The sequence below is a fragment of the Streptomyces sp. NPDC059866 genome (genome assembly GCF_042731325.1).
In the GTDB taxonomy this organism is placed as follows: domain Bacteria; phylum Actinomycetota; class Actinomycetes; order Streptomycetales; family Streptomycetaceae; genus Streptomyces; species Streptomyces flavusporus.
The window spans coordinates 1-458,120 of sequence record NZ_JBHWJT010000002.1; the positions used below are offsets into that span (position 1 = coordinate 1).

Below are 458,120 nucleotides of genomic sequence, written 5' to 3' on the forward strand. Positions count from 1 at the left end.
ACGGGTCGTGGTCATGGACTGCACCGACACCGGGGCGTCTCCGCCCACCGCCACGGACCCGACCTGGATCTGCCGGCTCTTCCGGCGCTCGGCGATCGGCCGGACCGGTACCTCGGGGAGGCCCAGGGGGATGACGGTCATGGCGTCACTCCCGGTTTCCGGAGACCGTCTCGCGCATGGCGCGCAGGGACTCCTTCAGGGAACCCATGGTGGCGAGGACGGCGGTGGGCTCGTAGCCGCAGTGCGCCATGCAGTTGGCGCAGCGCGGGTCCTTGCCACGGCCGTACTTGTCCCAGTCGGTCTCCTCGATCAGTTCGCGGTACGTCGGCACGTAGCCGTCGCTCATCAGGTAGCAGGGGCGCTGCCAGCCGAACAGCGAGTAGTTCGGGATCGCCCATGCGGTGCAGGGGAAGTCGACCTTGCCCTCGAGGAAGTCGAGGAACAGCGGGGAGTGGTTGAGCCGCCAACGGCGCCGGTTGCCGCCCGCGAAGGCCTTCTTGAACAGCTCGCGGGTCTGCTCCACACCCAGGAAGTGCTCCTGGTCGGGGGCCTTCTCGTAGGCGTAGGCGGGCGAGATCATCATCTCGTCGACCTCGAGGTCGTCGTTGAGGAAGTTGAGCACCTCGACGATGGTCTGCGGGGTGTCGGTGTTGAAGAAGGTCGAGTTGGTGGTGACCCGGAAGCCGCGCCGCTTGGCCTCCTTGATGGCCGCCACGGCCTCGTCGAACACACCCTCCTTCGCGACCGACTCGTCGTGCCGCTCGCGCAGGCCGTCGATGTGCACGGCGAAGGCGAAGTACGGCGAGGGCTTGAACTTGTCCATCTTCTTGCGCAGCAGCATGGCGTTGGTGCACAGGAAGACGTACTTCCGCCTGGCCACCAGCTGGCGCACGATCTCGTCGATCTGGGGGTGCATCAGCGGCTCACCGCCGGCGATCGACACCATCGGCGCCCCGGACTCCAGCACCGCTCCCACGGCCTGCGCGACCGGCATGCGCTGCTTGAGCACCCCGGCGGGGTGCTGGATCTTTCCGCAGCCCTCGCACTTGAGGTTGCAGGCGAAGAGCGGTTCGAGCTCGACGATGAGCGGGAACTTGTCGCGCCTGCGGAGCTTCTGTTCAGCCAAGTAAGTAGCGACCTTGATGGACTGACGCAGCGGCATGGCCATCGGGCTCACCTCCTGGGGAGCAACACATTACGGTGCCATTCAAAGAATGCGGGAAGAATGGAACGAAGGACGCGGAAAGCAGATATTCCACCGCGCACCGTGCCGATCCGGACGAGCTCATGTTCTGGAGCGTCCACGACCACCCGGACGGCCGCAACCGGACGCGCACCCACGCGCCCCGCGCTCAGAAGCGTTGCCGCCGACTCCATGTCGACCGCGATTGCGCCGGTGGCGAGCAGGTCGGCACGTTCCTGACCACGGACGACGTGGTCGGAGCCGGTGACCGGCCCGGTGTGGACGGTACGGCCGGGCACGGCACGGATGAGTTCCTTGACGAGCAGTTCGGTGCCCACGCACGGCGTGCTGCCGTGCGGGTGCCGGGTCTCCTCGGCGACGACCAGGTCGCCGGGATGCATGCCGGGGGCCAGCCCCGCGCAGAAGCCGGTGGCGAGCACGGAGGCCTCGGTGAGGGCCGGGTCGGCCAGCGCCCGGGTGACGGAGCGCTCGGCCGACCGGGGCCCCATGCCGGTGCGCAGGACGGTGACCGGCCCGTCGGCACCGCCATGGTCGCCCAGGCGCAGGGCCAGGCGCTCGATGCCGAGCGCACAGGCGATCAGCAGCGGTGCCGAGGCGGGCGGCGTGCTCATCAGCTCCCCTTGGCCGATGCGAAGGGCTCTCCGTTCACGAACCGGCCGAGGGCGGTGAGCGGGAAGACCTGCCGGTAGAGGTGGTAGTTGATGGAGAAGTCCCAGGGGAAGCCGGTGCCGGTGAAGTACGGCTCGTCCCAGGAGCCGTCCTCCCGCTGGGTCGCGGCGAGCCAGGCGACCCCGCGTTCGACGGCCTTGGAGTCCTCCTCGCCGGCCGCCAGCAGGGCCATCAGCGCCCAGGCCGTCTGGGAGGCGGTGGAGGCGCCGCGGCCGCTCCATCGCTCGACGTCCTGGTAGGAGCGCAGGTCCTCGCCCCAGCCGCCGTCGTCGTTCTGCACGCTCTCCAGCCAGGCCACCGCCCGGCGGATCGCCGGGTGCGAACCGGGGATGCCCGCCGCGACGAGTGCGGGCACCACCGACCCGGTGCCGTAGACGTAGTTGACGCCCCAGCGCCCGAACCACGAGCCGTCCGGCTCCTGTTGATCCAACAGCCACCGGACGCCGCGCCGGGTGCGCGGGTCGTGGGCCAGGCCCTCGGCCGCGAGCATCTCCACGACGTGCGCGGTGACGTCCGCGGACGGCGGGTCGATGACCTCGCCGAAGTCGCAGAACGGCAGCCGGTTGGGGAACGGGCTGGTGTTGTCGACGTCGAAGGCGCCCCACGCGCCGTCCTTCGACTGCATGCCGAGGTTCCAGCGCACCCCGCGCCCGATCGCCTTCTCCACCCGCTCCGGGTCGTGGTGCCTGACCCGGCGCAGTGCGAGGACGACCTCGGCAGTGTCGTCGATGTCGGGGTAGTTGTCGTTGTGGAACTCGAACGCCCAGCCGCCCGGTGGCAGCCCCGGCCTGCGCACCGACCAGTCGCCGGGCCGGACGATCTGCTCGCCCAGCATCCAGTCCGCGGCCTTGACGAGCTGCGGGTGATCGGCGGGCACACCGGCGTCGACGAGCGCGATGGTCGCCAGGCAGGTGTCCCACACCGGCGACTGGCAGGCCTCGATCATCCGGGCGCCGTCCTCGCGCCGGACGGCGTACCGGTCCAGGGACTCCAGCCCGGCCCGCATCACGGGGTGCTGGAGGTCGTAGCCGAGCAGATGCAGGGCGATGAGCGAGTACACGGCCGGCGGCTGGATGCCGCCCCAGCAGCCGTCGTTCTCCTGCCGCTCGATGATCCAGCGCGCCGCGGTGTTCATGGCGGCTCTGCGCAGCTTCCTCGGCACGACCTTGCGCAGGGCGTGCAGGCCCTTGTCGAGCCGCTGGAAGGCCCCGTCCCAACTCGCCGCAGGTGCAAGGGGTTTCACCGGGTTCGGGTTACCCGGATCGGTGTGCAGCTCGTCCAGCGGGAAGGGTGCGGGCCTGACCGGCCGCTTCGCGGAGACGATGGTCAGCGGGACGATGGTCTGCCGGGCCCAGCAGCCGAAGTCGTAGATGTTGAGCGGCAGCCACGTCGGGAAGTAGATGAGCTCCGGCGGGAGTTCGGGCAGGTCCTCCCACTTCCACCAGCCGAACAGGGCGAGCCAGATCCGGGTGAAGACGCGGGAGGCGGCGACACCGCCCTGGGCCCGGATCCACTCCGACGCCTTCGCCATGTGCGGGGCCTCGGGCGCGTCGCCGGCCAGGCGCAGGGCGACGTACGCCTCGATGGTGGTGGAGAGTTCGCCCGGTCCCCCGTGAAAGGTGGCCCAGGTGCCGTCCTCACGCTGCTCGCCGCGGATGAACAGGGCGGCGGCGCGGGTGGTGGACTCGTCGCGGATGCCCAGGAACTGACGCAGCAGCAGGTCCTCGGCGTCCATGGTGACGTTCGTCTCGAGGTCGCCCTTCCACCATCCTTCGGCGTCCTGCCGGGACAGCAGGAAGTCGGTGGCGCGCCGGACGGCGTGTACGGCGGCTTCTCGGCCCCCGGCCGCCTCGGGGGTGGTGCTGTCGGTTTCGCTGGCCGCGGCAGCGCGGGGCGGCTGGGCCCCGGTGCTTCCGTCGGTCGTCGCTGTCATGGCTTCCCCTTCGTGCAGTCACTTCCGGTGGTGCGTCTGCTGTGGGTCCGCCGTCGGCCGGTACACACGAATCCGCGGCACCGGCCGGCGACTACGCGAGAGCTATTCGGCCGATAGTGATCATCTCTTTCGTACGACGACGAAGTCGGCGAGCGCCGTGAACTGCTGCCGCACCCGGTCGGGCATGTCGACGGCGTCGAGAGCTTCGATGGCGATGGTGTGCTGACGGCGCGCTTCCTCGGTGGTCCACTCGCGGCCGCCCGCCTCCTCGATGAGGGCGGCGCGGGCCGCGAACTCCTCCTCGGAGAAGTTCGCGAAGTCGCTGCTCTTGGCGTCGGCGGCGAGGATCTCGCCGAGCCGCTCGGAGGCGGCGCCGCCCGCCGCGAGCGCGGCCACGACCGGCAGGGACTTCTTGCGCTGGCGCAGATCGCTCCAGGTCTGCTTGCCGGTGGCCTCCGGGTCGCCCCAGATGCCGAGCAGGTCGTCGACGGCCTGGAAGGCGAGGCCGAGGTGGTAGCCGTACTTCTCCAGGGAGTCGGCGGTGTGCTCGTCCGCGCCGCCGAGCACCGCGCCGATGGAGCTGGCGCAGGCCAGCAGGGCGCCGGTCTTGTTGCCCTCCATCTCCAGGCACTCCTCGACGCTGACGCGGTCGCGGTGCTCGTAGGAGATGTCCTGGGCCTGGCCGTCGATCAGGGCGCGGCTCGCCGTGGTCAGTCGGCGGGTGGCGCGGCCGGCCTCGACGGTGCCGAGCTCCAGGAGGATCTCGTTGGCCAGGGCGAACAGGGCGTCGCCGACCAGGATGGCCTGGGCAGGGCCGTGCACCTTCCAGACGGTGTCGCGGTGCCGGCGCTGTTCGTCGCCGTCCATCAGGTCGTCGTGCAGCAGCGAGAAGTTGTGGACCAGTTCGACGGCGACCGCTCCGGGAAGGCCGACCTCCGGCGCGGCCCCGGTGACCTCGGCGGACAGCACCGCGAGGGCGGGGCGCACGGCCTTGCCGCCGTCGCCGTCGGCAGGGTTGCCCGCGGCGTCGATCCAGCCGAAGTGATAGGCGGCGACCGTGTCCATGGGAGGTGCCAGGCGGTCGACGGCCGCCCGCAGTACCGGTGTGGCCAGGGTCCGGCCGCGCTCCAGAAGCGCGGTCACGTCCACCGCGGTCTCTCGAGCGGCCTTCGAGGCCGGGGGCACAGTGGGCACAGTCTCTCCTCTTGTTGCGGTACCGGGGGTGCGGGGGCCTGCCGCGCGCTGATCGAGTGCCTGTTGCGGTACTGGCATCAGGCCGCCTCCTCGACGTCGAAGAGGTGGCGGGGGCGGGGCCGGCCCAGGGCGCTCAGCGCGGCGTCCGCCGCACCGATGCCGCTGCGGACCGCACTCTCCATGGTCGCGGGCCACCCGGTGGCGGTCCACGCTCCGGCCAGGTACAGGCCGGGTGCCTTGGTACGGGCGCCGGGCCGCAGCCGTCCGACGCCGGGGGCGGGAGCGAACGTGGCGGTGCGCTCCCTGGTCACGAAGAAGTCCCGCACCTCGGCACCGCGGGCGCGGGGCAGCAGCCGTTCGAGTTCGGGCAGGTACCGCTCGCGCAGCTCGGCGACCGGAGCGTCGATCTCGTCCTGGGCCACGGACTGCGACAGCGCGAGGTACTGCCCCTGCTCGAGCCCGGACGCCTCGGTGCGGTCGAAGACCCACTGCACCGGGGTGCCGAGCGCGGTCAGGAAGGGCCTGGCGAGCACCTTGCGGTCGTAGACGACATGGATGTTGAGAATCGGCGCGGTGCCGATCCGCAGCAGCTGGTCGGGGGCGTCCAGGGCACCGTCCGGCAGCAGGTCGTACGTCTCGCGCTGGGGTACGGCGAGCACGACCGCGTCCGCCTCGATGGCCTCGCCGGGAACCTGCACGGTCCAACGCCCGTTCTCGTACTGGGAGTTCCGGGAGATGGAGGTGACACGTGAGCGCAGTTCGGTACGGACGCCCGCGGAGTCGAGCGCCTTGCGGGCCAGCCGGTCGTGCAGTTCGCCCAGCGGGACGCGCGCCCAGCCGATGTCGGCCGCGCCCGGGTCGGACAGCAGACCGGTCTTGAACACCATCGCGGCGAGCCCCAGGGAGGCGTCGCCCGCGACCGCGTTGAGGGTGGCAACCCCGACCAGGTCCCACAGGGCCTCGACGGCACGCGCCGACTGACCGTGCGCGGTCAGCCAGCTGCCGAAGTCCTGTGCGTCCAGGGTCGGATCGGCGAGGTCGAGGCCCTTGAGCGCGAGCGCGGCCCGGCCGACCATGGCACGCTCGGCGAGTGAGAGATGCGGATACGTCGCCAGGCTGCGCCCCAGATGCAGGGGCACGGGCAGGGCGTCGCGCCGCAGCCTGCCGAGCCGCCGGCCCTCGGGCTTGGTGACGTCGAGGACGGGCACGTCGAGACGATCCTGCAGCGGAGCCAGTGCCGCGCCGTCGATACGGTCGAGGAACCAGCGGTAGGCGGTGCAGCAGCGCAGGTAGACGTGCTGTCCGTTGTCGACGGTCAGCTCGCCGCGCTGGAAGGAGAAGGCCAGCCCGCCGAGCCGGGGCCGTCCTTCGAGCAGGGTGACGCGCACTCCGGCGTCGGCGAGCGCGAGCGCGGCGGTGATACCGGCGAGCCCTCCGCCGATCACGACGGCGTCCCTGGTGGACCCCGACCACGTGCCGTCGGTCATCGTGCACCCTCCCCCACGTACCGGCCGCGGCGCGAGAACCGGCCACGGCAGGTCGTTGCAGTCTGGGACGCGGCCCGGCAGCGGAGGGTTGCGTGCCGCATTTCGCCGGTGGCGTCACCCTGTCCCAGGTTGTCCATCAGGCGCGCCTCCTGACGGACCGCCGGGTCACATGCCGGGTGTCCAGGCCGGACAGACCGCGCACGGCGACGTAGGCCTTCTCGCGTCCGGGCAGTGAGACCCGGCCGCGCAGCACGGCTTCCGGTTCGCGCTCGATGCGGTCGAGGAGGCGGCGGTAGATGCCGGCCATCGCGGCGACACAGGCGCCGCTGCGCCGGTCGAGCATGGGGAGGAGCTGGTAGCCCTCGGCGAAAAGGGCGCGGGCCCGTCGCACTTCGAAGTGCACGAGGCCCGCGAAGTCGGAGCCCTCCGGCGGTTTCGGCCCGCTGAACCCGGCCGAGCAGCCGAACTTGGCCAGGTCGTCGGCGGGCAGGTAGGTGCGTCCGCCCTCGGCGTCCTCGCGGATGTCCCGCAGGATGTTGGTGAGCTGGAGTGCGAGCCCGAGCGTGTCGGCGTACTCGGAGGCGCGCTCGGCGCCGCGCGCCCCCGGTTCCGTTCCGAAAACGCCGAGCGAGAGCCGCCCGATGGCACCGGCCACGCAGCGGCAGTAGACCTTCAGGTCGTCCCAGGTCTCGTAGGTCTCGCCGCGTACGTCCATCAGGACGCCGTCGATGAGCTCGTCCAGGCCGCCGAGCGGGATCGGGAACTGCTGGGCGGCATGAGCGAGGGCGACGCCGACCGGGTCGGTGTCGTCCTCGTCGACCGCCTCCTCGTGGATCCGGGTGAGCAGTGCCCGGGTGTCCTCGAGTCTGTCGATCTTCACGTCGTCGGTGAGCGCGCCGTCGCCGATGTCGTCGACGCGGCGGGAGAACGCGTACAGCGCCGACATGGCCCGGCGCTTGGGCGTCGGCAGCAGCCTGATGCCGTAGGCGAAGTTACGGGCCTGCTGTCCGGTGACGGCCTCGCAGTAGCTGTAGGCAGCGAGTACCGGTGCGGACACGTGTGGTTCCGACTCCACGGTCCGGATCACCCCTCTCCTCGCAGAGTCACGCCCACCTCACGCAGCAACTGGAGCTTGCCGGGCTTGGGCGGGCCGGGAAGTACGTCGTATTCGGCGGCGGCGATCGCACGGATTGCCGCCCTTCCCCCCGCCACGAACCCCGCAAGCAGCAGCCTCAACCTGCCGTGCACGCTACCCACGAGGGGGGCGCCTTCATTCAGGAGAACGCGGGCGCGTTGCGCTTCGTACGCAACCAGTGCGCGCACCGACGCGCCCGCTGTGGGCGTGGCGAGATCCGCCTCCTGGACATGAAAGCGCTTCATGTCCTCGGCGGGCAGATAGATGCGGTCACGGCCGAGGTCCTCGGCCACGTCCTGAAGGTGCTCGACGATCTGCAGGGCCGTGCAGATCGCGTCGGAGCGGCGGATCCGCTCGGGGGTGGAGGTGCCGGTCACGGCGAGGACGAGCCGGCCCACGGGGTTGGCGGACAGCTCGCAGTAGGCGAGCAGGTCGTCGTAGGTCTCGTACCGCTTGACCAGTTGGTCCTGGCGGTTGGCGGCGATCAGGCCGAGGAACGGCTCGGCCGTGAGGGAGCACCGGCGGACGGTCGGCTGGAGACGACGCAGCAGGGGGTGGCGCGGCGTGGAGTCGAAGACACGGCGCAGGTCGGCCTCGAAGGCGTCGAGGAGCGCCGACCGGTCCCCGGCCCGGTCGGCCGACACGCCGAGCAGCCGTGCGTCGGCGCCGCCGGGGGCCAGGTCGCCGTCACCGATGTCGTCGACGAGTCGGGCGAAGCCGTACACGGCCATCAGGTCGGTGCGCCAGGCTCTGGGCAGGAAGAAAGGGGCCACGGGGAAGTTCTCGGCCGTGGCCTTGTCCAGCGTCGCGCGCTCCGGATCGGCCGTGCGCGCCGTGTCGGTTCCCGTCACCGTTTGCTGCCCGGGGCGGGGACGGCACATGCTGCGCGGGGCTGGGGAGTTTCCGTAGCCATTGCCGTCACATCTCCCGTTCTACACTGCCGACCCAATACGCACTATTTCGGACACGCCGCCCGGGTTTCGTGCGGCCGCCCGGTGGTAGGTGTCGCGCATTATCGCCCTACTTGCCGTGATTCGGCACCGGTACAGCTTACGTTGTACAACGCGCCGTGGAGCGTGGGGGTGTCCGGCGCATCACAACAACACACCGATTGACCTCAAGATTCCTACGGCAAGCCGGAGTTGACGTTTCCTTTGCCGGTGGCTCAGGGCCCCTTTGCACACGACGCAGGGCCTCGCCGGAACAGTTCCGGTGAGGCCCCTGACGACCGGCCTACTTGCCGGTGAACTTCTCGTACTCCTTGATGACCTCGTCGGTCGGGCCGTCCATGCGCAGCTCGCCGCGTTCCAGCCACAGGACACGGTCGCAGGTGTCGCGGATCGACTTGTTGTTGTGACTGACCAGAAACACCGTGCCGGCCTGCTTGCGCAGCTCACGGATGCGTTCCTCGGAGCGCTTCTGGAACTTGCGGTCGCCGGTGGCGAGGGCCTCGTCGATCATCAGGACGTCGTGGTCCTTGGCGGCGGCGATGGAGAAGCGCAGGCGGGCGGCCATGCCGGAGGAGTAGGTGCGCATCGGCAGGGTGATGAAGTCGCCCTTCTCGTTGATGCCGGAGAAGTCGACGATCTCCTGGTAGCGCTCCTTGATCTGCTCCCGGGACATGCCCATGGCGAGCCCGCCCAGGATCACGTTCCGCTCGCCCGTCAGGTCGTTCATCAGGGCCGCGTTCACACCGAGCAGCGAGGGCTGGCCGTCGGTGTAGACCTTGCCGCTCTCGGCGGGCAGCAGGCCGGCGATGGCGCGCAGCAGGGTCGACTTGCCGGAGCCGTTGGAGCCGATCAGACCGATGGCCTCGCCACGGTAGGCGACGAAGGAGACACCCCGCACGGCGTGCACCTTGCGCACGCCGCGCTCCTCGCCACGCTTCAGGATGCGGCTGAGGGCGGCGGTGGCGCTGCCCTTGCCGGTCTTGGCGCCGTTGACGCGGTAGACGATGTGCAGGTCGTCCGCGATGACGGTGGGGATGCGGTCCTCGGGGGTGCGCTCAGCCACGTCCGTACCTCTCCTCCGCCTTCCAGAAGTACACGAAGCCGCCGACGGCGAAGAGGAGGGCCCAGCCGCCCGCGACCGCCCACACGTGCTCGGGGAGCCACTCGGAGCCGTAGCCGTCGATCAGCGCGAAGCGGATCAGGTCCATGTAGATGGCCGCCGGGTTCCACTGCAGCACGTCGGCGATCCACTGCGGCTTGTCGGCGAGCATGATCGGGATGGAGTACATGACACCGGACGCGTACATCCAGGTACGCATCACGAACGGCATCAGCTGCGCCAGGTCGGGCGTCTTGGCGCCGGCCCGGGCCATGATCAGCGCGAGGCCGGTGTTGAAGCAGAACTGCAGGGCCAGCGCCGGAATGATCAGCACCCAGGACAGGTCCGGGTAGCTGCCGAAGGCAACGGTCACCGCGAACAGCACGAACATCGAGAAGAGCAACTGCTGGAGCTGCTGGAGCGCGAAGGACACCGGGAGCGAGGCCCGCGGGAAGTGCAGGGCGCGGACCAGCCCCAGATTGCCGGAGATCGCGCGGACGCCCGCCATCACCGAGCTCTGCGTGAAGGTGAACACGAACACGCCGGTGACCAGGAACGGAATGTAGACCTCGCGTTCCATCCCGCGGTCGGCCTCCAGGATCACCCCGAAGATGAAGAAGTACACGGCCGCGTTCAGCAGTGGCGTGACCACCTGCCACAGCTGGCCGAGCTTGGCCTGGCTGTACTGGGCGGTCAGCTTCGCCCGCGAGAAGGCGAGGATGAAGTGACGCCGGTCCCAGAGCTGGCGGACGTACTCGACGAGGGAGGGCCGGGCGCCGCTCACGGACAGGCCGTACTTCGCCGCGAGCTCCGTCGCGGTCAGTCCCTCGTCGGGTGACGCGGGCGCGGTCACCGCGACTGAGCGGTCGTGCGTTGTCTCACTCACTGGTGGAAACTTTCGTCTTCGAGATGCGCGGCCGGTGCTGGCCGGCCACGGGCCGGGAGCCGAGCGTTACGCCCCGAATGCTCTCAGGGACGAGCTTGTCAGATGACAGGAGGTCGGCCCAGCCGGGTCAGCCGCCACACCGTACGCCACTTCATGGGCCTGCGGGGGCCGCACGGGCTGCGCCAGCCCTCCCGGAACCCGCCGAACCATGCTCGCAGAGCCGGCCGCGAGGGGCGGCGCAGCAGGGTGAGCAGCAGCCAGATGCCCAGGTAGACCGGCACCAGGGGGGCGGGCAGGTTGCGGCGGGCGAGCCAGACGCGGTTGCGGGCGACCATGCGGTGGTAGACCGCGTGCCGCGAGGGCGCGGTCGTCGGGTGGTACAGCACCATGTCGGACCGGTAGTCGATCATCCAGCCCGCGTCGAGGGCCCGCCATGCGAGGTCGGTTTCCTCGTGGGCGTAGAAGAATGCGTCCGGAAGGCCGCCGACTTCGGCGAAGACCTGGGTACGGACGGCGTTGGCGCCGCCGAGGAAGGTGGTGACCCGGGAGGAGCGCATCGGGTCGGAGGCGCGCAGCCGGGGGACGTGGCGGCGCTGGGTGACGCCGGTGTCCGGGTCGGCGATGCGGAAGCTGACGATCCCGAGTTTCGGGTCGGCCGCGAAGGCCTGGCGGCACAGCTCGGCGGTGTCGGTGCGGGCGAGCAGGCCGTCGTCGTCGAGGAACAGCAGTATGTCGACGTCGCGGCCGCTGGGGCCGAAGGCCTCGATACCGATGTTGCGGCCGCCGGGAATGCCGAGGTTCTCGGGCAGTTCGACCGTGCGGACACCCTCGGGGACCTCGGGCACGGGTGAGCCGTTGCCGACGACGACCACGGGTATCGGGTCGCCGTCCTGCTTGGCGACCGAGTCGAGCAGGGCGCGCAGCTCCTCGGGGCGGTTGCCCATGGTGATGATGACCGCCCCGACCTTCATGCCGCTCACTTCAGCCTGCTCGAGGCGAGGATGGACACGAGGTGCAACACGGTCTGCAGCAGCGCGATGCCGGCCAGCACCGCGACGCCGAGCCGGGAGAAGAACAGGTCGCCGCGGACCTGGTCGACGATCGCCAGGACCAGGATCAGCAGGGACGCCTCGATGCCGAGGATCAGGCGGTGGAACTTGAGCGCGGCCGCGGCGCGGCGGGCGAGCGCCATGCCGGAGGAGCGCATCTCGGAGGCAGCCTCCTTGACCGGCGGCAGTCCGCCCTGGTGGCGGGCGACACCGACGAGGTCGGTCTCGGCCTTGATCAGGATGGCGCCGAGGGCGGCGAGGGTGCCGAGGAAGGCCCACAGCCAGTCGATACGGCCGCTGCCCCACAGGTCGGCGGCGCGCAGGCCGAAGCCGACGAGGACCGCGGCATCGGTGAGGTAGGCGCCGACGCGGTCCAGATAGACACCGCCCAGCGAGTACTGCTTCTTCCAGCGCGCGATCTCGCCGTCGACGCAGTCCAGCAACAGGTAGAGCTGGACCATGATCACGCCGAGCACCGCCCCGGGGATCCCCGGCACCAGGAGTGCCGGGGCCGCGAGGACACCGCAGACGGTCATCAGGTACGTGAGCTGGTTGGGCGTGACCCTGGTGTTCACCAGGTAGCGGTCGACCCGCAGGGACACCTCGCGCATGTAGAGGCGTCCCATCCAGTGCTCACCGCTGCGCCGGTCCTTCACCCCCGCGGGGTGAACGACGGGGCGGAGTTCAGCTACCGATGGCCTTGACATAGTCGGCGTAGATGTCCTTGATCTGGTCGGTGGTCAGGTCGAGGTGTTCGAGGATCGTGTAGCGGCCGGGCCGGGTCTGCGGAGCGAACTCCACGACGCGGACGAATTCGTCGTCCGTGAAGCCGATCTCCTCCGGCAGCACCGGAAGTCCGTGCCGACGCAGCACCTCGGCCATGCAGGCCGACTCCTCGTGGGCTCCGCGCAGGTACATGGCGAAGGCCGCGCCCAGCCCGCACTGCTCGCCGTGGGCGGCGGCGCGCCTGGGGAACAGCAGGTCGAAGGCGTGGTTGATCTCGTGGCAGGCGCCGGAGGAGGGGCGGGAGTCGCCCGACACGGACATGGCGATGCCGCTGAGGACCAGCGCCTCGGCCAGTACCTGGAGGAAGTCGTTGTCACCGATGCCGCCGGGATGCCGGAGCACCGCCTCGCCGGCCTGGCGGGCCATGGCGGCGGCGAGGCCGTCGATCTTCTCGCCCTTGACGCGGTTGGCCAGCTCCCAGTCGCGGATCGCGGAGATGTTGGAGACGGCGTCGCCGATGCCGGCCCGGACGAAACGGACCGGGGCCTCGCGGATGACGTCGAGGTCGATGACGACGGCGATCGGGTTGGGCACGCCGTACGAGCCGCGGCCGGCGTCGTTGTCGAGGGTGGCGACCGGCGAGCACAGGCCGTCGTGCGCGAGGTTCGTGGGGACGGCGACCAGCGGCAGGCCCACACGTGCCGCGGCGAACTTGGCGCAGTCGATGATCTTGCCGCCGCCGAGGCCGACGAGCGCGTCGAAGTGGCCGGCCCTGATCTCGGCGGCCAGCCGGACGGCGTCGTCCAGGGTGCCGCCGCCGACCTCGTACCAGGTGGCGCCGGGCAGTTGCGGGGCGACCCGGTCGCGCAGCCGGGCGCCGGAGCCGCCGCTGACGGCGACGGCGAGCTTGCCCGAGTGCGAGATGCGTTCGTCGGCGAGCACGCCGGCCAGGTCGTCGAGGGCACCCGGGCGGATGTCCACGACGACCGGCGAGGGTATGAGCCGGGTCAGTACTGGCACGCGATCTCCCGTCCCCGGGCGAGATCGTCGTGGTTGTCGATCTCGACCCACGGCACGTCGCCGATCGGGGCCACGTCGATCCGGAAGCCGCGGTTCACGAGCTCCTGGTAGCCGTGCTCGTAGAACTGCTGGGGGTCGTTCTCCCACACCGTGCGCAGGGCGTCGGCCAGCTCGGGCGCGGCGTCGCCCTCGATGAGGGTGACGCCGATGTACTCGCCGGTGGCCTCGGCCGGGTCCATCAGCTTGGTGATCTTCTGGACGCCCTTGGCGGGGTCGACGACGACCTTCATCTCCTCGTCGGCCAGCGACTTCACGGCGTCGAGGGCGAGGATGATCTTCTTGCCGTCGCCGCGGGCGGCGAGCAGCGTCTTCTCGACGGAGACCGGGTGGACGGTGTCGCCGTTGGCGAGGATCACGCCGTCCTTGAGGGCGTCACGGCCGCACCACAGGGAGTAGGCGTTGTTCCACTCCTCGGCCTTGTCGTTGTCGATGAGGGTGAGCCGCAGGCCGTACTTCCGCTCCAGGGCCGCCTTGCGCTCGTAGACGGCCTCCTTGCGGTAGCCGACGATGATCGCGGCCTCGGTCAGGCCGATCTCGGCGAAGTTGCCGAGGGTCAGGTCGAGAACTGTGATCCCGTCGGTCCCGTCCTCGTGGCCCGCGGGCCCCACCGGCACCAGTGCTTTGGGCAGGGTGTCGGTGTAGGGGCGCAGACGCCGGCCGGCGCCGGCCGCCAGCACGAGGCCGATCATGCGGGTTCTCCTTCGTCGTGTACGGCGGGGGCCCCTGCGGACACCCAGAAGCGGATGCTCTCGGCGAGCACCAGCAGGGCAACGGCCACGGCGAGGACCGTGAGCGCGACCTCGAACTGCGCGGCGGTCAGCAGCACGGCAAGCACGGTGACCACCAGCGTCCGGCCCTCATGCCCCCCGATCGCCCGCACCAGCCAGTGCGGGGGCGCACCCGCGTTGCCGCGGATGCGGTAGACCGTGTCGTAGTGATGGTAGGCGACGGCCGCAACCAGCCCGAAAGCAGCGGGAAGTGCCCCGTTCACCTCTGATTCAGCCGCCAGAATGAGGACGGTGCCGTACTCGGCGGCCCGGAAGAAGGGCGGAACCAGCCAGTCCAGGGCGCCCTTGAGGGGGCGGGCGACGGCGACGGCGGACAGGGCGGCGTACGCGATCGCGCACAGCAGGGTCGGCCATGCGGCGCCCCAGACTGCGGCGGAGATCACTACGAGGAGACCGCCGACGGCAGCGCTGAGGGGTGCCGGGAAGCGTGGGGCGGCGCGCTTCAGCAGTTCCACGAGCGGACCGCTGTCCGCGAGGTCGGCCAGCGCCTGCGCCGCGCGGTCGGTGCGCCGGGCCTTGCGGGTCAGCGACCGCAGGACGCGGCCCGCCGTGGTGTACGTGGCCGCGAAGGCGCAGCCGATCAGCAGCACGTAGAAGGTGATGCGCGGGGTGGTGGCCGCCGTGAGGACGGCGATCAGCGCCCAGCGTTCGCCGATCGGCAGGACGATCATCCGGCGCAGCCACACCGTCCAGCCGACGCTGTCCAGCTTGTCGGAGAGGGCGGCGGTGGGGCTGGTGTTGGCCGTGGCGTCGTGGTTGGCCTCGTTGAAGGAGAAGTCGACGACGTGCCGGCAGGTCTGCAGGACCATCGCGCCGAGTGCGAGGGCCCACACGTCGTCGCCGCCACGGGCCGCACCGAGCGCGAGGCCCGCGTAGTAGGCGTACTCCTTGGCCCGGTCGAAGGTCGCGTCCAGCCAGGCGCCCAGGGTGGAGTACTGGAGCGAGTAGCGGGCGAGCTGGCCGTCGGTGCAGTCCAGCACGAAGGAGGCGATCAGCAGGACGCCGGCCGCGACGAAGCCGCCCCGGGTGCCGGTGGCCGCGCAGGCCGCCGCAATCAGGGCGGTGACGAGGGAGGCGGTGGTGACCTGGTTGGGGGTGAGGCCGCGGCGGGCGCACCAGCGGGCGATGTAGCGGGAGTAAGGGCTGACGAAGAAGGTGGTGAAGAAGCCGTCGCGGGCCTTCACGGCCGACTTCAGACGTACGGCCTCGTCGTCGACGGCGGTGACGGCCTGCCGTGCCTCGTTGCGGGCCTGCGGGTCGGCGGGGACCGCGGCGACCAGACTGCCGAGCTCGGGACGGTGCACATCGGCGTCGAGGGCGGTGACGATACGGTCGGCGAGGCTGCCGACGAGGGTCGCCCCGGCACCGGCCGAGTTCTCGCGGGCCAGCGCGCGGGTCAGTGCCCGGCGGCCGGCCGGCTGGGCCGTCACGGCGCCCGGGATCGCGGCGAGCGGGAAGCGGGGGTCGGTGAGGCCGAGGCGCAGGGCGTGCAGGTGACCGACGAAACCCGCGTCGACCACGGCAACCCGTTCGTCGGCCGGCACCTGGGCGAGGAGGGTCTCGGCGGCGGCCGGGTCGGCGGCGCTGCGCACCTCGAAGCCGAGGGACCGCAGATCGTCCTCGATCGACGATCCGGGGACCGGCTGGCCGGTGAGGATGGCGGTCGACAACCGAACTCACTCCCTGGGTGCCGACGCATCCACGTCGGCCGTGTGCATGGTGGAGGCCGCCCCCGGGCCGCGTGATCGGCTGCGCCAGGCGGGCGACATGTCGGCAGAGGCTATCGGATGATGACAAGCCCGTGTTCACCGGCCGTTCATGGCCCGGTCGACACGGTCTGCTGGGACCTCCGCGTCGATCATCATCAGGGATGCCGGGCCCGCCGCACAAAATCGCGCTCCCAGAACGGGCATTCACGGCATCCGGCGCCCTGGTGGGAGCCGATGGCTCTTTCGGCCGGGCTTAGGGTGGGCTGCCATGACATGGCTGATCACCGGCGGTGCCGGATACATCGGGGCACATGTGGCGTGGGCCATGGCCGGGACCGGGGAGCGCGTGGTCGCGCTGGACGACCTGTCGGCCGGGGTTCCGGCGCGGCTCCCGGCGGACGTCCCGCTGGTTCGCGGGTCGTCGATGGACGAGGCACTGCTGAAGCGGGTCCTCGCCGAGCATGCGGTGACGGGTGTGGTGCATCTCGCCGCGCGCAAGCAGGTCGCCGAGTCCGTGGCGCAGCCGACGCGGTACTACCGGGAGAACGTGGGCGGACTGGCGACGCTGCTCGACGCGGTCGCCGAAGCCGGAATCGAACGGTTCCTGTTCTCCTCGTCGGCGGCCGTCTACGGCAATCCGGATGTGGAACTCATCACGGAGGACACTCCGTGCGCCCCGATGAGTCCGTACGGCGAGACCAAGCTGGCCGGTGAACGGCTGGTGCGGGCGGCAGGCCGGGCGCACGGGATCGCGACGGTGTGCCTGCGCTATTTCAACGTGGCGGGCGCTGCCACGCCGGAGCTGGCCGACACCGGTGTCTTCAACGTGGTCCCCATGGTCTTCGACCGGCTCACCCGCGACCAGGCACCGCGGATCTTCGGCGACGACCACCCGACGCCGGACGGCACCTGCATCCGCGACTACATCCATGTCGCCGACCTCGCCGACGCCCACCTCGCGGCGGCCCGGCGGCTGTCCGCACCGGACGCCGCGGGCGACCTCACGGTGAACATCGGCCGGGGCGAGGGCGTCTCGGTGCGCGAGCTGGTCACGCTGATCGGTGAGGTGACCGGGGACACGCGTCCGGCAGTCGTCGAGGCGCGTCGCCCCGGGGACGCCCCGCGTGCGGTCGCCTCGGCCGAACTGGCGGCGCAGGAGCTGGGCTGGACGGCCCGGCGCGGGGTGCGCGAGATGGTCGGCTCGGCTTGGCGGGGATGGCTGCTGCACCACGGCGGATGATCACCGAAGCACTCTGACCTGCTGTTCGTTTGCGCAGGTCAGAGCATATGACAACGGTGTTCAGTGCCGCGTTGCCCGATGTCCCCCGCCCGTAGTTCACTGTGGTCTCGGACCGATCGCAGGAGGGCGGCTTTTCATGGGGGCTGGGCACGATCACGGGCATGCACACGCCGCGCCGGTCAGCGGCACGGCGGCCGCGGCGTACCGCGGCCGGCTGCGGATCGCGCTGTGCATCACGCTCACCGTCATGGTGGTCGAGATCGTCGGCGGCGTGCTCGCGGACTCCCTCGCGCTGATCGCGGACGCCGCGCACATGGCGACCGACGCGGTCGGCCTGGGCATGGCCCTGCTCGCGATCCACTTCGCCAACCTCCCGGCGAGCGCGAACCGCACCTTCGGATACGCCCGTGCCGAGATCCTCGCCGCGCTCGCCAACTGTCTGCTGCTGCTCGGGGTCGGCGGGTACGTCCTGTACGAGGCGATCCAGCGGTTCATCACGCCGGCCGGCACCGAGGGCGGGCTGACGGTTGTGTTCGGTCTGATCGGTCTGGGCGCGAACATGATCTCGCTCACGCTGCTCGTGCGCGGTCAGCGGGAGAGCCTGAACGTGCGCGGTGCCTTCCTGGAGGTCGCGGCCGACGCGCTGGGCTCGGTCGCGGTGCTGATCTCGGCGGTGGTGATTCTCACCACCGGCTGGCAGACCGCCGACCCGGTCGCCTCGCTCGTCATCGGCCTGATGATCGTGCCGCGGACGCTGAAGCTGCTGCGCGAGACCCTCGACGTACTGCTGGAGTCGGCCCCCAAGGGCGTCGACATGGCGGAGGTCCGGGCCCACATGCTGGCGCTGGACGGCGTGGAGGACGTCCATGACCTGCACGCCTGGACGATCACGTCGGGCATGCCGGTGCTGTCCGCGCACGTGGTGGTCCGCTCCGACGTCCTGAACGCGATAGGGCACGAGAAGATGCTGCACGAACTGCAGGGCTGCCTGGGCCACCACTTCGACGTGGAGCACTGCACCTTCCAGCTGGAGCCGAGCGGGCACGCGGAACACGAGGCCCGGCTGTGCTACTGACGCCCGGCCACCGGTGATCCGTCGGGGGCGGAGCGCATCGGTCCGGCGCGCGATCGCGTCCTGGTAGTCGTACGCCCCCGTCGCGGGCGGTTCTCCCCGATCCGCGCCGGGCACGATCACCTACCGGGCCCCTCTTCCGGTGCCGACGCGCCGGGAAGTGCCGGGAGTGCCGGATTCGTACGGCAGACTGGGGCGCGAGGAACGAGGCGAAGGATGGGTATGCCGATCACACCTGCCACCGCGACGCACAGCTCGTCGAACGGCACCGCGGAAGCGATCCTGCTGGAACTGGTAGACGAGGACGGCGTGACGATCGGCACCGCGGAGAAGCTCGCCGCCCATCAGCCCCCGGGACAGCTGCACCGGGCGTTCTCGGTCTTCCTGTTCGACGACTACAGCCGGCTGCTGCTCCAGCAGCGGGCGCTGGGCAAGTACCACTCCCCCGGCGTGTGGTCCAACACCTGCTGCGGCCACCCGTACCCGGGCGAGGCGCCGTTCGCGGCGGCGGCCCGGCGGACGTACGAGGAGCTCGGGGCCTCCCCGGCGCTGCTCGCCGAGGCGGGCACCGTCCGCTACAACCACCCGGACCCGCACTCGGGCCTGGTGGAGCAGGAGTACAACCATCTCTTCGTCGGCCTGGTGCAGGCGCCGCTCCGGCCGGATCCGGAGGAGGTGCACGCGACGGCCTTCGTCACCCCCGACGAGCTGGCCGAGCGGCACGCCAAGGACACCTTCTCGTCCTGGTTCATGACGGTGCTGGACGCGGCCCGCCCCGCGATCAGGGAGCTGACCGGCCCGTCCGCGGGTTGGTGACCCTCACAGCAGCCGGGCGTGGTCGAGCGGCAGGGCGGCCCAGATCACCTTGCCGCCGCTCGCCGTGTGCTCGACGTCGCACACGCCGCCCGCCTCCCGGGTGACCTCCCGTACCAGGAGCAGGCCCCGGCCGCCCGTCCGGCCGTGGTCGGCCTCGAGGGCGGTGGGACGGTAGGGGTGGTTGTCCTCCACGGACACCCGCACCCACTCGGCGCCGACGGCGACCTCCACGGCGAGCATCGGCGACAGCAGCGCCGCGTGCCGGACGGCGTTCGTGACCAGCTCCGAGATGATCAGCAACAGGCCCTGGGCCAGCTCGTCCGAGACCGGGACCCGCTGGCGGATCAGCAGGTCCCGTACCGCGTGCCGGGCCTGCGGGACCGAGGCGTCGACGGCGGGAGCGGTGAACCGCCACACGCCCTCGAACGGCAGCGGCTCGCGCGTCCTCGGTTCGACCGGTGCATCCGCGCCGCCTTCTGGGCGTGGGGCGGACCCGCGCCCGTGGTTCTCCATCGTCCGGTCGCCACCCTTGTGCTCGATTGTCACCACACGTCGAGTGTTGGTAACGAGCCTCTCCATGCCGGAGACCTGAACACAAGTCAGCTGTTATCGAACACTTCTGACCGTTGGCGTATGACACGGTCAGTTGTGGGACTGCTCCTGTCCCACTCATGCAGGCTTTGCGAACTCTTCGGGTTGTACGGGTTTGCAGTGCCCGGAACACAGCAGCTGAGGTAGCTGCGGCTAGCATCCCGCGCATGGAGCCCCAGCTGTCACACCGGGTCGCCGACTCGGTGGCCACCGTCGTGATCGATCATCCCGCCAAGCGCAACGCCATGACGGCCGCGATGTGGCAGGCGCTGCCGCCGCTGCTCGACGCCCTGGCCGCCGATCCGGACGTACGCGCCCTGGTGCTGACGGGGGCGGGGGGCACGTTCTGCGCAGGGGCCGACATCTCCACGCTCCAGGACTCGCCGGAGACGGCGCAGGCGCTGGCCGTGCAGGCCGAGGAGGCCCTTGCCGCGTTTCCGAAGCCGACGCTGGCGGCGATCCGCGGGCACTGTGTGGGCGGCGGGGCACAGCTCGCGGCGGCCTGCGATCTGCGGTTCGCGGAGGAGGGCACGCTGTTCGGGGTGACACCGGCGAAGCTGGGGATCGTGTATCCGGCCTCCACCACCCGGCGTTTGGTGGCGCTGGTCGGTCCGGCCACCACCAAGTACCTGCTGTACTCGGGCGAGTTGATCGGCACCGAGCGGGCGTTGCGCACGGGGCTGGTCGACGAGGTGCTGCCCGAGGGCGAACTCGACAAGCGCGTGGCCGAGTTCGCCCGAACACTGGTGTTGCGCTCACAGCTGACGCAGGCCGCGGCGAAGGAGTTCGCCGACGGACGCACCGACCGGGACGCCCACTGGGCGGACCGGGCGCGCGGCAACACCGACACCGCGGAGGGCGTCACCGCGTTCCTGGAGCGCCGGCAGCCGCGCTTCACGTGGAGCGTGTCCACGTCAGAATGAAGCGGCCCCGTCCGGCACTCGCGCGTGCCGGGTGCATGGTCGACGACGGGTGCGGTACCCGGACGTCACCTGGTCCTGGTGAACGTTGCCTGGTCCTGGTGAGCATGGCGAAGACGAAAGGAGATTCCCGTGTTCCGCGCTCTCGCTGATGTCCTGCGGCAGATCGGCGGTGCCGTCGCCACCGTGGTGACGCTGCCGTTCCGGGCGCTGGCCCGCCTGCTAGGCGGAGCCTCGGGGTCCGGCCGGCGCGGCGCGCGGCACGTCTGACGGCCGCCGCCCCGCCGCATTTCCGCCCTGGTCCCCCGCTGTCGGTGCCACCTGCCACAATTGCCGCGCAACCCGAAGTGGAGAAGGCGGTACGGGATCGTGACGACACCCCTCGTAGGGTCCATCGAAGGCAGGATCGCCGAGGAGCTCGGCGTACGGGAGCGGCAGGTCAAGGCTGCCGTGGAGCTGCTCGACGGCGGTTCGACGGTGCCCTTCATCGCCCGCTACCGCAAGGAAGCGACCGAGATGCTCGACGACGCGCAGCTGCGCACGATCGAGGAGCGGCTGCGCTACCTGCGGGAGCTGGAGGAGCGGCGGACGGCGATCCTGGAGTCGGTGCGCGAGCAGGGCAAGCTCACCGAGGAGCTCGAGGCGCAGATCCGGGGCGCCGAGACGAAGGCGCGCCTGGAGGACATCTATCTGCCGTACAAGCCGAAGCGGCGTACGAAGGCACAGATCGCGCGCGAGGCCGGTCTTGAGCCGCTGGCGGAGGGGCTGCTCGGCGATCCGGCCGTCGACCCCCTCGCCGCGGCCGCCGCGTTCGTGGACGCCGACAAGGGCGTGGCCGATCCGCAGGCCGCGCTCGACGGCGCCCGCGCCATCCTCACCGAGCGGTTCTCGGAGGACGCCGACCTGATCGGCGAGCTGCGCGAGCGGATGTGGGTGCGCGGCCGGCTGGCTGCCAAGGTGCGGGAGGGCAAGGAGGAGGCGGGCGCGAAGTTCGCGGACTACTTCGACTTCGCCGAGCCGTTCACCGACCTGCCCTCGCACCGGATCCTGGCCATGCTGCGCGGCGAGAAGGAGGAGATCCTGGACCTCGTCCTGGAGCCGGAGGAGCCCACCGAGGGGCCGTCTTCGTACGAGGGCATCGTCGCGCACCGGTTCGGCATCGCCGACCGCGGGCGCCCCGCCGACAAGTGGCTGCTGGACACGGTCCGCTGGGCCTGGCGGACCCGCATCCTCGTCCACCTCGGCATCGACCTGAGGCTGCGGCTGCGTACCGCGGCCGAGGACGAGGCGGTGGGCGTGTTCGCGGCGAACCTGCGGGACCTGCTCCTCGCCGCCCCGGCGGGCACGCGCGCGACGCTGGGCCTGGACCCCGGATTCCGTACGGGTGTGAAGGTGGCCGTGGTGGACGCCACGGGCAAGGTCGTCGCCACGGACGTGATCTATCCGCACGTCCCGGCCAACAAGTGGGACGAGGCCATTGCCAAGCTGGCCCGGCTCGCCAAGGAGCACGCGGTCGAGCTGGTCGCGATCGGCAACGGCACGGCGTCGCGCGAGACGGACAAGCTCGCCGGTGAACTGATCAGCAAGCACCCGGAGTTGAAGCTCACCAAGGTGATGGTGTCCGAGGCGGGCGCCTCCGTGTACTCGGCGTCGGCGTTCGCCTCGCAGGAGCTGCCCGAGATGGACGTGTCGCTGCGTGGCGCGGTGTCGATCGCGCGCCGCCTGCAGGACCCGCTCGCCGAGCTGGTGAAGATCGACCCGAAGTCGATCGGTGTGGGCCAGTACCAGCACGACCTGTCCGAGGTGAAGCTGTCGCGTTCGCTGGACGCGGTGGTGGAGGACTGTGTGAACGGCGTGGGCGTCGATGTGAACACCGCGTCCGCACCGCTGCTCGCGCGCGTCTCCGGCATCTCCTCCGGACTCGCCGAGAACATCGTGGCGCACCGCGACGCCAACGGCCCGTTCAAGTCCCGTTCGGAGCTGAAGGGCGTGGCCCGGCTGGGGCCGAAGGCGTACGAGCAGTGCGCGGGCTTCCTGCGCATCCGCGGCGGGGACGACCCGCTGGACGCCTCCAGCGTGCACCCGGAGGCGTACCCGGTCGTCCGGCGCATGGTGAAGACCTCCGGCCAGGAGGTGGCGTCGCTGATCGGCAACACGGGCGTGCTGCGCTCGCTGAGGCCGCAGGACTTCGTGGACGACACGTTCGGTCTGCCGACCGTGAGCGACATTCTCAAGGAGCTGGAGAAGCCGGGGCGCGACCCGCGGCCCGCGTTCAAGACGGCCACCTTCAAGGAGGGCGTCGAGAAGATCTCCGACCTGCAGGCGGGCATGGTCCTGGAGGGTGTCGTGACCAACGTGGCCGCGTTCGGCGCGTTCGTCGACGTCGGCGTGCACCAGGACGGTCTGGTGCATGTCTCGGCGATGTCGAAGACGTTCGTCAAGGACCCGCGCGACGTCGTCAAGCCGGGTGACATCGTCAAGGTGAAGGTGCTCGACGTCGACATTCCGCGCAAGCGGATCTCGCTGACGCTGCGGCTGGACGACGAGGCGGCCCCGCAGGGTCAGCCGTCCGGCGAGCGCCGGCAGCAGCGGGGCGGCGGGCGTCCGCCGCAGCAGCGGCAGGGCGGTCGTGGGGGCGGGGCCGGCGGCCGCCAGGCGCCGGCCCCGGCGAACAGCGCGATGGCCGACGCCCTGCGCCGGGCGGGGCTGCTCGACCCGAAGAAGGGCCGGAGCTGAAACGCGGGCCCGGCCCCTGCACCGCACGGGGCCGGGCCCGCGCCCTACCGGCTTCGGGGCTCTGCTGCCCGTACCGTGGCGGTATGACCACTTCGCGTGCACTCACCTGGGACGTCACCGCGAGTCGCGGTTATGAGACTGCGTGGGTCGAGTTCGAGGGCGGGATCCTGCGGGCCCGTGGCCGGGCGGTGGGGACGGCTCCGGAGGCGTACTGGATCTCGTACGAGCTCGAAACCGGCGACCGCTATGTAACGCGGCGGCTGCGGGTGATCGCCGAGACCGCGGAGCACACGCATGCCCTTGATCTGCGGCACGACGGGCGGGGCGGGTGGACGGCCGACGGGGAGCCGGTGCCGGAGGTCGGCGGGGCGCTCGACTGCGATCTGGGATCGTGTCCGCTGACCAACACGATGCCGGTGCTGCGGCACGACCTGCATCGGACGGCCGGGGAACGGGAGTTCCTGATGGCCTGGGTGTCGGTGCCGGACCTGACCGTGCTGCCGTCGCGGCAGACCTACACGCATCTCGCGCGTACCGACGGCGGTGGGCGGGTGGGGTTCGCCTCGGACGGCTTCCGCAGTGAGGTGGAGTTCGATGCGGACGGCTGTGTGGTCGACTACCGCGGGCTGGCGACGCGGCTGACGCCTCGTTAACGCTCGGTCACCTTGCCGTCGGCGACCTCCAGACGACGCGTCACATGGACCGCGTCCAGCATGCGGCGGTCGTGGGTGACCAGGAGCAGGGTGCCGGTGTAGGCGTCCAGGGCGGACTCCAGCTGCTCGATGGCGGGCAGGTCGAGGTGGTTGGTCGGCTCGTCGAGGACGAGGAGGTTGACGCCTCTGCCCTGGAGGAGGGCGAGGGCGGCGCGGGTGCGTTCGCCCGGGGAGAGCGTCGCGGCGGGGCGCAGGACGTGGTCCGACTTCAGCCCGAACTTGGCCAGCAGTGTGCGTACTTCGACCGGTTCGGTGTCCGGGACCGCCGCGCGGAACGCGTCCAGCAGCGCCTCGGGGCCGTGGAACAGCTTGCGGGCCTGGTCGACCTCGCCGACCAGGACGCCGGAGCCGAGGGCGGCCTGCCCGGCGTCCAGGGGGACGCGGCCGAGCAGGGCACCGAGGAGGGTGGACTTGCCGGCGCCGTTGGCACCGGTGACCGCGATCCGGTCCGCCCAGTCGATCTGCACGGAGACCGGGCCGAGGACGAAGTCGCCGCGCCGCACCTCGGCGTCGCGCAGGGTCGCCACGACCGCGCCGGACCGGGGCGCGGCGGCGATCTCCATTCGCAGCTCCCACTCCTTGCGCGGCTCGTCGACGGCCTCGAGCCGTTCGATCATGCGCTGGGTCTGCCGGGCCTTGGCGGCCTGCTTCTCGCTGGCCTCGCTGCGGAACTTGCGGCCGATCTTGTCGTTGTCGTTGCCCGCCTTGCGCCGGGCGTTCTTCACACCCTTGTCCATCCAGGCGCGCTGCATCTGCGCGCGGTCCTGGAGGGCGGCCTTCTTGTCGGCGTACTCCTCGTACTCCTCGCGGGCGTGCCGGCGGGCCACCTCGCGTTCCTCGAGGTAGGCCGCGTAGCCGCCGCCGTAGAGGTTGATCTGCCGCTGGGCGAGGTCGAGTTCGAGGACCTTGGTGACCGTGCGGGTGAGGAACTCCCGGTCGTGGCTGACGACGACCGTGCCGGCGCGCAGGCCGCTCACAAAGCGTTCGAGGCGCTCCAGGCCGTCCAGGTCGAGGTCGTTGGTCGGCTCGTCGAGGAGGAAGACGTCGTAGCGGGAGAGCAGCAGGGAGGCGAGTCCCGCGCGGGCGGCCTGGCCGCCGGACAGGGAGGTCATCGGCTGGTCGAGGCCCACGGCGAGGCCGAGCGAGTCGGCGACCTCCTCGGCCCGCTCGTCCAGGTCGGCGCCGCCGAGGCCGAGCCAGCGTTCCAGGCTCGTCGCATAGGCGTCGTCGGCGCCTGGAGCCCCGTCGACCAGCGCCTGGGTGGCCTCGTCCATGGCCCGCTGGGCCTCGGCGACACCGGTACGGCGGGCGAGGAACTCGCGCACCGACTCGCCCGTCCGGCGCTCCGGCTCCTGCGGCAGATGCCCGACCGTCGCGGTCGGCGGGGAGAGCCGCAGTTCGCCCTGTTCGGGCGCGTCGAGCCCGGCGAGCAGGCGCAGCAGCGTGGACTTGCCCGCGCCGTTGGCGCCGACGAGCCCGATCACATCGCCGGGCGCGACGACGAGGTCGAGGTCCGTGAAAAGCGCGCGGTCGCCGTGACCGGCGGCGAGGTTCTTGGCGACGAGGGTGGCAGTCATCAGACCGTCGATCCTAACGGCCGCCAGGAGGCGCGGTCGCCCCGGTTTTCAGTGGGCCATCGCCTCCACCAGCACGCTTCCCGCCGTCCTCGCCACCACGAAGGACTCCCCCTTCACAGCCTTCGCGTCCAGGGCGATGCGGTGCCGGCCGGCTTCGAGGAGGCCGTCGAAGAGCTCATGGGTGTGGGCACGGGCGAGCCGGTCGATGCGGTACGCGGTGAGGCGGACCCGGCAGGCGGAGGTGATCTCGACGCCCGCCTCGCCGTCGGCGGCGACCAGACGGGTGAGGCGGCGCTGCTCCACCGGGCTGCGGTCGAGGGCGTGCTCGATCTGGGCGACGAGGAGCGGGACGATGGGGGCGAGTCCGTCGACGCAGGCCACGTCGACTCCGGCGCGTTCGAAGGCCCGGCGCACGGCGGCGCGCTCCTCCTCGCCGACCCCGCGGCCGAAGACGACGGCGCCGTAGCCGCGCAGTTCGTCGGCGGGGACGTCGTCGGCGTCGCGGGTGATGTCGGCGCCGATGCCGATGGTGCGCAGGGCGGCGGCGAGCTTGGCGAGCAGGGCGACGCGGGCGCCGATCAGCAGGACGCGGCGGCGGCTGCCGTTGGCGTCGCCGTTCAGCAGGGAGTTCAGCGCCGTCCGGTACTCCTCGCCGTGGAAGCGGAACGGGCCGATGCCGTGGTAGCCGTTGAGCTCCAGGTCGACCTGCTCCTCCGTCTGCCAGGCGAAGTCCCGCCACACGTAGTCGTCGTCGGCTCTGTCGATGACCGCGGTGACCGCCCCGCACGCGAGGTCGGCGCATTCGGGGCAGCCGTAGATGACATAACGCCCACCGGGCAGGGGCGCCTCCGCCTCCAGGAGCAGGCTGCGCACCTGGACGGTGAAGATCGCGGGCGGGACGTCGGAGGCGAGTGGGGAGACGGCGTCCAGGTCGGACAGCTGGAACAGCAGGGGGCGTCCGTCGACGATGAAGTCCACGAAGTCCCGGTGGACCTGGTAGCCACCGTCTGCGAGAACTTCACCGGCACGCATCGCCGGTGCCAGGCCGAAGGTCGCGTACGCGGCAGACATGCTGTGAGTATCCCCAGAGTGCGGCCGCTCTGAGCGCGGCATGACACATTCCGCTACCGTCCCCGCGTGGACAGTGACGTGAAGGGCGATGTGATCGTCGTCGGCGGGGGTGTCATCGGGCTGACGACGGCGGTGCTGCTCGCCGAGCGCGGCCGGCGGGTGCGGGTGTGGACGCGGGAGCCCGTCGAGCGGACCACCTCGGCGGTTGCGGGCGCGCTGTGGTGGCCCTACCGCATCGAGCCGGAGGCGTCGGCACGCAGGTGGGCCCTGCACTCGCTGGACGTCTACGAGGAGTTGGCCGAGCATTCCGAGGTCACCGGCGTACGCATGGTCGAAGGGGTATTGGGCGAGACAGACCTGGACGAGACGGACAGCTGGGCGGCGGCGCGGCTGCCCGGGCTCCGGGCGGCGACGGCCGCGGAGTACGCCGGGACGGGACTGTGGGCACGGCTGCCGCTGATCGACATGTCGACTCATCTGCCGTGGCTGCGGGAGCGGTTGGTGAAGGCGGGCGGCTCGGTCGAGGAGCGCACGGTGTCGGCGTTCGCCGAGGCCGAGGCGCCGGTCGTGGTCAACTGCACGGGCCTGGGGGCGCGTGAGCTGGTGCCGGACGAGTCCGTACGGCCGCTGCGCGGACAGTTGGTCGTCGTGGAGAACCCGGGCATCGGCACCTGGCTCGTCTCCAAGGACGCGTCCGGGGAGATGGCGTACTTCTTCCCCCAGCCGGGGCGGCTGGTGCTGGGCGGGACGGCGGAGCAGGACGTGTGGTCGCTGCGGCCGGATCCGGCGGTGGCCGAGGCGATCGTACGGCGGTGCGCGGCCCTGCGGCCGGAGATCGCCGGGGCGCAAATCCTGGAGCACCGGGTGGGGCTGCGGCCGGTACGGGATGCGGTGCGGCTGGAACGCGAACTGCTGCCGGACGGGCGGGTGCTGGTGCACAACTACGGCCACGGGGGTGCGGGCGTGACCGTGGCGTGGGGGTGCGCGCAGGAGGCGGCCGGGCTGGCGTGTCCGGCCGCCTCCGGGTGAGTCAGCCGGCGGTGCGGGGGCCCGGTACGCGCTGGGCGGTGCGCGGTGCCTCGACACCGTCGAGCGGCTCCGGGGCGGGCGTGGCGGTCGCGGTGCCCGAGGTGGCATGGGCGAACGCGGCCGTGCCGCCGACCAGCGGGACGCGGGCGGAGGTGCGGGACAGGTCCAGCGTCAGGGTCGGCGTGTCGGCCGGCGGGTCGATGAGGTCCCGGTCGGTACCCGCGACGATCAGTGCGAGGCGGTGTCCGGCCGGGACGACGTGGTCGGTCGCCGCCAGGTCGAGGGTGATGGTGTACGGCTTGCCCGGGGTGAGCGGGACCCCCTTCAGGTCGGAGGCGTGGTTGCCGAGGTCGGCCCAGCCGCGGCTGACGATCGTGTAGTCGACGTCGGTCGTCTTCGCCCGGGTCTCCTTGAAACAGGCGCTGTCGCCCGAGGTGCTCGCGCCCCAGCAGGTGCGGTCGGGGAGCGTGGTGATGCCCTCGGCGGCGTCGGCGTAGTCACGGATGGTGTCGGGACCCAGGTCCACGAGGACGGCGGACAGGTGTGCCGTGGAGGTGGTGGGCGTCGCGGTGACGGTGACCTCGGAGGAGCCGGACAGGCGCAGGTCGCGGGTGAGCGGCCCCGTCACGAAGCCGGCCTTGTCGGGTGTGGGGCTGTCGATGGCGGAAGCCCAGTCGGTCTCGCTGTGCTGGGGGTCGTCGGTGAAGGTCTCGGTGCCCTTGCCGGTGCGCAGGCCGAGGGTGCCGACGCCCGGCCGGTTGCCCTTGGCGGGCTTCAGGCGGACGGTGTCGGTGCCGCGCGGGGGCCAGGCCTTGGCGGTGACCCACTGGTCGGGGTGGCGTTCGATGTCGGCCATGGGCTCGCGGTCGATGCCGTTGTCGTAGCCGAGGAGTTCGTGGTCGAACCAGCGGTGCAGGGTGTCCACCCACTCCGCGCGGCGGAAGTCGAAGGGGTCGACGTGGCCGGTCTGGGAGAGCCAGATCTTGCGCTCGACGCCGTTCTTCGCGAGGGCGTCCCACCACGGGCCGACGTGCTGCATCCGCACGTTGAGGTCCTGCATGCCGTGGATGAGGAAGACGCTCGCCCGGACCTTGCTGGTGGCCCTGACGTAGTCGCGCTCGGTCCACAGCGGTGTCCAGTCACCGGTGCGCGGGGCGCCGTCGACGAGTTTCTGCTGGACAGTGGCGCACTTGGCGCGGGCGTCGGGGCTGTTGACGTAGTTCGACAGCCAGTCGGGGCCCGAGTTGTACAGCGGGGCGCCCTTGGTGAAGTAGTAGTCGTACCAGGAGGAGATCGCGCTGATCGGCACGATGGTTTCGAGTCCTTCGACGCCGGTGGCGGCGACACCGTTGGCGATGGTGCCGTCCCAGCTCTTGCCGATCATGCCGGTTCTGCCGTTGGTCCAGTCGGCCTTGGCGCGGGTGGTGCCGGTACGCGTGGTGTACGCCTTGGCCCGGCCGTTCAGCCAGTCGACGACGGCCTTCGCGGACTGGATGTCGGAGCGGCCGCCGACATCGACGCAGCCGTCGGAGCGGTTGGTGCCGGCGAGGTCGACGCCGACGAAGGCGTACCCGCGCGGCACGAAGTAGTTGTCGTAGAAGAGCGGCATCTGGACGACGTCGCCGTCGGCGTCGTACGTCTTCTTCTGGCTCTCGTTACCGCGGCCGCAGCAGGAGTAGTACGGGCTGGCGTCCATGATGACGGGCACCTTGCGGCCCTGCTGGGCGGGTTCGCGCGGGCGGACGATGTCGACGGCGACCCGGTCGGCCCTTCCGTCGCCGTCGCCGTCGAGTCCGGTGTCCACCCAGACGGCCTCACGGACCGCGTTGTCGTACGAGTGAACGGGCCTGCTCTCGCGCGGGGCGCTGTGCGCTGCCGTGGGAGCGAGGAATGTGGCCATCAGGGCGGCGGTGGCCGCCGTCGCGAGCGGTCTCCAGATCGTGAAGCGCGTGCGTTTCGGCATGCGCGGGACGGTACCTGCGTCAACTCCCGTGCAGAAGGGGGCGATCCGCGAGTGGAGTACGTTGCGGTGGCCGAAAAGGACCCCCGGTGCGGCCAGACGTATGACGGCCGAATGGCGATCGTGTGACAGCGGTTGCTGTGGACACGTCCAAGGACACAGGGAATGAATAGGCTCCGAACAGACTTTCCACCCCTACGACTTGGAGCTTTCGTGCACCGCAGAATCACGGCACCGGGCGCACTCGCGGCTGCCTTGCTGTTGCTGGCGATCCCGGCATCGGCCGCGAGCCACTCCCCCGGCGCTCCGGGGATCGGCGACCCCTACTACCCGGCGTACGGCAACGGCGGCTACGACGTCTCCCACTACGACCTCCGGCTGAAGTACCAGCCCGCCTCGGACCGCTTGGAGGGCACGGCGACCCTGCTGGCGCGCACCACACAGGATCTGACCCGCTTCAATCTGGACTTTCTGCTGGACGTGGGCGAGGTGCGGGTCAACGGCGCCCGGGCGGCGTTCACGACCTCCGGCGAGCACGAGCTGGCGATCACCCCGAAGACCCCGCTGGCCAAGGGCACGGCCGTGACGGTCGTGGTGCGCTACAGCGGGGTGCCTTCGGCGAAGCAGGCGTACGGGTTCACCAGCTGGCTCCGTACGCCGGACGGCGGTGTCGCGGCCGGTCAGCCCGAGGCGGCCTGGTGGTGGTTCCCCAGCAACGACCACCCGCTCGACAAGGCCACCTACGACGTGTCCGTCCAGGTGCCGGACGGCACCCAGGCCATCTCCAACGGCACGCTGCAGTCGAGCAGTTCCCGGGCCGGGTGGACCCGCTACAGCTGGCGGTCCGACAAACCGCAGGCCACCTATCTGGCCACGCTCGCGGTCGGGAAGTTCGACGTGACCACCGGCACCACGGAGAGCGGCATCCCGGTCCTCAGCGCGTACAGCAAGGACCTGGGCAACCGCTACGGCGCGGCGCGGGCCAGCGTCGAGCGGACCGGGGAGATCGCCGACTGGCTCACCGGGTACTTCGGGCCGTATCCGTACAACGCCCTCGGCGGCTACGTGCCCAACACCGACACCGGGTACGCGCTGGAGACGCAGACCCGGCCCTTCTACAGCCCGCGGCAGTTCGCGGGCGGGTCGAACACGTCCGTGGTCGTGCACGAGCTGGCCCACCAGTGGTACGGCGACCTCGTGTCCGTGGCCGGCTGGAAGGACATCTGGATCAACGAGGGCTTCGCGCGCTATGCGCAGTGGCTGTGGTCCGAACACGAGGGCGAGGGCACGGCGCAGGAGATCGCGGACTACGTGTACGCCTCCCGTCCGGCCGACGACCCGTTCTGGACGGTGCGGCCCGGTGACCCGGGGCCCGAGAACCAGTTCCATCTCGCGGTGTACGACCGGGGCGCGCTGGCGCTCCAGGCGTTGCGGAACGAGATCGGCGACGACGCCTTCTTCACCGTCCTGAAGGGCTGGCCGGCGAAGTACGCGCACGGCAACGCGTCGGTCGCCGACTTCCGGCGGTACGCGGAGCAGGTGTCCGGAAAGCCGCTCGCCTCGCTCTTCGACACCTGGCTGTTCGAGCCGTCGAAGCCGGGTGCGCCGGCGGCGCGGGACGCGTCGATCTCGGCCCGGGCGCTGGGGGCGAAGGGCGCGCCGGTGCAGCCGAAGTCGTGGAAGAAGATCGCGGCGACGAACGGCGTGCACGACCATGATCACGACCACGGGCACGCCGAGTAGGTCACTGTACGGAGGGCGTCGTGTCCAGCTCTCTCGCGCGGGCGAGGAGCTCGTCCCGTCCGATCGCCGCGGTCTCCGTGGACGACACCGTGCAGGCGTGAGCGCCCGCGATCGCACCGTACAGGGCGCAGCGCCCGGGCGGCTCGCCCCGCAACCAGCCGAACAGGAAGGCGGCCGCAAAGGCATCGCCCGCGCCGTTGGAGTCCACCACCGGCGCAGGCGGCGCCACCGGGGGTGTCCGGGTCAGCTCGCCGTCGATCAGCAGATGCGCGCCCCGGGCTCCGGCGGTGGCGACGACCACCTCGGCCCGGCCTCGCTCGGCGATGCGGCGCATGGTCGCCTCGGGGGCGATGAGGGCGGCTGCGGAGAGGAAGACCACGTCCGCCTCATACGCGAACGGCTCGTGGTACGGGTTCTCCCCGTCCCAGTCGTGCAGGTCGGTGGAGATCGTCACGCCGGTCTCGCGGAGCACGGGCAGGGCATGGGCGCACGGCTGGGTGATGCAGACGTGGGCATGACGGCCGGATTCGGCCAGGGCGCGGATCGTCGACTCGGGTAGCCGGTCGTCGGCGCGGGAGCGGCTCGTGTCGTACAGGGAGAGCCGGCGGCCGTCGGGGCCCACCAGGTTGACCGCGCGCTTGGTCCCGGCGGGCTGCGGGACGGCGGTCAGCGCGATGCCGTTGTCGTGGTGCAGCCCGCGGACCAGGTCGCCCTCGGGGTCGTCGCCGAGCATGTCGACGTGATGAGTGCGCAGGCCCAGGGCGCTCAGGCCGAGGGCGACGAAGTCGCCGGTCTGACCCGCGCGGGTGCGGATTCCGGAGTCGACCATGTAGCTGTCCGCGTACGGGAGGGGCAGCTCCGGTACGTACACGATCGTGTCGACGCCCGCGCCGCCCAGCACGAGCACGTCGGTGTCCCGGCTCAACTCCGGCCCTCCCCATGGTCGTAGACCGTCACGGCGATCCCCCGCCGCACCAGCCGCTCGGCGACAAGAGGTTCGACACGCGACCACTTGCCTCCGGCCAGACCGCACCCTATCCGGGGCATGTGGACGGAGGCGTCGAGTTCGGCGGCCTTGTCGGCGAGGCGGGCGAGGGCGGTGTCGATCGCCTCGTACCGCACCGGGACCCCCTTGCTGCCCGTGCGGATCCCGCGCTGGCCGACCATGTTGGCCACCCACACATACGGCTCCACCTGCACGAACTGGACAGCACCCAGCCCGAAGTCGTTGGACGCCCGCTCCCGGTGCCAGGCCCGGAACGCCTTCTCCGGCTCCGGCCAGCGGCGCGATATGGCCAGGACGAAGCCCTTCCCCCAGCCCCCGATGTCGTTGCAGACATGAGCGATCAGCTTGACGCCCTTCACCGACGGCGTGGTGGCGTCACCCCGGACATACATGATCCCCGACATGACGCCACCGTAGGCGATGCCACTGACAGTGGCCCTGACCTGCGGCTTCGTAGGCCGCTGTCTACTTGGTGAGCTGCGACAGCTCCTCATCCGCGGCCCGTGCGGCCTTGCGGCGGATCGCATACCAGCCGGCGACCAGCATGGCCGCGATGACGGGGATGAGCAGCAGCGTCTTGCGCCCGACCTCGGGGTCGTTCCACATCATGCCGAGGCAGGCCAGCAGGAAGGCGATCGTGGTGATCTCGGTGACGGGGCTGCCGGGGAGGCGGAAGCCCGGCCGGGTGACCAGGCCCTCCCTGGCGCGGCGGACGAAGATCAGGTGGCAGACCATGATGATCACCCAGGTGCTGATGATGCCGAGGGAGGCGACGTTCAGCACGATCTCGAAGGCCTGGCTCGGCATGAGGTAGTTCAGGCCGACGCCGAGGACGCACACCGCGCAGGTGAGCAGGATGCCGCCGTAGGGGACCTGGCTGCGGTTCATGCGGGCCGTGAACTTCGGGGCCGAGCCCGCCATCGCCATGGAGCGCAGGATGCGGCCGGTGGAGTACAGGCCGGAGTTCAGCGAGGACATGGCGGCCGTGAGGACGACCAGGTTCATCACGTCGCCCGCGGCCGGGATTCCGATCTTGGACAGGACGGTGACGAAGGGGCTCTCGTCGGCCGAGTACACCGAGCCGGGCAGCAGCAGGGCCAGGAGGACGACCGAGCCGACGTAGAACAGGCCGACCCGCCACATGATCGAGTTCACCGCGCGCGGGACGACCTTCTCCGGCTCGGCGGTCTCGCCCGCGGCGACACCGACCAGTTCCAGCGCGGCATACGCGAAGATCACGCCCTGCATCACGAGGACGACCGGCATCAGGCCGTGCGGGAAGACACCCCCGTTGTCCGTGATCACGCTCAGGCCGGGCGTCTGGCCGCCGACCTCGTGCTGGGTGGCCAGCAGGAAGATGCCGACGAACATGAAGCCGACGAGGGTGGCGACCTTGATGATCGCGAACCAGAACTCCATCTCGCCGAAGATCTTCACCGAGATCAGGTTCACCGCCAGGACCACCGCGAGGGCGATCAGCGCCAGCACCCACTGCGGGATGTCGGTGAACATGCTCCAGTAGTGCGTGTAGAGCGCGATCGCGGTGATGTCGGCGATGCCGGTCGTCGACCAGTTCAGGAAGTACATCCAGCCCGCGACGTAGGCGCCCTTCTCACCGAGGAACTCGCGCGCGTACGACACGAAGGAGCCGGACGAGGGCCGGTACAGGACGAGCTCGCCCAGTGCCCGCACGACGAAGAAGGCGAAGACGCCGCAGACGAGGTAGGCCAGCGCGAGCGCGGGGCCCGCGTTGTGCAGACGGCCGCCGGCACCCAGGAAGAGTCCGGTGCCGATCGCGCCGCCGATGGCGATCATGTTGACGTGGCGGGCCTTGAGGTCCTTGCTGTAGCCGGCGTCGCCCGCGTCCGCGGGCGTTGTGGTCGCCCCGCTTCCGGCGGCGATCCGGGCCGTGTCCACGGCGTCCTTGCTCACGGTGGTACCACTTCCTGGTGCGCCCGAGCGTCGTGCGCTCAGGTGTCCGTACGTGCCTCGGTCCGCCCCACGCTCGTGACGCGGCACGGACCAAGGCAGCACCTTCCCACACCCGTCGGCGAGGACACGGTGGCTCATGTCACAGAGCGTTACTTCTCACGTGATCCACTGCGGGTATTCACGGTGATCACCGGTCGTTCACTTCATGGTCACCGAAGGATGCGTACGAGGTTTCACAGCACTGGTGAGACAGCGATACTGCTGAACATGACGACCGACACCGAGGAGCCGACCCTCACCATCGACGAGCTGGCCGCCCGGGCCGGCGTCACGGTGCGCACGGTCCGCTTCTACGGCACCAAGGGCCTGCTGCCCCCGCCGGTGATCGGTCCGCGCCGGGTGGGGCACTACGGCCGGGAGCACCTGGCGCGTCTCGCGTTGATCGAGGAGTTGCAGCACCAGGGCATGACGCTGGCGGCCATCGAACGCTATCTCCAGCAGCTGCCGCCGGACCTCACCGCTCATGACCTGGCGATTCACCGGGCCGTGGTGGCCTCCTGGGCGCCGGACGTGGTGGAGACGGTGACCCGTGCGGAGCTGGAGCGACGGGTGGGGCGGGCGCTGGGCGACGAGGACGTGGAGCGGCTGGCGGCGATGGGCGTGGTGGCGCCGGCCGACGGCGTGTACCGCATCGACTCCGGTCTGCTGCGGCTCGGCGTGCAGCTGCTCGACGTGCCGCTGTCCCAGGAGGCGATCCTCGCGGCGCGCACCGCACTCGTCGAGCACTCGCGCGCCGCCGCCCACGAGCTGTCGCAGCTGCTGCGCGGCGAGGTGGCGGAGCGTGACGCCGGCGCGGTGAAGTCACTGTCGGCACACATGCAGCCGATCGTGGTGCAGGCGCTGCTGACGGCCTTCCAGCGGTCGTTGCGGGAGGAGCTGCGGGAGTGGCTCGACGGGACCTCAGGGGCAGGCGGATCCGCCTGAGAGAGCGGGACCGGCGTGTCGCCGGGCGATACTCCGGTCCCGCTCCCGGGCGCGTCAGCGCGCGTCCGTGAACGTCTCCCCCTTCTCCGCCTTCTCCACCAGCAGCGCCGGCGGGGTGAACCGCTCTCCGTAGCGGTCGGCGAGTTCACGCGCGCGTGCCACGAAGCCGGGCAGGCCTCCTTCGTAGCCGTTGATGTACTGCAGGACACCGCCGGTCCAGCCGGGGAACCCGATGCCGAGGATCGAGCCGATGTTGGCGTCGGCGACGGAGGTCAGCACCCCCTCCTCCAGGAGCCGGACGGTGTCCAGCGCCTCCGAGAAGAGCATGCGCTCCTGCATGTCCTCGAACGGGATCTCGGCGCCCTCACGCGTGAAGTGCTCCCGCAGGCCCGGCCACAGGCCCGTGCGCTTGCCGTCCTCCCCGTACTCGTAGAAGCCGGCGCCGCCACTGCGCCCGGGGCGGCCGAACTCGTCGACCATCCGGTCGATGACGGCTTCCGCCGGGTGCGCGGTCCAGGTGCCGCCCGCCTCCTCCACCGCCTGCCTGGTCTCGTTGCGGATCTTGCGCGGGAGGGTGAGCGTCAGCTCGTCCATCAGGGACAGCACCTTGGCCGGGTAACCGGCCTGGGCCGCCGCCTGCTCGACGGAGGCGGGCTCGATGCCCTCGCCGACCATCGCCACGCCCTCGTTGATGAAGTGGCCGATCACCCGGGAGGTGAAGAAGCCGCGCGAGTCGTTGACGACGATCGGCGTCTTCTTGATCTGCCGGACCAGGTCGAAGGCGCGGGCCAGGGCCTCGTCGCCGGTCCGCTCGCCCTTGATGATCTCGACGAGGGGCATCTTGTCGACCGGCGAGAAGAAGTGCAGCCCGATGAAGTCGGCCTGGCGCTGCACGCCCTCGGCGAGCGCGGTGATCGGGAGCGTCGAGGTGTTGGAGCACAGCAGCGCGTCCGGCGCGACGACCTGCTCGATCTCCTGGAACACCTTGTGCTTGAGCGCCGTGTCCTCGAAGACGGCCTCGATGACCGCGTCGCAGCCCGCGAGGTCCTGGACCTCGGCGGTGGGCGTGATGCGGGCGAGCAGCTCGTCCGCCTTCTCCTGGGTCGTACGGCCCCGGGAGACGGCCTTGGCGCACAGCTTCTCGGAGTAGGCCTTGCCCTTGAGGGCCGCCTCCGGGGAGACGTCCTTCAGGACGACGTCGATGCCCGCGCGGGCGCACGAGTAGGCGATGCCGGCACCCATCATCCCGGCGCCCAGGACGGCCACCTTGCGGACCTGGCGGGGCTCGATGCCCTTCGGGCGGTTGGCGCCGGAGTTGACGGCCTGGAGGTCGAAGAAGAAGGCCTGGATCATGTTCTTCGACGTCTGACCGGCCGCCAGCTCGACGAAGTAGCGGGCCTCGATGACCTGGGCGGTCTCGAAGTCGACCTGGGACCCCTCGACGGCGGCGGCGAGGATGTTGCGTGGCGCCGGGTAGGGTGCGCCGCCCGTCTGCTTGCGCAGGTTGGCCGGGAAGGCGGGCAGGTTCGCCGCGAACTTGGGGTTGGCGGGGGTGCCGCCGGGGATGCGGTAGCCGGGCCTGTCCCACGGCTGCCGGGACTCCGGGTTGGCGTCGATGAAGGCGCGGGCCTTGGCGAGCAGCTCCTCCTGCGTGTCGGCCACTTCGTGGATCAGGCCGTTCTCCAGGGCACGCCGCGGGCTGTACTGGGTGCCCTGGAGGAGGACCTTGAGGAGGGCGTCCGCGATGCCCAGCAGGCGCACCGTGCGGACCACGCCGCCGCCTCCGGGCAGCAGGCCGAGGGTGACCTCGGGGCAGCCGATCTTGGAGCCGGGCGCGTCGAGGGCGACACGGTGGTGGCAGGCCAGGGCGAGCTCATAGCCGCCGCCCAGGGCCGCGCCGTTGATCGCGGCGACGACCGGCTTGCCGAGCGTCTCGATGCGGCGCAGGTCGCGCTTGATGGCGAGGCCGCCGTCGAGCAGTTCCTGCGCGGTCTCGGGCGTGACCCGGATCAGGTCGCGCAGGTCGCCGCCGGCGAAGAAGGTCTTCTTGGCGGAGGTGAAGATGATGCCGCGGACGGAGTCCTGCTCGGCCTCAAGACGGTCGGTGATCGCTGCGAGCGAGTCCCGGAACGCCTGGTTCATGGTGTTCGCGGACTGGGCGGGGTCGTCGAGGACGAGGGTGACGACACCGGTGTCGTCCTGTTCCCAGCGGATGGTGGTGCTCTCGGTCATGACGGGTCTCCGTAGAAGTCTCTCGTTGCCGCTGGGGTCAGATGCGTTCGACGATCGTGGCGATGCCCATGCCGCCGCCGACGCACAGGGTGGCGAGGCCGTACCGCTTGTCCTGGCGCTCCAGTTCGTCGACGAGGGTGCCGAGGATCATCGCGCCGGTGGCGCCGAGCGGGTGGCCGAGGGCGATGGCTCCGCCGTTGACGTTGACCTTGTCCAGCGACAGGCCCATCTCCCGGACGAAGCGCAGGACGACGGCGGCGAAGGCCTCGTTGATCTCGACGAGGTCGATGTCGTCGATGGTCAGCCCGGCCTTGGCGAGCGCCTTGCGGGTGGCGGGCGCGGGGCCGGTGAGCATGATGGTGGGCTCGGAGCCGGAGACCGCGGCGGAGACGATCCGCGCGCGCGGGGTGAGGCCGTAGCGCTCGCCGACCTCCTTGGAGCCGATCGCGACGAGGGCGGCGCCGTCCACGATGCCGGAGGAGTTGCCCGCGTGGTGGACGTGGTCGATCTTCTCCACCCAGTGGTACTTCTGCAGGGCCACGGCGTCGAAGCCGCCCAGGTCGCCGATGTCGGCGAACGACGGCTTCAGCTTGGCCAGCGAGTCGGCGGTGGTGCCGGGGCGCACATGCTCGTCGTGGTCGAGGACGACCAGGCCGTTGCGGTCCTTCACGGGCACGAGCGAGCGCTCGAAGCGGCCGTCCTTCCACGCGGTGGCCGCCCGCTCCTGCGAGAGGGCCGCGTACTCGTCGACGTCCCGGCGGGAGAAGCCCTCGACCGTGGCGATCAGGTCGGCGCTGATGCCCTGCGGTACGAAGTTGACGGCGAGGTTGGTCATCGGGTCGTTGAACCAGGCGCCCCCGTCCGAGGCCATCGGCACCCGGGACATCGACTCGACGCCGCCCGCGAGGACGAGGTCCTCCCAGCCGGAGCGCACCTTGGCGGCGGCCGTGTTGACGGCCTCCAGGCCGGACGCACAGAAGCGGTTCTCCTGCACGCCCGCCACCGTGTCCGGCAGTCCCGCGGCGACGGCGGCGATCCGGGCGATGTCGGAGCCCTGGTCGCCGACCGGGCCGACGACGCCGAGCACGATGTCGTCGATGGCGGCGGGGTCGAGGTCGGGGAAGCGGTCGCGGAGCTCGTGGATGAGCCCGACGACCAGGTCGATGGGCTTGGTGCCGTGCAGGGCGCCGTTCGCCTTGCCGCGTCCGCGCGGGGTGCGGATCGCGTCGTACACGTACGCTTCGGTGGTCACTGGGGAGGCCTTTCGATGAGGGTTTGTCGAGGTGGCGGGGTCTGCGGGGGCTGCGGGCAGCGGACGCCGGGTCAGGTGCCGGGCTCCGTCAGTCCGGGTACGTCCCAGTCGCGGGCCACCTCCGCGGTGTCGGCGCCCGGCTGTGCGGGTCCGCTGCGGACGGCGGTCGGGGTGGCGGAGAACCGGGGCGCGGGGGCGGGCTGGGTGATGCCGTCGTGGTCGGTGAAGGTGCCGCGGGCGGCGAGGTGCGGATGGTGCGGTGCCTCACGCAGCGACAGGACGGGGGCCACGCACGCGTCGGAGCCCTCGAAGACGGCCGTCCACTCGTCCCTCGTACGGGACTTGAAGCGGGCCGTGACCGCCTCGCGCAGCTCGCCCCAGCGTGACCAGTCCTTGCGGGCGGTTGCGTACTCCTTGATGTCGAGCAGGTCCAGGAACTCGTCGTAGAACCGGGGTTCCAGCGCGCCGACCGCCATGTACTTTCCGTCGGCCGTCTCGTAGGTGCCGTAGTAGGGGCAGCCGCCGTCGAGGAGGTTGGCGCCGCGCCGGTCCTGCCAGCCGCCGGCGGCGAGCATGCCGTGGATCATCGCGGCGAGGTGTGAGGCGCCGTCCACGATGGCGGCGTCGACGACCTGGCCGGTTCCGGTGGCGCGGGCGTGGTGGAGGGCGGCGAGGACGCCGACGACGAGGTAGAGGGAGCCGCCCGCGTAGTCGCCGACCAGGTTGGCGGGCACGGCCGGGGGTTCGTCGGGGCGGCCGATCATGCCGAGGGTGCCGGTGAGCGCGATGTAGGCGATGTCGTGGCCGGCGCGGGGGGCGAGGGGGCCGTCCTGGCCCCAGCCGGTCATGCGGCCGTAGACGAGCGCCGGGTTGCGGGCGTGGCAGGCCTCGGGGCCGACGCCGAGGCGCTCGGCGACGCCGGGGCGGTAGCCCTCGATCAGGATGTCGGCGCGGGCTGCCAGGTCCAGGACGCGAGCCGGGCCGTCCGGGGACTTGAGGTCGACGATCACCGAGCGTTTGTTGCGGTTGGTGATGTCGTGGACGGGGTCGATGGCGAGTCCGGCGCCGCCCGGGCGGTCGACCCGGACGACGTCGGCGCCGAGGTCCGCGAGAAGCATGGCGGCGAAGGGGCCGGGACCGATACCGGCCAGCTCGACCACGCGCACGCCGGTGAGCGGGCCGTGCGGTGGCGTCTTTGCCCTGGTCATCCAGCCCCCTGCGCTGTGACACAACTGATGTAACACCGGTGATGGTAAGAACACGTTTCAGCGGACACAAGGTCTGGGGCGAGCAAGCGCTTAGCCACGCGCTGCGGAGCGGGTGAGCGCCGGCGCCGTCAGTGTCCGTCCAGCTCCGCTGTCAGGCGCTTGGGTGCGATGGCGCGGTAGCTCTCCTCCACCCAGTCGCAGAGCAGTTCCGCGCCGGGCGCGCCCTTCGGCTCCAGGGGGATGCGCACCCAGCCGGACCTGCCCAGGCCGTACCCCGCGGGCTCGGCGCCGGGCGATGTGAGGGCGTGGGCGTGGCTCGTCTCGTCCTTCAGCTTGACCGTGAGGCCCAGGGGGTAGCTGCCGTCGTCCACGCCGAGGAAGACGAACACCTTCTTGTTGACCTTGGCGACACTCTCACCCCAGGGGAACTCCTCCCCCGCACCGGGCAGCCCGAGCGCGAACTCGCGCACTTTCTCCCACTTCTTCAGGGCGTTCGCGGGTACGGCCACCATCCACCTCCGGGCTCGTCGTCGGGCTGCGCACCCCTCACGCTAGCCTCAGCCACCGACAGCGGCGCGGGTTGAGGAGCGAGAGGTGTCATGAGCAGGCTGAACAGGACGGATCGTCCGTACGACATCGTGCTCTTCGGAGCCACGGGCTTCGTCGGGACGCTCACGGCGGAGTATCTCGCCGCCCATGCGCCGAAGGACCTGCGCTGGGCGCTCGCCGGCCGCAGCGAACTGAAGCTGGCCCGGCTGCGGGAGCGGCTGCGGGAACAGGCACCGGGCGGCGCGGAGATCGGGGTGCTGCGGGCCGATGTGTCCGAACCGGCCTCGCTGCGCCGGCTCGCCGAGCACGCGCGCGTGGTGGCCACCACGGTGGGTCCCTATGTGACGTACGGCGAGGAACTCGTCGCGGCCTGCGCGGACACCGGCACCGACTGTCTCGACCTGTCGGGCGAGCCCGAGTTCGTCGACATGACGTACGTCCGCCATGACGCACGCGCGCGTGAGACGGGTGCCCGGCTGGTGCACGCCTGCGGTTTCGACTCGGTGCCGCACGACCTGGGCGTGTACTTCACGGTCCGGCAGCTGCCGCAGGGCGTGCCGCTGACGGTGGACGGGTTCGTGACCGCCGACGCGGCCTTCTCGGGCGGAACATTTGCCTCCGCGCTGAACCAGTTCTCACGGGCCCGGCAGATGACGGCCGCCGCACGGGACCGCCGGCGCCATGAGCCGCGGCTGATGGGGCGGCGGGCAGCCACGCCGACAGGTGTTCCGCGGTTCGCCCCGGAAGTGGGCGCCTGGGCGCTGCCGCTGCCGACCATCGACCCGCAGATCGTGCGCCGTTCGGCGCGGTCACTGGACCGGTACGGCCCCGACTTCCGCTACCGGCACTACGCGGCCGTACGGCATCTGCCCGTCGCCGTCGGCGGCGTGGCGGCCGTCGGTGCGCTCGCCGTGGCCGCCCAACTGCCGTCCGCACGGCGCTGGTTGTCCGACCGGCTGAAGCCCGGGGAGGGGCCGAGCGCCGAGAAGCGGGCGAGGAGCTGGTTCTCCGTGCGCTTCGTCGGCGAGGGCGGCGGCAGGCGGGTGTTCACCGAGGTCGCGGGCGGTGACCCCGGGTACGGGGAGACGGCGAAGATGTTCGCCGAGTCGGCGCTGTCCCTGGCCTTCGACGACCTGCCGCCGACGGCCGGTCAGGTCACCACGGCGGTGGCGATGGGCGATGCGCTGACCGAGCGGCTGCGCGCGGCGGGGATCGTGTTCCGGGTGGCCGCCAGCCGGTGACCCCCTCCTGCCGGGCCAGTCCTAGAGCGACCACTCGGCCAGCGTGTAGATCATCCCGCCGATCCAGGCGAGCCCGGCGAGGACGGCCAGCAGCAGCGCGAGCGTCACCGCCCGCTCGACGGGCCGACTGGGGTGGGCGAGGGGCTTGGGGGCACGGTGCGTCGTCATACGGCACAGCCTGCCGATCATGCCGGCGCACCGGATATCCGTACGCGTACTCAGGCGGGAGTGAGTAGGTGGCCGGTCAGCCGGCGACGGCCTCCCGCAGTGCCCGCCGGCACAGGGAGTCCGCGCGACGGGTCGACTCCGGCAGCCGGTAACGCGGGGTCAGCCGCAGCACATGCGCACAGGCCGTGTCCAGGTCGACGCGGTGGCCGACGGACACGAAGACCGGCTTGACGCCGTCCCGGGTGCGCAGGGCGCGGCCGACCTCCTCCCTGCCCGCCAGCAGCGGGGACGACGACCCGCGCCGGGACTCCGGGTCGTCGTAGGTGAAGGTGAACGGGTTCTTGGCGACGCCGATCGTGGGCAGGCCGGTCAGGACACCGAGGTGGCTGGCGAGGCCGAAGCGGCGCGGGTGGGCCCGTCCGTAGCCGTCGCAGACCACCAGGCCGGGCGGGCAGGGCAAGGCCTCGAGGGCCGCCAGGACGGTGGGGATCTCACGGAAGGCGAGCAGGCCGGGCACGTACGGGAAGGAGATCCGCCCGACGGCCGTGCCCTCGGCGACGACCGCGAGGGTGGCCGCGTCCAGGACGACGGCCGCGGCCGCCACCGCGTCCCGCTCGTCGTCGTAGGCGACGTCGACGCCGGTCACATGACCCGTTCCCGGCGGCGGCCCCGGCTCGTCCAGCACCACCCGCTCGCGCAACTCGTCCTGGACCGCGCGGGCCTGTTCCTCGGTCGCGGGCCAGCCCGCCGGAATGCGTACGGTCGTCATGGTGGGGACGAGAGTACGGGGCAGGCGGCCGACGACCGGATACCGGGCCGGTCACTTACCGAGGGCGCGCTTCAGCTGCTGCTTGTTCATGTCCGAACGGCCATGGATGTTGCGCTGCTTGGCCTCCTCGTACAGCTGGTCGTAGGTGGGGCCCTGGGACCCCTTGCCGGACCGCTGACCGCCCCGCTTGCCGGACGACATGTCCTGGGTCGAGGTGCGGCTCGCGGTCTTCGACTCGCCGGACCGGGCACGTTCCTTGTTCACCGTCCGCGCCGCGATCTCCTTGGCGCGTTCCGTGCTCTCGCCCCGGTCCTGCGCGCTCTCCTTGATGTGCTCGTACTGGCGTTCCCGCTTGGAGCTCGAACCGCGTGGCATGTCCGCTCACTCCTCTCGCGTCGTGCGAAACGAGTACCCCGTCCCGGGCGTATGCGGCACACGCGGCGCGGTCAGCTCTCCAGACGGGCGACGCGGCCCCGCTCCCCGGCGGCCCAGCAGCCCAGGTCGGCCGTGCAGTCCACGGTGTCGTACGAGCCCGGGTCGACCGTGCGCCAGGTGCGGCCGGCGTCCGTCGTCAGGTCCGTCCCCGTCGGGCCGACCGCGAGGGCGGCCGTGCGGCTGTACGGGAGCCACGCGACGCCGGAGCGGTAGGCGGGCGGGGGTGCAGCGGCGGGGCGCCAGGTGCGGCCGCCGTCCGAGGAGTGCGCCGCGGCCTGCAAAGACGTCTGGTCGGGACGGTAGTCGCCGCCCACCGCCAGGCCGTGCGTACGGTCCCGGAAGGCGAGCGCGAAGACCCCGCGGGCCGGGTCGCCCGCCGGGAGCGGCATGTCGGTGGCCGTCCAGGTCAGCCCGCGATCGGCGGAGTGCAGCACGCGCGCGCGTGCACCCCCTCCGGTGGCCAGCCAGACGTCCCGCGACCCTGCGGAGACCAGACACTGCCCGCTCGCGGCGAACCCGGCCTCACCCGTCAGGGCGAGCGGCATCCCTGCATCGGGCAGCACCGTCCAGGAGCGCCCGCCGTCGCTCGTGGACAGGATCCGGAACCTGCCGTCCACGGGGTCGCTCATGGCGAGGCCGTGGCGGCTGTCGAAGAAGGTCATGCAGTCGTAGAACGCCCGCGCGTCGGTGTTGCGGAAGGACTCCGTCCAGGTCAGCCCTCCGTCGTCGGTGCGGTACACGCGGGAGGCCTCGCCCTCACCGATGGCCAGCACCACGGCGCGCCGCGCGTCGAACGCCTCGATGTCCCGGAACTGCAGATCGGCCGCGCCGTCCGGCGAGACGTTCCGCCAGCTCGCCCCGCCGTCTGTCGTGCGCAGGACGGTCCCGCCGGTTCCGGACACCCAGGCGACCTTCCGGCTGACGGCCGCCAGGCCCCGGAAGCGCACGTCCGGGGTTCCGCTGTCCTTGAGTTCCCAGTGCGGCGCCCGGTGTTCCGGCTCGTGCGCCTGTGCCGGTACGGCCGTCAGGGCGGCCAGCGCCGCCCCGCACACCAGGCCCGCGACCACCGCCCGGCCCGTACGTCCCGCCCGTGTCCCCCGTGCCGTCCGCCGCGTGCTCCCCAAGCGCCTCATGGCGGGCGAAGCTAGTCCACTGCCCCGGCGCCGTCCAGAGGGCGGGGAACCGGCCCCGTCGCCCCGCACGCGAGGGGGCACGGTGACGGACGTCACTCCGTACCGGTGTGCACGGAGGCGCCGATTCCGTCGTCTCACTCAGTGCCCGGCCTCATCCCCGGAAGTCCGTTCCGCCGTCACAAGGGAGCAAGGCGTTGTCCACCGTCATCGAGCAGGCCGTCGAGGCCCGCCTCGTCGCCGCCGCGCCGCGGATGCCGAGCATCCCCGCGACACTGCGCTACGACACCAGCGATCCGTTCGCCATCCGTATGACCTTCCCGGCCCAGGCCACGCTGGAGGACGAGGAGGTCTGCTGGACCTTCTCCCGCGACCTGCTCGCGGCCGGCCTCCACGACCCCGAGGGCCACGGCGACGTACGCGTACGGCCGTACGGCTACGACCGCACCGTGCTGGAGTTCCACGCCGCCGAGGGCATCGCCGTCGTCCACGTCCGCTCGGGCGAGCTGCGCCGCTTCCTGCAGGCGACGCACGTTCTGGTGCCCGAGGGCCTGGAGCACGCGTACCTGGACCTGGACCACGATCTCGCGGAGCTGATGCGGGACGCCTGCTGAACAGTCCGGCCAACGGCTGCGGCCGAGCAGCGAGTTGAGCTCGCCGTAGTCCAGACCGCCGGCCGGCGACTCGTACGTCCCCGCGTCCAGCAGCTCCCGCGCGGCGCGGCGGACGACGGCGTGCGCGGCCTGGGTCAGGCCGGCCCCCCACGCTCACGCGCGCGACCCGAGCGCGGCCAGTTCGGTCACCGGCGGTGTGCCGGGACCGGCCGTCACGTTCAGCGGACCGTCGACACCGTCGGCGAGCAGCTTCGCGGTCCCCCGATCGACGGCCCCGGGGACGAAGATGCCGTCCGCGCCCGCGCGCGGCGCCGATCCGCTCGGCCTGCTCGGCCACCGGCCGCAGCGGCGCCTGTCCCGCCTCGTGCAGCGCATCCTCGATGTTGATCCCGACCGCTCCGGCCGCGAGCACCGCCCGGACGGTGTCGGCGACACCCTCGGCATCCGGCGCGCAGCCGCTCTCGATGTCCGCGGCCATCTGCACGCCGACCGCTGCGGCGATCCCGGCGAGGGCGGCGAGCGCCCGGTCGCGCTCCAGCCGGTCGCCGTCCGGCGCGCCGAAGGCCCCGGCGAGCCCGGCGCTCGTGGTGGCCACCGCGGCGGCGCCGGCGTCCTCGACGGTGGGGGTACCTCCCGCTCGAGCGAAGTTCGAGAGTGGGGGAGGGCACTGGCGGTGTCCCAGGCGTTCGGCAGGACGAGCGGACGGCCCGGGACATGCAGGGAGCGGAAGGTCAGGGCGCGGTCGCGGAGCGGGTTCTCGCTGGTCATGCGGCCCACTCAACCAGTGGGCCGGGAGCCGGGCCGGCAGGAATCCGACATCGAGCCGGGGCACCCTGACCCGGGCGTTATTCCGTTGACAGCCGTGAGCCCTCCTCGTACGGTTTACAGCGGTTCTGTTGCCGTCGATTGGAGAAGGACGTTGCTCGTCTGAGGTCCTGAGACACCGCGTCACACACAACAGGTGTGTGCGCTGCGTGCGACCTCGGCGTTCGAGCCGTCCTTGCGGAGCAGGGCCTTTCTCATGCCCCTTCCCCTGGGCTCTTCACGGCCCCCGCGATGGTCGCCGCCTTCCGGTGTCTCGATACGCGTTGCCCTGACCACATCAAGCAACCGCGAGGCCCGTATGCATACTTCCCTCACCTGCACCTCCCTCTCCTTCGCCTGGCCCGACGGCACCCCTGTCTTCGAGGGCCTCGACGTCTCCTTCGGCCCCGGCCGGACCGGGCTCGTCGGTGTCAACGGATCAGGAAAGTCAACCCTGTTGAAGCTGATCGCCGGGGAGCTCGCCCCGGTCGACGGGGCCGTACGCGTCGTCGGCGAGGTCGGCTATCTCCCGCAGAACGTCACGCTCGAGACCGCGCTGCGGGTCGACGAGGCGCTCGGCATCGCCGGCATGCGGGCCGCGCTGCACGCCATCGAGGCGGGTGACGTGGCCGAGGAGCACTTCGAGACGGTCGGCGACGACTGGGACATCGAGGAGCGCACCCTCGCCACCCTCGGCGAACTCGGCCTGGGACACATCGCGTTGGACCGCACCATCGGAGAGGTCTCCGGCGGCGAGTCCGTCCTGCTGCGGCTGGCCGCGCTGTTGCTGCGCCGACCGGACGTACTGCTGCTGGACGAGCCCACCAACAACCTTGATCTGTATGCCCGCAAACGGCTCTACGCGGCGGTCGCGGCCTGGCCGGGGGTGATGGTCGTGGTCAGCCACGACCGTGAACTCCTCGAACTGGTCGACCAGATCGCCGATCTGCGCTCCGGGGAGATCACCTGGTACGGCGGCAACTTCTCGGCGTACGAGGAGGTCCTCGCCACCGAGCAGGAGGCGGCCGAGCGCATGGTGCGCGTCGCCGAGGCCGACTTCAGGAAGCAGAAACGTGAACTGGCCGACGCGCAGGTCGTACTGGCACGCCGCAAGCGGTACGGGCAGAAGATGTTCGACAACACGCGCGAGCCTCGGGCGGTCATGAGGGTGCGCAAACGCACGGCCCAGGAGTCGGCCGGCAAGTACCGCATCCTGCACGAGGAGAAGCTCGCCGAGGCCAGAGAGCGGCTCGACGAGGCGGTGGAGGCGGTACGGGACGACGACGAGATCCGCGTCGACCTGCCGCACACGGCGGTGCCGGCGGGCCGGAACGTGCTCACCGTGCGGGACCTGGAGCTCGTCCACGGCGCCCGCCTCGGGGACGGCTTCGACCTGCACGGCCCTGAGCGGATCGCGCTGATCGGGCGCAACGGCGCGGGCAAGACGACGCTGCTGCGCACCATCGCCGGGGAGCTGGAGCCGGTGTCCGGCGAGGCGACGGCACACGTTCCGCTGCGGTTCCTGCCGCAGCGCCTCGACGTCCTCGACGGCGGGCTCACCGTCGCCGAGAACGTGGCCCGGTTCGCGCCGGGCGCCACCAACAACCGGATCCGGGCGCAGCTGGCCCGCTTCCTGTTCCGGGGTGCCCGCGCCGACCAGCAGGCGGCGACACTGTCCGGCGGCGAGCGCTTCCGGGCGACGCTGGCCGCGCTGATGCTGGCGGAACCGGCACCGCAGCTGCTGATGCTGGACGAGCCGACGAACAACCTGGACATGGCGAGCGTACGACAGCTCACCACGGCCCTGGAGTCGTACGAGGGGGCGCTGATCGTGGCCAGTCACGACCTGCCGTTCCTGGAGTCGATCGGCATCACGCGGTGGCTGCTGCTCGACGGAGAACTCACGGAAACCACGCCGGAAGCTGTCGGGTTGCCCGCCTGAGCGCTCCACCGGAAGTACCGCACCGGACTTCGCGAAGGCCATCTGGCTGCGTGCATGAGCGAGGCGGGGGCGTGACCGCCAGGCGGTCACGCCCCGCGCTCAGTACGCCCCCGCCCCCTCGCCGGAGGGCTGCCGTCACCCAGAATGGGCCCTGCATCATGGGCGCCGACACCCCGACGGGTTTCGGCCACGCAAGTCCACAACGTTCCATCCGATACGGAGACCTCCTCGTGCCCAGCAAGAAGGCCCTCGTCCGCCGCCCCAGCCCCCGCCTGGCCGAAGGACTCGTCACCCACGTCGAACGCAGGGACGTGGACGTCGACCGCGCGACGGAGCAGTGGGAGGCGTACGTGGAGGCGTTGCGCACGCACGGCTGGGAGACCATCGAGGTGGACCCGGCCGACGACTGCCCCGACTCCGTGTTCGTCGAGGACACGGTGGTGATGTACAAGAACGTCGCCCTGATCGCGCGCGCCGGCGCCGAGTCCCGCCGGGACGAGACCGCGGGCGTCGAGGAGGTCGTGGCGCGCCTGGGCTGCTCGGTCAACTGGGTCTGGGAGCCGGGCACCCTGGAGGGCGGCGACGTGCTGAAGATCGGCGACACGGTCTACGTGGGCCGCGGCGGCCGTACCAACGCCGTCGGCGTCCAGCAGCTGCGCGCCGCTTTCGAACCGCTGGGGGCACGGGTGGTCGCCGTGCCCGTGAGCAAGGTGCTGCACCTGAAGTCGGCGGTCACGGCGCTCCCCGACGGCACGGTCATCGGGCACATCCCGCTGATGGACACGCCGTCGCTGTTCGGGCGCTTCCTGCACGTGCCGGAGGAGTCCGGCTCCCATGTGGTGCTGCTCGGCGGCGACAAGCTGCTCATGGCGGCCAGCGCCCCGAAGACGGCCGAGCTGTTCAAGGACCTCGGGTACACGCCGGTCGTCGTGGACATCAGCGAGTTCGAGAAGCTCGAGGGCTGTGTGACATGCCTCTCGGTGCGGCTGCGGGAGCTGTACGCCTGACCGTGTGACGCCCGGACGGTGCAATCCCGGGACCAGCGGGTCCCGGGACTTTCTGCTGCTCGGGAGCCCTGGGGAAGACCGTCTGAACAGCGGTCCTTACGGCACGCTTAACCTACGGCTTCGTAACCTACGGGTTCGTAGCCTACGATCGCGTAGGTTCCCGGCATCGCTCGCCGGTTCCACCGGTTTTGGTTCCACGTCCCCCTGGAGTACCCGTGACGATCACCTCTCCCCACCTCGGCAGCCCCTCCGTCTGGACCGATGCCCGGCTGCTGCACGCCCTGGAGGAAGTGGTCGAGAAGGAGCTCAACCGGCATCTGAAGGTCGCCAAGGACTGGATGCCGCACGAGTACGTGCCGTGGACCGACGGCCGCAACTTCCCCGGCCTCTTCGAGGACGGCGAGGCCTGGGACAAGGAGCAGTCCAAGGTCACCGAGATCGGCCGTATCGCCCTCGTGGTGAACCTGCTGACCGAGGACAACCTGCCCAGCTACCACCACGAGATCGCCACGCTCTTCGGCCGTGACGGCGCCTGGGGCACCTGGGTGCACCGCTGGACCGCCGAGGAGGGCCGGCACGGCATCGTGATGCGCGACTACCTGCTCACCTCACGCGCGGTGGACCCGGACAAGCTGGAGCAGTTCCGCATGTCCCACATGAGCGAGGGCTTCGAGTCGGACAACCGGCACTCGATGCTCCACTCGATCGCCTACGTCGCCTTCCAGGAGCTCGCGACCCGTATCTCGCACCGCAACACCGGCCACCAGTCCGGCGACCCGGTCTGCGACCGCATGCTGGCGCGCATCGCGACCGACGAGAACCTGCACATGGTCTTCTACCGCAACCTCCTCAAGGCGGCCTTCGAACTCGCCCCCGACCTGACCATGCAGGCGGTGCGGGACGTCGTCGTGGACTTCCGCATGCCCGGCCACGGCATCCCCGGCTTCGAGCGGGCCGCCGCGCAGATGGCCATCGGCGAGGTCTACAACCTGCGCATCCACCACGACGACGTACTCCAGCCGGTGCTGCGCTTCCTGAAGGTCCTGGAGATCGACGGCCTGGGCCCCGAGGGCCTGAAGGCCCAGGAGGAGCTCGGCCTGTTCATGAACGGCCTGGACGCGGAGGCCCTGAAGTTCGACGAGAAGCTGGCGGCACGCAAGGCACGGATGGCGGCGCGAGCCGCGGGCTGATCCCCGCACACCGGGCGGAGTCCGGCCGGATCACCCGCTGCTCAGTGCGGGGTACGCCGGAGCTGGAGCCGTTCCTTCTCGGACAGTCCGCCCCACACGCCGAAGCGCTCGTCGTTCGCGAGGGCGTACTCGAGGCAGGCGGAGCGCATCTCGCACATGCCGCAGATGCGCTTCGCCTCACGCACCGAGCTGCCCGGCTCGGGAAAGAAGAACTCGGCCCCGGTCTGCGCGCACAGGGCCTGGGCCTGCCAGGCGGTGTCGGCCGGGGTGATCGTCTGGAAGTGCATGGTCCCGAGCGTGCCGTGCGGCGAAAAACGTTCGATCAACGCGGGATCAACGCCGCGTCCGAGGGCCTTCGGCCGCCTCGATGGTGACCGTGCGGACAAGCCGGCGCACGGCGGCGCGCAGAGGGGTGCGGAAACGAGGCGGATGCCCTGCGTCGCCGTGGTGACGGCACGGCGTGGTTCCCGCGGCGATTGTCAGTGGGCGGTGCAAGACTCGGCACTGCACGCAACGGGTCCCCTTTCATGAGGAGGGCGAGGATGCTCACCACCCGTTATGTCAACGGCGCTCCCAACTGGATCGACCTCGGCACGACCGACATCGAGGGCGCCGCTTCCTTCTACGGCGGTCTCTTCGGCTGGCAGTTCCAGTCGGCGGGCCCCGAGGCCGGCGGCTACGGCTTCTTCCGGCTGAACGGCAGGACGGTCGCCGGCGGGATGCAGAACCCCGCGGAGCAGGGCCCGCCGTCCTGGACCGTGTACTTCCAGAGCGCGGACGCCGCGGCCACGGCCAAGGCCGCCGAGCAGGCGCACGGCAGCGTGCTCGTGGAGCCCATGGACGTGATGGGCCAGGGTTACATGGCGATCCTCGCGGACTCGAAAGGGGTGCCGTTCGGCATCTGGCAGCCGGGGCAGCTGGGGGGCGTGGACGTACTCAACGAACCCGGCTCGCTGTGCTGGCTGGAGCTCTACACGTCGGACCTCCCGGCCGCCGCCGGGTTCTACAACGCGGTGTTCGGCTGGGAGACCTCGTCCGTCAGCTTCCCCGGCGGCTCGTACACGTGCGTGAACCCCGCCCGCGAGGGGGAGGATGCCATGTTCGGCGGCCTCGTCGCACTGGCCGACGATCCCACGGAGGCGGGGTCGGACCCCTACTGGCTGCCGTACCTGGAGGTCACCGACACGGACGCCACGGTCGCCAAGGCCCAGGAGCTGGGCGGCAGTGTCCGGATGCCCGCGACGGACGTGCCCGACGTCGGCCGCATCGCCAAGCTCACCGACCCGTACGGCGCCCGCTTCGCGGTGATCAGGAGCGCCGCCCCACAGCAGAGCTGACCGCCCCGGGCAAGCCCGCTACGCGGAGGCCCGGCGTACCAGAGTGGTCGGCAGGACCACGCCGGGCGAGGGCGCCGCGTCGGTGTCGTCGGCGGTGCGGGGGTCCAGGCGGCGCAGCAGGAGGCGGGCCATCAGGCGGCCCATCTCCTCGATGTCCTGACGGATCGTGGTGAGCGGCGGGTCGGTCTGCTCGGCGACGGGCAGCATGTCGTCGAAGCCGATCACGGCGACGTCGTCCGGCACGCGTCGGCCGCGCTCGCGCAGCACCCGCAGGGCGCCCGCGGCGGTGAGATCGTTGGCGGCGAAGACGGCGTCCAGGTCGGGGCAGCGGTCGAGGAGTTCGCGCATCGCCCGCTCGCCCCCGGCCGGGGTGAAGTCGCCCTCGACGACGAGCCGCGGGTCGGCCTCGGCCATGACGTCCCGGAACCCGTCGCGCCGGTCCACCGCGGAGGTCTGGTCGAGGGCGCCGGTGATGTGTGCGATGCGCGTGCGGCCCAGGCCGACGAGATGGCGTACGGCCGCGCGGGCACCGCCCCGGTTGTCGCTGTCGACGTACACGGCCCGGGGCGTGCCGTCGCTCCAGCCGGGCCGCCCGCCGAACACGGTCGGGACCCCGGCGCCCCGGATCAGGCCGGGCAGTGCGTCGTCGAGGTGCAGGGAGAACACCAGCGCCCCGTCGACGTGCCCGCCGGCGAGATAGCGGCCGACGCGGGCATGGTCGTCGCGGCCCTCCGTGAGCAGCAGCACGAGCTGGTTGTCGTGGGCCGTCAGCTCCTTGCTGATTCCACGGAGTTGCAGCGCGAAGAAGGGATCGGCGAAGACGCGCGTCTCCGGTTCCGCGATGACGACGGCGACGGCGTCATGGCGTCTGGTCACAAGGCTGCGGGCCGCCTGGTTGGGGACGTACCCGAGTTCCTCGACCGCCCGCCGGACGCGTTCGACGAGGGGTTCGCGGACCCCGTCCCCGCCGTTGACCACCCGCGAGACGGTGGCCCGGGACACCCCGGCGCGTGCGGCCACGGCCTCCAGCGTGGGGCGCGTCACTGCCTCGGTCACTTCGGGACTCCTCACCGGCGACTGCGGCTCAGGATAACCGCAGGCCGACGGGGAGGTGAGAGCGCTCTCGGCAACCGTCAGTGGCCGTGCGAGGAGTGGTCCGGTGCGTGTGCCGTATGGCCCGGAATGGTGCCGTCCGGCTTCTTCACCAGGAAGAGGCCGACCATCCCCATGTCGGAGTGGCTCTGCACATGGCAGTGATACATCCACGCGCCGGCTCCCACCCCCTCCCCCGCGATCACCTGGAAGCCGAAGGAGTCCGCAGGGCCCACGATCTTGTTGTCGATCACCTGGCTCGGGTCGTCGGGGCCGGTCAGCATGCCGGTGCGGTTGTCGGCCCAGCGGTGACCGTGCATGTGGAAGGTGTGGTAGTACTCGCCGTGCGTGATCATCACGAACTCGATGCGGTCGCCCACCGTGGCCTCGAAGTCGGGTCCGGTGGGCAGGTTGTTGATCGTCATGTCGTTGAAGACGATCGTGTAGGTGCGGTCCGGAAGGATGTCGCCCTTCCTGCGGACGATCACCGGTCCGTACAGCCCCTTCCGGATGCCGCCCGTCCCGTGCTCCGTGCCCACCACGTGGTCGTGGTAGTGCCAGTAGCCCGCGCTGCCCGCCCGCCAGGTGCCGTCCGGCCGGCGGCCGGGGGCATGGGTGCGCCAGGTGTAGGTGCGGGTGCCGCCCGGCTCGACGTGGCTCCTGCTCAGTTTCGTGCCGTCGCTGGATATCTCGTAGTCCAGGCCGTGTACGTGCAGGCTCGCCGTCACATCCGTCGTGTTCTCGAACTCGATGTGCACCGTGTCGCCCTCGTTGAGCTCGATCAGCGGCCCCGGGATGGTTGCCTTGCCCTTCTCGAAGCCGTAACCCAGCTGTCCGTCGGCGAGCTTCTCGGCGTAGATCTTGAGGTGTCTCACCTCGCCGCCCGCCGGGGCCTTTCCGGCCGGTTCGGTGGCCGGCGTCGCCTCCGAGGCCACGGACAACGATGTCGCGACGGCCGCGCCGCCCAGGAGGACCCGCCGGTTGAAGCTACGTCTGTCCATGCCGAACTCCCCAATTCCGGTACGGAGTTCGAGACGTTAGCGGGACCCACGGCGTTTATCCACACCCAGGACAAAGTTCGTTCCGTTGCGGTCATACCTATTGGCGAACCGTGCAAAGAGGTCTAGCTTCCTAGGCGCTGTTGCTGTGACCGACGAGGGGTGGGTGACCACATGCGGTCCACATCGCACCACAGACCCATGGGTTTACGAGAGTTGAGCAGAAAAAGGGCCGGAAGGCGTGCCTGGACGGCCGCCCTGACGGCCGGATTCGTCACTGCGGGCCTGCTCTCCGGCTCCGCAGCGGGCGCGCTCCCGGCGCCGGATCCGTCCCTGACAACGATGTCCGTCAAGTCGCCGCCCGGCGGCGCGAACGTGCGTGTGCTGATCTTCTACGGGTCCGCGGCACCCGGCGACGAGTCTCCCGTCGTGAACGCCGGTATCGAGGCGATCGAGCGGATCGGTCTGTCCGGTCCCGCCGGACAGCGCTTCAAGGTGGAGGCCACGGACGACGCCTCGGTCTTCACCAACGGGACCAGGCTGGGCCGTTACAACGCGATCGTGTTCCTCACCGGCGGCGGAGACGTCCTGGACGCGGAGCAGGAGGCCGGCCTGGAGACGTACATGGAGGCGGGCGGCGGGTTCGTCGGCATCCATGACGCGGCCCGCGCGGAGCCGTACTCCGACTGGTTCACCGGTCTGGTCGGGGCCCGCCCGGCCTCCTCCAGCCCGACGTCGGTACAGCGGGCGACCGTTGAGGTCGGCGACCGGCAGCATCCGGCCACCAAGGACCTTCCGGTGACCTGGAAGCGCCCCGACCAGTGGCCGAACTGGGTGAAGAACCCCTCGGGCGAGGTGCACACGGTGGCGCGGGTGCGCGAGTCGACGTACCAGCCCGGCGCGAGCGCCAACGGGTGGGACCATCCGATCAGCTGGTGCCGGGACTACGACGGCGGACGCTCCTTCTACACCGGTATGGGCGGCACGGTGTCGTCGTACGACGAGACCGACTTCCGGGCGCACCTGCGTGGTGCCCTGCTGTGGACCACCCGCCTCGTGCAGGCCGACTGCAAGGCGACGATCAACGGCAACTACAAGGCGGAGCGGCTGACCAAGCCCAACCAGCCCGGCCAGAACGACCAGATCGGCGAGCCGCACGGACTGGTCACCGCCCCCGACGGCCGCGTCCTGTACATCGGGCGCGGCGGCGCCGACAGCTCGCAGCCCGTGATCACCGACTGGAACAACCCCGACATCGGCAAGGGCAAGGGCGAGATCCATGTCTACGACCCGAAGACCGGGCAGGTCACCCTGGCGGGCGCCTTGACGGTCTTCGGCAACAAGGGCGGCGGCGACGAGCTGGTCAAGGTCGAGGAGGGCCTGCTCGGTATCGAGCTGGACCCGCGCTTCGAGGAGAACGGCTGGGTGTATCTGCACTACACCCCGCACGCGCAGATCAACCGCGACACGCGGATGGCCGAGCGGCGCGTCTCCCGCTTCACCCTCGACCTCGCCACCAACAAGCTCGATCTGAGCAGCGAGAAGGTGCTGCTCAAGTGGCCGGTGCAGATCCACAGTTGCTGTCATGCGGGCGGCGGGATGGCCTGGGACTCCAAGGGCAACCTGTACATCGCGACCGGCGACAACAACTCCAGCCGCTTCAGCGACGGTTACTCCGGCAACAACCCGGAGCCGAACTACAAGGGCGTGTCCTTCGCCGACGCGCGCCGCACCGCCGGCAACACCAACAACCTCAACGGCAAGATCCTGCGCATCCATCCGGAACCCGACGGGACGTACACGCTCCCCGAGGGCAACCTCTTCACCGGCCGGGAGACCGACGAGGGCGGCGGGAAGACGCGCGGCGAGATCTATGTGATGGGCGTCCGCAACCCGGCGCGCATCTTCGTCGACAAGTCGACCGACATCCTGTACGCGGGCTGGGTCGGCCCGGACGCCTCGGCGCCGTCGACGACCTGGGGCCCGGCCAAGTACGACACCTTCGCCGCCATCACCAAGGCGAGCAACCGGGGCTGGCCGTACTGCATGGGCAACAAGCAGCCCTACCGGGACCGCAATCTGCCGGATCCGTCGAAGCCGCTCGGCTGGTACGACTGCGACCACCCGAAGAACGAGTCCCCGAACAACGACGGTCTGGTCAACCTGCCGCCGGTCACCAGCAACAACATCTGGTACTCGCCCCAGGGCGGCGGCCCGGACTTCCCGCGCGACGCCAACGGGGTCCCCTCCTACAAGCAGGAGGAGTCGACGTACCGACTGCCCTGGCTCAAGGGCGGCGGGCAGGCCGCGATGAACGGGCCCGTCTACCGGTCCGCCGACGTCTCGGCCACCAGCGACGTCAAGTGGCCGGCCTACTGGGACGGCAAGTGGTTCGTCGGCGACTTCTACGACGCCGACCAGCCGCGCAACGCCGTGCTGATGGATCCGAAGACCCTGGGTGACGGCGGGCTGCCGGTGCACTCGGAGTCACTGAAGAAGATCGTGCCGGTCGGCAACGACGGCATCAAGAACCTCATGGACTGGAAGTTCGGTCCGGACGGAGCCCTGTACGTCCTCGACTACGGGCGCGGCTTCTTCACCTCGGACGCCAAGTCGGCGCTGTGGCGCGTGACGTACCAGGGCGGCGGGCCCACGCCGGCCGCCGACCAGCTGGCAAGGGGGGCGCAGTGAGACGCCAACGAAGAATCTGGACGGCCCTGCTGGCCGCCGTACTGATGATGCTGGGGCTGCAGTCCACCACGGCCACCGGACAGCCGGATCCGAGCCCGGACCGGGCCGCAGCCGACCAGGTCCTCACCTGGACCGCGGGCAACGCCATCGACAAGTACACGTCGGCGCCCGCGACGGCGGTGGCCGGCCCGGCGACGATCGTCTTCGAGAACAGCGTGGCCACCGGCAACACCACCGGAATGCCGCACACGCTGACGTTCGTCACCTCCGACCCCGAGTTCAACAGCGATGTCCAGCTGAACATCCTGGCCAATCCCAACGACGACCAGGGCGGCCGCCACACCGCCGAGGTCACGCTCACTCCGGGCCGCTACTTCTACCACTGCACGATCCCCGGCCACGGCCAGATGCAGGGGATTCTCGTGGTGACCGAGGGCAGCGGCGAGGACACCACGGCACCCGAGGCGTCCGCCCAGGTCAGCGGGGTACAGAACGCGCAGGGTGAGTACGTCGGTTCGGCGAGTGTGACGGTCGGGGCGACCGACGACACCGGCGGATCCGGCGTCGACCGGATCGAGTACGCGACCGGCGACACCGGCGCCTGGCAGCCGTACACCGCCCCGGTCGTCGTCGACCAGGTGGGCAGCCACAAGGTCCGCTACCGGGCGTTCGACAAGGCGGGCAACGTGTCCGCCGAGAAGAGCGTCGAGTTCACGGTCGTCGCCCCGCCGACGGACGACACGACACCGCCGGAGACCTCGGCGACGGTGAGCGGCGAGCAGAACCCCGACGGCAGTTACGTCGACATGGCCACGGTCACCGTCACCGCCTCCGACACCGGCTCCGGGGTCAACACCATCGAGTACGCGATCGGCGCGTCCGGCGCCTGGCAGCCGTACACCGGCCCGGTGATGGTGCATCAGACCGGCACGCACACCGTCCGCTACCGCGCCACCGACAAGGCGGGCAACGCGGCGGCCGAGAAGAGCGTGGAGTTCACGGTGGTCGCCGCGCCGCCGCAGGACACCACACCGCCGGTGACGGGCGCGACCGTGGAGGGCACCCGGAACTCCGACGGGGCGTACGTGGCGAACGCCAAGGTCACCATCAGTGCGACGGACGGGGCGGGTTCGGGTGTCGCGAGCGTCGAGTACTCGCTCGACGGCGGGCCCTATCTCACGTACACGGCTCCCCTGGTCGTCGACCGTGCGGGCCCGCACACCGTGGCGTACCGGGCGAGCGACAAGGCGGGCAACACCTCCGACGCCCGGACCGTCAGCTTCACGGTCGTGGCGGGCGGGGTGCCCGCGCCGCCCTGCCCCGAGTACGACGAACGGCTGACCGTCATCGTCGGCACGGTCGACTCGGGTGTGCCCAACCGGGTCACGAACAACCGGTGCCGGATCAACGAGCTGATCGAGGACGAGAAGGAGTGGACGTCCCACGCGCTGTTCCTCAAGCATGTGAAGACGGTCCTGGACAAACTCCTCAAGGAAGGCGTCGTCGACCAGCGCGAGTACAACGCCATCACCAAGGCGGCCCGGCAGTCCGGCATCGGCAGGCCCGGCCAGACCGAGGGCTACCGCACGATCCTCGACGGCACCGCGGACTCCTTCGCCAAGTGGCAGCACGTGGGCGGCGGTTCCTTCGCGCCGAACGCCGACGGGTCGATCACCAGCGGCACCACGAAGGCGGGCCTCGGCATGCTGTGGTTCCCGCAGCGCAAGTACGGCGACTTCTCGCTCCGGCTCCAGTGGCGCGACGACGCTCCCGGCACGGGCAACGCCAACTCCGGTGTCTTCGTGCGCTTCCCGTACGTCCATGACCACCCGGAGGAGTCACGGCCGGAGTGGGTCGCCATCAAGTACGGGCACGAGGTGCAGGTGCTCGACCGGCCCGACGGCGACATGTACAAGACGGGGTCCGTCTACGGCTTCGACCGCGTGGGCCTGGCCGGCGCGGGCGTGACGCAGAAGGGCACCTGGAACGACTACGAGATCCGGGTGGTCGACCAGCACTACTCGGTCTACCGCAACGGCGTGCTGATCAACGAGTTCGACAACATCGGCGGCCAGGACTTCGTCCCGCCCCGCGCCGACGACCCCGGCACGGACGGGCGGCGGTTCGCCTCCGGCTACATCGGGCTCCAGGTGCACGGCACGACGGATGTGATCTCGTACCGGGACATCCGGATCAAGGAGTTGTAGGTCCCGCTCTGCGGGCTCTGCTCGGCTGTACCCGCTTGGGCTCCCCCGGCATCTTGGGGTAGTCGGGCGGGTACGGCAGATCGCCGAGCCCGTGATCGCGCTCGTCCCTGTCGGCGAGCTCCAGCAGCGCCTCCAGCGAGAAACGACGGTCGTCCATGTCCGCGTGCACATCGCCGAGTTCGGCGAAGCGCGCGGGCATGGTCGCGAGGTCGAAGTCCCGGGGGCGGGCGTCGCCGACCTCCTCCCAGCGCAGGGGCGCCGAGACGGGGGCGTGCGGGCGGGGGCGTACGGAGTAGGCGGAGGCGATCGTGCGGTCCCGCGCGGCCTGGTTGTAATCGATGAAGATCTTCTCGCCCCGCTCCTCCTTCCACCACTTGACCGTGACGTGCTCCGGCATCCGGCGTTCCGTCTCCCGGCCGACCGCGATGGCGGCCCGGCGGACCTGAGTGAAGCTCCAGCGCGGCTCGATGGGGACGAACACATGCAGGCCGCGACCGCCGGAGGTCTTGGGGAAGCCCTGCAGACCACCGAACTCGGCGAGAACGGCGCGCAGTTCATGGGCGGCGCGGACGGCGTCGTCGTAGTCGGTGCCGGGCTGCGGGTCGAGGTCGATGCGGAGTTCGTCGGGGCTGTCGACGTCGTCGCGGCGCACCGGCCACGGGTGGAAGGTGAGGGTGCCGAACTGGGCGGCCCACAGGACGGCGGCCTCCTCGGTGGGGCACATCTCGTCGGCGCTGCGGCCGCTGGGGAAGGTGATGTGGGCGGTGGGGATCCAGTCGGGCATGTTCTTGGGCGCCCGCTTCTGGAAGAAGGACTCGCCGGTGACGCCGTCCGGGTAGCGCTCCAGGGTGGTGGGGCGGTTGCGCAGAGCGCGCAGGATGCCGGGGCCGACGGCCTGGTAGTAGCGGGCGAGGTCCAGCTTGGTGAAGCCGCGCTCCGGGAAGAACACCTTGTCGGGACTGGACAGCCGTACGGTCCGGCCGCCCGCCCGGAGTTCCACCGCTTCGCCCATGCGAGCCACGGTAGGCCCCGCCCGGGTCCCGCGCACACCGGGCGCACGACGCCCGCGTGGCGCAGAATCCAACCATGGAGCTGCCGGTGATGCCGCCCGTCAAGCCGATGCTCGCCAAGTCCGTGGCGAAGATCCCCGAGGGCATGCACTACGAGGCGAAGTGGGACGGCTTCCGGGCGATCGTGTTCCGCGACGGGGACGAGGTGGAGCTCGTCAGCCGTACCACCAAGCCGTTGACCAGGTATTTCCCGGAGCTGGTGGCGGCGTTGAAGGAGCGGCTGCCGGAGCGCTGTGTGCTGGACGGGGAGATCGTGATCGCACGGGAGGGGCGGCTCGACTTCGACGCACTCACCGAGCGCATCCACCCGGCCGACTCCCGGGTGCGGATGCTGGCGGAGAGGACACCGGCCTCCTTCGTCGCCTTCGACCTGCTGGCGCTGGCCGACGAGTCGCTCCTCGAGGCGCCGCTGAGCAACCGGCGTGCGCTGCTGGTCATGGCGCTGTCGGGGGTGCGGGCCCCGGTGCACGTGACGCCGGCGACCACCGACATCGAGGTGGCGCGGCAGTGGTTCCAGCAGTACGAGGGGGCGGGCCTGGACGGAGTGATCGCCAAGCCGCTCACGCTGCACTATCTCCAGGACGAGCGGGCCATGTACAAGGTCAAGCACGAGCGCACGGCGGACGTCGTCGTCGCCGGGTACCGCCTGCACAAGAGCGGCCCGGTCGTCGGCTCCCTGCTGCTCGGCCTGTACGACGACCAAGGCACGCTCCAGCACGTGGGCGTGTCCGCCGCGTTCTCCATGGAGCGGCGCGCCGAACTGGCGGAGGAGCTGGAGCCGCTGCGCATGGACGTCTCGGGGCATCCGTGGGCGGCCTGGGCCGAGGAGGAGGCGCACGAGGCGGCGCGGCTGCCGGGCGCGCCGAGCCGCTGGTCGGGCAAGAAGGACCTGTCCTGGGTGCCGCTCAGGCCGGAGCGGGTGTGCGAGGTGGCGTACGACCACATGGAGAACGGGGAGCGTTTCCGGCACACGGCCCGCTTCCGCCGCTGGCGCCCGGACCGGACGCCGGAGAGCTGCACCTACGCCCAGCTGGAGGAGCCGGTGCGCTACGACCTCGCGGAGATCTTCGCGCCCCAGGCCTGAGCCGCCCCAGGCCTGAGTCAGGGCCGCATCAGCACCTTCACGGCACCGTCCCGCTTGTGCTGGAACATGTCGTACGCCTGCGGCGCCTCGTCGAGCGGCAGCCGGTGGGTGGCGAAGTCGTCGACGCCGAGCGGGTCCTCGTCGGTCAGATAGGGCAGGATCTCGTCGCTCCAGCGGCGTACGTTGGCCTGGCCCATCCGGATCTGGAGCTGCTTGTCGAACATGGTGAGCATCGGCAGCGGGTCGGCGGTGCCGCCGTACACGCCGACGAGGGACAGGGTGCCGCCGCGGCGCACCAGCTCGATGGCGGTGTGCAGGGCGGCGAGCCGGTCGACGCTGAAGCGTTCGGCGAGCGGGCCGCTCAGTTTCCGGGGCAGCATCGTGGAGGCCTGCTGGGCGAGCCGGGCCGCCAGGCTGCCGTGCGCCTCGGTGCCGACCGCGTCGATCACGGCGTCGGGGCCGCGGCCGTCGGTCTGGTCACGGATCGCGGCGACGAGCTCCTTCTCGCTGTCGAAGACCCTGAGGTCGAACGTCTCCACGCCGTGCGCCCGCGCCCGCCGCAGCCGGTCGCCGACCAGGTCCACCCCGAACACCCGCCCGGCGCCCCGGACCTGGGCGACCCGGCAGACCATGTCCCCGATCGGGCCGAGCCCGAGCACCGCGACGCTGCCGCCCTGGGCCAGGTCCGCGTAGGAGACCGCCTGCCAGGCGGTGGGCAGGACGTCGGAGAGGTAGACGAACCGGTCGTCGGGCGGGCCTTCCGGCACCTTGATCGGGCCGTACTGGGCCTGCGGGACCCGCAGGTACTCGGCCTGGCCGCCCGGTACCGCACCGTACAGACGGGTGTAGCCGAACAGGGCGGCGCCCATGCCCTCGCCGGACACCTGGGTGGTCTCGCACTGGGTGGGCAGCGAGTTGAGGCACATCCAGCAACTGCCGCAGGCGATCTGGAACGGCACGACGACCCGGTCGCCCGCCGCCAGGTCCGGTACGCCGGGCCCGACCTCCTCGACGATGCCCATGGGCTCGTGGCCGAGGATGTCACCCGGCGTCATGAACGGTGTGAGCACCTCGTACAGATGCAGGTCGGAGCCGCACAGCCCGGTCGAGGTGATACGTATGACGGCGTCGGTCGGCTCCTCGATCCGCGGATCGGGCACGTTCTCCACCCGGACGTCCCGCTTGCCCTGCCATGTCACAGCCCTCATCGCCCCGCGCTCCCTCCGTCGCCTCCACGGTTGCCCGTCCTGCGGTGCCGCCCGGGTACCCGGGCCGCCCGTGTCGAACCGCGCGGCCCCGCCTGGGCCGATCGGAGTACTCACCGCGAGCCGTTGGCGCATCTCGCCCCGTCGAGTGACCGGATCTGCTCAGGTATGGCGAGCGATGAACCGATAAGCGCACAATCAGGGACGCGGGAGTGGGTGGGTGGCGACGGTGGGCATGGAACGCAGGGCGCGGGTGCGGCGTGCCGCCAGGACGGCGGTGCTGCTGGCCGCGGCGATGACGGCCGTCCTGACAGCAGGCTGCACGAACGGCGGCGGACCGCCGCCCGACGACCGGCCGCCGCCCGCGCCGGAGCCGGAGCCGGTGCCGAGCCCGGAGGACAGTGACATCGGCGATGTCGGTTCGGTGCTCGCCGTGAAGATCGACAACGCGCGCAGGGCGCGGCCGCACACCGGCCTGGGCGAAGCGGACATCGTGTACGTCGAGCAGGTCGAGGGCGGGCTGAGCCGGCTGATGGCGGTGTACGCGACCAGGCTGCCGGAGACCGTCGGGCCGGTGCGCAGCGCCCGCGAGAGCGATCTGGAACTGCTGCGCCAGTTCGACCGGCCCACGCTCGCCTTCTCCGGCGCACAGCGCAAGCTGCTGCCGCTGATCGACCGGGCGCCGCTGCGCGCCGAGCCGCCCGACCGCACGCCCGGCGCCTACTACCGCGCCAGGGAAAGGCCCGCCCCGCACAACCTGTATCTGCGCCCGCTGCGACTGCTGCCCTCGGCTCCGGGTCCGGACGCCCTCGCCCCCGGCTTCACCTACGGCGCCCCGCCGGCCGGCGGCACGGCGGAGACGACCCGGACGGTGCGCTACCCGGCGGCCCGCTTCACCTTCACCTGGTCCGAGGACCACGACCGCTATCTGGTCGCGATGGACGGGACGGCCATGGTGACGACCGACGGCGCGCGGGTGGCTCCCGCGACGGTCGTCGTGCAGTACGTGCGGCTGCGCCCGTCCGAGTACTTCGACTCCCGGGGCAACAACACGCCGTACACCGAGAGCGTCGGCTCGGGGAAGGCGACGGTGCTGCGGGACGGGAGGGCGTACGACGTGCACTGGAAGCGCGCGTCGGCCGACGACGACACCCGGTTCACGACCGAGCGGGGCGCGCCGGTGAACTTCGCCACGGGCCAGGTGTGGGTGGTGCTGGCGAAGGCCTGATCAGGGCTGGGCGACGAGGGGTTCCACGGGGTTGCGGAGCTCCTCGGCCGCGTCCGAGACCCGGCGGAGGAGATCGAGGAACTGGCTCTGCTCGGCGGCGGACAGCGGAGCCAGGAAGACCTGGTTCATCCGGGCCGTGCGCACCGACAGCTTGCGATGGGTGCGCAGGCCGTCCTCGGTCAGGCGCAGCAGGAAGCGGCGGCCGTCCTGCGGGTCGCGGACCTTGTCCAGCAGCCCCCGGCGGCCGAGCCGGCTGATCACCTCGGCGATGGTGGACCGGTCGAGCCCCACCCGCTCCCCCACCGTGCGCTGGTCCAGGCCCGGCTCGTCGACGAGGGCGTTGAGGACGGCGAACTGCGGCGAGGTGATCTCCTCGGAGACCATCGTGTTCCACAGCAGGTGGTGCGCCTGCTGCAGCCGCCGGGCCAGGTGCCCGGGGTGGTTGGCGAGGTCCACCGCGGCCATGTCCGCTCCCCGTGGTCGATTCGATCAGTGTACTGACGATATCGCGCTACGGTGCGCCTGTCTTCAGCAGGCCGGTCATCGAACGGAACGGCGCCTCAGGTGTTGACGTCGACGAATACGAGTGACAGCGTGAAGGAAAGTTCACTTAATTGCTCAGTGCCCTGAACAATGAGATCGGAAGAGATGAGGCTTGTCGATCACCGTCAGGACCGCTGCGAAGCTCGAACAGTAGGAACCTCATGGCTCTCACCCAGCACGACATCGACCAGGAGATCGCGGCCGAGCACGCCGCGTACGAGAAGCGGGTCGCCGACGGCGGTCCCGTCGAGCACCATCCGCGCCGCGACTACGCCCCGTACCGCTCCTCGCTGCTGCGGCACCCCAAGCAGCCGTTGGTCGCGATAGACGTGGCCAGGGATCCGGAGCTGGTGGAGCTGGCCTCCCCCGCCTTCGGCGAGCGGGACATCACCGAGATCGACAACGACCTGACGCGGCAGCACACCGGCGAGCCGATCGGCGAGCGCATCACCGTCTCCGGCCGGCTGCTGGACCGGGGCGGTCGCCCGATCCGGGGCCAGCTGATCGAGATCTGGCAGGCCAACTCCGCGGGCCGGTACGCCCACCAGCGCGAGCAGCACGACGCCCCGCTGGACCCCAACTTCACGGGTGTCGGCCGCACGCTGACCGACGACAGCGGCTGCTACACGTTCACCACCGTCCAGCCGGGCCCTTACCCGTGGCGCCAGCACCTCAACGCCTGGCGGCCGGCCCACATCCACTTCTCGCTGTTCGGTACGGCGTTCACCCAGCGGCTCGTGACGCAGATGTACTTCCCGAACGACCCGCTGTTCCCGTACGACCCGATCATCCAGTCGGTGACGGACGACGCGGCCCGGCAGCGGCTGGTCGCGACGTACGACCACAGCCTGTCGGTCCCGGAGTTCTCGATGGGCTACCACTGGGACATCGTGCTCGACGGGCCGCACGCCACCTGGCTCGAGGAAGGGCGCTGACCTGCCATGGCGAAGATCGACACGAGCCGCCCGGAGACCGTGCTCCCCACTCCGTCGCACACGGTGGGCCCCTTCTACGGCCACGCCCTGCCCTTCCCCGGCGGCGGCGACATCGCCCCGGTCGGCCACCCGGACACCATCACCCTGCAGGGTTACGTGCTCGACGGCGAGGGCAAGCCGCTGCCGGACGCGTTCGTGGAGCTGTGGGGTCCCGACCCGGACGGCAACCTGCCGCAGGTCGACGGGTCGATGCGGCGCGACCCGGCCGGCGGCGGCTTCCTGGGCCGCAACGGGGTGGAGTTCACCGGCTGGGGCCGCATTCAGACCGACGTCAACGGCCACTGGTACGCGCGCACGCTGCGCCCGGGCGCGCGCGGCCGGAACGCCCCGTACCTCAGCGTGTGCGTCTTCGCGCGCGGGCTGCTCGTTCACCTGTTCACCCGGATCTACCTGCCGGGCGACGAGGCCGCGCTCGCCGCGGACCCGCTGCTGTCCCAGCTGGCCGAGGCGCGTCGCGACACGCTGATCGCCCGCGCGGACGGCGACGGCACCCACCGTTTCGACATCCGCCTTCAGGGCGAAGGCGAGACGGTCTTCCTGGAGTTCCGGTGACTCCCCCGCCCTTCGGGCGGGAGGTGCCCCCAGCCGTTCCCGAACCCGGCCTGCTCGCCCCCGGGTGGGCAGGCTCCCCTGCCGCGTCCGCGACGAGCGACACCGCCTACCTCCAGGCGCTGCTCGACGCGGAGGCCGCCCTGACCCGCGCACAGGCCTCGCTGGGACTGGCCCCGGCCGGGGCCGCCACGGCCGTGACCGAGGCGGCCCACGCCGACCGCTTCGACGTACGGTCACTGGCGGAGCGCGCCCGCGGGGGCGGCAACCCGGTCATCCCGCTGGTCGCCGACCTGACGAAGGCGGTCGGTGCGGAGTACGGGCCGTATGTCCATCGGGGTGCGACCAGCCAGGACATCATGGACACGGCGACGATGCTGGTCGCGACGCGCGCCCTGGACCTCGTCCTGGCCGATCTCGCCCGCGTGGAGCGGGCGCTGGCCCGGCTGGCCGCCGAGCACCGCGACACCGTGATGCCCGGACGCACCCTCACCCAGCACGCCGTCCCGACGACGTTCGGGCTGAAGGCGGCCGGCTGGCGGTCGCTGGTACTGGACGCACGGGACCGGGTGGCGGCCGTACGGGACGGGCTGCCCGCTCAACTCGGCGGGGCGGCCGGGACGTTGGCGGCGTTCGGCGCGTACGGAGTGAGCGAGCCGACCGCCCTGCCGGCGGCGTACGCCCATGAACTCGGCCTGCGGCCACCGGTCCTGCCCTGGCACACGCTGCGCACGCCGATCGCCGACCTCGCCGGATGTCTGGCCTTCACGGCCGGGGCGCTCGGCAAGATCGCCGTGGATGTGCTCACCCTGTCCCGCACCGAGATCGCCGAGGTCACGGAGGGCGGTGGCGGGGGTTCGTCGGCGATGCCGCACAAGGCCAATCCCGTACGGTCCACCCTGATCGCCGCCGCAGCGCGGCGCGCACCGCAGCTCGCGGCCACGCTCTACGGGGCGCCGGCCGCCGAGGACGAGCGGCCGGCCGGGGCCTGGCACGCGGAGTGGGAGCCGCTGCGGGATCTGCTGCGACTGACCGGCGGGGCCGCACGCGACGCCGCCGAACTGGCCGAGGGGCTGCGGGTCCACCCGGACGTCATGCGGGAGCATCTGGACCTCACGCACGGACTGATCGTCTCGGAGCGGCTGTCCGCCGAACTGGCTCCGCTGCTGGGGCGGGCCCGAGCGAAGGAGCTGCTCACGCGGCTCGCCGGACGCATGTCCACCGAAGGGCGCCCGCTCACCGAACTCCTCGCCGAAGAACCGGAGTTGAAGGGCATCGACCTGCGCGAGCTCACCGACCCCACCCACTACACCGGCTCCGCCGGCGCCCTCACCGACCTTTCTCTGGAGCGACGTTGACCGGGAAACTCCTCAACCACCGGGCCGAGGGCCCCGCTTCGGCTCCCCCACTGCTGCTCGGGCCGTCGCTGGGCACCTCCCACGCCCTGTGGGACAGGGTCGCGCCCGAGCTGTCCGTCACCCACCGGGTGGTCCGCTGGGACCTGCCGGGACACGGAGGTTCGGCGGCGGAACTGATCGGGCCCGGCGCCACCGTCGGTGACCTCGCCGACCTGGTGCTCGCGCTCGCCGACTCGCTCGGTGTCGAGCGGTTCGCGTACGCCGGTGTGTCGCTGGGCGGTGCGGTGGGCCTGCAGCTGGCGGTGCATCACCCGGAGCGGGTGTCGTCCCTGGCCGTGATCTGCTCGTCGGCCCACTTCAACGGTGCGCAGCCGTGGGAGGAGCGGGCCGCGCTGGTGCGCCGCGAGGGGCTGGCCTCGCTCGCCGAGGGCGCGGCCGCCCGCTGGTTCACACCGGGGTTCACCGTGCCCCGGCTGGTCCAGGACCACCGGGACGCCGACCCGGCGGCGTACGCGGCCTGCTGTGACGCGCTCGCCGCCTTCGACCTGCGGGACCGGCTCGCGCAGATCTCCGCGCCCACGCTGCTGATCGCCGGGCGGGACGATCCGGCGACGCCGCCCGCGCATCTGCGGGAGATCGCGGACGCCGTGCCGGGAGCCGCGCTCGTGGAGATCCCGGGGGCTTCGCATCTGGCACCCGCGCAATGCCCCGAGGCGGTTCTGACCGCCCTGCGGGCGCACTTCGACGGAGCCGCACGGCGCGGCATGGAGGTCCGCCGGGAGGTGCTCGGCGACGCCCACGTCGAGGAGGACGGCACACCGGGCTGAGGTGACGAGCGCGCCGTCGTCACCCTTCCAGCGCCGTCGCTACCCCTCCAGCTCCGCCAGCCCCTGCCGCGCCTGCATCGCCAGGCCGTCCGCCCCGCACGAACGGGCCAGCGTCAGGCCCCGGTTGAGCTCGGACGTGGAGCGGGCGGCGAGGCCGTACTCGATGCGGGCGGCGGCGTGTTCGTACTGGCAGGGCGAGGCCTCCAGATAGGTGACGGCCTGCGCGGCGAGCCGTACCTTGCGCTGGCCGGTCTCCAGGGCGGCGGCGCAGCGCAGGGCCTCGCCGATGGCCGTGTCGGTGCCGAACCGCTCGGCCTGGCGGCGGGCGTCGGCGGCGAGCCGCCCGGCGCGGGCCGGGTCCTCGGTGGCGAGGGCGAGAGCGAGGTCGACGGTCCAGGGGGCCAGCACCGGGTTGTGGCCGCCACGAGCGGCCGCCGCCTTCTCGGCCGCCTCCAGTTCGTTGACGCCGTCCTCGGTGCGGCCCACGGCGAGCAGCAGCCGGCCGCGCACGGAACGGGTGTCGGGCAACACGATGGTCGACGGGTAGGGCGGGGCGAAGCCGTACGTCTCGGCCGTCGTCCAGGCCTCCTCGACATGGCCGCGGGCCAGCAGGGTGTCGACGAGTCCGCAGGTCGCCGACCAGTACAGGGGCAGTCCGCGCCCGACCCGTTCGGCCAGCCGCAGTGACTCGCGCAGCACGGTCTCGGCATCCTTCAGCCGGCCCTGGCGGCGGAAGGCGAGGCCCAGGAAGGCGTTGGCCAGCGCGAGGTGGCCGCCGCTCCAGCCGGCCGTGGTGTAGGTGCGCAGCGCCTCGGCGAAGAGGTTCTCGGCGCGGTCGAGCCGGTCGGCGTAGGCGTAGGAACTGCCCAGCATCATCAGCAGTTCGACGCCCCACTGGGTGTCGGTCCAGCCGAGGCCGGGCGCGAGCCGGCCGTTGACGAGGGCCCGGTCGCACAGCTCGACGACCTCCTCGGCACTCTCGCCGTGGGTCATGGCGTCGAAGGCGCGCAGGATGAGCAGGGCACGTTCGGAGTTGTCCCGGCCGGTGCAGGTGCGGGCCAGCTCGGCGAGGCGCTGGGAGCGGCCGGGGGTGGCGGACTCGCCCGCGTAGATGCCCTCCCACATGTACTGCACGGCCCGCAGCCGCATCCGGGCGGGGCCCTCCTCGTGCCGGGCGGCCTCGGCCTCGACGGTGCGGACGGCCTGTTCCAGCTGGTCGTTGTGGAGCAGGGCCTGGGAGAGGCGGAAGACGGCGTCGACGCGGGCGGGACCGTCGAGGCCGGGCATGGCGAGCGCGGCCCCCAGGTGGCCGATGGTGGTGGCGGGCGCGGTCAGCAGGCCGGCGCAGCCCAGCTCGTAGAGCACGCGCGCGTGGACCTCGGGCCGGGGCGGCTCCTCGAGGGCGCGTTCGAGGCAGCGGCGGGCGGCTTCCGGGGCGCCGACGGCGAGGTGCTCGCGGGCGGCCTCGCGCAGTTGGCCGACGAGTTCGGCGTCGTCGTCCGGGTGGACCTGGAGCAGGTGGCGGGAGGCGGCCGCGGCGCCGAGTCCGGAGTCGGTGACGATCTGGGCGGCGATGCCGTGCATGGCGGTGCGCAGGGCGTCCGGGATGGAGTTGTAGACGGCGGTGGCGATCAGCGGATGGACGAACTCCAGGTCGCCGCCGCCGGGCCGGGTGTTCGCCGGGTCGGGGACGGTGAGGATACGGGCGCTGCGCAGAAGTTCGGCGCAGCGCACCGCGTCGTCGTGGCCCATGGTGGCGAGTTGGGCGACCAGGTCGACGGAGATGCCGGTGCCGAGGATGGCGGCCGCCCAGGCGAACCGGGTGGCGTCGATGCCGAGCCCCTCCAGGCGGGCGACCAGGCCGCCGCCGCGGGCCGAGCGGTTCAGGGCGCGCAGTTCGCCGGCCGAGGGCTCGGTCGGCTCCAGCTCGCTGTCCTGCACCTTGGCGAGGAGTTCGACGGTCTCGTAGGGGTTGCCGCCGGTGACGGCCCAGACCTCGCGGCAGAACGGGGCGTCGGCGTGCTCGCCGACGGTGGCGCGGGTGAGTCCGGCGGTGGCGTCCGGGGTCAGGGCGCTCAGCGTGGTCTCGGGACGGCTCGCGGCGGCGGCCACCGCGTCCAGGTGGCGGGCGCTCTCACCGCCGGCCTCGCCCGGCCGGCGGGCCACCACGACCAGCACGGACAGATCGTGCAGCCGCTCGGCGAACGCGGCCAGCCACTGCAGGGTCTCCTGGTCGGCCCAGTGGGCGTCGTCGATCAGCAGCACCAGCGGCCATTCCCGCCTGGCCAGCCGGCGCACGGCGGCGACGAGTCCGTCGCACACGCCCTGCGGGTCGGCCTGCCGCCCGCCGGGGTCCGCTATGCCGAGGGCGGGGCCGGCGATGTCGTACCAGTCGCCGAGGTACTCGCGGGCCTCCTCGGGCAGCAGCGACACGAGGGCGGGCTGGAGCAGTTGTCGTACGACGTTGAAGGGGACGGACCTGAGGGTCTCGCCGCCGCGGGCCGACCACACCGTGCAGCCGCGTTCCTCGGCGATGCGGCGGGTCTGGGCGAGCAGCGCGGTCTTGCCGAGTCCGGCCTCCCCCCGGAACATCAGCAGGCCGCCCGAGGACGAGCGGTCGGCGCAGAGTGTGTCGACCGCCCGGGTGACGGCGGCGACTTCGTGGTCGCGCTCCCACAGGGATCCCGAGGCGGCCGCCGTCGGCCCTACCTCCGTCATCCCGCTACCTCCCCAAGTCGCCCGAACGACGTACAGGCCCGAGCGTAGCCGTCCCGTTGCCCGAGCGGTGGCCTGTCGGGCGACCTGTTGCCGTGTCGGATGGCACCGAGTGCCGCCGGCCCGGACGGTCGACGCGAAGGTTCCGTGTCCGGCTCCCCTGTGCGTCACCGACCGTCAATACTCGTGGGAATGAAGGCGACTTTCCAGGATCAGGGCACGGTTCGGTCCCGGCGGGCCCTGGTCGCGGGATCGGTGGGCAACTTCATCGAGTGGTACGAGTTCGGCGTCTACGGCTACTTCGCCACGATCATCGCGGCGCGCTTCTTCACCCCCGAGGGCGGCAGCGAGGTCGAGGCGCTGGTGAAGACGTACGCGTCGTTCGCGCTGGCGTTCTTCTTCCGGCCCGTCGGCGCGGCGCTGTTCGGGCGGCTGGGCGACCGGATCGGCCGCCGCCCGGTGCTGATCCTGGTGATCGGGCTGATGACGGGCGCGACGACACTGATCGGTGTGCTGCCGACGTATGAGACGGCCGGTGCTCTGGCGCCCTGGCTGCTCACCTTCCTGAGAGCGCTTCAGGGGCTCTCCGCGGGCGGGGAGTTCGGTGGGGCGGTGGCGGTGATGACGGAGTTCGCTCCGCCGGGGCGGCGGGGGCTGTACGGGTCCTGGCAGTCGTTCACGGTGGCACTGGGGCTGCTGGGTGGTGCGGGGGCCGCGGCGCTGCTGGCCACCGTGCTGACGGAGGATCAGCTGGGTGACTGGGGCTGGCGGCTGCCGTTTCTGCTGACGCTGCCGCTGGGGCTGGGCGCGCTGTGGCTCAGGCTCCGGCTGGACGAGACGCCGGCCTTCCGCCACGAACGCGAGGTGGCGCCTCAGAGTCCGCCCGTGCGTGAGGTCGCGCGGGCGATCGCGCTCGGTGCGGGGCGGATCATGGGCTGGGCGGCGGCCGGGTACACGTTCCTGGTCGTGCTGCCGTCCTACCTGCAGAGCACGCTCGACGCGAGTTTCCAGCAGGCGCTGATCGCCACGGTGCTGGCCAATCTCGGCTTCGCGGTGACGATCGTCCCGGCGGGGCTGCTCAGCGACCGGGTGGGGCGGCGGGCCGTGATGCTGACGGGTGCGCTGCTCGTGGTGGTCCTCGCGGTTCCGCTGCTGAACCTTCTTCAGGACCCCGGCGGGTCGGACGCGGTGAAGGGTGCGGCGGTGTTCGGTGCAGGTGCGGTCGTGGGGCTGATGGCGGGTCCCGGACCGGCGATGCTGTCGGAGATGTTCCCGACGACCGTGCGCTACACCGGCCTGGGACTCGCCTACGCCCTGTCCAATGCCGTGTTCTCGGGTTGTGCCGGGCTCATCATCACGGAGACGATCGAACGGACCGGAAACGTGGACATCCCCGCGTACTACGCGGCGGCCACCTGCGCGGTGAGCGTGCTGGCGCTCGCCGCGGTTCCGGTGAAGGGCGTTACGAGGAAAGCGAGTTGACCGGATGCGGGTGATCGGGCTGATGTCCGGCACGTCGTACGACGCCATCGACGCGGCGGCGGCCGAGCTGAGCCTCGTCGGTGACAGCCTGGTACTGAAGCCGCTCGGCATGGTGAGCGAGGCGTACGACGAGGAGCTGCGGGCGGCGCTCGCGGCGGCGCTGCCGCCGGGGTCCGTCTCGATGGCCGAGGTGTGCCGGCTCGACACGCGGATCGGGCAGGCCTTCGCGGCGGCGGCCGCCCGGGCCGACCGTGAACTGTGCGACGGACGGGCCGAGTTGGTCGCCTCGCACGGGCAGACCGTCTTCCACTGGGTGGACGAGGGCCGGGTGCACGGCACGTTGCAGCTCGGACAGCCCGCGTGGATCGCCGAGGCCACCGGGCTGCCCGTGGTCGCCGACTTCCGGCCCCGGGACATCGCCGCCGGGGGCCAGGGGGCGCCGCTGGTCAGCCTGGTCGACCTGCTGTGGCTGCGCGGCCGGCCGGGTACGCCGGTCGCCCTGAACCTCGGCGGGATCGCCAACCTCACCGCGCCCGACGGCACGGCCTTCGACACGGGGCCGGGGTGTGCGCTGATCGACGCGGCGGCGCACGGGTTCAGCGGCGGGCGGCTGGCGTACGACGTGGACGGTGCCCTGGCCGCCCGCGGCCGGGTCCGTCCGGTGCTGCTCGACCGGCTGCTGGCGGAGCCGTACTACGCACTGCCCGCGCCCAAGACGACCGGCAAGGAGCTGTTCCACGTCGGTTATCTGCACACGGCTCTGGCCGGCGTCGGAACGCTGCCCGCCGAGGACGTGATCGCGACGCTCACCGAGCTCACCGCCCGCACGGTCGCCGACGCCGTGCGCGCGGTGGAGGCCACGGAGGTGATCGCGTCCGGTGGCGGAACCCGGAACCCGGTGCTGATGGGCATGCTCGGCGATCAGCTGCCGGGCGTGCCGGTGCGCGCCTCCGACGAGCTCGGGCTGCCCTCGGACGCCAAGGAGGCGTACGCGTTCGCGGTGCTGGGGTTCCTGACGGCGCACGGTCTGCCCGGCACGGTGCCGGCGAGCACGGGTGCCCGGCATCCGAGCGTGCTGGGGTCGGTGACACCGGGACGGGACGGGCTGCGACTGCCGCCGGCGGCGGCCGGGAAGGGGCCGGTGCGGCTGGTGCTGGAATGACCCGGGGTCAGCCCGTGTGACATGGGGAGGCGATCCCTCTCATCCGCCTTTCACCGACGCCTCATACGGTGGGGGCATGACGCAGGAGACTCCCCCCGGGTGGTATCCCGACCCCGGGCAGACAAGTGACGGTCCCGCCACCGAGCGCTGGTGGGACGGCAGGGCATGGACGGACCGGACCCGTCCCGCGGGGTCGGCCGCCGCCTGGGGTCCCCCGGCGGGACCGCCCACCGCCGACGCGTACCCGACGCAACCCGGATATCCGGGATATCCCGGGTACCCGGGGTACCCCGCCCAGCCGCCCGCCGCCCCGCGGCGCGGTCTGCGCACGGGCATAGCGGTCACGGTCGCCGCCGTGGTCCTGGCGAGCATAGGCGTCGGTGTGTACGCGCTGACGAAGGACGACGGGGGCGGCGCGAGCCGCGCCGACTCGCAGCAGGGGCCGGACGGTGCCGGTCCGTCCGACGGCCCGAGCGGCGGACCCTTCGACGACGGTCGGTCGCCCGGGCCGGAGGAGTCCCGGGCGCCGGAGGTCGAGGGGGGCGGCACGGTGTCCGACGCGGTCAACGGGATCAGCCTCCCGGTACCGGAGGGCTGGACCGGCCAGGCTTTCAGCGTGGGCGCGCAGCTGACCTCCGACGACGCCTACGAGTGCCCCGGCGACACGTCGAAGACGTGCACGAAGGGCGGCGCGTACTCGGCGCCCGCCGAGGTGCTGGGCACCGAGGGCAGCACGCCGGAGGAGGTCGCGAAGGCGGACATCGCCGCGAACGCCGAGGAGTCCTACGGCGGCACCACGTACGGCAAGATCACCTCGCACGAGGTGCTGGCGTCCAAGGCGGTGACCGTGGCCGGGCAGAAGGGCTATCTGGTCCGCTGGAAGGCCATCACCAGCAAGGGCGCCGACGGCTACGTCGAGTCGCTCGCCTTCCCCTCGCCCGCCGACTCCGGCCGGCTGGTCGTGGTCCGGTTCGGGGTGGACGCCGACCAGAAGGTGTCCGTCATCGACGAGATCACCAAGGGCATCGAGGAGTCGTCGGGCGGCGGCAACGGGCAGAACGTCTGACGCGCCCGCCCACCGGGGCACGACACCGGTCGGCCGGGTGGGGCGCCTCTCCGCTCAAGAGGAACCCCACCCGGCCGGGGGGTGCGCGCCGCCCCCGTCCCCACGGTGCGGCGCAGGCAGGCCGGTCGTCCAGTCATCCCGTGGACGGCGGCCTGGGTCTCAGGTGAGGCCGAGTGCGGGCAGCACGGCGGCCTCGAGGAACCGGAGCAGATAGTCCCCGTCGGCGTCCTCGCCGTCCAGGACCGGCCGGACGCGCAGGACGCCGAACATCTGCGCCGGCACGTACTCCAGCGCCGGATGGTCGGCGGGCACTTCCCCGCGCTCCACCCCACGCTGCAGCATCTCCCTGATCGCGGCGATCTCCGGCTCGACCAGCGCCTCGCGCAGCGCCTGCTGGAGTTCCCGGTCCTCCACCACGGCGTGGCCGAGTGCCTGCATCAGCCGGCTGTCCTTGCCCGACCTCTCGCCCGCGGCCCGCGCGGCCTGGCGCAGGTCCTCGGCCAGCGAGCCGGTGTCGATACCGGCGAAGCGCGGGCAGGCGTTCGAGCGCAGGGCCGCCGCCACGAACTGGGGTTTGGTCTTCCACTGCCGGTACAGCGTGGACTTGCTGCACCGGGTGCTGGCGGCGACGCCGTCCATGGTGACGGCGTCGTAGCCGCACTCGCGGATCTGCTCGAGCACGGCGTCGAAGAACTCCTGCTCACGCTCGCGCGTCAGCTTGGAGCGGCGCGAGGCGCCGACCGTCCCCGGTCGGTCCGCGGCCTGCGACGTCATCGGCTGGTCTCCTCGCTCGCGTCCGGCGGCCCCAACGGGGCCCGCTCTCCAGTGTGTCGCACGTTATCGATACGCCAGTGTACCGGTACTCAGTCGTATCGGTACACTGGCGTATCGGTACGGCATCGTATCGATGACTTCGTCGTACCACCGAACCACACATGCACCACCGTCAGTGAAAGGGCCGGGGGATGAATGCCCGCACCGAGCCTGCCGAAGCGGAGACCGACGCGATAGCGCGGCCGCCGATCGTCCGTGAGCTGCTGCTCGTCGCAGGGCTCTTCGCCATCTACAAGTCGGGCCGGCTGCTGGCGACGGGCCACACCGGCGAGGCCTTCCGCAACGCGGACCACGTCTGGGACCTGGAACGAGCCGTCCGGCTGCCCGGGGAGGGCGCGGTGCAGTCCGCGCTGCTGCACGGTGACACCCTGGTGCACCTCGCGAACACCTACTACGCGACGGTCCACTTCCCCGCCACCGCAGCCTTCCTGGTCTGGCTGTACGTGCGGCGCCCGGGGCACTACGTCTGGGCGCGCCGAGCGCTCGCCGCGCTCACCGCCGCCGCGCTGGTGCTGCATCTGACGTTCCCGCTCGCTCCGCCGCGGATGCTCGCGGAGGCCGGGCTCGTGGACACGGGGCAGGTGTACGGGCCGTCCGTGTACGGCTCTCCGGAGACCGACCAGTTGTCGAACCAGTTCGCGGCGATGCCCTCACTGCACTTCGGCTGGGCGCTGATGCTGGCGATCGGCCTGATCGTCGCCACCCGGTCGCGGTGGCGATGGCTGTGGCTGCTGCACCCGCTGCTCACCCTGCTGGTGATCGTCGGGACGGCGAACCACTACTGGCTCGACGCGATCGCGGCGGCCGTGCTGCTGAGCGGTGCGCTCGCGGTGATCCGTCCGCCGCTCCGGACGACCGTCACGGTCCGGCCTGCCGCGGACGACCGCGTACCCACCAAGGAGCCGGTGCTCGTGGCGGCGGGCCGATGAGCGCCACCGTGGTCGCCGTCGTCCTTTCCCTTTTCTCCGCCGTCGCCTACGCGGCCGCCGCCGTCGCCCAGGAACGGCTGGCCGCCCGGAGCTCCGGCTCGGGTCTGCTGCGGCTGCTCGGCAGCGGGGCGTGGTGGCTGTCGGTGGGGCTGAACGCCTCCGGCGCGCTGCTGCACATCGTCGCCCTCACCTACGGTCCGCTGACCGTGGTGCAGCCGCTGGGCGCGCTCACCCTGGTCGCAGCGGTACCGATGGGTGCCCGGCTGGCCGGGCGGAAGGTCAGCGCGACCGAGTGGCGGGGCACCGCGTTCACCCTCTTCGGGCTGGCCGCGCTGCTCGTCACGGCGTCCGGGCCCGCGCCCGACGACACGCTCAGTGTGCCCGAGGCGCTCGCGGTGGCCGGTACGGCGGCGGTGCTGGTCGGCGCGCTGGCCCGGCCGGGCGGCCGGAGCGGCCTGCGGCACGCGACCGCGTCCGGCGTCGCCTCCGGCGTCGGCTCGGCGCTCACCCAGACCGTCACGGTGGCCGCGACCGACGACTCCGGCCCCCTGCTCAGCGCGCAGGTCATCGGGGTGGCCGTGCTGGTCGCCGCCTTCGCGGTCGGCGGACTCCTCCTGTCACAGATCGCCTACCGGGCAGGCCTGGGCGCCCCGCTCGCCGTGGTGACCCTGTCGAACCCGGTGGCCGCCGCGCTCATCGGCCTCTCCCTGCTGGGCGAACGGCTACGGGGCGGCCCAGCGGGCATCCTCGCCGCGGCGACGGGCGCGGCCCTGGCGGCACGGGGAGTGGTACTGCTGTCGAGAGCGGCACACCAGGACGTCAAGCCGCGGGCAGTCGCGCCTCCCCCAGTGCCTGAACGGCCTGGGGGCGCGACCCACCCCCCGGCCACAACACCGGTCGCCACCCAGGAGCCCGGCAGCGCAGCAGGCCGGGTGGCCGGGCAGAAGGCCGGGGACGAGGCAGCCCCGCACCAGCCGGACCTCCCCGACCCCTTGGTGACCGCTCTCCTCGCACCCGGCCTGGGCACGGCGTTGGCACCCCGGACCCGGCACACCGGCCCAGGGCACCTCACCCCCCTCTGACCCCAGCGCCTACTCCGTGACGATCGCCGGATCGCTCACGCCAGGACGCCCGTTCTCGACGTGCCCGGCGAAGCCCCGCACGAAGGCCGGGTCGGCGTCGGAGGTGACGGTGAGGTCGTACCAGCGCCGGCTCGCCGCCAGGTCGACGGTCTGCCGTACGGTCGCGCCGGCGCGCACCCGGACGGTCCGGGTCCGGCCGCGGTAGCCGTCGGCCACCTTCAGCTGCACCGTGCCGGACCCCTTGTTGGTGAAGGTCAGCTCGATGTCGTCGCCCCTGTGCCGGGCGGTGACCTCCGGACCCGCCACCTTGTTCGCGCCCTTGAAGAAACGCACGAAGCCGTTGGGGCCGTGCACGGTCAGGTCGTAGGAGCCCTTGGAGTACGCCGAGTTCCAGGTGTCCGAGATGTTCTTGCCGGCCTCGGTGGTGTACTGCCACGGCCCGTCGGTGCGGTTGCCGGACGTGACGTGGAAGGCGGCACCGGCCTTGGCGCCGGAGGCGAAGGTCAGCGTGAACTTGCCGGCCGCCGCGTCCACCGAACCGTCGACGTACGGGGCGTACTTCAGGGGGCGCGAGGGACGCAGGCCGCGCTCCTGCTTGGGCATGTCGGGGTCGGCCGGCGGCGTCGGCTTGTAGTCGGGGTGACGCTCGCGGTCCTGCGGCTCGTACTCGTCCGTCTCCGGCAGGGCGGCCGGACGGCTGTCCTTGCGGGAGAAGTCGAAGGCCGAGGTCAGGTCGCCGCAGACGGTCCGGCGCCAGGGGGAGATGTTCGTCTCCTTGACGCCGAAGCGGCGCTCCATGAACTGGAGGATCGAGGTGTGGTCCAGGGTCTCGGAGCAGACGTAACCGCCCTTGCTCCACGGCGAGACGACCAGCATCGGCACGCGCGGGCCGAGGCCGTAGGGGCCGGCCGGGCGCTTGCTGTCGCCCGGGTAGAGGTCGAGCGAGACGTCGACGGTGGACTTGCCCCGGGACGCGTCCTTCGGCGGGAGCGGCGGCAGCACGTGGTCGAAGAAGCCGTCGTTCTCGTCGAAGGTGATGAACAGCGCCGTCTTCGCCCAGACCTCGGGATTGGAGGTGAGGGCGTCCAGGACCTGGGCGATGTACCAGGCGCCATAGTTCGTGGGCCAGTTGGAGTGCTCGGTGAAGGCCTCGGGGGCGGCGATCCAGGAGATCTGCGGCAGCTTGCCGGCCTTGACGTCGGCCTTCAGCTGGTCGAAGTAGCCGTCGCCGTTCTTGACGTCGGTGCCGGTACGGGCCTTGTCGTACCAGGGGTCGCCGGGCTGGGCGTTGCGATACTTGTCGAAGTACAGCAGCGAGTTGTCGCCGTAGTTGCCCCGGTAGGCGTCCTCGATCCAGCCCCAGGAGCCGGCCGCGTCCAGGCCGTCGCCGATGTCCTGGTAGATCTTCCAGGAGATGCCCGCCTGCTCCAGGCGCTCGGGGTAGGTCGTCCAGCCGTAGCCGAGCTCGTCGTTGCCGAGGACCGGGCCGCCGCCCTTGCCGTCGTTGCCCGTGTAGCCCGTCCACATGTAGTAGCGGTTCGGGTCGGTGGAGCCGATGAACGAGCAGTGGTAGGCGTCGCAGATGGTGAACGAGTCGGCGAGGGCGTAGTAGAAGGGGATGTCCTCGCGGGTCAGGTACGCCATGGTCGTGGTGCCCTTGGCGGGGATCCACTTGTCGTACTTGCCCCCGTTGTAGGCCTGCTGGCCGTCGGTCCAGCCGTGCGGCAGGCCCTCCAGGAACTGCATGCCGAGGTCGTCGGCGTCCGGGTGGAACGGCAGGATGTCCTTGGTGCCGTCCGACTGGTGCCAGATCGACTTGCCGTTGTCGTGCGCCACCGGCCGCGGGTCGCCGAAGCCGCGGACGCCGCGCAGCTTGCCGAAGTAGTGGTCGAAGGAGCGGTTCTCCTGCATCAGGACGACGATGTGCTCGACGTCCTCGATCGTCCCGTTGCGGTGGTTGGCCGGCAGTGCGGCGGCCCGCTCGATGCTGCTCGCCAGGGCGGTGAAGGCGGTGGTGGCCCCCGCGATCTGGAGGAATCTGCGCCGGTTGACTTCGGGCATGGCTGAGGGACCTCTCTCGTCCTGAAGGGGTACTACCGGCCGGGCGTTGACGGAATGCGCGCGCAAGGAGTGTTCCAAGAGCACCAAACGTCAGGGAAGGGTCTGATGTCGCCGTTGTGAAAGTCGCGGGTACGCCCGGGTCCGTCAGGGAGTTTCTCCGCCATTCAGGGCGGCACGTGGCAAAACAGCACACGTGCCGCCCGTTGTTCGTCCGTGCGGACCGAGCCGTCAGGACAGATACGCCTCCACCTCACTGAACTGGCCCGCCGGCCAGCCGGTGTTGGCGGTCACGTGCAGTCGCAGATGGCGCAGGTTCGTGCCGCTGGGCAGGGAGACGGTGACCGTGTTGCCGGTGGCCGGGTCGAAGCGGTGGCCCTGGGATCCGACCACCGTGGAGTACGACGACCCGTCGGTGCTGCCCTGCACGGAGAAGGTCTGGGTGCGGGCACCCCAGGCCGGGGACGGCGGCAGCTTGAGGACGAGTCGGCGGACGGCCTGCGCGGAGCCGAGGTCGATCGTCAGGGACTGCGGGAAGGCGTTGTTGGCCGACTCCCAGTAGCTGTTCGCGTCGCCGTCGACCGCCTTGCCGGGCGTGTACACGTCCTGGTGGCCGGTCGCGGTGGCCGGGCGGCCCTGGGCGAGATTGCGGGTGGGGTCGGGGTCGGGGTTGCCCTGGTCGGGCTGGGGCCAGGTCGAGCAGTCCGACCAGGTGCTGTTCCAGCCGGAGTTGCCGCCGCCGTCGGTGAGCGTGAAGGTGCCGGAGCCGCTCGGGTAGGGGCAGTTGTAGATACCCGCCGCGCCGACATCGGTGGCCGTGACGTTGCGGAAGGTGGCGGCGCCCTGGGTCTCGGCCTGGACGACGACCGTGCCCGTGTTGCGGACGGTGGCGCCGTCCACGGTGATGTTCTTCGCCGCGAAGCCGCGCCCGCTGCCCGAGACGAACTCGAAGGCGCTGTACGGGCTGTCGGTGACGGTCGTGTTGGTGATACGGACGTTCGCCTCGATGGCGCTGTCGTACGAGTCGACGCGCAGCGCGCCCATCGGATGGTTCCAGTTGGGGTTCATCGCGCCGGTGCGGACGAGCGTGTTGCCGTCGACCGTGATCGTGCCGGCCAGCGGGTGGAAGGGGTCGAGGAACTTCTGGTTGGAGATCGCGATACCGCTGCCGAGGGCGTTGGTGTCGGAGATCAGGTTGTTGCTGACGGTGATGTCGGTGCCGCCGTAGATCGCGATGCCGTTGGCCAGGTTCGGCTGGGTGATCGTGTTGTTCTCGAAGCTGCTGTTGGTGTCGGGCGCGTACAGCGACCACATGGCGAGGGCGTCGTCGCCCTGGTTGCGCAGGAAGTTGTTGCGGACCTTGACCCCGCGTGCGTTGCCGTTGAGGTTGAGGCCGTCGGCCGTCATGTCGAGGAAGCGGTTGTTCTCGACGACCAGGTTGTCGTTGTTGCCCATCAGCCACAGGCCGACCTTGAGGTGCTGCAGCCACATGCCGGAGACCGAGCTGTTCGGTCCCAGCGACCCGTTGACGAAGTTGTCCGGGTTGGAGTCGACGCGCTCGGTCACCTCGCCGATGACGGCGAAGTTCTTGATGTGCACGTTGCCGGACGAGCTGGACTGGTCGATGAAGCGCGAGCTGCGCACGACGGAGTGCCAGTGACCGGCTCCCTGGAGAGTGACGTTCTGTACGCCGTTCAGGGACGAGGTCAGCCGGTACTCGCCCGGCGGGATCCACACCACACCGCCCTGTGCGGCGGCGATGGCGTTGCGGAAGGCCTGGGTGGAGTCGCCCTGGCCGGTCGGGTCGGCGCCGTGCAAGACGACGGAGACCGATCCGGCGGGCTGATCGGCGGGCCCGGCCGCCTGCTCGAAGTCGGCGACGTCGACGGTGACCTGCGTGCCGGTCGCCTCGACGGCCACCTTGTCACCCGCCTGCACGTTCTGGCCGAGCAGCAGCCGGGCGTTGTCGTAGAAGTGGTGGGTCTTCGCGCCCGGGATCCAAGGTGTGTCGACATACGAGTACTTGGAGGTGACGGCGATGGTCTTCGCCAGCTTGGTGCCGTTGACGTAGACGTTCAGCGTGCCGGACTGGCCGTCGGGGACGCTGTAGGCGACGTTCACGGCGTTGGCCGCGCGGGGCACGGTGAACTCGACGCGCTGGCCGGCGCTGAGGCGGACCGCCTGGCGGCCGGAGGCCTCGGAGGCGAGGGTGCCCTGGGTGTGGTCGGGGCCGATCTTCGCGCCGGTGGTGGTGGCGGACTCGGCCTCGACGGAGGTGAAGGGCAGGGTGGCGCCCGCGGCGGCGTGGGCGGTGGGTGCGCCGAGGGCGACGAGCATGCCGGCGGCCAGGGCGACGGTGACACCGATGGCCGGCGATCTGAGGCTGTGCCTGTGCATGTGCTGATCCCTTCGTGGTGGGGGTGTTCGGGATAGCGCGTCGCGGTGTCAGGAACGCAGCCACACCGCGGTGTCCTTCGGCAGTCGGCCCTGGTCGTCCAACGGGCCGCTGCCGAGCAGGAGTTCTGTGTGCGCGGGCAGGTCGGCGGGCGGGTCGGCGAGGTTCACCACGCACGTCGCGCCGTCCGCGCGGCTGAACGCGAGGACGCCCTCCGGTGCGGGCAGCCAGGTGAGGGGGCCGTCGCCGAAGACCGGGCGGAGACGGATCGCCCGGCGGTAGAGGCTGAGCATCGAGGCCGGATCCTGCTCCTGACGGCCGGCGGCGTACGCGGGCCAGTCGGCGGGCTGCGGCAGCCAGGGCTCCCCGCCGAATCCCGCGTGGGGGGCCTCGGCAGCCCACGGCAGCGGCACCCGGCAGCCGTCGCGGCCCGGGTCGGTGCCGCCGGAGCGGAAGTGCATCGGGTCCTCGATGCGGTCGCGCGGGATGTCCGCCTCCGGGAGGCCGAGCTCTTCGCCCTGGTAGACGTAGACCGCGCCGGGCAGGGCCAGGGAGAGCAGGGCGGCGGCGCGGGCGCGGCGGGTGCCGAGTTCGAGGTCGGTGGGGGTGCCGAAGGCCTTGGTGGCGAAGGCGAAGGCGGTGTCCGCGCGGCCGTACCGGGTGACGGTGCGGGTCACGTCGTGGTTGCACAGTACCCAGGTGGCGGGCGCGCCCACCGGGGCGTGCTCGGCGAGCGTCTCGTCGATCGACGTACGGAGGCGGCCGGGGTCCCAGGGGCAGGAGAGGAAGGAGAAGTTGAAGGCGGTGTGGAGTTCGTCGGGGCGCAGATAGCGGGTGAAGCGTTCGGTGTCGGGGAGCCAGACCTCGCCGACGAAGATGCCGCCGTGCTCGTCGGCGATCCGCCGCCAGGAACGGTAGATGTCGTGGAGTTCGTCGCGGTCGACGTAGGGGTGCGGGTCGCGGCCCTCGACGAAGTCCGGGAGACGGGAGTCCTTGACGAGGAGGGCGGCCGAGTCGATACGGACGCCGGCGACCCCACGCTCGAACCAGAAGCGCAGGATGTCCTCGTGCTCCTGACGGACGGCCGGGTGCGCCCAGTTCAGGTCGGGCTGCTCGGGGGCGAACAGATGGAGGTACCAGTCCCCGTCGGGAAGCCGGGTCCAGGCGGGTCCGCCGAACTGGGACCGCCAGTCGTTCGGCGGCAGTTCACCGCGCCCGGCGCGAAAGTGGAACAGTTCCCGTTCCGGGCCGCCCTCGAGCGCCGCCTGGAACCACGGGTGCTGGTCCGAGACATGGTTCGGCACGATGTCGACGATCGTGCGGATGCCCAGCTCGCGGGCCTCGGCGATGAGTTTCTCCGCCTCGGCGAGGGTGCCGAAGGCCGGGTCGACGGCCCGGTAGTCGGCGACGTCGTAGCCGCCGTCCTTCATCGGCGAGGGATACCAGGGGTTGAACCACAGGGCGTCCACGCCCAGTTCGGCGAGGTACGGCAGCCGGGCGCGGACGCCCGCGAGGTCACCGGTGCCGTCGCCGTCGCCGTCCGCGAAGCTGCGGACGTACACCTGGTAGATGACGGCGGAGCGCCACCAGTCGGCCTGCGTGAGGGCATGCGTGGGCTGTCCCACTGTGCCTGCCTTTCCGTGTGAGGGGTGCGGTGTCAGCCCTTCGTGCTGCCCGCGCTGATTCCGGCGATGATGTGCCGCTGGAAGATCAGGAACATGGCGACCATCGGGATGCTGGCGATGACCATCGCGGCGATGAGCACGGTCAGCTGGATGTTCTGCGACAGCTGCACCAGCGCCACGCTGATGGGCTGCTTGCCGGTGTCGGAGAAGACCATCAGCGGCCACAGGAAGTCCTGCCAGACGGCGACCAGCGCGAAGATCGACACGACGCCGAGCACCGGCCGTGACATGGGCAGCACGATCGACCACAGGATGCGCAGCTTTCCGGCGCCGTCGATCTCGGCGGCCTCCAGCACATCGCGCGGGATCTGGTCGAAGAACCGCTTGAGCAGATAGAGGTTGAATGCGTTGGCGACGGCCGGCAGCCAGATGGCGAGGGGGTCGTTGAGCAAGCCCAGGTCGGCGACCGTCAGGTACTTCGGTACGACCAGGGCCTGGGCCGGGACCATGAGCGTGGCGAGGATGCCGCCGAGGATCACCTTGCCGAAGAGGGGCCTGAGTTTCGACAGGGCGTAGGCGGCGGCCGTGCAGAACACCAGCTGGAACAGCCAGGCGCCGGCCGCCTGGACGACCGTGTTCCACAGGTGGGTCGGCAGCTGCATCAGGTCCCAGGCGTCGGTGTAGCCGGTGAGGTGCCACTGCTCGGGCACCAGGGTGGGCGGGGTGCGCGCCACCTCGTCCGGTGACTTCATCGCGCCGGTCACCATCCAGTAGACCGGGAAGAGGAAGGCGAGGACGAAGAGCATGACGACGCCGGTGAAGACGGTCCAGTAGACGGCTCGGCCGCGGGGGCGGGCCAGGGCCGCCGGGGAGACGAGGGTGCGGGTGCTGCTCATGCGTCCTCCCCTTCGGAGCGGGTGAGCCGCAGGTACACGGCGGAGAAGGCGCCGAGGAACAGCAGGAGCAGGACGCTGAGCGCGCAGGCGCCGCCGAAGTCGTTGTAGAGGAAGGCGTACTTGTAGATCAGGTACAGGACGGTGACCGTCGCGTTCTCCGGGCCGCCGCCGGTGATGACGAACGGTTCGGTGAAGACCTGCATCGTGGCGATGATCTGAAGGAGCATCAGCATCAGGATGACGAACCTGGTCTGCGGGATCGTCACGTGCCGGATGCGCTGCAGCAGGTTCGCGCCGTCCAGTTCGGCCGCCTCGTACAGCTCGCCGGGGACGGACTGGAGGGCGGCCAGGTAGATCAGGACGGTGCCGCCCATGTTGGCCCAGGTGGCGACGATGACGAGGGAGACCAGGGCGGTGTCGGCGCCGTTGGACCAGTTCGAGGTGGGCAGGCCGACCAGGCGCAGCACCTCGTTGGCGAGGCCGGTCCCGGGGTCGTAGAACCACTTCCACAGCAGGGCGCTGACCACCGGCGGGATCATCACCGGCAGATAGACCACGACCCTGAAGAACGCCCTCGCATGCCGGAGTTCGTTGAGGACGAGGGCCAGTACGAAGGGGATCGCGAAGCCGATCAGCAGGGCGAGCAGGGTGAAGGTGAAGGTGTTGCGCCAGGCGGCCGTGAACTCCGGGTCGTCGAAGACGCGGGTGAAGTTGTCGGTGCCGACCCATTCGGCCGGTGCACCCGGCGTGTACTTCTGGAAGGCGATCACCACCGCGCGGATCGCCGGGTACCAGGAGAAGAGGGCGAAGCAGACGAGCCCGCCGAGCAGGAAGGCGTACGCGCGGGTCTGATCGGCCAGGCGGCGCCGCCCCCGCTCCCCTGCCGGGAGCGGCGCCTGGACCGGGCGGACCGCGGCCTTCTCGACGGTCCGCCGCTGAGCCGTCTTCGTCATGGTCCGTCAGCTCCGGGCCAGGATGCCGTCGATCTTGCCGGAGGCGTCCTCGAGGAGCTGGTCGATGTCGGCGTCCTCCTTGGTCAGGACGGCGGAGACGACACCGTCGAGGACGGAGTAGATCTGCTGGGCGTTCGGCGGCTCGATCTTCATCTCGAGGTCCTGGTTGCCGTCGAGGAAGGCCTGGTAGTTCTCCACGGGCACATTGGCGTTGGCCTGCTTGACCTGCTGGTCCTTCTCGTCGGCGGCGCCGCTGAACAACCGCGGCTCGGGCAGGCCCACGGGCGCGTCGTTCTTCTTCGCGCGGGCGTAGTCGCCGAGGAATCCGTCGCCGGGGGTGAGGAACATGTGGTCGAGCCACTTGAGGCCGGCCCGGATCTGCTCGGGCGTGGCCTTCTTGTTGAACATGTAACCGTCGCCGCCGACGAGGGTGGCCTCGCCGCCCGGCATCGGGGCGATGGCGATGTCCTCGTAGTCGGCACCCTTCTCCTTGACCAGGATCGGGATGTTGTCGGGGGCGGCGAGGTACATGCCGAGCTTGCCGGAGCCCATCATCTGCTGGACGTCGTTGATGACGAGCAGCTGCTTGCTGCCCATCGACTCGTCCGTCCAGCGCATGTCGTGCAGGGTCTGCAGGACCGCCCGGCCCTCGGGGGTGTCGACGGTGGCCTTCGTGCCGTCGGCGCTGACGACGTCGCCGCCCTGGGAGTACAGCTCGGCGGTGAAGTGCCAGCCGCCCTGGTTCTGGGCGCTGTAGTCGGCGTAGCCGACGGTGCCGTCGCCGAGAGCGGCGATCTTCTGGGCGGCCTCCCGCACCTCGTCCCAGGTGGTGGGCGGCTGGTCGGGGTCGAGGCCGGCCTCCTCGAAGAGTGCGCGGTGGTAGATCAGGCCCATCGAGTAGCCGGTGCGCGGGATGCCGTAGATCTTTCCGTCGACGGTGTAGATGTCGCGCAGCTGCTGCTGGATGGTCTCGTAGCTCTTCAGCTCCTTGACGTACGGGGTGAGATCGGCCGCCTGGTTGATGTCGACGACGTGCCTGGCATCGGTGAAGTACGTGTAGAAGACGTCCTCCATCTGCCCGCCCGCGAGCTTGGCGTCGAACGTCTTCGGGTCCTGGCAGGGGAACGCGTCGTGCGGGACGACGTCGATGTCCGGGTTCTGCTTCTCGAAGGCGGCGATGTCCTCCTCGAAGAACTGCCGGTCGACCTTGGCGCTCTTGGGCGGCATGCAGTTGACCGTGATGCGGGTCTTCCCGCTCGCCGAGTCGTCCTCGTCGCCGGACCCGCAGGCGGTCAGGGCGAGGGACGAACAGGCCAGGAGCGTGAGGAAGGTACGGCGGAACCCGGTGCTACTCATCGGTGACCCCTTTGGGCAGGAGCGGTGGGCGCCGCACACTCAAGCACCGACGACATCGTCACGCAAGATGTCGCGCAGAATCTGAAATTATTGAACAGCCCTGTGGAATGTCCGCGGATCTCAGTCGCGAGGGGCTTGTGCCGTGGACCCCCGCACCACCAGCTCCGGCTCGAACAGCAGTTCCTCGGCTGCCACCGAGCTGCCGCCGATCTGCGCGTTGAGCAGTTCGACGACCGCCCTGCCCATCGACTCGATGGGCTGGCGGACCGTGGTCAGCGGCGGTTCCGTGCAGTTCATCAGCGCGGAGTCGTCGTAGCCGACGACCGAGATCTGCGACGGGACGTCAAGTCCCTTGCGCCGGGCGGCCCGTACCACACCGAGGGCGAGCGGGTCGCTGGCGCAGATGAACCCGGTGACCCCGCGGTCGATCAGCCGGGAGGCCGCCGCGTGACCGCCCTCGATGGAGAAGATGGCCCGCGCCACGCGCTCGTCCGGCAGATCCCCGGCGACAGCGCGCGCGGCGGCCAGCTTGCGCGCCGACGGCATGTGGTCGCCGGGTCCGAGGACCAGCCCGATCCGCTCGTGGCCCAGCGAGGCCAGATGCCGCCAGGCCTGCTCGACGGCGACCGCGTCGTCGCAGGAGACGCCCGGGAAGCCGAGGTGCTCGATGGCCGCGTTGACGAGGACGACCGGGATGTTGCGGTCGGCGAGCAGCCGGTAGTGGTCGTGCGGGGCGTCGGCCTGGGCGTACAGGCCGCCGGCGAAGACGACGCCGGAGACCTGCTGCTGCAGCAGCAGCGCGACATAGTCGGCCTCGGAGACGCCGCCCTTGGTCTGGGTGCACAGCACCGGCGTCAGGCCGAGCTGGGCGAGCGCCCCGCCGATCACCTCGGCGAACGCCGGGAAGATCGGGTTCTGCAGCTCGGGCAGGACCAGGCCGACGAGCCGGGCACGCTCACCGCGCAGCTGGGTGGGCCGCTCGTAGCCGAGGACGTCCAGGGCGGACAGCACCGCCTGCCGGGTGGCTTCGGAGACTCCGGGCTTTCCGTTGAGCACCCGGCTGACCGTGGCCTCGCTGACCCCGACCTTCTTCGCCACTTCCGCAAGTCGTCGCGTCATGCGCGCAAGAATAGCGCAAGAATCGCAAGTGACTTGCGTGAGGTGACGACGGTCAGCCGCCGGGCGCCGCCCACTGACCCCGCACATGACCGAGGTGCCGGGCCATCACCTCGCGGACGGCCGGCTCGTCGCGCGCCAGCAGGGCGTCGAGGAGTTCGAGGTGCTCCTCGGCGGAGGCGAGCAGGCGTCCCGCCGCCACGAGGGCGGTGAGGCCGTACAGCCGGGAGCGCCCCCGCAGGTCGCCGACGACCTCGACGAGGTGGGCGTTGCCCGCGAGGGCGAGCAGGCCCAGGTGGAACCTGGTGTCGGCCTCGACGTAGGCGATGAGGTCCCCGGCCGCGGCGGCGGTGACGATCTCCTGTGCGGCCGGGCGCAGCGCCTCGAGCGAGACCGGGTCCGCGGTCCTGGCCAGGTCCACGACCGTGGGGATCTCGATGAGCCGGCGGATGTGGGTGTACTCGTCGAGCTGTTGCTCGGAGACCGCGGTGACCCGGAAGCCCTTGTTGGGGACGGTGTCGACGAGGCCCTCCTTGGCCAGGTCCAGCAGCGCCTCGCGCACGGGGGTCGCGGAGACGCCGAAGCGGGCGGCCAGTACCGGCGCGGAGTACACCTCGCCGGGGCGCAGTTCCCCGGCGATCAGCGCGGCCCGCAGCGCGTCGGCGACCCGCTCCCGGTAGCTGCTCTTCCTGCCGCCGAGTGCCGGCAGGGCGGGGGCAGCGGCGGACGGGGGGCTGGTGCGCCGGGCGGGCATGGGGGCGTCTCCTTGTGCGGGCAGATGTGTCAGGTGGTGCGGGCGGGGGCGCGGACGGTCTAGAGGACGAAACCGGCCGGGAAGGGGTCGGTGGGGTCGAGCAGGTACTGCGCGGTGCCGGTGATCCAGGCGCGGCCGGTGAAGCTCGGCAGGACGGCGGGGACACCGGCCACCTCGGTCGTGCCGAGCAGCCGTCCGGTGAACCGCGTTCCGATGAAGGACTCGTTCACGAACTCGGTGTGCAGGGGCAGTTCGCCGCGCGCGTGCAACTGTGCCATGCGCGCGCTGGTACCCGTACCGCAGGGCGAGCGGTCGAACCAGCCGGGATGGATCACCATCGCGTGCCGTGAGTGGCGGGCGGTGGCACCGGGGGCGTACAGGTGGACGTGGTGACAGCCGCGGATGGACGGATCCTCGGGGTGCACCGGTTCCGCCTCGGCGTTGACGGCGTCCATGAGGGCGAGGCCGGCCTTGAGGATGTCGTCCTTGCGGAAGCGGTCGAAGGGCAGGCCGAACTGCTCCAGCGGCAGGATGGCGTAGAAGTTGCCGCCGTAGGCGAGGTCGTACGTCACCGTCCGCCCGTCGGCGAGCGTGGCCTTGCGGTCGAGGCCGACGCTGAAGGACGGGACGTTGGTGAGGGTCACCGCCTGCGCGGCGCCGTCCTTCACCGCGACCTCGGCGACGACGAGCCCCGCGGGGGTGTCCAGGCGGATGGTGGTGACCGGCTCGACGACCTCGACCATGCCGGTCTCCACGAGGACGGTGGCCACGCCGATCGTGCCGTGCCCGCACATCGGCAGATAGCCGGAGACCTCGATGTAGACCACGCCCCAGTCGCAGTCCGGGCGCGTCGGCGGCTGGAGGACCGCGCCGCTCATCGCGGAGTGGCCGCGCGGCTCGTTCATCAGCAACTGCTTGATGTCGTCGCGGTGTTCGCGGAAGTACAGCCGGCGCTCGTTCATCGTGGCGCCGGGGATCGTGCCGATCCCGCCGGTGATCACCCGGGTGGGCATGCCCTCGGTGTGCGAGTCGACGGCGTGCAGGACGAGTGTGCTGCGCATGGGACGGGCTCCTTCAGGCGAGCCCGGCCGCCACGGCCTTCTCCGTGGCGGCGCGGACGACGGCTTCCTGCTCGGGCAGCAGCGGGACACGGGGCGGACGGCAGCGGCCGCCGTGGCGGCCCACCACGTCCATGGACAGCTTGATCGCCTGTACGAACTCGACCCTGGAGTCCCAGCGCAGCAGCGGGTGCAGCTGCGCGTAGAGCGACCGGGCCGTCGCGAGGTCCCCGTCGACGGCGGCGCGGTACAGCTCGACGGTCGACCTCGGCAGCGCGTTGGGGTAGCCGGCCACCCAGCCCTTCGCACCTGCGATCGCGAGCTCCAGCAGGACGTCGTCGGCGCCGATCAACAGGTCCAGGTCCGGGGCGAGTTCGGCGATCCGGTAGGCGCGGCGCACATCGCCGGAGAACTCCTTGACGGCGTGGATGTGGCCCTCGCCGTGCAGCCGGGCGAGGAGTTCGGGTACGAGGTCGACCTTGGTGTCGATCGGGTTGTTGTACGCCACGACCGGCAGGCCGGCCTTCGCCACCTCGGCGTAGTGCGCCACGACGGACCGCTCGTCGGCGCGGTAGGCGTTGGGCGGCAGCAGCATCACGGCGGCGCAGCCCGCCTCGCGCGCCTGCTCGGCCCAGCGCCGGGCCTCCGCCGAGCCGTACGCGGCGACCCCGGGCATCACCCGGGCGCCGCCGATCGCGGCCACGGCCGTCTCGACGACCTGGGCGCGTTCCTCGGGCGTGAGCACCTGGTACTCGCCGAGCGAGCCGTTGGGGACGACGCCGTCACAGCCGTTCTCGATCAGCCAGGCGCAGTGCTCGGCGTATGCGTCGTGGTCGACGGACAGGTCGTCGGTCAGCGGGAGCGCGGTGGCGACGAGGACGCCGCGCCAGGGTCGGTTCTCGGTGACGGTCATCTGCGGTGTGGTCCCTCTCCATGCGGTGTGACATGTCGCTGTCGGCAGCTGTGGGGCTCGGTCAGTCGTCGTCCGGTTCGCCCGCGCGCGCCAGGACGCCGAGCGGCACCGGCCGGGCGAACGGCCTGCGCCCCGCGGTCTGAGGGCACCCGGCGAGCCCGGCGACCGCGGGTTCGCACATCCGGCCCTGGCACCAGCCCATCCCGGCCCGCGTCAGCAGCTTCACGGTCCGCAGGTCGCCGGCGCCCAGCTCGCCCACGGCCACGCGGACCGCCTGCGCGGTGACCTCCTCGCACCGGCACACGACGGTGTCGTCGGTGACCTGTTCGGCCCAGTGCGCGGGCGGCGCGTACCCGGTGTCGAGGGCGGCGAAGAACGCCCGCAGACGGGTACGGGACCTCGCCGCCGCGGCCCAGGTGCGCGGGTCGGGTGCGGTGCCGTGCAGGCGGGCGGCGGCGGAGCATCCTGCGATGCGGCCCTCGGCGAGGGCGAGCGCGGAACCGCCGATGCCGGTGGTCTCGCCGGCCGCCCAGACGCCGGGGACGTCGGTGCGCTGTTCGTCGTCGACGTGCACGCCGGCCCCGTCGAGGCGGCAGCCGAGGGTCTCGGCGAGGTCGGTGTGCGGCAGCATGCCGTGGCCGACGGCGAGGGTGTCGCAGGGGATACGGCGTTCACTGCCCGGCCGGATCCGGCCGTCGGCGTCCAGGGCGGCGACGGTGACCGCCGTCAGCCGGTCGGTGCCGTGGGCCTCGACGACGGTGTGCCGGACGAGAGTGCGTACCCGGTGCCGGAGCAACCGGGCCGCGAATCCGGCCCCTTCGGCGACCTTGTCCGGCTGCGCCGCCAGCGCGCGGGCCTGCCGCAGGAACGCCGCGGGGGCGGCGGACTCGACGAGCGCGGCCACCTCGACACCGGCCGCGGCGAGGCCGGTCGCCACCGGGAGCAGCAACGGGCCGGTTCCGGCGACCACGGCGGTGCGTCCGGGCACGGCGAGGGTGCCCTTGAGCATGGCCTGGGCCCCGCCGGCGGTGACGACGCCGGGCAGGGTCCAGCCGGGGAAGGGCAGGACCCTCTCGTATCCGCCGGTGGCGAGGAGGACGGCGTCGGACCGGACGGTGGCGGGTTCCGCCTGCTCGGGGCCGAGCAGCGCGTGCACGGTGCAGTCGCCGGCCGGCCCGCGCTCCACGAACCACACATGATGGTCCGTCAGGTGTGTGACGCGGCCCGCCTCGACGTGCCCGGCGAGGGCGTCCCGCAGCCGCCGCCAGGTCCGCCAGTGGTGGTGCAGGGCCTGCGGGCGGCGGGCGGCGAGCCCGGCGGCGGGCTGCCGGTAGAACTGCCCGCCCGCCTCGGTCGCCGCGTCCACCAGCGTGACCCGGACCCCGCGCGCCGCCGCGGCGACGGTGGCGGCGAGCCCCGCCGGACCCGCGCCGATCACCGCAAGGTGCGGTCGCTCAGTCATCGTGGCCCGTCCCCTCCTGCGTACGGATCGCATCGTCCGGCCGCACCGGCACCAGACAGGCCCGCTGGTTGGGGCGGTCGTTGACGGTCACCAGACAGTCGAAGCAGACGCCGATCCCGCAGAAGATCCCGCGCGGCCGGCCCGCGCCCCGGGTGGCGCGCCACGAGGTGACGCCGGCCGACCAGAGCGCGGCGGCGACCGTCTGGCCGGGCAGTGCCTCGATCGCGCGGCCGTCCAGGGTGACCGTGAAGGCCGGTCCCGGTTGCGCGCGCGCCAGCTCCAGCGGGTTCACGGTCCCTCCTCGGGTGCGGGAAAGCGGTCGGGGCGCAACGGCGTCAGGTCGAGATCGGGGGTCTGCGCGGTGAGCACCTGCGCGATCAGGTGACCGGTGCCGGTGGCGAGCCCGATGCCCGCGCCCTCGTGGCCGCAGGCGTGGTGCAGACCGGGAACCCGGGGGTCGGGGCCGATGGCGGGCAGGTGGTCGGGCAGATACGGGCGGAAGCCGAGGTAGGCGCGCAGGGCGCGGACCCGCTCAAGGAACGGGAACAGCCGGGTCGCGCCCGCCGCCAGGGCCCGGACGACGGGCAGGGAGAAGGTCCGGTCGAAACCGACGCGTTCGCGGCTCGCGCCGATCAGTACCGGCCCGGCGGCGGTGCCCTCCACGACCGGCGAGGTCTGGAGCTGCGCCGAGTCGCTGGCCACGTCGGCCACGTAGTCGGCGGCGTACACCTTGTGACGGACCAGGCGCGGGAGCGGTTCGGTGACGAGGACGAAGCCGCGGCGCGGGAGGACGGGCAGGAACGTGCCCGCGAGCGCGGCGAGTTGCGCGCCCCAGGTGCCGGCCGCGTTGACCACCGCCGGGGCGTGCACATCGCCCCGGTCGGTACGGACTCCGCGGACGGCGCCGTCCGGGGTGCGCAGTACGTCCGTCACGTTCCGGCCGGTGAGGAGGCGGGCGCCGGAGGCCCGCAGCAGCTCGGCGGCGGCCAGGGCGGGCATGACCTGGGAGTCCTGCGGGTAGTGCACGCCGCCCGGAAGGCCCGGGGCGAGATGGGGTTCGAGGTCGTACAGCGTGTCGGCCGCAACCGGCTGCGCTATGACTCCTGCGGCGCGCTGCCCGGCGGCGAAGCGCTCCAGTGCGGTGAGCCCGTCGGGGGTCGACGCCACCACGACGCCGCCCTTGGCCTCGTACTCGACGGACTTTTCGAACTCCTGCGCAAGGTCGGCCCACAACCGGCTCGACAACAGCGCGAGGTCCAGCTCGGGGCCCGGCTCCTTGTCGGAGACGAGGACATTGCCCTCGCCGGCGCCGGTCGTGCCGCCGGCCACCGGACCGCGGTCGACCACGACGACGTCGAGGCCGGCCCGGGCCGCGTACAGGGCGCACGCGGCGCCCACCATTCCGGCCCCGACGACCACGACATCGCAGGTGAGTTGGTTGCCCACAGCAGTAATATGTCACACAGCACAGGTGGGCGGAACACCTCGCGCACGGCGGATGCAGGGAAACCCCGACCGTGGCGCCGCCGGCGACCTGAACGCCGACGGTGCCCGGTCAGGCCTCGGGGGCGGGCACCACGCTGAGGTGGCTCGCCGTGCGGCGGTCGCGCGGCCGGCGGCGCGGGGCGGGAGCCGGCCGGCGCACTTCGCGCAGCACCATGGTCAGCCGGGTGTATCCCATGTCCTGCAGGGTCCTCGGGGTCTCGCCGACGATGCGGCACTCGGTGGCGCCCCAGCGCGGGTCGGGGTGCAGCAACGGGCGGACCGCCCCGTCGTGCTCGACAGCGGCCTCACCGACGGACCGGATCCAGTGCGGCAGGCCCTGCCGGTAGGCGGCCTCCATGATCGGGTCCTGTGCGATCTCCCGGCGGATCGCCTGCAGTCCGTGGTCGTGTCCGTGCCGCTCCACGGCGGCCGCGAAGTGGGCCAGCATCGGCAGGAACCAGCGGGACTCGTGCTCACCGAGGACGGCGGGCGCTTCGGGGTGGAACAGCACGAACCTGAGGAAGTTGTCGCCCGGCATCGCCGTCGGATGCGGACCGATCTCGCGGAAGAGGCTCTGGAACGCGCTGTTGGCCAGGACGACGTCCCAGCAGTGGTCGACGACGACGGACGGAAACGGGACGGCCTCGAGCAACGTGGTGTAGTCCTGGAGGTACGACCGCACCTCGGAACGCTCGGGGACGGACCGCAGCGCGGACCGCTGCCCTCCTGCCTGATGTGCCATCGGGAGGTCACCCCTCTTGCCTATGCGGCCTTCACGCGGCGTCCCGATCCTGCTGCTCCGACGCTTGTGATGTCAACTATCGTGGCATTTCATGCCCGTTGACGGCTGAAATTGGCCACAGTTGTGGCGAGACCTGGATGTGAGTTCGAAGCACCCGCTAATCTCCGGGAAGTTCACGGCAACCACTGACCACAAGCCTGTGAGAGACGTAGGAGACCTGTCGGTGACGGATGGCTACGAGGTTCCGGGCGCCACGGCGACGGCCACGCTGCCGGCCGTGATCGCCCGCGTCACCGCGCTCGCCGGCCGGCTCGGCGTACCGCACGCGGAGGTCTTCGACACGGCCCGGCTGTCCGTGGCCTCCGGTGTCCCCGAGCCCGTCGTCAAGGACCTGCTGAGCGGGCGCCCGGCAGGCGAGCCGGACGTGCAGGCCCGGTTCCTGCAGCGGCTGGACCTGCTGCGCCGCACCCGGCTGAAACCCAACGGGCGCAGGTACACCCAGCAGGAGATCGCCGACGGCGCGGGCATGTCGCGACAGCAGGCCGGCGCCCTGATCAACGGCGACCGGCGGCCGACCATGGAGCACTGCGACGCCATCCAGCGCTTCTTCCGGGTGCACGCCGGATTCCTCACAGCAGAGGATCCGGAGGCGCTGGCGGGCACGCTGCAGCGCACCGAGCAGGAGCTGCTGCAGAAACTCGCCGACCGGGAGCGGGAGGCGGCCGCGGCCGCCGACGACCCGCTGGAGCGGCTGCTGCAGGACCACGGCGTCCGCGGCATCGCCTGGCGGGCCGCCCAACTGCCCACCGACCAGCACCGTGACAAGGTCGCCGAGTGGCTGGACATGCTCCTGGAGAGCGTGCAGCGGCCCGAGTCGTGATCCGGGGGTTACCTGTGGGCATCGGTAGGGAAATGCGCCGGCTGTGCGGCGAGCTGGTAGCGGAGCTCGCGCTGCCCGCGCCGGCCAGGCCCGCCGACCTGTACGCCGCCCTGTGCGACGCGATGAGCAGACGCCGCGGCCGCCCCGTCCACTTCCGTACGGCCGCCTTCCCGCCCGGCACGGCCAGCGGGCTGTGGCTCGACATGGCCGACCAGGACCTCGTGGTCATCGAGGAACGCACCGCGCCCGACCACCAGTTGGTGATCCTCGGGCACGAGCTGTGGCACATGAAGCAGGGGCACTGCAGCCATCACGTCGAGGGCGCCGCGGTCGCGGCCCGTTTACTCGACGACAACGCCGATCTCCAGGCCACGGTCCTGAAGGTCGCCGCCCGCACCCGGTTCGACCTCGCCGACGAGAAGGAGGCGGAGAGCTTCGGGCTGCTGCTCGCCAGCAAGTGCCGTACGTGGCTTGCCGGTTCGGCGCTGCGCGGTCCGGTGCAGCGGGATCATCTCGCCGGGCGGATCGAGGCGTCGCTGGGGTATCTGGGCCCGCAGGGCTGAGGCCGACGCCCCGCCCCACCGCGCCTGTTTTCCAGCGTAGGGCAGCTGTTCTACCGGGGTTCGGACGAGGTTCCGCCTCCGCTGAGCGGGCGAACCGAGGGGCGGCAGAGCCGGATTGTCAGTGGTGGACGGCAAGCTGGAGGGGCGCCACCGGTGAGCGGGGCGTACGTGCCCTCCGGGCGCGTGAGGCCACGACGAGGCGGGGAGAGCCGACCGATGCCCACAGCCGTACTGACCGACCGCGAGCGCATGGCCGTGCAGGCCTACCTTCGGCTGCTGCACACGGTACGAGCGGCGTACGACACCGCGGCCGGCCCACCGGACGCCCGGCTGCCACCCGTCGTCCCGCCCGCCGTCCTCGCCGAGGCGGAGCAGGCGCTGGCAGCCGCGGGCCTGACCGGCAACGAGGAGGAGTTCTTCCGCCTGCTGCAGAGCTGGTGCCCGGAGCCCTGATGGTTCCGGCCGCCGTCAGATGTGCGGCACCGCCACCGCCGTTGCCACCAGACCCCGTTGGACGGTCCAGCGTCCCTCGAAGCCGCCGAGGCGTTCGCCGCCGACGACGGGGCCCGGTACGAGCAGTGCGGCGTGGAAACGGCCGTGCATCCGCCCGTGCGGGTCCAGGACGAGATCGATGTCGGCCTCCGAGAAGTCCAGCCACTTCCGGGTGAGCGGGAACCACGCCTTGTAGACCGACTCCTTGGCGCTGAACAGGAGCCGGTCCCACGGGACCGCGGGGTGCTCCGCGGCCAGGCGGCGCAGCCGGTCCTGCTCGCCCGGCAGGGCGACGGACTCCAGGACGCCCTCCGGGAGCGGTGCGTGGGGTTCGGCGTCGATACCGAGGGAGGCCAGGTCGGTGGCGCGGACCAGGGCGGCGGCGCCGTAGCCGTCGCAGTGGGTCATGCTGCCGATCAGGCCGTCCGGCCAGCGCGGGGCGCCGCGCTCCCCGGGCAGGAGGGCCTGCGGTGGCACGCCGAGCTTCTCCATGGCGCGGCGGGCGCAGCCGCGTACGACGGCGAACTCACGCCGGCGCTTGGCGACGGCCCGCGCGACCACCGCCGCTTCCTCCGGGTACAGCGGCGCCGGCTCGGTCCCGTCGTCGTCGTGCGCCTCGACGGCCACCACGGAGTCGGGCAGCAGCTCCTCGATCACCGGGTCGCTTCCTCTCTCGGCAGGATGCGGCGCAGCCGGCCGGGCGGCTGCGGGCGCTTACGCCATTCGCGCGGGTAGCCCACGGACACCTCTTCGAAGCGGACGCCCTCGTGCCAGGTGGTCCGCGGGATGTGCAGGTGCCCGTAGACCATGGTCTCCACCCGGAACCGGCGATGCCAGTCCGCGGTCAGCCGGGTGCCGCACCACATGGCGAACTCGGGGTACCAGAGGACCTCCGTCGGGTGCCGGTCCAGCGGATAGTGGTTGACCAGGACGGTCGGCAGGTCCTCGGGGAGCTCGGTGAGCCGGCGCTCGCTCTCCGCGACCCGGGCCCGGCACCAGTCCTCACGCGTGGGATAGGGGTCGGGGTGCAGCAGGTACTCGTCGTTGCAGACGATGCCGGTCGAGTGCGCGTACGCCAGGCCCTCGTCCTTGGTCGTACAGCCGGAGGGCAGGAAGCTGTAGTCGTACAGCAGGAACAGCGGCGCCACGGCCACCGGGCCGCCGGGGCCGTCCCAGACCGGGTAGGGGTCCTCGGGTGTCGTCACGCCCAGCTCACGGCACACCTCGACCAGGTGCTCGTAGCGGGCGACTCCGCGCAGGGTGACGGGGTCCGACGGGTGGGTCCACAGTTCGTGGTTGCCGGGCGCCCAGATCACCTTGCGGAAGCGGCCCGCGAGGGTTTCCAGCGCCCAGCGGATGTCGGCCACGGTTTCGGCGACGTCACCGGCCACGAGCAGCCAGTCGTCGTCGGAGCCGGGGCGCATCTTCCTGACCAGGTCGCGGTTCTCGGCGTACCCGATGTGCAGGTCGCTGATGGCCAGCAGCTGCCCGGCACCACTGGCCGTCGATGTCACCTGTCGCTCCCTTACGATCACACGGACGGGACCACGAGAACACAGCCGCGGCTCGTCGGGCAAGGGCGACCCGAGCCTACCGGCGCGGTGGCAGGAACCCGCGCTGCGGGTGCGCACGACCGGAGAATCCGTAACACTCACGTTGCACGCAGCGGGTCCGCGAAGCCGTATGATCGCCCCAACACCACCGCCACGAAACTCCCTTCACGCAGGGGCGGTTCGGTGTCCCTCCAACCACCCCAGGCCGGGCCGGCCTCGCTCCGCCGTGCCCGCGAACCGTGAAAGGCGGCCTGCATGGTCTCTCGCGTACGCGTCTGGCTCAACCGCACGTACGCGGAGAACGTGTTCTTCATGGATCAGCTGCGGAGAAATCCCAGCGACCGGGCCGTCGAGATCCACGCCACGCACGGCGACCCCGACTCGCCCGTACTGGCCGCCGCCGACACGGCCGAGCTGGAGCCGGAGGGCCTGTCCCCGGCCGCGTACGTCGAGTTCGCCCTGGACCAGTGCGCCAGGCGCGGCATCGACGTGTTCGTGCCGCGGCTGCACCAGGCGGCGATCGTGGCGCACCGCGCCGAGTTCGAGGCGGTGGGTACGGCGCTGCTGGCGCCGCCGCCGGAAGCCGTGGCCGTCTTCCAGGACAAGGTGATCGCCTACGAGGCCGTCCAGGCGATCGGCGTGCCCGTGCCGCCGTGGTGGCGAGTGCGCAGCGCCGACGAACTGGTCGCGGCCGTCGAGGAGTTGGAGGCGGCCGGGCACAGGGCGTGCTTCAAGCCGGCGTCCGGGGCGGGCGGGGTGGGCTTCCGTGTGATCACACGCGCCCCTTTCTCGCTTCTGCACCTCAGCGGGTTCCCGAGCCCCTACGTGCCGCTCGACCTGGTGCTCGAGGCGGTGCGGCAGGCCGACGAGCCCGTCGACTGGCTGGTGATGCCGCGGCTGGAGCAGCCGGAGGTGTCCGTGGACTGCCTCACCGGCACGGACAACCGGGTGCGGCTGATCGTCGGGCGGACGAAGAACGGGCGCCGGCGGGGTTTCACGCTGCACGAGCAGTGGCTGGAGCCGGCGCGGCGGCTCGCGGAAGGTTTCGGGCTGCACCATCTGTCCAACATCCAGTTCCGGATGTTCGGCGAGCAGCCGGTGCTGATGGATGTCAACGCGCGTCCGGCGGGTGGGTTGCACCAGCTGTCGCTGTGCGGGGTCAATGCGCCCTGGGCGGCTGTGCGGTTGGCTCTCGGGGATGATCCCGGGGAGATCGTGCCGCCGTTCCTCGGGCAGGACTACACGGTGGTGTCCGCTCCGCGGCCGCTCAGGCCGGTGACGGTTCCGCAGCAAAGGATGGAGGACAGGGAGGCCCTGTTGCCGTCCGTTCCAAAGCCGACGCCGGTTGAGTCTGCGGGGGAGGTACTGCCGCTTTAGGTCGTCTGCCGGGTGCGGGTTGTGTGGGATTGGTCGCGCAGTTCCCCGCCCCCCTGGCCCGTGCCCTCCCGTCGCTAGACCGAGTACCCCCACGCCTTCGCCAGCTCCGCCAGCCGAGGCGGGAGTTCGGTGGAAGGGTCGGCCGGCCTGGCGGGCTGGATGCGGCCCGACTTGATGGTGCTGCTCCAGTCGCCGAGCTGGGGGCGGAACGTGCCGTGGTCCCGGCTGCCGTAGTCGAGCATGCCGCTCTCCCACTCGACACCGAGGTACTCGCACAGGCCGCGCGTCGTCTGCTCCGGCTCGGCGGTGAGCTCCTCGTACGTGATCACGTGCGCGTCGAGGCTCCGGCGCGCCTCCTCCAGCTTCTCGGCGTACCCGAGGACCTCGGCGTGGATGGACCGAAGGTCGGGATCCTGACGGCGCTCGGTGAGGGACGCGATGACCGCGCCCGGGTGACGCAACAGGAGGATGTAGCGAGCGTTGGGCCAACACCGGTGCAGCCGGGGCCAGATGAGGGTGTTCGGCGGCGTCTTGTCGACGATGACGTCCTTACCGCTGCGGGTGAGCTCCAGGTGCAGCACCCGGTCCCACAGCAGGTGCTCCAGCTCGGTCTTGTCGAGTTCCAGCGCCTTCATGGCCTCCGCGCTGAAGCTGCGGGTCAGCTGGACGTGGACGGTGCGCAGATGCATCTCGTGCGGGGCCCGGACCCGGCTGTGACTGTTCAGCAGCACCCGCAGCAGGGTCGAGCCGGAGCGCACCGAGGACAGCACGAACACCGGCGAGTCCACGAGCCGCGGGGCGCGCGGGGCGACGTACGACGACTCACGGGGCGCCCGCGGGGCCGGCACGGCGTTCAGCTGGCGGCGCGGCGGGCTCACCGCCTGGACCATCAGCCGGCCGCGGCGCTTCAGCCCTTTCCCGATCGCGGACATACGCGGGTCTCGCACGGTGCCACCTTTCTCTACTCCTTGCTCCGGCATCCCAGGGGTCACAGGCAAACTCCAGGTGTCCAGGAGGCAACGAGTCCGGTTCACGGCGGCTGCCGGAGCCGCCGTGACCAGGTGATTCACCACTTCCTTAATTCTTCATGGGAACAGCGGCGGCCCCCGGCCTCAGAACCGGCCCGAGCCCCGGTACAGCTCCAGCTCGCCGTCCAGTTCGACCGCGAGCACCGTGGCGTGCGGGTCGAGGTCCGCCGCGGCCGGCGGCTGGATCCAGAGCACGCCCGGTGTTTCGTGCAGACCGCCGATGACCCGGTGGGCCAGTTCGGTTCCGCTGCCGAGCACGGTGACCCGGCGTACGGAGCTCAGCAGTCCGCGTACGCCGATCTCGGCGCGTGGAGCGTCGAAGAGGGTCAGATAGAGCGTGCGGCGGTCCTTCGAGAGGGTGCTCGGGCCGTGGTGATGGCCGGCGGGCAGACCGCGCACGGTCCCGTACACGGCCTCCGCGTGCCGGGCGATCCAGGCGCCGAGGCCCTCGAGCCGTTCGGCGTGCTCGACGGGGATGGTGCCGTCTTCCCGCGGCCCGACGCTGAGCAGCAGATTGCCGCCGCCCCCGATGGTCTCGGTGAAGTAGCGGATCAGCTGGTCGACCGACTTGTGGTTGTGGTCGTGGTGCTGGTGTCCCCAGGAGTCGTTGATGGTCAGACAGAGTTCCCAGGGGCCCTCGGGCGGTACGACGGGTGCGCCCTGTTCGGGGGTCGCGTAGTCGCCCTCGCTGAGCATGCGGGCGTTGAGGACGACGTCCGGCACCTCGGAACGGATGAGCGCGGCGAGTTCCGGGATGCGCCACTGTTCCTCGCTGCGGTCCCACTCGCCGTCGAACCACATCAGGTCGGGCTTGTAGCGGCTGGTGAGTTCGCGGATCTGACCGTCGCGGTAGGCGATGAACCGCTCCCAGGCGGCCAGGTCCTCGAACTCGGCCGCGACCTCGGAGTAGCGGTTGTCCTCCAGTTCCGGCGGGCGGCCCGGCTTGCGCGTGGAGGCGTAGTCGGGGTGGTTCCAGTCGGAGTGCGAGTAGTACAGGCCGACCTTGAGGCCCTGCTCGCGCAGGGCGTCGGCGTAGCCGGCTATCAGGTCGCGGCCCACGTTCAGGTCACCGTGGGCGGTGTCCCACAGGGCGACGCCGTCGTGGTGGCGGCTGGTGAGCACGGCGTACCGGGCGCCGGCGCGGGCGAAGAGCTTCGCCCACTCCCGCGGGTCGTACCGGGAGGCGGTGAAACGGTCGAGCTGGGACATGTACTGGTCGTGCGGCACGATGTCGTCGTAGAACGACCAGGATTCCTGGACGCCCTCGACGGCGTAGATGCCCCAGTGGACGAAGATCCCCAGCTTGGCATCGGTGAACCAGGGTTGTACGGGCACGGGTCAGCTCCTCTTCAGCCGCAGCGTCAGCACCTGGAAGGGCCGCAGCGCGACAAAGACCCCGCCGTCGCCGGTGACGTCCGCGTCGTTGAGCGGGCGTTCCAGGAGGTCGGTGACCTGGGCCCCCGCGAGGGGGAAGCCGGCGCGCAACACGCCCTGGGCCCGGCCGCCGCGGGACTCGTAGAGGCGGACCACGACGTCGCCGGACCGGTCGTCCGCGAGCTTGACCGCCTCGACGGTCACGCCCTCGCCGGCCACCGACACGACCGGCTCCGGCGTGCCCGCCGCGTCGGCGACGCGCAGCGGCAGGTTGAGGGCGTAGCCCTCGGCGATCGCGTCCTCGATGCTCGCGCCGGGCAGCAGTGAGTACGTGAACCGGTGCCGGCCCTGGTCGGCCTCGGGGTCCGGTACGCGCGGGGCGCGGACCAGGCTGAGGCTGACCGTGGTGGTCGTACCTCCGTCCTCGCGGACCGTACGGGACACGTCGTGGCCGTACGTCGAGTCGTTGATCACCGCGACGCCGTAACCGGGTTCACCGATGTGCACCCAGCGGTGGCCGGAGACCTCGAAACGGGCCGCCTCCCAGCTGGTGTTGGTGTGGGTGGGGCGCTGGACGTGTCCGAACTGGATCTCCGCGGAGGAGTGCGGGGCGCGGATGTCGACCGGGAAGCCCGCCTTGAGGATCTTCTCTGCCTCGTGCCAGTCGATCTCGGTCTCGATGTCGATGCGGGGACTGCCGGAGCGCAGGGTGATCGTCTGGGTGATCTTCGAGCCCTTGCCGAACGATCGCTCCACGCGGATCGCGCCGAGCAGGGGGTCCTGTTCCACGATCGTGATCGACTCGGCGTCCAGGAGGTCCGTGTAGCGGTTCTTGTAGTGCTTGTCGATGTCCCAGGCGTCCCAGTAGTTGGGCAGGTCGGCGTGGAGGCGGAGCAGGTTGCCCTGGTCGGCGAGGACTTCGCGGTTCGCGCGCAGGTCGCGGACGGAGGCGAGGGTTCCGTCGTCGGCCAGTTCCACCCGGACGAGGCCGTTGTCGATGACGCGGTCCGTCACCAGCACCATGTCGTGGGTCCGGGCGTTGCCGAGCGGAGCGCTCCCGTTCGCCGGCACGTGCACGACGGTGGGCTCGCCGTCGGCCCTCCGGACCACCTCGTCCCGGTCGAACGGACTGGTGTTGAAGACCCGGGCCTCGCCGGTGCCCAGCGCCGCGACGGCCTCCCGTGTCAGCGCCTCCAGCTCCTGCGCCACCCGCGCATACTCCGCCTCCGCCTCCCGATGCACCCAAGCGATCGACGACCCCGGCAGGATGTCGTGGAACTGGTGCAGCAGCACCGTCTTCCACAGGCGGTCGAGCTGTTCGTACGGGTAGGAGTAGCCCGGCGCGTGCAGCGCGGCCGTCGTCGCCCACAACTCGGCCTCGCGCAGCCGGTGTTCGCTGCGGCGGTTGCCCTGCTTGGTGCGGGCCTGGGTGGTGTAGGTGGCGCGGTGCAGCTCCAGGTAGAGCTCGCCCGCCCACACCGGCGCGTCCGGGTACTCCTCACGGGCGGCGGCGAAGAAGGCGTCCGGGTGCTCGATCCGGACCTTCGCCGAGCCCTCCAGGTCGGCGAGGCGCCGGGCCCGCTCCAGCATCTCGCGGGTGGGGCCGCCGCCGCCGTCGCCGTGGCCGAAGGGCGCCAGGGACGTCGTACCGCGGCCCTTGTCCTGGTAGTTGCGGACGGCGTGGGCCATCTCCTTGCCGGAGAACTCGGCGTTGTAGGTGTCGACGGGCGGGAAGTGGGTGAAGATGCGGGTGCCGTCGATGCCCTCCCACCAGAAGGTGTGGTGGGGGAACTTGTTGGTCTGGTTCCAGGAGATCTTCTGGGTCAGGAACCAGTCGTTGCCGGCGAGCTTGGCGAGCTGCGGGTAGGCCGCGGTGTACCCGAAGGAGTCGGGCAGCCACACGCCCTTGGTCTCGATGCCGAAGTGCTCCATGAAGAAGCGCTTGCCGTGGATCAGCTGCCGGGCCATCGCCTCGCCGCCGGGCAGGTTGCCGTCGGCCTCCACCCACATGCCGCCGACCGGCGCCCAACTGCCGTGGGCGACCGCCTTCTTGATCCGCTCCCACACCTTCGGGTAGTTGTCGCGCACCCACTCGTACTGCTGGGCCTGGGAGCAGGCGAAGACGAACTCCTCGTACTCCTCGGCGAGTGCGGTGACGTTGGAGAAGGTGCGGGAGGTCTTGCGCTTGGTCTCGCGGATCGGCCACAGCCATGCGGAGTCGATGTGCGCGTGGCCGACGGCGGAGAGGGTGTGCGCGCTGGCGTGCGCGGGCTTGGCGAGGACCGGCTGGAGGACGGCGCGGGCGTCGGCCGCCGTGCCCGGGATGTCGTCCAGGTCGAGGGCGTCGAGGGAGCGGTCCAGGGCGTGCGCGATCTCGTGGCGGCGCGGCTCGTGCTCGCCGAGCTCCAGCATCAGCTCGCGCAGCACCTGGACGTCGAGCGAGAGGTGCCAGACCTCCTCGTCGAGGACGGCGAGGTCGGCGCGGCGGAACGTGTAGAGGGGCCTGTCGCCGGCGGTGAGGACGTCGCCGAGCGGGGTCGGGGCGGCGAAGTCATTGGCGAGGATGTCAGGGTTGGAAGCCGCCTCCACCAGATAGTGGATCTCCTCGCCGCCCGCTGCCGAGCGCGCGATCGGCACGTACTGGTTCTGCGGGTTGACCGCCTTCAAGGGCGTCCCGTCGGGCAGGTGGACCAGCGCCTCGGCCTGGTTGCCCGGCCAGTCGCCGACGAAGCCGAGGTCGATGACCGCCTCGACGCGCCGGCCGGCCCAGTCGGCGGGCACCTGGCCTTGCATACGGAACCAGGTGGTGCCCCAGGGCGGGCCCCATGGGGTGTCCATCGCGAAGGGCTCGTACGTGGCCGCGGCGGCGTCCTCGAACGGGACCGGCTCCCCCGGCGCCTGCCAGGCCGCCACCTGAAGGGGGACGGTGGCCGCGTACACCGCGGGCTTGATGCGCTGGTTGTGGACGCGTTCGACGCGCTCCTCGATCCGGCGGCGTTCGTCGTGCATGGGACAGCTCTCCTCAGGGCTCTACTTGAGGTACGAGAGGCCGGGGTGGACGGCCGTGTAGCCGTCGACGAGCCGCCGGGCCACGTTGACCGAGTCGACAAGCGGGTGCAGGGCGAAGGCCTTCACGGCCGTCGTACGGGAGCCGGAGTCGGCGGTGGCGAGCACCTCGCGCTCGACCGCCTTCACCGCGCAGACCAGGCCGGTGGCGTGGTCGGGCAGCGGATCGACGGCGACCGGGTGCGCACCGTTCGCGTCGACCAGGCACGGGACCTCGATCACCGCCTCGGAGTCCAGCACCGAGAGCGTGCTGCGGTTGCGGACGTTGAGGATCAGAGTGGTGCGTTCGTCGCGGGCGATGGCCCGCATCAACGCCAGCGCCACCTTCTCGTAGCCGCCGGACAGGTCGTCGGCGTCGCGCTCACCGGCGCCGGCGGTCTCGCGGTTCTCGGCCATGTAGGTGGCCTCGCGCTCGGCGCGGGTGGCGTCCCAGGCCTTCAGCGCCGAGGCGTCCGGGTTCCTCATCTCGGCGTAGAAGCGGGCCTGTTGGTCGCGCAGGAAGGCACCGCGGGTCTGCTCGGCCTCCTGGTAGGCGCGTACGGCTTCCCGGTTGAAGTAGTAGTAGTGCAGGTACTCGTTGGGGATCGCGCCCAGCGACCGCAGCCAGTCGGCGCCGAAGAGCTTGCCCTCCTCGAAGGAGCCGAGCAGGCCGGGGTCGGCGAGCAGCCGCGGGAGTTCGTCGCGGCCCGCGACGCGCAGGCCGCGCACCCAGCCGAGGTGGTTCAGGCCGACGTAGTCGATCCATGCCTCGGCCGGGTTCTGCACGCCGAGCACACGGGCGATACGGCGGCCGAGTCCGACCGGCGAGTCGCAGATGCCGATGACGCGGTCGCCGAGGTGGCGGGACATGGCCTCGGTGACGAGGCCGGCCGGGTTGGTGAAGTTGATGACCCAGGCGTCGGGCGCCAGGCGGGCCACGCGTCGGGCGATGTCGACGGCGACGGGCACGGTCCGCAGGCCGTAGGCGATACCGCCCGCGCCGACCGTCTCCTGGCCGAGGACGCCCTCCGCGAGCGCCACCCGCTCGTCGTTCGCCCGTCCCTCCAGCCCGCCGACGCGGATGGCGGAGAAGACGAAGGCGGCACCGCGCAGGGCCTCGTCGAGGTCCGTCGTGGCGGTCACCTCGGGCGCGTCGGGCACGTCGGCCGCCTGCTCGGCGAGGACCCGGGTCACCGCGGAGAGCCGCTGGGCGTCCAGGTCGTGCAGCACGACCTGGGTGACCCGGCCCTCGGCGTGGTCCCCGAGGAGCGCCCCGTACACGAGCGGCACCCGGAACCCGCCGCCGCCCAGAATCGTCAGCTTCACGCCTGCACCCTTCCCACCACGATGACCTCGACGCCCGCTTCCCGCAGCGCGGTCCGGGTCGCCGGCTCCACGGCCGCGTCCGTCACCACCACGTCCAGCTCCTCGGGGCCGCAGACCTTTGCCATACCCGTACCCGGGAACTTCGCCGAGTCGGCGAGCAGCACGACCCGGTCACTGGCCTTGATCATGGCCCGCTTGACCGGCACCTCGACGACCGTCGTGTCCATCACCTGCCCGCCGGGCCGCACTCCACTGGTGCCGAGGAAGAGCCAGTCGGCGTGCAGCTGGCGCAGGTTGTCCTCGGTGAGGAAGCCGACCAGGGAGCGGTACTCGCGGCGGACCATGCCGCCGAGCAGCACCAGCTCGATGCCCTCGTCGTCGGCGAGTTCCTCGTACACCACCAGGTTGCTGGTGATGACGGTGAGCCGGCGGCCGTGCAGCTGCCGGGCCAGCCGGTAGGCGGTGGTGCCGATGTCGAGCAGCACCGACTGACCGTCCTCGATCATCGCCGCCGCCCGCGCGGCTATGGCGTCCTTCTGGGGCACGCGCACCTCGGCGACCTCGGCGAAGGGCTGGTCGCCCTCTTCGACGACGGCGCCGCCGTGCACCCGGGTGAGCAGCCCGTCCTCCTCGAGTTTGAGCAGGTCACGCCGGATCGTGGCGGGGCTCACCCCCAGCTGCTCGGAGAGATCGGTCACGGCCGCGGGGCCGCCCGAGCGCAGGGCCCGCAGGATGAGTTGGTGTCGTCGTTCTGCCAGCACGCCGTGAACACTACTCGTCATCTTCAATCATTTCTATGCTCACTTCTGCTCGGGTATTGACCAAACTCCCGGAGCAGCGCACGATTCCGGTCACTGAAATGAAGAGTTTTGACGGAGAGGATGTCCGCGTGGACGACGACCGGCCCGATGTGCTGCTGACCGGGCTGCTCTTCTACGACCTCGTCCTCACGGGTCTGGGCAGGCCCCCGACGCCGGGCGAGGAGATCTGGACGGCCGGCATGGGCAGCAGTCCCGGCGGCATCGCCAACCTCGCGGTCGCCGCATCGCGGTTCGGCCTGAAGACGTCCCTGGCGACGGTCTTCGGCGACGACTTCTACGGCACGTACTGCCGGGACGTCCTCGCCGGCCAGGAGGGCGTCGACCTCTCCCTCTCCCGCACGGCGGACGGCTGGCACACCCCGGTCACCGTCTCGATCGCGCACGGCTCCGACCGGGCCCTCGTCACCCACGGCCAGGAGCCCCCGTACTCGCAGGACGCGCTCATGGGTGACCCGCCCGAGGCGCGCACCGCCCTCGTGCACATCGAGGCCGAACCCCACGCGTGGCTCGCCAAGGCGGCCGCGAACGGCACGCAGATCTACGCCGACGTCGGCTGGGACCCCACCCAGCAGTGGTCCACCGGCCTGCTCGACCAACTCTCCCTGTGCCATGCGTTCCTGCCCAACGAGGTCGAGGCGATGGCGTACACCCGCACCGACAGCGCGGTCGCGGCGCTCGCCGCACTCAGCGAGCTGGTGCCGGTGGCCGTGGTCACCCGCGGCGGCGAGGGCGCGGTCGCCGTCGACCAGACCACCGGCGAGTACGCGGACGTCCCCGCCCTCGACCTCGACGTGCTGGACGCGACGGGCGCCGGGGACGTCTTCGGCGCGAGCTTCGTAGCGGCCTCGCTGGGCGGCTGGCCGCTGGCGGAACGGCTGCGGTTCGCGGTACTGGCGGCCGGGCTGTCCGTCCGGCACCACGGCGGGGCGCTGGCCGCACCCGGCTGGTACGGCATCGACCGGTGGTGGCGCACGCTGACGGACCCCGAGCTCAAGCGCGCGTACGGCTTCCTCGACGACCGCATCCCGGCGGATCCGGGCCCGCCCGTCCACCACGCCCCCGTCACACCCCCGAACGGCATCCCCGACTGACCACTCGCATACGTCATACATCCGAAAGGCGGTGGGAGCAGTGCGGCTCTCACGAAGAGGCCTGCTGCGCGCGGGCCTGGCCGGTACGGCCGCCACGGCGCTCGGCGGCCTCACATCCGGCTGCGCCGTCCCGACCGGTTCGACCGGCCGGAACATGGTGCTGTGGTACTGGAGCGGCGGCCTGAGCGACACCGTCGTCAAGGAGGCCACGGCCCGCTACGACAACGCTGTCAGCCTCAAGGCCCAGCAGATCGGCGGCTACTACCGGTCCAAGCTGATCACCACCATGGCCGGCGGCGCCCACATACCCGACATCGCGGGGCTCAAGGGCGAGGACATGGCCTCCTACCTGCCGAACGCCGACCAGTTCGTGGACCTGCGCACGCTCGGCGCCGACAAGCTCAAGAGCCGGTATCTGGACTGGAAGTGGCAGCAGGGCGTCGCCCCGGACGGCAGCCTCATCGGCTTCCCGATCGACGTGGGTCCGGTCGTGCACTACTACCAGAACGCCGTCTTCGAGAAGGCGGGGCTGCCGTACGAACCGGAGGACGTCTCCAGGGAGCTGGACACCTGGGAGAAGTTCTTCGCGGCGGGCGAGCAGTTGAAGAAGCGGATCCCGGGGGCGTACCTCCTGATCGACGTCGGCAGCGTCTTCGAGATGTCGATCGGCCAGGGGACCACCCGGTTCGTGGACGAGGACCGCAACTTCATCGGCGACGGCGAGCACGTCCGTATGTGCTGGGACCGGGCCGTGGAGGCGAAACAGCGCGGGATCGTGTCGAGCATCGTGTCGGGCACGCCCGACTCGATCTCGGCCAAGGAGAGGGGCCTGCTGCCCAGCGCGCTCAACGCCTCCTGGGCCGCGGGCGACCTCAAGCTGGAGGTGCCCAAGACCGAGGGCGAGTGGCGGGTGGCCGACTGCCCCGGCGGTCCCTCGAACGTAGGTGGCTCGTTCCTGTCGATCACCAAGGCGTGCCGGGAGCCGGAGCAGGCGTTCGAGATCATCACCTGGATCCTCAACGCCGACAACCAGGCCCAGGGGTTCGTCGAGGCCGGGCTCTTTCCGTCCACCCCCGCCTCGTACGAGATGAAGAAGCTGCGCGAGCCGGACCCGTTCTTCGGCGACCAGATCACGATGGACGTCTACGGCCCGGCGGCCGAGAAGATCCCGGTCGCCTACAACAGCCCGTACGACGTCGCACTCGGACAGCCGATCCGCGACGAGATCAAGAACGTCGGTGTCCTCGGCAAGGACCCGGAGAAGGCCTGGAGGGACGCCATGAGGAAGTGCCAGCGTATCGCGGACCACCTGGGGGTGAGTCACTGATGGCTACCGTGCCCGTCGTCGAGCAACCCCCGCCGACCGCCGTGGCCGAGAAACCGGCCGTCCACCCCAGGAAGGGCATCCTCAGCCACTGGCGGCTGTACGCCGCGATCTCCCCCTTCTATCTCCTCTTCCTCGCCTTCGGCCTGATCCCCGTCGGCTTCTCGCTCTACCTCTCCTTCCACCGCTGGGACGGCCTGGGCTCGATGGAGTGGGCGGGCCTGGCGCAGTACCAGTACCTGCTGACCGACAGCGACTTCTGGCAGTCGATCGGGAACACGATCGTCATCTGGGCGCTGGCCACCTTCCCCATGATCTTCCTGGCGATGGTGACGGCCGTGATGCTCAACTCGGCGGTGCGCTTCAAGAACGTCTACCGCTTCGCGTACTTCCTGCCGAACGTCACCTCGATCGTCGCCGTCGCGATCATCTTCGGCTCGGTGTTCTCCACCAACTTCGGCCTGATGAACGCCCTGTTGCAGGCCGTCGGCCTGGACCAGGTGGCCTGGCTGAACACGCCGTGGGGCATCAAGGTCGCCATCGCCACGCTGATGACCTGGCAGTGGACCGGCTACAACGCGATCATCTTCCTCGCCGGGCTCCAGACGATCCCGAGCGATCTGTACGAGGCGGCCCGCATCGACGGCGCCGGGCCGGTGCAGACCTTCTTCCGGGTCACGCTGCCGCTGATGCGGCCGGTGCTGCTGTTCGTGCTCGTCGTCTCGACGGTCACCGGACTGCAGAGCTTCGCCGAGCCCCAGGTACTGCTGCAGACCACCGCGAACGAGTCCACGTTCTCGGGCGGCCCCGACCACGCCGGCCGGACCATGGTCCTCTACTTCTTCCAGCAGACCTTCGACAACAACGACTTCGGCTACGGCGCCGCCGTGGCGTGGGGCATCTTCCTCGTCGTCGTCCTCTTCTCGATCATCAACTGGCGCCTGGTGCAGCGCCGGGGCGAAGAATAGGCAGGCCGGTCACCATGGCATCCACCATCAAGGGCTCCCGACGCCGGGGCATCGCCCTGCACGCCGTCCTGGTCCTCGGCCTGCTGCTGTCGGCCTTCCCCTTCTACTGGGCCGTGATCATGTCGACGCACACGTCGACCGAGATCTTCTCCTACCCGCCGAAGCTGCTGCCCGGCCCGCACTTCCTGGAGAACGTCCGCAACCTCTTCGACAACATCGACTTCTTCGGGTCGATGCTCAACTCGCTGCTGGTCGCGACCTCGGTGACCGTGCTGGTGCTGTTCTTCGACTCACTGGCGGCCTTCGTCTTCGCCAAGTTCGAGTTCCCGGGGCGGAGGCTGCTGTTCGCGCTGCTCATGGCCATCTTCATGGTGCCGGCGCAGCTGGCGGCCATCCCCCAGTTCGTGATCATGGCGAAGCTCGGCTGGATCGGCTCGATGACGGCGCTGATCGTCCCGGCGGCGGCCAACGCCTTCGGCATCTTCTGGATGCGCCAGTACATGAAGGGCGCCATCCACGACGAGCTGCTCGACGCCTCCAAGCTCGACGGTGCCGGCTTCCTGCGCCAGTACTGGCACGTGGCGCTCCCCGTGGTCCGCCCCGGCCTGGCCTTCCTCGGCATCTTCACCTTCATGGGCCAGTGGAACGACTACGCCTGGCCCCTGATCGCCCTCACCAACCCGGACAACGTCACCCTCCAGGTGGCCCTCTCCCAGCTCAACGGCACCCATGGCACGACCGACTACGGAATGGTCATGACCGGCGCCCTGCTCGCCCTCGTCCCCCTGCTGATCGTCTTCGCGATCGGCGCCCGGCAGATCATCGGCGACCTCGGCAAGGGGGCCATCCGCTGATGGATCCCCTGCTGGGGCTCCGCCCCTGGGAGGCACCCGAGGTGACCTCCTGGGGGCGGTTGCCCATGTGTGCCGTCGACCGGCGTGACCAGGCCGTCTCCCTGGACGGCGACTGGCGCTTCCAGCTGCTGCCGGCACCGGACGCGCCGGTGCGGGACACCTGGTCCTTCTCGTACGTCCCCGGCGCCTGGACCCTCCAGGGCACGGACGACCTGCCGCAGTACACCAATGTCCGTATGCCGTTCGACGAGTTCCCGCCGTTCGTCCCGTCGGCGAACCCGACGGGCGTGTACGAGCGCGAGGTCGACGTGCCCGCCGAGTGGGCCGGGCGGCGGATCGTGCTCCAGGTCGGCGCGGCCGAGAGCCTGCTGCTGGTGCACGTGGACGGACGGCCCGTCGGGATCTCCAAGGACTCCCACCTGGCCGCCGAGTTCGATCTGACGGATGTCGTACGCGCCGGGGAGCGGGCCGTCGTACGCCTGACCGTCGTCAAGTGGTCGGACTCCTCGCACATCGAGGACCAGGACCAGTGGTGGCACGGCGGTGTCACGCGGTCGGTGCTGCTGTACGCGACGGACCCGCTGCATCTGGCGGACGTGACCGTGCGGGCGCGTCGCAACGGTGAGCTGCTGGTGGACTGCCGGGTGCGGGACGCGGGCGGTGCGCTGCCCGAGGGGTGGTACGTCAGCGGGGAGCTGGACGGTCGGCTCCTCGCGCAGGACACCGAGTTCGACCGGGTCAACGCGGAGGACGAGCGGGTCTCCGACTTCCTGGGCGAGGCGCGGCTGCTGACCACCGTCCCCGACGTGCGCACCTGGACCGCCGAGACGCCCGAGCTGTACGAGCTGACGGTCCGGCTGCACCGCGCCGACGGAACGGTCGCCGACACCTCGCGGCACCGCACCGGCTTCCGCGACGTCGAGATCGTCGGCCGGGACCTGCTGGTCAACGGCGAGCGGGTGTTCATCCGGGGCGTCAACCGGCACGACTTCCATCCGCTCACCGGCCGGACCGTGTCGTACGACGACATGCGCGCGGACCTGGTGCTGCTCAAGCGCTTCGGCTTCAACGCGATCCGCACCGCCCACTACCCGAACGACCCGTCCCTGTACGACCTCGCCGACGAACTCGGCTTCTACGTGGTCGACGAGGCGGACATCGAGAGCCACGACCACGCCCACGAGATCGCCGACGACCCGCGCTATCTGAACGCCTTCGTGGACCGGGTCTCCCGCATGGTGCTGCGGGACAAGAACCATCCCTCGGTCATCATCTGGTCGCTGGGCAACGAGTCCGACTACGGGGCGAACCACGACGCGGCGGCGGGCTGGGTGCGGCGGCACGATCCGACGCGGCCGGTGCAGTACGAGGGCGCGGCCAAGCGCGGCTGGGCGGATCCGGACGTCGCCTCCGACATCGCCTGCCCGATGTACGCGCCGATCGAGGAGTGCGTGGCCCACGCGCTGTCCGGGAAGCAGACCAAGCCGCTCATCCAGTGCGAGTACTCGCACGCCATGGGCAACAGCAACGGCACGCTCGCCGACCACTGGTCCGCCATCGAGGCCACCCCGGGTCTTCAGGGCGGCTTCATCTGGGAGTTCTGGGACCACGGCATTCTCCAGCACGTGAGTGACGGAAGACCGGCCGGGCGCGCGGGCGCCGGGCTGTACGAGGGCGGCGTCGCCGCGCCCGGCCACCGCTGGGCGTACGGTGGCGACTTCGGCGAGGCGCTGCACGACGGCGCGTTCATCGCCGACGGGGTGGTGTTCCCGGACCGCACGCCCAAGCCGGTGCTGTACGAGCACCGGGAGATCGCGGCGCCGGTAAGGCTGGAGTGCCTGAAGCACGAGGGGCCGGTCATCGGCAACCACCAGCACTTCCGCGGCCTGGACTGGCTGACCGCCGAGTGGCGGCTGTCCCTCGCCGACGGTCGCACGCTGACGGCGCCGGCCGAGCTGCCCGATCTGCGCCCGGGAGAGACGGCGGCGGTGCCGCTGCCGTTCGATCTGCCGGCCGACGGGGGCGAGGCCTGGCTGACGCTGAAGGTCACGACCGCACGGGACGAACCGTGGGCGCCGCGTGGCACGGTGGTGTGTCTGCCACAGGTGCGGCTGCGGCCCGCACCCGTACCGCGGGCCGTCCCGGTGGCGGACCGACCGGTCGAGATCGATGCGGACGGACTCCTCGTCCACCCACTGCTCCTCACCGCCCCCACGCTGTCGCTGTGGCGGGCGCCCACCGACAACGACGAACTGGGCGGGACGGCGGCCCGCTGGCGGGAGTGGGGGCTGGACTCGCTCGTGCGCAAGCCGGTCGCCGTACGCCGGGACCGGGAGAGCGTCGGCGTCCTCGCGGAGTACGCCTGCGCGGCCGGAGTCGTCCGGCACGAGCAGGTCTTCACGGCCGTCGAGGGCGGGATCCGCGTCGAGGAGTCGGCTCAGCTGCCCGAGGCACTGGACGACGTGGCCCGGGTCGGGTCGGTGTTCGAGACGGTGGCCGGGCTGAACCTTCTGGAGTGGTTCGGGCAGGGTCCGTGGGAGTCGTACCCGGACCGCAGCGCCGGCGCGCCCGTCGGGCACCACTCGCTCCCCGTGGACGAACTGTTCACCCCCTATCTGCGGCCGCAGGAGAGCGGCGGAAGGCACGGCGTACGGCACTTCACCCTCTCCGCGCCGGACGCGACGGGGCTGTTCGTGCAGCTGGACCGGCCGAGCCAGATCTCCGTCACCCGGCACCGCGCCGCGGACCTCGCGGCGGCCGCCCACCATGACGAACTCGCGCCGCGCGACGGCTGCGTCGTGCACATCGACGCCGCCCACCGCGGCCTGGGCACCGCCTCGTGCGGGCCCGACACCTCACCGGCGTACCTCCTCCCGACCGGCACCCACCGCTGGGGCTGGATCCTGCGCGTTCTCTGATCTGCTCTCCCTTCACCAGTCGCCACTGACGGAGCTGACGTGTGCACCGAGCATGACCACGACCGGGGCGAGGCCGCGCAGGCCGACGCCGGCAGACGCAACTTCCTGCGGGCCACCGCACTGATCGGCGCCGCCGCCACGGCCGGGGTCGCGTTGCCGACCGCCGCCGAGGCGGCACCGGCGGGCAGGTGGCGGTCCGACCCGGACAGCCGGCGCTTCACGCTGGCCGTCATGCCCGACACGCAGTACCTGTTCGACGGGCCGAGCATCGACCCCGCGCCGATCGAGGCCTCGCTGCGCTACCTCCTGGAGCAGGGCCGGGAGGAGAACATCGTCTTCCTGTCGCACCTGGGCGACCTCACGGAGAACGGCACCGAGGCCGAGATCGCTGCGGCGAGCAGGGCGTTCCGGGTCCTGGACCGGCAGGGCGTCGGCTACAGCATGGTGGCCGGCAACCACGACGTCCGCTCGTCCACCGACGACCAGCGCGGCCCGACGCCGTACCTGGCGGCCTTCGGCCCGGAGCGCTTCGAGGGCAGGCGCACCTTCGGCGGAGCCTCCCCCGACGGCTACAACTCCTTCCACGTGTTCCGGGCGGCCGGGCGCGACTGGCTCGTGCTGGCCCTCGACTGGCGGCTGTCGCCGAAGGGTTTCGCCTGGGCGAAGGACGTCATCGCACAGCACCCGAAGGCGCCCGTCATCCTCACCACGCACGAACTGGTCCACGGCGACGACGCCCTCTCCTCGTACGGGCAGAAGCTCTGGGACCAGCTGATCGCGGACCACGACCAGATCTTCCTCACCCTCAACGGCCACTACTGGCCCGCCGCGCGCGCCGTGAAGAAGAACGCCGCCGGGAACGACGTGCACCTGCACCTGACGAACTACCAGAACCGGTACTACGGCGGCGCGGCGATGATCCGCCTCTACCGCTTCGACCTCGACCGCAACACCATCGACGTCGAGACGGTCTCACCGTGGATCCTGGGCCGGGCGGCCGAGGGGCTCAACGAGCTGGAGCGGCAGGAGATCGAACTGACGGGTCCGGAGGACCGGTTCTCCGTGCCGATCGACTTCGAGCAGCGTTTCTCCGCCTTCGCCCCGGTACCCGCCCGCCCGGCACGGCCGGCCGCCGGGATGCTGGTACGCGGCACGCTCGCCTACTGGCGTTTCGACGGACACGAGGACGGCGCGACCGTCGACGGCACGGTCCGTGACCTGTCCGGCCGCGGCAACGACCTGACCGTCGTCCGGGTCGGGGACGGCACCCTCACCTGGTCGGCCGACCACCACCCGGACCAGCCGGGGCACGGCAGCCTGCGCCTCTACGGGGACAAGTCGCCGCTGCGGGGCGCGTATCTGCGGACGGTCGCGGGCGCTCCGCTCAACTCGGCGACGTTCGAGCGTGGTTACACCGTCGAGGCCTTCTACAAGGTGCCGGGCACCTGGGCCGCGTCCCGCAACGCCTGGGGCGGGCTGGTGAGCCGGACCGGCACGGGCGGCGCCGCCGGCAAGACCGAGGGGGACCCGGACGAGCCGCTCGCCACGCTGTCGCTGTCCGACGGGCCCGGACCGCAGTGGGCGGTGCGGCCGCTCGACCAGCAGGGCATCGCCACCAACTGGGGCCACGAGACGGCCCGGGAGACCTGGTGGCATGTCGCCGTCGTCAACGACGGCAGCCACACCACGATGTACGTCGAGGGCTGCCCGGTCGTACGCAACCCCACCGCCCGCTCCGTCGGACTGACCTCGCTCGGACTGCCGTGGCTGCTCGGCGGCTACGAGTACGCGGGCCGGATCGACCAGATCCACCACGGCTGGCTCGGCGACGTGCGGATCGTCGACCGGGCGCTGCCCGTCTCCCAGTTCATGAACCACTGACCTGTTGAGGAACGTCATGACCGAGCAGCAGCTGCCCGAGTGGGCCGACCCGTCCGTCCCGCCCGCCGACCTGGATCCGCAGGGCCTGTCCAGACGCCAACTCCTCGCCGGTGCGGGTCTGTTCGGGACCACCTTCGCCCTGGGGCCGCTGCCCGCTGCCGCCGGGGAGCGGCACCTCGGCGGCAGCGACCCCCGCCTCGCCTATCTCGTCGGTGACCACCACATCCACACCGTCTACAGCCACGACGCGAAGTACACGTTCTCCCAGCTGGCCGACGAGGGCGCCAAGTACGGCCTGGACTGGATGGTGTTCACCGAGCACTCCAACGTCGGGCATGCCGACCTCGGTGCCGCGCTGCAGAGCCAGGAGATCCTCAGGGCGCGCGCCGAGAACCCGCGCCGGCTGATCTTCCAGGGCCTGGAGTGGTACATCCCGGCCGCCGAGCACTGCACGGTCTTCACCGCGCCCGGCCCGAACGAGGTCGACCTGCTCACCCGCTTCGAGCGGGCCTACGACGGCAAGCTGCTCGGCTACACCGAGGGCTCTCCGGGTCACGCCGACACCGCCCGCAACGAGGAGCACGCGGTCAAGGCCATCCAGTGGCTGGCAGAACAGCGCCGCACCGGCTACGTCGACGACGTGCTCGTCCTCGCCAACCACCCGATGCGCCTGGGCATCGACTCCCCGCACGAGCTGCGCGCGTGGCGGGACGCGGCCCCCGACATCATGATCGGCATGGAGGGCGCGCCCGGCGCCCAGGGCGCCGCCATACCCGGCTGGCGCGGTACGAACTCGATCCGCGGCGAGTACGAGAACAAGCCGTCGGCCCAGTCCTGGCCGGGTTACCCGGCGGACGCCTACCTCACCTACGGCGGCTTCGACTGGGCGACGGCGACGGTCGGCGGCCTGTGGGACGCGATGCTCGCCGAGGGCAGGCTGTTCTCCATCACCACCAACTCCGACGCCCACCGGATCGTCTTCGACACCTGGCGGAACGGCGACTGGCAGCCGGGCCAGAACTTCGACAACACCGGCCGGCTGCCCGACCCGGTGAACACCGGCACCCCGCAGCCCGGAAGCGACTTCTGGCCCGGCCAGTTCAGCCGCACCCATGTCGGCGTCACCCGCTACGGCTACCGCTCGGTGATGTCCGGCCTGCGCGCGGGCCGGGTCTGGGTCGACCACGGACATCTGCTCGACGGGCTGGAGGTCCGCCTCAAGCGGGACCGGGACCTCGGCCGAGGCGTCACACTGGGCGGACGGCTGCGGGTCCGCAGGGGCGAGCGGATCACGCTCCATGTGACGGTGACGTCCGCCTCACGCCCCAACTCGTCCGGCATCCTGCCCGAGTTGGCGCATGTGGACGTCATCCGCGGCGCGGTGCGCGGCCCGGTCACCGACCGCGACAGCCGGCGGGCGCCCGACACCAGGGTCGTGCACACGAGGGACGTCGGCGGCCGGAAGGGCACGTACACCCTGCGCATCCCGCTCACCGTCGGCGACGAGTCGTTCTACGTCCGGCTGCGCGGCAGCGACGGCAACCGGCACGGCACGGGCTACTTCGGCGCCTCGGTCGACCCGCACGGGCCGCTCACCCACGCGCCCGGAAACGGTGACCCGTGGGCCGACACATGGTTCTATTCCAACCCCGTCTTCGTCGATGTGACAGGAGGCCGATGACGCGCCGCAAGGGGCGGATCGCGGTCGGAGGCCGGGCAGATCATCCTCGACCGGCCGGTGCGGGACATCCAGGGCTGCGACTTCGTGACGGACACCCGTCTGGCGTGCGCCTCGAACGACGCCACGGGCACACCGTTCCCTACGAGACGGAGGCGTCGACCACGACGTGCACAGCGGCACCCTGCGCGCCCAGGTGATCCAGCCCGGCGTCTGCGCACCGTCGACGAGCGTGTACGCGTACCAGCAGGTCACGGGCTGACGCACTGATCGACCAGGGCGTACGGTGGGCCGCGTGACCACGGAAGAGTCGCTGCGGCCCCAGTCCCTGATGCTGACGTTCCTGGGCGACCAGGTGCTCGGGCGGGACGTCTGCGTGTACTCGGGCAGCATCATCGACGTCTTCGCCCGCGTCGGCGTCGGCGAGCAGGCGACGCGCTCGACGCTGACCCGCATGGTGCACCGGGGCCTGCTGCGCCGTCGGCGCGAGGGCCGCCGGATGTACTTCGGCCTGACCGAGCACTCGGCCGCCGTACTGCGCGACGGCGAGCGGCGCATCTGGCAGACCGGCGCGGTCAACCGGCAGTGGGACGGCACCTGGACCCTGCTCGGCTTCTCACTGCCCGAGTCCTGGCAGCGCCAGCGGCACGACCTGCGCTCCAAGCTCACCTGGAGCGGCTTCGGCCCGCTGTTCAACGGCCTGTGGATCGCGCCTGGCGAGGTCGATGTGTCGGAGCTGGTGGCCGAGCTGGGCCTCGCCGCCCATGTGAAGGTCTTCCGCGCGCACGCCGATGCCGGCATGGACATCGGCGCGATGATCGAGGAGACCTGGGAGCTGTCCGAACTGGCGGCGCGCTACGAGGCGTTCGTACGGCGCTGGCAGCCGTGGGAGACGGAGCTGCCGGACGCCGACGACGCCCTCGGGCTGCGGCTGCTGTTGCAGGCCGAGTGGCTGCGGATCATCCGCCGCGATCCGCGGCTGCCGGTCAAGCATCTGCCGGACGACTGGCCGGCCGAGCAGGCCGAGAAGACGTTCCGGAGGGTGCACGAGCGGTTCAGCCCGCTTGCGCTGGACGCGTCGGAACGCCTTCTCGACCTCGTACCCGTACGCGACGATCAGACGTAGAACCTCGACAGGCTCTGCAGGACGGCCGCGGGCTTGGCGCCGCCCTCGATCTCGATCGTGCCGTCGACGGTGATCTGCACCCCGCCCGGCACGTCCTCGACCTCAGCCAGCCTCCCGACCAGCCGGATCTTCGACCCGACCTGCACCGGCGCGGGGAAGCGCACCTTGTTCAGGCCGTAGTTGACCTTCGTGGTGACACCCTGGACGTCGAGCAGCTCGGTGAACAAGGGGATGAAGAGCGAGAGGGTGAGGTATCCGTGGGCGATCGGGGCGCCGAACGGACCCTCCGCGGCCTTCTGCGGATCCACATGGATCCACTGGTGATCGCCCGTGGCGTCGGCGAAGGTGTTGATCCGCTCCTGGGTGATCTCGATCCACTCGCTGGTGCCCAGGTCGCTGCCCGCGAGCTTCTTGAGTTCGTCGAGGCCGTTGACGGTGACGCTCATAGGTGCCGTTTCCTTAAGGGAGTTGGTTGCCGAAGCGCTTGCGCACCCGGGCCTTGAGGAGCTTCCCGGAGGCGGTGCGCGGGAGTTCGTCCGCGAGCACCACCGACTTCGGGATCTTGTACTTGGCGAGGCGGCCGGACAGCGAGGCGAGCACCTCGTCCGGGTCGAGGTCGGCGCCCTCACGCGGCACCACGACCGCGCGTGGCACCTCGCCCCACTTGTCGTCCGGCACACCGATGACCGCGCACTCGACGATGTCGGGGTGGGCGAGGAGGAGGTCCTCGATCTCGGCGGGGTAGATGTTCTCCCCACCCGAGATGATCATGTCCTTGATGCGGTCGACGACGAAGACATAGCCGTCCGCGTCGATCCGGGCCGCGTCCCCGCTGCGGAACCAGCCGTCCACGAAGGAAGCGGCCGTCTCCTCGGGCAGCCCCCAGTAGCCGGGCATGACGTGCGGCCCGCGCACCATGACCTCGCCGGTCTCACCGACGTCGACCGGCGTGAGGTCCGGCCCTACCACCCGTACGTCGCTGAAGAAGTGCGGTACGCCCGCCGAACCTGCCTTGCCGACCGCGTGCTCGGCGTCCAGGAACAGTGTCCCGGGCGCGGCCTCCGTCATGCCGTAGCCCTGGAGGAAGGTGAGCCCGCGCTCCTGGTAGGCGGCGATCAGCGGTGTCGGCACTGGCGAGCCGCCGCAGGTCAGTATCCGCAGCGAGGACAGGTCGGCGTCCCGCCAGCGCGGATGCCGGGCGATCTGGTCGAACATCGTCGGCACCCCGAACATGAAGGTGATCCGGTGCCGTTCGACCAGGCCGAAGGTGGCGTCCGGATCGAAGGCCTCGACCAGGACGCAGGTGCCGCCCTTGAGCAGCACCGGCAGGGTGAGCATGTTCAGGCCGGCCGTGTGGAACAACGGGGCGGAGACCAGGGCGCGTTCGTCGGCGATCAGGTCGGTGTCGACGAGAACGTTGACGGCGTTCCAGGTCAGGTTGCCGTGCGTGAGCATCGCGCCCTTGGGGCGGCCGGTCGTCCCCGAGGTGTACATGATGATGCAGGTGTCGTCGGCGCCGACCGGTTCGTCGATGGGCTCGTACGCGGCGGCGGCCACCGCTTCCTCGTACTCGGCGCCGACTTCGATGTACGTCCGGACGTCCGTACTGCCGGGCAGTCCGGCGACGAGCCCGGCGTGCGAGGGGCCGTAGACCAGGGCCTTGGCGCCCGAGTCGGCGAGCTGGTAGGCGATCTCGGGCCCGGCGAGGCGGGTGTTGAGCGGGACGAAGACCGCGCCGAGCGTGCCCGCCGCGAACAAAGTCTCCAGGTAGGAGGGATGGTTGGGGCCGAGGTAGGCGATCCGGTCGCCGCGGCGTACGCCCCGGCCGCGCAGGGCGTGGGCGAGGCGGGTGGTGCGCGCGTACAGGTCGGCGTACGTGAACGTCGTTTCGCCGTGGATCAGGGCGGTGCGGTGCGGAGTCTTGCGGGCCCGGCGTGCGGGCCATGACCCCAGTCCCTCGTTGCGCATCGTTGCGCCCCTTACGGTGTGGTCAGCCCGAGCAGGCGGGCGGCGTTCTCCTTGAGGATCTTCGGCTTGACCTCGTCTTTGATCGTCAGCTTCTCGAAGTCGGCGAGCCAGCGGTCGGGGGTGAGGACGGGGAAGTCGGAGCCGAACAGGACCTTGTCCTTCAGCAGCGTGTTGGCGTACTGCACCAGCTGCGGCGGGAAGTACTTGGGCGACCAGCCGGACAGATCGATGTGCACACCCGGTTTGTGGGTGGCGACCGCGAGGGCCTCGTCCTGCCAGGGGAAGGACGGGTGCGCCAGGATGATCTTCAGATGCGGGAAGTCGGCAGCCACGTCGTCGACGTGCAGCGGGTTGGAGTACTTCAGTCGGATGCCGCCTCCGCCGGGCACTCCCGCGCCGATGCCGGTCTGACCGGTGTGGAACAGCGCGATGGTGCCGGTCTCCTCGATCACCTCGTAGAGGTCGTACGCCACCGCCCGGTCGTTGGGGAAGAAGCCCTGGATGCTGGGGTGGAACTTGAAGCCCTTCACCCCGTACTCCTCCACCAGCCGGCGGGCTTGCCTGACCCCCGCCCTGCCCCGGAAGGGGTCGATGGAGGCGAAGGGGATCAGCACGTCCGGGTTGGCGGCGGCGGCCTCGGCGACCTCCTCGTTCGGGACGGGCGCGGTGCCGGTCGCGGATTCGGCGTCCACCGTGAAGATCACGGCGGCCATCTTCCGCTCGCGGTAGTGGGCGGCGGTCTCCTCAAGAGTCGGCTTCCGCTTGCCCTCGACCTTGAAGTAGGCGGAGGAGGCGTCGTGCAGGTCGTCGTCCAGGGAGGAGTGGCCCTTGGAGGAGACCTCGGCGTGGGTGTGGACGTCGATCGCGACGAGTTCGCTGATGTCCATCACGCCTCCGGCAGCTTGGGCGCGGGGATGCCCACCGACTGGAGTTCGGCGCCGACCGAGGTGGGCCAGGCGTCGGCCAGGGTCTCGGGGGTCCAGCCGCCGTCGGCGTACGCCGCCCTGAGTTCCTGCGGATGCGACCAGAGTGCCACCTTGTCGCCGCCGATGCCGATGGCCTGCCCGGTGATGCCGCGCGCGGCCTCGGAGGCGAGGAACGGGACGAGGGCCGCGCAGTCCTCGGGAGTGCCGAAGCCCTCGCCCTTGCGCAGGAAGTCCGGCAGCGGCTCGCCGTTCTTCATGGCCTCGATGTACGGGGCGAAGGCGGGGATGGTCTCGGTCATCGCGGTGGCGGCGACCGGCACGATCGCGTTGACGGTGATGTTCGCGCGGCCCAGCTCCATGGACCAGGTGCGGGCCATGGCGGCGATGCCGGCCTTGGCGGCGGCGTAGTTGGTCTGCCCGAAGTTGCCGCGCTGCCCGGCCGGGGAGCCCACCAGGATCAGGGAGCCGCCCTCGCCCTGCTCGCGCATCCGGACCGCGGCGGCACGGGCGCAGGTGAAGGTGCCCTTGAGGTGGGTGCTGATCACCGCGTCGAAGTCGTCGTCGGTCATCTTCCACAGCACCTTGTCGCGCAGGATGCCCGCGTTGGTGACCAGGACGTCGAGCCGGCCGAACTCCTCGACGGCCCGCCCCACCAGTCGGTCGGCGGCCTCGGTGGTGCCGACCGCGACCACCTCGGCAACGGCCGTGCCGCCCGCCTCGGTGATGGACTTGACGGCCTGCTCGGCCACGGTCTCGTCGACGTCGTTGACGACCACGGACGCGCCATGGGCGGCGAGGGCGTGGGCGTAGGCGAGGCCGAGGCCCCGGCCACTGCCGGTGACGACGGCGGCCTTGCCGGTGAGATCGATGCTGGGCACGGGCGAGTCCCTTCGCAAGTGATGCGTGTGATGCGGCTACGAGACCGAAGCTAAGAGCAATAATTGTTCTCGTCAATAGTTGTTGCCGACCGGTAGGTGCGAGAGACTGGGGTCGACCCGCAGAAGACCGCCCCCAGCCGGGGACCTCGACCAGGGAGCCCGCCATCGCCCGCCAGCAGCCCACCCCGAACGCAGCCCCGATCGACGCGCACGAACCATGGATGCGCGGACTGCACGCGGACACCGGCTACCTCCTGTACCGACTGGGCCTGCGCTCGGGGCAGTTGTTCAACGCGTTCCTCCAGGAGTCGGGCCTGCGCCTGCGCCACTACGCGGTGCTGCGCTTCCTCGCCACCTCTCAGGGCGCCCTCCAGCGCGAGCTGAGCGAACGGCTGGGCTACGACCCGAGCGCGATCGTCGGACTCGTCGACGACCTGGAGAAGCTGGGCTTCGCGGAGCGCCGGCCCGCACCCGAGGACCGCCGCAGCCGGATCGTCGTCCTCACCGAGGCCGGCCGCGCGTTTCTGCGCGACACCGACGAGGCGGGCCTGCACGTCACGAACGACCTGCTGGAGCCGCTCGACCCGGCCGAGCGGGAAACCCTGCACGCACTGCTGCTGCGGATCGCGGAGCCCGACTCCCGGAGCTGATGTTGTGCAAATGATTGACGGCCGCAAAATGTCTGCCTAACTTCAGCCGGGCATCGGCGCGGTCCCCCGCCGGTGCACTTCCACGGCATCGGTCCAGGGAGCTCACCGTGCAGCCATCCCGCTCATCCGCCCGTCAATCGTCCCCGGAATCACGGCAGTTGCGCCGCGTCGCACTGTCCGGACTGCTCGGCACGGCAGTGGAGTTCTACGACTTCCTCGTGTACGGCACCGTCGCCGCGCTCGTCTTCGGCGATCTGTTCTTCCCCGACGCCGACCCCGCGGTCGGCACCATCGCGGCTTTCGGCACCTTCGCCGCGGGCTATGTGGCCCGCCCGCTGGGCGGCATCGTCTTCGGCCACTTCGGCGACCGGGTCGGCCGCAAGTCGATGATGCTGCTGACCATGGTCCTGATGGGCTGCGGCAGTTTCCTCATCGGCCTGCTGCCGACCTACGACGCGATCGGCGTGTGGGCACCCGTCCTGCTGGTCACCCTGCGGGTGGTGCAGGGCATCGCGATCGGCGGCGAGTGGGGCGGCGCGACCCTGATGGTCGTCGAGCACGCCGAGCGTGCCCACGGGTCCCGGCGCGGCCTGTGGTCCAGCTTCACCATGCTCGGCGCCCCGCTCGGCTCCGTGCTCTCCGCGGGAGTGGTCACCCTGGTCTCCGCACTGCCCGACGAGCAGTTCCGCTCCTGGGGCTGGCGAGTGCCGTTCCTGCTCAGCATCGCGCTGCTGGCCGTCGGCCTGTTCGTCCGGCTGAAGGTCGCGGAGAGTCCGCTGTTCGCCGCGGCGGGGCGCGCGCCGGTGGACAAGCCACCGGTCGTGGAGGTGCTGCGCCGCCCGAAGCCGGTGCTGCTCGCGGCGGGCGTCGGCATCGGCGCGTTCACGGCCCAGTCGCTGCTGACCGGGTTCATGATCTCGTACGCCGTCCAACAGGGCTACAGCCGACCGCAGGTGCTCACCGCGGTGACCGTCGCTTCCTGCGTGGCGCTGCTGGTGCTGCCGCTGGCCTCGGCGCTGTCCGACCGGGTCGGCCGCCGCCCGGTGGTGCTGGCCGGCGCCGTCGCCTCAGCCGCGCTCGCCTTCCCGGTGCTCGCCCTGGTGAACTCCGGCTCCCCCGGCCTGCTGATCCTCGCCCTGGCGCTCGGTCACGGTGTCGCCCAGTCCACGATGTACGGCCCGCTGGGCGCCCTGCTCACCGAGATGTTCGGCACCCGCGTGCGCTACACCGGCGCCTCCCTCGGATACCAGGCCGCGACCCTGGTGGGCGCCGGGTTCTCCCCGCTGATCGCGAGCAGTCTGCTCGCCTCGTCCGGCGGCAGCAGCGCCCCCGTCTCCCTGCTGCTGTGCGGCGGCGCGGCGATCACCGCGCTCACCGTGTGGCGGGTGCGCGAGACGCACACCGACGCCCTGGAATCCCCCGCGGCCCGAGCCGCCGCCCCCACCCCGGAAGGGACGCCCCGTTGAGAGCCCGTATCGCACTGCTGGCCGTGTCCTTGTGCGCCGTGACGGCGCTGCCGGCGCAGGCCGCCACCGACTCGCACATCGAGGGCCGACTTCCCTCCGGCGCCACCTACTTGATGGACGTCCCCGCCGCCTGGAACGGCACCGTCCTGCTCTACAGCCACGGCTACCGTGCCGCAGGCTGGCCCAACCCCGCGCAGAACGCGCCCGGTTCACAGACCCGGGACGAACTCCTCGCCGACGGCTACGCGCTGATCGGCTCCTCGTACGCCACGAACGGCTGGGCCGTCACCGACGCCGTCCCCGACCAGCTCGCCACCCTGGACCTGTTCACGACGCGGTTCGGCACGGCCCGGCGAACGCTCGCCTGGGGCACCTCCTACGGCGGGCTCGTCACGACCACCCTGGCCGAGCGGCACGCGGACCGCTTCGACGGCTCGCTGTCCATGTGCGGGCTGGTGCAGGGCGGGGCCGCCAACTGGAACAGCACGCTCGATCCGGTGTTCGCACTGAAGGCGCTGCTCGCTCCCGGGGAGAGCATCCCGCTCACCGGGTTCGCCGACCAGGCGGCCGCGCAGAGCGCCGCGAGCGCGCTCACCGCGAAGGTGACCGCCGCCCAGCAGACCGACGAGGGGCGGGCCCGTATCGCTCTCGCCGCCGCCCTGCACAACATCCCCGGGTACAACGACGCCGCGCAACCGAAACCCGGGCCGACCGACTGGGACGCCCAGCAGGCCAACCAGTACGCGGCCGTCACCGGCCTGCTCCAGCTGCCCGCCTTCAGCTGGCGGCAGGAGGCCGAGCGGCGGGCCGGCGGGAACCCGTCGTGGAACACCGGCGTCGACTACACGGCGATGCTGCACCGCTCGCCCGTGTACAAGGAGGTCACCGAGCTCTACAAGAAGGCGGGACTGTCACTGCGGGCCGACCTCACAGCCCTGAACCGGGCGCCCCGGATCTCCGCCGACCCGGCAGCCGTACGGTGGATGCGGGACACCAGCGTGTTCAAGGGCCGGCTCACCGACCCCCAGCTCAACATCCACACGACCGGCGACGCGCTGATCCCCGTCCAGGCCGAGAGCGCCTACCGGCGGGCCGCCGCCGCGGCCGGCACCGGCCGACTCCTCGCCCAGGCCTACGTCGACGGTCCCGGGCACTGCACCTTCACCCCGGGCGAGACCCTCGCCGCCCTGCGCACCCTGGAGCACCGTCTGACAACGGGCCACTGGGACGCCTCCGCCGACGCCCTCGACACCCGCGCGCGCCAGGAGGAGCCGACGGCCGAACCCCGGTACGTGACCTATCGCCCGACGCCGTATCCCCGCCCGTACGACCTCGCCCATCCGAGGGACGCCCGGCCATGAGATCACCTCGTGCCGATATCCCTCTCACCGGTGAGGCCCGCCCCCGGCCACCTCGGGATACTGGAACGGCCCTTGCCCCGAGGAGCCGCCATGTCCGCCCGGTCCTGGATCACGCCTGCCGTCGCCCGACTGCGCACGACGCATCCGTACGTCGTCGACGCGGCGCTCGCCGCACTGGTGCTGTTCGCGACCTCCCTGCAGTGGATCTTCCCCGGCGGGAAGGACGAGCCGCTGTCCTGGCAGGGCTACCTGCTCGGGGCGGCGACCGCGGTGCCGTTGGTGTGGCGGCGGCGGGCACCGTTCGGGACGGCGTGCGCCGTGTCGGTCGCGACCCCCGCGATGGCGGTCTACCACGCGCCGCCCCCGGATGTCGAATACGGCGGCCTCGTCGTCCTGTACACCGTCGCAGCCCTGTGTCCGCCCTGGCAGCGGCGAGTGATGCTGGTGGGCTGGCTGGCGGGGGTCGCGCTCACCATGATGCACACGGACAAGACCGAGCCCTTCGAGTACGCCTTCCACCTGATGGGCGTCGTCTGCGCCTACGCGCTCGGGATGCTCGAACGCGTCCAGCGCGCCTACACCGCGGAGTTGGAGGACCGGGCCCGGCGGCTGGAACGGGAACGCGCCGCCGACGCCGAGCGGGCCCGGACGCAGGAGCGCGCCCGGATCGCCCGGGACATGCACGACATCCTCGCCCACGCGGTCAGCCTGATGGTGGTGCAGGCCGAAGCCGGTCCGGTCGTCGTCCGCAACGATCCGGCCCGCGCCGAGGCCGCGTTCGACGCGATCGCCACGAGCGGGCGGGACGCCATGGCCCAACTGCGCCGCATCCTCGGCGTCCTGAAGGAGGAGGAGGCGGGCGGCGCCTCGCGGCGGCTGCCGCAGCCCGGGGTCTCTGCGCTTGTGGAGCTGGTCCGCCAGGTCGGGGAGTCCACCGGCCTGCGGGTGGAGCTGCGGACCTCCGGCGAACCCCGCCCGCTGCTCCCGGACACCGAGGTCGCCGCGTACCGCGTCGTCCAGGAGGCGCTCACCAACACCGTGAAGCACGCGTACGCTTCCTCCGCGACGGTCGAACTCGACTGGACGGAGGACGCGTTGACACTGGCGGTCACGGACGACGGACGCGGGCCCACGGCCCCGGGCGGCGGGCACGGGCTGATCGGCATCCGGGAGCGGGCCGCCGCCTGCGGGGGCAGCGCCGAGGCCGGGCGCGGTCCGCACGGCGGTTTCCGGGTCGTCGTACGGCTGCCGGACGACGACCGACAGGCGGCCCTGGGGTGAGCATCCGTGTGGTCGTCGCCGACGACCAGGAGCTGGTCCGCAGCGGCTTCAGCATGATCCTCGAGGCGCAGCCGGACATCGAGGTGGTCGCCGAGGCCGGCGACGGCGCCGAGGCGGTCGACGCCGTGCGGCGGCACACGCCGGACGTGCTGCTCCTCGACATCCGGATGCCGGTCATGGACGGCCTGGAGGCGGCCCGGCAGGTGTGCTCGCAGTCCGGCTGCAAGGTCGTCATGCTGACCACGTTCGACCTGGACGAGTACGTGTACGAGGCGCTGTGCGCCGGCGCCAGCGGGTTCCTGTTGAAGGACGTGCGCCGGGACGACCTCGTGCACGCGGTGCGGGTGGTCGCGGCCGGCGACTCGCTGCTCGCGCCGGCGGTCACCCGGCGGCTGGTCGCGGACATCGTGCGGCGCCGCCGGGAGGAGGCCGCCGCCGAGGTGACGCCGCAGCAGCTGGACCTGCTGACGGCGCGCGAGGTGGAGACGCTGCGGATGCTCGCCCGCGGACTGTCCAACGCGGAGATCGCCACGACCCTGTTCGTCAGCGAACACACCGTCAAGACCCACGTCAGCAACGTACTGAGCAAGCTGGGCCTCAGGGACCGGGTACAGGCCGTGATCTGCGCGTACGAGACCGGACTGGTGACCCCCGGCTCCCCCTAGCGAGGGAGCGCCGGCCGCGTCTCCCCCGTACGGCGGAGGCCTCGAAACCGCTCCCGTCGGCGATCCGTTGGCATCCCCCTCGGCAGGAGTCTGAGGGCGTTCGAAGCCTACGATCCGCCGGGAGGGACCGTGCTCTCCACGCTCGCCCGGGCGGCGACCCGCCGCCCGCTGACCGTCATCCTGCTGTGGGTGCTCTTTCTGCTGCTCGGGTTCGGGCTCGGGACGGGCGTCTTCGCGCGGCTCTCCGACGAGGTGCCGAACGTTCCGGGCACCGAGTCGGAGCGGGCCGCGCAGTATCTCGACCGCGTCGACCCGACCGGCGAGTCGATCACCGCCGTCGTCGAAGGCGGCGCGGTCTCCGACCCTGCGCTGCGTGGCGAGGTCGACCGGGCCGTCGCCGAGGTGCGAGAGGTGCCCGGCGTCGCGGCCGTGCCCGACCCCTTCACTACTCCGGGCCTGGTCTCCGAGGACGGGCACGCCCGGCTCATCCCCGTCACCCTTGAGGGCGGACTCGACGACGACGCCGAGGAGCGGGCGGTGGACGACGCCTCCGCCCGCATCCACCAGATCGACGCGCCGGACGTCCATGTGAGCGGCGGCCCGCTGCTCGGACAGCAACTCGGCGAACGCGCCCAGGAGGACGTGGCGAACGCCGAGCTGATCTCCCTGCCGGTCGTCCTCGTTCTGCTGGTGGTGATCTTCGGCGGGCTGCGCGCGGCGGGGCTGCCGCTGCTCGTCGCGGTCAGCGGGATCGCGGGAGCGTTCCTGGCGCTGTTCGGGTTCAGCCAGGTCACGGACATCTCGGTGTACGCGGTCCAGGTCACCACCATGCTGGGGCTCGGGCTCGCCGTGGACTACGCCCTGCTGATGCTGGTCCGCTTCCGCGAGGAGCGGCGGCACACCGACGACGTGGTCGAGGCCGTGCACCGGACGGTCGCGGCGGCGGGCCGGACGGTGCTCTTCTCGGGGCTCACCGTGGCGGTCAGCCTGACCGGACTGCTGGTCTTCCCGAGCGTGTTCCTGCGCAGCATGGGCCTCGCCGTGGCCGCGGTGGTGGTGATCGACATGCTGGCCGCGCTCACCCTGCTGCCGGCGCTGCTCACCCGGTTCGGCGGGAGGATCGCCCCGGCCAAGGCCCGGCCGAAGGGCGAGGAGGGCCGTGTCTTCGCACGCCTGGCACGCTTCTCGGCGCGCAACCGCGTCGCCGTACTCGCCGTGGTCGTCCCGGCCCTGCTGGTGCTGGCGCTGCCGGTCACCGGCATGCGGATCAGCATCGGGGACGCCCGGCAACTGCCGACGGACACCGAGGCACGGCACTTGTACGACACCGTGGAGGCGCACTTCCCGCCGGGCGCCGGGGTCGATCCGGTCACCGTGGTCCTGAGGCCGGGGACGGACGCGGCGACCGCCGAGCGGATCCGGACCCTGGCCCCGGGCGCCCAGTCCCGTGAACTGCCCGGCGGCACGACCGTCGTCGAACTGCCGCCGTCGGGCAGTGTGGACGGCGACGCGGCGACCGACCTGGTCCGCGAGGTGCGGGAGGTCCGCGGGGACGAACCCGTCGAGGTGACCGGTGTCGCGGCCCGACTGGTCGACTTCCGCGAGATGCTCGCCGACCGGGCGCCCTGGGCTGCGGCGACCGTTCTCGCCGGCATCTTCGCGCTGCTGTTCGCGTTCACCGGCTCGGTGCTGATCCCGGTGCGCACCATCGCGACCACGCTGCTCAGCCTGGCCGCCGCGCTCGGCGTGGTGGTGTGGGTGTTCCAGGACGGGCATCTGGCCGGGCTGCTGGGCGCCGAGGGCCTCGACGCGCTGAGCCTGACCGCGCCACCGCTGATCATCGCGATCGCCTTCGGACTCGCCATGGACTACGAGCTGTTCATCCTCGCCCGGATGCGCGAGGCCCGGCGGCTGGGCGAGGCCGACCAGGAGGCCGTGGTGACCGGGCTGCGCCGCTCCGGCCGCGTGGTGACCTGCGCCGCGCTGTTGCTCGCGGTGGTCTTCGGCGCCTTCATGACCGGCGGCTTCTCGCCCATCCTGCAGATCGGTCTGGGCCTCACCCTCGCCGTGCTGATCGACGCGACGGTCGTCCGGATGCTGCTCGTCCCGGCGACCATGGCGCTGCTCGGACGGCACGCATGGTGGGCGCCGAAGCCCCTGCGCAAGGCGCACGACCGGTTCGGACTGCAGGAGGAGGCACCGCAGCGCGTCCGGGTGACGGAGCCGGTCTGAGCCACGGAGGAGGACGGGGCCGGGCGCGTCGGTGCGCCCGGTCCCCGTCGGGAACGTACCGAACACCGTCCCTTCATCACTTGAACTCCCATGCCCCGCACGGACTTTCTCGGCTGCACCTCTTGACGACTGGAGTACCCGAGAGGACATTGTCCGCGCAGCCATTGTCTGAGAGCGCTCTCAGAACTCCCCTCGGGCGCTCCCGGACAGGCATCCGCGCACCCCCACTCCGTACCGAGAGGCACCCCATGAGCGAAACCTCCGGCACACCCGGCAGACGCCGGACCTTCCGACGGGCCCTGGTCGCCGGCCTCAGCACGCTGGGCCTCGCGGCGCTGGTCGCCACGGCCGTGACGCCGTCCGCGACCGCTGCCGCGCCGCCGCCCCCGTCGGGCTGGACGCAGGTCTTCGTCGACGACTTCGAAGGCGCCGCGGGCTCCGGCGTCAACACGGCCAACTGGCAGTACGCCACCGGGACTTCGTACCCGGGCGGCCCCGCCAACTGGGGCACCGGCGAGATCGAGACGATGACCTCCAGCACCAACAACGTCGCCCTCGACGGCAGCGGCAACCTCCGTATCACCCCGCGCCGCGACGCCGCCGGCAACTGGACCTCCGGCCGTATCGAGACCAACCGCACCGACTTCCAGCCCCCGGCCGGCGGCAGACTCCGGGTCGAGGCCCGCATCCAGATGCCCAACGTCACCGGCGCCGCCGCCCGCGGCTACTGGCCCGCCTTCTGGATGCTGGGCGCACCCTTCCGCGGCAACTACTGGAACTGGCCGGGCGTCGGCGAGCTGGACATCTTGGAGAACGTCCAGGGCCTCAACACCGTCTGGGCGACCATGCACTGCGGCACCTCACCCGGCGGCCCCTGCAACGAGACCACCGGCATCGGCGGTTCCACCACCTGCCCCGGCGCCAGCTGCCAGTCCGGCTTCCACACGTATCGCATGGAGTGGGACCGCTCGACGAGCGTCGAGGAGATCCGTTTCTACGTCGACGGCACCAACTACCACACCGTGCGCGAGAACCAGGTCGACGCGACGACATGGGCGAACGCCACGGAGCACGGTTTCTTCATCATCCTGAACGTGGCGATGGGCGGCGGCTTCGTGGACGCCTTCGGCGGCGGACCGGACGCCGCGACGGTGCCGGGCCACTCGATGGTCGTCGACTACGTCCAGGTGCTGTCGGCCGGTGGGAGCGGTACCACGCCTCCCCCGACCGGCAACCGGGACGCCTACAGCGCCATCCAGGCCGAGTCCCACGACGGCCAGTCCGGCACGATGACCGAGTCGACCTCCGACACGGGCGGCGGCCAGAACATCGGAGCGCTGGCCAACGGCGACTGGGCGCTCTACCGGGGCGTCACCTTCGGCTCCACGGCGGCCACACAGTTCAACGCCCGGGTCGCGAGCGGTGCGGGCTCCGGCGTGAGCGGCCTGGTCGAGGTGCGCCTGGACAGCCGCAGCAGCGCGCCCGTCGGGAGCTTCGCCGTCGGCAACACCGGCGGCTGGCAGTCCTGGCGTACGGTCCCGGCGAACATCAGCTCCGTCACGGGCACGCACGACGTGTATCTGACCTTCACCAGCGGCCAGCCGGCCGACTTCGTGAACGTGAACTGGTTCAACTTCGGGCGCTGAGCGGCTGTTTACGCCGAAACGGGCCCCACGCGCGCGTGGGGCCCGTTTTCGTTGTCACCGCAACTCCGCCCGGAACACCGCCGGTGTCATGTCCGTGTGCTGGTGGAAGAACTTGGAGAAGTTCGCCGCGTCGGGGAAGCCGACCGCCGCGCCGACGCGGCCGATGGGCAGGTCGGTGTGGGCGAGGAGGCGTTTGGCCTCCAGGATCACCCGCTTGTCGATGAAGGCCTTCGGTGTCTCGCCGGTGGCGGCGCGGACCGCGCGGACGAGGGTGCGGCGGGAGTAGCCGAGGGCGTCGGCGTAGGCGCTGACGCTGTGGTTGGTGGCGAAGCCCTGCTCGACCGCGTCGCGGAAGAGGGTGAAAGTGGTGTCCGCCTGCTGCCGGGCCGCCTCCGCGGAGCTGGCCGCGAGGTGCGCGAGGCGCAGCAGGAACGCGGTCAGGGTGTGGCGCAGGACGGCGGTGTGCAGGCTGAGCGGGAGGGTCTCGGTGTCCTCGTACTCGCGTTGCAGCTGGTCGAGGGCCGCACGCAGGGCGGCGAGCCGGGCCTCGTCGGGGTGCAGCAGGGGCGGCAGGTCGTAGCGGTACAGGCCGGTGGCCTCGACGGTGGCGCGCGGCAGGAAGCCGGGTTGCATGGTCAGGACGATTCCGCGGTACTCGCTCATGTCCGTGAAGCGGTGCACCTGTCCCGGGCGGATCCACAGCACGTCGCCGGCCGTCGCCTCGTACTCGGCGAAGTCGATCATGTGGCGTACGGGTCCGCCGCTGAAGATCATCACGATGTGGAAGTCGATGCGGTGGATGCGCTCCAGCGGCGCCTCGGCGTGCCAGGTACGGCCCTCGCCCATCGGGCCGACCTGTACGCCCACACCGGAGACGCTCCGCTCCACCGGGAAAGGGAACGTTCTGATCCCGCCGTCATCTCCGTCTTGGATGGTTATGCCCGCCATGCCCTGCTCGCGCCGCCTTGGTCTCGCGCCGTACCGGTCTCCGTGTCCCACTTTCACCACAGGCTGGCACACCCGGACCTTCCCACGAAAAAGTCAGACTTTTAGAGTCGTACGCGTCCGACCAGCTGAAACGCTGGCTCCGATAACCTTTTGAAGAGGACTGCCTACAGATGAGCACGCAGACACCCGACAGTTTCGAGTGGACCGACCTCGACCGGCGTGCCGTCGACACCGCCCGTCTGCTGGCGGCGGATGCCGTCCAGCAGGTCGGGAACGGCCATCCCGGCACCGCGATGAGCCTCGCCCCGGCGGCGTACACGATCTTTCAGAAGGTGATGCGACACGACCCTGCCGACCCGGAGTGGGCGGGCCGTGACCGCTTCGTCCTCTCCCCCGGCCACACCTCGCTCACTCTCTACACGCAGCTCTTCCTCGCCGGGTACGAGCTGGAGCTCGACGACCTGAGGGCGTTCCGCACGCACGGGTCGAAGACGCCGGGCCACCCCGAGTACGGGCACACCGCGGGCGTGGAGACGACCACCGGCCCGCTCGGCCAGGGCGTCGCCAACGCCGTCGGCATGGCGATGGCCGCCCGCTACGAGCGCGGCCTGTTCGACCCCGACGCGCCGGCCGGTGAGTCGCCGTTCGACCACACCATCTGGGCGATCGTCTCCGACGGGGACCTGGAGGAGGGCGTCTCCGCCGAGGCCTCGTCCCTGGCCGGCCACCAGAAGCTCGGCAACCTCGTCTTCCTCTACGACGACAACCACATCTCCATCGAGGGCGACACCGCCACCGCCTTCTCCGAGGACGTGCTGAAGCGGTACGAGGCCTACGGCTGGCACACGCAGCGTGTGGAGCCCGCCGAAAGCGGCGACATCGACGTGGCCGCGCTGTACACGGCGCTCAGGACGGCGCAGGCCGAGACCGGGCGCCCCTCCATCATCGCGCTGCGCACGATCATCGCCTGGCCGGCGCCGAACGCGCAGAACACCGAGGCCTCGCACGGCTCCGCCCTCGGCGAGGACGAGGTCGCGGCCACCAAGCGCGTGCTGGGCTTCGACCCGGCGAAGACCTTCGAGGTCACCGACGAGGTCCTCGCCCACACGCGTCGGGCGCTCGACCGGGGCGCCGACGCCCACGCCGCCTGGGACAAGCGGATCGCCGCGTGGCGGGACGCCGACCCCGAGCGCGCCGCCGAGTTCGACCGGATCAGCAAGGGCGAGCTGCCCACCGGCTGGGAGGAGAAGGTCCCGGTCTTCGAGGCGGGCAAGGCGGTCGCCACGCGTGCCGCGTCCGGCAAGGTGCTCCAGGCACTCGGCGCCGTGATCCCCGAGCTGTGGGGCGGCTCCGCCGACCTGGCCGGCTCGAACAACACCACCATCGACAAGACCTCGTCCTTCCTGCCGAAGGGCAATCCGCTGCCGGAGGCCGACCCGTACGGCCGTACGATCCACTTCGGCATCCGCGAGTTCTCGATGGCCGCGGAGATGAACGGCATCGCGCTGCACGGCAACACCCGTATCTACGGCGGCACGTTCCTGGTGTTCTCCGACTACATGCGCAACGCGGTGCGCATGTCCGCACTGATGCAGCTTCCGGTGACGTACGTCTGGACGCACGACTCCATCGGCCTCGGCGAGGACGGCCCCACCCACCAGCCCGTCGAGCACCTGGCCGCCCTGCGCGCCATCCCGGGCCTGAACATCGTGCGCCCGGCGGACGCCAACGAGACGGCGATCGCCTGGGCCGAGATCCTCAGGCGGCACGCCACCCACCCCGCCCCGCACGGCCTCGCGCTCACCCGGCAGGGCGTACCGACGTACGAGCCGAACGAGGACGCGGCGCGCGGCGGTTACGTGCTGTTCGAGTCCTCGACCGGGGCTCCGGACGTGATCCTGATCGCCACCGGCTCCGAGGTGCAGCTCGCCGTTGCCGCGCGGGAGCAGTTGGAAGCCGAGGGGATCGGCGCGCGGGTGGTGTCGATGCCGTCCGTGGAGTGGTTCGAGGAGCAGCCCCGCGAGTACCGCGAGAGTGTCCTTCCGCCGTCCGTGAAGGCGCGTGTCGCTGTCGAGGCGGGGGTGGGTCTGACGTGGTACCGCTTCGTAGGTGACGCAGGACGCATCGTCTCCCTCGAACACTTCGGCGCCTCCGCCGACGCGAAGACCCTGTTCACCGAGTTCGGCTTCACCGCCGAGAACGTCGCCGCAGCCGCCAGGGAATCACTGGCTGCCGCGCGTGGTTGATCCGATCGCCAGAAAGAAGATGATCACTGTGACCGAAGCATCCGCCACCGCGGGAGCCCTCAAGCGCCTCTCCGACGAGGGCGTGTCGATCTGGCTGGACGACCTGTCGCGCAGGCGCATCACGTCCGGCAACCTCGCCGAACTCATCGACACGAAGCACGTCGTGGGCGTCACCACCAACCCGTCCATCTTCCAGGCCGCCATCGGCTCCGGTGAGGGCTACGAGGAGCAGCTCACCGACCTCGCCGTGCGCGGCGTCACCGTCGACGAGGCCGTCCGCATGATGACCACCGCCGACGTCCGCTCCGCCGCCGACATCCTGCGCCCCGTGTACGACGCGACCGGCGGCCGGGACGGCCGGGTCTCCATCGAGGTCGACCCGCGCCTCGCCCACAACACGGCGGCCACCGTCGCCGAGGCCCGCCAGCTCGCCTGGCTGGTCGACCGGCCCAACGTCATGATCAAGATTCCGGCGACCAAGGCGGGCCTCCCGGCGATCACCGAGGTCATCGGCGCCGGCATCAGCGTCAACGTCACGCTGATCTTCTCGCTGGAGCGCTACCGCGAGGTCATGGACGCCTACCTGGCCGGCCTGGAGAAGGCGCAGGCGGCGGGCCTGGACCTGTCCGCCATCCACTCCGTGGCGTCCTTCTTCGTCTCCCGGGTCGACAGCGAGATCGACAAGCGCCTGACGCTGCTGGGCACGGACGAGGCCCTCGCGCTCAAGGGCCGGGCGGCGCTCGCCAACGCGCGGCTGGCCTACGAGGCGTACGAGGAGGTGTTCGCCGGTGAGCGCTGGCTCGCCCTGACCGGCTCCCGCGCCAACAAGCAGCGCCCGCTGTGGGCCTCGACCGGCGTGAAGGACCCCGCCTACAAGGACACCCTGTACGTCGAGGACCTGGTCGCCCCCGGCACGGTCAACACGATGCCGGAAGCCACGCTGAACGCCACCGCCGACCACGGCAACATCCACGGCGACACGGTGACCGGCGGCTACGCGCAGGCCCGCGCCGACCTCGCCGCCGTCGAGCGGCTCGGCATCTCCTACGACGAGGTCGTCCAGCAGCTGGAGGACGAGGGCGTCGCCAAGTTCGAGGTGGCCTGGCAGGACCTGCTGGACGCCGTCACGAAGTCACTGACCGGCAAGGAGGTTGACGGGGAATGAGCGAGAAGCTTTCCGAGACGTCGGCTGCGGAGAACGAGGTGACCGAGGTGACCGCGCCTCAGGAGCCCGGAGCCCAGCAGCCCGAGGCGTCCCCGCAGGGGATCGCCGCCCCCGCCTCCGACTGGTCGAACCCCCTCCGCGACCCCCGGGACCGCCGCCTCCCCCGGATCGCCGGCCCGTCCGGCCTCGTCATCTTCGGCGTCACCGGCGACCTGTCCCGCAAGAAGCTGATGCCGGCCGTCTACGACCTGGCGAACCGCGGCCTGCTGCCTCCGGGCTTCTCACTCGTCGGGTTCGCCCGCCGGGACTGGGAGGACCAGGACTTCGCGCAGGTGGTGCACGACGCGGTCCGCGAGTACGCCCGTACGGAGTTCCGCGAGGAGGTCTGGCAGCAGCTGGCCGAGGGCATGCGCTTCGTCCCGGGCGACTTCGACGACGACGACGCGTTCAAGCAACTGCGCAGCTCCATCGAGGAGTTGGATGCCTCCCGGGGCACCAGCGGCAACTACGCCTTCTACCTCTCCGTGCCGCCGAAGTTCTTCCCCAAGGTCGTCCAGCAGCTGAAGAAGCACGGGCTGGCGGGCGCGCCCGAGGGCTCCTGGCGCCGCGCGGTCATCGAGAAGCCGTTCGGCCACGACCTGAGGTCGGCCGAGGAGCTGAACAGGATCGTGCACGACGTGTTCGAGCCGGACCAGGTGTTCCGTATCGACCACTACCTCGGCAAGGAGACGGTCCAGAACATCCTGGCGCTCCGCTTCGCCAACCAGATGTTCGAGCCGATCTGGAACCGCAGTTACGTCGACCATGTGCAGATCACGATGGCCGAGGACATCGGCATCGGCGGCCGGGCCGGCTACTACGACGGCATCGGCTCGGCCCGTGACGTCATCCAGAACCACCTGCTCCAGCTGATGGCGCTCACCGCGATGGAGGAGCCCGCCTCCTTCGACGCCGCCTCGCTGCTGATGGAGAAGCTGAAGGTGCTGAAGGCGGTGAAGCTGCCGGGGGACCTCGGCAAGCACACCGTGCGCGCCCAGTACGCGGCCGCCTGGCAGGGCGGCGAGAAGGTGCGCGGCTACCTCGAGGAGGACGGTATCGACCCGGCCTCCGTGACCGACACGTACGCCGCGATCAAGCTGAACGTCGACAACCGCCGCTGGGCGGGCGTCCCGTTCTACCTGCGCACCGGCAAGCGGCTCGGCCGCCGGGTGACGGAGATCGCGGTGGTCTTCCAGCGCGCCCCGCACTCCCCCTTCGACTCCACGGCCACCGAGGAGCTGGGCCAGAACGCCGTCGTCATCCGGGTCCAGCCGGACGAGGGCATGACGGTCCGGTTCGGTTCGAAGGTGCCGGGCACGTCGATGGAGATCCGGGACGTGACGATGGACTTCGCCTACGGCGAGTCGTTCACGGAGTCCAGCCCCGAGGCGTACGAGCGGCTCATCCTGGACGTCCTCCTGGGGGATGCCAACTTGTTCCCCCGCCATCAGGAAGTGGAAGAGTCCTGGAGGATCCTCGACCCGATCGAGGAGTACTGGGCGACGCACGGCAGGCCGGCGCGGTACACGTCGGGCAGCTGGGGCCCCGAGGAAGCCGACGAGATGCTCGCACGAGACGGACGGAGCTGGCGCAGGCCATGAAGATCGACCTGACCGACACCACGGCAAGCAAGATCAACAAGGCGCTGGTGCAGGGCCGCCGCGCCATCGGTACACCCGCGGTGGGCATGGTCCTGACGATGGTCATCGTCACGGACGAGGAGAACGCCTACGACGCGATCAAGGCGGCCGAGGAGGCCTCGCACGAGCACCCCTCGCGCACCCTGGTCGTCATCAAGCGGCACGCCCGCACCCCCCGGGACCGCACCCAGTCCCGCCTCGACGCCGAGGTCCGGGTGGGCGCCGACGCCGGAACCGGTGAGACGGTCGTCCTGCGGACCTACGGCGAGGTGTCCGACCACGCCGACTCCGTCGTCCTGCCGCTGCTGCTGCCGGACGCGCCGGTCGTCGTGTGGTGGCCGGTGGATGCGCCCAAGGTGCCCGCCAAGGACCCGCTGGGGGCACTCGCCCAGCGCCGGATCACCGACATGTACGCCGTCGAGACGCCGCTGGCCGCGCTGGAGGACCGCCTCCACTCGTACGCGCCCGGTGACACCGACCTCGCGTGGACCCGGCTCACGCCCTGGCGTTCGATGCTGGCCGCCGCTCTGGACCAGGCCAAGCTGCGGATCACCTCGGCGGCCGTGGAGAGCGAGGCGGACAACCCCAGCGCCGAGCTGCTGGCCCGCTGGCTGGAGGCCCGGCTGCACGTCCGGGTCGACCGTGTGGAGACCGCGGGTCCGGTCGTCACCGGCGTCCGGCTGGGCACCGAGACCGGCGAGATCGTCATCGACCGGCCCGAGGGCCCGCTGGCCACGCTCACCCTGCCGGGCCAGCCGTCCCGCACGCTCGCGCTCAAGGTGCGCCCCACCTCCGAACTCATCGCCGAGGAGCTGCGGCGCCTCGACGCCGACGAGATGTACGCCGTCGCCCTGCGGGGCGAGGGCACCAAGGAGAGCCCCGCTCATGTCTGACCAGCCCCTGCTGACACGGCGGCCCGAGTGGGCCGCCCTGGAGGACCACCGCGCGGACGCACTGCAACGCCCGCGGCTGCGCGAGCTGTTCGCGGCGGACCCCGGGCGCGCGGAGCGGTACGTCGTACGCGTCGGCGACCTGCGCATCGACTACTCCAAGCACCTCATCACCGACGAGACGCTCGCCCTCCTCCAGGAACTCGCCACCGCCACCGATGTGTTCGGGCTGCGCGACGCCATGTTCCGCGGTGAGCGGATCAACATCACCGAGGACCGCGCCGTGCTCCACACCGCGCTGCGCGCCCCACGGGACGCGGTGATCGAGGTCGACGGCGAGAACGTGGTCCCCCAGGTCCACGCGGTGCTCGACAAGATGAGCGCCTTCGCCGACCGGGTCCGCTCCGGGAAGTGGACCGGCCACACCGGCAAGCGGATCAGGAACGTCGTCAACATCGGCATCGGCGGCTCGGACCTGGGCCCGGCGATGGCGTACGAGGCGCTGCGCGCATACACCGACCGCTCACTGACGTTCCGGTTCGTGTCGAACGTGGACGGCGCCGACCTGCACGAGGCGGTGCGGGACCTGGACCCGGCCGAGACGCTGTTCATCGTCGCGTCCAAGACGTTCACCACGATCGAGACGATCACCAACGCGACCTCCGCCCGCTCCTGGCTGCTGGCCGGGCTCGGCGGCGAGGAGAAGGCGGTCGCCAAGCACTTCGTCGCCCTGTCCACGAACGCGGGGAAGGTCACCGAGTTCGGCATCGACCCGGACAACATGTTCGAGTTCTGGGACTGGGTCGGCGGCCGCTACTCGTACGACTCGGCGATCGGTCTGTCCCTGATGATCGCGATCGGCCCGGAACACTTCCGGGAGATGCTCGACGGGTTCAGGATCGTCGACGAGCACTTCCGCAGCGCGCCCGCCGAGGCCAACGCCCCACTGATCCTGGGCCTGCTGGGCGTCTGGTACGGCAACTTCTTCGAGGCCCAGTCGCATGCGGTGCTGCCGTACAGCCACTACCTGTCCAAGTTCACGGCCTACCTGCAGCAGCTCGACATGGAGTCCAACGGCAAGTCGGTGGACCGCGACGGCCGCACCGTGGGCTGGGAGACCGGCCCGGTGGTGTGGGGCACGCCCGGCACCAACGGGCAGCACGCCTACTACCAGTTGATCCACCAGGGGACGAAGCTCATCCCGGCCGATCTGATCGGGTTCGCCCGGCCGGTCGCCGAGCTGAGCGACGAACTCAAGGCGCAGCACGACCTGTTGATGGCGAACCTGTTCGCGCAGGGACAGGCGCTCGCCTTCGGCAAGACCGCCGAGGAGGTGCGCGCGGAGGGCGTGCCCGAGGAGCAGGTGCCGCACCGCACCTTCAAGGGCAACCACCCGACCACCACGATCCTGGCCGCGGAGCTCACCCCGTCGGTCCTCGGCCAGCTGGTCGCGCTGTACGAGCACAAGGTGTTCGTCCAGGGCGCGATCTGGAACATCGACTCCTTCGACCAGTGGGGCGTGGAGCTGGGCAAGGTGCTCGCCAAGCGGGTCGAGCCCGCGCTGACCGAGGGCGCGGACGTGCCCGGTCTCGACCCCTCCACCGCCGCCCTCGTGGCCGCTTACCGCGATATCAGGAAGTGAACACCGTCATGACAACGATGCAGCTGGGTCTCATCGGTCTCGGCAAGATGGGCGGCAACATGCGCGAGCGGATCCGCCGCGCGGGCCACACCGTCATCGGCTACGACCGCAACCCCGAACTCTCCGACGTCTCCGGCCTCGCCGAACTGGTCGAGCGGCTCGACGCGCCGCGCACGGTCTGGGTGATGGTCCCGGCCGGCACCGCCACCCAGACCGTCATCGACGAACTCAAGGACCTGCTGTCCCCGGGTGACACGGTGGTCGACGGCGGCAACTCCCGTTGGACGGACGACGAGAAGCACGCCGCCGAACTCGGCATCAGGGGCATCGGCTTCGTCGACGCGGGCGTCTCCGGTGGTGTGTGGGGCCTGGAGAACGGCTACGCGCTGATGGTCGGCGGCGACAAGGAGCACGTGGAGCGGCTGAAGCCGATCTTCGAGGCGCTCAAGCCGGAGGGCCCCTACGGCTATGTCCACGCCGGCCGGGTCGGCGCCGGGCACTTCTCGAAGATGGTCCACAACGGCATCGAGTACGCCATGATGCAGGCCTACGCGGAGGGCTGGGAACTGCTGGAGAAGGTCAACTCGGTGGACAACGTCCGCGAGGTGTTCCGCTCCTGGCAGGAGGGCACCGTCATCCGCTCCTGGCTGCTCGACCTCGCGGTGCACGCCCTCGACGAGGACGAGCACCTGCACAAGCTGCGCGGGTACGCCGAGGACTCCGGCGAGGGCCGGTGGACGGTGGAGGCGGCGATCGACAACGCCGTGCCGCTGCCCGCGATCACGGCGTCGCTGTTCGCGCGGTTCGCCTCCCGGCAGGACGACTCCCCGCAGATGAAGATGATCGCGGCGCTGCGCAACCAGTTCGGCGGGCACGCCGTCGAGTCGAAGGAGTAGCCGGCCGTGGGGGATCTCCTGCTGGTCCGCCACGGGGAGACGGAGTGGAGCGTGTCGGGACAGCACACCAGCTGGACCGACCTGCCCCTCACCGGGCACGGCGAGGAACAGGCCAAGTCCCTCGCTCCCTCCCTCTCCGGCCGGACCTTCGCGCTCGCGCTCACCAGCCCGCTGGCCCGCGCGATACGCACCGCCGAACTGGCGGGCCTGACCGGGGCCGTACCCGACCCGGACCTGCACGAGTGGGACTACGGCGGCTACGAGGGTGTCACCACCCGCGAGATCCACCGCACCCGTCCCGACTGGTACCTGTGGACGGACGGCGTGCCGCCCGGCCCCCAGGGGCATCCCGGCGAGTCCCCGGCCGAGGTGGGCGCCCGTGCCGACCGTGTCCTGTCCCGGGTCGGCGACGCGCTCGCCGAGGGCGACGTGGTCCTCGTGGCCCACGCCCACTTCCTGCGCGTCCTGGCGGCCCGCCGGCTCGGGCTTCCGCCCGGGGACGGGCGGCTGTTCCAGCTGGCGACGGGGACGGTGAGCCGGCTGTCGACGGAGCACGGGCGGCCGGTCGTCGCGGAGTGGAACACCCGGCCGTAGGTGCTGTGTTGACACCCGTGGTTCGGTCGGGTCAGAGTCGCCGGCGATGGAGATCAACGATCTGACGGCGGCCGAACTACGGGTGTGGCGGGCCTTTCCGCGCGGGGAGTTCGTGGACTTCCGCACCGTCGACGACGAGGACCCGGCGACGGGGGCGGACTGGGGGCCCGAACGCACCCTGCGCGCCGCCGTGTTGAGATCGCTCCTCCTCAACGGACCGCAGGAGGACGGCGAAATAGCCTCGCTCAGTCTGGCGGGCGCCCGCATCACCGGAATGCTCGACCTGCAGTACGCGACGATCGACCACCCCGCCCGGCTGAGGCACTGCTACTTCGACGAAGTGCCGCGTTTCTACGGCTGCCGGCTTCGTGAGCTCAACCTGAGCGAGTCCGTCCTGCCGGGGCTCACCTCCCATGCCGTGCACGTGGAGGGCGTCCTGCGGATGACGCGCGCCCGGTTCCGGGGGGTGGTGCGGCTCGGCGGGGCCCAGATCGCCGGGAGCCTGTACATGGAGGGCGCGGAGATCGGCGCGCCGGACGCCCAGGAACCGGTGCTCCAGCTCAACCAGGTGACCGTGGGCGACGACCTGTGGGTCCCCGGCCTGCGCGTCCACGGGCAGATCAGGCTCAACGGCGCCGACGTCGGCGGGTCGGTCAACCTCAACGAGGCAGAGCTCAGCCATCTCGGACACGGCGCCCTCGACGCGGAGACGCTCAGCGTGGGAGGCCACTTCCTGATGCGGCAGGCGCGCGTGCAGGGGTGGATCGGTCTGCGTGGCGCCCGGATCGCGGGCCGGCTCGACCTGGCGTACGCACACCTGTCGAACCCCGGCGAGGCGGTGCTGCGGGCGAGCAGCAGCACGATCGGCGAACTCTGGTTGCGCAAGGGCCCGCCCATGGAAGGCACGCTCAATCTGCGGCGCGCCCAGATCGAGGTCCTGTTCCTGGAGCCGGAGATGCTGCCGGACCGCGTCCTCCTCAACAGCCTCACCTACACCTCCCTCACCCCGCACGAGCCCGCCGAACGCCGCCTCCCCATGCTGGAGCGCGACGGCGACGGCTATGTCCCGCACGCCTACGAGCAGTTGACCGCCGCCTATCAGCGCATCGGCGACGACCACGCCGCCCGGCTGGTCCAGCTCGCCAAGCAGCGCCGGCATCGCGGCACCCTCCCCTGGTACGGCCGCCTGTGGGGCCACGTCCAGGACGCCACCGTCGGCTACGGCTTCCGTCCGCTGCGCGCGGCCGGCTGGCTGCTGTCGCTGCTCGCGGTCGGATCCGTCGCCTTCGCCCTGCACCATCCCCAGCCGCTGAAGGCCGACGAGGCCCCGCCCTTCAACCCGGTGTTCTACACGCTGGACCTGCTGCTGCCGGTGATCTCCTTCGGCCAGGAACCCGCGTTCGCCCCCAAGGGCGGGTACCAGGTGCTGGCCTACGTCCTCGTCCTCACCGGCTGGATCCTGGCCACGACGGTCGCGGCGGGCCTGACCCGGACCATCAGCCGCCAGTGACCCGCTTCATCGCGTGCTGGGCGGCCAGGCGCACCGGAGCGTTCTGGGCGCCGTAGCCGCGGTAGCCGTCGTCGCGCTGGACCAGCTCGAAGAAGACACGGCCCACGGTCTGTGTGTAGCAGTGGCGGAAGACGCCGTACGCGTCCCGGTCGTAGAGGATCCCGAGTTCGCGGTACGTCTTCAGCTCCTCGTCGGTGAGGTCGTAGCGGGCCGCGAGGTCGTCGTGGTAGTTCGCGGGGACGGGCAGCAGGCGACCGCCTGCCTCGCGGAAGCGGCGGGCCGCGGCGATCACGTCGTCGGTGGCGAGGGCGATGTGCTGGGCGCGGACGGTGTCGTCGGTCGGCGCGGCACCGACGGACAGGGCGATACGGACACTCCCGTCGGCGTTGGTGACGACGCGGCTGCGCAGCAGGCCGTAGGGGTCGGCGACATCGACGCTCTCCTGGGCGCGCAGTCCGAGGACGCTGCGGTGGAAGAGGGTCGCCTCGTCGAAGTGGTGCCAGGGCTGGGTGAGGGCGAGGTGGTCGATGCGGTGGACGTCCGTGGCGGCGGGGGTGTGGGCGAGGTGGTCGAAGTCGGTGCGCCAGCGGTCGGATCCGCAGAAGAAGAGTTCCGTGCCGTCGGGAGCGGCCACGGCGTCGAGCGGTGCGTCCTCGGGGGCGCGGCGGCGGGGCAGCACGGGGGCGAGGAGCGCCTCGGCGCGCTCGGCCGCGGCTGCCGGGTCCGGTGACTGAAGGCCGATGGCAGCGAGTCGGGTACCGCCACGGGGTACGGCCGGTCCCGTGTTGACCAGGATGCGGGCCTCGCCCTGCTGCCACAGGTCGACCGGCTTGGTGCGGTGCCGTGCGGTGCGGGCGAAGCCGAGGGCGGTGAGCAGGGCGGAGACGGGTTCGGTGTCGGGGGTGACCAGTTCGGCGAAGGCGACTGAGGTGGGGACGGCCGGTTGGGGCAGGACCGCGGCGCCGACGGCTTCCTGGAGCACCAGCAGCGAGCGGTGGGCGTCCACGGCGGTCGGGCCGGCCTCGGCCTGCCGGAAGACGTCGTTGAAGACCTCGAGGGAGAGCGGGCCGGCGTAACCGGTGCGCAGGACGTGCTGGACGAGCCCGGCGACGTCGAAGCCGCCCTGGCCGGGGAAGCAGCGGTAGTGGCGGCTCCACTGCAGGACGTCCATGGCGAGCAGCGGGGCGTCGGCGAGCTGGAGGAAGAAGATCTTCTCGCCGGGGATGTCCTCGATGCCCTTGACGTCGGAGCCGCGGGAGAGGATGTGGAAGCTGTCGAGGCAGGTGCCGAGCGCGGGATGGCCGGCCGCGTCGACGATGCGCCAGGCGTGGTCGTAGGTGTTGACATGGCGGCCCCAGGCGAGCGCCTCGTAGGCGACGCGGATGCCGAAGTCCTGGGCGAGATCGGCGAGTCGGTGCAGCTGTTCGGCGGCGAGCGGGTCGTCGTCCACGGCGAGCGGGGAGACGCTGGAGCAGACGAGGACGGTGTCGGCGCCGAGCCTGCGCATCAGCTCGAACTTGTGCCGGGCCCGGCGCAGGTTGCGGGCGAACTCGTCGGCGGGGACGGCCTCGATGTCGCGCATCGGCTGGTACAGGTCGATGCCCAGACCGAGGTCGGCGCAGCGGGCGCGGATCTCCTCGGGAGTGAGGGGGCTGGCGAGCAGGTCGTTCTCGAAGATCTCGACACCGTCGAAGCCGGCCCGGGATGCGGCCGTGAGCTTCTCGGTGAGGGATCCGCTGAGGGAGACGGTGGCGATGGACGTACGCATGGCGGTACCTCTCTACCTGGGAGTTCCCACGGCGCCCGCCAGCTCGGCGATGTCCGCGAGCATCCGGGCGCTGTCGGGTTCGCGCCCGGTGAACAGCCGGAAGGCGTCCGCGGCCTGGAAGACGGCCATCCCGCCCCCGTCCAAAGCGGCGCAGCCGATCGCGCGGGCGGTGCGCAGCAGTTCGGTCTCCAGCGGGCGGTAGACCACCTCGGCGATCCACAGGCCGGGGTGCAGCAGGCCGGCGGGGAAGGGCAGGCCGGGGTGGGCGGCCATGCCGGTGGGGGTGGCGTGGACGATGCCGTCGGCGCGCTCGAGCAGGCCGGCCAGCTCCTCGGGGGCCGCCGTGACCGCCCGGCCGCTGCCGAAGTGCCGGTTCAGGGAGCCGGCGAGGGCTGCGGCCCGCTCGGGCAGGGCGTCGACGACGGTGACCTGCCCGGCGCCGAGGGTGAGGGTGGCATGCGCGACGGCCGCGCCCGCGCCGCCCGCGCCGAGCTGTACGACCCGCTCCATCGGGGCGTCGGGCAGTCCCCGGGCGAAGGAGGCCGCGAAGCCGGTGACGTCGGTGTTGTGGCCGACGGCGCGGCCGTCCTCGAAGACGACGGTGTTGACCGCGCCCAGCGCCTCGGCCTGCGGGGCGAGCGCGTCCAGGTGGTCGATGACGAGCTGCTTGCACGGGTGGGTGATGTTCAGCCCGTCGAAGCCGAGGTCGCGGGCGGCCCGCAGCAGTTCGCCGACCGCCCCGGGCGGCACGCCGAGGATGTCGATGTCGATCAGCCGGTACAGGTAGCGCAGGCCCTGACGGTCGGCCTCCTGCTCGTGCAGGGCCGGGCTGAGCGAGGGTCCGATACCGGAACCGATCAGTCCGACGAGATACGAGTCCTTGGCCACCGAGGACCTCCTGAGCACCAGTAATGTACGAACTAGTACGTTAGTCATAGCAGGCAGTCCTCGGACAAGGGAAGACTTCCGGACCGACTTCCGACGGCGAGCTCTACAATCTCGGCACCTGCCCATCGCCCGAAGGAACCCGATGACCAGCGTCGACGAAACGGCACGACCAGGCGGGCGCATCCGTGACGCCGCCCGCACCAAGGCCGAGATCCTCGACGTCGCCACCCAGGAGTTCGCCCGGGCCGGCTACGACGGCGCCCGGGTCGACGAGATCGCCGCCCGCACCCGCACCACCAAGCGGATGATCTACTACTACTTCGGCGGCAAGGAGCAGCTCTTCACGGCCGTCCTGGAGCGGGCGTACGGCGTGATCCGCGAGGTCGAGCAGGAGCTGGACGTCGAGCACCTCGACCCGGTCGCGGCCATCCGGCGCCTGGTGGAGGTGACCTTCGACCACCACGAGGCGCACCCCGACTTCATCCGCCTGGTCAGCATCGAGAACATCCACGGCGCCGAGCACATCGCCGCCTCCGAGAAGCTCGGCAGGATCGGCTCTCCGGCGCTGGACGTGATCCGCCGCATCCTGGCGTCGGGACAGGAATCCGGCCTGTTCACGGCCGACGTCGACGCCGTCGACCTGCACGCGATGATCAGCTCGTTCTGCTTCTTCCGGGTGTCCAACCGGGCCACCTTCGGCGCCCTGTTCGGCCGCGACCTGGTCGACCCCGCGCAGCGCGAGCACTACCGGACCATGCTCGGCGACATGGTGATCGCCTACCTGACGGCGGACCGCGCGGCCGACTGAACGCCGCACGGCACACCCCCTTGACAGCAGGGAAACGCGGGCGCACCATCCCTAGCCACCGGGACTAACTATCCAGTGGGTTAATTAGCCGAAGATCCGGCCCTTCTCCCCCACCGCTCACTCCCTCTACGTTCTCTGCGTTGGAGTTCCCTCAAAGGAGCCGCCGTGTCCGTCCCCGCCCCCTCCGCCCCGCCCGGACAGCCGAAGAAGGCCGCGACAGCGGCCTGGATCGGCAGCGCTCTGGAGTACTACGACTTCTTCATCTACGGCAGCGCGGCCGCCCTGATCTTCCCCGAGGTCTTCTTCGACGAGTCCGACCCGGCCACGGCCACGCTGCTGTCGCTGGCCACCTTCGGCGTCGCCTACGCCGCCCGCCCGGTCGGCGCCCTGTTCCTCGGACACTTCGGCGACCGGGTCGGCCGTAAGAAGATCATGGTCTTCACGCTGATGCTGATGGGCATCTCCACGTTCCTCATCGGCTGTCTGCCCACGCGTGCCCAGGTGGGGACCCTCGCACCCGTCCTGCTGGTCCTGTGCCGCGTACTGCAGGGCATATCGGCGGCCGGCGAGCAGGCCAGTGCCAACTCCATGACGCTGGAACACGCGCCACCGAACCGGCGCGGCTTCTTCACCAGCTTCACCCTCAGCGGCACCCAGGGCGGCCAACTCCTGGCCACCCTTGTCTTCATCCCCGTCGCCGCGCTCCCCGAGGAGCATCTGATGTCCTGGGGCTGGCGCGTGCCGTTCTGGCTGAGCGTCGCCGTCGCGGTCGTCGGCTACGTCATCCGCCGCAAGCTGGACGAGACCCCGGCGTTCGAGCAGCAGACCGCCACCGAGGGCGTCGCGAAACTGCCGCTGGCGGTACTGCTGCGCGAACACCGGGCGGACGTCCTCCGGGTGATCGCGGGCGCACTGATCGCCTCCGTCAGCACGATCTTCACGGTCTGGGCGCTGTCGTACGCCACCAGCGACTCGGTCGGCATGAGCCGCTCCTCCATGCTGTGGGTGGGCGCCCTCGCCAACGTCGTCGCACTCGCCGCGATCCCGCTGTGGGCCACGCTGTCGGACCGTATCGGCCGCCGCCCGGTGTACCTGGTCGGCGCCGTCGGCAGCGCCATCACGATGTTCCTCTACCTCTGGGCGATCTCCACCGGCTCGTACCCGTTGACCCTGCTGCTGGGCATCGTCGCCTTCGGTGTCGTCTACAGCGCCGCGAACGGGGTGTGGCCCTCCTTCTACGGCGAGATGTTCTCCACCCGGGTGCGCCTGTCCGGCATGGCGATCGGCACGCAGATCGGCTTCGCGGTCGCCGGTTTCGCGGTCACCTTCGCCGCGCAGATCGCCGGCCCCGACGGCGACGACTGGTCCTCCGTGGCCCTGTTCACCGCGGCCCTGTGCATCCCGCCGGTGATCGCCGCACTCTCCGCCCGCGAGACCCACAGGGTGCCCACCGAACACCTCGGCGTGCGGACCCCCCGCGAGGCCGCGCAGCCGGAGACGGTGACGGCCTGACTCATAACGCCCGAGCCCCCGGATGCCGTCAGGGCTCCGGGGCTCGGGCGTTCACCTGCCCCCTCTACGCCTGCGGATGAGTGCCGTACGCCCTCTCCACCCGTAGCCGCACCACCAGTCGACCGTCGCGGATCATGGCGGCGCGGTAGTCGTCCCAGTCGGGGTGTTCGCCCCCGATGTCACGGTAGAGGCAGACGAGTTCCTCGACCGTGTCGTCGTACGGCTCTGCGGCCACCGGCGAGAGGTCGGCGGTGCCGTCGACGACCGTGTAGGCCCACCGGTCGGCGGTGGTCACGTGGTACGACGCCCGGGGGTCGCGGCGCAGGTTGCGGGTCTTGGCGCGGTCGTCGGTGACCGAGATCCGGATGGTCCGCTCCTCCGGGTAGTAGGCGTGCATGACGTTCGACAGCTGGGGCCGGCCGTCGCGCCGGAGGGTGACCAGCACCCCGCTGTGGCCTTCGGAGAGCAGCTTCAGCAGCGCGTCCTCACTCATGACTCGCTCAACCGCCCGGAACGGCCTCACATTCCCAACGAGTAGACAGCGTCTACGCCCTGCTGGTAGACACTGTCTATGACCGAGCCCGAAAGCAGCAGTCTGCGCACCCGCCTGGTCGACGTCGGCGTAGAACTGGTCGCCACCGAAGGCGTGGACGCGCTGACCCTGCGCGAGATCGCCCGCCGCGCCGGCGTCTCGCACGGCGCCCCTCGCCGCTACTTCCCCACCCACCTGGAACTGCTGTCCGCCATCGCGCGCCGCGGCTTCGCCGAGCTGGCCGACCGGACGACGACGGTGACCGATGGGGACCCGCGTACGCAGCTCGAACAACTGACCCGGATCTACCTGGAGTTCGCCTTCGACAACCCCGGCATGTACGAGCTGATGTTCCGTCACGACCTGCTGGAAAGCGGTCGCTTGGGCCTCCGCGACACCAGCCTGCCGCTGTTCGGTGTCCTGGTGGACCTGGTCGGCCGGGTCCGCCCCGACGTGGACGCGCGGGCCGTCGCGGGCGCGCTGTGGGCGCAGCTGCACGGCATCGCCCAGCTGTGGGGCTGGGGCAGCCTTCAACTCGCCACTGGCACCGACGACTTCCTTCCCCTGCTGCGCACCGCCCTCGACGCCCACCTCGGCCCCGTGGGCGAGCGGTGAACCGCCGCCTCACGCTGGCGAGCAGCGTGGCGGGGGCCGTGCTCGTCGCTCTCGACGGCACGGTGCTCACCATCGCGCAGCCCACCCTGCAACGGGACCTGGACGCATCGTTCGCACAGGTCCAGTGGACCAGCACCGGCTATCTGATCGCGGTGGCCGCCCTGCTGGTGTTCGCCGGGCGGCTCGGTGACCGGTACGGGCACCGGCGCCTGTTCGCTACGGGCATGGTCGGCTTCGGCGTCACCTCGGCCGCGATCGGCCTGGCGCCCGGCGTCGGCTGGGTGATCGGGCTGCGGATCGCGCAGGGAGTCTTCGGCGCCCTGCTCCAGCCGGCCACGCTCGGCATGCTGCGCACCGCCTACCCGCCCGACCGGCTGCGAACGCCCCTCGCGGTGCGCACCGGCGCCATCGGGCTGGCGGCCGCGGCGGGGCCGGTCGTGGGCGGGGCGCTGGTGGACCTGCTGGGCTGGCGCTCGGTGTTCTTCGTCAACGTCGTCCCCGCCCTGGTCTTCGGTGTGCTCGCCCTGACGGCGGGCGGGCCGGAACGCCGGACGGCCACCGTGCGGCTGGACCCGCCGGGTGCGCTGATGCTCGCGGTGAGCCTGGCCTGCCTGGTGCACGCCCTGGTCGCACTGCCGGAGACCGGCCGGGCGGCCGTCGGCTTGATCGCAGCGGCCGTCGCCGGTGCGGCGTTCGTCCGGCATGAGCGCCGTACCGCCGCCCCGCTGGTGCCACCGGAGGTCGTCGGCTCGACGGGGGTCGCTGCGGCGCTCGGGGTGCTGGTGGCAGCGTCGGCGGCACTGCTCGGCACGCTGTTCGTGGGCACGTACGTCCTGCAGGGCGTGCTTGGCCTCGACCCGTTGCGCAGCGCCCTGGTCAGTCTGCCGCTGGCGGTGCTGATGGTGGCGGCGGCACCGGTGTGCGCGGTGCTGCTGCGCCGGGCCGGCCCCCGGCGGACGACGGTGGCGGCGATGGCCGTCCTGACCGTCGGCGTCCTGGTGCTCTCCGCGGGCTCGGCCACGCTCACGCTGTGCTGCGGTTTCGCCCTGCTGGGCGCAGGGTTCGGCACGGTGATGGTGGCGGCGACCCATGTCGTCGTACGCCGGCCCCCGGTCGAGTCGGCCGGCGTGGCGGGCGGTCTGCAGCAGACGGCGATGAACATCGGGCCGGTGCTGGGCGTGGCGGTGGCGGCCACGCTCATGGGCACCGGCGGGACCGGCGTGGCCCTGGCCGTCCTCGCCGTCGTGGCCGCGGCCGGGGCCGTGGTGGCCCTGGCGCTGCCGGGCCGGGACGACGAGGAGTCCGCACGTCAGGCGCATCGCGGCCGTCCGGCGGACCGTTTGCGGATTGCTGCGCGACGATGAGGTCTGAGGGCGCGTGGGCGGGGTATCCCGATCGCACTCGACGGAACCGGAGGCGAGCGATGGCACAGTTGCGGCAAGAGGTCGACCCGAGCGAGGCCGGGCTGGACGCGAAGGCGCTGGACCGCCTGGACCAGCACTTCGCCCACTACGTCGACGAGGGCCGGCTGCCCGGCTTCCTCGTCTGCGTGGCCCGCGGCGGCCGGGTCGCCCACCTCACGACGCACGGCTGCCGCGACATCGCCGCCGGACTCCCCGTCGAGCCCGACACGCTCTGGCGGATCTACTCCATGACCAAGCCGGTCACCGCGGTCGCCGCGCTGCTGCTGATGGAGGAGGGGCGGCTCTCGCTCGACGACCCGGTCGCCCGTCACCTCTCCGCCTTCGCCGACGCCCGGGTGTACGAGAGCGGCTCCGGCACGGACACCAGAACCCGCCCCGCCGCCGGGCCGATACTCGTCCGGCATCTGATGACCCACACCGCGGGCCTGACCTTCGGCTTCTACCACACCCACCCCGTCGACGCCCTCTACCGCGAGGCCGGTCTGGAGTCGTCCGTGCCGCCGGGCGCGAACCTCGCCGAGACGATCGAGGTGTACGCGAGCCTGCCGCTGCAGTTCGATCCGGGCACGCAGTGGAACTACTCGGTGGCCAGCAACGTCCTCGGCCGGGTCGTCGAGGTGGTGTCCGGGCAGCCGCTGGACGTGTTCTTCGCCGAGCGGATCTTCGGCCCGCTGGGGATGCCGGACGCCGGATTCGAGGTCACCGGTGAACAGGCGGGCCGGCTGGCCGAGTTGTACGGGGAGAAGGAGGACGGCACCGGAATCGAGCCGATCCCCGGACTGCCGCTGCACGGGCGGCCGCGGTTCCTGTCGGGCAGCGGCGGCATGGTGGCCGGCGCCTACGACGTGCACCGTTTCACGGAGCTGCTGCGCCGCCGCGGTGAGCTCGACGGCACCCGGCTCCTCGCCCCCGAGACCGTGGACCTGATGACCGCCAACCACCTCCCCGGCGGTGCCGACCTGCGCGCCTTCGGCAGCCGTCCGGCCCATGACGAGCCCGGCAACGACGGGGTCGGCTTCGGCTTCGGCGTGTCCGTGGTGATCGACCCCGACCGGACGATCGCGCACGCCGGGCTCGGCACGTACGGCTGGAGCGGCGTGGCGACCACGACGTTCTGGGTCGACCCGACCCGCGACCTGACCGTGCAGTTTCTGACGCAGGTGCGCCCGCGCACCTCGCACACGATGTTCCGGGACCTCAAGCAGCTGATCCACGACGCGGTGACGGACTGACCGTTTCAGCGCGTGAGCGGCCCCGGCGGGTCACCCCGGCCCGGACGCCGGGGCGGTCTCCCGTCAGGACGCGTGCCGCGCCGGCTCAGGACCAGTGCGCCACCGCGTCCAGGTGCGGCAGATGATGGTCCAGTCGCTCCCGCTTCGTCCGCAGATACGTGATGTTGTTCTCGCACGGCGGGATCAGCAGCGGAACCTCCTCGGCGACCTGGATGCCGTGCCGCAGCAACGCCTCCCGCTTGCGCGGGTTGTTGGACATCAGGCGCACCGAACGCACCCCCAGGTCGCGCAGGATCTCGGCGGCGACACGGTAGTCGCGGGCGTCCACCGGCAGGCCGAGGGCGAGGTTGGCCTCGACGGTGTCCAGGCCCTCCGCCTGCAGGGCCATCGCGCGCAGCTTGGCGAGCAGCCCGATACCGCGGCCCTCGTGCCCTCTGAGGTAGACGACGATGCCGCGGCCCTCGGCGACGACGGCACGCAGCGCGGAGGCCAGCTGGTCGCCGCACTCGCAGTGCTGCGAGCCGAAGGCGTCCCCGGTCAGGCACTCCGAGTGCAGCCGGGTGAGAACGTCGTCGGTGCCGATGTCGCCGTAGACCAGGGCCACTTGCTCGTCACCACGGTCGTGGTCCAGATAGCCGACCGCGCTGAATTCGCCGTACACGGTGGGCAAGGGGGCATTCACGACGCGTTCCACGCCCGTGCGCTGCGGTGACTTCTTGCCGATTACGCCAAGGTTTTCTGTCATGATTCTCGAGTTCCTATGCAGAGACGAAAGGCCGGGAAAAGATGAGTGGTTCGGGAACGCGGTCGGTGACACACGGGCTGGTGCCGTCCGACACCACGGAGGACGTACGCGCGCGCGGAGCCGGTGTCTCACGACAGGTCGCCGTCCTTCCCGTCGGCAGTTTCGAGCAGCACGGGCCGTTCCTTCCGCTGGCGACCGACACGCTCGTCGCCTGCGCGATCGCCCGGGAGATCGCCGACGCGTACCCGGTGCACCTCCTCCCTCCGGTGACGGTCTCCTGCTCGCACGAGCACGCGGCCTGGCCGGGGACCGTCAGCATCTCCTCAGTGACCCTTCATGCGGTGGTACGGGACATGGCGGCGTCGCTCCGCCGGTCGGGCGTCGAGGCCCTGGTCCTGGTCAACGGGCACGGCGGAAACTACGTCCTGGGCAACGTCGTTCAGGAGTCCTCCGCGCGGGGCGAGACCATGGCGCTGTTCCCGGCCGCTGAGGACTGGGAGGCGGCAAGGGAGCGGGCCGGGGTGCGGACCTCGCTGCTCACCGACATGCACGCGGGGGAAATCGAGACCTCCATCCTTCTGCACACTCATCCGGAATTGGTCCGGCCCGGTTATGAGAGCGCCGATTTCGTCGCGGACGACCGGCGCCAGCTGCTCACCCTGGGCATGTCCGCATATACCGATTCGGGTGTCATAGGCCGTCCTTCACTCGGAGCCGCGGAAAAGGGGAAGGAGCTGCTGGCGAGTCTGGCCGAGTCGTTCGGCGCGTATTTCAAGGTGCTCACCTCGCCATCGGCCCCGGCGGGGGGCGAGCGCGGGTAGTCGCCGTCGGGTGCGTGGCCCGGTTCCGCGTCCGGTACGACGGTCGCGGAACCGGCGCGCAGGTCTGCGTACCAGCGGGCGACCAGGACGAGGGCGCCCGGCAGACTCGCCACGAAGCTCAGCACGCCGTACACGACGGCGACGGCCAGTCCGTTGCCCGCGCCCAGCCCGGCGGCGCCGAACGCCCAGGCGGTGACGCCCTCCCTCGGGCCCCATCCGCCGACGTTGAGCGGCAGGCTCATCGCCAGCAGCGCAAGCACCGCGAGCGGCAGCAGTACGGTCACGGAGGCGGACGTTCCGGCGACCCGGGCGGCGAGCAGGAACATCACGACATAGCCGGCGAGGACGACGACGGACGAACCGACGACGCCCGGGCCGTTGCGGCGGGACAGCAGGGCCTCGCGTGCCTCGTCGAGCAGCGCAGGACGGCGGGTGGACGGCGTCCGGTTCATGCGCAGGGCGAGCACGATCGCGAGCGCGCCCAGCGCGGCGAACGCCAGCAGCACGGCGACGTGCCGGACCCCGGCCATGACCGGGGACGGGACGGTCAGCAGGACGGCCACGCCCGCCACGGCCAGCACGGCCTGACCGGCGGTCCGTTCAAGGACCACCGAGCGCACGCCGCGGCCCAGATCACCGGCGCTCCGCCCGTGCCGTACGGCGCGGTGCACATCGCCGAGGACGCCGCCGGGCAGGGCGGCGTTCAGGAACAGCGCACGGTAGTAGTCGGCGACGGCCGGCCCGAGCGGCAGCCGGATCCGCAGTCCCCGGGCCACCAACTGCCATCGCCAGGCGCTGAACACGGTGGTGAACAGGCCGATCCCGACCGCCGCGACCAGCGTGAACGCATCGATCCGCCGCAGCCCGTCCAGGAAGACACCGGTACCGAGGCGCCACAACAGGACGGCGAGGATGACGACACCGGCGATCGTGCCGAGGTGGGTCCGCAGGGCACGCCCGCGGCGGGGGCGGTCGGACGGGACGTCGGACGGGCGAGGGGTCACCGCGTTCCCATCGGGGAGCGGCCTCGCCGTCCCGGGCCTGGGCATCGGCAGCGTGACCGCGTGCGCCGTCCGCGCGCTCATGACGCTCCGCCCGTCGGCCGGGCCAGCGCCAGGAGGTCGCTGTGGTGGACGACGACGCGCAACTCGCCCGCGGCGCAGGCGGCCAGGCGGGCCGCCAGGTACTTCTGGGCGCGCCCCGCCAGCTCCGGGCGTTGTTCGACCGCCGCGCCGACCCAGCCGCGCAGCCACTGCGCCGTGAGCACGGCCTCGTCCGGGCCGAGCTTCCACGGGCTGGGCTGCACCCGTACGGTCGCCCCGTGGTCGGCGAACGCCTCGCACGCCACCGTGATCGCGTCCGGGCCGAGCAGGCCGCTGCGGCGCTGGTGGGCGTTGAACGCCTCGGTGATCTCCGTGTCGAGCGGGTCGCCGGGGGTGAGGTCGACGCGGCCGACCACGGACAGCGTCAGCAGCGCCGGGCAGCCGGCCCCGGTGCAGGCGGCGGCGAGGGTGTCGATCTCCTCCCGGGTGAGGACGTCGAGCAGCGCGGACGCCGTCACCAGGGACGCGCCGGCCAGGGCGTCCGGGGTGAGGCGGGCGACGTCACCGCGGCGTGTCTCGACGGTGACCCGGCTGCCGTCGGCGGCGGAACGCGGGGAGCCGACGGCGGCGAAGTGCAGGAGGTAGGGGTCGCGGTCGTGGAGGATCCAGTGCTGGGCGCCGTCCAGCCGGGGGGCGAGCCAACGGCCCATCGAGCCGGTGCCGCAGCCCAGGTCGTGCACGACGAACCCGTCCGCCCGTCCCGGCAGATTGACGAGCCGGATACGCAAGGGGTCGAGCAGCTCGGGCGCCCGTGCGGCCGCGTCGGCCCCCTCCCGCAGCTCCAGCCACTCGGGCGCGTACCGGGGCGGCTCGTCGGGATCGGCGTCACGCAACCGCACGGTGGGCCGCTCACCGGGGCGCGAGACGGGACCGGCACCGGCACTGACGGCCTCGCCGGGAGCCGCAGCAACGGGCCCGTCCTGGGGGTCGGCCTCCCCTGCGGCCGGAGCCGCCTGCGCACTCCCCCCGCTCTCCTCGCCCCGCGGTCCCGGCTGGGCCGGGATCCTCGCGGAGGCTCCCTGCGCAGCCGTCGGCGTGCTCCTCATGCTGCCCTCCGGGGTTCGTTCGGGAGCCGGCCCAGTACGCCGGCCAGGTTCTTCGCCGTGGTCGCCCAGCCGTCGAGTGCGGCACGGCGGTTGCGGGCGGCGGACTTCAGGCGGCGCCGTACGTCGGGCTCGCCGAACCAGCCGCGCAACTCGGCGGCGAGGGCCGCCGGGTCCTCCGGCGGGACGAGGATGCCGGGGACGCCGCCGTCGGGGGCGCGGCCGACCGCCTCGGGAAGGCCGCCGACGTCCGTGGCCAGCACCGGGATACCGCGCGCGAGGGCCTCGGTGACCGCCATGCCGTAGGTCTCGGCGTAGGAGGCGAGGACCATGAGGTCGGCGGTGGCGTAGCTGGCGTCGAGTTCGGCGCCGGCCTGGGGGCCCGCGAGGCGGATGCGGTCCTGCAGGCCGTACTTCCTGATCAGGGTGCGCAACTGCGCGACGTACTCCGGGTCCTGGCCGAGTCCGCCCACGCACACACAGCTCCACGGCAGGTCGGTCACCGTGGCGAGCGCCTCGACGAGCCGGTGCTGTCCCTTGCGCGGGGTGACCGCGGCGACGCACAGCAGTCGTGAGACACCGTCGGTTCCGGAGGCGAGGGGCGCGATGTCGGCGCCGGGGGCGGCGACATGGACCCGGTCGGGGGCGAGGCCGTGGTGGGCGACGAGCCGGCGGACCGCCCAGTCGCTGGTGGCGATCACCGCCCCGACGGCCCTGAGGACCGTGCGTTCCCTGGCGTCCAGTTCGGCCGCCGTGGCGGGCGCGAGGCCCGTCTCGTCGCCGAGGGGGAGGTGGACGAGGACCGCGATGCGCAGCCGTTCGGCCTCGGGGACGACGATCTCGGGGACGCCGCAGGCGACCAGCCCGTCGAGGAGTACGACCGAACCGTCCGGCAACTCCCCCAGTCTGCGGGCGAGTTCCGTACGAGCCTCGGCCCCCGGCCGGGGCCACGTCCCGTCGACGACCACCTTGCGGACCTGCCAGCCGAAGCCGACCAGGTCCAGACAGACCCGCCGGTCATAGGCGTTGCCGCCGCTCGGAGTGGCCGGGTCGTCCACGCCACCCGGCATGACGAAGTGCACGGTACGCAGGGACATGGGGATGATCTCGCCGTTCTTCGGGGCGGCGGGCTGGGCGGGGACGAAGGCGAGGGGCGACTTCTCCATGGTCGTGTCGGTCACAGGGCACGCTCGTAACTCGCCCAGGCGACATGCGACTCGTGCAGCGTGACCGTGATGCCCGCCAGTCCCTTGGCGCCCTCGCCCAGCGAACCCTTCTCGATCCGCTCGGCGAGCCGGTCGGCGATGACCTTCGCCAGGAACTCGGTGGAGGTGTTGATCCCGGCGAAGTCGGGTTCGTTGTCGAGGTTGCGGTAGTTCAGGTCGGCGACGACCGCGCCGAGCTCCTGTGTGGCCAGTCCGATGTCGACGACGATGTTGTCGTCGTCCAGCTGCTCGCGCCGGAACGTTGCGTCCACCAGGAACGTCGCTCCGTGCAGGCGCTGCGCGGGCCCGAAGACCTCGCCGCGGAAGCTGTGGGCGATCATGATGTGATCGCGGACGGTGACACTGAACAACGGACGACCCTCCAGGTGCGGGGCATGGATGCCGAGTAGTACGGCTGCTGTCCTTCCCTTGTTCAGCGGCTCGTACGTCTTTTCTGAGGTCAGGCTCCCGTTAGGCGGGGTCCTCGTACCGCACCCGGTGGCACAGCGCGGGAATCTCCCCGGAGGCGAGCCGGGGCAGCACATCCGGGAGTTCGTCGAAAGCGCACTCCCCGGTGACGAGCGCGTCGAGGGCCGGGTCGGCGAGCAGGTCGAGGGCGAGGGCCAGCCGGTCGGCGTAGGTGCGGCTGGCGCGGCGGGCCGGGGAGACGGTGCCGACCTGGCTGCTGCGGACGACCAGGCGACGGGAGTGGAAGGCCTCGCCGAGCGGGAGACTCACCCGGCGGTCGCCGTACCAGCTCAGTTCGATGACCGTGCCTTCGGCGGTGAGGAGTTCCAGGGAACGGGCGAGTCCCTGCTCCGTCGCGCTGGCGTGGACGACGAGGTCGCACTCGCCGAGCGCGTCCTCGGGGGACGCGAAGTCGACGCCGAGCGCCTCGGCGACCTTGGCCCGGCCGGGGTCGGCGTCGACCAACTGGACGCGCACGCCGGGGAACCGGGCCAGCAGCGCGGCCACCGAGCAGCCGACCATGCCCCCGCCGACCACCGCGATCCGGTCGCCGACCAGGGGCGCCGCGTCCCACAGCGCGTTGACGGCGGTCTCCACGGTACCGGCGAGCACGGCCCGTTCGGCGGGGACGTCGTCCGGTACGGGTGTCACGGCGGCGGCGGGGACGACGTACCGCGTCTGGTGCGGGTAGAGGCAGAAGACGGTACGGCCGACCAGGTGTGCCGGCCCCTGCTCCACGAGACCGACGTTGAGGTAGCCGTACTTCACCGGGCCGGGGAAGTCGCCCTCCTGGAACGGCGCCCGCATGGCCGCGTACTGGCTCTCCGGCACCCCGCCGCGGAAGACCAGCGTCTCCGTGCCGCGGCTCACCCCGGACCACAGGCTGCGGACCAGCACCTCGTCCTCGGCGGGATCCGGAAGGTCCACATCCCGTATCTCGCCCTGACCTGGCGAGCGGAGCCAGAACGCACGTGCGCTGCGGGTCATCGACAGGTCCTCCTGAACGATCGGGAAGTTGTTCACGTACCGAGGTGTGCACAAGCCGCGCACAGTACGCGGCGTTGATCGACTCTGTCACACGGCCGGAGGATGTTCGGTGGCCCTGAACAACACGTACGACGCGAGGCTGGTCCAGCAGGAGACCGCCGTGGGCGCGGGCCTGCAGGTCCTGTTGCTGGCCCTGCTGGGCACGGCGATCGGCATGGGACCGGCGGGCTGGCTGACCGGCCTCGCCTTCGCGATCGCCACCTGGGCGGTCCTCTCGCGGGCCCTGCACCGGTCACGGCTGCGGTCCTTCGGCCCGGCCAACCGGGTCACGCTCGGGCGCGCGATCCTGGTCGGCGCGGTGACCGCGCTGGTCGCCGACTCCTTCCAGAGCTCACCGCCGGTCACGCTGTTCGTCGGCCTGACGGCGGTGGCACTCATCCTGGACGGCGTCGACGGCAAGGTCGCCCGGCGCACGGGCACGTCCTCGGCGCTGGGGGCGCGGTTCGACATGGAGGTCGACGCGTTTCTGATCCTGGTGCTGAGTGTGTACGTGTCGATGTCGCTGGGTCCGTGGGTGCTGCTGATCGGCGGCATGCGGTACGTCTTCGTCGCCGCGGCACGTGTCCTGCCGTGGCTCGACGCCCCGCTGCCGCCGAGCACGGCCCGCAAGACGGTGGCCGCACTGCAGGGCGTGCTCCTGCTGGTCGCCGCCGCGGACCTGCTGCCCCTCCTGGCGAACGCCGGGGTGGTGGCGGTGGCATTGACTCTCCTGGTGTGGTCCTTCGGACGGGACGTGCTGTGGCTGTGGCGGACGTCGCGGGGGCAGCAGGACGGGGCCGTAAAGGCTGCGGGCCGCGCTGTGACGCCCACCGGAGCGAGCGCTCGCATCGAGCCGGCCGCCCCCGCCGGCACCGCCCCGCCCCTCGACGTCTCCGAGAAGGTGCTGGAGCCCGTCGCCGGCTGACGGCCGTCGTTCAGGTTGCCCGGCGCGGCAGCAGCCAGACCGCCGCTGCCGGTACGGCGGCCAGCGCCAGCCACGGCACGGCCGACGGCAGACCCGCGTCGAGCAGTGAGCCGGTGGCCGCGCTGCCGACCAGGACGATCAGCCCCGAGACCGAGGACAGCGCCCCGGTGTACAGACCGAGCCGGCCGTCCTCCGCAAGGTCCGGTACCCAGGCCCGTGCCGCGGGCGCGACGAGCATCTGCCCGACGGTGAGCAGCACGACGAACCCGGCCGCGGGCACCAGCCCCGCCGTACCGCTCCACCCGGCGGGCCGCGCCACCGCGACGACGGCGAACCCGGCGGCGATCAGCAGCAGTCCGGCCGCCATGGAGCGGCGCAGGGCGAGCCGGTCGCCCACCCAGCGGGTGACGGGCAGTTGGGCGGTCACGACCAGCAGCGAGGACAGCGCGAACAGCCAGGCCAGCGGCGCCTGCGAACCCGTAGCACGCTCCACCTCGTCGGGCAGGGCGAGATAGAGCTGGTTGTACGCCAGGAGATAGGCACCGTAGGCGCAGCACAGCGCCAGGAAGCGCCGGTTGCGCAGCAGCGCCCGAAGCCCGCCCTTCACCCGGACGCGCTCCCGCCCGGGGATGCGCTGCGGCAGCAGCCACGCGTGCCCGGCGAGGACCAGCACGAAGACCCCCGCACCGGCGAGACACGCCGTACGGAAATCCACCGCGAGCAACAGCGCGCCGAGCAGCGGGCCGACGAACGCACCGGCCTGACCGGCCACGGTGAACAGCGCCAGCACCCGGGTGCGCGAGCCCCCGCTCTCCTCCTCCCACAGCACCGCCTGCCGGGCGACCTCCGATTCCACGGCGGGCGAGAACAGCGCCGCGGCGAAGCCGATCAGCAGGACGGCGCCGATCACCGACCAGGTCTGCCCGGCGTGTCCGAGCCAGGCGAACCCGGCGATGCGCAGCGCGCAGCCGGCGAGCACGACCGGCCGGATGCCGTACCGGTCGGCGAGCGCCCCGCCGACCACGAACAGCCCCTGCTGGCTGAAGGTCCTGAGCCCGAGCACGAATCCGACCAGCCAGCCCGCCATGCCGATCGCCTGTCCGAGGTGTTCGGACAGGAAGGGCAGGACGGCGTAGAAGCCGATGTTGAAGGCGAGTTGGGTGAGGATCAGCAGTCGCAGGAGCGGCGACAGGCGGGTGCGTTCCGCTGACCGCCGAACGCGGGCGGCGGACAGGGCGGTCATCGGGTCTCCGTTCCGACGGCGGCCAACTCCTTGGTGACCGGCACCTGTTCGGCCCGGACGGCGGCCGTACGGCGGTCCGCCCGCCGGGGCCGCCATCGCACTCCTCCCCCAGCCTTCGGCCGGGGGGACCCCCGGCTCGCTCCGCTCGCCGCGGTCACCGCGAGCGCGCCGAGGAGGGCGAGGACGGCGGCGGGGGCGAGGACGGCCCAGGGGGCGCGCTCGGCGTAGGGCTGGTTCTCGGCGAGCAGCAGGCCCCACTCCGGGGACGGCGGCTGGGCGCCGAGGCCGAGGAAGGCGAGGGAGGCCAGGGAGAGTGCGACGCCGGGCAGCCGCAGCAGGGCGTGGCGGGTGACGGGCGGCAGGACGGCGGGCAGCAGTTCGTGGCGCAGCAGGTACCGTCGGCCGGCGCCCAGGGCACGGGTGGCGGTGATGTGCACGGCGGCGCGTTCCTGCAGCAGCAGCGAGGAGGTGTGCGCGGCGAGCGGCGCCCAGGCGACGGCGCTCACCGCGAGCGCGGGCGTGGCCGTTCCGCCGCCCACCACGGCGGTGACGAGCAACGCGCCCAGGACGGCCGGTACGGCGTTGACGGTGTCGACGAGGGGCCCGGAAAGGCGGGGCACCAGCCCGAGCAGCACGCCGGTGAACAGGGCGACGACGGTGATGGCGAGGGCGAGCAGCAGGGTGTCCAGGGCGCCGTGACCGATCCGGGCGAGCATGTCCCGGCCCAGCGAGTCGGTGCCGAACGGGTGCGTCCAGGAGGGCGGTCGGAGGCGCTCGGTGGTGTCGAGGGCGAGCGGATCGCGGGGCAGTCCGGCGGCGATGACGCCCAGCAGTACGGCGGCGTGCACGAGGGGCAGGATGCGGCGTGCGGGCGGGGTGGGCCGGTGCAGGGTGGGCAGGGCACCGTCGCGCAGGGCGGGGCCGATCAGCAGTCGCGCGGCGAGCCGGGCCAGTGCGGTGGCCGCCGCCGCGACCAGCAGAAGGGCCAGGGTGCCGGCCTGGAGGACGGGCAGGTCCTGGGCGAGGGCGGCCTGGAGGGTGGTGCGGCCGAGGCCGGGGATGTCGAAGATCTGCTCCACGGCGACGGCCCCGCCGGTGAGGCCGACGACGAACAGCCCGGCGTTCGGCAGCAGCGCTGGCACACACCGCCGCACCGCCTGACGTGCGATGCTCCGCCCCGGCAGCCCGCGCGCCGCCGCGGCCAGCGCCCACGGCTCGGCGAAGGCACCGGGCAGCAGATCGTCGAGCATCCGCCCGAGCACGGCCCCGGCGGGCACCCCGAGGGCGAGCCCGGGCAGCACCGTCCACTGCGGCCCGTACCAGCCGAGCGCGGGCAGCCACCCGAGCTGCACTCCTACGACGGTGGCGAGCACGGACGCGGTGAGGAACTCGGGCAGCGCGGCAAGGACCGCCGACCCGCTGCCGCCCGCCCGGCGCCCACCGAGCCGGCGGCGCGAACCGAGCCACAGGGTGCGGGCGCACACGAGCCCGGCGGTGACCGCCGCGACGACCAGGGCCACCGCCGTCAGCAGCAGGGACACGCCGAGCGCCGCGAGCACGGCCGGCATGACCTCGGTACCGGACAGCCAGGACCGCCCGGCGTCCCCCCGCGGCAATCCGGCCAGCCACTGCCCGAACAGATGCAACGGACCGGCGTCGAGCCCGAGTTGCGCGCGGATGTCCGCCAGCACCTCGGGCGTGGGCTCACGGTCGGCCGAGCGCGCCTTGAGCACGGTGAGCGCCGGGTCGGTGTGCGCGAGCCACGGCAGCAGGCCGGTGGCGCACACGAGGGCGGCGGCGAGTGCGGCCCGCCACAGCAGCGTGACCGCCCGTCGGTGGTGGTGCATCGTTCAGCGCCGCGTCCCGGTGCCGACGAGGGTGCGCTCGTACGGGTCGAGGAGCGCACCACGGACGTCGGCGCCCACACCGGTGATGACCCGTTGGTGGACCAACGGGACCACGGCGTCGGTGCCGAGGATCCGCGCCTCGGCGGCCATGACGGCATCCTGCCGCTCGGCGGTGTCGGAGGTGGCCTCGGCCCGGGCGACGGCGCGGTCGACGTCCTTGTCGCACAGCAGCGCCAGGTTGTAACCGCCGTCGCAGGTGAAGTCGCCGGCGAGGACGGCGACGGGGTCGCCGGTGTCGACCAGGCTGTTGCGCGCGAGCACGAAGGCGTCGAACCTGCCGGCCAGCGCGTCGCTCTCGATCCGCGAGTACTCGCGCACCTCCAGCGTCACCTTGAACCCGGCCTTCTCCAGCTGCTGCTTCAACACCTGGGCGACCTCCGGCAGTTCGGGCCGGTTGTCGTACGTGGCAAGCGTGATCGACGTGCCGTCGGGCTGCGCGGCCCGCGCCCGCCCCACGGGCTGCTGCCGCTTGCCCTCGGCCCAGGTCACGGCCGACCCGTAGATGCCGACACCGGCATCGGCGTGCCCCTCGTACACGCCGTCGGCGAGCGCGGAGGTGTCGACGGCGGCCCGCGCGGCGGCCCGCAGCTTCGCGTCCTTGAACACACCGGACCTGCTGTTGAGCAGCAGGCTCGTGGTGCGGGTGGTCGCGGTCTCCCGGCGGGTGTCCTCCTCGAGGCTCGCGGCCTGCGCGACGGGCACCGCCTCGGCGAGGTCGATGTCGCCGGTACGCAGGGCGGCGGTGCGGGCGGTGCCGTCGGCGACGAACTTCGCGTCGATGCCGGAGGCCTGGGCGCGGCCGCCCCAGTAGTCGTCGTGGCGGTCGAGGGTGGCGGAGCTGCTGCCGGTGACCTTGGTGAGCTCGAAGGGCCCGGTGGCGGTGCCGACGAGGTCGACCCGGTCCTTCTCCTCGTAGGCCTTCGCCGAAAGAACCGCGAGGCTGGGACTGGCGAGCCGCAGCGGCAGTACGGGATCGGGTTCACCGGTGGTGATCCGTACGGCACTTCTGCCCTCGGCCTTCGCGGTGAGGGTGACACCGGAGAGGGCAGCGGGCTCGGGCTCGGCCTCGGTGGCCTCGGTGAGGGAGGCGGCGACCGCCTGCGCGGTGACGTCGGTGCCGTCCTGGAAGGTGGCCTCGCGCAGGGTGAACAGCCAGGTCCGGGCGTCCTTGCGCTGCCAGGAGACGGCGAGCGCGGGCGCCGCGGCACCGTTGGCGTCCAGGGCGGTCAGCCTCTCGGTGACGCCGAGCCGGCTCAGGATGGTCGCGTCGGCGCCGTACGGGGAGAGGTTCTCGGCGGGCGGGAAGGCGAGCGCGACCCGCAGCCGGGAGCCGTCCTCGGCGTCACCGGAGGAGCCGGTGTCGCCGCCGGAGGCGAAGCAGCCGGCGAGCAGCGGTATGAGCAGCACGGAGGCGAGCAGCCGGGAGGAACGCACGCGTGTCACCGCCCCAGGGGAATCTCGAAGTGCACGATCCCCTGCCCGCCGCCGGGGCCCTCCCGCTCGTCGTGCACCACCTTGGCGAGCGACCGCCAGAAGGCTTCGGCGCCCGGCACGGCAGGATCGGTGTGCAGATACGCGGAGCGGTATCCGCCCTCGGCCTCGGCGAAGGTGACCAGTGCGTCCACCAGCCGCCGGGCGAGCCCGCGACGGCGGTGCTCGGGGCGCACATACACCCGGCGCAGCTGCGCGGTCTCGCCGGAGGGGAAGCGCTCGGCGACGTCCCGTGGGTTGGGCGGACAGGCCGGGCCACGGGAGTCGAGGGCGGCGGTGGCGACCACGCTGCCGTCGCCCTGGTCCACCGCGACGAGGAGGGTGTGGCGGGCGGGGACGAGATAGGCGGCGGCCGGGTCGATGATGTCGCCGTGCCAGCGGGGCACGTATCCGGTCCCGAAGTCGCGGTAGACGGTGTCGAGCATGACGGCTCGGGCGCCGTCGAGGTCTTCCGGTTTCGCGGTCCTGATGCAGTAGTCACGCACTTGCACATCATATGCATTAACTCCGACGCATGATCACCAGTCGTCGCCGCCCATCTTCGTGAGGTGGTCCTCCGCTCCGTCGTCCCATGTGATCACGAACGTGTCCCGCCCACGGATCGGGTCCGTGGAGATGACGGCCGTACCTTCGAACACGTCGGTCTTCGGGCGCCCCGGTTTCAGATCCTCCGTGTTGACGCACGTGATCTTCACTTTGTAGGGGTCCGGCCCGGCGGTGAGGGCGCGGCGGATCGGGGACCAGGAGGGGTGGTGGGCATGGGCGGTCCGTTCACCGGTTGACGATCGAGGAGAAGGCGTCGCGCACGTCGGACGCGGACGGGTTGACGTACTCCGCCGACGGAGGGACGCCGTAGTAGGAGAGGAGGTAGGGGCAGCTCGTCCCGCCGATCTGCACGCTGCGGTCGGCCACGAGCTTCCCGGTGCGCAGTTCGTACGCCTTCACCGGGACGCGGATCTTGTGGAACGTGACGTTCCTGGTGGGCCCACCGGAGTCGGAGTCCTGGTAGGGGCATGTCTCCACGGCGGTTCCGAAGTCCGCCGTCCCCACGCACACGATCAGTGCGGCCTTGTCCGGGATCTGTGCCTTCCAGCGGTCGGGCAGCTTCTCCGTGTACTCGTCGTCGCCCACGAAGAGCGCGGGGTTCGATCCCTTGCGGTAGGCGGGCGCGCCGCTGTACTTCGCCGGTGCCGCGCAGTACCCGCCCGTCGCGTTGTTCTTCGTGTCGCGCACCAGTTCGCGGACGTGGTCCAGCTGGATGCCGAGGGTGACCTTGCGCAGCCCGCTGCGGGCCTGCTTCGTGCGGGCGTTGTCCGGGTGCTCGTCGAGGAGTTGCCGGTATCGCGACCGGGCCTGCGTCCACTGCTGCTCGCTCAGGAGGTCGTCGCCGCAGCCGAGGAGGGCGGCCGGCGCGGTCCGGTCGGCGGTGGCCGACGACCGGTCCAGTACGTCGTTGCCGGGCTTGCGCGCGCGGAGCCAGTCGGTGATCCGTACGGTCTCGCACGGGTCGCCCGTGGGCAGGCCGCCGAGGAACTCGTCCAGGGCCGTCTCGACCGTCTTGTCGTTGCCCGGCTCCTTCAGGAGCGCGGACAGCATCGCGTACCCCGCCCCGAGCGCCTCGACGTCGGCGTCGAGAAGCCCCGCGGACAGCTCGGCCCGTGCCTCGTCCAGCCGCCCGCAGGCCTCGACGGCTACATCACCACGGGCGGCCTGCGGGGCGCCCACGAGACGGTGGCCGAACCACACGTCCTCCTGCGCGGTCACCACTCCGACGCAGTCCCCGCTCTCGCGCGCCTCGGTGACGCGGTCCTCGATCGCGTGCGCGTCGAACCGCAGCAACCCGACGACCAGCAGCACAGGGACCGTCACGGCGAGCGCGCGCAGCCACTGCCCGAGCCGTGCCGGGCCCTGCGGACCAGGCGGTGCAGGGTGCAGCTGAGCGAGGGGGGCCGGGTCCTGCTGCCCGAGTCGCCTCCGCTTCAGCCCTCCGCGCGCCAGGAGCCACCCGTGCGCGACCACCAGCAGCCACCACAGCAGCAGCACGGCCTCGCACCACGTCTCCGCGACCGAGACGGCCGTCCACACGAGCGCGACGGTGACCGTGCCGGTGGCGAAGAACAGCCCACGGCGCCCCATCAGCAGGTAACCGACGCCCAGCAACGATGCGTTGCCGACAGCGACGGCCACCGGGTCGCGCTCCGCCCGGACCTCGGGCGGCTCGTCCGCAGCGTACGCCGGCTCGTCCATGATCCTGCCCCCCCTTTTCGGTGCTCGGTGTATGCCGACTCGTATCAGTCGTCGCTCAGGGCCCGGCCGGCGTGCAGGAGGTCCATCCGGGCGCGGACGTACGCCTCGGCCCTGGGCGTGTACAGCAGGGCCACCCCCGGGACCGCGAGGGCGGCAGCGAGGAGGAGGGTGATGCCGCCGTAGAGCGGGTCGGCGAGGGCGAACGGCGTGGCGAACACCAGCGTCACCACCGTCAGCCAGGTCACCGTGGTCCGGGCGGTACGCCGTCCCCGGCCGGCCCGGATCCCGAACCAGAAGCAGGCCAGGACGAGCCCGGCCGTCAGGTTCTGCACTCCCGGGTCGGACGACGCCGCCACGGCCGCCACGAACGTCCCCAGGATCACCAGGATCACCGCGAGGGTCACGCTTCCGGGCCGGCGGGCGTCGTCGGGGCTCATCGGTGTTCCTCCCTCGGTGGGGGTGTGCGGGCCTTGCGGGGCGACGCGGCACACGAGCGGTAGCGCTCCGCGCCGCCCCGGACTCCCCCTTGGCGTCAATCACACCGCCGTACACCGTTGTTCAGCAGCCCGATCGCGGCACTGAACAATGCGGCGCGACGGCGGACCCGTGCTTGAACAGCCATCCGCGCGCAAACAGTGAAGGCACAGTGCCCCCCCCGGCGGAACCGTCGAGGACATGAACGGCCGCATCCTGGAGGGAGAGGAGGAAGAGGAGGCGTGATGCGGACCAGCGACGAGATCTATCACCGGGTCCTCTGGGACCCGCGCTTCGACCCGGCCCGTTTCGTGCTGGGGATCAGCCAGCGCGGGGACGCCCCCGAGCGCATCCCGCTGCCCTCCTTCGTGCCCGGGGGCGACATCCCGTGGCACCGGGTGGTGTTCATCGAGGCGGACGGCGAGGTGGTCTGGGACCGGGCCACGGGTGTGGACTGCATCGACACGTCGGACGCCGGCCGGGTGCGGGGGGATGCGCCCACCCCCGAGGCCTGGCACGTATCGGACCATTGCGGTGTGGAAACCGACCCGGGCTCCGGCGGGAGCGAGCCCGCTGGCGTCCTCGACGTATCCCCGACGCCCCGCACGGCGGTGGCCTGGATTCCGCCTGCGGAGCTGTGGCCGCCGATCCAGGACATCCGTCGGGATCACGATCCGCAGATCCGCCGCTGGCCGCCGCACGTCAATCTGCTCTTCGGCTTCGTGCCGGAGTCCGACTTCGAGCGGGCGGCCCCGCTGCTGGCCGCGGCGGCGGTCGAGACGCCGGTCTTCACGGCCAGGCTGGACGGGGTGCGCACCTTCCGGCACCGGGCGTACTTCACCGTGTGGCTCGACCCGGCGGCGACCGGCGAGACGCCGTGGGCGGGTCTGTACCGCGCTCTGCAGCAACGGTTCCCACGCTGTCGTGGGCGCGCCAAGGGCTTCACACCGCATCTGTCCCTGGGTCGGACCCGGGATGCGCAGCGGGTCGCCGCCGACTGTGCCGCCCGGCTCGACGCCATGACGGCGACGGTCTGGGAGCTCGTCCTGCTCTCGCGCAGGGGCGACGGGCCGATGCGGCCGCGGGCAACGGTCGCTCTCGGCACGGGCGAGGTCCGCCGGCTGCCCGACCCAGGCCCCGGTGCGCCGGGCGCGGAGGACACGGCCTGGCTCTCCGTGATCACCGACAGGTGAGACTAAGGGCCGTCTGAGGTTCAGGTCGACCGCTGACACCTTCCGCATCACCGTCAGTCCTCCCATTGGGATGTGTATCGGCCCTACCTGAGGCAGATGTCTCGCGGGAGTCGGTCCGCCCCATGGCGGGTTCGTGGCATAGGGGCCCCATCGTTCACTTCCTGAACCAGGAGAGCCGCCCCATGCCGTCCAACTCCCCGGATTCGCCCGGCCGCCCGCGTACGGGAGGGACCGCCGTCGGCGCTAACGCGTCGGCAGCGTCACCAGCGCCGGTGCGTACCCGGTGGGCCGGGCCGTGAAGGTGCCGCGGCCCTGGGTGCGGCTGCGCAACCGGGTCGCGTAGCCGAAGAGTTCGGCCAGCGGCACGGTGGCGGTGACAACCGCCGAGCCCTACAGCCACGCACTCACCGGCCACCTCGAAACGGTCACGTCGGTGGCCTTCAGCCCGAAGGGCGACACCCTCACGTCGGCGAGCTACGACCTGACAGCACGGGTATGGCCCCTGGACGCGAACAGCGCGATCGACCGCGTGTGCGCATACAGTGGGGGTGACTTGACGGGGGAGGTTTGGGGGGAGCTGGTGCCGGGGTTGGAGTTCCGGGACGGGTGCGGGGCTAGCGGGATGGTCGGCCATTGAGAGCCCGCGGCTGGATCCTCGGCGTATGGGCAGTGCTGTGTCTCGGCGGGCTCGCAGCCACCTCCTCACTCAACGCCGAGCCCGCCACCGAGGAGCCAGAACCGCGCGAGACAGCGGTCGACACAGTCGTCGTGGACTGCGAGCGGATCGCGGACGAGATCGAACGGGACAGGATCGAGGCGCATGAGGCCCGCCAGCGGACCGGAGAAGCCACGATCGATCAACGGATGACAGCCGTGCCCGAGCAGTGCGCGGACGAACTCGACGAACGCGGCATCAGGTACCGCTGACGACGTCAACGAAGCGTCTGCGTAGTCGCGACGAACCTCTCCGCGTCATCCAGCCAGGGAAAGTGCCCCGCCCCCGACGGCACCACCAGCTCCGCCTCCGGAAACAGCCCCGCATACTCCGCTTTTCCCGCAGATCTGTGCAACCTTTTCACAGTCCCGCTGGTCGCCTTCTGCATGCACGTGCACTCACGCACGGGGCACGCCACGCTCGCCGCCCGAGCCGAGGCCCCCGACACCCAGCCCCCTGAGCGAGCCCACGTTGTCGCGTCCGCCAAGGTCGCCCACGTTGAGCGAGTCGCCCTGGCTAACTGACCTCGGGCCCCACGCTGCCCATCCCGCACGTACGACCCGCACCGCCCGGAGCTATCCCATGCCGAACGCAGAAGAAGACACCCGCAAGGTCCAGACCGCCGTCTCCGGGCACGCCGGATCGGACCTGCCGGTGTATCTCCCCATGGACGCCGGAGAGTTCTCCGCGTTCATCTCCCGCTATTCCCAACGCGCCTTCTTCTGCGGAACGCTCCTCGGCGGCTGTGGCCAGAGGCTGTCACCGAAGCAGTACCGGGACCGCAAGTGCCACTTCGCCCATGTGTCGGCAGCAGTCAGCTGCGGCCGTACGGAGGGAGACGAGGCCAGCGCCGACCACCTCTACATCGGGCGTGCCATCGCCGACTGGCTGAAGCGGCAGAATCAGCGGGCGGTTCAGCCCGTGTACAAGCCCAAGGGCCATCAAGTCCGCGACGTCATCGATGTGTCGTACGAAGCAGGGCGCCGACTGGTACGCGTTCAGCTCGCCCGGCTATCCAAGCGGGAGTGGGAGGAGTCCGACGCGGAGCTCGGAGCCCGGTACGCCGGACTCAACTGGTTGTTCGGACCCGACAGTCTCCTCGCCAACTGGCAGATCGATCGACAGGGTTATGCCCTCCGGGTGCAGTGCCGGTCGCTGGGTGCAACCCGCGAGGTGGAAATCGGAACCCAGTTTCCGGACCGGCCCGTGGAATGGACGTCTCTGTCCGAATGCTCTCTCACGCCGGAAGGCATCGTCACCCCGGACCTCTTCCACACGCCGAGCGGTATCGTTCCGCGCCACGCCGTCCCGGCAACGCCGGCCCTTCCCGCGTCCGCCCTGCCGCTCACCCCGGCCTCCGTCCTCATCACCGACGCCGTGCTGTCCCACGCCACCGACACACACCGCTTCTTCGACATCTCCATACGCGTCAACGCCCGCCTGTCCCTCCCAGCCCAGGCGGAGACGCCCGACGTCCATCATGCGTACCTGCCCATGGGCGCCACCCTCTCCCTCGACAGCGATGGCACTTGGCTGATCGAGGCCAGGGCGCTGCACCGCATCCGGGCCGACACCACTGCCCAGCAGAAAACGGACAGCGGCTGGCCTCCCGCCGACACTCACGATCCGTCGCCCCAGGAACAGCCGCTTCCCTCTGACGCCGACATCATCACGTCCTTCCGCGCGACGCTGGAGAACGCAGCGCGGAGCAAGAACGTCGTGACCATGGCAACGCTGTGCAGGCGAGCGTCCCTCCACAACCATGAATTCTCCGTGGAACGGTGGCGGGAGCTGCTCGTCCAGGTCGAGCAGCCCCGGACACCCGGTAAGCCCATCCTGTCAGCCCTCATCAAGGGGCGGGGCGGTGGCCCAGCTCCGTTCTTCGGAGAGGTGCTCCGCGGACTCGGCTGGACGAAGGACTTCTCGGACGCCGAGTTGCCCGGCATATGGGACCGCGAACGTCGCCGCGCCCACGCGGCCTACAGCAGAAGCGGCCCGGCGAACCCACCGCCTCCCCCAAGCCATGAAGCCCGGATCCGAACATCGGGCCGGATCGGAGGGATGCGGGCCGATGCTGCCGCCGCCCGGCGCGCGACCTTCGACGCGCTGCTCGACCTGGCTCATGAGGCACGGCACGCCGGTGATCTCGATGCCTTCGAGCAGAACCTGTTCCTGGCGGAACGGGCAGCCTGGTCGACGGACGCCCACGAGACCGTACGGGGCCTCACGGACTGGCTGGTGGACCGGCGCGGCGACGAGTTGCACGAGATCTGGGAACGCCTGTCCGCGCTCGTCGATCGGCTCAACCGCGAGGGAGACGACCTCCATCCGGACCAGCTGCGCCGCGTTCTCCGGAGCGCTGAGGAACTCGCCGAAGAGATCGGAGAGGAGCTGGCAGCGGAGGAGCTCCGCGACATCGCGCGCTGGCGGCAGCACCTGACACGGGCCAACAAGCGCCTCACGCTGTCGGAGATGCGCGGCCACGCCGTCGCCGTCCGCGTCGCGCTGCGCCGGACCGCGCGTGCGGGGCATGCGACGACCTGGGGCGAACTGGCTCTGCGGATCGGAGCCCCGCTCGCGGCTCTCCACCCGGACGACAAGGTCGCCGTACTGGTCGAGGCCGACCGCGAAACACCGGACGACAGGCCGCTGCTGTCCGCACTGATCACCGCACACGGCGCCGACCAGCCGCATCCGCTTTACCGGCAGGTCCTCTTCAACCTGGACCGGCCAACTCCCCCGCCTGAGGCACTGTTCATGCACTGGCGCATGGCCCTGCGGCGGCACTCCGAACTACGGTGACGCCCGCTTCCTGCGGGCCCGAGGGCTCCCTCCCCGCGATTGGCGGATCCGTGCCACTCCCGCCTCCGGTAGTGCCTGGTCACGAGCTCCCGAGCTGGCACAGATCTGCCAATCACCGTCCCCGGCGGCGGTCACGACCGCACCGCCGCCAGCAAACGCACCACGGCCGGACTCTACGGTCGCCGCCAGGGCACAGCCGGCCGGTCAACGTCCCAGCAGCAATTCTGCGTTGACGGCATCGACACGGGCGTACAGGGGTCCATCGGTAACAACGACCTCCCCCATTCCCCGGCGCCGCGGATCCACCTCGATCACGGTGACGAGCGCGTTGCCCAGCCCGACCACCACCCACCAGTCCCGAGCGTCCGCCCGCACCCGCCAGGTCGACTTCACCCACCTGCCCGTGTCGGTGCGTACTTCGGCAGAGACCAGTTCCCAGCTCTTCGGGTCGAAGGACGTCAGCTCCTCGACAGGTGCGCTCCACTGGCGCAGACGCTCGGTCACGTGCTGACCGTGTGCCTTAAGCCGTGCCGGCTCGCACAGGATGTGCCGGACGCGCGTGAACAGGGAGGTCGGCCCCGACTCGATGTGGAAGCGGGCGGTCTCGAAGCGAGGTGGCACGGTGAACTCCTTGATCGGGATGGTCGGGGCAGGGGTGGCAGCACGGAGGGTCGACAGGCTCATTCCGTGCCCGGTCTCCGTTCTCGGACCGGTCAGGTGTCGTGCTGGAAGCGCACCGGTTCACCCAGCACAGCGCGAGCGCCGTCGAAGTCGGCCAAGCGTGCCGCGACCGTGGCGACCGCGAGGCGCTCCGGGAGAGCGGCGGAGAACTTCAGGCCGCGTACGGCGCGGTGGTCCACGTCGGGCAGGACGAGGTTCTCTCTGGCACTCTCGCGAGCCGTGCGCCAGGCATCCAGGGTGAGGTCCTCGCGCAGCCGGACCCAGCCGTCGGTCGGCCTCTGCAGGGGATCGCTGACCGACTGCAAAGTGGCTGCCAGGGTCGCGTTGGGTGTCGTTGCGCAGGCGGGTGCGCATGTCGTGTGATCCTCGCTCTATACCTCTGGGGAAACCCAACGCGGCGGGTGCTGTGCACGCATATGCGCGGTAAATGTCTCGGCGATGAGCGGCAGCCAGTCCAACCAGGCGAGGGTTCCCGAACCCAGTCCGTGTTCGATCTCGAAGAACCTCACCAGCGACTCTTCATCCTGGAAGACGCTCATTGCTTCTGTGCACTCCGCTGCGATCCGGGGAAGTCGCCAGAGGCAAATGGGATGACAATGCTCGATATAGAGTTCGAGTCCTTCAAGCTCGGTCAGGCCTTCCTCGACCGCCATGCCGTCCTGACCGAAGTAGTTCAGCAAGAATTCACGGAGCTGCGGAAATCGATGGCCGAGTTCCCAGCTCGTCGGAGTCGCGTGAGAGAGCTTGGTCACAAACCCCGAGGGCCAGGATTCCACGTGACGGGCAATGTCCCACAGCACCAACCATGGTTCGTCCAGCGCCGGATCGGCGACCAGTTCGGCCAGATCAGCGGGTACGACACAGCGACTTTGGACGTCCGGGCTCAGGGCATCAGCGATCAGGCGCACCTCAGCGGCGATCTCGTAAAGGTTTCTTCCCCCACTCTCACCCGCCTGCCACAAGGCCCGGATCGCGGGTTCGAGAGCGGCCTGGCGTTCCTCCGGAAGGGCGGGAATACCACCCCTTCGGAACACGGACAGCAGAACCCTCGCTCCCGCAAAGCGAAAGTGGTTGATTGTCTCTTCGCTGAGCATGCCGTGCTGTCGTTCCTCAGACGCCACACAGATCAGTTAGCCGACTACATGCCGGATGAAATCCCCCCACGCAGCGGTGGAGAACGTGAATCGCGGCCCGTCCTTCTCCTTGGAGTCGCGTACATGCACGGCTTCGGGCGCGTGAGCGACTTCCAGGCAGCTGTCGCCCTCAGACCCGCTGTAGCTGCTCTTGAACCAGGCCAGCTCACTGTTGATGCTCATAGCACTCCTCACATCCGCTGCAGCAACTCGACCGAGTCCGCCGGGGACAGGGCCTGCGAGCGCATCTTGGCATAGCGCATCTGCATGACGCTCACTGCTTCCCGGTCGGAGATCAGCTGCCCGGTCTTCTGCCCCTCCGAGTACCCCAGCCACTGACGCTCCGGGGTCTCCAGGAGCTGCATGGGCCCGTCCGTACCCGCGTGGTACGGCTGTTGCTGCGGCATGATCTGCAGCTCCACGTTCCACAGTTCCGTGCAGGCGAGGAGGTGGCCGAGCAACTCTCGGGTGACCTCCTCACCGCCCGTATGCCGCAGCAGTACCGACTCCTCGACGATGAAGCTGAACGTGACCGGCGGCCTGCGCGTCAACAGTTCCTGCCGCGCCAGCCGAGCGGCGATCCGCTCCGCGAGCTGCTCCTCCGTCGGCGGGGGCGGCACATTCAGCATCACCGCCCGGGTGTACGCCTCGGTCTGCAACAGCCCCGGCACGACCCGGCACTCGTACGTGCACAGGCTGACCGCCGTCTCCTCCAACTGTGCCCACTCCCGGAACCAGACCGCCAGCCCCCGCTCCCGCCCGACGTGCCGCGCCATGGCACGGAGCACCCCGAACGCCTCCAGTGCCTCCTCCACCCGCTCAATGAACTGGGGGGTCGGCATCCGCCGACCCTGCTCGACCGAAGCGACCGAGGCATGCGAGTAGTTGATCCGCTCGGCGAGCTGCTCCTGCGTCAGCAGGGCCCGCTCCCGGAACACCTTCAGGGCCGCCCCGAAGGCCTTGAGACTGCCGGACGATTCGAGCGTGCTGCCGTTCGCCATGGACGACGACCCCCTTGTCGCGCTTGGTGGGCACACCTTGTAGCCGTACAACGGCGCGACGGTCGGGCGCGGTTACGCGCAAGGCCCGGCCGGAGCGCGTACAAGACGTCGTGTACGGGCAGGAGCGCGCGAGGGTTCGTTCCGTCAGACCGGCACGGCCTCCCGCGCTGCCCCATCCACCAACTCCCGCAACTTCTCCCGCGTCTCGGGGTCCGTCGAATACACCACAGTGCCCACCATCCCCCGCGTCAGCAGCACCTTGTAGGTGTTGCGGATCAGCCGGTCCACGTCGGCGTCCGGGGTGGACTTCTTGAACACCGGGTCCTTCGACTGCGTACGGTCTGTGACCCACTGGTCGCCCCGCCAGACCAGATCCGGGCCGATGATGACGCCGGACCAGTCGTACTCGAAGCCCTGGGCCGTGTATACGCATCCGACCTGGCCGAAACCGGCCGGGTCGGTGGCCCACAGGGCGGCCGGGGGTGCGCCCGAGACCGAACGGTCGCCTCGGAGGTTCCAGGGGCGGGCCCAGTCACCGATCACGACGTCCGCCGGGAGCGGTTCACCCGGCTTGGGTTCCGGCGACCAGCGCCAGCAGTAGCCCGCCGACATGCGGGCACCATAGCCCTGAGCGCGGCGTGCTTGGAGGAACGCCTCCATCTCCTCGGGGCTGTCGGCGACCAGGAGTTGCATGCGGTCGTCGGGGTCCCAGGGGACAGGCCCGCCCGGCTCCAGGCCGAGGAGGCGGACAACCCAGCGCACGTAGGCGTCGCTGCCGCCGCAGCGAAACTGGCTGTCCAGCGGTACGACGTGGCACGGAAGTCCCCGCCTCGCGGCTGCCGCCTTGATGTCGGCCACGGTTCCCATCTCGCCGGGCCGCACCACCTGGTGCTCGTCGAGGAAGAAGACGGGCACGTAGGCGACATCGATGAGTTCGTCGATCTGGGCCCTGCCCGTGCGGTGCTGGGCACTGGTGAAGCGGTTGGCGGAGGTCTCCCGGATGCGGTGGGCCTCGTCGCAGATCAGGGCTCCGAGGGAGTTCTTCTCAGCCGTCATGAAGCTGTTGAAGTACTTGAAGAGATCCTGCACGTCGCGCTTACGCTCGCCCGCGACCTTGCGCATGGTCTTGGTGAACGACTGGGAGCCGGTGGCATGGAAGGCCGGTACGCCGCGGCGGTAGAGGTCCCCCAGGAGCTGGAGCGCGATGACGCTTTTTCCCGTGCCGGGGCCACCGGTGACCACCACGACCTCTTTGTGGTCGGAGTACTTGGCCTTCTCCACGGCGTTGAGCACCATGCGGTAAGCGACCTGCTGCTCATCAAGGAGCACGAACTGCTCACGTTCGCGCACCTCCTTGGCCGCGACGGCCATCAGCTGCCTGGAAGGCACGATCTTGCCCGCGAGTAGTCCGTCGGCCGCCTGGGCACCGGGGTGCTCGTCGCTGAGTCTGGTGCGGAGGTAGGCGAGGAAGTCGCCTCGATGCTCGGCGGTGAACATCTGCCCATGGTTGTCGAGTTCGATCTCGCGCAGACCACTGGTGCCGAACTCGGTGGCGTTGTGCAGGTAGGCCACGCCGCTGACACGCTCCGGGTGCTCGGCAAACGCGCCGTTGAAGTTGACGAGGTACCGGCAGTACCGGCGTACCTGCTCAATGGGGTTGAGGACGGGATGCGTATAGGCATCGACGTGGCACAGAGTGGGGTCGTCCTCGTCCGGCGTTGCCTGGCTCCACTGCTTCAGCTCGACCACGACGTACGACGGCTCACCCGTGGCGGGGTGGACGCCGGCGAGCACCGCGTCGGCACGCTTGCTGTTCAACGGGAGCGCGTACTCGAGCAGGACCTCGACGTCGCCCAGCCCTGCGTCGTTGAGCGCAGCCGCAAGTACGGGGATGCTCCGTTCCCAGGAGCGTGCCTCGGAGGGGCCGGGTCGGTATCCGTGCATGTGGACGAACTGCTCCGTGAGATGCAGGAACAGTGAACCATCAAGGCCCATAGCGGCGACCGTCCTCGCGGACGCGCGGAACAACAAGGACTTCCCCCAGGCAGCACGAAGAGACTCGTGCGGGTGGGGGCATGTCCTTCGAGACTCCACCGGGTGGGTGGAGCGGAAGCCCGTCGGGCCGCGATGACGATGCGATCAAGAATACCTGTGCGACAGGTGGTGTGTGGAGGCTTCGGGAGGCCCGACCCTGAGCGCAAGGCACGGCGTCGGCCTTCACTGGGGCGCCGACCTCTGGGACCTCGGCCGTGCCGTCGACGGTCGGGGCGTGTCCCCGAGCTGGTGACGGGGCGGCCCTCCGCCTCACGGGGAGGGGCCGTCCCGGCCGCAACAACTGCTACCGCGCCGACACGGTCACCGGCGCATACCCGGTAGGCCGCGCCGTGAACGTGCCGCGCCCCTGGGTGCGGCTGCGCAAGCGGTCGCGTGCCCGAAGAGTTCGGCCAGCGGCACGGTGGCCGTGACAACCGCCGACCCAGCCCGGGTGACCGAGCCGGAGACCCGGCCGCGTCGGGCGGCGAGGTCACCGAGGACGCTGCCCACGGCGTCCTCGGGCACCGTGACCGTGACCTCGACGACCGGTTCCAGCAGGGCCATCGTGCTCGCACGCAGAGCACCGTGCAGGGCGAACCGGCCGGCCGTACGGAACGCCATCTCGGACGAATCCTTCACATGGGTCACGCCGTCAGCGAACTGGGCCTTCGAAGACCTCAACCATTCCGCAGAATTCGGGATGCAAATGACTCCCTCGGGAAGTAACACAGCCACCGCCCACTGCAGCGTGCCCCAAGCCCTCGCCCGACCCTCCAAGCCCTGACACGCCCTCAATCGATCAACACCCCACCAACGTGACAACGCCAGGTCCTGCCGCCGAGGCTCCGGCGTTGGGTCCGCTGACCCTGGTCGGTCTGGACGACGGCGAAGCCCCAGGTAGCTGACCTGGGGCTTCGTCTACGAGTGGAGGGCGGCCTCAAGCCCGGATCAGCCGCCGGCCAGCGTCGCCGCCACCGACTGGAACCAGGCGCCGTAGGAGAACGGCTCGGGCGGGCCGACCTCCATGCCGAGTTCGGCGGCGGCCAGGGCGTAGTCCCCCTCGTCCAGGGGGAGTGCGAGCAGCTCGTGGAGTTCGCCCACGAGGCGTGCGACCAGTTGGGGGTCGGTTGTGGCGGCGTAGTCGGTAACGGCGGCGTCGTGGTCGGGGAACTCGTCGACGATGTCCTGCGAGAACCAGCCGCCGAGCAGTTGCGCGGTTTCCGGGAAGCGTGCGTGCCACTCCCAGTGAGTCTGCGGGGACGACGGTTGGGGGACGTCGCCTTCCTCGATGCTCTTCCTCAGGTGGTCGGCCAGCACTGTCAGCCAGTCGCCGATCTCCGACTGGGGCATCCCGTTGTCCGGGATCGCGTAGAACTCGCCCAGCTGGTGTCGGATGCGGCCCGGCGGGTTGCGGCTGTACTCGCGCAGCTGGTGCTCCGCCTCCGCGATGGCCCAGGGGCGGGTGTGCCAGGTGTGCCGGAGGTAGGCGTCCAGCGCGCGGCTGCGCCGCTCCGGGGTGTCGTCGGCCGGCTGCCCCAGGTAGGCGCGCATCACCTGGTCCAGCTCGCCGTACCGGCGGTCGTGTTCGAGGGGCTTCATGGACATGTGCGGGCAGCCCCTACAGGTAGAACGGGACGGTCGTGTGGACGACGAAGCCGTGCGGGCTCGACGGCTCGCGGCGCAGCACCACGCGCGCCGCGCGGACGTCGACGGGCCCCCGCCCGGCCAGCAGGTCGCCCTCCAGCTGGACCCGGCCCACGGGCTCCTCACGGGACGGCCATGCGGCCTCGATGGTGAGGCGAGCCCGGGTGCCCTGGGCGAGCCAGCGGTGGATGACCTGCTCGTTGGCGGTCACCACCTGCTGGGTGGCCCAGTGGGCGGTCTCCCGGTCGGGGTAGGAAGCGGAGCGGGTGAGCACGGGGGGATCCTCTCAAATCACCTGGTCGGGAGCTGTATGCGTGCGGCTCAGAGGTCGGAGAAGTTCCAGAACATGCCGACCTCGGTGTCCGAGACGACGATCAGGCCGCAGTCCTCCGTGTAGACGCTGAGCGGGCTGTACGCCCAGCTCGACGACGTGAAGTCGAGCGTGCCGCGCACATGACCGGGCATCTTGATGTTGGTGTGATAGCTGGCCCCGTCCCCGTAACGCGCGAGGATCGTGCGCGCCATCTCCCGCAGTTCCTCCTCGCTCTCCGTGAAGCGCCTCAGGTTGGACAGGGTGCATCTGTCGTCCGTGATGGCCAGGAGCAGGTTCTCGGCGCTGTTCCGGTCGATCTCCTGAAGACGCGGCGCGACGTACTCCGGGGGGTGGACGACGAAGGGGTACGTAGGGGAGGCCTCGCGCTCCGGGTTCTGGGCCGCGTCGTCGAGACCGGCCCATCCCCGTGGGTCCGGGACCCGCGCCATCAGCGCGAGGACGTCGAGGACCCAGTCCTTGTGGCGGCGCGGGCCTGTGGCGTCGTACGGGTACGCGTCCTCGTACAGGTGACGCACCGCGGCTTCCCAGGAAGTCTGGTCGACGGACATGTGGTGCTGGCCTTTCTCGGTCGGCTCGGCAGGGCACCCTAGGGCCTGTAGGGCATCGACGTCATGACGGTGAACGGCGGTGTGCGACTGCTGTCGTACCTGATGCGCGTATCGATGCCCGTCACGTCGTACGCCTTGGCGTTCAGGCCGCCCTGCTTGTACCCGGACAGCGGATCGTTGAGGTCCACCGGCTGCTTGAACACGCTGCGGCCGCTGATCTCGCCGTTGGGTGCAGTCGAGTAGAACGGCTCGACCGTGCCGTCGGCCGGCGGCGGCGGGCCCTTGATCCACGCGTCGATGGCAGCCTTGTTCTGGTTGAGGTTGTATTCCGTCAGCTCCTCTGCCCGCTGATAGTTCGGGAAGGCCGAAGAGGCTCCGATTTTCGGCTTTCGGTACGGCCAGGCCGGAGTCGGACCCTGGTTCGGGTTCGCCGGCTGGTCACGCAGGCGCTGCGCCAACTGCTCGTCCGTCTTACCGACGTGCTTGTCCAGGGTGTGGCCGTCCGCCATGTACTCGTTGGCGGCAAGGTCGAGGTCGTACTTGCCGGCCGAGTCGACCTTCAGCCAGACCTGCGAGTCCTTGAACTCCTCCAGGGCCCGCATCCCGAAGCCCTGTGCCCGCGCCTCCTGGGCCTCGAACTTCGGGGCGCTCCGGTGCGCCTCGTCCAAGGGGCCCATGAGCGCGTCGAGTTTCGGAACGAGCGCGTCGACCCGTCGGTTGTACTCGGTGACGATCGCATTCAGCTTGGCGGTGTCCATGTTCAGGACGATGCCCTGGCCCAGCTGGCTCGCGCCCTTGGCGACACCTTTGACCACGCCTTTGACCAGGCCCTTGACGTCGTCCATGCCGACGCCGTCCTTGAGGTTGACCTCGACCTTGGGGATCGCGTCGCGTACGGCCTCGATGTAGACGTCCCATACCTCGCGATTGAGATAGACGGCCGCCTCGGCGAATTCGTAGAGGAGATCGCTGATTTTCTGAGCCGTGTCGAACAGCACGGTCATCACGGGGTGGTTGGCGGTCTGCGAGGAGGAGCTGTCGTGCTTCCACTTGTAGCCCTCGTGGTTCTGGCCCCACGTCGTCGTGCCCCACAGCGAACTGCAGAACTGGCGCATCGCGTCGTACCACTCACTGTTGGCCTGCTGCGTGATGCTGCTGATGTTCCCGGTCAGTCCGCTCTCCGCCATGGAGAGCGAAGTGGTCGTCGCCATCCACGCCTTGGACAGCAAGTTCAGGTAGTGCTGCTGTGGAAACGGATAGACGTCGGCGACCTTGCCCATCCGGAAGGCGTGCTTCACCACCGGCCTCAGCACGTCCCGGACCGGCTCGGGCACCCACTCGAGGAGCCTGCGGATGAAGTCGTCGCCGCCGTCGTCGTCGCCCCACTTCAGATTCGGCACGGAGCCGTAGGCGGGCGGCTTGTCGATGACCTTCGGCAACGGCTGGATGACCGGCTTGGCTTTCCCCGCGAGGTCGTTGGCCGCCTCCGCCTTCGCATAGGCATTGGCCGTCGAGGTGAAGCCGACTGCCGCACCCCCGATGCTGACGACGCTCTTGGCCCATACCTCGAGGAAGCGATTGCCCACCTTGACATACGACGTCGCGAACGCCTGGGGCGAGGTGCCGTAGCCGCCGGCGTCCGGGTACTTGTTCAGATCGTCGAGCAGGCTCTTGGCGCCTCTGTCCATCACCGTCTGCTGGCTCGCCACACCGCCGGAGACGCGGTGGAGGTCGGCCGGCTTGACGTCGATGGTGCCGTTCTGGCCCGGCGGTGGCGTCCCCATCAGCCGGCCCCCCAGCCGCGCAGCACGGCCTGGTGCGCGGCCGCATAGTTGACGTGGCTCGTGGTCGCACACTCGTGCAGCCACTTCTGAGCCGCCTGGAGGTCCTGGGCCGAGCGGTCCCACTCGTCGAGTTTGTCGACGAAGACCTCGCGGGCCTCCCCCTCCCAGGACAGCACGACCGGCACGACCCGGTCGTGCAGGTCGTCCAGACCGTCGTTGAGCTTCTTGAGGATGTCCTCCAGTTCGGCGGCGAGCTCGCGGAGGGTGGCGAAGGAGACGGTTATGTGGTCGTCGTCCGCGCTCCCGGTCGGCATGGTTTCCCCGTTTCATAGGTGTCGTCGCGGGTGCGGCAGTGAGCCTCGGAGAGGTCGTCAGAAGGAGTCGAGGCTGCTGCGCGGATGGGCGGGCCCGGTCGTCTCCGGGTTCGGTGTCGACAGCTTGTCGACCTCGCTGTCGATGTCCACCGGGATCCTCCGCAGTTGGGCCACCACGTCCAGTTCCCGTTCCGTGAAGCCGTCCCGGCTCAGACGCACGGCCTGCTCGAGGTGCCCGATCACTTCACGGATGCGCACGGCGTCCTCGGCCGCCGCCCGGTGGAACCCGCGGTACGCTCTCCCCGCCGGTCCTCGCCACCCCGCTTCGATGCGGTCGACGATCGCGTCCATTCGCCTGACCTGCTTGTTCAGGTAGTCCTGCATATCGTCGAGGTCATCGGCCAGTTTGGTGAGGTCCTGGTTCGACACCGCCAGATCGGCACCGCCCTCTTGGCCCGCGCCTGCACCACGTACGCCCATGCTTCGTACCTCCGCCCCCGTGACCTCAGCATGACAAGCCGCGCATACACAGTGATCCTAACCTCGCGCTTCCCCGAGGCCGACGCCCGGAGGCGGCCCCGCCCGCTTACGGGAGGGGCCGCCGTCGGCACTACCGCGCCGACACCGTCACCGGCGCCGGCGCGTACCCCGTCGGCCGGGCCGTGAACGTGCCCCGCCCCTGGGTGCGGCTGCGCAACCGCGTCGCGTACCCGAAGAGTTCGGCCAGCGGCACGGTCGCGGTGACCACCGCCGAGCCCGACCGGGTGGCCGAGCCGGAGACCCGGGCGCGTCGGGCGGCGAGGTCACCGAGGACGCTGCCCACGGCGTCCTCGGGCACCGTGACGGTGACCTCGACGACCGGTTCCAGCAGGGCCATCGTGCTTGCACGCAGGGCGCCCTGCAGCGCGAACCGGCCCGCCGTCCGGAACGCCATCTCGGACGAGTCCTTCACATGGGTCGCGCCGTCGGTGAGGGTGACGCGCAGCCCGGTCACCGGGTGTCCGTCGAGCGGCCCCTCGGCCAGGGCGTCCCGGCAGCCGGCCTCGACCGCCCGGACGTACTCCTGCGGCACCCGGCCGCCGACGACCGTCGAACGGAACTCGAAGCCGGTCTCCAGGGGCTCGACGTCCAGGACGACGTGCGCGAACTGGCCCGCTCCGCCGTCCTGTTTGACATGCCGGTGCACGTGCCCGGACGTACCACGCACGACCGTCTCCCGGTAGGTCACCCTCGGTCGGCCGACCTGCACATCCAGCCCGTGGGCACGCCGGAGCTTCTCCACCGCGACCTCCAGGTGCAGTTCGCCCATGCCCGAGAGGACCGTCTGCCCGGTCTCGGGATCGGTCCGCACGACCAGCGACGGATCCTCCTCGGCCAGCCGCGCCAGCGCCGTGGCCAGCCGGTCGGTGTCGGTGGAGCGTGCGGCCTCGACCGCCACGGTGACGACCGGGTCGGCGACACTCGGCGGTTCCAGGACGAGCGGCGCGCCAGGGGCGCACAGGGTCGACCCGGCGCGGGCGGACTTCAGTCCGACCACGGCGACGATGTCCCCGGCGACCGCCCGCTCCACCTGGGCGTGCCGGTCGGCCTGCACACGCAGGATCCGGCCGATCCGCTCACTGCGCCGCGCGCCCGCGTCCCACACGGTGTCCCCCTTCTCGATCGTCCCCGAGTACAGCCGCAGGTAGGTCAGCCGTCCCGTCGCCGTGGCGCTCACCTTGAACGCCAGTGCCGCGAGCGGTGCGTCCGGGTCGGCAGCCCGCTCCTGTTCCACCCCGTCGAGCGTGCCGCGCACCGGCGGTACGTCCAGCGGTGACGGCAGGTACGCCACGACCGCGTCGAGCAGCGGCTCGATCCCGCGGTTGCGGTACGCCGAACCGCACAGCACGACCACGCCGTCGCCGGTCCGGGTCAGGTCGCGCAGGGCGGAGGCAAGAGTCGCTGCCGTGAGCGTCTCCTGGTCGCAGAACTCCTCCAGCGCGGCCGGGTGCAGCTCGGCGACAGCTTCCTCCAGCAGCCGACGCCGCCGCACCGCCTCGTCCCGCAGCTCCTGCGGAACCGGCTCCTCCACGACCGCCTCGGCGCCGTCGGCCCACACCAGCGCCCGCATCCGTACCAGGTCCACCACGCCGGTGAAGCCGTCTTCCGCGCCGATGGGCAACTGCACGACCAGCGGCGCCGCATGGAGCCGCTCGCGGATCGAGGCGACGGCCGTGTCGAGGTCGGCCCCGGCGCGGTCCAGCTTGTTGACGAAGGCGATCCTCGGCACGCCGTGCCGGTCCGCCTGCCGCCACACGGACTCGCTCTGCGGCTCGACCCCGGCGACGGCGTCGAACACCGCGACCGCCCCGTCGAGCACCCGCAGCGATCGCTCCACCTCGTCGGCGAAGTCGACGTGCCCAGGTGTGTCGATCAGGTTGATCCGGTGCCCGTCCCAGTCGCAGCTGACGGCGGCGGCGAAGATGGTGATGCCACGGTCGCGTTCCTGCGGGTCGAAGTCGGTGACGGTCGTGCCGTCGTGGACCTCGCCGCGCCGGTGGGTGGTGCCGGTGGCGTAGAGGATCCGTTCCGTGACGGTGGTCTTGCCGGCGTCGACGTGGGCGAGGATGCCGAGGTTGCGAACGGTGGTCGGTCGACGATTGAGTGCGGTACGCACGGCCCATGGCCTTTCGGGACGGTTCGGTGAAAGGGCAGCGCGATTCCCGGACGAACGGGCAGGCAGGCGCCAGGCGTTGGTGTTGCGCGTGGCTCAGTCGTTCGTCACGGGTGTCCGGTACCGGCCGCGCAGCGGGCACCGGGCGGCCGGAGACACGAGGATCACCTCGTAGCGGGAGCGGGGAACGACGACGGCGATGCGGTCACGCACGGCCCGGCTCCCCTCACTCGACTCGCTGTTCGGAACGTGGCGAGTGTAGGGAACCGGGTGGGCGCGGGGCACCGGATTTTTTCGAGGTCTACGTCCGGCCCTCGTCCGGTGTGTAGAAGCGCGCCCGGACCCGCCGCAGCCACGCCTCCGCGGCCGTTTCGTCGGGCTGTTCGGGCAGTACGCTGCGGGACTCGTCGAAGGCCGCCTCGAAACGGCGCAGCAGCGGCAGCGCGGCCGCGGGGTCCGCGGCGACGTGCTCACCGAAGCTGTGGTAGCTCTCGGGGTCCTCGACCCGGATGGTCAACTGCCCAGTGGTGTAGAGCTCGTAGCCCTGTTGGCACAGTCGCTTGAGGTGGCGGGCGTGCTTCGCGGTGCGTTTGCGGGTGTCCGCGGAGAACGAACCGTCGCCGCGGCTCTGGAGCTTCCTGAACTGCTGTGTGGCGTAGCCGAGATAGGCATCGCGGACCCGCCGGGCGCTCAGGAAGGACGCCCGGATGCCGATGAGCTCGTCGCCGAGCTCCGTCCGCACCTCGTACAACTCCTCCGGCAGCCAGACGAGTTCCATGACGGTCGGATTGCCGCCGAGCGCGAGCCGGCACCACTTGGCGGCCTCGTGCAGGGTGCGGTCGGGGGCCGTGGTGACGTGGGACTCCTTCGGGCCGTGCAGGCCGTGCAGGGTCTCGGTGGGGGCGGCGAACAGGCCGAGCCGGTCCACGTCGGAGCCCTTGTAGGCCAGTCCGTAGGCGGTCGAGCCGACGATGCCGGACAGCAGGATGTTCGTCACGGTCACAGGTCCCCCCGGTGTTCATCGCGCGCCCTGGTGGTACTGGCGGCGGCGGACCGTCATGATGCCGCGCTGCCCCGGCGGCCGGCCTGCCATTTTCGGGCGACCGCCCGGTCACCCTCGGGTTCGTCGAGCGTTCACAGCTGCATCACGTCGAGGTCTTCAGCCGCGCCCGGCGTCGAACTAGCGTCCTGGGATCGCCCCAACCCCAACGAGTGAGGTTTCGATGTCCGCAAGACATTTCCTCGTCGGCCTGGCTCTCGTGCCGGTGCTCGCCCTCCCCACGGCCGCTCATGCAACGACCACGGACGGCCCCGGCGTACTGCCTCAGAAGTCGCACTTCGACCTGCAGGCCCACCGCGGCGGCCTCGGCATGACGACCGAGAGCACCCTGGAAGGGTTCGGCAAGGCGCTGCGGCTGGGTGTCACCACCCTGGAACTGGACACCCAGGTCACCAAGGACCGGAAGGTCGTCGTCACCCACGACCGGCAGGTCAGCGCCCAGAAGTGCCGGGACACGGCACCGGTCGTGCCGGGCGACCCGATGTACCCGTACGTCGGCAAGTACATCAAGGACCTGACGCTGGCGCAGATCCGCACCATGGACTGCGGCTACCAGCAGCTGCCCGGCTATCCCGAGCAGGAGCAGATCAAGGGCGCCCGCATGGTCGAGCTCCGGGACGTCCTGGACCTCGTCAAGAGCTACCAGGCCAGGCAGGTCACCCTCAACATCGAGACGAAGGTCGAAGCGGGAGCGCCCGAGCAGACCGCGCCGCGCGAGCTGTTCGTGCGCCGCGTGTACGAGGAGATCCGCGCCTCGGGCCTCGAGCGCCAGGTCACCATCCAGTCCTTCGACTGGGGCGCGCTGAAGGAGATGCACAGGCTCGCGCCGCGGTGGCCGCTGGTGGCGCTGACCAACTACGACTTCCTCCAGGTCGGCAAGCCCGGCGCCTCCCCCTGGCTCGGCGGGATCGACGCCGACGACTACGACGGCGACTTCGTCAGGGCGGCCGCGGCCGTCCCCGGCGTCAAGGCGCTCTCCCCCAACTACGGTTTCCCGCAGAACGGCAAGATCGGCGACCCCGGCTTCCGCTTCTACCCCGACCGCACGATGATCGCCGAGGCCCACGCGCGGGGCCTGAAGGTCGTCCCGTGGACCTGCGACGACCCGGCCACGGTGGAGGCGCTCATGGACATGGGGGTCGACGGCATCATCACGAACCATCCGGACCGTGTCCGGCAGATCATGGCCGACCGCGGGATGCGGCTGCCGAAGGCGTACTTCCCACGCCACTGACACACACGGCGAGGGCACGCGGACACGGCACACGACTCGTGCGGGCCGAGCGAAGGCTCCGCCCGCACGAGTCGTCAGGCGACAGAGACCCGCGAGTCAGCCGCGCGAGGTCGTTTCCCTGACCCAGGGCAGCGCGAACCGCTCCAACAGCACCAAAGCGAAGTAGAGCAGGATGCTCATCAACCCGATCAGGATGATCGCGGCCCAGGCGGTGGCGGTGTCGCCGACGCCGCCGGCCTGCACGATCAGATAGCCCAGCCCGGTCTCACCGGCCTGGAACTCGCCGATGACCGCGCCGATCGCGGCGAGCGGCATGGCCACCTTCAGCCCGACGAAGATCTGCGGCAGCGCGGCGGGCAACCGTACCTTCCGGAACGCCTGCCAGCGCGAGGCGTCCAGCGAGCGCGCCAACTCGGCCAGGTCCGCCGGGGTCGACGTCAGGCCGGTCACGGTGGACAGCACGATGGGGAAGAAGCAGAGCAGGAAGACCATGGTCAGGACCGGCTTCTGCCCCCAGCCGAGCGCCCCCACCAACAGCGGCCCGAGCGCGATCTTCGGAACCGCGTTGACGGCGACCAGCAGCGGCGTGAACATCCGCTCCAGTGTCCGCGAGCCCGCCAGTGACAGTCCGATCAGAACTCCGCAGGCGCTGGAGAGAACGAACCCGACAACCGTCTCCACCGTGGTGTCGCCGGTGTGTTCCAGGAACTGGGCCGGGGCCGCGGTGAACGCCGAGAGCACGGCACCGGGCGGAGGGAGCACTGCCGGGTGGATCACCGCCAGCGCCGACGTGAGAAGCCACCACACGCCGAGGGCGACCAGCAGCCCGGCCAAGGGCAGCAGCACTACGCCGATGCCCGTCCTGCGCTGTGGTCCGACTCGCGGCACGGGCACCGGCTCCGGGGCCGCCGCCGGGGCCTGCTGCGGCTTCGGGAGTCCGGTCATCCCATCCTTCTCCCAGCGCGGCGTGATCAGGCTTTCGGTACCAGGTCGAAGTCGATGATCTGCTCAGGGGTCATCCCCTGCGGCAGTGCGCCCGCGTCCTGCAGGATCGCGATGCTCTTCGCGACCCGTCCGGAGTCCAGTGTCCCGATCGCCGTGCCGGAAGCGCCTGGCGTGACGTACGCGGCCATCAACTCCAACTCGGCGGCCGCGGCGGCCGGATTCGTGGCGTCCACGTTCCGCTTCAGGATCTCGGCGGCCTCCTTGGAGTTGGCGAGGCTGTACTCCAAGCCTTTGAGCAGGGCGGTGGTGAACCGCTTCACCATCTCCGGATCCTGCTCGGCGATCTTCTTCGACGTGATCAACACGTTTCCGTAGAGATCGGGCATCACGTCGCTGTACGGCAGCAGGACCGCCTTCTTCTTGGTCACCGCCTCGATGGTCGGCTTGCCCACCACGAACTGGCCGATGCCGTCCACCGAGCCGCTGGCGAGCGTGCCCATCAGGGTCTGTGCCTCGCCGTTGACCCAGGTCACCTTGCCGGCGTCCACTCCGGCCAGTCGAGCGTACGTCGGAAAGAGGTTGCGCACGACAGAGCCGGGCGTGTCGGCGAGCCGTTTGCCCTCGATGTCCTTCGGTGCGGCGATGCCGCTGCCCTCGGTGGTGGCGATGGCGGCCATGGTGCGCTGCTGGATGGCGGCCACCGCGACGAAGTCCTTCGCCTGACCGCTGCCCATGTGCAGCAGACCGCCCGTCAGGTCGATCGGGCCGAACTGCGCCTGGCCACCCACGACGGCCGGAATCACGCCGCCGGTGCCCTGGCCCGGCTTGATCTCCACGTCGAAGCCGGCCTCTTCGAAGAACCCCTTGTCCTTCGCGACCCAGACGTACGCGTCCCGGCCGAAGTTGCCGAACGACGTCAGGTAGGTCACCTTCTCCAGCGCCTCGGCGTCCGCACCGGCACCTGCGTCGGAATCCGAGCCGCCACACCCCGACACCAGCGCCAGCACCGTGGCCAGGGCCACCGCGGCGACCGTACGGGGGAACCTGTTCATGCGCACAGTGTTGTCCTTTCCGACCGCCGGCCGCGCCGGCGGAGGGGCGTCGAGACAGAACGGCGTGACGGAACCGCCGGGGGCATGACACTCGGTGCGGGCAACAGCGTACGAGAGCCGGGTAGTTGTGGGCCAGGTGTGGGGAATCACCGACAGGACGACAGGTACCGCTGAGTGGCCTGCTCCGGGTAACCTGACCGGGCGTTACGAACCGGCCGGCATGGCGATCGCCAGTGGATGGGGAGACCGCCGGATGATCAGACTCACCGGTGTGTCCCGGAGCTTCACCAGCCGGTCCGGTTCGACGGTGGCGCTCCAGGACATCGGCCTTCACATTGCCGAGGGTGAGTTCGTGGCGGTGGTGGGCCGGTCCGGGTGCGGCAAGTCCACACTGCTCCGGCTGATCGCCGGGCTGCTGCCGGTCACCGAGGGCGAGATCACCATCGGCGGCGAGCGAGTCACCGGAGCCCGGCGGGATGTCGCCATGCTGTTCCAGCGGCCGGCCCTGCTGCCCTGGCGGTCCGTCCTCGACAACGTCATGCTGCCCGTGGAGATCTTCGGCTGGAGCAAGGCCGAGCACCGCGACCGGGCGTACCGGCTGCTGGAGACGGCCGGACTGAGCGGCTTCGAGAAGCACCGGCCGCACGAGCTCTCCGGCGGTATGCAGCAACGAGTCGCACTGTGCCGGTCGCTGATGGGCGAGCCCCGGGTGCTGCTCATGGACGAGCCGTTCTCCGCACTCGACGCGCTGACCCGCGCGGACCTCGCGGTGGAGCTGCAGCGCATCCACATCGAGAACTCGGCCACAGTCGTCTTTGTCACCCACTCGACAGACGAGGCCGTGCTGCTCGCCGACCGGGTGGTGGTGCTCAGCCCGCGGCCGGGCCGGATCCGCAAGATCGTCGACATCGCCATTCCCCGGCCGAGGACGCTGGGCCGAACTGCGCACCTCGGCGAAGTGGCCCGGTGCAGTGCCGATCTGCACGAGCTGCTGATGGAACGGGACGTGTTCACGTCGACCGAGACGGAGGGGCGATGACCCTGCGGATCTGTGTCTTCACCGAGCCGCACCGCGGTGCCGACTACGAGGATCAGCTGCGCTTTGTGCGACTCGTCGAAGCCGGCGGGTTCGAGGGCTTCTTCCGGGCCGATCACTACCAGGCGATGGGCGCCGATCCCGGGCTGCCCGGCCCCACCGACGCGTGGCTCACGCTGGGCGCGCTCGCCCGGGAGACCTCCCGGATCCGGCTGGGCACCCTGGTCACCTCGGCCACCTTCCGGCTGCCGGGCCCGCTGGCCGTGACGGTGGCGCAGGTCGACCGGATGAGCGGGGGGCGGGTCGAGCTGGGCATCGGCGCCGGATGGTACGAACGGGAACACACCTCGTACGGCATCCCGTTCCCGTCCGCCCCGGAACGCTTCGACCGGCTGGAGGAGCAGCTGGCGGTGATCACCGGACTGTGGCGGACACCGGTCGGCGAGAGCTTCAGCTACCGCGGCGACCACTACCAACTGGTCGACGCGCCCGCCCTGCCGAAGCCCGTGCAGGTGCCGGCGCCGCCGGTCATCGTCGGGGGCCGCGGCCCCAAGCGCACCCCGGAGCTGGCCGCTCGGTATGCCGACGAGTTCAACATGCCCTTCAAGTCGGTGGCAGAGACTGCCCGGGCCTACCAACGGGTTGCCGAGGCATGCGACCGGACCGGCCGGGCCGTCGCCGGTCAGGCACCGCTGGTGCTCTCGGCCGGTGTCGTGGTCGCAATCGGCCGTACCGACGCGGAGGCGCAACGGCGTGCCGCCCCGCTGCACGTCAAGAGCGCGCTGCCGCCGGAGGATCCGGTGGTCGGCTCCCCGGCCCAGCTCGTGGAGCGGCTCGGCGAGTTCTCCGCGATCGGCGCAAGCCGTATCCATCTCCGACTGACCGACTTCACCGACCTCGACCACCTGGAACTCATCGCCGGTGAGGTGCTCCCGCAGCTGTAGCACGTGAAAACCGAGGTGTCTTGTTCCCGAAGGTGACTGCCTCGGCGTCGGCGTCGTCACTCGCGTAGAAGCCCGCGGACGCGGGCGGGGGCGGTCACGCTGCAGGGGCCGACGCGCAGGACCGGACCGGCCTGGCTCGGCTCGGTCCGCCGATCGCGCCCACCCCGCACCGCCGTACCGGAGAGTGCCGACCAGCCGGCCGCCGGTCCAGACCTGGTGGCACTGGTTCCGGATCTCAGGGCTGACCCTGATGTCCCGGGATCCGGGCCCGTTTACGGTTGTTGTCACCGGCACCGCTCCGGGAGACGGCAGGGAAACACGGGGGAGTACGGGGGAGTACGGGGGAACTGCCGTTCCCGGAGCGGAGCGCCGGCCCGAGCCTGGCGAGGGGTCAGGCTCGCAGATACGTCAGCACGGCCATCACCCGGCGATGGTCCATGAGGTCGGCTTCGAGCTGCAGCTTGGTGAAGATGTTCCGTACGTGCGTCTCCACCGTCTTGCCGCCGATGACCAGTCGCTGCGCGATGGCCTCGTTGGACCGTCCCTCGGCCATCAGGGCCAGCACCTCGCGCTCCCTCGCGGTGAGTTCGTCGAGCGGGTCCGCCGGCCGGGGGGCGTCCATCAGCCGGGCGACGACCTCCGGCTCCACGACGGTCCCGCCGTCAGCGACCCGCTTCAGCGCGTCGGCGAGTTCGTCGGCGTCGGCGACACGTTCCTTGAGGAGGTAGCCGAATCCGTGCTGGTTCTGCAGGAGCGCCTGGACGGTGCCGGCGGTCTCGACGTACTGGGACAGCAGCAGCACTCCGGTGCCGGGGTGGCGCTCGCGGATGGCGGCCGCCGCTCGGATGCCCTCGTCGGTGTGTGTCGGGGGCATCCGGATGTCCAGCAGGACCACGTCCGGCCGGTGCTGGGCAACCAGGTCGAGCAGGGGGCCGGTGTCCCCGCAGTGCGCGGGCACCTCGAAGCCCTCGTCGGTGAGAAGACGTACGATCCCCTCCCGCAGAATCGCCGAATCCTCGGCCACGATCACACGCACGGCAGCTCCGCCCTGATCCTGGTCCCGCCGCCCGCGGGGCTGTGAATGTGCAGTACGCCGTCGACGGCGGCGAGCCGGTCCGCGAGGCCGAGCAGACCGCTGCCGCGCCCCGTGTCGGCGCCGCCGACGCCGTCGTCGACCGTCTCGATGACCAGCTTGCCGTCGTGGTGCCGGGCGGAGACACTCACGGCCTTCGCCCGTGCGTGCTTGGCGGCGTTGGACAACGCCTCGCAGACGGTGAAGTAGGCAGTGGACTCGACGACCGGATCGTACCGTCGAGGTTCGGCGGCCACGACAACGGTCAGTTGGGCCTGCTCCGCCAGCGCCTTCAGTGCGGGACCGAGGCCCTCACGGGTGAGGACGACCGGATGGATGCCGTGTGCGATGCCCCGCAGCTCCTCGAGCGCCAGCTTCAGACTGCTCTCGACCTCGGCGACCGAACGGCGCAGCGACTCGTCCGGATGGTCCGCGAGCCCCCTGTCCAGGCGGCGCAGCGCCATCAGCGCGAAGACGATCCGGGCCTGGGCGCCGTCGTGGAGGTCCCGCTCCAGCCGCTTGCGTTCGGTGTCGGCGGCCCGGACGATGCGCGAGGTCGCTTCCTTGGCCTGGTTGCGCAGCCAGACGTTCTCCAGCGCCAGCCGCAGTGCCGCGGACACGGCCTCCAGCAGCTGCGGGTCCTCGGCGAGTGCCGGGTCGTGCCGCAGCACTGCCAGCGCGGCGCCGCGCGAGGAGTCCACGCGGGTGCGCCCCGTGCCCTCCGGCCGCACGGGCCGGCCTTCGCCGTCGAGATATGCGCCGCGCTCCTCGTGCCACAGGCCCAGTCTCAGCCCGGGGTCGCCGAGCACCCGGGCGAGCGCCTCGCGCAGCCGCACCGGATCCGGGTCGGCGCCGACCTCTATGACCAGGCCGCTCACCTCGGCGCGCTGCAGCTGCATCCGCAGCAGACCGGCGAGGAAGGCCAGTGGCACGGCGGCCTGTGCGAGGTCGGAGATCAGGTACACACCGCTCGCGGCGGAGTCGCCGATCCCGGGGACCACGCGCAGCACCACGTGCGAGAGCAGGAAGGCGGTGGCGATGACGACGGCGATCCAGGCCGGGGTCAGCGCCCGCCGCCGCGCCACCGAGGCATGCCGCCAGCGTCTGACGAGCATCACCACCGCGGCCACGGTCAGGACCCAGCCCAGTGCCCGGTAGGCACCGTCGACGTAGTCGAAGAGTCCCGTCATGCCGGGCACCAGCAGCAGATTCGGACCGCAGCCGTGGCAGTCCAGATAGGTGGCGTCCGAAGAGACGGCCGGGTCGAACATCATCGCCCTCAGCAGCCCGACCACGGCGACGAGCCCGTACGCGAAGAAGACCATGCGTCGCGTCAGCGCCGTGGTGAGACGCCCGTCGGGGAACGAGAGCAACAGATGCGCCAGGACGGCCATGTTGAGCGCCTCCCACCAGGCGCCCAGCGCGAACAGGGCGGGCACGTCGGTGCCCTGGAGATTGCCCAGGAACCAGGTGACGCCCTCGGCGACCAACAGCGCACCCGTGCGGTTCGCGGGCCTGCGCCACCAGGCGATCAGGCCCGCGCCCGCGTATGTCCAGCCGACGGCCAGATCCCGTGTCACGTCCCCGGCGGAACCGCCCGCCCTCGCATAGGCCCAACCGCCGATCGCTCCGGATAAAACGGCTGCCGCCGCTGCCCCGCCCAGCCGGAGCCCCAGGGCGTGCTTTCTCTCCCTCTTCACGGGCCACACGGTAGGCCATCGAGGTGATCCACGAGCCTGTCGGCACCAGGCAGGGGGTGACTGCTGCCGTGACACGACGATGGCCGCTCGGGCTGTCGATCACGCCACAGGCCGGGCAAGCAAGAGACCTCTGGTGAACAGGGGTCTCAGCTGGTGTCCGAGGGGCGAGTTGACCACTAACGATACAGTCCTGATCTCGCAAGGGCGGCTCCGGCTGCAAGATCCATCGGCCCCCTCCCCCGGAGTCACCATCCGGGTTGGCCATCCGGGTTGGCCATCCGGTCACCAGGCTCCTCCCCTCCCCGAGCATCGAACCCCGGCTTTTCAGCCCGCCCGCGATCAATCGCGGGTCAGGCCGTAGGGTCCGTGGAGAGCCCGCTCTACCTTCCTGCCTCGGTCTCGAAGTGCAGGGAGATTGACTGCAGGACGTCCGCAGCAGAAACGTCAGCGCTCCTCCCTTCGTGGACCTCGGCGAGCTGCACGAAGGCGAGCGCGAATGCGGAAGCGATCTGCACGATGGCCGGCCCAAGCGTCTGACTTACGGCAGTTGCGACCTCCTGGGCGCTCGCATCGTCGGGCAGCTCGATACGCGGCAGCATCTCCTCGAGCAACGCAGCAACCGCTTCGCTCTTTGTCACGTCACCGTCGGGGTTCTCGCGGGCTTGGCGTCGCATCTCCAGCGCCTCGGTGAGGATGCCGACGACACGCTGCATGATCTCTCGCTGCTCCATGCGGGCACGGTACTCGGCTGCAGCCGGGCCGGGAGACGCTCGAACGCCAATCGGCCCGACTCCCACACCACCAGCTCACCGTGCAGCGCCGTCACGTCCGGAAGCCGCAAGCAAGTCCAGTCCTACGAGCCCCTGGGCGCCAAACCCTCGGTAACCTCATCTGCAATGCGCGTCAGCCCAACTGCGGCCAGGCACAGGGTCCTGATGGATTGACAGGTTCATGCCCCTTGTCTAGCTTCCTCTGAGGCCGCGGTGCCGCACCGCCCCGCGCCCCCAGGAGGATGCACATGGTCGCATCGTTCGTCACTCATCGCGCCCTCGACGGCGGGACGTACCGCCTGGAGGGCGACCTCGATCTGCGGGCGCCGTGCACCTCGGCCGTCGAGGTGGTCGTCGGTGGGCGGCTGGTCGAGTTCACCGCCGGGCCGGCCACGTTGGGCGACGATGTCGCCTCTTCCCTGAGCCTCGGGGCGCCTGACTCCGAGCTCACGTTCCAGAAGGGCACGCTGCGTGTCTACGAGTCGATCGAGCGCGAGCCGCGCTCGGGGCTCGTGGAGCGGCCGCTGCTCGTCGTATGGCGCGGCGAGCGCCACGCACTCGTGACCCGCCTGTACGGCCTGAGCGTGACCGAAGCGCTCGGGCTGCTGCGGTCGGTGGGCATCGCCGAGAGCGAGTACGGGCTCACTCTCCAGCCCAGTCGGTCGGCCGGGAGCGCCTTCACGCGGCCCGCGACGGTGATCAAAGAAGTGCCCGGCCTCGGCCTGCTCGAGCTGTCGCGGCGGACGAAGGAACACTCCGCTCAGCTTCCGCCCTGGAAGGGGGTGACGGTGGCGTCCGGCGAGCTGTTCCGCGACACGCTCTCCGACGGCAGCCCGTTCTTCGTGCTCTCCTCCACCGAGATCTGGGCGACGGTGGTGCCGCTGGCGTCGACCTCCGTCGAGTGGGTGCCCGAGGCCGTCGGGCGGCTCAAGCTGCGGCTCACCGGGTGACCCGGCGGTGATCGGCTTCTACGGTGGGCTCACCGCCGCGATCGTCGTACTGAGCCTGCTCGTGGGTACGGGCTCCCACGCGGCCCGTCCCGCCGCCCTGGGCGAGGCACTGCGGGTACACGGCGTGCTGGGACGGCGGTCGCGCCGGTTCGCGGCCGCCGTCCTGCCGGTCACCGAGGGCGCCCTGGGGGTGGTCGGCGCGGTCGCGCTGACGACGGGTCACCAGAGGCTGCTCCAAGGCGTACTCGCCGCGGGGGCCGCTCTCCTCGGGCTCTATGCGCTCTACACCCGGCACGTCCTCGCCCTCGGTCGTGGGGGTCCGTGCGGCTGTTCGCGCCGGGATCTGCCCCTCAGCCGCTGGGTGACCCGTCGGGCCGCGGCCCTGGCCGGACTCGCGGCGGCCGGCGCCGTCATCGCCGGGGCAGGACCGGTACGGCTGTCCACGGCGGAGCTGGTCACGCTGATGCTCGCCGCACCTTCCTGCACCGCGCTGCTGTGGTCCCTGCCCGCCGCCATGCACGAGCCGGCCCCGGCCACTGTTCACCGACCGGCCCCGGCCCCGGTGGTGACCGCGTCGGCCGCCGCCCACGATCATCCGCCGGCCAACGCCACCGTGCACCGGACCACAGAAGGAGTGTCATCGCGATGGACTTCACCACCAGCGCCCTGATCGCCTCGTGGGCGGCGATCGCGCTGCTCGCGCTGGTCGTCTCGGGACTGGTCAGGCAGGTGCACCAGTTGTCGCGCGCCCAGCCGCACCGCCCCGGGCGGGCAGGCATCGCTCCCGGCGCGCCGGCACCCGGGCTCGGCACGGCCAGGCCGGACGACACGGCCCGGCTCGACGGCCTCCTGACGCCGGGCCGCCCCGCGCTGCTGCTGTTCCTCGACGCCGATTGCGGCACCTGCGTCCAGGTGCTGGCCGAAGCCGGAGCCTGGACGATCCGCCAGGTCCTGGGCCAGGACCAAGGCCTGGGCCAAGGTCAGGGCGACCCCCTCGCCCCACAGGTGCTCGCGCTCTACACAGGCCCCGCACCCCGGACCGGCGATGGCACCGTCCCGGTCCGCGATGACCAAGCGGACCTGTTCACGGCGTACGACATCCCCGCCACCCCCTACGCGGTGGCCATCGACGCGGAGGGCCGGATAGCCCGTTCGGAGCCGCTCGGCTCGCCCACCGCGCTGCTGCGGTTGCTCGACGACATCCATCCCGCAACGCCGAGGAGCCTGTCATGACGTCGCTGAACGACGTGCCCACACTTCGCCGGTCCGGGAGCGGCGGCCGCGGCTCGCGGACCAGGCGCGGGGCCCTGCCGTCGTTCGCGCCGCGCAGGCGCACGGTGCTGCAGGCGGCGACCGCCGCGGGCTTCGCCGCGCTGGGGGTGTTCTCCGCCGCCCGGCAGGCGTACGCCGACGGCTACGACATCTGGACCGGCGCGTGCCCCAGTTACGCGGCGGACCACAACTGCTCCCCCGGCTGCGGACCCAGCACCGTCTACGCCGACGCGTGCGTGACGTCAGGGACGAACACCGGCTTTCACCGGTCGGACGGTGTCACCTGGACCCTGCGGCCCAACCAGTGCTACGCCGGTACCTACGACGGCTGGCTGTGGCGCTACAGCGCGGCCTGCGGCACCTGCGGCTGCGGTATCGAGCGGCGCTGCCACGACGGCTACCGCAACACCGGCTCCGGCTGGGTGAAGTCCATCTGCCGCTGGACCACCGACTGCGACTGCCCCGGCGCCGTGAACTGGCCGACCATCGGCGGCGGCGCCACCGGGCCCGACGTCCACACCGTCCAGCACCTGCTCACCCACCACGGCCATCCGACGGCTGTCGACGGCATTTTCGGGCCCAACACCGAGGCGATGGTCGAGGAGTTCCAGTCGGCGAACGGACTGAGCCCCACGGGAAGCGTCGGTCCGGCCACGTGGCCGGTCCTGGTCGTCACCGTGCGGCAGGGAGACGTGAACAACGCCGTACGCGGCGCCCAGCGGCAGCTCAACAAGCACGGCCACGCGCTCACGGTCGACGGCAACTTCGGTCCGCTCACACGCCAGGCCGTGGTCTCGTTCCAGTCCCTGCACGGCCTGACCACCGACGGAGTGATCGGCCAGAACACCTGGCGCACGATGACCGGAACGGTCTAGATGAACACCTCGGAGTCCGGCCGCCCCGCGGAGTCCGGCCGTCCCGTGGCCTGGCCGCCCGGCCGTGCCCGTGGCGTACGGACGCTGCTCACCGATCCCGCCCTGCCCGTGGCGGTCCTGGGGACGACGGCGATCGCCACTGCCCTCTACGCCCCCATGCTGACCTGGGCGATCACTGGCGGCCTTGCCGGGTACTCGCTCTCGGGCTCCGTTTGAACGCGCAACAGCGCGTTCGCGCTGGCCTCGCCAGGTTGGCGGGCAACGTACAGACAGGCGCTGGTCCTCGGCGTGTTCACCATCGGTCTGCTGGCCGGCGGAGTACTGACGGCCGGGGTGCTGTGGCTGTTCTCCGGTCTGTTCACACCACTCCCGGCCGGCGGGCGGCAAGGGCTGATCGTGGCCGTGGCACTGCTCGCCGCGCTGCGCGACGCCGGCAGGCTGACGCTGCGGCTGCCGCAGAACGCCCGGCAGATACCGCAGGAGGTGCTGCGCCGCCATCTGACGCGGGGCGCCCTGCAGTTCGGCTTCGAGCTCGGCACGGGTGTGCGCACCTATGTCTCGGCGAGCGCTCCGTACGCGCTGGCGGTCGCGGTGTTGCTGTCCGGGGGCTCGTACGCGCCCGCTCTGGCCGCCGGACTCGGCTTCGGCGCGGGCCGGGCGCTCACCCCGGCCCTGCGCAGGCTCTCCGGCAACGGGGAGGGCTGGGACGACCTGCTCGCGCGGCGGCTGAGCGGTATGACCGTGGTGTGCTCCCTGCTGATCGGCGCTGTCGCCTGCGCGGTGCTCCGGTAGCGCCGTGCTCCGATGTCGTGCCACGGCGCTGAGGCCCAACGAAGCTGTCCCGCTGACGCGGCGGACGGAACGTGGCGGGGTGGTGCGCCTTCGCCTGCGGCCGGGCGGGACAGCTGCTTCGCACCCGACAGCACAACGGCCGTCGCCTGCCGTCCGGTTGTGCCGGAGGTCTGGTCCTGTGGCGGACGGCGACACAGTGGACACGCTGCGGTTGCGCGGTCAAACTCTGTTCAGCCCCTCGCGGGGAAACAAGGAATCGGTACGGAGGCACGCGATGTTAAGACGCACGGTCCGACTCGTCGTCTCGATTGTCATGCTCATGACCGCCTCTTTCGGTGGCATGCTCGCCACGGCCGGCCCGGCCCAGGCCGACGAGTGCTACACCTGGGGCCGCACCCTGTCCGAGGGCATGTCGGGCGCCGACGTGACCCAGCTGCAGATCCGGGTGGCCGGGCACGTCGACTTCGGCGAGATCCTCGCCGTCGACGGCAACTTCGGCCCGCGGACCAAGGCCGCCGTCACCAAGTTCCAGCAGGCGTACGGGCTGGCGGCGGACGGCGTCGCGGGATCCCAGACGTTCAGCAAGATCTACGCGCTGCAGGACCCGGACTGCACGCCCATCCACTTCACCTATGCCGAGCTGAACAAGTGCAACTCCACCTGGGAAGGCGGTGCGGTCAGCGCCGCGACGGCCAAGGCCAACGCCCTGCGCACGATGTGGAAGCTCGAGGCCATGCGGCACGCCCTGGGCGACACCCCGCTCGTCGTGACCAGCGGATTCCGCTCGTACTCCTGCAACAGCGCGGTGGGCGGCGCCTCGAACAGCCGGCATCTGTACGGTGACGCCGCCGACCTGGTCGGCAACCCGTCGCTCTGCACGCTGGCGCAGCGGGCCCGCTACCACGGCTTCGGCGGCATCTTCGGTCCCGGCTATCCCGGCCACGACGACCACACCCACGTGGACGGACGCACCAGCCGCTCCTGGTCCGCGCCCAGTTGCGGCATCTGAACAGCGAGCCCGACCGCGCCCAGCTGCGGCGTATGAGCAGCTGGTCCGACGCGCACCGCCCTCCGTCGCCCCCGGGCCGGCTTCCGGCCCGGGGGCGTACCTCGCACTGCGCGAAAGGCACGCGGCCGGCCAGGCGCCGGCCACGGGCACCGCTCGTCCCGACGCGGAGCACATCCGCCGCGCCCCCCACCACTCATCTCCGCACCCGAGTAGGAGTGCCCTGATGTCGTCGTCCCGGATGCCCTGGCGCACCCGCGCCGCAACGGCCGTGCTGGCGGTGCTCGCCGGTATCGGCGCGTCCGCCGTCCCCGGCCCCGCCCTGGCGGCTCCCCCGCCCGAGAACAGCCGGCAGACCGTCACCTACCACGGCTACCGCATCGAGGTGCCCGCTGACTGGCAGGTGGTCGATCTGGCCGAGAACCCGCGCGCCTGCCTCCGTTTCGACAGACCTGCCGTCTACATAGGCGAGCCCGCCGACCAGAACGACTGCCCCGCCCGGGTCGTCGGACGTACGGCGGGCATCGTCGTCGAGCCCATCACCGCGCGCTCGGCGGGCCAGGCGACGGCGGCGACCGCGCGGACGCAGCGCGGCAAGGCCACCGCGCCGTCCGCCGCGTCCGACAACGACACCATCCGGATCGCGGTCGAGGACGCCGGCGTCCTCGTCACCGCTGCCCACACCCCGGCGACCGAGAGCGTGGTGCGCCGCGTCCTCGGCTCGGCGAAGCTCACCGCGGACGCCAGACGAACCGAACTGCCGGGCGCCGCACAGCAGTCCGCCGCAACACCCCTGGCCGCGGCAGGGCCGCAGCCGGGCAGCTACCTCGGCAAGGGCTTCGACGCCTGCACCGCACCGTCGCAGGCCGCCATGAACGCCTGGCAGGCGAGCTCGCCGTACAGCGCGGTCGGCGTCTACATCAGCGGTTCCTTCCGCGGCTGCGCCCAGCCGAACCTGACCGCGAGCTGGGTGACCAACCAGACCAACAACGGCTGGCGTCTGTTCCCCATCGACGTCGGCCGCCAGGCGCCGTGCACCAGCTACTCGCTGAAGATGTCCGCCGATCCGGCCACCGCCAAGTCCCAGGGCGTCACCGCCGCAGCCGGCGCCATCACCGCCGCGTCGAACCTCGGTATCCCGGCGGGCAGCGCCATCTACAGCGACATCGAGGCGTACACCTCCACGGCCTCCTGCAAGGCGGCCGTGCTGTCGTACCTGTCCGGCTGGACCGAGCGGCTGCACAGCAGCGGCTATCTGTCGGGCTTCTACTCCAGCGCCGCCTCCGGCATCAAGGACGCCGCGAGCGAGTACAACAACAGCGCCTACACGCGGGTCGACCACCTCTTCTACGCGTGGTGGAACGGCGCAGCCGACACCAACACCGGTACCTACGTGCCGGCCACCTACTGGTCCAACCACCAGCGGATCCACCAGTACGTGGGCGAGGTCACCGAGTCCTACGGCGGCTACTCGATCAACATCGACCGCGACTACCTGGACGTGGGCACCGGCACCCCGCCCCCGCCCACCTGCACCGGGGTGAACCTCAACTTCACCTCGTACACCACCGTCCAGAGCGGCTCGACCGGCGACCGGGTCAAGGCGGCCCAGTGCCTGCTGAAGGCCGCCGGCTACGACCCGGGAGCTCCGGACGGGATATTCGGCCCCGCCACGACCACCGCCGCCAAGAACTTCCAGACCAGCAGAGGGCTCACGGCCGACGGCGTGGTGGGCCCGAAGACCTGGACCGCCCTGCTGTCCCACGGGTCCACCCCGACCATCCAGAACGGCTCGACGGGAGAGGCGGTCACCCGGCTGCAACGTGCCCTGACCGCCGCGCTCGGCCGGACGATCGGCATCGACGGCGACTTCGGCCCGGGCACCGATCAGGGCGTACGCGACTACCAGTCCTCGCGCGGGCTGAGCGTCGACGGCGTCGTCGGCCCCGCCACCTGGGGCGCCCTCCAGGCAGGAAAGTGAGCAGACCTGTGAGCAGAGAAGTGAGGAAGGAACCATGAGACAACTCGCACGCATCATCGCACTGTTCGCCGCCGTGGCCGGTCTGCTCCTCGGCCTGGGCGTCCCCGCCCAGGCCTTCCCCCAGGCCGCCTTCCCGCTGAGCAGCAACGGCAGCCGCGGCTCCGACGTCGTCGCGCTGCAGCACCTGCTCGCCGCGCACGGGCGCACCGTGGCCGTGGACGGCGTCTTCGGCTCGGGCACACACAGCGCGGTGGTGGGCTTCCAGCAGTCCAAGGGCCTGACCGCGGACGGCATCGTCGGGCCCGCCACCTGGGGCGCGCTCGCCGTCACCGTACGGCAGGGCGACAACGGGCCGGCGGTGAAGGCGGTCCAGTCGCTGCTCAACGCCAAGCGGGGCGCCGGCCTCACGGTGGACGGGGACTTCGGGTCCGCCACCAACTCGGCCGTGCGCACCTTCCAGTCGCACGCCGGGATCGGTGTGGACGGCGTGGTCGGACCGACCACGTGGAAGAACCTGCTGTGGCACTTCGAGAACATCAACTTCGGCGCCGGCACGATGTGCGCGCAGAGCCCCGACGGCAACGCCAACGCCCACTGGGCGACGGCCGGCGCGGTCGGTCAGCTGGAGGCGGCCGCGGCCGTCTTCGCCGGCACCGGGAACGGCCGGCTGCCGGTCGGTGACGCGAGCTTCGAGCACGGCGGCGACATCCCCGGCCACGCCAGCCACGAAGTCGGGATGGACATCGACGTGTGGCCGATCCGCACCGACTCCGCCCAGTGCACCGCCGGGCGCATCACCTGGCAGTCGTCGACGTACGACCGCGCGGCCACCCGCCGGCTCGTGCAGGAGATCCGGGCGAAGGCCCCCGGCCATGTCGAGCTGATCTTCTTCAACGATCCGCAGCTGATCTCGGAGGGGCTGACCACGAACTACCCGAACCACGACAACCATCTGCACATCCGCTACCGGTAGTGCGCCGGCCGCGGGCCCCGGGCCTCGCCCGCGGGTCCGCGGCCGACCGCGGCGCTCAGCGGATCACCAGTGTCGTACCGGCGACGGCGGGGACCAGTTCCCCGATGACCGGATGTCCGGGCACCTCCCCGGCGACGAGCAGCCCGCCGGAGGTCTGCGCGTCGGCGAGCACGAGCAGTTCGTCGTCGCTCGTCCGTCCCGCGTCCAGGTGCGGGCGCACCCAGTCGAGATTGCGCCGTGTGCCGCCGCTGACGTATCCGGCCCGCAGGGACGCGCGGGCACCGTCGAGCACGGGGACGGCGGCGGCGTCCACCACAGCGGTGACGGCGCTGGCGCGGGCCAGTTTGTGCAGATGGCCGAGCAGCCCGAATCCGGTCACATCGGTGGCGCACACGGCGCCGGCCTCCAGGGCGGCGGCACTGGCGCGGTCGTTGAGCGCGGCCATGCTCGCGACCGCGTGCGGGAAGACCTCGCCCGTCCGCTTGTGGCGGTTGTTGAGAATCCCGACGCCCAGCGGCTTGGTCAGGGTGAGCGGCACACCCGGCCGCCCGGCGTCGTTGCGCAGCATCCGGTCCGGGTCCACCAGGCCGGTCACGGCCATTCCGTAGAGCGGCTCCGGGCTGTCGATGCTGTGCCCGCCACCGACGAAGCAGCCGGCCCCGCCGGCGACTTCGAGCGCTCCCGCCAGCACCTGCTGGGCCAGTTCGGCGGGCAGGACGTCCCGGGGCCAGCCCAGCAGATTGAGCGCGACGACGGGCCGGCCGCCCATCGCGTACACGTCGGACAGGGCGTTGGCGGCGGCGATCCGGCCCCAGTCGCGGGCGTCGTCGACGACCGGTGTGAAGAAGTCGGCGGTCGACACCAGGGCGGTGCCGTCACCGGTCCGCACGACCGCGGCGTCGTCGCCGTGGTCGAGTCCGACGAGCAGCCGGTCGCCGTCGACACGGCCCGCGCCCGGCCCCGGCGTCAGCCCCGCGACCATCGCCTCCAGCTCCCCCGGAGGGATCTTGCAGGCGCAGCCGCCACCGTGTGCGTACTGGGTCAGCCGAAGCGGCGCGACGTGTGCGGCTGCGGGGACAACTGGCGTCATACGGCGATGATTTCACCTCTTGCCGCAGCAGTGTGCGGGGATCACAATCTTGCCCTGGAGGCGTTGGGCGGGCTGGTGCCCCTCCCGATCTTCAAAATCGGTGTGGTCCGGGATCCGGGCCAGGCGGGTTCGATTCCCGTCCGCCTCCGCTGGCTTCGATCGGGGTGGCAAGGGTGGCGGACGAGCGACGGGAGCCGCCTGCGGATCCCCGGCGGCGGGTGCCGAGCACCACGCTGCTGCTCGGCGATCCCCGGCTGAGCGAGGCGTCCGCACGGCTGGGCAGGACCGTCGTCAAGGCCGCGGTCGCCACCGCCCAGCGGGCCGTACGCGAAGGGCGGATCGGGCCGGACGACGCCGTCGGTGCCGCGCTCGCCGCGCTCCCCGCACACGCGGCCGGGCTGCGCCCCGTGCACAACGCAACGGGTGTGGTGCTGCACACCAATCTGGGACGGGCTCCGCTGTCGCCGTCCGCGCTGGAGGCGATGGCGGCGGCCGGCGGGTACACGGACGTCGAGCTGGACCTGGCCACCGGCAGACGGGCGCCGCGCGGCCGCAGCGCCATGGCGGCCCTGCGGGAGGCCGTACCGGCCGCAGAGGCCGTGCACGTGGTCAACAACGGGGCCGCCGCCCTCGCCCTGGCCGTGGCCACACTGGCCGCGGGGTGCGAGGTCCTGCTCAGCCGGGGCGAGTTCGTGGAGATCGGCGACGGCTTCCGGATACCCGAGTTGCTGGCCTCCTGCGGCGCCCGGATACGCGAGGTCGGCACCACCAACCGGACCCGTCTCGACGACTACGCGGACGCCGCCGGCCCGGACACCGGCTTCATCCTCAAGATCCACCCGTCGAACTTCACGGTGAGCGGCTTCACCCAAGGTGTGGACGTCGGCGAACTGGCGGCGCTGGGCTTGCCCGTGGTGGTCGACATCGGCTCCGGCCTCCTCCGGCCGGACCCGCTGCTGCCGGACGAGCCGGACGCGTCCACCATGCTGCGCGCCGGGGCCACGCTGGTCACCGCCAGCGGGGACAAGCTGCTCGGCGGTCCTCAGGCAGGGCTGGTCCTCGGCCGGGCGGGCGTGGTGGAGCGGATGCGCCGCCATCCGCTGGCCCGCGCGCTGCGCGTGGACAAGTTCACCCTGGCCGCACTGGAGGCGACACTGCGGGGTCCCGAGCCGCCCGTGCACGCCGCCCTGCACCTGCCGCTGCCGCAGCTGCGCACACGCACGCTGCGCCTGGCCGAAGACCTTGCGCGCCGGGGCCTGGACGCGCGCCTCGTGCCCTGTGAGGCGGTGGTCGGAGGCGGCGGCGCCCCCGGGACCGCTCTGCCGTCCTGTGCGGTGAGCCTGCCCGACGACCTTGCGGCACCGCTGCGCACGGGTGAACCGGCCGTGCTGGGCAGGGTGGTGCGCGGCCGGTTGCTGCTGGATCTGCGGTGCGTGCCGGAGGCGTGCGACGGCGACGTCCTCGCCGCGGTGCTGCGCGCGGCGGGCCGGTGAGCATGCGGGTCGTCGCGACGGCCGGGCATGTCGACCACGGCAAGAGCACGCTGATCCACGCACTGACCGGCACCCACCCGGACCGGCTGGCGGAGGAGCGGCGCCGTGGTCTGACCATCGACCTGGGCTTCGCGTGGACGGATCTGCCGTCGGGTGAGCGGCTCGCGTTCGTCGACGTCCCGGGACACGAGAGGTTCGTCCCCACCATGCTGGCCGGTGTGGGGCCCGTGCCCGCCGTCCTGTTCGTCGTCGCCGCGGACGAGGGCTGGAAGCCCCAGTCCGCCGAGCACCTCGCCGCCATGGACGCTCTGGGCGTACGGCACGGGCTGCTCGCGGTCACCCGCTGCGATCTGGCAGACCCGGGCCCGGCCATGGCGCAGGCACTGGACCGGATCAGGTCCAGCACGCTCGGCGGCGTCGAGGCCGTGGCCGTCAGCGCCCGCACCGGCGCGGGCCTCGCCGAGTTGCGCGCGGCCCTCGGCCGGCTGGCCGGGCGGCTGCCGGACGGGGATGCCGACGCCCCGGTGCGGCTGTGGATCGACCGCGCCTTCACCGTGCGCGGCAGCGGGCTGGTCGTCACCGGCACGCTCGGTGCGGGCCGGATCCGCCGGGGCGACGTCCTGGTGACCGCCCGCTCCGCCCGTTCCGTGCGTGTCAGGGCGCTGCAGGCCCTCGGCGAGGAGACCGGCCTGGTGCGGGCAACGGCCCGGCTCGCCGTCAACCTCCGCGGTCTCGACAAGCAGTCGACGGGCCGCGGCGACGCACTGCTCACCGCCGGCAGCTTCGTCCCCTGTCTACGCTGCGACGTGCGCGTACACGGCGGAACACCGGCCGGGGAGCTGCCCCGCACCGCCGTCGCCCATATCGGCTCGGCGGCCGTGCCGGTACGCGTACGCCCGCTCGGTGCGGACATCGTCCGGCTGACCCTGCCGGCGCCGCTGCCGCTGCGCATCGGTGACCGCGCGGTGCTGCGCGATCCGGGTCTGCGGCGGGTGCTGGCCGGGCTGACGGTGCTCGACCCCCGGCCACCGGAACTGCGTCGCCGTGGCGCCGCGGCACGGCGCGCGGCCGAACTGGGCGATGCTCGCGGCACTCCGATCGAAGCGGACGAGCTACGGCGCCGACTGCTGGTCACGCGCGAGGAGTTGACCGCGATGGGGGTGGCCGTCCGCACCGCGCCGGTCGCGGGCGACTGGCTCGCCGAGCCCGCCCACTGGACCTCCCTGCGCGCCCGGCTGGCCGAACTGGTCGCCGTTTACCACACCGAGCGGCCAGCCGAGGAGGGTGTACCGGTAGAAATCGCTCGGCAGCGCCTCGGACTGCCCTCCGCGTCCCTGGTGGAGGCACTGGTCACACCACCCCTGCGGCTGAACCTCGGGCGCGTGACCGTCGGGCCCGATTCCCTGCCCGCCGCCGTTGCGGAGGCGGTGGGCCGCCTCACCGCCGAGCTCGCGGGCCGGCCGTTCGCCGCCCCCCAAGCCCAGCGGCTGGCGGAACTCGGCCTCGGCCGCCGCGAGCTCACCGCGGCGGTCCGCCACGGGGCCGTACTGCGGCTCGCGGAGCACGTGGTGCTGCTGCCGAACGCCCCGCGGCTGGCGGCCGACCGGCTGAGCGAACTCGACCAGCCGTTCACCGTGGGAACGGCGAGCCGCGCCCTGGAGACCAGCCGCCGCGTCACCGTCCCCCTGCTCGAGCACTGCGACGGCCAGGGCATCACCGAGCTGCTGCCCGACAAACGCCGCCGCTGCGCGCCGCGCGGTCGGCCGGCGCCGGTCACTGCGCCACCCTGAACCCTGTGGGGTCAGTAGTCTGCGGCTGACCGGTCATCCTCCCGCGTAGGAAAGGGCCCCTTGGCGCGGGCCTTGGCCGACTGCGAGCATGCTCGACTGTGCTGTTGCGATTGCCGTACCTCGCCCTGTCGGGCGCTTTCAGCTTCATGCGTGTGGGACTCGTAAAGTCATCGACGCAGGTCGGGACGGTAGAGCGGTCTCGACTGGGACCATGTCCGCCGTGATCCTCTCGATGCTGTACAAAGCAGCCCGCAAGCTGCTGTCCGCCCCCGGTGTGCTGCTGCGCCGCGACACCTCCAAGGACGCCGAGTTACTCGTGCTCCGCCATGAGAATGCGGTGCTACGGCGTCAGATCGCCGGCCCGGTCCGCTACGAGCCCGCGGATCGGTTCTGGCTGGCTGCACTCTCCAGCCTGATACCCCGCCGCCGCTGGCACGAGGTCTTCCCGGTCACGCCCGGGACCCTGCTGACCTGGCACCGCAGGTTCAGCGCCGCGAAGTGGGACTACAGCGCCCGGCGCGCCCGCACCGGACGGCCACCGACCAAGGCAGCACTCAAGAAGCTGATCCTGCAGCTCGCTCGGGAGAACGCGAAGTGGGGGCATAGGCGGATCCAGGGCGAGCTGGCCCGACTCGGTCACCCCATCGCAGCCTCCACAGTATGGGGGAGCCTCCACGCGGCGGGCATCGCCCCGGCCCCACGCCGCGCTGGCCCGACGTGGAGGGAATTCCTCACCAACCAGGCCGAAGGCCTCATCGCCGTCGACTTCTTCCACCTCGACACCGCCCTCGGCCACAGGCTCTACGCGCTGGCGTTTCTCGAACACGGCACCCGACGCCTGCACATCGCCGCCGTCACCGCCCACCCCACCCGCGACTGGGCTATGCAGCAAGCCCGAAACCTGGCCACCGATCTCGGAACGCGCATGGAGTCCCTGCACTTCCTGCTGCGAGACCGCGACGGCAAGTACGGGCAGTCCTTCGACGCTATCTTCGAGGCCGAGGAGGTCGAGATCCTCAAGAGTGCCCCGCGAGCGCCTCGGATGAACGCCCACTGCGAGCGGGTGATCGGCACCATCCGACGCGAGGCCCTCGACCATGTCCTCATCATGAACGAGGCCCACGCCCGGCACGTCCTGGCCGCCTACGAGCGGCACTACAACGAACACCGCCCCCACCGGGCCCGCAACCAACTACCTCCCGGCGCCGACCAGCAACCCACGACCGTGCATAGGCCCGAAAACCGCCGACTCCTGCGCACCCGCATCCTCGGCGGCGTCATCAACGAATACCGCTACGCGGCTTGACCTGCAGCGACGACTTTCCGAGCCCCACAGGGTCACGATCAGCTACAAACATGCAGGTAGGGCCGCGACCGTTAGGTCGAGGCCCTCATCTGCGTATCGCTATAGCGAGTGTCCGAGGGGGGACTTGAACCCCCACGCCCGATAAAGGGCACTAGCACCTCAAGCTAGCGCGTCTGCCATTCCGCCACCCGGACCAGGTGTCCGCCGCCTTGCCGGGGGTGTTCCCCGGGGCGACACGGACAACAATACCAAGGTTTCGGAGTGCCCTTCACCTGCGTTTCCGTCCCCTGAGGCGGGTGCGTCACCCCGACCGGCCGGGTCACGGCGAGTGGTCGGGGTGTCACTCTTCGGTGCAGGTCCGGCAGACGTGACGGGTGATCACGGCATGAGGTGGTAGTCCGGGAAGTTGCCGGGCAGCCGCTCCCCCGCCGGTCCCTGCGTCACCGCGCGCACGAGCAGCTCACCGCCGACGAACGCGCCGCGCCAGGACGCGCCGAAGCCGCCGAACAGCTCCTCGCGGTCGCCACGGGAGCGGGGCTTGCCGTGGCCCACCTTGAAGGCACGGATCTGCGGGGCGAGCCGGTCGAAGGTCGCCCGGTCGTCCGTGGACAGCGTGGCGACCAGCGCGCCGTTGGACGCGTTCATCGCGGCCAGCAGCTCCGCCTCCGTGTCGACCAGGACGATGGTGTCGACCGGGCCGAAGGGTTCCGCGTGGTGCAGCGGGGAGGACGGCGGCGGGTTCAGGATCGTGACCGGCTGGACGTACGCCGAGGTGTCCTGGCCGGGCAGGAAGCGCGCGTCGCCCTGCCGGCCGCGGTACAGCGGGACGGCGCCGCGGTCGATGGCCTCGGCCACCTGGTCGTGCAGCTCCTTGGCCTTGGCCGCGTTGATCACCGGCCCGAAGTCCAACGCCGGGTAGGGGTCCTCGCGCTGCTCGACCGCGAGCGGATGGCCGACCCTGAGCGTGCGGACCGCCGGGAGGTACGCCGCCAGGAACTCGTCGAACAGCGCACGCTGGACGACGAAGCGCGGGTAGGCCGTGCAGCGCTGTTTGCCGTAGTCGAAGAGCTTGGGCACGACCGCCGTGAGCGTGTCCCAGTCCGTGAAGTTCCAGATGCCCCAGGTGTTGAGTCCTTCCTGTTCGAGGATGTGCCGCTTGCCGAGGTCGGCGACGGCCGTGGCCACCGCGGCGCCGGTGTCCCGGCCGCCGACGAAGGAGACACAGCCGATCTCGGGCGCCCGCACCAGCGCCTGGGACAGCTCGCCTCCGCTGCCGCTGACGAGGGTGACGGGAAGTCCCTCGCGGGCGGCGAGCGCGCAGGCCAGGGTCAGACAGGCGACACCGCCGTCGGTCGGGGTCTTGGCGATGACCGCATTGCCTGCCAGTGCCTGTACCAGCAATGCGTGAACGAGCACGCTCATCGGGTAGTTCCAGCTCGCGATGTTCGACACCGGGCCGTCCAACGGGGCCCGCCCGGCGACCATCGGCTCGATACCGTCGACGTACCAGCGCACCCCGTCGATGGCTCGGTCGACGTCCGCCTGGGCGAGCCGCCAGGGTTTGCCGATCTCCCAGACCAGCAGCAGCGCAAGCAGTTCGCGGTGCTCGGTGAGGGCGTCCAGGGTGGCCGCGACGCGGGCCCGGCGTTCGTCGAGGGGGATGTGCCGCCAGGCGCGGTGCTGGTCGAGGGAGGCACGTACGGCCTGGTGAGCAGTGGTGCCGTCGAGTCGCGGCGGGCCCGCGATGGGGGTGCCGTCGACGGGTGTGGTGGCGGGCAGGGCCCGGCCGTCGGCCTGCCAGGCGGCGTTCCAGAGGTTGAGGACGCGGTCGTCGCGGAAGGCCTCGGGGGCGACGGCGAGGCAGCGCTGCCAGGCGTCGGCCCAGGAGGTGTCCGACTTGAGGGTGAGGGTGGGTGCCATTGGTGAGCTCCGCTCTCGGTGCACAGTCGGGGCGGGTTGCATGGCTGGTCCCGGGCACGGCTCGCACTGCCGTGCGAGGACGTCGTACGGAGGAAGCTGATGAGGCGCCGTGATGCGCGACAGTCACCTCTCGACAACTATGAGTGACATCACTCGGTGGCCGCCAGTGCGGCAAGCACCAGCTTGGCCGTCTCCGTCGGCGTACTCCCCACCCGCACCCCGGCCGCCTCCAGCGCCTCCTTCTTCGCCTGCGCCGTCCCGGAGGACCCGGACACGATGGCGCCCGCGTGCCCCATGGTCTTGCCCTCGGGGGCGGTGAAGCCGGCGATGTAGCCGACGACCGGCTTGGTGACGTGCTCGCGGATGTATGCGGCGGCGCGTTCCTCGGCGTCGCCGCCGATCTCCCCGATCAGCACGATCAGGTCGGTTTCCGGGTCGTCCTGGAAGGCGGCCAGGCAGTCGATGTGCGTGGTGCCGACGACCGGGTCGCCGCCGATGCCGACACAGGTCGAAAAGCCGATGTCACGGAGCTCGTACATGAGTTGGTACGTCAGCGTCCCGGACTTCGACACCAGGCCGATGCGGCCGGGCTTGGTGATGTCGGCCGGGATGATGCCCGCGTTGGACTGACCGGGGCTGATCAGGCCTGGGCAGTTGGGGCCGATGATGCGCGTGCCCTTCGACCGCGCGTACGCCGTGAAGGCGACCGAGTCGTGCACCGGGATGCCCTCGGTGATGACGACCGCGAGGCCGATACCCGCGTCCGCGGCCTCGACGACGGCCGCCTTGGCGAAGGCGGGCGGTACGAAGACGACGGTGACGTCGGCTCCGGTCGCGTCCATGCCCGCGCGGACCGAGCCGAAAACGGGCACGGCACGGTTGTCGAAGTCGACGGTGCGGCCCGCCTTGCGCGGGTTGACCCCGCCGACGACGTTCGTGCCGGCCGCCAGCATGCGCCGGGTGTGCTTCATGCCCTCGCCGCCGGTCATGCCCTGGACGAGGACCTTGCTCTCTTTGGTGAGATGGATCGCCATGTCCCGTCTCCTCAGGCTGCGTCGGCGAGTTGGGCGGCCTTGTGTGCGGCGCCGTCCATGGTGGTGGCCTGCTGGACCAGCGGATGCGCCCGTTCGTCGAGGATCACACGGCCGCGGGCGGCGTTGTTGCCGTCCAGGCGGACGACCAGTGGCTTGGTCAACCGGACCGTGTCCAGGGCCTGCACGATGCCGTCGGCGACCGCGTCGCAGGCGGTGATGCCGCCGAAGACGTTGACGAACACCGACTTCACGGCCGGGTCGGAGAGGATGACGGTCAGACCGTCGGCCATGATCTGGGCGGAGGCTCCGCCGCCGATGTCGAGGAAGTTGGCGGGGCGGGCGCCGCAGCCGGCGACCACGTCGAGGGTCGACATGACCAGTCCGGCGCCGTTGCCGATGATGCCGACCTCGCCGTCGAGCTTGACGTAGTTGAGGCCCTTCGCGGCGGCCACCGCCTCCAACGGATCGTCGTGCTCCGCCCCCTCGGCGCCCCACCGGGCCTGCCGGAAGCGGGCGTTGTCGTCCAGGGTGACCTTGCCGTCGAGAGCCAGGATCTGGCCCTGCCGGGTGCGCACGAGCGGGTTGACCTCGACGAGGAGGGCATCCTCGCGGATCAGCACCTCCCACAGCCGTACGAGCACGTCGACGGTCTGTGGCGGCAGTCCGGCCGCATCGGCGATCTCACCTGCCTTCGCCGAGGTGACGCCCTCGGCAGGGTCGATGTGCACGCGCGCCACGGCATCGGGCCGGGTGGCGGCGACCTCCTCGATGTCCATGCCGCCCTCCGCGGAGGCGATGGCGAGGAAGCCGCCCGCTGCCCGGTCGAGGACGTAGGAGACGTAGAACTCGGTCTCGATGTCGACGGGTTGGGCCAGCATGACCTTGCCGACCGTGTGGCCCTTGATGTCCATTCCGATGATCTGTCGCGCCGTCAGTTCCGCGGCGGCCGGGTCGGCGGCGAGCTTCACTCCGCCTGCCTTGCCCCGGCCACCCGTCTTGACCTGGGCCTTGACGACGACCCGGCCGCCGAGTCGGCGGGCGATCTCGCGTGCCTCCTTGGGCGAGTCGGTGACTTCGGCCCGCGGCACCAAGATGCCGTGTTCCTCGAAGAGTTCCCTTGCCTGGTGCTCGTACAGGTCCATCTCGGCTCCTGTCTGGAAAGTGCCGCACGCCCCCTGGACACCACCCACCGGATGCGGGATAACAAGCTTCATACAGTATTCGTCGACTGTATGCAATGTACTGCGAGAGCTGCCAACCCCTATGAAGGGACAGGACTTCGCCATGCCCGACGACACCCAGGACGTGATCTCCGGCGGTCACCTCGTCGCCAAGGCCCTCAAAGCCGAGGGGGTGGAGCGCATCTACACCCTGTGCGGCGGCCACATCATCGACATCTACGACGGCTGCGTCGACGAGGGCATCGAAGTCGTCGACGTCCGCCACGAGCAGGTCGCCGCACACGCCGCCGACGGTTACGCCCGCATCACCGGCAAGCCCGGCTGTGCGGTCGTCACCGCCGGCCCGGGGACGACCGACGCCGTCACCGGAGTCGCCAACGCCTTCCGTGCCGAGTCCCCGATGCTGCTGATCGGCGGTCAAGGGGCCCTCACCCAGCACAAGATGGGCTCCCTGCAGGACCTGCCGCACGTCGACATGATGACGCCGATCACCAAGTTCGCGGCGGCCGTTCCGGACACGGCGCGCGCGGCGGACATGGTGTCGATGGCGTTCCGCGAGTGCTACCACGGCGCGCCCGGCCCTTCCTTCCTGGAGATCCCGCGCGACGTCCTCGACGCCAAGGTGCCGGCGGACAAGGCGCGCGTACCGAAGCCGGGTGCGTACCGCGCCTCGACCCGTTCGGCCGGTGATCCGGAGGCGATCGAGAAGCTCGCCGACCTGCTGGTGCACGCCGAGAAGCCCGCGATCCTGCTGGGCAGCCAGGTGTGGACGACCCGCGGCACCGAGGCCGCCATCGAGCTGGTGCGCACGCTGAACGTCCCGGCGTACATGAACGGCGCCGGCCGCGGCACGCTGCCGCCCGGCGACCCGCACCACTTCCAGCTGTCCCGTCGGTACGCCTTCTCCAACGCCGACGTCATCGTCATCGTCGGCACGCCCTTCGACTTCCGCATGGGCTACGGCAAGCGGCTGTCGGCGAACGCGACCGTCGTGCAGATCGACCTCGACTACCGCACCGTCGGCAAGAACCGCGACATCGACCTCGGGATCGTCGGCGACGCGGGACTGGTGCTGAAGTCGGTGACCGAGGCGGCCTCCGGGCGCGTCAACGGGGGCGCGTCGAAGCGCAAGGAGTGGCTCGACGAGCTGCGCGCCGCCGAGCAGACCGCGCTGGAGAAGCGGCTGCCGCAGTTGCGCTCGGACGCCTCGCCGATCCATCCGTACCGCCTGGTCAGCGAGATCAACGACTTCCTCACCGAGGACTCGATCTACATCGGCGACGGCGGCGACATCGTCACCTTCTCCGGGCAGGTCGTGCAGCCCAAGTCGCCCGGGCACTGGATGGACCCGGGTCCGCTGGGCACGCTCGGCGTCGGCGTCCCGTTCGTGCTCGCGGCAAAGCAGGCGCGGCCCGACAAGGAGGTCGTCGCCCTCTTCGGCGACGGCGCCTTCTCCCTGACCGGCTGGGACTTCGAAACCCTCGTCCGCTACAACCTCCCCTTCGTCGGCATCGTCGGCAACAACTCCTCGATGAACCAGATCCGCTACGGCCAGGCCGCCAAGTACGGCAAGGAGCGCGAGCGGGTCGGCAACACCCTCGGCGACGTCCACTACGACAAGTTCGCGCAGATGCTGGGCGGTTACGGCGAGGAGGTCCGCGACCCCGCCGACATCGGCCCCGCGCTGCGGCGCGCCCGGGAGTCCGGGAAGCCGTCGCTGATCAACGTCTGGGTCGACCCGGACGCGTACGCCCCCGGAACCATGAACCAGACCATGTACAAGTGAGGTGATCCGGTGACCACCAAGGCCCTCGAAGGCATCCGCGTCCTGGACATGACCCACGTCCAGTCCGGGCCCTCCGCGACCCAGCTGCTCGCCTGGCTCGGCGCGGACGTCGTCAAGCTGGAGGCGCCGACCGGGGACATCACGCGCAAACAGCTGCGCGACCTCCCGGACGTCGACTCCCTCTACTTCACGATGCTCAACTGCAACAAGCGGAGCATCACCCTCAACACCAAGACCGAGCGCGGCAAGGAGCTGCTCACCGAGCTGATCCGGCGCTCCGACGTCATGGTCGAGAACTTCGGACCGGGCGCGGTCGACCGCATGGGCTTCACCTGGGACCGCATCCAGGAGATCAATCCACGGATCGTCTATGCCTCCATCAAGGGGTTCGGCGAAGGCCCGTACACCAACTTCAAGGCGTACGAGGTCGTCGCGCAGGCCATGGGCGGGTCGATGTCGACCACCGGTTTCGAGGACGGGCCGCCGCTGGCGACGGGGGCCCAGATCGGGGACTCGGGCACGGGCGTGCACGCCGTGGCGGGCATCCTCGCGGCGCTGTACCAGCGGGAGCGCACCGGGCGCGGGCAGCGGGTGAACGTGGCCATGCAGCACGCTGTGCTCAACCTCTGCCGGGTGAAGCTGCGCGACCAGCAGCGCCTGGCACACGGCCCGCTCGCTGAATATCCCAACGAGGACTTCGGCGACGAGGTTCCCAGGTCCGGGAACGCGTCCGGCGGCGGCCAGCCCGGCTGGGCGGTCAAGTGCGCGCCGGGCGGCCCGAACGACTACGTGTACGTCATCGTGCAGCCCGTCGGCTGGCAGCCCATCAGCGAACTGATCGGCCGGCCCGAACTGGCCGACGATCCGGAGTGGTCGACGCCGGAGGCCCGGCTGCCCAAGCTCAACAAGATGTTCCAGCTCATCGAGGAGTGGTCCTCGACCCTGCCCAAGTGGGAGGTGCTGGAGAAGCTCAACGCGCACAACATCCCGTGCGGGCCGATCCTGTCCACCAAGGAGATCATCGAGGACACCTCGCTGGTCGCGAACGAGATGGTCGTCCGCGTGCCGCACCCGGAACGCGGCGAGTTCGTGACCGTCGGCAGCCCGCTCAAGCTCTCCGACTCCCCGGTGGACGTGACCAGTTCACCCCTGCTCGGCGAGCACAACGAAGAGGTCTACGTCGGCGAGCTCGGCCTCGGCGACGAGGAGCTGCGCCTGCTCAAGTCGAACGGAGTGATCTGACGTGATGGCCGAAGACCGGGTGCTCAGGGTGCGCGCGCTCCTCGACGCCGTGCGCGCCGAGGGGCGCACGGCGCTGACCGCACCCGAGGGCAAGGTGATCGCCGACGCCTACGGGATCGCCGTACCGGGCGAGGAACTGGCAACCGACGTCGACGAGGCCGTGGCGTACGCGGCGCGGTTCGGCGGGCCGGTCGTGATGAAGATCGTCTCGCCGGACATCCTGCACAAGACCGACGCCGGCGGTGTGATCGTCGGCGTCGAGGGGGCCGGTGACGTACGGGCCGCGTTCCACACAATCATCGACAACGCGCGCGCGTACAACGCGGACGCCCGGATAGCGGGCGTGCAGGTACAGGAGCTGCTGCCGCAGGGACAGGAAGTCATCGTCGGCGCGGTGACGGACCCGACGTTCGGGAAGGTCGTGGCCTTCGGGCTCGGCGGAGTGCTGGTCGAGGTCCTCAAGGACGTCACGTTCCGGCTCGCGCCCGTGGACGCCGACGAGGCGCTCTCCATGCTGGACTCGATCCGGTCGGCGGAGATCCTGCGCGGGGTGCGCGGCGCGGCGGGCGTGGACCGGTGGGCGATCGCCGAGCAGATCCGCCGGGTCTCCCAACTCGTCACGGACTTCCCGGAGATCGCCGAGGTGGACCTCAACCCGGTGATCGCCACCCCCGAGGGAGCGGTCGCCGCGGACATCCGCGTGATCCTCTCCGAGACGCCCGCGAAGCAGCGCCGCCGTTACTCGCGCGACGAGATCCTCACCTCCATGCGCCGGTTGATGCAGCCACGCTCGGTCGCCGTGATCGGCGCCTCCAACGAGCAGGGCAAGATCGGCAACTCGGTGATGCGCAACCTCGTCGACGGCGGTTTCCCCGGAGAGATCCACCCGGTGAACCCCAAGGCCGATGACATTCTGGGCCGCAAGGCGTACAAGAGTGTCACGGACGTTCCCGGTGAGGTGGATGTGGCCGTGTTCGCCATTCCCGCCAAGTTCGTCGCCGCGGCGCTGGAGGAGGTGGGGCGCAAGGGGATACCCAACGCCGTGCTGATCCCCTCCGGGTTCGCGGAGACCGGCGAGCACGAACTCCAGGCCGAGATCGTCGAGATAGCGGAGCGGCACGGCGTCCGGCTGCTCGGCCCGAACATCTACGGCTACTACTCGACCTGGCAGGACCTGTGCGCCACGTTCTGCACGCCGTACGACGTCAAGGGCGGGGTGGCGCTCACCTCGCAGTCCGGTGGCATAGGGATGGCGATCCTGGGCTTCGCCCGGACCACGAAGACCGGCGTGTCGGCGATCGTCGGGCTGGGCAACAAGTCCGACCTGGACGAGGACGACCTGCTGACCTGGTTCGGCGAGGACCCGCACACCGAGTGCATCGCCATGCACCTGGAGGACCTCAAGGACGGCCGGGCGTTCGTGGAGGCCGCGCGGGAGACCGTGCCCAAGAAGCCGGTCGTGGTGCTGAAGGCGGGCCGTACGGCAGCGGGCGCGAAGGCCGCCGGCTCGCACACGGGGGCCCTCGCGGGCGACGACGCCGTGTACGACGACATCCTGCGGCAGGCCGGTGTCATCCGGGCGCCCGGGCTGAACGACATGCTGGAGTACGCGCGCGCGTTGCCCGTGCTTCCTACACCTCAGGGTGACAACGTCGTGATCATCACCGGGGCGGGCGGCAGCGGCGTACTGCTGTCGGACGCGGTGACCGACAACGGCCTGACCCTGATGGAGATCCCGCCGGACCTGGACGCGTCGTTCCGGAAGTTCATCCCGCCCTTCGGAGCCGCGGGCAACCCGGTGGACATCACCGGGGGCGAGCCTCCGTCGACGTACGAGGCGACGATCCGGCTGGGGCTGGAGGACCCGCGCATCCATGCGCTCGTCCTCGGCTACTGGCACACCATCGTCACCCCTCCCATGGTCTTCGCCGAGCTCACCGCGCGCGTGGTGGCCGAGTTCCGGGAGCGCGGGATCGAGAAGCCCGTGGTGGCGTCGCTCGCGGGCGACGTCGAGGTCGAGGAGGCGTGCCAGTACCTGTACGAACGGGGGGTCGTGGCGTACCCGTACACGACGGAGAAGCCGGTGGCGGTGCTGGGCGCGAAGTACCGGTGGGCGCGGGCGGCGGGCCTGTTGGGGGGCGGTTCATGACATGAGGTGAGGGGGAGCCGGCCGACGGTGCGCGTCGGCCGGCCCCGGGACCCGCGCGCGCACGAAAGGCATTGGACAGGGGGCGCTGGCCAGAACTTTCGAACGCTAGGGGTGCAACACGACATGACAACGACCGATCTGCCGACATCGGTGGCCTACCGTGAGGTGACCGACAGGAACGGACGCGTCTATCGGGTCGGCGAGTCCGACATCGACATCATGGGGCGCAAGCGCAAGTGGATGGTGATCCTGCCCTGGGTGGGCATGATGGGCATCTCCTCCGCGGAATACGCGTTCGCGTCCGCCGAAGAGACGATCCACCAGGCCCATCACTGGTCCGAGAACAGCATCTTCTGGATGCTGAGCGTCTGGGTGTTCTTCCAGGCCGCGGTGGCCTTCCCGGCGGGACGGCTGCGTGAGACCGGCAAACTGCCCGCGCGCTGGGCGATGATGCTGGGCGCGGCCGGCACGCTGATGGGCTATCTGTCACTGGCCTACGCACCGCACGTCATACTCGCCTTCGTCGGCTTCGGTATGTTCAGCGGTATGGGCGCGGGCATGGTGTACGCCACCTGCGTCAACATGGTCGGCAAGTGGTATCCGGAGCGAAAGGGCGGCAAGACGGGCTTCGTCAACGGCGGCTTCGCCTACGGCTCGGTGCCCTTCGTCTTCCTGTTCAGCACGGTGATGGACATCTCCAACTTCAAAGTCATTCTGGTCACCGTCGGCTGCTTCCTCGCGCTGATGGTCGCCGTGGCCGGCTTCTTCTTCCAGGACCCGCCGAAGAACTGGTGGCCTCCCCACATCGACCCGCTCAACCCGCCGGACGATCCTCGCGCACGCCGTTCCCTGGAGAAGAACCCGCCGGCCGTCCACCAGTACAGCCCCTCGGAGGCCTGGAAGACCGGCCGTGTGGCGCTCATGTGGTTCTGTCTCGCCTGCACCTCGGGCGTGAACATCTTCGGTATCGCCTTCCAGGTCGAGATCGGCGAGCACGCGGGATTCGCGGCCGGAATCGTGGCCACCGCCATGTCACTCAAGGCGATCGTCAACGGCACCGGACGCGGCGTCATCGGCTGGCTCTCCGACCTGTACGGCCGCAAGCAGTGCCTGCTGTACGTCTGTGTCATTCTGGGCCTCGCCCAGTTCGGCATCATCTGGTCGGCCGAGATCAAGAACCTGCCACTGTTCCTGTTCTTCTCCGCGGTCTCCGGCTTCGGTGGCGGCGCCATCTTCCCGATGTTCGCGGCGATGACGGCGGACTACTTCGGGGAGAACAACAACGCGACCAACTACGGCATGGTGTACAGCTCCAAGCTGGTCTCCGGCCTCGGCTCCGGCATGGGAGCCGTCGTCGTGACGGCCTGGGGCCTCAACGGCGCCTTCATCCTGGCCGGCTCCATCTCGTTCTTCGCCGGCTTCGTGGCGCTGTTCCTCAGCCCGCCGGGACGGCCCAAGAACAAGCGCATCACCCCCAACCCGCAACCCCTGGGCGAGGAGACGGCCTGACCTGGCGGCGGCCCCCGTCGCGGGGCACGACCCACCGTCACACCCCGACGCCGCACACCGTCCCCCACCATGACCTGAAGGCCCTCCCCGCGAGCGGGGAGGGCCTCCTTGTGTCCGTACCGTCCGTCAGCACTTCTCCCGCAGCGAGTGCAGGTGCTCGCTGGACCGCCGGGCGAACGTGAACGACTCGGTCGGGTTGTCGTGCTCGGCCTGCCAGTGGTGGGCGAAGCGCTGTCCGCGCAGCCGGGTGACGGCGGAGATGAACCGCTGGTAGTCGATGTCTCCGTCGCCCACGTCGGTCATGCGGTAGCCGTACTGGGTCGAGGGGTCGTTCACGCCGTCCTTGACGTGGAAGAGCGGGTAGCGGTCGGGCTGCTTCAGCACGTAGTCGAGGGGTTCGAAGGGCGCGGGGGTGCCGTCGGGCCGCTTCGAGAAGCGGAACTGGCCGGAGTACGCCCAGAAGATGTCCATCTCCAGGTAGACGAGGTCGGGGTCGGTCTCGGCGAGCAGCACGTCGTAGAGGCGGACGTTCGGCTGGTCCGAGGCGAAGGAGAACTCCTCGGAGTGGTTGTGCTGGTAGAACTTCATGCCGCGGGCCCGCGCCGCCGCACCGTAGGTGTTGAAGTCCTCGGCGGCCCGCTTCCATGCGTCGACGGTGGAGCCGTAGCGGAAGGGGCCGGAGGCCGTGCCGATGTGCTTCAGGCCGAGTGCCTCTGCGTCGTCGAGGACCTTGGTGAGGTTCTGGGCGAAGGTGTACGCGTTCGGGTCGTTGGAGTAGTAGCCGACGTGGCTGCCGATCGGGTTCAGGCCGTGGTTCCTGGCCAGCCGCTTGAGCTGCGCGAGCGTGATCGGGCCCGCCGAGCCCTGCGTGTATCCGGCGAACTCGACCTCGTCGTAGCCGTACCGCTCCAGCTCGGCGAAGACGGCGGCGAAGCCCAGAGTGGAGACCTTGTCGCGGAGGCTGTAGAGCTGAATGCCGAGGCGGCCGGGGGGCAGAACGGGGCGACCGCGGCCCCGGGTGCCGCTCGCGGACTCGGTGGCGGCCGCTGCAGGGGACGCTGCGGCGCCCAGCAGGGCGGCGGCGGTGGCGCCTGCCGCCACGCCGAGCATGCCTCGTCTGGTGAGGCGGTGGGTGAGTTCGGGATCGGGCTGGGAGATGCGGCTCATGCCTGGAACTCCTCGATGTCGGAGGGCGTTGTCAGTGGTGAGTGCTTCACTTGTGACCAGTCAGCACAGACCGGCCAGTTGGAGCAGTAGTGACTTCACGTCGGTGGCCGCGACGCGGTCGCCGACAGCGCGGGGGGTGGAGCAGATGAGGAGCGGACCGTCGTCATCGCTCGTGGGAAGGCGGCCGTGGCTGCCGCGAATAGGTGAGGGATCCAGCGGCACGACCGCCATGCGGTAGCGCATGCCGAGCTTCTTGCGGGCCAGTGCGGTGGCCGCCTTGACCTTGACGTAGGGGTCGAGGGGATCCATGAAGAGTTCGACCGGGTCGTAGCCGGGTTTGCGGTGGATCTCGACGAGTCGCGCGAAGTCGGGCGCGCGGGCGTCGTCGAGCCAGTAGTAGTACGTGAACCAGGCGTCCGGCTCCGCAACGGCGACCAGTTCGCCGGAGCGGGGATGGTCGAACTGGTGGGCCTTCTTGCCCTCGTCGTCGAGGAGTTGCTCGATGCCGGGCAGTCCGTCCAGCGCGGCCCGGGCCGCGTCCAGGTCCTCGGGGCGGCGTACGTAGACGTGGGCGATCTGGTGGTCGGCGACGGCGAAGGCACGGGACGCCATCGGGTCCAGGTACTCCATGCCGTCCTGCGTGTGCACCTCCAGCAGACCCGCGCGGCGCAGAGCGCGGTTGATGTCGACGGGCCTGTTCGCGCGGGTGATGCCGTATTCGGACAGTACGACGACGGTACGGCCCTCGGCGCGGGCGTCGTCCAAAAGCGGGGCGACGGCTCTGTCCAGGTCGGCGGCGGCCTTCAGGGACCGCGGGTCGTCAGGGCCGAAGCGCTGCAGGTCGTAGTCGAGGTGGGGGAGGTAGCAGAGCGTCAGGTCGGGGTGCCGGGTGCGCAGGATGTGGCGGGTCGCGTCGATGATCCAGCGGCTGGAGACCAGGTTCGCGCCGGGCCCCCAGAAGTGGAAGAGCGGGAAGGTGCCGAATTTATCGGTGAGTTCGTCGTGGAGGGCCGCGGGCCGGGTGTAGCAGTCGGGTTCCTTGCGGCCGTCGGCATGGTAGATCGGACGGGGGGTGACGGTGATGTCGGTGTCTGCGCCCATGGCGTACCACCAGCAGATATTGGCGACCGTGTAACCGGGGTGCACGCGGCGTGCGGCGTCCCAGATCTTGTCTCCGGCGACCAGGCCGTTGTGCTGGCGCCACAGCAGGACGTCGCCGAGTTCGCGGAAGTACCAGCCGTTGCCGACGATGCCGTGCTCCGAGGGCATCGTGCCGGTCAGGAACGTGGACTGGGCGGCGCAGGTGACGGCGGGCAGGACGGTGCCGAGCGGGGCGCGGGAGCCGGACCGGCCGAGGGCCTTGAGGTGCGGCATGTGGTCGAGGAGACGGGGGGTGAGGCCGACGACATCGAGGACGAGGAGTGGGGTGGGGTCAGGGCTCATGCTCAGGGGAGCTCCTTCAGTCCGAGGTCCGTCAACAGGTCGCGGGCCAGGGTGAGTTCGGCGGCGATGCCGTCGGCCAGCTGGGCCCGGGCCCGGGGCCGCTGCTCCGGCGGGAGGGCCTGCCAGGTGTAGGTCTCGACCTCGAGATGGCGGGTGAGCGGGCGCGGACCGCCGACGAGCCCGGCCAGCGCCGTCTTCAGGACGTCGAGCGTGGAGGTGAGCGGGGCGGCGGGCGCCGCGTGCAGCGGGACGTGGAAGTGGGCGCGCCAGGGAGCGCCGTCGGGGAGGACCTCGCCCTTCAGGGCCTCGCCGAGATCGTCCGTGCCTCGCAGGCCCGCGGCGGTGGCGGTACGGGTCTGGTGCAGGAAGCGGGGCTCGTCGAACGCGGCAAGGGCCTCGCGTACTTCGGGGAGATGGGGGTGTTGGGCGTGCAGGGCGGCAGAGAGCTGGGTTTTGACGATGGGGACGCCGGCTCGGATGAGGGCGTCCAGAGCGGTGCCGGGGTCTTCGAAGGAGGTGGCGAGGTGGCAGGTGTCGACGCAGATACCGATACGGTCGTGGGCGATGGCGGTCAGCGGGGCTATGGCGTCGCCGGTGGTCTCTATGAGGCATCCGGGTTCCGGTTCCAGACCGACGCGGATGGACCGTCCGGTCAGTTCCCGCAGTGCGTCGAGGCGTTCACCGAGGGTACGCAGGGCGGAGTGGGCCGACTCGGCCCGCCGGGTGCGCCAGGCGAGCGGGAGGGTGGAGATGCTGCCCTCTGTGACGTCGTCGGGGAGCAGGCCGGCGAGCAGCCGGGCCAGGGCCGTGGTGTGGTCGAGGCGTTCGGGGTCGGTCCAGTCCGGCTTGTAGACGCGGTACTTGACCTCTTCGGCACCGAAGCCCTCGTAGGGGAAGCCGTTGAGGGTGACGACTTCCAGGCCGCGCCGGTCCAGGTCGGTGCGCAGGGCGCGCAGCGCGGACGGGTCGGTGACCAGGGCGTGGGCGGCGTCCTTGGCGAGCCACAGGCCGATGCCGAGGCGGTCGCGGCCGAGGCGGCGGCGGACGGGTTCGCAGTGGTCGCGGAGCTGGGAGAGGACGCCGTCGAGGGTTTCGGCGGGGTGGACGTTGGTGCAGTAGGCGAGGTGGACCGTGGAGCCGTCGGGGTGGCGGAAGCGCATCCTTCACTCCCCTCCGCGCAGGATGGAGTTGCCCTCATGGGTGACATCGGTCGCGGCCACGTCCAGATGCAGACGGCCGCTGAGTCCGTAGAAGGCGATGGGGTTGCGCCACAGCACCTGGTCGACGTCGTCCTCCGTGAAGCCCTCGGCCAGCATCAGATCGCCGACCTTGCGGGTCTTCAGGGGATCGCTGCGGCCCCAGTCGGCGGCCGAGTTCACCAGGACCTGCTCGAGGCCGTAGGCACGGAGGATGGCGACCATCCGCTCCTCGTCCATCTTGGTGTCCGGATAGACGGAGAAGCCCAGCCAGCAGCCACTGTCCCTGGCCTCCTTGACGGTGGTCTCGTTGAGGTGGTCGAGCAGGACCCGGTCCGGGGACAACGCCGACTCCCGGACGACGTCGAGGGTGCGGCGCAGCCCGGCGAGCTTGTCGCGATGCGGGGTGTGCACGAGCGCGGGCAGCTCGTGGTCGGCGGCGAGCTGGAGCTGGGCGGCGAGCGCGGTGTCCTCGGCGGGGGTCATCGAGTCGTAGCCGATCTCGCCGACGGCCACGACCTGGTCCTTGACGAGATACCGGGGCAGTTCGTCGAGGACGGGGACACAGCGCGGGTCGTTCGCCTCCTTGGGATTCAGGGCGATCGTGCAGTGGTGGGCGATGCCGTACTGGGCGGCGCGGAAGGGCTCCCAGCCCAGGAGGGAGTCGAAGTAGTCGAGGAAGGTGGCGGGCGAGGTGCGGGGCTGGCCGAGCCAGAAGGAGGGCTCGACGAGCGCGCGGACGCCCGCGGCATACATGGCCTGGTAGTCGTCGGTGGTCCTGGACGTCATGTGGATGTGGGGGTCGAAGATGCGCATCAGGACTCCTTGCCGTGGGGGGTGTCCGAGCCGTGCGCCGGCGGCGCGGACTCGGTCAGGGCCAGGACGCGGTGCAGGTCCTCCGGTACGGGACGGCCCGCTGCGGTGCGTTCGGCGGCGTAGTCGCCGAGCATGCGGGCAAGTTCGGCGTCGGCGCCTGCGCGGCGTTCCAGGTCGGCCAGCTCGTCGATGGGCACCCCGGTGAAGAGGCACTTCAGCACGGCGTGCCGCCAGTTGTGCGGGTCGAGGTGCCGGGCCGCGTAGGGGCCGACGGCGGCGGCGAGGAGGCGGGTGTCATTGGTCCGCAGGGCGTCCTCGATCAGCGGGAGAGCGTCCGGGCCGGGCACGAGGTGGGGCAGTGCGTGCAGGACGGCGCGGCGTTCCGCGGCGGTGCCCTGGCGGTAGACGCGGGTGAGTGCGGCCGGGTCGGCTCGGGCGGCGTGCAGGATCAGGACGCGGGCGGCGTCGGCGTGCTCGTCGCCGCAGCGGCGGCCCGCCTCGGCAAGGCGTAGTTCCCAGACGGAGATCGGGCCGTGCGTGCCGGGGTGTGCGGCGGCCTCGGTGAGGGCTCGCTCGAGCCAGGCACGGGCGGATGCGGAGAGGTGGGTGCTGAGCTGGGTGTGGAGGGTTTCGGGAGGGGTGCGGGCGGGGGTGGTGCGTGTGAAGGCTGTCGTGCCGGCGGCGTCGGGGCCGGTGGCGGGGGTGGTGTCCTTGGTTCTCGCCGCCGGGGTGGCCGGGGTGGCGTGGTGGCGTGTCATGGGGTGCTCCCTTGTGGGGTGGCGGAGGGCTCGCCGGGCGGTGCGACGGGCGCAGTGGGGGGTGGGACCGGCCCGTTGGGTGGCGTGGTGTTCGGCGGCGTGGCGTCGGGGTGTGCGGTGGAGGACGACATGGCCTGCGGGGCAGCCGTGCCGGGCCGGGCCGACGCTGCGTTGCGGAGGAACGGGAGGGAGCGTTCGGCGAAGTGGGGGCCCGCGTGGGAGTGGCGGGGCAGTTCGACGACCGTCAGGCCCTGATAGCCGGTTGCGGCGAGGGCTTCGAGGACGGGCGGGAAGTCGATGTCCCCGTCCCCGAAAGGAAGGTGTTCATGGATACCGCGGCGCATGTCCTCGATCTGGACGTGCCGCAGCCAGGGGGCCGCCGCGCGGACGCAGTCGGCCGGAGAAAGGGGCTCGAGGCACTGGCAGTGGCCGATGTCGAGGGTGAGGCCGAGAGCGGCAGGCTCGCCCAGCAGCCGACGGAGGCGGTGGAAGTCGGCGAGGGTGGCGAGGAGGTGGCCCGGTTCGGGCTCGACGGCGAGCGGGATGCCGGCGGCGGTTGCGGCGTCCAGTACGGGGGCGAGGCTCTCGGCGAGGCGTTTCCACGCCGTGTCCTCGTCCGTGCCGACCGGGACGGTTCCGCTGAAGCAGTGCACGGCGTGGGCGTCGAGGTCGGCGGCGACCCGGACGGCGCGGAGCAGCAGGTCGACCCGGCGGGCCCGGTCGTCGGGGTCGGGGTCCAGCAGGGAGGGGCCGTGTTTGCGGCGCGGGTCGAGCACATAGCGGGCGCCCGTTTCCACGGTGGCGGTCAGCCCGAGCGTGCCGAGGCGCTGCGCGACTCGGCGGGTGCGGGAGGCCAGGTCGGGGGCGAGCGGGTCGAGGTGCATGTGGTCGAGGGTCAGCCCGACGCCGTCGTAGCCGAGGTCGGCCAGCAGGGTGAGGGCGTCGTCGAGACGGAGGTCGGCCAGGCCGTTGGTGCCGTAGCCGAAGCGGAGGGGGTGATGCGAGGGGATGGGTTTCCTGCGGTCCGGAGCCGACGGGGAAGGGTTGAGACTCATGTGACGCTCACCTTCCTCGCGTACTTCCGGCCGATCGGGGCCAGTGCGGCGATGACGACGGCGGTGAGACCGGCTCCGGCGCGGGCGGAGAGGGCGGCCTGGAGAGGGATGGTGGCGCAGATGCCGCCGCCGACGGCTCGTTGGGTGAGCGGGGGTGAGGGGTTGAGGGCGGCATGGGTGTAGGGGCGGGCGGCGGTCGCGGCGTAGGCGACGGCGAGGGCGGTACGCAGGGCGCCGTCGGCCGAGGGTCGCACGGGGGCGGCAGCGCGGCCGGTCGCGTCCGGTTGGCCTGTCGGGAGGGGGGAGGGGTGTGTCACCAGGCGAGTGAGGAGGGCCGTCGTGGCGAGCGCCGCCAGGGGTGGCAGGGTCGAGCCGCCCTGCGTCTCCCGGCGGGACACGGTGGTGACCGCGAGGATGTGGGTGCCGAGGAGTGCGGCGGACGGGAGCGCCTGGCGGGTACGTCCGGTCGTGGCTGCGGCTCCGAGGAGGAGGTCGAGACCACGGGCGGCGGCCATGGCGACCGGGCCGGCCGGAGTGTGCTTCAGGGCGAGGTCGTAGGCCCAGACGGTGGCCGCGAGGGGCGTGGCGACGGTGAGGGCGGGCCAGCCGGCGCGGGCCGCGAGGGCCAGTCCGGCGGCGGTGAGGGCACAGGCCGCCGTGAGGGCGGAGGCCGGGCGGATGCGGCCGGAGGGGAGGGGACGGTGCGGGCGTTCGGCGGCGTCCTCCTCACGGTCCGCCCAGTCGTTGAGAGCCATTCCCGCCTCGTAGAGACAGACGGAGGAGCCGATGGCGAGCAGGGTGCGGGAGTTGGGGCGCACGCCGGTCGCGGCCGCACCGGTGAGCGCGTCGCCGGGGACGGTGAACAGGGCGGGGAGGCGGAGCAGTTCTGCCCAGGCGCGTCGACGCGTCGCTCGCCGAGCCGCCTCTCTCCCGTCGACGTCCTCTCCCCCCACACGCCGGCGGCTCACGACCGCTCTCCCGACGCCGCGTCACCGGTGTGCTCCCTCGCCCCCGGCCCCCGCAGCCGCTCTCCGAATGCAACCAGCGCCGTGTACTGCTCCCCCAATGCGGCGGGCCCGGCCCCCACCGGGTCCTTGAAGAAGAAGCCCAGGTCGGTCAGTGGGCCGGAGAGGCCGGTCTCGTGGGCGCGGGCGGTCAGGCGGGCCAGGTCCAGGACGAGGGGGGCCGCGAGGGCGGAATCGCAGCCCTGCCAGATGGTCTGGAGGATCATGCGGGTGCCGAGGAAACCGTCGAAGGCGATGTGGTCCCAGGCGGTCTTCCAGTCGCCGAGCGCGGGGACGTCGTCGATGTGGACCTCGCCCTCGGGAACGGTGCCGAGGGTGTCGGCGAGGACGCGTTCCTTGCCGGCGTTCTTCGCCGCTGCGGCGGCCGGGTCGGCGAGGGCCGCGCCGTCGCCGCCGCCGAGCAGGTTGGTGCCGGACCAGGCCCGTACGTTCAGCGCCCGCTGCGCGAACATCGGGCCCAGCACGGCCCGCAGCAGCGTCTGTCCGGTCTTGCCGTCCCGGCCGGCGTACGGCAGGCCACTCCGCTCGGCCGCACGGGCGGCGACGGGGTGATGCATGCCCTCGGAGGGGGTGAAGTTGACGTAGGGGCAGCCCGCGCGCAGGGCCGCCAGCGCGTACAGGGTGCTGGCCGGCAGCGGGGCGTCGGGCCCCTGGGAGGCGGGTTCGGTGGAGGCGACGTTCACCACCACGGTCCGCTCCAGTTCATGGCGGTGCACGAAGTCGCGTATGTCGTCGGCGAAGGCCGTGATCAGTTCGGCCTCGCTCCTGGCATCCCCCGGCGTGGGGCCGCCGGGCCTGATCTCCCGGTCGGCGGCGGCGAGTTCGGCGGCGACGGCGGTGGCGACGCCCGGTGGGAGGACGCCGCCGGCGGTCAGGGTCTCGGCGCGTTTGGGCAGTGGGCAGTCGATGGTGTCATGGCCGCCGAAGACGAGGTCGGACAGCGCGGGCAGGCCGCTGTCGGTGAACGCCGGCGTCTCGGTCACCATGCCGGTGGGCGGGTGCAGTCCCGCGCTGACGGCGGCGTGCCCCGTGACGACGGTGGTGGCGACGGAGCCTCGGGCTCCGATCAGCCACACCCCCACACGCGGTCGGGAGAGGGACGCGGACATGGGCAGCCTCCTGATCGTGCGCGAACCCCGGTGGGAGGGACGGAGACGGCGGGCGGGGGTCCGGCGTCCCCCGCCCGCCGCCGTTCAGTCGCCCGTGACGGGCAGTTCCTTCAACTGGATGTTGCGGAAGGAGACCTGGTCGTCGGCGCCGTGGTTCTGCAGGCCGACGTAACCGTCGGTCAGGCTCCGCTGGGGGTCCTTGTTGGTGAAGTCGTTGATCTTGACTCCGTTGAGGAACACCTGGAGGCGTTCCCCCTGGACCTTGATCTCGTAGGAGTTCCACTGGCCGGGCGGCCGCAGGACCTGGTCACGGGCCTTGATGTTCGCCGACTTGAACGAGTAGACGGAGCCCGTGGTGCGGTCCGGCGCGTCCGTGGCGTCGATCTGGATCTCGTAGCCCTTGTTCACCGCGGACCAGGGGTCGTCGGAGGCCGGAAAGCCCACGAAGATCCCGGAGTTGTCGTCGCCCTGCATCTTCCAGTCGAGCTTGAGGGAGTACGACTTCAGCTCCTTGGCCTGGTACCAGAGCAGACCCATGCCGCCCTCGGACTCCATGGTGCCGTTGACGACGTTGAACTTGCCGGGGCCGGCCTGCTTCCAGCCGTCCAGGGTCTGGCCGTTGAAGATCTTCCGATAGCCCGTGCTCGGCTTGCAGTCGGCCTTCACCTGGCCGGTGGCGTACTGCAGGCCGCCTAGCAGGTGGGCCCGGAAGGCCTCCTCGGCGTAGGACTCCTTGGTGTGGCCGCCGCCGGTGTAGAAGGAGCGGCCGCCGCCGTAGCTCTGGCACCAGGCGATCGGGTGGTCGCCCTTCATGGTGCCGCCCTGGTAGGTCGTCTCGTCCAGGGTGGCGAGGACCTTGGCCTGCTCACGCGGGTTGGTGCGGTAGTTGTACCACTCGTCGGTGCGCTCCCAGGCGTCGCCGAGGTGGGCGGTGGACGGGTGGTCGTGGTCCTCGACGCGCACGGTGGCCTTCTGGATGGCCGGGTGCGAGGCGAAGTAGGCGCCGACGAGGCCGCCGTAGAACTCCCACTCGTACTCCGTGTCGGCGGCGGCGTGGATGCCCATGTAGCCGCCGCCGTTCGCGACGTAGTTCTCGAACGCCTTCTGCTGCTCGGCGTTGAGGACGTCACCGGTGGTGGACAGGAAGGCCACGGCGTCGTACTTGGCGAGGTTGGCCGTGGTGAACTGCCGGGCCTCCTCGGTCGCGTCGACGGTGATGCCGGCCGGGGCGCCGAGCTCCTTCAGGGCGGCGATGCCGGCCGGGATGGAGTCGTGGCGGAAACCGGCGGTCTTGGAGAAGACCAGGACCTTCTTGCCGCCCGTGAACGGCTCGGTGGAGAACTCGAAGTCGTCCACGTCGTACAGCGCGCCCTCGCCGCCCTTGAAGACCAGGTAGATCTCCGTGGTGCTCTTGGGCAGGGCCCGCAGCGGCACGTCGACGTTCTGGAAGGTCTCCCAGCTGCCGGTCGGCGGGATGTACGCCGAGCCGTGCAGCGGCCCGTCGGGCGAGCCGGTGCGCAGCTCGATGAAGCCGCCCGCGCCGCCGGAGGAGGCCCGCACGGTCATCTTCTTCTGCCCGTCGAACCGGTAGGGGCTGAAGGAGATCCAGTCGCCGTCGTCGATGTTGCCCACGGTCTTGCCGCCGTTGGCGCCGGTCTTGTCGATGACCGAGACGCCCTGCTGCTTCGAGAAGTGCTCACCCTGGCGGTGCAGCGGCTGGAGCACGGTGCGGGCGGTGCCGGTCAGGGCCTCCTGGCCGTTCGCCCCGCCGTCGGTGTAGCCGGCGCCGACGACGCCGTAGATGTTGGCGTTGGGGTCGTGTCCACCGTCACCGGCGGGCGGCTTCAGGGTGCCCTCGCAGCCCGTCTCGCTGGTCAGCTCGTGGGCGTGGGAGTCGTGACCGAGGCTGTAGACGACCTTGACCTTGGAGCAGTCGATCGTCTCCTCGGGGTCGGTGACGGTCACCTTGAACGGGACGGGCTTGCCGAACTCGGCCAGGCTGCCGTTGCCCGGGACGTCGATCTTCACCTTGGGTTCGGTGTTGCCGACCACGATCCGGGCGCTGGCGTTACCGGTGTTGCCCTCGGGGTCCTTCGCGGTGAAGGTCGCGGTGTAGGTGCCGACCTTCTTGTACCTGTGGGTGGGGTTGAGGCCCTCGCCCTTGGTGCCGTCGCCGAAGTCCCAGCTGTAGGTGAGGTCGGGCGAGTCGGCATCCTTTGCGGAGCCGGTGAAGGCGACCTTCAGGCCGGCCGCGCCGGATGTCCTGTCCGCGCTCACCTCGGCGATCGGGGAGAAGCCGTCCTCGGCGTTCTCGATCCGGTACAGCGCGGAGTTCTCGTCGCCCTGGAACCACGAGACGCCGTAGTCGAGGACGTAGAGCGCGCCGTCGGGGCCGAACTCCATGTCCATGATCTGGGTGCCGGTCCACGGGAAGTCGTTGATCTTCGCGACGGAGCCGTCCTCGTTCTGCTCGATCCGCTTGATCCAGCGGCGGCCGAACTCACCCGCGAAGAAGTCGCCGTCGTACGCCTCAGGGAACTTCACCTTGGAGTCCAGGTCGGCGTCGTAGCGGTAGACCGGGCCGGCCATCGGGGACTCGGAGCCGGAGCCGAACTCGGGCACGGAACCGCCGTCGTACGGAATCCAGGCGGCCTGGGCGGGCGGCAGGTCGGTGAGGCCGGTGTTGTACGGCGAGGTGTTCTTCGGCGCGTTGCAGTCGAACTTCTCGCCGGACTCCTTGGTGGCGAAGTCGTAGTCGAGGTAGGCGTCGTTGTTGCCCGTGCAGAACGGCCAGCCGAAGTTGGCGGCCTTGGTGACCTTGGCGAACTCGACCTGTCCTGCCGGCCCCCGCTTCGGGTCGGCTGCGCCGGCGTCGGGCCCGTAGTCACCCACGTACACGGTGCCGGTGGGCTTGTCGACGCTCATCCGGAACGGGTTGCGGAAGCCCATCGCGTAGATCTCGGGACGGGTCTTCTCCGTGCCCGGGGCGAAGAGGTTGCCCTCCGGGACGGTGTACGAGCCGTCCTCGGCGACCTTGATACGGAGGATCTTGCCGCGCAGGTCGTTGGTGTTGCCGGAGCTGCGGCGGGCGTCGAAGGCGGGGTTGCGGCCCTCGCGGTCGTCGATCGGCGTGTAGCCGTCGGAGGCGAAGGGGTTGGTGTCGTCACCGGTCGACAGGTAGAGGTTGCCCTGCGCGTCGAAGTCGATGTCGCCGCCGACGTGGCAGCACAGGCCGCGGGACGCCGCGACGTCCAGGACCTTCTTCTCGCTGGCCATGTCCAGCGTGCCGTTGGGGTTCAGGACGAAGCGGGAGAGGCGGTTGACGCCGTCGAACTTCTTGAAGTCCTCGGCGGTGCCGGTCTCCGGGGCGTCCCCGGTGGGGGTGTCGAGCGGCGGGGCGTAGTAGAGGTAGATCGCCCGGTTGTTCTTGAAGTCCGGGTCGACGCCGACGCCCTGCAGGCCCTCCTCGTCATGGGTGTAGACGGGGATCTTGCCGGCGATCTTGGTGACGCCGCCCTGGTCGGTGAGGCGCAGCGTGCCGTCGCGCGAGGTGTGCAGGACGCTGCGGTCCGGGAGCACGGCGAGCGACATCGGCTCGCCCGTCTCGGGTTCGCCCTTGGCGAGCGGCACCTGCTGGAACTGCCCCTCGGCGGCGGCCGGTTCGTCGTGTTCCGGGTGGCCGGGGTGGGCGCCGGCGACGGTCGCCGGGGCACCCACGGCCAGGAGCAGGCCGGTGAACAGGGCGAGGCTGGTGCGAAGCCTGGGACGCCTCGGGGTGCGGGTGCTTCTGAGTCTGGTTCTGTGCACGAAGTCCCTCCGGGAACGGGGTGGGCCGTACGGGATGGGTGCGAAGACGTGCGGTGCGGGCGCCGGGGTGCGCCGTCACCCCGGAGACGTGAAAGGGAGTTCGGAGAGCGTCAGTTGCCGAACGCCGCGTCGAAGGACGCGCTCGGCGGTTCGAAGTCGAACGCCTTGAGGCGGGTCAGCGCCTCGGGGGCGCCCTGGAGCCGGTCCATGCCGGCGTCCTCCCACTCGACCGAGATGGGGCCCTGGTAGTCGATGGAGCGCAGCATCCGGAAGACGTCCTCCCAGGGGACGTCGCCGTGTCCGGCGGACACGAAGTCCCAGCCGCGGCGCGGGTCGCCCCACGGCAGGTGGGAGCCGAGCCGGCCGTTGCGCCCGTCGAGGCGCTTGCGGGCCTCCTTGCAGTCGACGTGGTAGATCCGGTCGCGGAAGTCCCACAGGAAGCCGACCGGGTCGAGGTCCTGCCAGACGAAGTGCGAGGGGTCGAAGTTCAGCCCGAAGGCGGGACGGTGGCCGACCGCCTCCAGCGCCCGCTGCGTCGTCCAGTAGTCGTACGCGATCTCGCTGGGGTGCACCTCGTGGGCGAACCGCACGCCCTCGGCGTCGAAGACGTCCAGGATCGGGTTCCAGCGCTCGGCGAAGTCCTCGTAGCCGCGTTCGATCATCGACTCGGGGGCGGGCGGGAACATCGCGACCAGGTGCCAGATGGCGGAGCCGGTGAAACCGATGACGGTGTCGACGCCGAACGCGGCCGCGGCGCGCGCGGTGTCGGCGATCTCGGCGGCGGCCCGCTGCCGTACGCCCTCGGCGTCGCCGTCGCCCCAGATACGGGCGGGCAGGATGGCCTGGTGGCGTTCGTCGATGATGGCGTCGCAGACGGCCTGGCCGACCAGGTGGTTGGAGATGGCCCAGCATTTCAGGCCGTACTTGTCCAGCAGCGCATGCCGGGAATCGAGGTACGCGGGGTCGGCCAGCGCCTTGTCGACCTCGAAGTGGTCGCCCCAGCAGGCGAGTTCCAGTCCGTCGTAGCCGAAGTCACGGGCGAGGCGGCAGACCTCCTCGAGCGGCAGGTCGGCCCACTGGCCGGTGAAGAGCGTGAAGGTGCGGGGCATGTCAGGGGCTCCTCGATATCAGACCGCTATCGGTGTGTAGACGGAGTTCTTCTGGGCGCTCTCCTCCACCGCCGCGAGGACGCGCTGCACCTGGAGCCCGTCGGCGAAGGAGGGTTCGGGCCGGCGGCCCTCGGCGACGGCGTGGACCAGGTCGCGGGCCTGGTGGACGAAGCTGTGCTCGTAGCCGAGGCCGTGGCCCGGCGGCCACCAGGCCTCCAGGTAGGGGTGGTCGGGCTCGGTGACGAGGATGCGGCGGAAGCCGGCGTGGGCGTCGGGTTCGGTACCGTCGTGGTACCAGAGCTCGTTGAGCCGCTCCAGGTCGAAGGCCAACGAGCCGCGTTCGCCGTTGAGTTCGATGCGCAGGGCGTTCTTACGGCCGGTGGCGTACCGGGTGGCCTCGAAGGAGGCGAGCGCGCCGGAGGCGAAGCGGGCGGTGAACACGGCGGCGTCGTCGACGGTCACCTGTCCGGTACCGGCGGCCGTGACCGCGGACAGGCCTCGCGCGGAGCCGCCCGGCAGCGGGCGCTCCCGCACGAACGTCTCGGTGAGCGCGGAGACGCCGGCCAGTTGCTCGCCCGCCAGGTACTGCGCCAGGTCGACGATGTGCGCCCCGAGGTCGCCGAGCGAGCCGGAGCCGGCCAGTTCCTTGCGCAGCCGCCAGGTCAGCGGGGCCTGCGGGTCGACCAGCCAGTCCTGGAGGTACGTCACGCGGACGTGCCGCAGGGTGCCGATCCGGCCCTCGGCGACCATCCGGCGGGCCAGCGCGGTGGCCGGCAGGCGGCGGTAGTTGAAGCCGACCATCGCCAACTGGCCGCGCTCGTACGCAGCTTCGGCGGCGGCCGCCATCGCCTCGGCCTCCTCGACGGTGTTCGCGAGGGGCTTCTCGCACAGGACGTGCTTGCCGGCGGCGAGCGCGGCCAGGGCGATCTCGGCGTGGCTGTCGCCGGGGGTGCAGATGTCGACCAGGTCGACGTCGTCGCGGGCGATCAGGGCACGCCACTCGGTCTCGGCCGCCGCCCAGCCGTGCCGGTCGGCCGCCGCACGCACGGCGGTCGCGTCCCGCCCGCAGATCGCGGCCAGCACCGGGCGCCGGGGCAGGTCGAAGACGCGGCCCACGGTGCGCCAGCCCTGGGAGTGGGCGGCGCCCATGAAGGCGTAGCCGACCATGCCGATGCGCAGCGGAGGCTTCTCGGACTCGGCCCCTTCGGACGTTTGCGGCTGTGCCATACGGATGTCCTCCTCGTCGTCGTGGCGCGGTGGGGGGTGGGGGCCCGGCCTCAGGGCCTGTCTTCCGGGCCGGCCCGGGGTCGCGGGGTCCGGGCCGGAAGACATGCCCTCGATGTCCGGTCGGGCCGTCGAGCAGGGCGCCTCACTGGAAGCCGGTGGACATGTACTGGTCGACGTTGGTCTTGTCGACCACGGCCGAGTAGAGGGTGATCGACGCCGGGATCTCGTACTCGGCGAGGCCGCCGACGCCCTTGCCCTGGCCGAGGGCGCGGGCCAGGTCGATCGCGGAGGCCGCCATGGTGGGCGGGTAGAGGACGGTCGCCTTCAGGACGCCGTTGTCCTGCTCGATGGCCTGGAAGGCGGAGAGCGCGCCCGCGCCGCCCACCATCAGGAAGTCGTCACGGCCGGCCTGCTCGATGGCGCGCAGCGCGCCCACGCCCTGGTCGTCGTCGTGGTTCCACAGGGCGTCGAACTTCGACTGCGCCTGGAGGAGCTGGGCCATCTTGGCCTGCCCGGACTCCACGGTGAACTCGGCGGCCTGGCGGGCCACTTTGCGGATGTTGGGGTAGTTCTTCAGCGCGTCGTCGAAGCCCTTGGTGCGCTGCTGGGTCAGTTCCAGGTTGTCCAGCCCCGCCAGTTCGATGACCCGGGCGTTGGACTTGCCCTTGAGCTTCTCGCCGATGTAGTGGCCGGCGTTGAGGCCCATGCCGTAGTTGTCGCCGCCGATCCAGCAGCGGTACGCCTGCGGGGTGTTGAAGATCCGGTCCAGGTTGACCACCGGGATCCCGGCCCGCATCGCCTTGAGCCCGACCTGGGTGAGCGCCTTGCCGTCGGCGGGCAGCACGACCAGGACGTCGACCTTCTTGTTGATCAGCGTTTCGATCTGGCCGATCTGCGCGGCCGTGTCGTTGGAGCCCTCGGTGATCTCCAGGGTCACGTCCTCGTACTTCTCGGCGCGGCTCTTGGCGTTGTCGTTGATGGCGTTGAGCCAGCCGTGGTCGGCCTGCGGGCCGGCGAATCCGATGGTGACCTGCTTGCCCGGCTGGTCGTCGGCGGCCGGCTGGTTGCTGTCGGCAGCCTCACCCTTCTCCTTGGGCTCGTTACTCGTGCAACCGGCGAGGAGGGCACCGGCCGAGACGGCGGCGGTCCCGAAGAGCAGTCCTCTGCGTGTGGGGAGCTGTGACATGGCGGTGAACCCTTTCCTCAGGTCGTGCTCGCGGTACGGCGCTGGACCAGCACGGCGGCGACGATGATCGCGCCCTTGGCGATCTGCTGGACGTCGCTCTGCAGGTTGTTCAGGGCGAAGATGTTGGTGATCGTGGTGAAGATCAGGACGCCGAGCACGGAGCCGACGATGGTGCCGCGGCCGCCGCTGAGCAGGGTGCCGCCGATGATCGCGGCGGCGATGGCGTCGAGTTCGTAGAGGTTGCCGTTGGTGTTCTGACCGGAGCCGGACAGGATGATCAGCAGGAAGGCAGCGATACCGCAGCACAGTCCGGACAGCAGGTAGAGGTAGAGCCGCTGGCGGCGGACGTCGATGCCGGCCAGCCGGGCCGCCTCCGAGTTGCCGCCGACGGCGACGGTGCGGCGGCCGAAGGTGGTGCGGTTCAGGATCAGCCAGCCGATGATCGTGACCACGGCGAAGACCAGGACGAGCGGCGGGATGCCGAGTATGTACGCGTCGCGTTCACCGAGGTCGAGGATGCCGTCGACGGTGACGATCTGCGTCTTGCCGTCGGTGATCTGCAACGCCAGTCCGCGCGCCGAGGCCAGCATGGCGAGGGTGGCGATGAACGGGACCATCCCGCCGTACGCGATGAGCAGTCCGTTGACCAGGCCGCAGCCGAGGCCGACGAGCACCGAGGTGAAGAGGATGCCGCCGAAGCCGTACTCCTGGGTGGCGACGGTGGTCGCCCACACGGAGGCGAGCGCGACGATCGCGCCCACGGAGAGGTCGATGCCGCCGGAGGTGATGACGAAGGTCATGCCGACGGTGACGACGCCGATCACCGAGGCCTGGGTGAGGACGAGTTGGAGGTTGCGGGTGTCGAGGAACTCGTCCGGCTTGGTGATGCCGCCGATGACGACCAGCGCGGCGAGCACGCCGAGAAGGGACAGGGTGCGGACATCGGCGCGGGCCATGAGGCCGCGCCAGGCGGGGAGTTGACCGACCGGCGGCACCTTGTCGGTGCTGCCCCGCGGCGGGGAGACGGGCTGCGTCATGACGCCGGGCTTCCTTCCATCACGAGGTCGAGTACGCGGTGTTCGTCGAGTTCACGGGCGGGGGCGGTGTGGACGACGCGGCCCTCGCGGAGCACCAGGACGCGGTCGGCCAGGCCCAGCACCTCGGGTACTTCACTGGAGACCAGCAGGACGGCGAGCCCCTCGTCGGCGAGGCGGCGGACCACCGCGTAGAGCTCGGCGCGGGCGCCCACGTCGACTCCGCGGGTGGGTTCGTCCAGCAGCAGGACGCGGCAGCCTCGCAGCAGCCAGCGGGCCAGGACGGCCTTCTGCTGATTGCCGCCGGAGAGGGTGCGCACCGGCACGGAGGGGTTGTCGGGCCGCAGCGACAGTTCGCGGGTCGCCGCCCGTGCGGCGCCCAGCTCTGCTCCGCGGTCGATCCAACCGCCGCGGGAGAAGCGGGACATGGAGGAGACCGAGACGTTACGGGTGACCGACTCCAGCATCAGCAGGGCCTGCGCCTTGCGTTCCTCGGGCGCGAGTCCGAGTCCGGCGCGGACGGCGGCGCGCACGCTGCCGGGTTTCAGCGGCCGTCCGTCGACCAGCACCTGGCCGGAACTCGGCTTGCGGGCACCGTAGATCGTCTCCAGGATCTCGGACCGCCCGGAGCCGACGAGCCCCGCCAGACCGACGATCTCGCCGGGCCGCACGCTCAGGTCCAGCGCCTCGAACTCGCCGTCCCGGGCCAGTCCCCGGACCTCGAGCAGCGGCTCGCCCTGCGCCGGTGCGGCCGGCCGGTCGGGGAAGACGTACTCGACGTTGCGTCCGGTCATCAGCGCCACCACCTCACGCGTCGGCGTCGACTTCGCGGGCAGTCCGCCCGCCACCGCCCGCCCGTCCTTCAGCACGGTGACCCGGTCGCCGATGCGGCGGATCTCCTCCAGGCGGTGCGAGATGTAGACGACGGCGACACCGTCGGCGGTGAGGTCGCCGACGATCCGGAAGAGGTTGTCGACCTCGTCGGGGTCGAGGGCGGCGGACGGTTCGTCCATCACGATCAGCCGTACGTCGTGGGAGAGCGCGCGTGCCATGGAGACGATCTGCTGCTGGGCCGCCGACAGCTCGCCGACCAGACGTGCGGGGTCTATCTCGGGATGCCCGAGTCGCTTCAGCAGCTGGGCGGTCGACGCCTTGGCGGACTTTCGCCGTACGACGAAACCGGCGGCCGTGGGTTCATGGCCCAGGTGTACGTTCTCGGCCACCGACAGGTGCTCCACCAGGTCGAGTTCCTGGTAGATGGTGGCGATGCCGAGGCGCATGGCGGCGATGGGCGAGCGGAGGGTGACCGCCTCGCCGCGCCAGCGGATCGTGCCGTCGTCGGGCTGGTGGGCGCCCGCCAGGACCTTGATGAGCGTGGACTTCCCGGCGCCGTTCTGGCCGAGCAGACAGTGCACTTCACCGGCCTGGACGTCGAGGTCGACGCCGTCCAGGGCGCGGACGCCGGGGAACGACTTGGTGATGCCGGACATGCTGAGCAGCGGTGGTTCTGGTGCCATGTGGGTTCCCCTTGGCGGGCGTGCGGGCCGGTTCAGGGCAGGGCGAAGCAGAGCAGCGTGCGGTGCTGGACGAACTGTGGTGCGAGGTCTCGTTACGCGGGTGAGAACAGGTGGTCGCTGATCAGTCGGGCCGCGCCGATGACTCCGGCGGTGGGGCCCAGCTCCCCCAGAACGATGGGCAGGTTGCCGGTCGCCAGGGGCAGCGACTGGCGGTAGACCTGGGTACGGATCGCGGCGAGCAGGGTGTGGCCGAGGCCGGTCACCCCGCCGCCGATCACCACCAGGCCGGGGTTGAAGAAGCTGACCAGGCCGGCGATGACCTGGCCGGTGCGGTTGCCGCCCTCGCGGATCAGCTCGAGGGCGGTGGCGTCGCCGGCGGCGGCCGCGGCGGCGACGTCGATCGCGGTGAGGTCGCCGTTCGCCTCCAGCCTGGTCGCGAGCTCGGCGGAGAGCCCCTGTTGAGCCGCCTCCAGCGCGTCGCGGGCGAGTGCCGCACCGCTGAAGTGGGCCTCCAGGCAGCCCCGGTTGCCACAGGCGCACGGACGTCCGTCGGGCACGGCCTGGATGTGCCCGATGTCGCCCGCGGAACCGGTCGTGCCGCGGTGGACCGCACCGCCGACGACGATGCCGCAGCCGATGCCGGTCCCGATCTTGACGCAGAGGAAGTCGCCCACGGAGCGGGCGACGCCCGCGTGCATCTCCCCCATCGCCATCAGGTTCACGTCGTTGTCGACCATGACCGGACAGCCGAGTTCCTGGCTGAGCGCCTCCCGCACCGGGAAGCCGTCCCAGCCCGGCATGATCGGCGGCGCCACGGGGACGCCCTCGGGGAACCGGACCGGGCCGGGGACGCCGATGCCGGCGCCGTCGAAGCCCTCGGCGAGCCCCGACGCCTTCAGCTTGGCGGCCATGGCCAGGACCTGCTCGAAGACCGCGACGGGACCCTCGCGCACCTCCATCGGCTGGGTGATGTGCCCCAGGATCTCCAACTCGGCGTTGGTGACCGCGACATCGATGGAGGTCGCGCCGATGTCGACGCCGAGGAAGCGCAGGTTCGGCGCCAGCCGGATGTTGTGCGAGCGGCGTCCGCCGCGCGAGGCGGCGAGTCCGTCGGCGACGACCAGGCCCGTCTCCAGGAGCCGGTCCACCTCCACGGCCAGCTTGGACCGCGACAGGTCGACCTGGTCGCCCAGCTGTGCCCGGGAGTTGGGCCCACCGTCGCGCAACAGCTTCAGCAGCCTGGCCTGGTGGGCGTTCGCGGGTCGTGCCGTCATGCGTCTCACAAGCCCCTCCCCGCCTCGAATCGGCCATCGCTGTCCGGCTTTCGAGGGGAACGTAGCAGCGGCTGCCGGAGGGGGGAAGAAGTCGCGCAGGAATTCGCGCAGACTTCTTCCACTGACAGGACAAAGGCCCGGCACCCCCAGGTGCCGGGCCGATGACGAGCGGTCAGGACTCCGCTCGCGCGTGGTACGACCGCCGCGTGTGTTCCGTGTGTTCCCGCATGAGCTGCGTGGCACGCTGCTCGTCCCGTTCGGTGATCGCGGCGATCAGGGCCCGATGCTCGATCCAGGACTGCTTGCCGCGCTGCCGGGCGACCGGCGTGTAGTACCAGCGCACCCGGCGGTCCACCTGGGCGGCGAGTTCGGCGAGGACCGCGTTCCCCGCCAGTTCCATGATCTTCGCGTGGAAGCGGGCGTTGAGCGCGACGGCGCCGTCCACGTCGTCGGCGGCGACCGCCCCCTCACCCTCGGCGCACAGCTCCTCCAGGGCGGCGACACCCGCGCTGCCCGCATTGGCGGCGGCGAGCCGGGCCGCCTCGGCCTCCAGGAGCGTACGGACCGTCAGCAGTTGGTCGGCCTCCTCCTCGGTGGGCTCGTGCACGAACGCGCCCTGGGCGGGCCGCAGATCGACCCAGCCTTCGGTGTTCAGCCGCTGCAACGCCTCGCGCACCGGCTGCCGGGAGACGCCGAGATGTCCGGCCAGTTCGCTCTCGACCAGGTGCTGACCGGGCTGGAGGGCGCGGGTGGTGATGAGTTCCAGCAGCGCCTCGTAGACGCGATCACGCAGCGGACCGGGCCGTTCGAGCTTGGGCACCGCCCCCTGCGGCAGTCCTGTCGACAACATCGGTCCCCCTCCTCGGCAGGCCGTGCACAGCAGCCGTAAGCCAATGGAAAGACAGTATCAATTGTCTTTCGTCTACAGTCTACGGCGCACAAGTGCCAGGTCCCGGCGGAGTCGATCGCGTCACATCCTGCGGTCCGCGCAGGTCAGGGACACCGGACGACCTGCCCGGCGTACGACAGGTTCCCACCGAAGCCGAACAGCAGCACCGGATCCCCGGTCGAGATCGCGCCCTGCTCCACCAGCTTGGAGAACGCCAGCGGGATGCTGGCGGCCGAAGTGTTGCCGGACTCGGAGACGTCGCGCGCGACGACCGCGTTCACCGCGCCGAGCTTCTCGGCGAGCGGCTCGATGATGCGCAGGTTGGCCTGGTGCAGCACGACGGCGGCGAGGTCCTCGGGGGCGAAGCCGGCACGCTCGCAGGCCTGGCGGGCGAGGGGCGGCAGTCGGGTGGTCGCCCAGCGGTAGACGCTCTGGCCCTCCTGCGCGAACCGCGCGGGCTCGCCCTCGATACGCACGGCGTGCCCCATCTCGGGCATGGATCCCCACAGCACAGGACCCACACCCGGCTCCTCGGCGGCCTCCACGACGGCGGCCCCCGCTCCGTCGCCGACGAGCACACACGTCGTCCGGTCCGTCCAGTCGGTGACGTCGGACATCTTGTCGGCGCCGATGACCAGCGCCCGGCTCGCCGCACCCGCGCGCACGGTGTGGTCGGCGGTCGCGAGGGCGTGGGTGAAACCGGCGCACACCACGTTGATGTCCATCGCGGCGGGACGGGGGATGCCGAGCCGGGCGGCGACACGGGCGGCCATGTTCGGGGAGCGGTCGACGGCCGTCGAGGTGGCGACGAGGACCAGGTCGATGTCGCCGGGAGCCCGTCCGGCCGCCGCGAGCGCCTTGGCCGCGGCGTGTGCGGCCAGCTCGTCGACCGGCTCGTCGGGGCCGGCGATGTGCCGGGTCCGGATGCCGACCCGGGACGTGATCCACTCGTCGCTCGTGTCGACCATGCCCGCCAGGTCCTCGTTCGTGAGCACTCTGGCGGGCTGGTAGTGGCCGACGGCGGTGATCCGCGAGCCCTTCATGGTGATCCCCTCCTTGCTGCGGTTGACAGGGATCACCAGTCTGATCAGTGACTCATGGGTACGACGGCACGTGAAGCCACAGGAATCGACCACCCGGATTGTCGGCTTCCCTCAGGTTCCCGGACGTCCGACGACCTCCTGGTCACCCGGTGAACAGCTGGGTGGCCTTCCGTACGAGTTCGTACAGGCCGTACGCGAGCGGCGCCCCCACCCACAGCCAGGCGAAGGCGATCAGGGGACGCCGGTCAGGCGGACTCTGGCTGTCGTCGGACATCGGCGGCCTCCCTCGGGGCGGACACGTGGTGGCGGGGGTGGACGGGGCGGACCAGCTCGTTGGCGACGAAGCCGACGACGAGCAGTCCGATCATGATGACGAACGACAGCCCGTACAGGGACGCGCCGTGCTTGCCGGCCTCCTCCTGCCGGTCGGCGATCCAGTTGACGATCAGCGGACCGAGCACACCGGCCGTGGACCAGGCGGTGAGCAGCCGTCCGTGGATGGCGCCGACCTGGTAGGTGCCGAAGAGGTCCTTCAAGTAGGCGGGGATGGTGGCGAACCCGCCGCCGTAGAAGGACAGGATCACCAGCGCGCACAGGATGAACAGTGGCTTGGAGGAGTCGCCGAACAGCGCGATGAGCAGGTACATCAACGCGCCCGCGCCGAGGTAGACGCGGTAGATGTTCTTGCGCCCGATCAGGTCGGACGTCGACGACCAGCCGATGCGGCCCGCCATGTTGGCCGCCGAGAGCAGGGCGACGAATCCGGCGGCCGCCGTCACCGAGACCGGCGTGGAGGTGTCGGCGAAGAAGTCCGTGATCATCGGTGCGGCCTTCTCCAGGATGCCGATGCCGGCGGACACGTTCATGCAGAGCACGACCCACAGACACCAGAACTGCGGGGTGCGCACGGCGTTTCGCGCCGACACCTGCACGCCCTCGACCACGCTCGGCCCGTCGGCCACCGGCTTCTCGGTCCGCGGCACCCGCACCAGCAGCACGCCGAGCAGCATGAACACGGCGTACGACAGCCCGTGCACAAGGAAGGCGAGCGCGATCCCGGAGTGGTCCGAGCCGAACGACTCCAGCATCTGGGCCGACCAGGGGGAGGCGATGAGCGCGCCACCGCCGAAGCCCATGATGGCGATGCCGGTGGCCATGCCGGGCCGGTCCGGGAACCACTTGATCAGTGTGGAGACGGGCGAGATGTAGCCGATGCCCAGGCCGATCCCGCCGACGAAGCCGTAGCCGAGGACGATCAGCCAGTACTGCTCCGTCGCCGCACCGAGCGCGGAGAGCAGAAAGCCCGACGAGAAGCACACCAGTGCCACCGTCATCGCCCAGCGCGGCCCGTTGCGCTCCACGAGCGTGCCGCCGAACGCGGCCGACAGACCGAGCATGACGATGCCGAGCTGGAAGGGCAGCGCACTCTGCGTGCCGCTGAGACCGAGCGCGGATTCGAGCGGCGGCTTGAACACGCTCCAGGCGTAGGCCTGGCCGATGGACAGGTGGACGGAGAGCGCGGCGGGCGGCACCAGCCACCGGCTCCATCCCGGGGGTGCGACGGGGGGACTCATGATCCCGAACGGTAGGAAGGAAGAAGGGAGTTGAGAAGTCGACGCGTCGACCGTATGCGGTGAACGGTATCCCGGGCGCGACGAACGGTCAGCGCTCGAACTCTTGCCGACCCAACTTCCATACTGTAGACAATATTTCGTCGACAAGACATGAAACCGCCGTCGACCACCCCGGACCCACCCCGACCACCTCCGCGGTATCCCTCAAACCGAACGGAGTTGTCCCCGTGAAAGTCGCAATCCTCGGCGCCGGTGCGATCGGCGCCTACGTCGGCGCCGCGCTCCACCGCGCGGGTGCCGATGTGCATCTCATCGCCCGTGGACCGCATCTGGCGGCCATGAGGCAGCACGGAGTGCAGGTGCTCAGCCCGCGCGGCGACTTCACCGCGCACCCCCACGCCACCGACGACCCGGCCGAGGTCGGCCCGGCCGACTATGTCTTCCTGGGCCTGAAGGCCAACTCGTACGCGGCGTGCGGGCCGCTGATCGAGCCGCTGCTGCACGACACCACGGCGGTCGTGGCCGCCCAGAACGGCATCCCCTGGTGGTACTTCCACCGGCACGGCGGCCCCCACGACGGCCACCGCGTCGAGAGCGTGGACCCCGACGGCGCGGTCAGTGCGGTGCTCGCGCCCGAACGGGCCGTCGGCTGTGTCGTCTACGCGGCCACCGAGCTCGAAGGGCCGGGTGTCGTACGGCACCTGGAAGGCACCCGGTTCTCCATCGGCGAGCCCGACCGCAGCGTGTCCCGGCGGTGTCTCGCCCTCAGCGAGGCCATGCAGACCGGCGGGCTGAAATGCCCGGTCGAGCCGGACCTGCGCAACGACATCTGGCTGAAGCTGCTCGGCAACATCTCCTTCAACCCGATCAGCGCGCTGGCCCGCGCGACCATGCGGCAGATGTGCCTGCACGGCGGCACCCGCAGGGTCATCGAGATCATGATGACCGAGACGCTCGCGGTCGCCGAGGCCCTCGGCTGCACGGTGGGCGTCTCCATCGAACGCCGCCTCGCGGGCGCCGAGAAGGTCGGCGACCACCGCACCTCCACGCTCCAGGACCTGGAGCGCGGCAAGCCGCTGGAACTCGACGTACTCCTGGCCGCCGTCGTCGAGTTGGCGGACATCACCGGCGTGGACGTGCCCACCCTGCGCACCGTGCACGCCATCTCGGACCTGCTCGCGCTGAGGAGCGCCGCATGAGGAAACGCCAGTCCACGAAGACGTACACCCGGCTCACCCACCCCCTGGTCCGCGACTCCCGCGACGAGCCGCTGCGCCGGGCCACCTGGGACGAGGCGCTCGAGCGGACCGCCCGGGGCCTGGCGGCAGCCCGCGGCGCGTTCGGCATGTTCTCCTGCGCCCGCGCCACCAACGAGATGAACTACGTGGCGCAGAAGTTCGCCCGTGTGGTCATGGGCACCAACAACGTCGACTCCTGCAACCGCACCTGCCACGCGCCGAGCGTCGCGGGCCTGTCCGCCGCCTTCGGCTCGGGCGGCGGGACCTCCTCGTACGAGGAGATCGAGCACACCGACGTCATCGTGATGTGGGGCTCCAACGCCCGCTTCGCGCACCCGATCTTCTTCCAGCACGTACTGAAGGGGATCAGGAACGGCGCCCGGATGTACGCGGTCGACCCGCGGCGGACGAGCACCGCCGAGTGGGCGGAGAGCTGGCTCGGCCTGAACGTCGGCACGGACATCCCGATGGCGCACGCGATCGGCCGCGAGATCATCCACGCCGGTCTGGCCAACGAGGCGTTCATCGAGCGGGCGACCAGCGGCTTCGAGGAGTACCGGGCGCTCGTCGAGCCCTGGACGCTCTCCCTCGCCGAGAAGGTGACCGGCGTACCCGCCGCCGCCATCCGGGAGTTGGCGCACGCCTACGCCCGAGCCGAGCGCGCCCAGCTGTGCTGGACCCTCGGCATCACCGAGCACCACAACGGCACCGACAACGTCCGCGCCCTGATCAACCTGTCCCTGCTGACCGGCCACGTCGGCCGCTACGGCGCCGGGCTCCAGCCGCTGCGCGGCCAGAACAACGTCCAGGGCGGCGGCGACATGGGGGCCATCCCCAACCGCCTGCCCGGCTTCCAGGACATCCTCGACGCGGACACCCGGCTGAAGTTCGAGTCGGCCTGGGACACCGTCATCCAGCCGCACTACGGGCTGAACCTGACCGAGATGTTCGAGGCGATGGAGGAGGGCACGCTCAGGGCCGTCTACTGCATCGGCGAGAACCCGGCGCAGTCGGAGGCGGACAGCGGGCAGGCGGTACGGCGGCTGCAGGCCCTGGACTTCCTGGTCGTCCAGGACATCTTCCTGACGAAGACCGCCGAACTGGCCGACGTCGTCCTGCCCGCCACCGCCGGCTGGGCGGAGACCGAGGGCACGACCACCAACAGCGAGCGCCGGGTCCAGCGCGTACGCCGGGCCGTGACCCCGCCCGGCGAGGCCCGCGAGGACATCGACATCATCTGCGACCTGGCGGCCCGGCTCGGCCACGAATGGAAGTACGCCGACGCCGAGGCGGTCTGGAACGAGCTCAGGTCGGTGTCCCCGGACCACTACGGGATGACCTACGAGCGCCTGGAGGACCACCAGGGCATCCAGTGGCCCTGCCCCAGCACCGAGCGGCTCGAACCGTCCTATCTGCACGGCCGGCTGTGGGAGTCCGACCCGGCGAAACGGGGCCGGCTCGCACCCTTCGGGCTGGTGCAGCACGATCCGCCCGTCGACCTCACCGACGAGGAGTACCCGATCCGGCTCACCACCGGGCGGCGGCTCGACTCCTACAACACCGGTGTGCAGAGCGGCGGTTTCGCCTCCCCGCTCCGGCGCGGCGAGTACGTCGAGCTGTGCCCGGAGGACGCCGAGCGGTACGGGGTCGTGGTCGGCGAGGAGGTCCGGGTGACCTCACGGCGCGGCTCGGTCATGGCGCCGGTGTGGGTCGACCCGGCGCTGCGGCCCGGGCTCGCCTTCATGACCATGCACTTTCCCGACGAGGTGGACACCAACCAGCTCACGATCGAGGCGAACTGCCCGATCGCGGGGACGGCGGAGTTCAAGGCGTCGGCGATCCGGATCGAGAAGCTCCCCGTCGCGACCATCGTGAGGTGACGCAAGTGGACCTGCACTTCGGCGACAGCAAACCGACGGACGACGAACGGGCGGCCGTCGACGCCCTGCTCGGGCCTCCGGAGTCCTCCTGGGAGGGCGCCGACCGCTCCGATGCCGACCTGAGGTGGGCGCGCGGCGGCCGCGAGGCCCGGGACCGTCGCGACCTGCTGTTGCCGGGGCTGCATGCGATCAACGACCGGGTCGGCTGGATCAGCGAGGGCGCCCTGGACTACCTGTGCCGCCGGCTGACCGTGCCGCCGGCGGAGGCGTACGGGGTGGCCACCTTCTACGCCATGTTCTCCGTCCGGCCGCGCCCTGCGACCGTGCTCCATGTGTGCACGGACCTGGCGTGCCAGGCCGCCGGGGCGGCGGAGCTGTGCGCGGGGGTCGAGGCCCGGCTGGGGCCCGGGGTCTCCGTCGAGCGCAGCCCCTGCCTGGGCCTGTGCGAACGTGCCCCGGCCGCGCTCGCGATCAGGGCGGGGGATCCGGTCCGTACGGCCGTCTCGGCGCCGACGACCGTGCACGAGGCCGTCCTCGCCGCCACCTCGCCCGGCTCGGCGCCCGAGGAGCCGCCGGCCGCGCTGGCGGTGCCCCAGGCGGGCTCCCCCGGGCTGACGCTCCTGCGCCGGGTCGGCGTGGTGGACCCGTCCTCGCTCGACGACTACCGCGCCCACGGCGGCTACACCGCCCTGCGCCGCGCCTTCGAGCTCGGCCCCGCCGGAGTCATCCGCGAGGTCACCGACTCCGGCCTGGTCGGACGCGGCGGCGCCGCCTTCCCGACCGGCCGCAAGTGGCAGGCCACGGCATCCCAGCCGGACCACCCGCACTACCTCGTCTGCAACGCCGACGAGTCCGAGCCGGGCACCTTCAAGGACCGCGTGATCATGGAGGGCGACCCGTACGCGCTGGTCGAGGCGATGACCGTCGCGGCGTACGCGACCGGCGCGCACAAGGGCTACCTCTACCTGCGCGGCGAGTACCCACGCGCCCTGCACCGCCTGGAGCACGCCATCACCCAGGCACGCGCGCGTGGCCTGCTCGGCGACGACGTCCTCGGCCAGGGGTACGCCTTCGACATCGAGATCCGGCGGGGCGCGGGCGCGTACATCTGCGGTGAGGAGACGGCGCTGTTCAACTCCATCGAGGGCTACCGGGGCGAGCCGCGCTCGAAACCGCCGTTCCCCGTGGAGAAGGGCCTGTTCGGCAAACCGACGGTGGAGAACAACGTCGAGACGCTGGTCAACGTGCTGCCGATCCTGACGATGGGGGCACCGGCGTACGCGGCGATCGGCACGGAGAAGTCCACCGGACCGAAGCTGTTCTGCGTGTCGGGGAGTGTGGAGCGGCCCGGGATCTACGAGCTCCCCTTCGGTGCCACCCTGGGCGAGCTGCTGGAGCTGGCCGGGGTGCGCGAGGGCCTGCGGGCCGTGCTCCTCGGCGGCGCCGCGGGCGGCTTCGTACGCACCGACGAGCTCGGCATCCCGCTCACCTTCGAAGGCACCCGCGAGGCCGGCACGACGCTCGGTTCGGGGGTCGTCATGGCCTTCGACGACACCGTCCCGCTGCCCCGGCTGCTGCTGCGCATCGCCGAGTTCTTCCGCGACGAGTCGTGCGGGCAGTGCGTGCCGTGCCGGGTCGGGACGGTGCGGCAGGAGGAGGCGCTGCACCGGATCGCGGAGCGCACGGGCGCCGCTGCCGCCGACGACATCGCACTGCTCGGGGAGGTCGGCCGCGCGATGCGGGACGCCTCCATCTGCGGTCTGGGACAGACCGCGTGGAACGCCGTGGAATCCGCCATCGACCGTCTGGGGGCGTACGAATGACCGCGATACCGCTGGGAGTGCCGCGCCGGCTGGTCGAGTTCACCATCGACGGCGAGGAGGCCCGCGTCCCGGAGGGTTCGACCGTCCTCGACGCCTGCCGGGCCGCCGGGAAGGACATCCCGACCCTCTGCCAGGGCGACACCCTGACGCCCAAGAACGCCTGCCGGGTCTGCATGGTGGAGGTCGAGGGCTCCCGCACCCTGGTCCCGGCCTGTTCCCGCAGGGCGGAGCCCGGCATGGCGGTGCACACCGACACCGAGCGCGCCCGGCACAGCCGCAAGCTGGTCCTCGAACTCCTCGCGTCCTCGGTCGACTTGTCGACCACTCCCCAGGTCGCCGGGTGGCTCAAGGAGTACGAGGCGAAGCCGGACCGCTTCGGACCGGATGCGGCCCGCATCGACGAGGAGCCGAAGGTCGACAACGATCTGTATGTGCGTGACTACGACAAGTGCATCCTCTGCTACAAGTGCGTCGACGCCTGCGGCGAGCAGTGGCAGAACACCTTCGCGATCTCCGTCGCGGGCCGGGGCTTCGACGCCCGGATCGCGGTGGAGCACGACGCCCCGCTCACCGACTCCGCGTGCGTGTACTGCGGGAACTGCATCGAGGTGTGCCCGACGGGAGCGCTGTCCTTCAAGTCGGAGTTCGACATGCGGGCGGCGGGCACCTGGGACGAGTCGCAGCAGACCGAGACGACCACCGTCTGCGCGTACTGCGGAGTGGGCTGCAACCTCACGCTGCACGTGCAGGACAATGAGATCGTGAAGGTCACCTCGCCGCACGACAACCCGGTGACCCACGGCAACCTGTGCATCAAGGGCCGCTTCGGCTACCAGCACGTACAGAACCGGGACTGATCGGGACTGATGGGGACATGGGACGAGTCACGGAACGACGCAAGGTGATCCGCATCCGGGACGGGGCGGTCTCCGCCCGTCCGGACACGCTCGTCGCCGAGGAACCCCTGGAGATCCGGCTGAACGGCAAGCCGCTCGCGATCACCATGCGCACCCCGGGCGACGACTTCGCGCTCGCCGCGGGGTTCCTGGTGAGCGAGGGTGTACTGGCCGAGCGGACGGACCTGCAGAACATCGTCTACTGCGCCGGGGCGACACAGGACGGCTCGAACACGTACAACGTGGTGGACGTGAAGACCGCGCCGGACGTCGCGATTCCCGACATCACGCTGGAGCGGAACGTCTACACCACCTCCTCCTGCGGGCTGTGCGGCAAGGCGAGCCTGGACGCGGTCCGTACGACGGCCCGCTGGCCCATCGCCGACACTCCCCCGGTCCGGGTGGAGCCCGAGCTGCTCGCAAGCCTCCCCGACCGGCTGCGCGCGGCCCAGCGGGTCTTCGACCGGACCGGGGGTCTGCACGCGGCGGCCCTGTTCGCCGAGGACGGGGAGCTGCTCGACATACGGGAGGACGTGGGCCGGCACAACGCGGTCGACAAGTTGGTCGGCCGCGCCCTGCAGAACGGCGGTCTGCCCCTGTCCCGCACGATCCTGCTGGTGTCCGGCCGCGCCTCCTTCGAGCTGGCACAGAAGGCCGTGATGGCGGGCATCCCGGTACTGGCCGCGGTCTCGGCGCCCTCGTCGCTGGCCGTGGACCTGGCCGTGGAGAGCGGGCTGACCCTGGTGGGCTTCCTGCGGGGCAGCTCCATGAACGTGTACGCGGGCGAGGACCGCATCGCCCTGCGGACCGCGGCCGCCCAGGGCTGACGGTTCCCCGCGGCACGGCGGCGGGACCCCGACCGGCGGGGAGCGCCCCCTGCGCCGCAGGGGTCCCGCCTCACATCTTGTCATGAGCGCGCCCAATTTCGTGACGAGGTTTCAGTTGACGTGCGCTCAGACCACCACTCCCCCAGTCGTGTTGTCCCAGCACGTTTCTTGTGGTGTGTCGCTGCCACCAACTACCCTCTGTGACGCGTAGGTTCGACGTGGGATGTCCCGATGTTCTGACAAATGAAGGGCGGGTCACTGCATGCCGTCGAGACTTCGCGCACGTCTGAGAGCCACCCTCACCGCGGGCGTCGTCATGACGGCGACAGCCGTCCTGCCCGACCCCGTGCAAGCCCAACCCACCACTGCCGCCCCGCAGTTCGAGCAGCAGGCGCTCTTCAGGACGTCGCAGGATCCCGGCTACGCCTGCTTCCGGATCCCGGCCATCGTGCAGACCACCGAGGGCACGCTGCTCGCGTTCGCCGAGGGCCGCGTCCTCAACTGCGGAGACGCGGCCGACATCGACATCGTGATGAAGCGCTCCACCGACGGCGGCCGCACCTGGGGCCCGCTCCAGGTCGTCAATGACGGCGCCGGCGACACCCACGGCAACCCGGCCCCGATCGTCGACCGCGAGACCGGCCGGATCCTGCTGGCCCAGACCTACAACACGGGCCGTACGGACAGCGGCAACTGTGAGGTCCCGTGCGACCGCCGGCCCCATCTGCAGTACAGCGACGACGACGGCCGCACCTGGTCCGATCCGCGCGGCCTCAGCCCGCAGATCATGCCCGCGCACTGGAACTCCTGGTACGCCACCGGTCCCGTGCACGGCATCCAGCTCACTCGGGGCAGCCACGCCGGCCGGCTGGTCTTCGGCGTCAACACCGAGACCTGGGACGGCACCAGGGTCACCGGGAACCACGCCGCCCTCATCGTGAGCGACGACGGCGGCGACACCTGGCGGGTCGGCGCCAACGACTCCTGGCCGATCGCGTTCGACGGCACCTTCCGGCAGAAGCCCTCGGAAGTCACCCTGACCGAGCACACCGACGGCTCGCTCCTGGTCAGCGGCCGCGAACAGGACGGTATCGACTTCGGTCACCGCACCCAGACCGTCAGCCGCGACGGCGGCGACAGCTTCGCCACCCGCTTCCGGTCCGTCCCCGACCTCTACGCACCCCAGGTCCAGGGCGCCACACTGCGCCTGGGTGACCGCATGCTGCTGTCCTCCCCCGGTGACCCCGACCGTCGCCGGACGATGATGATCCGCTCCTCCTACGACGGCGGCCGCACCTGGGAGAGCGTGGACCGCGGCACCGTGGTCACCCAGGACTGGTCCGGCTACTCCGACCTGGCGCCGATCGACGACAGCACCGTCGGCCTGCTGTACGAGGCCGGCACGGTCGACGCCCGCGACGAGATCCGCTTCGCCCGCTTCAACGAGGAGTGGCTGAAGCCGCGCCGCGGCGCCGACCCGACCACGCCCGACCATGCCGTGCTCGGCGAGCCGGCGGCCGTGCTCGGCGGCGCCGAGCGCACCAGCGGCGTATCGGGCGGCGCGCTGGCCTTCGACGGCACCGACGACGCCGTACGTCTGCCGTACCGCCCCCAACTTCCGCTCGACACCAAGGAGTTCACCGCATCGCTGTGGTTCCGCTACACCGCCGAGAGCGGAGAGCAGCCGCTGCTGTGGATGGGTGGGGTGGGTACCAGCCAGCCCCAGGTCTGGCTGCGCGGTGAGCCCGCCGCGGGCCGGGTACGCGGCCTGATCAATACCCGGGAGGACGCGACGACCGTACGGTCGGCATCCGTGGACACCACCGCCGCCCACAACGACGGCCGGTGGCACCACCTCGCACTGCGCCGTGGCGACGGGCGGCTGACCCTGTTCATCGACGGCAGGCCCAGCAGCACGGCGGACGTGCCCGGCTCCGTGAGCCGCAACTCGCCGTTCGGCGTGCACATCGGCCAGAGCATGGACAGCCGGGCCTTCTTCACCGGGGCCATCGACGAGGTCCGCGTCTGGGACCGGGCGCTCAGCGACAGCGAGATCGCCGACGTACACCAGACGCACACCGGCCCGGACTTCGACAACGTGCTGTGGCTCCCCATGGACCAGGTGGCCGCCGCCCGCTAACGTCCCGGAACGTGCCCGACGACATACGTGCACGACAGCGGACGGGAGCCGGGGTCGGTCTGCTGCTGACCCTGGTTCTCGCGGCCGTGCTGCTCACCGCCCTCCCGGACGACGACCGGGAGGGCGGCGGCGCATGCGAGGCCCGTACGATCGCGTCCTGGTCGGCGAACGACGCGCTGACCGCCGAGTTCGCCCGCTACGGCGACGACGCGACCCGCACCGACGACTGGACCGGCGGCGACGGCACCCACTCGCTGCGGCTGCCGGACGGCCGGGTGCTGTGGCTGTTCTCGGACACCTACCTCGGCCCCGTGCACGCCCCGCCCAACCCGTCCGGCGAGTCGTACGCCTGGCGCGACACGACGGCGCCGCTGGTGCGCAACTCGGCGGTGGTGATGTCCGACGGCCGCCTGAGTACGACACTGCCCGCGCCCCTCTTCCCCGACCCGGCCCCGAACCAGTGGCGCTGGCCGGTCGCCGCCCGGGTCGAGCCGCGCTCCCCCGGCTCCTCGGAGCAGGTCGTACGGGTGCTGCTGTGGACGCGCGCGGCGGGTCAGGCGCCGTGGATCTACGGCGTGCCCCTCGCCACCGAGGTGGCCACGCTGTCCCTGCCGGACCTGCGCGTCGAGGGCATCGCCAGGGTGTCCGACCAGCAGCGGGTGCCGGACCCGTCCCGGCGTGTGCTGTTCGGGACGACGCTGCTGACGGACGGCGGCTGGACCTACGTCTTCGGCGGCAACGACGGACAGGCCGCGTCCCGCCCGACCTCCTCCGCGTATGTGGCGCGAGTACCGGCGGGCGGGCTCGCCGACCCCGCCGCCTGGGAGTACTGGGACGGCTCCGCATGGGTCACCGGGTCGCGTCCGGCTCCGGTGCTCGGGGACCAGCGGCGCACCGGTGTGGGCAGCGCGTTCTCGGTGGTCCGGGACGAGGACACGTACGTGCTGTTCACCATGGCCGCCGGAGCACGAGGGCTGACCACGGTGACGTCGTACTGGGCCTGCTCGCCCACCGGGCCGTGGCACGGGCCGACCCGCAGCTTCAGCCCACCGCTGCCCGCCGGTGGGGTCGCCGCGTACAACCCGCAGGCGCATCCCGACGTCGGCGGCGGGGCTCGCCTCGTCCTGAGCTACGACGTCAACTGGCTGGCGACCACGGGCGCGTCCGCGCAGATCAACGGGAACGTGAGCCTGTACCGACCGCGGTTCGTGACGCTGCGGCTGGCGGCGGCGCGGTGAGCGGCTCGACGGGGTCGCGGGAGCGGCGTTTGGCGATCACCGCGCACACCATCAACTGCATCTGGTGGAAGAGCATCAGCGGCAGCACGGCCAACGACGCCTCGGCCCCGAACAGCACGCTCGCCATGGGCAGTCCGGAGGCCAGCGACTTCTTCGAGCCGGCGAACTGGATGGTGATGCGGTCCTCCCGGTTGAAGCCCAGCGCCTTGGCGCCGTACCAGGTCAGGGCGAGCATCACGGCGAGCAGCACCGCCTCGACGGCGAGCAGTCCGCCCAGCCGGGCGGGGCTGACCTGGTGCCAGACGCCCTGGACCATGCCCTCGCTGAACGCGGTGTAGACGACCAGGAGGATCGACCCGCGGTCGACGAGGCCGAGGCCCTTCCGGTGGCGGGTGACGAACCGTCCGATCCAGCGGCGCAGCAGCTGCCCGGCCAGGAACGGCACAAGGAGTTGCAGCACGATCTTCACGATCGAGTCCGTGGTGAACCCGCCGGCGCTGCCGCCGAGCAGCGCGGCCGCCAGGAGCGGGGTGACGACGATGCCCGCCAGGGAGGAGAAGGAGCCGGCGCAGATCGCGGCGGGCACGTTGCCCCGGGCCATCGAGGTGAAGGCGATCGACGACTGGATGGTCGACGGGACGAGGGTGAGGAAGAGCAGGCCCGTCCACAGCGAGTGGGTGAGAAACACCGGCACCAGTCCGCGGGCGGCGAGGCCGAGCAGCGGGAAGATCACGAAGGTGCAGGCGAGGACGGTGACGTGCAGCCGCCAGTGCCTGAGCCCGTCCAGGGCCTCGCGGGTGGACAGCCGGGCGCCGTAGAGGAAGAAGAGAAGGGCGATCGCGGCGGTGGAGGCGCCGGAGGCCACCTCGGCACCCGTACCGCGCGCCGGGAGGAGCGCCGCGAGGCCCACCGTCCCGAGCAGCAGCAGGATGTACGGGTCGATCGGCAGCCAACGCGGCCATCGCAGGCGTTTCACGGTGCTCCACTTGCTTGTGCTCGGGCGGTACGGGAGCCAAGAGGCCCCCTCTCCATCGTGCTCCTCGGCACGTCGATCGGGAATCCGGCATACCACTCTGACTGTCATCACGATCGGCGATAGGCTGGCACCGTGTACGACCCTTCCCACCTGCGGACGTTTCTCGCGGTGGCCCAGACGCTGAGCTTCACCCAGGCCGCGCGGCGGCTGGGGCTGCGCCAGTCGACCGTCAGCCAGCACGTACGCCGGCTGGAGGACGCCACCGGACGGCAGCTGTTCAGCCGGGACACCCACTCCGTGCAACTGACGGAGGACGGCGAGGCGATGCTCGGCTTCGCGCGCCGGATCCTGGAGGTGCACGAGCAGGCCACGGCGTTCTTCACCGGCACCCGGCTGCGCGGCCGACTGCGCTTCGGCGCCTCGGAGGACTTCGTGCTGACCCGGCTGCCGGAAATCCTGGAGAGGTTCCGGCACGACCACCCCGAGGTCGACCTGGAGCTCACCGTCGAACTGTCGGGGACGCTGCACGAGCAGCTCGCGGCCGGAAAGCTGGACCTGGTGCTGGCCAAGCGGCGGACCGAGGATCCGCGCGGGGAGCTGGTCTGGCACGACCGGCTGGTCTGGATCGGCGCGGAACGCCTGCGCCTCGACCCCGACCGTCCGGTCCCGCTGATCGTCTATCCCCCGCCCGGCATCACCCGCGAGCGCGCCCTGGATGCGCTTCAGCGGCAGGGCCGCGAGTGGCGCATCGCCTGCACCAGCGGAAGCCTCAACGGCCTGATCGCGGCCGCCCGCGCGGGCCTCGGCGTGATGGCCCACTCCCGGGGCTTCGTCCCGCCCGGCCTGGTCCGGGTGCCCGACCGCTTCGGCCTGCCCGAGCTCGGCCAGGTCGACTTCGTCCTGATCCACGGCCACCGCCGGCCCTCCGCCGCCCAGGGGCCCGCCGACGCCCTGGCCACGGCGATCCTGGCGGCGGGCGACCGGCTGCACCGGCGCTGACGTTCCGGCCGGCGCGGGGCCGTAATCGGGTCGTACAGATTCCGTGGAGATTACGGCACCGAAACTTACTCCACCGTCAGGAATCTGTCCGACCCTTCCCCTTGTGCGCGCATTTTCCCCGCTGACCAGCGCATACCTGAGCACTGCTCGGCTTTTCGCCCCCCTCCCGTCACGACGGCGTGTGGGGTAGCTTTCACCGCCTGTGCGGAGCGTCACAGAGAGCCGTCACAGAGAGCGGGGAACGGGTTTGCGCGAGTTCACCAATCCTCCCTTGGCGTTGGCGCCCCCGGTGGGCGGTCTGGCCGACGCCGTCTTCGAGCACGCCCAGGAGGACCCGCTCCACATCTCGCTCGGCCGCAAGGACGAGTCGGGGCAGTGGCGGGACGTGACCGCGGCCGAGTTCCGCGACGAGGTCCTCGCCCTCGCCAAGGGCCTGCTCGCCGAGGGCGTCCGGTTCGGCGACCGGGTCGCCATCATGTCCCGCACCCGCTACGAGTGGACGCTGTTCGACTTCGCGCTGTGGACGATCGGCGCCCAGGTGGTGCCGGTCTATCCGACCTCGTCGGCCGAGCAGTGCTTCTGGATGCTGTACGACGCGGAGGTGACGGCCGCGATCGTCGAGCACGAGGACCACGCGATGACGATCGCCACGGTCATCGACCGGCTCCCCCGGCTGCGCCGGCTGTGGCAGCTCGACGCGGGTGCGGTCCAGGAGCTGTACGACGCGGGCGCCCACCTCGACGACGAGATGGTGCACCGGCACCGCAAGGCGGTCACCCCGGACTCGGTCGCGACCGTCATCTACACGTCGGGGACGACCGGCCGCCCCAAGGGCTGCGTCATCTCGCACGGCAACTTCATGTACGAGGCGGACACCGTCATCGAGCGCTGGGAGCCGGTGTTCCACTCCAAGAAGGGTGACGAGGCGGCGACGCTGCTCTTCCTGCCGCTCGCCCATGTCTTCGGCCGGATGGTGGAGGTCGCCGCCATCCGCGGCAAGGTCCGCTTCGGCCACCAGCCGCAACTCAACGCCGCGGCCCTGCTGCCCGACCTGGCCGCCTTCAGGCCGACGTTCATCCTCGCGGTGCCGTACATCTTCGAGAAGGTCTTCAACGCCGCCCGCCGCAAGGCGGAGCGGGAGGGAAAGGCCGGGCCGTTCGAGAAGGCCGTCGACATCGCCGTGCGGTACGCGGACGCGGTGGAGGCCAAGGCATGGGGGATCGGGCCCGGTCCGTCGGCGGGTCTGCGCATGCAGCACCAACTCTTCGACAAGCTCGTCTACTCCAAGGTCCGTGACGCGCTGGGCGGCCGGGTGCGCAACGCGATGTCGGGCGGCTCGGCGATGGACCGGCGGCTCGGGCTGTTCTTCGCGGGCGCGGGCGTGCCGATCTACGAGGGGTACGGCCTGACCGAGTCCACGGCGGCCGCGACGGCCAACCCGCCGCACCGCACCAGGTACGGCACGGTCGGGCAGCCCATCCCCGGCATGACCGTGCACATCGCGGACGACGGCGAGATCTGGCTGCGCGGCCCGAACGTCTTCCAGGGCTATCTGAACAACCCCAAGGCCACCGACGAGACCCTGCACGACGGCTGGCTGGCCACCGGCGACCTGGGGTCCCTCGACGAGGACGGCGTCCTCACCATCACCGGCCGCAAGAAGGAAATCCTCGTCACGTCGGGCGGCAAGAGCGTCTCGCCGGGACTGCTGGAGGAACGCGTACGCGACCACCCGCTGGTCGCCCAGTGCATCGTCGTCGGCAACGACCGCCCGTACGTCGCGGCCCTGGTCACCCTGGACCAGGAGGCCGTCGAGCACTGGCTCCAGATGCGCAACAAGCCCCGCCTGTCCCCCGCCGAACTGGTGCGTGACCAGGATCTGGAGACCGAGGTGCGGCGCGCGGTGGTCGCCGCGAACACGCTTGTCTCGCAGGCCGAGTCGATCCGCACCTTCCGTATCCTCGCGCAGCCGTTCACCGAGGAGCACGGACTGCTCACCCCGTCCCTGAAGCTGAAGCGGAAGGCGATCGAGAAGGCGTACGCGAACGAGGTGAGCGCCCTGTACCAGACGTGAGGCGCGGATCTGATTCCGGCGGATTCCGCGGTCAGGAATGCACGGGGGCTCGTGATCGTTGACGATGGGAGTACCACCTGACGACAACCGAAGGATCAAGAGCTCGTGAGCAGCAAGGTCCCCCCGATCATCCTCAACAACGGCGTCGCGATGCCCCAGCTGGGTTTCGGCGTCTGGCAGGTGCCGGACGACGAGGCGGAGCAGGCGGTCGCCACGGCGCTGGAGGCCGGGTACCGCAGCATCGACACAGCGGCGATCTACGGCAACGAAGAGGGCACCGGCAAGGCCATCGCCGCCGCCGGTCTCCCCCGCGAGGACCTCTTCGTCACCACCAAGCTCTGGAACAGCGACCAGGGGTACGAGTCCGCTCTGCGCGCTTTCGACGTCTCCCTCGGCAAGCTCGGCCTGGAGTACGTGGATCTGTACCTGATCCACTGGCCGTTGCCGTCCAGGGGCAAGTACGTCGACACGTACAAGGCCTTCGAGAAGCTCCACTCCGACGGCCGGATCCGCGCCATCGGCGTCTCCAACTTCCTGCCGGAGCATCTGGAGCGGCTGATCGCCGAGACATCGGTCATCCCCGCGGTCAACCAGATCGAGCTGCACCCGCACCTCCAGCAGCATGCCGCCCGTGAGTACCACGCGGAGCAGGGCATCCACACCGAGGCCTGGTCGCCGCTCGGCCAGGGCAGGGGCCTGCTGGAGGTTCCGGCGATCGTGGCCATCGCCCAGAAGCACAACCGCACGCCCGCCCAGGTCGTGCTGCGCTGGCACCTCCAGCTCGGCAACATCGTGATCCCGAAGTCCGTGACGCCGTCCCGGATCCAGGAGAACATCGACGTCTTCGACTTCTCGCTGGACACCGAGGACCTCGCGGCGATCAGCGCGCTCAACGAGGACCGGCGGCTGGGCCCGGATCCGGCCGCCTTCGACATGGGCTGACGCACCTGCCGAAGCGCCCCGGGAACCCCACCGGTTCCCGGGGCGCTTCGCACATGTCAGTCGGTCTACAGGGTCCTGGTCGCCGTGTGGACCGTGTGCGCCGCCAGGAGGAAGACGTCCGGACGGTGATGGACGCTCGCCTTGTCGTCGGGGTCGAGGAGCCGGTCCAGGGTGGCGCGGTCGGTGGCGTCGAGTTGGTCGTCGAAGGCGTCGCGCAGCCGGGACAGGGAGGCGGCGATGTAGTCGCGGGCCCGGCCGGTCGCCGGGGCGGGCAGGTCCAGCAGAAAGCTGCGGGTGCCGGTGGGCTTCAGGCCCGCCGCGGTCATCAGCGCCGGCCAGTCCTCCGTCTCGGCGACGGCACCGGGCAGGGACGAGCGCATCTGCGCGAACCGCTCCTCCTCCAGCGCGTCGAGCCGCGCCTGCAGTCCGGGGCGGCCGATGCCGATGTCACGCGGCAGGAACCGGGAGGGCAGCCCGCCCTCCATGAGGGCGAGCGTGCCGCCGGGTGCCAGGTACCCGGCGAAGGCGGCGAGCGCGGCCCGCTGGTCGCCGAGGTGGTGCAGACTCCGGCTGGCCCACAGCAGGTCGGCGGGGTAGTCCAGATCGCCGAGGACCTCGGGAAGGTCACCCGGGAGCGTGGCGAAGCGGTCGGCGACGCCCAGCCGCTTCGCCCGGGCACCGGCCCGCTCCAGCAGCGGCTCGGCGCCGTCGACCGCGACGACCCGGGCACCCGGGAAGGCCTCGGCCAGCAGACAGGCGACGACACCGGGACCGCTGCCCGCGTCGACGATCAGCCCCGGGTCGGTCTGCCGCTTCGCGAGCCAGGCCAGCGCCCGCTCGTACAGCGGGGTGAACAGCTCCGCCTGCGCTTCCAGCAGCGGGCCCGTCTCGGCCCAGTCGATGTCGGCGTGGTCGTGATGACCATGGCCGTGATGGTGCCGGCCGTGATCGTGTTCGTGGTCGTGCGCCATGGTGGTCAGCCTCTCCTCCGGATACGGCCAGCGTGCGGCGGCGCACCACCAGGGGGCAAGTTCCGTTGCCGGAACTGCAAAGAGACGGGCGTCAGAAAATGGGATGCGGACGCACGCCGGACTCACCCACCATGGCCGGCATGGACGACGAGACGGTGGAGCGGTTCCTCGAGGACGGGTTCGTGAGGATCGAGGGTGCCTTCCCGCCACGCGTCGCCGAGGACTGCGCGCGGCTGCTGTGGCGGGAGACGGGATACGACCCGGAGGACCCCGGCACGTGGAAGGACCCGGTGCACTGGGTGGCCGCGATGGCGCAGGGCCCGTTCGCCGCCGCCGCCAACTCCCCCGTGCTGCACGAGGCGTTCGACGTGCTGGTCGGCGCGGGTCGCTGGGTGCCGCGCTATGCGCTGGGCAGTTTCCCGCTGCGGTTCCCGCACGAGGAGGAGCCGGACGACGCGGGCTGGCACATCGAGGGCAGTTACCTTCCCGAGGGCGCGACCCTGTGGCACACCAACGTGCGGTCGAGGGACCGTGCCCTGCTGATGCTGTTCCTGTTCAGCGAGGTGACCGAGGCGGACGCCCCGACCCGCATCAGAGTCGGCTCGCATCTCGACGTACCGCCGGTCCTGGAGCCGTACGGCGAGACGGGCGCCTCCTTCCTGGAGCTCGGCCCGAAGGTGGACACGGCCTCCGCACACCGCCCGCGGACGTACGCCACCGGCCGTCCCGGCGACGTGTACCTCTGTCATCCGTTCCTGGTGCACGCCGCCCAGCCGCATCACGGCACCCGGCCCAGGTTCATGGCGCAGCCGCCGCTGCATCCGGCGCAGCAGGTGGAGCTGGACCGGGCCGACGGGGACTACTCGGCCGTGGAGTTCGCGATCCGCCGGGGTCTGTCCCGGGAGGGATGACCCCGGCGGACCGGATCAGGTCAGGACAGCGGCGGGTACGCGTTCGCCATCAGCTGCCGGAACTGCGCGGAGAACCAGTGCCCGGACAGCGGTGCGTCCGGCAGGGCGCCCGACATGTTGAAGTTGTTCCGGGCGTTGCCCGGGTAGGTCGGGTCGCACATCCGGTCGAAGCCCTTGCCCTCGTCGTTCGGGATCTCCCGGCTGGCCCCGTCGGACTCCCCGGGCGGCTTCATCCACACATAGGCGTCGATGCCCGCCGCGGGAGCGGCCTGCGGGCGCTCGCCGAGGCCCGCGCCGGACTGGTTGCACCAGTTGCCGACGTGGATCCGGCGGTCGTAGCGGCCCCCGTCGACGTAGGCGTCCACGCTGGTCAGCGCGCCGGGGCCGGTGGGCCGGGCGGAGCCGCCCCAGCCGTTGCGGGACGTGTCGATCAGCATGCCGATACCCGCGTCGAAGCCGACCGAGACCAGCTGGCTGCGGAACGCCTGGGCGAACGACAGCTCGTCGACGTACCGGTTCCAGTCGACCCACTTGGACTGGCGCACCGAGGTGCCGTTCACGGCGTCGTTGATCGTGAAGTTCTCCTCCTTCAGGGCGCTGTAGTTCGCCGTGTTGGTGATGAACCCGTGGACGTCGTTCACCGTGGCGCCCTCGGCGGTGGCCGCCTCCTTGAAGATGTTGGCCGAGGCACCGAAGTTGTCGTCCCAGCCGATCCAGCCGTGGTGTCCGGCGTCCACGTAGTTGTAGACGTTCGGCACGTCGCCGAGCTTGCCCAGTGCGTAGCCGACGCCCTTGACGTAGTTGCCGTTGGCCTTCATCACGTCGCACTGCGGGGTGGCCGTCGGGCGGCTGCCGGTGTTGGTGACCAGGTTCGGCAGCGAGTCGATCTCGACGGTGGTGACGATCCGCAGGTCCGCGTACTTCGGGTCGGCGAGGATCGCGGCGATCGGGTCGATGTACTCGGTCTTGTACCGGCCGATCTCCGTCGGGCCCAGCTCGCCGTTGGAGGCGAGGGCCGCGCAGTCACGGCCGGGCAGGTTGTAGATGACCAGCTGGACGACGAGCTCGTCTGCGCCCTTCTGCTCCAGTGCCTCGTCGAGGTGGTCGCGCAGGCCCATGCCGCCGTTCACGCCGTTGATGGCGGCGATCCGGTCGAGCCAGACGCCCGTCGGTTGGTCGGAGATCCGGCTGCCGCCCGGTTCGGCGGCGGCCTTCGCGGACCATTCGGGGTTCACGTACACCTTGGCGCCGGAGTAGGGATTGCCGACCCGCGCGGTGGGGTCGGGGTCCGGCGGATCCGTGGGGCCGCCGCCTCCGTCGTCGACGTTGCAGGTCACACCGTCGAGGGTGAAGGCCGCCGGGACGGCGTTGGTGCCGCTGTACGTGCCGTTGAAGCCGAAGCTGACCGAACCGCCGGTGGCCAGCGTCCCGTTGTAGCTCTCGTTGGCGGCCGTGACGGCGGCGCCGCTCTGGCTGACCTTCGCGTTCCAGGCGCTGGTGATCTGCTGGTTGCCGGCGTACGACCACTTCAGCGACCACGCGTTCTTCGCGGCGCTGTGGTTGGTGACCGTGACGGAGGCGGTGAAGCCGGTGTCCCACTGGTTCTGCACCTGGTAGTCGACGGTGCAGGGGACGGCGGCGGCGCCGACGTCGCCGGGGGCCGCCGCCATCGCGGTCCCGGTGGCACCGCCCACGAGTGCCAGGGCGGCGAGCAGTGCCGTTCTTGTTCTGGTACGGCTCATCAGTGCGGGTCCCTCTTCCTGGGTTGGAGTTCCTGGGTTGGTGTGTTGCGGGGTTGGGGTTATCCGTCGAGGCCGCGCAGGTGATCGCGCAGCCCGATTCCGTACGACGTGGGAGTTCCGTCGTAGCCGGAGATCAGGGCCGGACCGGAGTTGCAGTTCCAGGTGTTCCAGGTCCAGCCGAGATAGGAGAGCTCACGCGCGTCGAACCAGGCCATGACGCGGTCGATGAAGGAGTGCGCGCAGGTGTTCTCGCCGATCTCGCCCGCGACGAGCGGCACCTGGGCCGCGACCGGGGCGAGGGTGGAGTCCCAGCAGCTCTCGTTGGCACAGACGTTGAAGTTGTACACGTGCCAGGCGGCGGCGAGATTGCCCGCCGGGTCGCTCGGCTTGTACGTCAGCCACTGGCTGAGGTCGTTGGAGTACGCGAGCCCGCCGGCCAGGATCAGGTTCTTCGCACCGGTGGCGCGGATCGCGTCGATCAGGTCCTGCATGCCGGCGACCTGGTAGCCGATGCCGGGGCAGCTGCCGCCGTCGCGCCAGCAGGTCCAGGCCTGCTCCGCCGTCGAGGTGGCACGGTCCGGGTAGGGCTCGTTGAACAGGTCGAAGACGACGGTCGGGTCGTCCTTGAAGGTGCCCGCCACCGAGGACCAGAACGACGGCGTGTACTCCATGCTGGGCATCGGCTTCTGGCAACTGGCGTGGATGTCGGAACAGCCGGCCGAGTTGCCCGTGTACTGGCCCCAGGACCAGTGGAGTTCCAGCATCGGCGTCATGCCGTGTGCCTTCACCCGGGTCACCAGGTCCTTGACGGCATCGATGTAGTGGGCGCCGGCGTACTCCGGCTCGATGTTGGAGGTGCCGAGCCAGCACTCCTCGTTGAGCGGGATACGGACGGTGTTGGCGTTCCAGTCGGCGATGGCCTTGATCGCGGCGTCGTCGACCGGACCGTCCCAGATGCCGTATCCCTGCACGCACGCGAACTCGCCGCCGGAACGGTTGACGCCGAGCAGCCGCCGGGTGGCGCCCTCGGCATCCACGAGCTTGTTGCCGGAGACGCTCAGGACCGGGGGCCCGTCACCGGGGTCCGGTGGGTCGGTCGGGTCGGTGGGCGTCGGGGTGGGTTCCGTGTCGACGTTGCAGGTCGTGCCGTTCAGCCTGAACGCCGTCGGTGCGGCGTTGTTCCCCGACCAGGAGGCGAGGAACCCGGCGCTGACGCTCGCGCCGGTGGCCAGTGAGCCGTTCCAGTTCTCGTTGGCCGCGGTGACCGTCGCACCGGACTGGGACCACTTGGCGTTCCAGCCCTGGCTGACCTTCTGGCCGCCCGCGAAGTCGAAGGTGAGACTCCAACTGCTCACTGCTGCCATGTTGTTGGTGATGGTCACCGCGCCCTGGAAGCCGGTGTCCCACTGGCTGGTGACGGAGTACTCCACCGTGCAGGCGGGCGCGGCTCCCTGGGCCGTGACGACGGGTGCGACCGCGGTGCCCAGCAGGGCGAGCGCGGCGGCACCGGCGAGTAAAAGACCTGAACGCGGGGGGTGTCGCATGAGCGACTCCTTGCAGCTCGGGCGCGCCGTGACGGACGCGTCGACTGATGGAACCGCTCCCACTGGTGTTGGCGAAGGTAGCGCCAAGTGACGGTAAAGAACAGGGGAGTTGCTTGACTTTTCCTCAACCGCATCCATCGAATCTTTTCGACTCTTCAAGCACCTTGACCCTCTTCACCCCTGTCCCCACTATGGGAGCGCTCCCACTGGTTCAAGCCTTGACTTCTCCGAGCCGCAAGGAGGAACCAGCACATGCCCCCCAGAAACAGACGCCGCGCCGTGCGGCGGTTATGGACCGCCGTAGTGGCGGCCTTCGCGGTCCCCTTGTCGATGCTGGCGGCGAATCCGACTCCCGTGCACGCGGCGGCGGTTCAGTGCAGCGTGGACTACAAGACCAATGACTGGGGCTCCGGCTTCACCGCGGACCTGACCCTCACCAACCGCGGCACGGACGTCATCGACGGCTGGACCCTGACGTACGCGTACGCCGGCAACCAGAAGCTGACCAACGGCTGGAACGGCACTTGGTCCCAGTCCGGCTCGACGGTCACCGTGCAGAGCGCCTCGTACAACGCGCGGATCGCCGCGGGCGCGGCCGTGTCGACGGGTGCCCAGTTCACCTACAGCGGCAGCAACGCGGCGCCCACCTCGTTCGCCGTCAACGGCACCACCTGTGCGGGTGCGCACCAGCCGCCCATCACGGTGCTGACCAGCCCGGCGCCGGGTGCGGTCTACTCGCAGGGCGACGCCGTGCCCCTCGCGGCCACCGCCGCCGCGGCCGACGACGCGACGATCACGAAGGTCGAGTTCTACGACGACACGACACTGCTCGGCACCGACACCAGCGCGCCGTACTCGCTCTCGGCCACCGGGTTGACCGTGGGCGGTCATTCGTTGGTGGCCAAGGCGTACGACAGCCTGGGCGCCTCGGCGTCGTCGACACCGGTCGGCATCACGGTCGCCTCGGGACCGGCCGTGGTGGCCACGCCCACCCAACTGCCCGTCCGGCAGGGCAGATCGGCCACGTACGACGTGAAGCTGTCGACTCAGCCGTCGTCCGATGTCACCGTGACGACCGCCCGCACCGGCGGCAACACGGGCCTCGCCGTGACCGGCGGCGCCTCGCTCACCTTCACGCCGTCGAACTGGAACACGGCACAGCAGGTGACCGTCACCGCCGACTCCTCCGGCACCGGCGCGGCGACCTTCGAGTCGACGGCGACCGGGCACGCCAAGGCCTCGGTCACGGTCACGCAGATCGCCGCGACCAAGGAGTACGACGCCCGCTTCCTGGAGCTCTACGGGAAGATCACCGATCCGGCCAGCGGCTACTTCTCGCCCGAGGGCATCCCGTACCACTCGGTCGAGACGCTGATCGTCGAGGCGCCGGACCACGGCCATGAGACGACGTCGGAGGCGTACAGCTACCTGCTGTGGCTGCAGGCGATGTACGGCAAGGTGACGGGTGACTGGACCCGGTTCAACGGCGCCTGGGACCTGATGGAGAAGTACATGATCCCGACCCACGCCGACCAGCCGACCAACTCGTTCTACACCGCGTCGAAGCCGGCGACGTACGCGCCCGAACTCGACACCCCGCAGCAGTACCCGGCGCAGCTCGACCCGAGTGTCCCGGTCGGCCAGGACCCGCTCGCCGCCGAGCTGAAGAGCGCGTACGGCACCGACGACGTCTACGGCATGCACTGGCTGCAGGACGTCGACAACGTCTACGGCTACGGCAACGAACCGGGCAAGTGCGAGGCGGGCCCGACGGCGACCGGGCCGTCGTACATCAACACCTTCCAGCGCGGCTCGCAGGAGTCGGTGTGGGAGACCGTCCCGCAGCCGACCTGCGACGCATTCGAGTACGGCGGCACCAACGGCTACCTGGACCTGTTCACCGGTGACGCGTCCTACGCCAAGCAGTGGAAGTTCACCAACGCCCCGGACGCCGACGCGCGTGCGGTGCAGGCCGCGTACTGGGCGGACCTGTGGGCCGAGGAGCAGGGCAAGGGCGGCGAAGTCTCCGCGACCGTCGCGAAGGCGGCGAAGATGGGCGACTACCTGCGCTACGCCATGTTCGACAAGTACTTCAAGAAGATCGGCAACTGCGTGGGCGCCTCGGCCTGCCCGGCGGGCAGCGGCAAGGACTCCTCGCACTACCTGCTGTCCTGGTACTACGCCTGGGGCGGCGCCCTGGACACCTCCGCGGGCTGGGCCTGGCGCATCGGCTCCAGCCATGCGCACGGCGGCTATCAGAACCCGATGGCCGCGTATGCGCTCAGCGCGTACGCCGACCTGAAGCCCAAGTCGGCGACGGGGCAGGCGGACTGGGCCAGATCCCTTGAGCGGCAGATCGAGTTCTACCGCTGGCTGCAGTCCAGCGAGGGCGCGATCGCGGGTGGTGCGACCAACAGCTGGGCGGGCCGGTACGCGACCCCGCCGGCTGGGAAGTCGACCTTCTACGGCATGTACTACGACCAGCAGCCCGTCTACCACGACCCGCCGTCCAACCAGTGGTTCGGCTTCCAGGCGTGGTCGATGGAACGGGTCGCCGAGTACTACCAGCAGAGCGGTGACGCGGACGCCAAGGCGGTCCTCGACAAGTGGGTCGACTGGGCGCTGTCCGAGACCACGATCAACCCGGACGGCACCTACCAGATCCCGTCCACCCTCCAGTGGTCGGGCCAGCCCGACACCTGGAACCCGTCAAGTCCGGGCGCCAACAACGGACTTCACGTCACCGTCGCCGACTACACCAACGACGTGGGCGTGGCGGCCGCGTACGCCAAGACGCTGACGTACTACGCCGACCGTTCCGGCGACAGCGCTGCCGCGGCGACGGCGAAGGCGCTGCTGGACGGCATGTGGGACAACCACCAGGACGCGCTGGGCATCGCCGTGCCGGAGACCCGGGCGGACTACCTCCGGTTCGACGACAGCGTGTACGTCCCGAGCGGGTGGAGCGGCACCATGCCGAACGGGGACGCGATCAACTCGTCGTCTACGTTCGACTCGATCCGGTCGTTCTACGAGGACGATCCGGCGTGGTCGAAGATCGAGAGTTATCTCGCGGGTGGCGCGGCGCCTTCGTTCACGTATCACCGGTTCTGGGCCCAGGCGGACATTGCGTTGGCTCTGGGCTCGTATGCGGAGTTGCTGGAGTGACGGCCGCGGGGTGATCTACGGCGACCCGTCCGGCTCCGGCGGCGCCTGAACCGGTGGGGGCGTGCCGACCCGGGCACGCCCCCACCGCTGTTCACGGGGTGTAGACCGTCGGTCGCGGGGCCGTCGCCATGCCGTTGCCGATGAAGAAGCTCGGGTGGGGCGGCTGGTTGTAGGCGGTGTTCTGCCAGGCCAGGGCCACGCGGTACTGCGTGTCGTGGAGCAGGGTCGTGATCCTGGTGTTCGTCTCGTGCGGCGTCGAGTAGATCCTGAGCGCCCGGTTGTCGCTGGTGCGCCAGACGACCTCCTCACGCCAGTCGCCCAGGATGTCCCCGGAGATCGCCGGGGTGGACTTGCTGCCGTTGTTCGAGGAGACGCCCGAACCCGTCAGCAGGCGGGTGTCGGAGGACGTGCCGTACTTGTCGATGCGGGTGCCGTCGAGGAGTTCGCGGACCGGGTCGCCGTCCCACCAGTTGACGAAGTTGATGCTGGAGGGCTCGCGGCCCAGCGAGCCGCCGGTCGCCGAGCGCAGCGTGGTGTCCGAGGCCGACCAGGACTCGGCGCCCGCGGAACCGGCGTGGATGTCGGCGGAGACACCGCGCCCGTTGTCCGCGCCGGACGCCGTCTGCCACAGGATCTGGCCGGTGCGGGCGTCGGCCATCCAGGAGCCGGGCTTGGAGGAGTCCTCGGACACCTTGAAGTACTCCAGGCCCGAGCGCGCCGGGTTGAGGTCGCCGACGTGGCCCGCGTCGCCGTGGCCGAGCTTCGTCGTCCACAGACCCCAGCCGTTGTCGTCCACGGTCATGCCGCCGTAGACGATCTCGTCCTTGCCGTCGGCGTCCACGTCGGCGACGGACAGGCTGTGGTTGCCCTGACCGTCGTAGCCCTTGCCCGCGTTGGTGGAGGCGTTGGTGTCGAAGGTCCAGCGGCGCGTGAAGGCTCCGTTGCGCCAGTCCCAGGCGGCGATCACCGTGCGGGTGTAGTAGCCGCGCGCCATGATCAGCGAGGGGCGGGCGCCGTCCAGGTAGGCCGTGCCGGCGAGGAAGCGGTCGACGCGGTTGCCGTAGGAGTCGCCCCACGACGAGACCGTGCCGCGGGCCGGGACGTAGTCGACGGACTGCATGGCCGCGCCGGTCCGGCCGTCGAACATGGTCAGGTACTCCGGCCCGGACAGGACGTAGCCGGAGGAGTTTCGGTGGTCGGCCGACGGACTGCCGATGACCTTGCCCGTCCCGTCGACCGTGCCGTCGGAGGTCTTCATGGCGACCTCGGCCTTGCCGTCGCCGTCGTAGTCGTACGCCTGGAACTGCGTGTAGTGCGCGCCCGAGCGGATGTTGCGGCCCAGGTCGATGCGCCACAGCCGGGTGCCGTCGAGTTTGATGCCGTCGACGACGGTGTTGCCGGTGTAGCCGGACTGGGAGTTGTCCTTGGCGTTGGTGGGCTGCCACTTGAGGACGAAGTCGAGGGCGCCGTCACCGTCGAGGTCGGCGACGGAGGCGTCGTTGGCCTCGTAGGTGTAGGCGACGCCGTCGGGGGTGGTGCCGCCGGCCGGCGGGGAGAGCGGGACGTCCTTGTAGCCGCTGCGGAACTGGATCGCGTGGACGGAGTCGCCCTGCTCGACGCCGTTCACGACCGCGCGGACGGTGTAGTCGGCGTGGGACGGGGCGCCGGAGTGGAAGAAGCTGGTGGAGCCGGTGATCGGCGACGAGTTGACCTTGGTGCCGGCCCGGTACACGTTGAAGGAGACGTTGTCGGCGTCGGTGCCGAGCCAGCGCCAGCTGACCAGGTTGCCGCTGCCGGTGTGGACGCTGACCACACCCCGGTCGAGCTTCTCCACCTGGCGGGCGGTGGCCGCCTCGGCGGAGTCCGGGTCGAGGACGATCACTCCGGCGCCGACCAGGGTGGCCGTGGCGGCCGCGGCTGCGAGGACGGCGTTACGGCGTCTGCGGTGCTTGTGCGGGTGCTTCACGGGGACGAACCTCCCGGGAGGACGGACGGGTTCCGTCACTCAGTCGCCGCCGGGGGCCGAGGGGTTGCCGTACGTCCCGGCTTTCCGGGTGATTCACGCGGCCGGCGGTTTCCGGAACGCCCGGAGGGTGAACCAGGGGTCGGGGCGGGGCCGGTCCTGGTCGGGCAGAGCGGCCAGGCGGGCGGCGAAACCGTCGGCGAGCGGGTGGCCCGGCGGCAGCGTGACGAACCAGCCGCGGCGCAGGTCCGCGACGGTGCGGCGGGGGCTGCGGCCCTGACCGCGGCCCGGGAAACGGGTCTGCCCGGCGGGATGCAGGCCGTGCTCGACGGCGTACGACTCGACGGCCGGCGCCTCGTCGACGGCGCGGCGGCGGGGCCGGGAGGCGAGGACGGCATCGATGTCACTGCCCACGTTGTGCGAGGCGGCCTTGTCGACCGTCGTGACGTACACACCGCCGGGCCGCAGCACCCGCGCGCACTCCGCGACGACGGTCCCGACGTCCGCCGGGTGCGGCAGCAGGTGGAGCAGCCACACGCTGCTCACGGCGTCGAACTCCCCGTCCCGGAAGGGCAGTCGGCGGCCGTCGGCGAGGGCGACGGCGCCGGGCAGGCGGGCGGCTGCCTGCCGAGCCATCGCGTGGGTGAGGTCGATGCCGGTCACCCGCATCCCGTCCCGGCCGGCCGCGAGCCGCCGCGTCACGATGCCGGTGCCGCAGGCGACGTCGAGCAGGCTGCGCGCATCCTGCGGTACCAGGCTCAGCACGCCCTGGGCCGCGGCCGCCGCCCGGGGCTCGCCGCCGCGGGCGGCGTCGTACCGTTCCGCCTCCTCGCTGTAGTCCAGCACCGCGGGCTCAGCTCGCGCCGTGCGCCGGGGCCAGGTCCGCCACGCGCCGGGCGAGCCGGAAGTCCAGCTCGGTCACCTTGCCGCCCACACTGTGCGTGTTCACGGAGACCGACACGGTGTGGTAGCCGAGGGTGAGGTCGGAGTGGTGGTCCAGCTCCTCCTGGACCTGGGCGATGTGCACGACCATGGCCGTCGCGGCGAAGTGCGAGCCGAGCCGATAGGAGCGGGTGAGGCGGTCACCGTCGGCCGACCAGCCCGGCAGTTCGGCGATACGGTCCTCGATCTCCTGCTGCGACAGCGGTTCGACGGGCATGAGGTCGCTCCCTTCCTCGAGGTCGCGTGCGGTGTCGCGTACCTGTTCAGCGTGCCACAGGCGGACGGCAGCGGCCCTGGTCAGAAGGGGTCGCTGGGGTCGGAAGGGGCGCATTCGGCCGCCAGGTCGTCCGCCAGCGCGGCGATCCGGTCCCGCCCCTCGACCCGCTCGACCCACATGTGCGGCAGCCCGACGTCGCCGTGCCGGGCGCCGAGGATGTTGCCGCGCACCCGGGAGCGGTGGACCGCCTGGGCCTCCAGGGGCGACTTCCATGGCTCGTTCATGCGGCCCTCCTCGACTACGGTCGTCGGCATGACCATTCTCCCGTCCGCGCACACCACGCCCGCCGCCGCCCCCGCCGGTCAGGGTGTCGGTGCGCTGCTGCGGGCCTGGCGCGAGCAGCGGCGGGTCAGCCAGCTGGAGCTGGCGCTGCAGGCCGGCTCCTCCGCCCGGCACATCAGCTTCATCGAGACGGGCCGCTCCCGGCCCAGCGAGGAGATGGTGCTGCGGCTGGCCGAGCATCTGGAGGTCCCGGTGCGGGAGCGCAACGCCCTGCTGCTGGCGGCCGGTTACGCCCCGCGCTACCCGCACACGCCCCTGGACGACCCGGCGCTCGCCGCCCTGCGTGAGGGCATGGAGCGGCTGATCCAGGGCTACGAGCCGTATCCGGCGCTGGTGGTGGACGCCACGTACAACGTGGTGGCCGCCAACCGGGGCATCACCATGCTGCTGGACGGCCTCCCCGAGGCCCTGCTGACGCAGCCGCTGAACGCGATGCGGCTGACGCTGCACCCCGAGGGACTGGCGCCGCGCATCCGCAACTTCCGTGAGTGGCGCGGCCATCTGCTCGTCCAGATGGAGCGGCAGATCGCCCTGCAGCGCTCCGCACCGCTGCGGGAGCTGTACGAGGAGGTGGCCGCGTATCCGGTGCCCGAGTCGGCGACGGACGCCGAACCGGCCGAGCCGGTCCCGTACTTCGCGCTGCCGATGCAGATCGAGCACGCGGGCCGGACGCTGTCCTTCATCTCGTCGATCTCCACGTTCAACACGCCCCTGGACGTGACCGTCGCCGAGCTGGCCATCGAGACGCTGCTCCCGGCCGACCCGGCGACGGTCAAGTACCTTCAGTCACTGCTTCCCTGACGCGCCCTCAGCGCGAGGTGCTGCAGCGCCGCGAACCCGGCCACGGTGAGCGCCTGGAGCACCGTCCAGACCGCGCCCGCCGTGCTCGGCGTGAGCCAGAGGGCCAGGGCGAGGAAACTCAGCACCGTCCAGGCCAGGTTGGTCTCGATCACCGCCCGCACGGGGAGCGCCGGCGGCCGCTGCCGGGCGGCGAGCAGTCCGACGGCGGCCGCGTACGCCGTGAGGAACACGCCGAGGACCAGCAGGAGTCCGGAGGCGACGCCGAGGAAGTCGCCGAGCGGACCGGACGCGACGAGGTAGGCGACGCCGTTCGCCCCGGTGACCACCGCGTCCAGGGCAAGGAAGCGACGCAGCACGGTCTGCGGCTCGGTGGTGCGGGCGAGAGCGGCGAGCTGGGTTGCGGACATGGCGGAATCACCCTCCGTCGAGGTCGAGTTGCACCTGGGGCCCGGGTTCCGGACCGGAGTGCGCCGGCCCGGAACCCGGTACGACCACGATGGCGCGCGGGGAGGGACCGGTCGATTACTCCCGAGGTAATGACGGGCGCCGGTGCCTGCCGCACCGCCGCCCCTGTCAGACCGGAAGCGGAACATGGCAGACTGCACGCAGACTTTCGGCGCGTAGGGGAGGCGTGGCGTGAGTGAGCGGCGGCCCGCGCCCACCGTCGGCCAGGTGGTGCTCGGAAGACGGCTGCAGGAGCTCCGGGAGGCAGCCGGCCTCAAGCGCGAGGAGGCCGCCCGTGTGCTGCGCGTGGCCCCGGCGACCGTACGGCGCATGGAGATGGCCGAGGTCGCGCTCAGGATCGCGTATCTGCAGATCCTGCTGCCCGCCTACGGTGTCCCCGAGGACGAGGTGGCCGCGTTCGTCGCGCTGGCCGAGGAGGCGAACCGGCCGGGCTGGTGGCAGCGGTTCCACGATGTGCTGCCGGACTGGTTCAGCCTGTTCGTCAGCCTGGAGGGCGCCGCCGGGATGATCCGCTCCTACGAGCCGCACTTCGTGCCGGGGCTGCTGCAGACCGAGGACTACGCACGTGCCGTGCTGGAGGCAGGGACGATCGGGCAGGCGGACGGACCGCAGACGATCGAACGGCATGTGTCGCTGCGGATGGCCCGGCAGGAGCTGCTGTGCCGCACGGACCCGCCGCACCTGTGGGTGATCATGGACGAAACGGTCCTGCGGCGACCGGTGAGCACCCGCCCCGGGGTCATGCGCGCCCAGCTGGACCGGCTGCTGGAGGCCGCCGAGAGCGACCGGGTCACCCTGCAGGTCGCGGAGTTCGGCAAGGGCCCGCATCCGGGGACGTACGCGCCCTTCTCGCTGTTCCGCTTCACCGAGCCGGAACTGCCGGACCTGGTGTTCACCGAGTACCTCACCGGCGCGCTCTACCTCGACTCCCGCAGTGAGGTCTCCGCGCACCTGGAGGTGCTGGACCACATGACGGCGCACGCCGCGTCGGCACAGCGCACCAAGAAGATCCTCCAGGAGCGCCGCGGGGACTTCTAGCGCCCCCGGCCCCCTGTCCCGTACCGAAGACTCGCCCCCGTACCGGAACCCGAGGAGACCACACCGCATGACCGGATCCGACGCCGCGCCCACCCGCATCGACACCAGCCGGCCGCATCCGGCCCGGGTGTACGACTGGTGGCTGGGCGGCAAGGACAACTACCCGGTGGACGAGGAGCTGGCCCGGAAGATCCTCGCCGCGGACGAGACGGTGCTGCGCGGGGCGCGCGCCAACCGGCGTTTCATGCACCGGGCGGTGCGCACCGCCGCCGAGGCCGGGATCCGTCAGTTCCTGGACATCGGCACCGGCATCCCCACCGAGCCGAACCTGCACCAGGTGGCCCAGGGCGTCGCGCCGGAGTCCCGGGTCGTGTACGCCGACAACGACCCGATCGTGCTGCGGCACGCTCAGGCGCTGCTGCACGGCTCCGCCGAGGGCGCCACGCGCTATGTGCACGCCGACGTCCGCGACCTGGACGGCGTGCTGCGGAAGGCGGGCGAGACGCTGGACTTCGACCGGCCGGTCGCGCTGTCGCTGGTCGCGCTCACCCACTACCTGAGCGACGACCCCGACGGTGACGACGTGTACGGGCTGCTCGCGCAGTACGTCGCCGCCCTCGCCCCCGGCAGCCACCTGATCCTGTCCCAGGTCACCCCTGACCTCAGCCCGAAGGCCATCGGGAAGGCGGCCGACCACTTCCGGCGCAGCGGCACCCCGTTCTTCCCCCGCTCGCTCGCGGAGTTCGCCCGCTTCTTCGACGGGCTGGAACTGCTCGGCCCCGGAGTCATCCCCGTCCACGGGTGGCGCCCGGAGGCGGATGACGTGGCCTCCCAGGCCGAGGGCATCGTGCCGGTGTACGCGGGCGTCGCCCGCAAGCCCTGACGGTGCGGGGTCTCAGGCCGCCGGGCCCTTGGAGTCCTTCTCGTCGTCCACGATCTCCGCGTCGACCACTCCTTCCTCGTCCTGGGGTGCGGTGTGCGGCTCGCTCGGCTCCGTCGGGGTCTGCTGGGCCTGCGCGTACATGGCCTGGCCCATCTTCTGGCTCACGGTGGCGAGTTTCTCGACGCCGGTGCGCAGCTCGTTGGTCTCGGCGTTGCGCTCGAGCAGCTGCTTGAGCTCGGTGACGGCCGACTCCACCTCCGACCTGGTGTCGGCCGGCACCCGTTCCTCGTTCTCGCGGAGGAACTTCTCGGTCTGGTAGACGAGCTGCTCGGCCTGGTTGCGGGTCTCGGCGGCCTCCCGGCGCCTGCGGTCCTCCTCGGCGTACTGCTCGGCCTCCCGCATCATGCGGTCGATGTCGTCCTTGGGCAGCGCCGAGCCGCCGGTGACGGTCATCTTCTGCTCGCGGCCGGTCGCCAGGTCCTTCGCGGAGACATGCATGATCCCGTTGGCGTCGATGTCGAAGGCGACCTCGATCTGCGGGACGCCGCGCGGGGCGGGCGGCAGGCCGGTGAGGTCGAAGGTGCCGAGCTTCTTGTTGTACGCGGCGATCTCGCGTTCGCCCTGGTAGACCTGGATGCCGACCGAGGGCTGGTTGTCGGTGGCGGTGGTGAAGATCTCCGAACGCCGGGTCGGGATCGTGGTGTTGCGCTCGATCAGCTTCGTCATGATGCCGCCCTTGGTCTCGATGCCCAGGGACAGCGGGGTGACGTCGAGGAGCAGCACGTCCTTGACGTCGCCGCGGAGGACGCCGGCCTGGAGGGTGGCGCCGATGGCCACGACCTCGTCGGGGTTGACGCCCTTGTGCGGGTCCTTGCCGGTGAGCTGTTTGACCAGCTCGGTGACGGCGGGCATGCGGGTGGAGCCGCCGACCAGGATGACGTGGTCGACCGCGGCGAGCTTGATGCCGGCGTCCTTGACCGCCTGGTGGAAGGGGGTCTTGCAGCGGTCGAGGAGGTCGGCGGTGAGCTCCTGGAACTGGGCCCGGGTGAGCTTCTCCTCCAGGTGGAGCGGGCCCTCCGCGGAGGCGGTGATGTACGGCAGGTTGATCGACGTCTCCGAGGAGCTGGACAGTTCGATCTTGGCCTTCTCGGCGCCCTCGCGGAGCCGCTGGAGGGCCATCTTGTCGTTGGACAGGTCGATGCCGTACTGCCCCTTGAAGCGTTTGACGAGGTGTTCGACGATCCGCTGGTCCCAGTCGTCGCCGCCGAGGTGGGTGTCGCCGTTGGTGGCCTTGACCTCGATCACGCCGTCGCCGATCTCCAGCAGGGAGACGTCGAAGGTGCCGCCGCCGAGGTCGAAGACGAGGACGGTCTGCTCCTCGCCGCGGTCGAGGCCGTAGGCGAGGGCGGCGGCGGTCGGCTCGTTGATGATCCGCAGCACCTTCAGGCCCGCGATCTCTCCGGCCTCCTTGGTGGCCTGCCGCTGGGCGTCGTCGAAGTAGGCGGGCACGGTGATCACGGCGTCGGTGACGTCCTCGCCGAGATAGGCCTCGGCGTCCCGCTTCAGCTTCTGCAGGACTCGCGCCGACAGCTCCTGGGCGCGGTAGCGGGTGCCGTCCACGGAGCCCTGTTCCGGGAACCGCCAGTTCGCATCGCCCATGTGGCGCTTGACGGAGCGCGCGGTGCGCTCGACGTTCGTCACGGCCTGCCGTTTGGCGACCTCGCCCACGAGCACCTCGCCGTTCTTGGCGAAGGCCACGACCGACGGTGTGGTCCTGGCCCCTTCCGCATTGGCGACGACGGTGGGTTCGCCGCCCTCCAGGACGGCCACCACCGAGTTCGTGGTTCCGAGATCGATACCGACCGCGCGTGCCATCGTTGTCCCCTTCCGCCAGGGAGCCTCTCGATGTCCAGCACAAAACTTGAGTGGGCTCTTGTCAATGGGGCCTCTTGGTCATTCAGGCACATACCCGGGCAGGGGCCGGTCAGTCGGCGCGGGGCTTCCCGGCCGGTGCAACCGGCTCCGCGGCGCGCGCCCCGTCGCGCAGGGCCACGGCGCGCCGCGGCCGGTCGGTGATCAGTACGTCCACCCGCTCATCGGTCAGGAAGGTCCGCAGTCCGGCGTCGTCGTTGACCGTCCAGACCATGCTGAACAGACGGTGCCGGGCAGCCTCGCGCAGCACGTTGGCGCGGGCGAGCCGCTGGTGCACGGCGACCCCGTCCGCTCCGCAGGCCCGCACCCGCCGCAGGGGGAACAGTTCGCTCGCCCGGGTCGCCGCCAGCCGCCCCGCGGCCACCTGCTTGCGGCCACGCCCCAGCGACAGGGCCGTCCGCACCCGGGGGAACGCGTGCTTGATCGCGGCGATGGAACGGTCCTCCAGCGTGGTGGCCACGAACCCGTCCGTGCCGAGCAGGGCGATCGCCCGGTCGATCAGCTCGCGCTCATGGCCGGTCTCCTTCAGGTCCAGGTGCCCGACGAGCCGGCCGGCGATCAGCTCCATGACGTCGTCCACGACGGGCACGGGGTAGCCGGCGCGTTCGCTCAGCTCGGCGTGGGTGATCAGGGACAGCAGCGGTCCGCCCTGCCGCACGCGGGAATCGTGGTGGACGACGAAGACACCGTCGGCGGTGCGCCGGATGTCGAACTCGACGTACTCCGCGCCCGACCGCAGCGCGTCCTCGTAGGCCTCCCAGGTGGCGGCGCCGAACTGTTCGGAGCCGCCCCGGTGGGCCGAGACGGCGGGGCGTGGCGTCATGGGTCAACTCCCGGACGACGAGCGGGGCACGGGCCGCCCCCTGAGGGACGGCCCGTGCCGGAAGTGCGGCTCAGGCGAGCTTCGCGGTGAGGGTGATGGTAGTGCCCGTCAGGGCCTGGCTGACCGGGCAGTTGGCCTTGGCGTCCTCGGCGGCGGCGACGAACGCGTCGTTGTCCAGGCCGGGGACCGTGCCCTCGACGGTGAGGTGGATACCGGTGATGCCCTCACCGGGCTGGAAGGTCACGTCGGCCGAGGTGACGAGCTTGGTGGGCGGGGTCCCGGCGCCGGTCAGGCCGTGCGACAGGGCCATGGAGAAGCAGCTGGAGTGGGCGGCGGCGATCAGCTCCTCGGGGCTGGTCTTGCCGTTCGCCTTCTCGGCGCGCGACGGCCACGACACCGGCTGCTGGCCGATGCCGGAGGAGTCGAAGGTGACGACGCCGTTGCCCTCGAGCAGGTTGCCTTCCCAGACGGTGTGTGCGGAGCGCGTGGTTGCCACGGTTCTTCCTTTCACATGCTTGTGATGTGACCCCGTCTCCGGGGTTCTCGGGCACATCCGATCACATTCCGGCTCACCGTACGCGGAACACAGGCCCGCGGGGAGTGAACGGCAGGCGGGCGCCCTGGGGAACGAGGTAGGCGTGCTCGCGGCGCACCCGCAGCACATCGCACCAGCCGTCCGTGATCACCAGGACCGGCGCGGCCGGCGGGAAGTCGTCCGCGCGGTGCAGCAGATCGATCCCGGGCTGCAGGACCGTACCGCCGCGGCCGTGCACCCGCACCTTCCCCGCGATGTCGGTGACCGGAAGGTAGCCCGCGTCGTGCGGGGCCGCGTCGCAGAACACGACGCGGGCGGCCGGCACGTCCCGGGCCTCGGCGTACGAGGCGATCGCGCCCAGCGCCTTGCCGAGCAGCGTGCGGTCCATCGAACCGGAGGTGTCCAGGACGACGCCGAAGGTGCAGCGGGCGATCTCCTCGGGCGGGAAGTACCGGCCGGCCCGGGGAATGTCCGGGGTGGACGCCTGGCGGCGCGAGGGACGGGCGTACGACCGTACGGGCTCGGGGCGGGGCACGAACTCGTCGAACCAGCGGGCCAGCCGAGCGTCCCAGGGCAGCGGCGGCTGGCTGAGCGCGCGGATCTCCTCGACCAGGCCGCCGGGCAGGAAGCCGCGCTCCTGCTGCTGGTGCAGGTCGAGGCCCTGGCAGAGGCCGCGGCGGTAGAACTCGTCCAGGTCCACGTAGTCGCGCGGGCTGCCGAGCGGTCCGCCGAGGATGTCGCCCACGCCCTTGCCGCGCAGGGTCGACAGCCGGCGCATCCGGCGCAGGTCGCCCGCGATCCGGTCGTACACCTCCTCCGCCGACAGGCCCTTCAGGTCCGGGTCGTGCAGCAGCCCCTCCGGCATGGTGCCGATCTGCATCTCGCACAGCCAGCCGTTGATGACGTAGTCGGCGGCGATGTTGAACAGGTACGGGTCGCGGGTGCCGCAGCGGTCGCCGTGCCGCAGGACGGCGTGCAGCATCTCGTGGGCGAGGACGAACCGCCACTCCTCGTCCTCGAACTGCCTGAGCGGGTTGACGTAGATCTCGCCGGCCTCGGCGTTCACGGCGGCGATCGAGATGCCGTGGGCGCGGGCCAGTTCGGCGTCGGCGACCAGTTGGATGCCGGCGGCGATGCCGCCGAGCAGCGGATAGGAGGAGACGAACCAGCTCAGCGCCTTCTCCCAGGGGCGCTGCGGGGCGAGCTCGCCGTCCATGGTGTCGCGGCGGCCGCCCGCCAGGTCCAGGGCCGCGGACATGGTGCGGGTCAGGGCGTCCGCGAACGCGAGCTGCCAGTCCGGGGGCTGCCCGAACCAGGTCCCCCAGTCGACGAGCAGCTGGTCGGCCTCCCCGCCCGCGGTGCCGCAGCGCTCGTACACGGCCGGGATGCCGGCCCGCCGCCAGCGCGCGGCGAGCTGCTCCTCGTCCCCGTCGGGATAGGAGGCGGGCAGGTCCTCGGGCGTCCGGCCGACCGGGAAGGTGAGGAGGAAGCGGTTGACGACGACACAGCGGGCGGCGAGGTCGTAGCGGTCGGGCTGCTCGCGCACCCCCTTCGCCGCCGGGACATGGCCGAAGCCGAGGTGGATGACGGCGTGCGCGATCGCCCAGGCCCAGTCGCGGCCGTCGGCGAGGCGGTCGGGGTGGGAGTGCAGGACGCCGTCGGAGTCGACGCGGACGAGACCGTCCTCGGGCGCCAGTGTGCAGTCCTCGCGCCGGCAGGTGTTGAAGTCGACGGCCTTCAGGGCGGGGTTGGCGAGGACCAGCCGCATGCCCTCCGCGAACGCCTCCCCCGCCACGTCCCGCTTCTTCTGCCCCTTCGCGCGGATACGGCTCATCGTCGCGCCTCCACCAGCCGCGGCATGTCCCGGGCGGCCTCGATGAGGAACCAGGCGGGCAGGACGGGGTTGCCGTCGGCGTCGGAGGCGATGACGCTCTGGGCGACCTCGACGGATATCTCGGCGAGCTGCACGAGCAGGGATTTGGCGCGGTACGCGGTCTCCCGTCCGTTCGCCGACATGTGCTCCTTGCTCGTCGGCAGTTCCTTGACGAGACGCCCCCGGAACGACTCGGCGAGGTAGTACAGCAGGTCCCGGTCCTCCAGGCGGTGCGGCCAGCGCGCGTCGCCCTTGATGATCGCCTCGATGCCGTACCGGCTGCGCACGATCTTGACGTAGCCGCAGAAGGCGGTCGCGTGCGCGGGCGTCAGCGTGCCGTGCGCGATGACCTTCAGGGTCTCCTCGTCGAGCCCCGCACCGAAGGAGTGCAGCGCGTCGGAGAGCATGTGCCAGGAGCGGGGCGTGGAGAACGGCTCCTCGGTCTTCGGCGGCTTGGACCACAGGTGGTCGGGCCGGTCGGTGAGGTGGTCCAGGATCCACGGGTGGATGCCGTTGTTCGCGGCCCAGGTCAGCCAGTCCTTCGGCGAGGCCTCCAGGTGCACGTGGGTGAGGCGGTTGACGAGGGCGGAGGCGATCGGGCGGGCGAGCGCGTTGTCGGTGGCGCGGTTTCCGGCGCCGATGACGATGGAGCCCTTCGGCAGTTCGTAGCTGCCGATCCGGCGGTCCAGGATCAGCGAGTAGAACGCCTTCTGCACATCCGGGGTCGCCGCGTTCAGCTCGTCCAGGAACAGGCAGTACGGCTCGTCACGGGCGATCGCCTCCGGCGGGCAGAACACCGAGCGCCCGTCGCGGATCTGCGGCACGCCGATCAGGTCCTCCGGGGCGAGCTGCGTACCCAGCAGGCTCACGCACTCCAGGCCCAGGGACTCGGCGAACTCCCTGACCAGGGAGGACTTTCCGATACCGGGGGCGCCCCAGAGGAAGACCGGCCGCACGGTCGCAAGACCCAGGAGCAGTTCCGGTATACGGGCGGGAGTGACGGTGACAGCAGCCTGCAACGCAGGAACTCCTTGCGGATGTTGAAAAAGACGGAATGCGATCAGTGTGTGGGTACGCGCCCGAAGGCGCAGCCGATTTTCAGGCGGCCCGCTCCTCCGACTCCACCTCGATCGGCACCTGCGGGCCGGCCGTCTCGCCCAGCCAGCGGCTCAGGACGCGGTGGACGTGCTCGGCGCCGACGAGTTCCTCCCCGTCGTCGACCGGCGCGGAGAAGGCGTACGGCGACAGCAGGAACGGCTTGGCCTGGGCGCCGCCGAGGCCGCCGTGTGAGCCGATCTGCTCCTCGAAGGCGAGGACCTCGCCGTCGGCCTGGTCGTGGAAGGAGTTGACCATGATGTCGGCGGCGTGCGGGAAGGAGTGCGTCCGGCGGACGGCGTCGGCGGCGCCGGGTCCGAAGGGGGCGAGCGGCCCGGAGTGGTCGTCGTCCAGCCGGTCCACCGGGATCTCCGCGCCGTACGCCCCGAGCACGACCCCGCCGTGCTCCTCGCTGCGCACGAGCAGGAAGCCTATGCCGGGATGGTTGGCGAGGGTCGGCAGCAGCGCGGGGTGCCGGGCGTCGATCTCCTCCTTGGTCATCCGGTGGGGCACGTCCGGGAAGGAGACCAGGCCGAGGTTGCCGGAGGCCAGCACGATCGGCTCCGAGCGGCGCGCCGGGCGGCGCTGCTCGTGCTCCTCCTCGACGGGCCGGTGCAGCGCCGCCCGCACGGCCGCGCGCGCCTCCGCGCCGCTGCGGGTGCGCCCCGCCCTGCGCGGCACGGGCAGCCCGCAGCCGGCCCGTACCAGGTCGCCGAGGGTGAGGCCGTAGCGGGAGCGGAAGGTCTCGCCGGGGCTCTGGCCGTGGTCGGACAGGACGACGATCCGGTACGGGCGCGGCGCGTGCTCGGCGACCTTCTCGATCAATGCGAGTGCCCGGTCCAGGCGGGCGAGCACCTTCTCGGCGTCCCGGCTCATCGGCCCGGAGTGGTGCGCCACCTCGTCGTACGCCACCAGGTCGGCGTAGACGGCGGTGCGGCCGGCGAGCATGTCGCCCATCACCGCGGCGACGACGACGTCCCGTTCGACGACGGTCGCGAAGGCACGGACGAACGGGTAGAGGCCGCCGCGGGCGACCCGGGGGCGGACCTTGCGCAGCCGGGCCCGGGTGGACTGGCCGATCTCGCGACCGACCTCGGCGATGAACGACAGGGCGGTGCGGACGGCGTTCGCCGGGTCGGAGAAGTAGGCGAAGTAGCCCGCCCGGGAGCGGGTCTCCCGGCTGCGCCGCCGGGCGGCGATGGACAGCACGAGGGCCTGCTGATCGGCGCCGCCGCTGAAGAGGTTGCCGCGGCTGGCGCCGTCGGCGGAGAGCAGTCCTCCGTCACCGGTGCGCTCGACCGCGCGGCGCTGGAGTTCTGCGGCGCTGGCCGGCCGGTTGCTGACCATCACCTCCTGGCGGTCCTTCTCGTACCAGCGGAACGCGGGGATGTCGAAGTTGCTGCCGTGCAGGATGCCGAGCTGGCTGGCGCCGGTCTGGCTGGACCAGTCGGTGCGCCACGGGGTGAGCCGGTGGGTGGGTTCGGTCTCGGCGGCGCCGCCCGAGCCGTTGCCGAGCCAGTGGGCGACGGTCGGCATCAGCCCCTTGTCGACGGCGCTCGTCAGCACGTCGTGGCCGACGCCGTCGAACTGCACGAAGACGGTGCCGGGGCTGACCGGGCCGGGCGGCAGGGCGTGCGGGCGGCGGTCGGAGAGGCGGTAGAGCCGGCGCCGGTAGGCGTCGTCGTCGCGCACGGCGAGGGCACCGCCGGTGGCGGAGGCGACGGCGGACATCACGGCGGCCACCACGACCGCCGTCTCCGGGTCGACGGCGCCGCGCTCGGCGGGATCGAGGCGCAGCGCGACCAGCAGCAGCGCACCGTTGAGGAAGAACACCAGCAGTCCGAGGACGAGCGCGGGCACGAGCAGCAGCAGCCGCACCAGCAGTGGCCAGACCACCGCGGACAGCAGACCGAAGGCGCCGGCCGCCGACGCGGCGGTCACGGCGATGGTGGTGGCGCTGTCGCCGTCCGCGCTCTGCAGCTGGAAGTCGGGCAGGATCCCGGCGAGCACCAGCATCGTGACCGTGCTGACGGCCCACACCGCGACGCTCCGCCCGATCTGGCTGACGGCCCGCCGCCAACGCCCTCCACGCACGCCCCGCACACCTCACGTCCCGGCCCGCCGCCGGAGCGGGCCTGTGTCCAGATTGTCACAACGCCTGGCAGACCCCGTTCGTCCCCCAGGGCCGCACAATCCGTCAGCGCCCGTCGTACCCGGCCGTCGGCATCGACAGCCGTCGATGGACGCGGGCCTTCATCTGCGCGTCGTACGACGGTTCGGCGCGGCCCACCGTCTCGACCCGCACCCCGCGCCGCGCGCACTCCGCGGTGAACTCGTCGACGGACGACAGCGCGCTCTCCAGCACCCGGCGGCTGGGCGCCACGAACAGGTCGCATCCGGGCCGCACTCCGTCCCACAGGGCGCAGTGGTCGGGGCGCAGCCCACGGACCAGCAGCTGCCGGGCCACGACGTACCCCCGCTCGGCGGCCCAGCGCGCGCACATGGCGTGCTGGCTGCGGGAGTCCACCAGGAAGGGGTCCGCGTCCAGCTCCTGCAGCGGCGTCAGACTGGCGATGGCCGTGACCCGCAGTTCTCCCATGGCGTCCCCCTCACCTCAGGGTTTCGCCGCAGACCCTACTCCTGCCCGTAGGCTTCGGGGAGTCGCGCGAAGGAGGCAAAGAGGTGCCGGTGGAGGTCACGTGGTGGGGTCACGCCACCTGCACGGTCGCGGACTCGGGCGTACGTGTGCTCACCGACCCTCTGTTCGCCCGCCGGCTCGCGCATCTGCGTCGCCGCCGCGGTGCGCTGCCCCCGCCGGACGCCTGGCGCACCGACGTGGCACTGGTCTCCCATCTGCACGCCGACCACCTGCACGTGCCGTCGCTGGCGCGGCTCGCGCCCGGCACGCGCCTGGTCGTGCCCCGGGGCGCACCCCGGTCCGTGCCGGGTCTGCGCCGGCTCACCCATCTGCAGCTGACCGAGGTGGCCCCCGGCGACGAGACCCGGGTGGGCGGCCTCGTCGTACGGGCCGTGCCCGCGCAGCACGACGGACGGCGGCTGCCGGTGGGCCCGCACCGCTCCCCCGCCCTCGGCTACGTCATCGAGGGCGAGGCCCGGACCTACTTCGCCGGGGACACCGGGCTGTTCGAGGCGATGGCGAAGGAGGTCGGGCCGGTCGACGTGGCGCTGCTGCCGGTCGGCGGCTGGGGGCCGTACCTGGGGGACGGACATCTCGACGCGGGGCGGGCGGCCGAGGCGCTGGCCCGGCTGGCGCCGCGCAGTGCCGTGCCGGTGCACTACGGCACGTACTGGCCGATCGGCATGGACGCCGTACGCCCCCATGAGTTCCACGCGCCCGGCGACGACTTCGTGCGGCTCGCGGCCCAGCGTGCGCCGCAGGTCGCGGTGCACGCGCTCCGGCACGGCGAGAGCGTGCGCCCGGAGGTCGCGCGGTGAACTGGCTCGCGGCCTCCTCCACGGTGCCGCCGGAATCCACCCAGCAGGCGATCGGCTATCCGACGCTGTTCCTGCTGGTGCTGCTCGGTGCGCTAGTGCCGGTGGTGCCGACCGGGGCGCTGGTGAGTTCGGCGGCGGTGGTCGCCTTCCACCAGACGGCGCCGTTCTCGCTGGCGCTGGTGTTCGTGACGGCTTCGCTGGCCGCGTTCCTCGGTGATGCCACGCTGTACTGGCTGGGACGGCGCGGCATGGGGTCGAAGAACGGCTCGCGCTGGCTGGAGGCGATCCGGGCGCGGGCGCCGGAGGAACGGCTGGCCCAGGCCCAGGAGAAGCTCGCCGCGCACGGGGTGGCGGTGCTCGTGCTGTCCCGGCTGGTGCCGGCGGGCCGGCTGCCGGTGATGCTGGCCTGCCTGCTGGCGAAGTGGTCGATGCGGCGGTTCGCCCGCGGCAATCTGCCGGCCTGTCTGGCCTGGGCTGTGACGTATCAGCTGATCGGGATTCTCGGTGGGTCGTTGTTTCCGGAGCCGTGGGAGGGCGTGGTCGCGGCGGTGGCGCTGACGCTGGTCATCAGTGCGGTGCCGAGTGGCTGGCGCCGGCTGCGGAAGGCTGGCGCCTGAGAACTCGGGGGGCAATGCCGTACGGCGGCTGCGGGTCGTTCGTGGCTGGTCGCGCCCACGCGGCGGAGCCGCATGTCGACTCGGCCCCGCGCCCCTTACCGGCATGTCCTCGCGCCTCTCATTGGGCGCCGTCCAGCACCCCTGACCCACCAACCGGCAAGTCCCACAGGTCCTCCCGGGCCAAGCCCGCCTTCTCCCACGCCGCACGCACGCGCGTCAGCGGTTCCAGGACCGGCTCCGCCGACAGCACGAACGTGGCCCAGTGCATGGGGGCCATGCGCTGTGCGCCGAGGTCCTGTACCGCCCGTACCGCCTCCTCCGGGTCGCAGTGGACGTCGCTGAGCCACCAGCGGGGGTTGTACGCGCCGATCGGCATCAGGGCGAGGTCGATGCCCGGGTAGCGTCGGCCGATCCGGGTGAACCAGTGGCCGTAGCCGGTGTCGCCGGCGAAGTAGAGGCGGCGGCCGTCGGGGGCGGTCAGTACCCAGCCGCCCCACAGGCTGTGGCAGGCGTCCGTCAGGGTCCGCTTGGACCAGTGGTGGGCGGGCACGAAGTCGAAGCGGATGCCGTCCAGTTCGGCCGCCTCCCACCAGTCCAGCTCGGTGACGCAGGTGAACCGGCGGCGGTGGAACCAGCGGCCGAGCCCGGCCGGTGCGAACACGGGGGTGTCGCGCGGGAGTCGGCGCAGGGTGGGGGCGTCCAGGTGGTCGTAGTGGTTGTGGCTGATGACGACCGCGTCGACGCGCGGCAGCTCGTCCCAGTCGACCCCGACGGGTGTGATACGGGCGGGAGTGCCGAGGATGCGGCGGGACCACACCGGGTCGGTCAGCACGGTGAGCCCGCCGATGCGCAGGACCCAACTGGCGTGTCCCGCCCAGGTGACGGCGACGGTGCGGGCGTCCACGCGGGGCAGCGGGGCGGGTTCGAAGGGCAGGCGGGGGATGTCGGCGAGGCCCTCGCGGCCGGGGCGTACGGCGCCTTCGCGGGCGAACCGGGCGAGGGCCTTGATGCCGGGCAGCGGGGCGGTCAGCCGGTCGTGGAAGGTTCGCGGCCAGACCCGCCGCTCGGCGAGCGGACGGGGTTCGGCGAGCGGTGGAACAGAGGGCGCGAAGGGTGATGTGGCCGCCGGATCGTCGGATTCCTGGGTGCTCGTGGTCGACTCGGACTTCTGCGTCATCGAGGAGGCTCCCGTCGCTGAGCGTCGTCGCGGAGATCGTCGAAGACCGACCTCAAGCCGATCAACGCGCGTCGCACGTGTGGCAGTTCCAACGGCTCGGGTGAATCGAGGCATTCCGCGCGCTCGGCGTCCGTGCCGCCCAGCAGCGGGCCGGTGGACAGCCGGACGCGCAGCGCGCCGAGCTCGTCGCCGAAGCGGTGGCCACCCGGAGCGGGCATGCCGAGCCGGGCGGTGAGGAAGTCCTCCAGTTCCTGCGCGTCGCCCACACCGTGCGGGGCGAGCGCGGACCGCAACGGGCCCAGATCGACGTAGAGATGACGGCCCGCCTGCGGTGGCCGGGCGAGGGCGCCCGCCGCGACGACGGTGTGGTGCGCGGCCTGCGCCACGCGCGCGTGCAGGCGTACGACGGCGGCCGCCCGGGCGCTGACCGGCTCGGGCTCGCCCAGGGCGTACCCGGCCGCGGCGGCGACCGGGCCCGCGATCCGTGCGTCGAGTGCGGTCAGCACATCCAGTACGCGCGCGTGCAGCTCCTCCCCGGACTCGCCCGCGGGGAAGCGGGCGACGGCGGCGGGCCAGCCCGGCGGCAACAGCGCACCGGCCAGGTCACTGACGACGGTGACCCGGTCGGGCAGCATCTCGGCGGGACTGAACAGCACGGTGTCGTGCCGCGCGTGCAGCGTGTCGCGCCAGGTCTCGTCGCTGACCAGGTGCAGTCCCTCACCGGCCGCGGCCTCGAGGGTCTCGTGCAGCACCTCCGGCGGTGCCACCGTCGCCGTCGGGTCGTCGGCGACGGACAGCACCAGCAGCCGCGGATCGCCGCCCTCGGCGCGCACCCGGCGCACGGTCTCCAGCAGGGCGTAAGGATCGGGCACCCCGCCGCACTCGGCCGGCGTCGCCACGTGGAAGGCGGGTCTGCCCAGCAGGCGTGCGTACGGCGCCCACCACGCGGCGCAGGGCCGGGGCACCAGGACGTCGCCGCCGATCGCGGCGGTCAGCGCGAGCAGCAGGGTGGGTGCGCCGGGAGCGGCCACGGCATGCTCGGGGGCGACGGCCAGTCCACGCCGCTCCCAGTAGCCGCACGCCGCGTCCAGAAGGGCGGATCCGCCGCCGACCGGCTCGCTCCCGGCCCGGCCCGCGGCCGCGGCGAGCACGGCGGACAGCTCCGGCAGCACGGGCAGCCCGTCGTCGGGGAGGGGCGGCCCGTAGCGGACGGGTCCGTGGCCTTCCGGGTCCGTCCGCCGCATGCGTACCTCCCGTGCCGGTCGTCTCTCGCGCTCTGCGTACCCAGCCCGCCCCGGTCTCAGGCGTCCGCCGACGAGTCCCTGCGCCACAGTCGGTACACGGCCGCGCCGAGCGCCCCCGCGATCAGCAGGCCGCCGGTCACGAGCGCGGGCACGGACACGCCGAAGTCCCCTCCCTCGCCGGCCTTCACCCCGTGCTGGATCACCGGCGGCTTACAGGATTCGCGGGGCACGGTGCAGCGCGGGCCGATGCCGCCGTCCTCCGGACGGGCCACGATGAACGTCGTCTTGAACGGTTTGCCCTTCGCACCGGGCGCCGCCGGACAGGTGCCCTCGACGGTCCAGGAGGATTCCGTTCCAGCGGCGGGCGGGGCGGCGGCGGGCGGGGGTGCCGATCCAGCGGCGGGAGGGGCAGCCGGATCGGCGGGGGGCGGAGCAGCCGGATCGGCGGCGGGAGGGGCAGCCGAACCAGCGGGGGGCGGAGCAGCCGGATCGGCGGCGGGCGGAGCAGCCGAACCGGCAGGGGGCGGAGCAGCCGAACCAGCGGGGGGCGGAGCAGCCGGATCGGCGGCGGGCGGAGCAGCCGAACCAGCAGGGGGCGGAGCAGCCGAACCAGCAGGGGGCGGGAGGGCCGCGAGGCTCGCGGCGGGCGGGATGCGGGCGGTCCCCCGGTACGCGGGCCCGGACAGTGCGTTGTCGTTGCCGGGCACCAGGTTCAGCTTCAGGGTCCCCCCGGGGAACGCCTTGGACTTCGCCACCACAGTGGCGGGCGCCTTCCCTCCGAAGGGATCGCAGGACACGGAGACGGTGACGCTGCCGCCCGGTCGGCTGGCGGCGGGTCTGACCTCCGCAGCCGGATCCGCCGAGGCGACGGGAACGGCACTGGCCAGCACAGCCCCGGCCAGAACGGCGACGGACAGGACACGGGCACTGCTTGGGCGCATGGGACGGACTCCTTGGACCGATCGGACCGACGGCGACGGGGGCACGAGGGCCGCGCCCCACAGCCATCACAGCCCTCCCGTCAAAGGGGACGCGCGCGGCGGGACCCCATTGGCGGGACGTCAACGCTCGTGTGGGTGATCCGCCCCGGCCCGGCCGGCAAGCACCCGGCAGGTTTTCCACAGGGGCGGGGGGTGACTCGTAGGGATGCCGACAAACCTGCCGACAACCCCTTACGCGACTCACTTCCTACGTCCGGAAGGACGCCTCACATGAGCACGAAGGTCTCCGACCACGTCCTGCAGCGGCTGCGCGAGTGGGGTGTGGAGCACGTCTTCGGCTACCCCGGCGACGGGATCAACGGACTGCTCGCCGCCTGGGGCCGCGCCGACGACCGGCCGCGGTTCATCCAGTCCCGGCACGAGGAGATGTCCGCGTTCCAGGCGGTCGGCTACGCCAAGTTCGGCGGCCGTCTCGGAGTGTGCGCGGCGACCTCGGGGCCGGGCGCGATCCACCTGCTCAACGGGCTGTACGACGCCAAGCTGGACCATGTTCCGGTACTGGCGATCGTCGGCCAGACGCACCGCAGCGCGATGGGCGGCTCGTATCAGCAGGAGGTGGACCTGCACGCGCTGTTCAAGGACGTCGCCTCCGACTTCCTGGAGACGGTGACGGTTCCGGAGCAGCTGCCGAACGTGCTGGACCGGGCCATCCGCACCGCGTACGCCCGGCGCTCCCCCACCGCGGTCATCATCCCCGGCGACGTGCAGGAGCTCGACTACTCGCCGCCCACCCACGAGTTCAAGATGGTGCCCTCCAGCCTGGACCGCAGCGCATGGACGGCGATTCCCTCGGAGGAGTCCCTGCGCCGGGCCGCGGACGTCCTCAACGCGGGTGACAAGGTCGCGATCCTGGTCGGCCAGGGCGCGGCGGGCGCGCAGGCGGAGGTGGAGCGGATCGCCGAGCTGCTCGGTGCGGGCGTCGCCAAGGCGCTGCTCGGCAAGGACGTGCTCAGCGACGAACTGCCGTACGTCACCGGCTCGATCGGTCTGCTGGGCACCCGTCCGTCGTACGAGCTGATGCGGGACTGCGACACGCTGCTGACCATCGGCTCCTCGTTCCCGTACACCCAGTTCATGCCGGAGTTCGGCAAGGCCCGCGGGGTGCAGATCGACATCGATCCGCACATGGTCGGGATGCGCTATCCGTACGAGGTGAATCTCGTCGGCGACGCCAGGGAGACCCTCCAGCGGCTCATCCCGCTGCTGGACGGCGAGCGCGGGCGCGAGTGGTTCGACACGGTGTGCGCGAACGTGACGCACTGGCGTGAGGTGATGGAGCGCCGGGCGGGGCTGTCGGCCGATCCGATCAACCCGGAGTACGTGGCCAGCGCCCTGGACCCGCTGCTGCCGGCCGACGCGATCATCACGTCCGACTCGGGGTCGGCCGCGAACTGGTACGCCCGGCATCTGACGATGCGGCCCGGCATGCGCTCCTCGCTCTCCGGGACGCTGGCGACGATGGGCTGCGGGGTGCCGTACGCGATCGGCGCGAAGTTCGCCCACCCCGACCGGCCCGCGATCGCGCTGGTCGGGGACGGGGCGATGCAGATGAACGGGCTCGCCGAGCTGATCACGGCGGCGAAGTACTGCGGCCGCTGGCAGGATCCGCGGCTGGTGGTCGGCGTCTGGAACAACCACGACCTGAACCAGGTGACGTGGGAGATGCGGGCCATGGAGGGCGCACCGTCCTTCCTGCCCTCGCAGGAGATCCCGGACGTGCAGTACGCCGCCTTCGCCCGCTCCCTGGGCCTGACCGGCGTGCGCGTGGAGAAGCCGGGGGACGTCGAGGCGGGCTGGCGGGCCGGTCTGGAGGCCGACGGTCCCGCGGTGATCGAGTTCCTCACGGACCCGGCGGTGCCGCCGATCCCGCCGCACGCGACATGGGAGCAGATGGAGGCGACGGCCGCGTCGATCCTGAAGGGCGACGCAGACCGCGGCTCCATGATCAAGCAGGGCTTCAAGGCGAAGGTGCAGGAGTTCCTGCCGGGCCGGCAGAAGAAGTAGGCGGTTGTGCGGCGCCGTGCCGGTGTCACCGCCCGCCCTCCGGGTACGCGGTGCGCACCCCCGAATATCTGGAGCACAACATGCAGCGAGGCAGTGACCGGCTGAGCGTCCACCGGGACGAGGAGATGAAGCACGAACTGCAGGGGCTGCTCAGGTCGGGCCACCCCACCCGTACGGAGGAGTGGAACGATCCCGAGCCCGTGGCCGAGGACGATCCCCGGATCGCGGGCGGACCGGCCATGCCGGGCTCCCTTGCGGAGATCCGGCTGGAGCTGGGCCGCATTCTGGGCCGCAGCGCGTTTCCCGCGGGACCGGGCGAGCTGATGAACGCCCTGCGCCGCCGGAACGCGCCCGACGCCCTGATCGAGCCGCTGCGGCGACTGCCCCGTTCGGCGCGTTACGGCAACGTCCAGGAGCTGGCGGAGGCCCTGACGCGCGGTGAGTGACGTTGAGGAGGCGTGATGATGGCCGATTTCGTGCGGGAGGTGATGACGCCGGGTGTGGTCGCCGTCCGTCCGGACGCCTCGGTGGTGGAGGCGGCGCAGCTGATGCGTGCCCAGGACATCGGCGATGTGGTGGTGGCCGACGGACAGCAGGTGGTCGGCATGCTCACCGACCGTGACATCACGGTGCGTGCCGTGGCCGAGGGTCTCGATCCGCTGACCGTGAGCGCTCGGTCGGTGTGCACACCGCACCCGGTCGTGGTGTCACCGCAGGACCCGGTGTCGACGGCGGTGGCGCTGATGCGCGAGAAGGCTGTACGCAGGCTGCCGGTCGTCGAGAACGGCCTCCCCGTGGGGATGGTCAGCCTCGGGGACCTGGCGGTGGCGCAGGACCCGGACAGCGCGCTCGCCGACATCAGCCGGGCCGAACCGGACCACGGCCTCCAACCGTCCGCCCCCGACATCCGGGGACCGATGTGACGAAGGCACGGTGAACCGTCATGCGTATCGCGTTTCTGACCGCACCCGAGGGCGTCGAACAGGTCGAGCTGACCGACCCCTGGCAGGCGGCCGTCGAGGCCGGCCACGATCCCGTGCTCGTGTCGACGAAGCCGGGCGAGGTGCAGGCCTTCCATCACCTCGACAAGGCGGACACGTTCACCGTCGACGAGGTGGTGGGCGAGACGTCGGCCGGCTCCTTCGACGGCCTGGTGCTGCCGGGCGGCGTGGCCAACCCCGACTTCCTGCGGATGAACCCCAAGGCCGTGGCGTTCGTCCGGGACTTCTTCGAGCAGGGCCGGCCGGTCGCCGCGATCTGCCATGCGCCGTGGACGCTGGTCGAGGCGGACGTCGTACGGGGCCGGGTGCTGACCTCGTGGCCGAGCGTGCGGACCGACATCCGCAACGCAGGCGGCACCTGGGTGGACGAACAGGTCAAGATCTGCGACCACGGTCCGAACAAGCTGGTCACCAGCCGCAAGCCGGACGACCTGAAGGCGTTCTGCGCGGCGTTCCTGGAGGTGTTCGCGAAGGAGACGGCGTAACCGACGGGGCTGTCCGTCCCGCCGTCGTGTCACGGGCCCGGGCTGTGGTCCTGGCCGGGGCCGGTCGCGGTGGCGCCCTGCCCCCACTTTCCGACCGGGGCCTGCTGTTCGCGGGCCCCGTCACACACCGCGGCCCGCTCCCGGGCGCCCTCCCGGGTGCGCCCCGGGGAGACGAAGCGGCGCGGATTGCGGCGCAGGTACTCGCCCTCCAGCTGGGCCATGCGTTCGTTGTGGGCGCGCAGCGCGTCGTTCGAGCCGTACAGCAGGGTGTCGTGGCGCGTGCGGTGGATGGTCTCCAGCTCCTTCATGAGCTGCTGGTCGTCCAGCCGACCCGGTTCGACTCCGGTCATCGTGGTGCCCCGCTCGTCGTGTTCATTCATGGGGTTCGGGTACCCGCCCGGCAAGCAGCAGTACCCCCGAACGGCAACCGGGAGGGAGCCATGGATCTCGCGTTCCTGCATCCACTCTACGAACATCCGGGGCCGTGGGCCTCCGTGTACGTCGATCTCTCCCGGCACACGGAGGACACGCCCCACGAGCGGCATCTGACGGCGGAGGCGATGTCCCGGGAACTCGCGGGTCAGGGCGCCGACGAGGCGACCTGCACGGCCGTGCGTGACGCGATCGAGGAGCTGAAGCACTCGCCGGAGCCGCACGGCCGGGCCTTGTTCGCCCGCGCAGGTCAGGTGGTCCTCGACCCGCCGCTGGCCCGCGCCCCGCAGGGCGGCAGCTGGGCTCGGTGGGCGCCGCTGCCCCGCGCCACCCCGCTGCTCGACCTGACCGGCGAGGACGCCGTGGCCGTCGTGGCGTACGTCGACCGCAAGGGCGCCGACTTCGAGCTGCGCAGCGCGCTGGTCCGGGAGAAGGCCGGTTCGGTCGCCGGACGTCAGTGGCCCGTGCACCGTACGAGCAGCGTGGACTGGTCGGAGCGGCACTTCCAGCTGCGGGTGGAGAACACCTGGGAGCACAACGCGGCGGAGATCGCCGACGCGCTCGCGGTGTGCCAGGAGGAGACCCTGGCCGATCTGCTGATCCTGGTCGGCGAGGACCGGGAGCAGCGGGCCGTGCACGAGCGGCTGCCGCAGCGGCTGCACGACCGGGTGGTTCAGACCCCGCACGGCACGGGCAGCCGGCTCCTCGACGCGGACGTGGAGGAGGCCCGCGCCACCCATGTGCGCCGGCGTGCCGAGGCCGAGCTGGAGCGGTTCCTGGCGGCCCGCGCGCAGGCGGCGGAGGGCGTGCCCGCGGTGATCGAGGCGGCCCGGGAGCACCGGATCGACGAGCTGGTCGTCCGCCCGGACGGCGCCGACACGCACCGCGAGGTGTGGATCGGTGAGGATCCGGACCAGCTGGCGGTGCGCCGTACGGACCTGAAGATCCTCGGCGAGCAGCACTCCTGGTCCGCCCGCGCGGACGACGCGCTGATCCGCTCGGCGGTGGCGACGGCCGCACCGGCGATCTCCCTGACCCCGGCCGGGGCGGCACGAGAGCAGGACGTACCGGCGGGCGGCCTGGGCGCACTGCTGCGCTGGACGTGAACCGCGCTAGCGGGCCCGCTCCACGCGGCGTTCGTCCCATACCGGTTCCGGGGTCTCGCGGACCCGGCCGTCGCTGCCGAAGACCAGGTAGCGGTCGAAGGAGCGGGCGAACCAGCGGTCGTGGGTGACCGCGAGGACCGTGCCGTCGAACGCCTCCAGGCCTTCCTGGAGGGCTTCGGCGGACTCCAGGTCGAGGTTGTCGGTCGGCTCGTCCAGGAGCAGGGCGGTGGCGCCCTGGAGTTCCAGCAGGAGGATCTGGAAGCGGGCCTGCTGGCCCCCGGAGAGCCGGTCGAAGCTCTGCTCGGCCTGGCCGGTCAGCTCGTAGCGGCGCAGCCGGGACATGGCGGCGCCCCGGTCCTGGGCGTGTTCGCGCCACAGGATGTCGAGCAGTGACCGGCCGGCCAGCTCCGGGTGCGCGTGGGTCTGTGCGAAGTGGCCGGGCACGACCCGCGCCCCGAGCTTCCACTCCCCGGTGTGCGCCACGTCGTCCCCGGCGAGGAGCCTGAGGAAGTGCGACTTGCCGGAGCCGTTGGAGCCGAGGACGGCGACCCGTTCGCCGTAGAAGACCTCCAGGTCGAAGGGTTTCATCAGCCCGGTGAGCTCGAGTCCCTTGCAGGTGACGGCGCGGACGCCGGTACGGCCGCCCTTGAGCCGCATGCGGATGTCCTGCTCGCGCGGCGGCTCCGGCGGCGGGCCCGCCTCCTCGAACTTGCGCAGCCGGGTCTGGGCCGCCTGGTAGCGGGACGCCAGCTCATGACTGATCGAGGCGGCCTGACGGAGGTTCAGCACGAGCTTCTTCAGCTGGGCGTGCTTCTCGTCCCAGCGTCGGCGCAACTCCTCGAAGCGGGCGAAGCGTTCGCGCCGGGCCTCGTGGTAGGTGGCGAAGCCGGCGCCGTGCACCCAGGCGTCGGCACCTGCGGGGCCGGGCTCGACGGAGACGATCCGCTCGGCGGCACGGGCGAGGAGTTCCCGGTCGTGGGAGACGAACAGGACCGTCTTGCGGGTCTCTGCGAGACGCTCCTCCAGCCAGCGCTTGCCGGGCACGTCGAGGTAGTTGTCGGGCTCGTCGAGCAGCAGCACCTCGTCGGTGCCGCGTAGCAGCGCCTCCAGGACCAGGCGCTTCTGTTCGCCGCCGGAGAGGGTGCGCACCTGCCGCCACTGCGCCTTCTCGTAGGGCACGCCGAGCGCGGCCGTGGTGCACATGTCCCACGTCGTCTCCGCCTCGTAGCCGCGCGCCTCGGCCCAGTCGGCCAGTGCCTGCGCGTACCTGAGCTGGGCGGCCTCGTCGTCGACGGTCATGATGGCGTGCTCGGCGGCGTCGACGGCCGCGGCTGCCTCGCGGATGCGCGGCGGTGCGACGGACACCAGCAGGTCGCGTACGGTCGTCTCGTCCCGTACGGAGCCCACGAACTGCCGCATCACGCCGAGCCCGCCGCTGACGGTGACGGTGCCGCCGTGGGGTTTCAGCTCGCCCGAGATCAGCCGGAGCAGGGTGGTCTTGCCGGCGCCGTTGGGGCCGACGAGGGCGACGACCGCCCCTTCGCCCACCCGGAACGACACGTCGCCGAGCAGGGTCCTCCCGTCCGGGAGGTGGTACTCGAGGTGTGCGGCTTCCAGATGTCCCATGAGGCCGCATTGTGCGGGCGGCCCGCGACCTGCGGCAAACGCTTATTCGCTCGCGTCCAGCGGGCGCCCGGCGGGTCCGCCCTCACCCGCGGGCACCACCGTCGCGCCCGCCCACGACAGCGCCTTCCAGCCGTCGGAGGGTGAGCCCTCGAGGATCACCACGCCGGTGTTCTCCAGCGGGCGGGCCGCGGCGAAGGGCACGTCGACATTGGCGGCGCGGGCGGCGGTCCACATCCGGATGGCGGCGCCGTGGCTGACCATGGCGACGGTTCCGGCACCGCTGTCGGCGGCCTCGGCGACCACGGCGTCGTACCGTGCGAGCGCCTCCTCGCCGCTCTCCCCGCCCGGCATCCGCAGCGTGGTGTCACCGGCGGCCCAGGCGAACGCCGTCCGCATGTACTCCTGGCCGCGCTCGGAGTCGCCGGGCAGCATCTCCAGCTCGCCGGCCGTGAGCTCCCGGATGCCGTCCCGGACGATCACCTTCAGCCCGCGGGCCGCCGCGAGCGGCTCGGCGGTGAGCTGGGTGCGTACGAGGGTGGAGGCGTAGACGGCCTCGATGTCCTCGTCGGCGAGGGCTGCGGGCAGGGCGGCGGCCTGGCGTTCGCCCAGCTCGGTCAGGCCCGGCCCCGGGACGGCGGTGTCCAGCAGGTAGGCGAGGTTGGTGGGGGTCTGGCCGTGGCGGACGAGGAGCAGGCGCATCGATGGGTTCCTCCGGTGCCGGCCACCGCCGACGGGGCAGAGAACGGCGCCTTCAGGGTACCCGCGCCTGTATGAGCCCAGATGTCGACCTCACCCTGCCGAAACCCGGCCATCACATCCTGCGCGACCGGCTGCTCGCTCTCGACTGCCGGCTGTTCGAGTTCGCCGCCGAACGTCACTGGCCCGCCGCCGAGCCCGTCCTGCCGAGGCTGAGCCGGAGCGCGAACCACGGGGTGCTGTGGTTCGCGACGGCGGGCCTGATCGCGGCGAGCCGCACCCCGAGGGGCCGCCGGGCCGCCGTGCGGGGCGTGGCCTCGCTCGCCCTGGCGTCGGCCACCATCAACACCCTCGGCAAGCGCAGTGTGCGCCGCCCCCGCCCGGTCCTCGACCCCGTCCCGCTGGTCCGGCAGCTGAAGCGGCAGCCGATCACCACGTCGTTCCCGTCCGGTCACTCCGCCTCCGCGGCGGCCTTCGCCACCGGGGTGGCGATGGAGTCCTCCGCCTGGGGTGCCGTCGTGGCCCCGGTCGCGTTCTCGGTCGCCATGTCCCGCGTCTACACGGGGGTCCACTTCCCGAGCGACGTACTGGCGGGTGCGGCGCTCGGCATGGGCGCCGCGTTCGCCGTACGTGGTCTGGTGCCGAGCCGGGCGCAGGTCACACTGCCGGCCCGGCCGCGGGCCGAGGCTCCGCCGCTGCCCGAGGGAGAGGGCCTGGTCGTCGTGGCCAACACGGCGGCGGGCAGTGCGGACCGAGCGCGGGCGCTGCGGGACTCGCTGCCGCGGGCCGAGGTCGTCGAGTGCGCGCCGCAGGACGTGCGCGCCGAGCTGGAGAAGGCGGCCGCCCGGGCCCGGGTGCTCGGGGTGTGCGGTGGCGACGGCACGGTGAACGCGGCCGCGGAGATCGCCCTGCGCCGCGGCCTGCCGCTCGCGGTGCTGCCCGGAGGCAGCCTGAACCACTTCGCGAACGACCTGGGCGTGGCGGACGTCCGGACGCTGGCTCGCGCGGTCCGGCGGGGCGACGCCGTGCGGGTGGACGTGGGCCGGTTCTCCTGCGGCGAGAAGCAGGGCGTCTTCGTCAACACATGCAGTCTGGGCGTCTATCCGGAGCTGGTCCGTGAGCGGGACCGCTGGTCGCACCGGATCGGCAGCTGGCCGGCCGGGGTGCTCGCGGCGCTGCGTGTCCTGCGCGCGGACCGGCATCCGCTGGAGGTCGAACTCGGCGGCAGGCCAAGGCCGTTGTGGTTGTTGTTCGCCGGGAACGGCACCTACCACCGGATGGGCCTCGCACCGGCCCGTCGGCTCGAGCTCGCGGACGGACAGCTCGACGTACGGGTCGTGCACGGCGGGCGCGGACCGGCGCTGCGGCTGCTCGCCGCCGCGCTCGCCGGCCCGCTGACCCGCTCCCCGGCGCACGCGGCGGTCCAGGTGGGCCGGTTGCGGCTGTCCGGCGTCGCACCGGGCACGCTGCTCGCCTACGACGGAGAGGTCACCGAGGTGGCGGGCGAGGTCACGCTGGAGAAACTGCCCGAGGCACTGGTCGTCTACCGGCCCACAACCAAGAACTGACGGACCATCAGTCCATATTGCAGAACACGGTGTCTCATCATTCGGCCCGGCGCGTACGGTGGCGGAGGACGTGAACCTGCGTGACGCGAAGGGGTACAGCGATGCCGAAAGCACAGGAGACCGCCGTCTACACGCACGGGCACCACGAGTCCGTGCTGCGTTCGCACACCTGGCGGACCGCCGCCAACTCCGCCGCGTACCTCCTCGGCTCGCTGCAGCCCCACATGAAGATCCTGGACGTCGGCTGCGGCCCCGGCACCATCACCGCCGACCTGGCCGCGCTGGTCCCCGACGGCCATGTCACCGGTGTCGACTCCGCACCGGACATCCTGGACCGGGCGCGGGCCACCGCGGCCGAACGCGGCCTGACCAACGCCGACTTCGCGGTCGCCGACGTGCACGCCCTGGACTTCCCGGACGACACCTTCTGCGTGGTCCACGCCCACCAGGTGCTCCAGCACGTCGGTGATCCCGTGCAGGCCCTGCGCGAGATGCGGCGGGTGACGAAACCGGGCGGGCTCATCGCCGCCCGCGACTCGGACTACGCGGCGATGACCTGGCACCCCGCCTCACCCGGCCTCGACGACTGGCTGGACCTGTACCGCAGGGTGGCCCGCGCCAACGGCGGTGAGCCGGACGCGGGACGCCGGCTGAAGTCCTGGGCGCTGCAAGCGGGGCTCACCGACATCACCGCCACGTCCGGCACCTGGACGTTCTCGACGCCGGAGGAGCGGGAGTGGTGGAGCGGCCTGTGGGCGGACCGCACTCTCGCCTCCTCCTACGCGCAGCGGGCCACGGAGGGCGGACATGCGAGCCCGCAGCAGTTGCGGGCCGTATCGGAGGCCTGGCGCCGGTGGGGGAAACAGGACGACGGCTGGTTCGCGGTTCTGCACGGAGAAATTCTGTGCCGCAAGGAAGCCTGAACATTCCTTTTCGGGAAACTCGGAGAGCAGGAGGTTCACATTATGGTTCCCATCCTGCTGGTACTGCTTTTGGTGCTGATTCTGTTCGGCGCCGGATTCGCGGTAGAGGTGCTTTGGTGGATTGCGATCGCGGTCCTTGTTCTGTGGCTGCTGGGCTTCCTGATGCGGGGTACGACCGCAGCCGGAGGCAGGGGCCGCTGGTACAGGTGGTGAACTGACCCGGGAGCTCAGTCCCGGGGCAGCAACGGTCCGAGCGGCCCGAGGTCCAGATTCAGGTCCTCGGGCCGCAGTCCGTAGCGCTCGCGCAGCTCGGTCATCCGGTCGTCGAGCAGCATCAGGGTGAGCCCGATCCGCTCCTCCTGCTCCTCGCTGAGATCACCCGTGTCGAACCGGCGCAGCGCCTGCCGTTCCATCAGCTGGCGCAGCAGTTCCACGACGGTGAGGACGAGCTTGACCAGATCACGCTCGACGGTGTCGGGCTCGAGCTCGAGACGGCCCCGGCGGGCCGTCACAGGTCCTCACCCCAGGGGGCCGGCACCCGGTCGTTCACCGAACTGATCAGCGCGTTGAGGTCGATACGGACGAGATCGACGTCCGCGATGCGCAGGGTGACGTCGCCGGTGATCACGACCCCGCCCGCCAGCAGCCGGTCGAGCAGGTCCACGAGGGCGACCTCACGGCGTTCGATCACCGTCACGGCTTCTCCCCCGCGAAGGAATAGGCCGCCCAGGGGCCGGTGAGTTCCACCCGCATTCCGGGCGCGTCGTCCTTCGTCCGGTCCACGATTTCCACGAACTCCTCGGATTCGGCGCGCGGCACCAGATAGGCCGCATTCAGAACATTACGACCGGAGGTACCGGACAGTGCGGAATCCTGGGGCGCGTGCAGCCGGGATTCGTCGGCATGCGCGGCGAGCGTTTCATGCAGCCGGGCCGCGAACTCCTCGGCTTTCCGCCACCTGTCCTCCTGCTCCCGGGCGCGCATACTGCGCTGCCGCAGATAGTCCCGCCCGGACACGGCTTTCCCGGCCGCCGGCTCGCTTTCCGCGGTTCCCCCGGGAGTTTCACCGGGTGCGGATTCGACGTACACCTTCACACCCCATTCCACCCGCCCCTGAAGCCGGTCGAGAGTGCGCCGGAAGTCGCCCTCGCGGGCCTCCAGCATCATGCGTACGCCGCTGTCGTCCCGGAACACCGTGGCCAGCCGGAGCGGCAGCGGCGTGGTCACCGTCATCAGCGCGTCGATCACGCCGTGGTGGGCACGGGCGGTGACCGTGAGCCACTCCAGGTCCTCCAGATGGGCACGGAGCGACTCCTCCGCGAAGTCCCGCTCCGGCACGGTACTGACCACGGCGACCAGACCGCGGTGGTGCAGCAGCTTGGGCGGGGCGCCCGCCACGCCGGTCAGCTGGGTCTGCAGGGCCGCACCGAAAGGGCGGCAGACGGCGTACACGTACCGCAGTCCGGTCATGAGGCCTCCTCCTGTGTACGGCCGGTCTCCAGCTCCGCCAGCCGCTCACGCAACTCGGCGTTCTCCCGGGCGAGTTCGGAGCGGCGAGCCCGGGACGACAGCGCCGGGTCGTCCTCCCACCAGTCGATGCCCATCTCCTTCGCCTTGTCGACGGAGGCGACGATGAGCCGCAGCTTGACGGTGAGCAGCTCGATGTCGAGCAGGTTGATCCGGATGTCGCCCGCGATGACGACGCCCTTGTCGAGCACGCGTTCCAGGATGTCGGCAAGGTTGGCGCCACCGTCGTGGCCGTAGGGCTCGGGGAGCCGGCTGGGCGAGGTCATCGACGGCTCCCGGCGTCGGCGTGCTCGTCCGGGTACTCGTCCTCGGTCTCCTTCTCCGCTTCCGGCTCCCCTTCTTCCCGGGGTTCCTCCTCTTCGTATTCCTCTTCGGGTTCCCCTTCTTCGCCGTATTCCTCGTCGTACTCCCGGTACTCGTCCCGGCCGTCGGCCTCCTCCTCGAGGTCCTCGTCCTCGGGGACCTCTTCCGCTGCGATCGCGTCCTCGTGATCGCGTACGACCTCGCCGTCGCGGATCTCCCCGCGCCAGCCGTCCTCCGCCTCTCCCCTGAGCGTGATGTGGCGGGCGTAGTTCTTCAGGTCGAGCCGGGCTCGGCGGCCCTGGGCGCGCCACAGGTTGCCGGTCTTCTCGAAGAGGCCCTTGGGGTAGTACTCGATCACCAGCAGGACCCGGGTGAGATGCTCGGCGAGCCGGTGGAAGGAGACGACGCCCTTCGTCGTGCCCTTGGCGCCTTCCGAGGTCCAGGTGATCCGGTCGTCGGGCAGCTGCTCGGTGGTGTGGGCCTTCCAGCTGCGGTTCGACCAGAAGACCTTCAGCTGCCAGTCCGAGGTCGTGTCGTCGGCCCGTTCGGCGCTCTTGACGCCCTTGGCGAAGGTGCTGAAGTCCTGGTAGCGGGTCCACTGGTCGTACGCCGTGCGCAGCGGCACGCCCACGTCGACGGACTCGATGATCACGGTCGGCCGGTGACCGGAGCCACCCTTGCGGCCGCCCTTGCCTCCGGTCAGGTGCTTGAGCGCGCCGACCACGTTGTCCTTGGCACGCGAGGCGCCGACTTCCAGCGCTGCGCGCACCGGGCCCTTGCCCTCGGCCAGCTTGCGGCCGCCGTCCAGGGCGAGCCGGGCGAGGCCCGGGCTGCGGCCCTCGGCGATGTCGTTCAGCTTGACGGTGGTCTCGCCGAGCCTGCGGCCGAGGCCGGTCAGCAGCCGCACGGCCTGGGCGGCGAGATACTCCTGCGCCTCGGCCTTGAGCCGGTCCGCGGCCTCGCTGCGGGCCACGTCGGCGAACGGGTGTGGGCGCGGGCCTGCCGCGGAGGCCGCAGATCCGAGAGTGTCGGTCATCGGTCGCCGCCCCCCTTCGGGATCCGGGCGGACGCCGGTTTGCGGGCCGCCGACTTGGCGGAGGCCGTCTTCCGTGCGGCGGTCCGCTTCGCCGCCGTCTTCTTGGCGGGGGCCTTGCGCGCGGGCGCCTTCTTGGCGGCGGCCTTCTTCGCCGGTGCCTGCTTGCGGGCGGGCCGCTCGGGCTCCGCCTCGACCTCGGCGACCGGTCCCTGCGCGTCCGGCCCCTCGGTCTCCGGCCCTTCGACGTCCGGCCCGTGGGTGTCCGGCTCCTCCGTCTCCGGCCGCTCCTCGTCCCCGTACCGCCGGTCCGGCCGCTGCGGCACGACGCCGCCGAGCCGTTCACGGACCCCGGCGGTGCGGTCGTGCAGCCGGTCGGCGAGGGCGTCGAGCTGCCGCTCGACCAGGGCGCCGGACGCCGCACCGCCCACGCCGCGCAGGTCCTCGCGGAGCTGGTCCCCGATCTCCTTGAGCTGCGGGTTGTTCCGCAGCTGCCCGGACACCAGGTCCGCGAGCGCCCGCGGGCTCAGCTGCATCCGTTTGCCGGCCACCAGCGTGCCGACGGCGAACGCCAGTTTCAGTTTCCTCGTGCGTCCGAGGACGTATCCGGCCCCTATCGCGAGGCCCAGTCCCACTCGGTTCATCGTGTCGTCCTGTCGTCCGTTCCCACGGCCGCGGCTCCCGGACCGCCACGCAGCCCGGTCTCCAGCCGGTCGAGGAGTTCGTCCTCACGGCGGTCGAACTCCTCCTCGTCGATCTCGCCCGCCTCCAGCCGCCGCTCCAGCAGGGCGAGCTCGCCCCGTACCGCGGCCGGGTCGTAGTACCGCCGTTCCGCCTCGCGCAGCACCTGTCCGATCACCCATGCGCTGCCGCGCACCGGGGCGAACGGCAGCAGCAGTACCTCTCCGATCAGGCCCATGGGCTACTCCCCGGCCGTATCCGCGCGACCGGCCGTACTGCCCGCCGGCTCGGCGGGGCCGGGCTCGACGAAGCTGTACGGCGGAAGCGGTCCGTTGACCCGCAGATCGAGGTGCGGACGGCTCTTGCGGGCCTGCTCCACCGCGGTCACGAACATCTCGGCGGCGCCCCGGTCCACCAGGAACGAGACGTTGGCCAGCCAACCCGTGGAGTCGGGTCCCACGCTCACGGCCTCGGCGACCGGTTCCAGGGCGCGCTGCACCTCGGCGGCGTCCTCGGCCTCCCGGGTCTGCACCGCGGCGGCGACCATCTCGCCGAGCCGCAGCTTCTGTTCGTGACTGCCGCCGCCCGACTGCCGGTTGGCCTCCGCCAGGGCCCGGATCTCCGGGTTCTCGGCCATCACACGGTGCAGGACCGCCTCCTCGACGTGGGAGGCCTTGATGTTGTACTCGACCTTGCCGTCCAGGGCCCGCAGCCGCTCCCGGTAGTGCGCGGCGCGCTCGGCGAGGACGCCGGTGACCGCGTCGTCGTCGGGGGCGACGCTGCCGAACCGCATGGGCAGCACACAGCCGGCCGATCCGGCCTCGGCGAGCACGTTCTGATGGGCCATCAGGTCCCGGCGCTTGGGGCGCAGACCTTCGGGCGCGTCGCTGACGATCGCCGTCAGGTCGCCCTCCGTCAGGATGCGCACGGGTCGGGCGGGATCACCGACGCCGCCCATGCCCTCGGGGAGCGCGGAGTGCGAGCGTGCGGTGATCCCGTAGACGTACGTGCTCACTCCTGCTCCTCCTTCCGGCGGGCGGCGGTGGCCTTGCGGGCGCGCGGCCGGGGCTCGCTCTCGGCCTGCGAACCCTCCTCACGGGCCTGCTTGAAGGCGTCGGAGACGGTCTGCGCGGCGCCGGACAGTGCGCCCTTGGACTTGCCGCGCGCGCCGGACTCGGTGATCTCGCCGACGATGTCGGGCAGGCCGGGGCTCTTGCGCGGCCCGGCCTCCAGGTCGAGCCGGTTGCACGCCTCGGCGAAGCGCAGATAGGTGTCGACGCTGGCGACGACGACCCGGACGTCGATCTTCAGGATCTCGATGCCGACGAGGGAGACACGTACGAAGGCGTCGATGACGAGTCCTCGGTCGAGGACCAGCTCCAGGACGTCGTACAGGCCGCTGGAGCCGCCTCCACCGCCGGTCTGCTGTGCCGGGACAACGGTCATGCCGACCGGTCCTCCTTGTCTGTTCTGTCTCGGGATGTGGGGGGCGCGGGCGGGCGGCCTAACGGCCGCCGGGCCTGTGTGCGTCGGCCCGCCCGCGTTCGTAGCGGCGAACGCGCCGGTAGCCGGTGAGCTGTCCGTCCGGGTCGAGGTCGACCTGGTAGCTCGCCATCAGGCTCATCGTGTCGGGCACGCGGGCGAGTTCGAGGACCTCGACCTCCAGCGACCAGCCGTCCTCGGTCTGTTCGAAGGACGACACCGTCTCGGCGGCCATGCCGGTGAGTTCCGCCAGCTGGGTGCGCGCATGACGCAGCACCTGCATGGGGCCCGGCCGGTCGTCCGCCGTAAGGTCTTCGGTGCGTTCGGGGTCGTGACGTGAATGCTGTGCATCCGATGTGTTGTTTGTGTTCGACATGGCCACCTCGAACTCCGGGTGGCCGCACGGCCCTTGACCAAACCTTCGGAAAACGCACGCCCCCGCCGCAGGGCGTATCGCGCCTGCGCAGGGGCGGTACATGTGTCAGCCACGCAACGCGTCGAGCCGGCGCCGCGCCGGCCCCAGGGCGCGTCCGCGGCTCGGCATGTCGGCCCAGGGATCGGTGCGGGCCTGGTCGGCGGCGTCGGCGATGGTCCAGCGGCGTGGGCCGAAGTCCGGCTCGTCCAGCTGGTCCCAGGTGACCGGGACCGCCACGGGGGCGCCGGGCCGGGCGCGGACGGTGAAGGGGACGACGGCGGTCTGCGCGTAGGCGTTGCGCTGCACGTCGAGGTAGAGACGGTCGCCGCGGTCCTTCTTGCGGGCGGCGGTGGTGAGCCGGTCGGGGTGGGCGGCGGCGAGGGTGTCGGCGACGTCCCGGGCGAACTCGCGTACCTCGTCGAAGCCGTGGTGCCCGCCGACCGGCACGATCACGTGCAGGCCACGCGAACCGGTGGTCATCAGGGCGGAGGGCAGCTTCAGTTCGCCGAGCAGCTCGCCGAGCAGCCGGGCCGCCTGGCGGACGGGCGCGAAGGAGTCGCCGGAGGGATCGAGGTCGAAGACCATCCGGTCCGGGCTCTCCAGGCGTCCGGTGCGCGACAGCCAGCGGTGCAGAGTGATACAGGCCTGGTCGGCGAGGTGGACGAGGGTGGCGGTGTTGTCGCAGACGGTGTGACAGACGGTGCCGCCCTCCTTGGGCACCTCGACGCGGGTGATCCAGTCCGGGTAGGTGTCCGGCGTGTTCTTCTGCATGAACTGCGGACCGTCCAGGCCGTCCGGATGCCGCTCCAGCATCAACGGCCGGCCGCGCAACTGCGGCAGCATGAACGGGGCGACGGCCCGGTAGTAGTCGACGAGGTCGCTCTTGGTGTACTCCTTGGCGTCCCCGCCACCGGGGAAGAGCACCTTGTCCGGCCGCTGCACCTCGACCGTGCGCCGGCCGACCCGCACGGCCCGTACGTCGTCACCGCTCACCGTACGACCGCCTGTTCCACGAGGAGTTGGACGGCGGCGACGATGGACTCGGCGTCGATGCCCGCCGCATGCAGCTGCTCGTCGGGGGCCGCCGAGCCCGGCATGGTCCGCACCGCGAGGCGCACCAGACGCGGCATGGGGCGCCCGTCCAGGAAGGGGTCGAGGGCCGCGTCCCCGAGGCCACCCGCCTCATGGTGGTCCTCCACGGTCAGCAGACAGCCGGTGTCCTCGGCGGCCTGCCGCAGGGTGAGCCGGTCGACGGGCTTGACCGAGTACAGGTCGATCACCCGGACCCGGATGCCCGCCCGGTCGAGGGCGTCCGCGGCGGCCAGCGCCTCGGGCACGGTCACGCCCGCCGCGACCACGGTCAGCCGGTCCCGGTCGGAGGAGCGCAGCACCTTGCTGCCGCCGATCGGGAACTCCTCGTCGGGCCCGTAGATCACGGCGCTCTTGCCGCGCGAGGTGCGCAGATAGCGGATGCCGTCGAGGTCCGCCATGGCGGCGACGAGTCGGGCGGTCTGGTTGGCGTCGCACGGGTACAGGACGGTCGAGCCGTGCACGGCCCGGAACATCGCCAGGTCCTCCAGGCCCATCTGCGAAGGCCCGTCCTGCCCGATCGCGACCCCCGCGTGCGAGCCGACCAGATTGACACCGGCGCCGCTGATCGACGCCATGCGCACGAAATCGTAGGCGCGCGTCAGGAACGCGGCGAACGTCGAGGCGTACGGCACCCAGCCGCGCGTCGACAGGCCCACCGCGGCGGCGACCATCTGCTGCTCGGCGATGTAGCACTCGAAGAAGCGCTCGGGGTGCTCCTTGGCGAAGTACTCGGCGCGGGTGGAGTCGCTCACCTCGCCGTCGAGGGCGACGATCTCGCCGCGTCCGGTGCCGAGGGCGGCGAGTGCCTTGCCGTAGGCGTCCCTGGTCGCGACCTCCTCGCCCTTGTCGAAGCGGGGCAGCTCGACCTGCCCGTCGCGCACGGCGTGCAGCAGGCGGGCGCTGTGCGGTTCGTGCACATGGACGCGCAGGTCGCGGGGGCCGCCGAGTTCGGCGATGGCCTCGTCGAGGTCGGGCAGCGGCTTGCCGTGCAGGCCCTCGCGGTCCTGGACTGCGGCGACGCCCTTGCCCTTCAGAGTGCGGGCGAGGACGGCGGTGGGCTGTCCCTTGGTCGAGATCGCCTCCCCGTACGCACGGTCGATCGCGTCGACGTCGTGCCCGTCGACCTCGACGGTGTGCCAGCCGAAGGCCTCCAGACGGCGGGCGTAGGCGTCGAGGTCGTGGCCGTGCCGGGTGGGGCCGCGCTGGCCGAGCCGGTTGACGTCGACGATCACGGTGAGGTTGTCGAGATGCTCGTACGAGGCGTGCTCGGCGGCCTCCCACACGGCGCCCTCGGCGAGCTCGCTGTCGCCGCACAGCACCCACACGCGGTAACCGGTGCGGTCGAGCCGCTTGCCGGCCAGGGCGATACCGACGCCGACCGGCAGTCCCTGCCCGAGCGATCCGGTGGCCGTCTCCACCCACGGCAGCCGCTGCGGCGTGGGGTGCCCTTCGAGGCGGCTGCCCAGCTTGCGGAAGGTGAGCAGTTCGCCGTCGTCGACCACGCCGGCCGCCTTGTAGGCGGAGTACAGCAGGGGCGAGGCGTGTCCCTTGGAGAGGATGAAACGGTCGTTGCCCGGGTGGTCGGGGCGGTCGAAGTCGTAGCGCAGGTGGTTGGCCAGGAGGACGGCCATCAGATCGGCGGCGGACATCGAGGACGTGGGGTGCCCGGAGCCTGCGGCAGCGGAGCACCGCACACTGTCCACGCGCAACTGCTGTGCCAGCTCGACGAGTTCGTGGGTGTTCATCGGTCTCCTTCGGCGGGGATGTCGGTGCGCTTGACGGGACCGGGTGAGGGGTGTCCCTCGCCGGGGGCGGGGGGTGGCTGCTTCTTGGCGGGCTCTTCGCCCGGCTGGTTCTTCGCGGGCTCCCCACCCGGCTGGTTCTTGGCGGGCTCCCCACCCGGCTGGTTCTTCGCCGGCTCCCCACCCGGCTGGTTCTTCGCGGGTTCCTGGCCCAGCTGACTCATCGTCGGCTCAGAGCCGGGCCGGCTCTCCGCAGGCTCCGGGCCCGGTTGCCTCTCCGCAGCCCCCGCACCACCGTCCCCCGCCCCCACGCCGGCCGCACCGGCCCCCGCGCCCGGCTCCCCCCGGCCCGGCACCCGGGCCAGCTCCGGCGAAGCCGTGTCCAGCGGTACCGACCAGGACCGTACGAGCCCCAACTGGACCGCCTGGCGCGGCAGTACCGCGTCCAGGAGCCAGTCGGCGGCGACCCGCACCCGGTTGCCGGGCATCGCGGCGAGGTGGTAGCCGCGGGTGACCGCGCCCGCGAGGGGGCCGGACAGCGGCACGCCGAACGGGTCGGCCGCCGCCTGCGCGCCGCCCAGGTCCACGACGAACCCGAGGTCCCGGTGGCGGTAGGCCCGCGGCTCCCCCACCCCGCAGGACGCGGCGATGTTGTGCGCGCAGACCTTGCCGTGCCGCCAGGCGTGCTGCGCGGTCATCGGCGTGTACTGTCCCGGTCGCTCGAGGTCGGGCACAGCGGCCGCGTCCCCGCACGCGAACACCTCCGGCCGGCCCGGCACCTGGAGGTTCGGGTCGACGAGCAGCCGCCCGCGTTCCATGGGCAGGCCGAGGGAGTCGACGAGCGGATCGGGCCGTACACCCACGCACCACACCAGCGTGCGGGTGTCGACGAACTCGCCGTCGGTCAGCAGGACTCCCCCGTGCATGGCCTCTTTCACGGAGGTCCCCATCCGCACGTCGACACCCCGCTGCCGCAGCACACGGTTGGCGGTGCGGGAGAGCCGTTCGTCCAGCTCGGGCAGGACGCGCGGTGCGATGTCCAGCAGCATCCAGCGTGGCCGCATGCCCTCCCGCAGGGGGTGCTTGCGGACCTGCGCGTCGGTGAACATCTGTCCGTGCGCGGCGACCTCGGTACCGGTGTAACCGGCGCCGACCACGACGAAGGTGCACCGTGCCGCACAGCTCTTGGGGTCGTCGGCGGCAGCCGCCAGCTCCACCTGCCGGGTCACGTGGTCGCGCAGATAGAGCGCCTCGGGCAGTCCGCGGAAGCCGTGCGCGTGCTCGGCGACGCCGGGAATGGGCAACAGCTTGTTGACGCTGCCGGCGGCGAGCACCAGCCGGTCGTACTGGAGGGTGCCGCCACCGCCCTCGGGGTCGGAGTAGTGCACGGTGCGCGCGTCGAGGTCGATGCCGTCGGCCTCGCCGAGCACCAGCCGCACCCGGGGCAGGGTGCCGGAGAGCGAGACGGTGACCCGGCGCGGCTCCAGGATCCCGGCGGCCACCTGGGGCAGCAGGGGCAGATACAGAAAGTAGTCGGTCGGGTTGAGCAGGGTGATGTCGGCCTTGTCCCGGGCCAGCCGCGACAGCTCGCGGGCGGTCCGGTAGCCGGCGAAACCGGCACCGACGATCACGATGCGGGGTCGACTCACAGTGTGCCTCCGGTGGGGGTCCCCCACGCCCTCGAGGCAGAGGGGGTGTGGCTCGTACGAGGTTTTCCGCGTCCCCCTGGCCAGGGCACCCAAACGCGCCGGGCCCCCGTTCGACCCCCACTGCACCCGCGTTTCGTGCCGTGGCGGGCGGATACCCGGCCGGTGACCCGCCCGACTCCCTCCTTCGCGAGGTGTCCTCCATGCCCCAGTACGGCTACTTCCTCTCCTGCGAGGAGTTCGGCCCCGCGGATCTCGTCGAACAGGCGAGGATGGCGGAGCAGGCCGGATTCGAGACGCTGTGGATCTCGGACCACTACCACCCCTGGAACGGCGCCCAGGGCCAGAGCCCCTTCGTGTGGTCGGTGATCGGCGCGATCTCCCAGGCGGTGTCCCTGCCGATCGAGACCGCGGTCACCTGCCCGACGGTCCGGATCCATCCGGCGGTGGTGGCACAGGCCGCCGCGACCAGCGCGGTGATGACGAACGGTTTCCGCCTCGGCGTCGGCACGGGCGAGGCACTGAACGAGCACGTCGTCGGCCACACCTGGCCACCGGCGAGTGTCCGTATGGACATGCTGGAGGAGGCGATCCTCATCATGCGCAAGCTGTTCTCCGGCGAGGAGATCAGCCACTACGGCACGCACTACAAGGTCGAGAACGCCCGCCTGTACACCGTCCCCGACGAGCCCGTCCCGATCGACATCTCCGGCTTCGGCCCCAAAGCGACGGCCCTCGCGGCACGCGTCGGCGACGGCTACATCACGATGACGCCCGAGGCGTCGATGGTGGAGCAGTTCCGCAAGGGCGGCGGGGGCGCGAAGCCGGTGAGCGGCGGGACGAAGGTCTGCTACGGCACCGACCGCGACGAGGCCGTCCGCACGGTCCGCCGGCTGTGGTCGAACCAGCTGCTGCCCGGTGAGATGGGCCAGATCCTGCCCTCACCGCGTCACTTCGAGCAGCTGGAGCCGCTGATCACCGAGGACATGGTGCGTGACAACACGGTCTGCGGCGACGATGTCGACGAGCATGTCGCCACGCTGAACGCGTTCGCCGAGGCGGGCTTCGACCGGATCTACGTCAACCAGATCGGCCCCGAGCAGCGCGCGTTCTTCGACTTCTACCGCACGAAGGTGCTGCCCCAGCTCCAGCAGAGCCGCTGATCTCATGCATGAGGGCCCGCCCGACCGCGGGCAAGGCGCGTCAGCCGGCGTGCCGCCAGCACCCCGGCGCCAAGCGTGAGTGCCTTCCCCACGTGTCCACGATTGCGGGAAACCCATTCCTGTGGGCCGGCCGGAAGGGACTCCTCGTCGAACCGTCCGTGCGCGCCGAAGTCCCGCCCGTGCGGACCGTCGGCCGGCACCCACAGGTTCCCCTGCCCGGGATGCTCGCCCGCGTCCCGCTGGGCGTCGAACGCGGTCCGGGCGAGGTACCGCTCCAGCAGCCCGGGAGCCACGGCGTTGGCGAGCAGCGTGGTCACCGTGGAGCCGCCCACCCAGTACTCCCGGCGCCGCCCGTGCCGCGCCGCGTGCACGATCGCCCGCGCCGCGACCTCCGGCTGATACACCGGCGCCATCGGCCGGGCCCGCCCCGGCACCCGGCTCAGCACCCAGTCGAACTGCGGCGTGTTGACGGCGGGCAGCTGCACCATCGTCGTCCGCACCCCGCTCCTCTCGTGCAACAGCTCGCACCGCAGTGACTCGTTGAATCCCTGGATCGCGTGCTTGGCGCCGCAGTAGGCGGACTGCAGCGGAATCCCCCGGTAGGCGAGCGCCGAACCGACCTGCACGATCGTGCCCCGGTCCCGCGGCAGCATGTGCCGCAGCGCGGCCCGCGTACCGAACACACAGCCCAGGTACGTCACTTCGGTCACCCGCCGGAACTCGTCCGGGGTGATCTCCGTGAACGGCGCGAAGACCCCGGCGAAGGCGTTGTTGACCCAGACGTCGATCCGTCCGAACGCGTCCACGACCTGCTGGGCGGCGTCGTCGACGGCCTTGGCGTCGGCCATGTCGACGGTGACGGCCAGCGCCTCGCCTCCGGCGCGCTGCACGTCGTCCGCCGCCGCGGCGAGGCCCTCGCGGCCCCGGGCCAGCAGGGCGACCCGGTCGCCCCGGGCGGCGAAGGCGCGGGCGGTGGCCCGGCCCACGCCTCCGCTTGCGCCGGTCACCACGACGGCCCTGCGACGCCGCGTGCGCACCGGTCGTCACGCCCGGTGGTGCGGGTTCTCGGGGTCGATCAGGTCCGGCCGCGGCACCGGGCCCCGGGCGGGCGTGCCCGGTTGCGGGGTGTCCGCCGTCGGCGCTCCGGTCGCCGAGGGGGCCTCGCCGGGCGCGACGGGCGGCATCGGCGGATACGGTGCGGCGCCGCCGGGGACACGCTCCGGATGGCCGGCGGCCGGTTCGGTCATGTGTCGGTGTGTGGGCCGTGCCGCGCCGCGCAGCACGTAGGCGATGACACCAAGGATCGCCGCGGTGACCAGCGCAGCGGCCCAGTCCGGCAGGGCGATGGCGAGGGCCAGGCCCACGGCGAGAGCGAGGGCCGCTCCCGCGTAGAGGGCGACGGCTCCGGAAGCGCCGTACAGCATGGCGGTGCGGCGCTGCTTACGGGTCTGCTGCCGCAGTTCGTCACGGATCGTCTCACGCGCGACCTGCGCCAGTTCGTCGACCAGATGCTTGTCCAGATGCTCCAGATGATCCATGCGGTCCATGCCCGCCGGGTACCCGCGGCCCTGCCCGCGTAACGCCACGGACACTGGCCGGAGAAGCCGCCGGTCAGGCTTGCGCAAAGGCGTCCACGACGACGTCGGCGAGCAGCGCGCCCGCCGTGCCCTCCGGGTCCAGGTCGGGGTCGTAGATGGTGACGTTGAGGCCGGCGCAGTGCGGGGAGGCGAGCCAGGGCCGCAGCAGGGCGACGAGTTCGTCGGGGAACAGTCCGTCCGGATCGGGGCTGTCGACGGCGGGCATGACGGACGGGTCGAGGACGTCGGCGTCCAGGTGCACCCAGAACCCCTGGAGCTGCGGAATCGCAAAGGCCTCGGCGGTGACGCGGGCCAGGGCGTCGGCGCCCCACTCCCGGATGTCGCCGACCGTGACGACCGGGATCTTCAGGCCGGCGAGTTCTGCCGTGTCCTCGTCGAAGTAGTCGCGGATGCCGAAGAGCCGCACGTCCGCGTCCCGCAGATACGGCTTCAGCCCTTCCAGGTTCGTCAGGTCCTCCTGCCCGCGCCCGGTGGCGAGCGCGAGCTCCTCGCCGCCCGCCGCGCCGACGTGGTCGGAGTTCCCCGGGTGGCGGAAGTCGTGCGAGGCGTCCACAGCCGCCAGCCCGTACCGCCCGATGCGGCGCAGTGCGAGCGAGGCGCCGAGCTGGATGGAGCAGTCGCCGCCGAGCACGAGGGGGAAGTCCCCGGCGCGTACATGGTGCTCGATCCGGTCGGCCAGTCTGCAGGTGTACGAGGCGATGGCGGCCGCGTTGAAGACGCCGTCGCCCTCCTGCCAGTCCCCGCGGTCGTAGCGCGGCGGCACGACGACCCCGCCCTCCAGGGCGTTCAGCCGCTGCAGTATTCGCTGCTCACGCAGGGCCCCGGCGAGCTTGTGGCAGCCGGGGACGGTGCCGGGGGCGGGCGGGCGCAGGCCCAGGTTGGAGGGGGCGTCGATCACGACGATGTTCCGCATGCGCCGCATCCTCCCCGACGTGGAGTCGAGCCTTCAACGGTAAAAACCCACGGGACACGATGAAGATCAACCACAAGCCCGCATCTCGGTGGTGAGCGCCCAGCGTTCGTGGTCCCGCCAGGCGCCGTCGATGTAGAGCATGTGCGGCGAGAAGCCCTCCAGACGGAATCCGCAGGCGCGGGCGAGGGCGATCGACGCGGCGTTGCCTGGCTGCACGTTGATCTCCAGCCGGTGCAGTCGCATGGGCCCGAACGCATGGTCCACGACCAGGTTCAGCCCCTCGCGCATCAGCCCGCGCCCGGCGGCGTGCGCGAAGGCGCCGTATCCCAGCGCCCCGCTCTGGAAGGCACCGCGGACGATGTTGTTGATGTTGATGTAGCCGGCCAGGGCGTGCGTGACCCGGTCACAGACCAGGAACCCCGCCTTCGTCGGGTCCTCGATCAGCCGGCCGGCATAGCGGGCGTACGCCTCGGCGGTGTCCGGCGGGAAGAGCCACGGATGGTGCAGCGCCTTGCTCTCCCGGACACGCGCGGTGAACTCGGCGCCGTCCTCGTGGGTGAAGTGGCGTATGCCCACGTGGGGACCCTCGGCGAGGTAGCGGGACGCGGAGTGTGGCACGCCGCCACCCTACGACGGCTCGCTCCGAGCGGGCTCACTCAGGCACCACGGGCAATTCCAGCACTCCCGTGTCCCCCGGCGCGCTGACCACGGTCACGGGCTTGGTCCCCCGGTTGCCGAAGTACGCGTCGTCGCTCGCCGCGATCACGAACCGCAGCCGGTGGCCCTTCTCGTACCGGTGGACGAGGCCCGGCAGGGTCACGGTGAACGGCTTGGTCACGTCCGGCACGCGGACCGGCGCGACCAGCCGGTGGACCAGCGTCTGCCTGCCGTCGGGTGCGACGTCGTACAGCTTGGCGAAGAGGACGAGCTTGTCGGCGGCGTCGCCCGAGTGCTGGGTGCGTTCCGCCTGCGGAGAGAGAACCCTCAGCGTGGCCCGGGGCGCGCCCACGACGTCGACGGTCCGCCCGAGCGGCTCGCTGGTCCAGCCCAGATAGGTGCCCTTGGTGTCGTACGGCCCCGGGTCCGGCAGCCCGGCGAGCCCGGCCACGGAGCTCTCCGAGTGGCTCGTGGGTTTGAGCCAGTTGGTGTACGAGCGACTGCCGCGCGCCACCTTCCTGCGGTTGTCGACGAGTTTGCCGTCGCCGGACAGGTACAGCTTCTGGCCGGGTGCGGGGAGCCGGTCGGCCGTGGCGTAGGTGCGGTGGGGGTCTGTGATCCAGTCCCGGTAGTACGCGAAGGCCGGTCCGGTGTCGATCTTCTTCTTGTGCAGATAGCGGTCGAACCAGGAGAGGATCCGCTTGCCGACGTAGGCGCTCTCCAGGTTGCCCTGGCCGAGGTTGAGTTCTCCGCTCGCCGGGTCGGTCAGGCCGCCGCTGTGCCCCCAGGACTGCCAGATCATCTTCACCGGCGTGCCGTGCGCCTTGAGCGTCTTGTACGTGGCGGTCGCCTCGTTGAGGTTGAACAGGGTGTCGGCCTGCCCCTGGACCAGCAGGGTGGGCGCCTGGACCCGGTGCAGGTAGGACGCCGGGGAGACGCTGCGGGCGTAGTCGAGCAGTCCGGCGGTCCGGTCGGCCGGATAGCGGCCGGAGTTGAGGGTGCGGATGGTGTCGCAGGCCCTGCTGACGAAGTGCAGACAGGTGCGGGAGTTGATGCGGGACGGGTCGAGGCCCGGCCGGCTCAGCGGCTGGCCCTCGCCGATGAGGTAGAAGCCGTTGGTCCACTGCCATTTGAAGGCGCCGGGCACACCGCGGGCACCGACGGCGCTGTTCGGGGCGAGCGAGTAGCCGAGGTCGTTCCAGGTGATCATGGGCACGAGGGCGTCGACGCGGTGGTCGACGGAGGCCGTGGCCAGCTGGATCGCTCCGCCGTAGGAACCGCCGATCATGCCGACGCGCGGGTCGCCCGGACGGTCGAGGGTGACGTAGTCGACGCTGGTGCCGTCGTCGGCGGCCCGTTTGCCGGCCAGGAAGTCCAGCAGCTGCGCGGCGGCCCGGCCGTCGACGGCCGGGTCGTCGAGCGAGATGAGGCAGCCCGATCTGCCGAAGCCGAGCCCGGAGTAGACGAGCCCGACGTAGCCGCGCTGGGCGAAGGCCTTGCCGATGGCGTCCGTGGAGCCGTCGTTCTTGCTGCCGCCGAAGCCGTTGGTGGCCAGCACGGCGGGGGCGGGGCGGGCACTGTTCACGCCCGCGGGCCGGTAGAGGTCGGCGTCGATCGTGCAGGTGCGGCCGCCCGCCCGGACGGTGAACTTCAGGGCGCTGACGGTGTACTGGCCGGTCGCGGCGGCGGGAGCGGTGAGTGCGAGGGGCGCGGTGAGCGCGGCGCCCAGCGCGGCGGCGAGAACGGCACGGGACCTGGACACACGTCGGGACACGCAGACCTCCACACTGAGGACAACCGGAACACCCGGAGAACCCGGAAGACCCGGAGAACCCGGAGAACGAGGACAATCGGACAACACGAATACCGACCAGTAGTGCAGGCCGGTAATCATGTTGTGACACGTGTCAGGACGGGTCAATCACCGTGATCGGAGTTTCCTGACGGAATTTCAGTTCCGCTGCTCAGCGCAGAGCGGGCTCGTCCAGCGTCAAGGTGCCCGTGTCCGCGTCCAGCTCGGCCGCAACCCCGAACGGAATCGTCAACGCCCCGTCGCAGTGCCCGAATCCGAACTCCTCGCCCACGGGAACGCCGAGCCCGCCGAGCCGGTCGACGAGCAGGGCGCGTACCCGGTCGTAGGCATCGCATCGCTCCCACGACCCGAGCAGCACCCCACGCACCCCGTCGAGCCAGCCGGCCCGGAGCAGTTGGGTGAGGTAACGGTCCAGACGGTACGTCTCCTCCCCCACGTCCTCCAGACAGAGCAGCCCGCCGCGCGCGGAGCGACGGGCGTGCGAGGTGCCCAGTTCCGCGGCGAGCAGGCAGAGGCATCCGCCCAGGACGACACCCCGCGCCCGGCCGGGAACCAGTGCCGTACCGCCGGAGGCGATCGTGCGGACCGTCTCCGGCGCGAACAGCGTGGCCTTGAGGTGCTCCTGCGCCCGCGCGTTCTTGATGAAGTCGACGCCCGCCGCCATCGGCCCGTGCAGCGTGACCAGGCCCAGTCGCACAGCAAACGCCTCGTGCAGCGCCGTGATGTCGCTGAAGCCGACGAGCAGCTTCGGCCCGGCCGCCCGCAGGGCCTCCCAGTCCAGCAGGTCGACCATCCGCTGCACCCCGTAGCCGCCGCGGGCGCACAGCACGGCGTCCACGGACGGATCGCACCAGGCCGCCTGGAAGTCGGCGGCCCGGTCGGCGTCCGTGCCCGCCAGGTAGTCGAACGTCCCGTGCCGGTCCAGCACATGGGGCGCCGCCACCGGGTCGAGGTCCCAGCCGCGCAGCACGTCGAGTCCGGCCTGCAGCCGCTGCTCCGGCACGGGTCCGCTGGGTGCGACGACGGCCACCCGGGCGCCGGGGGCGAGCCGGGCCGGACGCAGGAGTTCCTTCACTTGGCCAGCTCCAATGTGGGAACGCCGCGCGGGTTCAGTCCGAACACCTGGGCGTACAGGGACAGTTCGGCCTCCAGGGCACGGATCATCGTGTCGGCCCGCCGGAACCCGTGTCCCTCCCCCTCGAAGGCGATGTACGCGTGCGGCACCCGTCCGCCCTCCATACGGGCCAGGAACCGCTCGCACTGCGCCGGCGGGCAGATCACGTCGTCCAGCCCCTGGAGCAGCAGGAAGGGCGCGGTGATGCGGTCGGCGTGCTCGACGGGCGAGCGTTCCACGTACCGTCCGGGCACCTCGGCGAGCGGCCCGACCAGGCTCTCCAGGTACTGCGACTCGAAGTCGTGGGTCTCCCCCGTGCCCCAGCCGGTGAGGTCGAGGATCGGGTAGATGATCGTGCCGCAGGCGTAGACGTCGGTCGTGGCGAGGGACGCCGCCGCGGTCCAGCCGCCCGCGCTGCCGCCGCGCACCGCGAGCCGGTCGCGGTCGGCGGTGCCCTCGTCGGCCAGCGCGAGCGCAACAGCCGCGCAGTCCTCCACGTCGACGACACCCCACTGCTCGCGCAGCCGGTCCCGGTAGGCGCGGCCGTACCCGCTGGAGCCGCCGTAGTTGACCTCGGCGACGCCGATGCCGCGGGAGGTGAAGTAGGCGATGGCCAGGTCGAGGACGAGCGGTGCGCGTCCGGTGGGGCCGCCGTGCGCCCAGACCACGTACGGCGGCAGCTCGGCGCCGGGTGCGATGCAGCCGGGGTTGTGCGGCGGGTAGACGTGCGCGTGGATCTCGCGTCCGGCGGGGCCGGTGAAGGTGCGGATCTGCGGTTCGGGGTAGTACGCCGGGTCCACGGTGTCGTCGTGCTCGGCGCCGATCACCCGGGCCCGGCCGGTCCGGGCGTCCAGCTCCACCACCTCGTAGGCGCTGCGCGGGCTGGCCCCGACGCCGACGATCCGCTCGCCGTGCACCGCGAGGGTGGGCGCGAACTCGGTCCAGGGGCCGGCCGCGTCGACGACCTCGCCGGTCTCGGGGTCCAGTATCCCGAGGGCGGTCGCGCCGCGCCCGTGCACGACGGCGATGAGCCCGCTGTCCAGCGGGGCGAACCAGCGGTGCCCGAGCTTCCACAGCGGCCCGCCGAACTCCTCCTCGCGCGGGCACAGCGGTTCACCGTCGCGGTAGATGTTCCACCAGCCGGTGCGGTCGCTGCTGTACAGCAGGGAGCCGTCGGCCGCGAAGTCGACCTGGGCGATCGACTCCTGAGGACCGCCGGCGACCGTCCGGGGCGCGAGGAGCGTCCCGTCGGATCCGACCTCGGCGAGCACCAGCTCCGTGCCGTCCCACGGCATACGCGGATGGTCCCAGGCCAGCCAGGCCGCATACCGTCCGTCGGGCGAGAGGCGCGGACCGGTGACGAAACGGTGCCGGTCGTCGGTGAGTTCCCGCACGGCGTCCCGGTCCTCGGCGGCGGAGCCGTCCAGCGGCACCGCGGCCGGCACACGCCGCACGTCGGTGGGTCCGTCACCGGTGAACTCCTCCAGCACGCACCACACCTCACCGCGCTCCGGCCGCAGCCGCAGATCGGCCCAGCGCAGCCCGCCGCCCACGGGGGACACGGGCGTCAACGGGCGCGGCTCGCCCCCCGGCTCGTAGCGGTACAGCCGCTGGTCGGCGAAGTGCACGAACACCACCAGCGGCCGGCCGTCGACGAGGTCTCCGGCCCAGGGCTGTCCGCCGTACTCGATGACCCGGCTGCGCACGTTCCACGGAGCGGGCAGCACGGACTCCTCCCCGCCGTCGGCATGCCTGCGCACCAGTGTGCGCCGGCCCCCCTCGGCGGGCCGCGGCTCGGTCCACCAGGCCTCGTCACCGACGAAACCCACGTACTCGGGATGGCCGTCGTGCGCGGCGGCGAGCGCCGCGTCGATCGGCGAGGGCCAGGAACCGTACGCCATGGTCTGCACGTTCTCCCCCATACCTCTAGGCGCTCCGCAGGAACCGGTCGAGAACACGGACGCCGAAGTGCAGCGCCTCGACCGGGACGCGCTCGTCGACCCCGTGGAAGAGGGCCTGGTAGTCGAAGCCCTCCGGGAGCTTCAGCGGCGCGAAGCCGTAGCCGGTGATGCCGAGCCGCGAGAACTGCTTGGCGTCGGTGCCGCCCGACATGCAGTACGGCACCACGTGCCCCTCGGGCGCGAACTCCTCGACTGCCGCCCGCATCCGCGCGAACGTCGGCGAGTCCACCGGCGCCTGCAGGGCCACCTCGCGGTGCTCGAACTCCCACTCCACGTCCGGCCCGGTCAGCAGGTCGAGGGTGCTGCGGAACTCGTCCTCGCCGCCCGGCAGATAGCGTCCGTCGACATACGCCACCGCCTCGCCGGGAATGACGTTGATCTTGTAACCGGCGTTCAGCATGGTCGGATTGGCGCTGTTGCGGACGGTGGCCTCGACGAGCTTCCCGGCCGGTCCGAGCTTGTCCAGGAGCGCGTCGACATCGGAGAGGTCCGTGTCGATGCCGTACAGCGCGGCCAGTTCGGTGAGGGCCGCCCGCACGGTCGGGGTCAGCCTGAGCGGCCACTCGTGCGCGCCGATCCGGGCGATCGCGGCGGCCAGCCGGGTCACCGCGTTCTCGCGGTTCACCTTGGAGCCGTGTCCGGCGCGCCCGCGCGCGGTGAGCTTCAGCCAGCCCGTGCCGCGCTCACCGGCGGCGATCGGATAGATCTCCCGGCCGCCGCCGTCGTGGAAGGTGAACGCCCCGGACTCGCTGATGCCCTCCGTGCACCCCTCGAACAGCCCCGCGTGCCGCGTGGCAAGGAACTCGGAACCGTCCTCGGCACTGGCCTCCTCGTCCGCGGTGAACGCGATCACGATGTCCCGCCGGGGCCGTACGCCCTGCCGGGCCCAGGCCCGGACGACGGCGAGGATCATCGCGTCCATGTTCTTCATGTCGACCGCGCCCCGTCCCCAGACGACCCCGTCCCGGACCTCTCCGGAGAACGGGTGCACGCTCCAGTCGGCGGCTTCGGCGGGTACGACGTCCAGGTGCCCGTGGACGAGCAGCGCGTCCGCCGAGGGATCGGTGCCCTCGATGCGGGCGACGACGTTGGTCCGCCCCTCGGTGCGCTCCAGCAGCACGGGTTCCAGTCCCGTCTCCGCGAGCCGCGCCGCCGCGTACTCGGCGGCCGGCCGTTCCCGGCAGTCGCCGCCGCCCCGGTTGGTGGTGTCGATACGGATCAGGTCGGAGGTGAACTCGACGACCTCGTCCAGGGCCCGCTGGTCAGCCATACTGCTCCTCCACGGCGGCCGAGACGACGGTGGTGACCGCCTTGAAGGTACGGATGCCCTCGTACATGGTCTCGCTGGTGTACGCCACTTTCCGTTCCCCGGTCCGGTCCACGCCCGGCACGACGGTCGCGGCCATGGCCAGATGTTCGGCGTCGAACTCGACCGCCACGGTGTACGGGCCGCCGCTGACCGGCTCGTGACGCACCGCCAGGGCGGCCGCCTCCTTCGCCGCGGCCCGGATGTCGGCGGCGGTCCTGGCCGGCGTACGGCACACCGCCGCATACCGGGACACATGGTCCTTGACGGCGACCTTCAGCGCCTCGGGCGCATACCCCAGCGCGTCCTCGCAGGCCACGTCGTCCCCCGTCACGAGGATCACCGGTACCCCGTACTCGGCGACGACATGCGCGTTCAGCAGCCCCTCGCTCGCACGGACGTCGTTCAGCCACACCCCGGTGATCGAGTTCGCGAGGTAGGTGTGCGCGAGCACGCCCTCCGCTCCGGCGCCGGCGTGGTAACCGACGAACGCGATGCCGTCCACGTCGCCGTGCTGCACACCCTCGACCATGGACAGCGACTTGTGCCGTCCGGTGAGCATTTCGACCCGTTCGTCCAGGCGCTCCAGCAGCAGGTTCCGCATGGTCCAGTGCGCCTCGTTGACGACGACCGCGTCGGCACCTCCGTCGTAGAAGCCGAGCACCGCGGCGTTGACGTCCGACGTGAACATCGAACGGCACCGCTCCCACTGCGGTGTCCCCGGCAACACGTCGGCCGGCCAGGTGACACCGGTGGCGCCCTCCATGTCGGCGCTGATGAGGATCTTCATGGTGCGTCACGTTACGCGGAGAATCAGCGCACGACCAGGAGGGGGCCCACCGGCGAAAAGCGGTCGTCGGCGCCGGTGCAGCGGGGACGTGTGCGGTCAGCCCTCCCGGCCCGCCACCAGCCACTTCGACGGCAGTTCGATCCGGGCGCCGTCCGGGCCGGACTCCGTGGTCGCCAGGGGCAGTTCGCCGCTCGCCAGCACGGTGAGCCCGGCCGCCCGCAGGTGGTCGGGCACGGCGGCGTCGGCGACGTCGCCGGGGGCGATGCCGTGCCGGAAGACGGGGGCGAGCTTGGCCGGCGGACCGGCGGGGCCCTGGGCCAGAGAGCGCAGGACGGCACCGGCAGCCTCGGCGAGCTCGACGAGGAAGACCCGGCCGCGGGTGCCGACAAGGGTGGCGATGCCGTCCACCAGTGGCTGCCGGTCGTCGGGCTCGCACTGGTGGAGTACACCGCGCATGTACACGTTGGCGTCGCCGAGCTCCGCGTGCAGCGCCTCGGTCTCGCTCTTCTCGGCGGCGTCCAGTGCTCGGTAACCCGCCTGCCCGGCGGGATCCCCGTACCGGGCGTGCTCGACGGCCGCCACGGACAGGTCGAGGCCGAGGACGTGCCGGAAGCGGTCGGCGAGGTAGCGGGTCTGGGTGCCGTTGCCGCAGCCCAGGTCGACCACGGGCAGGCCGGGGTCGGTCAGGTGCGGCTCGAACAGGGCGAGGTGGCGGCCCGCGGTGAGCGATGCCTCGGCGTCCCAGAAAACGGCGCCCTGCTCGCGGGGCGCCTCGCGCCAGAACGCCTCCCAGGCCTCCCGGTACCGACTCGTCACGCTCATGGCCAACTCCCCAGGTCCGACGCCGTCCCGCCGTGAGTGGCGGGCCAGTACGGTCTATCGCGCCCGGGTCGCGGTCACAAGGTCACGGCGCACACCTTCACGGCTCGTTCGACGGGCGTACGCGCCCCCGCGCGCCCCTGCGTCCGACCGTTCAGCGGCGCGGCAGCGTGAGTTCGAACCAGACCGTCTTGCCCGCGCCCCTGCGGCTGGCGCCCCACTCGCGCGCGAGGGTGCTGACCACGCGCAGTCCGCGCCCCGCCTCGTCGCGCGGTCCGGCGCCCCGCAGGGTCGGCAGGTCGTGATCGTCGTCGTCCACCTCGCACAGCAGCGTGTCGCCGCGCACCAGGCGCAGTTCGACGGGCCGGCGGTGGGAGTGCCGTACCGCATTGGTGACGAGTTCACTGACCATCAGCTCGGCGCTGTCCGCCAGCCGGGCCAGGCCCCAGTCGTGCAGCTGCTCGCGGACGGCGGCGCGGGCCCGGCCCACCTCGGCCGGGTCGAGGGCGAGCCGCCACTCGGCGACGTCGTCGGGTTCGATGCCGTTCAGGCGGGCCATCAGCAGGGCCACGTCGTCCTTGCGGCCGCCGCGCGTGTTGAGGGCGCGGATGATCGTGTCGCAGGCGTCGTCCATGGAGGCCGCCGGGTGTGCGGCGGACTCGCACAGCGTGGCGAGGCCGACGCCGATGTCCTCGCCGCGCACCTCGACCAGCCCGTCGGTGCACATCACCAGCCGGTCTCCGGGCTCCACGCGCACGCGTACCGCCTCGAAGGGCACCCCGCCGACCCCGACGGGCGCCCCCGTGGGCAGGTCGAGCAGTTCACTGCGACCGTCCTCGGCCCGCACCAGCACCGGTGGAATATGGCCCGCGTTGGCCAGGTGCAGCTCGCTCGCGATCGGGTCGTAGACGGCGTACAGACAGGTCGCCAGGTAGGTGTCGCCGAGCCGCTGGGCGAGGTCGTCGAGGTTGCGCAGCAGCTGGGCGGGCGGCAGGTCGAGGGCGGCCATGGTCTGCACGGCCGTACGCAACTGGCCCATCATGGCGGCGGAGTTGAGGCCGTGCCCCATGACGTCGCCGACGACGAACGCGGTGCGGGCGCCGGGCAGCTTCACCGAGTCGAACCAGTCGCCGCCGACCCGTCCGAGCATCGTGCCGGGCAGATAGCGGGTGGCGATGTCGCAGCCCGCCATACGCGGCGGGATGTGCGGCAGCATGCTGTCCTGGAGGGTCTCGGCGACGCTCTCCTGGTAGGTGTACATGCGCGCGTTGTCGAGCACGAGGCCCGCGCGGGCGGCGAGTTCGGCGCCGGTGACCCGGTCCATGTCGTTGAACTCGACACGCTCGGGGTGGCGCAGCAGGATCATGAACCCGAGCACCACATTGCGTGCCTTCAGCGGCACGACGAGCATCGAACGGCCCGTGATCAGCGGCCGGATGTCCCGTTTCTCGAACTGCGAGGCGATGGCGTGGCCCATCTGCTCGCTGATCCGCGGCACCAGGACGGGCTCGCCGGTGGTCATGCACTGGAAGAACGGCGTGTGCGCCGGGAACGGCATGGCCTCGCCGACGGGGACGACGTCGTCCCAGCGGCCGGGTTCGTCGGTGTGCTCGAGGGCGACCCGGTGCCACATGGTGGTGGTGTCCGGCACGCCTTCGGGGAATCCCTCGCCGGCGACGACCTGTTCGCGCAGATAGGTGCCGGCGACATCGGTGAAGCGCGGTACGACGGCCTTGCTGACCTCGACGATGGTCCGCGCCAGGTCGAGCGAGGTGCCGATCCTTCCGCTCACCTCGTTGAGGAACTCCAGGCGTTCGCGTACGGCGGCGTACTCGAGATCCTCGCCGTCGTCCCGCAGTTCCTCCGGTACGGTCTCGCCGGCCGCCACGGCCCTGGCCAGGCGCTCGCGGCGGGCCTTGCGCTCGGCGCGCCGGGGCACGCCCCAGTCCGGAGTGACCGGCACCCGGTCGTTCTGGCTGAACTCCAGAACCGGATAGCCCAGTTCGAGAACCTGCGCGACGATCCGCGCGCTCTCGTCGACGCTCATGCTGGGCAGGATCTCGGGAAGCCTGCGGGCGAGTTCTTCGGCGCCGGGAAAGTCGGTGTGCAGGGCGAAGGCGGGCGCGATCCGTTCGACGGCCGCGTCCTCGTCCGGCTCGTGCGGGCGCAGGGCGGCCGCGTCCGCGGCGAGCACGAGCAGCCGCTCGAGGCCGGGTCCGATCAGCGGGTACGCCCACCACAGCACGTCGACCCGGCCGCTGTCGGGCACACCGACCCGGGCACGGCCCGCGGCCGGGTAGGAGAGACCTCCGTCGAGGGAGGCCTGCAGGCCGGGTCCGAGGCCGTCGTACCCGCCGTACGGCCCGTACGGGGTGTCCTCCCGGTCCTCGGGCAGTGCTCCGGAGACGGGGAGAAGGTCGGCCGCGGGCCGGCCGATCGCGAACTCCTTGGCGGCGCCGAAGAGACGTCGCGCGCCGGTGCTCCAGTGGGAGACGAGGCCGTCGCGATCGACCACGACCACGGCCAGCGGGATGCGGCCGGCCGGGGCATGCCCCGTCGGTGCACCGCTTCCGGCCTGGTGGTCGGGAGGTGCTGCCCGGTCGGTGCCACGGTCCATGGCCCAGTCCCTCTCCCCACGACTGTGCAAGATCTAGATCTGTGCCCCCGTCACCCACCGTACGGCGACACCCCTCCACGATGTGCGGCAATACGGGAATTGATGTCGCCGACCGCGCGGGCGCACGCCCTGCCGCGGCCGACGGGCGGTTCAGTCCTCGTGGCCCAGCTGAAGGTCGCGTTCCGTGCGTCCCCCGCCCGCCACTTGCAGCACGGTGGCCACGGGCGGATATCCGGCCGCGATGACGGTGTACTCGCCGGAGGACAGATCGACGAACCGGAACGTTCCGTCAGCCCCGGTGGTGAGCGTGTCGACCACGTTGCCGGCCGCGTCCAGCAGGGTCACCCGCGCGTCCTCGACGGGCCGCCCGCCGCTCGCCCGGACCGTGCCGCGCAGCACGGCGCCGCCGGCGAGTTCGATGTCCTGCCGGGTCTCGCGGGCCGCCTGGACGGTGACCGGGAGGGCGGCCGGCCGGAACGCGGGAGCGCTCGCGGCGAGCGTGTACTCGCCCGCCACCAGCTCGGTGATGACATAGCCGCCCTCGCGTCCGCTGCGGGTACTGGCGACGACCTCACCGTGCGCGTTGGTCAGGGTGACGGTGGCGTCGCGCACGGGGCTGCCGTCCGCGGTGAGCACGCTGCCGGCGAGGCGTCCGGCGCCGCCGAGGACGACGTCCAGTTCGACGGGGCGTTCGCCGACGGTCACGGAGACGGCCTGCGGCTGGTGGCCGCCGGCCGCGGCGATCAGGACGTATGCCCCCGAGCCGGGCGTGGCCAGCGCGTACCGTCCGTCTTCGCCGCTCGCGCCCCGCCCGATCTGCTGTCCGGCGACGTCGATGAGCGTGAGCGCGGCGCGGGGCACGACGGTCCCGTCGGGGTGCTGCACGGTGCCGCAGACGGCGATTCCGGCGGCGTACGGCGAACGGGCGTGCGGGATGGGGGCGTTCACCTGGGCTGTCTCCGGGTCGGTGGTGGGGGCGTGGGGGGACGCTGTACTGGTCAACAGGGGGGTCTCCTTGAGGAAGAACGAGATGAGCAGCCCGAGGACGAGCACCGGCACGAGGTAGAGGAAGATCCTCGGCATGGCGTCGGCGTAGGCCTGGATGTAGCCCTCGCGCAGCGCCGGAGGCAGCGCGTGGACGAGCTCGGGGGTGATGGACTCGGGGTCGGGCAGACCGGCGTCCGCGCGCGTGGGGAGGTGTTCACGCAGGGAGTCGGTGAGCCGGTCGGCGAAGAGGGTGCCGAAGATCGCGGCGCCGACGCTGCCGCCGATCTGCCGGAAGTAGTTGTTGGCGCTGGTGGCGGTGCCGAGGTCGGCGGGGCGCACGGAGTTCTGCACGGCGAGGATCAGGACCGGCATCACCATGCCGATCCCGGCGCCGAGGACGGCCATCCAGATGCTGTAGTGCAGCCGGGGCGTGTCGGCTTCGAGCCGGGAGAGCAGCCACATGCCGACGACGGAGAGGGCACCGCCGATGATCGGGTGGATCCGGTAACGACCGGTGCTGCTGATGAGCTGCCCGGAGATGATCGAGGCACCGACGATGCCGCCCATCATGGGCAGCATCAGCAGTCCGGACTCGGTGGCGCTCGCCCCGTCCACCATCTGAAGGAACGTCGGCAGGTAGCTGGCGGCGCCGAAGAGGGCGACGCCGACCACCAGGCCCACCAGGCCGGTGATGTTGAAGACGGAGTCGCGGAACAGCCGCAGCGGAATGAGGGGTTCGGCGGCGAAGTGCTCGGCCACGAGAAAGAGCACGGTGGTGGCCGCGGCCCCGGCGGCGAGCGCGAGGATGACGTCCGAGTCCCAGGCGTACTCGGTGCCGCCCCAACTGGTCAGCAGGACCAGGCAGGTGGAGGCGGCGGCGAGGAGGAGCGCACCGAGGATGTCGAAGCGGGGCTTGGCGGTCGGCTTGGGAAGTTTCAGCACGACGGCGACGACGGCCATGGTGATCAGGCCGAAGGGCACGTTGATGTAGAAGCACCAGCGCCAGGAGAGATGATCGGTGAAGTAGCCGCCCAGCAGGGGGCCGGCCACCGAGGCGAGGCCGAACGCCGCACCGATCAGCCCCATGAACCTGCCCCGCTGCCGGGGCGGAACGATGTCCGCGATGATCGCCTGGACGCCGATCATGAGCCCGCCCGCGCCGACGCCCTGCACCGCGCGGAAGGCGATCAGCTGATCCATGGTCTGCGCCCGGCCGGCGAGCGCGGAGCCGACGACGAAGACGACGATGGCGAACTGGAAGACACCCTTGCGGCCGAGGAGATCACCGAGCTTGCCGTAGACCGGCAGTCCGATGGTGGCCGTGAGCAGGTAGGCGGTGATCGCCCAGGACATCTTGTCCAGGCCGTGCAGCTCACCGACGATCCTCGGGAGCGCGGTGGCGACGATCATCTGCTCCAGGGCGGCGAGCAGCAGCGCGAGCATCAGCCCGAGGAAGACCAACCGCACCCGGCGCGGGCTGAGTCCGGCGGTCAGGACCGGCGGTGGGGCAGGGAGGTGTGGGGGTGCCGTCGCAACTGGTCCGTCCTGCACCAGAGTCGTCCCGCCCACTACCGCTCCCCTCGTCGCACTGCCACACAATTGCCGCGTAAAGCGACAACTACGAGCAAGCGCGACGAGTTACGGAATCATGCCGGGCGGCCAGGAGATCCACCCGAACCGGTGAGACCTCAACAGCCCTTCAGGGATTGCCCCTTGATCACTTCTCGACCTCTGCGGCCAGCTTGGCGAGCACCGCGTCGTAGATCCGGGCGAGGCCCTTGGGTGCGAAGGTCTTCTCGAAGAAGCCGCCGATGCCACCGGCGCCCGTCCAGGTGGTGGTCACGACCACCCGGGACCTGCCCTGACCGGCCGGGGTGACCCGCCAGACGGTGACCATGGAGGAGTTGCGGTCCTTCTCGACGAGCTCGCCGTCGGTCGGCTCGCTGACCTCCAGCAGGCAGTCGCGGACGCGCTTGCTGGTGGCCTGGAGGCGCCAGTGGACGAGGGTGCCCTCGCCGTCACCGCCCTCGCGCACCTCGTATTCGCTGAAGTGCTCGGGCAGCAGCTTCGCGCGTGTGCCGGCGTAGTCGGCGAGGGTGTCGAACACCGTCTCCGGGTCCGCCGCGACGACCCGCTCCGTAGTGGCCTCGACCTGCGCCATTGCGTTCCTCCAGCACCTGAGTTCTCGGGGTTGCGGACAGCCAATCACCCCGGTCCCCGGCCGCCAAATCGGGAGCACAGAAGTGACCGATCGGGTTCGGTGACGCGATCGGGAATGACACTCGCACGATCATGGGAACAGATGTTCTATTCTGTGGCCGAGCGACCCCGAGGAGGCGTCATGCGCTGGGAGAACCTCACCCTGGAGTCCGGCGAGCACAGCCGGGCCGATGCCGCGCTGTTCGGCGCGGACGCGGTGGTGACCAGGACCTTCGACACACCCGAGTTCCGGGGGATCACCTTCCACGAGGTGCGGGCCCGCTCGATCCTCAACCGGGTGCCCGGGGCCTCCCGCATGCCCTTCGAGTGGACCGTGAATCCCTATCGGGGCTGCACGCACGCGTGCGTGTACTGCTTCGCGAGGAAGACGCACAGCTACCTGGACCTGGACACGGGGCTCGGCTTCGACTCGCAGATCGTGGTGAAGGTGAACGCGCCCGAGCTGCTGCGTCGCCAGCTCGGCTCGCGCCGCTGGCAGGGCGAGCACATCGCGATGGGCACCAACGTCGACTGCTACCAGCGAGCCGAGGGCCGCTACCGCCTGATGCCGGGCATCCTCGCCGCCCTGCGCGACCACGCGAACCCCTTCTCGATCCTGACGAAGGGCACCCTGATCCTGCGCGACCTGGACCTGCTGACGCAGGCCGCCCGGGTGACGGACGTCGGCATCTCCGTCTCGGTCGGTTTCACCGACACCGAGCTGTGGCGCACCGTCGAGCCGGGCACCCCGGCGCCGGAACGCCGCCTGGACGTCGTACGGACCCTGGGCGAGCACGGGATCGGCTGCGGTGTGCTGATGGCGCCGGTGATCCCGTTCCTGAGCGATCAGCCCGCCCAACTGCGGGCCACCGTACGGGCGATCGCCGCCGCCGGGGCCACGTCGGTCACGCCGCTCGTGCTGCATCTGCGGCCCGGCGCGCGCGAGTGGTTCATGGCGTGGCTCGAGCGCCACCACCCGCACCTGGTGCGGCGCTACGAGCGGCTGTACGCGGACGGCGCCTACGCCCCGAAGTGGTACCAGCGCCGGATCACCCGTCAGGTCCACGAACTGGCCCAGGAGTACGGCATCGGGCCGACCCGCGCGGGTATGCCGCGCCGGATCCGGGAACCCGAGCCGGCGCCTTCGGACCTGCCCGGGTCGACCCAACTCTCGCTGATCTGAGAGCGTTCGAGCGCAACCATCGGCCCAATCGGGTCAAGTGCGATCAGAATATGTTCTTCCGGGCGTTCTGTTCGGGACGATGCGGCGAGGGCCGTGGCATGCGCGGCCCCGCAACCCTCCGTCCTGGGAGGACCCCATGAACAAACGCGCAGCCGTGCTGTGCGGCGCCGTGCTCGTCGCGGCCGGCACCCTCACGGCAGTCCCCGCCGAGGCGAACGCCCCGCGCGCCGCTGAACCCGCCGCCACCACGAACCTGGCCACGAAACCGGCGTGGAAGAAGTGCGGCACCACCGACTACCCGACGCTGCAGTGCGCGTCGCTGAAGGTGCCGCTCGACCACGCGAACCCGCACGGACAGAAGATCACGCTGGCGCTGTCCCGCGTCCCGCACACCGCGAAGAGGTACCAGGGCCCGCTCCTGGTCAACCCCGGCGGTCCCGGCGGCAGCGGTCTGACCCTCGCCGGATTCGTCGCGTCCGCCCTGCCGAAGTCGGTTGCGGCGCAGTACGACGTCATCGGCTTCGACCCGCGCGGGGTGGGCGCGAGCAAGCCGGCGCTGAACTGCGGGCCCGGCCACTTCGACCCGGCGCGCCCCGACCCGAGGCCCGCCACGCCCGCCGCCGAGACGGCCAACCTCGCACGCGCGAAGTCCTTCGCCGCCGCCTGCGGAAAGAAGTACGCGCGGGTGCTGCCGTACCTCGACACGGTCAGCGCCGCCGAGGACATGGACTGGATCCGGCGTGCTCTGGGTGCGGAGCGGATCACCTACTTCGGCTACTCGTACGGCACGTACCTGGGCGCGGTCTACGCCAGGCGGCACCCGGAGCGGGTCCGTCGGGCGATCCTGGACTCCGTCGTCGATCCCACCGGCGTCTGGTACGACAGCAACCTGGCGCAGGACCACGCCTTCGACGACCGCCACCGGGCCTTCATGAAGTGGGTCGCCAAGCACAACGCCACCTACCGGCTGGGCACCGACCCGGCCCGGGTCGAGGCCAGGTGGTACGCGATGCGCGCGGCGCTGGCCGGGAAACCCGCGCGTGGCACGGTCGGCGCCGCCGAACTGGAGGACACCTTCCTGCCCGGCGGCTACTACAACGGCTACTGGCCCCACCTCGCCGAGGCGTTCGCGGCGTACGTCAACGACAAGGATCCGGATCCGTTGGTCGAGGCGTACGAGGACTTCGGGGCCGTGGATGCCGCCGACGAGAACGGCTACAGCATCTACACCGCGGTGCAGTGCCGGGACGCCGCATGGCCGCGTGACTGGCGCCAGTGGAGCAAGGACAACTGGGCGGTGTACGCGAAGGCACCCTTCCTGACCTGGAACAACGCCTGGTACAACGCGCCGTGCGCGTTCTGGCCGACGGACTCGCTGAAGCCGGTGAACATCGCCAACGGCCACCTGCCGCCGGTCCTGCTGTTCCAGGCGACGCACGACGCGGCCACCCCGTACCAGGGTGCCGCGACGGTCCACCGGCTGCTGCGCCGCTCCAGCCTGGTCGTCGAGGCGGGCGGCGGGAACCACGGCATCACGCTGAGCGGGAACACCTGCCTGGACAAGCACCTGGCGGCCTATCTGACCGACGGCACGGTGCCGCGCGGGAGCGGCGGGGTCGACGCGGTGTGCAAGGCACTGCCCGACCCGAAGCCGCTGACCACCAGGGCGTCCGGCGCGAGCCGGGGTGCGACGCTGCACGGGTTGCTGGGCTTCCGGGGCTGAGTGATCCGGCCCGCCGGGGCGTTGTCAGACCCATGGTCCACCATGGACGCATGAGTGAGCCGACCAGGACTGCCGTGGGAGATCGAGGCGTTCGCGGTGACGGGCGCGTGAGCGGCCTGCGGATCCGGGAACTGACCGCCGCCGACTGCGACCGCGTGGCCGAGATCCGCATCGGCGGCTGGCAGACGGCGTACCGGGGCCTCATACCGCAGGAGTATCTCGACGCGCTCGACGTGGCGGAGGACGCCGAGCGCCACCGCACCCGCCTCGCCCAGGGCGACGGCAGCGTGGTGAACCTGGTCGCCGAGCTGAACGGCGAGGTGCTCGGCTGGGCCTGCCACGGCCCGTACCGCGACGGCGAAGTCCGCACGGCCGACGCCGAGTTGTACGCGATATACGTGCATCCCGAGCGGTACGGCGCCGGCCTCGGCCAGGCCCTGCTGACCGAGTCGGTACGGCAGTGCACGGCCGCCGGACACGCCCGCATGCTCCTCTGGGTGCTCAAGGAGAACGCCCTCGCGCGGCGCTTCTACGAGCGGGCGGGGTTCCGTACGGACGGGGCCGAGGAGCCGTTCGAGGTGGCCGGGACCGAGGTGCCGGAGGTGCGGTACGTGCGGGAGCTGACCCGCGTCGGGTGACCCGGCGGGCATCACCTCTGCCGTTGCCGGGGCATGCGGGCCAGTGCGGCCACGGCGGCCTCGGCGAGCGCCGGGTGCGCGAGGGCTTCGTTCAGTACGGGCCGGGCCCGGGCGTCGCCGAGCACCCCCAGCCCCTCCACGCAGGCGAGGGCCACGCGGCGGTACGGGTCGTGGGGGCGCAGCCGTCGCTCCAGCGTGGTGATCAGGGTGGGCACCGACTCCGGGGCGCGCAGTTCGACGAGGAGTCGGACCGGGTGCAGGGCGTAGGCGACGCGCAGTTCGTTGGTGGCGAGCGCGGCGGCGGCGCGGGCGGTGCGCGGATCGCCGAGGCGGGCGAGGGCATGGGCGGCGGCGGCGCAACGCGGTGGGTCGCGGTGGTTGAGGAGCAGGACGAGGGACTCGAAGGCCCGCCGGTCGCCCGCCAGCCCCAGCCGGAAGGCGGCCAGCTCCCTGGCCCACAGCGGCTGCCTCGCCGCGGTGAGCACACTCGCCAGCTCCTCGTGGTCCTCGGTCGCCACCAGATGCTCGTACGCCGTGGTGGCGCCCGACTCCTGCCGTAAGCGCTCCGTGAGCGATCGCAACTCTTCGTCCATGACGCCGAGGGTACAAACGATCTCGGTTCGGGGGACCCACATCACAACGACAGAGGACTGGCGTGCTCGTTACCCGCGGGTTAAGCTCAGACGAGCGGGTTACCCACCCGCCCCTCCTCGCGACGGTTTGGTGACGCAGCCGTCGGGAGAGCAGTCGGTTCGGTACTTCACGTACCTGAGTACGGCTCGGCCACGGGACAGGGCCGGTCGGCATCACCGTTCCTCGGACGTGTGCACGTCCGCAGCGACGGCCCCGGGCGTGTGCGCTTGCAGCCCGGCACCACCCGCACTCCTCACGCACCGGGTGCGCCCCTCGGCGCACCCGGCCGCGTTCCCAGACGTCACCCTCATTTCCAGGAGTCCCGCGATGGCCGCTCCCCTGTCCGACACCCCTCTGTCCCCGCTCAAGACCGTTGCCGTCGTCGGCCTCGGCACCATGGGCACCGGTATCGCCGAGGTCCTGGCCAAGGCCGGCCGCGAGGTCGTCGGTATCGACGTCAGCGAGGCCCAGGCCGCCCGGTGCGTCGCCGCCCTGGAGGCCTCCACGGCCCGCGCCGTGGAGCGGGGCCGGCTGACCGAGCAGGAGCGCGCGGACGCCCTCGCCCGGGTCCGTACCGCCACCGATCTGGGCGCGGCGGCCGACGCCGACCTGGTCATCGAGGTGGCGCCGGAGTCGTACGAGATCAAGCAGCAGATCTTCCGCGAACTGGACGGGATCGTCCGCCCGGAGACGATCCTCGCGACCGGCACCAACGCCCTGTCCGTCACGCGCCTGGCCGCCGACTCGGCGCGTCCCGAGCGGGTGCTCGGGCTGCACTTCTTCAACCCGGCGCCGGCGATGAAGCTGGTCGAGGTCGTCTCCTCGGTGCTGACCGCGCCCGCCGCCGTCAGCGCCGTCACCGGCCTTGCCCTCGACCTCGGCAAGGAGCCCGTCGCGGTCGGTGACCGGCCCGGATTCGTCGCCGACGGGCTGCTGTTCGGCTACCTCAACCAGGCGGCCGCGATGTACGAGGCGAAGTACGCCTCCCGGGAGGACATCGACGCGGCGATGCGACTGGGCTGCGGGCTGCCCATGGGCCCGCTGGCTCTGCTCGACCTGATCGGCATCGACACCGCGCGCACCGTCCTGGACGCCATGTACGCGCAGTCCCGCGACCGGCTGCACGCCCCTGCGCCGATCCTGAAGCAGCTCAGCGAGGCGGGCCTGACGGGCCGTAAGTCGGGCCGCGGCTTCTACACCTACGACGCTCCGGGCAGCGCCACCGTCGTGCCCGACGCACTGACGCCGGCGTCCGGCGACTCCCGGACGCCGGGCCGTACGGTCCGCTCGGTCGGCGTCGCGGGCTCCGGCACCATGGCGTCCGGCATCGCCGAGGTCTTCGCCAAGGCGGGCTACGACGTGGTCCTCGCCGCCCGCAGTGCGGAGAAGGCCGAGGCCGCCAAGGCCCGGATCGGCAAGTCGCTCTCCCGCTCGGTCGACAAGGGCAGGCTGACGGCCCAGGCGGCGGCGCAGACGCTGGACCGGATCACGCCGGCGGGCTCGTACGACGCCTTCGGCGACGTCGACCTGGCGGTCGAGGCCGTCGCCGAGGACCTGGAGGTCAAGCGGCAGCTGTTCGCGACACTGGACAAGGTCTGCAAGCCGGGCGCGGTCCTGGCGACCACCACCTCGTCGCTGCCGGTCGTCGCCTGCGCCCGCGCCACCTCGCGTCCGCAGGACGTGATCGGTATGCACTTCTTCAACCCGGCGCCGGCGATGAAGCTGGTCGAGGTCGTGCGTACGGTGCTGACGGCGGACGACGTCCACGCGACGGTTCACGAGGTCTGCTCCGCGATCAGGAAGCACGCCGTCGACTGTGGTGACCGGGCCGGATTCATCGTCAACGCGCTGCTCTTCCCGTACCTGAACAACGCGATCAAGATGGTGCAGGACCACTATGCGTCGCTCGACGACATCGACGCGGCGATGAAGCTGGGCGGCGGCTACCCGATGGGCCCCTTCGAGCTGCTGGACGTCGTCGGCCTGGATGTCTCGCTGGCCATCGAGAAGGTCCTGCACCGCGAGTTCCGCGACCCGGGCCTCGCCCCGGCGCCGCTCCTGGAGCACCTGGTGGCCGCGGGCTGCCTCGGCCGCAAGACGGGCCGCGGCTTCCGCGAATATGCCCGCCGCTGAGCGTCCCGGCGACTGGTTCCGCGCGGGCGCGGAGTGGGGCGGACTGCTCGACCCGGCCGGTTCTCCCCCGCCCTGGAAGGGCGGGGGAAACCCCGGACCTGCGCATCGAGCTGCGCACATGCAGTACGTTCGGGGCATGTCCCAGCCCGCCAAGTCCTCACGTACACCAGCCGCGCCCGACGCACCCGAGAGTGCCGCAGGCAGTCGCGCCGCCGCCCAACGGCTGAAAATGCGCCGGGAGCTGGCGGCCGCGGCGATGGAGCTGTTCGCGACCAAGGGGTACGAGGCGACCACCGTCGACGAGATCGCGGCCGCGGCCGGGGTCGCCCGCCGCACCTTCTTCCGCCACTTCCGCTCGAAGGAAGAGGCGATCTTCCCCGACCACGACGACACCCTGATCCGGGCCGAGGCGGTGCTCAACGCGGCACCCGCGCACGAGCACCCGCTCGACACGGTGTGCCGCGGGATCAAGGAAGTCATGAAGATGTACGCGGGCCGGCCGGAGATCTCGGTCGCCCGCTACAAGCTCACGCGCGAGGTGCCCACCCTGCGCGAGGCGGAGATCGCGTCGGTGGCCCGCTACGAGCGCCTCTTCACCCGCTATCTGCTCGGCCACTTCGACGAGCACGCGCACGACGACGACGCCAACGACGACCCCCTGCTGGCCGAGGTCGCCGCCTCCGCCGTGGTCACCGCCCACAACCACGTGCTGCGGCGCTGGCTGCGGGCCGGCGGCCAGGGGGACGTGGAGGCACAGCTCGACCATGCCTTCGCGATCGTGCGGAAGACGTTCGGGGCGGGCATCGGAATCGGACGCTCCGCGGCGCCGAAGCCGGCCCCCGCCTCGGTCTCGACACAGGGCGAGGTGCTGGTGACGGTGGCCCGCACCGACGCCCCGCTGGACGAGGTCATGCGGACCATCGAGGAGGCCCTCCGGGACCGCTGAGCGCCCACAGCACAGTGACAACGGCCACCCCATCGGGTGGCCGTTTTGGCATGTCAGAGCCCTCTTTCGCCCGTTTCCCAGCCCGCATACGATCGATCATCGCTCATTTGTTACGTAAAGATTTCGTCTGAGCGAAACTTCTGGCACCCAGTGCCTTGCCAGGTGACACGGGGTGCCATACGTTGATGTTGTCCGGGCGGCCGGCGTGCAGCGACCTTTCGTACGCCGGCTGTCCCCGCAAGCCCACGGCCTGCGCGCCCGGACGCCTGCGTCACAGGCAACCTCCCGCGCCACAAAGCGCTGCCGAACAGCACCACCCGCCGAACCGACGGCAACCCCAACCCTCAGCAGCACCGACGTAACCCTCAGCGCCCTTCCCTCGGGGCGCGTATCGCCGGAGGCAACACCGTGACCGTGAAGAACATCCTGGACGCGATCCAGTCGCCGGACTCGACGCCGGCCGACTTCGCCGCTCTGCCCCTCCCCGAGTCGTACCGCGCGATCACCGTGCACAAGGACGAGACGGAGATGTTCGCGGGCCTCGCAACCCGCGACAAGGACCCCCGCAAGTCGATCCACCTGGACGAGGTGCCGGTGCCGGAGCTCGGCCCGGGCGAGGCCCTGGTGGCCGTCATGGCCTCCTCGGTGAACTACAACTCGGTGTGGACCTCGATCTTCGAGCCGCTGTCCACCTTCGGCTTCCTGGAGCGCTACGGCCGGCTCAGCGAGCTCACCAAGCGCCACGACCTGCCGTACCACATCATCGGCTCCGACCTCGCGGGCGTCGTCCTGCGCACCGGCCCCGGCGTCAACGCCTGGCAGCCGGGCGACGAGGTCGTCGCGCACTGTCTGTCGGTCGAGCTGGAGTCCAGCGACGGCCACAACGACACCATGCTCGACCCCGAGCAGCGCATCTGGGGCTTCGAGACCAACTTCGGCGGCCTCGCCGAGATCGCGCTCGTCAAGTCCAACCAGCTGATGCCCAAGCCCCAGCACCTGAGCTGGGAGGAGGCCGCCGCCCCCGGGCTGGTGAACTCCACGGCGTACCGGCAGCTGGTCTCCCGCAACGGCGCCGGTATGAAGCAGGGCGACAACGTCCTCATCTGGGGCGCGAGCGGCGGGCTCGGCTCGTACGCCACGCAGTTCGCGCTGGCCGGCGGCGCCAACCCGATCTGCGTCGTCTCCTCGCCGCAGAAGGCGGAGATCTGCCGCTCGATGGGCGCCGAGGCGATCATCGACCGCAACGCCGAGGGCTACAAGTTCTGGAAGGACGAGAACACCCAGGACCCCAAGGAGTGGAAGCGCTTCGGCAAGCGCATCCGCGAACTCACCGGCGGCGAGGACATCGACATCGTCTTCGAGCACCCCGGACGCGAGACCTTCGGCGCGAGCGTCTATGTCACCCGCAAGGGCGGCACGATCACCACCTGCGCCTCGACTTCGGGCTACATGCACGAGTACGACAACCGCTACCTGTGGATGTCGCTGAAGCGGATCATCGGCTCGCACTTCGCCAACTACCGCGAGGCCTGGGAGGCCAACCGGCTCATCGCGAAGGGCAAGATCCACCCCACCCTGTCGAAGGTGTACTCCCTGGAGGACACCGGCCAGGCCGCCTACGACGTGCACCGCAACCTCCACCAGGGCAAGGTCGGCGTGCTGTGCATGGCCCCCGAGGAGGGCCTGGGCGTGCGCGACCACGAGAAGCGCGCCAAGCACGTCGACGCCATCAACCGCTTCCGGAACATCTGAGAGGCGTCGCATGACTGAGCGTCAGAAGGACCGGCCGTGGCTCATGCGCACGTACGCCGGTCACTCCACGGCCGAGGCGTCCAACGAGCTGTACCGGCGCAATCTCGCCAAGGGGCAGACGGGTCTGTCGGTGGCGTTCGACCTGCCGACGCAGACCGGCTACGACTCCGACCACATCCTCGCCCGCGGCGAGGTGGGCCGGGTCGGCGTGCCGATCGCGCACCTCGGTGACATGCGCCGGCTGTTCCAGGACATCCCCCTGGAGCAGATGAACACCTCGATGACCATCAACGCCACGGCCATGTGGCTGCTGGCGCTCTACCAGGTCGTCGCGGAGGAGCAGGGCGCGGACATCACCAAGCTCCAGGGCACGACCCAGAACGACATCGTCAAGGAGTACCTGTCGCGGGGGACGCACGTCTTCCCGCCGGGGCCCTCACTCCGGCTGACGACGGACATGATCGCGTACACGGTCTCCCACATCCCGAAGTGGAACCCGATCAACATCTGCAGCTACCACCTGCAGGAGGCGGGCGCCACACCGGTCCAGGAGATCGCCTACGCGATGTCCACCGCGATCGCGGTTCTCGATGCCGTACGCGACTCGGGGCAGGTTCCCGAGGAGAAGTTCGGGGACGTCGTGGCCCGTATCTCCTTCTTTGTGAACGCGGGCGTCCGCTTCATCGAGGAGATGTGCAAGATGCGGGCGTTCGGGCGGATCTGGGACAAGGTCACGCGCGAGCGGTACGGCATCGAGAACCCCAAGCAGCGCCGCTTCCGCTACGGCGTCCAGGTCAACTCCCTCGGTCTGACCGAGGCGCAGCCGGAGAACAACGTCCAGCGGATCGTCCTCGAGATGCTGGCCGTGACCCTCTCGAAGGACGCACGCGCGCGTGCCGTCCAGCTCCCGGCCTGGAACGAGGCCCTGGGTCTGCCGCGCCCCTGGGACCAGCAGTGGTCGCTGCGCATCCAGCAGGTCCTCGCCCACGAGAGCGACCTGCTGGAGTACGAGGACATCTTCGAGGGCTCGAAGGTGATCGAGGCGAAGGTCGAGGCGCTCGTCGAGGAGTCCTTCGCGGAGATCGACCGTATCCAGGAGATGGGCGGCGCGATGGCCGCCGTCGAGTCCGGCTACCTCAAGTCGCAGCTCGTCGCCTCGCACGCCGAGCGGCGGGCTCGTATCGAGTCCGGTCAGGAGAAGATCGTCGGCGTCAACATCTTCGAGACGACCGAGCCCAATCCCCTGACCGCCGACCTGGACACCGCCATCCAGACGGTCGACCCGGCCGTCGAGGCCCGTGTCATCGAGTCCCTCCAGCGCTGGCGCGACACCCGCTACCAGCCGCCCTTCAACCACCCGCGCCCCTGCAAGGCGCTGGAGCGCCTCAAGGAGGCCGCCAAGGGCACCGCCAACCTCATGGAGGCCACCCTGGAGTGCGCCCGCGCCGGGGTGACGACCGGCGAGTGGGCCGGGGCCCTGCGCGAGGTGTTCGGCGAGTTCCGCGCGCCGACCGGTGTCTCGTCGGCACCCGTCGCGGTGACCGCCGAGGAGGGCACCGCGATGGCGCTCGTCCGCCGCCGCGTCGAGGAGACCGCCCGTGACCTCGGCGTCGGCAAGCTGCGCTTCCTGGTCGGCAAGCCGGGCCTGGACGGACACTCCAACGGCGCCGAACAGATCGCCGTACGCGCGCGTGACGCCGGCTTCGAGGTGGTCTACCAGGGCATCCGGCTCACACCCGAGCAGATCGTCGACGCGGCCCTCGCCGAGGACGTCCACGCGGTGGGCCTGTCGATCCTCTCCGGCTCGCACGCCCAGCTGGTGCCGGATGTGCTGGAGCGGCTCCGTGTGGCCGGTGCCACAGATATACCGGTGATCGCCGGTGGCATCATCCCCAACGGTGATGCCGAGCAGCTCAGGGCCGCCGGAGTCGCCGCCGTCTTCACCCCGAAGGACTTCGACATCACCGGGATCATCGGCCGCATCGTCGACGAGATCCGCACAGCGAACAAGCTCGACCCCCTGGAGGTCCCCGCATGACCACGCCCGTCAACCGTCTGCGTCCGCGACGCTCCTGCCTCGCGGTCCCCGGAAGCAACCCGCGCTTCCTGGAGAAGGCGCAGGGCCTCCCGGCCGACCAGGTCTTCCTCGACCTGGAGGATGCCTGCGCGCCGCTCGCCAAGCCCGAGGCGCGGCACACCATCGTCAAGTTCCTCAACGAGGGCGACTGGACGGGCAAGACGAGGGTCGTGCGCGTCAACGACTGGACGACGGAGTGGACGTACCGCGATGTCGTCACCGTCGTGGAGGGCGCGGGTCCGAACCTCGACTGCATCATGCTGCCGAAGGTCCAGGACGCCCAGCAGATCGTGGCCCTGGACCTCCTCCTCACCCAGATCGAGAAGACCATGGGCTTCGAGGTCGGCCGTATCGGCATCGAGGCGCAGATCGAGAACGCCCAGGGCCTGAACAACGTCAACGAGATCGCGCAGGCCTCCCCGCGCATCGAGACGATCATCTTCGGCCCGGCCGACTTCATGGCGTCGATCAACATGAAGTCGCTGGTCGTGGGCGAGCAGCCGCCCGGCTACCCGGCGGACGCCTACCACTACATCCTGATGAAGATCCTGATGGCCGCCCGCGCCAACAACCTCCAGGCGATCGACGGCCCCTACCTGCAGATCCGCAACGTGGACGGCTACCGCGAGGTCGCGCAGCGCGCCGCGGCCCTCGGCTTCGACGGCAAGTGGGTGCTGCACCCGGGCCAGGTCGAGGCGTCCAACGAGATCTTCTCGCCCTCCCAGGAGGACTACGACCACGCCGAGCTGATCCTGGACGCGTACGACTACTACACGTCCGAGGCGGGCGGCAAGAAGGGCTCCGCGATGCTCGGCGACGAGATGATCGACGAGGCCAGCCGCAAGATGGCGCTGGTCATCGCGGGCAAGGGACGCGCCGCCGGCATGCAGCGCACCAGCACGTTCGAGATTCCGGAGGCGTAAGGCCATGCAGTTCGGGCGCACCTACGAGGAGTTCGAGGTCGGGGCGACGTACAAGCACTGGCCGGGCAAGACGGTCACCGAGTACGACGACCACCTGTTCTGTCTCCTCACCATGAACCACCACCCGCTCCACATGGACACCAACTATGCGGAGAAGACGACGGACTTCGGCAAGAACGTCGTCGTCGGGAACTACATCTACTCGCTGCTGCTCGGCATGTCCGTCCCGGACATCTCCGGCAAGGCGATCGCCAACCTGGAGATCGAGTCGCTGAAGCACGTGGCGCCGACCTTCCACGGCGACACGATCTACGGCCAGACGACCGTGCTCGACAAGTGGCCGTCGAAGTCGAAGAACGACCGGGGCATCGTCCACGTCGAGACCAAGGGCTACAAGCAGGACGGCACGCTGGTCTGCGTGTTCCGCCGCAAGGTGATGGTCCCCACCGAGACGTACATCAAGGAGCGCGGCGGCGAGCAGCCGGGCCGCCCGGAGCTGAAGCAGCAGGAGAAGTAGCCATGGCGCGACTCGCCCAGACCGCCGGTCTGACCGACATCCAGCAGGAGATCCTCTCCACCGTCCGCGACTTCGTGGACAAGGAGATCATCCCGGTCGCGACCGAGCTGGAGCACCGCGACGAGTATCCGCAGCAGATCGTCGACGGCCTCAAGGAGTTGGGCCTGTTCGGCCTGATGATCCCCGAGGAGTACGGGGGTCTGGGCGAGTCGCTCCTGACGTACGCCCTCTGCGTCGAGGAGATCGCCCGCGGCTGGATGTCGGTCTCCGGCATCATCAACACCCACTTCATCGTGGCGTACATGCTCAAGCAGCACGGCACGCAGGAGCAGAAGGACCACTTCCTGCCGCGGATGGCGGCCGGTGACATCCGTGGCGCCTTCTCGATGTCGGAGCCGGGCCTGGGCTCCGATGTGTCGGCGATCACGTCGAAGGCGGTCAAGGACGGCGACGAGTACGTCCTGAACGGTCAGAAGATGTGGCTGACGAACGGCGGCACGTCCTCCCTCGTCGCCGTCCTCGTCCGGAGTGACGAAGGACACCCCGAGGGCACCGCGCCCCACAAGTCGATGACGACCTTCCTGGTGGAGAAGGAGCCCGGCTTCGGTGAGGTCCGCCCCGGCCTCACCATCCCGGGCAAGATCGACAAGATGGGGTACAAGGGCGTCGACACCACCGAGCTGATCATGGACGGCCTGCGCATTCCGGCCGATCGGGTGCTCGGCGGCGTCACCGGCCGAGGTTTTTACCAAATGATGGACGGCGTGGAGGTCGGCCGCGTCAATGTGGCGGCGCGTGGCTGTGGCGTCGCTCAGCGCGCCTTCGAGCTCGGTGTCCAGTACGCCCAGCAGCGTCACACTTTCGGCAAGCCGATCGCCCAGCACCAGGCGATCCAGTTCAAGCTCGCCGAGATGGCCACCAAGGTCGAGGCGGCCCATGCCATGATGGTGAACGCTGCACGCAAAAAGGACTCCGGAGAGCGAAACGACCTCGAGGCCGGGATGGCGAAGTACCTCGCCTCCGAGTACTGCAAGGAGGTCGTGGAGGATGCCTTCCGGATCCATGGCGGCTACGGCTTCTCGAAGGAGTACGAGATCGAGCGCCTCTACCGCGAGGCCCCGATGCTGCTGATCGGTGAAGGTACCGCCGAGATCCAGAAAATGATCATCGGCCGCAGGCTGCTCGAAGAGTATCGGTTCCAGGGCTGAACGTCCGGAAACGGGGTGTTTTCTTCGAGAAGAAGATCACACCCCGTAGGCACTCCCCGGCCACCGACTCGGCTTCCCGGCTTACCCAGTTACGGCCCTTAGCCGCTACGATCGCGAGAAAGCCGCCGTCCCCCGTTCAGAGCGCGGCATCATCCGCTACGAAGGTCATCCATGCCCCACAGCCAAACCTCTGCACCACGCGACAGCCTGGTCGGCACACGCCTCGCGCGCGGAGCATCGCCGTGGCTCCTCCCGACCGTCGCCACCGCAGCCCTCAGCCTGGCCCGCGCACGCCGCTCCGGTGCCGCCAAGGCCGTCGCCGTCCCCGCCACCGCGCTCGCGGCGGGGATGCTGTGGTTCTTCCGCGACCCCGAGCGCGAGATCACCCAGGGCCGGGTGATCTCGCCCGCCGACGGCGTGGTGCAGAGCATCATGCCGTGGAAGGACGGACGTACCCGCGTCGCGATCTTCATGAGCCCGCTCAACGTGCACGTCAACCGCGCTCCGCTGGCCGGCACCGTGACGTCGGTCGAGCACGTCCCGGGCGGATTCGTTCCTGCTTTCAACAAGGAGAGCGAGAACAACGAGCGGGTCGTCTGGCACTTCGACACCGAGCTCGGTGACATCGAGATGATCCAGATCGCCGGCGCGGTCGCCCGCCGTATCGTCCCCTACATCCCGCAGGGCACCAAGGTCGAGCAGGGCGAGCGGATCGGCCTGATCCGTTTCGGCTCGCGCGTCGACCTGTACCTGCCCGAGGGCGTCGAGGTCGCGGTCGAGGTCGGCCAGAAGACCGTGGCTGGGGTGACTCGAATTGACCGTGATTGACCCTGATACGCAGTCGGGCTGGGTCCCGGAGGCGGTGGAGGACGACGAAGAGGAGGAGATGCCCCTCTCTCTGCGCCTCTCGATAGCCGACACCCTCACGCTCGGCAACGCCACGTGCGGCTTCATGGCGGTGTACTTCACCACCACCGGCATCCTGATCCCGCACCTCACCGGCAGCCAGGAGACCGGCATGGCCCGCCACAGCGCGGCCACGGCGGTCATCCTCATGCTCTGCGCGGCGGTCTTCGACCTGTTCGACGGCCTGGTGGCACGCAAACTGCGCTCCTCCCCCATGGGCGCGGAGCTGGACAACCTCTCGGACCTGATCAGCTTCGGCCTGGCTCCGGCGTACTTCGTCCTCGTCTACGGCATGGTCGCGGACGACGCGCACCAGCGGGTGGCCGCGGTCGGGGCGATCGTCGTGCTCCTGGCGGTGGTCCTGAGGCTGGCGAGATTCTCCTGCGTGACGATGAAGGACGGCATGTTCCAGGGCATGCCGAGCCCCTTCGGCGCACTGACGGTCGTCGCGATCGTGCTGCTGGAGCTGCCCTTCGTGGCGACCCTGCTGGCGATCCTGGGCACCGCGTGGCTGATGGTGAGCCGGGTGGAGTACCCGAAGCCGCGGGGCCGCCTCGCCGGTGCGATGCTCGGCTGGATCGTGATGAGCATGGGCCTGCTGGTCGCCTGGGCCTTCGGCGCCCCCAGCGGCCAGCTCCTCCTCCAGACGGGCTGCGCGCTGCAGCTGGTCATGGGCGCGGTGATCCCGCTGTTCGCCACGGCCCGCCGGGTGAACAACTTCCGCGACAACCGACGTGAGGCGCGGGCGGCGCAGCTGCCGTAGCGCTGGCGCTTGGCTTGGGCCCCGGACCGGGTTGGGTTCGGGGCCCTTCGCTTTCTTGGGGCCCGGCGTCGGTGCGGGCACTGCTGGGGGCTCCGCCCCCAGACCCCCGGCCATCGCCCACCCGCCATCCGACTCGGTCGGGCGAGAGGCTGGTCCAGGGTGTAGCCCCCCGGCCGGGCCCAAGGGGCGCAGCCCGGCGGGGTCCGAGGGGCGCAGCCCCTGGCGGGTCCAAGGGGCGCAGCCCTTGGGGATGGGAACGGGTAAGGGCGGCGGGGGCGAGAAAAGTCCCGCCTCAGCCCAAGTAGTCCCGCGCGATCCGCTCCGCCACCCGCTCCAGGATCGGCCCCGCCTCCGCGATGCACTTCGCCACGTCCGGCTCGACCTCCGTCAGCGGGTACGCCCGCCGGATCCCGGCCCGGCCCAACGCCTGAGGCGGCAGCGCAAGACGCCCGCACACCGCGACGACCTCCTTGCCCGCGGCCCGCGCAGCAGCCGCGACCCCCGCCGGAGCCTTGCCGTGCAGGGTCTGCTCGTCCAGCGAGCCCTCACCGGTGATCACCAGATCGGCCCGGGACAGCGCGGGGGCGAAGCCCAGGACGTCGAGCATCACCTCGATGCCGGCGCGGAAGCGGGCTCCGATGATCAGGGCGCCGTACCCGATACCGCCCGCCGCGCCGGCCCCCGGCGACGCGGCGTACTCCCCGGCCTTCGGCCCGATGGCCTCCTCCAGCACCTTCGCGAAGTGCGCGAGCGCCGCGTCCAGCGTCGCCACGTCGTCCGGCGAGGCGCCCTTCTGCGGCCCGTACACGGCCGGCGCGCCCTTCGGCCCGGTCAGCGGGTTGTCCACGTCGCTGGCGAGGACGAACTCGATGTCCGCCAGCCGCGGGTCAAGGCCGGACAGATCCGCGGACGCGAGGTCGGCCAGCCCTCCGCCGCCCGGCGTCACCGGCTCCCCCTCCGCCGTCAGGAACCGCGCCCCCAGCGCGGCCAGCATCCCCGCACCGCCGTCGGTCGTCGCGCTCCCCCCGACCCCGAACACGATCGTCCGCGCCCCCGCGTCGAGCGCGGCCCGCAGCAACTCCCCCGACCCGTAGGTGGACGCCGTGAGCGGCGCGAAGACCCCGGCCGGCAGCCGCTGCAGCCCGCTCGCCTCGGCCATCTCCACGACGGCGGTGTCGCCGCGCAGCGCAAAGGCGGCGGTCACCTCGTCGCCGAGCGGCCCCGCAACCCGTACCGCACGCCGCTCGAACCCGGCCGCGACCGCCGCGGCCACGGTTCCGTCGCCGCCGTCGGCCACCGGGAGCGCCTCCACGTCGACGTCCGGTACGACGCGACGCAGTCCGGCCGTCACCCGCTCGGCGACCTCCACGGCCGTCAGCGACCCCTTGAACTTGTCCGCGGCGATGAGCACCCGACGGGCGCCGTCCACAGCGTCAGCCACCTTGTCTTCCCCTTGCTCTCCGGGGCCCCCGCATGTCAGGGCCAGTCGCGCCGCTGCGACCCTAACCGCAGCACAGCCCCGCCGTCATGCCCCGACCGGCCCGTGGAACACCCTGGAAAGCCCCTGAGAACCGCCTGTGACGGCCGCGGAATCGGGTAAACCCTTCCTATGACCCCTGTGGGCACCGAGCCAGAGCTCGCCGACCGCATCCTCGGGGGCTGGCTGGGCCGGATCGCCGGGAACATGCTGGGCAAACCGGTCGAGCAGGGCGATCTGTGGACGCGCGACCGCATCGACCGCTACCTGCGCCAGGCCTCCGCCCTGCCCCTCACCGACTACCTCCCCGAGCCGCCCCCCGACGGCGACAGCCCCCAGCTGCGCCCGGAGTGGCGCCAGTGCGTCCGCGGCCGCATCCACGGCAGCTGCCGCGACGACGACGTCGACTACGCCGTCCTCGGCCTGGACCTGCTGGAAACCCACGGCTTCGACTTCAGCACCGAGCAGGTCGGCGACCTGTGGCTGCTGCGGCTGCCGTACCTGCAGACGTTCACGGCGGAGCGGGCGGCCTACCGCAACCTCGCCAACGGACTCAAGCCGCCGCTCACGGCGACGTACGACAACCCGTACCAGGAGTGGATCGGCGCCCTCATCCGCGCCGACATCTACGGCTGGACCTGCCCGGGCGCCCCGTCCCGCGCCGCCTCGCTGGCCCGCCGGGACGCGGTGCTGTCGCACACCGGCAACGGGGTGTACGGGGCGATGTGGGCGGCGGCGCTGATCTCGGCCGCGTTCACGGCGCCCACCGTCCGGCACGCCGTGGACGAGGCGCTCGCGGTCATCCCCGCGAGCAGCCGGCTGGCCCGCACGGTGCGCCGCGTCGCCTCGCTCCACGAGACCCGGTTGCCCTGGGAGGACACGCTGACGACGCTGGCCGAGGAGACCGCCGGGCTCGGCTGGATCCACGCCGTCCCGAACGCGGCGGTGCTCACCGCGGGGCTGCTGTACGGCGACGGCGACTTCACCCGCACCATCACACTCACCGTCCGCGGCGGCCTGGACACCGACTCCAACGGCGCCACCGCCGGTTCGGTGGCCGGTGTCCTGACCGGTGCGGAGGCGATCCCGGCCCAGTGGAAGGACCCGCTGGAGGACACGGTGCGCAGCGCGGTGTTCGGCTTCGACGGGGTACGGATCAGCGAGCTGGCGGAGCGGACCCTGCGACTGGTCCGGACGGAGGCCGACCACGCCGTCCAGCAGGACAGGCCCTGAGCCCGCCCTGGTTACCCTTCCTGGATGACCACTGCTGACTTCGCCACGTACATCGCGGGCCTGCCCCGCGTCCTCGCCGGTGCCGCCGCGCTCTTCCGCGACACCGAGGGCCGGGTACTGCTCGTCGAGCCCAACTACCGTGACGGCTGGGCACTTCCGGGCGGCACGATCGAGTCCGACGACGGCGAAACCCCGCGCCAGGGCGCGCGCCGGGAGACCGCCGAGGAGATCGGCCTGGACCGGGAGCTCGGGCGGCTGCTCGCCGTGGACTGGGTGCACGGGACGGCCCGGCCGCCGCTGGTGGCGTATCTGTACGACGGCGGGGTGCTCGGCGAGGAGGACCTCAAGGCGATCCGGTTGCAGGAGGAGGAACTGCTGTCCTGGCGACTCGTACCGCGCGAGGACCTCACCGACTTCCTGCCCGGCGCCCTGGGCCGCCGCGTGCTGACCGCACTCGACGTCCTCTCGGACGGTTCGGGGACGGCCGAGCTGGAGAACGGCCACCGCGTGGGCTGACCGGGCGAGGGCCGGACGGGTTCATCCCTCCACGTCGCGAGGCTTGGCATCCACCTCACGCAGCGCCTCGTCACGCTCGGCGACCCGGGCCTCCGTACGGTGGCCGCGCTCGACGTAGTCCCGCAGCACGAGCTCGACGGCATCCTGGGGATTGCCGACGCCCGCCAGCACCATGGCTTCCACGACAAGTTCGGCGTCGAGCGTGACATTGACCTTGGCCATGCGCGGACCCTAACACCAGCGCCCCGCCGGGACTCGATTGTTCGTTCGCCGCCCCCGTCTCGGAACACCCGGGAGCAGCCGTGACACAGACGCATCCGAACGGCTGACGGCCCCCCGGGTGACGTCCACCCGTACGGCGCCATACCGCTACGCCGCCGGCTCCGGCCGACGGATGCCTGATACCGCGGCGCTTCACAAACGGCACGATCGCAGACCCTTGTCAACACGGCCGAGCAGCCGGAACGACCACGGCAGGCAGGGTCGGTCGCGCGCTGCGATAAAGGAATTCCATGAGACAGTCCCGAATCGCGGCATGTACCTCAGCCCTCCTCTTCGCCACTGCCTGCACCGTCGCCGGACCCACGACGGCCCGAGCGGCGCCGCACACGGCAGCCACGGACTATGTGGCTCTGGGGGACTCCTACTCCGCCGGCGTCGGAGCCGGCGACTACCTCTCCTCCAGCCCCGGCTGCCAACGCAGCAGCAGGTCCTATGCCGCCCTGTGGACTGCAGCCCACGCACCCTCGTCCTTCAGCTTCACCGCGTGCAACGGCGCCCGGACCAGCGACGTCATGGCACTCCAGCTCGGTCCGCTCACACCGCGTACCGACCTGGTCAGCATCACCGTCGGCGGCAGCGACGCGGGCTTCGGACCCGTCATGACGACGTGCGTACTGCGCGGCACCACCACCTGCCTGTCCGCCCTCGCCGACGCACGCGCCACCATGGACGGCTCCCTCCCGGGCAACCTCGACCGCCTGTACTCAGCCATCACCAGGAGGGCACCCGCCGCCCACGTGGTGGTCCTCGGCTATCCGCACCTGTATCAACTCCACGGCACCTGCCGGGCGGGCTTCCCGGACACGGTGCGCTCCGCCCTCAACGACGCCGTGGACCACCTCAACCGCGTGATCGCCAAACGCGCCGCCGATCACGGGTTCACGTTCGCCGACGTCCGTACCGCCTTCACCGGCCACGAAATCTGCTCGCCCAACCCGTGGCTGCGCAGCATCCACTTGCTGGCACCCACCGAGTCCTACCACCCCACGGCATCCGGCCAGTCCCTCGGCTACCTCCCCGTCCTGGCCGCCGTAACCTGAGGCACCACCCAGGAGGGGCGGTGACGGGACCGCGCGCTCGACCACTCCCCCAGGCCGATACAACCTGTTCACGCTGCTGCACATCTGCCCGGGTGCGCCGGATATCGGTTCGCCCCGAGCGGGCAGGCGCCCTACTCTCGGCCCATGAACAGGCCACTCGTCGCCATCCTCAGTGGCGCAGGTATCTCCACCGATTCCGGAATCCCGGACTACCGCGGGCCGAACGGGCTGTGGCGGCGGGATCCCGAGGCCGAGAAGCTTGTGACGTACGAGTACTACATGGGCGATCCGGAGATCCGCCGACGGTCGTGGCAGATGCGGCGCAAGAACCGGACGCTGCGGGCCGAGCCGAACGCCGCCCACCGGGCGGTGGCCGAGCTGGAGCGGGCCGGGGTGCCGGTGCGGGTGATCACGCAGAACGTGGACGGGCTGCACCAGCTGGCCGGGATACCCGCCCGCAAGGTGCTGGAGCTGCACGGCACCGCCCGTAGTGTCGTCTGCACGAAGTGCCATGCTCGAGGTCCCATGGAAGACGCCCTCGCCCGGGTCGAGGCCGGTGAGGACGACCCGCCCTGCCTGGAGTGCGGCGGCATCCTGAAGTCGGCGACGGTGATGTTCGGGGAGCGGCTCGACCCCGTGGTGCTGGGCGAGGCCGTCGCGATCACCAAGGCCTGCCAGGTCTTCATCGCCGTCGGGACCAGTCTCCAGGTACAGCCCGCCGCCGGCCTCGCGGGGGTCGCCGCCGACCACGGGGCCCGGCTGATCATCGTCAACGCCGAGCCCACACCGTACGACGAACACGCCGACGAGGTGGTACGGGAACCGATCGGGACGGCCCTCCCTGCACTGCTGCACCAACTCACCGCGGAGAGTGGCTAATAGTTCCGACAGGCCGGATGATCCGTGCGCCACCTCATCCCCGCCGCCCCTTCGCCTGTCCGGCCTTTACGTCGGCCGCGTACCGATCCACGTACTCCTGGCCAGACAGCCGCAAGATCACGTACGTGATCTCGTCGGTGACGGCCCGCAGCACCGTCTTCTGGTGCGCCATCCCTGCAAAGCGCGAGAAGTCCAGCGGTTCCCCGAAACGGATCGCGACCGGCCGGAGCCTCGGCAGGACACGTCCCGGAGGCCAGATCTCGAAGGTCCCCACCATCGCGCACGGAATCACCGGAACCTGCGCAGCCAGTGCGATCACTGCCACCCCGACCTTGCCCTTGTACAGTCGGCCGTCGGGGGAACGCGTGCCCTCCGGATAGATCGCGAGTACCTCTCCCCTCGCCAGTACCCCCAGCCCCTCCCGGATCGCCCCCTCCCCCGCGCCCCTGCCCGACCTGTCCACCGAAATCTGCCCGGCACCGCGGAGAACCAGCGCGGTCAATCGGCCCCTGAGACCCGGTGCCGTGAAGTACTCCGCCTTGGCCAGGAACGTGATGCGCCGTTTCAGGACGCCGGGCATGAGGAGGGGGTCCGCGAAGGACAGGTGATTCCCGGCAATGATCGCCGCGCCCTCCGCCGGAACGTGCTCGAGTCCCTCGGCCCGCGGCCGGAACAGCAGCCGAAGCAACGGCCCCAGAAGGATGTGCTTGAGCACGTAATAGAACATAAGACGGCTCCCAACTGCCGAAGCCCAGTGGCATCCGGCACGAAGTCCCACAGAGGCGATCACACCCAGGGAGGTCTGCCATCGGCGGGACCGCGGTGGACGGATCCGAGCGTTTTGTGTCACCCCGCGGCGACATCCCAGCGAGCGCAACTTCTCATGCGTCCTGCGGATACCAGCGCAGTTCCACGGTGTTGCCGTCCGGGTCCTGCACATAGAGGGAGACCGCGGTGCCCCGGGCGCCGAAGCGCTCGCCGGGACCGTCCAGCACCGTGAAGACGCCGGAATCGATGACCTGCTGCCAGTCGAGCGGCTCGACCACCAGGCAGATGTGGTCGACATTGGAGCCCTCCGTCCGCTCGGCGGGCGCCTTGACGAGGTCGATGATGCTGGTGGGGCTCACCCGCACGGACGGGAAGGGAGCCTTGCCGGCCCGCCACTCCTCCACCCGCACCGGCTGCAGGCCCAGAGGGCCGGTGTAGAAGGCGAGCGAGCGCTCGATGTCGGCGACGTTGAGGACGAGGTGGTCGAAGGCGATCACGCGCATGGGTGTCTCCGCGGGGTCGGGGCGCCCGGGGCGCCGGTGGCGGTACGACGGGGCGGACGGCTCCGGACCTCGTCGGTCCGCGGCGGCTGGTCGCCGGCTGCCGTGGCCTGCCCCGGATTTGAGCATGACCGAGCAGGCATCCATTGGTCCAACGCATGTTTGTCATCTGATCCATCGCGTTCCACGATGGATCAATGGATCTCCAGCAGATGCGTTACGTCCTCGCAGTGGCGGAGACTGCCAGCTTCACCCGCGCCGCCGAGCAGTGCCACATCGTCCAGTCCGCGCTCAGCCACCAAGTGGCCCGGCTGGAGAGGGAGCTGGGCGCCCGGCTGTTCGATCGGACCAGCCGCCGGGTGCGGCTGACGACCGCCGGGGAGGCGTTCCTGCCCGCCGCCCGCCAGGCCTTGGAAGCGGCCGAGCGGGCCCGGGCGGAGGTGGCGGCGGCCACCGGCGAGATACGGGGCAAACTGACCGTCGGATCGATCCCCACCGTGTCGGCCGTCGACCTTCCCGCGGTGCTCCGTGACTACCGCCTGCGCTACCCCCAGGTACGGATCAGTCTCCGGGCGGGCTCCAGCGAGCGGCTCGTCGAGCAGGTGCGCGACGGCAGACTGGACGCGGCATTCCTCGGGCTGCAGCCCGGATTCCGGCTGGAGGGCGTGCGTGACAAGGAACTTGCCCACGGGCAGCATGTCGCGGTGGTCGCCCCGGACCACCCGCTGGCCACGGAACACGAGGTGGACCTTCGCCTCCTCGCCGACGAGGTGTTTGTGGACTTCGCCGACGGCAGCGCCGCCCGCGCCCAGTCTGACCAGGCGTTCGCGGCGGTCGGCCTGCGGCGCGAGGTCGCCTTCGAGGTGTCCGGCGTCGAGCTCATGGTCCGGATGGTCCGCCACGGATTGGGCATCGCCCTGCTGCCCGCGACGTTCACCACCGAACTGCACGGGCTGCAATGTGTGCCGATCACCAACGGGCCGATACGGGAGGAGCGCCTGATCTGGAGCCGGTTCACCCCCTCACCCGCGGCCTCCGCTTTCCTCTCCCTGCTGGGCGTCTGCATGCCGTCCCCGACGGCCTGACCCGCCTTGGGGCGTCCAGCGGGTCGGTCGCCGGTATCGCCTGGCAGGAGATCGGCGGACAGCCCGGCATCCTCGACGACATCACCGACACCATCCGCGAACAGGCGGACTCCCCGCTCAGCCCGATCGCCCCCGAGAGCCTGCCGTGGCGCCTCGGCGGCGACCCCGACAACACATCCAGGGGGCCCATCGCCATCCAGGTTCGACGCGGCGCGGAAGTCCTCGGCTATGACCCCGACCATCTCACCGATCAGCAACGCGGCACGGTGGAGGAAGCTCTGCAGGAGCTCGCACAGAACATCTTCATCGCCTCCGAGTACCTGGCCCAGCTCAAGGCGGAGAGCGAACTCGCCGACGTGCCTGCGGAGGAGATGACACCGGCCCAGTACCAGGAGCTCGCCGCGCGCTACAACGGCGGTCCGTACTGGCAGACCGACGACGCCCAGTCCTACGGGCGTGGTTTCACGAACAACCTGGACGACGCAAGGAACGCACTGCGCTGATGACCAGCCCTTCCCACGTGGACGACGACCGTGGCTGCCTCCGCCTGGTCCTCGTCGTACCACTCGCTCTGCTGACCCTCATCGCTGGGTACTTCTGCTGGACGGCACTGACCATCCGCCCGTCCGGCACCTGGGACGACGAGGCGTACGCCGGCATCGTTCTGTCGTGCGTTCTCACTATCGGAGCCGCCGGTGCGGCGGGAGCGTTGTGGCTGCTTCCGTCGGTGCGACGGGTCATGGCCTGGTGGTGGGTGGCCCCAGCTCTGTTGTTGGGAGTGGTCGCGGCGGTGCGATGGGTGATGGCCGGTTAGCCGGCTGTCGCCATCGCAGCGTCCACCTGCAGATCTGCTTCTCCCGCAGCTGCTCCCGTCAAGGTATCGGTCGCGCTCAGGTCCTACTATTCGTCCAATGCAGCGCGGTCACCCGCAACGAGATCTCTGCCGTTTGTGCGGTGACATGCGATGCTCAGCAAGCGCGGGCTACTGGAAGGCGCATCAAGGCTTTCCGGATTGCCTGGCCTCGCGGCACACGCACTGTTCCCGGCTCGCACAACCGCATCGTTCAACGTGCTGTCGCTGACGTGGAACGTCTGCTGATCCCCAGCTCGCACAACCGGTCCATTGAGAACTGCGTTGCGCAAATCAACCGTTTGCCCGTCACCCGCGGTCAGCTGAAGACCATAGATGACTGCCCCTCTGAGATCTACTCTCGTCGGCTCAGTGGCAGTGTTCCTCGACCTAGGGTCAACTCCGTGGAGCTGGCGCACCCTCTCCTCTGCTACGGAAGCGTCATCGCCGTTAATCGCAGCGAGTGCCCGGACGACAGATGTCACGCTGTTTTGCTTTGCATGAGTACCAGCGACGACGCGTCGAACGGTCTCAGGACTGATGTCCATACTCTGAGGGTCCGCCAGGACAGCTGCACTGATACTCCTCACCGAGGGGCGGCCGGCAGCTTCGTACAGCCGCCTGATCTCGGACGTCAACTGCGACGACGAAGTAGTGGCTGCCGGCTGCGATGAGCTCGAGGGTACGGAGCTGTTCGCCCGTTCGGACCGATGCGTATCAGGTTCAGGTTCACCGGACTCGGCGATATCGAGGTCCGATCCAGCCGTGCCCGACCCCTGGGGGACAGGCGCCTCCAGACTAAGTGCTGCCTCGACCTCAAGCCGCTTGTCCATCCACCTCGGGATCGCCGCTTCACCCTTTGGGTCCCAAGCCAACACCATGGCCCGGAGCACCGTCTGCGACGGCAAGCGCCTCGCGCTCAAGGCCGCATAGATGCTGGATCGACCTACCCCGTACTCGGCAACGACATGATCCACTCGGAGAGGCCTCAACCTCCCGTCTCTGGACCTTCGAGGCGGTGCCGAGTCTCGCAGTCTGCGCAGGTCAGCAGCGAAGGCCTCAAGTGGTTTGGACGGATCTAAAGGACGTGAACGGCGCACCGAGTTACTCCTTGGTAAGTCCCTCTTAGTCTCGCTTAGGACCACAGTAGCGACTCCAGCTCTGCAGGGTGATGAGGTTCATGTTGCTCGCCCATCACGTGGCGGCGAATTGACGGATTGACCAGCAGAAAGGAGGAGTTGAAGTGTCGTTCGATGACCACGTCGGCGGTGATGGCCTTAACGACGTTGAAAGCGAGTCGGGTTGGCGACGTGTGGCGTTCCCGGTACCCCCGGTAGGCAAGCTGGTAAGGGGAAGCGGAATCACGTCGAGGCTGGGCACTTGTACAGGTTCTGGCCTTGCCGGCTGGGTTGCGACCGGCCACACGCATGGTGACGTCACCTGGGCAACTGTGATCCTCGCGCTTGCAGTGATCGCCGCAGATGCAGTCCGGGCGCCTAGGTGCACCTGCTCAGCGCCGCTAAGTCGGAACTAGCCGGGGAGGAACGGGTGGCGGTGTTCGTGCGGGGTCAGTGCCCACACGAACACCGCCACCCGCCTCTTGGGCAAAAAGCCTGCGCGCATCACCAACGGCGGAGTACATCCGTCGCCTGGCCAAGAGGTGTTACATCCACCAGTGCCTTGCGATTCCGGAATCCCGGACTACCGCGGGCCGAACGGGCTGTGGCGGCGGGATCCCGAGGCCGAGAAGCTTGTGACGTACGAGTACTACATGGGCGATCCGGAGATCCGCCGACGGTCGTGGCAGATGCGGCGCAAGAACCGGACGCTGCGGGCCGAGCCGAACGCCGCCCACCGGGCGGTGGCCGAGCTGGAGCGGGCCGGGGTGCCGGTGCGGGTGATCACGCAGAACGTGGACGGGCTGCACCAGCTGGCCGGGATACCCGCCCGCAAGGTGCTGGAGCTGCACGGCACCGCCCGTAGTGTCGTCTGCACGAAGTGCCATGCTCGAGGTCCCATGGAAGACGCCCTCGCCCGGGTCGAGGCCGGTGAGGACGACCCGCCCTGCCTGGAGTGCGGCGGCATCCTGAAGTCGGCGACGGTGATGTTCGGGGAGCGGCTGATCCGCATCCCCCGCGGCGTACACGAGCAGCACGGGGTACGCGGCGTCGCGGGGAAGACCGTCCTGGGGGGCGGACCTCAGCTCTTGACGGCCTCTGCGATGTGCAGGGCGGCCTGGGCGGGCGTGAGGTGCGTGGTGTCGACGACCTCGGCCTCGCCGTGCAGCCACGTGCGGGCCGCCTCGGCGTAGGGCTCGAGGTATTTGAGGCGGAATGGGGAGGGGCCAAGAACAGTGTCCCCCTCGATGCGCCCCCGCAGGGTGTCCTGGTCGGCGTGGAGGACGAAGTGCCGGACCGGAATGTCATGTTGGGCGAGGCCCGTGCTGATCTCGCGCCAGTACTGCTCGACCAGGACAGTCATGGGCATCACCAGAGTGCCGCCGGTGTAGTCGAGTACGCGGCGGGCGGTCTCGACGACGAGCTGCCGCCACGGCGGCCAGTGCTGGAAGTTGTCCGTCCCGGGCAGCCCCGGCGTGATGTCCATGAGTGTCTCGCCGACCTTCTCGGCATCGAACACCCGTGAATCCGGGATCAGTTGCTGCACCAGTGGACTGGTCGTCGTCTTGCCTGCGCCGTGGGTGCCGTTGAGCCATACGATCACGGGAGCCGACGCTAGTGCATTGACCGCACAGGTTCGCCGCGTTGGGCCGTTCAAGGCCATGATGACGAGCGGCCGGCCTCCCATCGGATGCCTTGCCCGCTACGGACCTTGGCGCCTTCGCATCGCCGGCACGGCACCAGGCTGTGACCGGGAAGGTTCGCCGGGTCGGTGGAACAGCATGAAGCATCTGAACCGTTCGGTAATGTGTTCGCCCGGAGAGGGCCCGAACGGCTGCTGCCGGGCGGCAACGGCAGCCACAGTCGTAGACACGTCCCATGACCACGGGCGTCGGCACGGCCTCCGGCCCCTGATCCCAGAGGACGGACCACGAGAAGGACGGGGGAAACACCGATGACGACCGCTCATGCCCTGTCCGGGGCTGGGAGCAGCCCACCGTCGGACAGCGACACGGTCATCGAAGTACGGGATCTGCGGATGCGCTACCGCAGCCAGGACGTACTGAAGGGGGTCGGCTTCACGGCCCGGCGAGGCGAAGTCGTCGTGCTGCTCGGCCCGAACGGCGCGGGCAAGACGACCACCATCGAGGTCCTGGAAGGCTTCCGGATGCGCTCGGCCGGTGACGTGACCGTCCTCGGCACCGATCCGGCTCGCGGGGACGAGCGGTGGCGTGCGCGCCTGGGCATCGTGTTGCAGTCCTGGCGCGACCACGGCAAGTGGCGGGTGCGGGAACTGCTGGCCCATCTTGGCTCGTACTACGCGCCGTACTCCACCACCCTCGTACGGCGGCCGTGGGACGTCGACGAGCTCATCGCCGCCGTGGGGCTGACCGAGCAAGCGGACAAACGGATCGGAACCCTGTCCGGCGGGCAGCGCAGGCGTTTCGACGTGGCCGTCGGCATCGTGGGCCGACCCGAGCTGCTGTTCCTGGACGAGCCGACGGCCGGTCTGGACCCGGAGGCCAGGAGCGAGTTCCACGGCCTGGTACGCGGGCTCGCGGACGAGAACACCACCGTTTTGCTGACCACGCACGACCTCGCCGAGGCGGAGAAGCTCGCCGACCGGATCCTCATTCTGGCCGGTGGCCGGATCGTGGCCGACGGCGCGGCCGAGGAGCTGTCCCGGCAGGCATCGGCCGAGGCCACCGTGCGCTGGACGCGGGACGGACAGCACTTCGAGGAGGCGACGGCCGAGCCCACCCGGTTCGTCCGTCGGCTGTTCGAGGAGCACGGCGAGGCGATCGGAGGGCTGGAGGTGCGCCGGGCGAGCCTGGAAGACACCTACCTGACGATGGTGCGGGAACTGGAGGCGGGGAGCGTCCCCGGCGAGCGGGCGGCACACACTTTCGGGGAGGAATCGCGGTGAGTCCGGTGTGGTACGCGGCGAAAGCAGGGGTGCGGCGCGGCTGGACGGAACTTCGGCAGACCTTCACCACCGGCCAGGACGTGTTCGGGTACGTGCTCTGGACGGTCCTGCTCATCGTGCCGCTGTTCCTGGTCCGGGACGATCCGCTCAAGGGCGCCGGCATCTCGGCCGGCGCGTTCATGCTGCCGAGCATGCTGGGGATGACGCTCGCGTTCACCGGGATGATGACCACGGCGCAGCTGCTCGCGACCGAGCGCGAGGATGGCACCCTGCTGCGGGCCAAGGCCGTGCCCCACGGCATGGTCGGCCACCTGGTCGGCAAGATCATCATGGTGTCGGGGACGGCTCTCGTCTCCATGGCACTCCCCTTTGCCGTTGGCGTGTTCCTGATGGACGGGGTTGCCCGGCAAGGCGGCGGAGCGTTGCTGACGCTGGTGTGGGTGGTGCCGCTGGGTCTCCTGGCAACCCTGCCGATGGGCGCCGTCATCGGCTCACTCGTCGACAGTCCGCGCACCATCGGTTTGCTGATGCTTCCGGTGATGGGACTCGTCGTGATCTCCGGGATCTACTTCCCCCTGTCGAAGCTGCCCGAGTGGCTGCAGACCGTCGGGCAGATCTTCCCCGTGTACTGGCTCGGCCTCGGTCTCCGGGCCGCGTTGCTGCCGGCCGAAGCGGTCGCCGCCGAGATCGGCGAATCCTGGCGGCACCTGGAGACAGCAGGCGTGCTGGGTGCCTGGGCGGTCGCCGGGCTGCTCCTCGCACCGTCCGTCCTGCGCAGGATGGCCCGCCGCGAGTCCGGAGCCGCGATGGCGGAACGGCACCGGAAGGCGATGCAGCGGGTCGGTTAGTGTCAGGTGTTCATCGCCGTCGGCACCAGTCTCCCGGTCCAGCCCGCCGCCGGGCTCGCGGGGGTCGCCGCCGACCACGGGGCCCGGCTGATCATCGTCAACGCCGAGCGACTGATGCTCGTGGGATTCCCGTCGTCCGGGAGGTGTTCATTGCTCGGCCCCGGGACGCCCTGGCCGAAGCGGCACCGATGACGGAGTTCCCGCGGCGGCGTATAGTGCCGGATTTACCAGGCACGGTCTCTCCGGCCCAAGGAGCGCGCCAGTGACAGCACGGGTGAGGTTGGGAACCAAAGCGGAAAGCCTCAGCCGTGTATCCCCCCTGCTGCGCAGCGGCCGTGTAATGCCTCTCCGGTATTTCACGGTGGCCGAGTGGCGTGCGCAGCGGGATGAAATCGCCAGCAGCATCGTCAATTCAACAGGATTCGATCAGCCGCTCATAGTCCGGAGCAGCGCCCGATGCGAAGACTCCGCGCAGTACTCTGCGGCCGGCCATTTCCTGTCCGTCGCCGGTGTGCAAGGCAGCCAGGCGCTGAGGCAGGCGGTCGACTCGGTGATCGCCTCGTACCAATCGTCGCTGGACGACGATCAGGTTCTTGTCCAGCCCGAGGCCAGGACGTTGACCGCTTGCGGCGTGGCGGCTTCGTGCGACCCCAGTACGGGTGGCCCGTACTACGTGGTGAACTGGACTGACAGTGCCGAGACCTTCGCCGTGACCGCTGGTGCCGACGCCGCGCTCCGTACCTGGTACCGGGTATCACACGGTCCGGCCGCGGCTCCTCCTGAAGGGTTCCTCGAGAAGGTCGTCGTCCTGCTGTCGGAGCTGGAGGTACTCACGGGCCTTCCGCATTTACAGGTCGAGTTCGGTATCGACAACACGGGCGAGCCGATCCTCTTTCAGGTCCGACGACTCACGAACGTTCCTTCAGGCATATCCTTCGAACGTCACCGCACTGCCTTGCGTATCGTCGACCAGCAGCTCCGTGATCGCTCTCCCAACGTCTACGGGGTCATGCCGGACTGGAATCCGGCTGAGATCATCGGGATACGCCCGCGCCCGCTGGCTCTCTCCCTTTACCGGGCCCTCCTGACCGACCGGGCCTGGTCCGTCGCACGCGGCCGCTACGGTTATCGCGTCGTCGATCGGTCGCCTGTGCTCGTGGACTTCGCGGGCGCACCCTATGTGGACTGCCGAGCGAGTTTCACGTCGCTCGTCCCCGCGGATCTCGATGGGGACCTCGCGGGCCGGCTTGTCGAGTACTACCTCCACCGGCTCGCCTCCTGTCCTCATCTGCACGACAAGGTCGAGTTCGACATCGCGTTCACCTGCTACACCTTCGACCTCGACACACGACTGAGGAGATTACGCTCGGCGGGGTTCGACACCGATGACTGCCGCGCCCTTTCACACAGCCTGCGCAGCCTCACCCGTAAACTCCTGACGGGTCCCGGACCTTGGCAGGAGGATCAGTGGAGCATTCGCGAACTCGCGCGCCGGCGCCGCGACACCGCTGATGAGTCGCCCTCCCCCGCATCTCGTATGAAGCGACTGTTGCACGACTGCATGCGCTACGGCACGGTCTCGTTCGCGGGGCTCGCACGGTCCGCCTTCGTCGCGACGGAACTGCTGACCAGTCTGGTGCGTACGGCTGTCATCACCCCCGCGGAGCGGCAGGCGTTCGCAGGAGGGCTGCAGACCGTCGCCGCAAAGATGTCACGGGACTTCCACCGGATGGCCAAGGAAGACTTCCTGCTGCTCTACGGGCATCTGCGGCCGGGCACGTACGACATTCTCTCACCGCGGTACGACGAGGCGCCCAATGCCTACTTCAGTTGGCAGCAAGGTGAAACACCGGCTTCGCAGCGTTCCGAATTCCGTCCGTCAGCCCTGCAGACTGATCAGTTGACGACCAAGCTCAAGGAAGCGGACTTTCCGGTCACCCCGGAGCAGTTCTTCTCCTTTCTGGCCAGAGCCATCACAGCTCGCGAACTTGCCAAGTTTGAGTTCACCCACAACCTCAGTGATGCACTGCTTGCCCTCAGACTCCTGGGTGAGCAGGCAGACGTCGATACGGATGACCTGTCCTACGTGGACTACTCCACAATCACGCAGCTGACGGATGACTCCGCCCTGAACGCGGCTCTGCTCCGCCGGGCGGCCGAAGAGGGCAGGGCCGCACACCGGACCACCGAGTCCCTCTCGCTGCCTCCACTGATCGCTTCGCGGCAGGACGTCTGGAGTTTCGAGATGCCGCCCACTCAACCAAACTTCGTCACCCAGCGCAGGGTGTTGGCGCCAGTGGCGAGGGTGACCGACGGTGAGCCCGTCGAAGGCTGCATAGCCTTCCTGGTGAGCGCCGACCCCGGCTACGACTGGCTCTTCACCCGGGGGATCGCCGGCCTGGTCACGTGCTACGGAGGCGTCAATTCTCATATGGCGGTCCGTGCCCAGGAATTGAACGTACCTGCAGTCATCGGGGCAGGCGAGACGAGGTTTCACCTTTGGTCGGGTGCCTCGAGCCTGGAGATCGACTCCGTCAACATGTCCGTGCGAGTTGTAGCGTGAGGTTCGTCGGCGTCACGCAGAGGGCGCTGCCACCCACCGAATTCGGCGAAGTCCGGGATGCGCTGGACATCAGATGGCCGGCGTTCCTCGCCGCATGCGAACTGGCCGGAGTCCCCCTGCCGAACGTGCCCGACATCGCGCTCGAAACCGTCGTCGGCCTGGCTCCAGCGGGACTCGTCCTCACAGGCGGTGACGACCTGGCGGCCTACGGTGGAAACTGCCCGCAGCGCGACCTGACAGAGATCACTCTCTTGCATTGGGCTCTCTCACGGAATGTGCCGGTGATCGGGGTCTGCCGCGGCATGCAGGTGATCCTCCATGCCTTCGAAGTCGCGCTCTCCCCGGTGGACGACCACGCGGGAGTCCGTCACAGGGTTGTGGGCGAGGGGTGGGAGAGAACCGTGAACAGCTATCACCGTTGGGCCGCCACCAGCATCGAGGAGCCACTGGACGTCGTCGCACGGCACGGTCCGGTGGTCGAGGCGATCCGGCACCGGAAAGCGCCGGTGGTCGGCATGATGTGGCATCCGGAGAGGGAAAGGGTCCCGAACCCGCGGGACATCGCCCTCTTCCGGGAGATCCTCTTGGATGAGCGATGAAGGCCGTCGTCCTGGCAGCCGGTCGAGGTCATCGGTTGGGGCCGTACACGGCGGACCGGCCCAAGTGTCTGGTCGAAGTGGCCGGCGAGACGCTGCTTTCCAGGCAGATCGCTGCCCTTCGTGCCGCCGGTGCCAGTGAGTTGGCCATTGTCTCCGGCTGGCAAGGGAAAAGTCTCGAAGGCAGAGGCCTCACAGTCTTCCACAACACGCGGTGGGCGCAGTCGACGATGGTGGAATCACTGCGCTGCGCAGCGCAGTGGTTGTCCTCCACCGAGATGCTGGTCAGTTACGGGGACATTGCTTACACCTTGGATGCCGCCCGCCGACTGGCAAAAGCGGAAGGGGCTCTCGCCATTGCCTACGATCCGCACTGGCTGAGCCTGTGGGAGCGACGTTTCACCGACCCGTTCGACGACGCGGAGCGGTTCCTGCTGAACGCCGATGGCTCGGTTGCCGAGCTCGGGGGGCGGGCCGGCGGGCCGGCGGATGCGATCGGACAGTACATGGGCTTGCTGAAATTCACTCCGCACGGCTGGGCCGAGTTGGAAAGGGTGAGAAGTGAAGCACCCGTTGAAGTGGCCGCGACCCTGGACATGACGGCCCTGCTGAATCGTGTGATCCAAGCAGGGCGTGTACCGGTCGTCGCGGTCCCGGCTCCCGGTCCGTGGTGCGAGTTCGACCACCCTCACGATGTGTCGGTGGGAACGGCCATCGTGCGCAGGATCGACGAGTTGCGCCGGATTTCCGCTGGGCGGCAGATGTAGTAGTACAGGATCATCGCATCCTGGGAGGCGGAGAGACCGGCGAAGTTCTCATGGTGGATGACCTCCGCCAGGCGCCTCGATTCGTCGAGCCGACTGCGATCCCGCTCGTCCACCAGCCTCATCCCCCGGACGAAGTCTGCATATCCCAAAGCGGAGTCGGTGGACAGCGAGTGGACATCATGAAGCCGCCGATACCGGACTTCAGGCGGTGCGTCCAGAAAGAACTTCCACCTCGCATTGGGGACGATCAGGGTGTTCGCGTCGCGCCCCTCGACAACCGACGGTCGGCTCCGCGCGAGTTCTCGCTGACGTCGGAGCAGTAGGGCACGCAAGTCGGGATCCTGCGCCACCTCGGAAGTCAGCGGCAGGACGACCGGATCGGAGATGTCGTCGGTGACGTCGACATCGTCGACGTGGAGGCGCAGAGAGCCGTGCGCGGACGAGAACGTGAAACGTGAGGTACGGGCGGCCTCGCAGGCGGCCGCGGCACGCTCACGGCGCTCGACGTCGCGCACCTTCAGCGCTACGGCGCGGTACATCAGCCCTGTACTGATACACGTCCACCCGAGAAGCCGGGACAATTCAAAGGCCACCGAGCTTTTACCGGAACCTATGGGTCCGTCTATCGATACGACGTCTTCCACGTGCGCAGGGGACACGACTTCCCTCTCAAGGCCGGGGCGATCACGGATGAGCGATGCCCAAATCCACCTCCGCCTGGTCCAACCTCGAACGCACAAGGGTGGACGCGTATTGTGCGACTGACTCCAACCCCATTGTCCGGCGTATTCCGTGAGCGAGACCGAGGGACGCATTGAATGCGTCATCAAAGGTACGTATGGCGTTCTGTATGTCCAGGAAATTCGTCTCGTAAGAAGTCATGGAATAACCGATACCGGTTGTCGTGACAAGTGAGTGGATCAGCAGCGAGTTCCCTATGATGAACTGTCCGGCGAGTCGATTGTGGGTGTCGACGGCGAACTGCAGATTTGGGTAGCGGTCGCCGAAACGCTGCAGTTGCTCCACAAGGTCGAGCAGGCGGTGCCGCAAACGGTTCTCGTCATATCCCCACGAGGAGAGCACCACCGGAATGTCCAAGGAGGCCAGAATGCGCACTTCGTACCGATGTCTGATCAACTCGGAGACGAGCTCACGTTCACGAAGCATCAGGGCGTCGTAATCACCGGTGCCCGAGGTGTCACGACTTGAGGAGAATGAGGTGAACAGACCGGCCAACCGGACGACGGGCCGTTCCCCGCTCCTCCGTCCCGCGGCGAGGAGTCGTTCGAGGAAGTCCACGTTGACCACGGCCCGCTCGTTGACGTCCGAGATCAGACGGCGTTCGACACTCGGTTCGACGGTGCCGTGCGACAGGATCTCACTCGCACCGCCGGGCACCTGCAGAGCGGGCGGAAGCACAATGAACGTGTCACCGATGACGATCCGATTGTTCGCAATCAGCGAGTTTCTGGTGCTGCGCAGTGTGACCCGTTCACCGGACATTCTGATCACCGATCGCTAGTTCTCGAGCTGCGATTCCGCTCACCAGCAACACGTGCATCATTCGTCACTTCGAGCGCCTCGGGGCAAATTATCCTACAGCCCACTCGCTCGCTCTGGCGCACAAGCGATTGATCTTTCTTGGCCCCGATCCGGGCAGTGCGTCAGGAAGTCCCCTTCCTGTATCCTGCCGCGAGTGACGACAAAGGGTGTGATTTTCGATTTCGCCGGAACCCTGTTTCATCATGATCGCGAATCAGAGTGGCTGGAAGACCTGCCAGAACCGAAGGGAAACTGGGACGCGGCCGAGAAGAAGGCATTTCAGCACCGTTTCGCCACCCCTGACCGATTGAGTAAAGGCTTACCGGCGGAAGCTCGAGCGGCATGGGAGAGGCGCGACCTGCACCCCGACCTCCACAGGACCGCGTACCTCTCGCTGCTGCATGCCGCGGGAGTCGATGAGCCTGCCGTACGGCAGGCACTGTATGAACGTCTGATCGACCCGTCGTACTGGAAGCCGTACCAGGACGCGCTCCTGGCCTTACGCAAACTGGACGAGTTGAGCGTCCCGGTCACCGTGGTCAGCAACATCGCCTGGGACATCCGCCCTGTTTTCGATCTCCATTCGATGACCCATCTCGTCTCCGGCGTCCTCATGTCGTATATGGAGGGAGCCATGAAGCCCGATCCGCAGATGTTCCTCAGCGCCTGCGAAAACATGGGCATTCCCCCTCAGGACGCGCTGATGGTCGGGGACGACGAGCGTTCCGACGGAGGCGCAGCCGCCCTGGGGATCGCGGTGAGCATCGTCCCCCCGCTGCGGCCCGGCAACCGCTGTGGAGCGCTGCTGTCCGCGCTTGCCGCCCACGGGCTGGCCTGACGCGCGGAACACCGACGGCCAGTCCCTGGGCGTTCGTCGCATCAACCACAGGAGTCAGCGGTGCCCTCACGAACTTCCAAGATCGTCACGGCCGCCGGGGTGGTCCTCGGCGTCGCCACCGGGATCGTCACCAACCTGATCACCAGTCGCTGGAGCTGGTCCCTGGCCGCAACCCTGGCCGTACTGGTGGTGGTTGCCGTGGTCATCGCCCTCCGGGGCACTGGGGGCACGCAGGGCTCCGGCCAGGTCCGCGTGCGAGCTCACCGCGGCGGCTCCATCACCGACTCCGGCATCACTGTTCGCAATGGCGCCGTCGCCGAGCAGTTGGCCACCCGGCGGGGCCGCATCAGGAACTCGCCCGTCATCAGTCGCGGCGCCGATACGGCTCAGCAGGCAACGCGAGGCGGGGAAATCGAAGGCTCCCCTCTGGACGCCGGTCCATGACAGGCCCGGTCCCCATGCGACCTTGCCCGCACTGTGGGGGGCCGCGCCGGTCCCCCACTGCCTAGAACAACGCCGTCCCACGTTCGAAGTCCAGGAGACGTTGTTTGCGAGGGAGGCCGCCGCCGTAGCCGGTGAGGCTGCCGTCGGCGCCGACCACGCGGTGGCAGGGGACGATGATGCCGATGGGGTTTCTGCCGTTGGCGAGGCCGACCGCGCGGGACGCCTTGGGGTTGCCCAGGGCGTCGGCGAGTTCTCCGTACGTGCGGGTCTCGCCGTGGGGGATCTGCTGCAGCTGTTGCCAGACGGTGCGCTGGAACGGCGTGCCGTTCAGGCGTAGTTCGAGGGTGAACTCCTTCAACTCGCCCGCGAAATAGGCCTGCAGTTGCTTCTCGGCCTCCGCGAAGGGCGTGTCGTCGGGCTCACCGAAGGTCTCCTCCGGTGGGCGGTGGCGTTGGTCGGTCATGTAGAGGCCGCACAGGGCGCCGTCCTCGGCGACGAGCGTCAGCGGGCCGTACAGGCTGTCGATCACGGTGTGCTGTTTCACTGAACGTCCTTACACAGGCAGGAAGTTGATCGGGTGGCTGTCCGTCGCCCACAGGTACTGGACCGCGTAGGCCCGCCACGGTCGCCAGGACGCCGCTCGGGCGGTGAGCGCGGCGGGGGTGGACGGCAGGCCCAGCTCTCCTGCCGCGCGGCGGATGCCGAGGTCGGTGGGGAGGAAGGCGTCGGGGTCGCCGAGGGCGCGCATGGCGATGACGTCGGCCGTCCAGGGGCCGAACCCGGGGAGGGACAGGAGCCGGGCGCGGGTCTCGGGCCAGTCGCTCTCCACGCCCAAGTGGAGTGAGCCGTCGGCGAGTTGACCGATGAGCGTCGTGAAGGTCGTCCGGCGGGTGCGGGGCATCGCCAGTGACTCCGGGTTGACGGACGCCAGCGACTCGACGGACGGGAACAGGTGGGTGAGGCCGCCCTCGGGGTCGTCGACGGGTTCGCCGTGCGCGAGGACCAGGCGGGCGGCGTGGGTGCGGGCGGCGGCCGTGGAGACCTGCTGGCCCAGTACCGCCCGTACGGCGAACTCGGCCTCGTCGACGGTGCGCGGCACCCGTCGCCCCGGCGCCTTGTCCACCAGCGGCGCCAGCACCGGGTCGGTGCGCAGCTGGTCGTCGACGGCGGCCGGGTCGGCGTCCAGGTCGAGCATGCGGCGGCAGCGGCTGATGGCGACCGGCAGATCGCGCAGGTTGCTGAGGGTGAGGCGGCAGGCGATGTGGTCGGGGTTCGGGGTCAGCGCGACGATGCCGTGGCCGTACGGAAGGCGGAGCGTGCGTCGGTATGCGCCGTCGCGCCACTCCTCCACGCCCGGTACGGCGGTGGCCGCGAGGTGACCGAAGAGGTTGTCGGGGTTGAGGGGGGCGCGGAACGGGAGGCGCAGGGACAGGGCGCCGGGGGTGCCCTGAGGGCGAGGTGCTCGGGTGCGCAGCTCGCTGGGAGTCAGGGCGTACACCTCGCGGACCGTGTCGTTGAAGGTGCGGATCGAGGCGAAACCGGCGGCGAAGGCGATCTGCGCCATCGGCAGTTCGGTCGTCTCGATGAGCAGCCGGGCGGTCTGGGCGCGCTGGGCGCGGGCCAGGGCGAGCGGGCCCGCGCCCAGCTCGGCGAGCAGCTGGCGTTCGATCTGCCGGGTGCTGTAGCCGAGCCGGGCCGCGAGGCCGGGGACGCCCTCGCGGTCCACGACTCCGTCGGCGATCAGCCGCATGGCACGGGCGACCGCATCTGCGCGCTGGTTCCATTCCGGGGAGCCGGGGCTGGTGTCCGGGCGGCAGCGTTTGCACGCCCGGAAACCGGCCTGCTGGCAGGCGGCCGCGCTCGGGTGGAACACCATGTTCTGCGGCTTGGGCGGCACGACGGGGCAGCTGGGGCGGCAGTAGATCCCGGTGGTCAGGACCGCGGTGAAGAACCAGCCGTCGAAGCGGGCGTCCTTGGACTGGACGGCGCGCAGACAGCGTTCGGTGTCGGTGTGCATCCCGTTCTGCATGCGTCCAGCATCGACCAGCAGCCGGGTTGGGGCTGGCGGGAATTCGACATCAACCTCGGCTGTCCTGGACCGGCCCGGATCGCCACGCGGATTCGCGCAGCAGCCGGAGCCCGTTCAGCGCCACCAGGATGGTCGAGCCCTCGTGTCCGGCGACGCCGAGCGGCAGCGGCAGATGGCCGACCAGGTCCCACACCACGAGCACGGTGATGAACGTGCCCGCGATGACCAGGTTCTGCTGGACCAGTCGGCGGGCGGCCCGGGAGAGCCGTACGGTCGCGGGGACGGTGGCGAGTTCGTCGCGTACGACGACGGCGTCCGCGGTCTCCAGCGCCAGGTCGGAGCCGGCGCGGCCCATCGCCACGCCGGAGTGCGCGGCGGCGAGGGCGGGGGCGTCGTTGACGCCGTCTCCGACGAAGAGCACCTTGCGGCCGCTGTCCTGGAGGTCGCGTACGGCGTTCACCTTGTCCTCGGGCAGCAGGTCCGCACGGACGTCCGTCAGGCCGGTGGCCTCGGCGACACGGGCGGCGGTGTGCGCGTTGTCGCCGGTGAGCAGGAGGGGGGCGGTGCCGGTGAGGGCGGTGAGGGCGGCCGTGGTCGCGGCGGCCTCGGGGCGGAGGCGGTCGGTGAGGGCGAGCGTGCCGACGGGGTTGCCGTCGCGGACTACCAGGACGACCGTCGCACCGTCCTCGCGACCGGCCAGGGCCTCCGCGCGGCCGACGCTCACCTTGTGCCCCCCGACGACGGCGGTGACCCCGCGGCCCGGGACGGCCGTGAACTCCTCGGTGGGCGCGATCGGCAGGTCCCGGGCGCGGGCCGCGGCCACGATCGCGCGGGCCAGCGGGTGCTCGCTGGGGTGCTCGGCCGCGGCGGCGAGGGCGAGGAGCCGGTCCTCGTCGAGGCCGGAGTCCGGCAGCGGTCGTACGTCCGTCACCTCGGGGGCACCCTCGGTGAGCGTGCCGGTCTTGTCGAGGGCGGCGGTGTCGATCTCGCCGAGGCGTTCCATCGCGACGGCCGACTTGACCAGCACGCCGTGCCGGCCGGCGTTGGCGATGGCGGACAGCAGGGGCGGCATGGTGGCCAGGACGACCGCGCACGGGGAGGCGACGATCATGAAGGTCATGGCGCGCAGGAGCGCTTCGGTGAGGTTCGCGCCGAAGGCGAGCGGTACGGCGAAGACGGCGAGCGTGGCGGCGACCACGCCGACGGCGTACCGCTGTTCGACCTTCTCGATGAACAGCTGGGTCGGCGCCTTGGTGCGGGAGGCCTCCTCGACGAGGGTCACGATGCGGGCGATGACCGAGTCGGCGGGGTCCCGTTCGACCCGGACGCGCAGGGAGCCGGTGCCGTTGAGGGTGCCGGCGAAGACCTCGTCGCCGGGGCGCTTGAGTACCGGGAGGGGTTCGCCGGTGATGGTCGCCTGGTCGGCCTCGCTGGTGCCGTCCAGGACCCGGCCGTCGGCGCCGATGCGCTCGCCCGGCCGGATCAGCAGCACATCGCCGACGGTGAGGTCGCCGGTCGGCACGGTCTCCTCGGTGTCCTCGTCGGTGACGCGGGTCGCGGTGGTGGGCGCGAGGTCGAGCAGGCCGCGCACGGAGTCGGCGGTGCGGGCGGTGGCCAGCGCCTCCAGGGCGCCGGAGGTGGCGAAGATGACGATCAGCAGGGCGCCGTCGAGGACCTGGCCGATGGCGGCCGCGCCCAGCGCCGCGACGATCATCAGCAGATCGACGTCGAGGGTCTTGTCGCGCAGGGCCCGCAGTCCTTCGAGGGCCGGTTCCCAGCCGCCGGTGACGTAGGCGACGGCGTACAGCGGGGCGAACGCCCAGACGGGGGCGCCGCCCAGGTCCAGGGCGAGTCCCGCCAGGAACGTCACGAGGGCGGCGAGGGCCCAGCGGGCCTCGGGCAGGGCGAGGATCCGGGTGCGGCGGCGGGGTGCCGTCGGGGTGCGGGTGGGGGCCGGGTGGGGCGCAAGAGTCGCTGACACAGGGCCACCATACAGGAACATATGAAGACCCGTTCATTCGTTCATGCGGGGTGGGTAGGATGGCGGTCATGGGTCATGGAGCCGTCACCGCCGCGCAGGACACCACGGAACGCGTACGTCTCGACGCGGACAACGTCGCCAAGGTGGCCACCACGCTCCAGGCCCTGTCCACCCCGTCCCGCCTGCTGATCCTCGCGCGGCTGCGCGAAGGACCGCTGCCCGCGACCGAGTTGGCCGCCGAGGTGGGCATGGAGCAGTCCGCGTGCTCGCACCAGCTGCGGCTGCTGCGCAACCTCGGCCTGGTGGTGGGCGAGCGTCGCGGCCGGTCGGTGGTGTACGCGCTGCACGACGACCATGTCGCCCAGCTCCTCGACCAGGCCGTGTACCACGTGGAGCATCTGCGGCTCGGCATCAGCGACGCCGCCGAGTAGCACGTACCGGCGGCGTCACGACTGCTGAACGTCCCTACATGTTGATCATGTGGCCGGCCAGGCCGTGCACGGCCTCCTGGATCGCCTCGCCGAGGGTCGGGTGGCCGTGGACGTTGCGGGCCACCTCGTGGACGGTGAGGTCCCACTTCTGGGCCAGGGTCAGCTCGGGCAGCAGCTCGGTGACGTCGGGGCCGATGAGGTGGCCGCCGATCAGCTCGCCGTACTTCGCGTCGCTGATCAGCTTCACGAAGCCGGTGGTGTCGCCGAGGCCGTGCGCCTTGCCGTTGGCGGTGAACGGGAACTTGGCGACCTTGACGTCGTAGCCCAGCTCACGGGCCTGCGCCTCGGTGTAGCCGAAGCTGGCGATCTGCGGCTGGCAGTACGTGGCGCGCGGGATCATCACGTAGTCGAGCTCCATCGTCTCGGCGTCCGCGATGGTCTCGGCGGCGACCACGCCCATGGCCTCGGCGGCGTGCGCGAGCATCAGCTTCGCGGTGACGTCGCCGATGGCGTAGATGTGCGGGACGGAGGTGCGGCAGCGGCCGTCGACGTCGATCGCGCCGCGGTCGGTGACCTTCACACCCGTCTTCTCCAGCCCGTAGCCCTCGACGTTCGGCTGGAAGCCGATGGCCTGGAGGACCTTGTCGGCCTCGAGGATCTGCTGGGAGCCGTCCCTCGCGGTGACCGTGACGCGGACCTGCGGGCCGGACTCGTCGATGGCGTCGACGCGGGTCGAGGTGAGCACGTCGATGCCCAGCTTGCGGTACTGGCGGGCGAGTTCGGTGGAGACCTCGGCGTCCTCGAGAGGGGCGGCGCGGTCCAGGAACTCGACGACGGTGACCTTCACGCCGTAGTTGTGCAGGATGTAGGCGAACTCGACACCGATCGCACCGGCGCCCGCGATGACGACCGACTGCGGCAGTTCCTCGGCGAGGATCTGCTCCTCGAACGTCACCACGCGTGAGGTGCGGCGGGTGCCGGGCAGCAGCTTCGGGGTGGCGCCGGTGGCGATGATGCAGTGGTCGAAGCCGATGGTGCGGGACTCGCCGTCGTAGCCGGTGATCTGGAGGGTGTGCGGGTCGACGAACGTGCCGCGGCCGTCGTACTCCGTGATCTTGTTCTTCTTCATCAGGTAGTGGACGCCCTTGACCCGGCCGTCGGCGACCTTGCGGCTGCGCCGGAACGCCTCGCCGTAGTCGAAGGTGATCTGTCCGTCGGCCTTGATGCCGAAGGTCTTCGCCTCACGGGTGACGATGTGCGCGAGCTCGGCGTTGCGCAGCAGGGCCTTGGTGGGGATGCAGCCGACGTTCAGGCAGACACCGCCCCAGTACTTCTCCTCGACGACGGCGACACGTTTGCCCAGCTGGGCGGCGCGGATGGCGGCGACGTACCCGCCGGGGCCCGCTCCGAGAACGACGACGTCGAAGCGCTCGTCCTGCTCGTCCATGCGGAGGTCCCTTTCGGTGTGGTGAAGAGCGTTGGCCGGGTGTGGTGCGTAAGAGATTCTTTCGTCCCGCCTTGCTCCTCGCCACACTGATCCCTGCGACATGACGCGCGTCTCAGTCGCGGCGTGGGCCGGTTTCAGTGGTTGGGGGCGGCCCGGCTGATGTCCGCCAGGGCGGAGTGCGGATCCTCGGAGGCGGCGAGATCACCGAGGCTGATCATGCCGATGGGGCAGCCGCCGTGCTCGACGACGGGGATCCTGCGCACCGCATGCCGGCGCATCAGTTCGATGGCGTGGTCGGTCGTGTCGTCGGGCGCGAGGGTCACCACGGGCGGCCGGGTGCACAGCGAGCCGACGGTGGTGGTGTTCGGGTCGAGGCCCTCGGCGACGGCCCGGACCGCGATGTCGCGGTCGGTGAGGACGCCGAACAGATCACAGTCGTAGGCCACCAGGACATCGCCGATGTCCTGCTCGCGCATCAGCCGCGCCGCCCGCGCCACGGTGGTCATCGGCTCGACCGAGGCCGTGCCGGGCGACATCACGTCGCGTATCTGCCTGGTCATGAACGCCTCCTGGGGGTACGGCCGGCTCAGCTGCCGTGCAGCGCGTCCAGCACGTCGTCGTCCGTCAGCTGCTCGAAGTCCTCGTACCAGAGCCCGACCGCGTGGAACGGGCTCGGCCGCATCAGGCACACCACGTCGTCGACGTCGCCGCGCAGCAGGTCGGTCGCCTCGTGCGAGCAGACCGGCGCGGCGACGACCAGCCGTTCGGGCTCGCGCCGGCGCACGGCCTGCACGGCGGCACGCGCTGTCGATCCGGTGGCCAGCCCGTCGTCGACGACGATCGCGGTACGTCCCTTCAGTTCGGCGGCGGGGCGGCCCTGCCGGTAGCGCTGCTCGCGCCGGTGCAGTTCGGCCCGTTCCCGGGCCACCACCGGGGCGAGCTCCTCCTCGGTCAGGCCCAGCTGGTCCAGGGCCCGGGCGTCGAACAACGGGGGGTCGTCGCCCGCGATCGCTCCGACGCCGAACTCCTCGTGGGCAGGCGCGCCGATCTTGCGGACGACGAGCACGTCGAGCGGGGCGCCGAGCGCCCGTGCGACCTCCCGGCCGACCGTGACGCCACCGCGGGGCAGGGCGAGCACGACGGGGTCCGGGAGGGTGCCCTTCTCCTGCAGGATGCGCAGATGCTCGGCCAGCTCCCGGCCGGCGTGCGCGCGGTCTCGGAAACTCATGTCCCACCACCTGCCTGCTGCTCGTCTCGCCCTGTGTCGATACGGGTTTCCACAGGGCGCCGGGCGACACACCGCCGATCACGGGTGTCGCCCGGCGGGACCTGCGGCTACCCGGAGAAGTCCCCGGCCGTGGGCCGACGAGCCGCCGCCGTCGCCCGGCGTACGTCGGTGAGGGGACGCAACCGGTAGGTGAAGGAGTAGTCGCGGTCGGTGAACAGCTTGTACTCGTCATGGGTGTGCGCGCCCCAGCTGTTGTCGCCGCCCACGCCCATCTGCCGGTGGTTCAGCCGCAGGACGACCACGTCCCGAGCGATGAGCTGGTAGTCGTGGCGCGCCCCGACCGACAGGTCCTCGGGGGTGAAGTGCGAGGCGTTGAACTCCAGCAGCGGCTCGCCGGCCGCAAGCAGGCCGACACCGTTCCGGCCGGTCAGGGCGACCCAGCGGACGTCGGTCCGGTTGCCGTTCTCCTGCGGGCGGATGTAGGGCGTCCACTGTCCGGAGACGGTCCCGGACCAGCGGCCGACGTCGGTGCCGTTGTTGCGGTCCCAGTAGTTCTCCTCGGGGCCGCGCCCGTAGTAGTCGACCCGCTCCAGGCTGCCCGGCAGATACAGCAGGGTGCCGACCTCCGGGATGTACGGCAGGGTCGCCGCGCCCGGGTGCAGAGTGTTGTCGACCTTGATCTCGGCGTTGCCGAAGACCGTGTACGTGGTGGTGTACGCGGACTCGACGGTGGTGGGCAGCGTGCCGCTGACCTTGATCTCGACGGCCCGGTCGCGCAGGGCGCGCACGCTCACGTCCGTCACCCTGCGCCGGGCGCCCGCGTCGCGCCAGGTCTGGTTGCGGGTGTGCTGGCCGTTGCCCTTGTCGTTGTCGGTCGGCGCCCGCCAGAAGTTCGGCGCGGGTCCGGAGGTGATCAGGCGGGTGCCGGCGGCCTCGTACGAGGTGATGACCCCGCTGCTCTTGTCGACGGTGACGGAGAAGCCCTTGCCGGTGACGGTGACGGACGTGTCGCCGTCGTCGTAGGTCAGCGCAGGGACGCTGTCCAGCGGCACCGGCGTCACGGCCGGGCTGCCGGCGTCGAGGGGAAGCTGCTGCTTGGCCACCTCGAAGCCGGCCTTCGCCCACTTCGTGGGCTCCTTGGTGGTGAACGACAGCTGGAGGAAGTACTCGGTGCCCGGTGCCGGGTCGTCCGGCAGCCGTACGGGCAGGGTGATCTCCTTGCTCGACAGGGGCGGGACGTTCAGCTGTTCGCGGGTCAGCCTGCCGCGCCGGACGACCTCCCCGTCGGCGAGGAGGCTCCATCTTCCGTCGAACTCACGCAGGTCGGTGAACAGGTACTCGTTGGTGACCTTGACCGTCCCCACGCCGTCGGCCGGTGCGACGTCGATCGCCTGGTAGACCTGTTTGACCTCGGCGGCCTTGCCGGTGTGGGCGCGGTCCGCGGTGACGATGCCGTCCGCGACGAAGTTCCCGTCGTTGGGGTTGTCGCCCCAGTCGCCGCCGTACGCGAAGAACGTCCGCTCGCGGGGCCGCTGCTCGGTGAAGCCGGCGGTGGCGGCGTCGAACCAGAACCGCACACCGTCGTCGCCGGGGCCGCGGCCCTCCTCGGCCAGCTCGGCGGCGGTCAGGGCGCGGGCGTAGACGCGTGCCCGCCGTACGGTGCCGCTGAACTCCCGGGTCCAGTTGTCGACGTCGGTGGCCAGCGACAGCGGCGCGGTGTTGCTGCCGGGTCTGCGCGTGGTGGTCCGGGTGGCCCTCACCGCTCCGTCGACGTACAGGGTCAGCGTGCCCGCCTCGGCGTCGAAGACACCGGCGATGTGGTGGTCCCTGCCGGTCCAGTCGTCCGGCACCGCCCAGCTCGCGGTGATCCACTGTCCGCCGCCGTGGATGAAGAACTCGATGTTCCTGTTGGTCTGCTTCAGGGCGTACTGGGTGTCGCCCTTGGCGAGGATGGGCTGGTGGCCGCCGGTCACGTGCGGGGTGACCCAGGCCTCCAGCGTCAGGGAGCCGGTGAGGTCGAGGCTCGCGTCGCGGGCGAAGACGGTGCCGCCGAAGACTCCCCGCTCGCGGTCGAAGGTGCCGCTGGGGGCGAGGACTTCCCCCTTGAGCCGTCCGGGACCGGTCTCGGTGAGCAGCTTGCGTGTCGGGGTGGGCCAGCTCAGGGACTGGTCCATGAAGTCCCAGATCCAGCCGCCCTGGAGGACGTCGTGGCGGCGGATGATGTCCCAGTACTTCTTGAAGTTGCCGTTCGAGTTCCCCATCGCGTGGGAGTACTCGATCATGACGTACGGCCGGGTGTCGGCGGTGTCCTTCGCGCGGGCCTCGACGCGCGCGGGGCTCTCGTACATCTCCGAGCGGATGTCACTGATCGTGGGGCGGTCGTCGCCCTCGTACTGGATGACGCGGGTCGGGTCGTAGGAGCGGATCCAGTCGTGCATGGCGACGAACGTGCTGCCGCCGCCCGCCTCGTTGCCGAGCGACCAGATGACGACCGAGGCGTGGTTCTTGTCGCGGTGCACCATGTTCTGGGCGCGGGCCACGCAGGCCGCGCTCCAGTCGGCGTGGTTGCCGGGGTACTGGCCGCGGATGCCGTGGGTCTCGACGTTGGCCTCGTCGACGATGTACAGGCCGTATTCGTCGGCGAGTTCCAGCCACAGTGGGTTGTCGGGATAGTGCGAGGTGCGGACCGTGTTCATGTTCATCCGCTTGATGACCTCGATGTCCTCGACCATGTCCGCGCGGGTCAGCGCCGTGCCGCGGTCGGGGTGCATCTCGTGCCGGTTGGTGCCTCGGAAGGAGACGGGCCTGCCGTTGATGCGCATCAGCCCGTCCTTCAGCGCGAACTCGCGCAGGCCGACCCGGTGCGACAGCGTCTCGGTCACCTTGCCCGCCGGATCGCGCAGGCGCAGGACGGCGGTGTACAGGTTCGGGTGTTCGGCCGACCAGAGCTTCGGCGCGGGCACGGCTCTGGCGGCCTGTACGGTCACGTCCTCGTCGGCCGGTCCGACGTCGACGGCCTGCTGCAACGGCCTCGGCCAGACGGCGTGGCCCCGCGCGTCGTACAGCTGCGTCTCGACCGTGTACCGCCCGGCGCCGCCACTGCCGTAGGCGCGCACGCTCGCGGTGACGGACAGGTCGGCGGCCGTGTGGTCGTCGCTCAGCGGCGTGTCCAGCTTGAAGTCGCGCAGGTGCACGACCGGGGTGGAGAAGAGGTACACCGAGCGGAAGATGCCGCTCAGCCGGATCATGTCCTGGTCCTCCAGCCAGTCGCCGTCGGAGTAGCGGTACACCTCCACGGCGATCTGGTTGGTGCCGGGCCTGAGATGGTCGGTGATGTCGTATTCGGCGGGGGTGTAGGAGTCCTCGTGGTAGCCGACCAACTCGCCGTTGATCCATACGTAGTGGGCGGACTTGACCCCCTCGAAGTGCAGGAACGTCCGCCGGCCCGCCCAGTTCCGCGGAACGGTGAAGGTGCGCCGGTACTGGCCGACGGGGTTGTAGCGGGTCGGCGCGGCCGGGGGCTGCGGCTCCTCGCCCAGGCCGTTGGGGCCCCACCAGGGGTAGGTGATGTTGACGTAGATGGGGAAGTCGTAGCCGTGCAACTGCCAGACGGACGGCACGGGGACGGTGTCCCAGTCGGAGTCGTCGACGTCGGTGCGGTGGAAGTCCGGATCCCGTTCGTCGGGGCGGTCGGCGTAGGCGAACTTCCACTGCCCGTCGAGGCTTTGCCGGTACGGCGAGCGGGTGCGGTCGGCGGCCAGGGCCTGTTCGACGTCGGCGTACGGCATGAGGGTGGTGTGCGGCGGTTCGGTGCCCAGCCGGAAGACCCCGATGTTCCCGTTCCACTCGGGGGATCCGTCCGCCGCCGCGCTCCGGCCGGCGGGGTGCGCGGCGGCGTCCCGGGCGGGCGAGGACAGGGCGAGCGCGCCGAGAACGGCGGCACCGGACTCGAGGAGTCGACGGCGACTGACGAAGGCCCGCTGCTCGGGGCGAGCCGGCTGATCGGCGGGAGACGCGTGCGGGTGCGGCATGACCGTGTCCTTCCTCGGAACGAACAGTGCGCTGCACGAACGGAGAGCGGCTCAACTCACGGTGAACTCACGGTGCTGAAACAGCAGTTGCCGGCGTTACGGATCGCGGCTCGTGATGACGGAGTCGGCTGCTGCACCCGGCTCACCCTAGAACTTCGAACACAACCGAAGCAATTACCCCGTCGGAGTCTGTGTGTTCCTGATGGGGGATCGACTGGTGGAGATGCCTTCGGCTGTCATGGGCGCGCGCGTCGCTTCCCGTCCCGTCCCAGTGCCGTGCCCGACACGGCGAGTACGGAGAGCAGGACGAGCGCACCGGCCGGGCCGAGTACGGTCCAGGGAGCCAGTTCCACGTACGGCTGGTTCTCCGACAGCAGGCGGCCCCACTCCGGCGTGGGCGGCTGCTCGCCCAGGCCGAGGAAGCCGAGGGAGGCCAGGACGAGGACCGTGGTGGGCAGCCGCAGCAGGGCGTTGCGCAGGACGGCGGGCAGCACCGCGGGCAGGTAGTGGTGGCGCAGCACATACGTCGGTCCGGCGCCGAACGACAGCGACGCCAGCATGTGTCCGCTCGCCCGTTCCTGTTCGAGCAGCGCCGTGGTCTGGGCGGCTCCAGGTGACGGAGAACCCGCAACGGCAACGGACCACCGTCGGCCTTTGGCTTGCCGCGACCCCGCCTTGGGCGACCTCGATCAGGGCGCTAGATGTGCTGCCCGGCATCCCTGACGAAGGCAGCGAGGTTGGTTTCGAGGCGTTCGAGGACGGCGAGGGTCTCGCCGCGTTCGGGGTCGGTGAGGTCGCCGGCGACGTAGTCCTCGAGGCGGGCCCAGAGGTCTTCGACCTGTTGGCGCAGGGCCTGGCTGGCGGCGGTGGGTTCGACCAGGACGGAGCGTTTGTCGCTGGTGGAGCGCACGCGGCGTACGAAGCCGGCCTTCTCCAGGCGCTGGATGGTGCGGGTCATGGTGGCGGCGTCGGCGCCGACGTGCCGGGCCAGGTCGGTCTGGCGCATCCGGCCGCGGTCCCACAGCTGCATCATGACCAGCTCCTGGGCCGGGTGCAGGCCGACCTCGCGCAGCAACTGGCCGGCAAGCATGCGGTGCAGGCGGGCCACCCGGAAGATCGCATGGCTGATAGGCCCGCGGCGCGCGGCCTCGGGCAGTTCCCCGGTCTCGGGGACCTGGGGCGTTGCCTCGGTTTCCATGGTGTCTTCTGCTTTCTCCCGTGCGACCGTCCTTGCCGGGGCCGGCCGCGGCAGCCGGCGGTGGGGCCGACTGCCGCGTGCGGGCCCTCGGGTCCACATCCTGAGGGCAGGGTATGTGCTGCTCAGGTGTGGCATGCCCGGCGGGCTCGGGTCTGTCGCCGAACCGTCAGGCGTGGGCTTCCTCCAGCGTGGGGTAGTCGGTGAAGCCCTTCTCGTCGCCGCCGTAGAAGGTGGTGGGGTCGGGGGTGTTGAACGGGCCACCCTGGGCCAGGCGGGCGGGCAGGTCGGGGTTGGCGAGGAAGAGGGCGCCGTAGGCGAGCAGGTCGGCGGTGCCGTTCTCGACGAGTTCCAGCTCGGCCGGTCCGGTGGGCTCCTGGCCGGTGAAGGGGTTGAGGATGAAGGCCGTCGGCCATGCCTTGCGCAGCCGGAGCGTCAGGTCACGTACGCCGGGGGCCTCCAGCTGGTGCAGGTAGGCGAGGTTCAGCGGGGCGAGGGCCTCGACCAGGGCGGTGTAGGTGGCCTCCATGTCGGCGGTGTCGGACTCGTCGATGTCGTTGTAGGGGTTGCCCGGGGAGAGGCGGAAGCCGACCTTGTCAGCGCCGATGGCTTCGGCGACGGCCTTGGTGGTCTCCACGGCGAAGCGGATGCGCTTTTCCGGGCTGCCGCCCCATGCGTCGGTGCGCTGGTTGCTGTTCGGGGCGAGGAACTGGTGGATGAGGTACCCGTTGGCGCCGTGCAGCTCGACGCCGTCGAAGCCGGCCTCGATGGCGCCTCGGGCGGCGGTGGCGTAGTCGGCGATGGTGGCGCGGATCTCGGCGTCGGTCAGTTCGTGCGGGGTGACGAAGTCCTGAGGGCCTTCGTGGGTGTACACCTGCCCGGCGGCCGCGACGACGGAGGGGCCGACGGGCTGCAGGCCCGTCAGCGCGGGGTGGCCGACTCGTCCGGTGTGCATGATCTGCAGGTAGATCACGCCACCCTGGGCGTGCACGGCGTCGGTCACGTGGCGCCAGGCCGCGACCTGTCCGGCGGTGTGGATGCCGGGGGTGTCGGGGTAGCCCTGGCCGACCCTGGAGGGCTGGACGCCCTCGGTGACGATCAGTCCGGCGGAGGCGCGCTGCGCGTAGTAGTCGGCCATCAACGGCATGGGGCTCTGGCCGGGGCCGTAGGCGCGGCTTCGGGTCATCGGCGCCATCACCAGGCGGTTGGCCAGGCGCTTGCCACCCAGCTCGTAGGGCTCGAATGCCTTCGACATCGTCATCTCTTTTCGTGGGGAAGGGAGTGTCCAAACGGAGGCGCGGGGTCTCCCGCGGCCGTTACTTGTTCGAACAAGGAAAGACCCATCACTCTTCCCTGAAGAAGGTGAGCTGCATCACATGCAGAGTTTGAGTCGAAGTATCTGCAGATGAAGGCCTTCACAGCAGCGCATGGCGATCAAGACTTAAAGCTGGCTGCTCAATACTTGCTCGGACAACATGAACTGCCTCGGAGGTCAAGGAGATGCAGCCAGCCCGGCGGCGGCTCAGCCGTGCAGCCCCTGCAGCATCACTCCCAGGTAGCGGCGGCCGGACTCCAGACGCGCCTGCCGGTCATCGGCATGGATGTTGGCGGCAAAGGCGATCCCGCACATGAGCGGCAGCAGGTCGTCCCAGGTGACCACGCCGCGTACGGCGCCTGCCGCGCGCGTGCGGTCGAGCAACTGACCGGCGAGCGAGTCCAGCATGGCGGTCAGTTCCTCGGTGCGGGACAGGACGCGTTCCGGCGCTGCGCGCACGATGGTGAGCGAGGGGTCGGTCAGCTGCGCCTCCAAGGTGACGTCGAGGAAGCCGGCCAAAGCCTTCCAGGGGTCTTCCTCGGTCAGCGCCCGTTCCGCGTGGGCGACCAGCGCTTCCAGGCCCGGGGTCGCCACGGTCTCCATCAGGGCCTCCGGCGTCGGAAAGTGCCGGTAGACGGTGGCCACCCCCACGCCGGCGAGGCGGGCGACGTCGTTGAGCTGCAGCGGGGTGCCGTCGTCGACGAACTGCCGGGCCACGTCGACGATGCGCTGCCGGTTGCGGGCAGCGTCCTTGCGCATCGGTGCACTGGTCATGCATCACAGCATAAGTGGATAGCTCATCCGGTTGTGTTACGGTGAAGTGGATAGTTCATCCGTTTCGATGTGGCCGCCCCGCGCCGCGAGAAGGAATCACCGTGCCGTTCACCATGACCGACGTGCCTGAGCTGCCCGCCGGGTTCACCGACACGTTCACCAGCCGCACCGTCAGGACCACCGAGCTGACCCTGCACGCCGTGGTCGGCGGTGACGGGCCGCCGCTGCTGCTCCTGCCCGGCTGGCCCCAGTTCTGGTACAGCTGGCGGCTGGTCATGCCCGCCCTGGTCGAGCGCTTCACCGTCGTCGCCCCCGACCTGCGCGGCATGGGTGCCAGCGACAAGCCCGCCACCGGCTATGACGCCGCCACACTCGCCGACGACATGGCCGCCCTGATGACCGCCCTGGGCCACGACCGCTTCGCCGTCGTCGGCTACGACCTGGGCATGCTGGTCGGCTACGCCCTGGCTGCGAGCCACCGCGACCGCGTCACTCGCCTTGTCGGCGCCGAGTCGATCCTCCCTGGTCTCTCGCCGTCCCCGCCGCTGATGTCGGACCCGGCCACCAACGAGTTCCTGTGGCACTTCGCCTTCAATCGGCTGCAGGGCATCAACGAGCGCATGGTCGCGGGCCGCGAGGAGATCTACTTCGGCCACACCTTCACGTCCAAGACCGCCACCCCCGGCGCCATCCCGCAGCAGGCCATCGATGTCTACGTCGACCAGCTGCGCGACCCGGCCGCCCTGCGCGCCAGCTTCGAGTACTACCGGACCCTCGACACCTCCGCCGAGCACGCCCTGCGCTGGCGCGACGAGGGACCGCTGTCCATCCCGGTCCTGGCGATAGGCGGTCAGTACAGCACCGGCACCATGCCGGAGGAGACCATGCGCATGGTGGCCACGGACGTCACCGGACTGGTCATCCCCGGAGCCGGCCACTTCCTGCCCGAAGAGGCGCCGGAGGAACTCAGCAAGGCAGTGCTGGACTTCCTGCGCTGACCCGGCGATCTCGCCCCGCACGACGAGGGGCCGCCGGACCTCGGCCACACGCCGAGTGAAGGCAATCCTGCGCTTTGCAGCGGTCGCCATGACGGCCCCGTCGTCGACAGTGGGGCAGGAACCGGGTCGCGGACCGTTGCCGCGGCCCCGGGTGTCGCGGCGCGGAGCCGCTCGCAGCCCCACATCCTGCAGGTCACCCAGGCCACCACCGAGCGGGTGCTCGCCTCGCTCGTCGAAGCGCGCGGCATGCCCGAACTGCGCGCCCCGCGCCGCCGGTGACACGGCCGCGGACTCTCGCCGCGGCAGCCGGCTGCGGGCCCGGCCCCCACACCACCGTCGGGGCTTCGGCGCCCAGCCGGCTGGGCGAATAACGCAGCCACACCATGAACAACCCCATGTCGGCTGCGGCCTCCTCCCACCGGCGCCCCGTCGCCCGACACCAGCGGAGACAGAAGGCAGTGCCGCTGGCGTACGACCGTGTGGTCAACTCGGTCCGACTCCGCCCGAATCGCAAAAACCGAAGCCACTGATCGGCCACGGGTACGACACACAGGTCGTAATCCAGCACGGTCCAGTACCGGGCTCCGGAGGGCAGATCCACGGGAAATGCCCGCGCGTGCAACTCCTTCGAAGCGACGGTTCATGCAACAACCCGCCACAGAGCCACACCCCCGAGAACGAGCCTCGAAGGACTGACGAAGCCTTCCCCTGCCACGTCGCACCACAGCCTCATCCGCCCCAGAAAACAGACCGTTCGTGTTCGGCTCCACGAGCGCCAGGAGGTCCCCGGCCTGTACCGGTGGAGATATTTGGTCGGGGTTCCGGCGTGGATTGCCAAGCCGGAGAGGGTGGAAGCGGCCGAGTACACGGTCTGGGTCACGGACCGGCATCTCACGCCGATCGAAGGCGTGGATCTCTCGATGGTGCCCACACGGCGACTGCCGGGCTCTCCTCCGCCGCCCGCGCCGGCTGGGTGGTGTGGCCGGCTCCCGAACGCAGGGGACGGACGGTGGTCCACGACGCCGCCTGCCGGCATGTCGGCGCCGGCGGTAAGGAGCTGAGCACGCTGGAAGCCTGGACGCCTTGATGCGCGACGGCACGCGGGCCTGTCACGACTGCGATACCGCTGCCGTCCTCCAGCCCGCGCTGGAATTCGGCGAGGGCTACGCGTAGCAGTGCGTGTGCTTGTCGCTTCGTGGACGTGACCATTGACCGCTCTCTTGTGAGTGAACACGGTGATCAGCGCAGAGCGGAACAGTGAATGCCGGCTACCCGGCCCGCTCCCGGGCAATCTGCGCCTCGCCCACACCGTGGTGCTCCGTCGCTGCGTCGGCTGTCGTTACGTCAGATCCCGGCATACCTCATCCTCGTCTCGGCTTCGTCGCGCCCCAGCGCATCGAAGTTGTCCAGGTGGAATTTCTTGGCGTTGAAGGCGCGCACCCACAGGCCCGCTGCCCAGCACAGCTGCAGTTCGTTGTCGCTCAGCGATCGTGCGCGCACCGTTTGGTACTCCTCCAGGAAAGCCGCAGTCTGTTCGACCGAGGCTCCTGCACCGGTGGGCCCGCCCTCGAACATGGCGGCGGCCTGGCCGATGATCACCACCTCGGGCTCGTAGACCATGCTGTCCCAGTCGTGGACCGCGAGTGGCCGGCCGTCGCGAAACTTCACATTGCGGCCGTCCCAGTCTCCGTGTCCGAGGACGCAGGCGGCGTCGCGGACCTCCTCAAGCCGCTCGCGCACGGCAGCGCCGAGCTCATCGACCCACGCCGTGACAGAGCACCGCTCAGCGTTGAGGTCGACGTCCCGGTCATCCGGGACCGGCCAGACGCCGTCCTCCTTGTGGTACCAGTGGACCCAAGCGGGGGCGGGCCGTAGCAGCGGCTGCGGATCGAAACCCTCTGCGCGGGTCACGAAGTCGGCCAGCAGGCCGGCGAACAGTCGGGGAGAATCCTCGGGTTCGGGCGCCTCACCCCCTGGCAAAAAAGTTTCGGCGCCGGCTGCTTTCCTGCCCAGCGGCAACGGACCGGTCAATGGCTGCGGGCATGGGAAGCCCGCCTGCCACATCCGGCGTTGCACCCAGGTACAGGCCACCAGCCGCGCATCGTCGTCGCGGATCTTCAGCACCACCTCGCGGTCGTCTGCCAGCCGTAGGCCGTAGACCACGGACAAGTTCCCCGCCGCGAAAGTGCGCTCGGCGACCGGGCAGCCCAGGTGCTCGAAGCACCAGTCGCTCACTGCTCGATCGTCGAAGTCTGCAGACATGGCTTTCCTTTCAATGGGCTGTTCGTCCGGCGTCCGTCCAGGGTGGGAGCGGTGGGGCATGCCGGACGGCCGGACTGGCGGTGGCGACAACCGCGGTAACGAGCATCACTGTGGCCAGCACGAAGACGGAGCCGACCGGTCCGAGAGTGGTGAGCAGGTAACCGGCGCCGAGGGAGGCGACGGGCATGACTCCCCAGGACAGGGTCATGGCCGCGCTGGTGACACGCCCCAGCAGCTCGTTGGGGACCAGGACGGTCGCGTAGCTGATGATCACGACGTTCCACAACGGTCCGATGAACGCGCAGGCGGCGCCGATGGCGCCGATCAGCAGAGGGCTGGTGGTGAATGCGAACAGGGGCAGAAGCGCTGCCCAGATCCAGTTGACTCCGATGATGACGGTTCTGGGCGTGAAGTGGCGATGGAGCCTGCTCGCCGCGAGTGCTCCGATCAGGCCACCACCGCTGTAGATGCCGAGCATCGTGCCGATGGTGGTGGATGTGGCGCCGTGGTGCTGGGCAAGGACGACGAGGGTCAGTGTGAGTGCCTGGAAGACCAGGTTGCCGGCGGCGATCAGCAAGATGGCGGCGCGGATGAGAGGGTGACGCCAGACCCAGCGCAGACCTGCGGTCGTCGCCCGCCACAGCGATTCCGATGGTGCAGTGGTCTGGTTCTGCAGGTCGCTTCGGATGAACAACAGTCCGATGCAGGCAACGGCATAGGAGAGCGCGTCGGCCAGGAACGGCACGGCTCGGTCGATGCCGAAGAGCATGCCGCCCAGGGGAGGGCCGGCCAGAGCCGCACCGCGACTCCTGGCCTCGTTATGGGCTATCGCGGTGGGCAGCAGCGCTGCTGGGACGATCTTGGGAAGGGCGGCGCGCTCGGCCAGCCCGAAGAAGACGAAGCACACTCCCTGCACGAAGGCGACCACGGCGAGGTGCGCGACCGTGACTCTGCCCAGCCAGACGGCGATCGGGACGGTGGAGAGTGCCAGGCCCGCGCAGAGTTCGCTGATCAGCAGGATCCTGCGGCGGTTCCACCGGTCCACCAGCGGTCCGGCAGGCAGATGGGCGACGAGGTAGGGGAGCGTGCCGGCAGCACCGACGATTCCGGCGTCGGAGGGCGAGTTGGTGGTCGCAAGCATGAGTAGCGGCATCGCCGTCCCGCTGATCTGGGCGCCCAGGGTCGAGACGACCTGACTGCTCCACAGGGCGAAGAACTCGCGGTTGCGCCATAACGAAGGTCGTTCGGTGGTCCGCTGTGCGGCCGGGGCGGTCACGGCGCGTCCCCTCGCTCGGGGGTGGGGAACGCGTGGAACACGACGGAGATATGGCGACTGCCGGGGGACGCCTGCTCCGGGTCGCGATGCCAGCGGGAGAGGAAAGCGATGTACTCCTCGCCGAACTGGGCCAACTCCTCAACGGTGAGCGTCGTGCTGCCGAAGGAGTGCATGGCCGCGGCGGCGAACTCGCCGAACGCTTCCCGGTCGGACAGGTAGGCGGTCAGGTCGCGATCAGCACCCGCCATCCACTGCCGGCCGATCTCCTCAGCGGCGGCAGCAGTCTCGGGGGCCGTCGGGTGGCGCGGCAGCCGCACGTCCTGGGGGACGGCCCGCCAGTACTTGCGACGCCCGGACGAGCGAGCCGTGTCCTCTTCGACGAATCCGAACCGGGCCAGTTGGCGCAGGTGATAGCTGGTCGCGCCGCGGTCCTCGTCGAACTCGGCGGCCAGGTCGGCAGATGTAGCCGGGCCATACCGCTGGAGCCTGGTCAACAGCTCTTGACGCAGCGGATGAGCAAGGGCCTTGAGCGCGTCAATGTCGGAGAGCACGCGCGGTCGCGAGTTGGACATGATGAGAAGGTATCTATGCAAAGAATTCTTCTCAATACCCCTGGGTGGCTTTCGGCCTCGACGGGTGCCCGGCTGACCGGGGCTCGGCGGCAGACTCGCTGACGCCTGGCAGGCGTTGGGCAAGGCAGCGCGCATCCGGGTGCAGAGGAGGGTCTGTTTGGAGTCGGCGAATGCGTGAACTATTGGGGCGGTGGTCGTCGGCGTTGAGCTCCCGTTGGCCGCGGCAAGCAGCGGGGCGCTGTCAGTGGTGGGTGGCAGCATCGGGCGCATGACGGACACCACGGCATTCGACTGGCGGTCCTTCCTGCTCAGGTGGAGCGGGGAGTGGGCGGATTCCCTGACGGACGATGAGACGCGGGGCGAGGACGACGAGGCCGCGCGGCAGGCGCGGTGGCTGGGGTTCCCGCCCGCGTCCGAGGAGCGGATCGCAGCCATGGAGGAGCGCCTCGGCCGACGGATGCCCCCGTCGTACCGGGAGTTCCTCGAAGTCAGCGACGGGTGGCGGCATGCGGGCGGGTTCGTGTGGCTGCTGGCGGGGGCCGAGGATGCACGCTGGCACGACAACGAGTCGGGGCTCGCGGACATGTTCGAGGAGTATCTGGACGAGGACGCCGGGCCCGAGGAGCGGCGGGAGGCGGACATCTGGCGGCGCGGGCTGCAACTCGACGTGGAGTCCGACATCACCCACGTCCTCATGGACCCCGAGGAGGTGGACGAGGACGGCGAGTGGGCCGTGTACACGTGGGCGAGCTGGCGTGCCGCGCCACCCGAGCGGCACGCGAACTTCCTTGAGTTCATGCGGGAGATGTACCGGGAGTTCCACAGCCTGCAGGCGCACTCGCGTGACGGGGAGCCGGTGTTCGTCAACGACACGACGCGAAAGCTGGACGCCCTGGTGGAGGAGGCCCGGCTGGAGACGCTGCGCGGCGACTGGGAACGGGCCGGGAAGGCGCTGGACGAGGCCAAGGGGTACGGCAGGCCGCGGGCCGCCGGGCTGGGCGACCAGATACGCCGTCTGCTCGGGCAGACCTCCATGGTGTACTTCGAGGGCCTGGTGACGGAGCCGCGGTACGCACCCGAGCTGCTGCCGCCGCTGGTCGCCGAGCACGCGGCGCACTCGTACCGGGACGACTCCACGCTGACGTTCCATCTGCGGGGCGCCGACGACGACCTGGTGTCACTCGCATACGCGACGCTGGAGCAGGTGCGCAGCGGCACGTACCGGTACACGGCGGCCGGGCCGTTCGGAGAGGCGGTCGAGCGGGCGCGGGAGCTGGCGCGGTGGGGCGACACCGACGGGGCCTGGCGGACGCTGCTCAGCGCGCTGTCCCTGTGGGAGCCGCTGGGACCGGACCTTGTGGCCCCGCTGGGGTGGGTGGCCGACCCCGTGCTCGGTCCGCTGCTGACCCCGGAGCGGGGACGTGAGCTGCTGTCCACGCCACGGGGTGGGCAGGCGGGGGAGGCACCGAAGCCGACGGCCGGGCTCGATCCGGGCGGCCTGGCGTGGCTCGCGGAGCCGGACCCGGGCAACAACCGCACGTCCTACCGGTTCGTTCTGGTGGAGGGGGCGGAGCCGAAGGAGTTGCCCGGACGGCTCGTGGACGGTGACGGCACCGTGCTGAACGAACCCATGACCCTCTGGGAGGCACGCCGCAGGTCGCTGGGCGGCCAGAGGGAGTTCTCGTCCTACGACGACAGGGCTCTCATGGCGGTCGGCCGGGCCGGTACCGGTTGGAGCTTCGCCTTCGACGGCGACCCTGCCCCGTTCTACCGGCGGCGGTTCGTCTCACCGGCCGCGGCCGCCAGCGACGGCACCCGCGCGGTGGTGGTGTGGAGCGGCCTGAGGGCATGGCACGGGGAACCGTTCTTCCACCTTTCGGTGGCGCGAGACGGCACCGAGCAGTACGCGTTCACATACGCGGACGGAGAGGTCCGGCAGAACGGGGAGATACCGCGCGCGCTGGACCCGAGCCGGTTCTTCGGTGACCTGGCGGACGGCGCCGAGGCGGAACGGTCGCTGCTGGAAGCGGTGGCGGGGGAGTTCGGTGCCTCTCTGCCGCGCCATGCCATCGTGAACGGGCGGTTGCACACGTTCGCCACCCGTTCCTGGACGCGTCCGCCGAGGAACGGCGAGACGTACGCGGTGATCCGGATGGCTTGGGGAGAGGCGCGCCCGGCGGACGGCGAGCGGACGGGAGACGACGAGCCGTGAATCAGGCTTCTGTGCGGGAATGGGCAGCCAACGTCAACAACGCGGTAAAGGCCGGCGTCCCAAGCAGGGACGCCGGCCTTACCGAAGCCGTCTGACAGGGGACTCAGACGCAATGGGCCAATCTCACCGTGGTTTCCGTCAGCCGAGTTGCCGGGCGAACGCCTCGTACGCCCGCTCGTCGAAGAGGACGAACGTGACTTCCTCGACGGCCGTGTCCGTCTCCCGCACGGTCTGTACCGCGATACGGGCGGCGTCGTCCATCGGCCACCCGTAGATGCCGGCGGAGACGGCCGGGAACGCGACGGTGCGGGCGCCCAACTCGTCGGCCGCCCGCAGGGACTCGCGGTAGCAGGAGGCGAGGAGGGCCGAGCGGTCCTCCTGCTCGGAGAAGACGGGGCCGACCGTGTGGATCACCCAGCGTGCGTCCAGTTCCCCCGCGGTGGTGGCGACCGCCTGGCCCGTGGGCAGGCCCTTGCCGTACCGGGAGGCGCGAAGCTTGCGGCACTCCTCCAGGATCGCCGGGCCGCCGCGCCGGTGGATGGCGCCGTCCACTCCTCCTCCGCCGAGCAGCGAGGAGTTGGCCGCGTTGACGATCGCGTCGGCGCTCTCCCGGGTGATGTCGCCCTGGACCAGCCTGATGGTGGTCATGTCTGCCTCAGTCTCTTCCAGACGGCCTTCGCCGCGTTGTGCCCGGACATGCCGTGCACGCCGGGTCCCGGCGGGGTTGCCGAGGAGCAGATGAAGACGGCCGGATGCGGGGTGCTGTACGGGAACAGGGACAGCCTGGGGCGCAGCAGCGTCTGGAGTCCGGACACCGCGCCGGAGGCGATGTCGCCGCCGACGTAGTTGGCGTTGTGGGCGGCGAGTTCGGGTGGGCCGGCGGTGGCGCGGGCGAGGACGCGGTCGCGGAATCCCGGGGCGAAGCGCTCCAGTTGGCGTTCTATGGCGTCGGTGAGGTCGCCGGTCCAGCCGCTGGGGACATGGCCGTACGCCCAGAAGACGTGCCGGCCCGCCGGTGCGCGGGTGGGGTCGGCGACGCTGGGCTGCACGGTGATGAGGAACGGCCGGTCGGGCGCGCGGCCCTCGCGCGAGGCGGCGCGCAGCGCGGTGCCGATCTCCCCCGTGTCGGCGCCGATCTGCACGGTTCCGGCGCTGCGCGGCTCCTCGGCGGTCCACGGCACCGGGCCGTCCAGGGCGTAGTCGACCTTGAAGACGCCGGGGCCGTATCGGTAGCCCTCGTAGTAGCGGCCGAAGCCCGCGATGCGGGCCAGGGCGGTGGGTGAGGTGTCGAAGACGTACGCCCGGGCGGGCGGCAGGTCGTCGAGGCGCTTGACCTCGTAGTCGGTGTGGACCGTGCCGCCGAGGTCCTTCAGGTATGTGGCGAGGGCGTCCGAGATGGACTGGGAGCCGCCGCGGGCCACGGGCCAGCCGCGGGCGTGCGCGGCGAGCGCGAAGACCAGGCCGATGGCGCCGGTGGCGAGGCCGGTGAGCGGGGCCATCACATGGGCGACGAGACCGGCGAAGAGGGTCTTGGCCCGTTCGTCGCGGAAGCGCCGCATCAGCCAGGTGGACGGAGGAAGCCCGACCAGGCCGAACCGGGCGAGGGTCACCGGGTCGCGGGGCAGCGCGGTGAGCGGCAGGGACATGAAGTCGCGGGCGAGGGTGTCCCAGTGGGGCAGGAAGGGCGCCACCAGCCTGCGGTACGCGCCCGCGTCGCGCGGGCCGAAGGAGGCGGCCGTCTCGCCGACCGACCGGGACAGGACCGCGGCGGTGCCGTCGGTGAAGGGGTGCGCCATGGGCAGCTCGGGGTGGAGCCATTCCAGGCCGTAGCGGTCCAGGGGCAGGGCGCGGAACGCGGGTGAGTTGATGCCGAGCGGGTGCGCCGCCGAGCACGGGTCGTGGCGGAAGCCGGGCAGGGTGAGCTCTGCGGTGCGCGCTCCCCCGCCGATCGTGTCCCGGGCCTCGAAGACGGCCACGGAGAAGCCGCGGCGGGCCAGCTCCACGGCAGCGGTCAGTCCGTTCGGCCCCGCACCCACCACGACCGCATCGAGCATCGACGGCACCTTCGGACCCCTTCGTCAGCCGATGGCCACTGAGGATCAGGATATGCCGGGGTACTGACAGTGCTCGGCGACGGGGTGGCCCCGAGGCCTGCTCCGGGCTCAGACCGACGACGCCAGCAGCCCCGCCACCCGGCGTGCTGTCGCCGCGTCGCGGGCCGCGGTGAACGGCAGGGCGTTGCCGCCCGTGATGCGGAACGGCTCACCCGTGCGGGTCAGGTGGGCGCCGCCCGCCTCCTCGACCAGCAGCAGGCCTGCCGCGTGATCCCAAGCCGCTTCCCACGAGAAGGCCGTGGCGTCCAACTCGCCGCGGGCGACGGCGAGATATTCCAGGCCTGCCGAACCGCAGTCGCGGGGTGCGACGCCGTCCGTCCACAGGCCGAGCAGGGCGCGCTTCTGGTCGTCCGTCGTGTAGTCCGGGTGGGACGTGGCGACCTTGAGGTCCCGTCCGGGTGCGGGCGGGCCGGCGAACAGCCGCTCGCCGTCGAGGAAGGCGCCCTGTCCCCGTACGGCCGTGGCGAGTTGGTCGCGGGCGGGGGCGTATGTCCACGAGGCGAGCACGACGCCGCTCTGCGCGAGCGCGACCAGGGTGCAGAAGCCGTCGTCGCCGTGTACGAACTGGCGGGTGCCGTCGACGGGATCGACGATCCAGACCGGGGCGTCGCCCCGTATCGCCTCGTACGACGCGGGGTTGGCGTGCACCGCCTCCTCGCCGACGACCACGGAGCCGGGCAGGAGCGCGCCGAGCGCCACGGTGAGGTACTGCTCGGCCAGGCGGTCGGCGTCCGTCACCAGGTCGTGCGGGCCGCTCTTCTCGTCGACCTCGTGGGCGGCCAGCTGACGGAAACGCGGCATGATTTCGGCCGCGGCGGCCTTGCGGACCGCCTCCTCCACGTCGGCCGAGTGGCGGGCGAGAAACTCGTCGATGGTTTCGTTGTCTTCGATCATGCCTCCATGAGAGCACGCGCCACTGACAATCCCCACCCTGCGAGTGCACTACGGGTGGAATCGGCATGAACTCCCGATGCTGCACCCCACGGCAAGAAAGGGACATTCGGGACATCACCGGCCCACTGCGTACCCCTGCATCCCCCGCGGATTGGCCGCCGCCGACAGGATGCCGCTCTCCGGATACCGGGCGACCGCGCACAGCCGGCCCTCGGACCAGTCGTCACCGACCGTGACGTCATGGCCGCGCCGCCGCAGCTCCGCCACGACAGCGGGGTCCGTCCGCGCCTCGACGGTGACACTGCCCGGGTACATCCCGCGCGGGTAGAAGGAACCGGGGAAGCTGTCGTTGTGCCAGTTCGGCGCGTCGATCGCGCCCTGGAGATCGAGGCCGCCGCGTACCGGAGCGCGCAGGGCGACCGCCAGGAAGAAGTGGAGCTGCCACTGGTCCTGCTGGTCGCCGCCGGGCGTGCCGAACGCCATGACCGGCGTCCCGTCACGCAGGGCGATGGACGGTGTCAGAGTGGTGCGTGGCCTGCGCCCCGGCGTGAGCGAGTTCGGCAGGCCCTCCTCCAGCCAGGTCATCTGCAACCGGGTGCCGAGCGGGAAGCCCAGTTCGGGCACGACGGGGTTGGACTGCAGCCAGCCGCCGCTGGGCGTGGCGGCGACCATGTTGCCCCAGCGGTCGACGATGTCGAGATGGCAGGTGTCGCCGCGGGTACCGCCGTCGGCGGCGACGTCGGGTTCGCCCGGCACGGGGGCCGTCGGGCTCTTGGCGACGGTCGGCTCCCCGGCTCCCGGCGCGCCGAGGCCCGCGACGCCGGTGGCGGCCCCTCGCGCATGGGCGCACAGCCGCGGGGTGCGCCCTCCCGGGCTCCCCGGCCGCAGCTCGTACGACGCCCTGTCGCCGACGAGCTCACGCCGTGCCGCGTTGTAGACGCCCGACAGCAGCTCCTCGAGCGGCACCTCGGCCGCGTCGCCGTACCAGGCCTCCCGGTCGGCCATGGCGAGTTTGCAGCCCTCGATCAGCAGGTGGACGTAGTCCGCGGAGCCGTACGGGGGCAGTTCGGACGGGAGCAGTGCGAGCTGCTGCAGGAGGACCGGGCCCTGGCTCCAGGGGCCGGCCTTGCACAGGGTCCAGCCGTTCCAGTCGTACGTCACCGGCGCCTCGTAGCTCGCGGACCAGCCGGCGAGGTCGGCGGCCGTGAGCGTGCCGGTGTGGTGCTTACCGCTGGTGTCCAGGGTGGGCCGGTGTGCCTGCCGTACCAGCGCCTCGGCGATGAAACCGGTGCGCCACACCTGCCGTGCCGCCTCGATCTGCCCCTCGCGGTCCCCCGCCCCGGCGACCTCGGCGAGCAGCCGCTGCCAGGTGGCGGCGAGCGCGGGATTGCGCAGCAGCCGGCCGGGCCGGGGCGCCCGGCCGCCCGGAAGATAGACCTCCGCGGACGTGGTCCACTCGGTCTCGAACAGCTCGCGCACGGTCTCGACGGTCTCGCCGACACGCTCCACGGGCGCGTGCCCGTGCTCCGCGTATCCGATGGCGTACTTCAGGACGTCGGCGAGGGACTTGGTGCCGTGGTCGCGGAGCAGGAGCATCCAGGCGTCGAACGCACCGGGGACGGCCGCCGCAAGGGGCCCGGTACCGGGTACGAGATCCAAACCGAGTCCCCTGTAGTGCGCGACCGTCGCTCCGGCCGGCGCCACGCCCTGCCCGCACAGCACCCGCACCTCGCCGCCCGCCGGAGCGAGCAGGATCGGCACCTCACCGGCGGGCCCGTTCAGGTGCGGCTCGACGACATGCAGCACGAAGGCGCCCGCCACGACAGCGTCGTAGGCGTTGCCGCCGTCCTCCAGGACCGCCATCGCCGACTGCGAGGCCAGCCAGTGAGTGGAGGACACCATGCCGAAGGTGCCCTGGAGGGTGGGGCGGGTGGTGAACATACGGCCTCTCACCTCGTTGTTTCCGCGCATCGGCCGGACCGGTCGGCGCTCAGGTCTGTCCTGGGGAGAATGTGGGGAGTTCGGGCCAGAGCTCTCCTCCGCCCGCTCCCCCAGCAGGCTATCGATCGCCATGCGCCCCTTCTTCCCCGCCTCCGGCACGAGGGACGCGTACGTGCGCCTCAGCACAAGGACCGGGTGGCGAAGGCCATCTCCGGGATCGACGCCGAGGACACCACGATCCTGTGTTCGGGATCCGCTCGCCGATCACAGTGGCGGGACCGCGCCGGATGCACACCGGCTTCCTCGTTCCGCCGTCGCCTTTGTCGCCGGACGTCATGGGGACGGGGCCGGCCCGAGGGCACGCCGAGCGGTCGGCCGCCGGGTACGGACGGCAGGGGCGTGTCGACACCGAGATCCTCGTACGGTCCGCCGGTGGATGAGCCACAGAAGGGCTCCCTCAAGTCACGTCCTCGCGGGAGCCCTTCCTTGTGCCGCCTGCAAGTGAAGGGTGAGAAGACGATCACGAGCAGGACATCTGTGTCGACGCGGCTACGGCGTCACGGCGCGAGCAGCAGGCTGTCGCCGCGCTCCTTGGCCGCCGCGTAGCGCTTGGCCACGTCCTGCCAGTTGACGACCTGCCACATGGCCTCGATGAAGTCGACCTTCTGGTTGCGGTACTGCAGGTAGAAGGCGTGCTCCCAGGCGTCGAAGACGAGGATCGGGGTCGAGCCCTGGCCGACGTTGCCCTGGTGGTCGTAGACCTGCTCGACGATCAGGCGCCCGCTGAGCGGCTCGTAGGCGAGGACGCCCCAGCCGGAGCCCTGGGTGGTGGCCGACACCTTGGACAGCTGGGCCTTGAAGTGGGCGAACGAGCCGAAGGACTCGGCGATCGCGTCCGCCAGTTCGCCCACGCCGTCCTTCTCCAGCGGCTCGCCGCCGCCGTCACCGGTCATGTTGTGCCAGTAGATCGAGTGCAGGATGTGCCCGGAGAGGTGAAAGGCCAGGTTCTTCTCCAGGACGTTGATCGACCCCCACACCTCCTTGTCCCGCGCCTCCGCGAGCTGCTCCAGCGTGTCGTTGGCGCCCTTCACGTACGCCGCGTGGTGCTTGTCGTGGTGCAGCTCGATGATCTCGGGGCTGATGACCGGGGCGAGGGCCGCGTAGTCGTACGGGAGCTCCGGGAGCGTGTAAACCGCCATGTCCAACATCCTCCGACCTAATTGCAACTCATGTGCAACTGCACGCTAACAGCAGGAGCAGAGCCATGCCGATCAGGCGTTGGTCCTAGGACCATGAGCCGTGCCACGGAAGGCGCAGAAACCGGCACTCCGGCCTTGGGCATCGTCCGCGACGAACGCCGGCTCCAGCTCCGGCGGATCCAGGATGAGCGCGCAGAACCCAGCAGCCGCAGCACTCGACAGTCCGCGCAGTCCGGGTACACAACACTCGGGAGTTATTGCACACTAGTCGCAATAACTAGTCATCTGCAGAAGGGGTACTGCGTGAGGTCTGACCGGCCCATCGGCTTCCCTGCGGCACGCGGCTCCACACCCGGCACCAACGGCTGCCGCACAGGCGGCCTGACGGCCACGGACATCCGCCTCTGCACCGGTGAGGAGTTGCTGACGCACGCCACCGCGCTGCACTCCGTGTACGTCGACGCCTTCTGCGCCCCGCCCTGGAACGAGGACGAGGAGAAGGCGGTCGAGTTCGTCGGCCGGCTCGCCGGGACCGTGCACCGGCCGGGCTTCACCGCCGCGCTCGCGCCGGCGGGTTCGGCCGTGGCAGGCTTCGCCACGGCCTGGACCACCCGTGCCCCCTTCCCCACGGACCGCTGCTACCCGCAGGCCGCCGCCGGCCTCGGCCCCGAGCGCACCGTGCAGTGGCTGTGCGGCGCCCGCGAGATCGACGAACTCGCCGTCCGCCCCGCCGCCCGGGGCACCGGCCTCGCCGCCGCACTCCTCGATGCCGTCATCGCCGACGCTCCGGAAGGCCGCGCGTGGCTGCTCACTTCGATCCGGGCACCCCGGGCCGTCGCCTTCTACCGCGGCCAGGGCTGGACCCAGGCCACTCATCCCTCTCCACAGGGGTCAGGTATCGCCGTCTTCCTCGGCCCGCACCATCCGGCCCGTAGGACTGCCGGCCTGCCGTTATGACCGCGTACCTCCGCCCGCGTGGTGACAAGACCGCACCGCAGGGCCCGCCGACCGGCGACGGACTGATGCCTGGTGTGCCCGGGTAACCCTCCAATCGCAATTGACATGCAACAACGTTCTACAAGCAACAAGGTTGTGAGGCTCATGACGACCCGTCGAATACGAGGTGCCGCCGTCACGGCGGCGGCGATGGTGGCCGGGGTCGCCGCCTGCTCCGCCCCGAGCAGCGGCGGGAGCGACGGCAAGTCCGCCGACTCCGTCGTGATCGGGGTGGCCTCCGAACCGGACACCCTCAGTCCGCTGCTCGGCTACGGCAAGGACGGCAACTCCAAGATCTTCGAGGGACTGCTCGCCCGGAACGCCGATCTGGAGCTGAGACCCGCCCTGGCGAAGGCGCTCCCCGAGGTCACCGGCGACGGCCTCACCTACACGTACACCCTGCGCGACGGCGTGGAGTTCAGCGACGGTGAGCCCCTGACCCCGGCCGACGTCGTCTTCACGTACAAGACGATCCTCGACGCGAAGACGAACAACACCTCGCGGAGCGAGCTCGACGCCATCAAGGACGTCCGGGCGAGCGGTGACGACAAGGTCGTCTTCACGCTCAAGTACCCGTACGCGCCGTTCGCCGGGCGCACGGTGCTGCCCATCGTCCCCGAGCATGTCGCCGGCGAGCAGGACCCCAACACCGGTTCCTTCAACACCGAACCGGTCGGCACCGGACCGTACGTCCTCGCGAACTGGAGCAAGGGCGAGAAGCTCACCTTCAAGGCCAACCCGAACTACTGGGGCGGGGAGCCGAAGGTGAAGACGTTCACCATGGCGGTCATCGCGGACGACAACGTGCGTGCCACCCGGCTGCGCTCCGGTGACCTCGACGGCGCGGTCCTCCCGCCCAACCTCGTCGCCACGTTCAAGAACGACGACGGCATGAAGTCGTACGACGCGAAGTCCTACGACTTCCGCACCGTCACCCTCCCCACCGCGAACAAGGTCACGGGCGACCGTGCCATCCGGCAGGCACTCGACGCCGCCGTGGACCGCGAGGCCATGGTCGACAAGGTCCTCGACGGCGCGGGCCGCCCGGCGTACGGGCCGCTGCCGGTCGACGACCCCTGGTTCGCCAAGGGCATCGAGCGCACTCAGGATCTCGACAAGGCCAAGCGGATCCTCGACGAAGCGGGCTGGAAGCCCGGCACGGACGGCATCCGCGCCAAGGACGGCCGACGGGCCGCGTTCACCCTCTTCTACCCTTCCGGCGACAAGGTCCGCCAGGACCACGCCCTCGCCTACGCTTCCGACGCCAAGAAGGCCGGCATCGACGTGACGGTGGAGAGCGCCACCTGGGAGGTCATCGAGCCGCGGATGAAGAACGACGCGGTCCTCGCAGGCTTCGGCAGCACCGGCGACCCCGACTTCGGCCTCTACACGCTGCTGCACTCCTCGCTCGCCGGCGACGGCTTCAACAACATGGGCCGGTACGACAACGCGGCCGTGGACGAGGCGCTGGACACCGGCCGCCGCAGCCAGGACCCGCAAAAGCGCGAGGCCGCTTACGCCGCGCTCCAGCGCGAACTCGTGAAGGACCCCGGCTACACGTTTCTGACCCACATCGACCACCTCTACGTGCTCGCGGACCGCTGGGAGGGCCTGAGCACGCAACTCGAGCCGCACGAGCACGGCTTCGCCAGCGGCCCGTGGTGGAACATCGAGGACTGGCAGCCCAAGAAGTGACCAGAACCTCCCTGCCCTGGGGAGCGATGGCACGCCTGGCGGGGCGGCGGATGCTGTTCGCCCTCCCCGTCCTCCTCGTCGTCACCTTCGGTGTCTTCGCCATCGCCGCCGCCTCCCCCTTCGATCCCGTCAAGGTGTACGCCGGCACCGCCGCGCTCGGCGCCGACCAGGAGACCCTGGACCGGCTGCGGGACAACCTCGGCGTGGACCAGCCCCTCACCGCCCGCTGGTGGCACTGGTTGACCTCCGCCCTCGGCGGAGACCTCGGCCAGTCCAGCGTGATGCGGCAGCCCGTGACGCAGGTGATCGGGGAACGCCTCGTGTGGTCCTCCCTGTTGTGCGCGATCGCCTTCGTGCTTGCCGTGCTGACCGGCACCCTGCTGGGTGTGCTGGCCGCCCGCCGCCCCGGATCGATGCTCGACCGGACGGTCACCTCGCTCGCCTACGCCCTGGAGGCGGCACCGGTCTTCTGGATCGCGCTGCTGGCCATCTGGCTGTTCGCCCTGCAGTTGGACGTCCTCCCGGCGGGCGGGCTGACGGACACGGCCAGCGAGCAGGTCACCCTGGGGCAGGTGGCGAGCCATCTGGTCCTGCCCGCCGGAGTACTCGCCCTCTCCCAACTCCCCTGGTTCACCCTCTACGTACGCCAGGGGGTCGGCGACGCCCTGGCGGAGGACCCCGTACGTGGCGCCCGCGCGAGGGGTGTGAGTGAGAGGACCGTCCTGCTCGGGCACGCCCTGCGCTCCGGCCTGCTGCCGGTGCTCACGCTGGTCGGCTCCCGCGTCCCCGAACTCATCACCGGCGCCCTGCTGGTGGAGAGCGTCTTCAGCTGGCCGGGCATCGCGGCGGCCACCGTCGAGGCGGCCACAGCCGTCGACTTCCCGCTGCTCGCCGCCCTCACCACGCTGGCCACCGCCGCCGTCCTCATCGGCAACCTGCTCGCCGACCTCCTCTACGGACTGTTCGACCCGAGGGTGAAGCTCAGTGAAATGTGACTCCCATGGCTGAGGCCACGGTGGGGACCGAGAAGCGGTCCCAGGCCGCATGGCGCTCGGTCGGCCCGAACCGCCGCTCGACGCGCACCCTGCGGCTGCGCACCTCGGCCGTGCTGGTGACCGCGACCGTCCTCGCCGTCCTGCTCGTACCACCGCTGGTCCAACTCGACCAGCAGGCCGTCGATCTGTCCGCCAAGCTGCTGCCCCCGAGCTGGGCGCATCCCTTCGGCACCGACGACGTCGGCCGGGACCTGCTCCTGCGCTGCGTCTACGGCCTGCGGGTCTCGCTGCTCGTCGGCGTGGCCGCGGCCCTCACGGCGACCGTGATCGGCACCGCCGTCGGGGCCACCGCCGGAGCCCTGGGCGGCTGGGCCGACCGCGGCATCATGCGCGTGGTCGACACCGTCTCGTCCGTACCCCACCTGCTGCTCGGCATCTTCATCGTCGCCATGTTCCGGCCCGGGGTGTGGCCGGTGGTGGTCTCTGTCGCGCTCACCCACTGGCTGTCGACCGCCCGGATCGTCCGGGCCGAGGTCCTGTCCCTGCGCTCGCGCCCGTACATCGACGCCGCCGTCTCCGGGGGCGCGTCCCGGTGGCGGGTGGCGGTACGGCACCTGCTGCCGGCGGTCCTGCCCCAGGCCGCGCTCGCCGCCGTACTGATGGTGCCGCACGCCATGTGGCACGAATCGGCCCTGTCCTTCCTCGGGCTCGGGCTGCCCACCCACACCGCCAGCCTCGGCACCCTCGTCCAGACCGCGCAGGGCTCACTGCTCGCCGGACAGTGGTGGCCGACCCTCTTCCCCGGCCTCTTCATCATCGTCCCCACCCTCGCCATCGCCGGCCTCGCCGGAGCCTGGCGCGAGCGGATCAACCCCCGCCGCCGATCGGAGCTGACGCTGTGACCGAACGACCGCCTCAGCAACCGGGCGACCGGCCTCCCCTGCTGTCGGTACGCGGCCTGTCGGTGCGCTTCCTCATGCCCGGCGGACGCCGCGTCGCCGCCGTCACCGACGCGCACTTCGACGTGGCGGCCGGCGAGTGCCTGGCCCTGATCGGCGAGAGCGGCTGCGGCAAGTCCGTCCTCGCCTCCGCCCTCCTCGGCCTGCTCCCCGCCAACGCCCAGACCGCGGGCGAAGCCCGCCTCGGCGAGCTCGAGCTGCTCTCCGCCGACGAACGGACTCTCGCCCGCACCATACGGGGCCGCCGGATCGGCCTCATACCGCAGAGCCCCGCCGCACATCTCACCCCCGTCCGCACCATCCGCTCCCAGCTGGAGGAGACGGTCGCCGCACTGACCGGTGTACGGGGCCGCACGGCCGTGCGTGCCGCTGCCGAAGCGGCCGCCGAACGCACGGCGTTCCCCCCGGACCACCTGGACCGCCATCCCCACGAGCTCTCCGGCGGCCTCGCCCAGCGCGCCGCGACCGCCCTGGCCCTGGTGGGCAACGCGCCTCTCCTGCTGGCCGACGAACCGACCACCGGACTCGACCGCGACCTCGTGGAGCACACAGTCGACGAACTGCGGCGCCACATCGACGACGCCGACCGCGCCTTGCTGATGATCACCCACGACCTGTCCGCCGCCGAGCGCATCGCCGACCGCGTCGCCGTCATGTACGCGGGCCGCATCGTCGAACTCTCCGACGCGGCAGCCTTCTTCGGCAGCCCCGGACCACGCCACCCCTACAGCCGAGGACTCCTCCAGGCCCTTCCCGACCGCGCCTTCACCCCCATCCCCGGCATGCCACCAGAACTCGGCGACCTCCCCGACGGCTGCGCCTTCGCGCCGCGCTGCGACCGGGCCACCGACACCTGCGCCGGCTCGCCCCGTATGACCGACACGGTCTCCTGCCACCACCCGCACGTCCCGGAGGACGCCCGTGCTTGAACTGCACGCCATCACCGCCGGATACGACAGACACGCACCCGTCGTACGGGACGCCTCCCTGACCATCGCCCCCGGCGAAGCCGTCGGCCTGCTCGGCCCCAGCGGCTGCGGCAAATCCACCCTCGCCCGCGTCGCCGCCCTCCTGCACCGCCCCGGCTCCGGAACCGTCGTCCTCGACGGCACGCCGGTACGCCGCTGGCGCCACCGCGCGCCGCGCGAACTGCGGACCGCCTTCGGCGTCGTCTTCCAGCAACCGCGCCTCTCCTCGGACCCGCGGCTACGGCTGACCGACCTGATCGCTGAACCGCTGCTTGCCACCGGCCGACGTCAGGAATCGGCCGAACGCGTGGCAGAACTGGCCACAACCGTCGGCCTGACCCCCGACCTGCTGGCCAGACGCCCCCACGAGGTCAGCGACGGCCAACTCCAGCGCGCCTGCCTCGCCCGCGCCTTGGCGCTGCGCCCGCGCTGGCTGATATGCGACGAGATGACCGCCATGCTCGACGCCTCCACCACCGCCGCTCTCGTCGCGGTCGTCGAGGACTACCGTCACACCACCGGTGCTGGGCTGCTCGCCATCGGCCACGACCGCACCCTCCTGCAGCGCTGGTGCGACCGCACGGTCCACTGGGACACGCTCCGCAGCAGACCGTGCCTCATCTGACAGGCGCGCATCCGGGAACGGCAAGGCCCGCACCGCAGCGCGCTGCGCTGCGGTGCCGGAGGTGTTCGAGGCGCCTGAGAAGTGGCCGATCTCAGTGCAGTGTGGCGACGGCCGTGCGGTAGAGGACTTCCTCGGCGCGGTCCCACGACCAGCCGTTCTCGACCACCAGCGTGCGCCAGCCGGTGGGGCCGAACCAGAACCACAGCAAGTCTGCCGTCTCCTCCACCGAGTAGACGGGCGGTGGGGTCAACGTGTGCAGGTGGCGGGCTGTGGCGTGCAGTGCGTCCCGGTATGCCGCGGTGGAGCGTTCCCAGAGAGCCTCGCCCTTCTCATGGGCGGGCAGCGCCTTGCGGATCGCCTCGTGCACAACGAACTGGCCTTCGTTGCCCCTGCGGGTGCCACGAGCGAGTGCTTTCAGGACCGCCTCCGGGGTCCGCGGGGCGAGCACCTCCTTCATGGCCTGCTCGTAACCGGAGGCGTTCACGCCCTGGTCGACGATCCGGTCCAGGATGTCGCCCTTGCTCCCCACGCTCGCGAAGACGGTCTTCGAGGAGACGCCGGCCGCCGAAGCGATGTCCGCGACGGTCACCCGCCCGTATCCGCGGTCGGCGAACAGTTCGGTGGCCCGCTGAAGGATCAGTGCGCGTGTCCGCGCGGCTGCCTGCTCGCGCAACGGAGAGGCGTAGGGGCGCTGAGAGGACATGAGGCCATCCTAACCAGCACGAGATCACAGCTGCCCTAATCATTAGGTACTGTGTGAAGTCAATTTCCGCTCGACGTCGCGAGAGGCATGAACGCAATGGGAACGGACGCCACGGAGCTGGCCCATGGACTCTTCCGGATCCTCGAGACGGGTGATCCGGCACTGGCTGTCGATGTGGTCGGCGAGGACTTCCACAACCGCGAAGCGGTCGCATCGCCCCCGGCCTGTTCGCTCCCCGGGCCGGCAGCGGTTCTCGCCTCGAGCGCATGGTTGCGGTCGGCCTTCACCGACTTGCGCCTCCCCGTGATCGGTGTCGCCGACAACGATGACCAGGTCTGGGTCCGGCTGCGCATGCAAGGCCGCCACACCGGTCCGTTCGTCCGCTTCCGCGACGGCGCCCTCGACCAGGCCATACCCCCCACGGGGCGCGAGATCGACACCGAACAGATCCACGTGCTCGACATCCGTGACGGCAAGGTGGTCGGACACGAAGCGGTGCGCGACGACCTCACGATGCTGGGCCAACTCGGCGTCTTCCCTCCCGCCCCGGCCACCGCGCTGAGCATGCTCGCCTGGCGGGTGACCGGACGGGCCGCTCGTGCGGCCGCCCACGTCACGGCAGAGGCGGCCGAAGCGGCCGCCCTGCTGCGGGACGATCGGAGCTGAGCCGTCGAGGCGAGGATCCGACGAATCGCCGCGCCGTCCGGCGGGCGGGCCCTGCCATGGTGGGCCGCTGCGGCCGGCGTGCCGAAGCGCACACCGCAACCGAGCCGGCGTGGAGGTCACCGAGTGACGGACATAAGGGGACACTCAACGCATCAGCGCTACAGGCGAGTTACCGCGCAGGCACGGAGCGAGTTGGCACTTTCGCCTCACAGGGACTCGTGTGACACTGGCGTCCCGTCCGCTGTGCGGACCCCTCCGCACCGTCCCCCACGAGAAGTGCGCCGTGCGTTCTCTTCCTCTGCCGCTCGCTCTCACCGCGCGCCTGACTCCGGTCGCCGTGCTCGCCTGTGCGGGCTGGGCCCTCAGTTCGGGCCCGGACTCGTCGGCGCCGGCCGCCCAGGACCGGACGACCGGCAAGACCGGGACCCAGTCCGCCTCCGCGCCGTCCACGACCGCCGTGCCGAAGACGTACACCTCCGCCCCGGCGCCCTGCACCAGCCTGGCCAAGAAGACGATCACGTCGCTGGTGCCGGATGCCAAGACGGCCGGGAAGGAGATCGCCTCGACGGACAAGTCGGTCCGCCGCACCTGCTCGTGGAACGCGCTCAGTGGCTACGACTACCGCTGGCTCGACGTCTCCTTCGAGATCAGCGGCTCCGACGACGACGCGGCGAAGAAGTACAAGGAGCGGGTCAAGGAGAAGAGCGGCGGCGGCGAGGTGCCCGGCCTCGGCGACGCGGCCTACTCCGTCGTGAACCTCACCACCGAGGACGACCAGAAGACGCGCGAGGGTGTGGTGCTGGTGCGCGCCGCCAACGCGCTGCTGGTCATCACGTACAACGGCTCCGACTTCGAGTCGAAGGAGGCGCCCAGCACGGACGAGATCAACAAGGGCGCCATCAGGGCCGCCAAGGAGGCGGTGGCGGCCCTGGAGGACGGCCGGTAGAGCCGGCCGCCCTCCGAGAGGCGAGGCCTCAGGAAGCGGTCCGCTCCCGTGGCAGCATCAGCGCGACGTACAGCAGCAGCGAGGCGGCCAGCCCCACCGCCCAGCCGTAGTCGGCGAGCGGCTTGAGGAACGGGATCAGCCCGTCGGCCGGGAACGGACCCGACTTCGTGCCGTCCGCGCCCACGGTCGAGTACGAGCCGCCGACGGCCAGGACACCGCCGACCGCGAAGGCCACGATGGCCCGCCAGTTCCAGCCGGCGGAGTACCAGTAGCGCCCACCGGGCGTGTACAGGTCCGCCAGGTGCAGGACCGTACGGCGGACGATCCAGTAGTCGGCGATGAGGATGCCCGCGACCGTGCCGAGCAGACCGCCGACCACACCGAGCCAGGTGAAGATGTAGAACTCGGGCGTGGAGATCAGCTTCCACGGGAAGATCAGGATGCCGACGACGCCCGTGATGAGCGCGCCCGTACGGAAGTTGATGAACTTCGGTGCCAGGTTGGCCAGGTCGTACGCGGGTGAGACCACGTTCGCCGCGATGTTCACGGAGATGGTGGCGACCAGCACGGTGATGAGCGCGAAGAGCAGACCGAAGACGTTGTCCGCCTTGGCCGCGAGGGTGACCGGGTCCCAGATCGCCTCGCCGTAGACGACCTCGGAACCGGAGGTGACCAGCACGGCGAGGATCGCGAAGAGGGTCATCGTGGTGGGCAGGCCCAGGGACTGGCCCCAGGTCTGGGCGCGCTGGCTGGCGCCGAATCGGGTGAAGTCCGGGATGTTGAGGGACAGGGTGGCCCAGAAGCCGATCATGCCCATCAGGGACGGGAAGAAGACCGGCCAGAAGTCCGCGCCCCAGCCGAGCTTGGAGGGCTGCGACAGCAACTCGCCGAATCCGTCGGCCTGGACGGCGATCCAGATCAGCAGCACGAAGGCGCCGACGATGACGAAGGGCGCGGCCCAGTTCTCGAAGTGGCGCAGGAAGTCCATACCGCGGTAGATGATGGCGATCTGCACGGCCCAGAAGAGGAGGAAACAGAGCCACAGCGGCCATGGGTTGCCGGCGATCTGCCCGGCCTTCTCCCACTCACCGCCGGTGAGCTTGGAGCCCAGTGCGAAGATGCCGCTGCCGCCGATCCAGGTCTGGATACCGAACCAGCCGCAGGCCACGGCCGCGCGGATCAGCGCCGGTATGTTGGCGCCGCGCAGCCCGAAGGAGGCCCGGGCGAGGACCGGGAACGGAATGCCGTACTTGGGGCCGGCGTGGCCCGTGGCCAGCATCGGCAGCAGCACGATGACGTTGGCGAGAGCGATGGTGAAGACCGCCTGCTTCCAGTCCATGCCGAGTGCGACCAGGCCGGAGGCCAGGGTCCAGCTGGGGATGCAGTGGGCCATGGAGATCCACAGCGCCGCGAAGTTGTACGTCGTCCACTTGCGCTCGGCGACCGGGACGGGACGCAGGTCCTCGTTGGCGAAGGGGCTGTTGGCGGGGTAGGCCTCGGGGGCGAGCTCTGTCCGGCCGTCGGCGTCGACGGTCTGGGCGGCGGGCGACCCCGTGGGGACTGTTTCGGTCATGGGCAGGCCAATCGACAAAGGGGGACAGGAGAGGCCGTGCGGGGCGGGCCTTGTGCCCCTCCCCGGGGAGGTGGGGAGGGGAGACAAGGTGGGGGGTGGGGTCGGGTCCGGGCGATCAGGCGGCGTTGACCGCGGGGATGATCCGCGCGCCGTACGCGTCGATCACCGTTTCCTGCGCGTCGTGCATGTCGTACACCGCGAACTGGTCGACGCCCAGCTCGCGCAGGGCGTTCAGTTTCTCGATGTGCTTCTCGACCGGTCCGATGATGCAGAACCGGTCGACGATCTCGTCCGGCACGAACTGGGTGTCCGGGTTGCCGCTGCGCCCGTGGTGCGAGTAGTCGTAACCCTCGCGGGCCTTGATGTAGTCGGTGAGTTCGTCCGGTACGGCGGCGGAGTGCTCGCCGTACTTGGCGACCAGGTCGGCGACATGGTTGCCGACCATCCCGCCGAACCAGCGGCACTGCTCACGCGCGTGGGCGAGCGCCTCGGGCGAGTCGTCCTCGGTGACGTACGCGGGCGCGGCGACGCAGATCGTCACCTCGGACGGATCGCGTCCGGCGGCGACGGCCGCGTCCTTGACCGCCTTGACCATGTACTCGGTGAGATAGAGGTCGGCGAGCTGCAGGATGAACCCGTCGGCCTCCTCGCCGGTCATCTTCAGGGCCTTGGGACCGTACGCGGCCATCCAGACGGGGAGTCGGGCGCCGGGCTTGATCCACGGAAAGCGGATCACCGTGCCGCCGAGGTCGGCGTCCCCGCCGCTGCCCAGCGCGCGGATCACCTTCATCGCCTCGCTGATCCGGGCCAGGGTGTTGGGCTTGCGGCCGGCCACGCGCATCGCGGAGTCGCCGCGGCCGATGCCGCAGACGGTGCGGTTGCCGAACATGTCGTTGAGGGTGGCGAAGGTGGAGGCGGTGACCTCCCAGGTGCGGGTGCCCGGGTTGGTGACCATGGGTCCGACCTTCAACGTGCTGGTGTTGGCCAGGATCTGACTGTAGATCACGAACGGTTCCTGCCAGAGCACGGCGGAGTCGAAGGTCCAGCCGTGCGTGAAGCCGTTGCGTTCGGCGCGCTTCATCAGGGAGACGACCCGCGAGGCGGGCGGGTCGGTCTGCAGGACGAGTCCAAAATCCATGGCGTCCATCGCCCCCTTCCTAGTTGAGGTACTGACAGGTGGAGCGGGGGATGTAGACGCCGTGCCCGGCGTGCCCGGTGTACTCCCGCTCGGTGATGACGGGTTCGCCGCGCGAGAGGACGGTCTCGACACGGCCGGTGACGCGTTTGCCCTCGTACGCCGAGTAGTCGACGTTCATGTGGTGCGTGTCGGCCGACATGACCTGCTCGGCGTGCGGGTCGTAGATGACGACGTCGGCGTCGGCGCCCGGGGCGATGGTGCCCTTCTTCGGGTACATGCCGAACATCCGGGCCGGCGTGGCGCAGGCGATCTCGATCCAGCGGCGGCGCGAGATGTGCCCGTCGACGACGGCCTGGTGGAGCAGGTCCATACGGTTCTCCACGCCCGGCAGCCCGTTGGGGATCTTGGAGAAGTCGCCGCGGCCCAGCTCCTTCTGGCCGGTGAAGCAGAAGGGGCAGTGGTCGGTGGAGACGACCTGGAGGTCGTTGGTCCTGAGCCCCTTCCACAACTGCGCCTGGTGTTCGCGCGGCCGCAAAGGAGTGCTGCACACGTACTTCGCGCCCTCGAAGTCGGGTTCTGCGAGGTTGTCGGTCGACAGGAACAGATACTGCGGGCAGGTCTCACCGAAGACGTTGAGCCCCTCGTCGCGTGCCCTGGCCAGCTCGGCGACCGCCTCCGTCGCCGAGACGTGGACGACGTACAGGGGCGCCCCGGCGACCTGTGCGAGCCGGATGGCGCGATGGGTGGCCTCGGCCTCCAGCAACGCCTTCCGCACTTCTCCGTGGTAGCGGGGATCCGTCTCCCCGCGGGCCAGTGCCTGCTCGACCAGGACATCGATCGCGATGCCGTTCTCCGCGTGCATCATGATCAGCCCGCCGTTCTCGGCGGAGCGCTGCATGGCACGCAGAATCTGGCCGTCGTCGCTGTAGAAGACGCCCGGATACGCCATGAACTGCTTGAAGGAGGTCACCCCCTCCTCCACGAGCAGGTCCATCTCCTTGAGCGTCTCCTGGTTCACATCGGAGACGATCATGTGGAAGCCGTAGTCGATGGCGCAGTTGCCCTCGGCCTTGGCGTGCCAGGCGTCCAGGCCCTCGCGCAGGGTGTGGCCCACGCTCTGCACGGCGAAGTCGACGATCGTGGTCGTGCCTCCCCAGGCGGCGGCCCGGGTGCCGGTCTCGAAGGTGTCGGAGGCGAAGGTGCCGCCGAACGGCAGCTCCATGTGGGTGTGGGCGTCGACGCCGCCCGGGATGACGTACTTCCCGGCGGCGTCGATGACCCGCTCGGCCGTCCAGGCCTCGGCGGCCGGGGTGCCGGAGGCGGCGAGGGCGGCGATACGGCCGTCCTCGATCAGGACGTCGGCGTGGATCTCGTCGGACGCGGTGACAACTAGGCCGCCGCGGATCACTGTACGGCTCATCGGTCGCTCCTCGCGGTGTGAATCTGCCGGTCGTGTGTGGCTGGTCGCGCCCACGCGGCGGAGCCGCATGTCGACTCGGCCCGCGCCCCTGGGGCGCTGCCCCTCAGGGCGTTGTCAGCGGCCCGTACGCCCCCGGCGCCCTGTCCCTGTAGAACTGCCAGCGGTCCCTGACCTCTCGCAGCTTGGCCAGGTCCAGATCCCGGACGACGAGTTCGGTCTCCTTGTCGCTCGCCACCTCGCCGACGAACTGGGCTTCCGGGTCCACGAAGTACGAGGTGCCGTAGAAGTCGTTGTCGCCGTACTCCTCGACCCCGACCCGGTTGATCGCGCCGACGAAGTACTCGTTGGCGACGGCGGCCGCCGGCTGCTCCAGCTGCCACAGGTAGCCGGACAGCCCGCGCGAGGTGGCCGACGGGTTGAAGACGATCTCGGCGCCCGCGAGGCCGAGCGCACGCCAGCCCTCCGGGAAGTGACGGTCGTAGCAGATGTAGACGCCGATCTTTCCGACCGCGGTGTCGAAAACCGGCCAGCCGCTGTTCCCGGGCCGGAAGTAGAACTTCTCCCAGAAGCCCTTGACCTGCGGAATGTGGGTCTTGCGGTACTTGCCGAGGTACGAGCCGTCCGCGTCGATCACGGCCGCGGTGTTGTAGAGGACGCCGGGCTGCTCCTCCTCGTACATCGGCAGGACGAGGACGATGCCCAGTTCCCGGGCCAGCGCCTGGAAGCGCCGGACGATGGGGCCCTCGGGGATCTGCTCGGCGTACTCGTAGAAGGCCGGGTCCTGGACCTGGCAGAAGTACGGCCCGTAGAACAGCTCCTGGAAGCACAGGACCTGAGCACCCTGCGCGGCGGCGTCGCGCACGGCCTGCTCGTGCACCTGGATCATCGACTCCTTGTCGCCGGTCCAGGCGGTCTGGAAGACGGCGGCGCGGATCACTCTGCTCATCGGGACCTCCGGTAGCTCGGTGTGCGGTGAGCCTAGGAAGTCGGGTGGTCCTCTTTGAGTTGCATCGTGTCACGTCTGCGGGCACCCGGCGTGCCACGGTGTCATCCCGAGGTGAGCCCATGTTTCACCGCCGTTTTCCCAGGTCGTACCGTGTTTCCCCGCTGTTTCGCAGTGCTGGGTCCACCCCTGTCGCGCATCGCCCGGTCACCCCTGTTGCGCGTCGTGCGCGAGGAGCGCGATGTGCACCGAGGCCGCCTGCTCGAAGTCGTCCAGGTCGACGCGCAGCCGGGCCTGTATCGCCTCCAGGCGGCGGTAGAGCGCCGGCCGGGAGACGTGGTGGAGCTGGGCGGTGCGGGACTTGTTGCGGCCGGTGGCGAGATACGTCCGCAGCACCGTCAGCAGATCCTCCTCGCCGCCGCGCAGCAGCCCGTCCAGCTCCCGCTCCGCGAAGGACTGCACATGCGGATCGTCCCGCAGCAGCCGGATCAGTCCCCGCAGGTGTACGTCCCTCAGGCGTACGACGGCCGGGAGGTCGAGGGCGGCGGAGGAGTCGGCCACGGCGTCGGCGACATGCCGCGCCTCGCGCAGGCCCGCGGGCACGGCGTCCCAGGCGGTGCGGGCATCGGCGGCGGCCACTGTTGTCGAGGCCGCCCCGGACTCCGAGCGCAGCCGGGCCGCAAAGTGCGCCGTGAGCGCCTCCGCGTCCTGGTCCCGGGCGAGGCTCAGCAGCACGGCGGTGGCTCCGTCGGCGAGCTCGGCGACGAGCCCGGCCATCCCCAGCAGGCGCAGCACCCGGTCCAGCTGGGCGGTGTCGCCGTCGCGCACGACGAGGGGCACGAAGGTGCGCCGGTTGACCGGCAGTCCGGCGGCACGCGCGCGGGGCAGCAGCTGCCGGGCCGGTACGACCCCGCTGACCAGGTCGGTCAGCAGGCTCTGCGCGGACTGCTCCTCCCAGGAGCCGCCCGCGTTGCCGCCGAGCATGCGGTGCAGGACGAGGGCCTCGGCGGCGCGGTCGGCGAGCAGCCGTCCGGTCGCGGTGTCGCCGCGGTAGCCGCACAGCACGATCCGGCCCCAGCGTTCCCCGCGTCCGCCCAGCTCGGCGCGGATCCATCCGTCGCCCTCGCGGCCGCCGGCCTGCCGGGAGATCCGCTCCCAGTCGCGCAGCACGTCGTCCACCGCCGACCGCTCCCCCGCCGTGGCCAGGACGCGGTGGGCGAGGTTGGTGACGACGACCGGGCAGGCGCTGTGCTGGGCGACCTCGTCGAGCAGCCGTTGCAGCGGGGCTCCTGCGGTGATCAGTCCGGTGAGCGCGGTCCGTACCGCCTCCGACAGGCTGACGGCGGCGAACTTCCGCCGGACCAGCCGGGACTGGACCTCCTCGGTCAGCTCGGCGAAGGGGAAGGGCCGGTGCAGCACCACCATCGGCAGCCCGCAGCGCTCGGCCGCGCGCCGCATGACGTCCGGCGGTGCCGGGAAGGCACGGCCGAGCCCGAGGACGACGGCGGCGGCCTCCGCGCGGTGCAGTGAGTGGATGTACTCGGCCTGCTTGGTGACGTCGCCGGCGAGCAGCACCCCGGTGGTGAGCACCATCTCCCCGCCGCTGAGCATGACCCCGACGTCCGCGGCCTCGGCCACGTGCACCCACCGCACCGGCCGGTCGAGCTGGCCCGCCCCGGCCACCACCTCGGGCTGCCCCGCGAGCACCCGCTCCAGGGCGAGGACCTGGCGGACCGACAGGGCCGGTTCCGGGCGTTCGAAGGACTCCGGCGGTTCCCAGGGCTCCGAGGTGGTGGTCATGGCGGTCATCCCTTGCTCGGCCGGGCTAGCTGATGCTCCGCAGAGCGTGTTCGAGGATCGCGGCGCCCTCCTCGGCCTCCGCGACGGTCAGGGACAGCGGCGGGGCGATGCGCAGGGCGCTGGTGTTGTGACCGCCGCCCTTGCCGATGAGCAGCCCGGACGCGCGGGCCGCCTCCAGCACGGCGGACGCGGCCTGCGGGTCGGCCTCGTCCGTCCCGGGCCGCACGATCTCGATGCCGATCATCAGTCCGCGCCCCCGTACCTCCCGGACGGCCGGTACCTGCGCGGCGACCGCCCGCAGCCGTTCGATGAGCAGCCCGCCGACCCGCCGGGCGTTGCCCTGGAGGTCGTGTTCCAGCAGGTACGTGAGGTTGGCGAGGCCGGCCGCCATGGTGATCTGGGTGCCGCCGAAGGTCGAGATGCTGTTGGCGTCCAGGCAGTTCATGATCTCGGCGCGGGCGACGACCCCGCCGATGGACATGCCGTTGCCGATGCCCTTGGCGAAGGTGACCATGTCCGGCGGGCCACTGCGGTCGTGTGCCTGCCAGCCCCAGAAGTGCTCGCCGGTGCGGCCCCAGCCGGTCTGCACCTCGTCGGCGATCCAGAGGATGCCCCGCTCGTTCAGGACCTCGCGGAAGGCCGCGTACAGACCGTCCGGTGGCGAGGTGAAGCCGCCGACGCCCTGGATGGGCTCGGCGATCAGGGCGGCGGGCGGGCGGGTGTGCCCGAGCAGGTCCTTCAGGTCCTCGACGCAGGCCGCGATGAACTCGGTGTCGCTCAACGAGGCGTACGGGCCGCGCGTGCGGATGCCGCCGTGCACGTACAGCGTCTGCAGCGGGGACAGCGAGGTCGGTGACCAGCCGCGGTTGCCGGTGATGCCGACGGCGCTGAAGGAGCGGCCGTGGTAACTGTTGCGCATGGCGAGGACGGTGTTGCTGCCGCGACAGGTGGTGGCCAGCAGCAGGGCGGTGTCGTTGGCCTCCGTGCCGGAGGTGGTGAAGAAGACACGGGCGTCCGGGATGCCGCTCAACTGGGCGATGCGCTCGGCGAGTTCGACCATCGGCCGGTTGAGGTAGAGCGTGGAGGAGTGGATGATGCGCCCGGCCTGCTCGTTCACCGCCTTGGTGACCTCGGGCAGGGCGTGCGCGGTCATGGTGGTGAGGATGCCGCCGAAGAAGTCGAGATACTTGTTTCCGTCGGCGTCCCAGACGTGCCGGCCCTCGCCGTGGGTGATCTCGATCGGGTCGTCGTAGTAGAGGGCGAGCCAGTCGGGCAGCACGGCCCGGTGGCGGCCCAGCAGGTCCTTGGTCACGGCTGTACCAGCCCTTCGTAGGCGTCGGGGCGGCGGTCGCGGTAGAAGGCCCACTGCTGCCGCACCTCTTCGATGACGTCGAAGTCGAGGTCACGGACGAGGAGTTCCTCGCTCTTGTCGTCGGCGACCTCCCCCACGAACTGCCCTCGCGGGTCGACGAAGTAGCTCGTGCCGTAGAAGTCGTTGTCGCCGTACTCCTCGACCCCGACCCGGTTGATGGCGGCGATGAAGTACTCGTTGGCGACGGCGGCGGCAGGCTGCTCCAGCCGCCACAGGTAGGCCGACAGACCGCGGTGCGTCGCGGACGGGTTGTACACCAGCTGGGCGCCGTTGAGGCCGAGCTGCCGCCAGCCCTCCGGGAAGTGGCGGTCGTAGCAGATGTAGACGCCGACCTTGCCGACAGCGGTGTCGAAGACGGGCCAGCCGAGGTTTCCGGGCTTGAAGTAGTACTTCTCCCAGAAGCCCTTCACCTGCGGGATGTGGTGCTTGCGGTACTTGCCGAGGTACGAGCCGTCCGCGTCGATCACGGCCGCGGTGTTGTAGTAGAAACCGGACTGCTCGACCTCGAAGACCGGCACGACGATCACCATGCCGGTCTCGCGCGCGAGTTCCTGCATACGACGCACGGTCGGGCCGTCGGGCACCGGCTCGGCCCACCGGTAGTGCTCCGGCTCCTGGACCTGGCAGAAGTAGGGGCTGTTGAAGACTTCCTGGAACCCGATGATCCCGGCGCCCTGCCGGGCTGCCTCGCGGGCGTGCTCCTCGTGTTTCGCCACCATGGACTCGGTGTCGCCGGTCCAGGTGGCCTGGACCAGAGCGGCACGGACGACGTTCGCCATGAGCTGCTCCTTCGACGGGACGTCAGCGCCTCTACGCCCGTAGACGCAGGCCGTAGAGGCACGAACGTATGCCTAGCTGAAGGCCTTGCCAAGACCATCGTCGTCAACCCGCGGAGTCGGTCGTGTTTCACACTCCTGTGGGTGATCGACAGGGTTCTCAGGAGGTGAGCCCGGCCACCCGGAGGGCGTGCACGAGATCCCAGTGCCGGTCGTCGGAGACGCCCTGCGCGGCCTCCAGCAGGAGCGGTACGAGGGTCTGCGGGTCCGGCTCGGCGCTGCGGGCCGCCTCCTCCGGGGTGCGGACGCGGACGTAGGCGTCGAGCAGCGCACGGACCTCGCGGCGGCGGCCCTCGATGGCCAGGGCGAGCACGGACCGGCCGATCTCGGCGGCGGGCCGGGCCACACCCTGCCGGAGCATCTGCTCCCCGTCGGCGGTCCGGCCCGCCGCGACCAGTGCGTCGGCGGCGGCGACGAGCCGGTCGGCGGGCAGTGAGGCGGCCTCCCACAGCAGCGTCGCCCAGTCGGCGCCGAGCCCGGCGCGCTCCATCTCGGCGGCGAGCAGCGGGAAGCGTGCGGCGGGCCAGTACGCGGCCTCGACCAGCAGGACGTGCGCCTCACCGCTGCGCCCCTCGCCGCGCAGCCGCACCAGCGTCTCGACGATCCCGGTGGTCTCCCGCCGCGCCGCCGCGTCCAGCGGTTCGGCCTGCGGCTGCGACCGCTCGGCCGGCTCGGCGGCGGCACCCGCGAAGCGGGCTCCGCGCGGGGTACGACCGGAAGCGGCGGCCGGCGCGGGTGCCTCCGGCGGTACGACGGAGGGGGTGGCCTCTTCCTCGGCCATGCCGGCGAAGCGCGCGCTGCCACGGCGGCGTTTGCGCTGCTTGGGGGTGGGGTGGGGGTCAGGCGGGGCGGGGGCCGGGGCGGCAGGGGTGGTGGGGGTCTGGTCGAAGGGGGTGGGCTGCGGGGCTGGGGCGGAATGCGGGGCGGCGGCGGCCGGGGCGAAGCCGGTGGGCTGGGCGGACGGGGCGGGGGCCGGGTGGCCGGAGACGGAGTACGGGGCCGGGTGGCCGGAGGTGGGGTATGGGGACGGGGCCGGCCGCGGGCGGGTCGGGGTCTGGGAGCCGTACGGGTCGCTCCCGGCGTGCAGCACAGGGCCCTCCCCTGCGTTCCGCGGCCGGATCGCCTGCCCCCCGTGCATCTGACCGCCCACCGCCCGTCGCTCCAACTCCTCCATGCGGGACCGGAGTTCGGCACACCGTGCGGTCGCGCGTTCATGGTCGTCGCGGGCCCAGGCGAGGTCCATGCGGATGGCGTCGGCGTCCTGCCGGGTGGTGGCGGTATGGAGCAACCGCCCCAGTTCGGCGAGCCGTTCGGCGGCGTAGCGCTGCTCGCGGAGCATGACGTCGAGCCGGTCCCCGAGGGCGTCCCGGCCGCCGAGCGTGGCGTCGTACGCGAGGAGTGCGGCGGCGTGCAGGGAGCGGGCCTGCTCCTTCTCCGGGCCGGCAACACCGGGGCCGTACTCCGCGGCGAGGTCCTGCAGCAACGCCTCCACGACGTCCCACGGCGGCACTTCACGCCCGTCGAGGCAGGCCCGCATGCCCCCGGGGTCGCGCTGCCAGAACACGGCACACCACCCGCCGCCCTGATCCAGGCGCGTCACCAGGCCGTCCAGGTAGTTCGCGAACTCCCGCACCTGACCGGGGAGTTGATCCACTGTCATCGCTCAACCCCCGCAAGACCGGAGCACTCCGGTTCCGTAGACAACACCAGCCGTGTTACAGGCTCGCTACGGGGAGTTTTCAGAGGGGACGCGGAAGCCTCAGATCACCCGGATCCCGCCAGTGACATCACGCCACTGCCGGCGTACACGCTCCGGCCAGTTCGTCCATCGACAGACCCAGGGCCCCGGCCAGCGCGGCCACCGTGAAGAAGGCCGGCGTCGGGGCACGGCCGGTCTCGATCTTGCGGAGCGTCTCCGCGGAGATGCCCGCGTTCGCCGCGACGTCCGCCATGCTGCGGCCGCCGCGGGCCTCACGCAGCAGCCGTCCGAGCCGCTCGCCGCGTTCGCGTTCTTCCGGGGTCAATGGGGTGCGTACCATGCCGCCATTCTAATACCGGTATAGTAATTGGCATGGTTGAGCTGAAGACGGACACATCGATCGACGCCATGCACGAGGCGGGCCGGATCGTCGGGCGGGCACTGACCGCCGTACGGGCGGCTGCGGACGTCGGCGTCTCCCTGCTGGAGCTGGACGAGGTGGCCCGCGAGGTGCTGCGCGAGGCCGGGGCGACCTCCCCCTTCCTCGGTTACCGCCCTTCGTTCGCGCCCACGCCCTTTCCCGCCGTCATCTGCGCCTCGGTGAACGACGCGATCGTGCACGGCATCCCGACCCGCCACCGTCTGCGCGACGGCGACCTGGTCTCCATCGACTGCGGCGCCGAACTGAACGGCTGGGCCGGCGACTCGGCGATCAGCTTCGTCGTGGGCACGCCCCGCGCGGCCGACCTACGACTGATCGACACCGCCGAGAGGGCCCTGAACGCCGGCATCGAGGCGGCGGTCGTCGGCAACCGCATCGGCGACATCGCCCACGCCATCGGCTCGGTGTGCCGCGCGGCCGGCTACGGCATCCCGGACGGCTTCGGCGGCCACGGCATCGGCCGCCGCATGCACGAGGACCCCCCGGTCCCGAACGAGGGCCGCCCCGGCCGCGGCCTCCCCCTGCGCCACGGCATGGTCCTGGCCATCGAGCCGATGCTGACCGCCGGCGGCAAGGACGACTACCACGCGGCCCCCGACGGCTGGACCCTCCGCACCAACGACGGCTCCCGCGCGGCCCACGCGGAACACACGGTGGCGATCACGGAGGCGGGACCTCGCATCCTCACGGCAAGGTGAGCAGGGGCGCGGGGAACTGCGCGAACGACCACACACGACCCGCACGCGCACGACACGAGCGGGCCCCCACGGAACCGTAGGCGCCCGAACATGCCGCCCACCCCCGATCGTGCCAGGGTGTTAGAAGCGCCCCCACGCATAGCCGCGCAGCGCACGGGCACTCGTGCCCCCCCCCGGCATGTCGAGCAGCGAAACGGAACTGAGATGACCAGCGGCTTCCCCGGCCCCGAGGGCTTCGACTCAGACCCCTTCGGCGAGTTCCTGGCCCGCTTCTTCGGCGGCCCACGCCCCGGCCCACGCCAGATCAACATCGGCCAGCTGCTCAGCCAGCCGGCCAGGGAACTCGTACGCGGCGCCGCCCAGTACGCCGCCGAGCACGGCAGCCGGGACCTGGACACCCAGCACCTGCTGCGGGCCGCGCTCGCCACGGAGCCGACCCGGAGTCTGCTCAGCCGGGCCGGCGCGGACCCCGACTCGCTGGCGACGGAGATCGACGAGCGGTCGGGCCCGGTCCAGCACCCGCAGGGCGAGGTCCCGCCGCCGACGTCGCTCTCCCTCACGCCGGCCGCCAAGCGGGCCCTGCTGGACGCGCACGACCTGGCCCGGGCGCGCGGCACCGGTTACATCGGCCCGGAGCACGTGCTCAGCGCCCTCGCCGCGAACCCCGACTCGGCCGCCGGGCACATCCTCAATGCGGCCCGTTTCGCCCCCTCCGGTCTGCCGCCCGAGACCCCCGACGCCACCCAGCCCCGCCCCGGCACCGACCAACGGCCGCGCGTCGACACGGGCACCCCCACGCTCGACAAGTACGGCCGCGACCTCACCGACCTCGCCCGCCAGGGCCGTATCGACCCGGTGATCGGGCGGGAGGAGGAGATCGAGCAGACCGTCGAGGTGCTTTCCCGGCGCGGCAAGAACAACCCGGTGCTGATCGGCGACGCGGGCGTCGGCAAGACCGCGATCGTGGAGGGCCTGGCCCAGCGGATCGCCGACGGCGACGTGCCCGACGTGCTCAGTGGCCGCCGGGTCTTCGCGCTGGACCTGGCCGCTGTGGTCGCCGGCACCCGCTACCGGGGGGACTTCGAGGAGCGGCTGAACAACATCGTCGGCGAGATCCGCACGCACTCGGACCAACTGATCGTCTTCATCGACGAGTTGCACACCGTCGTGGGCGCCGGAGGCGGCGGCGAAGGCGGGTCCATGGACGCCGGCAACATCCTCAAGCCGGCCCTGGCCCGCGGCGAACTGCACATCGTCGGCGCGACCACGCTGGAGGAGTTCCGCCGGATCGAGAAGGACGCGGCGCTGGCCCGCCGCTTCCAGCCGGTCATGGTGCCCGAGCCGACCACCGCGGACGCGATCGAGATCCTGCGCGGTCTGCGCGACCGTTACGAGGCCCACCACCAGGTCCGCTACAGCGACGAGGCGCTCGTCGCCGCCGTGGAGCTGTCCGACCGCTATCTCACCGACCGCCGGCTGCCGGACAAGGCGATCGACCTGATCGACCAGGCCGGTGCCCGGGTACGGCTGCGCGCCCGGACGAAGGGCACGGACGTACGGACCATGGAGCGCGAGGTCGAGCAGCTGACCCGGGACAAGGACCAGGCGGTCGCCGACGAACAGTACGAGCAGGCGACGCAACTGCGCGACCGTATCGTCGAGTTGAAGCAGCGCATCGTGGAGGCCAGCGGCGAGGAGGAGGTCGACGAGGGCCAGCATCTGGAGGTCACCGCGGAGGCGATCGCGGAGGTCGTCTCACGGCAGACCGGCATCCCGGTGAGCAGCCTCACCGAGGAGGAGAAGGACCGGCTGCTCGGCCTGGAGGAGCACCTGCACGAGCGGGTCGTCGGCCAGAACGAGGCGGTGCGCGTCGTCTCCGAGGCCGTGCTGCGCTCCCGGGCCGGACTCGCGAGTCCCGACCGGCCGATCGGCAGCTTCCTCTTCCTCGGCCCGACCGGCGTCGGCAAGACCGAACTGGCCCGTGCGCTGGCCGAAGCGTTGTTCGGCAGCGAGGAGCGCATGGTCCGCCTGGACATGAGCGAGTACCAGGAAAGGCACACCGTCAGCCGTCTGATCGGCGCCCCGCCCGGCTACGTCGGGCACGAGGAGGCCGGTCAGCTCACCGAGGTCGTACGCCGGCACCCGTACTCACTGCTCCTCCTGGACGAGGTGGAGAAGGCGCACCCGGACGTCTTCAACATCCTGCTCCAGGTCCTGGACGACGGGCGGCTGACCGACTCCCAGGGCCGCACCGTCGACTTCACCAACACGGTCATCGTGATGACCAGCAACCTCGGCTCCGAGGCGATCTCCCGGGGCGGGGCCGGCATCGGCTTCGGGACGGGCGACGCCGAGGCCGACGAGAAGGCGCGACAGGAGCAGATCCTGCGGCCGCTGCGCCAGCACTTCCGGCCCGAGTTCCTCAACCGCATCGACGAGATCGTCGTCTTCCGCCAGCTGACCCACGAGCAGTTGGAACGGATCACCAACCTGCTGCTGGACAAGACCCGCCGCCTGCTGCGGGCCCAGGGCGTCTCGGTCGACTTCACCGACGCGGCCGTCGACTGGCTCTCCGAGCGCGGCTACCAGCCCGAGTACGGCGCCCGCCCGCTGCGCCGCACGATCCAGAGGGAGGTCGACAACCAGCTCTCGCGGATGCTTCTGGACGGCCGGGTCGGCGAGGGCGGCCGGGTGACCGTGGACATGGAGGACGGGCGGCTCGCCTTCCGTACGGAGGACTTGCCGCCCGCTCCCGAGCTGTGAACGCTACGACGCCGGTCGCACCACCATCGCCGAGCCGCCGCCCCGCCGTACCTTCTCGGCGGCGGCCAGCCACTTGCCGTCCGGCAGCCGCTGCACAGCCGTGGTCGCGCCGATCTCGGGGTTGAGCCGGAAGCCGTGCCCGAGGGACTCCAGCCGCGCCTTCAACGGGCTGTCGTACAGGCCCGGTTCGAGCTCGGTGGTGGTCTGGTTGCGCTGACTTGCGCGCGGCGCGGCGATCGCGTCGACGAGCGGCAGCCCGCGGTCGAGGAAGCCGGTCAGGGTCTGCAGCACGGTGGTGATGATGGTCGCGCCGCCGGGCGAACCCAGCGCCACCACCGGCCTGTCGTGCCGGTCGAGCACGATCGTCGGCGAGATCGACGACCGCGGCCGCTTGCCCGGACCGGGCAGGTTCGGGTCGTGCACGGCCGGGTCGGCCGGGGCGAAGGAGAAGTCGGTCAGCTCGTTGTTGAGGATGAACCCGCGGCCGGGGACCGTGATGCCGCTGCCGCCGGTCTGCTCGATGGTGAGGGTGTAGGCGACGACGTTGCCCCACTTGTCGGCCACCGTCAGATGAGTGGTGTTCTCGCCCTCGTACGTCGTCGGCGCCGCCTTTCCACCGGTGGCACAGGCCACCGGGTCGCGCGGGTCGCCGGGCGCGAGCGGGCTGGTGAGCACGGCGTCGTCCTTGATGAGGCACGCGCGGGAGTCGGCGTAGCGCTGGGAGAGCAGTTCCTGCGTCGGTACGTCCTCGAAGGCGGGGTCGCCGACCCAGCGCCCGCGGTCGGCGAACGCGATCCGGCTCGCCTCGATGTGGCGGTGCAGGTACTGGATGTCGCTCGCCTTCGAAAGGTCGGTGCTCTCCAGGATGTTGAGGGCTTCGCCGACGGTGGTGCCGCCGGAGGAGGAAGGGGCGATGGAGTGGACGCCGAGGCCGCGGTACGTGGTCTTCGTGGGCGCCTGGAGCTTGGCCTCGTAGGCCGCCAGGTCCTTCTCGGCCAGTTCGCCGGGGCGGGCGTTCCAGCCCGAAGCCGGGTCCACCGGCGGCTTGTTGACGGTGTCGACGATGTCGTCGCCGATGTCGCCGCGGTAGATCGCGCCGACGCCCTTCCTGCCCAGCTCCGCGTAGGTGCGGGCGAGGTCGGGGTTCTTGAAGGTGGAGCCGACGACGGGGAGTTCGCCGTTCGGCAGGAACAGCTCGGCGGTGTCGGGGAAGTAGCGGAACCGGGTCTCGTTGGCGGCGGTCTGCGCGCGGAAGGTGGCGTCGACGGTGAAGCCGTCGCGGGCCAGCCGCTCGGCGGGCGCGAGCAGGGTGGCGAGCCGCTTGCTGCCCCACTTGTCGAGCGCCGTCCGCCAGGTGGCGGGCGTGCCGGGGGTGCCGACGCCGAGGCCGCTGCTGACGGCGTCGGCGAGGGCGAGCGGCTTGCCGTTCTCCAGGAAGAGGTCCGAGTCGGCGGTCAGCGGCGCGGTCTCGCGGCCGTCGATGGTCCGCACGGTACGGGACCTGGCGTCGTAGTAGACGAAGTAGCCGCCTCCGCCGATGCCGGCGGAGTAGGGCTCGGTGACGCCCAGTGCGGCGGCGGTGGCGACGGCCGCGTCGACGGCGTTGCCGCCCTTCCTCAGCACCTCGATCCCGGCCGCGGAGGCGTCCGCGTCGACGCTCGCGACCGCACCGCCGTGGCCGACGGCGACCGGGACCTTCTCGGCCGGTGCCGTCGTGGGGGCCGGGGGCGCCGCGGCCCCCACCGCCACCACGGCGGTGGACACCGCCAGGACCGTCAGTTTCCGCACGACAGGGCGACGCATCCGCACCTCCAGTCAGGAACCGGTTCGCGCAGCCTAATCCATTGCCATGCCCCCGTCAGGATCACACACCTGCGCGTCGGCCTCACCTCGAACACGGTTTCCCCGCGCCCGCTACCATGCGCGCCCATGAATGACGACGTGCGCAACATCGTCCTGGGCGTGATCGCGGCAGCCATCAGCGCCGGGCTGGGCTGGATCGCCCGTACCTACCTGTGGAAGCGGAAGCTCCGCCGCAAGCAGGAGTTCCTCGGGCTGCCGAAGAACTCCGAGTCACTGCTCGTCGTCAACCGCGATCCGGCCGCCTCCGAGCCCGCGGTCCACCGGTTCGACGTGTTCGCCCTGCTGGAACTCGCCGCACTGATCAAGGACTGCGGAGCGAACGTGCAGATGGTGACCCAGGACAACGTCCAGCAGGGCTTCGGCGAACGCACCGAGTTCTGCGTCGGCGGTCCCGGTTCCAACCGGCGCATGCTGGCCCATATGGCGGCCATGCTGCCCGGCATACGCGTCAACATCGACCCGGAACCGGGCCCGGACCGGGGCGCCTTCCAGATCGGCAGCGAGCGCTACCGCGTGGAGGCCGGTGTCACGGAGTACGTGCTGCTGGCCCGGCTGACCGCGGGCGAGCGGCGCGAGGCACGCCCGGTGTTCCTCTTCTGCGGGCAGCGCGCGATCACCAACCAGGCCGCTACCCGCTACCTCGCCCGCAACCATGAGCGGCTGGCCCGCAAGCACGGCGCCAAGTCCTTCGTCCTGCTGCTCAAGGTCGTCAACTCACAGGCCTACGGCCCGGACGTCGTCGAGCTGGTCGCCGACGTGACCCGGGCCGCACAGGCTCCCCTGCCGTCCACGGAGGCCGCCGCTCCGCCACGGAACTCACACCGCGCCCCCTGAATGCAGCCGCCTCGGCGGCGTCAGCGCCTCCTCCAGGTGGGCGAGCACCCGTAGGTGGTACGCCCGTGCCGCCCACCCCAGGCTGATGTTGTGCCCGGCGCCCGGCAGCCGCTCCACCAGGACGCGGGGCGCGCCCGTGAACCGTCCGGCGAGGTCGGCCAGGTCGTCGTCGGTGGTGCGCCACCAGGCCTCGTGCTCGGCGAAGGTCAGCCGTACCGGTACCCCCACCCGGGGCAGCAAGGTGTCGGAGAGCCGGGGCCAGTCCCTGACCCCCTCGGCCTCGCGGCGCGGCATCGGCGCCACCACCCGCCCGCTCGCCAGGAAGGTGCCCGGCGGATACAGCGTCAACGGGCCCCAGTTCAAGCGTCGTTGCCGTACGCCGTGCAGTTGGGCGAGGCTGCCCGGGTCGACGGCGAACCGGTGGCCGATCCCGGCCACGTCCACGGCGAGAAGGCTCTCGAGGGACCCGTCGGCGGCCAGGTGCAGGGCCAGTTTTCCACCGTACGAGTGACCCACGAGCAGCACACCGGCACCGGTCGGACACCGCTCGCCGAACTCCATGATCGCCGAGCTCACCGTCACCGCCTGCTCGGCGAGCGTCTGCCCGTCCGGGAGCCGGGCGGCCGAGTGGCCGTAGCCGGGGCGGTCCAGGGCGAGCACGGTGAAACCGAGCCGCGCCCCCAACGCGAGCAGGGACAGGTCGGGATGCGCCTGCCCGTCGAAGTAGCCCGCGCTCATACCGCCGCCGTGCAGGGCGACCACGGTCGCCCGGGGCGCACTCCGCTCCGGCTCGGCCAGCAGCCCGGACAGGGAGACGCCCGCTGCGTCGAGCGTGATCGGCCGCACCTCGGCGGACATCGCTGCCGCCGGCTGTTCCGAGGCCGGCAGGACTTCCGTCACCACGCCTCCTTTCTCATCGCCCCATGTGCTGGACGCGTCCAGCCTGCGGGCCGCTCCATGACCCCGCAAGGCGGGCCGAGTTCAGGCCTGCGTCCGGTTTGCAGGCTCCCGCGGCACTGTGTATGGCCGGGTCGGACGCACATCGGAGATCTTCAACGCTCAATCGTTACTGCCACGTAACTTACCGATGGGTTACCTGCGGTAAGTGGTCCCGGTTACCGTCGGGTCACTTTCACTGACACGAGTGAGGAGTGGCCCGTGGGACTGCCTCGCAAGGCCCTGCGTACGACCGCCGTGGGCGCCGTCTCCGCGACCCTGGTCGCCGGTAGCGCCCTCGGGCTCGCCCCCGCCGCCCAGGCGGCCCCGAACAGCGTCCGCTTCGTCGACGTCACCGGCGACGGCGGCACCGTCCTCAAGGCGAACGTCGCCACTCCCCCGGGCGCCGGCGCCGGTGACCGCTATCCGCTGCTCGTCCTGCCCACCAGCTGGGGCCTGCCCCAGGTCGAGTACCTCGCCCAGGCCCAGAAGCTCGCCGACGCCGGGTACGTCGTGGTCAGTTACAACGTGCGCGGCTTCTGGCAGTCCGGTGGACACATCGAGGTCGCCGGACCGCCCGACATCGCCGACGCGTCCAGGGTCATCGACTGGGCGCTCGCCAACACCCCGGCCGACGCCGGGCGCATCGGCATGGCGGGCGTCTCGTACGGGGCCGGCATCAGCCTGCTCGCCGCCGCGCACGACAAGCGGGTCAGGGCGGTCGCCGCACTCAGCGGCTGGGCCGACCTGATCGACTCGATCTACTCCGGCCGCACTCAGCACTCCCAGGCCACCGCCCTGCTGAACGGCGCGGGCACGCTCACCGGCCGTCCCAGCCCCGAACTCCAGCAGATCTTCAAGGATTTCTTCGCCTCCAATCTGGACCGGGAGGACGAGATGATCGCCTGGGGGAAGAAACGTTCCCCCGCGGCCTACGTCGACCGTTTCAACGCCAACGGCACCGCAGTCATGCTCGCCAACGCCTGGGGCGACACGATCTTCCCGCCCAACCAGTACGCGGACTTCTACGAGAAGTTGACCGTCCCCAAGAGGCTTCAGCTGCGCCCCGGCGACCACGCCACCGCCGAGGTGACGGGACTGTTCGGGCTGCCCAACGACGTGTGGACCGACACCGGGCGCTGGTTCGACCACCACCTCAAGGGCGCGGACAACGGCATCGACCGTGAACAGCCGGTCCGCCTCAAGTCCCGTTCCGGGGGCGGCTACGAGGACTACCCGGACTGGAAGTCGGTCACCGCGACGAGCCGGAAGATCGCCCTCGCGGACACCACCACGATCCACACGAACGTCAACTCCGGGGCGGACGGCGGGATCATCTTCCTGTCGAGCATCCTCGACCAGGTCGCCCAGGTCCCCCCGATGGCCTCGATCCCCCTGCTCCCGCGCCGCTGGGCCGCCGTCTGGCAGTCGGAGAAGTACGCCACCACCCAGCACGTGCGCGGTACGGCGAAGCTGCACACGACCATCACGCCCACCAAGGAGAGCGGAACCCTCGTCGCACACCTCTACGACGTGGGCCCGCTCGGCCTCGGCAAGCTGGTCAGCAACGCGCCGTACACCTTCCACGGGCGAACGCCCGGCAAGCCGTTCGGCGTCGACCTGGAGCTGTTCTCCACGGCCTACGACGTCCCGGCAGGGCACCGTCTCGCCCTGGTCGTCGACACGGTCGACCCGCTCTATATCGAGCACAACCCGTCCGGCGGGCGGCTGACCTTCTCCTCGCCGCCGAACGACCCGTCGTACGTGTCGATTCCGCTGCGCGAGCAGTGATCTGCGGCCGCTGCCGGGCGGGCCTGGCTCGGGGTACTGCTGCCCCCTACGGGATGAACGGCACATAGTAGTCGAGGTGCGCAGCGACGGCCCGGCCGGTGCGGCAGGGCAGGGACCCGGCCTCCGGCCGGTCGGCGGACACAGGTTCGGACCGGGTCAACGAGCCGGTGTCGAACAGCAGATGGGGGCGGGAGCCGGTCCCCCGCTCGGTGCGGGTGGGTCAGGACTCGGCGACCTCCGCGTACAGCTGGGACAGCTCCGGCACACCATGCGCGGCCCACTCGTGACCGGAGGCCACCACGTCGAACTCGCGGCCGGACTCCAGCCGCACCACCGGCTGGCCGTCGGGCCAGATCTCCCAGGCCGCGCCCGGCACCGTGCGCACGATGACGGTGCCCAGATACAGACCGGCGTCGTTGCCCAGCCAGGGCAGGATCTCCTCGTCGTCCCGCCAGCGCGGCAGCAGCTGGTCGAGCGCCTCCAACGAGGCTGACGTGTCGTCGAGTCGGACACCCGCCCGGCCCGCCTGGGAGCGGAGCAGCTCGCACTCGGCCAGGAGCTCGGCGATGCCCGTGGGGTCGGGGATCGGGGGCCGCTGGCGGCGGTGGCCGAGGAAAGGGATGTTCATACGTCCAGCCTGTCATTCGCACCCGCGTGCGCACCACAGGCGCGCGGGTGATCGTGTCCGGTCGTCCGGGCGGTTTCATGCAGTGTTCGCTCATGGTTCGTTGACCGGCCCGCTGCCTCCTTTCTAGCTTCCCGTGCGTCGTTCGTCTCAGTCCGGAGCAGGCCGGAGCAGGCCGGAGCAGTCCGGAGCAGGCCGGAGCAGGCCGGAGCAGGCCGGTCAGTGCGGTCGGTCCGGTCGGTCCGGATCACCGGAGAACAGGGAGGGTCGGTTGGTACGCCGAGGTGTCCGGGGGCTCGCAGCCGTCCTCATCCTCTTCGGATCCCTGCTGCTCACGACCTCCGCACAGGCCACCGTCGAGGAGACATCCGCGCCACTGCCGCTGGAGCAGCTCTTCGACAACACGGCCGTCAGCGAGGACACCAGCCCCGCCGAAGCCGACTTCGACGGCTCAGGTGCCTCCCTCTCCGCCCAGGACCTCGACGCCGCGGGCTGGACGCCGGGGCGCGCGCTGACCGTGCAGGGCGCCACGCTGACCTGGCCGGACCGGGCGGCGGGCGAGCCCGACAACGTCCGGGCCGACGGCCAGAGCGTGTGGCTGGACGGCACCGGCGACGCGCTCGCCTTCCTGGTGGCGAGCACCGCCGGCGACGAGGTCACCGGCTCGGGCACGGTCGCGTACGCCGACGGGAGCCGGTCGGCGTATGTGCTCGGCGCGCCCGACTGGCGCCGGGGCCCGCTCGCCACCAAGGCGGTGGCCCTCCCCCACGTCAACACACCCGGCGGCCAACTCGCCGAGAAGGCACGGCTGTACGTCGTGACCGTGCCGATCGTGCCGGGGCGCGCGCTCGCCTCCGTGCAGCTGCCCCGCGCGACCGACCTGCATGTGTTCGCCCTGTCGGTGCGGACGGCCGCGCCCGGCTGGACGGGCAGCTGGGCGACGGCGACGTCCGGTTACCAGGCCGTGGGGCCGTGGACCGACCGGACGCTGCGGCTGGTGGTGCACACCTCGGCGGGCGGGCCGATGGTGCGGCTGCGCTTCGACAACACCTTCGCAGCGGCTCCGGTACGGATCGGGAGCGCGACGGTGGCCGTGCAGCGGGCGGGCGCGACGGCGCGGGGCACGCCGGTGCCGGTGACCTTCGGGAGGGCGGCGGGCGTCGAGGTCCCGGCCGGGGCGCAGGTGTACAGCGACCCGCTCGCCTTCGACGTGCCCGCCGACACCAACCTGCTGGTCAGCTTTCATCTGCCGGGGACGGTTCCGGCGGCGCCCGTGCACCGGCTCGCGCAGCAGCGGTCGTATCTGAGCGGACCGGGCGACCACGCCGCGGACGGCTCGGCGTCGGCGTACGCCACGGTCCTGACGAACTGGCCGCTGCTGACCGGGGTGGACGTCGGCGGCGGGCCCGGGTCGGTGGTGATGCTCGGCGACTCGATCACCGACGGCGACAGGTCCACGGTGGACGCCAACCGGCGCTGGCCCGATGTGCTGGCCGCCCGACTGCATTCACAGGACCTGGTCCCGCACTACGGGGTGCTCAACCAGGGCATCGGCGGCAACCGTGTGGTCACCGACCGCTACCCGGGAGACGGGGTCTCCCGGGATACGGGCGGGGTGAGCGCGCTCAACCGGCTCGACCGGGACGTACACGCCCAGACGTCGGTGCGTACGCTGATCGCCTTCGAGGGCGTCAACGACCTGCTGTCGGGCTCGACCGCGGACGAGGTGACGGCCGGGCTCCAGGAGATCGCGGACCGCGCGCACGCACGGGGACTTCGCGTGCTGGCGGGCACACTCCTGCCGTGCGGCGGCCAGGCCGGGTGCACGGCGGCCGTGGAAGCCGAGCGGACCGCCGTCAACGCGTGGCTCCGGGACACCGACGTCTTCGACGGGGTGCTGGACCTCGACGCGGTGCTACGGGACCCGCAGCAGCCGACGCGGCTGGCTCCAGCCTACGACAGCGGGGACCACCTGCACCCGAACGACGCGGGGCTCGCGGCGCTCGCGCACTCGGTGGACCTGACGCTGCTGTGAGGGCGGACAGGCCCTACACGTTCAGGTCGACCACGACCGGCGCATGGTCCGAGGCGCCCTTGCCCTTGCGCTCCTCCCGGTCCACGTACGCGTCCTTGACCGCCGTCGCGAACGGCTCGTTGCCGTACACCAGGTCGATCCGCATACCGCGGTTCTTGGGGAAGCAGAGCTGGCGATAGTCCCAGTACGTGAAGGGGTGCTCGTACTTCAGGGGGCGCGGGACCACGTCGGACAGGCCCGTCTCGCGCAGCGAGGCCAGGGCGGCGCGCTCGGCGGGGGTGACGTGGGTGCTGTTCTCGAACACGGCCACGTCGTAGACGTCGTCGTCCGTCGGAGCCACGTTGTAGTCGCCCAGCACGGCGAACGGGCGGCTGCCGCCCGCGTCGCCCGCGACGGCTGCCTTCAGGGCCTCGAACCACTGGAGCTTGTAGGCGTAGTGGGGGTGCTCCACCTCACGGCCGTTCGGCACGTACACCGACCAGAGGCGGACCGGGCCGCAGGTCGCGGAGATGGCGCGGGGCTCCACCACGCCGTCGAAGCCGGGGTCGCCGGGCAGGCCCTTGACGACGTCCTCGAGGCCGACGCGGGAGAGCACCGCCACGCCGTTCCACCGGCCGGTGGCGTGGACCGCGGACTCGTAGCCCAGCTCGCGCAGCTGCTCGAAGGGGAACTGCTCCTCGGCGACCTTGGCCTCCTGCAGGCAGAGCACATCGGTGCCGCTGCTCTCCAGCCAGGCCAGCAGCCTCGGAAGGCGGGCGGTGATCGAGTTGACGTTCCAGGTCGCGATGCGCATGCCTCACAACGTACCGGGTGGGTCCGACAACGCGGCCCGCCCTGTCGTCGTCACAGCTCCGCCGAGGCTCCGGGCGCCAGCCGCAGGTGCTCCGCGCCGCCCAGGGCGCCGATCTGGTTGTCGTAGATCGGGCGGGCGAGGTCGGTGAGGAGGGCGTCGTGGATGTCGTAGGCGCGCTGCGGCCCGACCTCGCGGACGTAGTCGATGACCTCGGAGATCTTGTTCCACGGGGCCATGACCGGCAGCATCAGCGTCTCCACCGGCCGGCCGGGGACCGTGAGGGCGTCGCCGGGGTGGAAGACCCGGCCGCCGTCGATCAGATAGCCGACGTTGGTGATGCGCGGGATGTCCGGGTGGATCACCGCGTGGAGTTCACCGTGCACCTGGACGTCGAAGCCCGCCGCGGTGAACGTGTCGCCGTGGCCGACGGTGTGGACGCGGCCCGGGAACGCCGCCGAGATCTTCTCCGCGACGGACCTGAGCGTCCAGATCTCGGCGGCCGGGTCGGCCTCCATGGCGGCTCGCAGCCGCTCCTCGTCGAAGTGGTCGGGGTGCTCGTGTGTGACGAGGATCGCGTCCGCGCCGACCGCGGCGTCCGCCTCACTGAATCCGCCGGGGTCGAGAACGAGCGTCTGCCCGTCCTTCTCGAGCCGGACGCACGCGTGCGACTTCTTCGTGAGCTTCATGGGTCCATCCTGCCCCGGTCCGGCGCTGCGGGCCTCGGCCGCCGACCGGCCCGGGCTCACTCCTGGGGCGTGGTTTCCTCCCTGATGACCTGCTGGGCCACCTTGAACGCACTGTTCGCCGCCGGTACGCCGCAGTAGACGGCCGTCTGGAGCAGCACCTCCTTGATCTCGGCCGGGGTGAGGCCGTTGCGCAGGGCGGCGCGGACATGGAAGGCGAGCTCGTCCAGGTGACCGCCCGCGACCAGGGCGGTGAGAGTGATGCAGCTGCGGGTACGGCGGTCCAGGCCGGGCCGGCCCCAGATCTCGCCCCAGGCGTAGCGGGTGATGAACTCCTGGAAGTCCCCCGAGAACTCGTCGGCCTGCGCCAGCGCGCGGTCGACGTGCGCGTCGCCGAGCACCTCACGGCGCACCTTGATCCCGGCGTCGTACGGGTCCGGCCGTCCCGCGCCCAGCGGTTCCGCGGCGGCCGGGGCGATCTCGGCGATGGGCGCGGACTGCGCCGGCACCGCGGCGAGGACCGGCTTGACGGGGGCCGCCGCGATGGCCATCTGGCCGGTGGCGTCGAAGCCGGGCTGCCAGGCGGTGGAGAAGTGGGTGACCAGCAGGTCCGTGACCGCCGCTGGCTGTTCCACGGGAACCAGGTGGGAGGCGCCGGGTACGACGGCGAGACGCGCGTCCGGTATGCCGGCGACCAGCGTACGGGCCTCGGCGGGGCCGGTGACCTGGTCCTCCGAGCCGACCAGGACCAGCGTCGGCACACCCACGCGGCCGAGTTCCGGCCGTACGTCGAACGTGGCGAGTGCCTCGCAGGCGGCGATGTAGCAGCCGGGGTCGGTGGTGCGCACCATCTGCACCGCCCACTCGGTGATCGCCGGCTGGGCGGCGGCGAACCCGGCGGTGAACCAGCGGTCGGGTGCGGTACGGGCGATCGGGTCGAGCCCGTTCGTCCGCACGATCACGCCGCGCTGGCGGAACTCGTCGGCCGTGCCGAAGCGCGGCGAGGCGGCGATCACCGCGAGCGAGGCGAGGCGCTCGGGGTGGCGCAGGGCCAGTTCGACGCCGACCGCGGCGCCGAGAGCGCAGCCCGCGTAGCCGAAACGCTGCACGCCCAGAGCCTCGAGCGTGGCGAGCAGCCGGTCGGTGAGGTCGGAGACGGAGCCCGCGGGGTAGGCGGGGGCGCCGCCGTGTCCGGGCAGGTCGAACCGGAAGACCCGCCACTGCTTGGTCAGCTCCGGGACCTGCCGGTCCCACATGTGCCATGTGGTACCCAGTGAGGGACCCAAGATCAGGACCGGAGCGTCTTCTGGCCCGTCGAAGCGGTATTGCAGGGTGTTCGGTGGTGTCTCACTCACCCGCCTGAGCCTCTCATCTGTCACGACAGCCCCTATGAGCGGGGTGCTGACCGTAGCTGTTTTACCAGGTAGAAGACCTCCCGGGCCGCATAGCGTTTGAGACAACGGGCGATTTCGCGCCGGGTCTTGCCCTCCTTGATCCGGCGCTCGTAGTAGTCCTGAGTGCGCGGGTCGACCCGCAGACGGGTGAACACGATGCGATGGAGCACGGCATTGGCCTGCCGGTCGCCGCCACGGTTGAGGCGCCGGTACTGCCTGCGTCCTGAGGAGCGCTCGACGGGACTGACCCCGCACAGCGCGGCGAAGGATGCCTCGCTGCCCAGGCGCTCCGGGTTGTCGCCCACCGTGATCAGCAAGGCGACGGCCGTGTCCGGACCGATCCCCACCACGTCGAGCAGCTGCGGGGCATGGCATTTCACGAGCCGGGCCAGACGATCGTCCAGCTCCCCGATCTGCTCGGAGAGCTGTCGGATCCGGCAAGCCAGCAGACCCAGCGTGATCCGAGTGGCCTGCAGCACCCCCGCTTCACCGCCCTCTTCCTGGCTGCTCGCGTTGGTGAACCGCGCACAGGTCCGGAAGAGTTCGGCATTGCCCAGTCCGGTCAGTTCTTCCCGCAAGGCGGGGTCGGCAGTAATGAGAACGGACTTGAGCTGGTTGATGGCCTGGGTGCGGGCTTTGACGGCCGACGCCTTCGTGAGTTTGTACATTCTCGCGATCTGCACCGGCCCGTCGCCCGCTTTGGCCCTGGCGCGGGCTCGCCCGCTCAATACGGCTCGCGCCGCGTTCTGGGCATCGAGCGGATCCGATTTGCCACGCCGACGGCGATCTGCCCGGTCCATCCGGTTCACGTCAAACACGTCTATGCCCTGGGTCAGCAGATAGCGCGACAGGGACGCCCCGTAGGAGCCGGTCCCCTCCACTCCGGCCCGCCTCACGGTTCCTGACTTCCTGGCCCACTTCAGCAGATCGCGGTATCCAGCCGCGGTGGCCGGGAACTCTTCGGTGGCGAGCACTGTCCCCGTCACGGAGAGCACCGCAGCCGCATGGGCATCCCGGTGCGTGTCCACTCCCAGCACCACCTCCCCACAGGGCGACGACGGGTCTGCGGAGCAGGCGGCGTACTGGACATGCCCGTTCCCCTTCCGGTCCGATAGCGCGTCGCGTTGCCGGTACCGGGCCGCGTCGGGCGGTCAGAATCGTGAGGACGCCACAACGAACGGCAGGCCCCTGTCGGGACACGCCCCGCCGGCCCGGCACCGACAACGCACCATCCCCAGCCAACGGCCGACACTGTGTAATTCAGACACTCTGGTCAAAGGTGTCATGAGTCAGACCTCGGACCCGGGACAGCACTCACCCATCCTCCCGCCCGTCACAGCATCCCCATCCAGAAACACTGAACGTGCTCAGTCCCAGCCCTAGGCACATCCTGGTTCTGACTCCGGCCGATCGTTTTGCGGCACAGAAGCCGACATCTTGGTTCAGGTTGCTGCAACGAGCGGTGCGGCTTCTCCACGGCTGCGTGCGCCACGAGACAGGGCACCAACGTGCGGGCATTCGGGCCGATACGCAGCGGGTGGCCCAGCGGCAGCGCCGCCCGCTGCGGGCAGTCGAGACGTTCGCAGACGCCGCAGCAGGATCGAGGAGCGGACCTCGCCGCTGAGGAACGCTGAGGCACCCAGCCAGCACCTGCCCGGCGGGAGCCTCAGCGACCATCACGTGTCACTGCCCCTATGACGGGGGTGGTGAGGATGTGGGTCGGATCAGGTGAACCGCAGCGCGCGCCGGGCTTCGGGCACCGTGCCGGTCACCGTCGTGCCTGAGCCGGGCGCGCACGTCGGTCAGGTCGCCGCCGCCGTGCCTTACGGGTTGTCACCGATCCGCACCGCATCCGGTCGTAGTCATGCACGGCACTGGTGTTGCCGGCTCCGGCACCGTTCCCCCCTTGAGATCAGGACTTCATGAGTCAGTCATCCCACGCGTCCAGCGCTTGGTACCGGCCGATGCTCGCCCGTCATGCCGGCGAGGATCACCGCACGGCCAGTGCGCTGGAGTTGTTCTTCGACCTCTGTTTCGTCGTCGCCGTGGCGCAGGCGTCCTCGGCGTTCGAGCACGAGATCGTCGCGGGCCGTACGCTGCACGGCCTGCTCGGCTACGCTCTCGTGTTCTTCGCGATCTGGTGGGCCTGGATGAACTTCACCTGGTTCGCCTCCGCCTACGACACGGACGACGTGCCGTACCGTCTCCTGACTCTCGTCCAGATCACGGGCGCCCTGTTCATGGCGGCAGGCACCACCCAGGCTCTGGAGCACGGCGACTTCACGGTCATCACCTGGGGTTATGTCGTGATGCGGCTGGCCATGGTCAGTCAGTGGCTGCGCGCCGCGTACACGGACCGAAAGCGCCGACGGTCCGCGCTGCGGTACGCGGTGGGAATCCTCGTTCTCCAGATCGGCTGGCTGGTCCGGCTGCTCCTCCCGCACGACGGTGGCACCGTCTCCTTCGTCGTCCTCGCGATCGGTGAACTCGCGGTGCCGGTCTGGGCCGAGCGTGCGATAGGCACCACCTGGCACCCGCAGCACATAGCCGAGCGCTACGGCCTGTTCACCCTGATCGTGCTCGGCGAGTCCGTCATGGCCGCCGGCCTGGCCGTCCGTGCCGCCCTGGACACCCACAAGGAACTCGGCTCCGTCCTGGTCATCGCGCTGGGTGGGGTGCTGACCGTCTTCGCACTCTGGTGGCTGTACTTCGCCCAGGATGCGCCGCGCCGCCTCAGAACCCAGTCCACGGCCATGTTGTGGGGGTACGGGCACTACGTGGTGTTCGCGGCCGCGGCTGCCGTGGGTGCGGGGCTGGCGGTCAACGTTGCCCACGTCACCCACCAGCACGCTCTCACCGATGTCCAAGCCGCAGCCACGTACACGCTGCCCGTCGCCCTGTTCATCACCTGTGTGTGGCTGCTGCACCGACGGGCCGCGCAGCCGTCCGGCAAGGCCAACGTGCTGCCCCCTGTCGCGGCGCTCGCCGTCCTCGCCACCACGTTCACGGCGACGTACGCCGTGCTGTTCACCGGCGTCATCGCGTCGCTGCTGATCGGGACGCATCTCGTCGCCGCACGACGCGAAGCCGTCGAACGCTGACCGTTCGCGCACTGACCGTTCGCGCCCCGCCGCGGCGGGGCGCGGCCGTCAGGCGCGGTCCTCGGGCGCGACGTAGTCGAAGGTCGGGCCCACGACCTGTCCGTCCTCGTCCTGCATGGCCATCAGGTTCTGCGCCTGTCCCTTGATCGCGTACATCGTGCCCACCGAGATGCCCAGCATCGCCGGGTTGCCGTTGAACGCCTGCTCCAGTTGTTCCAGCATCTTGCAGTACGTCTTGTTGAACGCCCCCTGCGCGCTGCGGATCGCACTGCCCTCGGGGTGATCCTCCAGCCGAGGGTTGGGGCGCAACGGGCGAACTCCCGCCGGGTCGACGGTGACCGCTTCCCCGGTGGGTCCGGACGCGGGCGTGTCACCGGGCTGATAACGCCGGCCCAGGGCCAGTTCCTGGAACCGGTAGTAGTGGGACACCGCCTTGGTCTCGGGGTGGAACAGGTCCATGTCCCCGTCCCAGACCTCGGCTCGGGCCGCGCCCTCACCCTGCTCGACGATCTCCTTCAGCGCGGCGAGCGCCGAGTCGAGGTCCGTGACCGGGCTGAGGTGGCCCGCGGTGTGGGCGAACGGGCCGCCGGCGACCTGGCGGGCGGGGTCGCCGGTGAAGACCTGGTCCTCACCGAGTTCGGCGCACAGGTGGCGCAGCCCCTTCTCGATCGCGTCGTAGAACTGTCCGATGGTCTCGTAGTTGTCGTCCTCGGCCGGATCGCCGGGATGCGCCGGCTGTTCGAGTCGGAGGAACATGTCGAGGGCCTCCTTGCCGAAGGGCAGCAGGGCCAGTTCGATGGACGGATCGGCATGCGGCATGGTCCGCGGGTGCGGCGGCAGCAGGTGCGGTGCGTCGAGGCGGGGCTGTCCACCGACGGCGTTGAGCAGGTTCGCCACCAGCGCGAGGTGAATCATCTCCTCGACGAAGACACCGCTGATGAGTTGCGCGGCGTCCGGGTTCCGCTCGGCGTCGAGGGAGTACAGGGCGGTGAGGTAGGGCGGAAGGGTGGCGTGCTCAACTTCGATGGCCCACTGCAGGTGCGTACGCAGGTCCTGCAACGTTGCGATGCCTGTCGCTGAAACGGTGTCAAAGTTGTCGGGCCGGGCCTGGGACATGGGTCAGGGGCTCACTTTCGAGTCGTCGTCGCAAGGGCGGAGGGTCCGGAGCCGTCGACGGCCGAACGGCGGCGTCGTCACGTCGAAGACGGAGCTGTTCTCACGCCGCCCGAAGGATGGACAGGGCTCCTTGCAGTCAACTCACTGACAGGGCAGGCAAAGTATCTGTGACATCCGGCGCCCCTCAGCACACCGGCGGTGACGCACGGTAGGTGTGAGATAGTGTTTTTTCCATCGGGCCGGAATGGGCGAGGCAACACTTTTCCGGCTCGCGCGCAGCAGCGCGGGCGCCCACCCTCCTGGCCCAGGTTTCCACCCTCCACACTCTTCGGAGGCGCAGCACTCACTCGCGAGCGCCCTCGACATTCCTGTCGCCCCGGGGAGTTGCCCATGAAAGGTGAGTCTCATGGCCGAGCTGTTCTACGACGCCGACGCCGACCTGTCCGTCATCCAGGGCCGCAAGGTCGCGGTCATCGGTTACGGCAGCCAGGGCCACGCCCACGCGCTGTCGCTGCGTGACTCGGGTGTCGACGTGCGTGTCGGTCTGCACGAGGGCTCCAAGTCCAAGGCCAAGGCCGAGGAGCAGGGCCTGCGCGTGGTGACGCCCGCGGAGGCCGCCGCCGAGGCCGACGTCATCATGATCCTGGTGCCGGACCCGATCCAGGCCCAGGTCTACGAGGAGTCCATCGCCCCGAACCTGAAGGACGGCGACGCGCTGTTCTTCGGCCACGGCTTCAACATCCGCTTCGGCTTCATCAAGCCCCCGGCCGGCGTGGACGTCTGCATGGTCGCCCCCAAGGGCCCGGGCCACCTGGTGCGCCGTCAGTACGAGGAGGGCCGCGGCGTTCCCTGCATCGCCGCCGTCGAGCAGGACGCGAGCGGCAACGCCTTCGCGCTGGCCCTGTCGTACGCCAAGGGCATCGGGGGCACCCGGGCCGGCGTCATCAGAACGACGTTCACCGAGGAGACCGAGACCGACCTGTTCGGTGAGCAGGCCGTCCTCGCCGGAGGTGTCAGTGCCTTGGTGAAGGCGGGCTTCGAGACACTGACCGAGGCGGGCTACCAGCCGGAGATCGCCTACTTCGAGTGCCTGCACGAGCTGAAGCTGATCGTGGACCTCATGTACGAGGGCGGCCTGGAGAAGATGCGCTGGTCGATCTCCGAGACCGCCGAGTGGGGCGACTACGTCACCGGTCCGCGGATCATCACCGACGCCACCAAGGCCGAGATGAAGAAGGTCCTCGCCGAGATCCAGGACGGCACGTTCGCCCAGGCCTGGATGGACGAGTACCACGGCGGTCTGAAGAAGTACAACGAGTACAAGCAGCAGGACTCCGAGCACCTGCTGGAGACCACCGGCAAGGAGCTGCGCAAGCTCATGAGCTGGGTCGACGAAGGGGCGTGAGTCCTCGGTCGGTGGCTGACGGGCCCCGCGATCCGGAGTGCTGCCTCCGCCCGGTTCGGTCCGGACGGAGGCAGCACGGTCGGGGGAGGGCAGCGGGGACTTGGCTCCTCCCCCGGTCTGGGTGCTCCCCCAACGGGGAGGGTCAGCGCCGGTGCGGGGCCGGTCAGCCCATCTCCTCCAGCGCCTTGCCCTTCGTCTCCTTCACGAACTTCAGGACGAACGGGATGGAGAGCGCGGCGAAGAGCGTGTAGATCACGTACGTGCCGGAGAGGTTCCACTCGGCCAGCGACGGGAAGCTCGCGGTGATCGCCCAGTTGGCGATCCATTGCGCGGCGGCGGCCACGCCCAGCGCGGCGGCGCGGAACCGGCTGGGGAACATCTCGCCGAGGAAGACCCAGACGACGACACCCCAGGACAGGGCGAAGAACAGCACGAACACGTGGGCGGCGATCAGGGCGACCCAGCCCTGCGTGGCCGGCAGCTTGCCGTCGACCAGGTCGAAGGAGAACGCCCACGCCTCCAGCGCCAGGCCGATCACCATGCCGACCGAACCGATCAGGGCGAGTGGTTTGCGGCCGACGCGGTCCACGAAGATGATCGCGATCACGGTGCCGACGATGTTGATGATCGACGTCGTGAACGAGTAGAGGAACGAGTCCGTCGGGTCGACACCGACCGACTGCCACAGCGTCGAGGAGTAGTAGAACGCGACGTTGATGCCGACGAACTGCTGGAAGACCGACAGGCCGATACCGATCCAGACGATCGGCTTGAAGAAGAAGCTGCCGCCGAGCAGGTCCTTGAACCTGGACTTCTCCTCGCTGTGCATCGCGGTCTCGATCTCGATGACGCGGGCGTCGAGGTCCACGCTCTTGCCCTCGACCTCTTCGAGGATCCGGCGGGCGCGGGCGTGCTTGCCGACGGAGATCAGGAAGCGCGGCGACTCGGGGATGGTGAAGGACAGCAGGCCGTACAGGACGGCCGGGACGACCATGACGCCGAGCATGACCTGCCATGCCTCCAGGCCCATCAGCTCACCGCGCTGATCGCCGCCGGCGGCGTTCAGCAGGCCCCAGTTGACGAGCTGGGACACGGCGATGCCGACGACGATCGCGGCCTGCTGGAAGGAGCCGAGCCGGCCACGGTAGGCGGGCGGGGCGACCTCGGCGATGTAGGCGGGGCCGATCACGGAGGCCATGCCGATGGCGAAGCCGCCGACGACCCGCCAGAAGGCGAGGTCCCACAGCGTGAACGGCAGCGCGGAGCCGATGGCGCTGACGGTGAACAGGGCGGCGGCGATCTGCATGCAGCGGATACGGCCGATACGGTCGGCGATGCGGCCCGCGGTGGCGGCGCCGACGGCACAGCCGATGAGCGCGATGGCGATGACCTGTGCCAGCGCCGCGGAGCCGATGTCGTAGCGGTCCCGGATGGCCTCGACGGCGCCGTTGATGACGGCACTGTCGTAGCCGAAGAGGAAACCGCCCATCGCGGCCGCCGCCGTAATGAAGATGACGTGCCCGAGATGATCGGGCTGAGCCGCTCCGGCTCCTGACTGGGATGCCTGCGCTGTGCTGGTCACATGTACTCCTCGGGCCACCGGCAACTGTGCCGGGACGTCGCTGCCTCTCAGTGCCGTTGCGGGCACCAGGACGAAGCAGGCGGTGCGAGATTTGCTGGATGTACTGGAAGACAGCTTTCGCCCGACTTATGTGACGCATACGAGCCCAACGGCTCATGACCGACGGACGATTCCGCAGGCCGTTTCGGCTTGCCGGGTCGAGGCGCCGGCCCTTCTGACCTGCGCCTCGACCCGCCCGTGGTGACCGAGTCACCTCACGGACATGTCACACTCTCAGTCGCGCACAACGTTGGGGGCGATGTCCTCGGTGAATGCCTCACCACCGGATCGGGCGACCTTGGTGTTCTTGGTGGGGTCGACGCCGCAGAAGGCCGCTTCCAGCGTGCCCGCGAGGGCGGCGTTGACCGTGCCGTTGTTCGACGTGTTGGCCATCGACGTCATGCTGCGCTTGCCGTCGGCCGAGGTGAAGGCGTACGTGTAGTAGCCCTGCATGGTGCCGGTGTGGCCGTAGACCTTCACGCCGCAGGAAAGCGCCCTGCCCCGGAGGCCGAGGCCGTAGAACTGGGTGCCGTCCGCGTTCACCGGGACCATGCTCAGCATCTCCTGCAACTGCGGCTGGGAAACCAGCTTGCCGGAGACGACAGCGGCGAAGAACCGGTTCAGGTCCGCCGAGTTGGAGATCACGGCTCCGGCGGACTGAGCCCAGGAAACGGTCTGCTCGGTGGAGTCCACCAGCGGCAGCGTCGTGTCGTCGTCGCGCAGGTAACCCCGCGCGTGGGACCCGGTGATGGTCGTCCCCGGGTGCACGTACGAGGTGTTCCGCAAGCCCAGCGGCTGGAAGATCCGCTGCTCGTAGTGCGTGGCCATCGGCACACCCGTGATGTGCTCGATCAGTTGGCCCAGCACCACGAAGTTGGTGTTGGAGTAGCTGTAGGCGGCCCCCGGAACGACCGTCGGCTGGTGCGCGGTCGAGAGGTCGATGAGCTCTTGGAAGGAGAACACCTTGTTCCGGACTGCCTCGAAGCCCGGAACGGTGTGGTAGAACATGTCGTTCGTGAAGTCCCAGAGACCGCTGCGATGGCTCAGCAGGTGCCGCACGGTGATGCGGTCGTCCGGCAGCGGCTTGGGGAGGTAATCGTTCGCCGGCGCGTCCAGGTCGACGCGCCCCTCGGCGACGAGCTGCATCAGTACGACGGTGGTGAAACTCTTGCTGACGCTGCCGACGCGGAACCTGCGGTCCGCGTCCATCGCGGTGCCGGCCGCGGTGTCGGCCTTGCCCGAGGCGATCCGGTAGCTGGAGGCACCGAAGTCGATGCGGGTGAGCGCGCCGGGCGCCCCGTTGGCCATCGCCTGCTTCTGCACGGCGAGCACGCCCGTGATCGACGGGCTGGGAAGGTTGGTGGTGGCGGCACTCGCGGGTGTCACGGCCAAGGTGGTCATGACGGCGGTGCCTGCGAGCGCGAGGCTCACGTTTTTGATGCGCATCCGATTCTCTCTGACGTGATCGGGTGAAGACGCTGAAAGCAACTGCGAGCCGGCACCGTTCCCTACGGAAGGAATCGCTGATCCTCGGTCCTGAGGACAGTCGTGGGGCCGGAAAGTGCTGGTCAGAACCTTAGCGCACACGGTGTGCAACGATGGCAACCCCCGCCGCTGTTGGGCGGACACAAGATGTGAAGAAGGCTACGTTCATGGCGCATGCAGCAAGGGCGACCGGCGGACCGCAGGATGATCGGGCGCGAGTTCCGAGGACGGCCCCGGATCCGGGCCTGCTGGTGTCGGTGTTCGCCAATTTCCGCCAGTACCTCGCGGGTTGGGGCGGTTCGAGCCCTCGTGTGCATGGACTCGACCTGTTTCGCAGCGGACTTCTCACCCCGCAGTTCAATGGCGTGACGCGCGTGCGGTCGGCGTCCTCGATCGAGCGGTCCGCGGCTGCCGCCCGTGAGGCATTGGCGGGCCTTCCCTGGTGGTGGTGGGTCGGTGCCGACAGCCCGGACGCCACCGCCGACGCCCTGCGGCGCCAGGGCGCGGAACAACTCGCCGTACTCCCGGTGATGGTGAGGCATCTCGACCGGCCGGCCGACCCGGGCGCGGCCGTCAGTGCGGCCGGTTCGGACGACGCACCCGGCCTGCGTGTGGAGACGGTCCGGGACGGGGAACGACTGGCGGAGCTGGTCGGCACGTACCGGGCGTCGATGGGCATCTCCCCCGACCTGGAGGCCGAGATGGTGCGCACGGAGGAGCGACGCGAGGACAACGCGGACATCATCCGGTTGGCGGCGGTCGTCGACGGCCGGGTGGTCGGTTCGACGGTGGTCATCACCGCCCACGGGGTGGCCGGGATCTTCCTGGTGCATGTGGCGGAGGAGAACCGCCGGCAGGGCATCGGTACGGCGTTGACGGTGGCCGCGCTCCGGCACGGCCGGCGACGGGGGATGCACTCCGCGGCGCTCGTGGCGAGCCCGATGGGGGAACCGCTGTACCGCCGCTTCGGCTTCACCGCAGTGTCCGAGTACCGTCTGTTCGCCTTTCCGTCCTGAGCTGCCGCCCGAACGGCGCGGGAGTGGGCCGCTGTTCGTCAGCGAGCGGCGACGGAGCCGGTCGGACGAGCGTGGGCGGCCACCCCGTCGCCCGCGCTCCCACAGAGGTAGCGCAGCAGGTCCTGGTCCGTCCCCTCGACGCCGAGTTGCCGTACGACCTGCTCGATCGCCTGGCGCAGCAGGGGTGCGCCCGTCCGCAGTACGTGGTGTGCGACGGCGGTGAGTTCGATCTCGACGCTCCGCCGGTCGCGCGACGAGGTGTGTGTGGTGATCAGGCCGCGGTCCTGCAAGCGGGTCACCAGGCGGCTGGTGGCGGACTGGCTCAGCCCTATGCCGTTGGCCAGGTCGTTCAGGTAAAGCAGCCCCGTACCGGCCCGCACACCCTCGCTCAGGGTGCGAAGGGCGTAGAACTCGCTGACTCCCAGGCCCAGTTGCTGGTGGAGGAGTCGCTCCATGCCGGCCTCGATCCGACGATGGACACGAGTCAGCCTGTTCCACTGCTTGATCAACGTGGCATCGTCGTTCACGGCGGTGCCCTCCCTGCTGTCCACGGTCCGACTGCTTGCTGCCGGGACGGCGTCCCGGGAGGAGAGCGCGGCGCATCAGCCGCCGGCGCTTGCCCGCACCAGGTAGACAGGTTCGCGGCCCCCGTTGTGACAGCGGAGGGCTCTAGTCGCGAATCCTCCGCGCCGAACGAGGGGCCCCGTCCTCCTCGACGAGGGCCCGCACGAGGCAGTCCAGGTCGCCGGTGCTGGCCGCCGTCCGGAACGCGGCGACGAGACGACGGTGCGACTCGACGGGGACCGGCCGCTCGCGGTCGCTGTCGAGGCGGGCCTGGGCGCGGTGGACCACCACCCGGGCGTTCGGGGCACTGATCCGCAGCAGCTTCGCGAGATCGGAGTAGGGGTAACCGAAGCCCTTGCGCAGCACGTAGGCGGCCAGCCGGTCCGGTGTCAGCCTGGCCATGAGCAGGGCCAGGGCCGCCTCGAGCGCCGCGGCTCGCTCGGCGTGCAGCAGAGGGTCGTGGGCGGAGTCGTCACCGAGTTCGGCCAACTGCGGATCGGCCGACGTCTCGTGACGGTGCCTCCCGGACTGGATGACGTTGATGGCCAGACGGGTGGTGGCTGTGGTCAGGAACGCGCCCGGCTTCTTGATCTCCGCGCGGTGGGTGAGCTGCCAGCGCAGCCACACCTCCTGGATCACGTCCTCGGCTCCGGAGACATCGCCGACGATCCGGTAGGCGATGCGGAACAGTCGTTTGCGATGGGCCAGGAAGTGGTCGAGGGCGATGTCCAGGTCGTCCCCGGCGGGCCCGTCGGCCCGCAAGACGTCCGGCGACTTCATATCTGGACTGGGCGCGGGCATCGGGGCTCCTCTTTTACGAACGGCGCCCTTGAGGGCGTTGGTTCCACCCTCCGTCCGCGGCACCCCCCGCCGCGCCCTTAGTGTCCGTAGTCCGGTCCGTGGGCCCCCTGGATTTCCCCTACGGGCGCTCAGCACGCGCGCATCATGCCCTCGTCGTCGGCGTCCGCGGCCAGCGTGCTCTTGAGAGCGCCGGGCAGCGCGCGACGGGAGTTGATCCCGAGCTTCGTGTACACCTTCCGCAGGTGCCACTCGACGGTGTGCGGGCTGATGAACAGCTCCGCGCCGATCTTCGCGTTCGTCAAGCCGGCGGCGGCGAGCGCGGCGACCTGGGACTCCTGGGGGGTGAGTGCGCTCGCCGGCTTGGTCTCCCGTGCCCTGACCTTCTCGCCGGTGGCGAGCAGTTCGCGGCGGGCCCGTTCGGCGAATGCCTGCGCCGGCATCCCGTCGAACATCTCGTGGGCCGTGCGCAGGTGCTCGCGGGCCAGCGATCGGCGGTTGGTGCGGCGCAGCCACTCCCCGTACAGCAGGTGGGTGCGCGCCACCTCGACGGCCACGCCGCCCCGCCCGAACTCCTTGATCGCGGTCCGGTACAGACGGTCCGCCTCGTCACCGTCGGCGAGCAGTGCCTGGCTGCGGGCGCTGGCGCCACGGGCCCAGCCGGAGTCGGCGGCGCGGGTGAGTTCCACCAACCGCTCCAACGAGTCCCTGGCCTGGTCGAGTTCACCGCAGCGGGTGGCGGCTTCGACGTGTTCGACCAGGGAGAGGCCGGTGAAGTTGAACCCGTCGTGGTCGATGCCGGCGCGAGCGGCCTGCAGTGCCTCCTCGTAGCGTGCCAGGCCGTTGTAGAGCACGCCCTGGATGTAGCCCATGGCGCCCAGCAGGGACACCTCGCCCCGCTGTTCGGCGCGCTGCCTGGCTTCCTCGACGATGCCGGCGGCGACGTCCGCCTCACCCCGCCACGCCGCCAGCACCAGGGTCGCGTACTTGTGCGGCGCGTGGCCGGTCGCGGCGGCGAGCGCGTCGGCTTCGTCGATCATTCTGGCGGCTTGGGCGAAGTCGCCGTAGTGGATGTGCACCCCGCCGGCGTAGATGAGGGCCGGTGGCAGCGCGCCGAGCGCTCCTATGTCACGGGCGAGGCGCACCGCGCGGCTCGACAGCGTGTCCCAGGCGTGCAGGTCCCAGGCGTAGTGGATGAACGCCTCCAGCGCGACCGGTGCCAACAGCAGCCAGCGCACGGTCGCTTCCCGGGTGCGGAGCTCTTCGTGGGCCAGCAGTTCCAGGGCGCCGCGCAGCGCCGGGACGCCGGTCTCGTATCCGTCCGCGATGAGCGCGGACACACCGTCCAGGAGCAGGTCGGCGGCCTCGGAGCCGGAAGAGGGCGTGCCCGACCCACGGGCCGCGATCGCGGTGGCGCGGGCGCCCGTGGGGCCGTGCACGCGGCCCGCGAAGATGATCGCGCTGATCGCCTCCAGGTAGGTCTCCCGCGCCAGCGGCGATCCGGCGGCGGTGAATTGCGCGGCGGCGTCGAGGAGCAGGGGCGCCGCTTCGTCGCTGCGGCTGCGGGCGAAGAGGATCCTGGCCCGCAGCCGTGCCAGGCGGGCGCGGTCCAGGGCGCTCAGGGGGCACAGTTCGGCCACCGTCGCGAGCTCCGTGGCGCGGTCCGGCGCCGCGGCCGAGAAGTGCGCCTCCGCTGCCGCCAGGGCGCGGCGTCCTCGCTGCCCACGGTCCGGCGTCACTTCAGCGGCGCGTTCGAGGAGTACCGCCTCGGCCGCTATGCCGCCGCGTTGCCGCGCGCGGTCGGCCGCTTGTTCCAGGCCCACGGCCACCTCCTCGTCCGGTCCGTCCGCGGCCTGGGCGGCGTGCCAGGCACGGCGGTCGGGGTCCAGGACCGGGTCGGTGGCCTCGGCGAGCGCCCGGTGCACCGCTCGGCGTTCTGCGGGTGCGGCCCCGTGGTAGACCGCCGAACGGACCAGTGGATGCCGGAACTGCACGGACTCACCGAACTCGATGAGGCCGGCGGCCTTGGCCGGAGCCGCATGGGGCGTGATCTTGAGCGAGGCGGCCGCACGGACCAACAGGCGTGCGTCACCGACCGGTTCGGCCGCCGCGATCAGCAGCAGCGTCCGGGTTGCCTCCGGCAGGGACTTGAGCCGGCTGGCGAAGTCCCGTTCCACACGACTGGCGACCGGCCCGTGAACAGTCGGATGACTGGACGAGTCCAGGCCGTAGGCCAGTTCGGCGGCGCTGCGGCCTCGGGAGAACTCCAGCAGCGCGAGGGGGTTGCCGTGCATCTCGGCCACGAACCGGTCCCGGAGCCGCTTCTCCAGTCGTCCGCCGACGGCGGCTTCGAGGAGTTCTCCGGCGGCGGTGGTGTCGAGGCCGCCGATTCGCAGCACCGGCAGGTCGTTGAGTGCGGTCTGCCCTTCGGGGTCGCGGACCGCGAAGGCCATCGCGACCGCCTCGGCGAGCAGCCTTCGCGCCACGAATTCCAGGGTCTGCAGGGAGACCTGGTCCAGCCACTGGGCGTCGTCGACCAGCACGAGCACCGGTCGGGTCTCCGAGGCGCGGGTGAGCAGGGTCAGTACGGCGAGGCCGACGAGGAAGCGGTCGGGCGGGTCGCCGGCTGCCATGCCGAACGCCACGCGCAGGGCGTCGCGTTGCGGTTCCGGCAGCGCGTCGAGCTCGTTCAGGAACGGTGCGCACAGTTGGTGCAGGCTCGCGTAGGGCAGCTCCATATCGGCCTCGATGCCGTGCGCCCAGGTCACCTTCACCCGGGACGCCTGCTCGGCCAGGTACTGCAGCAGCACGGACTTCCCGATGCCGGCTTCGCCCCGGATCACCAGTACTCGGGACCCGCCTTCGCGGAGGTCGACCAGCAGGTCGTCGAGTGCCGCGCACTCGCGGTGCCGGCCGACCAGGTCCGGAAGCGGGCTGGCGATCATGAGACGTGGCTCCTTAGGCGGACCGGGATGGGAGCTCCCGCAATGGTTGGAGGAAGGGTCCTTGTCACGATACCTGGAAGAGTGTCCACACCTTGTGTGCATACCGTGTGACACAGTCCACGTGAGCAAACACCGCGAAGCTGTCACACCCTCGTTCATCATCCGGTCGACCACTGCCTACGATCTCGCTCGTCCACTGCAGCAGGAGGTCCCATGTCTTCACTCGGGCATCAGCTCGCCACATCCGTTCTCGTGATTGGAGCCGGTGAGGAGGGCCTTCGAGCCGCCGTCGAGGTCGCCGAGGCGGGCGTCGCGGTCATGGTGGTGGCGAAACACACGGCTGACGACGATCACCACGTCATGGCATCCGGGCGAGTCGAAGGGGCGCTTGCCACCGCTGGTCCTGCCGTGGCTCGGGAACGGCGGGACGACGGACCGGTCCTCCGCCGGTTCGCCGACCCCCTGTACGGCCCCATCGCGGTCACCGGCGAGCACACCGCCACGGAGGTGCGGCGGGCCCTGCGCGAACACGCGGAGCGACTCGGCATTCCCGTCCTGTCGGGCGTCTACGTCACCAGGTTGCTGGTCGACCACGGCACGGTTTTCGGTGCCTACGGCTTCGACCTGGTCGACGGCGCGCGCTACCTCGTGCACGCCGACTCCGTGATCCTCGCGACCGGGGGTCACACGCGCATCTGGCGGCGTACGACCTCACGTCGCCACGAGAGCACCGGTGACGCCTTCCGCCTGGCTGTCGAGGCCGGTGCCCGGCTGCGCAACCCCGAGCTGGTGCGGTTCCACCCCCTCGGCCTGATCGCGCCCGAGCCCGCGGCGGGCGTACTCCTCGGTGACGCGGCACGCGGTGAGGGTGGGATCCTGCTGAACAACCTCGGCGAGCGGTTCATGGCGCGCTACGACGCCGAGCGCATGGAACTCGTCAGCCGTGACCGGGTCGCCCTGGCGTCCTACACGGAGATCAGGGAGGGCCGGGGCACGCGGGCCGGCGGTGTGTGGCTCGACCTGTCCCACCTGCCGCGTGAGACCGTCCTGACGCGTCTGCCACAGCTTCACCGGTCCTTGTTGCGCCTCCAGATGCTCGACATCACCCACGACCCGGTCGAAGTCGCGCCGACGGCCCAGTACTCCCTGGGGGGCGTCTGGGTCCGGCCCGAGGACCACGGCACCGACGTCGGCGGGCTCTACGTCGTCGGGGAGGCGGCCGGCGCGCCGCACGGCGGGAACCGGCTCGAGGAGCACTCGCTGAGCGAACTCCTCGTGTACGGCCGTATCGCGGGCCGGGCCGCGGCGGACTACTCGGCCGGGCTCGCCGCCCAGCACCGGTCGCCGGCTGCGGTGCGCGCCGCGGTGTCGGACGTGAACCGGCTGCTGGCCTCCGACGGCCACGAGAACGCCCGCGCCCTGCTAGGGACGGTGCGCCACCTGATGACGGAGTACGCCGGTGTCGTACGGGACGGGAGCGGGCTGGCCACCGGGCTCGCCGGCCTCGACGAGATCGAGGACCGCATGAGGCACATCGCCGTACACATCGACATCGGCGGTCACCAGGACCTCGCGCACGCCTACGATCTGAGGTCCGCGGTACTCGCCGCGCGCGCGACGCTGGAGTGTGCGAGGGAGCGGCGGGAGACCCGGGTCGGTCACCACCGGTCGGACCACCCCGATGTCGACCCCGATCCGGGCGTCAACCTGGTCTGGTCCCCGACGACCGGGGTACGTCATGAGCCCGCCCCCTCCCTCCCCGCCCACCTCGCCGAGTTGATGCACGACGTCTCGGCCGACGCGTTCCACCACGGCCATGCCCTCTGATCCGCGGGCCGGCCCGGTGGTTCAGCGGGCCTGCTCACGGGGTCCGCCCGCCCCGCGAGGTCCGTGATTCCGGCAGGTGCCGGGAGGCCCACCCGGCCAGCTCACCGAGGATGGGCATCAGAGCTCTCCCGTCCGCGGTGAGGCGGTAGCGCACCGTGACGGGCGGGCCGGGCTCCACGTCCCGGAGCGTGAGACCGGCGGCGGACAGTTCCGAGAGCCGCTCCGAGAGAACCGAGTCGCTGATGCCCTCGACCGCGCGGCGCAATTCGGCGTAGCCCAGGGGCCCGTGCTGCAAGGTGGCCAGGATGACACCGTTCCACCGCTTGCCGAGAAAGCTGAACGCCCTGGTCAGCGCGCCGTCACAGGCCGCCGGATGGTGCTGCCCGGCATCCGCGCCGCTCGCCTCGGCCGACTGAGTCTCCTTCGCCTGCTCCATGACCTCAGGGTATCCGGGTGCTAGCCTGCGAATGGTCGCTCTGTTTTTCAGAGCACCATTGCTTTTGCTAGTTACTTCACTAAAACGAGCCAGGAGAATTCCGCATGTCCGTCCCAGGAGCCCTCCCCCGCATCGACGCCGAGGCCCGCGCCGCGCTCTTCACCGACGCACGCACCGCGTACTCCTTCGCGGAAACACCGGTCGACGACGAGACGCTCACCGCCATATGGGAGCTCGCCCGCTGGGCCCCGACCGCCGCGAACACCCAGCCGCTGCGTGTCCTGTACGTCCGTACGCCCGAAGGCAAGGAGCGACTGCTGCCGCACCTGGACGAGGGGAACCGGCCGAAGTCGGCCTCCGCGCCCGTCGTCGCGGTGCTCGCCGTGGACCGCCGCTTCCACGAGCACATCCCGCAGATCCTGCCGATCCGCCCGGAGATGAAGGAGCACTTCGAGAGCGAGCCCGCCCAGCGCGAGGCCGTCACCGCGTTCAACGGTCCGCTGCAGGCCGGCTACTTCATCCTCGCCGTCCGCGCCCTCGGTCTGGCCGCGGGTCCGATGGGCGGCTTCGACCCGGCCGGGATCGACAAGGAGTTCTTCGCCGACGGCGACTGGACCTCCATCCTCGTCGTCAACATCGGCCACCCGGCCGGACCCCCGGCCTTCGACCGCATGCCGCGGCTGGACCACGAGCACGCCCTCGACTGGGCCTGACGCCAGGGGGCACCGGTTCCTCCTGCCGGTCGGTCCGGGGCCGTGCCCCTACACGACCGGCAGGAGGGACAGCAGCCAGAGGTTGGTGTGGCTCTCGGTTCCCGGTGCCGCGGTGTACACCACGAGCCGCTGGGACTGGTCGGGGTCGACCAGCGTCTGGCAGTGCAGTTCGAGCGTCCCGACCTGCGGGTGGTGGAAGCGCTTCGTGGCGCAGTACGGCCCCAGCACGGGGCGCTCCCGCCAGATGGCGGCGAACTCGGGGCTCTCCCTGTTCAGTGCGTCCACGAGCTCGGCGGCGCGCGAGTCGCGCCCGTCGCGGGAGTAGGCCCTGTGCAGGTCCGCCACCATCAGGCGGCTCTGCTCGGCGTGGTCGTGCTCGGGGTGGACGAGGCGGGCGCCGGGGTCCGTGAACCACCGGTAGTGGGAGCTGCGCGCCAGTCCGGTGTGGGCCGTCTGGTCACCCAGCAGCGCCACCGCGGGGCGCGTCTGCCTCAGTGTCTCGCCCAGGTGGTTCATCACCTGGGCGGGAGTGTCCTCCAGCCGGTCCAGGATGCGCATCATCCCGGGGGCGATGTGGTCACCGCCCGGCGCACGGCGCGGCAGGGCGTGACCGGCGAGCTGGAAGAGGAGGTCGCGTTCTTCCAGCGACAGGTGCAGTCCGCGGGCGATCGCGGCGAGCATCTGCTCCGAGGGGTTGGGGCCGCGCGGCTGCTCGAGCCGGCTGTAGTAGTCGACCGACATGTCGCACAGTGCCGCGACCTCCTCGCGGCGCAGCCCTCCGGTGCGCCTGCGGCGACCGCGGGGCAACCCGACGTCCTCGGGTTGAAGGGCCTCGCGGCGGGCTCGCAGGAAGGCGGCCAGCGCTGCCCGGTCTGCCATGGTTGTCCTTTCGCACACGACCGCGCGAAACAGTCGGCCTCCGCGCGACGCGGGAACAGTCGGTTCGCACGCGGCCGCGGGAAAGACTCGTTTCGCACGCGACCGCGGGAGCCACTCGGTCTGTCAACGCTGTGTGAACAGTCCGACCAGCTCCCGCATTCCATCGAACAGTGTGTTCTCCGGTCCTGACGGTGTCGCGTCAGCGGGTGATCGCCTTGATCTCGAGGAACTCCTCAAGGCCGGCACGGCCCATCTCCCGGCCGTTGCCGGACTGCTTGTACCCGCCGAACGGGGCCTGGAAGTTGTGCTGTGCACCGTTGATGTCGACCTGACCGACGCGCAGCCGCCAGGCGATGGCCAGGGCATGGTCCTCGTCACCGGTCACCGCGGCGTTGAGCCCGTACATCGTGCCGTTGGCGATCGCGACGGCGTCATCGTCGTCGGCGTAGGGGATGACGACGAGGACGGGCCCGAAGATCTCCTCCTGGGCGATGACCGACTCGGGGTCGACGTCGGAGAAGATCGTGGGTTTGACGTAGGCGCCGGTCTCGAAGCCCTCCGGGCGGCCGGGGCCGCCCACCACGAGCGTGGCGCCGTCGGCGATGCCGCGCCGGATGTAGTCGTCGACGCGTCGGCGCTGGGTCTCCGAGGCGAGCGGGCCGATCCGCGTGGCCTCGTCGGCGGGGTCGCCGACCACGTACTCCTCGGCCGCCGTCCGCAGCTTGTCGACCACCGTCTCCTGAAGGCTCGCGGGCACGAGCATGCGTACGTAGGCGCCGCATGCCTGACCGCCGTTGGCCCAGGCGAAGGCCAGTCCGCGAGTGACGGCGGAGTCGAGGTCGGCCTCGGGCAGGATGATGTGGGCCGCCTTGCCTCCCAGTTCGAGCGCGACGCGCTTCACCGTTCCGGACGCGGTGACGGAGACGCTCCGGCCGGCGCGGGTGGACCCGGTGAAGGAGATCATGTCGATCTTCGGATGCCGGGAGAGGGCCTCACCGACGACCGGGCCGGTGCCCTGCACCACATTGAACACACCGTTCGGGACACCCGCCTCGGTGGCGATCTCCGCGAACATTCGGGCGCTGAGGGGAGAGGTCTCCGAGGGCTTCAGGACGACACTGTTGCCCGCGAGCATCGCGGGGACCACCTTGGTCACCAACTGCTGCAACGGGAAGTTCCACGGGGTGATCGCCCCCACCACACCGATGGGCTCGCGGACGACGAGCGAGTTCTCGATCACTTCCGTCCACTCGAACTGCTCGGCCGAGGCGACCGCGGCCAGGGTCGACGCGACCGGGAATCCGACCTGCGCCTGCCGCGAGAAGGCGATCGGGGCGCCCATCTCCAGGGTGATGGTGGCCGCCAGTTCCTCGCTGCGTGCCTGCAAGCCCTCGGCCAGACGCCGCATGACGTCCGCACGGTGCTGCGGGGACGTCGCCGCCCATCCGGGCTGGGCGGCGAGCGCGGCTTCCACCGCCGCGTTCACGTCCTCTTCCGTGCCCTCGTGCACCTGGGCGACGACCGATTCGTCGGCGGGGTTCACCACGTCGATCAACGGCCCGGAACCGCGGACGGCGCGGCCGTCGATCCAGTGGGACGGAGTCGGGAAAGGAGTCTTGACGCTTTCGTTCATGTCGCCAAGGGAACATCGCTCGTCGCGGGACATCCATGCCCTCTCATGCCCATGATCCAGGTCATGCAGCACAGGTCACGCGGCAGTGGATCTCGGCGCTGCGCCGGTGAGGATCGCGTGGTGCGCGGCTCAGGGGTTGGCGGGCGGCGCCACTTCGGAGGCGCTGCTTCGGCGTCGCTACTTCGGCACGGCCGACCCGTCACCGTCAGCCTCCAGGCTCGAGTACCCGAGGGCGTCCAGCATGATCCTGCGCACCTCGATGTCCTCTGCCGTCACGGGCGTTCCGCCTCGGGCGCGCCTTTCCTGGGCACTGTTGGCGCGCTCCATGGCGGCCTGTACCGCCTGGGCGACGTCGCGGGCGCCGTCCACCACGTAGTACAGCCGAACCAGTCGGGAAGTGTCGGCCCGGAACGGCACGCCGATCAGCCACTTCACCCTGACGCCGAGCCCTGTGTCCGCGGTGCCCCGAAGGATGGGGCGGTCCATCTCGACCAGCATGGGTCTCATCTCCTCTCCGCCTCCGACGCCGGGCCGGTTGATCCCGGTGCCGGGATTTCGGATTGATCGACCCGATAGTTGAACTTTTACCTATTTGACGAGATAGCTCCCCAATCTGTGACAACCCGCCCGGAACCCGTCGGTCCGGTCCGGCTGCCGTGAAGCGTGCGGGAGGCCGCCCGCCCCTGGTCGCAACGGCCTCAGCAGCCAGCGGTGTTGTTATGCTCGCCGCGTGCGGGGGGGGCGGGCGTGAACGGGGGCGGTGCGGAGCGACTGCGTGGTCGGCGCCGCGAGTACGGAGCGCTCGAAGAGCTGGTCTCCGAGGTGGAGGCCGGACGCAGCGCGGTCCTGGTCCTGCGCGGTGACGCCGGAATCGGGAAGTCCGTTCTCCTGGATCACCTCGCGGCACGCGTCGCGGTGCACCGCGTCGCCCGTGCGGCGGGCGCCGAGTCGGAGATGGAGCTCCCCTTCGCGGGACTGCATCAGCTCTGCGCTCCCTTCCTCGGGCACGCCGATTCCCTTCCGCCGCCTCAGCAAGAAGCCCTGGCCACGGCGTTCGGGGTGAGCGCGGGGCCGCCTCCGGACCGGTTCCTGGTCGGTCTGGCCGTGCTCGGGCTGCTCACCGACGTGGCCGCCCGGCAGCCGCTGTTCTGTCTCGTGGACGACGCGCAGTGGCTCGACCGGGTCTCCGCCCAGACACTGGCCTTCGTGGCGCGACGGATGCTCGCCGAACCGCTGGCTCTGGTCTTCGCCTCCCGTGAGCAGCGCGGACACGACGACCTGGCCGGCCTGCCCGAGCTGACGCTGCACGGCCTGGATGACGCCGACGCCCGCGCGCTGCTGGACACGGCGGTCGACGGCCCGATGGACGAGCGGATCCGCGACCGCATCCTCGCCGAGGCACGCGGCAACCCCCTCGCGTTGCTGGAACTCTCCCACGGCCGCATCGACGCGGAACCGGTGGAGGGATCCGCTCCTCCCGGCCCCGGGCGGGTGACCGGCCGGATCGAGCGCAGCTATCTGGCGCGGGTGCGCTCGCTGCCGACCGCGACGCAGCGACTGCTGCTGACCGCGGCCGCCGAGCCGATCGGTGACATGACGCTGCTCAGAAGCGCCGTCGAGCTCCTGGGCATCAGCCCGGACGCGGCCGGCCCGGCCGTGACGGCGGGGCTGCTCGAAGTCGGGGCCCTGGTGCGTTTCAGGCATCCGTTGCTGCGCTCCGCCGTCTACCGGTCGGCCGGACTCGCGGAGCTGCGGGAGGTCCACCGAGCCCTGGCGGAGGTGACCGACCCCGTTCTCGACCCCGACCGCCGCGCCTGGCACCTCGCGCGGGCGACGGTCAGGCCGGACGAGACCATCGCCGCCGAACTGGAGTCGTCGGCCGGGCGGGCGGTGGCCCGGGGCGGCACGGCGGCGGCGGCCGCGTTCCTCGCCCACGCGGCCGTGCTGACGCCCGACCCACGGCGCAAGGCCGAGCGTGCCCTCGCCGCGGCTCAGGCGAAGCTCCGGGCCGGCGCGCCCGCCGCGGCTCGCGATCTGCTGGCGCTGGCGCGGGCCGGAGTTCTCGACGGACTCGATCGCGCCCGCGCGGACCTCGTCGAGGCCCGGCTGTCGCTCGCCTCCAGTCGCATCACCGAAGCGCTCCCCCAACTGCTGGTCACCGCGCGGCGCATGGTGCCGCTCGATGTCGGGCTGGCTCGCGAAACCTTCCTGGACACCCTGTCGGCCGCCATCTTCGCCGGGCGCCTCGCGTCCGACGCGGGCGTACGCGAGGTGGCGGCGGCGGCGCAGCAGACGTCCCCGCCGCACACGGGACCGCCGACCAGCGCCGATCTGCTCCTGGAGGCCCTCGCCACCCGCTTCACCGCCGGGTTCCGCGACGCGGTCGCCGTATCGCGCGCCGCGGTGAGCGCGTTCCGCCGGGAGACCGAGCCCGACAAGGTGCTGCGCTGGTCGTGGCTGGCCTCGACGCTGGCGGCCGAGATGTGGGACTTCGAGGGCTGGACGGAGCTGACCGCACGCCATGTGCGGACCGCCCGCGCCGTCGGCGCGCTGACCGAGCTGCCGCTCGCGCTCAACTCACGGGTCGTCATCCACGCATGCGCCGGTGAACTGGACGCGGCGGCGCTGCTCGTCGCGGAGATCGACCGGGTCCAGGAGGCGGTCGGCAGCGGCTTCGCGCCGTACGGCACGATGACGCTCGCCGCCTGGCAGGGGCACGCGAGCGAAGCCGCCGCGTTGATCGGGGCCAGGATGGAGGAGGCCGTCCAGCGAGGTGAGGGCCTCGGCGTGGCCGTCGCACGCCGGGCAGGAGCCCTGCTCCACAACGGTCTGGGCAAGTACGAGAAGGCGTGGGAGGCCGCCCGGCTGGCGAGTGCCCATCCGCAGGACCTGGTCGCGGCCAACTGGGGACTGGTCGAGCAGGTGGAGGCGGGGGTGCGCAGCGGCCGCCCCGACGCGGCGGAGGAAGCGCTGGTCCGGCTGACCCAGATCACGGACGCCGCCGCCACGGACTGGGCGTTGGGCGTCCAGGCGCGTTCCCGGGCGCTGCTCAGTCAGGGCAGTGCAGCCGAGGAGTTGTACCGGGAGGCGATCGAGCGGCTCGGACGTACCCGCGTCGCCATGGAGACGGCCCGGTCGCATCTGCTGTACGGGGAGTGGTTGCGGCGCGAGGGCCGCACCGCTGACGCCCGTGCGCAGTTGCGGAGGGCGCACGCCCTGTTCGCGCAGTTCGGTGCGGGCGCCTTCGCGGAGCGCGCCGCACGTGAATTGCGGGCCACCGGTGAGTCGGTGGCCCGTCGCGACGGCACCGCCGCGACGGCGCTCACCGCTCAGGAGGCCCAGATCGCACGTCTGGCCCGGGACGGGCTCACCAACTCCGAGATCGGCGCTCAGCTGTTTTTGAGCCCGCACACCGTGGAATGGCATCTGCGGAAGGTGTACGCCAAGCTCGGCATCACTTCCCGGCGGCTGCTGCGAACGGCCTTGTGAGCGGCGCTTCGCGGACGTGGCGTCTCAGGACGCCCCGCGGGACGTGAGATAGGCATCGAAGGTCCGGCGCCCCCGGACGTACTCTCCACGCGGCAGCAGGCCGCCCGTTGTCATCGCTCTGCCGACCTTGCCCGGAAGTGTCACCGGCACGACGAGGCGGCGCCGGCCCTGGGAGCGCACGATGCGACGCGCCATGTCCACCATGTCCAGTTGGTCGGGCCCCGCGATCTGCGGTGCCATTCCGGCCGGGCCGCGTACCGCGTGCTCGACGAGGGCCTCCGCGACGTCCTGCGCCGCGACGGGCTGCGTGAGCATTCTCGGCATCATGACCACGGGGAATTTCGCGGCCAGCAGGGGCTCGGGGAACTCGAAGAACTGGGTGGCGCGCAGCACCGTCCACGGCACTCCGCCGTCGCGGACCAGTTCCTCCTGCACGCGCTTGCCGAAGTAGTAGCCGAGGTCGACCTCGTCGCTGCCGACGATCGACAGGGTGACCAGATGACCGATTCCGTGCGAGCGCGCCGCGGAGATCAGGTGGCCAGTCGCACGGGAGAAGAAGTCGACGGCGACCTTCTTCCGCGTGGTGACGACGTTCGCCACGTCGATCACCGCATCGCTGCCGGCCAGCTTCTCCGCCAGGCCGGCGCCGGTGGTCAGGTCCACGCCGTGCGAACGGGCGAGGATCACCGGCGAGTGTCCGGCGGCTCGCAGCTCCGCGACGACGTGTCTTCCCACCAGACCGGTACCTCCGGCCACGGCCACCCGCATGTGATCCCTCTTTCCATCGACCTGGTTGTCAGCTCCGTCCTACAGACAAGACAGGCACCGCGTCGGTGACAGCACGCGGCCACGGAATCGGGATAGTCCGCCCCAGGCAGTCCGTGAAAGGGCCCTCAGTCGTCCCGGACCGATGTGGTCGGTGGCCCGTCGGCGAGGGCGGAGCCGAGCTGTCGGCTTCCCCGCGTACCACGAGGACGACGCTCCGGCCGCCTCGTACCTCGGCCATCAGATCGTTCATGACCTGGCGTTCACGATCGCGTCCGAGTACTACGCACACCCCGCACCGCGCGAAAGGCATTGACAGGGCATTGACCTTGACGAGCCTACTCCCGAGCGGGTCGGCCAGGCGTCCGCAGTCCGGCTCACCGGCGCGCCCTCGGGCCGTCCGACGTCGTTCAGGAGGACCTGCTCCAACCGGGCCATGTCACCTGCCTGGGCGGCCGCGAAGAACGCCTGCACGAGGCGGCGGTGCGTGACGGCGTCCACCGAGCGCCGCCGGCCGTGTCCGAGGAGGTGCCGCTGGGCACGGGTGACCTGCTGTCGCGCGTTGACGACGCTGATGTCGAGCAGCGCGGCGATTCGATCGTACGGATATCCGAATCCCTCCCGAAGGACGAACGCGGCGCGCTGCCGGGGTGTCAGCGTCTCCAGCAGCAGGCCGACCGCTCCCTCGACCGCGTCCTGTCGCTCGGCCACGGCCTCCGGTGTGGCGTCGGGGTCGGGCGGTTCCGGAAGCCAGGGGGTGGCGCAGTACTCGCGCCGTCTGCGGGCCGAGTGAAGGACGTTGATCGCCACCCGGACGGTGATCGTCCGGAGCAGCGCCGACGGGCTGTGCACGGCATGGCGGTCCGTGCGGTGCAGCCGCAGCCACACCTCCTGCAGCACGTCCTCGGCCTCGGTCGCGTTGCCGAGGATGCTATGGGCGATCGTGATGAGTGAGGGTCGGATCCGCCAGTAGACGGCTGCCGCGTCCTCCAAGTCGTCGATGGTCGAGGCCGCCGGGCGACCGCCCCGGACCGGCGTGCGCCTGGCTTCCCACAGATATGTCTCCACGGTCGACTCCTCCGCCGGGATGGGTCAGCGGCTTCGGAACACCGCTGGTCCCAACCTCGCGCGGCGGCGCCGGCACCGCGCCATTGACGGTCCGTGGGAGCTGCGTGGTGGTGCCGTAGTCAGGCCGTGGTGGGACCGTGGTCGCGCGCCGCGGTCCGGGACCGGCCAGGACGCCTCGATCTTTTCCGGGCCGACCTGTCACATGCCCGTACACCGCTCGGTCTCTGAGGCAGAGGGATGAGCCACACCATGGTCCCCGCATCTCGGCCGAGAGGAAGACCCATGACCACGCGCATCGTGACCGTCGCCGAAGGTGGGCGGCTCACCCGTTCCGTCACGATCGGCCCTCACCATCTGACGGCCGACGAGCCCGAGCCCATGAGCGACGACTCGGGTCCCACCCCGGGAGAGCTGCTGCTGGCCGCGCTGGGGTCCTGCACCTCCATGGCGGTGCGGGCGATGGCGGACCGGCACGGCTGGCCACTGGAACGGGTCGACGTCGCCGTCCGGTTCGGAGAGCAGGGGCACATCGTCAAGAACGTCGGGCTGACCGGCGACCTGGACCCGGCTCAGCGGGAGCAGTTGCTGGCGGCGGCCGGGCGCTGTCCCATTCACCGGCTGCTGACCCGGGAGGCGAAGATCGTCACCGTACCCGCTCTGCTGGCGGAACCGGACGCGTCGCCCGTCTAGGCCCCGTCGGCACGTCGGCGGTCAGGATGTGGTCGCCAACGCGTCCAGGTGCACCGAGCCGATCTCCTTGCGGGAGGAGATGCCCAACTTCGCGAAGACCTTGCGCAAATGCCATTCGACCGTGTGCGGGCTGAGGAACAGCCGGGCGCCGATCTCCGGGTTGGTGAAGCCTCCCTGGGCCAGCCGCGCGATCTCGACCTCCTTCGCGGTGAGGGCGGCCGACGCCGTAGAGGCGCGGACGCTCACCTTGACGCCGACGGCCTGCAGCCCCCGTCGCGCGCGCTCGGCGAACGCGTCCGCTCCGGCTTCGCTGAGCATCTCGTGTGCCTCGCTGAGCCGGGTACGGGCCTCCGCCCGCCGCTGTTGCAGGCGCAGCCACTCGCCGTAACGGAGTCGTGCCCGGGCGCTGTCCATCCGGGTCTCGGCCGTGTCCAGCCGCTCGATCGCCTCCCGGTGCAGGACGTCGGCGGCCTCCCCCTCGCTCACCAGGGCCCGCGTGGCGGCGGAGGTGCCGAGCGCCCAGGGAGTACCACTGACCTGCGCCATCTCGTCGATGGTTCGCACGGCCTCGGCCGCACGTTCGGTACGGCCCAGTCGGACGGCCGCTTCGACGAGTTCCACCCGGGACTGCAGGGACAGCCCGAGTTCCTGCGGGTTCTCGCAGCCACGCTCGGCCGCGACGTATGCCTCGTCGTACCGGCCGAGACCGTTGCACAGGACCGCGGTCGCCCACTGGGTGGCCGTCGTCACCTTGCCCTCACCGCGCAGGAGACGGTCGTGGGTGACGGTCTCGATCGCGTGCCGGGTCGTCGACTCCCGTCCCCGGAAGGGCTCCACGACGAGTGCGCCGTAGTGCGCGAAAAAGCTGCTGCCGATGGCCTCACCGATCGCGTCCGCCTCGACGACGAGGGAGGCGGCGCCGCGCAGGTCGCCGGCGAACACGCGGTTCGACAGGCGCAGCAGGAGCGCCGAGGGCAGCACGGCGAGCGCTCCGTTGTCGCGGGCGAGGTCGACCAGCTCCGCCGACAGCTCGGACCAGGCGGCGAAGTCCCAGATGTTGTGCGCCGTACGGCACACGAGCGGAAGCCATCCCAGGCCGTACTCCCGTGAGAGCTTTTCCGACCGGAACTCCGCGACGGCGTCCATGAGGATCGGCGTGCCCACGGAGTAGCCCTCGACGATGACCCGTGCGAGGCCGGTCAGCAGGCGGTCCTCGCGGCTCGCGCTGTCGACGTGCTCCGCCGTCGCCAGCACCGCCTCGGCGACGTCGCGGACCCCGCCCGTGGCCAGCCGGCCGGCGGTCAGGGCCGCGTAGATCGCGTCCCGGTACGTCTGACCGGCGAGTGCGGAGTCGTACGGCTGGAGCCGCTTGGCCGCTTCGAGCAGCAGTGGCAGTCCGGCGCTGGCGCTCTTGCCCGCGGACATGATCTGCCCTCGCAGCAGGGTCGCCCGTCCGGCTCCGAGCCCGTCCAAAGGGCTCAGTTCCGCCGCGCCGACCAGTTCCCGCGCGGTGTCGAAGGCGCCTGCCTGGTACTTCGCCCGCGCCGCGGCGAATGCCCTGGTTCCGCGGCGCACGGGATCGGGCGTGAGTTCGGTGGCCCGGTGCAGAAAGGCCGCCGCCGCCGCGACACCACCGCGCGCGTGCGCCCTCCCGGCGGTTTCCTCCAGTTCGGCGGCCACCGCCTCGTCCGGTCCCGTCGTGGCGCTCGCCAGGTGCCAGACACGGCGTTCGGGGTAGAGCGTCGGGTCGATCGACTCGGCCAGCGCTCGGTGCACGCGCCGGCGCTCCTCGAAGCCGACGGCGCGGTACGCCGCGGAGCGCACCAGTGGATGGCGGAAACGCACCCAGGTGCCGAGTGTCATCAGCCCCGCGGCCTCAGCCTCGGTCGCGGCGGTCTCCACGTCGATGCCCAGGCGCTCGGCGGCGTGCCGCAGCAGCGACACATCACCGACCGACTCGGTGGCCGCCATCAGCAGCAGTTGCTGGGTCTCCGTGGGCAGGGCTCGGATACGGCGGAGGAAGCCCGCCTCGATCTGGCTGGACAGGGGGCGGGTCTCCAGTCCTCCGAAGCCGCCGGCCATCTCCAGGAGGGTCAGGCCGCGTGGCAGCTCCAGCAGGGCCAGCGGGTTGCCGCGCGTCTCGGCGACGATGCGGTCCCGTACCCGCGGGTCGAGCGGGCCGGTGACGACCGAGTCGAGAAGCTCGCCGGAATCACGCTCGTTCAGTCCCCGCACAGGAAGCTCGGGCAGGTCCGCGAGCACCTCACGGGAGCCGGACTCGCGGACGGCCAGGACGAGCAGGACGGGTTCGGCGAGCAGCCGTCGCGCGACGAACTCCAGGGTCTGGGCGGACACCCGGTCCAGCCACTGGGCGTCGTCGACCACGCAGAGCAGTGGCTGGTCTCCGACGGCCGCGGCGAGCAGGCTCAGCGTGGCCAGACCGACCAGGAAGCGGTCGGGAGCGGCGCCGACCCGCATGCCGAAGGCCGTGCGCAGTGCGTCGCGCTGCGGCTCGGGGAGACCGTCGAGGTGGGACAGCAGCGGGGCGCAGAGCTGGTGCAGTCCGGCGTAGGAGAGTTCCATTTCGGACTGCACGCCGGCCGCCCGGACGACACGGCATCCGGTGGCCCGGTCGAGCAGATGGTTCAGCAGTTCGGTCTTCCCGATCCCCGCTTCGCCGCGCAGCACCAGAACCCCGCTCTGACCGGCCCTGACCTGCGCGAGGAGACCTTCGAGGAGCTGACACTCGTCCTGCCGCCCGATGAGTTCGGTCCGTGCTCCGTCCCTCGCCATGGCAGCCTCCCGGCCGCCACCATACCCCGGCGTCGCACAACCGATCAGTTTCAGTCACTCGCGGCCCGTATCTCTCCTGAAGGCCGGGTGACGCATCCGCGGGTCAGGCCACTGATGCCACGACGACCGCCGTGCACACGAACATCACCAGGCTGATCACGGCCATCGCGAGCATCGTCCCGCGCAGCCAGCGTCCGAACCGGAGGTGATGCGCCGCCTCGGCCGCGCCGACGCTGTCGGCGATGTGCTCGGTCACCATGCGGGCCACGTACTTCTGCTCCTCGAGATACCACTGCTCGATATCCCGCTTCTGCCCGTGGGTCAGCCCGGCCGTCCTCTCGGTGAAGGCGGACACACGCCGGCGAGCGGCGCTGAGATGCGCCTCGCGGTACAGGTACGCCTGTAGGTCGGCCAGCCCACGAGCAACCTGTTTACTCGTGTTCATGATGTGCTCCCAGTGTCGGAGGCGCCCGGTCGGAGTGCGGGCGGTGGTGCCGGTGGGTCGCCGCCGGCCTCGGACGGCGACCCACCGCACACTCAACCGGTCGCCTTCGCCGCCTCGTTGATCAGTCGCGCGACCTCACCGGGACGCGAGACACTGACCGCGTGGGAGGCCGCGACCTCGACCACCGTGGCCTCCGCGCGCTCGGCCATGAAAGCCTGGGCGCTCGCCGGGATGTTCCGGTCCTCGGAGGCAATGAGCACCCAGGACGGGATGTCCCGCCACGCCGGGGCGGAGGCGCCCTCCGCCAGCGCGGCATCGGCCACGGGCCGCTGCGTGGCCGCCATGATCGCCGCGGTCTCCGCGGGGACGTCGGCGGCGAACTGCTGGTGGAACTTGCTCTTCTCGATGTAGAGATCCGCGACCTGGCTCCCGTCGGGGAGCGTGACCGGCACCGGGTGGAGCGACTCCCCGAGCGTGCTGCCCGGGAACTTGCCGGCCAGGTCGGCCGCGCTCTCGCCCTGCTCCGGCAGGAAGGCCGCGACGAAGACGAGAGCCCTGACGTGGTCGAGTCCCTTGGCGGCGTTGCTGATGATCGAGCCGCCGTAGGAGTGGCCGACCAGGACGACGGGTCCGGCGATGGACACCAGGAGTTGCCTGACGTATTCGCTGTCCCCGGTCAGCCCGCGCAGCGGATTGCTCGCGGCCACCACGGGATAGCCGTGCGACTGGAGCTTGTCGACGACGCCGTTCCAGCTCGACGAGTCCGCGAACGCGCCGTGCACGAGGACGACGGTGGGTTTCATTGCATTCATAGAAGTGGGCCTTTCAGTCAACCGGCGAATTGCGCGCGTCATCGGGCTCGGCTGTGCCGGAAGCCCCGCGGAATTGCCGCGCGGAATGGGTCAGTCGGTGCCGAGGGCCTTGCGCAGGACGTGAATGGCCTGCTCGATCGCCGCGGTGGACGCCTGAGTTCCGCGGACCGTGTTCAGCATCATGAAGTCGTGCAGGCTGGCGTTGTAGCGGACGCTCGTCGTCGGCACGCCGGCCTGGATCAGCTTGCGGGCGTACGCCTCGCCCTCGTCGCGCAGCACGTCGTTCTCGTCGACGACGACATGCGCCGGGGGAAGTCCCTGGAGGTCCTCCAGGGTGGCGCGCAGCGGGGAGGCCGTGATCTGGTCCCGCTCCGCCGGGTCGGTGGTGTAGGCGTCCCAGAACCACTCCATGGCCTTGGCGGTCAGGTGCGGTCCGTGGGCGAAGACCCGGTAGCTCTCGGTGTCCTGCGCGGCGTCGGTGACGGGGTAGTACAGCGACTGGTGCAGGAAGGTGACGTCGCCGCGCCGCTTGGCCATGTGGGTGAGGGCGGCGCTCATGTTGCCGCCGACGGAGTCACCGGCGACGACCAGCCGGGAGGCGTCCAGGCCCTCCTGCGTGCCCTTGGTGGTGATCCACTGGGCGGTGGCGTACGCCTGCTCGATGGCGACGGGGTACTTGGCCTCCGGGGAGCGGTCGTACTCGACGAAGACCACGGCCGCCTCGGCGCCCACGGCCAGTTCGCGCACCAGGCGGTCGTGGGTGCCGGCGTTCCCGAGGATCCAGCCGCCGCCGTGCACGTAGAGGATGACGGGCAGGACGCCGGTGCTGCCGACGGGCTTGACGATGCGCACCCGCACGTCGCCGACCTGGGCGGGTACGGTGATCCACTTCTCGTCCACGTCGAGCTTCTCGACCGGCCCGGACTGTACGTCGTCGAGCAGCTTGCGGGCGCCCTCGACACCGAGTTCGTACAGCAGCGGCGGCTTGGCGGTCGCGTCGGCGAATTCCTGCGCCGCGGGCTCGAGGATGATGTCACTCACGGTTTTGCTCCTTGAGAGAGGTGGATATTGGAAGGCTTTCCACCTCAAGAGACCGTGCCGGGAGTCAAAGTGTGACGCGTCCGGGAAAACGGCACGACATTTATGTTCGGGTGGGGTCCACGGGCCTCGGCAGCAAAGTGCCGTCGACATACAGATCGACGTGCTCGTTGTAGAACGCGGTGAGCCCGGCGATGCGGTTGGCGTGGATGGTCGGGAAGTCGTAGGTCCAGGCGATGTCCTCGTGGGAGGCGGTGTCGCTGTCGAAGGACCAGTAGCTGCTCGTCGTCCCCTTGTAGGGGCATCGGGTCACCGTGTCCGAGTGCCGCAGCCGCGTCCAGTCGATGTTCGTGCGATCGAGGTAGTAGCGGGTCGGCAGGCCGGTCTCGAACAGCTTCACGCAGTCGGCCGCCTCCGCCAGCACGACGCCGTCCAGCTCCACTCGGACCGAGCTGCTGGAACGCAGAGCGTCCACACGGGAGTACGGGCTGCGCGGATGGACGAAGACCGGCTCGTCCTCCTCGAACCAGGAGTCCAGCGCCTCCCACTCGAAACGCACGGTGTCGCGCAGGGCTCGCGGGGCACCCTCCCCCCAGACCCACGCCGCCCCCGCACGGACTTCCGGGCCGACGTGCAGGGTGTGACGGTGCGCGGATCCGGCACCGAGCTGCTCGGTGTGCTTGTCGTCGTGGAGCACACCCTCCACCAGGTCCTCGATCGGAATGCTGAACTGCGGATATGCCTGCCACTCCCAGACGTACAGCGCGCGGCGGGTGTCGAAGGCGACCCGGCCGCCGATCATCCCGCGGATCCGGCGGGGAACGGGCTCGACGTGCCCGATCGGGACGATGAGACTCGGGTGCAGGACACTTTCGGATGCCATGGTGTTCACCTTGTGTTCGGAGGTGCGGCACTCGCCGCGCCCGGTGTCCGTGGGCGCGGGAGGACGGCGCCGGCTCGGGCCGACGGGCCCTGATCTACTCGTTCGATGGTATCGGCGCCCGACGGTGCCCCCGGAAGTGGGCCACGCACACAGTGCGCACTCGCACGGTGTTGTGAACGAGGCGTTGTCACAAAACGCGAGGGCTCACGGTCAATGAGCTGTCACTGTTCCCACTTGAGGAGATACATCGTGGACGCGCGTATCAACTACTTCGGCAACGCCCTCGCCGGAAAGGTCATGAAGCACCTCAACTCGGCCGGAGCGGCAGTGCATGCGGCCATCCCGGTCACCACTCAGGAGCTGGTGAAGATCCGTGCCAGCCAGATCAACGGCTGCGGCTTCTGCACCGACATGCACACCAAGGACGCCGCCGCGGCAGGTGAGGACCAGCAGCGTCTGAACCTGGTGGCCGTGTGGCGCGAGGCCACGGTCTTCTCGGACGCCGAGCGCGCCGCGCTGGAGCTGACCGAGCAGGGCACGCGCATCGCGGACGCCTCGGGCGGTGTGTCGGACGAGGCGTGGGCGAACGCCGCGAAGCACTACGACGAGGACCAGCTCGCCGCGCTGATCTCGCTGATCGCCGTCATCAACGCCTACAACCGCATCAACGTCATCAACCAGCAGCCGGCCGGCGGCTACAAGCCCGGCATGTTCGGCTGAGTCAGCCGCTCCGGCCCGGCCGGACACGAACCGTCCGTCGCCTGGTCGCCCCGACCACCGACCAGGCGACGGGCCAAGCCCGCCCCAGCCGGTCGACGGATGCCCGCACGGTCGCGTCGCACGCGGCGCTGCTGTCGTCGTGAAAACACGGCACCGCTGTCGTCGTGAGCCGACCGGCTGCGCCCGCCGGGCGGGCCGTGCCATCCGTCGCGGGCCACGCATCCCAAGGACCCTCATGTCAGAACGCCACGCACTCGCCCCCCTGCGACGGGTCAGCACGGAAGTCTTGGAAGTCGCCTACTACGAGACGGGTTCAGCGGACGGGGACACCGTGCTGCTCCTGCACGGTTTCCCCTACGACATCCACAGCTACGTGGACGTGGCCCCACTGCTCGCGGACAGCGGGTTCCGGGTCGTCGTTCCGTATCTGCGGGGGCACGGCCCCACCAGATTCCTCTTCGGATCGACTCCGCGCTCCGGTCAGCAGGCCGCCCTCGGCGCGGACGTCGTCGCTTTCATGGACGCCCTGGGCGTGGAGCGCGCCTACCTCGCCGGCTACGACTGGGGCGGGCGCGCGGCCAATGTCGCCGCCGCCCTGTGGCCCGAGCGCGTCCTCGGCCTGGTCTCGGTCAACAGCTACCTCATCCAGGACATCGGCGCGGCGGCGATCCCTCTCGCACCCGAACGGGAGGCGGGCTTCTGGTACTTCTACTACTTCCTCACCGAGCGGGGACGGGCCGGCCTGGCGAACGACCCCCGGGAGATCGCACGGGTCATCTGGAAGCGGAACTCCCCGAAGTGGCCGTTCCGCGAGAGTGATCTGGATCGGGCAGCGGAGTCCTTCACCAACCCCGACTACACCGACGTAGTGCTCCATTCGTACCGGCACCGGCTCGGTTTCGCGCCGGGCGCCGAGCAGTACGCGGAGTTGGAAGCGCGTCTGGCCGGGCTGCCGGCGATCACGGTGCCCACCATCACCCTGGACGGTCTGGCCGACGGCAACTTCCCGGCCACGGACGGCTCTTCGTCCGCCCGTCACTTCACCGGCCCCCGGCTCCACCGCAAGGTGGCGGACGCCGGCCACAACCTTCCGCAGGAGCGCCCAGAGGCGTTCGCGGCGGCCGTACGCGACGTGCGCGACCTGCGGCAGGAGCAGGCCGGCCGCGAACCCTTCGCCCGGGGACGCCAGGACGCGCCATGAACCAGGCCCCCACTCCGGAGGGCACCGCCGTCCTCCGCATCGCCAGTGCCCGTGGCCGGTGGACCCTGCTGGCCACCGTCCTGGGATCCGGCGTCGTGCTGCTCGGCTCGACGGTCACCAATGTCGCGCTCCCCCACATCGGCGAGGACTTCGACGCCGACCTCGCCGTGCTCCAGTGGACGGTCAACGCCTACATGCTGACCCTGGCAGGACTCATCCTGCTGGGCGGCTCCCTGGGAGACCGTTTCGGGCGGCGCCGCGTCTTCGTCCTGGGCATCGTGTGGTTCGCGGTGGCCTCGTTGCTGTGCGGCCTGGCCCCGGACACCAACACGCTGATCGCCGCCCGGGCACTCCAGGGCGTCGGCGGAGCGCTGCTCACCCCCGGCTCACTGGCGATCATCGAGACCTCCTTCCACCCGGACGACCGGCCGCGCGCGATCGGCCTGTGGTCCGGGTTCGGCGGCATCGGCGCCGCCCTCGGACCGTTCCTGGGCGGGTGGCTGGTCGACGGCCCCGGTTGGCGCTGGACCTTCCTGCTGAGCATCGTCCCGGCGCTGGTGTGCGTGCCCGTGGCGCTGCGTCATGTCCCGGAGTCCGTGGGCGCACCGCACAAGGAGGCGGCCCGCGCGGGAGGGTGGTGGCGGGCCGGTTTCGACATACCCGGTGCGGCCCTGGGCGCCCTGGCGCTCGCTCTGGTCACCTACGCGCTGACCGAGGCGCGCGACGGAGGTCCGGTGGCCGTCGCCGCGGCCGTCGGCGGCGTGCTGGCGGGGGCCGCGTTCCTCCGCGTGGAGCAACACAGCGGTGACCCGATGATGCCGCCGACGATCTTCGCCTCCCGGCAGTTCACCGCCGTCAATGTGATCACCTTGTGCGTGTACGCCGGTACGGGGGGCTTCTTCTTCCTGACGGCCCTGCACCTGCAGATCGTCGTCGGCTACTCGGCGCTGGCCGCCGGTGCGGCCATGCTGCCCAGCACCGTGCTGATGCTGCTGTTCTCGTCCCACTCCGGGATGCTCGCCCAGCGGCTGGGACCGCGGGTGCCGCTCACCGTCGGCCCGTTGGTGTGCGGAGCGGGGATGGTGATGATGCTGCGGGTCGGGCAGGGCGCGTCCTACGTCTACGACATCCTCCCCGCCCTGCTGGTGATGGGCAGCGGCATGGTCATCATGGTCGCTCCGCTGACGGTGACCCTGCTGGCCTCGGTGGACGCCTCGAACGCCGGATTGGCCAGCGGCATCAACAACGCCGCCGCCCGGGCGGCCGGTCTGGTGTCCGTGGCGGCGCTGCCGCTGCTGGTCGGGATGGGCCCCGAGGCATACCGGTCGGACGCGGCCTTCGACGCGGCCTTCACCCGGGCCATGCCCCTGTGCGCGGCCCTGCTGGCCGTCGGCGCGGCGGTCTCCTTCGGCACACTGCGGCAGACCGCCACCGCCCCGCATCCGCCGCACGGGCGGACTCACGGGTGGCTGATGGAACCCCCGTTGGTGTCCCGCTTCATCCGTCACGAAGCCGTCGAATGACACGACCGGAGCCTCGGCGGTCACACCGCCGCGGGCTCACCGGTCCCGTAGTGCAGAGGACCGCTGTCGCGGTGGTCCGCGCCGGCGCGTCACAGCGCGCCGGCCCCAGGAAAGGAACCAGACATGTCGTACCCGTACCCGGAACAGAAGTACTGGGGAGAGGACGGTGAGGTCAGCGCCGTCTTCCGGCCGGCCACCACACCGCCGGACATCGGTGAGAGCGGTACCGGGAAGGACGCCCTCCACTATCTGGCGACCACCGGCACCACACGGGGTGAGTTCGGGCTGTACCGCGTGGAGATGCGGCCCAGGGCGGGCGGCCCCAAGACCCACTACCACAAGCGGATCTCGGAGTCGTTCTACATCCTCGACGGCACGGTGCGGGTGTTCGACGGTGTGCGGTGGGTCGACGCCCGCAAGGGGGACTTCCTGCACGTGCCCCAGGGCGGGCTGCACGCTTTCCGCAACGACTCCGACGCCCCGGCCGACATGCTGCTGCTGTTCACCCCGGGCGCCCCGCGTGAGGAGTACTTCGAGCAGGTCTCCCAGCTGGCGCACGCCTCCGAGGAGGAGCGTGCCGCGTTCTTCGACAGGCACGACTCGTACTTCGTGGAGTAGGAGCGGCCGGCAGCGGAAGGGCCCCGTATCCGTGACCTCCCGGCGACGACCGGTGTCACGGGTACGGGGCCCGCTGTGAGCGTCCGACCGCGAGGTCAGGCGGTGGGCCTCGGGGCGCGCAGGTGGGCGCGCTCCTTCAGCTCTTCCTCCTCGACCAGTTCGAGCATGGGCTTGCCGGGGGCGCACATCATGGTGACGACGAACTCCGTCGTCTCGTCGTCGAGGGCGTTGCCGTCCTGGTAGTGGATGGCGTCGCCGCCCGGCTCCCAGAAGGTGCCGCCGGCCTCGATGATGCGCTCGGGCTCACCCTCGAGTTCGAAGCGAACGGCACCCTTGACGACGTACCCGAAGGCCGGGCCGGAGTGACGGTGCGGCGGGGTGCCGGGGTCACCGGGCTCCCACTGGACGTGGATGGTCATCGCCGAGGCGCCCTCGGGAACCGTGATCGGCGAGGCGTCCTGGAGCATCTTCGCCGCGCGGGTCCAGCTGGGGCCGTCCGCGCCGCCGTCTCCGTGACCGTGGCCGTGGTGGTCGTGCTGTGAGTTCTCCGACACTGGGTCGCACCTTCCGTGGTTCCACCGTGCACGGGCGACACATCGTCCGCTGACACGATTCATGTCCGGTCGTAAGACCGCTCGATCCTTCTGACCAGGTGTCGGCCGGATCTGTGACAAGGGACGACAGTCGGTTCGCGTCCCGCACCCCGGGAGGCAGGGCGCGGTGTCACAAGAAACGAATGCGCGCTGTCTAGGTCTGGTGAGCACGGTGGCACGCGCCAATGTCCGCCACTGTCTGCCACCGACATCCAGCGGGTTCACACGCCCCCTGACGGAAGAGACCCAGATGAAAGTCGTCGTCGTAGGTGCCACCGGCCTGATCGGTTCCCGGACCGTCGCCAGGCTCCGAGACCACGGGGTGGAGGTCGTGCCGATCTCCCGCGGCGAAGGAGTCGACGTCAGCACCGGGGAAGGTCTCGCCCGGATGCTGCGCACCGCCGAGGTGCTCGTGGACGTCACCGACGCGCCCTCCCGGGACCAACAGGTCAGCACGGACTTCTTCACCACCTCGACGAGCAACCTCCTCAAGGCCGCCGCCGCGGCGGGCGTGGAGCACTACGTGGCGCTGTCGGTGGTGGGCGCCGACCGGGTCGGCTCGGGCTGGTTCCGGGCCAAGGCCGCGCAGGAGGACCTGATCAGGCACACCACCATCCCGTATTCCGTGGTCCGTGCCACGCCGTTCCACGAGTCGGTGGCGGCCGCCGCCGTGGCCGGCACCCGGTCCGACGGTGTGCACGTGCCGCCCCTGCTGCTGCGGCCGGTCGCGGCGGACGACGTCGCCACGACGGTCGCCCATGTCGCGGTGGGGCTGCCGGAGTTCGGCGTGGTCGAGGCAGCCGGTCCCGGCGAGGTGCGCCTCGACGACGCCACGGCCGCGCTGCTGGGCACCCTGGGCCGGCCCGGCCCGGTCGTCGCCGACGCGCGTGCCCCGTTCTTCGGCGCCGTGGTCGAGGAGCGGGCCCTCCTCCCCGGGCCGGACGCCCACCTGGGCCACCACACGTTCGCCCAGTGGCTCAAGAACCGCTGAGGTGACCGGGCGGCGCCGCCTCGTCGCCCGCGCAACCCACCAGGTCGACTGCCCACGACACCCACCGTGTCCGCGTCCGACATCGTCGGCGCTCACGCCGTGACAGGAAGGCTGCCATGAATGAACCGTCCCGGCCCACTGAGACACCTGTGATCAGTGAGCTCGACCAGCTACCCGACCGGGACCGCGAGGAGACCGCCGAGTGGCAGGCGTCCCTCGACGCGGTAGTGCGCAACGCCGGGCCGGAACGGGCTGTGTATCTGATGCGGCGCGTGCACGAGTTCGCCGCGCGGACGGGAACGTCGCTGCCGGGGCTGCTGTTCTCGGACTACGTCAACACCGTCCCGGCCGCGGCGCAGCCGGAGTTCGACGGTGACCTGGAGATGGAGTCCAGGATCACCGCGCTCAACCGGTGGAACGCCGCGGCGATGGTCACCCGCGGTTCCCGGCTGGGACTGGGCGGCCACATCTCCACGTACGCCTCGGCCGCCTGGCTCTACGAGATCGGGTTCAACCACTTCTTCCAGGGCAAGGACGGGGACGGCTCGGGGGACCAGCTCTTCCTGCAAGGGCACGCCTCCCCCGGCATCTACGCCCGGGTCTTCCTCGAAGGACGCCTGAGCGAGGCGCAGCTGGACGCCTTCCGGCGGGAGGCGGGCGGTCAGGGCCTGCCGTCCTACCCGCACCCCCGACGGCTGCCGTGGCTGTGGGAGTTCCCGACGGTGTCCATGGGGCTCGGCCCGCTCGGCGCCATCTACCAGGCCCGCTTCAACCGCTATCTGCACGCCCGCGGTATCAAGGACACCTCGGCCTCACGGGTGTGGGCGTTCCTGGGCGACGGGGAGATGGACGAGCCCGAGTCCATGGCGGCCCTGACGCTGGCCTCCCGCGAGGGCCTGGACAACCTGACGTTCGTCGTCAACTGCAATCTGCAGCGCCTGGACGGGCCGGTACGGTCCAACTCGAAGATCGTCCAGGAGCTGGAGGCACGGTTCCGCGGTGCGGGCTGGAACGTGGTCAAGACCTTGTGGGGAGAAGCCTGGGACCCGCTGCTGAGCCAGGACACCACCGGCGACCTGGTGCGCCGGCTGGGCGAGGTGCCCGACGCGCAGATGCAGACGCTCGCCGTGCGGGACGCCGCCTACATACGCAAGAACTTCTTCCAGGGTGACGCCCTGTCCGCGCTCTCCGCCTCCCTGAGCGATGCGCAGGTGGTCGAGTTGTTCGAGAACTCGCGGGGCGGACACGAGCCGTTGAAGGTGTACTCCGCCTACCGGGCCGCCGTGGAGCACCGGGACGCGCCGACGGTGGTCCTCGCCCAGACGGTGAAGGGGCACACGCTGGGCTCGGCGTTCGAGTCCCGCAACGCCAACCACCAGATGAAGAAGCTCACGATGGATCAGTTCCGGGCGATGCGCGACCTGTTGGAGCTGTCCATCCCCGACGCGGCGCTCGCCGGGGACCAGGTCCCGTACTGGCATCCCGGGGAGAACTCGCCCGAGGTGCGGTACCTGCGCGAACGCCGGGCCGCGCTGGGCGGTCCCGTGCCGCTGCGCCGGGTCACCGCCAAGCCGCTGCCGGAGCCGCCCGCCAGGCCCTTCGAAGCGTTGGAGAAGGGGTTCGGCCACCAGGAGGTCGCCACTACGATGGCGCTGGTCCGGCTGGTCAAGGACCTGATGCGCGACCCGCACAGCGGGGCCCGCTGGGTGCCGATCATCCCCGACGAGGCCCGCACCTTCGGCATGGAGTCGATGTTCCCCACGGCCGGCATCTACTCGCCGCAGGGCCAGAACTACGACCCGGTCGACGCGGACCAGTTGCTCCACTACAAGGAGAGCACCACCGGGCAACTGCTCATCGAGGGCATCACGGAGGCCGGTTCGGTCGCCGAGTTCACCGCCGCGGCGACCTCGTACGCCACACACGGCGAGCCGATGATCCCGTTCTACATCTTCTACGCCAT

Annotated in this window: 396 protein-coding genes, 2 tRNA genes, 12 pseudogenes and 1 riboswitch (1 of these 411 running past the window's edge); of the genes and pseudogenes, 171 read left to right on the top strand and 239 right to left on the bottom strand. The window is 70.9% G+C overall.

Annotated features, from left to right (window positions below):
• The 16 genes and pseudogenes from ACFV7R_RS02260 to ACFV7R_RS02335 form a co-directional block, all read right to left on the bottom strand.
• A pseudogene (locus ACFV7R_RS02260) lies at positions 1–141 on the bottom strand (4-hydroxy-3-methylbut-2-en-1-yl diphosphate synthase); the annotation flags it as partial.
• A gap of 4 nt (positions 142–145) precedes the next feature.
• The gene (gene hpnH / locus ACFV7R_RS02265; RefSeq protein ID WP_129802431.1) at positions 146–1,168 is read right to left on the bottom strand and encodes an adenosyl-hopene transferase HpnH; all 1,023 of its coding nucleotides are present in this window, start codon (positions 1,166–1,168) and stop codon (positions 146–148) included.
• 5 nt (positions 1,169–1,173) lie between these two features.
• Complete coding sequence (locus tag ACFV7R_RS02270; protein WP_129802430.1) at positions 1,174–1,815, bottom strand: 1-hydroxy-2-methyl-2-butenyl 4-diphosphate reductase; 642 nt, start codon at positions 1,813–1,815, stop codon at positions 1,174–1,176.
• On the bottom strand, positions 1,815–3,806 hold the full coding sequence (gene shc / locus ACFV7R_RS02275; protein WP_385258908.1) for a squalene--hopene cyclase: 1,992 nt from the start codon (positions 3,804–3,806) through the stop codon (positions 1,815–1,817). The genes ACFV7R_RS02270 and shc overlap by 1 nt, the downstream gene beginning before the upstream one ends.
• A 120-nt stretch (positions 3,807–3,926) precedes the next feature.
• A complete protein-coding gene (locus ACFV7R_RS02280; RefSeq protein ID WP_385259712.1) occupies positions 3,927–4,991 on the bottom strand; it encodes a polyprenyl synthetase family protein in 1,065 nt (354 codons plus the stop codon).
• An 86-nt stretch (positions 4,992–5,077) separates the two neighbouring features.
• Positions 5,078–6,487, bottom strand: coding sequence for a hydroxysqualene dehydroxylase HpnE (gene hpnE / locus ACFV7R_RS02285; protein WP_385258910.1), 1,410 nt, complete (start codon positions 6,485–6,487; stop codon positions 5,078–5,080).
• A complete protein-coding gene (locus tag ACFV7R_RS02290) occupies positions 6,484–6,624 on the bottom strand; it encodes a DUF6380 family protein (RefSeq protein WP_224733932.1) in 141 nt (46 codons plus the stop codon). Before ACFV7R_RS02290 ends, hpnE begins: the two co-directional genes overlap by 4 nt.
• Positions 6,624–7,574, bottom strand: a complete 951-nt coding sequence (gene hpnD, locus ACFV7R_RS02295) for a presqualene diphosphate synthase HpnD (RefSeq protein ID WP_385258913.1) — start codon at positions 7,572–7,574, stop codon at positions 6,624–6,626. The genes ACFV7R_RS02290 and hpnD overlap by 1 nt, the downstream gene beginning before the upstream one ends.
• The gene (gene hpnC, locus ACFV7R_RS02300; RefSeq protein ID WP_385258915.1) at positions 7,571–8,473 is read right to left on the bottom strand and encodes a squalene synthase HpnC; all 903 of its coding nucleotides are present in this window, start codon (positions 8,471–8,473) and stop codon (positions 7,571–7,573) included. The genes hpnD and hpnC overlap by 4 nt, the downstream gene beginning before the upstream one ends.
• Before the next feature lie 382 nt (positions 8,474–8,855).
• Positions 8,856–9,635 carry an ABC transporter ATP-binding protein gene (locus ACFV7R_RS02305; RefSeq protein ID WP_385258918.1) on the bottom strand — a complete coding sequence of 260 codons (780 nt, stop codon included), beginning with the start codon at positions 9,633–9,635 and terminating at the stop codon, positions 8,856–8,858.
• Positions 9,628–10,557 (bottom strand): ABC transporter permease, encoded by a 930-nt coding sequence (locus ACFV7R_RS02310; RefSeq protein WP_385258920.1) that lies wholly within the window; start codon positions 10,555–10,557, stop codon positions 9,628–9,630. The genes ACFV7R_RS02305 and ACFV7R_RS02310 overlap by 8 nt, the downstream gene beginning before the upstream one ends.
• 98 nt (positions 10,558–10,655) lie before the next feature.
• On the bottom strand, positions 10,656–11,528 hold the full coding sequence (locus tag ACFV7R_RS02315; protein ID WP_385259715.1) for a glycosyltransferase family 2 protein: 873 nt from the start codon (positions 11,526–11,528) through the stop codon (positions 10,656–10,658).
• 5 nt (positions 11,529–11,533) lie between these two features.
• Positions 11,534–12,313 (bottom strand): CDP-alcohol phosphatidyltransferase family protein, encoded by a 780-nt coding sequence (locus tag ACFV7R_RS02320; protein ID WP_385258923.1) that lies wholly within the window; start codon positions 12,311–12,313, stop codon positions 11,534–11,536.
• The gene (locus ACFV7R_RS02325; RefSeq protein ID WP_385258925.1) at positions 12,291–13,352 is read right to left on the bottom strand and encodes an iron-containing alcohol dehydrogenase family protein; all 1,062 of its coding nucleotides are present in this window, start codon (positions 13,350–13,352) and stop codon (positions 12,291–12,293) included. Before ACFV7R_RS02325 ends, ACFV7R_RS02320 begins: the two co-directional genes overlap by 23 nt.
• Positions 13,340–14,101 carry a sugar phosphate nucleotidyltransferase gene (locus tag ACFV7R_RS02330; RefSeq protein ID WP_385258928.1) on the bottom strand — a complete coding sequence of 254 codons (762 nt, stop codon included), beginning with the start codon at positions 14,099–14,101 and terminating at the stop codon, positions 13,340–13,342. The genes ACFV7R_RS02325 and ACFV7R_RS02330 overlap by 13 nt, the downstream gene beginning before the upstream one ends.
• Positions 14,098–15,870: a DUF5941 domain-containing protein gene (locus tag ACFV7R_RS02335; RefSeq protein ID WP_385258929.1), complete on the bottom strand. Its 1,773-nt coding sequence runs from the start codon at positions 15,868–15,870 to the stop codon at positions 14,098–14,100. Before ACFV7R_RS02335 ends, ACFV7R_RS02330 begins: the two co-directional genes overlap by 4 nt.
• A 307-nt stretch (positions 15,871–16,177) precedes the next feature.
• On the opposite strand from ACFV7R_RS02335, the gene galE reads away from it, so the two are divergent.
• The 3 genes from galE to idi all read left to right on the top strand — a co-directional run bounded on the left by galE (position 16,178) and on the right by idi (position 19,037).
• Complete coding sequence (gene galE, locus ACFV7R_RS02340; protein ID WP_385258932.1) at positions 16,178–17,149, top strand: UDP-glucose 4-epimerase GalE; 972 nt, start codon at positions 16,178–16,180, stop codon at positions 17,147–17,149.
• A gap of 136 nt (positions 17,150–17,285) precedes the next feature.
• Positions 17,286–18,224 (top strand): cation diffusion facilitator family transporter, encoded by a 939-nt coding sequence (locus tag ACFV7R_RS02345; RefSeq protein WP_385258934.1) that lies wholly within the window; start codon positions 17,286–17,288, stop codon positions 18,222–18,224.
• Between the two features lie 219 nt (positions 18,225–18,443).
• Complete coding sequence (gene idi / locus ACFV7R_RS02350; RefSeq protein ID WP_385258937.1) at positions 18,444–19,037, top strand: isopentenyl-diphosphate Delta-isomerase; 594 nt, start codon at positions 18,444–18,446, stop codon at positions 19,035–19,037.
• 3 nt (positions 19,038–19,040) lie between these two features.
• Here the strand turns inward: idi and ACFV7R_RS02355 are convergent, their stop codons facing one another.
• The gene (locus ACFV7R_RS02355) at positions 19,041–19,550 is read right to left on the bottom strand and encodes an ATP-binding protein (protein ID WP_385259718.1); all 510 of its coding nucleotides are present in this window, start codon (positions 19,548–19,550) and stop codon (positions 19,041–19,043) included.
• A 245-nt stretch (positions 19,551–19,795) separates the two neighbouring features.
• On the opposite strand from ACFV7R_RS02355, the gene ACFV7R_RS02360 reads away from it, so the two are divergent.
• The 4 genes from ACFV7R_RS02360 (at position 19,796) to ACFV7R_RS02375 (ending at position 23,937) form a co-directional block, all read left to right on the top strand.
• A complete protein-coding gene (locus tag ACFV7R_RS02360; RefSeq protein ID WP_385258940.1) occupies positions 19,796–20,551 on the top strand; it encodes an enoyl-CoA hydratase/isomerase family protein in 756 nt (251 codons plus the stop codon).
• Between the two features lie 129 nt (positions 20,552–20,680).
• Positions 20,681–20,818, top strand: a complete 138-nt coding sequence (locus ACFV7R_RS02365; protein WP_165396478.1) for an LPFR motif small protein — start codon at positions 20,681–20,683, stop codon at positions 20,816–20,818.
• A gap of 99 nt (positions 20,819–20,917) precedes the next feature.
• Positions 20,918–23,284, top strand: coding sequence for a Tex family protein (locus tag ACFV7R_RS02370; RefSeq protein WP_385258942.1), 2,367 nt, complete (start codon positions 20,918–20,920; stop codon positions 23,282–23,284).
• An 83-nt stretch (positions 23,285–23,367) separates the two neighbouring features.
• Positions 23,368–23,937, top strand: coding sequence for a putative glycolipid-binding domain-containing protein (locus ACFV7R_RS02375; RefSeq protein WP_385258944.1), 570 nt, complete (start codon positions 23,368–23,370; stop codon positions 23,935–23,937).
• Here the strand turns inward: ACFV7R_RS02375 and ACFV7R_RS02380 are convergent.
• Together ACFV7R_RS02380 and ACFV7R_RS02385 are read right to left on the bottom strand one after the other, a co-directional pair.
• Positions 23,934–25,574, bottom strand: coding sequence for an ABC-F family ATP-binding cassette domain-containing protein (locus ACFV7R_RS02380; protein WP_385258947.1), 1,641 nt, complete (start codon positions 25,572–25,574; stop codon positions 23,934–23,936). The two genes, ACFV7R_RS02375 and ACFV7R_RS02380, sit on opposite strands and share 4 nt — an antisense overlap.
• 48 nt (positions 25,575–25,622) lie before the next feature.
• Positions 25,623–26,645, bottom strand: a complete 1,023-nt coding sequence (locus ACFV7R_RS02385; RefSeq protein WP_385258948.1) for an oxidoreductase — start codon at positions 26,643–26,645, stop codon at positions 25,623–25,625.
• Positions 26,646–26,711: 66 nt separating this feature from the next.
• Between ACFV7R_RS02385 and ACFV7R_RS02390 the strand changes: the two genes are divergently transcribed.
• Complete coding sequence (locus ACFV7R_RS02390) at positions 26,712–27,674, top strand: FAD-dependent oxidoreductase (protein ID WP_385258951.1); 963 nt, start codon at positions 26,712–26,714, stop codon at positions 27,672–27,674.
• A gap of 1 nt (position 27,675) precedes the next feature.
• Here ACFV7R_RS02390 and ACFV7R_RS02395 read toward each other — a convergent pair whose 3' ends face one another.
• The gene (locus ACFV7R_RS02395; RefSeq protein ID WP_385258954.1) at positions 27,676–29,637 is read right to left on the bottom strand and encodes a Xaa-Pro dipeptidyl-peptidase; all 1,962 of its coding nucleotides are present in this window, start codon (positions 29,635–29,637) and stop codon (positions 27,676–27,678) included.
• Between the two features lie 210 nt (positions 29,638–29,847).
• Here ACFV7R_RS02395 and ACFV7R_RS02400 point away from each other — a divergent pair, with 210 nt between their 5' ends.
• Positions 29,848–31,377 (top strand): M1 family metallopeptidase, encoded by a 1,530-nt coding sequence (locus ACFV7R_RS02400; RefSeq protein ID WP_385258957.1) that lies wholly within the window; start codon positions 29,848–29,850, stop codon positions 31,375–31,377.
• A gap of 1 nt (position 31,378) precedes the next feature.
• Here ACFV7R_RS02400 and ACFV7R_RS02405 read toward each other — a convergent pair whose 3' ends face one another.
• The 3 genes from ACFV7R_RS02405 to ACFV7R_RS02415 all read right to left on the bottom strand — a co-directional run bounded on the left by ACFV7R_RS02405 (position 31,379) and on the right by ACFV7R_RS02415 (position 34,315).
• Positions 31,379–32,302, bottom strand: coding sequence for a PfkB family carbohydrate kinase (locus ACFV7R_RS02405; protein WP_385258960.1), 924 nt, complete (start codon positions 32,300–32,302; stop codon positions 31,379–31,381).
• On the bottom strand, positions 32,299–32,787 hold the full coding sequence (locus ACFV7R_RS02410; protein WP_385258963.1) for a macro domain-containing protein: 489 nt from the start codon (positions 32,785–32,787) through the stop codon (positions 32,299–32,301). The genes ACFV7R_RS02405 and ACFV7R_RS02410 overlap by 4 nt, the downstream gene beginning before the upstream one ends.
• Before the next feature lie 61 nt (positions 32,788–32,848).
• On the bottom strand, positions 32,849–34,315 hold the full coding sequence (locus ACFV7R_RS02415; protein ID WP_385258965.1) for an amino acid permease: 1,467 nt from the start codon (positions 34,313–34,315) through the stop codon (positions 32,849–32,851).
• A gap of 267 nt (positions 34,316–34,582) precedes the next feature.
• Here ACFV7R_RS02415 and ACFV7R_RS02420 point away from each other — a divergent pair, with 267 nt between their 5' ends.
• Positions 34,583–35,299 carry a MerR family transcriptional regulator gene (locus tag ACFV7R_RS02420; protein WP_385258967.1) on the top strand — a complete coding sequence of 239 codons (717 nt, stop codon included), beginning with the start codon at positions 34,583–34,585 and terminating at the stop codon, positions 35,297–35,299.
• A gap of 54 nt (positions 35,300–35,353) precedes the next feature.
• On the opposite strand, the gene ACFV7R_RS02425 is transcribed toward ACFV7R_RS02420, so the two are convergent.
• The 4 genes from ACFV7R_RS02425 to ACFV7R_RS02440 all read right to left on the bottom strand — a co-directional run bounded on the left by ACFV7R_RS02425 (position 35,354) and on the right by ACFV7R_RS02440 (position 40,503).
• Positions 35,354–37,531 (bottom strand): 3-hydroxyacyl-CoA dehydrogenase NAD-binding domain-containing protein, encoded by a 2,178-nt coding sequence (locus tag ACFV7R_RS02425; protein WP_385258969.1) that lies wholly within the window; start codon positions 37,529–37,531, stop codon positions 35,354–35,356.
• Between the two features lie 37 nt (positions 37,532–37,568).
• On the bottom strand, positions 37,569–38,783 hold the full coding sequence (locus tag ACFV7R_RS02430) for an acetyl-CoA C-acetyltransferase (RefSeq protein ID WP_385258971.1): 1,215 nt from the start codon (positions 38,781–38,783) through the stop codon (positions 37,569–37,571).
• 71 nt (positions 38,784–38,854) lie between these two features.
• Positions 38,855–39,991 carry a CaiB/BaiF CoA transferase family protein gene (locus ACFV7R_RS02435; RefSeq protein WP_385258974.1) on the bottom strand — a complete coding sequence of 379 codons (1,137 nt, stop codon included), beginning with the start codon at positions 39,989–39,991 and terminating at the stop codon, positions 38,855–38,857.
• A gap of 128 nt (positions 39,992–40,119) precedes the next feature.
• A complete protein-coding gene (locus ACFV7R_RS02440; protein ID WP_129802400.1) occupies positions 40,120–40,503 on the bottom strand; it encodes an MmcQ/YjbR family DNA-binding protein in 384 nt (127 codons plus the stop codon).
• An 87-nt stretch (positions 40,504–40,590) separates the two neighbouring features.
• On the opposite strand from ACFV7R_RS02440, the gene ACFV7R_RS02445 reads away from it, so the two are divergent.
• Complete coding sequence (locus ACFV7R_RS02445; RefSeq protein WP_385258977.1) at positions 40,591–41,781, top strand: saccharopine dehydrogenase family protein; 1,191 nt, start codon at positions 40,591–40,593, stop codon at positions 41,779–41,781.
• A gap of 21 nt (positions 41,782–41,802) precedes the next feature.
• On the opposite strand, the gene mmpA is transcribed toward ACFV7R_RS02445, so the two are convergent.
• The 4 genes from mmpA to ACFV7R_RS02465 all read right to left on the bottom strand — a co-directional run bounded on the left by mmpA (position 41,803) and on the right by ACFV7R_RS02465 (position 44,286).
• Positions 41,803–41,949, bottom strand: coding sequence for a morphogenic membrane protein MmpA (gene mmpA, locus ACFV7R_RS02450; protein WP_385258979.1), 147 nt, complete (start codon positions 41,947–41,949; stop codon positions 41,803–41,805).
• Positions 41,950–42,025: 76 nt separating this feature from the next.
• Positions 42,026–42,718, bottom strand: a complete 693-nt coding sequence (locus ACFV7R_RS02455) for an endonuclease V (protein WP_385258982.1) — start codon at positions 42,716–42,718, stop codon at positions 42,026–42,028.
• Between the two features lie 51 nt (positions 42,719–42,769).
• Positions 42,770–43,093: a plasmid stabilization protein gene (locus tag ACFV7R_RS02460; RefSeq protein WP_385258983.1), complete on the bottom strand. Its 324-nt coding sequence runs from the start codon at positions 43,091–43,093 to the stop codon at positions 42,770–42,772.
• A gap of 71 nt (positions 43,094–43,164) precedes the next feature.
• On the bottom strand, positions 43,165–44,286 hold the full coding sequence (locus ACFV7R_RS02465) for a WD40/YVTN/BNR-like repeat-containing protein (protein ID WP_385258986.1): 1,122 nt from the start codon (positions 44,284–44,286) through the stop codon (positions 43,165–43,167).
• Positions 44,287–44,480: 194 nt separating this feature from the next.
• On the opposite strand from ACFV7R_RS02465, the gene ACFV7R_RS02470 reads away from it, so the two are divergent.
• Positions 44,481–44,897, top strand: coding sequence for an SsgA family sporulation/cell division regulator (locus ACFV7R_RS02470; protein ID WP_385258988.1), 417 nt, complete (start codon positions 44,481–44,483; stop codon positions 44,895–44,897).
• Between the two features lie 153 nt (positions 44,898–45,050).
• Here the strand turns inward: ACFV7R_RS02470 and ACFV7R_RS02475 are convergent.
• Positions 45,051–45,849: pseudogene (locus ACFV7R_RS02475) on the bottom strand (isocitrate lyase/phosphoenolpyruvate mutase family protein).
• Positions 45,850–46,020: 171 nt separating this feature from the next.
• On the opposite strand from ACFV7R_RS02475, the gene ACFV7R_RS02480 reads away from it, so the two are divergent.
• The 3 genes from ACFV7R_RS02480 (at position 46,021) to ACFV7R_RS02490 (ending at position 49,840) form a co-directional block, all read left to right on the top strand.
• Positions 46,021–47,643, top strand: a complete 1,623-nt coding sequence (locus ACFV7R_RS02480) for an ABC-F family ATP-binding cassette domain-containing protein (RefSeq protein WP_385258989.1) — start codon at positions 46,021–46,023, stop codon at positions 47,641–47,643.
• A 230-nt stretch (positions 47,644–47,873) separates the two neighbouring features.
• On the top strand, positions 47,874–48,650 hold the full coding sequence (ddaH, locus tag ACFV7R_RS02485) for a dimethylargininase (protein WP_385258990.1): 777 nt from the start codon (positions 47,874–47,876) through the stop codon (positions 48,648–48,650).
• A gap of 215 nt (positions 48,651–48,865) precedes the next feature.
• On the top strand, positions 48,866–49,840 hold the full coding sequence (locus ACFV7R_RS02490) for an acyl-ACP desaturase (RefSeq protein WP_385258992.1): 975 nt from the start codon (positions 48,866–48,868) through the stop codon (positions 49,838–49,840).
• Between the two features lie 41 nt (positions 49,841–49,881).
• Here the strand turns inward: ACFV7R_RS02490 and ACFV7R_RS02495 are convergent, their stop codons facing one another.
• Positions 49,882–50,127, bottom strand: a complete 246-nt coding sequence (locus tag ACFV7R_RS02495) for a WhiB family transcriptional regulator (protein WP_206307043.1) — start codon at positions 50,125–50,127, stop codon at positions 49,882–49,884.
• 255 nt (positions 50,128–50,382) lie between these two features.
• Between ACFV7R_RS02495 and ACFV7R_RS02500 the strand changes: the two genes are divergently transcribed.
• Positions 50,383–51,177: a VOC family protein gene (locus ACFV7R_RS02500; protein ID WP_385258995.1), complete on the top strand. Its 795-nt coding sequence runs from the start codon at positions 50,383–50,385 to the stop codon at positions 51,175–51,177.
• 18 nt (positions 51,178–51,195) lie between these two features.
• Here the strand turns inward: ACFV7R_RS02500 and ACFV7R_RS02505 are convergent, their stop codons facing one another.
• Complete coding sequence (locus tag ACFV7R_RS02505; RefSeq protein ID WP_385258997.1) at positions 51,196–52,233, bottom strand: LacI family DNA-binding transcriptional regulator; 1,038 nt, start codon at positions 52,231–52,233, stop codon at positions 51,196–51,198.
• Positions 52,234–52,310: 77 nt separating this feature from the next.
• A complete protein-coding gene (locus ACFV7R_RS02510) occupies positions 52,311–53,270 on the bottom strand; it encodes a multicopper oxidase domain-containing protein (RefSeq protein WP_385258999.1) in 960 nt (319 codons plus the stop codon).
• A gap of 198 nt (positions 53,271–53,468) precedes the next feature.
• Here ACFV7R_RS02510 and ACFV7R_RS02515 point away from each other — a divergent pair, with 198 nt between their 5' ends.
• A complete protein-coding gene (locus ACFV7R_RS02515; protein WP_385259002.1) occupies positions 53,469–55,958 on the top strand; it encodes a ThuA domain-containing protein in 2,490 nt (829 codons plus the stop codon).
• A 44-nt stretch (positions 55,959–56,002) separates the two neighbouring features.
• Positions 56,003–58,165, top strand: a complete 2,163-nt coding sequence (locus ACFV7R_RS02520; protein WP_385259720.1) for an OmpL47-type beta-barrel domain-containing protein — start codon at positions 56,003–56,005, stop codon at positions 58,163–58,165.
• On the opposite strand, the gene ligD (ACFV7R_RS02525) is transcribed toward ACFV7R_RS02520, so the two are convergent.
• A complete protein-coding gene (gene ligD, locus ACFV7R_RS02525) occupies positions 58,152–59,177 on the bottom strand; it encodes a non-homologous end-joining DNA ligase (protein WP_385259004.1) in 1,026 nt (341 codons plus the stop codon). The two genes, ACFV7R_RS02520 and ligD (ACFV7R_RS02525), sit on opposite strands and share 14 nt — an antisense overlap.
• A 74-nt stretch (positions 59,178–59,251) precedes the next feature.
• Here ligD (ACFV7R_RS02525) and ACFV7R_RS02530 point away from each other — a divergent pair, with 74 nt between their 5' ends.
• On the top strand, positions 59,252–60,319 hold the full coding sequence (locus ACFV7R_RS02530) for an ATP-dependent DNA ligase (RefSeq protein ID WP_385259722.1): 1,068 nt from the start codon (positions 59,252–59,254) through the stop codon (positions 60,317–60,319).
• Positions 60,320–60,336: 17 nt separating this feature from the next.
• Here the strand turns inward: ACFV7R_RS02530 and ACFV7R_RS02535 are convergent, their stop codons facing one another.
• The gene (locus tag ACFV7R_RS02535) at positions 60,337–61,527 is read right to left on the bottom strand and encodes a zinc-dependent alcohol dehydrogenase (RefSeq protein ID WP_385259006.1); all 1,191 of its coding nucleotides are present in this window, start codon (positions 61,525–61,527) and stop codon (positions 60,337–60,339) included.
• A gap of 232 nt (positions 61,528–61,759) precedes the next feature.
• Between ACFV7R_RS02535 and ACFV7R_RS02540 the strand changes: the two genes are divergently transcribed.
• On the top strand, positions 61,760–62,752 hold the full coding sequence (locus ACFV7R_RS02540) for a DUF3048 domain-containing protein (protein WP_385259725.1): 993 nt from the start codon (positions 61,760–61,762) through the stop codon (positions 62,750–62,752).
• Here ACFV7R_RS02540 and ACFV7R_RS02545 read toward each other — a convergent pair whose 3' ends face one another.
• Positions 62,753–63,217, bottom strand: a complete 465-nt coding sequence (locus ACFV7R_RS02545) for a MarR family winged helix-turn-helix transcriptional regulator (protein WP_385259008.1) — start codon at positions 63,215–63,217, stop codon at positions 62,753–62,755.
• 239 nt (positions 63,218–63,456) lie between these two features.
• On the opposite strand from ACFV7R_RS02545, the gene pcaH reads away from it, so the two are divergent.
• From pcaH to pcaD, 4 genes and pseudogenes are all read left to right on the top strand, one after another.
• A complete protein-coding gene (gene pcaH / locus ACFV7R_RS02550) occupies positions 63,457–64,230 on the top strand; it encodes a protocatechuate 3,4-dioxygenase subunit beta (RefSeq protein WP_385259011.1) in 774 nt (257 codons plus the stop codon).
• Between the two features lie 6 nt (positions 64,231–64,236).
• On the top strand, positions 64,237–64,842 hold the full coding sequence (gene pcaG, locus ACFV7R_RS02555) for a protocatechuate 3,4-dioxygenase subunit alpha (RefSeq protein WP_385259014.1): 606 nt from the start codon (positions 64,237–64,239) through the stop codon (positions 64,840–64,842).
• Positions 64,839–66,197, top strand: a complete 1,359-nt coding sequence (pcaB, locus tag ACFV7R_RS02560) for a 3-carboxy-cis,cis-muconate cycloisomerase (RefSeq protein WP_385259017.1) — start codon at positions 64,839–64,841, stop codon at positions 66,195–66,197. Before pcaG ends, pcaB begins: the two co-directional genes overlap by 4 nt.
• Positions 66,194–67,003: pseudogene (gene pcaD, locus ACFV7R_RS02565) on the top strand (3-oxoadipate enol-lactonase); the annotation flags it as partial. The gene pcaB and the pseudogene pcaD, both read left to right, overlap by 4 nt.
• A gap of 60 nt (positions 67,004–67,063) precedes the next feature.
• Here the strand turns inward: pcaD and ACFV7R_RS02570 are convergent.
• A complete protein-coding gene (locus ACFV7R_RS02570) occupies positions 67,064–69,742 on the bottom strand; it encodes an ATP-binding protein (RefSeq protein WP_385259019.1) in 2,679 nt (892 codons plus the stop codon).
• A gap of 189 nt (positions 69,743–69,931) precedes the next feature.
• Between ACFV7R_RS02570 and ACFV7R_RS02575 the strand changes: the two genes are divergently transcribed.
• The 3 genes from ACFV7R_RS02575 (at position 69,932) to ACFV7R_RS02585 (ending at position 73,449) form a co-directional block, all read left to right on the top strand.
• Positions 69,932–71,221: an MFS transporter gene (locus ACFV7R_RS02575; protein WP_385259020.1), complete on the top strand. Its 1,290-nt coding sequence runs from the start codon at positions 69,932–69,934 to the stop codon at positions 71,219–71,221.
• 4 nt (positions 71,222–71,225) lie between these two features.
• Positions 71,226–72,383 carry an anhydro-N-acetylmuramic acid kinase gene (locus ACFV7R_RS02580; protein ID WP_385259021.1) on the top strand — a complete coding sequence of 386 codons (1,158 nt, stop codon included), beginning with the start codon at positions 71,226–71,228 and terminating at the stop codon, positions 72,381–72,383.
• A gap of 76 nt (positions 72,384–72,459) precedes the next feature.
• Positions 72,460–73,449, top strand: a complete 990-nt coding sequence (locus ACFV7R_RS02585) for a DUF2510 domain-containing protein (protein WP_385259023.1) — start codon at positions 72,460–72,462, stop codon at positions 73,447–73,449.
• Between the two features lie 159 nt (positions 73,450–73,608).
• Here the strand turns inward: ACFV7R_RS02585 and ACFV7R_RS02590 are convergent, their stop codons facing one another.
• Positions 73,609–74,223 (bottom strand): TetR/AcrR family transcriptional regulator, encoded by a 615-nt coding sequence (locus ACFV7R_RS02590; protein ID WP_385259025.1) that lies wholly within the window; start codon positions 74,221–74,223, stop codon positions 73,609–73,611.
• Positions 74,224–74,414: 191 nt separating this feature from the next.
• Between ACFV7R_RS02590 and ACFV7R_RS02595 the strand changes: the two genes are divergently transcribed.
• Together ACFV7R_RS02595 and ACFV7R_RS02600 are read left to right on the top strand one after the other, a co-directional pair.
• Entirely contained in the window at positions 74,415–75,212 is a 798-nt protein-coding gene (locus tag ACFV7R_RS02595) for a phosphatase PAP2 family protein (RefSeq protein ID WP_385259027.1), read from the top strand.
• Positions 75,209–76,294 carry a hypothetical protein gene (locus tag ACFV7R_RS02600; RefSeq protein WP_385259028.1) on the top strand — a complete coding sequence of 362 codons (1,086 nt, stop codon included), beginning with the start codon at positions 75,209–75,211 and terminating at the stop codon, positions 76,292–76,294. Before ACFV7R_RS02595 ends, ACFV7R_RS02600 begins: the two co-directional genes overlap by 4 nt.
• Positions 76,295–76,303: 9 nt before the next feature.
• Here ACFV7R_RS02600 and ACFV7R_RS02605 read toward each other — a convergent pair whose 3' ends face one another.
• The 14 genes from ACFV7R_RS02605 to ACFV7R_RS02670 all read right to left on the bottom strand — a co-directional run bounded on the left by ACFV7R_RS02605 (position 76,304) and on the right by ACFV7R_RS02670 (position 93,107).
• The gene (locus ACFV7R_RS02605) at positions 76,304–78,355 is read right to left on the bottom strand and encodes a phosphocholine-specific phospholipase C (protein ID WP_385259030.1); all 2,052 of its coding nucleotides are present in this window, start codon (positions 78,353–78,355) and stop codon (positions 76,304–76,306) included.
• A gap of 228 nt (positions 78,356–78,583) precedes the next feature.
• Entirely contained in the window at positions 78,584–80,749 is a 2,166-nt protein-coding gene (locus tag ACFV7R_RS02610) for a discoidin domain-containing protein (protein ID WP_385259032.1), read from the bottom strand.
• Between the two features lie 48 nt (positions 80,750–80,797).
• Entirely contained in the window at positions 80,798–82,372 is a 1,575-nt protein-coding gene (locus tag ACFV7R_RS02615) for a glycoside hydrolase family 13 protein (protein ID WP_385259035.1), read from the bottom strand.
• Between the two features lie 32 nt (positions 82,373–82,404).
• Positions 82,405–83,268 (bottom strand): carbohydrate ABC transporter permease, encoded by an 864-nt coding sequence (locus ACFV7R_RS02620; RefSeq protein WP_385259037.1) that lies wholly within the window; start codon positions 83,266–83,268, stop codon positions 82,405–82,407.
• Entirely contained in the window at positions 83,265–84,221 is a 957-nt protein-coding gene (locus ACFV7R_RS02625; protein ID WP_385259040.1) for a carbohydrate ABC transporter permease, read from the bottom strand. Before ACFV7R_RS02625 ends, ACFV7R_RS02620 begins: the two co-directional genes overlap by 4 nt.
• Before the next feature lie 6 nt (positions 84,222–84,227).
• Positions 84,228–85,577 (bottom strand): ABC transporter substrate-binding protein, encoded by a 1,350-nt coding sequence (locus ACFV7R_RS02630; RefSeq protein ID WP_385259042.1) that lies wholly within the window; start codon positions 85,575–85,577, stop codon positions 84,228–84,230.
• A gap of 120 nt (positions 85,578–85,697) precedes the next feature.
• Positions 85,698–86,696 (bottom strand): LacI family DNA-binding transcriptional regulator, encoded by a 999-nt coding sequence (locus ACFV7R_RS02635; protein WP_206307160.1) that lies wholly within the window; start codon positions 86,694–86,696, stop codon positions 85,698–85,700.
• Positions 86,697–86,748: 52 nt separating this feature from the next.
• Positions 86,749–87,447 carry a GntR family transcriptional regulator gene (locus tag ACFV7R_RS02640; protein ID WP_385259045.1) on the bottom strand — a complete coding sequence of 233 codons (699 nt, stop codon included), beginning with the start codon at positions 87,445–87,447 and terminating at the stop codon, positions 86,749–86,751.
• 59 nt (positions 87,448–87,506) lie between these two features.
• A complete protein-coding gene (locus ACFV7R_RS02645) occupies positions 87,507–88,508 on the bottom strand; it encodes a proline racemase family protein (RefSeq protein WP_385259048.1) in 1,002 nt (333 codons plus the stop codon).
• 13 nt (positions 88,509–88,521) lie between these two features.
• A complete protein-coding gene (locus ACFV7R_RS02650) occupies positions 88,522–89,418 on the bottom strand; it encodes a dihydrodipicolinate synthase family protein (RefSeq protein WP_385259050.1) in 897 nt (298 codons plus the stop codon).
• Between the two features lie 61 nt (positions 89,419–89,479).
• On the bottom strand, positions 89,480–90,880 hold the full coding sequence (locus tag ACFV7R_RS02655; protein ID WP_385259052.1) for an NAD(P)/FAD-dependent oxidoreductase: 1,401 nt from the start codon (positions 90,878–90,880) through the stop codon (positions 89,480–89,482).
• Complete coding sequence (locus tag ACFV7R_RS02660) at positions 90,873–91,172, bottom strand: (2Fe-2S)-binding protein (protein ID WP_385259053.1); 300 nt, start codon at positions 91,170–91,172, stop codon at positions 90,873–90,875. The genes ACFV7R_RS02655 and ACFV7R_RS02660 overlap by 8 nt, the downstream gene beginning before the upstream one ends.
• On the bottom strand, positions 91,169–92,326 hold the full coding sequence (locus ACFV7R_RS02665) for an NAD(P)/FAD-dependent oxidoreductase (RefSeq protein ID WP_385259055.1): 1,158 nt from the start codon (positions 92,324–92,326) through the stop codon (positions 91,169–91,171). The genes ACFV7R_RS02660 and ACFV7R_RS02665 overlap by 4 nt, the downstream gene beginning before the upstream one ends.
• 109 nt (positions 92,327–92,435) lie before the next feature.
• Positions 92,436–93,107: a hypothetical protein gene (locus ACFV7R_RS02670; RefSeq protein WP_385259057.1), complete on the bottom strand. Its 672-nt coding sequence runs from the start codon at positions 93,105–93,107 to the stop codon at positions 92,436–92,438.
• Positions 93,108–93,330: 223 nt separating this feature from the next.
• Between ACFV7R_RS02670 and ACFV7R_RS02675 the strand changes: the two genes are divergently transcribed.
• The 3 genes from ACFV7R_RS02675 (at position 93,331) to ACFV7R_RS02685 (ending at position 95,003) form a co-directional block, all read left to right on the top strand.
• The gene (locus ACFV7R_RS02675; RefSeq protein ID WP_224738132.1) at positions 93,331–93,987 is read left to right on the top strand and encodes a helix-turn-helix transcriptional regulator; all 657 of its coding nucleotides are present in this window, start codon (positions 93,331–93,333) and stop codon (positions 93,985–93,987) included.
• 32 nt (positions 93,988–94,019) lie between these two features.
• Positions 94,020–94,550, top strand: a complete 531-nt coding sequence (locus tag ACFV7R_RS02680; protein ID WP_385259059.1) for a toxin-antitoxin system, toxin component — start codon at positions 94,020–94,022, stop codon at positions 94,548–94,550.
• Between the two features lie 216 nt (positions 94,551–94,766).
• A complete protein-coding gene (locus ACFV7R_RS02685) occupies positions 94,767–95,003 on the top strand; it encodes a hypothetical protein (protein ID WP_385259062.1) in 237 nt (78 codons plus the stop codon).
• Positions 95,004–95,018: 15 nt separating this feature from the next.
• Here the strand turns inward: ACFV7R_RS02685 and ACFV7R_RS02690 are convergent, their stop codons facing one another.
• Positions 95,019–95,699 (bottom strand): 4'-phosphopantetheinyl transferase, encoded by a 681-nt coding sequence (locus tag ACFV7R_RS02690; RefSeq protein WP_385259064.1) that lies wholly within the window; start codon positions 95,697–95,699, stop codon positions 95,019–95,021.
• Entirely contained in the window at positions 95,696–96,556 is an 861-nt protein-coding gene (locus tag ACFV7R_RS02695) for a metallophosphoesterase family protein (protein WP_385259067.1), read from the bottom strand. Before ACFV7R_RS02695 ends, ACFV7R_RS02690 begins: the two co-directional genes overlap by 4 nt.
• A gap of 294 nt (positions 96,557–96,850) precedes the next feature.
• On the opposite strand from ACFV7R_RS02695, the gene ACFV7R_RS02700 reads away from it, so the two are divergent.
• Positions 96,851–97,972, top strand: a complete 1,122-nt coding sequence (locus tag ACFV7R_RS02700; RefSeq protein WP_385259069.1) for an ATP-grasp domain-containing protein — start codon at positions 96,851–96,853, stop codon at positions 97,970–97,972.
• Between the two features lie 74 nt (positions 97,973–98,046).
• On the opposite strand, the gene ACFV7R_RS02705 is transcribed toward ACFV7R_RS02700, so the two are convergent.
• The 5 genes from ACFV7R_RS02705 to ACFV7R_RS02725 all read right to left on the bottom strand — a co-directional run bounded on the left by ACFV7R_RS02705 (position 98,047) and on the right by ACFV7R_RS02725 (position 105,506).
• Entirely contained in the window at positions 98,047–98,919 is an 873-nt protein-coding gene (locus ACFV7R_RS02705; RefSeq protein ID WP_385259071.1) for a sulfotransferase family protein, read from the bottom strand.
• Between the two features lie 165 nt (positions 98,920–99,084).
• Entirely contained in the window at positions 99,085–100,335 is a 1,251-nt protein-coding gene (locus ACFV7R_RS02710) for an alpha-L-fucosidase (protein WP_385259073.1), read from the bottom strand.
• Positions 100,336–100,338: 3 nt separating this feature from the next.
• Complete coding sequence (locus tag ACFV7R_RS02715; RefSeq protein WP_385259075.1) at positions 100,339–103,383, bottom strand: alpha-mannosidase; 3,045 nt, start codon at positions 103,381–103,383, stop codon at positions 100,339–100,341.
• 21 nt (positions 103,384–103,404) lie between these two features.
• The gene (locus tag ACFV7R_RS02720) at positions 103,405–104,745 is read right to left on the bottom strand and encodes a 6-phospho-beta-glucosidase (RefSeq protein ID WP_385259078.1); all 1,341 of its coding nucleotides are present in this window, start codon (positions 104,743–104,745) and stop codon (positions 103,405–103,407) included.
• Entirely contained in the window at positions 104,742–105,506 is a 765-nt protein-coding gene (locus tag ACFV7R_RS02725; RefSeq protein WP_385259727.1) for a DeoR/GlpR family DNA-binding transcription regulator, read from the bottom strand. Before ACFV7R_RS02725 ends, ACFV7R_RS02720 begins: the two co-directional genes overlap by 4 nt.
• 128 nt (positions 105,507–105,634) lie before the next feature.
• On the opposite strand from ACFV7R_RS02725, the gene ACFV7R_RS02730 reads away from it, so the two are divergent.
• The 9 genes and pseudogenes from ACFV7R_RS02730 (at position 105,635) to ACFV7R_RS02770 (ending at position 117,406) form a co-directional block, all read left to right on the top strand.
• The gene (locus ACFV7R_RS02730) at positions 105,635–106,657 is read left to right on the top strand and encodes a carbohydrate kinase family protein (protein WP_385259080.1); all 1,023 of its coding nucleotides are present in this window, start codon (positions 105,635–105,637) and stop codon (positions 106,655–106,657) included.
• Positions 106,658–106,697: 40 nt separating this feature from the next.
• Entirely contained in the window at positions 106,698–107,984 is a 1,287-nt protein-coding gene (locus ACFV7R_RS02735) for an extracellular solute-binding protein (RefSeq protein WP_385259083.1), read from the top strand.
• Positions 107,984–108,949 (top strand): carbohydrate ABC transporter permease, encoded by a 966-nt coding sequence (locus ACFV7R_RS02740; protein WP_385259085.1) that lies wholly within the window; start codon positions 107,984–107,986, stop codon positions 108,947–108,949. Before ACFV7R_RS02735 ends, ACFV7R_RS02740 begins: the two co-directional genes overlap by 1 nt.
• A 14-nt stretch (positions 108,950–108,963) precedes the next feature.
• Positions 108,964–109,803 (top strand): carbohydrate ABC transporter permease, encoded by an 840-nt coding sequence (locus tag ACFV7R_RS02745; protein ID WP_385259088.1) that lies wholly within the window; start codon positions 108,964–108,966, stop codon positions 109,801–109,803.
• Entirely contained in the window at positions 109,803–112,721 is a 2,919-nt protein-coding gene (locus tag ACFV7R_RS02750; protein ID WP_385259091.1) for a glycoside hydrolase family 2 TIM barrel-domain containing protein, read from the top strand. Before ACFV7R_RS02745 ends, ACFV7R_RS02750 begins: the two co-directional genes overlap by 1 nt.
• Positions 112,722–112,760: 39 nt before the next feature.
• Entirely contained in the window at positions 112,761–114,602 is a 1,842-nt protein-coding gene (locus tag ACFV7R_RS02755; protein ID WP_385259093.1) for a LamG-like jellyroll fold domain-containing protein, read from the top strand.
• A 16-nt stretch (positions 114,603–114,618) separates the two neighbouring features.
• Positions 114,619–116,283: a PHP domain-containing protein gene (locus ACFV7R_RS02760; RefSeq protein WP_385259095.1), complete on the top strand. Its 1,665-nt coding sequence runs from the start codon at positions 114,619–114,621 to the stop codon at positions 116,281–116,283.
• A gap of 12 nt (positions 116,284–116,295) precedes the next feature.
• Positions 116,296–116,542 (top strand): annotated as a pseudogene (locus tag ACFV7R_RS02765) (hypothetical protein); the annotation flags it as partial.
• Between the two features lie 33 nt (positions 116,543–116,575).
• Complete coding sequence (locus ACFV7R_RS02770; protein WP_385259097.1) at positions 116,576–117,406, top strand: PaaX family transcriptional regulator C-terminal domain-containing protein; 831 nt, start codon at positions 116,576–116,578, stop codon at positions 117,404–117,406.
• Here the strand turns inward: ACFV7R_RS02770 and ACFV7R_RS02775 are convergent.
• From ACFV7R_RS02775 to ACFV7R_RS02790, 4 genes are read right to left on the bottom strand one after another with little or no spacing between them, the layout of a single operon-like run.
• A complete protein-coding gene (locus tag ACFV7R_RS02775) occupies positions 117,397–117,852 on the bottom strand; it encodes a MaoC family dehydratase (RefSeq protein ID WP_385259100.1) in 456 nt (151 codons plus the stop codon). The two genes, ACFV7R_RS02770 and ACFV7R_RS02775, sit on opposite strands and share 10 nt — an antisense overlap.
• Before the next feature lie 13 nt (positions 117,853–117,865).
• Positions 117,866–119,374 carry a long-chain fatty acid--CoA ligase gene (locus ACFV7R_RS02780; RefSeq protein ID WP_385259101.1) on the bottom strand — a complete coding sequence of 503 codons (1,509 nt, stop codon included), beginning with the start codon at positions 119,372–119,374 and terminating at the stop codon, positions 117,866–117,868.
• Positions 119,375–119,385: 11 nt separating this feature from the next.
• Positions 119,386–120,261: an amidohydrolase family protein gene (locus ACFV7R_RS02785; protein WP_385259104.1), complete on the bottom strand. Its 876-nt coding sequence runs from the start codon at positions 120,259–120,261 to the stop codon at positions 119,386–119,388.
• Positions 120,261–121,178, bottom strand: coding sequence for an SDR family NAD(P)-dependent oxidoreductase (locus ACFV7R_RS02790; protein ID WP_385259106.1), 918 nt, complete (start codon positions 121,176–121,178; stop codon positions 120,261–120,263). The genes ACFV7R_RS02785 and ACFV7R_RS02790 overlap by 1 nt, the downstream gene beginning before the upstream one ends.
• A 221-nt stretch (positions 121,179–121,399) precedes the next feature.
• Between ACFV7R_RS02790 and ACFV7R_RS02795 the strand changes: the two genes are divergently transcribed.
• The 7 genes from ACFV7R_RS02795 to ACFV7R_RS02825 all read left to right on the top strand — a co-directional run bounded on the left by ACFV7R_RS02795 (position 121,400) and on the right by ACFV7R_RS02825 (position 130,479).
• Entirely contained in the window at positions 121,400–121,828 is a 429-nt protein-coding gene (locus ACFV7R_RS02795; protein WP_385259109.1) for a MarR family winged helix-turn-helix transcriptional regulator, read from the top strand.
• Positions 121,829–121,986: 158 nt separating this feature from the next.
• The gene (locus ACFV7R_RS02800) at positions 121,987–123,294 is read left to right on the top strand and encodes an MFS transporter (RefSeq protein WP_385259110.1); all 1,308 of its coding nucleotides are present in this window, start codon (positions 121,987–121,989) and stop codon (positions 123,292–123,294) included.
• Positions 123,291–124,655, top strand: coding sequence for a prolyl oligopeptidase family serine peptidase (locus tag ACFV7R_RS02805; protein ID WP_385259112.1), 1,365 nt, complete (start codon positions 123,291–123,293; stop codon positions 124,653–124,655). Before ACFV7R_RS02800 ends, ACFV7R_RS02805 begins: the two co-directional genes overlap by 4 nt.
• Before the next feature lie 90 nt (positions 124,656–124,745).
• Positions 124,746–125,936, top strand: a complete 1,191-nt coding sequence (locus ACFV7R_RS02810) for a sensor histidine kinase (protein WP_385259115.1) — start codon at positions 124,746–124,748, stop codon at positions 125,934–125,936.
• A complete protein-coding gene (locus ACFV7R_RS02815) occupies positions 125,933–126,601 on the top strand; it encodes a response regulator (protein WP_385259118.1) in 669 nt (222 codons plus the stop codon). Before ACFV7R_RS02810 ends, ACFV7R_RS02815 begins: the two co-directional genes overlap by 4 nt.
• Before the next feature lie 129 nt (positions 126,602–126,730).
• Entirely contained in the window at positions 126,731–128,833 is a 2,103-nt protein-coding gene (locus ACFV7R_RS02820; RefSeq protein WP_385259120.1) for an MMPL family transporter, read from the top strand.
• A 248-nt stretch (positions 128,834–129,081) separates the two neighbouring features.
• On the top strand, positions 129,082–130,479 hold the full coding sequence (locus tag ACFV7R_RS02825; protein WP_385259122.1) for a glycoside hydrolase family 16 protein: 1,398 nt from the start codon (positions 129,082–129,084) through the stop codon (positions 130,477–130,479).
• A 54-nt stretch (positions 130,480–130,533) separates the two neighbouring features.
• Here the strand turns inward: ACFV7R_RS02825 and ACFV7R_RS02830 are convergent, their stop codons facing one another.
• Positions 130,534–131,427: a helix-turn-helix domain-containing protein gene (locus ACFV7R_RS02830; RefSeq protein WP_385259124.1), complete on the bottom strand. Its 894-nt coding sequence runs from the start codon at positions 131,425–131,427 to the stop codon at positions 130,534–130,536.
• Positions 131,428–131,597: 170 nt separating this feature from the next.
• Between ACFV7R_RS02830 and tkt the strand changes: the two genes are divergently transcribed.
• The 8 genes from tkt to ACFV7R_RS02870 are packed head-to-tail and all read left to right on the top strand — an operon-like array spanning position 131,598 to position 142,049.
• Positions 131,598–133,673 carry a transketolase gene (gene tkt / locus ACFV7R_RS02835; RefSeq protein ID WP_385259127.1) on the top strand — a complete coding sequence of 692 codons (2,076 nt, stop codon included), beginning with the start codon at positions 131,598–131,600 and terminating at the stop codon, positions 133,671–133,673.
• A gap of 19 nt (positions 133,674–133,692) precedes the next feature.
• Positions 133,693–134,838, top strand: a complete 1,146-nt coding sequence (gene tal, locus ACFV7R_RS02840; RefSeq protein WP_385259130.1) for a transaldolase — start codon at positions 133,693–133,695, stop codon at positions 134,836–134,838.
• Positions 134,835–136,478 (top strand): glucose-6-phosphate dehydrogenase, encoded by a 1,644-nt coding sequence (zwf, locus tag ACFV7R_RS02845; protein ID WP_385259131.1) that lies wholly within the window; start codon positions 134,835–134,837, stop codon positions 136,476–136,478. The genes tal and zwf overlap by 4 nt, the downstream gene beginning before the upstream one ends.
• A complete protein-coding gene (gene opcA / locus ACFV7R_RS02850) occupies positions 136,475–137,410 on the top strand; it encodes a glucose-6-phosphate dehydrogenase assembly protein OpcA (protein WP_385259134.1) in 936 nt (311 codons plus the stop codon). Before zwf ends, opcA begins: the two co-directional genes overlap by 4 nt.
• Positions 137,403–139,049: a glucose-6-phosphate isomerase gene (pgi, locus tag ACFV7R_RS02855; RefSeq protein WP_385259136.1), complete on the top strand. Its 1,647-nt coding sequence runs from the start codon at positions 137,403–137,405 to the stop codon at positions 139,047–139,049. The genes opcA and pgi overlap by 8 nt, the downstream gene beginning before the upstream one ends.
• 17 nt (positions 139,050–139,066) lie before the next feature.
• Positions 139,067–139,945: a phosphogluconate dehydrogenase (NAD(+)-dependent, decarboxylating) gene (gene gnd, locus ACFV7R_RS02860; RefSeq protein WP_385259729.1), complete on the top strand. Its 879-nt coding sequence runs from the start codon at positions 139,067–139,069 to the stop codon at positions 139,943–139,945.
• A 6-nt stretch (positions 139,946–139,951) separates the two neighbouring features.
• Positions 139,952–140,539 (top strand): histidine phosphatase family protein, encoded by a 588-nt coding sequence (locus tag ACFV7R_RS02865; RefSeq protein ID WP_385259138.1) that lies wholly within the window; start codon positions 139,952–139,954, stop codon positions 140,537–140,539.
• A gap of 46 nt (positions 140,540–140,585) precedes the next feature.
• On the top strand, positions 140,586–142,049 hold the full coding sequence (locus tag ACFV7R_RS02870; protein ID WP_385259140.1) for a membrane-associated oxidoreductase: 1,464 nt from the start codon (positions 140,586–140,588) through the stop codon (positions 142,047–142,049).
• On the opposite strand, the gene ACFV7R_RS02875 is transcribed toward ACFV7R_RS02870, so the two are convergent.
• Both ACFV7R_RS02875 and ACFV7R_RS02880 read right to left on the bottom strand, forming a co-directional pair.
• On the bottom strand, positions 142,036–143,817 hold the full coding sequence (locus ACFV7R_RS02875) for a bifunctional sugar phosphate isomerase/epimerase/4-hydroxyphenylpyruvate dioxygenase family protein (protein ID WP_385259142.1): 1,782 nt from the start codon (positions 143,815–143,817) through the stop codon (positions 142,036–142,038). The genes ACFV7R_RS02870 and ACFV7R_RS02875 overlap by 14 nt on opposite strands.
• 12 nt (positions 143,818–143,829) lie before the next feature.
• Positions 143,830–144,705, bottom strand: coding sequence for a shikimate dehydrogenase (locus tag ACFV7R_RS02880; protein WP_385259144.1), 876 nt, complete (start codon positions 144,703–144,705; stop codon positions 143,830–143,832).
• Positions 144,706–144,847: 142 nt separating this feature from the next.
• On the opposite strand from ACFV7R_RS02880, the gene ACFV7R_RS02885 reads away from it, so the two are divergent.
• Positions 144,848–145,513: a TetR family transcriptional regulator gene (locus ACFV7R_RS02885; protein WP_385259146.1), complete on the top strand. Its 666-nt coding sequence runs from the start codon at positions 144,848–144,850 to the stop codon at positions 145,511–145,513.
• Positions 145,514–145,678: 165 nt separating this feature from the next.
• Positions 145,679–147,025, top strand: a complete 1,347-nt coding sequence (locus ACFV7R_RS02890) for an MFS transporter (protein ID WP_385259148.1) — start codon at positions 145,679–145,681, stop codon at positions 147,023–147,025.
• A 64-nt stretch (positions 147,026–147,089) separates the two neighbouring features.
• Here ACFV7R_RS02890 and ACFV7R_RS02895 read toward each other — a convergent pair whose 3' ends face one another.
• Entirely contained in the window at positions 147,090–147,518 is a 429-nt protein-coding gene (locus ACFV7R_RS02895; protein ID WP_385259150.1) for a PPOX class F420-dependent oxidoreductase, read from the bottom strand.
• A gap of 78 nt (positions 147,519–147,596) precedes the next feature.
• On the opposite strand from ACFV7R_RS02895, the gene ACFV7R_RS02900 reads away from it, so the two are divergent.
• The 3 genes from ACFV7R_RS02900 to ACFV7R_RS02910 are packed head-to-tail and all read left to right on the top strand — an operon-like array spanning position 147,597 to position 150,828.
• Positions 147,597–148,172, top strand: coding sequence for a TetR/AcrR family transcriptional regulator (locus ACFV7R_RS02900; protein WP_385259153.1), 576 nt, complete (start codon positions 147,597–147,599; stop codon positions 148,170–148,172).
• Positions 148,169–149,536: an MFS transporter gene (locus tag ACFV7R_RS02905; RefSeq protein WP_385259155.1), complete on the top strand. Its 1,368-nt coding sequence runs from the start codon at positions 148,169–148,171 to the stop codon at positions 149,534–149,536. Before ACFV7R_RS02900 ends, ACFV7R_RS02905 begins: the two co-directional genes overlap by 4 nt.
• A 59-nt stretch (positions 149,537–149,595) precedes the next feature.
• Entirely contained in the window at positions 149,596–150,828 is a 1,233-nt protein-coding gene (locus ACFV7R_RS02910; RefSeq protein ID WP_385259157.1) for a serine hydrolase domain-containing protein, read from the top strand.
• 85 nt (positions 150,829–150,913) lie between these two features.
• On the opposite strand, the gene ribA is transcribed toward ACFV7R_RS02910, so the two are convergent.
• Positions 150,914–151,573 (bottom strand): GTP cyclohydrolase II, encoded by a 660-nt coding sequence (gene ribA, locus ACFV7R_RS02915; protein ID WP_385259160.1) that lies wholly within the window; start codon positions 151,571–151,573, stop codon positions 150,914–150,916.
• Positions 151,574–151,614: 41 nt separating this feature from the next.
• Between ribA and ACFV7R_RS02920 the strand changes: the two are divergent.
• Positions 151,615–152,274 (top strand): annotated as a pseudogene (locus ACFV7R_RS02920) (creatininase family protein); the annotation flags it as partial.
• Here the strand turns inward: ACFV7R_RS02920 and ACFV7R_RS02925 are convergent.
• The 5 genes from ACFV7R_RS02925 to ACFV7R_RS02945 form a co-directional block, all read right to left on the bottom strand.
• A complete protein-coding gene (locus ACFV7R_RS02925) occupies positions 152,184–153,479 on the bottom strand; it encodes a lysylphosphatidylglycerol synthase transmembrane domain-containing protein (RefSeq protein ID WP_385259163.1) in 1,296 nt (431 codons plus the stop codon). The pseudogene ACFV7R_RS02920 and the gene ACFV7R_RS02925 sit on opposite strands and share 91 nt — an antisense overlap.
• On the bottom strand, positions 153,476–154,543 hold the full coding sequence (locus ACFV7R_RS02930) for a trans-aconitate methyltransferase (RefSeq protein WP_385259166.1): 1,068 nt from the start codon (positions 154,541–154,543) through the stop codon (positions 153,476–153,478). The genes ACFV7R_RS02925 and ACFV7R_RS02930 overlap by 4 nt, the downstream gene beginning before the upstream one ends.
• Positions 154,540–155,721 (bottom strand): glycosyltransferase family 4 protein, encoded by a 1,182-nt coding sequence (locus ACFV7R_RS02935; protein WP_385259168.1) that lies wholly within the window; start codon positions 155,719–155,721, stop codon positions 154,540–154,542. The genes ACFV7R_RS02930 and ACFV7R_RS02935 overlap by 4 nt, the downstream gene beginning before the upstream one ends.
• Entirely contained in the window at positions 155,718–156,116 is a 399-nt protein-coding gene (locus ACFV7R_RS02940) for a 6-pyruvoyl tetrahydropterin synthase family protein (RefSeq protein WP_385259171.1), read from the bottom strand. Before ACFV7R_RS02940 ends, ACFV7R_RS02935 begins: the two co-directional genes overlap by 4 nt.
• Before the next feature lie 100 nt (positions 156,117–156,216).
• The gene (locus tag ACFV7R_RS02945) at positions 156,217–157,200 is read right to left on the bottom strand and encodes a zinc-binding alcohol dehydrogenase (protein WP_385259731.1); all 984 of its coding nucleotides are present in this window, start codon (positions 157,198–157,200) and stop codon (positions 156,217–156,219) included.
• A gap of 109 nt (positions 157,201–157,309) precedes the next feature.
• Between ACFV7R_RS02945 and ACFV7R_RS02950 the strand changes: the two genes are divergently transcribed.
• A complete protein-coding gene (locus ACFV7R_RS02950) occupies positions 157,310–158,164 on the top strand; it encodes a CDP-alcohol phosphatidyltransferase family protein (protein WP_385259173.1) in 855 nt (284 codons plus the stop codon).
• A gap of 10 nt (positions 158,165–158,174) precedes the next feature.
• On the opposite strand, the gene ACFV7R_RS02955 is transcribed toward ACFV7R_RS02950, so the two are convergent.
• From ACFV7R_RS02955 to ACFV7R_RS02985, 7 genes are all read right to left on the bottom strand, one after another.
• The gene (locus tag ACFV7R_RS02955; protein ID WP_385259176.1) at positions 158,175–159,407 is read right to left on the bottom strand and encodes an MDR family MFS transporter; all 1,233 of its coding nucleotides are present in this window, start codon (positions 159,405–159,407) and stop codon (positions 158,175–158,177) included.
• Positions 159,404–161,254: an ABC transporter permease subunit gene (locus ACFV7R_RS02960; RefSeq protein ID WP_385259179.1), complete on the bottom strand. Its 1,851-nt coding sequence runs from the start codon at positions 161,252–161,254 to the stop codon at positions 159,404–159,406. Before ACFV7R_RS02960 ends, ACFV7R_RS02955 begins: the two co-directional genes overlap by 4 nt.
• Positions 161,255–161,257: 3 nt before the next feature.
• Positions 161,258–162,757 (bottom strand): ABC transporter substrate-binding protein, encoded by a 1,500-nt coding sequence (locus ACFV7R_RS02965; protein ID WP_385259181.1) that lies wholly within the window; start codon positions 162,755–162,757, stop codon positions 161,258–161,260.
• Positions 162,754–163,290 (bottom strand): GNAT family N-acetyltransferase, encoded by a 537-nt coding sequence (locus ACFV7R_RS02970; protein ID WP_385259184.1) that lies wholly within the window; start codon positions 163,288–163,290, stop codon positions 162,754–162,756. Before ACFV7R_RS02970 ends, ACFV7R_RS02965 begins: the two co-directional genes overlap by 4 nt.
• Positions 163,291–163,323: 33 nt before the next feature.
• On the bottom strand, positions 163,324–163,500 hold the full coding sequence (locus tag ACFV7R_RS02975) for a hypothetical protein (protein ID WP_385259187.1): 177 nt from the start codon (positions 163,498–163,500) through the stop codon (positions 163,324–163,326).
• A 76-nt stretch (positions 163,501–163,576) separates the two neighbouring features.
• A complete protein-coding gene (locus ACFV7R_RS02980; RefSeq protein ID WP_385259190.1) occupies positions 163,577–165,052 on the bottom strand; it encodes a tol-pal system YbgF family protein in 1,476 nt (491 codons plus the stop codon).
• A 44-nt stretch (positions 165,053–165,096) separates the two neighbouring features.
• On the bottom strand, positions 165,097–165,489 hold the full coding sequence (locus ACFV7R_RS02985; protein ID WP_385259193.1) for a hypothetical protein: 393 nt from the start codon (positions 165,487–165,489) through the stop codon (positions 165,097–165,099).
• Positions 165,490–165,771: 282 nt separating this feature from the next.
• Here ACFV7R_RS02985 and ACFV7R_RS02990 point away from each other — a divergent pair, with 282 nt between their 5' ends.
• A complete protein-coding gene (locus tag ACFV7R_RS02990) occupies positions 165,772–166,719 on the top strand; it encodes an RNA repair domain-containing protein (RefSeq protein WP_385259196.1) in 948 nt (315 codons plus the stop codon).
• Between the two features lie 243 nt (positions 166,720–166,962).
• On the opposite strand, the pseudogene ACFV7R_RS02995 reads toward ACFV7R_RS02990, so the two are convergent.
• Positions 166,963–167,109 (bottom strand): annotated as a pseudogene (locus ACFV7R_RS02995) (hypothetical protein); the annotation flags it as partial.
• Between ACFV7R_RS02995 and ACFV7R_RS03000 the strand changes: the two are divergent.
• Together ACFV7R_RS03000 and ACFV7R_RS03005 are read left to right on the top strand one after the other, a co-directional pair.
• Positions 167,093–167,356, top strand: a complete 264-nt coding sequence (locus tag ACFV7R_RS03000) for a hypothetical protein (protein WP_385259198.1) — start codon at positions 167,093–167,095, stop codon at positions 167,354–167,356. The pseudogene ACFV7R_RS02995 and the gene ACFV7R_RS03000 sit on opposite strands and share 17 nt — an antisense overlap.
• On the top strand, positions 167,353–167,646 hold the full coding sequence (locus tag ACFV7R_RS03005; RefSeq protein ID WP_385259200.1) for a hypothetical protein: 294 nt from the start codon (positions 167,353–167,355) through the stop codon (positions 167,644–167,646). Before ACFV7R_RS03000 ends, ACFV7R_RS03005 begins: the two co-directional genes overlap by 4 nt.
• 5 nt (positions 167,647–167,651) lie before the next feature.
• Here ACFV7R_RS03005 and ACFV7R_RS03010 read toward each other — a convergent pair.
• Positions 167,652–167,768: pseudogene (locus ACFV7R_RS03010) on the bottom strand (alpha/beta hydrolase); the annotation flags it as partial.
• A 248-nt stretch (positions 167,769–168,016) separates the two neighbouring features.
• On the opposite strand from ACFV7R_RS03010, the gene ACFV7R_RS03015 reads away from it, so the two are divergent.
• Positions 168,017–170,236 (top strand): competence protein CoiA family protein, encoded by a 2,220-nt coding sequence (locus tag ACFV7R_RS03015; protein ID WP_385259202.1) that lies wholly within the window; start codon positions 168,017–168,019, stop codon positions 170,234–170,236.
• A gap of 204 nt (positions 170,237–170,440) precedes the next feature.
• Here the strand turns inward: ACFV7R_RS03015 and ACFV7R_RS03020 are convergent, their stop codons facing one another.
• From ACFV7R_RS03020 to ACFV7R_RS03090, 15 genes and pseudogenes are all read right to left on the bottom strand, one after another.
• Positions 170,441–170,920: a hypothetical protein gene (locus ACFV7R_RS03020; RefSeq protein ID WP_385259205.1), complete on the bottom strand. Its 480-nt coding sequence runs from the start codon at positions 170,918–170,920 to the stop codon at positions 170,441–170,443.
• Positions 170,921–170,949: 29 nt separating this feature from the next.
• Positions 170,950–171,243: pseudogene (locus tag ACFV7R_RS03025) on the bottom strand (ATP-dependent helicase); the annotation flags it as partial.
• Positions 171,244–171,288: 45 nt separating this feature from the next.
• Positions 171,289–172,011, bottom strand: a complete 723-nt coding sequence (locus tag ACFV7R_RS03030; RefSeq protein WP_385259207.1) for a hypothetical protein — start codon at positions 172,009–172,011, stop codon at positions 171,289–171,291.
• 36 nt (positions 172,012–172,047) lie between these two features.
• Positions 172,048–172,233: a DUF397 domain-containing protein gene (locus ACFV7R_RS03035; RefSeq protein WP_385259210.1), complete on the bottom strand. Its 186-nt coding sequence runs from the start codon at positions 172,231–172,233 to the stop codon at positions 172,048–172,050.
• 8 nt (positions 172,234–172,241) lie between these two features.
• Positions 172,242–173,051 carry a Scr1 family TA system antitoxin-like transcriptional regulator gene (locus ACFV7R_RS03040; RefSeq protein ID WP_385259212.1) on the bottom strand — a complete coding sequence of 270 codons (810 nt, stop codon included), beginning with the start codon at positions 173,049–173,051 and terminating at the stop codon, positions 172,242–172,244.
• A gap of 144 nt (positions 173,052–173,195) precedes the next feature.
• Positions 173,196–175,082 carry a DNA/RNA helicase domain-containing protein gene (locus tag ACFV7R_RS03045; protein WP_385259215.1) on the bottom strand — a complete coding sequence of 629 codons (1,887 nt, stop codon included), beginning with the start codon at positions 175,080–175,082 and terminating at the stop codon, positions 173,196–173,198.
• Between the two features lie 307 nt (positions 175,083–175,389).
• Positions 175,390–175,739: pseudogene (fusA, locus tag ACFV7R_RS03050) on the bottom strand (elongation factor G); the annotation flags it as partial.
• 294 nt (positions 175,740–176,033) lie between these two features.
• Positions 176,034–176,690: a contact-dependent growth inhibition system immunity protein gene (locus ACFV7R_RS03055; RefSeq protein ID WP_385259218.1), complete on the bottom strand. Its 657-nt coding sequence runs from the start codon at positions 176,688–176,690 to the stop codon at positions 176,034–176,036.
• A gap of 13 nt (positions 176,691–176,703) precedes the next feature.
• Entirely contained in the window at positions 176,704–177,003 is a 300-nt protein-coding gene (locus ACFV7R_RS03060) for an RNase A-like domain-containing protein (protein WP_385259221.1), read from the bottom strand.
• A 47-nt stretch (positions 177,004–177,050) separates the two neighbouring features.
• On the bottom strand, positions 177,051–177,611 hold the full coding sequence (locus ACFV7R_RS03065; protein WP_385259224.1) for a hypothetical protein: 561 nt from the start codon (positions 177,609–177,611) through the stop codon (positions 177,051–177,053).
• Between the two features lie 38 nt (positions 177,612–177,649).
• A complete protein-coding gene (locus ACFV7R_RS03070; protein WP_385259226.1) occupies positions 177,650–179,395 on the bottom strand; it encodes an RNase A-like domain-containing protein in 1,746 nt (581 codons plus the stop codon).
• On the bottom strand, positions 179,395–179,709 hold the full coding sequence (locus ACFV7R_RS03075; protein ID WP_385259229.1) for a WXG100 family type VII secretion target: 315 nt from the start codon (positions 179,707–179,709) through the stop codon (positions 179,395–179,397). The genes ACFV7R_RS03070 and ACFV7R_RS03075 overlap by 1 nt, the downstream gene beginning before the upstream one ends.
• Positions 179,710–179,766: 57 nt before the next feature.
• Positions 179,767–180,189 carry a WXG100 family type VII secretion target gene (locus tag ACFV7R_RS03080; RefSeq protein ID WP_385259232.1) on the bottom strand — a complete coding sequence of 141 codons (423 nt, stop codon included), beginning with the start codon at positions 180,187–180,189 and terminating at the stop codon, positions 179,767–179,769.
• Between the two features lie 130 nt (positions 180,190–180,319).
• A complete protein-coding gene (gene fusA, locus ACFV7R_RS03085; protein WP_385259234.1) occupies positions 180,320–182,365 on the bottom strand; it encodes an elongation factor G in 2,046 nt (681 codons plus the stop codon).
• A gap of 298 nt (positions 182,366–182,663) precedes the next feature.
• A complete protein-coding gene (locus ACFV7R_RS03090; RefSeq protein ID WP_385259237.1) occupies positions 182,664–183,365 on the bottom strand; it encodes a DNA polymerase beta superfamily protein in 702 nt (233 codons plus the stop codon).
• A gap of 220 nt (positions 183,366–183,585) precedes the next feature.
• Between ACFV7R_RS03090 and ACFV7R_RS03095 the strand changes: the two genes are divergently transcribed.
• Positions 183,586–184,656, top strand: coding sequence for a glycerophosphodiester phosphodiesterase family protein (locus ACFV7R_RS03095; protein WP_385259240.1), 1,071 nt, complete (start codon positions 183,586–183,588; stop codon positions 184,654–184,656).
• 96 nt (positions 184,657–184,752) lie between these two features.
• On the opposite strand, the gene ACFV7R_RS03100 is transcribed toward ACFV7R_RS03095, so the two are convergent.
• Both ACFV7R_RS03100 and ACFV7R_RS03105 read right to left on the bottom strand, forming a co-directional pair.
• A complete protein-coding gene (locus ACFV7R_RS03100) occupies positions 184,753–185,601 on the bottom strand; it encodes an ABC transporter permease (protein WP_385259243.1) in 849 nt (282 codons plus the stop codon).
• Between the two features lie 26 nt (positions 185,602–185,627).
• Positions 185,628–186,653: an ABC transporter substrate-binding protein gene (locus ACFV7R_RS03105; protein WP_385259245.1), complete on the bottom strand. Its 1,026-nt coding sequence runs from the start codon at positions 186,651–186,653 to the stop codon at positions 185,628–185,630.
• Positions 186,654–186,906: 253 nt separating this feature from the next.
• On the opposite strand from ACFV7R_RS03105, the gene ACFV7R_RS03110 reads away from it, so the two are divergent.
• Positions 186,907–187,692, top strand: coding sequence for an ABC transporter ATP-binding protein (locus ACFV7R_RS03110; protein ID WP_385259247.1), 786 nt, complete (start codon positions 186,907–186,909; stop codon positions 187,690–187,692).
• A complete protein-coding gene (locus tag ACFV7R_RS03115) occupies positions 187,689–188,633 on the top strand; it encodes an LLM class F420-dependent oxidoreductase (protein WP_385259249.1) in 945 nt (314 codons plus the stop codon). The genes ACFV7R_RS03110 and ACFV7R_RS03115 overlap by 4 nt, the downstream gene beginning before the upstream one ends.
• A gap of 391 nt (positions 188,634–189,024) precedes the next feature.
• On the opposite strand, the gene ACFV7R_RS03120 is transcribed toward ACFV7R_RS03115, so the two are convergent.
• The 3 genes from ACFV7R_RS03120 to ACFV7R_RS03130 all read right to left on the bottom strand — a co-directional run bounded on the left by ACFV7R_RS03120 (position 189,025) and on the right by ACFV7R_RS03130 (position 192,136).
• The gene (locus tag ACFV7R_RS03120; RefSeq protein ID WP_385259733.1) at positions 189,025–189,663 is read right to left on the bottom strand and encodes a LuxR C-terminal-related transcriptional regulator; all 639 of its coding nucleotides are present in this window, start codon (positions 189,661–189,663) and stop codon (positions 189,025–189,027) included.
• Positions 189,660–191,285, bottom strand: coding sequence for a histidine kinase (locus ACFV7R_RS03125; RefSeq protein ID WP_385259251.1), 1,626 nt, complete (start codon positions 191,283–191,285; stop codon positions 189,660–189,662). The genes ACFV7R_RS03120 and ACFV7R_RS03125 overlap by 4 nt, the downstream gene beginning before the upstream one ends.
• A 500-nt stretch (positions 191,286–191,785) precedes the next feature.
• Positions 191,786–192,136: a hypothetical protein gene (locus ACFV7R_RS03130; protein ID WP_385259254.1), complete on the bottom strand. Its 351-nt coding sequence runs from the start codon at positions 192,134–192,136 to the stop codon at positions 191,786–191,788.
• 287 nt (positions 192,137–192,423) lie between these two features.
• On the opposite strand from ACFV7R_RS03130, the gene ACFV7R_RS03135 reads away from it, so the two are divergent.
• The 9 genes from ACFV7R_RS03135 to ACFV7R_RS03175 all read left to right on the top strand — a co-directional run bounded on the left by ACFV7R_RS03135 (position 192,424) and on the right by ACFV7R_RS03175 (position 200,024).
• Entirely contained in the window at positions 192,424–193,125 is a 702-nt protein-coding gene (locus tag ACFV7R_RS03135) for a hypothetical protein (protein ID WP_385259256.1), read from the top strand.
• A gap of 7 nt (positions 193,126–193,132) precedes the next feature.
• Positions 193,133–193,795, top strand: coding sequence for a MauE/DoxX family redox-associated membrane protein (locus ACFV7R_RS03140; protein ID WP_385259258.1), 663 nt, complete (start codon positions 193,133–193,135; stop codon positions 193,793–193,795).
• Entirely contained in the window at positions 193,771–194,358 is a 588-nt protein-coding gene (locus ACFV7R_RS03145; protein WP_385259260.1) for a hypothetical protein, read from the top strand. Before ACFV7R_RS03140 ends, ACFV7R_RS03145 begins: the two co-directional genes overlap by 25 nt.
• On the top strand, positions 194,355–195,272 hold the full coding sequence (locus ACFV7R_RS03150) for a peptidoglycan-binding protein (RefSeq protein ID WP_385259263.1): 918 nt from the start codon (positions 194,355–194,357) through the stop codon (positions 195,270–195,272). Before ACFV7R_RS03145 ends, ACFV7R_RS03150 begins: the two co-directional genes overlap by 4 nt.
• Complete coding sequence (locus ACFV7R_RS03155) at positions 195,273–195,488, top strand: hypothetical protein (RefSeq protein WP_385259265.1); 216 nt, start codon at positions 195,273–195,275, stop codon at positions 195,486–195,488.
• Positions 195,489–195,560: 72 nt separating this feature from the next.
• Positions 195,561–196,064, top strand: coding sequence for a hypothetical protein (locus tag ACFV7R_RS03160; protein ID WP_385259268.1), 504 nt, complete (start codon positions 195,561–195,563; stop codon positions 196,062–196,064).
• Between the two features lie 274 nt (positions 196,065–196,338).
• Positions 196,339–197,073 carry a D-Ala-D-Ala carboxypeptidase family metallohydrolase gene (locus ACFV7R_RS03165; protein ID WP_385259270.1) on the top strand — a complete coding sequence of 245 codons (735 nt, stop codon included), beginning with the start codon at positions 196,339–196,341 and terminating at the stop codon, positions 197,071–197,073.
• Between the two features lie 223 nt (positions 197,074–197,296).
• Entirely contained in the window at positions 197,297–199,051 is a 1,755-nt protein-coding gene (locus tag ACFV7R_RS03170) for a glycoside hydrolase domain-containing protein (RefSeq protein WP_385259272.1), read from the top strand.
• 34 nt (positions 199,052–199,085) lie between these two features.
• Positions 199,086–200,024, top strand: a complete 939-nt coding sequence (locus ACFV7R_RS03175) for a penicillin-insensitive murein endopeptidase (RefSeq protein WP_385259274.1) — start codon at positions 199,086–199,088, stop codon at positions 200,022–200,024.
• A 55-nt stretch (positions 200,025–200,079) separates the two neighbouring features.
• Here the strand turns inward: ACFV7R_RS03175 and selD are convergent, their stop codons facing one another.
• On the bottom strand, positions 200,080–201,114 hold the full coding sequence (selD, locus tag ACFV7R_RS03180) for a selenide, water dikinase SelD (protein WP_385259277.1): 1,035 nt from the start codon (positions 201,112–201,114) through the stop codon (positions 200,080–200,082).
• Between the two features lie 56 nt (positions 201,115–201,170).
• Here selD and ACFV7R_RS03185 point away from each other — a divergent pair.
• The 4 genes from ACFV7R_RS03185 to ACFV7R_RS03200 all read left to right on the top strand — a co-directional run bounded on the left by ACFV7R_RS03185 (position 201,171) and on the right by ACFV7R_RS03200 (position 205,703).
• Positions 201,171–201,264, top strand: a tRNA-Sec gene (locus ACFV7R_RS03185).
• A 23-nt stretch (positions 201,265–201,287) separates the two neighbouring features.
• Positions 201,288–202,607, top strand: a complete 1,320-nt coding sequence (gene selA, locus ACFV7R_RS03190; RefSeq protein WP_385259280.1) for an L-seryl-tRNA(Sec) selenium transferase — start codon at positions 201,288–201,290, stop codon at positions 202,605–202,607.
• A gap of 2 nt (positions 202,608–202,609) precedes the next feature.
• Positions 202,610–204,397 carry a selenocysteine-specific translation elongation factor gene (gene selB, locus ACFV7R_RS03195; RefSeq protein ID WP_385259736.1) on the top strand — a complete coding sequence of 596 codons (1,788 nt, stop codon included), beginning with the start codon at positions 202,610–202,612 and terminating at the stop codon, positions 204,395–204,397.
• A 220-nt stretch (positions 204,398–204,617) separates the two neighbouring features.
• Positions 204,618–205,703, top strand: a complete 1,086-nt coding sequence (locus ACFV7R_RS03200) for an integrase core domain-containing protein (protein ID WP_385259737.1) — start codon at positions 204,618–204,620, stop codon at positions 205,701–205,703.
• 109 nt (positions 205,704–205,812) lie between these two features.
• Here ACFV7R_RS03200 and ACFV7R_RS03205 read toward each other — a convergent pair.
• The 4 genes from ACFV7R_RS03205 to sucC form a co-directional block, all read right to left on the bottom strand.
• Positions 205,813–205,897 (bottom strand) — tRNA-Leu (locus tag ACFV7R_RS03205).
• Between the two features lie 184 nt (positions 205,898–206,081).
• Complete coding sequence (locus tag ACFV7R_RS03210; RefSeq protein WP_385259282.1) at positions 206,082–207,623, bottom strand: aldehyde dehydrogenase family protein; 1,542 nt, start codon at positions 207,621–207,623, stop codon at positions 206,082–206,084.
• Between the two features lie 149 nt (positions 207,624–207,772).
• Complete coding sequence (sucD, locus tag ACFV7R_RS03215; protein ID WP_385259285.1) at positions 207,773–208,657, bottom strand: succinate--CoA ligase subunit alpha; 885 nt, start codon at positions 208,655–208,657, stop codon at positions 207,773–207,775.
• Between the two features lie 11 nt (positions 208,658–208,668).
• Positions 208,669–209,799, bottom strand: coding sequence for an ADP-forming succinate--CoA ligase subunit beta (gene sucC / locus ACFV7R_RS03220; protein ID WP_385259286.1), 1,131 nt, complete (start codon positions 209,797–209,799; stop codon positions 208,669–208,671).
• Positions 209,800–209,941: 142 nt separating this feature from the next.
• On the opposite strand from sucC, the gene ACFV7R_RS03225 reads away from it, so the two are divergent.
• From ACFV7R_RS03225 to ACFV7R_RS03240, 4 genes are all read left to right on the top strand, one after another.
• Entirely contained in the window at positions 209,942–211,624 is a 1,683-nt protein-coding gene (locus ACFV7R_RS03225; RefSeq protein ID WP_385259288.1) for a thiamine pyrophosphate-binding protein, read from the top strand.
• A 9-nt stretch (positions 211,625–211,633) separates the two neighbouring features.
• Positions 211,634–212,866: a formyl-CoA transferase gene (gene frc, locus ACFV7R_RS03230; protein ID WP_385259289.1), complete on the top strand. Its 1,233-nt coding sequence runs from the start codon at positions 211,634–211,636 to the stop codon at positions 212,864–212,866.
• A gap of 4 nt (positions 212,867–212,870) precedes the next feature.
• Positions 212,871–215,015: an acetate--CoA ligase family protein gene (locus tag ACFV7R_RS03235; protein ID WP_385259739.1), complete on the top strand. Its 2,145-nt coding sequence runs from the start codon at positions 212,871–212,873 to the stop codon at positions 215,013–215,015.
• 123 nt (positions 215,016–215,138) lie between these two features.
• Positions 215,139–216,524, top strand: coding sequence for an OFA family MFS transporter (locus tag ACFV7R_RS03240; protein WP_385259292.1), 1,386 nt, complete (start codon positions 215,139–215,141; stop codon positions 216,522–216,524).
• Between the two features lie 126 nt (positions 216,525–216,650).
• On the opposite strand, the gene ACFV7R_RS03245 is transcribed toward ACFV7R_RS03240, so the two are convergent.
• The 19 genes from ACFV7R_RS03245 to ACFV7R_RS03335 all read right to left on the bottom strand — a co-directional run bounded on the left by ACFV7R_RS03245 (position 216,651) and on the right by ACFV7R_RS03335 (position 239,753).
• Positions 216,651–217,691 (bottom strand): sugar phosphate isomerase/epimerase family protein, encoded by a 1,041-nt coding sequence (locus ACFV7R_RS03245; RefSeq protein WP_385259294.1) that lies wholly within the window; start codon positions 217,689–217,691, stop codon positions 216,651–216,653.
• Positions 217,692–217,751: 60 nt separating this feature from the next.
• Positions 217,752–219,134 (bottom strand): alkaline phosphatase family protein, encoded by a 1,383-nt coding sequence (locus ACFV7R_RS03250; protein ID WP_385259296.1) that lies wholly within the window; start codon positions 219,132–219,134, stop codon positions 217,752–217,754.
• A 2-nt stretch (positions 219,135–219,136) separates the two neighbouring features.
• Positions 219,137–220,294 carry a metabolite traffic protein EboE gene (eboE, locus tag ACFV7R_RS03255; RefSeq protein WP_385259298.1) on the bottom strand — a complete coding sequence of 386 codons (1,158 nt, stop codon included), beginning with the start codon at positions 220,292–220,294 and terminating at the stop codon, positions 219,137–219,139.
• A 3-nt stretch (positions 220,295–220,297) separates the two neighbouring features.
• Entirely contained in the window at positions 220,298–221,146 is an 849-nt protein-coding gene (locus ACFV7R_RS03260) for a TatD family hydrolase (RefSeq protein WP_385259300.1), read from the bottom strand.
• Entirely contained in the window at positions 221,146–221,904 is a 759-nt protein-coding gene (locus ACFV7R_RS03265) for an EboA domain-containing protein (RefSeq protein ID WP_385259302.1), read from the bottom strand. Before ACFV7R_RS03265 ends, ACFV7R_RS03260 begins: the two co-directional genes overlap by 1 nt.
• Positions 221,901–222,959, bottom strand: coding sequence for a sugar phosphate isomerase/epimerase family protein (locus ACFV7R_RS03270; protein ID WP_385259303.1), 1,059 nt, complete (start codon positions 222,957–222,959; stop codon positions 221,901–221,903). The genes ACFV7R_RS03265 and ACFV7R_RS03270 overlap by 4 nt, the downstream gene beginning before the upstream one ends.
• A complete protein-coding gene (locus ACFV7R_RS03275; protein WP_385259305.1) occupies positions 222,956–223,927 on the bottom strand; it encodes an SCO3242 family prenyltransferase in 972 nt (323 codons plus the stop codon). Before ACFV7R_RS03275 ends, ACFV7R_RS03270 begins: the two co-directional genes overlap by 4 nt.
• A complete protein-coding gene (locus ACFV7R_RS03280) occupies positions 223,924–225,093 on the bottom strand; it encodes an inositol-3-phosphate synthase (protein ID WP_385259307.1) in 1,170 nt (389 codons plus the stop codon). The genes ACFV7R_RS03275 and ACFV7R_RS03280 overlap by 4 nt, the downstream gene beginning before the upstream one ends.
• Positions 225,094–225,177: 84 nt before the next feature.
• A complete protein-coding gene (locus ACFV7R_RS03285; protein WP_385259309.1) occupies positions 225,178–228,900 on the bottom strand; it encodes a ThuA domain-containing protein in 3,723 nt (1,240 codons plus the stop codon).
• A 110-nt stretch (positions 228,901–229,010) separates the two neighbouring features.
• A complete protein-coding gene (locus ACFV7R_RS03290; protein ID WP_385259311.1) occupies positions 229,011–230,009 on the bottom strand; it encodes a sugar phosphate isomerase/epimerase family protein in 999 nt (332 codons plus the stop codon).
• An 18-nt stretch (positions 230,010–230,027) separates the two neighbouring features.
• A complete protein-coding gene (locus ACFV7R_RS03295) occupies positions 230,028–231,236 on the bottom strand; it encodes a Gfo/Idh/MocA family protein (RefSeq protein ID WP_385259313.1) in 1,209 nt (402 codons plus the stop codon).
• A gap of 142 nt (positions 231,237–231,378) precedes the next feature.
• On the bottom strand, positions 231,379–232,422 hold the full coding sequence (locus tag ACFV7R_RS03300; RefSeq protein ID WP_385259315.1) for a substrate-binding domain-containing protein: 1,044 nt from the start codon (positions 232,420–232,422) through the stop codon (positions 231,379–231,381).
• Between the two features lie 17 nt (positions 232,423–232,439).
• Positions 232,440–233,459, bottom strand: a complete 1,020-nt coding sequence (locus ACFV7R_RS03305) for an ABC transporter permease (RefSeq protein WP_385259317.1) — start codon at positions 233,457–233,459, stop codon at positions 232,440–232,442.
• Positions 233,456–234,973, bottom strand: coding sequence for a sugar ABC transporter ATP-binding protein (locus ACFV7R_RS03310; protein WP_385259319.1), 1,518 nt, complete (start codon positions 234,971–234,973; stop codon positions 233,456–233,458). Before ACFV7R_RS03310 ends, ACFV7R_RS03305 begins: the two co-directional genes overlap by 4 nt.
• Positions 234,974–235,065: 92 nt before the next feature.
• Positions 235,066–236,247: an ROK family protein gene (locus ACFV7R_RS03315; RefSeq protein ID WP_385259321.1), complete on the bottom strand. Its 1,182-nt coding sequence runs from the start codon at positions 236,245–236,247 to the stop codon at positions 235,066–235,068.
• Between the two features lie 172 nt (positions 236,248–236,419).
• The gene (locus ACFV7R_RS03320; protein ID WP_385259323.1) at positions 236,420–237,097 is read right to left on the bottom strand and encodes a GntR family transcriptional regulator; all 678 of its coding nucleotides are present in this window, start codon (positions 237,095–237,097) and stop codon (positions 236,420–236,422) included.
• 143 nt (positions 237,098–237,240) lie between these two features.
• The gene (locus ACFV7R_RS03325; protein WP_385259324.1) at positions 237,241–238,179 is read right to left on the bottom strand and encodes a beta-ketoacyl-ACP synthase III; all 939 of its coding nucleotides are present in this window, start codon (positions 238,177–238,179) and stop codon (positions 237,241–237,243) included.
• 142 nt (positions 238,180–238,321) lie between these two features.
• A complete protein-coding gene (locus tag ACFV7R_RS03330; protein ID WP_385259327.1) occupies positions 238,322–238,453 on the bottom strand; it encodes a hypothetical protein in 132 nt (43 codons plus the stop codon).
• Complete coding sequence (locus ACFV7R_RS03335; protein WP_385259328.1) at positions 238,425–239,753, bottom strand: OFA family MFS transporter; 1,329 nt, start codon at positions 239,751–239,753, stop codon at positions 238,425–238,427. Before ACFV7R_RS03335 ends, ACFV7R_RS03330 begins: the two co-directional genes overlap by 29 nt.
• Positions 239,754–239,980: 227 nt before the next feature.
• Here ACFV7R_RS03335 and ACFV7R_RS03340 point away from each other — a divergent pair, with 227 nt between their 5' ends.
• The 7 genes from ACFV7R_RS03340 (at position 239,981) to ACFV7R_RS03370 (ending at position 249,795) form a co-directional block, all read left to right on the top strand.
• Positions 239,981–240,952, top strand: a complete 972-nt coding sequence (locus ACFV7R_RS03340; RefSeq protein ID WP_385259330.1) for a 2-dehydropantoate 2-reductase — start codon at positions 239,981–239,983, stop codon at positions 240,950–240,952.
• Positions 240,949–242,871, top strand: coding sequence for a molybdopterin oxidoreductase family protein (locus ACFV7R_RS03345; protein WP_385259332.1), 1,923 nt, complete (start codon positions 240,949–240,951; stop codon positions 242,869–242,871). The genes ACFV7R_RS03340 and ACFV7R_RS03345 overlap by 4 nt, the downstream gene beginning before the upstream one ends.
• Positions 242,872–242,876: 5 nt before the next feature.
• Positions 242,877–244,694 carry an NAD(P)H-dependent oxidoreductase subunit E gene (locus tag ACFV7R_RS03350; protein ID WP_385259741.1) on the top strand — a complete coding sequence of 606 codons (1,818 nt, stop codon included), beginning with the start codon at positions 242,877–242,879 and terminating at the stop codon, positions 244,692–244,694.
• Positions 244,691–245,551, top strand: a complete 861-nt coding sequence (locus tag ACFV7R_RS03355; RefSeq protein WP_385259334.1) for a 2Fe-2S iron-sulfur cluster-binding protein — start codon at positions 244,691–244,693, stop codon at positions 245,549–245,551. Before ACFV7R_RS03350 ends, ACFV7R_RS03355 begins: the two co-directional genes overlap by 4 nt.
• 17 nt (positions 245,552–245,568) lie before the next feature.
• On the top strand, positions 245,569–246,417 hold the full coding sequence (gene fdhD, locus ACFV7R_RS03360) for a formate dehydrogenase accessory sulfurtransferase FdhD (RefSeq protein ID WP_385259336.1): 849 nt from the start codon (positions 245,569–245,571) through the stop codon (positions 246,415–246,417).
• A 262-nt stretch (positions 246,418–246,679) separates the two neighbouring features.
• On the top strand, positions 246,680–248,557 hold the full coding sequence (locus tag ACFV7R_RS03365) for an exo-alpha-sialidase (protein ID WP_385259338.1): 1,878 nt from the start codon (positions 246,680–246,682) through the stop codon (positions 248,555–248,557).
• An 11-nt stretch (positions 248,558–248,568) separates the two neighbouring features.
• The gene (locus ACFV7R_RS03370) at positions 248,569–249,795 is read left to right on the top strand and encodes a DUF4185 domain-containing protein (RefSeq protein ID WP_385259339.1); all 1,227 of its coding nucleotides are present in this window, start codon (positions 248,569–248,571) and stop codon (positions 249,793–249,795) included.
• Here ACFV7R_RS03370 and ACFV7R_RS03375 read toward each other — a convergent pair.
• Complete coding sequence (locus ACFV7R_RS03375) at positions 249,731–250,771, bottom strand: bile acid:sodium symporter family protein (protein WP_385259340.1); 1,041 nt, start codon at positions 250,769–250,771, stop codon at positions 249,731–249,733. The two genes, ACFV7R_RS03370 and ACFV7R_RS03375, sit on opposite strands and share 65 nt — an antisense overlap.
• Before the next feature lie 132 nt (positions 250,772–250,903).
• Between ACFV7R_RS03375 and ACFV7R_RS03380 the strand changes: the two genes are divergently transcribed.
• The 3 genes from ACFV7R_RS03380 (at position 250,904) to ACFV7R_RS03390 (ending at position 254,786) form a co-directional block, all read left to right on the top strand.
• Positions 250,904–251,770, top strand: coding sequence for a LysR substrate-binding domain-containing protein (locus tag ACFV7R_RS03380; protein ID WP_385259341.1), 867 nt, complete (start codon positions 250,904–250,906; stop codon positions 251,768–251,770).
• A 247-nt stretch (positions 251,771–252,017) separates the two neighbouring features.
• Complete coding sequence (locus ACFV7R_RS03385) at positions 252,018–253,844, top strand: AMP-dependent synthetase/ligase (protein WP_385259344.1); 1,827 nt, start codon at positions 252,018–252,020, stop codon at positions 253,842–253,844.
• A gap of 105 nt (positions 253,845–253,949) precedes the next feature.
• On the top strand, positions 253,950–254,786 hold the full coding sequence (locus ACFV7R_RS03390; RefSeq protein ID WP_385259346.1) for an aldo/keto reductase: 837 nt from the start codon (positions 253,950–253,952) through the stop codon (positions 254,784–254,786).
• Positions 254,787–254,851: 65 nt separating this feature from the next.
• On the opposite strand, the gene ACFV7R_RS03395 is transcribed toward ACFV7R_RS03390, so the two are convergent.
• Entirely contained in the window at positions 254,852–255,757 is a 906-nt protein-coding gene (locus tag ACFV7R_RS03395; RefSeq protein ID WP_385259349.1) for a class I SAM-dependent methyltransferase, read from the bottom strand.
• A 140-nt stretch (positions 255,758–255,897) separates the two neighbouring features.
• On the opposite strand from ACFV7R_RS03395, the gene ACFV7R_RS03400 reads away from it, so the two are divergent.
• On the top strand, positions 255,898–256,668 hold the full coding sequence (locus tag ACFV7R_RS03400; RefSeq protein ID WP_385259351.1) for a phytanoyl-CoA dioxygenase family protein: 771 nt from the start codon (positions 255,898–255,900) through the stop codon (positions 256,666–256,668).
• A gap of 20 nt (positions 256,669–256,688) precedes the next feature.
• On the opposite strand, the gene ACFV7R_RS03405 is transcribed toward ACFV7R_RS03400, so the two are convergent.
• Both ACFV7R_RS03405 and ACFV7R_RS03410 read right to left on the bottom strand, forming a co-directional pair.
• Positions 256,689–258,410, bottom strand: coding sequence for a glycoside hydrolase family 6 protein (locus tag ACFV7R_RS03405; protein WP_385259353.1), 1,722 nt, complete (start codon positions 258,408–258,410; stop codon positions 256,689–256,691).
• 59 nt (positions 258,411–258,469) lie between these two features.
• Positions 258,470–259,954 (bottom strand): cellulase family glycosylhydrolase, encoded by a 1,485-nt coding sequence (locus tag ACFV7R_RS03410; RefSeq protein WP_385259355.1) that lies wholly within the window; start codon positions 259,952–259,954, stop codon positions 258,470–258,472.
• A 252-nt stretch (positions 259,955–260,206) separates the two neighbouring features.
• Here ACFV7R_RS03410 and ACFV7R_RS03415 point away from each other — a divergent pair, with 252 nt between their 5' ends.
• Positions 260,207–263,122 carry a glycoside hydrolase family 48 protein gene (locus ACFV7R_RS03415; RefSeq protein WP_385259358.1) on the top strand — a complete coding sequence of 972 codons (2,916 nt, stop codon included), beginning with the start codon at positions 260,207–260,209 and terminating at the stop codon, positions 263,120–263,122.
• A gap of 91 nt (positions 263,123–263,213) precedes the next feature.
• Here ACFV7R_RS03415 and ACFV7R_RS03420 read toward each other — a convergent pair whose 3' ends face one another.
• From ACFV7R_RS03420 to ACFV7R_RS03435, 4 genes are all read right to left on the bottom strand, one after another.
• Positions 263,214–265,088 (bottom strand): rhamnogalacturonan lyase, encoded by a 1,875-nt coding sequence (locus ACFV7R_RS03420; RefSeq protein WP_385259359.1) that lies wholly within the window; start codon positions 265,086–265,088, stop codon positions 263,214–263,216.
• A 93-nt stretch (positions 265,089–265,181) separates the two neighbouring features.
• Positions 265,182–265,931, bottom strand: a complete 750-nt coding sequence (locus ACFV7R_RS03425) for a class I SAM-dependent methyltransferase (RefSeq protein WP_385259362.1) — start codon at positions 265,929–265,931, stop codon at positions 265,182–265,184.
• A 7-nt stretch (positions 265,932–265,938) separates the two neighbouring features.
• Positions 265,939–266,244 (bottom strand): 4a-hydroxytetrahydrobiopterin dehydratase, encoded by a 306-nt coding sequence (locus ACFV7R_RS03430; protein ID WP_129800246.1) that lies wholly within the window; start codon positions 266,242–266,244, stop codon positions 265,939–265,941.
• Between the two features lie 80 nt (positions 266,245–266,324).
• Entirely contained in the window at positions 266,325–266,558 is a 234-nt protein-coding gene (locus ACFV7R_RS03435) for a hypothetical protein (protein WP_385259364.1), read from the bottom strand.
• Here ACFV7R_RS03435 and ACFV7R_RS03440 point away from each other — a divergent pair.
• Complete coding sequence (locus tag ACFV7R_RS03440; protein WP_385259366.1) at positions 266,557–267,387, top strand: helix-turn-helix domain-containing protein; 831 nt, start codon at positions 266,557–266,559, stop codon at positions 267,385–267,387. The two genes, ACFV7R_RS03435 and ACFV7R_RS03440, sit on opposite strands and share 2 nt — an antisense overlap.
• Here ACFV7R_RS03440 and ACFV7R_RS03445 read toward each other — a convergent pair.
• A complete protein-coding gene (locus tag ACFV7R_RS03445) occupies positions 267,369–267,794 on the bottom strand; it encodes a hypothetical protein (protein WP_385259369.1) in 426 nt (141 codons plus the stop codon). The two genes, ACFV7R_RS03440 and ACFV7R_RS03445, sit on opposite strands and share 19 nt — an antisense overlap.
• 229 nt (positions 267,795–268,023) lie before the next feature.
• Between ACFV7R_RS03445 and ACFV7R_RS03450 the strand changes: the two genes are divergently transcribed.
• Both ACFV7R_RS03450 and ACFV7R_RS03455 read left to right on the top strand, forming a co-directional pair.
• Entirely contained in the window at positions 268,024–268,890 is an 867-nt protein-coding gene (locus ACFV7R_RS03450) for a helix-turn-helix domain-containing protein (protein WP_385259370.1), read from the top strand.
• A gap of 67 nt (positions 268,891–268,957) precedes the next feature.
• Positions 268,958–269,773: an SAM-dependent methyltransferase gene (locus tag ACFV7R_RS03455; protein ID WP_385259372.1), complete on the top strand. Its 816-nt coding sequence runs from the start codon at positions 268,958–268,960 to the stop codon at positions 269,771–269,773.
• A gap of 12 nt (positions 269,774–269,785) precedes the next feature.
• On the opposite strand, the gene dnaK is transcribed toward ACFV7R_RS03455, so the two are convergent.
• The 7 genes from dnaK to ACFV7R_RS03490 form a co-directional block, all read right to left on the bottom strand.
• Positions 269,786–271,648, bottom strand: coding sequence for a molecular chaperone DnaK (gene dnaK, locus ACFV7R_RS03460; RefSeq protein ID WP_385259375.1), 1,863 nt, complete (start codon positions 271,646–271,648; stop codon positions 269,786–269,788).
• Between the two features lie 109 nt (positions 271,649–271,757).
• Positions 271,758–272,528: a glycerophosphodiester phosphodiesterase family protein gene (locus tag ACFV7R_RS03465; protein ID WP_385259378.1), complete on the bottom strand. Its 771-nt coding sequence runs from the start codon at positions 272,526–272,528 to the stop codon at positions 271,758–271,760.
• A 70-nt stretch (positions 272,529–272,598) separates the two neighbouring features.
• Positions 272,599–273,024 carry an OsmC family protein gene (locus ACFV7R_RS03470; RefSeq protein ID WP_385259381.1) on the bottom strand — a complete coding sequence of 142 codons (426 nt, stop codon included), beginning with the start codon at positions 273,022–273,024 and terminating at the stop codon, positions 272,599–272,601.
• Between the two features lie 73 nt (positions 273,025–273,097).
• Positions 273,098–274,897: a hypothetical protein gene (locus ACFV7R_RS03475; protein ID WP_385259384.1), complete on the bottom strand. Its 1,800-nt coding sequence runs from the start codon at positions 274,895–274,897 to the stop codon at positions 273,098–273,100.
• Positions 274,894–275,955: an ATP-binding protein gene (locus tag ACFV7R_RS03480; protein ID WP_385259386.1), complete on the bottom strand. Its 1,062-nt coding sequence runs from the start codon at positions 275,953–275,955 to the stop codon at positions 274,894–274,896. The genes ACFV7R_RS03475 and ACFV7R_RS03480 overlap by 4 nt, the downstream gene beginning before the upstream one ends.
• A gap of 79 nt (positions 275,956–276,034) precedes the next feature.
• Positions 276,035–278,134, bottom strand: coding sequence for a phage holin family protein (locus ACFV7R_RS03485; RefSeq protein ID WP_385259387.1), 2,100 nt, complete (start codon positions 278,132–278,134; stop codon positions 276,035–276,037).
• Positions 278,135–278,228: 94 nt separating this feature from the next.
• Positions 278,229–278,630 carry a hypothetical protein gene (locus ACFV7R_RS03490; protein WP_224736916.1) on the bottom strand — a complete coding sequence of 134 codons (402 nt, stop codon included), beginning with the start codon at positions 278,628–278,630 and terminating at the stop codon, positions 278,229–278,231.
• Between the two features lie 83 nt (positions 278,631–278,713).
• Here ACFV7R_RS03490 and ACFV7R_RS03495 point away from each other — a divergent pair, with 83 nt between their 5' ends.
• Positions 278,714–279,487 (top strand): MBL fold metallo-hydrolase, encoded by a 774-nt coding sequence (locus ACFV7R_RS03495; protein WP_385259389.1) that lies wholly within the window; start codon positions 278,714–278,716, stop codon positions 279,485–279,487.
• On the top strand, positions 279,484–280,104 hold the full coding sequence (locus ACFV7R_RS03500; RefSeq protein ID WP_385259391.1) for a DedA family protein: 621 nt from the start codon (positions 279,484–279,486) through the stop codon (positions 280,102–280,104). Before ACFV7R_RS03495 ends, ACFV7R_RS03500 begins: the two co-directional genes overlap by 4 nt.
• Before the next feature lie 118 nt (positions 280,105–280,222).
• Here the strand turns inward: ACFV7R_RS03500 and ACFV7R_RS03505 are convergent, their stop codons facing one another.
• From ACFV7R_RS03505 to ACFV7R_RS03515, 3 genes are read right to left on the bottom strand one after another with little or no spacing between them, the layout of a single operon-like run.
• Positions 280,223–281,281, bottom strand: a complete 1,059-nt coding sequence (locus ACFV7R_RS03505; RefSeq protein ID WP_385259394.1) for an MBL fold metallo-hydrolase — start codon at positions 281,279–281,281, stop codon at positions 280,223–280,225.
• A complete protein-coding gene (locus ACFV7R_RS03510; RefSeq protein ID WP_385259397.1) occupies positions 281,278–282,525 on the bottom strand; it encodes an aminotransferase class I/II-fold pyridoxal phosphate-dependent enzyme in 1,248 nt (415 codons plus the stop codon). The genes ACFV7R_RS03505 and ACFV7R_RS03510 overlap by 4 nt, the downstream gene beginning before the upstream one ends.
• Before the next feature lie 56 nt (positions 282,526–282,581).
• Positions 282,582–283,466 (bottom strand): hypothetical protein, encoded by an 885-nt coding sequence (locus tag ACFV7R_RS03515; protein ID WP_385259400.1) that lies wholly within the window; start codon positions 283,464–283,466, stop codon positions 282,582–282,584.
• Positions 283,467–283,736: 270 nt separating this feature from the next.
• On the opposite strand from ACFV7R_RS03515, the gene ACFV7R_RS03520 reads away from it, so the two are divergent.
• The 4 genes from ACFV7R_RS03520 (at position 283,737) to ACFV7R_RS03535 (ending at position 287,016) form a co-directional block, all read left to right on the top strand.
• Positions 283,737–285,530 (top strand): thiamine pyrophosphate-requiring protein, encoded by a 1,794-nt coding sequence (locus ACFV7R_RS03520; protein WP_385259402.1) that lies wholly within the window; start codon positions 283,737–283,739, stop codon positions 285,528–285,530.
• An 80-nt stretch (positions 285,531–285,610) separates the two neighbouring features.
• Positions 285,611–285,976 (top strand): DUF2795 domain-containing protein, encoded by a 366-nt coding sequence (locus ACFV7R_RS03525; RefSeq protein WP_385259404.1) that lies wholly within the window; start codon positions 285,611–285,613, stop codon positions 285,974–285,976.
• Between the two features lie 18 nt (positions 285,977–285,994).
• Positions 285,995–286,453, top strand: a complete 459-nt coding sequence (locus ACFV7R_RS03530) for a CBS domain-containing protein (RefSeq protein ID WP_385259743.1) — start codon at positions 285,995–285,997, stop codon at positions 286,451–286,453.
• A 20-nt stretch (positions 286,454–286,473) separates the two neighbouring features.
• Complete coding sequence (locus ACFV7R_RS03535) at positions 286,474–287,016, top strand: type 1 glutamine amidotransferase domain-containing protein (RefSeq protein ID WP_385259406.1); 543 nt, start codon at positions 286,474–286,476, stop codon at positions 287,014–287,016.
• Between the two features lie 29 nt (positions 287,017–287,045).
• Here the strand turns inward: ACFV7R_RS03535 and ACFV7R_RS03540 are convergent, their stop codons facing one another.
• Positions 287,046–287,396 carry a DUF6158 family protein gene (locus tag ACFV7R_RS03540; RefSeq protein ID WP_385259409.1) on the bottom strand — a complete coding sequence of 117 codons (351 nt, stop codon included), beginning with the start codon at positions 287,394–287,396 and terminating at the stop codon, positions 287,046–287,048.
• A gap of 60 nt (positions 287,397–287,456) precedes the next feature.
• Here ACFV7R_RS03540 and ACFV7R_RS03545 point away from each other — a divergent pair, with 60 nt between their 5' ends.
• On the top strand, positions 287,457–288,554 hold the full coding sequence (locus ACFV7R_RS03545; RefSeq protein WP_385259410.1) for a Vms1/Ankzf1 family peptidyl-tRNA hydrolase: 1,098 nt from the start codon (positions 287,457–287,459) through the stop codon (positions 288,552–288,554).
• 6 nt (positions 288,555–288,560) lie between these two features.
• Here the strand turns inward: ACFV7R_RS03545 and ACFV7R_RS03550 are convergent, their stop codons facing one another.
• Both ACFV7R_RS03550 and ACFV7R_RS03555 read right to left on the bottom strand, forming a co-directional pair.
• Complete coding sequence (locus ACFV7R_RS03550) at positions 288,561–290,180, bottom strand: ABC-F family ATP-binding cassette domain-containing protein (protein WP_385259413.1); 1,620 nt, start codon at positions 290,178–290,180, stop codon at positions 288,561–288,563.
• 42 nt (positions 290,181–290,222) lie between these two features.
• Complete coding sequence (locus ACFV7R_RS03555) at positions 290,223–290,879, bottom strand: histidine phosphatase family protein (protein WP_385259415.1); 657 nt, start codon at positions 290,877–290,879, stop codon at positions 290,223–290,225.
• A 71-nt stretch (positions 290,880–290,950) separates the two neighbouring features.
• Between ACFV7R_RS03555 and ACFV7R_RS03560 the strand changes: the two genes are divergently transcribed.
• The 3 genes from ACFV7R_RS03560 (at position 290,951) to ACFV7R_RS03570 (ending at position 293,580) form a co-directional block, all read left to right on the top strand.
• On the top strand, positions 290,951–292,444 hold the full coding sequence (locus ACFV7R_RS03560) for a bifunctional phosphatase PAP2/diacylglycerol kinase family protein (protein WP_385259417.1): 1,494 nt from the start codon (positions 290,951–290,953) through the stop codon (positions 292,442–292,444).
• Between the two features lie 101 nt (positions 292,445–292,545).
• Positions 292,546–293,367, top strand: coding sequence for a methyltransferase domain-containing protein (locus tag ACFV7R_RS03565; protein ID WP_385259419.1), 822 nt, complete (start codon positions 292,546–292,548; stop codon positions 293,365–293,367).
• A 42-nt stretch (positions 293,368–293,409) separates the two neighbouring features.
• Positions 293,410–293,580 (top strand): hydrophobic protein, encoded by a 171-nt coding sequence (locus ACFV7R_RS03570; protein ID WP_073495203.1) that lies wholly within the window; start codon positions 293,410–293,412, stop codon positions 293,578–293,580.
• Positions 293,581–293,594: 14 nt separating this feature from the next.
• On the opposite strand, the gene ACFV7R_RS03575 is transcribed toward ACFV7R_RS03570, so the two are convergent.
• From ACFV7R_RS03575 to ACFV7R_RS03635, 13 genes are all read right to left on the bottom strand, one after another.
• Positions 293,595–293,879 carry a gas vesicle protein K gene (locus tag ACFV7R_RS03575; protein WP_129800270.1) on the bottom strand — a complete coding sequence of 95 codons (285 nt, stop codon included), beginning with the start codon at positions 293,877–293,879 and terminating at the stop codon, positions 293,595–293,597.
• Positions 293,876–294,064 carry a gas vesicle protein gene (locus ACFV7R_RS03580; RefSeq protein ID WP_129800271.1) on the bottom strand — a complete coding sequence of 63 codons (189 nt, stop codon included), beginning with the start codon at positions 294,062–294,064 and terminating at the stop codon, positions 293,876–293,878. Before ACFV7R_RS03580 ends, ACFV7R_RS03575 begins: the two co-directional genes overlap by 4 nt.
• Complete coding sequence (locus tag ACFV7R_RS03585; protein WP_385259422.1) at positions 294,061–294,837, bottom strand: GvpL/GvpF family gas vesicle protein; 777 nt, start codon at positions 294,835–294,837, stop codon at positions 294,061–294,063. The genes ACFV7R_RS03580 and ACFV7R_RS03585 overlap by 4 nt, the downstream gene beginning before the upstream one ends.
• Positions 294,834–295,160 (bottom strand): gas vesicle protein, encoded by a 327-nt coding sequence (locus ACFV7R_RS03590; RefSeq protein WP_385259424.1) that lies wholly within the window; start codon positions 295,158–295,160, stop codon positions 294,834–294,836. Before ACFV7R_RS03590 ends, ACFV7R_RS03585 begins: the two co-directional genes overlap by 4 nt.
• Entirely contained in the window at positions 295,157–296,233 is a 1,077-nt protein-coding gene (locus ACFV7R_RS03595) for an SRPBCC family protein (RefSeq protein WP_385259426.1), read from the bottom strand. The genes ACFV7R_RS03590 and ACFV7R_RS03595 overlap by 4 nt, the downstream gene beginning before the upstream one ends.
• Complete coding sequence (locus tag ACFV7R_RS03600) at positions 296,230–296,874, bottom strand: DNA primase (protein WP_385259429.1); 645 nt, start codon at positions 296,872–296,874, stop codon at positions 296,230–296,232. The genes ACFV7R_RS03595 and ACFV7R_RS03600 overlap by 4 nt, the downstream gene beginning before the upstream one ends.
• Entirely contained in the window at positions 296,871–297,149 is a 279-nt protein-coding gene (locus ACFV7R_RS03605) for a gas vesicle protein GvpG (protein ID WP_385259430.1), read from the bottom strand. The genes ACFV7R_RS03600 and ACFV7R_RS03605 overlap by 4 nt, the downstream gene beginning before the upstream one ends.
• A 3-nt stretch (positions 297,150–297,152) precedes the next feature.
• Positions 297,153–297,926 (bottom strand): GvpL/GvpF family gas vesicle protein, encoded by a 774-nt coding sequence (locus ACFV7R_RS03610; protein ID WP_385259432.1) that lies wholly within the window; start codon positions 297,924–297,926, stop codon positions 297,153–297,155.
• The gene (locus ACFV7R_RS03615; RefSeq protein WP_129800278.1) at positions 297,923–298,357 is read right to left on the bottom strand and encodes a gas vesicle structural protein GvpA; all 435 of its coding nucleotides are present in this window, start codon (positions 298,355–298,357) and stop codon (positions 297,923–297,925) included. The genes ACFV7R_RS03610 and ACFV7R_RS03615 overlap by 4 nt, the downstream gene beginning before the upstream one ends.
• A gap of 58 nt (positions 298,358–298,415) precedes the next feature.
• The gene (locus ACFV7R_RS03620) at positions 298,416–298,769 is read right to left on the bottom strand and encodes a gas vesicle protein (protein WP_385259434.1); all 354 of its coding nucleotides are present in this window, start codon (positions 298,767–298,769) and stop codon (positions 298,416–298,418) included.
• Positions 298,770–298,874: 105 nt separating this feature from the next.
• Positions 298,875–299,801 carry a non-homologous end-joining DNA ligase gene (gene ligD, locus ACFV7R_RS03625; RefSeq protein ID WP_385259435.1) on the bottom strand — a complete coding sequence of 309 codons (927 nt, stop codon included), beginning with the start codon at positions 299,799–299,801 and terminating at the stop codon, positions 298,875–298,877.
• Entirely contained in the window at positions 299,798–301,645 is a 1,848-nt protein-coding gene (locus tag ACFV7R_RS03630; protein ID WP_385259438.1) for a transketolase, read from the bottom strand. The genes ligD (ACFV7R_RS03625) and ACFV7R_RS03630 overlap by 4 nt, the downstream gene beginning before the upstream one ends.
• Positions 301,642–303,291: an NAD(P)/FAD-dependent oxidoreductase gene (locus ACFV7R_RS03635; RefSeq protein WP_385259439.1), complete on the bottom strand. Its 1,650-nt coding sequence runs from the start codon at positions 303,289–303,291 to the stop codon at positions 301,642–301,644. The genes ACFV7R_RS03630 and ACFV7R_RS03635 overlap by 4 nt, the downstream gene beginning before the upstream one ends.
• 200 nt (positions 303,292–303,491) lie before the next feature.
• Here ACFV7R_RS03635 and ACFV7R_RS03640 point away from each other — a divergent pair, with 200 nt between their 5' ends.
• Entirely contained in the window at positions 303,492–304,451 is a 960-nt protein-coding gene (locus tag ACFV7R_RS03640) for an LLM class F420-dependent oxidoreductase (RefSeq protein ID WP_385259441.1), read from the top strand.
• Between the two features lie 2 nt (positions 304,452–304,453).
• On the opposite strand, the gene ACFV7R_RS03645 is transcribed toward ACFV7R_RS03640, so the two are convergent.
• The 13 genes from ACFV7R_RS03645 to ACFV7R_RS03705 form a co-directional block, all read right to left on the bottom strand.
• Positions 304,454–305,488 carry an SDR family oxidoreductase gene (locus ACFV7R_RS03645; RefSeq protein ID WP_385259443.1) on the bottom strand — a complete coding sequence of 345 codons (1,035 nt, stop codon included), beginning with the start codon at positions 305,486–305,488 and terminating at the stop codon, positions 304,454–304,456.
• A gap of 6 nt (positions 305,489–305,494) precedes the next feature.
• Positions 305,495–305,998 (bottom strand): phage holin family protein, encoded by a 504-nt coding sequence (locus ACFV7R_RS03650; protein ID WP_129800283.1) that lies wholly within the window; start codon positions 305,996–305,998, stop codon positions 305,495–305,497.
• 64 nt (positions 305,999–306,062) lie between these two features.
• Positions 306,063–306,962 (bottom strand): arginase family protein, encoded by a 900-nt coding sequence (locus tag ACFV7R_RS03655; RefSeq protein ID WP_385259445.1) that lies wholly within the window; start codon positions 306,960–306,962, stop codon positions 306,063–306,065.
• Positions 306,963–307,028: 66 nt separating this feature from the next.
• Positions 307,029–307,580 (bottom strand): GNAT family N-acetyltransferase, encoded by a 552-nt coding sequence (locus tag ACFV7R_RS03660; RefSeq protein WP_385259447.1) that lies wholly within the window; start codon positions 307,578–307,580, stop codon positions 307,029–307,031.
• A 34-nt stretch (positions 307,581–307,614) separates the two neighbouring features.
• A complete protein-coding gene (locus ACFV7R_RS03665) occupies positions 307,615–309,393 on the bottom strand; it encodes a CocE/NonD family hydrolase (RefSeq protein WP_385259449.1) in 1,779 nt (592 codons plus the stop codon).
• Positions 309,394–309,583: 190 nt separating this feature from the next.
• Positions 309,584–310,507, bottom strand: coding sequence for an LD-carboxypeptidase (locus ACFV7R_RS03670; protein WP_385259451.1), 924 nt, complete (start codon positions 310,505–310,507; stop codon positions 309,584–309,586).
• Positions 310,504–312,468 carry a prolyl oligopeptidase family serine peptidase gene (locus ACFV7R_RS03675; RefSeq protein WP_385259452.1) on the bottom strand — a complete coding sequence of 655 codons (1,965 nt, stop codon included), beginning with the start codon at positions 312,466–312,468 and terminating at the stop codon, positions 310,504–310,506. The genes ACFV7R_RS03670 and ACFV7R_RS03675 overlap by 4 nt, the downstream gene beginning before the upstream one ends.
• A 4-nt stretch (positions 312,469–312,472) precedes the next feature.
• Positions 312,473–313,777 carry a M20/M25/M40 family metallo-hydrolase gene (locus ACFV7R_RS03680; RefSeq protein WP_385259454.1) on the bottom strand — a complete coding sequence of 435 codons (1,305 nt, stop codon included), beginning with the start codon at positions 313,775–313,777 and terminating at the stop codon, positions 312,473–312,475.
• The gene (locus tag ACFV7R_RS03685; protein ID WP_385259457.1) at positions 313,770–314,603 is read right to left on the bottom strand and encodes a M55 family metallopeptidase; all 834 of its coding nucleotides are present in this window, start codon (positions 314,601–314,603) and stop codon (positions 313,770–313,772) included. The genes ACFV7R_RS03680 and ACFV7R_RS03685 overlap by 8 nt, the downstream gene beginning before the upstream one ends.
• Positions 314,604–314,699: 96 nt before the next feature.
• Positions 314,700–315,425 carry a class I SAM-dependent methyltransferase gene (locus ACFV7R_RS03690; protein WP_385259459.1) on the bottom strand — a complete coding sequence of 242 codons (726 nt, stop codon included), beginning with the start codon at positions 315,423–315,425 and terminating at the stop codon, positions 314,700–314,702.
• 151 nt (positions 315,426–315,576) lie between these two features.
• Positions 315,577–318,039, bottom strand: coding sequence for a SpoIIE family protein phosphatase (locus ACFV7R_RS03695; RefSeq protein ID WP_385259461.1), 2,463 nt, complete (start codon positions 318,037–318,039; stop codon positions 315,577–315,579).
• Positions 318,040–318,189: 150 nt separating this feature from the next.
• Positions 318,190–320,595, bottom strand: a complete 2,406-nt coding sequence (locus ACFV7R_RS03700) for an MFS transporter (RefSeq protein WP_385259463.1) — start codon at positions 320,593–320,595, stop codon at positions 318,190–318,192.
• A gap of 148 nt (positions 320,596–320,743) precedes the next feature.
• Complete coding sequence (locus tag ACFV7R_RS03705) at positions 320,744–321,187, bottom strand: SRPBCC family protein (RefSeq protein WP_385259466.1); 444 nt, start codon at positions 321,185–321,187, stop codon at positions 320,744–320,746.
• 180 nt (positions 321,188–321,367) lie between these two features.
• Between ACFV7R_RS03705 and ACFV7R_RS03710 the strand changes: the two genes are divergently transcribed.
• From ACFV7R_RS03710 to ACFV7R_RS03720, 3 genes are all read left to right on the top strand, one after another.
• Complete coding sequence (locus ACFV7R_RS03710) at positions 321,368–322,408, top strand: Rv2578c family radical SAM protein (protein ID WP_385259468.1); 1,041 nt, start codon at positions 321,368–321,370, stop codon at positions 322,406–322,408.
• Between the two features lie 136 nt (positions 322,409–322,544).
• Positions 322,545–324,131 carry an alpha/beta hydrolase gene (locus ACFV7R_RS03715; RefSeq protein WP_385259470.1) on the top strand — a complete coding sequence of 529 codons (1,587 nt, stop codon included), beginning with the start codon at positions 322,545–322,547 and terminating at the stop codon, positions 324,129–324,131.
• Between the two features lie 50 nt (positions 324,132–324,181).
• Positions 324,182–324,769, top strand: a complete 588-nt coding sequence (locus tag ACFV7R_RS03720) for a GNAT family N-acetyltransferase (RefSeq protein ID WP_385259472.1) — start codon at positions 324,182–324,184, stop codon at positions 324,767–324,769.
• Between the two features lie 11 nt (positions 324,770–324,780).
• Here ACFV7R_RS03720 and ACFV7R_RS03725 read toward each other — a convergent pair whose 3' ends face one another.
• Positions 324,781–325,362, bottom strand: a complete 582-nt coding sequence (locus ACFV7R_RS03725; RefSeq protein ID WP_385259474.1) for an adenylosuccinate lyase — start codon at positions 325,360–325,362, stop codon at positions 324,781–324,783.
• A gap of 367 nt (positions 325,363–325,729) precedes the next feature.
• Here ACFV7R_RS03725 and ACFV7R_RS03730 point away from each other — a divergent pair, with 367 nt between their 5' ends.
• The 9 genes from ACFV7R_RS03730 to pssA all read left to right on the top strand — a co-directional run bounded on the left by ACFV7R_RS03730 (position 325,730) and on the right by pssA (position 336,627).
• A complete protein-coding gene (locus ACFV7R_RS03730) occupies positions 325,730–327,535 on the top strand; it encodes a 3-hydroxyacyl-CoA dehydrogenase family protein (RefSeq protein WP_385259476.1) in 1,806 nt (601 codons plus the stop codon).
• Positions 327,536–327,671: 136 nt separating this feature from the next.
• A complete protein-coding gene (locus tag ACFV7R_RS03735; protein WP_206306932.1) occupies positions 327,672–328,481 on the top strand; it encodes a TetR family transcriptional regulator in 810 nt (269 codons plus the stop codon).
• Positions 328,482–328,895: 414 nt separating this feature from the next.
• Positions 328,896–330,233, top strand: a complete 1,338-nt coding sequence (gene ccrA, locus ACFV7R_RS03740) for a crotonyl-CoA carboxylase/reductase (RefSeq protein WP_385259745.1) — start codon at positions 328,896–328,898, stop codon at positions 330,231–330,233.
• A gap of 10 nt (positions 330,234–330,243) precedes the next feature.
• Complete coding sequence (locus tag ACFV7R_RS03745; protein WP_385259478.1) at positions 330,244–332,271, top strand: protein meaA; 2,028 nt, start codon at positions 330,244–330,246, stop codon at positions 332,269–332,271.
• On the top strand, positions 332,268–333,233 hold the full coding sequence (locus ACFV7R_RS03750; protein WP_385259480.1) for an HpcH/HpaI aldolase/citrate lyase family protein: 966 nt from the start codon (positions 332,268–332,270) through the stop codon (positions 333,231–333,233). Before ACFV7R_RS03745 ends, ACFV7R_RS03750 begins: the two co-directional genes overlap by 4 nt.
• Before the next feature lie 4 nt (positions 333,234–333,237).
• Complete coding sequence (locus ACFV7R_RS03755; RefSeq protein WP_129800303.1) at positions 333,238–333,750, top strand: MaoC family dehydratase; 513 nt, start codon at positions 333,238–333,240, stop codon at positions 333,748–333,750.
• Between the two features lie 2 nt (positions 333,751–333,752).
• A complete protein-coding gene (locus tag ACFV7R_RS03760) occupies positions 333,753–334,958 on the top strand; it encodes an acyl-CoA dehydrogenase family protein (RefSeq protein WP_356925391.1) in 1,206 nt (401 codons plus the stop codon).
• 171 nt (positions 334,959–335,129) lie between these two features.
• On the top strand, positions 335,130–335,786 hold the full coding sequence (locus ACFV7R_RS03765; protein WP_224737432.1) for a phosphatidylserine decarboxylase: 657 nt from the start codon (positions 335,130–335,132) through the stop codon (positions 335,784–335,786).
• Between the two features lie 58 nt (positions 335,787–335,844).
• Positions 335,845–336,627, top strand: a complete 783-nt coding sequence (gene pssA, locus ACFV7R_RS03770; protein ID WP_385259748.1) for a CDP-diacylglycerol--serine O-phosphatidyltransferase — start codon at positions 335,845–335,847, stop codon at positions 336,625–336,627.
• Between the two features lie 292 nt (positions 336,628–336,919).
• On the opposite strand, the gene ACFV7R_RS03775 is transcribed toward pssA, so the two are convergent.
• Positions 336,920–338,056: a glycerate kinase gene (locus ACFV7R_RS03775; protein ID WP_385259750.1), complete on the bottom strand. Its 1,137-nt coding sequence runs from the start codon at positions 338,054–338,056 to the stop codon at positions 336,920–336,922.
• Between the two features lie 180 nt (positions 338,057–338,236).
• Here ACFV7R_RS03775 and ACFV7R_RS03780 point away from each other — a divergent pair, with 180 nt between their 5' ends.
• Both ACFV7R_RS03780 and ACFV7R_RS03785 read left to right on the top strand, forming a co-directional pair.
• The gene (locus tag ACFV7R_RS03780) at positions 338,237–339,337 is read left to right on the top strand and encodes an ADP-ribosylglycohydrolase family protein (protein ID WP_385259483.1); all 1,101 of its coding nucleotides are present in this window, start codon (positions 338,237–338,239) and stop codon (positions 339,335–339,337) included.
• A 24-nt stretch (positions 339,338–339,361) separates the two neighbouring features.
• Positions 339,362–339,853 carry an NUDIX domain-containing protein gene (locus tag ACFV7R_RS03785; RefSeq protein WP_385259485.1) on the top strand — a complete coding sequence of 164 codons (492 nt, stop codon included), beginning with the start codon at positions 339,362–339,364 and terminating at the stop codon, positions 339,851–339,853.
• A 21-nt stretch (positions 339,854–339,874) separates the two neighbouring features.
• Here ACFV7R_RS03785 and ACFV7R_RS03790 read toward each other — a convergent pair whose 3' ends face one another.
• The gene (locus ACFV7R_RS03790) at positions 339,875–340,075 is read right to left on the bottom strand and encodes a type II toxin-antitoxin system VapB family antitoxin (RefSeq protein WP_129800309.1); all 201 of its coding nucleotides are present in this window, start codon (positions 340,073–340,075) and stop codon (positions 339,875–339,877) included.
• 290 nt (positions 340,076–340,365) lie between these two features.
• Between ACFV7R_RS03790 and ACFV7R_RS03795 the strand changes: the two genes are divergently transcribed.
• Together ACFV7R_RS03795 and ACFV7R_RS03800 are read left to right on the top strand one after the other, a co-directional pair.
• On the top strand, positions 340,366–341,175 hold the full coding sequence (locus ACFV7R_RS03795; protein ID WP_385259488.1) for an SGNH/GDSL hydrolase family protein: 810 nt from the start codon (positions 340,366–340,368) through the stop codon (positions 341,173–341,175).
• A gap of 144 nt (positions 341,176–341,319) precedes the next feature.
• Entirely contained in the window at positions 341,320–342,054 is a 735-nt protein-coding gene (locus tag ACFV7R_RS03800) for an NAD-dependent deacetylase (protein ID WP_385259489.1), read from the top strand.
• Between the two features lie 34 nt (positions 342,055–342,088).
• Here ACFV7R_RS03800 and ACFV7R_RS03805 read toward each other — a convergent pair whose 3' ends face one another.
• Both ACFV7R_RS03805 and ACFV7R_RS03810 read right to left on the bottom strand, forming a co-directional pair.
• Positions 342,089–342,781 (bottom strand): lysophospholipid acyltransferase family protein, encoded by a 693-nt coding sequence (locus ACFV7R_RS03805; RefSeq protein ID WP_385259753.1) that lies wholly within the window; start codon positions 342,779–342,781, stop codon positions 342,089–342,091.
• 154 nt (positions 342,782–342,935) lie between these two features.
• A complete protein-coding gene (locus ACFV7R_RS03810) occupies positions 342,936–343,325 on the bottom strand; it encodes a VOC family protein (RefSeq protein WP_385259492.1) in 390 nt (129 codons plus the stop codon).
• A gap of 194 nt (positions 343,326–343,519) precedes the next feature.
• Between ACFV7R_RS03810 and ACFV7R_RS03815 the strand changes: the two genes are divergently transcribed.
• The 4 genes from ACFV7R_RS03815 to ACFV7R_RS03830 all read left to right on the top strand — a co-directional run bounded on the left by ACFV7R_RS03815 (position 343,520) and on the right by ACFV7R_RS03830 (position 347,568).
• Positions 343,520–344,407 carry a LysR family transcriptional regulator gene (locus tag ACFV7R_RS03815; protein ID WP_385259495.1) on the top strand — a complete coding sequence of 296 codons (888 nt, stop codon included), beginning with the start codon at positions 343,520–343,522 and terminating at the stop codon, positions 344,405–344,407.
• Positions 344,408–344,673: 266 nt separating this feature from the next.
• On the top strand, positions 344,674–344,910 hold the full coding sequence (locus ACFV7R_RS03820; protein ID WP_385259498.1) for a hypothetical protein: 237 nt from the start codon (positions 344,674–344,676) through the stop codon (positions 344,908–344,910).
• Positions 344,910–345,221 carry a hypothetical protein gene (locus ACFV7R_RS03825; protein ID WP_385259501.1) on the top strand — a complete coding sequence of 104 codons (312 nt, stop codon included), beginning with the start codon at positions 344,910–344,912 and terminating at the stop codon, positions 345,219–345,221. Before ACFV7R_RS03820 ends, ACFV7R_RS03825 begins: the two co-directional genes overlap by 1 nt.
• A gap of 1,711 nt (positions 345,222–346,932) precedes the next feature.
• Positions 346,933–347,568: a Sir2 family NAD-dependent protein deacetylase gene (locus ACFV7R_RS03830; protein ID WP_385259504.1), complete on the top strand. Its 636-nt coding sequence runs from the start codon at positions 346,933–346,935 to the stop codon at positions 347,566–347,568.
• Here the strand turns inward: ACFV7R_RS03830 and ACFV7R_RS03835 are convergent.
• Positions 347,457–347,978: an ATP-binding protein gene (locus tag ACFV7R_RS03835; protein WP_385259507.1), complete on the bottom strand. Its 522-nt coding sequence runs from the start codon at positions 347,976–347,978 to the stop codon at positions 347,457–347,459. The genes ACFV7R_RS03830 and ACFV7R_RS03835 overlap by 112 nt on opposite strands.
• 351 nt (positions 347,979–348,329) lie before the next feature.
• Between ACFV7R_RS03835 and ACFV7R_RS03840 the strand changes: the two genes are divergently transcribed.
• The 6 genes and pseudogenes from ACFV7R_RS03840 (at position 348,330) to ACFV7R_RS03865 (ending at position 354,075) form a co-directional block, all read left to right on the top strand.
• Positions 348,330–349,301, top strand: a complete 972-nt coding sequence (locus ACFV7R_RS03840; RefSeq protein ID WP_385259509.1) for an ABC transporter ATP-binding protein — start codon at positions 348,330–348,332, stop codon at positions 349,299–349,301.
• Positions 349,298–350,149, top strand: coding sequence for an ABC transporter permease (locus ACFV7R_RS03845; RefSeq protein WP_385259512.1), 852 nt, complete (start codon positions 349,298–349,300; stop codon positions 350,147–350,149). Before ACFV7R_RS03840 ends, ACFV7R_RS03845 begins: the two co-directional genes overlap by 4 nt.
• Positions 350,150–350,257: pseudogene (locus ACFV7R_RS03850) on the top strand (NAD-dependent deacetylase); the annotation flags it as partial.
• A 154-nt stretch (positions 350,258–350,411) separates the two neighbouring features.
• Positions 350,412–352,712 (top strand): PEP-utilizing enzyme, encoded by a 2,301-nt coding sequence (locus ACFV7R_RS03855; protein ID WP_385259514.1) that lies wholly within the window; start codon positions 350,412–350,414, stop codon positions 352,710–352,712.
• The gene (locus tag ACFV7R_RS03860) at positions 352,709–353,311 is read left to right on the top strand and encodes a gamma-glutamyl-gamma-aminobutyrate hydrolase family protein (RefSeq protein WP_385259516.1); all 603 of its coding nucleotides are present in this window, start codon (positions 352,709–352,711) and stop codon (positions 353,309–353,311) included. Before ACFV7R_RS03855 ends, ACFV7R_RS03860 begins: the two co-directional genes overlap by 4 nt.
• Positions 353,308–354,075 (top strand): NTP transferase domain-containing protein, encoded by a 768-nt coding sequence (locus ACFV7R_RS03865; protein ID WP_385259518.1) that lies wholly within the window; start codon positions 353,308–353,310, stop codon positions 354,073–354,075. The genes ACFV7R_RS03860 and ACFV7R_RS03865 overlap by 4 nt, the downstream gene beginning before the upstream one ends.
• Here ACFV7R_RS03865 and ACFV7R_RS03870 read toward each other — a convergent pair.
• Positions 353,997–354,719, bottom strand: coding sequence for a (d)CMP kinase (locus tag ACFV7R_RS03870; RefSeq protein ID WP_385259521.1), 723 nt, complete (start codon positions 354,717–354,719; stop codon positions 353,997–353,999). The genes ACFV7R_RS03865 and ACFV7R_RS03870 overlap by 79 nt on opposite strands.
• 40 nt (positions 354,720–354,759) lie before the next feature.
• Positions 354,760–355,578 (bottom strand): hypothetical protein, encoded by an 819-nt coding sequence (locus ACFV7R_RS03875; protein ID WP_385259524.1) that lies wholly within the window; start codon positions 355,576–355,578, stop codon positions 354,760–354,762.
• Between the two features lie 193 nt (positions 355,579–355,771).
• On the opposite strand from ACFV7R_RS03875, the gene ACFV7R_RS03880 reads away from it, so the two are divergent.
• Both ACFV7R_RS03880 and ACFV7R_RS03885 read left to right on the top strand, forming a co-directional pair.
• The gene (locus ACFV7R_RS03880) at positions 355,772–356,455 is read left to right on the top strand and encodes an HAD family hydrolase (RefSeq protein ID WP_385259525.1); all 684 of its coding nucleotides are present in this window, start codon (positions 355,772–355,774) and stop codon (positions 356,453–356,455) included.
• A 60-nt stretch (positions 356,456–356,515) separates the two neighbouring features.
• Positions 356,516–356,899 carry a hypothetical protein gene (locus tag ACFV7R_RS03885; RefSeq protein ID WP_385259527.1) on the top strand — a complete coding sequence of 128 codons (384 nt, stop codon included), beginning with the start codon at positions 356,516–356,518 and terminating at the stop codon, positions 356,897–356,899.
• A 61-nt stretch (positions 356,900–356,960) separates the two neighbouring features.
• Here ACFV7R_RS03885 and ACFV7R_RS03890 read toward each other — a convergent pair whose 3' ends face one another.
• The 3 genes from ACFV7R_RS03890 to ACFV7R_RS03900 are packed head-to-tail and all read right to left on the bottom strand — an operon-like array spanning position 356,961 to position 360,930.
• Positions 356,961–357,443, bottom strand: coding sequence for a methylated-DNA--[protein]-cysteine S-methyltransferase (locus tag ACFV7R_RS03890; RefSeq protein WP_385259529.1), 483 nt, complete (start codon positions 357,441–357,443; stop codon positions 356,961–356,963).
• Between the two features lie 9 nt (positions 357,444–357,452).
• Complete coding sequence (locus ACFV7R_RS03895) at positions 357,453–358,928, bottom strand: DNA-3-methyladenine glycosylase 2 family protein (RefSeq protein ID WP_385259532.1); 1,476 nt, start codon at positions 358,926–358,928, stop codon at positions 357,453–357,455.
• Between the two features lie 49 nt (positions 358,929–358,977).
• Complete coding sequence (locus ACFV7R_RS03900; protein WP_385259533.1) at positions 358,978–360,930, bottom strand: heavy metal translocating P-type ATPase; 1,953 nt, start codon at positions 360,928–360,930, stop codon at positions 358,978–358,980.
• 47 nt (positions 360,931–360,977) lie between these two features.
• On the opposite strand from ACFV7R_RS03900, the gene ACFV7R_RS03905 reads away from it, so the two are divergent.
• Positions 360,978–361,340: a metalloregulator ArsR/SmtB family transcription factor gene (locus ACFV7R_RS03905; RefSeq protein WP_129800329.1), complete on the top strand. Its 363-nt coding sequence runs from the start codon at positions 360,978–360,980 to the stop codon at positions 361,338–361,340.
• 34 nt (positions 361,341–361,374) lie between these two features.
• Here the strand turns inward: ACFV7R_RS03905 and lpdA are convergent, their stop codons facing one another.
• The 8 genes and pseudogenes from lpdA to ACFV7R_RS03945 all read right to left on the bottom strand — a co-directional run bounded on the left by lpdA (position 361,375) and on the right by ACFV7R_RS03945 (position 371,330).
• Complete coding sequence (gene lpdA / locus ACFV7R_RS03910) at positions 361,375–362,787, bottom strand: dihydrolipoyl dehydrogenase (RefSeq protein WP_385259535.1); 1,413 nt, start codon at positions 362,785–362,787, stop codon at positions 361,375–361,377.
• 134 nt (positions 362,788–362,921) lie between these two features.
• Positions 362,922–363,347 carry a CBS domain-containing protein gene (locus ACFV7R_RS03915; protein ID WP_385259538.1) on the bottom strand — a complete coding sequence of 142 codons (426 nt, stop codon included), beginning with the start codon at positions 363,345–363,347 and terminating at the stop codon, positions 362,922–362,924.
• Between the two features lie 26 nt (positions 363,348–363,373).
• Complete coding sequence (locus tag ACFV7R_RS03920; protein WP_385259541.1) at positions 363,374–364,015, bottom strand: phosphoribosyltransferase; 642 nt, start codon at positions 364,013–364,015, stop codon at positions 363,374–363,376.
• Positions 364,016–364,122: 107 nt separating this feature from the next.
• A complete protein-coding gene (locus tag ACFV7R_RS03925) occupies positions 364,123–368,046 on the bottom strand; it encodes a glycoside hydrolase family 2 TIM barrel-domain containing protein (RefSeq protein ID WP_385259543.1) in 3,924 nt (1,307 codons plus the stop codon).
• 236 nt (positions 368,047–368,282) lie between these two features.
• Positions 368,283–368,663, bottom strand: a pseudogene (locus tag ACFV7R_RS03930) (ABC transporter permease subunit); the annotation flags it as partial.
• An 80-nt stretch (positions 368,664–368,743) separates the two neighbouring features.
• Positions 368,744–369,244: a MarR family winged helix-turn-helix transcriptional regulator gene (locus ACFV7R_RS03935; RefSeq protein ID WP_385259546.1), complete on the bottom strand. Its 501-nt coding sequence runs from the start codon at positions 369,242–369,244 to the stop codon at positions 368,744–368,746.
• A 166-nt stretch (positions 369,245–369,410) separates the two neighbouring features.
• Positions 369,411–370,496, bottom strand: coding sequence for an alkene reductase (locus ACFV7R_RS03940; RefSeq protein WP_385259547.1), 1,086 nt, complete (start codon positions 370,494–370,496; stop codon positions 369,411–369,413).
• 267 nt (positions 370,497–370,763) lie between these two features.
• Entirely contained in the window at positions 370,764–371,330 is a 567-nt protein-coding gene (locus tag ACFV7R_RS03945; protein ID WP_385259550.1) for a TetR/AcrR family transcriptional regulator, read from the bottom strand.
• A 101-nt stretch (positions 371,331–371,431) separates the two neighbouring features.
• Here ACFV7R_RS03945 and ACFV7R_RS03950 point away from each other — a divergent pair, with 101 nt between their 5' ends.
• The gene (locus ACFV7R_RS03950) at positions 371,432–372,328 is read left to right on the top strand and encodes an alpha/beta fold hydrolase (RefSeq protein WP_385259553.1); all 897 of its coding nucleotides are present in this window, start codon (positions 371,432–371,434) and stop codon (positions 372,326–372,328) included.
• A gap of 1,344 nt (positions 372,329–373,672) precedes the next feature.
• Here ACFV7R_RS03950 and ACFV7R_RS03955 read toward each other — a convergent pair.
• The 3 genes from ACFV7R_RS03955 to ACFV7R_RS03965 are packed head-to-tail and all read right to left on the bottom strand — an operon-like array spanning position 373,673 to position 376,438.
• A complete protein-coding gene (locus tag ACFV7R_RS03955) occupies positions 373,673–374,590 on the bottom strand; it encodes a hypothetical protein (RefSeq protein ID WP_385259554.1) in 918 nt (305 codons plus the stop codon).
• A 10-nt stretch (positions 374,591–374,600) separates the two neighbouring features.
• On the bottom strand, positions 374,601–375,866 hold the full coding sequence (locus ACFV7R_RS03960) for an MFS transporter (RefSeq protein WP_385259556.1): 1,266 nt from the start codon (positions 375,864–375,866) through the stop codon (positions 374,601–374,603).
• Positions 375,863–376,438, bottom strand: a complete 576-nt coding sequence (locus tag ACFV7R_RS03965; RefSeq protein WP_385259558.1) for an ArsR/SmtB family transcription factor — start codon at positions 376,436–376,438, stop codon at positions 375,863–375,865. The genes ACFV7R_RS03960 and ACFV7R_RS03965 overlap by 4 nt, the downstream gene beginning before the upstream one ends.
• Positions 376,439–376,706: 268 nt before the next feature.
• On the opposite strand from ACFV7R_RS03965, the gene ACFV7R_RS03970 reads away from it, so the two are divergent.
• Positions 376,707–378,650: an SMI1/KNR4 family protein gene (locus ACFV7R_RS03970; protein ID WP_385259561.1), complete on the top strand. Its 1,944-nt coding sequence runs from the start codon at positions 376,707–376,709 to the stop codon at positions 378,648–378,650.
• A 138-nt stretch (positions 378,651–378,788) separates the two neighbouring features.
• Here the strand turns inward: ACFV7R_RS03970 and ACFV7R_RS03975 are convergent, their stop codons facing one another.
• From ACFV7R_RS03975 to ACFV7R_RS03995, 5 genes are all read right to left on the bottom strand, one after another.
• Positions 378,789–379,298 carry an O-acetyl-ADP-ribose deacetylase gene (locus ACFV7R_RS03975; RefSeq protein ID WP_385259564.1) on the bottom strand — a complete coding sequence of 170 codons (510 nt, stop codon included), beginning with the start codon at positions 379,296–379,298 and terminating at the stop codon, positions 378,789–378,791.
• Positions 379,295–380,704, bottom strand: a complete 1,410-nt coding sequence (locus ACFV7R_RS03980) for a phytoene desaturase family protein (protein WP_385259566.1) — start codon at positions 380,702–380,704, stop codon at positions 379,295–379,297. Before ACFV7R_RS03980 ends, ACFV7R_RS03975 begins: the two co-directional genes overlap by 4 nt.
• A 108-nt stretch (positions 380,705–380,812) precedes the next feature.
• Positions 380,813–381,658, bottom strand: coding sequence for an inositol monophosphatase family protein (locus tag ACFV7R_RS03985; protein WP_385259568.1), 846 nt, complete (start codon positions 381,656–381,658; stop codon positions 380,813–380,815).
• 114 nt (positions 381,659–381,772) lie between these two features.
• Positions 381,773–383,599, bottom strand: a complete 1,827-nt coding sequence (locus tag ACFV7R_RS03990) for a gamma-glutamyltransferase family protein (protein WP_385259571.1) — start codon at positions 383,597–383,599, stop codon at positions 381,773–381,775.
• A gap of 185 nt (positions 383,600–383,784) precedes the next feature.
• A riboswitch (cobalamin riboswitch) is annotated at positions 383,785–383,936 on the bottom strand.
• A gap of 220 nt (positions 383,937–384,156) precedes the next feature.
• Complete coding sequence (locus ACFV7R_RS03995; RefSeq protein ID WP_385259573.1) at positions 384,157–384,798, bottom strand: superoxide dismutase; 642 nt, start codon at positions 384,796–384,798, stop codon at positions 384,157–384,159.
• A gap of 381 nt (positions 384,799–385,179) precedes the next feature.
• Here ACFV7R_RS03995 and ACFV7R_RS04000 point away from each other — a divergent pair, with 381 nt between their 5' ends.
• The 6 genes from ACFV7R_RS04000 (at position 385,180) to ACFV7R_RS04025 (ending at position 391,036) form a co-directional block, all read left to right on the top strand.
• Positions 385,180–385,755 (top strand): GNAT family N-acetyltransferase, encoded by a 576-nt coding sequence (locus ACFV7R_RS04000; RefSeq protein ID WP_385259755.1) that lies wholly within the window; start codon positions 385,180–385,182, stop codon positions 385,753–385,755.
• Positions 385,756–385,899: 144 nt separating this feature from the next.
• Positions 385,900–387,489, top strand: coding sequence for an ABC transporter substrate-binding protein (locus ACFV7R_RS04005; protein WP_385259575.1), 1,590 nt, complete (start codon positions 385,900–385,902; stop codon positions 387,487–387,489).
• Positions 387,490–387,515: 26 nt separating this feature from the next.
• On the top strand, positions 387,516–388,484 hold the full coding sequence (locus ACFV7R_RS04010; RefSeq protein WP_385259758.1) for an ABC transporter permease: 969 nt from the start codon (positions 387,516–387,518) through the stop codon (positions 388,482–388,484).
• A gap of 5 nt (positions 388,485–388,489) precedes the next feature.
• Positions 388,490–389,386, top strand: a complete 897-nt coding sequence (locus tag ACFV7R_RS04015) for an ABC transporter permease (RefSeq protein WP_385259577.1) — start codon at positions 388,490–388,492, stop codon at positions 389,384–389,386.
• Between the two features lie 74 nt (positions 389,387–389,460).
• Complete coding sequence (locus tag ACFV7R_RS04020) at positions 389,461–390,372, top strand: ABC transporter ATP-binding protein (protein WP_385259761.1); 912 nt, start codon at positions 389,461–389,463, stop codon at positions 390,370–390,372.
• Positions 390,365–391,036, top strand: a complete 672-nt coding sequence (locus tag ACFV7R_RS04025; RefSeq protein ID WP_385259580.1) for an ABC transporter ATP-binding protein — start codon at positions 390,365–390,367, stop codon at positions 391,034–391,036. Before ACFV7R_RS04020 ends, ACFV7R_RS04025 begins: the two co-directional genes overlap by 8 nt.
• Positions 391,037–391,127: 91 nt before the next feature.
• On the opposite strand, the gene ACFV7R_RS04030 is transcribed toward ACFV7R_RS04025, so the two are convergent.
• On the bottom strand, positions 391,128–391,739 hold the full coding sequence (locus tag ACFV7R_RS04030; RefSeq protein ID WP_385259582.1) for a TetR/AcrR family transcriptional regulator: 612 nt from the start codon (positions 391,737–391,739) through the stop codon (positions 391,128–391,130).
• An 87-nt stretch (positions 391,740–391,826) separates the two neighbouring features.
• On the opposite strand from ACFV7R_RS04030, the gene ACFV7R_RS04035 reads away from it, so the two are divergent.
• Together ACFV7R_RS04035 and ACFV7R_RS04040 are read left to right on the top strand one after the other, a co-directional pair.
• A complete protein-coding gene (locus ACFV7R_RS04035; protein WP_385259585.1) occupies positions 391,827–392,405 on the top strand; it encodes an ester cyclase in 579 nt (192 codons plus the stop codon).
• Between the two features lie 283 nt (positions 392,406–392,688).
• A complete protein-coding gene (locus tag ACFV7R_RS04040) occupies positions 392,689–393,351 on the top strand; it encodes a hypothetical protein (protein WP_385259587.1) in 663 nt (220 codons plus the stop codon).
• 28 nt (positions 393,352–393,379) lie between these two features.
• On the opposite strand, the gene ACFV7R_RS04045 is transcribed toward ACFV7R_RS04040, so the two are convergent.
• The 9 genes from ACFV7R_RS04045 to ACFV7R_RS04085 all read right to left on the bottom strand — a co-directional run bounded on the left by ACFV7R_RS04045 (position 393,380) and on the right by ACFV7R_RS04085 (position 404,472).
• The gene (locus ACFV7R_RS04045) at positions 393,380–394,924 is read right to left on the bottom strand and encodes an NCS1 family nucleobase:cation symporter-1 (protein WP_385259589.1); all 1,545 of its coding nucleotides are present in this window, start codon (positions 394,922–394,924) and stop codon (positions 393,380–393,382) included.
• Between the two features lie 115 nt (positions 394,925–395,039).
• Complete coding sequence (locus ACFV7R_RS04050; RefSeq protein WP_385259762.1) at positions 395,040–396,062, bottom strand: TIGR03842 family LLM class F420-dependent oxidoreductase; 1,023 nt, start codon at positions 396,060–396,062, stop codon at positions 395,040–395,042.
• Between the two features lie 19 nt (positions 396,063–396,081).
• The gene (gene hydA / locus ACFV7R_RS04055; protein ID WP_385259591.1) at positions 396,082–397,482 is read right to left on the bottom strand and encodes a dihydropyrimidinase; all 1,401 of its coding nucleotides are present in this window, start codon (positions 397,480–397,482) and stop codon (positions 396,082–396,084) included.
• Positions 397,483–397,585: 103 nt separating this feature from the next.
• The gene (locus ACFV7R_RS04060; protein ID WP_385259593.1) at positions 397,586–398,428 is read right to left on the bottom strand and encodes a nitrilase-related carbon-nitrogen hydrolase; all 843 of its coding nucleotides are present in this window, start codon (positions 398,426–398,428) and stop codon (positions 397,586–397,588) included.
• A gap of 204 nt (positions 398,429–398,632) precedes the next feature.
• Entirely contained in the window at positions 398,633–400,225 is a 1,593-nt protein-coding gene (locus ACFV7R_RS04065) for a PucR family transcriptional regulator (RefSeq protein WP_385259595.1), read from the bottom strand.
• Positions 400,226–400,250: 25 nt separating this feature from the next.
• Positions 400,251–401,537 carry an aspartate aminotransferase family protein gene (locus tag ACFV7R_RS04070; protein WP_385259597.1) on the bottom strand — a complete coding sequence of 429 codons (1,287 nt, stop codon included), beginning with the start codon at positions 401,535–401,537 and terminating at the stop codon, positions 400,251–400,253.
• Positions 401,534–402,376, bottom strand: coding sequence for a nitrilase-related carbon-nitrogen hydrolase (locus ACFV7R_RS04075; RefSeq protein ID WP_224738629.1), 843 nt, complete (start codon positions 402,374–402,376; stop codon positions 401,534–401,536). The genes ACFV7R_RS04070 and ACFV7R_RS04075 overlap by 4 nt, the downstream gene beginning before the upstream one ends.
• A 157-nt stretch (positions 402,377–402,533) precedes the next feature.
• On the bottom strand, positions 402,534–404,093 hold the full coding sequence (locus tag ACFV7R_RS04080) for a hypothetical protein (protein WP_385259599.1): 1,560 nt from the start codon (positions 404,091–404,093) through the stop codon (positions 402,534–402,536).
• Positions 404,094–404,220: 127 nt separating this feature from the next.
• Positions 404,221–404,472 (bottom strand): helix-turn-helix domain-containing protein, encoded by a 252-nt coding sequence (locus ACFV7R_RS04085; protein ID WP_224738703.1) that lies wholly within the window; start codon positions 404,470–404,472, stop codon positions 404,221–404,223.
• A gap of 32 nt (positions 404,473–404,504) precedes the next feature.
• Here ACFV7R_RS04085 and map point away from each other — a divergent pair, with 32 nt between their 5' ends.
• Positions 404,505–405,272 carry a type I methionyl aminopeptidase gene (gene map / locus ACFV7R_RS04090; protein WP_385259602.1) on the top strand — a complete coding sequence of 256 codons (768 nt, stop codon included), beginning with the start codon at positions 404,505–404,507 and terminating at the stop codon, positions 405,270–405,272.
• Between the two features lie 204 nt (positions 405,273–405,476).
• A complete protein-coding gene (locus ACFV7R_RS04095; RefSeq protein ID WP_385259604.1) occupies positions 405,477–408,035 on the top strand; it encodes an ATP-dependent Clp protease ATP-binding subunit in 2,559 nt (852 codons plus the stop codon).
• Between the two features lie 3 nt (positions 408,036–408,038).
• Here ACFV7R_RS04095 and ggt read toward each other — a convergent pair whose 3' ends face one another.
• A complete protein-coding gene (gene ggt, locus ACFV7R_RS04100; protein WP_385259605.1) occupies positions 408,039–409,838 on the bottom strand; it encodes a gamma-glutamyltransferase in 1,800 nt (599 codons plus the stop codon).
• Between the two features lie 126 nt (positions 409,839–409,964).
• Between ggt and ACFV7R_RS04105 the strand changes: the two genes are divergently transcribed.
• Entirely contained in the window at positions 409,965–410,732 is a 768-nt protein-coding gene (locus ACFV7R_RS04105) for a hypothetical protein (RefSeq protein ID WP_385259608.1), read from the top strand.
• On the opposite strand, the gene ACFV7R_RS04110 is transcribed toward ACFV7R_RS04105, so the two are convergent.
• The gene (locus tag ACFV7R_RS04110) at positions 410,715–411,590 is read right to left on the bottom strand and encodes an alpha/beta hydrolase (RefSeq protein WP_385259764.1); all 876 of its coding nucleotides are present in this window, start codon (positions 411,588–411,590) and stop codon (positions 410,715–410,717) included. The genes ACFV7R_RS04105 and ACFV7R_RS04110 overlap by 18 nt on opposite strands.
• 300 nt (positions 411,591–411,890) lie before the next feature.
• On the opposite strand from ACFV7R_RS04110, the gene ACFV7R_RS04115 reads away from it, so the two are divergent.
• Entirely contained in the window at positions 411,891–413,459 is a 1,569-nt protein-coding gene (locus ACFV7R_RS04115; RefSeq protein WP_385259611.1) for a CocE/NonD family hydrolase, read from the top strand.
• A 220-nt stretch (positions 413,460–413,679) separates the two neighbouring features.
• Here the strand turns inward: ACFV7R_RS04115 and ACFV7R_RS04120 are convergent, their stop codons facing one another.
• Positions 413,680–414,087, bottom strand: a complete 408-nt coding sequence (locus tag ACFV7R_RS04120) for a DUF6278 family protein (protein ID WP_129802838.1) — start codon at positions 414,085–414,087, stop codon at positions 413,680–413,682.
• 268 nt (positions 414,088–414,355) lie between these two features.
• Here ACFV7R_RS04120 and ACFV7R_RS04125 point away from each other — a divergent pair, with 268 nt between their 5' ends.
• Positions 414,356–416,119, top strand: coding sequence for a GDSL-type esterase/lipase family protein (locus ACFV7R_RS04125; protein ID WP_385259613.1), 1,764 nt, complete (start codon positions 414,356–414,358; stop codon positions 416,117–416,119).
• Between the two features lie 13 nt (positions 416,120–416,132).
• Here ACFV7R_RS04125 and ACFV7R_RS04130 read toward each other — a convergent pair whose 3' ends face one another.
• The 5 genes and pseudogenes from ACFV7R_RS04130 to ACFV7R_RS04150 all read right to left on the bottom strand — a co-directional run.
• Positions 416,133–416,912 (bottom strand): exodeoxyribonuclease III, encoded by a 780-nt coding sequence (locus ACFV7R_RS04130; protein ID WP_129802840.1) that lies wholly within the window; start codon positions 416,910–416,912, stop codon positions 416,133–416,135.
• Positions 416,913–416,962: 50 nt separating this feature from the next.
• A complete protein-coding gene (locus ACFV7R_RS04135) occupies positions 416,963–417,598 on the bottom strand; it encodes an MBL fold metallo-hydrolase (RefSeq protein WP_385259614.1) in 636 nt (211 codons plus the stop codon).
• A gap of 56 nt (positions 417,599–417,654) precedes the next feature.
• Positions 417,655–418,950, bottom strand: coding sequence for a 4-carboxymuconolactone decarboxylase (gene pcaC / locus ACFV7R_RS04140; RefSeq protein ID WP_385259616.1), 1,296 nt, complete (start codon positions 418,948–418,950; stop codon positions 417,655–417,657).
• Between the two features lie 32 nt (positions 418,951–418,982).
• Positions 418,983–420,017: an IS110 family transposase gene (locus ACFV7R_RS04145; protein WP_385259617.1), complete on the bottom strand. Its 1,035-nt coding sequence runs from the start codon at positions 420,015–420,017 to the stop codon at positions 418,983–418,985.
• Between the two features lie 458 nt (positions 420,018–420,475).
• Positions 420,476–420,583 (bottom strand): annotated as a pseudogene (locus tag ACFV7R_RS04150) (short-chain fatty acyl-CoA regulator family protein); the annotation flags it as partial.
• A 328-nt stretch (positions 420,584–420,911) separates the two neighbouring features.
• Between ACFV7R_RS04150 and ACFV7R_RS04155 the strand changes: the two are divergent.
• Positions 420,912–422,090, top strand: a complete 1,179-nt coding sequence (locus ACFV7R_RS04155; RefSeq protein ID WP_385259619.1) for a low temperature requirement protein A — start codon at positions 420,912–420,914, stop codon at positions 422,088–422,090.
• Positions 422,091–422,138: 48 nt separating this feature from the next.
• Here the strand turns inward: ACFV7R_RS04155 and ACFV7R_RS04160 are convergent, their stop codons facing one another.
• The gene (locus tag ACFV7R_RS04160; RefSeq protein WP_385259621.1) at positions 422,139–423,149 is read right to left on the bottom strand and encodes a ferritin-like protein; all 1,011 of its coding nucleotides are present in this window, start codon (positions 423,147–423,149) and stop codon (positions 422,139–422,141) included.
• A gap of 463 nt (positions 423,150–423,612) precedes the next feature.
• Here ACFV7R_RS04160 and ilvC point away from each other — a divergent pair, with 463 nt between their 5' ends.
• Positions 423,613–424,611 (top strand): ketol-acid reductoisomerase, encoded by a 999-nt coding sequence (gene ilvC / locus ACFV7R_RS04165; protein ID WP_385259623.1) that lies wholly within the window; start codon positions 423,613–423,615, stop codon positions 424,609–424,611.
• Positions 424,612–424,774: 163 nt separating this feature from the next.
• Here the strand turns inward: ilvC and ACFV7R_RS04170 are convergent, their stop codons facing one another.
• Both ACFV7R_RS04170 and ACFV7R_RS04175 read right to left on the bottom strand, forming a co-directional pair.
• Entirely contained in the window at positions 424,775–426,193 is a 1,419-nt protein-coding gene (locus ACFV7R_RS04170; RefSeq protein ID WP_385259625.1) for a sugar porter family MFS transporter, read from the bottom strand.
• A 273-nt stretch (positions 426,194–426,466) separates the two neighbouring features.
• On the bottom strand, positions 426,467–427,678 hold the full coding sequence (locus ACFV7R_RS04175) for a serine hydrolase domain-containing protein (protein WP_385259627.1): 1,212 nt from the start codon (positions 427,676–427,678) through the stop codon (positions 426,467–426,469).
• 404 nt (positions 427,679–428,082) lie between these two features.
• Here ACFV7R_RS04175 and ACFV7R_RS04180 point away from each other — a divergent pair, with 404 nt between their 5' ends.
• Positions 428,083–428,733 (top strand): GNAT family N-acetyltransferase, encoded by a 651-nt coding sequence (locus ACFV7R_RS04180; protein ID WP_385259629.1) that lies wholly within the window; start codon positions 428,083–428,085, stop codon positions 428,731–428,733.
• Between the two features lie 38 nt (positions 428,734–428,771).
• Here ACFV7R_RS04180 and ACFV7R_RS04185 read toward each other — a convergent pair whose 3' ends face one another.
• The 3 genes from ACFV7R_RS04185 to ACFV7R_RS04195 all read right to left on the bottom strand — a co-directional run bounded on the left by ACFV7R_RS04185 (position 428,772) and on the right by ACFV7R_RS04195 (position 433,040).
• The gene (locus ACFV7R_RS04185; protein ID WP_385259631.1) at positions 428,772–429,284 is read right to left on the bottom strand and encodes a MarR family winged helix-turn-helix transcriptional regulator; all 513 of its coding nucleotides are present in this window, start codon (positions 429,282–429,284) and stop codon (positions 428,772–428,774) included.
• Between the two features lie 118 nt (positions 429,285–429,402).
• Positions 429,403–430,098 (bottom strand): sigma-70 family RNA polymerase sigma factor, encoded by a 696-nt coding sequence (locus tag ACFV7R_RS04190; RefSeq protein WP_385259632.1) that lies wholly within the window; start codon positions 430,096–430,098, stop codon positions 429,403–429,405.
• Positions 430,099–430,226: 128 nt separating this feature from the next.
• The gene (locus ACFV7R_RS04195) at positions 430,227–433,040 is read right to left on the bottom strand and encodes an AAA family ATPase (protein WP_385259635.1); all 2,814 of its coding nucleotides are present in this window, start codon (positions 433,038–433,040) and stop codon (positions 430,227–430,229) included.
• 213 nt (positions 433,041–433,253) lie between these two features.
• Between ACFV7R_RS04195 and ACFV7R_RS04200 the strand changes: the two genes are divergently transcribed.
• A complete protein-coding gene (locus ACFV7R_RS04200) occupies positions 433,254–434,867 on the top strand; it encodes an FAD-binding protein (RefSeq protein ID WP_385259637.1) in 1,614 nt (537 codons plus the stop codon).
• Between the two features lie 34 nt (positions 434,868–434,901).
• Here ACFV7R_RS04200 and ACFV7R_RS04205 read toward each other — a convergent pair whose 3' ends face one another.
• A complete protein-coding gene (locus ACFV7R_RS04205; RefSeq protein ID WP_307527157.1) occupies positions 434,902–435,303 on the bottom strand; it encodes a helix-turn-helix domain-containing protein in 402 nt (133 codons plus the stop codon).
• Between the two features lie 104 nt (positions 435,304–435,407).
• Here ACFV7R_RS04205 and ACFV7R_RS04210 point away from each other — a divergent pair, with 104 nt between their 5' ends.
• Positions 435,408–436,016, top strand: a complete 609-nt coding sequence (locus ACFV7R_RS04210) for a malonic semialdehyde reductase (RefSeq protein WP_385259640.1) — start codon at positions 435,408–435,410, stop codon at positions 436,014–436,016.
• Positions 436,017–436,064: 48 nt separating this feature from the next.
• Here the strand turns inward: ACFV7R_RS04210 and ACFV7R_RS04215 are convergent, their stop codons facing one another.
• The 3 genes from ACFV7R_RS04215 to ACFV7R_RS04225 form a co-directional block, all read right to left on the bottom strand.
• Positions 436,065–436,895: a helix-turn-helix transcriptional regulator gene (locus tag ACFV7R_RS04215; RefSeq protein WP_385259642.1), complete on the bottom strand. Its 831-nt coding sequence runs from the start codon at positions 436,893–436,895 to the stop codon at positions 436,065–436,067.
• A gap of 199 nt (positions 436,896–437,094) precedes the next feature.
• Positions 437,095–438,561 (bottom strand): aldehyde dehydrogenase family protein, encoded by a 1,467-nt coding sequence (locus tag ACFV7R_RS04220; RefSeq protein ID WP_385259645.1) that lies wholly within the window; start codon positions 438,559–438,561, stop codon positions 437,095–437,097.
• 144 nt (positions 438,562–438,705) lie between these two features.
• On the bottom strand, positions 438,706–439,026 hold the full coding sequence (locus ACFV7R_RS04225) for a hypothetical protein (RefSeq protein WP_385259648.1): 321 nt from the start codon (positions 439,024–439,026) through the stop codon (positions 438,706–438,708).
• Between the two features lie 249 nt (positions 439,027–439,275).
• Between ACFV7R_RS04225 and ACFV7R_RS04230 the strand changes: the two genes are divergently transcribed.
• On the top strand, positions 439,276–442,017 hold the full coding sequence (locus tag ACFV7R_RS04230) for an AAA family ATPase (protein WP_385259651.1): 2,742 nt from the start codon (positions 439,276–439,278) through the stop codon (positions 442,015–442,017).
• Between the two features lie 24 nt (positions 442,018–442,041).
• On the opposite strand, the gene ACFV7R_RS04235 is transcribed toward ACFV7R_RS04230, so the two are convergent.
• Positions 442,042–442,785 (bottom strand): SDR family oxidoreductase, encoded by a 744-nt coding sequence (locus tag ACFV7R_RS04235; protein WP_385259653.1) that lies wholly within the window; start codon positions 442,783–442,785, stop codon positions 442,042–442,044.
• Between the two features lie 279 nt (positions 442,786–443,064).
• Positions 443,065–443,850: a sigma-70 family RNA polymerase sigma factor gene (locus ACFV7R_RS04240; RefSeq protein WP_385259654.1), complete on the bottom strand. Its 786-nt coding sequence runs from the start codon at positions 443,848–443,850 to the stop codon at positions 443,065–443,067.
• A gap of 282 nt (positions 443,851–444,132) precedes the next feature.
• Here ACFV7R_RS04240 and ACFV7R_RS04245 point away from each other — a divergent pair, with 282 nt between their 5' ends.
• The gene (locus ACFV7R_RS04245) at positions 444,133–444,540 is read left to right on the top strand and encodes an OsmC family protein (RefSeq protein ID WP_385259656.1); all 408 of its coding nucleotides are present in this window, start codon (positions 444,133–444,135) and stop codon (positions 444,538–444,540) included.
• A gap of 21 nt (positions 444,541–444,561) precedes the next feature.
• Here ACFV7R_RS04245 and ACFV7R_RS04250 read toward each other — a convergent pair whose 3' ends face one another.
• The 5 genes from ACFV7R_RS04250 to ACFV7R_RS04270 all read right to left on the bottom strand — a co-directional run bounded on the left by ACFV7R_RS04250 (position 444,562) and on the right by ACFV7R_RS04270 (position 450,511).
• Positions 444,562–447,333: an AAA family ATPase gene (locus ACFV7R_RS04250; protein WP_385259658.1), complete on the bottom strand. Its 2,772-nt coding sequence runs from the start codon at positions 447,331–447,333 to the stop codon at positions 444,562–444,564.
• Positions 447,334–447,436: 103 nt separating this feature from the next.
• Complete coding sequence (locus tag ACFV7R_RS04255; RefSeq protein WP_385259659.1) at positions 447,437–447,778, bottom strand: hypothetical protein; 342 nt, start codon at positions 447,776–447,778, stop codon at positions 447,437–447,439.
• Positions 447,779–447,870: 92 nt separating this feature from the next.
• Entirely contained in the window at positions 447,871–448,590 is a 720-nt protein-coding gene (locus tag ACFV7R_RS04260; RefSeq protein ID WP_385259662.1) for an alpha/beta fold hydrolase, read from the bottom strand.
• Between the two features lie 90 nt (positions 448,591–448,680).
• Entirely contained in the window at positions 448,681–449,631 is a 951-nt protein-coding gene (locus ACFV7R_RS04265; protein ID WP_385259664.1) for an alpha/beta hydrolase, read from the bottom strand.
• 100 nt (positions 449,632–449,731) lie between these two features.
• A complete protein-coding gene (locus tag ACFV7R_RS04270) occupies positions 449,732–450,511 on the bottom strand; it encodes a DUF427 domain-containing protein (protein WP_385259666.1) in 780 nt (259 codons plus the stop codon).
• Between the two features lie 249 nt (positions 450,512–450,760).
• Between ACFV7R_RS04270 and ACFV7R_RS04275 the strand changes: the two genes are divergently transcribed.
• From ACFV7R_RS04275 to ACFV7R_RS04290, 4 genes are all read left to right on the top strand, one after another.
• A complete protein-coding gene (locus ACFV7R_RS04275; RefSeq protein ID WP_210572015.1) occupies positions 450,761–451,231 on the top strand; it encodes a carboxymuconolactone decarboxylase family protein in 471 nt (156 codons plus the stop codon).
• Between the two features lie 235 nt (positions 451,232–451,466).
• Positions 451,467–452,432, top strand: a complete 966-nt coding sequence (locus tag ACFV7R_RS04280; RefSeq protein WP_385259668.1) for an alpha/beta fold hydrolase — start codon at positions 451,467–451,469, stop codon at positions 452,430–452,432.
• On the top strand, positions 452,429–453,955 hold the full coding sequence (locus tag ACFV7R_RS04285; RefSeq protein ID WP_385259671.1) for an MFS transporter: 1,527 nt from the start codon (positions 452,429–452,431) through the stop codon (positions 453,953–453,955). The genes ACFV7R_RS04280 and ACFV7R_RS04285 overlap by 4 nt, the downstream gene beginning before the upstream one ends.
• A gap of 123 nt (positions 453,956–454,078) precedes the next feature.
• On the top strand, positions 454,079–454,573 hold the full coding sequence (locus ACFV7R_RS04290; RefSeq protein ID WP_210572009.1) for a cupin domain-containing protein: 495 nt from the start codon (positions 454,079–454,081) through the stop codon (positions 454,571–454,573).
• Positions 454,574–454,668: 95 nt separating this feature from the next.
• Here the strand turns inward: ACFV7R_RS04290 and ACFV7R_RS04295 are convergent, their stop codons facing one another.
• Positions 454,669–455,127 (bottom strand): cupin domain-containing protein, encoded by a 459-nt coding sequence (locus ACFV7R_RS04295; RefSeq protein ID WP_385259673.1) that lies wholly within the window; start codon positions 455,125–455,127, stop codon positions 454,669–454,671.
• 289 nt (positions 455,128–455,416) lie between these two features.
• Between ACFV7R_RS04295 and ACFV7R_RS04300 the strand changes: the two genes are divergently transcribed.
• Both ACFV7R_RS04300 and aceE read left to right on the top strand, forming a co-directional pair.
• Positions 455,417–456,157, top strand: a complete 741-nt coding sequence (locus ACFV7R_RS04300) for an SDR family oxidoreductase (RefSeq protein ID WP_385259674.1) — start codon at positions 455,417–455,419, stop codon at positions 456,155–456,157.
• A gap of 116 nt (positions 456,158–456,273) precedes the next feature.
• Positions 456,274–458,120, top strand: partial view of a pyruvate dehydrogenase (acetyl-transferring), homodimeric type gene (gene aceE / locus ACFV7R_RS04305; RefSeq protein WP_385259676.1) — the 5' portion only. Its footprint extends 841 nt past the window's final position; the window shows 1,847 of its 2,688 coding nt (coding positions 1–1,847); its start codon is at positions 456,274–456,276; its stop codon lies off the right edge, out of view.

Bases quoted from the DNA above. Each gene is read 5' to 3' on its own strand.
- ACFV7R_RS03250 (WP_385259296.1), bottom strand. From the start codon at position 219,134: ATGAGCCCTGACCCCACCCCACTCCTCGTCCTCGATGTCGTCGGCCTC.
- ACFV7R_RS04260 (WP_385259662.1), bottom strand. From the start codon at position 448,590: ATGAATGCAATGAAACCCACCGTCGTCCTCGTGCACGGCGCGTTCGCG.
- ACFV7R_RS02545 (WP_385259008.1), bottom strand. From the start codon at position 63,217: ATGGCCGCGGTGGACCTCGCCAACCACCCCGGGCACCTGGCCCGGCGG.
- pgi (WP_385259136.1), top strand. From the start codon at position 137,403: ATGTCTGACCAGCCCCTGCTGACACGGCGGCCCGAGTGGGCCGCCCTG.
- ACFV7R_RS02440 (WP_129802400.1), bottom strand. From the start codon at position 40,503: ATGGTGGCCGTACCCGCGAACGCCCTGAAGAAGTGGGAGAAAGTGCGC.
- ACFV7R_RS02585 (WP_385259023.1), top strand. From the start codon at position 72,460: ATGACGCAGGAGACTCCCCCCGGGTGGTATCCCGACCCCGGGCAGACA.
- ACFV7R_RS04015 (WP_385259577.1), top strand. From the start codon at position 388,490: ATGGCTGAGGCCACGGTGGGGACCGAGAAGCGGTCCCAGGCCGCATGG.
- ACFV7R_RS03505 (WP_385259394.1), bottom strand. From the start codon at position 281,281: ATGACGCAGAAGTCCGAGTCGACCACGAGCACCCAGGAATCCGACGAT.
- ACFV7R_RS02700 (WP_385259069.1), top strand. From the start codon at position 96,851: ATGGTCTCTCGCGTACGCGTCTGGCTCAACCGCACGTACGCGGAGAAC.
- ACFV7R_RS03750 (WP_385259480.1), top strand. From the start codon at position 332,268: ATGACCACGCCCGTCAACCGTCTGCGTCCGCGACGCTCCTGCCTCGCG.
- ACFV7R_RS03650 (WP_129800283.1), bottom strand. From the start codon at position 305,998: ATGGACCGCATGGATCATCTGGAGCATCTGGACAAGCATCTGGTCGAC.
- ACFV7R_RS03760 (WP_356925391.1), top strand. From the start codon at position 333,753: ATGGCGCGACTCGCCCAGACCGCCGGTCTGACCGACATCCAGCAGGAG.
- ACFV7R_RS02740 (WP_385259085.1), top strand. From the start codon at position 107,984: ATGGCTACCGTGCCCGTCGTCGAGCAACCCCCGCCGACCGCCGTGGCC.
- ACFV7R_RS02610 (WP_385259032.1), bottom strand. From the start codon at position 80,749: ATGCACAGGCACAGCCTCAGATCGCCGGCCATCGGTGTCACCGTCGCC.
- ACFV7R_RS03920 (WP_385259541.1), bottom strand. From the start codon at position 364,015: ATGAGTTTCCGAGACCGCGCGCACGCCGGCCGGGAGCTGGCCGAGCAT.
- ACFV7R_RS02480 (WP_385258989.1), top strand. From the start codon at position 46,021: ATGCATACTTCCCTCACCTGCACCTCCCTCTCCTTCGCCTGGCCCGAC.
- ACFV7R_RS03110 (WP_385259247.1), top strand. From the start codon at position 186,907: ATGATCAGACTCACCGGTGTGTCCCGGAGCTTCACCAGCCGGTCCGGT.
- ACFV7R_RS02460 (WP_385258983.1), bottom strand. From the start codon at position 43,093: ATGCCACGCGGTTCGAGCTCCAAGCGGGAACGCCAGTACGAGCACATC.
- ACFV7R_RS02515 (WP_385259002.1), top strand. From the start codon at position 53,469: ATGGGTTTACGAGAGTTGAGCAGAAAAAGGGCCGGAAGGCGTGCCTGG.
- ACFV7R_RS02410 (WP_385258963.1), bottom strand. From the start codon at position 32,787: ATGTCGGGGATCATGTATGTCCGGGGTGACGCCACCACGCCGTCGGTG.
- ACFV7R_RS04080 (WP_385259599.1), bottom strand. From the start codon at position 404,093: ATGACAGTGGATCAACTCCCCGGTCAGGTGCGGGAGTTCGCGAACTAC.
- ACFV7R_RS03805 (WP_385259753.1), bottom strand. From the start codon at position 342,781: ATGTTCTATTACGTGCTCAAGCACATCCTTCTGGGGCCGTTGCTTCGG.
- ACFV7R_RS04300 (WP_385259674.1), top strand. From the start codon at position 455,417: ATGAAAGTCGTCGTCGTAGGTGCCACCGGCCTGATCGGTTCCCGGACC.
- ACFV7R_RS03135 (WP_385259256.1), top strand. From the start codon at position 192,424: ATGGTCGCATCGTTCGTCACTCATCGCGCCCTCGACGGCGGGACGTAC.
- ACFV7R_RS04290 (WP_210572009.1), top strand. From the start codon at position 454,079: ATGTCGTACCCGTACCCGGAACAGAAGTACTGGGGAGAGGACGGTGAG.
- ACFV7R_RS03440 (WP_385259366.1), top strand. From the start codon at position 266,557: ATGACCATTCTCCCGTCCGCGCACACCACGCCCGCCGCCGCCCCCGCC.
- ACFV7R_RS02420 (WP_385258967.1), top strand. From the start codon at position 34,583: ATGACGACCGACACCGAGGAGCCGACCCTCACCATCGACGAGCTGGCC.
- ACFV7R_RS02510 (WP_385258999.1), bottom strand. From the start codon at position 53,270: ATGGACAGACGTAGCTTCAACCGGCGGGTCCTCCTGGGCGGCGCGGCC.
- ACFV7R_RS03095 (WP_385259240.1), top strand. From the start codon at position 183,586: ATGTCCGCAAGACATTTCCTCGTCGGCCTGGCTCTCGTGCCGGTGCTC.
- ACFV7R_RS02330 (WP_385258928.1), bottom strand. From the start codon at position 14,101: ATGATCGGCCTCGTGCTGGCGGCCGGCGCCGGCCGGCGTCTGCGCCCC.
- sucD (WP_385259285.1), bottom strand. From the start codon at position 208,657: ATGGCGATCCATCTCACCAAAGAGAGCAAGGTCCTCGTCCAGGGCATG.
- ACFV7R_RS03745 (WP_385259478.1), top strand. From the start codon at position 330,244: ATGACTGAGCGTCAGAAGGACCGGCCGTGGCTCATGCGCACGTACGCC.
- ACFV7R_RS02600 (WP_385259028.1), top strand. From the start codon at position 75,209: ATGAGCGCCACCGTGGTCGCCGTCGTCCTTTCCCTTTTCTCCGCCGTC.
- ACFV7R_RS04220 (WP_385259645.1), bottom strand. From the start codon at position 438,561: ATGTCCCGCGACGAGCGATGTTCCCTTGGCGACATGAACGAAAGCGTC.
- ACFV7R_RS03455 (WP_385259372.1), top strand. From the start codon at position 268,958: ATGACCGGATCCGACGCCGCGCCCACCCGCATCGACACCAGCCGGCCG.
- ACFV7R_RS02375 (WP_385258944.1), top strand. From the start codon at position 23,368: ATGACCACTTCGCGTGCACTCACCTGGGACGTCACCGCGAGTCGCGGT.
- ACFV7R_RS03965 (WP_385259558.1), bottom strand. From the start codon at position 376,438: ATGTCCAACTCGCGACCGCGCGTGCTCTCCGACATTGACGCGCTCAAG.
- ACFV7R_RS03445 (WP_385259369.1), bottom strand. From the start codon at position 267,794: ATGTCCGCAACCCAGCTCGCCGCTCTCGCCCGCACCACCGAGCCGCAG.
- ACFV7R_RS03395 (WP_385259349.1), bottom strand. From the start codon at position 255,757: ATGGCGCACGACCACGAACACGATCACGGCCGGCACCATCACGGCCAT.
- ACFV7R_RS03105 (WP_385259245.1), bottom strand. From the start codon at position 186,653: ATGAACAGGTTCCCCCGTACGGTCGCCGCGGTGGCCCTGGCCACGGTG.
- ACFV7R_RS03555 (WP_385259415.1), bottom strand. From the start codon at position 290,879: ATGCGCCTGCTCCTCGTCCGCCACGGCCAGACCCCCACCAACCTCGCC.
- ACFV7R_RS02605 (WP_385259030.1), bottom strand. From the start codon at position 78,355: ATGCCCGAAGTCAACCGGCGCAGATTCCTCCAGATCGCGGGGGCCACC.
- map (WP_385259602.1), top strand. From the start codon at position 404,505: ATGGTTGAGCTGAAGACGGACACATCGATCGACGCCATGCACGAGGCG.
- ACFV7R_RS02590 (WP_385259025.1), bottom strand. From the start codon at position 74,223: ATGACGTCGCAGGCCGCGGACCGACCGGGGACGGTCGGCGCCTCGCGC.
- pcaG (WP_385259014.1), top strand. From the start codon at position 64,237: ATGGCGAAGATCGACACGAGCCGCCCGGAGACCGTGCTCCCCACTCCG.
- ACFV7R_RS04215 (WP_385259642.1), bottom strand. From the start codon at position 436,895: ATGGCAGACCGGGCAGCGCTGGCCGCCTTCCTGCGAGCCCGCCGCGAG.
- ACFV7R_RS03825 (WP_385259501.1), top strand. From the start codon at position 344,910: ATGACCAGCCCTTCCCACGTGGACGACGACCGTGGCTGCCTCCGCCTG.
- ACFV7R_RS04175 (WP_385259627.1), bottom strand. From the start codon at position 427,678: ATGCGCATCAAAAACGTGAGCCTCGCGCTCGCAGGCACCGCCGTCATG.
- ACFV7R_RS03290 (WP_385259311.1), bottom strand. From the start codon at position 230,009: ATGCCCCGCACCTTCACGCTCTTCACCGGCCAGTGGGCCGACCTGCCG.
- ACFV7R_RS03130 (WP_385259254.1), bottom strand. From the start codon at position 192,136: ATGGAGCAGCGAGAGATCATGCAGCGTGTCGTCGGCATCCTCACCGAG.
- ACFV7R_RS02595 (WP_385259027.1), top strand. From the start codon at position 74,415: ATGAATGCCCGCACCGAGCCTGCCGAAGCGGAGACCGACGCGATAGCG.
- ACFV7R_RS03620 (WP_385259434.1), bottom strand. From the start codon at position 298,769: ATGTCGAACACAAACAACACATCGGATGCACAGCATTCACGTCACGAC.
- ACFV7R_RS03330 (WP_385259327.1), bottom strand. From the start codon at position 238,453: ATGTCCGACGACAGCCAGAGTCCGCCTGACCGGCGTCCCCTGATCGCC.
- ACFV7R_RS03240 (WP_385259292.1), top strand. From the start codon at position 215,139: ATGACAACGACCGATCTGCCGACATCGGTGGCCTACCGTGAGGTGACC.
- ACFV7R_RS03900 (WP_385259533.1), bottom strand. From the start codon at position 360,930: ATGTTCCTGTATGGTGGCCCTGTGTCAGCGACTCTTGCGCCCCACCCG.
- ACFV7R_RS03415 (WP_385259358.1), top strand. From the start codon at position 260,207: ATGCCCCCCAGAAACAGACGCCGCGCCGTGCGGCGGTTATGGACCGCC.
- ACFV7R_RS02980 (WP_385259190.1), bottom strand. From the start codon at position 165,052: ATGGACGAGCCGGCGTACGCTGCGGACGAGCCGCCCGAGGTCCGGGCG.
- ACFV7R_RS03320 (WP_385259323.1), bottom strand. From the start codon at position 237,097: ATGTTGTCGACAGGACTGCCGCAGGGGGCGGTGCCCAAGCTCGAACGG.
- ACFV7R_RS03765 (WP_224737432.1), top strand. From the start codon at position 335,130: ATGCCCCACAGCCAAACCTCTGCACCACGCGACAGCCTGGTCGGCACA.
- ACFV7R_RS03020 (WP_385259205.1), bottom strand. From the start codon at position 170,920: ATGAGCCTGTCGACCCTCCGTGCTGCCACCCCTGCCCCGACCATCCCG.
- ACFV7R_RS03115 (WP_385259249.1), top strand. From the start codon at position 187,689: ATGACCCTGCGGATCTGTGTCTTCACCGAGCCGCACCGCGGTGCCGAC.
- ACFV7R_RS03935 (WP_385259546.1), bottom strand. From the start codon at position 369,244: ATGGAAACCGAGGCAACGCCCCAGGTCCCCGAGACCGGGGAACTGCCC.
- ACFV7R_RS02625 (WP_385259040.1), bottom strand. From the start codon at position 84,221: ATGACGAAGACGGCTCAGCGGCGGACCGTCGAGAAGGCCGCGGTCCGC.
- ACFV7R_RS02395 (WP_385258954.1), bottom strand. From the start codon at position 29,637: ATGCCGAAACGCACGCGCTTCACGATCTGGAGACCGCTCGCGACGGCG.
- shc (WP_385258908.1), bottom strand. From the start codon at position 3,806: ATGACAGCGACGACCGACGGAAGCACCGGGGCCCAGCCGCCCCGCGCT.
- ACFV7R_RS03260 (WP_385259300.1), bottom strand. From the start codon at position 221,146: ATGCGCATCTTCGACCCCCACATCCACATGACGTCCAGGACCACCGAC.
- ACFV7R_RS04195 (WP_385259635.1), bottom strand. From the start codon at position 433,040: ATGATCGCCAGCCCGCTTCCGGACCTGGTCGGCCGGCACCGCGAGTGC.
- ACFV7R_RS02745 (WP_385259088.1), top strand. From the start codon at position 108,964: ATGGCATCCACCATCAAGGGCTCCCGACGCCGGGGCATCGCCCTGCAC.
- ACFV7R_RS03675 (WP_385259452.1), bottom strand. From the start codon at position 312,468: ATGGGGGAGAACGTGCAGACCATGGCGTACGGTTCCTGGCCCTCGCCG.
- ACFV7R_RS02640 (WP_385259045.1), bottom strand. From the start codon at position 87,447: ATGCCCGCCCGGCGCACCAGCCCCCCGTCCGCCGCTGCCCCCGCCCTG.
- ACFV7R_RS02750 (WP_385259091.1), top strand. From the start codon at position 109,803: ATGGATCCCCTGCTGGGGCTCCGCCCCTGGGAGGCACCCGAGGTGACC.
- ACFV7R_RS03865 (WP_385259518.1), top strand. From the start codon at position 353,308: ATGAAGGCCGTCGTCCTGGCAGCCGGTCGAGGTCATCGGTTGGGGCCG.
- ACFV7R_RS02500 (WP_385258995.1), top strand. From the start codon at position 50,383: ATGCTCACCACCCGTTATGTCAACGGCGCTCCCAACTGGATCGACCTC.
- ACFV7R_RS03015 (WP_385259202.1), top strand. From the start codon at position 168,017: ATGCCGAACGCAGAAGAAGACACCCGCAAGGTCCAGACCGCCGTCTCC.
- ACFV7R_RS03730 (WP_385259476.1), top strand. From the start codon at position 325,730: ATGGCCGCTCCCCTGTCCGACACCCCTCTGTCCCCGCTCAAGACCGTT.
- ligD (WP_385259004.1), bottom strand. From the start codon at position 59,177: ATGGGCGAAGCGGTGGAACTCCGGGCGGGCGGCCGGACCGTACGGCTG.
- ACFV7R_RS04270 (WP_385259666.1), bottom strand. From the start codon at position 450,511: ATGGCATCCGAAAGTGTCCTGCACCCGAGTCTCATCGTCCCGATCGGG.
- ACFV7R_RS03170 (WP_385259272.1), top strand. From the start codon at position 197,297: ATGTCGTCGTCCCGGATGCCCTGGCGCACCCGCGCCGCAACGGCCGTG.
- pssA (WP_385259748.1), top strand. From the start codon at position 335,845: ATGCCCCTCTCTCTGCGCCTCTCGATAGCCGACACCCTCACGCTCGGC.
- ACFV7R_RS03655 (WP_385259445.1), bottom strand. From the start codon at position 306,962: ATGCGGAACATCGTCGTGATCGACGCCCCCTCCAACCTGGGCCTGCGC.
- dnaK (WP_385259375.1), bottom strand. From the start codon at position 271,648: ATGGCACGCGCGGTCGGTATCGATCTCGGAACCACGAACTCGGTGGTG.
- ACFV7R_RS03465 (WP_385259378.1), bottom strand. From the start codon at position 272,528: ATGACGCCACGCCCCGCCGTCTCGGCCCACCGGGGCGGCTCCGAACAG.
- sucC (WP_385259286.1), bottom strand. From the start codon at position 209,799: ATGGACCTGTACGAGCACCAGGCAAGGGAACTCTTCGAGGAACACGGC.
- ACFV7R_RS02540 (WP_385259725.1), top strand. From the start codon at position 61,760: ATGGAACGCAGGGCGCGGGTGCGGCGTGCCGCCAGGACGGCGGTGCTG.
- ACFV7R_RS02445 (WP_385258977.1), top strand. From the start codon at position 40,591: ATGAGCAGGCTGAACAGGACGGATCGTCCGTACGACATCGTGCTCTTC.
- ACFV7R_RS03795 (WP_385259488.1), top strand. From the start codon at position 340,366: ATGAGACAGTCCCGAATCGCGGCATGTACCTCAGCCCTCCTCTTCGCC.
- ACFV7R_RS03980 (WP_385259566.1), bottom strand. From the start codon at position 380,704: ATGCTCGATGCGGTCGTGGTGGGTGCGGGGCCGAACGGACTGACCGCT.
- ACFV7R_RS04130 (WP_129802840.1), bottom strand. From the start codon at position 416,912: ATGCGCATCGCGACCTGGAACGTCAACTCGATCACCGCCCGCCTTCCG.
- ACFV7R_RS02680 (WP_385259059.1), top strand. From the start codon at position 94,020: ATGCGCCGGCTGTGCGGCGAGCTGGTAGCGGAGCTCGCGCTGCCCGCG.
- ACFV7R_RS03435 (WP_385259364.1), bottom strand. From the start codon at position 266,558: ATGCCGACGACCGTAGTCGAGGAGGGCCGCATGAACGAGCCATGGAAG.
- ACFV7R_RS04060 (WP_385259593.1), bottom strand. From the start codon at position 398,428: ATGAGCAGAGTGATCCGCGCCGCCGTCTTCCAGACCGCCTGGACCGGC.
- ACFV7R_RS03210 (WP_385259282.1), bottom strand. From the start codon at position 207,623: ATGGCACCCACCCTCACCCTCAAGTCGGACACCTCCTGGGCCGACGCC.
- ACFV7R_RS03565 (WP_385259419.1), top strand. From the start codon at position 292,546: ATGCCGAAAGCACAGGAGACCGCCGTCTACACGCACGGGCACCACGAG.
- ACFV7R_RS03945 (WP_385259550.1), bottom strand. From the start codon at position 371,330: ATGACCAGTGCACCGATGCGCAAGGACGCTGCCCGCAACCGGCAGCGC.
- ACFV7R_RS03990 (WP_385259571.1), bottom strand. From the start codon at position 383,599: ATGTTCACCACCCGCCCCACCCTCCAGGGCACCTTCGGCATGGTGTCC.
- ACFV7R_RS04280 (WP_385259668.1), top strand. From the start codon at position 451,467: ATGTCAGAACGCCACGCACTCGCCCCCCTGCGACGGGTCAGCACGGAA.
- ACFV7R_RS03690 (WP_385259459.1), bottom strand. From the start codon at position 315,425: ATGAGCGTGACGAGTCGGTACCGGGAGGCCTGGGAGGCGTTCTGGCGC.
- ACFV7R_RS02345 (WP_385258934.1), top strand. From the start codon at position 17,286: ATGGGGGCTGGGCACGATCACGGGCATGCACACGCCGCGCCGGTCAGC.
- ACFV7R_RS03475 (WP_385259384.1), bottom strand. From the start codon at position 274,897: ATGAGCCGTATCCGCGCGAAGGGGCAGAAGAAGCGGGACGTGGCGGGG.
- ACFV7R_RS03055 (WP_385259218.1), bottom strand. From the start codon at position 176,690: ATGTCCATGAAGCCCCTCGAACACGACCGCCGGTACGGCGAGCTGGAC.
- selB (WP_385259736.1), top strand. From the start codon at position 202,610: ATGCGGGTCGTCGCGACGGCCGGGCATGTCGACCACGGCAAGAGCACG.
- ACFV7R_RS03235 (WP_385259739.1), top strand. From the start codon at position 212,871: ATGGCCGAAGACCGGGTGCTCAGGGTGCGCGCGCTCCTCGACGCCGTG.
- ACFV7R_RS03345 (WP_385259332.1), top strand. From the start codon at position 240,949: ATGAGGAAACGCCAGTCCACGAAGACGTACACCCGGCTCACCCACCCC.
- ACFV7R_RS02620 (WP_385259037.1), bottom strand. From the start codon at position 83,268: ATGAGCAGCACCCGCACCCTCGTCTCCCCGGCGGCCCTGGCCCGCCCC.
- ggt (WP_385259605.1), bottom strand. From the start codon at position 409,838: ATGCGTCGCCCTGTCGTGCGGAAACTGACGGTCCTGGCGGTGTCCACC.
- ACFV7R_RS02885 (WP_385259146.1), top strand. From the start codon at position 144,848: ATGACCAGCGTCGACGAAACGGCACGACCAGGCGGGCGCATCCGTGAC.
- ACFV7R_RS04190 (WP_385259632.1), bottom strand. From the start codon at position 430,098: ATGCCCGCGCCCAGTCCAGATATGAAGTCGCCGGACGTCTTGCGGGCC.
- hpnE (WP_385258910.1), bottom strand. From the start codon at position 6,487: ATGACCGACGGCACGTGGTCGGGGTCCACCAGGGACGCCGTCGTGATC.
- ACFV7R_RS02570 (WP_385259019.1), bottom strand. From the start codon at position 69,742: ATGACGGAGGTAGGGCCGACGGCGGCCGCCTCGGGATCCCTGTGGGAG.
- gnd (WP_385259729.1), top strand. From the start codon at position 139,067: ATGCAGCTGGGTCTCATCGGTCTCGGCAAGATGGGCGGCAACATGCGC.
- ACFV7R_RS02465 (WP_385258986.1), bottom strand. From the start codon at position 44,286: ATGAGGCGCTTGGGGAGCACGCGGCGGACGGCACGGGGGACACGGGCG.
- ACFV7R_RS03165 (WP_385259270.1), top strand. From the start codon at position 196,339: ATGTTAAGACGCACGGTCCGACTCGTCGTCTCGATTGTCATGCTCATG.
- ACFV7R_RS03905 (WP_129800329.1), top strand. From the start codon at position 360,978: ATGGGTCATGGAGCCGTCACCGCCGCGCAGGACACCACGGAACGCGTA.
- ACFV7R_RS03100 (WP_385259243.1), bottom strand. From the start codon at position 185,601: ATGACCGGACTCCCGAAGCCGCAGCAGGCCCCGGCGGCGGCCCCGGAG.
- ACFV7R_RS03615 (WP_129800278.1), bottom strand. From the start codon at position 298,357: ATGACCGTTGTCCCGGCACAGCAGACCGGCGGTGGAGGCGGCTCCAGC.
- ACFV7R_RS02435 (WP_385258974.1), bottom strand. From the start codon at position 39,991: ATGACCAGGGCAAAGACGCCACCGCACGGCCCGCTCACCGGCGTGCGC.
- ACFV7R_RS04010 (WP_385259758.1), top strand. From the start codon at position 387,516: ATGGCACGCCTGGCGGGGCGGCGGATGCTGTTCGCCCTCCCCGTCCTC.
- ACFV7R_RS03915 (WP_385259538.1), bottom strand. From the start codon at position 363,347: ATGACCAGGCAGATACGCGACGTGATGTCGCCCGGCACGGCCTCGGTC.
- ACFV7R_RS03800 (WP_385259489.1), top strand. From the start codon at position 341,320: ATGAACAGGCCACTCGTCGCCATCCTCAGTGGCGCAGGTATCTCCACC.
- ACFV7R_RS02580 (WP_385259021.1), top strand. From the start codon at position 71,226: ATGCGGGTGATCGGGCTGATGTCCGGCACGTCGTACGACGCCATCGAC.
- ACFV7R_RS04200 (WP_385259637.1), top strand. From the start codon at position 433,254: ATGTCTTCACTCGGGCATCAGCTCGCCACATCCGTTCTCGTGATTGGA.
- ACFV7R_RS02825 (WP_385259122.1), top strand. From the start codon at position 129,082: ATGAGCGAAACCTCCGGCACACCCGGCAGACGCCGGACCTTCCGACGG.
- tkt (WP_385259127.1), top strand. From the start codon at position 131,598: ATGAGCACGCAGACACCCGACAGTTTCGAGTGGACCGACCTCGACCGG.
- ACFV7R_RS04105 (WP_385259608.1), top strand. From the start codon at position 409,965: ATGAATGACGACGTGCGCAACATCGTCCTGGGCGTGATCGCGGCAGCC.
- ACFV7R_RS03335 (WP_385259328.1), bottom strand. From the start codon at position 239,753: ATGAGTCCCCCCGTCGCACCCCCGGGATGGAGCCGGTGGCTGGTGCCG.
- ACFV7R_RS02985 (WP_385259193.1), bottom strand. From the start codon at position 165,489: ATGAGCCCCGACGACGCCCGCCGGCCCGGAAGCGTGACCCTCGCGGTG.
- ACFV7R_RS03815 (WP_385259495.1), top strand. From the start codon at position 343,520: ATGGATCTCCAGCAGATGCGTTACGTCCTCGCAGTGGCGGAGACTGCC.
- ACFV7R_RS04205 (WP_307527157.1), bottom strand. From the start codon at position 435,303: ATGGAGCAGGCGAAGGAGACTCAGTCGGCCGAGGCGAGCGGCGCGGAT.
- ACFV7R_RS04110 (WP_385259764.1), bottom strand. From the start codon at position 411,590: ATGTCCGCCGAGGTGCGGCCGATCACGCTCGACGCAGCGGGCGTCTCC.
- ACFV7R_RS03365 (WP_385259338.1), top strand. From the start codon at position 246,680: ATGCCGTCGAGACTTCGCGCACGTCTGAGAGCCACCCTCACCGCGGGC.
- ACFV7R_RS04135 (WP_385259614.1), bottom strand. From the start codon at position 417,598: ATGAAGCTCACGAAGAAGTCGCACGCGTGCGTCCGGCTCGAGAAGGAC.
- ACFV7R_RS03545 (WP_385259410.1), top strand. From the start codon at position 287,457: ATGGATCTCGCGTTCCTGCATCCACTCTACGAACATCCGGGGCCGTGG.
- ACFV7R_RS03430 (WP_129800246.1), bottom strand. From the start codon at position 266,244: ATGCCCGTCGAACCGCTGTCGCAGCAGGAGATCGAGGACCGTATCGCC.
- ACFV7R_RS03715 (WP_385259470.1), top strand. From the start codon at position 322,545: ATGAACAAACGCGCAGCCGTGCTGTGCGGCGCCGTGCTCGTCGCGGCC.
- ACFV7R_RS04075 (WP_224738629.1), bottom strand. From the start codon at position 402,376: ATGGCGAACGTCGTCCGTGCCGCTCTGGTCCAGGCCACCTGGACCGGC.
- ACFV7R_RS02495 (WP_206307043.1), bottom strand. From the start codon at position 50,127: ATGCACTTCCAGACGATCACCCCGGCCGACACCGCCTGGCAGGCCCAG.
- ACFV7R_RS04050 (WP_385259762.1), bottom strand. From the start codon at position 396,062: ATGGATTTTGGACTCGTCCTGCAGACCGACCCGCCCGCCTCGCGGGTC.
- ACFV7R_RS02760 (WP_385259095.1), top strand. From the start codon at position 114,619: ATGACCGAGCAGCAGCTGCCCGAGTGGGCCGACCCGTCCGTCCCGCCC.
- ACFV7R_RS04030 (WP_385259582.1), bottom strand. From the start codon at position 391,739: ATGTCCTCTCAGCGCCCCTACGCCTCTCCGTTGCGCGAGCAGGCAGCC.
- ACFV7R_RS04285 (WP_385259671.1), top strand. From the start codon at position 452,429: ATGAACCAGGCCCCCACTCCGGAGGGCACCGCCGTCCTCCGCATCGCC.
- ACFV7R_RS03540 (WP_385259409.1), bottom strand. From the start codon at position 287,396: ATGAATGAACACGACGAGCGGGGCACCACGATGACCGGAGTCGAACCG.
- ACFV7R_RS03680 (WP_385259454.1), bottom strand. From the start codon at position 313,777: ATGGCTGACCAGCGGGCCCTGGACGAGGTCGTCGAGTTCACCTCCGAC.
- ACFV7R_RS03080 (WP_385259232.1), bottom strand. From the start codon at position 180,189: ATGGGCGTACGTGGTGCAGGCGCGGGCCAAGAGGGCGGTGCCGATCTG.
- ACFV7R_RS02320 (WP_385258923.1), bottom strand. From the start codon at position 12,313: ATGTCAAGGCCATCGGTAGCTGAACTCCGCCCCGTCGTTCACCCCGCG.
- ACFV7R_RS03265 (WP_385259302.1), bottom strand. From the start codon at position 221,904: ATGACACGCCACCACGCCACCCCGGCCACCCCGGCGGCGAGAACCAAG.
- ACFV7R_RS02810 (WP_385259115.1), top strand. From the start codon at position 124,746: ATGTCCGCCCGGTCCTGGATCACGCCTGCCGTCGCCCGACTGCGCACG.
- zwf (WP_385259131.1), top strand. From the start codon at position 134,835: ATGAGCGAGAAGCTTTCCGAGACGTCGGCTGCGGAGAACGAGGTGACC.
- ACFV7R_RS03175 (WP_385259274.1), top strand. From the start codon at position 199,086: ATGAGACAACTCGCACGCATCATCGCACTGTTCGCCGCCGTGGCCGGT.
- ACFV7R_RS02795 (WP_385259109.1), top strand. From the start codon at position 121,400: ATGCGCGGACTGCACGCGGACACCGGCTACCTCCTGTACCGACTGGGC.
- ACFV7R_RS03525 (WP_385259404.1), top strand. From the start codon at position 285,611: ATGCAGCGAGGCAGTGACCGGCTGAGCGTCCACCGGGACGAGGAGATG.
- ACFV7R_RS02455 (WP_385258982.1), bottom strand. From the start codon at position 42,718: ATGACGACCGTACGCATTCCGGCGGGCTGGCCCGCGACCGAGGAACAG.
- ACFV7R_RS02650 (WP_385259050.1), bottom strand. From the start codon at position 89,418: ATGACCGTCACCGAGAACCGACCCTGGCGCGGCGTCCTCGTCGCCACC.
- ACFV7R_RS03755 (WP_129800303.1), top strand. From the start codon at position 333,238: ATGCAGTTCGGGCGCACCTACGAGGAGTTCGAGGTCGGGGCGACGTAC.
- ACFV7R_RS02830 (WP_385259124.1), bottom strand. From the start codon at position 131,427: ATGGCGGGCATAACCATCCAAGACGGAGATGACGGCGGGATCAGAACG.
- ACFV7R_RS02520 (WP_385259720.1), top strand. From the start codon at position 56,003: ATGATGCTGGGGCTGCAGTCCACCACGGCCACCGGACAGCCGGATCCG.
- ACFV7R_RS03695 (WP_385259461.1), bottom strand. From the start codon at position 318,039: ATGGACCGTGGCACCGACCGGGCAGCACCTCCCGACCACCAGGCCGGA.
- ACFV7R_RS04065 (WP_385259595.1), bottom strand. From the start codon at position 400,225: ATGACCACCACCTCGGAGCCCTGGGAACCGCCGGAGTCCTTCGAACGC.
- ACFV7R_RS02635 (WP_206307160.1), bottom strand. From the start codon at position 86,696: ATGACGCGACGACTTGCGGAAGTGGCGAAGAAGGTCGGGGTCAGCGAG.
- ACFV7R_RS03630 (WP_385259438.1), bottom strand. From the start codon at position 301,645: ATGAACACCCACGAACTCGTCGAGCTGGCACAGCAGTTGCGCGTGGAC.
- ACFV7R_RS03035 (WP_385259210.1), bottom strand. From the start codon at position 172,233: ATGAGCATCAACAGTGAGCTGGCCTGGTTCAAGAGCAGCTACAGCGGG.
- ACFV7R_RS03585 (WP_385259422.1), bottom strand. From the start codon at position 294,837: ATGACCGGACTGCGGTACGTGTACGCCGTCTGCCGCCCTTTCGGTGCG.
- ACFV7R_RS02425 (WP_385258969.1), bottom strand. From the start codon at position 37,531: ATGACCGAGAGCACCACCATCCGCTGGGAACAGGACGACACCGGTGTC.
- ACFV7R_RS02875 (WP_385259142.1), bottom strand. From the start codon at position 143,817: ATGCGTACGTCCATCGCCACCGTCTCCCTCAGCGGATCCCTCACCGAG.
- ACFV7R_RS02685 (WP_385259062.1), top strand. From the start codon at position 94,767: ATGCCCACAGCCGTACTGACCGACCGCGAGCGCATGGCCGTGCAGGCC.
- ACFV7R_RS04020 (WP_385259761.1), top strand. From the start codon at position 389,461: ATGCCCGGCGGACGCCGCGTCGCCGCCGTCACCGACGCGCACTTCGAC.
- ACFV7R_RS03590 (WP_385259424.1), bottom strand. From the start codon at position 295,160: ATGACCTCGCCCAGCCGGCTCCCCGAGCCCTACGGCCACGACGGTGGC.
- ACFV7R_RS03710 (WP_385259468.1), top strand. From the start codon at position 321,368: ATGCGCTGGGAGAACCTCACCCTGGAGTCCGGCGAGCACAGCCGGGCC.
- ACFV7R_RS03530 (WP_385259743.1), top strand. From the start codon at position 285,995: ATGGCCGATTTCGTGCGGGAGGTGATGACGCCGGGTGTGGTCGCCGTC.
- ACFV7R_RS03410 (WP_385259355.1), bottom strand. From the start codon at position 259,954: ATGCGACACCCCCCGCGTTCAGGTCTTTTACTCGCCGGTGCCGCCGCG.
- ribA (WP_385259160.1), bottom strand. From the start codon at position 151,573: ATGACAGAAAACCTTGGCGTAATCGGCAAGAAGTCACCGCAGCGCACG.
- ACFV7R_RS03925 (WP_385259543.1), bottom strand. From the start codon at position 368,046: ATGCCGCACCCGCACGCGTCTCCCGCCGATCAGCCGGCTCGCCCCGAG.
- ACFV7R_RS02575 (WP_385259020.1), top strand. From the start codon at position 69,932: ATGAAGGCGACTTTCCAGGATCAGGGCACGGTTCGGTCCCGGCGGGCC.
- ACFV7R_RS02380 (WP_385258947.1), bottom strand. From the start codon at position 25,574: ATGACTGCCACCCTCGTCGCCAAGAACCTCGCCGCCGGTCACGGCGAC.
- ACFV7R_RS04245 (WP_385259656.1), top strand. From the start codon at position 444,133: ATGACCACGCGCATCGTGACCGTCGCCGAAGGTGGGCGGCTCACCCGT.
- ACFV7R_RS02930 (WP_385259166.1), bottom strand. From the start codon at position 154,543: ATGAGGAGCACGCCGACGGCTGCGCAGGGAGCCTCCGCGAGGATCCCG.
- ACFV7R_RS02960 (WP_385259179.1), bottom strand. From the start codon at position 161,254: ATGCACCACCACCGACGGGCGGTCACGCTGCTGTGGCGGGCCGCACTC.
- ACFV7R_RS03315 (WP_385259321.1), bottom strand. From the start codon at position 236,247: ATGACGGCACGACCCGCGAACGCCCACCAGGCCAGGCTGCTGAAGCTG.
- ACFV7R_RS04085 (WP_224738703.1), bottom strand. From the start codon at position 404,472: ATGGTACGCACCCCATTGACCCCGGAAGAACGCGAACGCGGCGAGCGG.
- ACFV7R_RS02270 (WP_129802430.1), bottom strand. From the start codon at position 1,815: ATGAGCACGCCGCCCGCCTCGGCACCGCTGCTGATCGCCTGTGCGCTC.
- ACFV7R_RS03280 (WP_385259307.1), bottom strand. From the start codon at position 225,093: ATGTCCGCGTCCCTCTCCCGACCGCGTGTGGGGGTGTGGCTGATCGGA.
- ACFV7R_RS03405 (WP_385259353.1), bottom strand. From the start codon at position 258,410: ATGAGCCGTACCAGAACAAGAACGGCACTGCTCGCCGCCCTGGCACTC.
- ACFV7R_RS02645 (WP_385259048.1), bottom strand. From the start codon at position 88,508: ATGCGCAGCACACTCGTCCTGCACGCCGTCGACTCGCACACCGAGGGC.
- ACFV7R_RS04225 (WP_385259648.1), bottom strand. From the start codon at position 439,026: ATGCTGGTCGAGATGGACCGCCCCATCCTTCGGGGCACCGCGGACACA.
- ACFV7R_RS02530 (WP_385259722.1), top strand. From the start codon at position 59,252: ATGGAGCTGCCGGTGATGCCGCCCGTCAAGCCGATGCTCGCCAAGTCC.
- galE (WP_385258932.1), top strand. From the start codon at position 16,178: ATGACATGGCTGATCACCGGCGGTGCCGGATACATCGGGGCACATGTG.
- ACFV7R_RS03325 (WP_385259324.1), bottom strand. From the start codon at position 238,179: ATGAAGGGCTCGCGGATCACCGCCGTCGGCCACTACCAGCCCGCCAGA.
- ACFV7R_RS03070 (WP_385259226.1), bottom strand. From the start codon at position 179,395: ATGGGGACGCCACCGCCGGGCCAGAACGGCACCATCGACGTCAAGCCG.
- ACFV7R_RS03595 (WP_385259426.1), bottom strand. From the start codon at position 296,233: ATGACCGACACTCTCGGATCTGCGGCCTCCGCGGCAGGCCCGCGCCCA.
- ACFV7R_RS03075 (WP_385259229.1), bottom strand. From the start codon at position 179,709: ATGCCGACCGGGAGCGCGGACGACGACCACATAACCGTCTCCTTCGCC.
- lpdA (WP_385259535.1), bottom strand. From the start codon at position 362,787: ATGGACGAGCAGGACGAGCGCTTCGACGTCGTCGTTCTCGGAGCGGGC.
- ACFV7R_RS03600 (WP_385259429.1), bottom strand. From the start codon at position 296,874: ATGAACCGAGTGGGACTGGGCCTCGCGATAGGGGCCGGATACGTCCTC.
- ACFV7R_RS02670 (WP_385259057.1), bottom strand. From the start codon at position 93,107: ATGGCACATCAGGCAGGAGGGCAGCGGTCCGCGCTGCGGTCCGTCCCC.
- ACFV7R_RS03245 (WP_385259294.1), bottom strand. From the start codon at position 217,691: ATGAGCCGCATCTCCCAGCCCGATCCCGAACTCACCCACCGCCTCACC.
- ACFV7R_RS03040 (WP_385259212.1), bottom strand. From the start codon at position 173,051: ATGGCGAACGGCAGCACGCTCGAATCGTCCGGCAGTCTCAAGGCCTTC.
- ACFV7R_RS03150 (WP_385259263.1), top strand. From the start codon at position 194,355: ATGACGTCGCTGAACGACGTGCCCACACTTCGCCGGTCCGGGAGCGGC.
- ACFV7R_RS03145 (WP_385259260.1), top strand. From the start codon at position 193,771: ATGGACTTCACCACCAGCGCCCTGATCGCCTCGTGGGCGGCGATCGCG.
- fdhD (WP_385259336.1), top strand. From the start codon at position 245,569: ATGGGACGAGTCACGGAACGACGCAAGGTGATCCGCATCCGGGACGGG.
- ACFV7R_RS03705 (WP_385259466.1), bottom strand. From the start codon at position 321,187: ATGGCGCAGGTCGAGGCCACTACGGAGCGGGTCGTCGCGGCGGACCCG.
- ACFV7R_RS03490 (WP_224736916.1), bottom strand. From the start codon at position 278,630: ATGGGAGAACTGCGGGTCACGGCCATCGCCAGTCTGACGCCGCTGCAG.
- ACFV7R_RS02870 (WP_385259140.1), top strand. From the start codon at position 140,586: ATGGAGATCAACGATCTGACGGCGGCCGAACTACGGGTGTGGCGGGCC.
- ACFV7R_RS03225 (WP_385259288.1), top strand. From the start codon at position 209,942: ATGCCCGACGACACCCAGGACGTGATCTCCGGCGGTCACCTCGTCGCC.
- ACFV7R_RS02785 (WP_385259104.1), bottom strand. From the start codon at position 120,261: ATGGACATCAGCGAACTCGTCGCGATCGACGTCCACACCCACGCCGAG.
- ACFV7R_RS02630 (WP_385259042.1), bottom strand. From the start codon at position 85,577: ATGAGTAGCACCGGGTTCCGCCGTACCTTCCTCACGCTCCTGGCCTGT.
- ACFV7R_RS02945 (WP_385259731.1), bottom strand. From the start codon at position 157,200: ATGACCCGCAGCGCACGTGCGTTCTGGCTCCGCTCGCCAGGTCAGGGC.
- ACFV7R_RS03895 (WP_385259532.1), bottom strand. From the start codon at position 358,928: ATGCAGAACGGGATGCACACCGACACCGAACGCTGTCTGCGCGCCGTC.
- ACFV7R_RS03270 (WP_385259303.1), bottom strand. From the start codon at position 222,959: ATGAGTCTCAACCCTTCCCCGTCGGCTCCGGACCGCAGGAAACCCATC.
- ACFV7R_RS03780 (WP_385259483.1), top strand. From the start codon at position 338,237: ATGACCCCTGTGGGCACCGAGCCAGAGCTCGCCGACCGCATCCTCGGG.
- opcA (WP_385259134.1), top strand. From the start codon at position 136,475: ATGAAGATCGACCTGACCGACACCACGGCAAGCAAGATCAACAAGGCG.
- idi (WP_385258937.1), top strand. From the start codon at position 18,444: ATGCCGATCACACCTGCCACCGCGACGCACAGCTCGTCGAACGGCACC.
- ACFV7R_RS03300 (WP_385259315.1), bottom strand. From the start codon at position 232,422: ATGTCACAGCTCCCCACACGCAGAGGACTGCTCTTCGGGACCGCCGCC.
- ACFV7R_RS03640 (WP_385259441.1), top strand. From the start codon at position 303,492: ATGCCCCAGTACGGCTACTTCCTCTCCTGCGAGGAGTTCGGCCCCGCG.
- ACFV7R_RS02315 (WP_385259715.1), bottom strand. From the start codon at position 11,528: ATGAAGGTCGGGGCGGTCATCATCACCATGGGCAACCGCCCCGAGGAG.
- ACFV7R_RS03605 (WP_385259430.1), bottom strand. From the start codon at position 297,149: ATGGGCCTGATCGGAGAGGTACTGCTGCTGCCGTTCGCCCCGGTGCGC.
- ilvC (WP_385259623.1), top strand. From the start codon at position 423,613: ATGGCCGAGCTGTTCTACGACGCCGACGCCGACCTGTCCGTCATCCAG.
- ACFV7R_RS03355 (WP_385259334.1), top strand. From the start codon at position 244,691: ATGACCGCGATACCGCTGGGAGTGCCGCGCCGGCTGGTCGAGTTCACC.
- ACFV7R_RS04035 (WP_385259585.1), top strand. From the start codon at position 391,827: ATGAACGCAATGGGAACGGACGCCACGGAGCTGGCCCATGGACTCTTC.
- ACFV7R_RS03725 (WP_385259474.1), bottom strand. From the start codon at position 325,362: ATGGACGAAGAGTTGCGATCGCTCACGGAGCGCTTACGGCAGGAGTCG.
- ACFV7R_RS03735 (WP_206306932.1), top strand. From the start codon at position 327,672: ATGTCCCAGCCCGCCAAGTCCTCACGTACACCAGCCGCGCCCGACGCA.
- ACFV7R_RS03065 (WP_385259224.1), bottom strand. From the start codon at position 177,611: ATGTCCGTCGACCAGACTTCCTGGGAAGCCGCGGTGCGTCACCTGTAC.
- ACFV7R_RS02655 (WP_385259052.1), bottom strand. From the start codon at position 90,880: ATGACTGAGCGACCGCACCTTGCGGTGATCGGCGCGGGTCCGGCGGGG.
- ACFV7R_RS02780 (WP_385259101.1), bottom strand. From the start codon at position 119,374: ATGCGCAACGAGGGACTGGGGTCATGGCCCGCACGCCGGGCCCGCAAG.
- ACFV7R_RS03570 (WP_073495203.1), top strand. From the start codon at position 293,410: ATGGTTCCCATCCTGCTGGTACTGCTTTTGGTGCTGATTCTGTTCGGC.
- ACFV7R_RS03550 (WP_385259413.1), bottom strand. From the start codon at position 290,180: ATGGGACATCTGGAAGCCGCACACCTCGAGTACCACCTCCCGGACGGG.
- ACFV7R_RS03685 (WP_385259457.1), bottom strand. From the start codon at position 314,603: ATGAAGATCCTCATCAGCGCCGACATGGAGGGCGCCACCGGTGTCACC.
- ACFV7R_RS02900 (WP_385259153.1), top strand. From the start codon at position 147,597: ATGACCGAGCCCGAAAGCAGCAGTCTGCGCACCCGCCTGGTCGACGTC.
- ACFV7R_RS02990 (WP_385259196.1), top strand. From the start codon at position 165,772: ATGCGGACCAGCGACGAGATCTATCACCGGGTCCTCTGGGACCCGCGC.
- ACFV7R_RS03970 (WP_385259561.1), top strand. From the start codon at position 376,707: ATGACGGACACCACGGCATTCGACTGGCGGTCCTTCCTGCTCAGGTGG.
- tal (WP_385259130.1), top strand. From the start codon at position 133,693: ATGATCACTGTGACCGAAGCATCCGCCACCGCGGGAGCCCTCAAGCGC.
- ACFV7R_RS03155 (WP_385259265.1), top strand. From the start codon at position 195,273: ATGAACACCTCGGAGTCCGGCCGCCCCGCGGAGTCCGGCCGTCCCGTG.
- ACFV7R_RS04095 (WP_385259604.1), top strand. From the start codon at position 405,477: ATGACCAGCGGCTTCCCCGGCCCCGAGGGCTTCGACTCAGACCCCTTC.
- ACFV7R_RS03940 (WP_385259547.1), bottom strand. From the start codon at position 370,496: ATGTCGAAGGCATTCGAGCCCTACGAGCTGGGTGGCAAGCGCCTGGCC.
- ACFV7R_RS04120 (WP_129802838.1), bottom strand. From the start codon at position 414,087: ATGAACATCCCTTTCCTCGGCCACCGCCGCCAGCGGCCCCCGATCCCC.
- ACFV7R_RS02910 (WP_385259157.1), top strand. From the start codon at position 149,596: ATGGCACAGTTGCGGCAAGAGGTCGACCCGAGCGAGGCCGGGCTGGAC.
- ACFV7R_RS04235 (WP_385259653.1), bottom strand. From the start codon at position 442,785: ATGCGGGTGGCCGTGGCCGGAGGTACCGGTCTGGTGGGAAGACACGTC.
- ACFV7R_RS03985 (WP_385259568.1), bottom strand. From the start codon at position 381,658: ATGATCGAAGACAACGAAACCATCGACGAGTTTCTCGCCCGCCACTCG.
- ACFV7R_RS03810 (WP_385259492.1), bottom strand. From the start codon at position 343,325: ATGCGCGTGATCGCCTTCGACCACCTCGTCCTCAACGTCGCCGACATC.
- ACFV7R_RS03520 (WP_385259402.1), top strand. From the start codon at position 283,737: ATGAGCACGAAGGTCTCCGACCACGTCCTGCAGCGGCTGCGCGAGTGG.
- ACFV7R_RS03305 (WP_385259317.1), bottom strand. From the start codon at position 233,459: ATGACGCAGCCCGTCTCCCCGCCGCGGGGCAGCACCGACAAGGTGCCG.
- ACFV7R_RS02290 (WP_224733932.1), bottom strand. From the start codon at position 6,624: ATGGACAACCTGGGACAGGGTGACGCCACCGGCGAAATGCGGCACGCA.
- ACFV7R_RS03955 (WP_385259554.1), bottom strand. From the start codon at position 374,590: ATGTCTGCAGACTTCGACGATCGAGCAGTGAGCGACTGGTGCTTCGAG.
- ACFV7R_RS03510 (WP_385259397.1), bottom strand. From the start codon at position 282,525: ATGCGGCGGACGGACCCGGAAGGCCACGGACCCGTCCGCTACGGGCCG.
- hpnH (WP_129802431.1), bottom strand. From the start codon at position 1,168: ATGGCCATGCCGCTGCGTCAGTCCATCAAGGTCGCTACTTACTTGGCT.
- ACFV7R_RS03400 (WP_385259351.1), top strand. From the start codon at position 255,898: ATGGACGACGAGACGGTGGAGCGGTTCCTCGAGGACGGGTTCGTGAGG.
- ACFV7R_RS03515 (WP_385259400.1), bottom strand. From the start codon at position 283,466: ATGCGCCCAAGCAGTGCCCGTGTCCTGTCCGTCGCCGTTCTGGCCGGG.
- ACFV7R_RS02895 (WP_385259150.1), bottom strand. From the start codon at position 147,518: ATGAGTGAGGACGCGCTGCTGAAGCTGCTCTCCGAAGGCCACAGCGGG.
- ACFV7R_RS03995 (WP_385259573.1), bottom strand. From the start codon at position 384,798: ATGGCGGTTTACACGCTCCCGGAGCTCCCGTACGACTACGCGGCCCTC.
- pcaH (WP_385259011.1), top strand. From the start codon at position 63,457: ATGGCTCTCACCCAGCACGACATCGACCAGGAGATCGCGGCCGAGCAC.
- ACFV7R_RS03535 (WP_385259406.1), top strand. From the start codon at position 286,474: ATGCGTATCGCGTTTCTGACCGCACCCGAGGGCGTCGAACAGGTCGAG.
- ACFV7R_RS03030 (WP_385259207.1), bottom strand. From the start codon at position 172,011: ATGCTCAGCGAAGAGACAATCAACCACTTTCGCTTTGCGGGAGCGAGG.
- ACFV7R_RS03875 (WP_385259524.1), bottom strand. From the start codon at position 355,578: ATGTCCGGTGAACGGGTCACACTGCGCAGCACCAGAAACTCGCTGATT.
- ACFV7R_RS04005 (WP_385259575.1), top strand. From the start codon at position 385,900: ATGACGACCCGTCGAATACGAGGTGCCGCCGTCACGGCGGCGGCGATG.
- ACFV7R_RS04210 (WP_385259640.1), top strand. From the start codon at position 435,408: ATGTCCGTCCCAGGAGCCCTCCCCCGCATCGACGCCGAGGCCCGCGCC.
- ACFV7R_RS03310 (WP_385259319.1), bottom strand. From the start codon at position 234,973: ATGGCACCAGAACCACCGCTGCTCAGCATGTCCGGCATCACCAAGTCG.
- ACFV7R_RS03560 (WP_385259417.1), top strand. From the start codon at position 290,951: ATGAGCCCAGATGTCGACCTCACCCTGCCGAAACCCGGCCATCACATC.
- hydA (WP_385259591.1), bottom strand. From the start codon at position 397,482: ATGAGCCGTACAGTGATCCGCGGCGGCCTAGTTGTCACCGCGTCCGAC.
- ACFV7R_RS02925 (WP_385259163.1), bottom strand. From the start codon at position 153,479: ATGAGCGCGCGGACGGCGCACGCGGTCACGCTGCCGATGCCCAGGCCC.
- ACFV7R_RS03840 (WP_385259509.1), top strand. From the start codon at position 348,330: ATGACGACCGCTCATGCCCTGTCCGGGGCTGGGAGCAGCCCACCGTCG.
- ACFV7R_RS04045 (WP_385259589.1), bottom strand. From the start codon at position 394,924: ATGACCGAAACAGTCCCCACGGGGTCGCCCGCCGCCCAGACCGTCGAC.
- ACFV7R_RS02775 (WP_385259100.1), bottom strand. From the start codon at position 117,852: ATGAGCGTCACCGTCAACGGCCTCGACGAACTCAAGAAGCTCGCGGGC.
- ACFV7R_RS02715 (WP_385259075.1), bottom strand. From the start codon at position 103,383: ATGCACGACGAACGCCGCCGGATCGAGGAGCGCGTCGAACGCGTCCAC.
- ACFV7R_RS03295 (WP_385259313.1), bottom strand. From the start codon at position 231,236: ATGGCACAGCCGCAAACGTCCGAAGGGGCCGAGTCCGAGAAGCCTCCG.
- ACFV7R_RS02355 (WP_385259718.1), bottom strand. From the start codon at position 19,550: ATGGAGAACCACGGGCGCGGGTCCGCCCCACGCCCAGAAGGCGGCGCG.
- selD (WP_385259277.1), bottom strand. From the start codon at position 201,114: ATGACGCCAGTTGTCCCCGCAGCCGCACACGTCGCGCCGCTTCGGCTG.
- ACFV7R_RS02385 (WP_385258948.1), bottom strand. From the start codon at position 26,645: ATGTCTGCCGCGTACGCGACCTTCGGCCTGGCACCGGCGATGCGTGCC.
- ACFV7R_RS04250 (WP_385259658.1), bottom strand. From the start codon at position 447,333: ATGGCGAGGGACGGAGCACGGACCGAACTCATCGGGCGGCAGGACGAG.
- ACFV7R_RS02360 (WP_385258940.1), top strand. From the start codon at position 19,796: ATGGAGCCCCAGCTGTCACACCGGGTCGCCGACTCGGTGGCCACCGTC.
- ACFV7R_RS03975 (WP_385259564.1), bottom strand. From the start codon at position 379,298: ATGACCACCATCAGGCTGGTCCAGGGCGACATCACCCGGGAGAGCGCC.
- ACFV7R_RS02535 (WP_385259006.1), bottom strand. From the start codon at position 61,527: ATGAGGGCTGTGACATGGCAGGGCAAGCGGGACGTCCGGGTGGAGAAC.
- ACFV7R_RS03790 (WP_129800309.1), bottom strand. From the start codon at position 340,075: ATGGCCAAGGTCAATGTCACGCTCGACGCCGAACTTGTCGTGGAAGCC.
- ACFV7R_RS04155 (WP_385259619.1), top strand. From the start codon at position 420,912: ATGAGTCAGTCATCCCACGCGTCCAGCGCTTGGTACCGGCCGATGCTC.
- ACFV7R_RS03785 (WP_385259485.1), top strand. From the start codon at position 339,362: ATGACCACTGCTGACTTCGCCACGTACATCGCGGGCCTGCCCCGCGTC.
- ACFV7R_RS03720 (WP_385259472.1), top strand. From the start codon at position 324,182: ATGAGTGAGCCGACCAGGACTGCCGTGGGAGATCGAGGCGTTCGCGGT.
- ACFV7R_RS04255 (WP_385259659.1), bottom strand. From the start codon at position 447,778: ATGAACACGAGTAAACAGGTTGCTCGTGGGCTGGCCGACCTACAGGCG.
- ACFV7R_RS02955 (WP_385259176.1), bottom strand. From the start codon at position 159,407: ATGACCGCCCTGTCCGCCGCCCGCGTTCGGCGGTCAGCGGAACGCACC.
- eboE (WP_385259298.1), bottom strand. From the start codon at position 220,294: ATGCGCTTCCGCCACCCCGACGGCTCCACGGTCCACCTCGCCTACTGC.
- mmpA (WP_385258979.1), bottom strand. From the start codon at position 41,949: ATGACGACGCACCGTGCCCCCAAGCCCCTCGCCCACCCCAGTCGGCCC.